Raw genomic sequence first — 445,815 nt, 5'->3', positions numbered from 1 at the left:
CAAGTGTCAATACTATTGACACGGCCATGGAAACCCCCGAGAAAATTGACAGTTGCTTGGTAGTATGCAACAACTGTCTAAGAAATATCTATACTTTCCCTGTCAACCCCCTGAGAGCAAACCTGCCGAACAGAGTTCCTGGGATGCGCGCAGAGGAAACGGGCCCGGGTCGGGCCGCAGACGTGAACAAGCAGAAGGGGTCGTGAGGTCTTGAAGATCTTGAGACGAATATGGCTGCCGTTGATCATCGTGGCCGTGGTCGCGGGCGCGTCGTTCGCGGTTTACCGCATCCACGGGATCTTCGGCGCGGAGACCGTCCGAGCGGCGGAGATCAAGGACAACACCGACCCGGTCATCCCCAAAGACGTGATCTACGAGATCTCCGGCCCGCCGGGCACCAGGGGCGAGGTCAACTACCTCGACGAGCGCGCCAAGCCGCACCGCGAGCAGTTCACGACCCTGCCGTGGAAGCTGGTCATCTCCACCAAGCTCAACTCCATCTTCGCGCAGGTCGTGGCGCAAGGGGACAGCGACAGCCTCAGCTGCCGCATCACCGTCAACGGCGAAGTACGCGACCAGCAGTCCTCGACCGATCACAACGCCTACATCGGCTGCTTGGTGAAGTCCGCATGAGCGCGGCGAGAGCATCCGTCCCCCGAAGCACAGCGCCCCACCGAAGCACAGCGACCCCCGGCCCGCCCGGGCAATGAGGAGCGAGACCGAATGACCACTCCCGCGGCCCCCCACGCCCCCGTCAAACATTCGCGCATCGCGCGGCTCATCCTGCACTCCTCGCCGCTGGTGGTGCTGCTCTGGCTCGTGGGCATCGTCCTGCTGAACGTCTTCGTCCCGCAGCTCGAGGAGGTCGGCAAGGAGAACTCCGTCTCGCTGGCTTCAAAGGAAGCGCCGTCCTACAAGGCGATCCTGCTGCAAGGCAAGCTGTTCAAGCAGTTCGACTCCGACAGCATGGTCATGGTGCTCTTGGAGAGCCAGAAGGGCGACCTTGGCGACGAAGCCCGCGCGTACTACAACAAACTGGTCCAACGCCTGCAGAAAGACACCAAGCACGTCGCGCACGTCCAAGACTTCTGGGGCGCGCGGAACACGGCGGGCGGCGTCCAGAGCGTCGACGCGAAAGCCGCCTACGTGCAGCTGAACCTGATCGGCGACCAAGGCACCAACGAGGGCAAAGAGTCCGTCCAATCGGTGAGCGACGTCGTCAACAACCTGGTGGACTGCAAGCCCGGCGGCGTCGATTGCAAGCACGGCCCCAAGGAGAACGACCCGCCGGCGGACCTGAAGGTCTACGTCACCGGCCAGGCCGCGCTCACGATGGACATGAACGACGCGGGCGACAAGAGCATGATCAAGATGACCATGATCACCCTCGCGGTCATCGTCGTCATGCTGCTCATCATCTACCGCTCCATCATGACGACGCTGCTCATCTTCCTGACCGTCATCCTCGAGCTCAGCGCGGCCAGAGGCGTGGTCGCCGCCCTCGGCCACCACCACGTCATCGGCCTGTCCACGTTCGCGACGAACCTGCTGGTCGCGTTGGCCATCGCGGCGGGTACGGACTACGCGATCTTCCTCGTCGGCCGCTACCACGAGGCGAGAGCGGCGGGCGAAGATCGGATCGACGCGTACTTCACGACCTATCACAGCGTCTCGCACGTCATCCTTGGCTCTGGCCTGACCATCGCGGGCGCGACGTACTGCTTGACCTTCACCAACCTGCCCTATTTCAAGTCGCTCGCCGTCCCCTGCGCCATCGGCATGCTCGTCGTGGTCGCCGCCGCGATGACGCTCAGCCCCGCCGTGCTCCTCTTGGCCACCAAGGTCGGCATGATGGAGTCCAAGCGCAAGATCCAGACCAGGGGCTGGCGCAGGCTCGGCACCGCCATCGCCCGGTGGCCCGGGCCGATCCTCGTCGTGACGATGATCGTCGCCATCATCGGCCTCGGCATCCTGCCGTCCTACCAGGTGAACTACAACGACCGGGACTACATCCCGGACACCCTCCCCTCGAAGATCGGGTACCTCGCCTCGGACAAGCACTTCTCGAAGGCCCGGATGAACCCCGACATCCTGTTGATCGACTCGGCGGTGGACCTGCGCACCCCCGCGAACATGCTCGTGCTCGACCGGATCGCGAAGAACGTGATCCGCATCGACAGCATCGCCAAGGTGCAGAGCATCACCCGGCCGCTGGGAGCCCCCATCGACCACAGCTCCGTCCCCTTCCAGGTGAGCATGAGCTCGACGCCGATGGTCGAGAACATGAACTATCTGAAGGCTCGCATCGAAGACATGCACAAGATGAGCGACGACCTCGGCGAGATGATCGCGGTCCTGAAGCGGATGTACGACATCACCAGCCAGCTGGTCAACGTCACGCACCACATGGTCGGCACCACGGCCGAGATGAAGGCCACCACCGAGCAGATGCGCGACCAGATGAGCTATCTGGACGACTACATGCGCCCGTTCCGCAACTACTTCTACTGGGAGACGAACTGCTGGGAACTCCCGTGGTGTTGGGCCGGGCGGTCGCTCTTCGACGCGCTCGACAGCATCGACAAGCTCACCGACAGCATCGGCTTCATGTACGGCGATATCGCGAAGATGGACCAGCTCATGCCCCAGATGCTGGCCCAAATCCCGCCGATGATCTCCATCTCCACGCATATGCGGGACATCACGCTGACGATGTACAGCTCCTTCAAGGGCCTCATCGACCAGATGGACCGGATGACCGACACCAACTACGTCATGGGAGAGGCCTTCGACCTGGCGAAGAACGACGACTTCTTCTACCTGCCGCCAGAGGCTTTCGACAATGACGACTTCAAAGTCGGTTTGCGGCTCATGCTGTCCCCGGACGGAAAAGCCGCCCAGATGATCGTCACCCACCAGGGCGACCCGGCGGGAGCCGAGGCGCTGGCGACGACAGGGACCGAGCTCAAAGCGGCGAAACAAGCGATCAAGGGCACGCCCCTCGAGGACGCGAACATCTACCTCGGCGGCACTGCTGCGACCTATCACGACATCGGCGAACAGGTCAAATACGACCTGATGATCGCCGTGATCTCGGCGATGAGCCTGATCTTCCTCATCATGCTCATCATCACGCGAAGCATCGTCGCGGCCTTCGTCATCGTCGGCACCATCGCGATCTCGTTGGGCTCCTCGTTCGGGCTCTCCGTGCTCATCTGGCAGCATCTGCTGCACCTGCAGCTGCACTGGTTCGTGATGCCCTTCACCGTCATCATCTTGTTGGCGGTGGGATCGGACTACAACCTGCTCTTGGTCTCCCGGATGAAAGAAGAGCTCCACGGCGGCCTGAAGACCGGCATGATCCGAGCCATCGGCGGCTCCGGCGGAGTCGTCACCTCGGCCGGCCTGGTGTTCGCGTTCACCATGGGCTCGATGATCACCAGCGACCTGATCGCCATCGGCCAATGCGGCACGTCGATCTGTCTCGGCCTCTTGTTCGACACCCTGGTCGTCCGCGCGTTCATGACGCCGTCCATCGCGGCGCTGCTCGGACGCTGGTTCTGGTGGCCGATGCGCGTGCGGACCCACGCCACGCCGCAACCGCCCGCGCCGGCCGCGGCCCAGCCGCACACGGCCTGAGCCGAAGAGACGAGTTCGGCCCCGCAGCCTCTGCTGCGGGGCCGAACTCGTCTCACGGCCAGAACCAGCTCGGGCGACAGCCCTTCCGGGGCGTCCCGGACCTCGCCCCTCGGCCCTGCGCGTCCTACGGCTTCAGTCTGGAAGCCACCTCCGACACCAGCCCCAGCAGATGATCGACCTCCGGTTCCGTGTTGAAGTAGTGCGGCGAGAACCTGACCACATCTGTCAGGCCCTTCGCGGCCATGTCGTGCTGGGCGGAGGTGCGGCGGGAGAAATGGCAGGACACCGAGCGCTCGACGAGCTCGGCCACGACCTCGTCCGCGGACACGCCGTCGAGGGAGAACGTCACGATGCCGCCCAGGTCTTCGCCCAAGTCCCACACCCGCGCCCCCGGGATCCGCGCCAAACCCTCGCGCAGCCGCCGCGCGTTCGCGCGCAGCGCGGCGCTCGCCTCTGCCACCCCGACGTCCAGGAGGTAGTCCACGGCGGCCCCGAGCCCGAGGAATCCGGCGATGTTGCCCTCCCACTGTTCGAACCGGCTCGCGTCCTTCGCGACTTCGTACTCGTCGGGTCCGGTCCACGCCGTCGTGTAGGTGCCGAGCACCCTCGGCTCAAGACCCGCCGTCGTCTTCGGATTGACATAGAGGAAGCCCGTGCCGCGCGGGCCGCGCAGCCATTTGCGCCCGGTGGAGGACATCGCGTCCACGCCCGACTCGGCCACGTCCACCGGGAGCTGCCCAACGGACTGGCAAGCGTCGTGCAGCACCAGCGCCCCGTGCGCGTGCGCGAGCTCCACCACTTCGCGCACCGGGTTGATGAGCCCGCTGTTCGTCGGGACTTCCACGAGCGAGACGAGGCGCACCCGATCGTCCAGCATCGCCTCCAGCGCCCCGAGGTCCACCCTGCCGTGCTGGTCGGACGGGATCACCTCGACGCGCACGCCGGACGTCTTGCCCGCTTTGAGCGCGTTGATCGCGTTGCTGGGATAGTCCGCGCGGCAGGTGAGGATGCGGTCCCCCGGCTCGAACGGCACAGAGGAGAAGAACTCGTTCCACGCCCTGCCCGCCGAGTCGAGCAACGCGACGTCCTCGGGCGCGCTGCCGATCAGCCGCGCGATCGACTGCTTCACGCCCGCGAACCGGTCTTTGGCCGCCTCCGCGGCGCGGTAGCCGCCGATCTGCGCCTCGAGCCTCAGATGGGCGATCACGGCTTCGAGCACCGGCAACGGCGGCAGCGAAGAGCCCGCGCTGTCGAAGAAGAGCGTCCCCATCACGCCGGGAGTGTCCGCGCGGATCCGATCGATGTCGAGCATGCCGGCAGTGTAGCCCCGCCCAGGCCCGAAATGTTGTCAGACCCCTGCCGCACTATGGACGTCACAGCAACGACATCAGGAGGCAAATCATGAGGCACTGGCTTGGAGTCGTCTCGCACGAGCATGTGCGCCGAGGCGTCGAACTCGGTTTCGCCCAGGCGAATCACGGCAAACGGAATCTGCTCGCCAGGATGCGCCGGGGGGACTGGCTCGTCTACTACTCCTCCCGCGAGCGCATCCGCGACGGGGCGCAGGTCCACGCGTTCACTGCGATCGGGCAGGTCGCCGACGACGAACCCTGGCAGGCGGACGAGGGGCGCCTCTCCCCCTCGGGCGCCTCTGGCGATTTTGTCCGTGAGAGCTGCCCCCGGCCGTGGCGGCGACGCGTCCAATACGATCGTACGGCTTCAATCGTGCCGATTGCCGCGCTGCGGGAGCGGCTCGACCTCGCCTCGGGCCCGCATTGGGGCATCCAGCTGCGGCGCGGCCTGATCGAGCTGGGCGAGGACGACTTCCGGCTGATCCACGGCGCGATGGTCCTCGGCTCGACAGGGCAAGCGCTCGGCAAAGCCGGGTGATCAGCTCCCCTCGGCGGCGGCGTCCTCCGCGTCCGCGTCGTGGGCGACCGGCTCCCATCTCCCGATCAGGAGCGCGACGGCCCCGACGACCGGAGCGAGGGCGATCACCCAGAAGACCTTGGTCGACAACGCCGCCGCGAGCACCGGGAAGAGGAACAGGGTCGCTGTCGTCGCGGCGCTGTCCACGCCCCTGCTGAACCCGACGCCGGTCCCCCGGATCCGAGTCGGGTAGCTCAGCGCCGCGAACGTCATGAGGTTCGCCCCCGGACCGCTCGCCTGCGCGAAGAGGTATAGCCCGAGCATCGCCAGCGCCAGCGCGATGGAGGCGGGCCCCGTCGGCACGCCGAGCAGCGCCAGCACGACGAACGCCACAAGCTGGAGCCCGAATCCGATCAAGGTCATCCGCCACGCGCCTCGGCTTCGCGACCAGCCGATGCCCAGCATGCCCCCGGTGAAGGCGAACGCGAGGTTGAGCACCAGCGCGGCGACGATCGTGGTGAGCTCGCCCTGGGCGAGGAACGTCGCGATGATGACCGGCAGACCGAAGGCGACCGAGTTGTAGCCGAAATTCTGCGCGGTGTTCGCGACGAGGTTCTGCAAAGTCCGCCGCCGATAAGGCGGCCGGAACAACTCCCGGTACTTCTGGCCTGCGGAGCTTTGCGCCGTCTCCCGTCGCGCGTCCGGGGCGACCTCGGCTTCGACCCCGTAGCTGCGGCGCAGGATCGCCGCGGCGCCCTCGAGGTCGCCCTGGCCCGCCGCCCATGCGGGCGACTCGTCGATGTAGCGCTTGCGCACCGCGATGATGGCCAGGGCGGGAACCGCCCCGAAGCCCACCACGTACCGCCAGATGTGCTGGTGCTGCTCTGCGGGCAAGAGCGCGTAGATCGCCAGGATGACGACGTAGCAGGCGGTCGTGGCGGCGTACCAGGCCGGGCACCACGCGGCGGTCCGGTCCGACTTGCCGCCCTTGCCTTGCAGCCTGGAGAACTCCGCGAGGAACGCCATCGCGACCGGCAGGTCCATGCCGACGCCGACCCCCATGAGGAAGCGGAAGCCGATGAGCATCGCCGCGTTCACCGCAAGCGCGGCCCCGATGGCCGCCACGACGAAGAAGACCATGTCCGCCATGAAGACCCGGTATCGCCCGATCCGGTCGACCAGCGCGCCGCCGAAGAACGACCCGAAGAGCGCGCCGAGCGAGATCGCGCTGACCACAAGGCCGAGCTGGACCGGCCCGATGTGGAACTGCTCGCGCACCGCCTCCTCGCCGTACGCGAGCGAAGTCAGATCGTAGGCGTCGAGGAAGACCCCGCCGAGCGCGAGCAGCACGATCACCCGCGCGTGCGCCGCGCGGCCCGCCCCCCGGTTCACGATCTCCGAGACATCGGCGGCGGACCGGATCCAGACCGTGCCGCGCTTCTCTTCCTCTCGCGCAGCCGTCGTCACGGGTTCCCGTGAAAATTGCACACTCACATCCGTCACGGTGCTGCCAACTCCTTGGTCCAACGCGAAATTTCCCTGGGGTCCCGCAATGTCTTTCCTCGTCCCTTCTTCGTCGCGCCTGGCGCGGCGTAGGGGGAACGGGCCGGACGCGAAAGATCGAAGCGTAATGGAAACGCTGGTCGCGGTATAGATCCGCGATCAGCCTGCGTCGAATCCCTGCGCCGACGGCAATGTCCGATAACCGCTAGCATGGCGGGGACGGCGCTGGCAAGGTGGACGCATGAGCAACGCAGCAGACCGCGAGCTGGACCCAGGGAGCGGCTTTCAGGCGCGCTATCGGGCAATCGCCTCGAAAGACTCCCGGTTCGACGGGCAGTTCTACACAGCCGTGGCGACCACGCGGATTTATTGCCGCCCGTCCTGCCCCGCGAGGACTCCGAAATCCGAGAACGTCACGTTCTACCCGACAGCCGCGGCGGCGCAGCTCGCGGGCTACCGCGCCTGTCGGCGGTGCGCGCCGGACGCCGTCCCCGGCTCGCCGCAATGGAATCTGCGCTCGGACGCGGCGGCCCGCGCGATGCGGCTCATCGACGACGGCGTCGTGGACCGCGACGGCGTGGAAGGGCTCGCCCGACGGCTCGGCTACTCCAGCCGCCAGCTGAACCGGCTCTTAGTCGCGGAGCTCGGCGCAGGGCCGTTGGCGTTGGCGCGAGCGCGGCGGGCCGCGACCGCGCGAACGCTCATCCAGACCACCGCCCTCCCCTTCGCCGATATCGCTTTCGCCGCAGGATTCGCGAGCGTCCGCCAGTTCAACGACACGATCCAGACAGTCTTCGCCGCCGCCCCTCGCGAGCTGCGGCGCGAGCGTCCTCCCGCGCGCGCCGCCCTCGGCGGGATCGTGCTCAGATTGCCGTTCCGTGGCCCGCTGGACGTGCCATGGATGCGCTGGTTCCTCACCGACCACGCGGTTCCCGGCGTGGAGGAGGTCCGGGCCGGGGACTACCGCCGCACCGTGCGCCTGCCGCATGGGCCGGGGATCGTCTGCGCGCGGATCGAGCCCGAAGGATCCAGCATCCGCGTCCGGTTCCAGCTGGCCGACGCGCGGGATCTGACCGCGGCGGTGAACCGCGTCCGCCGCCTCTTCGACCTCGACGCCGACCCGGAGCCGGTGGACGCGGCCCTCGCCGGGCTGGCCCCCGACCTCGCCGGAGCGATCGCCCGCAGCCCTGGCCTGCGTCTTCCTGGGGCGAGCGACGCGTCGGAGCTGATTCTGCGCACCATGATCGGACAGCAGATCTCCATCGCCGCAGCGCGGACCCACACCGGCAGACTGGCCGAGGCGCTCGGCGACCCGATGGACGATCCCGATCCAGAAGGCTGTCTCACCAGGCTGTTCCCGACTGCGGAGCAGATCGTCGCCGACGACGGCGCTTCCTTGCGAGGCCCCGCCGCCCGCATTCGGTCGATCCTCGCCGTCGCCCAGGCGCTGGCGGACGGCAAGCTCGAACCGCACACCGGCATGGCCCCCGCCGAGCTGCGCGAGCAATTGCTCGGCCTGCCGGGGATCGGGCCGTGGACGGCGGATTATGTCGTGCTGCGCTACCTGCTCGACCCTGACACGCTGCTCGACACCGATCTCGTGGTCCGTCGCGGCGCGGAAAGCCTCGGTTTCGATCTGAAAGAAGCCACCCGCTGCGCGCCGTGGCGCTCGTATCTGGGCCTGCGCCTGTGGCAGCATGTGCTCCACGAGCGAGGAGTCTTCGCGTGACCGAGCGATGGAACACCAATATCCACTATCAGCGCCTCATGGTCCGCGCCGTGCCTGAAACGGCGCGGCGCGTCCTCGATGTCGGCTGCGGCGTCGGGACGCTCGTGCCCGAAGTGCGCGCGAAAGCCCCTGGAGCGCTCATCGTGGGCGTCGACCTGCACGAGGAGAGCCTCCGGATCGCGCGCGCCGAGCATCCCGGTCCGGACCTTGCGTTCGTGCGCGCCGATGTCCTCGCCGCGCCGCTGCGCGACGAGTCGTTCGACGCCATCCTCTCCTCGGCGACGGCGCATCACCTGCCGCTCGAAGCGGCCTTGCGCCGCATGGCCGCTCTGCTGCGTCCGGGCGGGCGGCTCGTCGTGGTCGCCTTGACGCGCGAGCGCCTGCCCGCCGCGCTCCTGTGGGGGCTGGTCGGCGCGGTCGCGTACCGCTGGCACACCTGGGCGCGGGGCAGGCGGAAATGGGAGCATCCCTCCCCTCTCGCCGACCCTGCCTTGAGCTACCGCCAGGTCGAGGCCACCGTCCAGCGCGTCCTGCCGGGAGCGCGGGTCCGCAGGCTCGCCATGTGGCGCTATGCCGTGACCTGGACCAAGCCCTGAGCGGTCATCCGGCGTCCGCCATCTCGCGCAGGTTCGACTCCACCTCGGCGGCCAGCCGGTCCACCTCCGCCGAGGTGAACGCGCCGCCAGGGTAGTGCGCCTCGACAGTGAGGCGGCCGCCGTAGGCGTAGACCATGTAGGTGGAAGCCCCGTTTTCCGAGGGGGCTGGCATCCGGTCCGCGCCGGGGAGTTGGACGGCCTTGATTCTGACCGTGCCGCGCATGTCCTCGACCACAAGCCCGGCCGGGGTCGGCAGAGCTTGGAACTCCCCGACGTTGGTGACGTACAAGGAGGGGGTCCGCATCCGCGCAAAGTCTTCGAACACGTGGTAGATCTGCTGCTGGACCAGGCCGCTCGCCAAGTCCGCCGCCAAGTCCGCAAGCATGCGGGAGCCGAGTTCGAACGGGTCGCTCGCCTCGTCCACCACCGCCTTCGTGTACGCCATGGCGACGAGGTTCGTCCCTTCCACGATCCCGATCGGCGGGTCGATCCGCTCGCGGATGTCCACCGAGCTGCGCAGGCCGATGCCGACCGGGCCCGCCGGATGTCCGGACACCAGCGAGCGCTCCGCTTTCAGGATGGCTCCGCACACCATGCCGTGCAGCGAAACGCCGCGCGCTTTGCCCGCCCGGCGCAACGCCGATGTGGTCTCGGCTTCTAAGGCAATCCGCCGCTCCTCCTCTTCGTCCGAACCGACCGAGCCCGTCGCCGGCCTGCCGCCCCAGACCGTGCCGTCGAGCCGCTCAACGCCGCCCGTCGGCAACTGGACCACGCCGCGCTCGCGCAGCAACGCCTCGGGGGCCGAGGGCATGGGGGCTGCGACCGGCTCGGGAGCCGATCCGGTTGTCGCAATCTTCGTGTACGCCGCCCAGAACTGGGTGTGATAGTGCATGACCGAGCGCGCGTCCGCGACTCCGTGGTGCGCCCCGAACGACACCACGTGCTCGTCCCCCGCCGAGACGACGCTCAGCGCGACCAGCCCGCTGCCCGGAGTCAACGCCCATAGTTCTGGCTCTTCGAGCGCCGCGACGTCTTTGACGAGGACCGGCGGGCCCTGCCCCTCCCCCTCGGCGAGCACGAACCCCTGCTCCCCGAACGTGATCTTCTGGCGCAACACCGGGTACGCGGCCTGCGTGACGCGCAACGCCCCGGCGAGGGCGGCGCGGTCGAGGGGGCCGCGCAGCCGGACGGACAGCCACACCGTGGCCGAGACCGCCGTGAAGAACGTCTCGAATGGGGAGAGCGCCCGGATCGTATTCTGGCGTTCCGCAGGCGAAGCCATCTGCTTTTCCTCCGTTTTCGTCGACCGGACACGGCCTGTCATAGCTGTGCGCTTTTCACACCATTGTCAGATTAACTGACATGAAGACGGCTGGCAAAGAGTGTTCCACCACAGCGCCGACGCTCTATGACAGCCGCCCCACGCGCGCTAGAGCCGACCGGCCCTTGGATCGCGGCCGCCGGGCGCGGCCGCCTTCGACGTGGCGCGGGCTTCGGCCGCCGCCGCTTGCGCGATGCGGCGACCGATCAAGCCCCGATCGACTGCTTCATGTAGTCCAGCGAGTCCCAGAAGTGCTCCTGCCAGTACGGCCAGTTGTGCGTGCCGGCGGCGTCGAGGACGAAACGGGCGTTGAGCCCGGCGGCTTGCGCTTTCTCCTGGAAGTTCTTCGTCTGCGAGTAGGCGATGGTCTCCAGCCCCGCCGCGCTGACCTTGTCCACGCCCGAAAGGTCGCCGTCCTTGTCGGTGGCCCCGCCCCGAGCCGCCGAGATGTACAGCGGGATGCCTTTCAGATCGTTGACGCGCACCGTCGGGTCGTTCTGCGGCCAGCGCGGGCTCCACGGCGGACCCCACATGCAGTCGCTGTTGAAGCCCTGCTCGGAGAGCATCGCGGCCCGCACCGCCTCTCGCATGCCAGGAGCGGTGAGGTTGAGGAACCCGGACAAAGACGAGGCGAAACCGAACCGGTCGCGGTGGTTGGCGGCGAGGATCAGCGCCGCGCCGCCGCCCATGGAGAGACCGACGATGGCGTTTCCGGTCGGCGAGAGCTTGATCGAGCCGAGGTAGTTCGGCAGCGTCGTGCCGATGAACGTCTCCCACATGTAGCGGTACTGCTGGTTGTTGAGGTTGCTCGGCGAGTCCCAGTCGGTGTAGAAGCTCGCGTTGCCGCCGACCGGCTCGACCACGGTGATGCCGCGCTGGGCCGCCTCGTGCACATTGGTCATGTGCTCCCAGCCAGAAACATCCCATGTGGCGCGCAGGCCGTCGAGCAGGATGACGCACTTCTTCGAGCCGTTCGTCGCCCGCCACAGGCGCACCTTCACATCCGGCATCTCGGGCGTGGGCACCATGTGCTCTTCGACCGTCTCGTTCGGGTCCGAGCCGGGGTGGTCGTCCGGCGGGGTCGCGAACGCGGGCTGTGCTTGGCCCGCGAGCGCGACTCCAGCGGCTCCGGCTGTGGCGAGGAGGCCGAAGCGCCGTCTCGAGAACGAGCCGGCCCGCCCCTCCGCCATAACGTTCGCAGCGTTCGCAAAGTTTTCCATGAGGATCCTTTCGGAAAACGACCCTTCGAGGGTCGCACATATCGCCGAGGACTCGGGGGAGCCTCGCCGAGGTGGGCACGGAATCCATCTTGGCCCCTCGGCCTGTGGAGCCTCTGTGAAAGAGCCCCAAGGCCGCTCGTCATCTCTCCGCAGAGAAACCCGAAGGGCCCCGCCGTGCGGCGGGGGCCCTTCGGGCAAGTCTGCTCGGATCAGGCTCCGATGGCGGACTTCATCTGGTCCAAGGAGTTCCAGAGATTGTACTCCCAGTAGGGCCACATGTGCGTGCCCCACGGCTGGATGTTGTACGTGACGTTGACGCCCGCGTTGTCGGCGGCCTGCTTGAACTTCTCGTCATCGCCCTTGATGATGCCCTCGAGGAAGCCCGCCGAGAAGCTGTTGATGAAGTTGTAGTTCGCGTGCTTCGCGTAGTCGTCGTCCCACGGGCCTTTCTCCCCGTTGCCCCAAGAGAGGTACAGCGAGGTGTTGCGGAGCTTGTCGAGCTGCGCAACCGGGTCGTTGGCCCGCCACGTGTCGTTGTAGCCGGGGCCCCACATGCTGTCACAGCTGAAGCCCTGCTCGGACCACATCGAGATGCAGATCTGCCCTCGGCTGCCGTCGTCGAGGTTCATGTAGCCGGAGTAGGCGGCGGCGAATTTGTACTTGTCCGGGTAGTTGGCCGCGAGGATGAACGCGGACGAGCCCGCCATCGACAGGCCGGCGATGGCGTTGCCGTTCGGGTCAAGGCCCTGCGAGGCCATCCAGGCCGGGAGGGTCTTGCCGATGAAGGTCGCCCACATGTAGCGGTAGGGCTGGTTGTTGCCCTGGCTCGGCTGCTGCCAGTCGGTGTAGAAGCTCGCGTTGCCGCCGACCGGCTCGATCACGTTGACGCCGTAGTTCGCCAGGAGGTGCGCGTTGGTCTCGTGCTCCCAGCCGGAGACGTCGTTGGTGGCGCGCAGGCCGTCGAGCAGGACCACCGACTTCTTCGAGCCGTTGGTCGCCTTCCAGACGCGGATCTTCACGTCCGGCATCTCGGGGGTCGGGAGGTAGTACTCCTGCACGTGCGCGAGCGGGCCCGGGTCGTCGGGCGCGGACTTGACGGCCGGAATGGGGCCCGGGTCCTCCATAGCGCTTGCTTGCGGCGCGAGAGCGAAACTGAACCCAGTCGCAACGGCCATCACCCCCGCGAACAGTCTTAGCACACCGGTGCGACGTTCCATGCTCTTCCTTTCCACACGCTTTCGCGAAGTGTTTTAACCTTAGTAGCGCGGTCGCGGGCAATACTGCCAGCCATGACCGCCGAACGGCAAATTCAGCGAACCTATCGCCGTGCGCCGAATCCGAATCTGGTCGAATGCCGCTTGAGCTGCGATTTTTGTTTCGCACGACAGGTTACAAGATACAGAGTATAAGCACACAACCTGAGGAACGGACTCGCGACTCTCAGCAGAATCACAGCTTATCGTGATGCCTCAGACACCAAGCGCGAGCCGGATCTTCGGCAGGGCCTTCCATAACTCGGCCTTCCAGTAGGGCCATGTGTGCGTGCCTTCCTCGGTGAAATCGAAAGTCGCGCGGATGTCAAGCTCGCCGAATCGGCGCTGGAGCGCCCGCGCCTCGGAGTTGGCCATGCCTTCGAGCATCTGCGCGTTGAGCGTGTCGAGCCCGGGGTTCGCCGCGTCGAACGAAGTGGTGCCGCCGCCGCCCGCCGAGATGTACATCGGCAGCCCGCGCAGATCCTCGGCCCGCACCGTGGCGTCGTTCTGCATCCAGCGCGGGCTCCACGGCGGACCCCACATGCTGTCGCTGTTGTAACCGCCGTCGCCGAGCATGACCACGCGGATCGACTCGCGGGCCCCCGGCGCGCTCACGTTCACGAATCCGGAGAACGATCCCGCGAACGCGAAGAGCTCGCGGTGGTTCGCCGCGAGGATGAGCGCCGCCCCTCCCCCCATCGAGGCTCCCGCAATCGCGTTGTGCCGCGAGTCCAGGCCGATGGAGGCCAGGAACTTCGGCAAGGTCACAGCCAGGAACGTCTCCCAAAGATATCGGTACGGCTGGCCGTTGAGATTGCTCCGCGAGTCCCAGTCGGTGTAGAAGCTGGCTTGGCCGCCGACCGGCTCGACGATGTTGATCCCGCCCAGCGCGATGTTCTCGGCGTCGGTGTTCTGCTCCCAGCCGCTGCGCTCCGGCGACGCGCGCAGGTCGTCGAGGAGGATGAGGGATTTCTTGCCGCCGCCGGCCGCCCGCCAAATGCGGACCTTCACATCCGGCATCTCGGGGGTGGGCACCATGTATTCCACGACGTCGGCGCGGGCCCGCGCCGGGAAGCATTGCGGCAGCACGACGGCCCCGAGCACCAGCGCCGCGAGCGCGATCAGCGCCGGGCCGGTTCGGGGCACAGCCTCGGCGAGCCGACTCCATCGGAGCCGGAGACGGTCGACCTGCTCCACAGCTGGCATCGTACCGGTAGGGCGGCGAGCGCACCGACCTTCTCGCCCCGGCGCAGGGTATGCTTTCCACGTCGTGACCCCACCGAATCTTTTCTGTAAGGCGCATTCAACACTATGAGCGACTCGACGTTGACCGAGAAGGACCTGCTTGCACCGCTGGCTCCGCTGCCCGAAAACCCCGAGCTGTACTTCGAGGAGTCCTGGCGGGCGGGCCTCGGCGACGTGGACGTCTACCGCAGGGCGCGGCTCGACTCGGTGGCCCGCTACCTCCAAGACCTCGGCTACGACCACTTGCTCGCGGCGGGATTCGGCGAGATCCATCCGTACTGGGTGGTCCAGCGGACCCTGATCGAGGCGCAGTCCCCCGCGGCGGATCTGTTGCGCGAGACGTTGACCTTGCGCCGCTGGTGCTCTGGCATGGCCAAATTCTGGTGCAGCGTGCGCATCCAGGTCGTCGGGGACAAGGGGACGCACTTCGAGACCGAGGCCTTCTGGATCAACTTCAACAAGGAGACCAAGGGCCCGGCGCGCATCTCGGACGACTTCGTGGAGCGGTTCGGCCAGGCCACGGACAACCACCACCTGCGATGGAAGCCCCTCCTCTCGCCCGAGCCCCCGGCGGACGCGCAGGTATCGCCATGGCAGCTGCGCTCCACCGACATCGACCAGTTCCAACACGTCAACAACGCCGCCTACTGGGAGGCCGTCGAGCACCTGCTCCGAGGGACCGACCTGCTCTCCGGACGGTACCGCGCGATCATCGAGTACATCTCGCCGGTCCAGCCCGCCGAGCAGGTCACGCTCAGCTCGACGGTCGCAGGGAACGGGGCGGACGTCTGGTTCGTCGTTGACGGCAAGGCCAAGGCCGTCGCCAAGGTGATCCGGCTCTAACGCGCCGGTCCGGGGCGCGTCTTCGTCCACGGCCCGCTCGCCAATGCCCAGCTGTGGCGCAAGGCCATCCCCGCTCGCCGAGGCAGGCTTTCGCCGCCTTGCGATGAGCCTGCCCCTGGGAAGCCACAGCCTCCCCGCGCGAAGCCCGAAAGTTCTCCGCGCGAAGCCCGAAAGCGCTCACCCCGCCAAGGCCGGATGATCAGGTCCGGGTGTTCAGCGACTTCATCATCAGCTTGACCGCTTTGTCGCAGGAGTCCCCGCCGGAGCCGAAGACCGGCTGCACCCACCAGCCGATGATGCCCTTGCTCTCCGCGTTCGCCACGGCCCCGCAGGTCGAGAGTTCGCCGGGCGGATGCGCGAGAATGCCTTTCTGGCCGTCGAAATCGCGCCATTGGTTGTCGTATTTGAGGAAGTCCAGCGTGTCTTTCTCACGGTCGAGGTTGCCCGTCTCGAACCAATAGAACGTGACTTCCAACGGCTCGCCTCCCCCGAACACGCTCCACCGGCACACGGCCCCGTTGAACGTCGAGGCGCGGCTCTTCATGCCGAGCGCGTCGAGCATCTCCTGCTGGTTGAGCAGCTCGCACTCGTGCATGAGGTTGTCGTACGGATCGGCGGCCTGCTGGCGCACGGTGGTGTTGGTCGGCCCCGCGCTGCCCGCGTTGCCGCCGCAGCCCGCGACCAGGGCGGCCACGAGCGCCAGCGCCGCCGCGAGCCTGCCTCCCGCGAAGCCGGGCTTCGCCCCTTTTCTTGTCAGCCCGGTCATTTCTTCGCCCGATCGATGCTCATCTCCGCGAGCTGGCGCGTCCCCTCGCACCGGTCCTGGCCGGGGGCTAGCGCGCCGAGCTCGACGGACCATTCGATGAAGTCGTTGCCGAAGTCCACCCCAAGCTCGCACAACGCCTGCCCTTGGGTCGCCTGGTAGATCAAGAACCCAGGGTAGTTGCGGATCGAGATGTCTTTGACGCCGTCCCTGGTCTTGCCCTCCCAGGACTCCTCCCGCCCGATCGGGCTGCCCCGGTACCACGTGAACGAGGCCTGTTTGGTGCCCCCGATCGCCCACTGGCATGTCACCGAGTTGCGGAATTGGACCCTCGCGTTCGCGCCGCCGAGCTTCTGCGCGACCTCCTGCGGCGTGAGCCCGGCGCATTCTGCGAACATCGGCCCGTTCGGCTTCGCCTGCCCCGCAGGCGCGTTCGGGTCCGCCGGCTTCTTCGCCCCGTCCTCCGAACAGCCCGAAACGAGAAACACGCTCGCGCAGAGAGCCGCGAACACGCGCCAACTGCGCCTCTGGAATGCCTGCCGGTCGAAAATCATGTCCTCCGCATGGTACTCGGCTTGGCTGAGAGAAGCCTCATACAGACGTTCGCGCACGACTTCACCGGCTAGCTGGGGCAAAGGCCCATGAGCTTCTGCTCCGCGGCAGTGACCTGGTGGCTGGCGTCGTTCAACGCGCTAATGCTCCCGTTCTGCTTTTTCAGCAGGCCCGTCAGCCTGTCCAGGGCGTCCGTGTAGTTGGTCGTCGCGCTCCCCAACTCCTCGCTCGCGTCCACATTCGCGGCTTTCATCTGCGACGAAGCATCCCCGAGCGCGCCCAAAAGCTCGTCCACCTGGCCCTTCTCCGCTGTTCCCGAGCCGTTCAACGCGTCGACGAAAGCATTCCAGGCGACCAAGTACCGGACGTAGCCGATGATGAGCTGCGAGCACACCGCTTTCTGCGCCACCGCCGCCTTGCTCGACGACACCGAGGCCACGCTCGACGAGGAAGCCGCCAGGTACGAGGTGAGCGCGACGGGGTCGGGTTTGGCGTGCGTGGCCACCACCTTGGTGCAACTCGCCAAAAGCAAAACCGAGGACACGCATAGCCCCGCCGCGCGCCGACGATCCAATCCCAAGAACCGCTCCTTCGAACCCATGCTTGCAGCGTAACGCACTCCCGCTCCGCTGACTAGCGCCGAGGTCGCGTCGACTACGCTACCGCTGTGGCGGACTGGAGCAGGATTGATTGGGGCGTGCTGATCGATGCGCATAGGGAACAACTAGTCAGGCTCAAGGAGCTTGAGCCTGACTCTCCTCGCGTCGTCTCCGAGCCGAATCCCGGAGCCACCGAAGCCCAGCTCGAAGCTATGGAAGGTCGGCTCGGACGGTCCCTCGACCCGATCTACCGGTCGTTCCTTAAGACCGCGAACGGTTGGCCGCAGTTCGACGGGAGCACCTGGGGAGGCAGCGGTTCCGACCGTATCCTCGGCACCGAGGAATTCCGGACCCCGCGCGATGAAGGGCTCCGCGAATGGACGCAGGAGTTCTACGCGATCGTCGGGGAACGCAGCATGGCCGAGCTGGTCACCGAGTTCTTCTTCGGCGCCGACTGCCGAGCGGCGGGCGCCATCATCGATGTCAACGGCTCTGGCTACCGGGCGGGGCAGACCATCCTGTTCCGATCCGATATCCAGGAGAGCGAGAACTTCGCATTTTGGTTCGTAGAACAAACACTGTCGCTGAGCGACGAGGGACAGGCCATCCTTTGCAGCGCGCTCCCCGGGTTTCCCGATCTTGCCCCTCCTTCTGGGCTGATCGACCTTGTGGAGCGGACCATCCAGATCCGCGCGTGGTGGCACGAGCACAGCAACACCTCTTACACTCCACCAAACTCCGGGGCGACCGAGGCCGAGCTCCGAGAAGTGGAGCAGGCTCTCGGTTTTCCATTGGCCGAGGAGCATAAGGAGCTGCTGCGGATCGTCAATGGCTGCGCGAAGTTCTATCGCCACAACGACCTGCTCAGCACCCATGAAATCGCGGATAAGGCCCGCTGGGGCGAAGCGGCCTCGTACGCCGCCGATGGCGCAGTTCCCCTCGAAACGGAGTCCGGCGCACATCTTCGCGAGCCTTATTCCGGGATCACCACTTGGTCTCATCCAAGATGGAAGCTCATCCGTCAGAATCGCGCCACCACCTATAACAACCCCATTGCCCTCAACGATCTGATGCTGCAGAGATCCAAACCATTCCACCGCGAGCACGCCATACGCGAGATCCTCCAACGCGCGATGCGGTGAACTGTGCGTCATAAACATGGAAAGGCCCCCGGCGAACCGGGGGCCTTTCCATGTTCCGACTCAGCGCATCACTGGTATTCGCTGAAGTCGTAGTCGTCCAGCGGGACCGCCGGGCCGGAGTGGCTGTAGCGGGCGGAGCTGTAGTCCACGCCGTAGTCCGCGTCCGAGCCGTAGTAGCCGTCCGCGAAGCTGGGCAGCGAGTACGCCGCGGCCTTGGCGGCCTCGGTCGGCTGGACCTCGATCTGCCGGTAGCGGGCGACGCCCGTGCCGGCCGGGATCAGCTTGCCGATGATCACATTCTCCTTCAGGCCGATGAGCTTGTCGGAGCGGGTGTTGATCGCGGCGTCCGTGAGCACGCGGGTGGTCTCCTGGAAGGAGGCCGCCGACAGCCACGAGTCGGTCGCGAGCGAAGCCTTCGTGATGCCCATGAGCACCGGGCGGCCCGCCGCGGGCTCGCCGCCCTCGGCGACGATCCGACGGTTCTCCGCCTCGAACTCGCCGCGCTCGGTGAGCGAGCCCGGCAGGAACTCCGAGGAGCCCGAGTCGATGATCGTGACCCGGCGCAGCATCTGGCGCACGATGACCTCGATGTGCTTGTCGTGGATCGACACGCCCTGGCTGCGGTAGACCTCTTGGACCTCGTGGACCAAGTGGATCTGCACCTGGCGCGGGCCCATGACGCGCAACACCTCGTGCGGGTCGGACGAGCCCTCCAAGAGCTGCTGGCCGACCTCGACGTGCGAGCCGTCCGCGAGGACCGACTCCGAGCCGTCCGCGCCGCGCAGCACCTTCAACCGCTGACGCTTCGAGAGCTTGTCGTACACGACCTCTTCGCCGCCGTCGTCCGGGATGATCGTGATCCGGTAGAACCGGTCCTCGTCCTCCAGGCGGATCCGGCCGGAGACCTCCGCGATGGGGGCCTTCGCCTTGGGCACGCGTGCCTCGAAAAGCTCCTGGACGCGGGGCAGACCGCCGGTGATGTCCTCACCGACACCACCCTGGTGGATGGTGCGCATGGTCAGCTGGGTGCCGGGCTCGCCGATGGACTGCGCGGCGACGATGCCGACGGCCTCGCCGATGTCCACCAGCTTGCCGGTGGCCATGGAGCGGCCGTAGCACTTCGCGCAGACGCCGTTGCTCGTGGTGCAGGTGAGCACCGAACGGACCTTGATCTGCGAGATGCCCGAGGCGATGAGCTCGTCGATCGTCGCGTCCCGCACGTCCGCGCCGCGCTCGGCGACGACGTTGCCCTGCTCGTCCAGCACGTCCGAGGCCAGGGTGCGGGCGTAGGCGCTGGTCTCCACGTGCGGCTCGCGGATGAGCGCGCCGTCGAAGCCCTTGGTCGCGATGGTGACGTTGATGCCGCGCTCGGTGCCGCAGTCGGACTCGACCACGATCACGTCCTGCGACACGTCGACCAGACGACGGGTCAGGTAACCCGAGTCGGCGGTGCGAAGCGCCGTGTCCGCAAGGCCCTTGCGGGCGCCGTGGGTGTTGATGAAGTACTCCAACACCGTCAGGCCCTCGCGGAAGGAGGACTTGATCGGACGCGGGATGAACTCGCCCTTCGGGTTGGTCACCAGGCCCTTCATGCCCGCGAGGGTGCGGGTCTGGGTCATGTTGCCCGTCGCGCCGGACTTCACGATCACGATGATCGGGTTGTCGTCCGGGTAGTGCGCCTCAAGCGCCGCGCCGACCTCTTCGGTGGCCTGCTTCCAGATCTCGACCAGACCGTCGCGACGCTCCTCCGAGGTGAGCGCGCCGCGCTGGAACTTGCGCTCCAGGCTGTCCGCGCGGGACTCGTAGGTGTCGAGGATCTCCCGCTTGTTCGGCGGCACGAGCACGTCGGCCATCGAGACGGTGACCCCGGAGCGGGTCGCCCAGTGGAAGCCGGCGTCCTTGAGCTTGTCAACGGTCTGCGCGACCACGATCATCGGGTACCGCTCGGCGAGGTCGTTGATGATGACCGCCTGGCGCTTCTTGAGCATAAGCTCGTCCACGAACGGGTAGTCCGACGGCAGCAGCTCGTTGAACATCACCCGTCCGAGTGTGGTGTGCGCGGTCCACGCCTGGCCTCGCGTCCAGCCATCGGGGAAAAGCTCGGCCTCGAGCTTCGCGTCCGGGCGCTGGTCGGTCAGCCGGATCTTGATCGGGGCCTGCACCGACAGCGCGCCCCGGTCCAGGGCCATGATGGCCTCGGCCGGGCTGGAGTACACGCCTTCCTCCGGCTGGTCCTTCGCCGCCGCCTTGTAGGCTCCGAGCGCGTCGTCCTTCTTGAGGGTCAGGGTGTAGAGCCCGGTGACCATGTCCAGACGGGGCATGGCGAGCGGGCGGCCCGAACCCGGCGAGAGGATGTTGTTCGAGGACAGCATGAGGATGCGGGCCTCGGCCTGCGCCTCCGCGGAGAGCGGGAGGTGCACGGCCATCTGGTCGCCGTCGAAGTCCGCGTTGAACGCCTCACAGACCAGCGGGTGCAGCTGGATGGCCTTGCCCTCCACCAGCTGCGGCTCGAAGGCCTGGATGCCGAGGCGGTGCAGCGTCGGCGCGCGGTTGAGGAGCACCGGGTGCCCGGCGATGACCTCTTCGAGGACGTCCCACACCTGCGGGCGCTGCCGCTCGACCATCCGCTTGGCGGACTTCACGTTCTGCGCGTGGGAGAGGTCGACGAGCCGCTTCATGACGAACGGCTTGAACAGCTCCAGCGCCATGAGCTTCGGCAGGCCGCACTGGTGCAGCTTGAGCTGCGGGCCGACCACGATGACCGAACGGCCGGAGTAGTCGACGCGCTTGCCGAGCAGGTTCTGGCGGAACCGGCCCTGCTTGCCCTTGAGCAAATCGGACAGCGACTTGAGCGGACGGTTGCCCGGCCCGGTGACCGGACGGCCCCGGCGGCCGTTGTCGAAGAGCGCGTCCACCGACTCCTGCAGCATCCGCTTCTCGTTGTTGACGATGATCTCCGGGGCGCCAAGCTCGATGAGCCGCTTGAGGCGGTTGTTCCGGTTGATCACACGGCGGTAGAGGTCGTTGAGGTCGGAGGTGGCGAACCGCCCGCCGTCGAGCTGCACCATCGGGCGCAGCTCCGGCGGGATCACCGGCACCGCGTCGAGCACCATGCCGAGCGGGCTCTTGCCCGTGGCCTGGAACGCCGCGATGACCTTGAGCCGCTTGAGCGCCCGGAGCTTCTTCTGCCCCTTGCCCGAACGGATGGTCTCGCGCAGGATGTCCGCCTCCGCGTCGATGTCGAGGTTCTCGATCAAGGTCTTGATCGCCTCGGCGCCCATCGAGCCGGAGAAGTACTCGCCGTAGCGGTCGATGATCTCGTTGTAGAGGGTCTCGTCCACGATCATGTCGCGCGGGGCGAGCTTGACGAAGGTCGTCCAGATCTCGTCCAGGCGGTCGAGCTCGCGCTGCGCCCGCTCGCGGATGTGGCGCATCTCGCGCTCGCCCGCGTCGCGGACCTTGCGCTTGGCCTCGGCCTTCGCGCCTTCGCCCTCAAGCTCGGCGAGGTCGGCCTCCAGCTTCTGCGCGCGCTCCTCGAGGTCGACGTCGCGCTGGTCGGTGACGCCCTTCTTCTCCACGACCATCTCCGCCTCGAGGGTGGAAAGCTCGTTGTGGCGCATCTCCGTGTCCACGGAGGTGATCACGTACGCCGCGAAGTAGATGATCTTCTCCAGATCCTTCGGGGCGAGGTCGAGCAGGTAGCCGAGGCGGCTGGGCACGCCCTTGAAGTACCAGATGTGGGTCACCGGGGCGGCGAGCTCGATGTGGCCCATCCGCTCGCGGCGGACCTTGGCCTTGGTGACCTCCACGCCGCAGCGCTCACAGATGATGCCCTTGAAGCGAACCCGCTTGTACTTGCCGCAGTAGCACTCCCAGTCCCGGGTCGGGCCGAAGATCTTCTCGCAGAAGAGGCCGTCCTTCTCGGGCTTGAGGGTCCGGTAGTTGATGGTCTCCGGCTTCTTCACCTCGCCGTAAGACCAGCGGCGGATGTCCTCCGCGCCGGCGAGGCTGATGCGGAGCTCGTCGAAGTAATTGACGTCGATCACTCGTGTATTCCTATCTATCAGCTCTTATCAGCGGGCGAGGTCGTCGACGGTGGCCTGCTCCCGGCGGGAGAGGTTGATGCCGAGCGAGGCCGCCGCGCGGTCCAGATCGTCGTCGTCGGTGTCGCGCATCTCGATCGCGGCCCCGTCCTTGGACAAGACCTCGACGTTCAGGCACAGCGACTGAAGCTCCTTGAGGAGAACTTTGAAGGACTCGGGAATGCCCGGCTCGGGGATGTTCTCGCCCTTGACGATGGCCTCGTACACCTTCACGCGTCCGACCACGTCGTCCGACTTGATGGTGAGCAGCTCCTGCAGGGTGTAGGCGGCGCCGTATGCCTGCATGGCCCAGCACTCCATCTCGCCGAACCGCTGGCCGCCGAACTGCGCCTTGCCGCCGAGTGGCTGCTGGGTGATCATCGAGTACGGGCCGGTGGAACGCGCGTGGATCTTGTCGTCCACCAAGTGGTGCAGCTTCAGGATGTACATGTAGCCGATCGCCACCGGGTGCGGGAACGGCTCGCCGGAGCGGCCGTCGAACAAGGTCGCCTTGCCGTCGGGGCCGACGAGGACCTCGCCGTCCCGGTTCGGGATCGTGGAGGACAACAGGCCCTGCAACTCCTCTTCCCGCGCCCCGTCGAAGACCGGGGTCGCGGCGCGGGAGTTCGGCGGTGCCGAGAGCGCGTCCTCTGGGAGGTTCTGCGCCCACTCGGGCAGGCCGTTCTCGTCGTCCACCTTCCAGCCGGTCTTGGCGATCCAGCCGAGGTGCGCCTCGAGGATCTGGCCGATGTTCATACGGCGCGGCACGCCGTGGCTGTTGAGGATGATGTCCACCGGGGTGCCGTCCGGCATGAACGGCATGTCCTCGATCGGCAGGATCTTGCCGATGACGCCCTTGTTGCCGTGGCGGCCGGCGAGTTTGTCGCCGTCCTGGATCTTGCGCTTCTGCGCCACGTAGACCCGGACCAGCTCGTTCACGCCCGGAGGTAGCTCGTCGTCGTCCTCGCGGGAGAACACGCGGATGCCGATGACCTTGCCGGACTCGCCGTGGGGGACCTTCAGGGACGTGTCGCGGACCTCGCGGGCCTTCTCGCCGAAGATGGCGCGCAAGAGGCGCTCCTCCGGAGTCAGCTCGGTCTCGCCCTTCGGGGTGACCTTGCCGACCAGCACGTCGCCGTCGCGGACCTCCGCGCCGATGCGGATGATGCCGCGCTCGTCCAGGTCCGCGAGGACCTCATCGGAGACGTTCGGGATGTCGCGGGTGATCTCCTCGGCCCCGAGCTTGGTGTCACGGGCGTCGATCTCGTACTCCTCGATGTGGATCGAGGTGAGCACGTCCTCCTCCACGAGGCGCTGCGACAGGATGATCGCGTCCTCGTAGTTGTGGCCTTCCCACGGCATGACCGCGACGAGCAGGTTCTTGCCCAGCGCCATCTCGCCGTTCTCGGTGCAGTGCCCGTCCGCGAGGACCTGGCCCTTCTCGACCCGCTGGCCCTCGTCCACGATGGGACGCTGGTTCGCGCAGGTGCCGTGGTTGGACCGGGCGAACTTGCGCAGGCGGTGGGTCTTGCGGGAGCCGTCGTCCGCCATCACGGTGATGTAGTCGGCGGAGACCTCCTCGACCACGCCCGTCTTGTCGGTGACGATGACGTCGCCCGCGTCGATGGCGGCGCGCAGCTCCATGCCGGTCCCGACGAACGGGGACTCGCTTCGGATCAGCGGCACGGCCTGGCGCTGCATGTTCGCGCCCATCAAGGCGCGGTTCGCGTCGTCGTGCTCGAGGAACGGGATCATCGCGGTCGCGACGGACACCATCTGCCGGGGCGAGACGTCCATGTAGTCGACCTCGGCGGAGCTGACGAACTCGACTTCGCCGCCCTTGCGGCGAACCAGCACGCGCTCTTCGAGGAACTTGCCCTGCTCGTCCAACGGCGAGTTGGCCTGCGCCACGACGTAGCGGTCCTCCTCGTCGGCGGTGAGGTAGTGGATCTCGTCGGTGACCTTGCCGTCGACGACCTTGCGGTACGGCGTCTCGATGAAGCCGAACGGGTTCACCCGCGCGAAGACCGAGAGCGAGCCGATCAGACCGATGTTCGGGCCTTCCGGGGTCTCGATCGGGCACATCCGGCCGTAGTGGGACGGGTGCACGTCGCGGACCTCCAGGCCCGCGCGCTCGCGGGAGAGGCCGCCGGGGCCGAGCGCGGAGATGCGCCGCTTGTGGGTCAGGCCCGACAGCGGGTTGTTCTGGTCCATGAACTGGGAGAGCTGGCTGGTGCCGAAGAACTCCTTGATCGCGGCGACCACGGGGCGGATGTTGATCAGGGTCTGCGGCGTGATGGCCTCCACGTCCTGGGTGGTCATCCGCTCGCGGACCACGCGCTCCATGCGCGAGAGGCCAACGCGGATCTGGTTCTGGATCAGCTCGCCGACCGTGCGCAGGCGCCGGTTGCCGAAGTGGTCGATGTCGTCCACCTCGACCGGGACCTCGGAGCCGCCGGGCGGGGTCATCGTCTCCGGAATGCCGGGAGTGGCCTCGTGCAGGCGCACCAGGTACTCGATGGTGGCCGCGATGTCCTCGACGGTGAGCGTGGTGACGTGCGAGGCCACGACGTCGTTGAGGCCCAGCTTCTTGTTGAGCTTGTAGCGGCCGACACGGGCGAGGTCGTAGCGCTTCTCCTGGAACAGCAAGTTGTCCAACAGTGCTTGCGCGCCTTCGCGGGTCGGGGGCTCGCCCGGACGCAGCTTGCGGAAGATGTCCAAGAGGGCCTCGTCGGTGCCCGCGATGTTGTCCTTCTCCAACGTGGTCATGACGATCTCGGAGAAGCCGAAGCGCTCCACGATCTGCTCGTTGGTCCAGCCGAGCGCCTTGAGCAGGACGGTGACGGGCTGACGGCGCTTGCGGTCCACGCGCACGCCGACGGTGTCGCGCTTGTCCACGTCGAACTCCAGCCACGCGCCTCGGCTCGGGATGACCTTCACCGAGTGCAGCGTCTTCTCGGTGGACTTGTCGATGGTGTCGTCGAAGTACACGCCGGGGCTGCGGACGACCTGGGACACCACGACGCGCTCGGTGCCGTTGATGATGAAGGTGCCCTTCTCGGTCATCATCGGGAAGTCGCCCATGAACACGGTCTGGCTCTTGATCTCGCCGGTGTTGTTGTTGATGAACTCGGCGGTGACGAACAGCGGGGCCGCGTAGGTCATGTCCTTGTCCTTGCACTCCGCCTCGGAGGCTTTCACCTCGTCGAAGCGGGGCTCGGAGAAGGAGAGGGACATCGAGCCGGAGAAGTCCTCGATCGGGGAGATCTCGTTCAGCACGTCCTCGAGGCCAGAGGTGGGCTTGCCTTGGCCGTTGAGGTGCTCGCCCCGCTCAAGGGACCGCTCGCGCCACCACGGCGCGCCGATCAACCAAGCGAACGAGTCGGTCTGCACATCGAGCAGGCCGGGGACCTCAAGAGGTTCGCGGATCTTCGCGAATGAGACTCGACGAGGGGCTCCGGGGTGGCCTGCTTTTGTTTGGCGAGAGACTGCCAAAATGCGTCCTTCCAGCACTATTGTGGCGGCAGGCCCCAGAGCCCGTCGCCGTCGCGTCATTCACTCAGCTGTGATGCTGAATCGGTTTCCGGCGCGCTCCTCGTTGCCCCTCCCACGCGACCGCCTTCCAAACCTGCTGCGGCCGCCACGCCTGGCGCAGGCGCGGCCTGGGAGTGGCCCAGCAGGGAAAACGGTGAATGGACGTGCATCATCGAGCGCAAGGCTTCAGAGTACCACAGATTGCGGCACTCCGCACCCCCCTCGGTGTGATTTGCGTCTGCGCCCGGGCCGATGATGCCGACCCTGCGCCGCATGTGCTGTCTAGCTTGCACTGTGATCGCGCCCGCGTCAAGCGACACGGCGCATAGCCTACATCATATCTTGGGGCGGCTTCCCGGCGTGGCTCGCGGGCGGGAGCCGCGCCGGACGCTGCTCCGATCCCGTCAGACGGCCTGGCTCGCCTTCGGGGCCGCTGCGGTCGAGCCGTTGCCTCGGCCCTCCGCCGCGGCCGCGGCCTCCTCGTCCGCCCAGCTGCGCCGGATCGCCTCCTGCGCGTTGGGCGGCAGCCCCGGCAGCATGCCCTGCAACCGCTCCTTGCGGCGGGCGACCGCCTTGCGGAACGGCAAGCCCGGCGTCGCCTGCATCTGCGGGATGATGCCTTCGATCTCCTCGGCGCCGCCGTGGTGCATACCGGCGTCGACCAGCGCCTGCTCCTGGGCCATCTGCGCCTCGTCCTTCTCCTCGGACATGCCGATCGGCCCGATCATCCTGCCGTTGAGGAACTGCTTGACCGAGGGCTCCTCGCTGGTGAGCAGCACCTCGCGCGGTCCGAACATGACCAGGTTGCGCCGGTAGAGCATCCCGATGTTGTCCGGCACCGTCCGCGCCAGGTTGATGTTGTGCGTGACGATCAGGATCGTCGCGTCGATCTCGGCGTTGATGTCGAGGAACAACTGGCTGATATAGGTCGTGCGCACGGGGTCGAGGCCGGAGTCCGGCTCGTCGATCAGAATGATCTCCGGGTCGAGCACCAACGCCCTGGCCAGGCCCGCGCGCTTGCGCATACCGCCGGAGATCTCGCCCGGCAGCTTGTTCTCCGCGCCGGAGAGGCCCACCAGCTCGAGCTTCTCGAGGACGATCCGCTTGATCTCGCTCTCGTTCTTCTTGGTGTGCTCGCGCAACGGGAACGCCGTGTTGTCGAAGATGTTCATCGAGCCGAACAGCGCGCCGTCCTGGAACAGCACGCCGAACATCTTGCGGATGTCGTACAGCCGCTTGGTGGTGCACCGCATGATGTCGGTGCCGTCGATGAGGATCTCCCCGTGCTCCGGTCGCAACAGGCCGATGAGCGACTTCAAGAAGACGGACTTCCCCGTGCCCGAGGGGCCGAGCAGGACGCTGACCTCACCCGGCGGCAAAGTCAACGTGACGTCCTGCCAGATGTTCTGCGAACCGAAGGACTTGGTCAGGTCCTTGACGACCACCTCGACGCCCAAACTACCGCCTCTTGCTTTCTCTTGCTCTCTCCGTTGCAAAAACTTGGACCGGACTTACGCCCCGATGGGTGTAGATGCTACCAGACCACGCTTTTCTGTTCCCAGGCACTCATTCTCGCACGGCGGTGTCTGAAATCACAAATCGTAGTTGCAACGCCGAGTCCGCCGAACCCCGAGACGATTTGAGGCCTGCCACCGCGCGGTGGCAGGCCTCAAACGGCTCAGAGCGATGCTCACTTGAGGGAGATCGTCGCCCCAGCCTCTTCCAGCTTCGCCTTGGCGGCCTCGGCGGCCTCCTTGGAAACCTTCTCCAGAACCGGCTTCGGAGCGGCCTCGACGAGGTCCTTGGCCTCCTTCAGGCCCAGGGCGGGGACGACCTCGCGGACGACCTTGATGACCTGGATCTTCTTGTCGCCGGCGGAGTCGAGGATGACGTCGAACTCGTCCTGCTCGGCAGAGGCCTCAGCCGCAGCGGCGCCCGGAGCGCCACCGGGGGCGGCGACGGCGACCGGAGCGGCGGCGGTGACGCCGAAGACGTCCTCGAACTGCTTCACGAACTCGGACAGCTCGATGAGGGTGAGCTCCTTGAACGCGTCGATGAGCTCGTCAGTGCTGAGTTTGGCCATGATGGCCTTCCTTTCCTATATCGGGGCTTGAAGCCCCTGGTCTTGCGGATGTTGGATGAAAACGATGCCGTGCGCTGCTCGCGCTTCAATCGCCAGCGGGCTAGTTGCCAGCTTCCTGCTTCTGGTCGGCGAGCGCCTGCGAGAGGCGGGCCACCTGAGACAGCGGCGCGTTGAGCAGGCCCAGCGCGGAGCCGAGCGCGCCCTTGATGGCGCCAGCCACTTTGGCGAGCAGCACTTCGCGGCTCTCCAGGTCGGCGAGCTTGATGACCTCTTTCTCGTTCAGGACCGCGCCGTCCAAGTAGCCGCCCTTGACCACAAGGGCCTGGTTCTCCTTGGCGAAGCCCTTGATCACCTTCGCGGCCTCGACGATGTCGCCGTTCACGAACGCCACGGCGGTGGGCCCGACGAACAGCTCGTCGACCCCCGTGACGCCCGCGTCTGCGGCAGCGCGCTTGACCAGCGTGTTCTTCGCGACCAGGTAGGTCGTCTCCCGACCGAGGTCGGTGCGCAACTTGGTGAGCGAGCTCATCGTCAGACCCCGGTACTCGGTGACAATGGCAGCATTCGCCTCCTCGAACCGCTTGGCGATATCAGCGACCTTTTCGACCTTTTCGATTTTGACCAACGGGCCGCCTCCTTTCTCATGTCAAGCGGACAACCGAGCACTGCGCGGCCACGCGACGAGAGGGAGGGAAGGAAAGAATGAGGACGGCGCAAAGGCGTAAAGAGGCGACCGTCCGTCCGGGGCGGCAAAAACCGCTCCTGAGGGAGGCGTCCGGCACTCGTTTTCCCCTGCGCTGGCCAACAGTCCGAATCCTATGATCCGGACGCATTTTTCAATCCCCGAAACCAAGTTGTGACTCCCACCGCGTTGACGGTGAACGGAATCTTAACTTAAGCTGTCTCGCAGATGACCGAGCGGTCTTCGGTTGAACTTCTTCGGATGCGCCGACCAGTTCCAGCTGTGCAACAGCTCTGCCGATCGACTCGCTCATGATAGTGAGGACTGTCTGATAATGCAAACCACCATCACGGAGCCCCGCCCCGGCTTCCCCCACGGGCTCGACGGGCTCGCCCCGCAAGCTCGCGAGCGTAGCCTGTGGGGGGCGCCCCAGGTGCGGCACGGCTTCGCGGAGGTGGCGACGCACGACAGCGTCCTCCGGCTCGCCTACGAGGACTGGGGCGACCCGGCGGACGATGCCGTGCTGCTCATCATGGGCCTCGGCGCGCAATTGACGTTCTGGCCCGAGCTTTTCTGCGAGATGCTGGTCGACGCGGGCTACCGCGTCGTCCGGTTCGACAACCGGGACGTGGGCCTTTCGACGAAACTGCCCGAGCTCCAAGCCCCAGGCCCGCGCTGGATGCGCCTCCTGCGCTGCCAGCTCGGGCTGGCCAGCCGCGTGCCCTACACGCTCGAGGACATGGCGAGCGACGCGCAAGGCGTGCTCGACGCCCTCGGGATCGAGCGCGCGCATATCGTCGGGGCTTCGATGGGCGGGATGATCGCGCAGGTCTTCGCGGGCACGCGGCCCGACCGGACCGCGAGCCTGAGCCTGCTGTTCACCACCGCCGTGCAGCGTTTCTTCGCGCCGCCGACCCCCGCGACGCTCGCGAAGCTCCGCGACGCGCCCGACCCCGAGGCCACGCTGGAGCAGCGGATCGACTTCAAAGTCCGCACCATGGCGCACTCCGCGGGCCCGCACTACCCGTACCCGGAGGACGAGCTGCGCGAGGCCATCGCGACCTCGTTCCAGCGCTGCGACGACTCCACCGGCCTATTGCGCCAGCTCGACGCGATCTGCGGCACCGGCGACCTGCGCCGCTACCACGGCGGGATCACCGCCCCGGTCACGGTGATCCACGGCAGCGCCGACCCGCTCATCCCCTGCCGCAACGGGCGGGCGCTGGCGAAGTGGCTCCCCGGAGCCACGCTCACCGTCTTCGAGGGCATGGGCCACGCCCTGCCGCCCGCGCTCCTGCCGGACATCGCCCAGACCCTGTTCGCGAACTTCGAGCGGGCCGCCTCCCTGGCGCCGGCGCGCAGCTCCCAGCTCTGAGCCACGTATCGCCTCCGCCTTCTCCTCTGCCGAGCAGGGCCAAGCCTAAAGTCATGGCCGAATTGGCCACGGCGAACGTCGTCCCGTTCATAGTCGTCATAGTCGGCGTTGTCCAAGGGGCATACCGGCTCGGTCCTTGTCGGGGCCGTTCCCCTGGGACGAGGGCGGAAGACGCGCTGCCTCCAAAGCGGCGCTTCGCCGCCGAAGCCTTCGCGCTGCTGCGGCAATTGCGCGCTGAGCACGAGGCATGCGCCCGCTGACCCTGATATGGCGGCCGCCGCGCCGTCGCCCGATGTGATTAGAGTGGCTTCATGGCACTCACCTTCGGCGAATACTCCTCCTACGACGCGCTCGGCCTCGCCGAACTCGTCCGAACCGGACAGGCCACGCCCGCCGAACTGCTCGACGCGGCGCTCGCCCGGCTCGAAGCCGTCGACGGCACGCTCAATTCGGTGGTCCACCGGCACGAGGCGTGGGCGAGGAAAAGGGCGCAGGGCCAGCTCGACGGGCCGTTCGCGGGTGTGCCGTTCCTTCTGAAGAACCTGCACCAACAGCTCAAGGGTTGGCCGGACGACTCCGGGAGCCGCGCTTTGCGCGGGCAAATCGCCTCCTTCACCTCTCCGACGGTCGCGCGCTGGCTGGCCGCGGGCCTCGTGCCGTTCGGCCAGACCAATAGCCCGGAGTTCGGCTCCAAGGGAGTCACCGAGCCCGAGCTGCACGGCCCGACGCGCAACCCATGGAACCCCGACCGCTCCCCAGGCGGGTCCTCCGGCGGTTCCGCCTCGGCGGTCGCGGCGGGCGTCGTGCCCGCCGCCGGGGCGAGCGACGGCGGCGGCTCGATCCGGATTCCGGCTTCCTGGGCGGGGCTGTTCGGGCTCAAGCCCGGCAGAGGCCTCGTGCCCGAGGCTCCTGTGGCCCCGGAGGCGTTCCACGGCTACGCCACCCAAGGGGTGCTCTCGCGCAGCGTCCGCGACAGCGCCGCCCTCCTCGACGTGACCATCGCCGCCGAACGCGCCGAGTCCTACCTTTCCGCGTTGCCGCAGCGTCCTCTGCTCCAGGAAGTCGGAGTCGATCCCGGCAAGCTTCGGATCGGCTTCAGCCACGCTTCGCCGCTGCGCCCGGAAGGCGCGAGCGCAGACGCTGTCGAGGCGGTGAGCACTGCGGCGAAGCTCGCCGAATCCCTCGGCCATCACGTCGAGGAAGCTGGGCCGGGCATCAACTGGACCGAACTGGCCGAGGAGTTCTTGACCCTCTGGTTCTCCTCAGCCGCCTACAATCTCGCGGAGCTCGACCGGCTCGGCTTCGACATCTCCGAAGTCGAAGTGGACAATCGGATCCTCGCCGCGCTCGGCGCGGGAGTGAAGGCGACCGACTTGTTCCGGGCGCGGCAGCGTTGGCATGACCAGACCGTCGCGCTCACCAGATTCTTCGACGACTACGACCTCTTCCTGACCCCGACCGCCGCCGAGGCTCCGCCGAAGATCGGCTCGCTGGACACGCCCGCCGCGTTGGCCAAACTTTCCGGACACGTCCTCAACCTGCGTGGCGGCGGGCTGCTCGCCGCCACGGGCATCCCGCGCAAGGTGATCATGACGAACTACCGGACCGTGCCGTACACGCAGCTCGCGAACGTGACCGGCCGCCCCGCGATGAGCGTGCCGCTGCATTGGACCTCGAGCGGGCTGCCGATCGGCGCGCAATTCGTCGGGCCGCTCGGCTCCGAGCCTCTGTTGATCCGCCTCGCCGCGCAGTTGGAAGAGGCCCAGCCGTGGAAAGACCGCCGACCCGCGCTCTAGTTGCGCCAGGCCCGAGGAGGGACGGCTGTCGGCGGACGACGCATGTGTGACAAGTATTTTCTAGTATCGGCTACCGAAGCCAGAGAACCCACGTAGGATCGGGACATGCGGAAATATCGGCTCCGCCTCCTCCTCGCGTCCGCGCTCGTCGCGAGCGGGGCCGCCGCGCCCCTCGTCGGGCATGCGCACGCCGATCCGGACGAGCTGGATAATCCGCTCGGATACGACCACATGACCGCGACGTCGGCTTCCGCGCCGACTCCATCGCCGACCCCGTCGCCGAGCGCGCAGTCGGGCCCGCGAGTCGTCGACATTCCGCGACTGGATCGGCCCCCGCCCCATGCTGACGCGACCAATCAGAATATCCCCGGCCCGTTGACGTTCGACGTTGCTCCGAACGGAAACGCGAACATCCCGACCATGGCGGACCCTCGGTATCCTTTGCCGTTCGGCGTGGCCCCGAATGGAGCCCCCTACGCCGTCGCCCCGCCCACCTTCGGCGTGGCCCAGCCGGGCGGCTCCCACCCCTGAGCGCAGGACACGCCGAAGGTCGGGGCAACGCGGGCGAACCAACTGCCAGCCATGCAGCGCCGGTCCTCCTTCCGCCCGAAGCGCGCTGTTGACTCGCGCGCCAGGCCGGTTCCGAGGCCCCCTGCCGACGACTGGGGAACTGTGGATGACCGATTCGGCTGTCCACAGGTGAGAACGGCGAAAGCCCCCGGCCATTGGCCGGGGGCTTTCGCGACGCCTGAGGCTCAGGCCTCCAACAGGGCGCGGGTCCGGGTCGGGTCGACCAGGATGGACGGCCCCATCGTCGTCGTCACGGCGATCTTCTTGAGGTAGCGGCCCTTCGCGGCGGCGGGCTTCGAGCGGGTCACCTCGTCGAGGATGGCCCCGTAGTTCTCGACCAGCTGCTCCTTGGAGAAGGATGCCTTGCCGACCACCACGTGCAGGTTCGAGTGCTTGTCCACGCGGAAGGTGATCTTGCCGCCCTTGATGTCGGCGACCGCTTTGGAGACGTCAGCGGTCACGGTGCCGGTCTTCGGGTTCGGCATGAGGCCGCGAGGGCCGAGGACGCGGGCGACGCGCCCGACCTTCGCCATCTGGTCGGGGGTCGCGATGGCCGCGTCGAAGTCGACCCAGCCGCCCTGGATGCGCTCGATCAGCTCGTCGGAGCCGACCGCGTCCGCGCCAGCCTGCTCGGCCTGGACGGCCTTCTCGCCGACCGCGAAGACGATGACCCGCGCGGTCTTGCCCGTGCCGTGCGGCAGGTTCACCGTGCCCCGGACCATCTGGTCCGCCTTGCGGGGGTCGACGCCCAGCCGGAAGGCGACCTCGACGGTGGCGTCGAACTTCACCTTGCTGGTCTGCTTCGCGAGGTCGAACGCCGCGAGCGGGCTGTACAGCTCGTCCTTGGTGACGAGTTCGGCTGAGGCGCGGTACGCCTTGGACTGCTTGCTCATTGTGGAACTTCCTTACTTATGGGAGGTTGTGTGGTGTGTGCTGTTGGTCTTGCTCCTCGCAAGCTCGTCACAACACGCGAGCCGAAGCGGGCTCTCCCACGGTGGTTTTGGCTGTTCTGCTAGGCGGGCTGGTCGACCGTGACGCCCATCGACCGGGCGGTGCCCGCGATGATCAGCGCGCCGTGCTCGACGTCGTAGGCGTTCAGGTCGGGGAGCTTGACCTTCGCGATCTCCTTGACCTGGTCCCAGCTCAAGTGCCCGACCTTGGTGCGGTGCGGGACGCCGGAGCCCTTCTGCAGGCCGGCGGCCTTGAGGATCAGCTTCGCGGCGGGCGGGGTCTTGAGGATGAAGTCGAAGGAACGGTCCTCGTACACGGTGATCTCCACCGGGACGACCGTGCCCTTCTGCGCCTCGGTCGCGGCGTTGTAGGCGCGGCAGAACTCCATGATGTTCACGCCGTGCTGGCCGAGCGCCGGGCCGATCGGGGGCTTGGGGTCGGCCTGGCCTGCCTGGATCTGCAGCTTGATGAGGCCGGCGACTTTCTTCTTCTTGCCGCCGGAGGCGGGTGCGGGTGGCATGTTGTTGTCTCCTTGGTTGTTCTTTGTCTCTGCGCTGTGTTTCGAGTCTTGCGTTTCGACCGCTCGTTAGATCTTGGTGACCTGGTTGAAGGAGAGCTCCACCGGAGTCTCCCGACCGAAGATCGAGACCAAGACCTTGAGTTTCTGCTGCTCGGCGTTGATCTCGCTGATCGAAGCCGCCAAGTTGGCGAAAGGCCCGTCGTTGACGGTGACCGACTCGCCGACCTGGTAGTCCACCAGCGCGACCGGCGCGATGGCCGCCGCGAAGCCGTCGCCTTGCTTCGCCTTCGCGGCAGGGGCGGTCTTCTTGGGCTCTTGGCGAGGCAGCAAGAACTTCACCACGTCGTCGAGGGTCAGCGGCGTGGGACGCGACGTGCCGACGAAGCCCGTCACGCCGGGGGTGTTGCGCACCGTGCTCCACGACTCGTCGTTCAGGTCCATCCGCACCAGGATGTAGCCGGGGAGGATCTTGCGGTTCACCAGCTTGCGCTGGCCGTTCTTGACCTCGGTGACCTCTTCGGTCGGCACCTCGATCTGAAAGATGTAGTCGGCGACGTCGAGGTTGTGCACCCGGTTCTCCAGGTTGAGCTTCACCTTGTTCTCGTATCCGGCGTAGGAGTGCACGACGTACCACTTGCCAGGGGCGCGCCGCAGCTTCGCCTTCAGGGCAGCCGCAGGATCCTCGTCCTCTTCCTCGGAGTCTTGGACCTCGGCCTGGCCGGCCTCAGGGGCGGCTTCGTCGGACGCATCGACGGCAGCGTCGACAGCAGCGGAGCCGTCAGCCGAGTCGACCAGCTCCTCTTGGTCGACCACGGCCAGGTCGTTGTCCTGCTCCGCCTGCTCGTTCTGCTCAGTCACAAAATCTTCCTTCCGTGCAACGTCACTGTCATCACTCTGCGTCATGTCTTATCCCAGCAGCCACAACGCCAGCTTCGCGAAGCCGATGTCGAGAAGTGCGACGAAGGAGACGACGACGGCCACGAAGATGATGACGATGACCGTGTAGGAGACCATCTGCCGCCGCTGCGGCCAAATCACCTTCGAAAGCTCGGCGATAACCTCGCGGAAGAACTGCACCACCACCGCGAACGGGTTGCGGGAGCGTCCGCCGCTCGCGCGTTTGGCTTTCTTTCCCTCTTTGGAGTCCTTCGCGGGCCGACGCTCGGCCGCGTCCCCCGACTCCTCGGCGGCGGCCCTGCGCCGGGCGCGCTTGCCCGTGGGCCGCGCGGCTGCGCTGTCGTCCTCGGCGAAGTCGTCGTCCTCGTCGGACTGACGCTCCCGCCGAGCGGGAACACGAGAGGCGGCCTGCGGCTCGTCTTGCGACAGGTCTGCAGACCCCGAGGCAGCTTCGAGCTCGCCGTCTTCGACGGAGGCTCCGCTTTTCTCGCTCACTTCTTCCTCTCGATCAGGGTTCTACGCTTGCTCGACCGCCGACGTTCGGCGAGGCGACCAGATGCAGGGGCGACAGGATTCGAACCTGCGACCTGCGGTTTTGGAGACCGCTGCTCTACCAACTGAGCTACACCCCTCTGAGCTGGCCATCGCCAGCCGCAAGTAGTCGCCGGAGCCGGGGACGTTTCCGCGCGCTGGCTTGCGCCCAGCACAGAACCATCCTCGACACCAAGGCAGTAATTCTAGCGGAAAATACCGGGAGACACCAATCGGCTTCGAGGAAGGGCCCTGCGGCGGCTCAGGCGAACTGGACCGACGCGAGCGACTTGCCGAAGATTTTCTTGCCCGCGCTGGTGGCGGCGACCTGGACGACGCCTCGGCGCGTCTGAGGGTCCAGCGACTTCACCTTGCCGGTGAATTCCAGCTGCGCGGGCTTGTTCGCGTATACGAGGACCGGGCTGACGAATCGGACATCGAACTCGAGCAGGCCCGCGCTGCTGCCGATCCACTCCGAGATGTAGCTCGACGCGTAACCCATGGTGAGCATGCCGTGCGCGATGACCGTGTCGAACCCGCCCGCCTTGGCGATCTCCTCGTGGAAGTGGATCGGGTTGGCGTCGCCGACGACTCCGGCGTAGTTCACGAGGTCGCCACGGGTGACCCGGTACTGGGCAGCCGGAATTTCGTCTCCGACCTGGATATCGTCAAAAGATCGAACGGCCATGCATCATCACATCCCTCACAAGTTCCTTGAGCGACTCTTCCATCACTGCGCCGGTGTAGCCCGCGACCTTGGTGTAGCCGACCAGCACCACTTCTTCTGTGCCCCAGATCCGACCGATGTTCTCGGTCTCGACGATATCGACGCCCACCGCCTGGCGCATGCTCAACATCGTCACCGAACATTCCAGCCGCTCGCCGGCGCAGATGGGGCGCTTGAAGCTGAAGCGCTGCTCGGCCTGCACGGTCTGGCTCAGGTCGTAGTCCTTGACGATGTGCTCGAACAGCCGCTCCTGCATGAGCAGGCCGATGATCGAGGCGAACGTCGGCGGAGCGACGAGGGACGGGAATCCCGCCGCGCGCGCGGCCTCTTCGTCGTGGTGAATGGGGTCGAAATTGCGCACCGCCTTCGCGAAGGCGCGAATCTGCTCCCTGCCGAGTTCGTAATAATCGGGCAGGATGTACGTCTTGCCGACGAAGTCCGGGTAAGGAACCGTGTTATCCGTGGCTCGTGGCTTCTCGCTCGTCTCTGGCACGTCGGGCAATGTACTCTCAAAACCCCTCGATCCACTAGTAAGGCTCGCCTAACTTACAAGCCGAGGGCGGGCTATTCGAACCGAAAAATATCCGCTTAGCTGGGCTAACGCTAAAATTAGCTGAGCTAACGCCAAAACGAGGTGGCGTTTGCCCAGTTCGGCCTTACGCGAACTGGATCGTCGCCAGAGCCTTGCCGAAAATCTTCTTCTCGTTCGCCACCGCCGTGAGCGCCACGACGCCGGTGCGGGTGGCCGCGTCGAGGGAGCGGATCTTCCCCGAGAACACGATCTCCGCCGCCGAATCGGCGGGGACGAGCACGGGGCTCACGAACCGGACGTCGTACTTCTTCACCGCAGAAGGGTCGCCCGCCCACCCGTTGAGGTAGGTCGCCCCGTAGCCCATGGTGAGCATGCCGTGGGCGATCACGGTGTCGAACCCCGCAAGGCCCGCCACTTTGTCGTGCCAGTGGATCGGGTTGCGGTCCGCCGCGATCCCGGCGTAGTTGATCAAGTCGCCGCGCGACACCCGGATCGACCGCTGCGGGAGGTCGGCCCCTGCCGTCACTTCCTCGAACTTCGGGGCCAGGCTCGGCGGCAACGGCGTCGCCTCGGCGGACTCCGGCCACAGGACCCGGTCGGGCGACTCCTGGCAGATGGCCTCCTTCGCCCCCTCTTTGAGCGCCGCGTCGTACTGCTTCGCGTGCATCATCACGTCGTCGGCCAGCCGCGCGACGTTGTCGTCCATGACCTCCCCGGTGCGCGCGGCGAGCGTCGTCCAGCCGGTGAGCACGGGCTCCCCGGTGTCCCAAAGGAACGCCGAGTTCTTCGTCTCGGTGATGTCCGCGCCGAGGCTCGACCGGAAGCTCGTGACCTCCACCTCGCAGCGCACCTTGTCGCCCGCGTAGAACGGCCGGTGGTAGATGAACCGCTGCTCCGCCTGGACCATCGGGCCGGGGATGTAGTTGAGCGCAGAGAACATGGCCTCTTGGATCCTGATGCCGTACGCGGCGGGGAACGTCAACGGGGCGATCAAACCAGGGTGCCCGGCCTTCTTCGCCGCAGCCTCGTCCCAGTGGAACGGGTGGTAGTCCTGGACCGCTTTCGCGTAGTCGCGGATCACCTCACGGCAGATCTCGTAGTAATCCGGATGGACATAGTGATAGCCCACATGCTCGGACAAGTCGCGGAACGGCGCGCCATTGCGCTCCAAGTTGTCTGACATTCGCACATTCTATCTACTCAGGACTGCGGCCCCGCTCGGGGCGACGCGCAGTCGACGACCTCCGCGTCTCATCGCAGGCTTTTGCGCAGAGCCGCGGCCTCTGGTGCCGACCGCCGCTCCGGTGCGCACAGACTACAGCACGAAGACGCTCTGCCGGTCCGCCGCGCCGATTGCGCAAGACGGGGCCGCGCATCTGCGGCAATAGCGATTTCGAGCAAAGAACCCTGTGCGGAAAGCCACGAAAATGATCCCTCGTAGCGGTGGCCGGACTTGAACCGGCGACACAGCGATTATGAGCCGCTTGCTCTACCACCTGAGCTACACCGCCATGGGCGCCCTCGAGGTTTCAGCCCGACCGAGGGCAAAAACTTCATGGGGTCCATCGCCCCGCGCCGGGCATTGGGAATGGCCCTGCGGGAGAGCCCCCGAGCGGAATCGAACCGACGACCTCTTTCTTACCAAGAAAGTGCTCTACCACTGAGCTACGGGGGCATGTCTGCCTCTTCAATTATTCCGCCCCAAGTGCCTCTTTCTTGCCAAGACGGCGCTCTCTGACCACTGAGGCCGCGGGGGCGTGCCTGCCTATTCGATTATTCCGCCCCAAGTGCCTCTTTCTTGCCAAGACGGCGCTCTCTGACCACTGAGGCCGCGGGGGCGTGCCTGCCTATTCGATTATTCCGCCCCGAGCGCCTCTTTCTTGCCAAGACGGCGCTCTCTGACCACTGAGGCCGCGGGGGCGTGCCTGCCTCTTCACAGGCATGCTTGCCTATTCGATTGTGCTTCGCGCCCAGTGATGGGCACGACCCTCGGCCATGCTGGTCGAGGGTTGGTGGCAGATGTAGGATTCGAACCTACGTAGCTTGCGCGACGGATTTACAGTCCGCTCCCATTGGCCGCTCGGGCAATCTGCCAGGTGCGCACCCGCTCGTTGGTGCGCAGAGCATAGTAGCAGGAACGCCGGGCCGAACGCCACTTGATACAGGCAGTAGTCTGTGACCTGCAAAGAATGACCACTAGGAGGTATCCCATGGCCGATTCGTCCTTCGACATCGTCAGCAAGGTCGACCGCCAAGAGGCCGACAACGCCGTGAACCAGGCGGCGAAGGAACTCGCGACCAGGTTCGACTTCCGAGGCGTCGACGCGACCATCGCCTGGACCGGCGACGAGACCTTGCTGCTCTCCGCGCAGACCGAGGAGCGCGTGAAAGCCGCGGTCGAGGTGTTCAAGGAGAAGCTGATCAAACGGGGCCTGTCGCTGAAGGCCGTGAAGTTCGACGACCCCGCGCCGTCCGGCAAGATCTACCAGGTGAAGGCCGCTCTCAAGCAGGGCATCGACCAGGAGCAGGCCAAGAAGATCGGCAAGAAGATCCGCGACGAGGGCCCGAAGGGCATCCGCGTGCAAGTCCAAGGCGACGAGTTGCGCGTCTTCAGCAAGAAGCGAGACGACTTGCAGGCGGTCATCGCCCTGGTCAAGGGCAGCGATTTCGACGTTGCCCTGCAATTCACCAACTACCGGTAATCCGCCGGTTCCGACGGAGCCCCGGCGTCGCCGCCGAGCGCCCGCGCCGCCTCCGGTCGCCGTCAGGACCGCCGGACGCGGCTGAGCAGCTTGCGCGAACTCTCTAGATGCCGCGCGAGCACCGCTTCGTACCCCTCCGCGTCTCGCGCGCGGAGCCGGTCGACCAGCTCCGCGTGCTCCGAGAGGATCGACCGCAGCCGCGCGGGGTCGCGGCGCAGCGCGTCTTGGCCCATCCGTTCCTGCTTGTCGCGCAGCGAGGCGTAGAACTCGTCGAGCAGACGATTGCCCGAGACACGGACGATCGCCGCGTGGAACTCCCGGTCGAGCGCGACGAAGCGCCCGAGGTCGGACTCGCCGACCGCGCGCTGCTCGGCCACCAGACGGTCGAGCTCCGCCAGCGCTTCGGCCCGCTCGTCGTCTTCGAGGGCGAGCGCATGGCGGCCCGCGAACACCTCGGCCATCTCGCGCAACTGCATGACGTCGGCGACGTCGCGCTCCGACAGGGGGACGACCACGGCGCCTTTGCGCGGATACAGCCGCAGCATGCCCTCGGCCTGCAGCCGCAAGAACGCCTCCCGCACCGGGGTGCGGCTCACCGAGAGCGCTTGGGCGATCTCCCCTTCCGAGAGCCACTCCCCCGGAGGGACGCGCCCTTCGATGATGTGCGCCTTGGTGTGCTCGTAGGCCCGGTCCACGGCGGAAGGGGCCTTGTCTCTACCGCCGACAGGCGGGGCAGCAGTCATAGCCTCACTTTATCGTCGGTCCGAAAAGCGGATGTCGAGGCTGCGCAGGTAGGTCTGCAGACCCGCGTCCTGGATCGGGATCAGATGCGCCGGAGCCCCGGACTCGTTGTAGTGCGCGTGCCACATGCCGGGCGGGGTGACGAACGCGCCGCCCGGCTCCCAGTCGACCCGGACCGGGTCTGCGATCTCGCCGCGCGCGTCCAGCCGCGCCCCGAGCAGGCTGTAGCAGCCCGGCCGCGCGTCGAGGATCAGGTCGAGCGCCACGGACTGGTGGCGGTGCGGGCGCTGCTCCTGATCCGGCGGGAGCACGCCGAGCATCGCCCAGAGCACGTGGGTGATCGTCAGGGTCTGGTCCTGCTCGGCCCCCGCCAAAAGCACGCTGACCCGGTTCTTCTCGTTCGCCCCCGGCCGCCCCGCGATCTCGTCCAGCTTGGCCATGGCGGTGGCGCGGGCGAATTTCGTGGCCCGGAACTGCGGCTCGGTCGCGGTGGCTCCGAGGTAGCGCAGGAGCGGCTCGTCGTGCACCCAGTAGAACGCGGCTTCGGAGTCGGCGTAGAGCGTCGCTCGGCTCGCGGCGGGCAAGGTGAGGAAGTCGCCCTTCTCCCACTGGATCATCTGCCCGTTCACCGCGGCCATGCCCCGCCCCTCGATGGCGTAGTACAGCTGCGAGGTGGCGTTGGGGGACGTGGCGATCCGCTCGCCCGCCTTGATCCGGATGAAATTCGCGAGCAGGGCCGGGCTGGTCGCCGCTCCCCCCGCGATCCCGAGTTCGGCGGAAAGGTCGAGGGGGACGACGCGGGTGGGGCCGTCGGCGTACAGCGAGCGCGAGAACTTCGCCGCCGGGATTTTGCTGATGAAGCCTGCCCCGATGGGGTTCGCCGCCTTGGTGTACTCGAAGTATCGGGCATTGTCGCCCCAGTCCTCGAAACGGCCTTCGAAGCCGTAGTCGGCGACGTTGACGACCGGCGCGGGATGCGCGGGATTGAGATCGACCCCTTGGCTCAATGCGACTGTGGCGGTCATGGCTGCGTCCTTCCCTTTTGTATCTATCTTGTATCTAAGATGTGTCTCTAGACTAGGCCGAGCCGGCCCGGAGCGCAAGAGCCGGTGCGCCACATCACCGGAAGCAGGACGCCGCTACACTCTCCGAGCAATATCAGAACGAGGGGAACGATGACGCGTCCTGGGGAAATCGCACTGCGCGCCGTCCTGCTGTCCACGGGGGCCGCCTGTTGGGCGGGGCTGCTCGTCGCGCCGAGCCAAGCCCAAGGGGATTCCTGCTACGCGGCGTGCGAACCCATGCTCGCCGTAGGCGCCCTCCATGGGGCGCCGGTTCCGGATCCGATCCAGCTACGCACGGCCGACCCGCGCAGCCTTGCCGATCTGACCGTCGAAGCCAAGCCCGACGACGCCTGGAACCCGCTCTGCGCGATAGAAATCGACAAAGACTACGTCTACTTGGCGCGGACGCGGGCCGACGACCACAGACACAGCGTGCTGATCGAGATCGAGTACTCCAAAACCGGCTACGACCTCCGCAAAGCGCTCGTCGACAACCGGGCCTCGATGCTGCGGAACGCGGCAGACTCCACGGCGAGAGGCTGTCCCGACCAGAACATCGTCGCAGACTCGCTGGACGAGGAGGGCGACTCCCTGTCCTGGTATTTCCGCGCCCGGTTCTACAGCCCGACCCCGGATGGCGTCTGCGAGGCTTCGGAGAGTTTCCGCCAGACCATCGTCGCCGACACCTCCCACCGGTCCCATCTGGTCACAGTCTCCGCCATCGAGCCATCGCTCCGAGTGCTCCCCGACCATCTCCCGCCGGGGGCGGTGTACGACGAGGACATCGACCCGCAGCTCCTGGACGCGATCGGCGACCAGGTGCGCGACGGCATCGTCGTGCGCGACCCAATCCCGGGCTACGAGCCTCCCGAAGAAAAGCTACAGGTCGCTCCCGCTGCGCGTCCTCCGCGTCATCGGACAGGCCTTCGTCGCCGAACACTTCGGGGAAGAGCTTCCGGATGAATTCCACCTCAGGCCTGTCAGAAATTTTGCGCGAGCGGTTCGGCACGATGCCCAGTGCCGGGCGAGTCCGAACAGGACCGTGAGCGGCAGCGTCATAACCGGAGCCCTCAGGGCGCTCGCGCAGTCGACGCTATCCGCCAAATGGTATTTCTGGGTGGTTCTCTGAAGGCCTGGTTCGCGAACATCGACACGCATAGGCTGGCGGTAATCGCGTCGCTATCTGCGCCGTTCGACCGAGAAGGAGACCCGATGAACTGTCACGTTCTCGTGCGGTTCTACGTGCATCCGGACAAGCGGGAAGCTTTCATCGGAGCGGCGATTTTCGATGCCGAGGGTTTCCCCGCGTTTGAGGCTGGGAGGCTCCGGTTCGAGGTGTTGGGCGACGTGGATAACCCGAACCGCTTCTACCTCGACGAGGCGCACAGGGACCAGGCCGCGTTCGAACAGTGCAGTGACGAGGCGACGATCCAAAAATTCCGCGAGCCGATCCGGCTCGTGCGCACTCGGCCCGAACCTCCTGAGCACGTGCGCGCAACAGGACAGCCGCCAAGGAGGAGCGCGATGAACACAGCGGGGAAAGAAGGCGCTGTGCAGCACCCCCAGCGCCGGGACGCGCGCGATGAACCGCCCGCGCGGATCGAACGTCTCAGGCCGCAGGCATTGCCGTCACGCACGCGGACCTCGGACATCGGGCCGGTCCAGACCTGGCTCAACGACACCGAACATGACACGATGGCCCTCCCCGATCTGCCCCTTGCAGCGGCCCGTCTTAAGGATTACGACGCATTGGGCGGAACAGTCAACGCCGACATCCTGCGGGCGTCGGGCCTCGCCCGTCCTGCTGGCATAGCGCTTGGACCGCGGCTGAAAGCCCGTGGCCTCGTCTGCCATGGTCCGCGATCCTTATCGAGGCCAGCCTCTTGCCCGGCAAGACACCCACCTCGTGCCCACCCCATCCGCTCGGATATTCGTCAACGCAGGCAGCGAATGAGCGGGCCAGCCGTAGTGATGAGCGTGACCAACGACTGGCTTTCTGGGCACGTCAAAGGGGCCCCGGCGCACTCGAGGTGTTCTTCGAGAAGCCTTCTGCGTTCAACGGCCTTTCGTGCATGCCTGGTGCTCGGCCGTCGTCCTCGACAAGAACTACAGGAACACGCTCGTCTGGAGGAGAGAGGAAGATCCTCGCGCCGACGAGACCTTTCAACCTGTTTCAGGCCCCGGATACCGGATCGTCCTCCAACGATCACGGAACCTTGACAAGACGAAGCAAAGGAGCTCACTATGCAGTATCAACGAAGGGATCTCGTCGCCGCAGGTATGTCAGCGATAGCTGCGGGTTCCCTCCTCACGGCGTGCGGCGCACCCAGCCCGATGGGAACCCAGGAATCAGAGAGGTCTTTACCTCCCCCAGCCGAATACCTCTCCCCGCAAGACGCCGGGCCTCACGGCGAGGCTCCGGGCACGCATGTGCGGCAGCTGGATGGCAGTTCCTACATAGTCGTCTTGGCCGACGGCGATGAGCTGTTCACAGCGCTTAACGATTTCGCTGTGGCTCACAATGTGCATGCGGGAAGCTTCACGGCGGTCGGAGCTCTGCGCGACGTGCGCTACGGCTGGTACGACATCTCTCGCAAGCAGTACCGAGTCATTCCGGCGCAAGGCCAGGTCGAAGCGCTTTCGATTACCGGAGACATCGGAGTCTCGAGCGGCAAACCCACCGTGCACACACACCTCACCGTGGGGCACGAGGACGGCAGTGTCACGGGGGGCCATCTGCTTTATGCGATCGCTTCGCCCACCGTAGAAGTCTTCGCCCGAACCTATCCCACCGACCTCCCGAAGGCTTTAGACGAGCGCTCCGGACTCTTTCTCTTCGGTCTCTAACGCGACGACTGTGACGCAAAGGCGTAGGGCGGCGAACATCTTGATCCAATCCGCGAACGACTCGTTGGAGCGCGATAGCGACGGAGTTCGTTCCGTCGCTATCGCGTTCGGCGAGGACTTAGCAGCGGAACCTGTGACGGCAGCCGACCTGGGGGCAGTTCGCGGGCCCGCGTCGCCGAGCGGTCACAGTCGGGACGACCTCCGGCGCGCCAGCATTTTGACCTGCGTTACTTCTCTCTGGTCACGGTTGACACGGGTCAAACCGCCAGTAGGCTTAGATACAAGATAGATACAACGCGCTTCGCGCAACCAGCGCCCGCAGAGAGGCATAAGCAAGGAGCAGAGGACATGCCAAACGAGAACACCTGTTTCATCCCGCAAACGGACAATGCGAAAACCGTCTTCGACGTCCAAGAAGAGATCAAGAAACTGCCCGAGAAGACGCAGGCGATCGTCGCGGACGAGTACTTCAGCGACTCCCCTGAGGCGAGCAGCCGGATTTTCCGGGTGTACAGGCCGCTGCCGCTGCACTACCACAACGAATGCGACGAGCATCTCTACGTGGTGAGCGGCACGGGCCTGTTCCATATCGACGGCCAAGACCTCGAAGCACGTCCGGGCTTGTTCCTGCGTTTCCCGAGGAAGACGGTCCATGGCTTCCTCGCAGTGTCCGAGGACCCCCTGGTCGTGCTCAGCGTCGACGTCCCCCGCCGACGCCCCGACGATGTGGTTTTCGTCAATCCGGACGAAGCCACGGCGGCCGATTTCATGCAGCGCAACGGATCCTTCTGAGACCGACGAAGCTTCGACGTTTAGCGGAAAGAAAGGCGACACTCATGGCGACTCGACGGCACGCGCTCCAGCTGGGGGCGGTTTTGGCCGCCACCTCGGCCATCTCGACGGCTTGCGCCAAAGGCGGCATCCCTGACTCGGGCAATGGCGCGGCGAAGTCGGCCCCTGCGCCCTCGACTCGCGGACAGTTCCGTTTGCGCCACGCGCTCGGCCTTGGCGGCGTGGCCATCGGCGACGGCATGAACGTCCACTCGGACGAAGACTGCCGCGCCACTCTGGAAGAGGCGTGGAACAGCGGGATCCGCTACTACGACACCTCTCCCTTTTACGGCTACGGGCTAAGCGAGCGCCGTTTCGGCAACTTCCTCTACAACGTCCCCCGCGAAGAGTTCGTGCTGTCGACGAAGGTCGGCCGCCTGTTCACGGCAGACGCCCGCTTTCAGGGGCGCGACTCGACGTGGAAGGGCAAAGCCAACTTCAGCTACAGATACGACTTCTCCGGGCCCGGTGTCCGGAGGTCCGTCGAGGACAGCCTCAACAGGCTCGGTCTCCCCTACATCGACATCGTCTACGTGCACGACCTCGACTCGGCCAACCCCGACATCGACTGGAGCCGGCGTTTCGACGAGTGCGCGCGCGGCGCGTTCCCCGAGCTCTCGAAGATGCGGGACGAAGGCCTGATCAAAGGCTGGGGCCTCGGGGTCAACAACGTGGAGCCGATCATGAGGGCCATCCGGGAGTCCGACCCGGACATCTGCATGTGCGCCGAGCAGTACTCGCTCATCGAGCACGAGAACGCCTTGCGCAACCTGTTCCCCCTCGCCCAGGAGAAAGACGTCCAGCTCGTCATGGTCGGGGCGCTCAACGGGGGCTATCTCGCGGGCACGCCGCGATACGCCTACCAAGAGTCAAAGGCCACCCCGCAGATCGCCCAGAAACGCGAGGCACTCCGCGCGGTCGCCGCCAGGCACGACGTGGACTTGCGAACGGCGGCGATCCAATTCGCCCTCGCCCCGAGCGTCGTCGCTTCCGTCCCCGTGGGCATGCACACGGCGGACCAGGTGCGCGAGAACGTGGCCTCGTTCCGCACGCGCGTGGCGGACGATTTCTGGTCGGAGCTCAAGCAGGCGAACCTCATCCTGCAGGACGCGCCGACCGCGCCGCGCGACCTCGCGCTCTAACGGCGGGCCCCGTTGGCCCGAAGACATAAGAAAGACATCTCAAGAAGGCAAAGCCAAGCCGCGAGTTGGAGAGGTGGTGAGAAGGCGTGGTTCTCGTTGTGGGCGATCCCGGTTTGAAGGCAGTGGTGGAGTTGTCCGAGGAGTTTGTTGAACAGGTGGCGTTGGGCGCTGCGGTTCCAGTCTCCGGCGGTTCTGCGGGCTTCGAAGTGCGCCCTGGCTCCGGGCGAGGATCTGAGCGAGCCGAATGCCCAGATGGAGCCAGCCGCCGCGAGCCAGTTGTTCTTGATCTGGCGACACATGATCACAGTTTTCTTGCCGCTCGCGCGGGCGACGGGGGCGGAACCGGCGAACGCTTTGAGGCATCTCGCGTCGGCGAACCTGCTGCGGTCGTCGCTGAGCTCGACGAGCACCCGAGCGCCGACCAGCGTGCCCATACCGGAGAAGCTGGTGATCGCCGGAGCGTCCGGGTGTTGTTCAAAAGAGGCGCGGGCCTGCTCCTCCAGATCGTCAGCGCCTTGGCAAGCGCCGTCGAGCTGGAGGAGCAAAGCCGCGAGCTGGGCGCCTATCGCGTTCTCCACCAACGCTGGTTGGCGAAGACGTTCGGCCCGGAAGGCATCGAACAACCGCTGCGCCTCAGTGTCGAGGCCGCGTGTGCGCCCGGCTTTGGCCAACAGCGCTTTACGCCGGACCTTGGTGAGTCTCGCGGCCCGCGCAGGGATCGCCGCGAACGCGAGGATGAATCGGGCCTCGGAGCGGGTCAAACCACCGGTGGGCAGATCGGCGAAGGCCTCCAGCGCGGCTGGATAGAAGTCTTTGAGCAGGGATCGAGCCTGTTGGACGGGCTTCGTGCGGGCCCAGACCGCGTCCTGCTAGGCGCGGGCGAGCACCCCTTGGGCCAGCTCCGTGTTGGCGGGCAAGGACCGGTGCGCCGCCTGGTCGGCGCGCAGGATGTTCGCCAACAGCACCGCGCCGGTCGCGTCGGACTTGGAGCCGGAGAGCTGGTGTCGGGCGCGGTAGCGGGAGGCGGCGAGGGGATTGATCGGATAGACGGGCCTTCCGGTCGCGCGCAGGGCCGCGACCGGAAGCCCCCGGTCGGTCCCGATGTCGACGGGGATCGGAGTCTCGGGCTCGTCCCCGGCCTCGGCCGACAGGAACACCAACCCGCAGCAATCACTGCAAACCAACATCCCTACTAAACGATTAGGAAATCTAATGGAGGATTCGAGCAATCAGCCCCCTCTTGGCCTGGAGCGTCGGACGCTGCTCTCGGCGGCGATGGCGGCTCCCTTGATCGCGGCCCTGTCCGAGGGCGCCGCTTGGGCGGAGCCGATCGACCCGAAGCAGACGTTCGTCCTGCAGCCGGAGGAAATAGGCTTCGTCCCTTGGCTGAACCTGCCCGAAGGCAGCGGGGAGATGGCGAAGCTCTACGGCGACTTCGACAAGCCAGGGCCGTACCTCGTGGTCATGCGCTGGAACCCGGGCTGGTTCAGCGCCCCCCACAGTTATGCCACAGACCGAATCCAAATGGTTATCTCGGGGGCTTGGCACGTCAACAGCGGGCGGGACTTCGACCCGGAGAACGCAGTCCCGGTGCGGGCGGGCGGTTTCGTCAAACGCACCGCCCGGACGTATCACTACGACGGAGTCCCCTCGTCCAGCTCCGAGCCCGCAGTGGTCGCGGTTTTCGGCGTCGGGCCGGTCGACATCCGTCTCGCGGAGCCAGACAAACCTGGCTGGCGCCAGTTCTGACCGGCCGGGAAGTCCCCGACGACCAAGAGAACCCGACAAGAAAGAGGACACGCAGTTGATTTTCATTGTTGTGAAATTTTTGACGGCCGACGACCACGCCGAGGCCTGGCCGGATCATGTGCGAGAGTTCACCGAGGCCACTCGCGCCGAACCGGGCAACCTCTGGTTCGAATGGTCGCGGAGCCTCGAAAACCCCCGCGAGTACGTCCTCGTCGAGGCGTTCCGTGACGAGGAGGCCGGCTCCGCCCACGTCAACAGCCAACATTTCGCCAAGGCGCAACGGGATCTCACCCCGCTCCTCGCCACAACGCCGAAGGTCGTGAGCGAGCGCGTCGGGGCCGCAGGCTGGTCGGAACTGGCAGAGATGAGCGTTCCCCAATTGTAGGGACTTGCATTAGGCTGATCGCGCAGAGACTGGGCAACGCCGAGGCCTGCCGTATGCTCGGAGCCCACCAGAACACGGGGAACCCGCTGGCGTTTCGGGAGCACGTGGATCAACGCCGCCGGGGAGCCGGTGCACTCCCCTTGCCCAAACTGGCCCCGCCGGAACAGCGGCATCCCCGGCGTCTGTCCCCTGGCCGAGCGGAACGTGATCGCCGACTTGCGGCGGAGAAGAGGCCGGGCGCATCAGATCGCGAGACTGATCGGACGCTCGCCATCCACGATCAGCCGGGAGCCGCCGCGCGACACCGGGCCGTCTGGCCGCTACCGCCCAAACACAGCCGACCAGCTCGGCCACCGCGCGTCGGCCACGTTGGGGCGGTAGCCGACTGACCGCATACTCCCGAGCTGCGCGCTGTGGTGGTCGGGCTGCTGTGGAGCCCGGAGCCGGTCGCGCGCGAGCTGGGCGAGCGGTTTCAAGGAGCAACCGGCCCGGCGCTTGTGCGTCGAGAACGCCCGCCAGGGGTCGAAGACCGCCGTGAGGCGGGGCGCTGGGAGGGCGACCTGGTCATGAGAGCGGGGAACCGCTCCACCATCGCCACACTGGTCGAACGGCGCAGCCGACACCTGATCCTCCTGAGCATCTTCACCGGCAAACCCACCGCCGAGTCCGCGCGAGACCGCGTCGTCGCCGCGCGGCAAGCCCTGCCCGAACAGCTACGCCGGACGCTGGCCTGGGACCAGGGCAAAGAACTCACGCTGCACCGGCAGATCACCGAGCGCACCGGTGCACGGTGTTCTTCTGCGACCCGCATTCCCCTGGCAGCGCGGCAGCAACGAGAACATGAACAGGCTGCGTGACCACTTCCCCAAAAGGACCGACCTCGGCGGGATCGCCCCCGGCGAGCTGCGGCCCGTCACCGACGAGATCAACGCCCGCCCCCGCAAGAGCCTCGGATGGGCCGAACACTCCGACCTCATGGCAACCGAGAAAGAACTGGCGACCGCATCAGTATCATCGGCCAGACAGAACCCAGCCCTCGCGACATCCACTGGAATCTAAGCCGGAGACCCCCAATTCGCAGATTTGACCGCACGCCAGACTGGTACCCGGCCTCGAGGGCGAAGGCGTCGTTGGATCTACACTGGGGCCGCAAACGGCTCGCGAGGACCCGGATGGCGCCGGTCGTCAAGATCTTTCCGACTCCTGTCTGCGGGCGTTGATCGTGGCGGGGCTGACGTTCGGGTTTGCATCGAAGTCGAAGTCCGTGAGCTATTTCTCGCGGGGGAATCCGGCTGCCTTTGCCCGCCTGCGTTGGCGGTGGCTCGTTTGACCGCGCTGATCCCGCTTTCGTGTTCGGGCGATTTCCGGCGCCAGCCGCAGGGGGCCTGCGCCCATCGCCAGCGCCTCGGTTCGGGGCCCAGAACAACCGGACCAGCGTCTGCGAGATCGCGTCTCAGCTGGCTCCAACGACGTCAATGAATTCCTGGACCTACTCCTTCTCCTTGTGATTCGCCGACGTGGTCGATGATCTTGTGGAGGACGATGCGGTGTCCGGGCGCGGAGACGGACTGGAGCGTCTCGTACGCGAGGGTCTTTTTCTCGTGGTCGGGGGTCCGGATGAGCTTTTGGCCGTGGTTTTTGTCCAGGACGATGTGCGAGCGCCAGATCCGCGCGAAGGCGGGCTCGGGCATCAGCTCGGCCACCAAAGAGCGCAGCCTCTGGTCATCGCCCCGTTCCGCGAGGGCGAAGCGCAAAATCCCGCTGACCTCCTCGGCTTTGCTCCGCCAGTCGACGAAGACAGCCCGCGATGCCTCCGCGAGGAAGATCCACCGCGCCATGTTGTCGCGCAGCTCGTCCGGCACGCCCCGGAACAGGATCTCGCGGGCCGGCTCGTTCGCCGCGACGAAGTCCAGCCCTGGGTCGAACATATAGGCCGGGCCGTCTGAATAGCCCCGGACGAACTCGAGCAGCCCAGCCCTCAGAGACTGCGGGCGGGGCTGTGGGGGCCGAGGGTCGACCAGCAGGTCCAGATACGCCCGTTCGGACTCGTCGAACCCCAACGCCTTCGACAACGACGCTCGTACCTGGTAGGACGGCACACCAGCTCGACCCTGCTCGAGCTTGGTGTAGTAGTCGACGCTCAACCCGGCCCGCTCAGCGAGCTCCTCGCGGCGTAAACCCAGCACCCTCCGGCGGCCGACGGAGAGGATGCCCGCCTCCTGCGGCGAGATCGAGCCTCGACGGCTCTTGAGGAAGCTGGAGAGGTCCGCGAACGGCACATCGGTCATCGGCCCGAAAGCGCCTCGATGATCGCGGAGGAGAAGTCCTCCAAGTCGCCGGGATTGCGCGACGTGATCAACGGCCAGCCGTTCGCCTCGTCCAGCACGACCGGCTGGTCCGTCCAATCGCCGCCCGCGTTGACGATGTCCGAGCGGATCGAGTGGTACGAGGTGAGCGTCTTGCCGGGCAAAAGGTCGGCCTCCACCAACAGCCACGGGGCGTGGCAGACCAGCGCGATCGGCTTCCCGTCACGGGCGAAGTCCCGAACGAGCCGGACCGCCGGGTCGAGGGCCCGCAGGTTGTCGGCGTTGACCGTGCCGCCGGGCACGACCAACGCGTCGTAGTCCTGTGCCCGAGCGTCGTCGAGCGAAAGGCCCGCAGTGACCGTGACATCGTGGTCGACATCGTTGAGCCAGGTCTGGACCTGGCCGGGACGCGGAGCCGCGTGCGCGGTGGCGGCCCCGCTTGCCCGCAGCCGCTCGAGCGGGACGAGAAGCTCGTCCCGCTCGACGCCGACTTGCGCTGTGATGAACAGCACTCTCTTGTCGGCCATGCTCACGACCCGTTCTCCTTGACGACAGTCCCGTTCCGCTTCGTGGAGCGCGCCCAGAAGTTCGGGCCCTGCGCGTAGCCACCGACGAGCTCGTAGAACTTCTTGATCGTCTCCTGTTTCGAGTGGTAGATGAAAGCCTCCTCGTCCTCGTACACCTCGTCGAGGTAGAAGCGGTTCGGATTGTCAGCATCCTGCAGCACCTCGAACCGCAGCGTCCCCGGCTCGCCCTCGAGCGAGCCCGAGGCGTCGAAACTCGCTGCCTTGACGAAGTCTTCCCGCTTGTCCGGCGGAACGTCGAAATGCACGAAAACGTGATAGGTCACGAGTACTCCTTGGTCGCTTGCCTCGCGCCCTCGGTACCGAGGGCGCGAGGCAAGCCTAGTAATGCAAGCAGCGCACGAACCAGGCCTTCTCAGTACCATCTTGCCACGATCCAGCACGCGGTGGTCGCGCTCGCCCTCCCCGATGACACAGCATCAGGAAGGGCGGTCCCTGCGCAATCTTCGGCTATGAGGACCAGGACGAGCGCTACCAGTTCTCGGCGTGCGCGCCCGACGCGGGCCCGGTCCATGCCGTGGGCGCTGTCGCCGTTGGTGCCGTGTGAGGCGGTCCCGGCATCTTCGATCTCGTCCGCGAACGGCGGCAACGGCCGCATGAGGTCGGCGCGTCTCGCCCAGCACGTCCGCGCCTGCGCCGACTCCGGCTACGACCTGACCCGGTTCCTCGCCGATGAGCGCGCCTCGAAGCTGCGCGACTTGGCGAACGCCCCAACGAAAGACTGCCCCGCCCCGGAGATCGTCTCGGGCTGTCTGGACGAGGAGGACGATTTCCCGTCCTGGTGTTTCCGCGTCCGAGCGTCCTTCCCTGTCGCGCACGCCTCGTGCGAAACGAGAGAGGCCTTCAGCGGGATGCCGTGGTCAACGACGGCGCGCGGGCTGACGACTACTTCTTCGAGTGGCCTTTGGCCTTGAGCTGCACGATCCGAGTCCCCGACCAGTCGCCGAGGCCGATCACCTTCGTCGTCGCGAGGCCCGCGGTCGGCGCGGCCTCCGAGATCTCGCTCTGCTCGACGTAGCCCGGCTGCCCGGTTTTCGGCGAGAGCACCCAGATGAAGCCGTCCTCGGCCAACAGCTCGATCGCGTCGACCAGCGCGTCCACGAGGTCGCCGTCCCCGTCGCGCCACCACAGGAGCACGACATCGACGACCTCGCCCGCGTCCTCGTCCAAGAGGTCCGCCCCGAGCGCCTCCTGGATGTCCGACCGGATCTCCTCGTCGACATCCTCGTCCCACCCGAACTCTTGGACCACCATGTCTGCAGAAATGCCCAGCTTCTGGGCGGCCTGCTCGTTCGTTTGGGCCGCGCTCACGGCAGTCTGTCTCCTTTGGTTCGATGTCGAGGTCACACTTGATCGTGCTCTATCCGCGTCCAGCGGTCAACTGGAGGCAAAAGTGACGTACGTCAAATGTAGCCTTCGCGAAATGTTCAACGCCTCCCCTCCGGCCACATCGCGCGCGCTTTCAGCCACGCTAAACGCCCGAGGAGCACCGGCAGCCGCAGCAGGTTCCAGACGAACTCGACCAGATGCACGGCGAAACGCTGCGCCGCACCGAGGCCGACTACCGCCAATGACCACGTTGTTCCAATCGCGGCCGAGGCCGCGACGGTCGCGTAGCCGACGGCCGTGCTCGCCGCGACCAGCGCCACGAACGGCTGGCCGCGCAAGGCCAGCCAGATCAGCCGCCAACCGCCATTCGGCAGCTGGCGATGAAACCGGTGGCCGAAGAAGGCGAGCGCCACGAGCACGAAGGCCACCGCGACACGGCCGAACGCCCCTACCGCGCCGCCCTCGACAATGGCGATGCCGACCGCCACCACCAACGCCAGCCACAGGGCATTGAGCAGGAACAGCGGTCTGCCCAACCGGTCCCCGAGCGAGCGCAGCGCCTGCTCGGGCTCCATCGGATCCAGGCGCAGCGAATGCCGCACGCCGTCCACGGTCTCGGCGAGTCCGACGCTTTTGGCGTTGCTCTCGACCAGGAGACGGTGCGCCTCGGCGTTTTCCGGCTCAAGGCGCAACACCTCCTCCAACGACCGCCGGGCCAGCTCAGGGTCCACGCGCAGGTGCAGCCTCCCGACGAGGAGGTGGAAACTGGCCTCGTGCGGGTCGAGCTCCACCGCTCGCACGCTCGCGTCCCGCATCTCCCACCGGCGGGACACCGTCGCGCGCATCGAGTCAGCGAGGACGAAATAGTTCCAGCCGTCCTCCGGGTCGAGCGCGACCGCCTGCCGCGCCGCCTCCTCGGCCAGCCGAAGCCTGCCGCGCATCGCATGGCACACCGCCAGGAGCCGGTGCGCGTAGGCGGACTCCGGCTGCTGGGCGGCCAGCTCCCGCGAAACCGCCAGCGCCGCCTTCGCCTTGCCCTGGCCGATCAGGCTCCGGGCCAGCTGCGAGAGGAACAAAAAGTCATGCGGCTCGGCGGCCAGCCCCTGCCGGATCAGCGCCTCCGCCTCCGCGTGGCGGCCCAGCTCCAACAACGCCGCCGCGCGTTGGCGCGCCCGCGCCTCAGCCACGCCGCCTCCTTCGCGCGACCAGCTCCGCCAGCCACGTCCCCACGATGACGAGGCCGCGCTGCCAGTACCCGATATGCGCGACGATGGCCGAAGCATGCGACCCGGCCACTGCCCAGAACTCGCCCGTCGCGAAACAGATCGCCGTGCTGGCCGCCGACACCGCGAATTTCGGACTGCGACGGCAGACGACGCTGAGAAAACGCCACCCGGCGGCGGAAATCTCGCGAAAGCTCCTTCCCGCCATCACGACCCCGGCCCCGAGCAGCACGCCGACGACGAGCCGGGGAACGATGTAGCTTTCCCCTCCGCTTCCTCGGACCCCCTGGAAGAACATCCAGAACGAGAGGATCGTGAGCCATTCCTGGCGTTTGAGGATCTGCCACAGTTTCACGAGCAGCGCGTCGTACGCGGGCTCGGGGTCGGTGGGATCCAGGCTCAACGACCGTCGCAGCTCCCGGATCGTCCCGTCCAGGCCGAGTTGGTCCGAACGCGCCAGCGCCAATCCTCGGACCGCGTCCGTGTTCTCCGGCTCCAACCGCAACGCCCGCTGGAATGCGTCCTGCGCCTCCTCTTTGCCATGCGCGTCGCGCAGATGCAGGTATCCGAGCAGCACGAGGAACGCCGTCTGCTCGGGCTCGATCCGCAGCGCCTCCCGAGCAGCACGGCGCGCCCTTGTCGTCCGGTCTTGCCCGAACAGCGCACAGGCGAGCGTGTAGTGGCTCCACGCGTCCTCCGGGTCGAGCGCCACCGCCTGCCGCGCCGCCTCCTCGGCCTGTCCGAACTCCTCCCGCGCCAGATGGCTGCGCGCGAGGAGCCGGTGCGCGTGGGCGGACTCCGGCTGCTGGGCGACCAGCGTCCGCGCCGCCTCGGCCGCCTCTGCCCCTTTGCCCTGGCCGATCAGGCTCTGGGCCAGCTGCGAGAGCAACCGGAAATCCTGCGGCTCCTGCGCCAATCCCTGCCGGGCCAACGCCTCCGCCTCCGCGTGGCGGCCCAGCTCCAGCAGCGCCGCGACGCGCTGGTATGCCCCCGCCTCAGCCACGCCGCTCGTCATCTCTGCTCCGCGCGGCGAGCGCCCGAACCGCGAGCCCTAAGAACACAAGCCCGCCCCACGCCCAGCCGAGCACGGTCGCCGCCGCCAGCTGCGCGTAGCCGATCCTGGCGAGGGCAGCCGACCAGCCGGTCCCCGCCAACGCCCACAGCGTGCTCGTCACGAAACAGACCGCAGTGGAAACCGCGACGAGCGCGAGCATCGGCTTGCGCCGCAGCGCGCCCGCGAACAACCGCCAACCGCCCTCGGGCAAATGCGCGTGCAGCCTTCGGGTGAACCCGATGCCGATCGCGAGCACGACGCCCGCGACGACCCGGATCAGCAGCTCGCCCCAGATCTTCGGCTCCCAGAGGACGAACAAGCACCACGAGAGCCCGGCGAGCACCCGCTGCCAGAACAGGATCCACCGCGCCTCCCACTCCAGCGCGGAATACACCGGGTCAGGGTCGGTGGGGTCGAGGCGCAATGACTGCTGCAAACCGCGCACCGTCTCCGCGAGACCCGTGTTCGGTGCGTCCGCCCGCGCGAGCCCGCGCGCGGCGGCGGCGTTCTCCGGCTCGATCCGCAGCGCCTGCTCGAACAGGTCCTTGGCGAGCGCCTTGTCGCTCGGGAGGTGGAGCTCCCCGGCCAGCAAAAGGAACGGCACGCGCTCGGGGTCGAACTCCAACGCCTGCAAGGCGGCCAGCTTCGCCTCCCCGTCGAACACCCGGTGCTTCAGCACAAAGGCGAGCAGGTAGTGGTTGTACCCGTTCTCCGGGTCGATCGACAGCGCGCGACGGACCTCGGCCTCGGCCTCCTTCGTCCGTCCGAGCATGGCGAGGCAGTTCGCGAGCAGACGGTGCGCCCGGTCCGAGCCGGGCGATCCTGCGACCAGCTCGCGCGCGGGCCCCAGCGCGTCTTGCGCCCGGCCCTGTCCGGTGAGGCTGCGCACCAGCTGGTCGAGCAGCCCGGCTTCGCCCGGCTCCGCCGCGAGCCCCTGCCGGATCAGCGCCTCGGCCTCCGCGTCCCGGTCGAGCTCCAGCAGAATCTCGACCCGCTGGCGCAACGAGTCATCCATGGAGCCGCCCTCCCGCCCCTGTCCCGCCGTCGGCCGCAAGGCGCGCGGCTTCGCCCTCCCGCCCGTGCGCGGCCGCCGCGTCCGATGGCCGGAAGAACAAGCGGAGCACGAGCAGCATCACCATCGCCACCAGCAGCGTGCCCCGGAACTGGACCGCGAACTCGGCGCACTGCCGCGAGCCGGTGGCCACGAACCCCGCGACGGAGAACTGCAGCCCGAGCGCGAGCAGCATCGTCCCGCACAGCAGCCAGTCCGCCCGGAGCCAGCGCAGGACGAGGGAGCGGGTCCGGCTCGGGATGCGCCGGTAGAGCACTGCCATCGCGGACCAGGACGCGACGAGCAGCGCGGACAGGAGCCATCGCAACGGCGTGTGCCGCAGAGGCTCCGTCCGGGGCGCGGCCTGGGGCCGGAGCGCCGGCTCCGGGGCTTCGGCGCGGCGCGGGAGGACGAGCGTCCGCTCGGTCGTCGGCCCGCCCGGCTCGGCGGGCGGCACGCGGACCGTCTCCGTCGTCCGCGTCCAGCTGAACGAGGGGACCAGGGGTCCGGTCGCGCCATGCCTGGCGTTGGCGAGTGCTTCCCCCGCGCGGACCCCGAAGATCATCACGCCGACCACGGCGACCGTCAGATTCACCCACCAGACGAAGAGCCGCATGCCGCCGCGCCGAACCTCGAGCGGGACGAGGCCCGGTCCGGTCATCGGCCCTTGCGCCGCTTGAAGTACTGCGCCAGCTCGTCGTACGCCCCGTCCGCGTTGCCGTGCGCCGCGACGTTGCGCGCGACGGCGAACCACGGCCCGGTGGACGGCCGGACTTCTTTGAGGGCGGCTTCGAAATCTTTCTGGGTGATCGGGCGGACCTCCCCGGTGCGCAGGGAGTCGGCGAGCGCCCGCTGGGTCGCGGTGTGGCACAGATGCGCGAGGTCCGCCCCGGAGAAGTCCTCCGTCGCCCGCACCAGCGCGTCGAGGTTGACGCCTGCGACCGGGCGGTCGCGCAGGTGCAGCCGGACCACGCCCTCCCGCGCCGCCGCGTCCGGCGGCAGCACGAGCAGGGTGCGGTCGAACCGGCCGGGGCGTTTGAGCGCGGGGTCCACGTCCCACGGCGCGTTGGTGGCTCCGAGGACGAACACCCCCTCGTTGTCGCTCTGCGCCGAGTCGAGCTCGCTGAGCAGCTGGTTCACCACCGTCCGCATGGCGCTGTTGTGCCGCAGGTTGGAGCGCTTCTGGCCGAGCGCGTCCACTTCGTCGAAGAACAGCACGCACGGAGCGTTGCGCCGAGCCATCTCGAAAACGTCTTTGAGGTTGCGCTCGCTCGTCCCGATGTACATGTCGAGCACCTCGGCGATGCCCACCTGGTAGAAGTTCGCGCCCAGCTCCCCGGCGAGCGCCTTGGCGACGAACGTCTTCCCGCAGCCGGGCGGGCCGTAGAGCAGAAGACCGCCCTTGAGGCTGAGCCCGAACGCTTTGGCCATCTCGGGATTGCGCATCGGCGCGAGGAACGCCGCCTCCAGGCGCGTCTTCACCTCGGCCATGCCCGCCACATCGGCCAAGGTGAGCCCTGGCCGCTCGATGTCTTCTGGGATCGCGGTCGAACCAGGCGGGTCGGAGACGAACGCGGGCTCCACGATCCCTTTGACCTGCTCCTCCGCCGCCGCCCAATCGAACTCGCCCTGCGGCGAAGGCCCGCTCGGCGGCGGAGCGGGGGCCGAGAGCTTGGCCGACACCTCTTGCAAAGCCTGCAGCGCGGCCTCGTTCGAAGGGTCCAAGCCCACCGCCGCGACGCATTGTGCGAGCGCCTCGGGCAATCGCCCGGCCTGCGCCAGAAGCCCTGCCGCGCGCACCCGCAGACCCACCACTTCCGGGTTCTCCGCCACCGCAGCGAGAAGCTCGGCGATCACCGCCTCCTGCCCCAAAACGCCTCCTCCTGAGCCTTCGGTCCGACAATGCTCCCGAGTCTACCGATCAGCTCGTCCCTAACGCGACTTCGCGGAGAAACCACTAGACTTGGGATCTGTGACCGACAACCATCACGTCATCCGCGAGGGTGTCGCCTCGTATCTCGCTGATCACGACCTGCAAGAGACCGAGGAATGGCTCGAGTCCCTCGACAGCCTGGTGGCGCGCGAAGGGCCCGAACGGGCCCGATTCGTGATCTTGCGCCTGCTGGAGCGCGCGCACGAGAAGGGCGTGGCGGTCCCCTCGCTCACCTCCACCGACTTCGTCAACACCATCCCGACCGAGCTGGAGCCGGAGTTCCCCGGCGACGAGGAGATCGAGCGCCGCTACCGCGCCTGGATTCGGTGGAACGCCGCCGTCATGGTGCACCGGGCGCAGCGCCCGGGGATCGGGGTCGGCGGGCACATTTCCACCTACGCCTCCGCGGCCTCCCTCTACGAAGTCGGGTTCAACTGGTTCTGGCGCGGCAAGTCCCACCCTTCGGGCGGCGACCAAGTGTTCATCCAGGGCCACGGGTCGCCGGGCATCTACGCCCGAGCCTTCCTCGAAGGCCGCATCCCCTCGAGCCAGCTCGACGGCTTCCGCCAGGAGCGCAGCCACGAGGGCCGGGGCGGCGGACTGCCCTCCTACCCGCACCCGCGCCTTTTGCCGGGGTTCTGGGAGTTCCCCACCGTGTCCATGGGCCTGGGGCCCGCGAACGCCATCGCCCAGGCCCGGTTCAACCACTACCTGCACGACCGGGGGATCAAAGACACCTCGGGCCAGCACGTCTGGGCGTTCCTCGGCGACGGCGAGATGGACGAGCCGGAGTCGCGGGGCCTCTTGCAGATCGCGGCGACCGAGGCGCTGGACAACCTCACCTTCGTGGTGAACTGCAACCTGCAGCGCCTCGACGGGCCGGTCCGGGGCAACGGGAAGATCATCCAGGAGTTGGAGTCCTTCTTCCGGGGCGCGGGCTGGAACGTCGTCAAGGTGATCTGGGGCAGGGAGTGGGACGCCCTGCTGCACGCCGACCAGGACGGCGCGCTGGTCAAGGTCATGAACGAGACCCCGGACGGGGACTACCAGACTTACAAGGCCAACGACGGCGCCTACGTGCGCGAACATTTCTTCGGCAAGGACCCGCGCACGAAGGCGCTGGTCGCGGACTACACCGACGAGCAGGTCTGGAACCTCAAGCGCGGCGGGCACGACTACCGCAAGATCTACGCCGCCTACCGCCGCGCGCTGGACCACCAGGGCCAGCCCACGGTCATCCTCGCCCACACCATCAAGGGCTACGGCCTCGGCTCGAACTTCGCGGGCCGCAACGCCACCCACCAGATGAAGAAGCTCACCCTCGACGACCTGAAGAACTTCCGGGACTCCTTGCGCATCCCGATCTCCGACGCGGATCTCGAGCGCGACCCGTACCTGCCGCCGTACTACCACCCCGGGGAGAGCGCCCCGGAGATCCAGTACCTGTTGGAGCGCCGCCGGGAGCTCGGCGGCTTCCTGCCGCAGCGGCGCACCAAGCCGAGGCCGCTCGCCCTGCCGGACGACAAGCCGTACGCGACGCTGAAGACCGGCTCGGGCAAACAGCAGGTGGCGACGACGATGGCGCTGGTGCGCCTGTTCCGAGAGCTGCTCAAGGACAAGGAGATCGGCCCCCGCATCGTCCCGATCATCCCGGACGAGGCCCGGACCTTCGGCATGGACTCCTGGTTCCCGTCGCTGAAGATCTACAACCGGCTCGGGCAGCTCTACACCTCGGTGGACGCGGACCTCATGCTCGCGTACAAAGAAAGCTCGGTCGGCCAGATCCTGCACGAGGGCATCAACGAGTGCGGCTCGACCTCCTCGTTCACCGCTGTCGGCACCTCGTACGCGACGCACGACGAGACGATGATCCCGATCTACATCTTCTATTCGATGTTCGGCTTCCAGCGCACCGCCGACAGCATCTGGGCCGCCTCCGACCAGATGGCCAAGGGCTTCCTGCTCGGAGCCACCGCCGGGCGCACCACGCTCACCGGCGAGGGCCTGCAGCACGCGGACGGGCATTCGCTCCTCATCGCGCACACCAATCCGGCGGTCGTCGCGTACGACCCCGCGTTCGCGTACGAGATCGCCCATATCGTCCAAAGCGGCCTCTCGCGCATGTTCGGCCCGCACCCGGAAGACCTCATCTACTACATCACCCTCTACAACGAGCCAGTCCACCAGCCGGAAGAGCCCGCCGACCTCGACGTCGACGGGCTCCTCAAAGGCATGTACCTGTTCCGCGGGCCCGAGTCGGACACCGGGCTGCAGGCGAACATCCTCGCCTCCGGCGTCATCCTCCCAGAGGCGTTGCGGGCGCAGGAGCTGCTGCGCGAGCACTGGCAGGTCGGAGCCTCCGTCTGGTCGGTGACCTCCTGGGGCCAGCTCGCGAGGGACGGCGAGCTCAGCGACCAGAGCGCGCTGCGCCATCCGGACCAGCCGCGCCGAGCCCCCCACGTCACCAGCGCGCTGAAATCCGCTGTCGGACCCGTGGTCGCGGTCTCGGACTGGGCGCGCGCCGTCCCCAACCTCATCCGCCCCTGGGTGCCGCACCGGTTCACCGCGCTCGGCGCGGACGGCTTCGGCTTCTCCGACACCCGCAAGGCCGCACGCCGAGTGTTCAACATCGACGCGGAGTCCATCGTCGTCGCCGTGCTGCTCTCGCTGGCCGAAGACGGGAACTTGGACCGCTCCGTCGCCGCGCAGGCCGCCGAGCGCTACCACATCGACGACGTGTTAGCCGTCGCCGCCGATGAGCGCTAAAGCCGGGACCACCGGGGAGGTGGCGCTGTGAGCCCCGGCCCCGGCGATCCGCCCCGGCCGAGACGGGCGAAAAAACGCAACCGCGAGCCGTTGCCCGAAACCTTGCTGCGCAGGATCAAACACTTCTCCGGGTATCTGGCCACGGACGCGGTGCGGTCCATGGCCGACCAGCTGCCGTACTTCGCGGAGCTGGACACCAACCAGCGGGCGAATGTGCAGCTCGTGGTGCAGACCGCCGTGGTGAACTTCGTGGAGTGGCTCCAAAAGCCCGAGCCGCAGACCGGGCTCGCGCTGCAACCGTTCGAGGTCGTGCCGCAAGACCTCGCCCGGCACATCACGCTGTCGCAGACCGTCGAGATGATCCGGGTCGCGCTCGAGCATTTCGAGCATTACTTGCCCGCCCTCGCCAAAGACGAGCAGCAGCTCATCAATCTCACCGAGTCGGTGCTGCGCTACGGGCGGGAGATCGGCTTCGCCGCCGCCGCCGCGTACGCCGAGGCCGCGGAAGCGCGCGGCTCTTGGGACAACCGGCTCGAAGCCGTCCTGGTCGACGCGGTGATCCGGGGAGACGCGAGCGGCGAGCTGCAGTCCAGGGCCGCCACCTTGAACTGGGACGCGAGCGCGCCCGCGACGGTGATCGTCGGCGAAGCCCGCGCGGACTCCCCGACGAGCATCCCGGTCCTCATCCACAACATCGCCCAACGCCACACCGGAGCGGCGCTCTCCGCCGTGCACGGCCGCAAGCTCATCACCGTCATCTCCGGCACGCTGCCCTCCAACCAGACATTCCTCGCCGAGCTGCTCAAGCTGTTCGACGACGCGCCGGTGATCATCGGGCCGACCGCGCCGTCGCTCGCCGAGGCTCGGACCTCGGCGATGGAGGCGCTCGCCGCGCTCGACGCGGTGGCGGGATGGCGCGGGGCCCCCCGGCCCGCGCATTCCGACGAGCTTCTGCCCGAGCGCGTGCTCAACGGGGACCTGTCCGCAGCGCGCGCGCTCACCGAACAGGTCGTGGCCCCGCTGCTCGCCGCAGGGTCGAATCTCTTGACCACGCTGGAGTCGTATCTGGACTCCGGCGGCGGGGTGGACGCGTGCGCGCGGGAGCTTTTCGTGCACCCGAACACCGTCCGATACCGGCTGCGCCGGATCGCGACCGTCACCGGGCTGGACCCGACCGATCCCAGGGACGGGTTCGTGCTCCGCGTGGCGAGCATCATCGGCAAGATCAGCGCCACGCCGGGGCCGAAAGACGTCGGCTTCACATCGACCTGGGCCGCCCAACATCGCGACACGCTGGTCGACGACGCGCGGGACACCCTGTCGGCCTTTCCGCCGAAGACCACGCAAGACCTCTAGCGAAACCACAGAGTTTCATCACAAAAAGGTAACGCGATTTGTAGACTTCTACAAATTACCTAGGGCAATTTCGTCATGTCGCACACCGCGCCGAGAAGCCTGCTTAGTGTTTTCTTAAATTCATGCGCTCAATAGTTGCCCCTGGGCAAGGGTCCCAGTCCGCCGGGATGCTCACGCCGTGGCTCGCGCTCCCCGGAGCGGCGGAACGCGTCGCGGCGTGGTCGGAGCAGACCGGTCTCGACCTCGAGCACCTCGGCACCGCCGCCGAGGCGGAGCAGGTCACCGACACGGCAGTGGCCCAGCCGCTCATCGTCGCAGTTGGCCTGCTCGCGTGGGAGCAGCTGCGCCAGGACGGCTTCGCGGTCGACGCGGAGACCGTCGTCGCGGGGCACTCCATCGGCGAGCTCACTGCGGCCGCCGTCGCCGGAGTGATCACCTCGGACGAGGCCGTCCGGCTCGCCGCGATCCGTGGCGGCGCGATGGCCAAAGCCTGCGCCCTCGCCCCGACCGGCATGTCCGCGCTCCTCGGCGGGGACGAGGAAGCCGTGCTCGCCCGGCTGGCCGAACTCGGCTTGGTCCCCGCGAACCGCAACGCGAAGGGCCAGATCGTCGCGGCGGGCCCCTTGGATTCCCTCGAAGCGCTCAAAGCGGACCCGTCGGCGGGCGCCCGCATCCGGACGCTCTCGGTGGCGGGCGCGTTCCACACCGAGCACATGGCCACGGCTCGCGAAGCCGTCGCCGAAGCCGTCGCCGCGCTGCGGCCGAGCGACCCGGTCGCGATCCTGCTCTCGAACGCGGACGGCCAGGCCGTCCGTTCCGGGGCCGAAGTGCTCGCGCGCATCGTCACGCAGGTCACGTCCCCGGTACGCTGGGATCTCTGCCAGGCGACGATGCGCGAACTCGGCGTGGACACCATGACCGAGCTGCCGCCAGCCGGTACGCTCTCCGCGATTGCGAAACGCGAGTTGCCTGAGACCAACACGCACGCGGTGAAAAAAGTAGAAGACTTGGCGCTCGTCGCCGACCTCGGGTGACGCGCTCGCGCCACCCTTGACCCAGAGCGGCAGCGAGCAAAGAGTTCGACAACCTCTGCCGACACAGTAGAAAAAGGAGACGGCCAAGTGCCTACCAGTGAAGCCGAAATCATCGCCGGGATCGCCGACATCATCGAAGAAGTCACCGGCATCGAGCCCTCGGAGATCACCCCGGAGAAGTCCTTCATCGACGACCTCGACATCGACTCGCTGTCCATGGTGGAAATCGCCGTGCAGACCGAGGACAAGTACGGCGTCACCATCCCCGACGAGGATCTGACCTCCCTGCGCACCGTCGGCGACGTGGTCGCCTACATCCAGAAGCTGGAAGAGGAGAACCCCGAGGTCGCCGAGAAGATCCGCGCTTCGGTCGCGGACGGCGGCAAGGACTCCGAAGAGGCCAAGGAAGCCATTCGCCAGGCTGCGGCCGAGATCGAGGCCAAGAAGGCCGCCGAGGCGAAGTGAGGTAGAGATGAGCTCTGCACCAACCACCCTCAACGGGGGTTTCCCGAGCGTCGTCGTCACTGGCATGCACGCGGTGTCCGGGCTCGGCCACGACATCGACACGACCTGGAGCAACCTGCTCGAGGGCAAGAGCGGCGTCGAGAAGCTGGAGACCGGCCGGATCACCGGCCTCCCCCTCGACGGGCTCCCCGCCCAGATCGGGGCCCAGCTCAAGTTCGACCCGACCGAGACCCTCAGCCGGGTCGAGAAGCGCCGGATGAGCTACACCCAGCAGCTCGGCGTGGTCGTGGCCCGTCAGCTCTGGGAAGAGTCGGGCAAGCCTGAGGTCGACGGCGACCGGCTCGCCGTCATCGTCGGCACCGGCCTCGGCGGCGGCGACGCGATGATCGACACCATCGACCGAATGCGCGACGGCGGATACAAGAAAGTGTCCCCGCTGTCGGTGCAGATGATCATGCCGAACGGCACCGCTGCGGTGATCGGCCTCGAACTCGGCGCCCGCGCCGGGGTCGTCACGCCGATCTCCGCGTGCGCGACGGGCACCGAAGCGCTCGTGCACGCGTGGCAGATGATCGTCATGGGCGACGCCGACATGGTGGTCGCGGGTGGCATCGAAGGCGTCATCGACGCGATTCCGATCGCGTGCTTCTCGATGATGCGCGCGCTGTCCACGCAGAACGAGAACCCGAAGGCCGCCTCCCGTCCGTTCGACAAGGACCGCAAGGGCTTTGTCTTCGGCGAAGGCGGCGCGCTGCTCATCCTCGAGCGCGAGGAGCACGCCAAGGCGCGCGGCGCGAAGATCTACGCCCGGCTCATGGGCGTCGGCCTCACCTCGGACGCCTTCCACATGGTCGCCCCCGACCTTGAGGGCAAGGGAGCCGAGCGTGCCATGAAGCGCGCCATCGAGCGAGCAGGGATCTCCGCGTCGGACATCACCTACATCAACGCGCACGCCACCGGCACGGACGTCGGCGACCCCGCTGAGGCGATGGCCATCAACCGGGCGATCGGCGACCACCCTGCGGTGTACGCCCCGAAGTCCGCGCTCGGCCACTCCATCGGCGCGGTCGGCGCGCTCGAGTCCATCCTGACGATCAAGGCTCTCGAGGACGGGATCTCCCCGCCCACGCTGAACCTCGACAACCAGGATCCGGAGATCCACTTGGATGTCGTCCACGGCGAGAGCCGCAAGGGCAACTTCGAGTACGCGATCAACAACTCGTTCGGGTTCGGCGGACACAACGCCGCGCTCGTCTTCGGGAAGGTCTGATCCCGTAGCTACAAACGTGTGAGCCCCCCGGTTTCGGCCGGGGGGCTCACACGTTTGTATAGGCTGCCTCGCCCAGGTCAGGAAACCCCCGCCTCGGTTCCATGATGGGGATGAAGGGGTTCCATGCGTTTGATTCCGCAGGGGCTCTCCTGGAAAAGATGGCTCGCCTGGCTCTAGAGCCTGCTCACGAAGGCAGGAGCCCGCCGTTGTGGTTGGTTTTCTGTCGGTAAGTGCGATTCCTTGGCGGACAGGTGGTCGCGCTCTGTTAGGCCGGTCGATGCCGCATCGGGCGAGGGCAGCCTTCCGCGCGGCGGCGGTCTATCGCGGGGCTTTCCCCGTCCGGTCGTGAGTCGACGGCCTAGGGCCATCGCGTCGGCCAGAGCTCGCCATTGCGCTCCGAGCCGACATTTCAAGGACAAACAGACGCTGCTTGACGCGCGCGCCGCAGACGCGGCGAACCCCGCTTTCGCGACGGCGCTCGGCTTGATCGCTGGGGCACAACATCAGCGCGGAAACCGCGACCGAAGTCGCGGGCGAGACCATCGCCCGCCTCACAAACGCCGTCGCCCTTCCGAAGAAGGCTTAACCAGCGGACCGAGCCCGTTCCGAGGAGACCGCCGACCCTTCCCGATACGGCTCCAGCGCCTCGTCCCACGCGCCGCCAAGCGCCTCGTCCAGTTGCGCGGCGAACCACGCGCCGTCCCGCCTGCCCTGCGCTTGGCCCATGAGCGTGCGCACGTACGCCTCGCCGAGGATGATGTCGCCGTTGGCCCCGATCTCGCCCCGCCACATGCCGAGGCCGGGGACATAGCTGAACCGCTCGCCGTTCACCCCGTAGCTGGGGTCCTCGGTGACTTCGAACCGGAGCATCGGCCATTGGCGCAACGCGCTCACCAGACGGGCTCCTGTGCCGACAGGGCCGACCCAATCCACGACAGAGCGCTGCGCCCCTGGCGCGGCTGCTTGCTCTCGCCAGACGAGATCGGCAGGCGCTCCGAGCGCAGTGGAGAGCGCCCACTCCACGTGGGCGCAAACCGCTGTGGGGGCGTAGTGGATGTAAACGACTCCACTCGCCTCCTGGACGGTCGCGTTGTGTGCACTATGAACTTGCTGGCGCACTTTCCTACCTCCTGCGTCGACGAGAATCGTCTTCCCCAACGTGCTCGCGACGTGTGAGATATGGAGTGCGGGGGCTGAACCCTGCTTTCAAGTATGCATCAAAACTCCCGCACGCGCTAGGGCCTCACCGCCGCCGCGCCCTTCGGCGCAGGATCCCGAAACCGAAGCCGAACTTGATCAACGCCCACATCACCGACCTGCCCAGCGGGGAGAGAAAGCCGAGACGGCGCCCGCCCGCCCCCGTCGGCTCGATCGCAACCGTCCACGTGACCTTCGTGCCCGAGGCGGTCGGCTCCAGCCGGTAATCCTCCGCGAACGCGCGGAGCCCCGGAAAGGCCGCCTCCGGCATGTCGAAGCTCAGCCGCGCGTTCGGCACGACGTGCAGACAGTGCTCGACGGCGTAGAAGCGCTTCCCGACCGAGAGCCGCCGCAGCGAGTTCGGCCCGTGCGGAGGCGCGCCCTCCCAGCGAAAACGCAACAAAGGCAACCAGCTCAGATCCTCGAGCAAGCCCCACACCTGCGCCACCGGGGCTTTCAGCTCCGCTGAAGCCTGGAACACGATGGGCGCGGTTCGGTAGAAGCTGTCATCGACACGGCGGAGCTGGACCGACATCAGCCCAGACTAGCCGAGCGCCCGCGAAGCGCCGCGCATCCGCCCGAGCCGGGCCCGTCTCAGGCGAACTCGGCCAAGACCGCGTCGGAGAACACGGGCCAGACCGGTTTCGCCCAGCCGTCGGTGAACGGGCGGTCCGCCAGCGCGACACAGCCGAGCCGGGCGACCGGGTCCACCCACAGGAACGTCCCCGCCGCCCCGAAATGGCCGAACGTCGCCGGGGAGTTCCGCGTCCCCGTCCAATGCGGGCTCTTCCCCGAACGCGTCTCGAACCCCAAGCCCCAATCGTTCGGCTTCATGTTGCCGTAGCCGACCAGAACGCCGTCGAGCCCTCTGAACTGCACGCTGCGCGCCTCGGCGAGCAGCTCCGGCGCGGCGAGGCGCGGCGAAAGAAGCTCCAAGGCGAATCGGGCGAGGTCGCGGCAATGCGCGCTCGCGCCCCAGGCCGGGGAGCCGTGGAACGACACCGCGCCCATCCCGAGCGGGGCGAACACGGCCTCGGCGGCGTACTCGTGGAATCCGATGCCAGTTCCCCGCTCGACATGCTCCGCCAACGCCTCGATGCCCGCGTTGGAATATATCCTGCGCGTCCCCGGCTTGGCGAACGGCACACGGCTGTCGAACGGCAAACCCGAGGCATGGGCGAGCAAATGCCGGACCGTGGAGCCTGGGGGCCCCGCCGGATCGTCCAAGCCGAACGCGCCCTCTTGCGCCGCGAGCAACGCCGCGTACGCGCTGAGGACCTTCGTCACCGAGGCGAGGGGAAAACTCCGCTCGACCTCGCCGTGCTCGGCGAGCACTCCCGAAGGACCGACCACGACGGCCGCCGCATGGTCGACCGGCCACGTTTCGATCAACGAGAGAGCAGGCATGGCTTCCGCTCAGTTGTTGGGCGGCGGGATGTCCTCGATCGGCGGCGGGAAGGCCGGTCCGCTCTGCGTCGTCGGAGCCTGCGGAACCGACGGGCTCGGAGTCGAGCTCGGCGCTCCCGGACGGGTCACCGTGGTGGTCACCGGGGGCTGCGGGCGCGGCGCGTTCGTCGTCCGAGGCGGAACCGGAGGCGCGGGCGGCGGGGTGTACACCGGCGGAGCCGAGGTCGTCTCCGGCGCGGGCGGCGGGGTCTCGGCGGGCGGCGGCACCGGAGTCGGAGCCTCGTTCGGCTGCGAAGCCTCCGGAGCAGGCGGCGGGGTCTCGGCGGGCGGCGGAGTCTCCGCGCCCTCCGGCGGCGGCGGAAGCTCCGCCCCGTCCGAAGGCACCGGAAGATCCGAACCCGCGACCGACGGCGTGGCGGGCGCTTCCGAAGCAGGAGTCTCCGGGGCCTTGTTCTCGTCAGTGGAGCAGCCAAGCACGGCGAACCCCGCGAAAGCCGCAGCAGCAACCGCCTTCATCGTCAGCTTTGGGATCGATGTCGTCGTTCCCGGATCAGGTCTGATCACCCCAGCACCTCGCCTTTCATCCTTCATTGTGACCGCTTTGCTTCTCGTGTGGACACGGGCGAATGCGGATTACCTTGTAATCCTAGCCGCGCATGATCGAAACGCGCGACACGGGGGGTTCGACGCGACACGGGAATTCGACGCCAGCGCCACATCCTCGCGCACAGCGCGACGCCCACACAACGGCGGGGATCCAGAACCCCATGCCTCGGCCAGCTCCCCGGACAAGCTTCCAGAGCCAGGGAACCAGCCGGAAATTGCCGCAGATCCGACCAGGACGTACAGCCCCAGACGCCCCCGAGCGCAGCCGTGGAACTTAAGGAAGCCCGAGAGGGATCGGACCGAAGGAACGCGCAAGCATCAGCGCGCTATGCTGGTTCTCGTCAACAACTCGGTTGGCCCAGCACCGGCCACGCCACGTCACGGCGTTCGACATGACTCTTGCGAACGAAAGGGCACGGCCCCTCCCGGCCCAGTGAACCCGCACCGGCCGCGCCGCCCTCGGCGTGACAGCTCCGCGATCTACTATCTCCATCAATGGCGGCTGCATGTCGAACGCACCGAGCGGCGAGTCCGCAAAGCGGGGCACACATACACCGGCTGCCCGTGCTGCGACGAATACGCCGAATTCATCATGTTCAGCAATGCCCGCGACGAGCTCGAAGAACTGATGCGCAACAGAGGCCGACGAGCCCGTTCCTTACGAGCCGCCGTCGCGCAGCTCGACGAGCGCTACCGACGCGCCACCGTCGAACGGCAAAACTGGCGCGTCGAGCCGTGGTGGAACAACCGCATCCCTTGGGCCTGAACCAAAGCGGCGAAGCAATGTGGGCCGTTCACGGCCTCCGAGACCGCCGAGGGAAGCCCCCACCAGGGCGAAAACCACCCGTCTGAGCCTGTAGAATCCTGCCCTGGACGACTGGCCGTGGACTTCCAGCCACAAAAGCAGCCAGTCCCAGGGGCTGTAGCTCAGTCGGTTAGAGCCGGGGACTCATAATCCCTTGGTCGCGGGTTCGAGCCCCGCCGGCCCCACAACACACGCGCGGCGAACCCGCGACCAGTCGCGACAGCCCGCAAGGACTCGTCGACCAGAGCATATTGCTCTGCGCTTAGAGGCCGTAGCGGGTCCAGATCGGCAGGACTGCGTTGAGGTGGCTCATGAATTTTTGCAGCCCGACGCGGGACTGGGTGCCGCCGAGCGGTTCGTCGGAGCAGTTCGGGTAGGCGATGCCGAGCCCGAAGAGCCCTGGGGCGATGATGCCATTGGCGGGATTGTGTTCGAGCGGGCCCCATTGCGGCGTGCCGGGTTTGCGCCTGCGCTCGAACCCCACGGTGTACACGATGTGGTCGCACTCTCCGAGGCGCGCCGCGAATTCGGGGGTGCCGGTGTGGACTCGTTGGAGGCGGTCCGGGAGCGTTCCGTCGATGTGTTCTTTCGCCCAGAGGGCGGCTTTCCCTTTCAGCCCGGTGTCGTCGAAGAGCGTCCATCCGTCCATCGGCAGGGCGTAGCGCAGCGGGCTGCGGTAGAAGTTGACCACCTTCGCCACTGGCCGGTCCAAGAGGTTCGGCAGAGCGACCATGCTCGAATGCGACGATCCGAACACGGCGACCACGGCGCCGTCGAGCGGCTGCGATGCGAGCTTGTCGGGGTTGAGCGCGATGTCGAGCGGGATCTCCCGAAGCCGGGGGTGCGCGAGCGATTTTGGCGTGGAGCCGACGGCGAGGATGACTTTCTCGGAGGAGATCGGGCCTTGGTCGGTCTCTATGGTCCAACGGCGCTCGCGCAGCGTGAGTTCGACGGCGTTGCCCCGCACGGCTTCGACTCGGCGGGCCAGGTGCTCGGTGATCCAGACCAGCGGGTCTGCGACCAGGCCGAGGGGGCAGGTGTCTCTGGGGTCGATCTCCGCGAGCTCGAACTGTGGCGCTTCGTGGTAGCGGAAGGCCGGGGATGCCTCTAGGTACTCGTGGAACAGCGCGACCGGCGTGTTGCCGGGCACCGCCCGCCATTTCCCGCCCAAGTCCCCCGCGGCGAACTCCGGGTCTATCCAGGCGATCTGATGCGCGGGGACGCCGTGGTCGAGCAGCCTGCCCGTCGCCGCGATGCCTGCGGGACCTGCGCCGATCACGGTCCACTTGTACTGAGTCGTCGTCATTCTGGTGCCTTTCCTACAGTGACGGAGTCGCGCGCCGCTTCGGGTTTTCGGCCGGAGCGGCGCTGGTTCCCAGTGTCCTTCGGAAACGTCTCCGCTGGTAGAGGCCCCGTTCTTGTGGGGGCACAAATGAAGTTTGTGTCTAGTGCGCTAGATGGCGAGGGCGCAGACCAGCGACAGGGCGAGCACGCATCCCCCGACGAGTCGCACTTCGCGCTTCGGGGAGGCCGCCGGGGAAGGCCGCGCGCGGCGCAGAGCGCGCCCGCGCCGCAGGGCGGCGTGGCAGAAGCCGGCCACGCACATGACAACGAGGAGGGCGGCGAACGCCCCGACCGGGCCGGGCCTGCATGTCCACTCGCGCAACGCGAGAAGCCCGGCGTTCCCGAAAACGGCGAGGGAGGTGCGGGACCAGGCGAGCACGACGCGTTCTGCCGCCAGTCCGTTCGCGTCGGTCATCGCGCCGCTGCGATCACCACGAGCGCGATGACGCAGACGAGGACGATCCCCGCCCCTAGGTACCAGGGCGGGGGCTGCTTGGGCAACGGCTCGCCCCGGCGGATGGCGCGCTCGGACTGGGCCCATCGGCGGATCCCCATCCCCGCCGCGAGCATCGCCAAGAGGTTCAGCGCGAGCCCGAACGCCTGCGCCGGTCCCGTGGCGAGCGGGCGCGGGAGCAGCTGCACAACCGCGACTGAGAGCGCCAGCAGACCGAGCGCCGTGCGCTGCCACGCCAGGAAGGTGCGTTCGTTCGCCAGCACGAACCGGCAGTCGGGCTCCGGGGCGGCCGGAGCGCCGCCGTCCTCAGGCCCGTCCGTCATGACCAGTCCTGAACTCTCGCTCGGTCGATCCCACGCTTGCGCCTTTCGTCGGGAGAAGGGTCGCGCGGCGCTTCGACGCGCCCGGCCGCAACACCGCAGACCCCAGTATCGAACGCCCGCCCCGGCTTCGGTAGACGGCTTGCCTTTGTGAGGTCACAAGCTGGGCTTGAGCCCCTGCCGCGTCACGAGCAGCCGCACGCGCTGCCGCAGCATTCCCCACAGCCCTCGCCGCAGCAATCGCCGCAACACCACGCGTCGCAGCAGTCGTCCCAGCGCCGCGCGCGTTTCGGCCCCCCAGGCTTCTTTTCCTTTTTCCGCTTCTTGGCCGAGTCCTCGTACGGCGCGGGCAGCCCCGTGACCGCCCGCGCGATTCTGGCGCGCAGGCCGTGCAGCAGGAGCGAGCGGACGAGCCCTGCGTCCGTCAGACGCAGCCGCGCGGACTCGTCGGCCACCAGGGTCCGCAGCGCTTCGAGCCGCGTCCGGACAGCTTCGAGCGGCGTGCCGGTCGCGATGATCGGGTTGAACGCTCCTGCTCGCCGGTCCGCCTCGATGTCGTCGAGCGCGTCCACGAGGTGCGCGATCTCCCCGTACGCGGCTCCGATCCGGCGCAACGGCGCTTCGTTCTCGAGCCGTCCGGCGACCCGTGCCGCCGCGGCGAAAACGTGCCCTGCGGCCTTTGCCGACGCGGCGGTCACGGCGGCGAGGCCAAGCTCTCGCGCCCGCAATTCCGTCTCGCCTTGCCGATCGAACTCGGCGAGCAGCCCCGGCACGTCCAGCGCGGCGGACACCTCGGGGTCCGAGGCCGCTTTCTTCGCCAGCATGTCCGCCGCGACCCCCGCCAGCATGCCTTTGACCCGTCCCGACGGGGCGAGCCCGGTCTGGCGCTCCATCACGACATCGCGCGCTTTCGCGGCGGTCAACGCGAGCGAGGCGACCGCCCCGAGCCGGACTCCGATCGAGGAGGACGGCACGACCTGCGCGACCGCGAACCTCCGCAAGGGGCAACGCCCCGAGGGCTCGCGCAGGGCGGACCCCTCCTCCAGCTGCGCCTCCACCAGTGCGGCGACGAGCACGGCGTCCGTGTTGACGGTCGCCCTGGCGAGCTGGCCGTGCCGGTCCCGGAGCGCGAGACACATCCCGCACAGCTGCGCCCGCCAAAGCTCGCGCGCTCGGTGGTCGAGCTGTTTCGCACATGGCTGCACAACTCCGAACACTGGACCAGTGAACCACACTCGGACGTGCGATGATGAAGCCATGCGCGCCCTCGCCCCGGCTTTGGCCCTCGGCGCCCTGCTCGGTTGGTGGCCGAGCGCCCTCGCGGACCCGGTTTTCATCGACCACGTCGCCTGGACCAACACCCCGGACGGGCCGAGCCTGCATGTCTTCCCCACGCAAGCGGGGCGGGACGCGCCCGCCGACGAGCAGGGCGAAGCATGGGCCGAGGTGCTCCGGCTCGCCCCGGACGCGGACTCCCCGAGCATGCGCGAGCAGTTCGACTGCCATCAAAGCTTCGCCAAGGCCAAGGAGAGCTGGAATCTCGAACCGTGGCGGCCCGTGGTCGGCGTGGCGGCGTTGCTGGCCAGCGCCTGCAATCCGGGGAAGAAGGAGGGGCCGCAGACCTGACCCGGCCCGCCGCGCGCTTGTCCGCCTGCTGCAGTACGATGCTGGCACTGGGAGAAACCCCCGTTGGCGGCAACGCCGCCGCCCTCGGGCGAGACGAAGGGGAAGCGTATGGCGCACTCGCCGAAGAACAACCAGGATCGATCGGGGCGGGCGGCTCACCGCTCCGGTCCTCGTAGCGCGGCGTTGCGCTGCCCTCGTGCCGGCCGGCGGGCGGAGGCGGAGGCGTTCGTCTCGTTCCTGATGGTCCGCCTGCGCGAGACGGTCAACCAGTCCCGCCCCCGGAGCCAGCTGCTCGGCCTGTGCGCCGCCTCGGCGAAAGCCGACCTGGCCGCGCTGATGAGCGAGCTGCCCGCCCGGCAGCTCATCACTCATGTCGCCACGCACGCCTTCGAGCTCGAAGGGCAGGAGAGCGTCCACGATTTCGTGTGCCGCTTCGACTGTCGGCGCGACCAGGTGCGGGTGCTGCTCGGCAGGGTCCAGCGCGGGGCTGAGGGTTGGCGGGTGGTCTCGCTGCACCAGCTGCCGACCGGGTTCCGCGGTCGTTCTACAGTCTGAAGATGGCCGATTCGACTCAACCGACCCCCTTCGACCCGACGCAATGGCAGAGCGTCCCCGGCTTCGCGGACCTCACCGACATCACCTACCACCGGCACGTGGAGATCGGGGCGGCGCGCATCGCCTTCGACCGCCCCGAGGTGCGCAACGCGTTCCGCCCGCACACGGTGGACGAGCTCATCGCCGCGCTCGACCACGCCCGCACCAGCCCGGACGTCGGCGTGGTGCTCTTGACGGGCAACGGCCCCAGCCCGAAAGACGGCGGGTGGGCGTTCTGCAGCGGCGGCGACCAGCGCATCCGTGGCCGCACCGGCTACCAGTACGCGAGCGGCGAGGACGCCTCCACCGTGGAGAAAGGCCGGGCGGGCAGGCTGCACATCCTCGAGGCGCAGCGCCTGATCCGGTTCATGCCGAAAGTCGTGATCGCGCTGGTGAACGGGTGGGCGGCGGGCGGCGGGCACAGCCTGCACGCGGTCTGCGACCTCACGCTCGCGAGCCGGGAGCACGCCAGGTTCAAGCAGACCGACGCGGACGTGGGCAGCTTCGACGGCGGCTACGGCAGCGCCTATTTCGCCAAGCAGGTCGGGCAGAAGTTCGCCCGCGAGGTCTTCTTCCTCGCGCGCCCCTACACCGCCGAGCAGATGCACGCGATGGGTGCGGTGAACGCCGTGGTCGAGCACGGCAGGCTCGAAGCGGAGGGGATCCAGTGGGCTCGGGAGATCCTCGGCAAGTCCCCGCAGGCGGTCCGCATGCTCAAATACGCGTTCAACCTCGCCGACGACGGCATGGTCGGCCAGCAGCTCTTCGCCGGGGAGGCCACACGCCTGGCCTACCAGACCGACGAGGCGGTGGAGGGCAGGGACTCGTTCCTGCAAAAGCGCGCCCCGGACTGGGCCCCGTACCCCTGGTACTACTGACCGGCGCTCGGCCGGCCGGGGCCGTCAGGCTCCGATCAGCCGGGCGACGCGCGGGTTTTTGCCGAGGCGGTACAGCAGGTCGACGGTCCGCTGGTTGAACACCAGGCCCGAGATCGTCCGCAGCAGGGCCGGGGACAGCCTGCGCATCGCGTACACCAGGTACGCCTCCGGCCGGACGAGCACTGTCTTGCGGTTGTGGCGCACCGCGCCCTCGATCGCTTTGGCCACGTTCTCCGGACCGGAGATCAGGTGCAGCGAACGGATCTTCTCGAACGCCGCCCCGGTGACCGACGAGCGCTGCTGTGCGTCCTCCGCGCTCGCCCCGGTGTGGGTGGCGGAGGCGAAGATGTTCGTCAGGACCGGTCCGGGGCAGATCACGCTCGCTCCGATCCGGTGCGGCGCGAACTCGGCGCGGATGCAGTCGGTGAACATCTTGACCGCGTATTTCGTCGTCGAGTACGAGGCGAGGCTCGCCATCGGCAGGAACGCGGCGGCGGAGGCGATGTTCACGACGTGCCCCGGCTTGCCCGCGTCGATCATCTGCTTGGCGAACAGCCGGGCCCCGTGCACCATGCCGAGCAGGTTGATGCCGATGATCCGGTCCCAGTCGGCCTCGGTGGTGTCGATGACCTCGCCGAGGATGCCGATGCCGGCGTTGTTGACGACGACGTCGCACACGCCGTGCTCGGCGCGCACCCAGTCGGCGAACTCCTCGAACTCCGCGACGTCGGTCACGTCGAGGTGGCGGGCGTAGGCTTCGCCCCCCTGCTCGCGGATCGCGGCGGCGGTGGCCTCGGCGGACTCCGCGTTGATGTCGCTGGCGACGACCCGCGCGCCGAGGCGCGCGAAACGCTGCGCGGTGACGCGGCCGATGCCGCTGCCCGCGCCGGTCACGACGACGAGCTTGACGTTTTCGAGCTTCACTTCGAGCCCTCCTTCTTCAGCCAGCCAAGCACCTTCTGCGGCAGTGCCGTCCGCTCGAACTGGCGCAGCGTCCCCTCCCCGGACAGCCGCGCGACCACCCGCATCACGGTCGGGCTCAGCCGCCAGAGCGCGTAGCCCAGATACGCCTCCGCGGTCACCGGCTGCACGGCGCGGTTGGTGCTCACCGAGCGCACGATCGCCTTGGCGACCGCCTCGGGGCCGCTGCCGAACTTCGCGATGGCGTTGGCGGAGAGGTCCTGGCGCGTGGCGTTGACCGCCGCGTCCGAGCCCAAATGGCGCGCCGCCGTGTAGAAGCCGGTGTTGATCGCCCCAGGGCAGATCGCGGTGACACCGATGCCGTGGCGGCGAAGCTCGAGCCGCAGCGACTCGGAGAACATCATCACGGCGGCTTTGGTCGTGCAGTACGGCGAGCTGGCGGTCACCGGCACATACGCCGCCGCCGACGCGACGTTGATGATCTGTCCGGGCGAGCCCGCGTCCACCAGCTGCCGCGCGTACAGCCGGGAGCCGGTGACCACGCCCCGGACGTTGACCGCGACGAGCGCGGACCATTCGGCGGCGGAGTGGTCGAGGAACGGCCCCGCCGTGGTGTACCCGGCGTTGTTCACCAGGACGCGCGGCAGGCCGTGCTGCGCTTGGACTTCTTTCAGGACGCGCTCCCACGCGGCGGGGTCGGTCACGTCGAGGGCCGCCGCCTCGCAGAAGCCCCCCTCCGCGCGGACCAGCTCCTCGGTCTGCCGCACGGTCTCGAAGTCGCGGTCCGTCGCGACGACCTTCGCCCCGCGCGCCGCGAAGGCCCGCGCGGTGGCCCGGCCGATGCCGCTGCCCGCGCCGGTCACCAGGACCGCTGCGCCGAGAAGGCTTTTCTCTTTGCCCATAGTTCGCTCTCTCCATTCGTGCGCCGGCTCGCCGACTGCTCGGGGAAGACGCGCTCGCGGCCCGGTATCTCGCGCGCAGGCCGCGAGCGCGAGTCAGACAGCCGACTTCTCTTCGGCAGGACTACGCCTGGCCCCGGCCTCCAGTTCCTCCGGCGCGCGGAACTCGTACGCGGACAAGTCCACGCGCGAGCTTTCCCGACGCGCCTCGAACAGGCTGGTGGGCCGGATGTACGGCATATCGCCAGCGGAGTTGACGTAGTAGGTCCGCAGGCCCTTGTTGACGGTGTTGAAGTAGTAGTCGATGTTCTCGTCGTTGCGCCGGATCTTCGCGTGGTACCGGTCGTGCGCCTCCTTGCGGACCTCCACCGCCCGCGCGCCCCGGCTGATCGCCGCCGAGATCACGTTGACCGCGTGGCTCGAGGAGATCTCGACCAGCTCGTGCCAGCCGGTGCCGATCCACGAGTACGGGCCGACCAGGATCCATCGGTTCGGCAGCTTCGGCACCGCGACGGACTGATAAGCCTGCAGCCGCTCGGTGTTGTAGAAGACGCCGAGGTCGAAGCCGTCGCGGCCGACGACAGTCCCCTCCACGTAGCTCTCCGGGTCGGAGAACAGGTGGTACCCGGTCGCCAGGACGATGGCGTCGAGGTCGAACGAGCGTCCGCTCCGGGTCGTGAGCCCTTCGGGCACGATCCGCTCGATCGGGTCGACGACCAGCTCGACGTTGTCCCGGTTGAACGACTGCAGGAAGGAGTTCGAGAGGGTCGGGCGCTTGCCGAGCGCCCCGTAGCCGGGCATGAGCCGGTCGCGGGTCTGCGGGTCGCGGACCACCGAGCGCAAGTAGCGGCGGTACAGCGCCCGAGCGCCGACGTCGAACCGGGGCGCGATCGCCCGGAAGACCCGCCTCGGCGTCTGGTACACCAGCCGCAACGCAAGCTCGACCAGCACGTTCGCGGCCACGCCGAGCGCGAACCCGACCGGGGGGAGCCCCAGGAACTTGCTCACCGGCTTCGGGAGGGCGAAGTCCGGCTTGGGCAGCGCCCAGACCGGGGTGCGCTGGAACACCGCCAAGGACGCGACCTCGGGGGCGATCGACGGGGTGATCTGGACCGAGCTGGCCCCCGTCCCGATCACGGCCACCCGCTTGCCCCGCAGGTCGTAGCTGTGGTCCCAGGAGTTCGGGCGCAGCACCTTGCCCGCGAAGTCCAGGTAGCCGGGGATGCCCGGATCCTCTTTCGCGGTGATGTAGGCCCCGATCGCGGAGATCACGAACTGGGCGGTGATCTCCTCGCCCGCCGAGGTGGTGAGCCGCCACAGGCCCTCGGCCTCGTCCCACTGCTCCTTGACGATCTCGACGCCCCATCGCGCGTGCTCGTACAGGCCGAACTGGCGCGCGACGGAGCGGTGGTATTCGAACACCTCCCGCCCGTAGGGGAACATGCGCGTCCAGCTCCGGTTGCGGGCGAACGAGTACTCGTAGGTGAAGCACGGCACGTCGACGCCGAGGCCGGGGTAGTGGTTGTCCCGCCAGCTCCCGCCGAAGTCGTCCGCGCGTTCGAGGATGACGAAATCCCTGTTCCCGCGCTGCACCAGCTGCGCCGCCGCGCAGATCCCGCCCGGCCCCGCGCCGATGATGGCGATTCGGTGTTGGGGTTGTTCGACCATCTTGACCTCTCAAATTCGCCTTGCACAGATGTCGCGGCGCCGGGGCGGAATTCCGCTCCGGCGCGTGCGGCCAGCCATACAGGACTGGCCTGAGGGTGTCTCGCATTACAGATACTACCCGTCGCAGACAGTACTCGAGAATGAGGGATCAGTCAACAATTGAATTTATATTCAATTGTTGACTGATGTTCAAAGCTGGCGGCGAGGCGGTACCCTTGCTGGCATGTCCAAACCGTTGTCGCGCACCGAGCGGCGCAAACAGGAGACCCGTCAGGAGATCTTCGACGCCGCGCTCGCCTGTTTCGCCGAGCGCGGCTACCACGCGACGGGGATCGCGGACATCGCCAAACGGGTCGGCATCGCGCAGGGCACGTTCTACCTGTACTTCGACAGCAAACGGGACTTGGTCAACGAGATCTTCGACGACTTCACCGGGCGGTTCACCACGGCGCTGGCCGACCTCCCGCCCGAAACCCCGACCAACTTGGCCGAGTACCAGAACCAGGCCGACCAGATCTCCCGCGCGCTGATGGGGGTCCTGCGCGACGCCCCGCAGGCCGCGCGGTTCTGGCTGCTGCAAGCCGCCGCCGTCGACGACGAGATGGCGGAGCGGGTCCTGCGTTTCTACGACACCTCGGACTTGGTGCAGCGCGCGTACCTGCAGCACGGCGTCGATTTGGGCTATTTCCGCCCGGACCTCGACGTCGAGCACGCGGCGCGGGCGATCAACGGGATGCTGCTCGCCGCCGCCTACTACAACCTGCGCGACCCGAGCGCTGAGGCGTTCGACCGGCTCGCCGAGACCGTCCGGCAGATCGGATATTTCGGCCTGGTGGGCCCCGACGGCCGGGACGGCTCCGGCGCGTGACGACGGCGGGCCGCTACCGGTAGGTCAGCAAACCCGAGGCCTCGCCCTCGAAATGGCCGTGCTCGTTGAACGACACCAGGCTCACCCCGGAGCGCCCGACGACGAGTTTGGTGATCCCAGCGTTGCAGACCACCCGGTGCAACGGCAAGAAGCTGCGCCCCCAGTCCGGCTCCGCGCCCCAGGTCAACGCCAGCGCGGCCAACGCGCCGATCACCCCGCCCGAGGTGAACACCAGCGCGTCCTCCCCTTTGCCGAGCTCCGCGACGAGTTCGTCGAGCACCCCGCGCGTCCGCTCGGCGAACGCGGGCCAGCTCTCCGCGCACGGGCTCGACTCCCCCGCGTCCACCCAGCCGGCCAACGCGCCGTCCAGCGAGCGCTGGAACGCGCGGGGGTCGGACCGGGCCCCGCCCGAGGCCCCGTGGCCCGCGAGCACGTCGTGGAAGTCGTACTCGTCCCAACGCGCGTCCGATTTCGGGACGAACCCCGCGGCCTCCGCCGTGCCCCGCTGGCGCGCCATCGTCCCGCACCACGCGACGGACGATCCGGCTCCCCGCCGCCGCAGCTCCTCGCCCACGGCCTGGGCTTGGCGCGCCCCCAGCGCGGAGAGCTGGTCGTAATCGGCGGCCCCGAACGAGGCCTGCCCGTGGCGGACTAAATAAATGACTCCCATCTCCGCCCGCTCACACCCCCGCCAATGCCTTGCAGCGCTGCTCCAAATAGTTCACGAAGAGCCAGAAGTCTTTGAACGCGGGGTTCGTGGTCTGGCCGTGGTGGTAGCGGAAGTAGATCTGCTGCAAGATCGCGGCCAGCCGGAAGAAGCCGAACACCTCGTAGAACGTCCAGTCCGCCGGGGCGAAACCGGTCCGCTCGACGTAACGGCCCAGGACTTCCGCCCGCGTGAGCATCCCCGGCAGGTGCGTCGGCTGGCGCCGGTAGCGCAGCGCGATCTCGTCGTCGTCGGCCTGGGTCCAATACGCGAGCGCCCCGCCAAGGTCCATGAGCGGATCGCCGAGCGTCGCCATCTCCCAGTCGAGGACCCCGATCACCTGGAGCGACTCCAGGTCGTCCACCACGACGTTGTCCAGCCGGAAATCGTTGTGGATGACCACGGTCGCCACGTCCGCCTGCTGGTTGCGGGCGAGCCATTCCATGACCTTCTCGAAGTCGCCGACGTTCTCCGTCCGGGCCGCCGCGTAGCGTTTCGACCAGCCTGCGACTTGCCTCGCGACGTAGCCCTCGCCTTTGCCGAGGCTCGCGAGCCCGGACCGCTCCGCGTCCACCCGGTGCAGCTCGACCAGGCTGTCCACCGCGCGCTCGGACAGCGCGCGGGCCCCGGCCTCGCCGAGCGAGGCCCCCGCAGGCAAGTCCCGGCGCAGGATGACGCCCCGAAGGCGCTCCATCACGTAGAAGTCCGACCCCAGCACCGAATCGTCCTCGCAGAGCGCGAGCACCTCGGGCACGTACCGGTACACGGGCCCGAGCTGCTTCTGGACGAAGAACTCGCGCTTCATGTCGTGCGCGGAGGCCGCCTTTCGCCCGGCGGGCGGGCGGCGCAGGACGAGCTCGCGATCCGGGTAGGTCAACAGGTACGTGAGGTTCGAAGCGCCGCCGGGGTACTGCCGCACCTCGGGGAGCCCGCCCAGCCCCGGCACGCGCTCGGCGAGCCACGCGCCGAGCGCGGCGACGTCGAACGAGTCTTCCTGCCGCAGCTCTCCGGGCTGGTCAATGGCTGCCATGCGCGGCGCTCCCTTCGTGGCGCTTGAGCTCCTGGCGGGCGACCACGCCGAGGTGCACCTCGTCCGGGCCGTCGATGAACCGCAGCGCGCGCGTCCACGCGTACGCCTCTGCGAGCGGGAAGTCCCCGGACAGGCCCGCCGCGCCGTGCAGCTGCATGGCCGTGTCGATGACGGACAGCGCCATCTTGGGCACCACGGCTTTGATCGCCGAGACCTCGGTCCGCGCGGCCTTGGCTCCTTTCGTGTCGATGAGCCATGCGGCGCGCAGCACCAAAAGCCGCGCCTGCTCGATCCCGAGCCTCGCCTCCGCGATCCGCTCCCGGTTCCCGCCGAGATCGGCGAGCGGCTTGCCGAACGCGGCTCGGCCCAGCGCTCGCGCGCAGCCGATCTCCAGCGCGCGCTCGGCGAGGCCGATCGTGCGCATGCAGTGGTGGATCCGCCCAGGCCCGAGACGGCCCTGAGCGATCTCGAAGCCCCTGCCGGGGCCCGCGATCACGTTAGCAATCGGGACGCGCACGTCGGTGTAGCTCACCTCGGCGTGCCCGTAGGGGGCCTCGTCGTACCCGAAGACGGTGAGCATGCGCTCCACCTTCACCCCCGGCGCGTCGACGGGGACCAGCACCATCGAGTGCCGCCGGTACGGATCGGCCCCAGGGTCGGTCAGGCCCATGAAGATGATGACCCGGCAATCCGGGTGCCCGATCCCGGTGCTCCACCATTTGCGCCCGTTGAGCACGATCTCGTCGCCGTCCACCACGGCGGTGGACTGCATGTTCGTGGCGTCCGAGGAGGCGACCTTGGGCTCGGTCATGCCGAACGCGGAGCGGATTTCGCCCGCGAGGAGCGGGGCGAGCCAGCGCTCCTGCTGCTCGGGGCTGCCGTAGCGCAGCAGCACCTCCATGTTGCCGGTGTCCGGCGCGTTGCAGTTGAAGATCTCCGAAGCCCAGTTCAACCGCCCCATGAGCTCGGCGAGCGGCGCGTACTCCACGTTGGTGAGCCCCGCGCCGTTGCCGCCCCCGACATCCTCGGGGAGGAACAAGTTCCACAGCCCCGAGGCTTTCGCCTTCGCCTTCAGCTCCTCGATCATCGGCGGGACGGCCCACGGGTTCTGCGCGACGGCGGCGAGGAACTCGCGCTCGCGGGGCTCGACCTCATCGCGGAGGAACGCGCCCACCTCCGCGATGTACCGTTGCGCCCGCGGCGAGTGGCTGAAGTCCATGCTGCCTCCGAAGATGTCGCGATATGTTATGTCTCCTCAATCACCATAACAACGTCAAGTAAGATGCGTAACGTGGACCTCTCTGGAAGAAACGCGCTCATCACCGGCGGAAGCCGAGGCATCGGCAGGGCAATCGCGCAGGAGCTGCTGCGGCGGGGGGCGGGAGTCGCGATCACCGCGCGCAAGGCCGAAGGGCTCGCGCAGACCGCCGCCGAGCTGCGCGGGGCGTTCCCCGGCTCCAAAGTGCACGCCGTCGTCGCCAACGCCGGGCGGGAGGAGGACCGGGCCAGGGCCGTGCGCGAGACCGTGGCCGAGCTCGGCTCGCTCGACATCCTCGTCAACAACGCCGCGACCAACCTCGCCTACGGGCCGCTCCTCGAAGCCGACCTCGGCGCGGTCCGCAAGATCTTCGACACCAACGTCGTCGCGACGCTCGGCATGGTCCAAGAGGCGCACAAAGCCTGGCTCGGCGAGCACGGCGGCGTCATCGTGAACCTGGCCAGCGTCGCGGGCATGCGGGCTTCGGGCCCCATCGCCGCCTACGGCACCTCGAAAGCGGCGCTCATCCTCTTGACCGAAGAGCTGGCCTGGGAGCTTGGGCCGTCCGTCCGGGTGAACGCCGTCGCCCCCGCCGTGATCAAGACCGACTTCTCCACCAAGCTCTACGAGAACGAAGCGGAGGTGGCTTCCCGCTATCCGCTCCAACGGCTCGGAACGCCCGAGGACGTGGCGCGGCTGGTCGGGTTCCTGGTGTCCGACGAGTCCTCCTGGATCACGGGCGAGACCGTGCGGGTCGACGGCGGCCTGCTCGCGACCGGGAACCTCTAGCCGGGTTCCGCGCGAAAATGACGGGCGGCCAAAGCCCGAACCAAAGCGAGCGAACGAGAAACCGAACTCTCCCGACACTCCCAGACTTTTCCCAACATCACTCTTGACCTCAGGCCACGAAGGATTTTAGAGTCTCTTGTGTCGGGCGGAACCCGCCTGACGCGAGCCTGTTCCGGCATCAGAGTCCCATATCTCGACGCGACATGCGCGACCGCCGCCCCGTCCGCATGCCGGGGAAAGGCTTGCCGCAATGCGCACAACATGCACCGTCTTCAGCCGCGCGATCCTCGTGCTCGCCCTCGTCGCAGCCTCGGCTCTGCGCGTGAGCGCGCCAGCTGCGGCCCAGCCCCGGCCCGCCGAGCACTCCAGGATCACGGTGGTCGTCGAGCCCGCCGTGCTCTCCATCCCCCCGAGCGGCCCCGCCACCCTCTATCGGGACGGGAGCAACGCGGTCACCATCACCGCGGACCGAGCAGACGGCATGGCCTCGGTCGCGATCGCCGTCAAGCACAGCGGGGCGCGGCAGCTCGCCCCCACGCCCGCCGCCGCGCCCGTCGCCCTCGCCAAGCACAGCGTCGTCCGGGCCAAGCAGGACGTCACCCCGAGCAGCGGCGACGGATCCGCCAGCGGCCCCGTCGCCGTCGCCGCCAGCCCCTCCCCCGCAGCTTTCTCCTCGACGCAAACGCGGAACATCCCCACCGTCCTCGTCCACGGCACCTGGCAGAACAAGGACGACGCGTTCTCGCCAGAGCTTGTGTCGTCCCTCCAATCCGCGGGGTTTGACACCTATTCCCTCAACTACGGCGTGGACCCTTGGACCGCGCCCGGCGTCGCGGGAGCCATCCTCGGCGTGGCCAAGCCCGTCCTCGACCAGCTCGGCCCGCTCAATCCGGTCAATCTGCTCAGCGGCATCCCGAAGTTCGGGACCATGCTCAAGTCCGCGTACGACGGCGGGCCCGTCATCGGAGGAGTGGGGCCGATCGAGAATTCGACGCAGGAGCTCTCGCGCTTCATCGACCAGGTCCAGCAGGAGACCGGAGCGCCAAAGGTCAACCTCGTCGGCGACTCCCAGGGCGGCCTGGTCATTAAGAGCTACCTCAGCCAAGACCCCAAGGACAACGTCGCCAATGTGGTCGACATCAACGCGACCAACCACGGCACCACGCTCAGCGGCCCCGGCGAGCTGCTCGACCTCGGGATCGTGGACGAGGTGGCCCAACCCATCCACGAGACCATCACGAACCTCGGCGACGCTTTCAACGGGACCATCCTGCAAGCTCCCGCGCAGCTCGCGGCAGGAGCCGCGAACCTCGGCGTCCAGATCGCGCAGAGCCTCGTCAAAATCCCCGTCGGGATCGTCCAGAACATCGCTCGCGCCGTGGTCGCCGTGGCCATCGGCCCCGCAGCGGCGGAGCAAGCGGTTGGCAGCGACTTCATCAACGCGCTCAACGCGACCCCGGACACCAAACCGGGGGTCAACTACCTCGTTCTCGCCTCGACCGACGACAAAACCTCCACGCCCTACGACAAGACCTACCTGCAAGCTGGGTTCGGCGCTTCGGTCGTCAACGTCGAGGAACACACCTTGCCCGGAGCGGGGCAGCTCGACATCGAGCACGTCGACCAGCCTGCTCCCGTGGTCAAAGCGATCGTCGACTACCTCAGCGGCTCCGCGATGAACCCCGATCTGGCCAAACAGATCGCCTCGACCCCTGGCGTCACGGTCACGATCGACAGCGGAGTCACCACCGTCCAATCCGGGACCAAAGTCCTCTACCAGGGCCCCTCGGGCAACACGGATCAGATCAAACAATCTGTGCAGCAAGCCGTCGCCGCTCCTTCGCCCAACGTGACGGCCAACGCCGTCAACGCCGCTCCTGGCGCGCCCAGCCCCGCGTCGAATCCTGCTGTCGGCTCGGTGACCAGCGCGGCCACGAGCGCCAACACGAGCACACCCACAGCTTCGACTCCTGCCGTCGGCCCGGCGACCAGCACGGCCACGAGCGCCAACACGAACACGCCCACAGCTTCGACAAAACCACCGACCGGCGCCAGCACGGCCACGAGCGCCACGGCAAATGGAGCTGCCGCCGCATCGGCGAAAGCGCACAGCGCCGTCGGCCCCGCCGCCGCGAACACCGGCCCCGCCGCCAACGCCCCGAGCACGGCCGGGGGCGCGAAAAGCTCCATCGTCGGCTCGGCGGCCAGCTCGGCGAACGCCGAGACTCGCGACACTGCCGCAACCTCGCCGAAAGCCGCCTCGAACGGCGACCTCGGCGGCGTGCACGGCAGCCTCGGCCTGCGCGATCCCAGCGTCGGCAACGAGAAAGCCAGCTCGTCGGGCTCCGCAAGCGCCGCCGCCAGCACGACGAGCGGAGCCGCTGGCTCTGCGAGCAGCGGCGCGGGCACGACGACCGCCGCCGGGACCAGCCCCGGCGTGAGCGGATCGAAGCCCAATGCCGGCGCGGCCGGAACGAGCGGTGCCACCAGCACCAGCACCAGCACCAGCACCAGCACCAGCACCAGCACCAGCACCAGCGGAGCAAGTGCCTCCACTAGCGCCAGCGCGGCAGGCGGCAAGAACAGCAGCACCACGGGCGGCGGCAGCGGCGCAAGCGGCTCCGGACCGGGGAACGGCGGCGCAAGCGCAGCCAACAGCAGCGGCGGTCCTTCTTCGACCGGCAGCTCCAACGCTGGCGGCAGCGGCGGAGCCTCGACCGGCAGCTCCTCCAGCGGCCGAGCCTCCAACGGCCCTTCTTCGACCGGCGGAACCTCCAGCAGTGGCGGCGGCAGCGCAAGCGCAGGCGGCGGTGGCTTCTCTTCCAGCAACGGTTCCTCTAGCAGCGGCTCTTCCAGCGGCGGCTCTTCCGCCGGCGGTTCCTCAAACGGCGGCAGTCATTCCTCTTCGAGCGGCGGCAGTTCGGGCGGGGGCCACGCGTAGCGAACCCCTGGCCGGTCCTCGCCGCAAGAACCCGATACCTCCGGTTTGAGTAACCCATATCACGTGAGCTATCTTGTCTATTTATGACGCAAGAGATCGCTCCGACCAAAAGCCCGCTCGGCCTCGCCGACGGTGCGACCGATCTGCCCGAAGGGGTGGGCGGGTTCGCCGACGAGCCCTTCCGCCCGATCGCCGGAGCGTTCTCCAAGCTCTTCAAGGGCCGTCCGGGCAGCGGCGGCGCGCTCGCGGTGTACTACAACGGGCAACCTGTGCTGGACATCTGGGCGGGCGATGCGGACGAAGGCGTGCCCTGGCAGCACAACACCGCGGGGATCATCTTCTCCGCCACCAAAGGCATGGTCGCCGCGGTGATCCACCGCCTGGCGGATCGTGGCCTGGTCGACTACGACACCCCGATCGCCGAGTACTGGCCCGCGTTCGCGGCGGGCGGCAAAGCCCGCGTCACCGTGCGCCAGGCGCTGGTCCACGAGGCGGGCCTCTCCCGGCTCGCTCGGATCACGAACAACCCCGAGCTGGTCAAGGACCATCTGGCGATGGAGGAGATTCTCGCCGCCGCGTCGATGGACAAATACGCGGGCAAGCCCGCCTATCACGCCGTGACGTTCGGCTGGATCCTCTCCGGCCTCGCCCGCGCCATCACCGGCAAGGGAATGCGCCAGCTCCTCCAGGAGGAGCTGGTCGAGCCGCTCGCGCTCGACAGCCTCCATCTCGGCCGCCCGCCCGAGGGCTCGGGGAGCCACGCGGCGGCGCTGAGCGGCATGGGGATCTACAACCATCCCAAGGCGCTGCGCGCCCTCGGCCGGCTGCCCGGGCTCAAGGCGTTCTTCGACACCGTGTTCTGCGGGCCCGGCATGGAGCAAATCCTCATGGGCGGCGTGAACGCTCCGCTCCTGGACATGGAGATGCCCGCGGGGAGCGGCACGGCCACCGCGCGCTCGCTCGCGAAGGTGTACGCCGCGCTCGGCTCCGACGGCAGTGTGGACGGGCGCAGGCTCCTCAAAGAGCAGACCGCGTACTCCCTGGCCGAGGGCAGGCGCCTGACCCAGCGGTCGAACTACCGCGTCGACCGCACCTTCATGATGCCGCTGATGTGGAACCTCGGCTACCACACGTTCATGGCCCCGACCATGACCAGCGGATTCGGACACGTGGGCATGAACGGCTCGATCGGCTGGACCGATCCGAACCGGGGGCTCGCCGCCGCGTACGTGCACAACCGGATGATGGCCCCCGCCTCCGTCCCAGCCGGGTTCATGCGGCTGTGGCCGAAGATCGCCCGCACGGTCGACAAGGCCCGGCGCGGCAGCCTCCCGTACTGAATAACCCCGCGCAGGCGGCGGGCCCACCGGCGAGTTCGCCCCCCAACCCGCCAGCCCACGCGCAGGGAGCCTGACATGGCTTCGTTTTGGCGCTTCGCGCCATTTTGTGGCGCGAAGCACCAAAAAGACCGGGTCGAACCAACACGGCCTCACCGTATGCTGGAACGCATGCCACAGGATGCCTCCGTCACCAAGAAGCGCCTGTTGGATGCCGCCTTCGCCGAGTTCGCCGAGCACGGCCTCGCCGGAGCCCGCGTCGACCGGATCAGCCAAGCCGCCGCCGCGAACAAGCGCTTGATCTACGTGTACTTCGGCAAGAAAGACAAACTGTTCGAGACCGTGGTCGAGCATTCGCTCGCCCTGATGGCCGAGGCTGTGCCGTTCGCCCCCGACGACCTCCCCGGATACGCCGGAGCCATGTTCGACCATCTCGTCGCCCACCCCCAACACCTCCGGCTCTTCTTCTGGTCGAGGCTGGAGCAACCGACCGCCATGGCCTCGGAGAGGCAGTCCTACCAGGTCAAAATCAACGCGCTCGCCGCGCGAAACCGCGAAGGCGGAACCGTTCCGGCCATGCACCCCGCCGACATCATCGCCCTCATACTCGGTCTGTCCAGCGCGTGGCTGAAAGCCTCCCCCGCCCTGCAGGAGCTGGCCGACGAGCCGCCGTTCTCGCCCGAGCGCCTCGCCGCGCACCGCGCCGCCGTCGTCGCCGCCGCCCATGCCCTCGTCAGTGCCTCAGGCCCTCCCGGCGGGGCAGAGCAGTCCGTCTAAGCTAGGCCGACGACCCTTCGAGGACTCGGACGACCACATTGTGCGCGCGCCGCGTCACCCTCAGGTAGTGGTTGAGGAACGCGCCGGGATCCTCCCAGCTCTCCCAGCCCGCCGCGTACGCGACCGAGCTGAGCGCAGGCCCCGGCCCCGGCAGCTGATCGGTGGATTTCCCCTTGACCAGCACGAGCGCGTTCCTGGCGTTCGTCGCGGTGAGCCACGCCTCGCGCAACAGGCACACGTCCTCGGCGGGCAGCAGCCCTTCCGCCTGGATCGCGTCCAACGTCTGCAGGGTCGAGGTGTTGCGCAAAGAGGGCAACGCGTGCGCGTGCTGCAACTGCAAGAGCTGCACCGCCCACTCCACATCGGCGAGACCGCCCCTGCCGAGCTTGGTGTGCGTGGTCGGATCGGCCCCCCTCGGCAGCCGCTCGGTGTCCACCCTCGCTTTGATCCGCCGGATCTCGCGGACGGCCTCCTGGCTGATCCCGCCTTGGGGGTAGCGGACCGGGTCGATCAGATGCAGGAACCGCACTCCCAGCTCCTGGTCGCCCGCGACTTGATGCGCGCGCAGGAGGGCTTGCGCCTCCCACGGCTGCGCACGGGTCTGGTAGTACCGCGCGTAGGCGGCCAGCGTCGAGACCAACGGGCCGCCGCGCCCTTCCAGCCGCAGGTCGACGTCCACCTGCAACGGCGGGTCCACGCTCGGCGCGGCCAGCGATTTGCGCAGCTTCTCGGCCACCCCGGTCGCCCATTTCAGCGCCAGATGCTCGTCCTGCCCCGGGAAAGGCTCGCAGACGAACAGCACGTCGGCGTCCGAGCCGTAGCCAAGCTCCCCGCCGCCGAGCCTGCCCATGCCGATGACCGCGATCTGCGCGGGCGGCTCCTGCCCCGGCTCGAGGCTCGACTTCACGACCGCGTCGAGCGCGGCCTCGATCACCGCCACCCAGACGCTGGAGAGCGCGACGCACACCTCGGGGAGCGGCAAAAGGCCGAGCAGGTCCGCCGAAGCCACCCTGGCAAGCTCGTAGCGCCGCGCGGAGCGGGCCGCCGCGACGGCGGAGGCCGGGTCCGAGTGTTTGGCCGCCGACGTCGTCAAGGAGATCGCGACCTGGGGCGGCGTGAGGTCGAGCAGCCTCGGGCCGTCCGGGGAGTCCGCGTACAGGCGCAGCACCTCGGGGGCGCGCAGCAGCAGCTCCGGCACGAACGCCGAGCAGCCCAGCACATGCATCAGCCGTTTCGCCGCCGCCGTCTCGTCGCGCAGCGTGCGCAAGTACCACGGGTGGTCGGCGAACGCCTCGGACACCTTCCGGTAGGACAAGAGCCCGCCGTCCGGGTCCGGGGTCTCCCCCAGCCATTCCAGCAGGGTCGGCAGCAGCAGCCCTTGGATCTGGTTCGCCCGCTTGTGCCCGGAGGTGAGCGCCTTCAGATGCGTGAACGCGGCCTCCGGCCGGGCGTAGCCCAGCGCGCGCAGCTGGTGCACCGCGCCTGGCTCGGACAGGCCAAGTTGGGTCCGATGGGACACGGCGTCGAGCAGCGGCTGGTAGAAGAACTTGCTGTGCAGCCGCAGCACCCGGTGGCGTTCGCGGCGCAGCTCCGCGCGCAGCACGCCGAGCGCGTCGTGCTGGCCGTCCGGGCGCAGATGCGCCGCCCTCGCGAGCCAGCGCATCGCCTCCTCGTCCGAGTCCTCCGGCAACGTGTGGGTGCGCTGCATCTGCCGCAGCTGCAGCCGGTGCTCCAGCAGGCGCAAGAACTCGTACGACGCGGTCAGGTTCGCGGCGTCGTCCCGCCCGATGTACCCGCCCGATGCGAGCGCGCCGAGCGCGGCCACCGTTGCCCGCACGCGCAGGTTGGGGTCGAACTCGCCGTGGACGAGTTGGAGCAGCTGGACGGCGAACTCCACGTCCCGCAGCGACCCCTTGCCGAGCTTGATCTCCCGCTCGCGCAGCGAGGCGGGCGCGGACTGCTCGACCCGCCTGCGCATCTGGCGGACTTCTTCCACGAAGTTCTCCCGCTCGGAAGCCTGCCACACGAGCGGGTCGATCTCGGCGAACCAGCGCTCGCCGAGATCGAGGTCGCCGACGGCGGGCCTCGCCTTGAGCAGCGCCTGGAACTCCCACGTCTTCGCCCAGGTCGTGTAGTACTTCAGATGGGACTCCAGCGTGCGGGTGAGCGCGCCGTGCCTGCCCTCTGGGCGCAGTCCGGCGTCCACGACGAAGCTCACGTACGAGCAGACCCGCATGAGCTCGCTGGCGATCCGGTCCGACACCTGGCCCGCGGGCTCCGCGACGAAGATGACGTCGACGTCGCTCACGTAGTTGAGTTCGCGCGCCCCGTGCTTGCCCATGGCGATCACCGCGATGCTCGGGGCCTGCTCGCCGGGCGGGACGACCTTGCGCTTCGCGAATTCCAGCCCGACTTCGAGCGCCGCGTCCGCCATGTCCGAAAGATGCTCGGCGACTTCCATGAGCGCGAGCACCGGCTCGTCCTCCACCGTCGCGGCCAAGTCCCTCGCCGCAAGCCGCAGCTGCCAGTCCCGGTACCTGCTGCGCAGCTCCATCTGGACCGCTCGCTCGTCCGGCTGCGCGTCCAGGACCGCGAGCAGCTCCTCGGCGAGTTCGCGCCGGGCGGGCAACGGCTCGGGCTTGCGCTTGCCAGGAGCGGGCGAGCCAGCCCCGTCCGCCCGGCGCAAAAGGCGCCAGCTCGACGGGTTCGCGATCAGATGGTCGCCGAGCGCGGGCGAGGCCCCGAGCACCCCGAACAGCCTGCCCCGCAGCGTCGTGTCCTGGCCGAGTTCGCGGCACAGCTCGTCCCAGGACTCGCCGTCCGCCGCGTCGAGGGCGTCCGCGAGACGGCCGAGCACGCGCAGCGCGCAGTCGGGGTTCGCCGCTCGGGAGAGTGCCCACAACAGCTCCACGCTGTCGGAGCCGGTCCAACCTAAACGCGCGAGGTCCTGTTGGGCGGTCGGGGCGACGATGCCCAATCGGGCGAGTGTGGGCAACCTGGTACGTTCTGGTCGTTCTGGCACAAGACCAGCCTAGTTCTCCTCGGCGCAAGCGCTCCGAGCGACAGGGGCGAGCCGCCGGAGTCCCCGGCCCCCTTGCATCGCGCTGAACAATTGTTTAATGTATTGAACATGCGTTCAGACGATTCCGGCGGCGACAACCGGGGCGGGGACCTCAACGCCCGCGCGCGCATCCGCGACGCGGCGATCGAACTCGTTGGGCGCAAGGGCTTCGGGGTCAGCGTCCGGGCCATCGCGGAGTCAGCGGGCTTCAGCGCGGGCTTGGTGATCCACCATTTCGGCTCGAAAGCGGGCCTGCGCGCCGCATGCGACGAGGAGGTGCTGCGGCGCTATCGCGAGGCGAAGACCGACGCGATGCAGACCGGGATCGGCGGCGGGGCCTTCGCGCAGTTCGCGCAAGTGCGCGAGCACGCCCCGATCGCGGCCTACCTGCTGCGCAGCGTGATCGAGGGGGGACCGCTCGCCGAGGAGATCATCGAGAGATTCGCCGAGGAGACCGAGCAGATCCTCGAGGCCGGAGTGGCCAGCGGCAAGATCCGTCCGAGCCGGGACCCCAAGGCAAGGGCGCGCTACCTCGCCATCGAGAGCCTTGGCGGGATGCTCCTGCGCCTGCGCCCTGTCCTCGACGGGGAGGGCGACCTCGGCGATGGCAGGTTCGCCGACGCGCTCGTGCGCTACGCCGCCGAGATCACGCTGCCCGCCCTCGAAGTGTTCACCGATGGCCTGATCGCGGACCGATCATTCCTCAACGCCTTCCTGGCGCACGAACAAGACAGCACCGACCCAGAGGACGGCCATGGCTCCGATCGTTGAAATACAAGGCTTGCGCAAAAAATTCGGCTCCGCGCCCGCGCTCGACGGCCTCGACCTGAGCCTTGAGCACGGCCAGGTGCTCGGTTTCCTCGGCCCCAACGGGGCCGGGAAATCGACCACCATCCGAATCCTGCTCGGACTCCTGCGGGCCGATTCGGGCGTCGTGCGCCTCTTCGGAGCCGACCCGTGGGCCAGCGCGGTCGTCCTGCACCGCAGGCTCGCCTACGTCCCCGGCGACGTGAGCCTCTGGCCGAACCTCACCGGAGGCCAGGCCATCGACCTCCTACTGCATTTCCACGGCACCGGGAACCCCCGCCTGCGCGACCAGCTCGTCGAACGGTTCGAGCTGGACCCGGGCAAGAAGGCGCGCGCCTACTCCAAGGGCAACCGGCAGAAGGTTGCCTTGATCGCCGCGCTCGCCAGCGAGGCCCCCCTGCTCATCTTCGACGAGCCGACCTCGGGGCTTGACCCGCTGATGGAGCAGGTCTTCCAAGAGTGCGTCGGCGAGGCGAAAGCGCGCGGGACGAGCGTGCTGCTCTCCAGCCACATCCTCGCCGAAGTCGAGAAGCTCGCCGACGCCATCACCATCATCCGCGCGGGCAAGGCGGTCGTGTCCGGAACGCTCGGCGAGCTGCGGAACCTCACCAGCACGGTCGTGACCGCCACGACCCGCCGCCCGGCGACCGAGCTTGCGGGCCTCCCCGGCCTGCGCGACCTTGAGCAGGACGGCCTTTCGGTGCGCTTCCGGGTGGACAGCGGCAAGGTGAACGAGGCGCTGTCCGCGCTGGCCTCGGCGAACGTCGTCCAGATCGCCTGCGCCCCGCCGTCCCTCGAAGAGCTGTTCTTGGACCAGTACCGGACCGGTCGGCGCAGCGCCGCCGAACCCGCGAGCCCGGTGCGCGCATGAGCGCCTTCGCCTCGTCCTTGGCCCTGCTGCGCGCGGACCTGCGGGTGGACCGGACCCGGCTGATCTCCTGGACGCTCGGCCTCGGGCTCCTCGCCGCATACGTCCGCCCCGCGTACGCCTCGATGTACCCGACCGTCGAGGCTCGGGCCGCGAGGGTCGAACTCGTGCGCACCCCCGCAGCGGTCTTCATGACGGGGCCGCAGTTCGCGAATGGGCACGGCGACGAGCCGGGGACCGTCGCCCCCACCGACCTCGGCGCGATGATCGCGAACCAGCTGTCGAGCACCCTGCTCGTCGCCGCCGGCGTGATGTCGGTCCTCCTCGCCGTGCGGCATAGCCGAGCGGAGGAGGAGGACGGCCCCGCCGAGCTGCTGCGCTCTAAAGCCGTCGGCAGGCTCGCCCCGCTGATGGCGGCCTGGGGCACGGTGAAGATCGCGAACCTGGCCGTGGCCGCCGCCATCGCCCTCGGCCTCGCGGCCACCGGATCCCCCGCCCTGGACAGTCTGGCGCTGGGCGCGGGAGTCGGGCTCACCGGCATGGCGTTCGGGGCCGTGACGCTGCTCGGAGCCCAGCTCACCGAGCGCTCCAGGGTCGCGACCGGGATCGGCATGGCCGCGCTCGGCCTCTCGTTCCTGCTCAGCGGCATCGGCGACCTGCAGGATCCCCAAGGCGGCCCGGTCGCATGGCTGTCCCCGTTGAACTGGGCGCAGCAGACCCGCTGCTACGTCGATCTGCGGCTCTGGCCCCTGCTCTTGCCCCTCGCCCTCATCGCGCTGGCCCTTCCCGCCGCGTTCGCGCTCGCGGACCGGCGAGATTTCGGCAGGGGCCTGGTCCAGCGCCGCACTGGGCCGCAAACCGCCTCGTCGACGCTGACCGGCGTGTGCTCCCTGTCGCTCCGGCTGCAGCGCGGGACGTTCCTCGGCTGGGGCGCGGGGCTGGCCCTGATGGGGCTGGCGATGGGGTCCTTCGCCAACGCGCTCGGCTCCACGCTGCGGGACAACCCGAGAGCCGCCGCCATCTTCGGCCACATCAGCGGCGACGACCTGGCGGGAGCGTTCTTCGCGACGTTCCTGAGGTTCGGCAGCGTCGCGGTCGCCGCGTACGCCGTTGCGGCGATGTTGGTCCTCGCCAAAGACCAGACCAGCGGCGTCGGCGAGCTGATCCTCGCCGGTTCGGTGAGTCGGGCCAGGGCGCTCGCCGGACCCGCCGTCGCCACCTTCGCGGCATCGGCTGGCCTGCTCGCCCTCTACGGCCTCGGCATGGGGGCCTCCGGGGCCGCCGTCACCGGCCAGACGCGCTGGCTGTGGCGGCTGCCCTCGGCCGCATGGGCCTACCTGCCCGCGCAGGCGTTGTTCATCGGGCTCGTCGCGCTTTTGTTCTCCTTGCGCGCCGCGTGGGCGAAGGCCGCGTGGCTCCTCGTGCTCTACGCCGCCTCGGCCAGCGTCCTCGGGCCGCTCTTGCGCCTGCCGCGCTGGTCGACGGCGCTGTCGCCGCTCGAAGCCGTGCCGAACCTGCCGGCCGCGCCGTTCACCCCCTCCGGCCCGCTCGCGCTCGCGCTCATCGCGGCGGCGCTCTTCGGCGGGGCGCTGGCGGCCTTCCGCCGCCGGGACTACAGCGCGGGATGAGCGCGAGGTCACACTTTGATTTGTGACGGATAACGGCGCGATATACCCTTAAGGGCGATGCGATCCTTGTCTCTTGCGCGCTTGGGCGCGGCTGCGGCCTGTCTCCTCCTCCCTTTCTCTGCCGCGCACGCGAGCCCCGCGCCGACCGGGCTGAGCGTGAGCTCCTGCGACGGAGCCCCGTGCAGCCCCGTCGGCTCCCCCGACCTTCCGGACGGCCCCGCCGACGCCTGGCTCGTCGCGGACATGGACAGCGGCGAGATCCTCGCCGCCAAGAACCCGTACGCCTACCATCCCCCCGCGAGCACCATCAAAACGCTGCTCGCCCTCACCGTCATCGACGAGGCCCCGCTGGACTCCGCCGTGACGGCCACCAAGGACGACCTCGCGGAATGCTCCTGCGTCGGGATCAAACCCGGCCATGACTACACCATCCGCCAGCTCTTGGACGCGCTCCTGCTCGTGTCGGGGAACGACGCGGCCAACACGCTCGCGGAATCGCTCGGCGGCTTCGACTCCGCCGTCGCGAAGATGAACGCGAAAGCGCAGGAGATCGGAGCCACCGACACCCACACCGGCTCACCCTCAGGCCTGGACTGGCCGGGGATGGAGATGCACACCACCCCGCACGACCTCGCGGTCATCTTCCGCGAGGCGCTGAACCGTCCGCTCTTCGCCGAGATCACCGCCGAGCCGTCCGCGATGTTCCCCGGCGACGGCGGGGAGAACGAGATCCACAACCAGGACGAACTCCTCTCCCTCTACCCCGGCGCGCTCGGCGGCAAAACCGGCTTCACCAACGCCGCCAAGAAGACGTTCGTCGGAGCCGCCGAACGCGACGGGCGCCGCCTGGTCGTCGCGATGATGTACGGCCTGAACACTCCGGGCAACCCCACCTACTGGGACCAGGCCCAAGCGCTTTTGGACTGGGGCTTCGCACTGCCCGAAGGCGAAAGCGTCGGCCAGCTCTAAGCGCGGCCCGGAGCCCTGATCAGGACGGCTACTCGCGGTCGAGGGCGAAATAGACGAACGGGCCCTCGTCGTGGATGTGCTTGCCGTTCATAATGCCGAACAGGGTGTTCTCGTCCACCTTCTTGAAGTGGTCGAAGATCGGCTGCCCGTCGTACACCATGGTCGCGGTCGTCTCGCCCCGGAATTCCACCATCCACAGACTCGCCTCGCCCTTGCCCAGCGCGGTGTTGGAGTACAGCTGCCCGCTCTTGTCGCGGCAGACCAACGGCTTCGCCTCCTTCGGGGACACGAAAGTCTTCCCATGCCATTTGATGAGCCGCAGCTGGTCGTTGAGCGTATGGCCGGTGTTGAACACGTCGCCTCGCCACTGCCCGATGATCTCCTCGACCCGCACCGTCGGCAACGCCGCCCAAATCTCGTCGAGCTCCTCGGCCGAAACGTCGTCGGGTTCCTCGCGGAGCTCGCTGAAACGTAACTGGGCTTTTTCGTACTCCATGAGCTCTCCTGAGGTCGGGCCTATATCGATATGACCTACCGTACTCCACATCAGTTCTGTGGGATGTAACACTTTCATGACTATGCTCCGGCTTCTCGCGGACGGGCAGGCCTCGTATTGTTGAACGCACGATGGCAAGGGGCGCGATGAAGAACCGGAAGCTGCTCGCGCTCGCCGTCGCGCTCCTTGTCGCCCAGCTCGCCGCGCGCGGCGCGGTCGCCTGGCGGGGCGGCTTCTATTGGGACGACCTCGTGCTCGCCGGTCGCGCGGGCGCGTCCTCGCCCTGGTCGGGAGATTCGCTCCTGCGGCACCACGACGGACATTTCATGCCCGCCGCGTTCCTGCTCGCGGGGGCGACGACGAAACTCGCCCCGCTGCGCTGGCTCCCCGCGTTCCTCGAACTGCTCGCGCTCCAAGCCCTCGCCTCGCTCGCGGTGCTGCGGCTCTTGCGGCTGATCCTCGGCTGGCGGCCTCTCGTGCTCGTCCTCTTCGCCTGGTATCTGTTCACGCCGCTCACCCTGCCCTCGTTCGCGTGGTGGTCCGCCGCGCTCAACGCGTTGCCCCTGCACGCCGGGCTCGCATGGGCGGCGGGCGAGATGATCCTGCTCGTCCGCGTGCGCCCGAAACAGCGGCTCCGCCACGCGGCAGGAGCGCTGCTCGCGTTCGCCGCCGCGCTCTCCTTCTTCGAGAAAGCGCTCCTGATCCCCTTCTTCGCCACCGCCGTCGCGGCCCTCTCCCTGCGCGTGACCGGTCATCGCAGTCCGTTGCGGACGACGCTGCGCCGCAGTCGGGCGCTCTGGCTCGGGTACGCGCTCGTCATCGCGGCATGGGCGGCGCTGTACCTCTCGGCCCCGCTGCCCAAGGCCGGGCTGCCGCAGCCCGGAATCGTCCTCGACGCGCTCTGGCGCACGAACGCGCAAGGCCTCGTGCCCTCGGCGTTCGGCGGCCCCTTGCTGTGGACGCGCCCCCAGCCGATCGCCGCGCTGGCGCACCCGCCCGACCTCTTCGCCGCCGCGGCGGCGATGTGCGCGCTGCTGCTCGTCGGGGCCAGCCTGCGCCGCGTGGCGCACGCCGGGCGGATCTGGCTCATGTTCCTCGGGTACGCCGCCGCGTGCGAGACCATGATGCTGCTGTGGCGGATCAACCTCGCCCCCGACGGCAGATTGGGCTTGTCCCTTCGCTACATCGCCGACTGCGCGGTGGCGCTCGTCGCGGCGCTCGCCCTGATCGCCCGCTCCGCGCGGCGCTGGCGGCGCAAGCGGTTGGCGCTGCCCGCCTCGGCCGTCGTCTGCTGCGCCAGCCTCGTCTCCACCGCCTCCTTCGCGCAGGCATGGTCGGACAACCCCACCGACGACTACCTCGACACCGTGCGCCGCGAACTCGCCTCGGACCAGAGCACGCCGCTGCTCGACCAAGCGGTCCCGTACAACGTGCTCAGCTGGAACAGCTACCCCGACAACCTCATGAGCCACGTGTTCGCCCCCGTGCGCGAGCGCCCGCCCTTCGCCTCGTCCACCCCGGTCCTCCGGTTCGTCGACGACCGAGGCCATTTCCTCCCCGGCCAGCTCGTCTACGTCCGCGCGATCCCCCAAGGCCCCGTCCCCGGCTGCGGTTACCGGGTCGAACCCGGCGAAGCCGCCGAACTCCCGCTCAGCGGACCGCTCCTCGACTGGGAATGGACCGCCCAATTGAACTACTACGCCTCGACCGGCGGAACCGTCGCGGTCCAACTGCCCAGCGGACGCGCCCAGCGCGTCCCTGTCGCCGCAGGCCTGCACACGGTCTTCGTCCGGCTGGACGGTGGCGGCGCGCGCCTGCTGCTGCGCCCCCTCTCCCCCGGCCTGTGGCTCTGCGTCGGCGCGGGCCCGGTCGGCGCGGTGTGGCCGAAATAGAAGGAACGGAAGCCGCCCAGAAGCACCGAAAGCACAAACCCAGCAACCCCGCGCAGGCCCCGAAGGCTAAATCGGGATGGGGAACGCCCCGTACGGCCTCGGGATGTGCAGCTGCTCCTTGTCGCGCAACTGTCGCAACGCGCCGCGCAGCAGCAGCCGCGTCGAATGCGGCTCGATCACGGCGTCGATGTACCCGCGCTCGGCGGCGATCCACGGGGTGGCGATGTAGTCGTTGTAGAAGTCGATGTAGTTCTTCCGCAACGCCGGGCCGCCCTCGCCCGCCGCCTCGATCTCCGCGTGGCGGATCAGGTCGATGGCGGGCTCCGCGCCCATCACCGCGATCTTCGCGGTGGGCCAGGCGAAGTTGAGGTCCGCGCCGAGCTGCTTGCAGCCCATGACCGCGTACGCGCCGCCGATCGCCTTGCGGATCACGATGGTGACCTTGGGGACGGAGGCCTCGACGTACGCGGTGAACATGCGGCCCGAGCGGCGGATGGTGCCGTTCTTCTCCTCGTCCACGCCGGGCAAGAGGCCGGGGGTGTCCACAAGGAAGATGAGCGGGAGCCGCCAGACGTGGCAGAAACGGATGAACCGCGTCGCCCGTTCGCTCGAGCGGATGTCCAACACGCCGGACATGAAGTTCGGCTGGTTGGCGACCACGCCGACCGGACGCCCGTCCACCCTGGTCAAGCCAGTGATGATGTTCGGGGCCTCCATCTCGTACATCTCCAAGAACTCGCCGTCGTCGAAGATCCGCAAGATGACCTCGTGCATGTCGTACGGCGCGTTCGCGTCGTCCGGGATGATGCTGTCGAGCTCCCTGTCCGTGTCGGTGATCTCCGGCTCAAGGCCGGGGTTGATGGTCAGCGAGTCCTCGTACGTGCTCGACGGCAGGAAGGAGAGGAGGTTGCGGGTGTAGGCGAACGCGTCGGCCTCGCTGTCCGCGACGTGGTGGATGTTGCCGTAGCGGCCCTGGTTCTCGGCGCTGCCCAGCTCCTCCATCGTGGTCTCTTCGCCGGTCGCCGCCTTGAGGACCTCGGGCCCGGTGACGAACATGTAGCTCTGGTCGCGCACGGCGATCACGAGGTCCGTGTTGATCGGCCCGTACACCGCGCCGCCCGCGCATTTGCCGAAGATGAGCGAAATGTGGCAGACCAGGCCCGCAAGCTGTTCGGCGTAGCCCGACATTTTCGCGTACCAGGACAGGGAGGTCACCGCGTCCTGCACTCGCGCGCCGCCGGAGTCGTTGATGCCGATGAGCGGGCAGCCCATCTTCGAGGCCCACACCATGGTCGCGAGCACCTTGCGCCCGAACATCTCGCCGACACTGCCGCCCTGGACGGTCATGTCATGGGCGTAGACGGCCACCGGGCGGGAGTCGATCAGGCCGTATCCGGTCACCACGCCGTCGCCGTACGGGCTCGCAGGGTCGTTGGGGTCCTTGCAGAGCGCGCCGAACTCGACGAACGTGCCGGAGTCTAAGAGCGCGTCAATGCGCTGGCGGGGGCTGGGCAGCCCCTTCGCCTCGCGCTTCGCGATGGCGCGAGGAGAGCCCGGTTCTTTGGCGTTCTCCAGCCGCCGCCGCAGGTCAGCGATCTTCTCAGCGGTAGTGGTCAGCTTGCCCTCAGAAATCTCCGCAGCAGGTGCGCTCACAGAACTCGTTCCTATCTCCTGGTCAGTCTCGCTTGCTGGCGAGCCTGTTATTTCTGGGCCAACGCCGCGGCTTCGATCGCGGCGAGGCGGCGGGTCAGATCAGCGCCGACGACGCTCACCACAGGCTCGTCCACCATACCGATATGGTCGCCGGTGCACTGCACGATGTCGAGGTTGCGCACATACGGGCCCCAGCCGCCGTGCGGGTCGACGTGCGCGTAGCGCGGTTCGAGCTCGATGGCTCCGTCGTGCATCCGCTCAGATCGGTACAGGACCACCTGGCCGTCGTAGTCGACCATGCGGCTGCGGACCATCGCCTGGTTGTCCAAGTAGGAGCTGCGCTGATGCTCGATCATGCCGCCGGGGATCTGCACGCCCGCGAGCTTCATCATGTCGAGCACGAGCTTGACCTGGTCCTCTTCGCTGGAGTTGAGCAGCTTCTCGTACGGCGGCTCGATGTCCGCCTGCACGCCGTAGTTGCGCTTGGCGAACGAGTAGAACCGGTCGATGGCGGCGCGGCGCTCCTCGATGGTGTCCGGCGGCAGCTCCGAGGGCAGCACCGAGTCGATCAGCGCGATCAGCCGCACGTCGGCTCCCTGCTCTTTCAGGGCGAGGGCCACCGCGAAGGCGAGGAACCCGCCGAAGGACCAGCCGCCGAGCACGTACGGCCCGTCGCCCTGGATCTCCTTGAGCAGCGGCACGTAGTACGCGGCGCGCTCTTCAAGGGTCTTGGCCTCGTAGCGCTCCAACCCGATGACCGGCGTGGTCGCGGGCAGCCGCTTGGCCAGCGGCTCGTAGACGACGGTCGACCCGCCAGCGGGGTGGAAGAGGAAGAGCGGGATGCCGTTCGCCTCGTCCGACCGGGCCCGCAGGATGCGGACCGGGCCGACGTTGCCGCCTTCGAGCGGCACCCGGACGATGTTCGAGAGCTGCTCGATGTTCTCGCAGTCGAAGATGTCGTCCACCGTGATCTCGCCGCCCGCGCGGTCCGAGAGGCGCGCGGCCAGTTTCTCGGCGGTCTCCTCGTCCGGCACGGGCAGGGTGTTGAACACGCCGCCAGGGGATTTGCCGGTGATCGCGATCCAGGCGGCGAAGGTGAGCCGCTCCGCCGCGTCGCGCGGCGGCACGTCGGCTCCGGCCGCTTCGGTCAGCGCCCTCTGGTCGCTGATGTCCACGGCCTGCGCGGGGGCCGCGTCGGCGGCCGACGCGGCGGGAGCCGTCTCGGGCTGTGCGGCGGGCTCGGCGACCGGAGCCTGCTCGGCCTGCTGCTCCGGCTCGGCGGGCGCGACTGCCTCAGCCACCGGCTCTGCCTGCGTGCCGTCGAGGAGTCCTTCTGGGACCGGCTCGCCCTTTTGGACCTTCAGCTGCGCGACGTACTGGCGCACCGTGTCGCGGGTGACGACGAAGTCCTCCTGGCCCTCCTCCGCCATGCGCGCCTTGATCTGCGCGATGGGGTCGCCCGAGAGGTCGATGTCCTCGGCGGAGAGGTTGCCGAGCCGCTGCTGCACGGCGATCTCGTCGACCACCTCGCGGTTCTCCACTGCGTAGCGGACGTAGGTCTCCACGTCCACCATGCTCGCGTTGCGCACCGCCTGCAGCTGCAGCTCGGGGATGTCGAACTCGAACTGCACCCGGTTTTTGATCCGCAGCGCGTTGAGCGAGTCCATGCCCAGCTCGATCAGCGGGATCTCCAGCGGCAGGTCTTCGATCTCGAAGCCCATGGACTCCGCGACGATGCGGCGCAGGCGCGCTTCGAGGGTCTCCGGGCCGTCCGGATCCCATTTGTCGCCCGCCAGCGGGCCGATGGCGGAAATCGAGTCCGCGACCGCCCAGGCGTCGCCAGCCGCGGCGGCGTCCCATTTGTCGTCCTGCTGCGCGGGGGCGGCTTCGAGCACCTTGATCTCGCCGGCTGGCGCGGAGCCGTCTGCCCCGTCGCTCACCAGGGCGTCCACCAGCAGCTCGAAGCTACCCTGGCGCAGCACGCGGACGGAGGCTCCGCCGAAGTGCGGCTGCAGGATCGTGGTGAGCAGGACGCCGTCCTCTGCCGGAATCTGCGCGATCTGGTTCAGGCCGAGCACCTTGGCCTCGGGATAGACCGCCTTCGCAGCGAGGTGCACCAGCTCTTGCACGTCCTTGACCACGTCCGCGCGGACCTCCCACGCGTGGCGGCCGTCCGGCAGCAGCACGTGCGCGCCGGGGACGATGGAGGAGCCGGAAGAGCTGATCTTCGCGTTGATCCACAGCTCCTTGCGCTGCCACGCGGTGAGCGGGATGTCGGCGTAGTCGCCGGGGCCGAACAGCGAGTACACGTTCAAGCTGCCGCCGTGCACCCAGGTCTGGAGCATGGCCGAGACGACGCTCGCGCTCTCGTCCTCCTTGCGCTTGAGGGTGTGCAGCAGCACCGCGTCGTGCACGCCAGCGGCGAACGCGGTCGCGGCCACCGGCACCAGCGACACCGGGTTGGGCGAGATCTCCAGGAACACGGTGTGCCCGGCGTCCACGGCCTTGCGCACCGCCTGGGCGAACCACACGGCGTGGCGCAGGTTCGTGATCCAGTAGTCCGTGCCGTGGATCGGGCCCGAGCCCGGCGCGAAGTAGGAGTCGGCGATCACCGAGGAGTAGAAGCCCACTTTGAGCGGATGCGGCTCGATGTCGGACAGCTCCGCGGCGAGCTCGCCGAGGAGGGGGTCCATCTGCGAGCAGTGGCTCGACCCGCGCGTCGGCAGGATCCTGGCGAGCTTGCCCGCTGCCTCTGACTTCGCGACCAGCGCCTCGATCTGCTCGGTCGGGCCGCCGACCACGGTGTGGGACGGAGCCGCGTAGACGCAGATCTCGACCTCGGGGAACTCCGCGACCGCCGCCTTGATCTCGTCGGCGGTGTACTCGACCAGCGCCATCGGGCGGACTTTGTCCAGCCCGCGCTCTTCGGCCAGCTCCAGCATCCCCTCGCCCTCGCCCATCAGGCGGGCGCGGGCGCTGATGACCCGCACGGCGTGTTCGAGCGAGAGGCCGCCGGTGAGGTAGGCGGCGGTGGACTCGGCCATGGAGTGGCCGATGATCGCGGCGGGCTCCGCGCCGTGGTGGCGCAAGAGGGCCGCGAGGGCGACCTGGATCGCGAAGATGCCGATCTGCGAGGTGCCGACCGAGTAGTCCACCGAGTCGTCGAGGACCATCGCGACCACGGACTCGCCGTACTCGAACTCGATCAGCTCGCTGACCTCGTCCAGCGCCTTCGCGAAGACGGGGTTCTCCTGGTAGAGCTGCTTGGCCATCTTGCGGTGCTGCGCGCCGAAGCCCGAGATCACCCAGGCCGGGCCGAGCGCGGCGGGCTGGTCGGCGCTGAACACGTTCGGCGTGGTCTTGCCCGCCGCGACGGCCTTGAACCCGTCGATCGCCTCCTGCACGGTGGACGCGAGGACCACCGCGCGGGCGCGGCCGTGGTTGCGCTTGGACAGCGAGCGCCCGACCGCCTCGAGGTCGACCGACTCGGGGTCCTGCGCCTCGAGCCAGTCGGCGAGGTCCTGCGCGGCGCGCTTGCGCCGGGAGGGGACGAAGGCGGAGACGACCAGCGGCACCTGCTTGAGCGGGCCGCGCTGCGGGGCCTCGGGCTTCTTCGGCTGCTCGCCAGCGGAGCCCTCCTGCTGGCCCTCGGCCTGCTCGCCTTCCGGCGCGGGGGCTTCCTCCTCGATCCCCAGATCCTTCGGCAGCACCTCGCGCAGCACGATGTGCGCGTTCGTGCCGCCGAAGCCGAAGCTGGAGACGCCGGCGACGGCGTGCCCGGAGTAGCGGGGCCACTCGGTGGGCTCGGTGACGACCTTCTGGTGGTAGAGGTCGAAGGGGATGTACGGGTTGGGCCCGGCGAAGTTGATCTGCGGCGGGATCTTGCCGTTCTTCAACGCCAGGACCGTCTTGATGAGGCCGACCGCGCCGGCGGCGGACTCAAGGTGCCCGAAGTTCGTCTTCGCCGAGCCGATCAGCAACGGCTGGTCGGCTTCGCGGCGCCCCGAGATCGCGGCGTTGAGGCCTTCGGCCTCGATCGGGTCGCCCAGAAGCGTGCCCGTGCCGTGCGCCTCGACGTAGTCGACGTTCTTCGGCGGGACGCCCGCGTCCCGGTAGGCGGCCCGGATCGCCCCGGCCTGGGCGATCGGGTTCGGCGCGATCAGGCCGTTGGAGCGCCCGTCCGAGTTCACGGCGGTGCCGGAGATGACCGCGAGGATCTGGTCCCCGTCCCGCTTCGCGTCGGCGAGGCGCTTGAGGACGAGCACGCCGCCGCCCTCGGAGCGGTTGAAGCCGTTCGCGTCGGAGGAGAACGCCTTGATCTTGCCGTCCGGGGCCAGCGCGCCGGGCAGCGAGCCGAATCCGCCGTGGACGATAGGGGTGAGCAGCATGTTCACGCCGCCCGCGAGCGCGACGGAGGACTCGCCCGCGCGCAGCGACTTCACCGCGTGGTGCACCGCGACCAGCGAGGAGGAGCAGGCGGTGTCCAGCGAGACGGACGGCCCGTGGAAGTCGTAGTAGTACGAGACGCGGTTCGCGATGATGGAGGTCGCGGTGCCGGTGATGGCGTACGGGTGCGCCTGCGAGGGGTCGGCGACCACGAGGAAGCTGTAGTCGTTCGTGGAGGAGCCGAGGTAGACGCCGACGTCTTTGCCCTTCAGCTCGCTCGCCGGGATGCGGGCGTGCTCCAGCGCCTCCCAGACCAGTTCGAGGGCGAGGCGTTGCTGCGGGTCGGTCATGATCGCCTCGGTCGGGGCGATGGAGAAGAACTCCGTGTCGAAGGACTTCACGTCGTCCAGGTAGCCGCCCCTGGTCGGGATCTTGTCGAGCATCTCGGCGATGCGCGGCTCGGAGGTGAACTCCGACCAGCGGTCGGCGGGGCGCTCGCTGGTCGCGTCGCGGCCCTCGATCAGGGTCTCCCACATCTCGCCCGGACTGTTCACCCCGCCGGGGAAGCGGGTCGCGACGCCGACGACGGCCACGTCCAACCAGTCCGAGAGACCGCCGCGCTCGTAGGAGGCGGAGTCGTCCTCGAGGTCCGCGCCTTCCGGCGGGCCGTTGATGATGTACTCGGCGAGCGTCGCGATGGTCGGGTGCATGAACGCGACCGTCGCGGTGAGCTTGACGTTGGTCTTGTCCTCGATGTCGCCGGAGAGGGCCACCGCGTCGCGGGAGGAGAGTCCGAACTCCTCCATGGGCCGGTCCTCGGTGACCTGGTCGAGCGGGAGCTTCGTCGCGTTCGAGACCCATTCGCGCAGCCACAGCCGCAGGTCGGCCTCGCTGATGTCCGGCCGGACGTGCTTGGACGGGTCGGGCCGCTCGTTCAAGGCCGCCAGCAGGGCTGGGTCGATCTCGACGTTCTCGTTCTCGCTCATCCTGCCATCGCCTCGCCTTGCTCGTGCCGGCCCGTCAGTAGGTTACTGCCGGAAGCCGTTCTTCTCTGGTCGCGCTCCTCATCGACCCGCTCCGCGCCGCCGACGGGCGGCTCAGCAAGACAGGTCTTTGTCCTCGCGCTCCACTAACTCTAATAAAACTCTAAGAAACGCGCAAAGGTCGCGCTCAGGACGAAGAACCCTGCGCGGGAGCCGCGTCGGCGTCCGGGAAGCTCACCTGGCGGGAGCCCCGGCGGGTGGTGCCGTCCAGGTACTCCTTGCGGGCGGCCCGGTGGGCGATCTTCCCGCTGGAGGTCCGGGGCACCGAGCCCGCGGGCACCAGGAGGATGTCCCGAGCGGTCACGCCGTGGTGGAGCGCCACGGCCGCGCGGACCGAGTCCAGGATCGGCTGCAGCTCGTCCTTGTGGTGGCCCGCCGCGCGCTCGGCAACGATGACCAGCTGCTCGGAGCGGTCGTCCTTGTCGAAGGCGATCCCGGAACGGGCGTCCTGGAAGACCGCCTCGGGCAGCTCGTTCGCCGGGACCGAGAACGCGGCGACGTAGCCGGTGCGCAGCGCGGGGTTCGCGGTCCACGCGGTGTGCTCGATGTCCTGCGGGTAGTGGTTGCGCCCGTCCACGATGATCATGTCCTTGATCCGGCCGGTGATGTACAGCTCGTTGTCGATGTACACGCCGTAGTCGCCGGTGCGCATCCACAGGTCGTTCTCGTCCGTGCCTTCGGCGCGGCTGCCCTCGGGCAGGCGCTTGCCGAGCTGGTTCTTGAAGGTCTCCTTGGACTCCTCCGGGCGGTTCCAGTAGCCCGAGCCCATGTTCGGGCCGGACAGCCAGATCTCGCCGATGTAGTTGTCCTCGCGCTCGTCGCCCGTCTCCGGGTCCACGATGACGGCCCACTCGCTCCGGGCCACCTTGCCGCAGGAGACCTGCGGGATCGCGCCGGGATTGGTCTTGGGCACCTTGACGATGCGGCCTTCGCCCAGCGCCTCGCGGTCCACGTAGATGACCCTGGCCTCGTTGTCGAACGGCGTGGTCGAGACGAAGAGCGTCGCCTCGGCCATGCCGTAGGAGGGCTTGATCGCCTCCTTGGGCAGCCCGTACGGCGAGAACGCGTCGTAGAACTTCTTCATGGAGGAGACCTGCACCGGCTCGGAGCCGTTGATCAGGCCGATGACGTTGGACAGGTCGAGGTGCTCACCCTCCTTCGGCAGCCCTCGGGTGGCCGCGTGCTCGAAGGCGAAGTTCGGCGCGGCGGCGAAGGTCTTCATGCCGGTGCCGTCCTCGGCGAGCAGCTTGATCCACCGGTGCGGGCGCTGCACGAAGGCGCGCGGGCTCATGATGGTGATCTGCTGGCCCACCAGGGCCGGGATGATGATGTGCAGCAGGCCCATGTCGTGGAACATCGGCAGCCAGGTGATGGCCCGCGTGTTCGTGGACAGCTCGATCGCGTCGATCATCTGGAGCACGTTGGTCATCGCGGCGCGGTAGCTGATCTCCACGCCCGCGGGGGTGCGGGTCGAGCCCGAGGTGTACTGCAGGTAGGCGATGTCGTTCACGTCCGGCTCGACCTGGGTGTACATCTCGGAGACGGAGTCCGGCACCGCGTCGATGGCGATGATGCGCGGGCGCTTCGCCGCAGGCACGTCCCGGAACAGGTCGCGGGCGCGTCCGGCGGCGGCGGTGGTGGTCAGGATCGTCCTGGGGTGACAGTCGCCCATGATCAGGTGCAGGCGCTGGCCGAGGCCCGGCTCCTCGGGGTCGAAGAGCGGGACCGAGATCTGGCCCGCGTAGCTCGTGGCGAAGAAGCCGAGCACGTACTCGATGCCCTGCGGGGCGAGGATGGCGACGCGGTCGCCGATGTCGCCGACCTGCTGCAGCCGGGCCGCGATGGCCTTGACCTTGACTCCGACCTCTTTCCAGAGGATCTCCTGGAAGTCGCCGTCCTTGTTGTGCGAGTAGTCGACGTAGCGGTACGCGACGTTCTCGCCCGCGCGGTCGAGCGTCCAGCTGACGAAGTTCTGCATCCGAGCGTCTGGCGGGAGATGGATGCGACCTCGTTCGTCCAAGGCTTCATGCCATTCGTTGATCACGCTCTCTCCTTATCCGTATGCAGTCCATGCCATCGTTTCGCGCCCGCAGGCCTCGCAGCTCGTCGCTCCGAACGGGGCGGGCGCACATGCTGCCAGCTGCGCTCGGCCCCGAGTGCACGACGACCGATCTTAGCCCTTTCTTAGAAAGGAACAAAACACGCAGATCAGACTACCTGCCAACCGGCGCAACCGTAGGCATCCTACCTTGCTCGCAGTGCGAAAAGGCTGGAAGGCGCGCCAACGCGCAGTTTGCGGGCCCGCGCCGGGCCCGCAAACCCTCACTCGCCCTTGAGGATCTCCACCACCGGGGAGAACGCCTCCATCTGCGTCGGGAACACCCCGGCGAAGGACAGCCCGGTCTCCGCGCGGGTCTTGCGCAGCTGGTCGGCGATCTCCTCCGCGGTGCCGATCGCGAGGTAGGGGGAGTTGAGGAACTCCTCCTTCGTCAGCGGGCGGTCCACCTCGATCTTGTCGACGAAGTCGGCGTTCTTGGCCGCCTCGCCCTGTTCGAGCATCGAGATGGCCATGTCGGCGATGGACTCCCGGTCGTCGGTGAGGACCACCGCGGCGAGCGCCCAGTTCAACGTGATGTCCTTGAACCGCTCCCCCGCGGCCTCCTTGACGATCTCCACCCGGCGCTGCGTCGCCTCAAGGGTGAAATCGGACATGAGCATCTTCCCGCCGGCGGTGGAGCGGGTCGCGATGGAGACGGTGTCCGCGTACTTCGCGGCGAGCTTGAGGATCTTCGGGCCGCCGCCGCCGACCGCGATGGGCGGGCGCGGGCCCTGCCGGGGGCGCGGGGTGCCTTTGATGCCGTCGACCTGATAGTACTTGCCCTTGAACTGGACCTCCTGGCCGCGCAGGAGCCCGTCGAGGACGATGAGCGACTCTTCCAGCTGCGCGAGGCGCTCGGGGCCGGAGAGGAACTCGATGCCCGCCGCGTCGAACTCGCTCTTGATCCAGCCCGCGCCGATGCCGAGCTCGAACCGCCCGCCGGAGAGCACGTCGATAGTGGTCGCCTCTTTCGCCACCACGACCGGGTGGCGCAACGGGTTCGCGAGGACGGAAGTGCCAAGGCGCAGCTTCTTGGTCGAGGCGGCCAGCGCGCCGAGGGCCGCGAACGGGCCGGCCTGGTTGCCGAGGTGGTCGGGGACCACCACGCCGTCGTAGCCGTACTCCTCGGCGAGCTGCGCGTTCTTGATCAGCCGACGCACCCCGCCCTCGTGCTGGTTGCCCTCGATGGCGGCGGCGAACTTGAAGGGCCTGAGGCCTTCGGGTGTGGTCATAGATTCTCTCCTGGCTCTTTGCAGCGCTGGTGTCTCAGTCGCCAACGGGCTGGTCGGCGCGCCAGTCTAGTGGGTGTTCGGGGCCGATTCGATGAGGCTCAGTGCTTTGTCTTTAATCCACTCCACCGCGGGCTTGCCTTCGTCCGACTTCCAGTACGTGGTCGTGCCGTAGCCGGTGTGCACTTCCAGGTGGTGCCCGCTCGTGAGCGTGACGGGCAGCGAGGCCACCGCGTTGAAGTCTTTGGAAAGCTCCGGGTCCTCGTCGCAGATCTTGTCGCCGACGCCGCAGATCTGGTAGGTCCGGTCCTGGAGCTTGCCGAAGCCGCCCGGACGGGGGCCTTGCATGGTGAACCCGCCGAACGCGCTGATCAGCGGCAGGAACGGGGAGTCTTTGAGCGCGACCTCGATGCCGATGCCGTTCACTTTGGTCCCGATGTCCTGGCCGACGCCGGGCTGGCGGCGCCCGTCCGCGAGCAGCGTCACGCCCAGGATGCGGTCGACCGGCACGATGGCCTGGTCGTCGTTCCCGATGACGCTCGCGACATCGCCGACGACCACCGCGCCCTGCGAGTAGCCGACGAGGAAGTACTTGGTCGCGGGGCATTCGGCGGCCGTCCGCTTCAGCACGTCCTCAAGCGCCTGGGTGCCCTGCGCGACGGACTGGTCGAACGACTTCTCGTTGGGGTTGTTGCTGACCAAGACCTTGAACCCGGCGTTGTAGGGGAGGGTGTAGGCGTCGGCGCGCTTGTCCGCCCCCTCCTTGTTGTACTGCTCGTTGATCGGCTGGGTGATCGCCCAGAGCATCGCGGGCTGGTCCGGGATCGCCGTGGTGGTCGGGTTGAACGGGTCGTCGCTCTCTTTGGACTCGTGCGTCCCTCCGACCGCGAGGACTCGCACGTCGGGGCACTGCGCGCCCTGGCCTTTCGGCGGCGCGGGCGGCTTGCCCTCCTCGCTCGGCAACGGCAGGCGCGCGCCCCCGGCCTGCATCCACAGGATGGCCCCGAGGACGAGGCCGAGCACCACGAGGAACGCCGCCGCGATCACAAGGGCCCTGTTCAGCAGTCCTGAGCCGGATTTTCTCCCGAGGAATTTCTTCACCATGGCCTCGACCCTACTGGATCAGGCTGTGAACCGGCCAAATCCGCTGGAGAAACCGGCCTTCCCGGCGCGCGCGGCAAGGAGGCGCCCGTCACAGGGCTGGCCTCGGCGAGCCTCTCGGCCGGGGATACACTCAGCCCCATGATGATCAACTCCTCCACCACAGTGAAATTCGTGGCCTCGGCCATGGCGGCCGCCGCTTGCGGCGCCCTGGCGACCGGCTGCAACAGGGGCTCCGAGGTCACGCACACGACCCTCGCGGGCCAAGCGATCGACGCGACCCAGCACGGCACGAAGATCGCCGCGACGCTCGACGGCAAGTCGCTGAGCCTTCCCGGGCCGTACACCTGCGGGGCGACCCAAGGACTGGTGACCGCGACTTCGGCCATCGGGCAGACCCCGTCTGTCCTCCTCGCGCTCAAACAAGGCACCACCGACGCGAGCATGATCACCATCACGCCCGAGCAGGGCAAGTCCTACACCTGGGCCGCCGGAACCTCTCAGGGCAACGTCTCGGTGACCAAGTCGGGCGACACGTACACCGCGACCGGCAAGCTGCCGGAAATGGCCTTCGACTCCTCCTCGTCGCTGCACGAGTTCAAGGTCGAGGCCACCTGCCCCGGCATCAAGTGACTTCCGGCTCGCCCCGTCTTGGCGGCTCAGCAGATCGCAGGCTGAGCCGTCAGGGAGCGCAGTAGGACTGGGTCGCGACCTTGATCCAGACGTCCGCGAGCTTCTGGGGGTCTTGCGCGCCGGTCAGCCCGGCGGCGGCGAGCACCTGTGTGCGGATGTCCTGATCCGACCTGCCCGCCTTCTTGGACCGGCAGACAAGGTCGGCCACCGGCAGTTCCGTCTCGCCGTTCGGGGAGACTTGCACGCCCGCTTTGCGCAGCTCGTCGAGGAAGCGCTGCTCCTTCGTCCCGCCCGGAGGCGGCGTTGGCGTCGCGGGACCGGGGAAGCCCGACGGCGGGGGCGCGGACTGGGAAGCCGGATCGACGTCGGGCAGGCGGGTCGGCCCGACGACGGGCGTCGAAGTCTTCGCCGGGCGCTCGGTGCTCGGCCCCCCGCACGCGGCGAGACCGAGGCAGAGCGAGAGCAATCCGAGCGAGGCGCTCTTCGCGCGGTGGGACTTCCTCATCGCGGGGTTGCCTTCGTCTGCCCGTCCACCACTTCGACCACGGCGTGCTCGAAGGCCTGGCCGACGCCGCCGTTGTCGATCGGCCCCTGATCCGCGACCGGGAACCCGAACGGCCCGTTCTCGTAGCCGCTTGTCGCCCATGCGGTCATAATCGGGCCGTTCAACACCACAACCGCGCCGACCGGAGCCGTGCCGCCGTCGCCTGCGGGCGAGGGCAGCCAGTAGATGTTCCCTCCGGAGAATCGCTGCACCACCGCGCCGTCGCGGAGCGGTATCTCGCCGGAGATCGGGAAGCCGAGCGGGCTCTGCTCGTACCCCGCCGCCGCGTACTTCTCCAGGATGGCTCCGCCGACCGAGTACGCCCCCGTCTGCGCCGACCAGTACCAGAAGCCATGCTGGAAGCCTTGCACGACGCCACCGCCGCCGGGAGTGGGGCGCTCGGACTCGACCGGGTATCCGGTCGGACCGGCCTCGTAGCCCGCGCTCCCCCATGCTTTGAAGATCTCGCCCCGGAGGACCTGCGCCCCGACTGCCGGGCTCCAGTAGATCGAGCCGTTCGCGAACCGCACGAACTTGCCCTGCCCGTCCTGGGTGTCGGCCTCGTCCGTCTGCGGCAGTCCGAGCGGGCCTGCGGGTCCGCCAGAAGCGGCGTACTGCGCGCCGATGGCCCCGAGCACCTCATGCGCTCCGGTCGCCTCGGACCAGAACACCCTGCCGCCCTTGAAGTCTTGCTCCTTGCCGCCTGGCACGTCGAACTCGCCGGTCAAGCAACCGCCGAGCTCGTCGTGGTCGCCGACGTAATTGCCGATCGCGCCGCCGGGGCTGCACGCGGCGGCCTCCTGCGGCACGCCGAGTCCCATGGCCATCTGCGGCCACAGCTGCGTGTTCTCGAACTGCCAGTACGGCCAGCTGTGCGTGCCGGAGGGGCGGTAGACGACCTGCGCGGGGATGCCGAGCTTGGCCAGTTTGGCGGCGAAGCTCTGCGAGGAGAGCCGGGCGAGCAGTTCGAGCGCCGAGCCGGAAACCCCCGCCGCGAGCTGCTCCGGGTTGGGCGGAACGCCGGCCTGCACGTCTGCCGCCGCAGCCGCGGGCGTGTCGCCGACGCCGTTGCCGCTGGAGATGTACAGGCTCTTCCCGCGCAGCTTGTCGGCCAGCTCGTACGGATCGTGCGCCGCCCATTCCGGGTTCGCGGGATCGCCCCACATCTTCGCGGAGTCGAAACCGCCCGCCTCTTTCATCGCGTAGTCGATGGCCTGCGGCATGCCGACGGAGTTGGTCTGCAAGATGCCCGAGAACGACGCGACGACCCGGAAGAAGTCCGGGTTACGGGCGGCCAGCGTCATCGCGCCGGTGCCGCCCATCGAGGCGCCGATCACGCCGCGCTGGTCGTTGCACCGCCAGCCCTGCTCCAACAGCGGCGGCAGCTCGTGGACGAGGAAGGTCTCCCATTTGTAGGTCTTCCCGTTGTCCGAGTCCAACCAGTCCGAGTAGAAGCTCGACTCGCCGCCGACCGGCGCGACGATGGTGATGTCCTTGTCGGCGTAGAAGTCCGCGATCTGCGTGTTTTTGAGCCACCCGTTGTCCTCGTCCCCGGCTTTCATGCTGTCGAGGAGGAAGATCTGGGGGAACGTCTTGTTCGGGTCGGAGAACCAGCTCCGGGCGAGCAGCAAGTGGACCGGGATGTCCGCCCCCATCGCCGGGGAATGGACCCAGATCTCCACATGCCGGTCGCTCAGCCAGGCGGTCTTGGCGATGTACGGGTCGTCGTCCGCGCGGGCTTCCGGAGCCGTCCGGCTCAGCGCGACAGTCATCAGTCCGGCGACCAGCAAAAACGCGGCAATCGCCGCCACGCCCGCGCGCACGACGCGCCGGGCCCCCTTTGGAGCTTTTGGACGCGCCCCAGGAACCATTCGGCTGGCAGCTTCAACCGCTGAAGGCCAAAAATTCCAATGGATGGCTCTCATGGTGTCTGTCATACCGTGACGAGACCGATATCAGCAGCTCCCACGCCGGGCTCTGGGTCAGTTCACAGGCCCGGACGAGGGGGAGGAGGGGAGCCCCGAGCCCGCTCAGCGAACTCGGTCCACCGCCGCGCGCACCAGCGCCCGCAGCGCGGTCTTGACCTCGGCGGCGCGTTCGAACGAATCGGGCAGCTTGCCGATCTCCTCGTCCGCGCGCCGCGCGTAGTCCGCCACCTTCTCTTTCGCCCTCGCCATGCCGGACGAGACGGCGAGCAGGCCCAACGCCTCGGCCACCACAGCTTCGTCCGCGACCGGGCCCGAGGAGAGGATCTCGTTCAGGCGGTCCTCCCCCTGCGCCTCCAACGCGTACAGCATCGGCAGGGTCAGCACCCCTTCGCGCAGGTCGGTGCCGGGGGTTTTGCCCGAATCCGCAGACCCCGAGCCGATATCGATGATGTCGTCGGCGATCTGGAAGGCCATGCCGACCAGCTCGCCGATCACCGCGAGCTGGTCTTGGACCTGGCGGTCCGCTCGGATCGCCAGACCTGCCAGCCGCCCGCACGCGCCGAGCAGCGAGGCGGTCTTCCCGAAAATCACCGTCAGATAGTGCTCGATCTTGTCTCGTTCCCCTTGCGCGCCGAGCACTTCCTGGAGCTGCCCGGTGACGAGTTCGCCGAAGGTCTGCGCGACGATCGAGGTCGCCTCCGAGCCGAGCTTCGCGATGAGGCCGCAGGCGCGGGCGAACAGGTAGTCCCCGGCGAGGATCGCGATCTGATTGCCCCACTGCACGTTCGCGCTCGGCACCCCCCTGCGCATCGTCGCCTCGTCCATGACGTCGTCGTGGTACAGCGTCGCGAGGTGGATGAGTTCGAGCGCCGAAGCCGCGATCTCGACGTCGCCCCGCCGCTCGTCCGCTCCGAGCTGCCCCGCCACCACGGTGAACATCGGACGGAACCGCTTCCCGCCCGCCTTCGCGAGATGCTCGGCGACCGCCGCCATCGCCTCGATCCCCGATTCGACCTCGGCGATGATGATGCTCTCCACCCTGTCGAGCGACGCGCGCACCGACTCGGTGAACGCGTCCGAGCCCAAGAAAAAACCCCCGATTGTGCCCTGTTCTGCCATCTCGCCTTCCGCCTAGCCCTTGACCCCGCGATGCAGCGCCACCGTGCCGAGGGTGAGGTTCTTCCAGCTCACCTCGGCGAACCCCGCCGCGCGCATCGTCGCCGCGAGCGCCGCCTGGTCCGGCCACGCCTTGATGGACTCCTCCAAATAGTCGTACGCCGCGTCGTTGCTGGAGACCAGCCGGGAGGCCTTCATATGCACCGGCATCACCCAGTTGCGGTAGACGTAGCGCACCAGCCGGGGAGTCGGGGTGGAGAATTCGCAGATCACCACGCGCCCGCCGGGGCGGAGCACGCGCAGCATCTCGCCGAGCGCGGCTTCCACCGGGTTCACGTTCCGCAGGCCGAACGAGATGCACATCGCGTCGAACACCCCGTCAGGGAACGGCAGCCGGGTCGCGTCGGCGACCACCATCGGCACGCCGCGCCACGCGCCCGCGGCCAGCATCTTGGGCGAGAAGTCCGCGGCAACGCACCAAGCGCCGGATTTGCCGAGTTCGACGGTGGAGACCCCCGTCCCCGCCGCGATGTCCAGCAGCCGCTCGCCGGGCCGCAGCGCCAGCATCTCGCGGGTGGCTTTGCGCCACAGCCGGTCAAGGCCCATCGTCAGAAGCGTGTTCGTGCGGTCGTACCCCTCGGCCACTTCGTCGAACATGGCGGCAACCTCGTGCGGCTGCTTGTCTAATGAGGCACGTGACACAGCCTTCACACTACGCGGTCGCCGACCCCAGCCTTTCCACGACCGGGTCATTCTGCACATCCCAATAGTGCGCCAGCAGCTCGTCGCAGATCCTCGGCCAGGTGCGAGCCAGCACGCCGCGCCGGGCCGCCGCCGAGAATTTGGCCCTGACCTCGTCATCCGCCAGGGAGCTCACCGCCGAGGGCAGTTTGCGCTCGAAATCCGCCACCGGAAGGAGATACCCCGTCCGGCAGTGCGCGACGAGGTCGCGCGGCCCGCCCTCGTCCGGCGCGATGACCGGCACCCCGCTGGCCAACGCCTCCTGCACCGCTTGGCAGAACGTCTCGTGCTCGCCGGTGTGGACGAAGACGTCCAGGCTCGCGTACGCCCGCGCGAGCGCAACCCCGCGCAGTTCGCCGGTGAACACCGCGCCCGGCAGCTTCTTGCGCAGTTTCTCCCGCGACACCCCGTCGCCGACCACGACGACCCGCACGCCTGGCACGCCGATCAACGAGGCGAGCCGTTCGACGTGCTTCTCCGGGGCCAGCCGGCCGACATAGCCGACGACCAGCTCGCCGTCGGGGGACCATTCGCGCCGCAGCCCCTCGTCCCTGCGCTGCGGGTGGAAGCCCTCGATGTCGACCCCGCGCGCCCAGCGGCGCACCCGAGGGATGCCGTGCTCTTCGAGCTCTCGCATCGTGACGCTCGACGGGGCGAGCGTCCGGTCGGCCTGGGAGTGGATGCGGCGCGTCCACCACCACGCCACGCGGGAGAGGACCCCGAGCCCGTAGCTCGCCGCGAAACCCGCGACATCGGTCTGGAAAACTGCGACGGTCGGCACGCCGAGCCTGCGCGCGGCGGCGAGCCCGCCCGCGCCGAGCAGGAACGGCGAGGCCAAATGCACCACGTCCGGCTCGAACGCGGCAAGCCTCCGGTACACGCCCATATGCGGGAGCCCCACTGGCAGCGAACTCACTTTCGGCACCATCACGGCGGGCACGCGGTAAACCTCGACTCCCTCGTGCTCGTCCGGCGGGGCCTCGTGCTGGCCGTCCAGCGCGCCCGGCGCGATGACCAGAGCCTGGTGGCCCTTGGCCCGCAAATGCTCCAAGACCCTCAGGACGGAGTTGCTCACGCCATTGACGTGCGGGAGGAAGGATTCTGCAACGATAGCCACTCGCACACTTCTGATTGTGCCCAGCGATCTTGCAGCAGGCGGAGCTGCGCCCGTCGCGCCGGTGAACCCGAAGAGAACTTCACGTGGCGAAGCGCAGGGCCGGGGCTATACGACGTCGACGTCGAGCCCCATGCCGAGTTCGGCGAGCCGCGCGATCTGATCGGATCGCAGCCCGACCGACGGGCGCTGTCGGCCATCGACGAACACCGCGAACGCCGCCTGCGCGCTCAAGCCCATCGACCCCACCGCCGCTCGGAACGCGTCGCCCGACGGGGACAGCGCCGCGAACAGCCGGTCGGCTTCCGCTTCCAGGTGCGCCGCACGGCGCTCGCCGAGGTCGATCTTCCATCCGTCGCAGCCGAACGGCAGGCGCGGGGAGCGCGGATCCCCCGCCCGCCACGTGCGCGTCGGGACGAGGGAGGCCGCGCGCGTGAAGACGGCGGGGTCGAAGGATCCCGTCACGACGACCATCGCGCGGATCGTGGTGGCCCAGCCCTCCAGATCGGCCTTGGCGGTCATTGCCGCCCGCCCCCGACGAATCGTCCTCGCACACGTGGCAGGCTCGCACACGTCGGGAGGGAAAGCAAACATTTCTCGGGGCGGACCGCCCCCGACGAACCGCCCCCGCAGCCCGCGCGCCCAGGTCCGGTCGCGCGTCAGGGGCGGAACGCTCAGCTTGGCGCCTTAGGATGTGCTTCCGTGCGATCTTCCGAGGGACCAACGACGGCAGCTGGCAAAAAGCCTGGCCACGCGGCCCGAAGACCGCTCATCGTCCTCGCGCTGACCCTCGTCAGCGTCCTGTGCTCGCTGCTCGTGCCTTTCCTGCCCGTCACGCAGCGGACCGCTTCGCTCTCCTGGGGCGGCGAGTCGTGGAAGGCCGAGGGCGGCAACAACGTCACCGCCCCGCTCGCTGCGATCATGCCGTTGAGCCTGGACGCGACGATCCCCTGCGCCGCCGTCGCCAAGCTCCCGCCCGCTGGCGGCGTGCTGCTCTCCACCGCGCCGAAAGACGGCGAAGGAGCCCAGGGGCGCGCGCTTTTCGTGCAGGCGTTCCCCGACCAAGTCCAGGTCACCTCGCACGGCCAGTTCTTGGCCTCGGTCCCGCGCGCGGCGGTGGGCTCCGAGCAATGCGACCACATCCACGTCTGGGCCAACCCGGTCGAAGTCGGCGCGGAATTCGTCGGGCTCCCCCCGAGCGCGGGCCAGACCAAGGCCGTCGTCAAGCCGCACTACCGGCCGGAGTTCAGCGGCGTCTTCACCGATGTGTCAGGCGCGCTCCCCCAGCCGCCCGTGCTCGACGCGCAAATCGACACCCGGTTCGCGGTGGCCCCGACCGCGCTGAAAGTCCTGGCGGTCGTCCTGGCGGTCGGATCGCTGGCCGCGGCGCTGCTCCTGAGCCGGAAACCGGGGAAGCCTCGGTTCCGGCTGCCGAAACCCAAGGCGCTCGACGCCGCCGTCGCCGGGGTCTTGCTCGTGTGGAACTGGCTCGGCGCGTACAGCGCGGACGACGGCTACCTCACCGTCATCGGACGCGCCGCGCACGACACCGGCTACCTCGCCAACTACTACCGGTACTTCGGCGCGGTCGAGGCCCCGTTCGACTGGTACGAGCGAGTCCTCTCCCTCGCCACCAGGGTCACCGGCCACGGGGTGTGGCTGCGCCTGATCTCCGTCGCGGTCGGGCTCGCCGCCTGGTGGCTGATCTCCCGCGTGGTCCTGCCCAAGCTGGGCCAGACCATCGCCGGGCATCCGCTCGCCGCGCCGACCGCGGCGGCGGCGCTCCTCGCGTTCTGGCTGCCGTTCTGCTCCGGGCTGCGGCCGGAGGCGCTCATCGCGCTCGGGGCCATCGCGACGTGGTGCCTCGCCGAGCGCGCCATCGCCGAGGACGAGGGCGTCGCCCGGCTCGCCGCGCTCGCGGTGCTCGTCGCCGCGTTCACCCAAGCGCTCGCCCCGCAAGGCGTCGCCGCCACCTCGGTGCTCCTCGCCGCCGCCCCCGCCGTCGTGCGCAGGCTGCGCCCGTTCGCGTTGCCCGACGTCGGCCTCATCGCGGCTTCCGGGCTCGTCGTGCTCGCGGTGATCTTCTCGCAGCAGACCTTCGCGGGCGTCCTCGAGTCGGTCCGGATCCGCTACGCCGTGGACACCACGGCGGGCTGGAACGAGGAGTTCCTGCGGTGGAACGCGCTGCTCGCCTACAGCCCGGAAGGCTCCATCGCCAGACGATGGCCGTTGCTCGCCATGCTGCTCTGCCTCGGCGTCGTCGTCTTCGCGCTCTCGCTGCGCAAGATCCCCGACGTGCGCCAGCTCCCGCTCTGGCGGCTGGTCTCCGCGACCTTCCTCACGATGCTGCTCCTCAGCTTCGTCCCGTACAAATGGCCCGAGCATTTCGGAGTCTTCGCCGCGTTCGGCGCGGTCCTCGCCGCAGCGGCGACCGCCCTGGCCGCGCAATACTCGAAACGCAGCCCGTTCGTCTCGGCGCTGATCGCCTCCGCCGCGTTCTTCTTGGTCGCGCTCACCTCGGCGGGGAAGAACGGCTGGTTCTGGATCCAAGGATTCGGAGCCCCCGCCTACTACGCGCGGCCGTTCCTCGGCACGCATCCCTTAAACTCGCTGCTGCTGCTCTTCTTCCTGTTCTTCGGCTCCGTCGCAGGCGTGCTGTACCTGAGCCGGGACTACGCGCGGCCGAAAACCGACGCGCCCGGCCGACAGCCGCCCGCCTGGCACAAAGCGCTGCGACCGCTCGCCGAAGGACCGCTGCTGTGGATCAGCATCGGACTCGTGGCGGTCGAGCTGGTCAGCTTCGCCGCAGCCGCCGCGTCGCGCTACCCCGCGTACAGCCTGCTGACCGGCAATCTGCGCGCGGCGGCTGGCGGCTGCGAGCTCGCCGAAGCCGTGCTCGCCGAGGCCGACCCCAACGCGGGGATGCTCCGCCCGGCGGACGGAGCCGACCCGAAAACCGCGCTCGGCGCGGTCCGCTCGGAAGGGTTCACCCCCAAAGGCCTCCCCGACGAAGTGCCCGCGATCGGCGACAGCACCGCGCCGGGCACCGCGCACGTCAATCACTCCGGCTCCGAGCCGGTGCCCATCGAAGGCCAGGACGCGGGCTCGAACGCCGGGTACAGCACCATCACCCAGTCCATCGAGCTGCCCTTCGGCCTCAAGCCCGGCACTCCCGTGCTCGGCAGTTACGGCTACAACACCGGGGAGGCCGACCTCGTCAGCGGCTGGTACGAGATCGGCGACCTGGCGGCGGACACCCCGCTCCTGGTCATGAGCGCTGCGGGGCACATCTTCTCCACCTACCTGAGCGGAGCCCCGATCTACGGCCAAAGCGTCGCCTTCGAGTTCGGCGCGCGCTCCGCCGGCGGCGTCGTCCCCACCGGCGCAAAGCCGCCCATCGACCCGGTCGATCCGACCACGAGCTTCCCGTGGCGCAACCTGCGCCTGCCCGTCTCGGAGATCCCCGCAGGCTCCACCCTGGTCCGCGTCGTCGTCAAGGACGACAACCTGCAACAGGACCAATGGGTCGCGGTCACCCCGCCCCGGCTGCCGCATCTGGTCACGTTGCAGCAGCTCATCGGCTCCGCCGATCCCGTGCTCCTCGACTTCGCCGCCGCCGCGCAATTCCCCTGCCAGCACCCCTTCGCCGTTCGCGACGGCGTCGCCGAGCTGCCGAAGTGGCGCATCCTGCCCGAGCACCGTCTCGCCGGGACGGCTTCCTTCAGCTGGCAGAACGATCCCGGCGGCGGGCCGCTCGCCATGGTCGACGCGCTCCTCACCCCCACGACCGTCCCCACGTATTTCCGGGATGACTGGCGGCGGGACTGGGGCTCGGCGCAGCGCTACACGCTGATCCCGAAGAACGCCGTGCCTGCGACGATCACCACCGGCGAGGCTGTGCGCAGCGGCTGGTGGCGGCCAGGGCCGTCCCAACCATTGGAGCTGCCCTGATGATCCCAGCGCCCAACCCCCCGCAGGCGGGAGGCACCCCCGAACGATCTGCCGCGTCGGCGGAGCGCTCCGACACGCCCCGCCGCCCAAGACGCTCCGCGCCTCGCCGCCTTGCATCCCATCCGTTTGTTCCGCTGGGCTCTCAAGGAGGTTCCCGCTGTGTCTAACGCCTGGTCCGGGCGTGTCCCGGAAGGCTGGAAGCCGCCCGCGTGGGTGCCCGCTTGGCGCTGGGTCGCCATCGTCGCCGGACTCCTCGCCTTCCTCTGCGCCGTCCTCTCCCCGATCCTGCCGCTCAACCAGCGAACGGTCGCGGTCGATTGGCCGCAGAACGGCGTCCTGAACAACGTCACCGCGCCGCTCGACTCGTTCGTCGCCGAAGACCTCCGGATCGCAGTCCCCTGCTCCCTCGCGCAGCAGCTGCCGGCCGAAGGCGGCAACCTGGTGTCCACCGCTCCGGTCCGGGGCAAGAACAACAAGGTCAACGCCCTCTACGTCTCGGCGGACCGTGACTCTCTCGTCGCCTCGGTGCGCGCGGTGCCGCTGCTGGTCGTCCCGCGCGCGCAGCAGGACAACCCCAACTGCCGGATCGAGGTCCAGGCCGACGCCAAGCACACCGTGGTGCGCATCACCGGGGTCGGCGCGCAGCCGCTCGTGCACGACGTCCCCGACCCGCTCCTGCGCCCGCAGATCGTCGGCGTGTTCACCGACCTGCAGGGCCCCGCCCCCGAAGGGCTGCACGCGTATTTCCTGATCGACACCAGGTTCAACACGGTCGCCACCGATCTGCGGCTCGGGGTCGCCCTCCTCGGCTTCGCGGCGACGGCCCTCGCCCTTGTCGCGCTCGCGCGGTTCGACGGGCTCGACGGCCGTCGGCACCGGCGCTTCTTCCCGCCAGGGTGGTGGCGGATCAGCCTGGTGGACGCGGTCGTCGTCGGCGTGCTCGCGCTCTGGCTCATGATCGGCTCGAACACCTCCGACGACGGTTATCAGCTGACTTGGGAAGTGGTCAGCCCCGAAGCCGGGTACATGGTGAGCTACCACCGCTGGTTCGGCGTGGCCGAGAACCCCGTCACCTGGTACTACCAGGTCTGCTCCTGGCTCGCGCAGCTCTCCACCGCCGCGCCGGTCATGCGCCTTCCGCAGCTGCTGATCGCACTGGCCTGCTGGTTCACCATCAGCAAAGAGGTCATCCCCCGCCTCGGCCGCCTCGCCCGCCGCACGCCAGCCGCGCCGTGGGCCGCCGCCGGGGTCTTCCTCTCCCTGTGGCTCGCCTACGCGAACGGGCTGCGCCCGGAGCCCGTCGTCGCCCTCGGAGCCCTGCTCACCTGGTGCTCCATCGAGCGGACCATCGCCACCGGGCGGCTCTTGCCCACGGCTGCCGCCGTCATCATCGCCTCGTTCTGCCTCGGGGCCGCGCCCGGCGGCCTCATCGCCGCCGCCGCGTTGCTGGTTGGAGTCCGGCAGTGCTTGCGCCGGTTTGCGGCGCGGGCCAAGCTGGTCGGAGGCGGCTGGCAGGGCTGGCTCGCCGTATTGTCCCCCGTTCTCGCGGCGGGCACCCTCGTCATCCCCGTGGTGTTCTGGAACCAGAGCCTCGCCGGGGTCATCGAAGGCAATTTCCACGTGAAGACCACGATCGGGCCGAACCGCGCCTGGTACGAGGAGCTGCTGCGGTACTACTACCTCATGCTGCCCACCGCCGACGGGTCGCTCGCCCGGCGCTTCGGCGTGCTGATCGCCTTCCTTTGCCTGGTGACCGCCGCGCTCGTCCTGCTGCGCCACCGCCATCTCGGCGGGCTGGCACGGGGCCCCGCCGTCCGCCTGGTCGGGATCTTCGTCGGGACCATATTCTGCATGACCTTCACGCCGACCAAGTGGACGCACCACTTCGGCATCTACGCGGGCATCGCGGGGGCCATCGCCGCGTTCGCCGCCTCGGCAGTCGGCCCCTCGGTCATCGCCCGCCGCCAGGCCAGGATCTACTTCGCCGCCTCGGCGCTCTTCGTCCTCGCCGTCGCCATGACCGGCCTGAACCAGTGGTGGTACGTCTCCTCCTGGGGCGTGCCGTGGTGGGACCGCCCGCCGGTGATCGGCGGCTACCAGATCGCCGACCTCGTCCTGGCGCTCGCCGTCGCCGTGGCTCTGCTCGCCTTTTGGCAGCAGCTCCGAAGCTCGCCCGAAGGCGAGCGCGACGCTCGCCGGGGCGGCTTCTGGGCATGGAGCCTGCCCGCCGTCTCCTTCGCGATGGTCCTTTTCATCCTGCTCTCTTTCGCCAAAGGGGCATACGCGCAGCGGCACAGCTTCTCCTGGGCGAAATCCAACCTCAAATTCGTCACGGCAGGGGACGGCTGCGCGCTCGCGAACGACGTGCTGGTCGAGGAGGATCCCAATCAGGGCCTCCTGCGCCCGTTGAACGGCGAAGACCCGCGCCAGGCGCTGCGCGGGAGCGAGCCGACGCAATTCGGCTCCGACCCCGACCACTTCTGGAAAAAGCTCACCACCACCTTCACCGACTACACCGACATCAGCCCCGACGAGCCGGAGCCCACCGCGCAACCAGTCCCGAAAGGCGAGGTCCCGCTCCCCTTCGGCCTCGACGCGCACGCCGTCCCCGTGCTCGGCAGCTATGGGGTGAACGTGCCGACCAGCGTCACCACCGGCTGGTACCAACTGCCCCCCGCCTCCCCCGACCGGCCGCTCATCGCGCTTTCCGCGGCGGGCCAGATCGCAGGACTCGGCATGAACGGCGTGCCGAGCGGCCCGGAGTCCGATCAGCTCGTGCTGGAGTACGGCCGCACCGGGCCGGACGGGACGGTCGCCCCGCTCGGAGCGACCAAGCTCTACGACATCGGGCCGAGCTTCGCCTGGCGGAACTTGCGCTACCCCCGCGCGTCGCTCCCCGCCGACGCGGACGCGGTCCGGCTGCGCGTCTCCGACCTTTCCACCGCCCCGGACCAGTGGATGGCGTTCACCCCGCCACGCGTTCCTGTGCTGCGCACGCTGCAGGACCTCGTCGGCGACCAACCCGCCCTCATCGACTGGCAAGTGTTCTTCCAGTTCCCGTGCCAGCACCCGATCCGGGTGCGCGACGGGATGTTCGAAGTCCCCAAATGGCGCATCACCCCCGACCACGGCGGTACTAAGATGAACAGCGAGCGGTGGATGAGCTCGCGGTTCGGCGGACCGATCGGCGTCACTCAGCGCCTCCTTTCGCCGACCACCTTGGCCACCTACCTCGCAGGCAGGCCCGACATGGACTGGGGCTCGTTGCAGCGATACACCCCGTACGTGCCAGAAGCCGTGCCCGCGCAACTTGAGATCGGCTTCGTCGAACACAGCGGTCTTTACAGCTCAGGCCCTATGTACACCATGTACGGCAAAGACGAAGACGAGTAACTCCCCCGCAGCTCTCGCTGCGGGGGAGCCGCACGGATTTGACATATTCACATGCGCTTATGCGCATATGGAATATGCAAAAATTCATCTGAGGACCGAATATCTGAATACGTGAATGGGGCAACAAATTTCGTCAAAACTGAGTCCATAGCGCGACATTCCGAGTCGGATGCTCTACATTGGCGCGCCCAAAAACGAGACGCTTCGCCCCCTGTGCGCTTTTTCACACGGGCTAGATTTGCCGTGTGAGCCACCCTAGGCTCGGAGCACGACACAGAGCTTGTGTCGTCGCAACGCAGAGCCTGTGCCTCGCCGCGACACAGCGCTGTGTCGACACATTTCACAGAACAAAGACGAGTCGCAACAAGACGAATTTGGTAGATAAGAGGATGAAAGACTCATGAAACTGCTCAAGGAATATCAGCCTGCTCCTGCGGTAGAGCTTCATGACGGCGCCGCTATCCCCCAGGTTGGCCTCGGAGTCGCCAAAATGTCGGACGAAGACACTCGCGAAGTCGTCAAAGACGCCCTCCACATGGGCTACCGCCACATCGACACCGCTTCGAAATACGGCAACGAGCGGGGCGTCGGACAAGGTATCGCCCAATCCGGCGTCAGCCGGGAAGACGTTTTCATCACGACAAAAGTTTGGTTCGAAGATTTCGACGACGTCACCGGAAGCCTCCAGCGCAGCCTTGTCGAATTGCAAACCGACTATGTCGACCTTTTCCTCATCCACTGGCCGGTTCCCCAGCTTGGGAAATACGTGGACGCATGGAAAGGTCTCGTCCAGGTCCAAGAGTCCGGTTTGGCCCGCTCCATCGGGGTGGCGAATTTCGAATCAGACCACCTTCATGAAGTTATCGACGCGACCGGGGTCGCCCCTGCGATCAACCAGGTGGAGCTGCATCCGTATTTCCAGCAGTCCCAGCTGAAAGAGGCGAACGCCCGCCACGGCGTCGTCACGCAGGCGTGGAGCCCGCTCGCCCAGGGGATCGGGTTGCTCGACAATCCGCACCTCGCCGCAATCGCCGACAAGCACGGCAAGAGCATCGCGCAGGTCATCCTGCGCTGGCACGTGGAGCTCGGCCACGTCGTCATTCCCAAGACCAGCTCCTCCCGTCGCCTCGCCGAGAACTTCGACATCTTCGACTTCTCCCTCGACGAGGGCGATCTGAAGGCGTTCGAAGTGCTCGACGATCCGGAGTCCGGCCGCCTCGGCTGCCACCCCAACGATGGCTACTCGGCCCATGTCTCGCCGAAGAGCAAGGAGCGCATGGCGGAAGTCGCCAACGAGCAGAACAAGCGAGCCGCCTGAGCCGACTGAGCGCAGAGCAACGGATCGAGCCGCCGCGACCCTTGTGGCGCGGCGGCTCGATCCGTACTACGGTGGGGATCATGGCTCTCGACACCGAGTTCATCCGCGACAGCCGTTACATCAACACCCGGATCACCGCAGACGGACGGGAGGGCTATCCGGTCGAGCCGGGCAGGTACCGGCTCGTGGCCGCGCGGGCATGCCCGTGGGCGAACCGCACATTGATCGTGCGACGGCTCCTGGGTTTGGAAGGAGTCCTCTCCCTCGGCCTGTGCGGGCCGACGCACGACGAGCGCAGTTGGACGTTCGACCTCGACCCGGGCGGGCTCGACCCGGTCTTGGGGATCCATTGGCTCCGCGACGCCTACAACAAGCGGGTTCCCGACTACCCGAGGGGCGTCACCGTGCCCGCGATCGTGGACATTCCGACCGGGGCGGTGGTCACCAACGACTTCGCGCGCATCACTCTCGACTTCTCCAGCGAATGGCGGGCCCACCACCGCGAGGGCGCCCCCGACCTTTATCCCGAGCCGCTGCGGGCGGAGATCGACGAGATCAACCAGTTCGTCTACGAGTCGGTCAACAACGGCGTCTACCGTTGCGGGTTCGCCAAATCCCAGGAGGCGTACGACGCGGCGTACGACACGCTGTTCTCCGCGCTCGACCGGCTCTCCGAGCGCCTGGCGACACGGCGCTACCTCGTCGGGGACGCCATCACAGAGGCCGACGTCCGCCTCTTCGTCACGCTGGTCCGATTCGACGCGGTGTACCACGGGCATTTCAAATGCAACCGTCAAAAGCTCGCGGAGAACCCCGTGCTCTGGGCGTACGCGAGGGACTTGTTCCAGACGCCGGGCTTCGGAGACACGATCGACTTCCAGCAGATCAAAAGCACTACTACGCGGTGCATCTCGACGTCAATCCCACCGGGATCACGCCGAAAGGCCCCTCGCTCCAGAACTGGCTCGACCCCCATTCGCGCGCCGAACTCGGCGGGCGGCCGTTCGGGGACGGAACCCCGCCTGGGCCGCCGCCCGCCCATGAAACGGTGCTCGACCAGCTCGCGTAGGCCGGGCGCGCGCTCTTAAGCCTCGTTCTTCGCCGCCTTCTGAGGCGGTTGCGCGGCGCGCTGGCCAGCCGAGCCCTCCGGCTCCTCGTCGCTCTTGCCCTCGTCCTCGTCCGCGATGCCCAACGCGCCTGTCAGCCAGCCGGTGGCCGCGCCGACACGGGCCTTCGCGGCCGCGTCGAGCTGCGCCGAGCGCGCCTCGGCCCCTTGCTCGGTCGCCGCCCACGCCGTCGCGAACAACACGATCCGCACCGTGAAGAAGAAGAACACCATCAGGCCCAGGATCGGGCCGAACGTCTTGCCAGCCGGACCGTTCGTCACCCCTTTGAGCAACAACCACGCCAGCTCCAGGAAGATCTGGAACAAGATCGCGCCGAGCAGCCCGGCCTGGGACGCGTCGGCGAGCGCCACCGATTTGCGCGGCAGCCGCGCGATCACAAAGGTGAACAACAACCAGGCGGCGATTGTCGCGAGCACCGTCGAGACGATCGTGAGGAATCCTTGCCCGCCGGACCAGTCGCCAAGCCCCACCTTGACCAGCGCCTTGACGAGCCATGAGCTCTTCGAGAGCGTGATGAGCCCGAAGACCACCACCAGCGCGAGGCCGAAGCTCGCCATCGCGAGCAGGTCGCTGAACTTGGTCTTGAACCAGTTGGCCTCCGAATCGGGATCCTGCTGCCACAGCTGGGTGAGCGACTCGCGCAGCGCGGCCATCCAGCCCAAGCCGGACCAGAGGCCGAGGGCCAGACCGACGGTCCCGACCGTGGTGCGCGAGGCGATGGCCGAGTCGATGAGCTGGTTGAGCTGCTTGGCGAGGCCGCCCTGCGCCATCGAAGTGATGCGCTCTTTGATGTGTTCGAGCAATTCGGGGTTCTGGATGAGCACCTGGCCCAGAATCGCGAAGCCGACCATGATCACGGGGAACAACGAGAGCACGCTGTAGTACGTCACGCCAGCGGCGAAGAAGTCAGCCTTGCGGTCCTGGTAGCGCTCCACCGCGCGCATGAGGTGCGCGAGCGGGGGCCACTTCTGCTGCAGTCCCTCGAACCAGCCCTTGAGCCGGTCCAGCAAGCCTTCCTTTTTGCCCTGGTCGGCTTCTTTGCTCTCGGGCGACGTGCTCTGGGCCAACGGTCAGCTCCTTCCGGGAACCCCTGGATCGGACAAGAACCCCACGACTTCGTACACCCGCGCCACCGTCGCGCTGGCGATCTCCCTTGCGCGCTCGCCGCCCTCAGAGATGATCCGGTCCAGCTCCGACCGGTTCTCCAGCCAGCCGAGCGTGCGCTCCCTGACCGGGGCGGCGAATTCCACGAACGCGTCCGCGAGGTCCACCTTCAACGCGCCGTACCCGCCGCCCTGGTATTTCAGCGCGACTTCCTCCGCAGTCTGGCCGGTGAGGGCCGCGAAGATCGCGAGCAGGTTCGACACCCCAGGCTTCGCCGCCGGGTCGAAGCGCACCTCGCCGTCCATATCGGTCACCGCGGAGCGGAACTTCTTCGCCGAAGTCTTCGGATCGTCCATGAAGTTCACGATGCCCGAGTCCGAGGACGCGGATTTGCTCATCTTCTTCGTCGGCTCGCGCAAGTCGTAGACCCGAGCCCCCGCCTTGACCAGCCTGGCCTTCGGCACGACGAACGTCTGGCCGAAGCGGTGGTTGAACCGCTCGGCGAGGTTGCGGGTGAGTTCGAGGTGCTGGCTCTGGTCGTCCCCGACCGGGACGAGTTCGGCCTGGTAGGCGAGGATGTCCGCAGCCATGAGACATGGGTAGGTGAACAGGCCGACCGAGGTCTGCTCCCCCTGCTTGTCCGATTTGTCCTTGAACTGCGTCATCCGGCTCGCCTCGCCGAAGCCCGTGAGGCAGCTGAGCACCCAGGCCAGCTGGGCGTTCGCCGGGACGTGGCTCTGCACGAAAATGGTGCACTGCGCCGGGTCAAGGCCGAGCGCCAACAGCTGCGCGATGTATTGCAGCGTCGACTCCCGCAGCTGCGCCGGATCATGCGGCGTGGTGATGCTATGCAGGTCGGGGATGAAGTACAGCGCCTCGTAGTCGTGCTGCAGCTCCACCCACTGCTTGATCGCGCCGAGGTAGTTGCCGAGGTGGACGGAGCTGCCGGTGGCCTGAATCCCCGAGATAAGACGCGGCCTGCTCATGCCGTGTACTCCACGATCACCGGGGCGTGGTCGGACCAGCGCAGGTCGTAGCGCTCCGCCCGTTGGGTGACGACCCTGGCCGCCCGTTTGGCGAGCTGCTTGTTCGCCACGTGGTAATCGATGCGCCACCCTGAGTCGTTGTCGAAGGCCTGTCCCCGGAACGACCACCAGGAGTACGGCCCCGCCTCGCCGGGGTGGAACGAGCGCTGCACGTCGGTCCAGTCGGAGCCCTCGCCGAAGACCTCGCTGAGCCAGGCGCGCTCATGCGGCAAGAACCCGGAGGCTTTCAGATTGCCCTTCCAGTTCTTGATGTCCAGCTCGGTGTGCGCGATGTTCCAGTCCCCGCAGATCAGCACGTCGCGGCGCTTGCGGGCCAGCGGCTTCAAATACTCGCCGAAGGTCTTGAGGAACTGGTCCTTCTCCACCTGGCGCTCGGTTTCCGCCTCGCCGGAGGGCAAGTACAGGCTCGCGAGGGTGAACGTCCCGAAGTCGGCCTCGATGTACCGGCCGGAGTCCGCGAACTGCGGGTCGCCGAAGCCGATCCGCACCGCGTCGGGCTCTCGGCGCGAGAGGATCGCGACCCCGCTGCGCCCCTTCTGCGCGGCGGGGGCCAGCGCGAGCTTCCAGCCGTCCGCGAGCACGGGCGCGAGCGCCGCGCGGGCCTCCGCCTCGGTCGCCCGGACTTCCTGCAGGCAGATGTACTCCGCAGGGGACTCGCCCAGCCAGCCCAGCAGTCCCGTGTTCTCCTCGGAGCGCGCTTTGACAGCGGCGCGGACCCCATTGACGTTCACAGTGGCCACGGAAAGGCCGTTCGACTCTGGCACGAATGGAAACAGTAGCAGAAAGTCAACGCGACGGAAACAGAAAATCCTGTTCAGAGGCATCGACGTCCTCGCCGCAGAGGGGCAGGTCCGGAGAGGCCCCTTCCGCCGAGCTGCCCTGCCGCTGCGTGAGCGCGACCCCGCTCAGGAGCACCGCCGCGCCGATCATTTGCAGAACGCTCAGGCGCTCCCCCAGCAGCAACCAGGCCATCAGGACCGCGACGGGGATTTCGAGGAGCCCGAGGATCGAGGCGACCGTCGGGCGGAGCCGGGAAATGGCCGCCACCCCGAACGGGTACGCCAATCCCGTCGTGAAGCCCAACGCAACCAGCGGGACCAGCGCGCTGGTCTGCGCGCCCGCCATCGTCACCTCCTGCGCCCCCTTGACCGCAGGGGCCAGCCCGGTCGCCACGATGGCCGCCATCCCCGCCGTGCCGAAGACCAGCCCCCCTGCGGCAAGCGCCGTCGGGGACACGTTGTCGGAGAAACGATGGCCGAGGATGAAGTACGCGGCTCCCGCGCTCGCCGCGGCCAGCCCCCAGAGCACCCCTGCCCCGTCGATGCTCGCGCCGGTGAAGACGCCGAGGACGGTCATCGCGCCGATCAGCGCGACCGAGGCCCCGACGAGGACGCCCGCCGAAGGGCGGACCCGCGTGGAGGCCCACATCCAGCTGATCACCACCACAGGGGAGAGGTATTCGAGCATCAGCGCGATGCCGACCGACATGTGCTGCGCCGCGCTGAAGAAACAGAACTGCGAGATCACCATGGAGATGAGCCCGTAGAGCGCCACCGCGCTCCGGTGCCGCCACACCGTCCGCCACCAGTCGGGCTCGAACCACTGCGCCACGAGCGCGGCGGCCACCGCCGCGATCCCGAGCCGGGTGAGCACGACGCCGCCGGTGGACCAGCCCGCTTGGGTCAAGGTTTTCGCGAACGGGCCGGACACGCCGAAGCACATCGCGGCGGCCACCGCCAGCGGCAGACCGGCGAGCTGCGTTTGTCTCGTCGACTTCATAAACATGTCCTCACCTCCAGGGCGGACGAATCCCCTGGCAGTTCCCAATGGAGATGTCATGAGCTAATGAACTTTCGCTCATGACGCTAGCAAGTTCCGCTGTCATGTGTCAAGATGATTTGAGTCATGACAGAGACGAAACACGGGACGCTCTTCAGCCAAGACGTCATTGCCACGCTGCTGGCGCTCGCCCCCTTGGTGAACTCCGAACTCGGCGGGGCCGACGTGCTCGCGAGCCAGAGCGCGCTGCGCGGCTACCTCGACGAGCACGGCTGGACCGGGCGGCGGGACGGCGACGAGGCGGAACTCGCGGCGATGCGCGCGCTAAGAGCGCGCATCCGCGTGCTCTGGGAGCTGCTCGACCAGGAAGAGGCCTTGGTCGCCGAAGTCAACTCGCTCCTCGCGGCGAACAGGGCGAACCCGTGGCTCACCCGGCACCCGGAAGCGCCGTACTGGCATCTGCACTTCAACCAGACCGACGATCCGCTCGCCGAACGCATCGGCGCGGACGTCGCCATGACTTTCGCCGAGCTCATCCGCGCGGACGAGCTCTCCCGGCTCAAGCGCTGCGCCGCGCCGGACTGCGACGCGGTCCTCATCGACCTCTCCCGAAACCGCTCGCGCATGTTCTGCGACATCGGGAACTGCGGCAACCGCATCCACGTCGCCGCGTACCGCGCGCGCAAGGCCCGCGAGACGCAGGCGCGCTGAATCCCGCTCAGCCGCCCGGCGACCCGTTCGCCAGCGCGTCCGAGCGGACCGTCGTCGTCGGCTCCGACGCGAACATCGCGTCCAGCCTCGCCAAGGCCGCGCGGGTCGGCTCGTCCGAGGGCGTCAGCGTCACCATGCGCGACTTGGGGGCAACCGCGTGCGTGAAGCTCGTCGAGTCGAGTTCCACACAGCCCACATACGGGCAGTGCAACCGCCAACGCCGGTCCTCGGGAGCCTGGATGTCGTGACGGCGCCAGGACTCGGCGAACTGCGGGGACAGCGCGCGCAGCTGCTCGACCATGCCCGTCCAGGAGGGGTCGTCCATGTGGTCCGCCATCGCGCCCCGGAACCGGCTGACGTAGCTGTGCAACGCCTCGGGGTGGTCCGCGAAGCCCGCGCGCCACCCAGGATCGCAGACGATCAGCATGAGGCAGTTGCGGTCCCGCTCCGGGATCGCCCCGAGATCGCCGTAGAGCCGCCGATACGTCCTGTTGTAGGCGAGCAGGTCCAGTTTGTCGTCCACGACGCACGCGGGATACGGCAAGATCCGCTCCAAAAGGAGCCGATGCGCCTCGGTGACGGTCTGCGCGCGCTCGTCGCGGGCCTTGCCGGGGCTCAGGCCGGCGAGCCGGAGCAGATGGTCGCGCTCGTGGGATTCCAGGCGCAACGCGTCCGCCACGGCGGCGAGCACCTGGGCGGAGGCGTTGATCGCCCTGCCCTGCTCCAGCCAGGTGTACCAGGTCAGCCCCACTCCGGCGAGCGCCGCGACCTCCTCCCTTCGCAGCCCCGGCGCGCGTCTGCGGCCCGCGCGGGGGATCCCGACCGCCTCGGGCGAGAGCCGGTCGCGTCTGCTGCGCAAGAACTCGGCCAGCGCCTTGCGCCTCGTCTCGCCCATCGTCTCACCTCGAAATCCCGCCGGGACATGCCAGGCTAGTAGGAGCAATACCAGGATAACTGCCGTCTGGTACCGGGATAACTTCTTCGCCATACTCGACTCGTGACGACGACCGCCTGCCCCGCGCACGAGCCTTGCGCCCTCGCCGAACGGCACAAGGAAGGGGCGCTGAGCGCTGTGGGGCTCGCCGCGCTCACGCTGGCGGGGTTCGCGATCCCGTACAACTACAACGCCGCCGTCGTCGCGCTGCCGACGATCAGAACCGCGCTCGGCGCGTCGGACGCCGCCTCGGAATGGGTGCTCGCCGGGTACGGGCTGCCGCTCGGCGCGCTTTTGATCCTCGGCGGACGGCTCGGCGACCGCTACGGGCGGCGCAGGCTGCTCGCCCTCGGCTTCGTCCTGCTCCTGGTCTCCGCCGCCGCGGCGGGTTTCGCGCCGAACATTGAGACGCTGCTCGGGCTCCGCGCCGTCCAAGGCGTCGCCGCCGCCATGGCGCTGCCGCAAATCCTGGCCACCATCCAGGCGACCACGGCCGGGGCGCGCCGGGCCAAGGCGATCTCGATGTTCACGGCGGGAGCCGGGGCGGGCACCGCGTTCGGGCAAGCTTGCGGCGGGCTTTTGATCGCCTCGGTCGGCTGGTCTGGCGTGTTCTGGAGCACGGCGGGGCTGGCCGCAGTGTGCCTCACGGGGATCGTCGCGGTGCCGCAAGGGCGCGCCGACCGCCGCACCTCGATGGACCCGGTCGGGGTGCTCTTGCTCGCCTCGGGGCTCGTCCTGCTGCTCACCCCGGTCACCCTCGCGCCGACCATGGGCGCGGCCTGGCTCTTCCTGCTGGCTCCCGCATGCGGGGCGTTCGCCCTCTTTTGGCGCCACGAGCACGCCTACCGGGGGATGGCGATCGTGCCGCCCTCCGTGCTCGAACATCGCCCCATCTTGGCGGGCCTCGGCACCGCGGCCCTGTATTTCCTCTCCTACGGAGGCTTCGGCTACCTCTTCGCGCTGACGACGCAGCAGGGGCTCGGCTACAGCGCGTTCCAGTCCGGCCTCGCGCTCGGGCCGTTCTGCTTCGCGTTCCTCGCCATGTCGCTGCTAGTGGCCAAGATCGTGCTGCGCTTCGACCCCATCCGCGTCGGCCAAGTCGGGCTCATCGGGCAATCCGCCTGCCTTGTCGCGTTCGGTACGCTGCTCGCCCTGCAATGGCCGCACCCGAACCTGTGGCTCATGCAAGCCGTGCTGATCGCGCTCGGCGCCCTGCAAGGCCTCGTGTACGCCCCGCTCGTCGGCGCGATCATGAGCCACGTGCCCGCCGAGATCGCCGGTTTGACCGGCGGAGTCATCACCACCAGCCAGCAGGTCATGATGGCGATGGGCGTCGCGGGGTTCGGCGCGGCGCTCTCGCTCGCCACCTCGGCGGTCGGCATCCACCACGCGGCGGTGCTCTGCTTCGCCGCGACCGCCGCCGTCGCCTGCCTCGCGGGCCTCTTGGCCGCGAAAGCCCGGAACTAGGCCCGCGAGGCGAGCCGCTCCAACAGCTTCGGCAACACGCAGGGCGGGACGAACTCGCCAACCGAGCCGCCGTGCCCTGCCACCTCTTTGATCAAGGAGCTGGAGATGAACGAGTACTCGGGGGCGGTGGCGACGAAGAACGTGTCCACCTCGGCGAGATGGTGGTTCATCTGCGCCATGGCGATCTCGTACTCGAAGTCGATGCTGGTGCGCAGACCCTTGACGATCGCCTTGATCCGATGCTCCCGCGCGCCCTCCACCAAAAGGCCCGACCAGCAGTCGACGTCGACATGGGGGAAATCCGCCGTCGCCTCGCGGATCAGCGTCATCCGCTCCTCGGCGGCGAAGAGCGTCTGCTTCTTCGGGTTCGTCATCACGACGACGGTCAGCCGGTCGAAATGCTTCGCGGCCCTGCCGATGACGTCGAGGTGCCCGAGCGTGACCGGGTCGAATGTGCCTGGATAGATCGCGTGGCCCATAGGCTCTGAGCCTAACGCACTCCCCGCGCGGGGCGCGGTCACAGGTCGAGAGTCAGCCGTCCGCCGTCTTTGGACCGCGAGACGCACACAAGCATGTCGCCCCTCGCCCGCTGCTGATCGGTGAGCGTGCTGTCGCGGTGGTCCACCTCGCCGCCGAGCACGCGTTGCACGCACGTCCCGCAAAAGCCCTGCTGGCAAGAGTACCCGACGTTCGGCTTGACCCGACGGATCGCCGCGAGGGCGCTCTCGTCCGCCGCGACCTCGACCACCTCGCCGCTCCGGGCGAGCACCGCTTGGAACGGCGTCCCGTTCACCACCGGCGGCGGGGAGAACCGCTCGTAGTGCAGCTCGACCGAGGCGTCCGGCCCGATGCCCCGGCGGATCGTCTCGATCATCGGCGGCGGCCCGCAGACATAGACGGCGGTGTCCCCGTCCACCCCCGCCAGCAGCTCCTCCGGAACGGGCAGGCCGTGCTCGTCGTCCGTGCGGATCATCGCCCGATGGCCGAACGCCTCCACCTCGTCCAAGAACGGCAGGCTCGACCGGTGCCGGCCCGAATAGAGCATGCTCCACTCCAAGCCGAGCCGGTCCGCGAGGCGCGCCATCGGCAGGATCGGCGTGATCCCGATGCCGCCCGCGATGAAGCGCAGCTTCTTCTTCGACGAGGCGGACCCCGGCAACGGCATCATGAACGCGTTGCGAGGCTGGCTGACCTCGACGAATTGGCCCACCTCGAGCGCATGTGCCTCGATGGACCCGCCCCCGCCGTCCGGGATCCGCCGGACCCCGATCCGGTACTCCCGCTCCCTGCGCGGGTCCCCGCACAACGAGTACTGGCGCACCCGGCCCGAGGGCAGGTGCAGGTCGATGTGCGCGCCCGCGTGCCACGGGGTCAGCTTCGCGTTGTCCGCAGCGGCGAACGTGAGCTGGCAGACGTTCTCGTCCCTCGCGACGATCTGCCGGTCGATCAGCCGCAGGACCCTACGCCCGGAGTTCTCCGCGAGCTCGGGCGCGTCGTCCTGGAAGATGCTGCGCACCAGCGGCGGGGCGACATAGTCGATCATGGCGCCAACGACGCGCAGCCCCCGGTCGCGGCGGTCTTGCGTGTAGAGCGTGAGCGGGACGTCCCGTTCGCTGGTCTTCAAAATCCCCGCTTTGATCAGCGCGTTGCGCATGCGGCGGCGGACCGGCCCGATCTCTTCCACGAAAACCTGCTCAGCCATTGATCTCTCGGGCCGCGGGAGACGTGGCGAGGTACGCGATGGCCTGAGCGGTGTTCCCCTCCGCCTCCGGCGAGTAGTTCGGCTTGAACAGCCGCAGCATCGTGACGAACAGGAACCGGATCGTCGGTATCGAGCCCCGCTTGCCCGACTTCCGGATCTTCCACATCAACCGGAAATAGCCGAGATTGGGCAGCGAGGGGTCGTTATGGACCAGGAATTTCGTCCCCCTGGCGACGAGCATGAGCAGGACGGCGGCCGCGACGACGCTCGCCACCATATGCCGCAGGTAGCCCTTGCGGAAGTAGCCCGCCACGTTGTACGCGACGTGGCGGTGCTCGACCTCTTCCGCGCCGTGCCAGCGGAAAAGGTCTTTGATCACCGGGTCAACGCCCATCTCGTCCCAGTTGTTGTTGAGCACCCAGTTGCCGAGGGCCGCGAAGAAGTGTTCCAGCCCTGCGATGATCTCGACCGACACCTCGGCCGCGCCGCGCGAAGGGGCGGGGTAGACGGTTTCGAGCCGCTCGCTGATCCGCCCGAAGAGCCACTCCACCTGGTCGACGAACGGCTCCGCGTCGATCCCGTGCCGCCGGAGGAACTCCGGAAGCGCCTTGTCGTGGCTCTTGGCGTGCACGGCCTCCTGCCCCATGAAGCCGATCATCTCTTCGCGCAGCCGCTCGTCTTTGACGTAGCCCATCGCCTCGGTGAAGTTCGCGCAGAACCACCGCTCCCCCGTGGGGAGCAGGAGGTTCAGCGAGGAGATGAAATGCGAGCCGTACGGGTCGCCCTCGATCCAGCACAGCGGCGAGTTCGAGAAGTCGAACTGGACGTCCCGCGCGTGCAGCGCGACCTCTTCGGGAGCGAAATGGTCCGGGGCCGCGCCTGTCGTCGCGAACCGCTCAACAGCCATGCTCTTCTCCTCGCAGCGTTCTCGAAGCCTTGCTTCAACTATATGGCGCAGCTCATAGCCGATATACGTGATGTTCGGACAAATCATACAGAAAACATGATATACATCACACATTGCGGGTCGGCCGCCCGCCGTCCTCGCACCGCGAGACCCGGACCGAGGAGCGATCCGACAGCCGTAGCAAACTCCTTCAGCGCCCGAGCCAGCGCGCCGCTTCCGCAGTACGCCCGGAAGGCACTGGCCGACGGCCCGCTACTCCTCCCAGAACCAGGCTCCCCCGCCGGGGATCTGCTTGCCGGAGAGCAGCTTGCAGTGGACGTCCTCGCGGCCGACGAACTCCGCGGACTTCCTGCACGTCCACTCGTCCTGGTACGGGCCGCGCAGCTTCTCGTGAAGCGGGGCGACCTGCCCTTGGCCCGCGAGCACGAGAGCGGCGGCGAAAACAGCGACCGGTGACATCGGTTCCTCCATACGACGAAGCCGCCGCCTGCGATGAGCCGTCTTGGAGGACCCGGCAGCGGCTGGGCCCTTCCGATGGGATGCAGTCTAGCAACACATTGGCGCTAAGATGAGTCGATCGCCACAGCGGACCGACCAATGAAAGCGCCCTCGATGAAAACCGCGAAACTGCCGCTCCTTTTCGTCATGGCCGTGGTCGGCGTCCTCGTCGTGGGCGGATTCGCCCTCGTGGCCGTGGTCAGCCTGCCCGCGCGGGACGGCGGGGCCGCGCTCGACCGCGTCGAGCAGGCCACCTCGGCCCCCACCGGCTCGAGCATCGCGGCCTCGACCCCGCAGCGCATGCCCAGCCCCGACTCGCCCCGAGCCACCACGAGCACGACCGGCGCGTTCCCCGAGCCCTCCACCCGGCGCTCTTCCGCCGCGTCGACCCCGACCGCCAAAGGCATTCCGATGACCGTCTCGTATTCGGTCACCGGCCCCGCCGTCGCGTCCATCCTGATGTACTGGCAGGCCGACCACGACATCGCGTCCGAACACGGGATCGCGTTGCCCTGGTCCCGCACCGTCACCCTCACCGATCAAAACCCCATCCGGCTCAGCGCCCAAGTCGATTCGGGCACCGCGCATTGCCGGATCACCGTGGACGGCCAGGTCGTCGCCGAGGCCACCGGGGACTATTTCGTCAGCTGCGAGACCACGCTGCGCCCAGCCGTCCACGACCGCTAAGCGGCTCCGCAGCGCCCGAACGCCCCGCCAGCGCCCTTGGCGTTTTCTCAGCTCTTTCCCAGCGCCGCGCGGTTGCACGGGGGTTTCGGCCGGATTAGCATTTGCCGCAGAGAGATCGCAGTTGACCGGGGGAGTCCGACCGCCTGGCAGCGCAGAGAAAGGATCAGCCGCTCATGTCCGTTTTGGCCAAAGCCGCCCTCGTCGCGGCCGCCGCCCTCCCCTTGGCGCTACCCGCCAGCCTCGCCGCAGCGGCCCCGGTGACGGTCGCCTACCAGGTCCTCGGCTCCGGCCCCGCGACAGAACTCGTCTACTGGGACGAGAACGGCGCGAAGCAGACCCTCAACAACGTCCCGCTGCCGTGGAGCAAGACGGTGTCGATCGCCCAGACCATCCCCATCCACTTGAACGCGCTCGTCTCCAGCGGCGAGGTCACCTGCAAGATCGCGGTGAACGGCAAGCCGACCGTCGAGACCAAGGGGAAGTTCTCCACGCGCTGCAGCACGGACATCACGGGGTCTTGAGCTTTCCCCGGCCTCAGCAATACCCTACTGGGGTATAATCGGCAGATGAGCGAAGAAATGCCAAGCCCCACCGCGCCCGAGACAGGGGCGGACTGCTGCCACAAAGCCGAGCACGGCGCGCACGGGTACAACGACAACAAGGAGAGCCACCTGCGCCGATTGCGCAGGATCGAAGGCCAAGTCCGGGGCCTCGCCCGCATGATCGAGCAGGACGACTACTGCATCGACGTCCTCACCCAAGTCTCGGCGACGACTCGGGCATTGCAATCCATGGCGCTAGGCTTGCTCGACGAGCATTTGAAAGGGTGCGTCGCCTCGGCGATCCACCACGAAAACGACCCCGAGGCGAAAATCGCCGAGGCTTCGGCCGCCATCGCCCGGCTCGTCCGTTCGTAAAGGAGCGTGAAGGAGGACTATGACCATCCAGACTTACCGCGTGTCGGGCATGACCTGCGGGCATTGCGCGAGCGCGGTGAACAAGGAGCTGACCGCGCTCGACGGAGTCGCCGACGTCGCCGTCAACCTGGAGACCGGCGAAGTCAGAGTCGCCTCAACCGGCCCGCTCGACGACGGGCAAGTCCGCGACGCCATCGCCGAAGCGGGCTTCGAGCTCGTTTAAAGCCTTCCCGCCCGGCCGACGCGAGCGAGGGCTTCGCCCGTCTCGGCCATCAGCGCGCGCATGATGTCCGAGGCTGGAAGCGCCTCACGGATGAGCCCGACGCCTTCGCCGACGTGGACGCTCGCCATTCGGAAATCGCCGTTCGCCAGAGCCTCCGCGAAGGCCTCGCGCAACTGCGGCATCCGCTCGGCGAGTTCGCCCTCTCGCCCGTGCCACTGGTCGATGAACTCGTTGCGGAGCACCCGGCCTGTGAACTCCTCGGGCCAGGAAAGACCCCTGGCCACGTCGTACACGCGGGTGCGCACGGTGTCGTCCCCCTTCGCCGCGACGACCAGCCGTCGAGCGGCCTGCGACAGGAGCGACTCCTCGCTCACGACGAACCTGCTGCCGACCACCGCCCCTTCGGCCCCCAGCGCGAGCGCGGCGGCGAGCCCCCTGCCGTCGATCACGCCGCCCGCGGCGAGCACGGGCGCGCCCGCGTCGCGCGCGAGGTCGACGACCTCGGGAACGAAAGTGAACGTCGCGCGGGCCGAGCCGCCGTGCCCGCCCGCCTCGGTCCCCTGCGCCACCAAGACATCCGCCCCCGCCTCGAGCGCGACGGCGGCCTGGTCGAGGTTTTGCACCTGGCAGACCAGCCTCGCCCCGGCCTGGTGGACGGCCGCGGCATACGGGGTCGGATCGCCGAAGGAGAACCACACCGCGGCGGGCCCGCTCGCCAGAGCCGCGTCGAGCAGCTGTCGATTCTGCTCGACCGTCCAGGTGATGAAGCCGATCCCGATCCGGGCTTCCCCGGCCAACGCGAGCTCGCGTTCCAGCCCCTCGACCCCGCCATACCCGGCTCCGATGAAACCGAGGCCGCCCGAGGCCGAGACCGCGCTCGCCAACCGCCCGCCCGCCACGCCCCCCATCGGCGCGAGGAGCACCGGGTGCTCGATGCCGAACATTTCGGTCAGTTTGGTCGCGTATGCCATGGTCCTTCTCCTCGCCTCGCTCCAGGGCGACCGCGCCCAGACCCGAGCACAACGGAGCCGCCGACAGTACAGAATACGGCTGGGCCTCGTGGGCTAGACTGCCCCCATGGAGCGCACAACACTGTTATGCAGCACTGCGGCCGTCCTCGCCGCCGCCGGGCTGGTCTTCCTCTGGGCGCTCGCCCTCGGCGTGCTCAAGTACCGTCAGATCGCCGCCTCGCCGAAGCGCCGTGCGCACCACTACACCGACATCGCCCGTCGGTCGGCGCTGCTGTACTCCTTCGCCATCCTGCTTATCGCGGCGTTCGTGCAGTTGAGCGCGTGGCCGCAGATCGTGAACTTGGCGGCAGCCCTCGTCGTCATCGCCTTCTTCGTCTTCGCCATCGGCTCCTACACCTACCACGGGGTGCGCAAGGACACGACGAACCAGTTCAAGGACGCGGGCTGGTTTCTGCGCGCGGGCATGGTCGCCTTGGCCGTCGGCGAGATCGGCGGTTTCGCCGTCATCTTCGCCGGATTCCTCTGGGGCCTGCGCTGACCGCTGCGGTCCGAGGAGCCGACGGCGCGGCAGATCGCCGTCTAAGGCCCAGGCCTGGCGAACTCCACACGCGTATCGCCATACAGATAACTCTTGACCGGCTCCAAGCCGTCCGGCCACGTCGGGGCGGCGGCTCTGGCCGCGCGTTCGAACACGAGCATCCCGTCCGTCGCGATCCAACCGCCCGAGGCGAGCTTGCCGAGCACGTCGGCGACCTCCCCGCCGCCGATGTCGTAAGGCGGGTCGGCGAGCACCAAGTCGTACGGCTCGGCGGGGGCATGTCCCGCGAGCGCCTGTTGCACCTTGCCGACCTGGACCCGGACTCTTCCCTCCAGTCCGAGGCTGGCGATGTTCGCGCGCAGCGCCTTCACCGCGACCGCCGCGTGCTCGACCAAGACCGCCGTCTCGGCTCCGCGCGAAACCGCCTCGAAGCCCAGCGCGCCCGAACCCGCGTACAGGTCCAGCACGCGCGCCTCGTCCAGATCGATATAGCTGCGCAGCGCGTCGAAGATCGCCGCCCGCACCCGCTCGGCGGTCGGCCTCGCCCCCGCTTGCGGCACCTGCAGCCGACGACCGCGCAGCGCTCCGGAAACAACCCTGATCATCTCACCATTGTCCTCATCGTCGTCCGAGCAGCGCGCGGAGGAAGAAACCGACGTTCGCGGGCCGCTCCGCGAGCCTGCGAGTGAAATACCCATACCACTGCCCGCCGTAGGGCACGTAGATGCGCACCCGCGCGCGCGAGGCGGCCAGCCGCGCCTGCTCGTCCGGGCGGACGCCGTAGAGCATCTGGTATTCGTAGCTCGCCGCGACGCGCCGGGTCGCCGAGGCGAGCCTGCCCGCCTCGGCGATCATCGCCGGATCGTGCGAGGCGACCATCGGGTACCCCCCGCCTTCGAAGAGAATCGCCAGGCACCGCCGGTAAGCGGAGTCGACCTCCCTTTTGTCCTGGTAGGCGACGGAATCCGGCTCTTGGTACGCGCCTTTGCACAGCCGGATCCGCGAGCCGGGCACGGCGAGATCCCGGCAGTCCGCCTCCGTGCGCCGCAGATAGCTTTGCAGCACCGCGCCGGTCTGCGGGAAGTCCGACCGCAGCTCCCGCACGAGCGCGAGCGTGCCGTCCGTGGTCGTGTGGTCCTCCATGTCCACCGTGACCAGCGCTCCGACCTCATCCGCCTTCGCGCACACCTCCTGCGCGCCCGCCAGGGCGATCGATTGGCCGCCGGGCAAAGACTGCCCGAACGCGGAGAGTTTGATCGAGGCCTCCACCGCGCCGTCCGCGAGGACTCGCCCGCGCGCGGCAAGCTCGTCGCGCAGTCCCCCCAGCCCGTCCAGCAGCGCCAGGTACGCCCGGACCGTCGCTTGCGCCTGCTCCCGGTCGCGGACGTTCTCGCCGAGGTAGTCGACCGAGACGAAACGCGTCGCCAAGAGCTGCGCCACAGCGGGAAGCGCGTCTTCCAGCGTGTCGCCGGCGACGAATCGGGAGACCACCGCCCTGGTGAAGGCGAAGCGTTGCGAGAGCGCTTCGAGCCGCTGGCTCTTCGACGCGGCGAGCAGCGCCGGGCGCATCGGGTTCCGCAGCGTCCGGGCCAGGGCCGCCCCGTCGCTCATGAGGCCATATGCGGATAAGCGTGGCCCACCGAGGGGACGAACGTCTCCTTGATCGACCGGGGCGAGACCCAGCGCGCCAGGTTGAGCTTCGAGCCCGCCTTGTCGTTCGTGCCCGAGGCCCTGCCGCCGCCGAACGGCTGCTGGCCGACCACGGCCCCGGTGGGCTTGTCGTTCACGTAGAAATTCCCCGCCGCGAAGCGCAGCGCCCGATGCGCCTGCTCGACAGCGGCCCGGTCCCGCGCGAAGACCGCCCCGGTGAGCGCGTATTTCGAGGTCGTGTCCACCAATTCGAGCACATCCGGCCATTCGCCGTCGGCGTAGACGTACACCGAGAGGATGGGGCCGAAGTACTCGACGCGCATCGCCTCGTCGGTCGGGTCCTCGGCCAGCAGCACCGTTGGGCTCACGAAATAGCCTTCGCTGTCGTCGACGGAGCCTCCCGCGAGAATCCGCACGTCCGGCGCGCTGCGCGCCCGGTCCAGCGCTGCGGCGTGCTTGTCGAACGCTCTGCGGTCGATGACCGCGCCGCCGAAGTTCGCGAAGTCCGCGACGTCGCCGTAGCGCAGCCCGCCCGCCGTCCCGACCAGCTCGTCCTCGATCTTCGCCCAGAGCGACCGTGGGATGTAGGCGCGGGAAGCCGCGGAGCATTTCTGCCCCTGGTATTCGAAGGCGCCCCGGACGAGCCCGGTCACCAACGCGTCCGGGTCCGCGCTCGGGTGGGCGAGCACGAAGTCTTTGCCGCCGGTCTCCCCCACGATCCTCGGATAGCCCCGATAGTTCGCGATGTTCGCCCCGACCTGCGACCAGAGCTTCTGGAAGGTGGCCGTGGAGCCGGTGAAATGGATCCCGGCAAGGCCGGGGTCGGCGAGGAGCGCCTCGGAGACCGCGAGCCCGTCGCCGTGCACGAGGTTGATCACCCCCGGCGGCAGCCCCGCCTCGGTCAGCAGCTCCAAAGTCAGCTGCGCGGAGAGCGCTTGCGACGGCGACGGTTTCCATACAACCGTATTGCCCAAGAGCGCGGGAGCGGTCGGGAGATTCCCGCCGATCGCGGTGAAATTGAACGGCGTGATCGCATAGACGAAGCCTTCCAGCGGCCGGTACTCCACGCGGTTCCACACTCCGGGCGAGCTCACGGGCTGCTCGGCCAGCAGCTCGCGGGCGAACGCCACGTTGAACCGCCAAAAGTCGATCAGCTCGCACGCGGCGTCGATCTCTGCCTGGTGCACCGACTTGGACTGGCCCAGCATCGTGGCCGCGACCAGCTTCGCCCGCCACGGCCCCGCAAGGAGGTCCGCCGCCCTGAGGAAGACCGCCGCGCGCTCGTCGAACGAGAGCTCGCGCCACGAGGCCGAGGCTTGCCCCGCCGAGGCGGCCGCCGCTTTCGCCTCGTCTGCCGTCGCGTTGCGCAGCTCCCCGAGGACGTGGCGAAACCGATGGGGGGCGACCACCGCGACAGGCTCCCCCGACCCGACGACCGGCCTGCCCCCGATGACATGCGTCAGATCCGCGATCCGAGAACTCAACTCGGCGATGCTCGCCCGCACCGCCGCGCGCTCGGCGGAACCGGGCGCATACCCCAGTACCGGCTCGTTCGCGGGCGGCGGGACCATTGTGACCGCGTCCATGCGACCTCCCTTCCATCAGTGATCGCTTTTCGCCAGCTTAAGCCAAATCCGCGGCCGCCGCAGCGCCGAATCCGTCAAGAACGGGTTATACTTAAAAACATAGAACCTATGCCGCAGGCCACAGCCTTGTGTCCGCCGCGGCAACCCCGGACCCAAGGAGGCCACAGAGATGAGCGTCGCCGACGACTTCCGCCGAGCCATCGAGAACCGAGACCCCGCAGCGGTTTCGGAGCTGCTCTCGCCGGACATCCGGTTCTACTCCCCTGTCAAATTCAGCCCGTTCGAGGGCAAAGAGACCGTGCTCGCCCTCTTCAACGTCCTCACGACCGCCGTCTTCACCGATTTCCGCTACGTCGGCCAGTACGAGGGCTCTTCGGCGAAGGAGCCGGGCGGCGCGCCGCGCGAATCGCACGTGCTGCTCTTCCGGGCAAAAGTCGGCGAGAAACTGATCAACGGGGTGGATATCCTCGAGCCCGGCGAGAACGGCTTGATCGAGACCTTCACCGTGATGCTCCGCCCGTTCTCCGCCGCGCAAACCGTGTCCGAAGCCGTGCTCGCTGGCTTCGCCAAGCTCTACGGCGAAGCCAGCGTCGCCGCCCCGAGCAGCTGAGCGCCAGCGGAGCAGGTGCATGAGCGGCCGACAACGCGGCGAGGCGCCGCGCGGACCCCGAGGTCAGCCTCTGGTGAGCTTGCGGTGCGTCACAGAATGCGGGCGGGCCGCGTCCGGGCCGAGGCGTTCGATCTTGTTCGCCTCATAGCCCTGGAAGTTCCCTTCGAACCAGAACCAGCTCGCCGAGTTCTCGTCGGTGCCCTCCCACGCGAGGATGTGGGTGCAGGTGCGGTCGAGGAACCAGCGGTCGTGGGAGATCACCACGGCGCAGCCGGGGAACTTCTCCAGCGCGTTCTCCAGCGAGGAGAGGGTCTCCACGTCGAGGTCGTTGGTCGGCTCGTCGAGGAGGATCAAGTTCCCGCCCTGCTTGAGCGTGAGCGCCAGGTTGAGCCGGTTGCGCTCGCCGCCGGAGAGCACGCCCGAGGGCTTCTGCTGGTCCGGCCCTTTGAACCCGAACGCGGAGACGTAGGCGCGGGACGGGATCTCGGTCTGCCCGACCTGGATGTAGTCGAGGCCTTCGGAGACCACTTGCCAGACCGTCTTCGTGGAGTCGATCCCCGCGCGGTTCTGGTCGACGTAGCTGAGCTTGACGGTCTCGCCGATCTTCACCGTGCCCGAATCCGGGGATTCGAGGCCGACGATGGTCTTGAAGAGCGTGGACTTGCCGACGCCGTTGGGCCCGATCACCCCGACGATGCCGTTGCGCGGCAGCGTGAACGAGAGGTCTTTGATCAACAAGCGGTCGCCGAAGCCCTTGTCCAGATGGTCGACCTCGACCACCACGTTGCCCAGGCGGGGGCCTGCGGGGATCTGGATCTCCTCGAAGTCGAGCTTGCGGGTCTTCTCCGCCTCGGCGGCCATCTCCTCGTAGCGGGTGAGTCGGGCCTTGTTCTTGGCCTGGCGGGCCTTCGCGCCCGACCTCACCCACGCCAGCTCCTCCTGGAGGCGCTTTTGCAGCTTCTGGTCCTTCTTGCCCTGGACTTCGAGCCGTTCGGCCTTCTTCTCCAGGTACGTGGAGTAGTTGCCCTCGTACGGGTAGGCGCGGCCCCGGTCGAGCTCGAGGATCCACTGGGCGACGTTGTCGAGGAAGTACCGGTCGTGGGTGACGGCGAGGACGGCTCCGGGGTAGCTCGCGAGGAACTGCTCCAGCCACAGCACGCTCTCCGCGTCCAGGTGGTTGGTCGGCTCGTCCAACAGCAGCAGGTCCGGCTTGGAGAGCAGCAGCTTGCACAGCGCCACCCGGCGGCGCTCGCCGCCGGAGAGATGCGCGACCGACTCGTCCGCGGGCGGGCAGCGCAGCGCGTCCATCGCCTGCTCCAGCTGGGAGTCCAGATCCCAGGCGTCGGCGTGGTCGATCTCCTCCTGGAGCCGCCCCATCTCCTCCATGAGCTCGTCGGAGTACTCGGTCGCCATCAGCTCGCCGATCTCGTTGAAGCGGTCGAGCTTCGTCTTGATCTCGCCGAGGCCCGCCTCGACGTTCTGCTTGACGGTCTTCTCCTCGTCGAGCTCCGGCTCCTGCATGAGGATGCCGACAGTCGCCTCCGGCGCGAGGAAGGCGTCGCCGTTGCCCGGCTGGTCCAGCCCCGCCATGATCTTCAGGACGCTGGACTTGCCGGCTCCGTTCGGGCCGACGACGCCGATCTTCGCCCCAGGGAGGAAGGCAAGGGTCACATTGTCGAGGATGACTTTGTCGCCGTGCGCTTTGCGCACGTTGCGCATGGTGTAGATGAAATCCGCCACCGGACCATCTTAGGCCAACGACGTGTTCGCCCCGCACAGGACCACAACCGCCCGGCCCGACACGCGCACCGCCCCGCTCATCAGCCCGGCGAGCGCGGTCGCCCCGGACGGTTCGACCACAATCCGGCAGCGCTGCCACAGCCAAGCCTTCGCCTCGAGGATCTCCTCGTCGGCCACGAGCGCCGACTCCACGCCCTTCGCGGTCGCGACTTCGAAAGCGAGAGCGCCCAAAACACTCGCCCCGAGGGCGTCCTGCGCGACGGAGTCGACTTCGACCCGGACCGGCTCCCCCGCCGTCAACGCGGCGCGCAACGTCGGGCAGCCGGCCGGCTCCACCCCGACGACCCGCCAACTGTCGGGCACGGCCGAGGCGACCCCGGCCACCAAGCCGCCCCCGCCGACCGCGATCAGCACAGTCGCCGCCGCATCGCCGAGATCCTCCACCAGCTCCACACCGATCGTCCCCGCCCCCGCCACCACCTCGGGCAAGTCGTAGGCGTGCAGCGGCAACGCTCCGCTCGCGCGCCCGATCCGCGCCGCCTCCTCGTACGCCTCGGCGTACACCGCGCCGTGCTGCACCACCTCGGCCCCATGCTCGTGCAGTTGGGCGACTTTCGCAGCGGGAGCCGTCACCGGGACGACCACCGTGGCCGGACAGCCGACGAGCCGGGCCGCCCACGCCGCCGCGAGACCCGCGTTGCCGCCCGACGCGATCACCACGCCCGCCTCGCCAAGCGCTCCACGCTCGCGGGCCGCGAGCACCGCGTTCACCATCCCGCGCGCCTTGAACGAGCCAGTGTGCTGCAGAAACTCCAGCTTGAAGTCCACCTCCAGCTCGCCGTCCCCGGTCGGAACCTCGACGCGGACCACCGGGGTGCGCCGCACTCGCCCGACGACGCGCTCGCGGGCGGCCAGCACATCCCCGTACGCGGTCACAGCGGCTTCCGGAAGTGGAAGCTCGTGATCGTGTAGCCGTGCTTGAAATACTGCCGGTGCGCGGTCGCCCGTGCGGGCGCCGTCCCCGAATCCAGCTCGACCCCGCCGCAGCCGAGCCGTTCCGCCTCCTCGTCCGCCCAGGCGAGCAGCCGAGCGGCATGCCCCTTCCCCCGATGCTCGGGCAACGTGGACAGATCGTCGATATAGAGGTGCTTGCCGGAGACCAAGTTGTAGTTCAACCGGAAACCGGCCACCGCGACCGCCTGATCGGAGCCCTCAGGGAACACCCCGACGAGCCGGTAGCCGAGCGGACGCTGCAACTCGTCCACCTGGCTCACGAACACCTCCTCGTCGGGGATGTGCGGCCGCAGCTCCCGCATCGCCGACCATCCGCGCGCCGTCTCGCCGGGGCCGATCTCCTCGATCATCGCAGTCTCTTCGCTCACCCGCATGAGCCTACTGCCGCCCGCAAGCTGTTACGCTGAAACACGAGAGCGACGTGGGGCTTCTCGTCGTGGGTCGATTCGGGGTGTTTCGGCGCGGCCTCGCGGCGCATCCCGAAAGGGAAGGGTGCTGGCGAGATGGGTCCTCGAACGAATCCCCAAGCGCGCGCGGACGCGGCGCGGCAAGTCGTGTCCGGCGAGCGGACCGCCGTCGAGCTCGCCCGCGAACTCGGAGTGCAGCCCTCCACCGTGTGGCGCTGGGCGCGCCGCCACGCCGACGAGCACGGCCTGCCATCGCCCAAGCCCCCGCGCGACCTGCACCGCGCACCCTCCAAAGCGGACGCGCTCCTCGCAGGCGTCACCACGCGAGAAGAACTCGTCGCGCGATTGCAAGCGCACCGAAGCGCCGCGCGGGAACGAGCGCGGCCAGCGGAGCGGACCCCTCGGCACGAGAGCAAACGCACCCGCGTGCCGTACCAAGACCAACAGTCCGCCGTCAAGCAATACCTGCAGAAAAAGCCACCGCGCGCGAACTCGCGGCGCGGCACGGGGTGAGCGTCACGACGGTCCACTACTGGGTGCGCGAGTACCGGACCGAGCGCGGGATCTTCTGACCCGCCCGGAAATCTCTCGTGACCCCAGCTGGACTCGAACCAGCGACCTAGAGATTAGAAGGCTCTTGCTCTATCCAGCTGAGCTATGGGGCCGGTGACCGGCGGTTCTTCTGGAGGGAAATCGGCCTCCGGTCTTCCATGATGGAATTCTACAGCCTCGCAGAAACGGTTTCAGCCCCTGAGGCCCCGCCTCGGCCAAGTCCCAGAAGACCGCCCGGCCGCGTGCGACGGGCGGCGAGCAGGAGCCCCGGATCCGCTCTCCCGCTCGATATCCCCGGCTGGCCGCAGAGCTATCGATGCGCCTCCCCCTCCCGCCGACGACGGCATAACCATGTCCGCCTCGGTCCGACGCCTGTTTCCGCGCTCTGCTACCGTGCCGATGTGAACTATTTCGCTGGCAAAGTCGCCGTCGTCACTGGAGCAGGATCGGGAATCGGGCGCGCGCTGAGCGTGGAGCTGGCCCGCCGAGGAGCGAAGCTGGCGATCAGCGACATCGACGTGGACGGGCTGGCCGAGACGAAGCGCCTGGTCGAGGCGGCGGGCGGAACGGTCAAGGCCGACCGGCTCAACGTCGCCGAGGAGCAGGCGGTCTTCCTGTACGCCGACCAGGTGAAAGAGCATTTCGGCACGGTCCACCAGGTGTACAACAACGCGGGCATCGCGTTCTTGGGGGATTTCGAGAAGAGCTCTATCAAGGACATCGAGCGCGTGGTGGACGTCGACTTCTGGGGCGTGGTGTACGGGACCAAGGCGTTCCTGCCGCATCTGATCGAGTCCGGGGCCGGGCACGTCGTCAATGTCTCGAGCATCTTCGGCCTGTTCTCGGTGCCGAGCCAATCCGCATACAACGCGGCGAAGTTCGCGGTGCGCGGGTTCACCGACGCGCTGCGCCAAGAGCTGCGCGCGGCGCGGCGCCCGGTGAAGGTGACCACTGTCCATCCGGGCGGCATCAAGACGAACATCGTCAACAACGCCGTGTTCGACGAGGACTACGACGGGGCGGGGACGATGCGGCTGTTCCAGCAGCTGGCGATCACCACCCCCGAGCGCGCCGCGAAGATCATCTTGAACGCGGTCGGCCGAGGCAGCTCCCGAGTGCTGGTCGGCCCGGACGCGAAGCTCCTCGACCTTTTCGTGCGCCTGACCGGGACCTGGTACGAGGGCGCGGTCAGGCTCGTCACGAGCCGAGCGGTCCCGAAGACCAAAAAATGAGACGAATATCACTTTAGCGTCGGCTGCGGCATGGCTAGACTGGCCGAGTCCGGTGAAACGGCCGGACCCAGCTCACACGCGAATGGAGAATGTCATGGGCATCGCTGACAAGGCAGAAGAATTCGGCGGGAAGGCGAAGGAGGCGGCCGGCGATCTGACCGACAACGATCAGCTCAAAGCCGAAGGGCTCGCCGATCAGGCTTCCGCGAAGATCAAGCAGGCCGCCGAGGACGTGGCGGACAAGGCCAAGGACGTTGTCGACGGCATCAAGGACAAGCTGAGCGGCAAGTAGGCCGCCAGGAACGAAAACGAATTGGGGCTCCGCCGGAATTCCGGCGGAGCCCCAATTCGTTCCATGCGGCGGACCGGGCGCTCAGTGCGCGGCAGCGTCCCAGTTCGCCCCGAAACCGACGGAGACGTCCATCGGGACCAGCAGCTCGATAGCCGAGCCCATCTGCTCGGACACGAGCGCGGCCAGCTCTTCGCGCTCGCCGTCCGCGACTTCGAGCACCAACTCGTCGTGGACTTGCAGCAACATCCGCGAGCGCATCTCGCGTTCGGCCAGCGCTTCTGCCACATGGATCATCGCGACCTTGATGATGTCCGCCGCGCTGCCCTGGATCGGGGCGTTGAGCGCGGCCCGCTCCGCGACGGCGCGCTGCTGCTGGTTGTCGCTGGTGAGGTCCGGCAAGTAGCGCCTGCGCCCGAACAGCGTCTCGGTGTACCCCTTGCGCCGCGCCTCCTCGACCACCGCGTGCAGGTAGTCGCGGACCCCGCCGAACCGGGCGAAGTACGCGTCCATCTGGGCTTTCGCCTCTTCCCCCGAGACGCCGAGCTGCGACGCGAGGCCGAACGCGGACAGGCCGTAGGCGAGGCCGTAGCTCATCGCCTTCACCCGCCTGCGCAGCTCGGCGCCCACCTCGTCGATCGGCACGCCGAACGCGCGCGAGGCGACGAAGTTGTGCAAGTCCTCGCCGGTGCGGAACGCCTCGATGAGCCCATCGTCCCCGGAGAGGTGCGCCATGATGCGCATCTCGATCTGCGAGTAGTCCGCGGTCATCAGCGCCTCGTGCCCCTCGCCGACCACGAAGACGCCCCGGATCCGCCGCGCCTCGTCGGTGCGCACCGGGATGTTCTGCAGGTTCGGGTCCGTCGAGGACAGCCTGCCGGTGGCCGCCACGTCCTGGCGGAAGGTGGTGTGGATCCGCCCGTCCGGGCCGATCGCCTTGATCAAGCCCTGCGCCGTGGTCATGAGCCTGGTCGCGTCCCGGTGTTCGAGCAGGTACAGCAGGAACGGGTGCTCGGTCTTCTCGAAGAGCCACTGCAACGCGTCCGCGTCCGTGGTGTGCCCGGTCTTGGTCTTCTTCGTCTTGGGCATGCCGAGCTCGTCGAAGAGCACCACCTGCAGCTGCTTGGGCGAGCCGAGGTTGATCTCTTTCCCGATCACCGAGTACGCGGATTCTGCGGCCTGCTTCACTCGGGCGGCGAAGTCCGCGTGCAGGCCCGCCAGGCCGTCCTGGTCCACCGCGATCCCGGCTTCCTCCATCCTGGCAAGGACGAAGGTGAGCGGCAGCTCCATCGTGCGCAGCAGGTCGGCGGAGCCCGCCTTGTCCAGCACGTCGTCCAGAGCGCCGCCCAGCTCGCGGATGGCGGCGGCCTCCGTGATCGAGTCGTCGGCCTCCTTGTCCTCGCCCGTTGAGTCGTCGAGCAGGGAGAGCTGCTTCTCCCCGCCGTCCTCTGGGCCGAGCTGGCGGCGCAGATACCGCAGCGCGAGGTCGGGGAGGTTGAAGGAGCGCTGTCCGGGCCGGGCGATGTACGCGGCGAGGCCGGTGTCCGTTGTGACGCCCGCGATCTCGGCGAAACCGCCGCCCCGCAACGCGTGCGTGGCCCATTTCGCCTCGTGGAACGCCTTGGGCACGGCGGGGTCGGCGAGCCAGCCGTCCAGCGCCCGCACGTCCTCCGGGGTCATCGTCTCGGTGCGGATCGCCGCGCCATGCCCGTCCGCGCCCGCGATCGCGACGAGCCACGCGCCGCCACCGTCTTTGAGCGGCGTGCCGCCTCCCCCGGAGGGGACTTGCGCGCCGTGCACGGCCACGCCGCAGCGCTCCCCGTCCCGTGCGTGTTCGGCGAGCCACGCGCCGACCGCCCCAGGGGCGAGCAACTCGCCGGCCACCTCGACGCTTTCTTCCGCCTCCGGCTCCACCGCGCCCAGCGTCGCGAACAGCCGGTCGCGCAGCACCCGGAACTCCAGCCGGTCGAAGAGCGCGTGGACCTGGTCCCGGTCCCACTGCTGGCGCGTGAGGTCCGCGACCGCGTGGTCCACCTCCATGTCCCGGACCAGCTCGGTGAGCTGGCGGTTGCGCCGCACCTGGTCGAGATGGTCGCGCAGCGCCTGCCCGGTCTTCCCTGTGACCTCGTCGGCGCGCTCGAGCAGCTCGGCGAGGGAGTGGTAGGACTTCACCCAGCTCGACGCGGTCTTCTCGCCCACGCCGGGGATCTTCGGCAGATTGTCGCTCGGGTCGCCGCGCAACGCGGCGAAATCCGGGTATTGCGCCGGGCTGAGCCCGTATTTCTCCTCCACCTGCTCGGGGGTGTAGCGGATCAAGTCCGAGACCCCCCGGTTCGGGTACAGCACAGTGATGTCGGGGGTCACCAGCTGCAGCGCGTCCCGGTCCCCCGTCATGATGAGCACTTGGTAGCCCTGCTGCTGGCCTTGGGTGGCGTAGGTGGCGATGATGTCGTCCGCCTCGTAGCCCTCGTGCGCCTCCCACACGATCCCGAGCGCGCCGAGCACCTCTTTGATCAGGTCCACCTGTCCGGGGAAGGATTCCGGGGACTTGGACCGGGTGGCCTTGTACTCCGGGTACATCTGCGACCGGAACGTCTTGCGGGAGATGTCGAACGCGACCGCCACATGCGTGGGGTCCTCGTCGCGGAGCAGGTTGATGAGCATCGAGACGAAGCCGTAGACCGCGTTCGTCGTCAAGCCCTCGGCGGTCCGGAAATTCTCCTCCGGCAGAGCGTAGAAAGCACGGAACGCGAGCGAATGCCCGTCGAGCAGGAGAAGTTTATGCTTCGGCGAGTCCACCGGGCCAGTCTATGCGCTGCCCCTAATCGGCCAAGGGCCCTGGGGTCTCCGAGGAGACGCGCCTGCGCGGGCGGGGTTTGCGGGAGCCGGAATCCCCGAGCGGCGCGAGCGGCTCCGTTTCGCCCGTCCGCTTCTCGCTGAGCGTCGCGATCACCATTTCCGCCACGGCTTTCATCGTTTCGCGGCGGTCCATCGCCGAGCGCTGCAACCACTTGAACGCTTGCGCCTCGGTGAGCTTGTGGGTGTCCATGAGCAGCCCTTTGGCCTGGTCCACGATTTTGCGGGCTTCGAAGCGCTCTTGGAGGGTCAGCACCTCTTTCTCCAGCGCGACAAGCTCCTCGAACCGGCTCACCGCCAGCTCGATCGCCGGGGCGAGGTCCGCCTGGGAGAACGGCTTGACCAGATACGCCAAGGCTCCGGCCTCCCTGGCGCGCTCGACCATGTCCCGCTGGCTGAACGCGGTGAGGATCACCACGGGGGCGATGCGGCCCTTCGCGATCTCGCTCGCGGCGTCGATGCCGTCGCGCACCGGCATCTTCACGTCCATCAAGACCAGGTCCGGGCGCAGCGAGACGGCGAGATCGACCGCCGACTGCCCGTCCGCAGCCTCGCCGACCACGGCATAACCTTCTTCTTTGAGCATCTCGACAAGGTCGAGACGGATGAGCGCCTCGTCCTCCGCGACTAAGACCCGCAACGCCCCGCTTCGGGCCTGAACTCCCTCTCCCAATGTCTTCGCCTCTCTCGAAATCGAACCAGCCGGACCGCAGTTTTGACTCCGTCGCCGATCGAATACAGATCCACACTGTGCAAACCCCCACTGTACGGGATGGCGCAGACGGCGTCGACACTTGCAATTCCGCCCCCGGCCATCGGCTCATGGAACTCGGACGCCGACGTTCGCATGGCACAGACTTATGCAAACTCATTTTCTTTACTCAAAAATATAAATCTGCCGCCTAGCGCGCCGTCCTGCGCAACGGGGAGCGGCTCGGTCAGCTCCAGCGCCGGAGCAGGGAAAGCCCCTCGCGAAGCCGCACGACGTATTCGGCGAGCGCGGGCTGGGTGAACTCCACGCAGCTGCTCGGGGACCGCGACGACGAGGACGCGGAGATGATCCGGGGCTCGGAGTCAGGGCTGAACTCGACGTAGATCATCAGCGTTCGGCTGAACGCCGTGCAAGTCCCCAGGCGGATGCGCTGCGTGCCGTACGTCGCCCAGGCTTCCCGACTCTCGACCCAGCCGCCGACGATCCGCAGCCCCTCCTTGAACAGACCCAGCGCTTCCTGCCCTGTCCGCCTGGTGAACCAGACCTCGGTCCGGGCTCCGTCGTCCGAGACGAGTTTAGACAGCACGAGGGGGTCGTGGCCGTCCGCGTTTTCGGCGCACAGCGACAGCTCGCCGCCTTCCACCCGCACGGCGGCGAGCTCGCGATGGTCGACGCGGATCTCCGGCTCGCCGCCCGGGAGGGCGGGCGCGGCTCCCCATTCGGGCGATGGCGCGGCGCCCCCCTTCACCCTGCGGAGGTATTCGGCGACGAGATCCTCGCTCGGGACGCCCGGAAGGCTCACACGCCGGACCAGCCGCGCGACGTCCTGCGCCGTGATGTAGCCGCACAAAAGCAAGAGGTCGCCGTACTCCGAGCCGGTGATCTCGGCCATTAGCCGGATCTCTTCCAGGCTTGGCAGGTCGCCGTCCTCGACCCATCTGCGCTGGCGGTACAGGCTGATGCCGGTGAGCTCGGCGATTTTCTGCTGGGTGAGGTCGCACCGGCACTTGGCGCGCACGAGCCAGTTCGCCCATTCGGTGTCCGAACACCGCCGTTTGACCACGACATCCGCATGGTTCGGGCGCTTGATGTCGGCTTTCCGACTCATCATTCCTCGATGGTAAGACCTCAGCCCGGATATCGCGCGGGGAAGAACCCGGCCTCGTCCGGCGCGGGCAGGGCGATCGCGCCTTCCCGCCGGAGCGCGGGGCCAGCCCAATAATGACGGACTAGAAGTACCGTATACTCTTGGTATCAAGCACTCGTAGTTTCCTTGTAGCGAAGCTCTCGACGCAGACTACTATCACGTATACGAGCCCCGCAGGAGGCAGCCCCGTGACCGACACCCCCCGCGTGTACACCGTCGTCATCATCGGCGCGGGCCCCGGCGGCATCACCGCCGGAGTCAAACTGAAAGCAGCGGGCATCGAGGATTTCGTCATCATCGACCGCAACAGCGACTTCGGAGGCACCTGGATCTCCAACAACTACCCCGGTCTCGCGATCGACGTCCCCGGCCTCGCGTTCCAATTCCCCTTCCGCCGCAATCCGGACTGGGCCCGTTTCTACCCATTCCGCGACGACATCCTGAGCTACCACCAGAAAGTCGCCGAAGAGTTCCGCCTGACCCCGCACGCCCGCTTCGGACTCGAAGTGGTCGAGGAGCGCTGGAACGAGGAGTCCGGCCACTGGGAGGTGCGCACGCACGACGGCGAGGTCATCCGCGCCCAGTTCGTCATCTCCGCGCTCGGCTGGTTCGTCAACCCGAAGGAGGATCCGGGCATCGCCGGCTGGCGCGACTTCAAAGGCAAGGTGCTGCGTCCGCTGGGCTGGGACTGGGATTACGACCTGGCCGGCAAGCGCGTCGCCGTCGTGGGCACCGGGTCCAGCGCCGTGCAGATCATTTCCAGCATCGCCCCGCAGGTCGAGCGCCTCGACGTGTACCAGCGCACCCCGGCGTGGATCGCCCCCAAACCCGACTTCGCGACCAGCCGCGCGCACCGCGCCTTCCTCAAGCTCCCCGGCGTCGGCGCGGCCTTCGACGCGATGACGCTCATCGGGGTGGAGATCTTCCTCCGGCTCGCGATCCACATGCCCGCCAGCCTGTTCGCACTGGGGGCAAAGAGCATGATCGCCGCGATGCGCCGGTTCAACGCCTGGTGGGTGCGCCACGAGGTCAACGACCCCGAACTCGCGAAGAAGCTCATCCCCGACTACGGGTTCGGCCACAAACGCCCCGCGCTGTCCAACGAGTACCTCAAGGTCTTCAACCGCGACAACGTCGAGCTGGTCACCACTCCCATCGAGCGGATCACCGCGTCCAGCGTGCGCACCGCCGACGGGGTCGAGCGCGAGGTGGACGCGATCGTGCTCGCCACCGGCTACGAGCTGTTCTCCGACCCGGAGACGTACCGGAAAGGCGCGGTGGTCGGCAGGGACGGCTTCGACCTCGGCGAGTTCTACGCCAACAACCCGTTGCAGGCATACCAGGGCGTCATGGTGCCCGGCCTGCCGAACCGCTGGATCCAAATGGGCCCGTACGGGTTCAGCATCACCAGCTTGCACACCGTGGCCGCCGCGAACACCGACTTCGCGATCAACGCCATCCGCGCGGTCCAGGCGCGAGGGGCGCAGTCCATCGAGGTCGCCCCGGAGGCGAACCGGCGGTACTTCGAGCGGATCCGCCGCAACAACCGGAACTTCCAGCGGTACTTCACCGAGTTCAACCCCGGCCGCACGTACTACGTGAACTCGCACGGCGACTTCATGACGTTCCGGCCCACCGGCGCGCTCGAACACCGCAGGGCGAGCAAGAACCTCGTCCTCGACGACTACATCTTCCGACCCTTGCCCGCCCCGGCCGCGCGGCAAGAGGCGGCAGCCGCCGCGCCGAACGCCTCCTAAGCCGAGGCCTCAGCCGCCTCCGGGCGGCGGCGCGTCACAAAGCCCGGTCGGCCAGGGCGCCCCGCGCCCCGAACAGCTTGTCCGTCCAGCCGCCCAGCAGCTCGGTCGTGTCGATGTCGTCGGGATGGAAACTCGGGCGCAGACACCCGCCGAGGTCTCTCATCGTCCCCTTCACCAGCGGGCTCCGGTACAGCTCGACGATTTGCCGGAGCACCCGCCTCGGCTTCCACCCGCTCGGGTTCCATCCGCCCGGATCGGTCAGCACCGACAGCAGCACCCCCGCCGCCGCCCCGGGAACCGTCCCGAAAGACATCGGCAGGAAGACCCCGACGCGCAGCCATTCCAGCCCGCCGGACGCGCGGTAGAGGTCGAACACCACCGACTTGTGCTCCAGCTCCTCGTAAGCGTGCCAGCCCAAGAAGCTCCACACTTCCGGGTCGTCGGGGATGGCCCACCTTCTCGTCGCCCAACAACCTGCTGGGCGAGCACCGCGGTGTAATGCTCGATAGCCGCCGACACCGCCAGCATGACCAGCCCCGGAACGCGCTGCTCGATCTTCTCGGCGCGCGGGGTGACCATGAGGTGGAACCATACGGCCAGCTTGGAGCCGATGTAGCCCTTCTCCGCGAGCAAGCGGTAACCGATCGTGCTCGCCGCTGTGCATCAACTCTTGGCCGACCAGGCCGACGACCCTTTTCTTCAACAGAAGGTCGGCGATCCCGCCCAGATCCCGCAGGGCCGAACGGATCACCACCTCCTCGCCCGACGGGATGACCCCGGAGAGGAGGCGGACGAAGTGGCTCACAACGATGTTGCCCTGCATGAAATGGCGTTTCATCGAGTCGGACCCCGCCGAATCGGAACCGCATCCGCCGCACTTTCAGCAGCCCCTTCCCGATTGATTGTCTTATCGGTCCAACAGACTCCATGTCCAGAATTCCCGACGCTTTCCAATGCGACGCGGCCCCGGCCACCGTTCCGCAGTGTCCGCGCTATGGCATACCCCAGATATGGGTCATATCGCAGAGCGATGATGCCATCACGTAGGACATCGAGTGCCTAAGAGCATGATTTAAGTAACAGAAAAATCTCTCACTCGCCGCTGACCATGGGAAATCCTGCGCCGTACCGTCACAATGGAACCGGCAGCGAGCTAGCGCCAAACAGCTCCGAGGACAGCCGCCGCCCTGATCTAGTCGCCCCGAATGCATACCCCGTATTCGAGATAGCCTCGCTCATGTCGGCCCGCCCCGATCCCAAGGATCACCGTCTCACGGCCCTCCGGGGAGAGCGCGCCGCCCCGGAAGTAGGCCCCGGCCGAGTCCTCGGCGAGCAGGCGGCGCCGAGTCAGGCCCGCAGGGATCCGTTGTACGCGTTCTGCCGCGCCGGAGCAATATCGCTCCATGACGCTGGCGTGATCACGACGGCGCCGCCCACACGCTTAGCGGATACGTACGAACGAAATCGGGAAGGGTCGGACCCGGGTCCAGAAAAAACCGCCCTGAAGGGCGCGCGGCGGCGAACACGTCCGGATTTACTCCCGTCAAGCATCCATGACCAGCGCAAAAAACCAACGCAAAAAGTCGCCGCAGAAAGTGCCCCAGGTGGGATTCGAACCCACACTGTACGGGTTTTGAGTCCGTCGCCTCTACCGTTGGGCTACCGGGGCCAGTGCGACGTTCGACTATAGCGGATGACGCGGGATTTGGCGAACAGCTTTCATAGCGGCTCCTGCCCGGTCGGGATCCGCTCCTCGATGGGCTCGAACACGCGCTCCGGGCCGTCTGGCGTGATCACCGGTTTCATGCTCTTCTTCGGCGCTATGAGCACTGCCGATTTCTGCCTCGGCGTCTTGCCGTCAGGCGGGGCCCAATGGATGCGGTCGCCGAACCCCGGATCCGGCCGGTCCGGAACCGGGGCGGGAATGCCACGTCCCGAATCTCGTCGAACGGCAGCCGACGCGCCCCGAGCGGAAAGCAGCAACGGCGCAGCGCCACGCCGTCCTCGTACGACGGTTCCGTCGCGATAAGGCGTTCCCTTCGCTCTGGCCCGGTGTAGTAGCCTCTAGCCGATGTCTACTCCTCTCGGCCTTGAGACCACGCCGAAGCTGCTCACTGGCTGGGCGCGCACGGCGGCCACGAAAGCAGAGGTCCTGTCGGTTCTCGACCCGCAGCAGGCGGTCGACGCGGTGACGGCGGTCGCGCGGCACAACGCCGATGTCGCGCCGTCGAAGCGGCGAGGGGTCCTCGCCAGGGGCCTGGGGCGCTCTTACGGGGACCACGCGCTCAACGCGGGCGGCGTGGTGCTCGATATGACGCGGTTGAGCAAGGTGCATTCGATCAGCGCCGAGACGCGGATCGCGGACGTCGACGCGGGGGTGAGCCTCGATCTGCTGATGAAGGTCGGCCTGCCGCTCGGGCTGTGGGTGCCGGTCCTGCCCGGCACCCGGCAGGTGACGGTCGGCGGGGCCATCGGCAGCGACATCCACGGCAAGAACCACCACAGCGCGGGGAGCTTCGGCAACCACGTCCGCTCGATCGATCTTTTGCTCGCCAGCGGCGAGGTCCGGACCATCGCCCCGGACGGCCCGGACTCGGCCTTGTTCTGGGCGACGGTGGGCGGTTGCGGCCTGACCGGCGTGATCCTGCGGGCCAAGATCGAGATGACGCCCACCGAGACCGCCTATTTCATCGCGGACGGGGACGTCCCCGCTTCGCTGGAGGAGACCGTCGCGCTGCACAGCGACGGCTCCGAGTCGAACTACACCTACTCTTCCGCGTGGTTCGACGCGCTCTCCGCGCCGCCGAAGCTTGGGCGGTCGGTCGTCTCGCGGGGCTCGCTCGCCACGATCGACCAGCTGCCGGTGGAGCTGCAGAAGAACCCGTTGAAATTCGACGCGCCGCAGTTCTTCACCGCGCCGGACGTGTTCCCGAACGGCCTGGCCAACAAGTTCACCTTCGGCTCGTTGACCGCCGTCTGGTACAAGCTGGGCAAGACCTACCGGGGCAAGATCCAGAACTTGACGCAGTTCTACCACCCGCTCGACATGATCGGGGAGTGGAACCGCGCATACGGCTCGGCGGGGTTCTTGCAGTACCAGTTCATCGTCCCGCCAGAGGCGGTCGAGGAGTTCAAGCGGATCATTGTGGACATCCAGGCTTCCGGGCACGTCTCGTTCCTGAACGTGTTCAAGCTTTTCGGGCCGGGGAACCAGGCCCCGCTCTCGTTCCCGATCTCGGGCTGGAACATCTGCGTGGACTTCCCGATCAAACCCGGCCTGCACGAGTTCCTCAGCGGGCTGGACGCGCGGATCCTGAAGTTCGGCGGGCGCGTGTACACCGCGAAGGACTCCCGCGTCGCCCCGGAAACCTTCCACGCCATGTACCCAAGGATCGGCGAGTGGATCGACATCCGCAGATCCGTCGACCCGGACGGCGTGTTCACGTCCGACCTTGGCAGAAGATTGGAGCTTGTGTAAATGATCAACGCTGTCGGCGTTCCCAAATCCTTGCTGCTGCTCGGCGGCGCCTCTGAGATCGCGCTCGCCATCGCCGAGGAGCTGCTCGCGTCCGGCTCGCTCGCCGTGACGCTCGCGGCCCGGCCCGGCCCGGCCCGCGACGCGGCGGCAAAGCGGCTCGAAGGCAAAGGGGCGAAAGTCCGCGCCGTCGACTTCGAGGCGACCGATTTCGCGAGCCATCCCAAGACCATCGGGGCCGCCTTCGAGGCGGGCGACGTCGACGTGAGCGTCGTCGCGTTCGCCGTGCTCGGCGACGCGGAGGAGAATTGGCAGGACCAGGCCAAAGCGGTCGAGCTCGCCCAGGTCAACTACACCGCCTCCTTGTCGGTCGGCGTGCTGCTCGGCGAGCAGATCAAGCGCCAGGGGCACGGGCGGATCATCGCCCTCTCCTCGGTCGCGGGCGAGCGGGTGCGCCGGGCGAACTTCGTCTACGGCTCCTCGAAGGCAGGGTTCGACGGCTTCTACCTCGGGCTCGGCGAGGCGCTGGCCGAACACGGCGGCAAAGTCACCGTCGTGCGCCCCGGCCAGGTCCGCACCAAGCTCAGCGCCGGGCATCCCCCCGCTCCGCTGACCGTGGACCCGCAGGACGTCGCGAAGGCGGCGGTCGCGGGGATGCGCGCGGGCAAGGAGATCGTCTGGGTCCCCTTCGCGTTCCGCCTTGTCATGAGCGTGTTCCGGCACCTGCCCCGCGCCGTCTTCCGTAAACTCCCCGTGTGAGTCTCGCCAGGCTTCGGACCGTCGAGCCCCTGCTCGGGCTCGCGGTGGCCGCGCTCGTCAGCCTCGTCGGCTTCAAGGCCGTCGCCGCGATCCGCTGGCCCTCGTACAACAACTCGTATGTGCCGTACGCGGCGACGACGGCGGGCCAGCTGGTCTGCCTCGCCCTGGCCCTGTGGGCCGCGCTGCGGCTGCGGAGCGGGAAGCGTTGGGGCGAGCCGCTGGCGTGGCTGTCGATTTCGGGGTTCGCCGCCGCGACGCTCACGCTGCCGCTCGGCTCCACCCGGCTGTTCCTCTTCGGGATCACCATCGACCCGCAGTTCCGCACCTCGTACCTGACCAGGTTCGCGGACTCGCCCGCGCTCGCGGACATGACCTATCCGGACATGCCGCCGTACTACCCGCCCGCGTGGTTCTGGATCGGCGGGCGGCTCGCCCACCTCGCGGGGTGGCCGGGCTGGGCCGCGTACAAGCCCTATTCGATCCTGAGCATCGCGGTCGCCGCCGTGGGGACCTACCTGCTCTGGTCGAAGGTGCTGCGCAGAGACCGGGCGCTGGTCGTCGCGCTGGTCGAGACCGCCGTGATCATCGTGCACGGAGCCCCCGAACCCTACGGAGCCGTCCTCGCCCTCCCTCTGCCCGCTGTCCTCGTCCTCGCCTACCGGGCGCTCAAGCGCGGCGGACGCGGGGTCTGGGGGGTCGGCGTGTACCTCGGCCTCGCCGCGCTCACCTACACCCTCTACGCCGGGTACGCGGCCCTCACGGTCTTCCTCCTCGCCGTCTCCGCGGGCCGAAGCGTCGGCAGGCCCGCGTACACACGTCTGGTCGGCATGGCCGCGGTCTCCATCCCCATCGCGCTCGTCAGCTGGGGGCCGTGGCTCTACGCGGCGCTGCGCCGCCCGCCCGCCACCGACATGGCCCCTCGGTTCATGATGCGCAACGGGGCGACTCTGGCGCTGCCGATGACGTGGACGCTGATCTCCGGGGCGGCGTGCCTGGCCGGGACGCTCTGGATCGTGGGCTGGTTCCGCCGCAACCACATCGCGCACGCCCTCGGGGTCGCGACGGGCTCCGCGTACCTCGTGACGTTCGCGTCGTTCCTGCGTTCCCTCGAAGGCAGCACCCTGCTCTCGTTCCGCCTGCTCGTGCCGCTCTTGGCCGTCCTGACCTCGGCGGGCGCGCTGGCGTTCCTGCTCGGGGCGCGGGTGCTCGCCGTCCGGCTCCGAGGCGTCGGCGGGCGGCGGTTCGACGTGCGCGCCATCACGGCGGCGTTCGCGGTCGTCCTCGCCGTCTCCTACGCCCAGTCCATGCTCAACCTCATGGTGGAGCCGTTCACCGTCGCCAACACCGACACGGACGGGGACGGGCGCCGAGGGGACGGACAGGCCCCCGACGAGGGCCGGTACTACCGGGACATCGACCAGACGATCCGCCAGGTCACCGGAAAACAACCGCACGACCTCGAAGTCCTCACCGCCGACTACGGCTTCCTCGCGATCTACCCGTATTGGGGCTTCCAGGCGCTCACCCCGCATTACGCCAATCCGCTCGCGCATTTCGCCGACCGCTCCGAGGCGATCAAGTCCTGGGCGAAGCTCGCCACTGCCGACGAGCTGGTCAAAGCGTGGGACGCGTTGCCGTGGCGAGCGCCCGACGTGGTCCTCTTCCGCCGCGCCTCAGAGGGCAAATACCTCCTGCGGCTGTCCGTCGACATCTTCCCGAACCAGCCCAACGTCGTCCGCGAGGACGTGCTGTTCGACTCGAAGCTCTTCCCCCCGACCGCTTCGTCGCCCGCGACTTCGGGCCTTTCTCCGTGGTCATCCGGCGCCACTGAGGCCGAGGGAACTTTCTGCGCCCGCCGCCCGTTCGATGTATATTGCATAGGGCTAAACAACTACGAGCCGAAGGGGTAGCGCGGATGGCCAGAACGGACAACGACAGCTGGTCGATCACCGAATCGGTCGGGGCCACCGCGCTCATGGTGGCGGTGGGCCGAGCCTTGGAGGCGCGCCAGCCGCAGCCGCTCGCGTCGGACCCGTTCGCCGAGCAGTTCGTCCGCGCCGCAGGCGAGGGGTTCTGGGCCAAAGCCCTCGACGGCGACATCGACCTCACGAGCCTGCCCAAGCCCCGGTTCGCCGATCGGATACGCGACCACATGGCCGTCCGCACGCGATTCTTCGACGACCTCTTCGACCAAGCGGCGCGCAGCGGCGTCCGCCAATTCGTCATCCTCGCGGCGGGACTGGACTCCCGCGCCTGGCGGCTCGACTGGCCGGACGGCTCCGCCGTCTACGAGCTGGACCAACCGCAAGTGCTCGCGTTCAAGACGCAGACCCTGGCCGGACACACCCCGAAGGCCGACTACACGCCTATCGCCGTCGATCTGCGCGACGACTGGCCCGCCGCGCTCGCGGACGCGGGCTTCGACCCGGCGAAGCCGACCGCCTGGCTCGCCGAAGGGCTCCTCGCGTACCTCCCCGCCGCCGCGCAAAACCTGCTCTTCGAACGGATCGCGACGCTCTCGGCCCCCGGCAGCCATGTCGGGGTGAACGCCCGCATCGGCGGGAACTACGCCGCCGAGCGCCCGTTCTGGCAACAGGCGCGGGAGGAACTCGCCGCGCAGGGGCTCGACCTGGACATGCAAGACCTCATCTACGCGGAGGATCGGGACGACCCTGCGGATTGGTTGTCCGCGCGCGGCTGGCTCACCCGCGTCAGCACGGACGAGGCCTTACTCAAAGGGGCGGACCGGGCCTTCGAGACCGACGAGGAAGAACACGCCCCCCGGATCCAGTACATACACGCCACGCAGCCCACGGCGGAGAGCAGCGATGCCGCGAACTGACGACGACACCTGGTCGATCACCGAGTCCGTCGGAGCCACCGCGCTGTTCGTGGCGAGCGCGCGGGCCTTCGAGGCGCGCAAAGCGGACCGGCTCGCCACGGACCAGTTCGCCGAGCCGCTGGCGAAGGCGGCGGGCGGGGAATGGGCCCAAGCCCTGCGCGGCGAAGGGCCGATTTACGACGTGCTCGGGCAGGGCTGGTTCGGCGAGCATTTCCAGCGGTTCCAAGGGGCGCGGACGAAATACTTCGACGAGGTCTTCGCCCGAGCAGCGGCGGCGGGGGTGCTGCAGTTCGTCATCCTCGCCTCGGGCCTGGACTCGCGCGCCTACCGCCTCGCCTACCCGAACGGCAGCCGGGTCTTCGAGCTCGACCAGCCCCAGGTGCTCGAATACAAAGCTCGCACGCTCTCCGAGATCGGCGCGAAGCCCGCGACCGGCAGGGTCACCGTGCCCATCGACCTGCGCCACGACTGGCCGGCAGCGCTGACCGCCTCGGGGTTCGACCCGGCGAAGCCGACGGCATGGCTCATCGAGGGGCTGCTCATGTACCTGCCGCCGGAAGCCGAGACGCTGCTCTTCGAGCGAGTGGTCGCGCTGTCCGCCCCAGGCAGCTGGGCTGGGATCGAGCATATGCAGCCGATCGAAGCCGACGCGATGGTCCAGAGCATGCGCGCTTTCGAGCCAGGCCCCGCGAGGGGCGGCGCAGGCTCGCACGAGGATTTCGCCGACCTCATCTACAACGATCCGCGCCCCGACCCGGTCCAATGGTTCGCGGCCAAGGGCTGGGCCGCCGAAGGCGTTCCCCTCGCCGAGCACATGGCGCAGCTCGGCTGCCCGGTCGAAGCCCCTGTGCCGGGGCAGCCTGTCCCCGCCACGCCGTTCAGCACGACCACACTGGTGGCCGCGCGCCTTCAGCCATAGGAGCACCATGCCCAGAACCGACAACGACACCTGGTCCATCGCCGAATCCGTCGGCGTCACCGCCGTCATGGTCGCGGCGGCCCGCGCTCAAGAGACCGCGAGGCCGGACGGGTTGATCGACGATCCGCACGCCGAAGCTCTCGTGCGCGCCTCAGGCGTGCCGTTCTTCATCCGAGCCCTCGACGGCGAGATCGACGCGGGGGACGATCCGCTCATCCAGGCCTACGCCGAGCACATGGTCTCGTACCAGGCCGTCCGCACCACGGTGTTCGACCGTTTCTTCCTCAAAGCCGCGAAGGCGGGCGTGTATCAGGCGGTGATCCTCGCCTCCGGCCTGGACTCGCGCGCCTACCGGCTGCCATGGCCGGGCGGCATGGCGGTCTTCGAGCTCGACCAGCCCCAAGTGCTCGCGTTCAAAGCGCAGGCGTTGGAGGACGTCGAGCCCACCGCCCAGCGCGTCGCCGTGCCGATCGACCTGCGCGACGACTGGCCGGAAGCGCTGGTCGCCGCCGGGCTGGACCCGACGAAACCCGTCGCATGGCTCGCCGAGGGCCTGCTGCCCTACCTGCCCGCCGACGCGGAACGGCTCCTTTTCGAGCGAATCGACTCGCTCTCCGCCCCTGGCAGCCGGGTCGCGGTGGAGAACTGGCCCGACTCGCCCGTGTCCAAGGAGCGCCAGCAGCTGCAGCGACAACTCTGGTCGAAGATCGCCCCCGATCTGGATTTGAGCCTGGAAGACCTCGTCTTCCAGGAGCAGTCGCGGATCGACGTGCCCGGTTGGCTCGCCGAGCGGGGTTTCGCCGTGCAGAACACCCCGAGCGCGCAGGCCCTCGCCGAGTTCGGGCGCAGTCCCGACCCGCGCGTCGCGGACTCGCGCCCCCAAAGCTCTTTCGTCATCGCGACGCGCTGACCCCGACGAAAAGATCAACCCAGAGAGGCGGAGCCCCATGCCCAGAACTGACGACGACACCTGGTCCATAGCCGAATCGGTCGGCGCGACCGCCGTCATGGTGGCCGCCGCGCGAGCCATCGCCACGAAGGCCGAGAACGCGATCATCTCAGACCAATTCGCCGAGCCGCTGGTCAACGCGGTCGGCGTGGAGTTTTGGAGCAAGTTCGCCGCCGGCGAGATCGCCATCAGCGAAGAGGACGAGCGGCAGTTCGGCTCGCCAACGGTCATGGCGAACTCTATGGCGGTGCGCACGAGGTTCTTCGACGAGTTCTTCGCCTCGGCGGGGCAGAGCGGCGTGCGGCAGGCGGTGATCCTCGCCTCCGGCCTGGACTCCCGCGCCTACCGGCTGCCATGGCCGGAGGGCACGACCGTCTTCGAACTCGACCAGCCGCAGGTCATCGAGTTCAAGACCGACACGCTCGCCGCGCTCGGGGCCGAGCCGACCGCCAAACGGGTCGCCATCCCCGTCGACCTGCGCCACGATTGGCCGAAGGCGCTTGTCGAAGCCGGATTCGATCCGAAGTCTCCCAGCTCGTGGAGCGTCGAAGGGCTCACGCCGTATCTGCCCGCCGAGGCGGAACTGCTGCTCTACGAGCGCATCGACGAGCTTTCCGCCCCCGGTAGCTGGGTCGCGGTGGAGTACATCGAGCATTTGCACGAGCTGCCGACCGACCGGTTCCAAGCCGCCGCGAAGCGATTCGCGGAGCTGGGGCTCGACCTCGACATGTCGAATTTGTTCTATCGGGACGAAGAGCGCGGCGACACGACCGAGTGGTTCGCAGAGCGCGGCTGGGCGACCGAGACTGTCACCAGCAGCCAGCTGTTGGCGCAAGCCGACCTCCCCATCCCCGACCATCAGCGCCAGATCAGCAACACGATCTATCTCACCTCCCGCAAAGAGTAGGCGCGAAACCCGAGATCGCCGCCTCTCGCCGGGACGCCGAGGCGGCGTAAGCTCGGGGCATGATCGCCATAGTGCTTCTGGTGGCCGGGCTGTTGCTGGCCGCCGCCGAGCTCGCCTCCGGAGACTTCTGGCTGCTCATGCTGGCAGGCGGCGCCTTGGCCGCCGCCGGCGTGGAAGCGGCGGCGGGGCCTGGGGCTTATATCCTCGACGCGGTGGTGTTCGCCCTTGTCTCCACGATCCTGGTCTGGCTGCTCCGCCCGCTGCTCAAGCGCCGGTTCACCGTGCCGCTGGTCAAGACCAACGCCGGGGCGCTGGAGGGCAGGCCCGCCGTCGTGTTGGCCGAAGTCGGCCCGGACTCCGGGCTCGTGAAGATCGGCGGGCAGGAATGGACGGCCCGACCCTACTTCCCCGCCGAGCGGTTCGGCCCCGGAGAGCCGGTCGTCGTGGTCGAGGTCGATGGAGCCACCGCCCTCGTCCAGCGCGGGGTGTAGCCCCGTCGTCTGACGGCGATCTGCTCCGTGGCCCCTCGCCTCGTGTGCCCCCGCCGCCTCTGCGCACGTCGGCTCCGTGCGCCTGGCATCTCATCCGTCAAGATCGGCGGGGCGTAGGATCGGGCCATGTCTTCCGCCGTGATCATCCTCGCAATCGCGCTCGTCGTGCTGCTCGTCGTCTTCCTCCGCAAGACCGTGCTGCTCGTGCCGCAGTCCCAGGCCGCGATCATCGAGCGGCTCGGCAGATACTCGCGGACGGTGTCGGCGCAGCTGACGATCCTCGTGCCGTTCGTCGACCAAGTCCGGGCCCGAGTGGACCTGCGCGAGCGGGTCATCCCCTTCCCGCCGCAGCCGGTCATCACGGCGGACAACCTGACCGTTCTCATCGACACCGTCGTCTACGTCCAGGTCACCAAGCCCGAATCCGCCGTGTACGAGATCGAGAACTACATCGTCGGCGTGGAGCAGCTCGCCGCGACCACCATCCGCAACGTCGTCGGCGGGATGACGTTGGAGGCGGCGCTGACCTCCCGCGAAGTGATCAACTCGCAGCTGCGCGGGGTGCTGGACGAGGCGACCGGGCCGTGGGGCATCCGGGTCGCCCGAGTGGAGCTGCGCTCCATCGACCCGCCGCCCTCGGTGCAGGAGTCCATGGAGAAGCAGATGAAGGCCGACCGCGAGAAGCGCGCGACCATCCTCACCGCAGAAGGCCAGCGCGAGGCCGCGATCCAGACCGCCGAAGGGGCCAAACGCGCCCAGGTGCTCTCTGCCGAGGGCAATAAAGAGGCGCAAGTCCTCGCCGCCGAAGGCGCGAAGCAGGCCGCGATCCTCGCCGCCGAGGCCGACCGGCAGGCGAACATCCTCCGGGCGGAGGGCGAGCGGGCCGGAGCCTACCTGCGCGGCCAGGGCGAGGCGAAGAGCCTGGAGAAGGTGCTCGGCGCGATCAAAGCCGCCGAGCCGACCCCGGAGCTGCTCGCCTACCAGTACGTGCAGGCGCTCGGGAAGGTCGCCCAGGGCGAGGCGAACAAAGTGTGGGTGCTGCCCACCGACTTCGGCGGCCCGATCCAAGCCTTCTCGAAGCTGTTCGGCGCCCCCGCCCCGGACGGCACGCTCCGCTACCAGCCGACTCCGTCGGAGCACAAGCCGGATCCCGTCGAGCGCGACTCGCCGGAAATCGAGGCATGGTTCAAAACCACGCAGGACAACGCCGGGGCCGCAACCGCCGAGAGGCCGGGCGAGTAGGGTTACGCCCTATGCCTGTCTTCCCCCACAAGCTCCAGGCGTTGGCGGCCTCCCTCGCGCTCGCCGCCTCCGCGCTCCTCCCCGTTCCCGCCCACGCCGATCCGTCCACCCCGTGCCAGGACCCGGTCGGAGCCATGACCACGCGGCAAAAACTCGCGCAACTGCTCATGCCGGGAGTCACCGGAGCCGACGACCTGCAGAGCGTGGTGGCCCGCGAACAGGTCGGCGGCGTGTTCATCGGCAGCATGACCAGCCACGCGCTGCTGTCCGGAGGGCAGCTCGATTCGATCTCCCGCTCCGCCCGCGTGCCGCTGCTCGTCTCCATCGACGAGGAGGGCGGACGGGTGTCTCGGATTCCTGACCTGATCGGCCAAGCCCCCTCCGCTCGCGTGCTCGCCCAGACCAAAACTCCCGACCAAGTGCGCGCCTTCGCCGCAGACCGGGGCCGCAAGCTCCGAGGGCTCGGGGTCACCGTGGACTTCGCGCCGGACGCGGACGTCTTCGCGGGCGACGCGAACACGGTCATCGGCGACCGCTCGTTCAGCGGCGACCCGCATGTCGCGGCCCAGTACGCCGACGCGTACGCGCAGGGGCTGCGCGACGGCGGCGTGCTGCCGGTCATCAAGCATTTCCCCGGCCACGGCAGGGCTTCCGGCGACTCGCACCAGGGCTCGGTGACCACGCCCCCGCTCGCGGAGCTCCAAGACTTCGACCTGATCCCGTTCCGCGAGCTCGTCGGCCAGCTCGGAGCCGGAACGGGCGTCATGGTCGGGCATCTCACAGTGCCGGGGCTCACCGAGCCCGGCCTGCCGACGAGCCTCTCCCCCGCCACGTACCGCCTGCTCCGAGACGGCTCCGGCTATGGGGCGGCCGGGTTCGGCGGATTGATTTTCACCGACGACCTCTCCGGCATGAAAGCCGTCTCTGCCCGGTTTGACGTGCCGCACGCGGTGGCCGCCGCGTTGGAGGCTGGCGCGGACGTGGCGTTGTGGCTCTCCACCGCGCAGGTTCCCGTCGTTCTCGACACCCTTGAGCAGGACGTGGCTTCTGGAGCGTTCCCCATCGCCAGAGTGGAAGCCTCAGTCCGGCGCGTGCTCGCCGCGAAGGGGGTGGCGACCGGCGGTTGCGCCCCTGCTCCGACCCCGCTCGAGGAGCCGAAGCAGGACGAAGAAGGCACGGAAGCCCCCGCCGAGCACGAGCCGCCCTCGGGCGAAGAGCCTCCCGCTGAGGACGAGCAGCCTGAGGAATGAGCGGCACGGTGCCCTTCGCCGAGGAGGGTCCGCGCGGTGGGAATAGATCCATGGGAATAGATTCATAGATAGTTGCATTAGAAGATATATGGCCAACGCACCTAAACTTTTCCAGCCCTACACGCTCCGCGACGTCACCTTCCGCAACCGAGTCTGGCTCTCGCCGATGTGCCAGTACTCGGTGCTCCAAGAGGACGGGGTCCCGTCCGACTGGCACCTTGTCCACCTCGGAGCAAGAGCCTCGGGCGGTTTCGGCCTGGTCATGACCGAGAGCACCTCAGTCACCGCCGACGGGCGCATCACCCCGCAGGACACCGGGATCTGGAACGACGTCCAGCGCGACGCGTGGAGCCCGATCGTGGACTTCATCCACGGGCAAGGGGCCAAGGCCGGGATCCAGATCGCGCACGCGGGCCGCAAGGCCTCCACCTACCGAGGCTTCCCCGGCGAGCCGACTGGCAGCGTGCCGCTCGGCCAAGGCGGATGGGAGACCGTCGGGCCGTCGCCGATCCAGTTCGCGGAATACGCGCAACCTCGGGAGCTGGCCAAAGACGATATCGCCGACATCGTCCAGGCGTTCGTCGCAGCCGCGCGCCGCGCCGACGAGGCGGGGTTCGACGTGGTCGAGATCCATGGCGCGCACGGCTATCTCATCCACGAGTTCCTCTCGCCGCTGTCGAACCAGCGAAACGACGAGTACGGCGGCGACTTCACGGGCCGCACGAAGCTTCTGCTCGACACGGTGGACGCGGTGCGCGCCGTGTGGCCCGAGGGGAAACCGCTCTTCGTCCGCCTCTCCGGAACCGACTGGACCGAGGGCGGCTGGGACGTCGAGCAGACCGCGCGCCTTTCGGCCATCCTCGCCGAGCGCGGCATCGATCTCATCGACGTGTCCAGCGGCGGCAACGTGCTCGCCGACATCCCAGTCGGCCCCAGCTACCAAGTCCCGTTGGCGACGCACGTGAAAACGCATGCGGGACTGCCTGTCGCGGCAGTCGGGCTCATCACCGAGCCGGAGCAGGCGGAGGCGATCCTCGCGAACGAGGAGGCGGACGCGGTGTTCATCGCCCGAGCGGCGCTGCGCGAGCCGACCTGGCCGCTGCGCGCCGCCGCGACGCTCGGGGTCAAATGGCGCGACGCGCCGTATCCCGCGCAGTACACCAGAGGCAAATGGGACGATGTGATCGACACCGACGCGTAGTCGGCTCCGCGCTCTTCGCCCCGCAGCCGCGGGGTGAAGAGCGCGGCAAGTCGCCGCATGCCCCTCCCGCCTAGCGGGTCGCAGACTCCCACCAACGGACCACATTCGCCGGCGGCCTCGTCGAGTCCACGCGGTGCCCCGGCTCCGGGTACAGCACCCGAAGCCCCGCATGCTCGCGCTGCTCTTTCTGCAACCGCTCGATGGGCTCCGCCCAGGGATGCGGGGCGAGCCGGAAAGTGGCCCAGTGGATCGGCAGCATCGGAGCGGAAGGCTTCGCGACCGCCAAGTGCGCCCGCACGGCTTCCTCCGGGTTCATATGGATCTCACGCCACAGATCGTTGTAGGCCCCGATCGGCAGCAACGTGAGGTCGTGGAGCCCAAGACGCTCGCCGATCTCGGCGAACGACCGCGTGAAGCCCGAGTCCCCGCCGAAATAAACCTTGTGCCGAGGGCCCGCGATGCTCCACGAGGCCCACAACGAAGTGTTGCGCTTGAAGCCCCGGCCGGAGAAATGCCGAGCGGGGGCGCACGTGAACACGAGATCGCCCAAAGCCGCTTCCTCCCACCAGTGCCGCTCGGCGATCCGGGCGCTCGGGACTCCCCAATGACGCAGATGCGCGCCGACGCCGTGCGGGACGACGAACTGCGTCTCCGTGCGGTCGGCGAGGACACGGATCGTCTTCGCGTCGAGGTGGTCGTAGTGGTCGTGCGAGAGGAGGACGACGTCCAACCTCGGCAAATGCTCTAACGCCAACGGGGTCGGATGCAGCCGGACAGGGCCGACCAGCTGGCTCGGCGAGCAGCGTTTGCTCCACACCGGGTCGGTGAGCACCCTCCTGCCGTCGATCTCGACGAGCACGCTGGCATGCCCGAACCACGTCACGGCGAGGTCGCCCGGCTCCACCGGGAACAACGGGCGCACCGTCGGGATCACCATGCCCGGCCCCGAGGAGCGCAGCTGCTTGACGACGATGCTGGCCGCCTGCGAGGGCGCGAGCTTGCTCGCCGAATCGCCCGGCACGAAAGAAGTCGCCGACAACGGCGGCTCGGGGACGTTCTGATACACCGTGCCCGGCTTCGGGGTCGCGCCCATCGCGAGCAGCACGTCTCGAGCGTGCGCAGCAGCCGCGCCGACCAAGGCCGCCGCCCCGAAGGAGGAGAAACCGCCCGCCGCCCGAGTCAGATTCACGCGCACGGTCATTTGCCTTTGAACACTGGCGGACGCTTTTCAATCCGAGACAGGAACCCCTCTCGCACATCCTCGCTGAACAGCAACGCCTCCGCCGCTTCCGACAATTCCCGCGACACCGGGCGCTCGAAGTCCTCCCGCAGGATGCGCTTGGTGAGCTTGAGCGAGAGCGGGGCGAGGCCCGCGATGTGCTTGGCCCATTCCAGAGCCTCGGCCAGGTCTCCGATCTTGTTCGCGAACCCGCAGGCCAGCGCCTGCTCGGCGGAGATTTTCTCCGCCGTGTACAGCATGGTGCGCGCCGTGGAAGCGCCTGCCACGTCAACAAGTCTGCGGATCGAAAGCGGGTCGTACGCGACGCCCATGCGCGCGGTCGGGATCTGGACGAACGCCTCCGGAGCCACCACGCGCAGGTCGCAGGCCAAGGTGAGCTGCACCCCGGCCCCGATGACCGGACCATTGATCGCCGCGACGACGGGGACCGGGGTCTCCGCGATCACGCGCAGCAGCTTCATCTGCGCCTTCGGCCCTTCGACCGGGTCGGAGTTGGTGAGGTCCGCCCCGGAGCAGAACGTGCTGCCTTGGCCGGTGAGCACGACGGTCCGCACCTCGTCGTCGGATCCCGCCTCCTCGAAGGCGGCCGTGAGCGCCTTGATCGTGTCCACGTCGATGGCATTGCGCTTCTCCGGGCGGCGCAACTCGATCACGGTCACATATCCGTCGCGGGCGACTCCGATCATCAGCACAACTCCTCAATCCGAATACAATTCGCCCCCGAGCGTACTCGACTCATCCGTCGGCCGGGTTTTCAAGGCGAACGCCGACGGCTTCGCGACTCCCGGCTATCTCCCAGGAAACATTGGGCTTGTTCACAAAGAAGCTCCTTAGGCTCGTCATCGGAACCCCGGCGGGATGAAGCGCCGAGGTACGCAAAACGCATGCCCACCCGTCTAAGGAGCCACTGCTTATGACTGCCATTTCTCGTATTTCGATCCTCAGCGCCTGCGCCGGAGCCATCGCCGCCGGGGCGGCTTCTCTTTTCCCCGGCTCCGCGTCCGCCGACCCGCAGGAGCACGACGGCTCCGCCATCGTGAACACCACCTGCACAGTCGAGCAAATCGACTCCGCCACACAGAAGGAAGCCCCGAAATTCTGGGAGCGCATCAGCTCCGACCCCGAGAAGCTGCAAAAAGCGAACGACCGGCTGCAGGAATTCTTGGACAAGTCCCCCGAAGAGCGCCAAGAGGCGTTGCAGGATTTCAAGGCGCACGCCAAGGAGTGGGCGCAAGAGCATCCGGACAAAGCCAAGCAGGCTCAGAGCCACAAAGATGAGATGCGGGCCACTTTCCACCGTATCTTCGCCACCTGCGACCAGTACTGATCTCCACTGATCTTCGCGGCGGCCGGGTGGACGGAAAGGAACCACCACCCGGCCACCGCTTCTTTGCTACGCTGAGACCACCATCACGACCTCGACGAGGAGACCCCATGCCACGCCTTCGCTCTTTCGCCCCTATTCTCATCGCCGCCTCGGCCGGGCTCGCCTTCCCCGCCGCCGCGAACGCCGACATCGAGTCGGACATCGTGAACACCAAGTGTTCCGCCGACCAGATCGAAGCGGCGCTGCAGCAGGTTTCGCCCGTCGCGTACGGTTTCCTCACCGCCGACCCGCAGCGCAGGGCGGACGCCGAGCAGCAGCTCTCGAGCTTCCTCTCCCAGTCGCCCTCGGGGCGCAAGGCCACGCTGCACAAGCCCTCGGAGGACGGCAAGCCGAGCCTGCTGGCCACGCTGACCAGCCCGCAGTACGCCTCCGTCTCGCAGCAAGTCCTGAACACCTGCGACCAGTTCTGAGCATGAGCAGCATGAGAACGGCCTGCAGCCTCCTTCTGGGGGCTGCAGGCGCTCTCGTCATGGCCGCCTCTCCCCTCGCCTCGGCCGACCCTGGCGACCCGCCGCATCCGCCGCCCGCCTGGTATCCCAACCCCGGACCGCTCTCGTCCACGTCGTGCACGGCGGACCAGGTTTTGAACGCGGTCCAAGAGGTCACGCCGGACGTCTGGGCGGAGCTCAACGCAGGGGACGCCCGAGGCGGCAAATCAATGATCCAGGCGCGCAATTGGCTGCTTGGCTATTTGAAGAATCAACCGGGGAACCGAGAAGTGAACTCCAAAGCCCCGAACTCCCACGAATACCGCCCGTACTGGATCAACGAAATCGGCGATCGGATGGGGGCGGTCGCCGAGGCGTGCGGCAAATTTCCGCCCGGCGGCAGACAGCGCTGACGACGCCTCCACCAGGTTCCAAATTCTAACGCCGGACTGCGCGTTCTTGTGAGTTTTTCGGTGTCCGATGTCAAGGTTTTCGCTGTTTTTCCGTCATGCTCATGACGGCTAGTAGACATTCTTCCGACGTACTTTTGCTGTGCACCGCCTGTAGCCCAGCATTATTCGGAGTGTCCCTATGCCATCACCGCGCGCCTCCCGGCGACCCTCCCGTGTCGCCCTTGCCGCCCTTCTCGTCGGAGGCAGCTTCGCCTCGACCGCCGCAGCCGACCCTGCCCCGGTGACGACCCCGACGCAAGATCCGTCGAACTCGGCCAAGCACACCTCGCAGGCGATCGACCTCACGTTCTTCCGGGACACGAAGTGCAACGCCGACCAAATTCTCGACGCGATCCAAAAAGTCGCCCCCGATGAATGGGCCGTGATCAAAAAGGAGCCAGGCGGGTCGCGGAAGATCAAATGGGTGCGTAACTGGCTCATCATGATCATCGCCTCAGTCGGCTCCCGGCCCGGCATTCTCGACCTCGACGAGGTCTCCAACCTCTTCGGCGAACGGTTCTGGCAGCAAATGCTGCCCTATCAGGACCAGATCGCGGCGGAATGCTCCGGCGGCAAGCAGCGCGAGCGCGACCAGTACGGGCCGAAAGGCAAAAAAGCTCCGAAATACGATCCGAACTACAGCCCTGCGACGCCAACGCCGGCTCCGGGCAATTAAAAACACCAAGCTTTCTATCAAGCTTGCTTGTTAACCCGATGTTTTCAAACGTCGGGTTAACGAACGGTACTCCGCTGATACACTCAAAAGCCTGAACCGCTCGAAAAGCGCAGTTCAGCGAGCAGCGCATCTAGGAGTTCCTATGTCCATATTTTCTCACGCGCGCACCCGTCGGAACGCCAGCCTCACGCTCGTCGGCCTCGCCGCGCTCGCTTTCGGGTCCAGCCCGAGCGCCATGGCCGACGACAGCGCGATCGACCTCGCCTTCTTCAAGAGCACTCCCTGCTCCGGGACGCAGATCTATCACGCCATTGAGCGCGTGGCCCCGGCAGAGCTGGCGAAGGTCAGGTCCGGCCCGGTCGGCAGCCGCAGACAGAAATGGTTGCTCAACTGGCTCATCCGCACCCGCGAGGCCGTCGACGCCGGGTCGGTGATCCCGGACTTCGAGGACAAGAGCGGCGGCATGTTCGGCGATTTGGACTGGCGCACCCTTTTCATGCCTTATGAGAAGGAAATCGCCGCAGACTGCCCCAACGAGTAGGACAGCCGCACTTTATCCGCGCCCGCCCAAGGCCGCAAGCGACGACGTGTACAAACAGCGAAGAACGAGCAAGCACACGAGAAAACGAGAACAGCGCAGACCGCCGTCTGGGCGGCGGGCGTTATTTCTTCAGGCGGGAGCGGAGGTTATCCAGCTCCTCTTCGAGCCCTTTCGGAAGCCGGTCGCCGATGAAGCTGAACCACTGCTCGATGCCGGGGACTTCGGCCTGCCACTCCTCGGCGCGGACCGTGATCGCCTCTTCGACGTCGGCTCGGTCGGCGTCGAGCCCGTCGAGGTCGAGCTCGTCGAAGGCGGGCGCGAAGCCGATAGGAGTCTCGACGCCCTGAGCCTTGCCCTGGACCCGCTCTGCGATCCACTTGAGCACGCGGGAGTTCTCGCCGAAGCCCGGCCACAGGAACCGGCCGTCCTCGCCCCGGCGGAACCAGTTCACGTAGAAGATCTTCGGCAGTTTCGACTCGTCGGCCTTCTCGCCGACCGTGATCCAGTGCTGCAGGTAGTCGCCGATGTGGTAGCCCATGAACGGGAGCATGGCCATGGGGTCGCGCCGGATCGCGCCGACCTCGCCTTCGGCGGCCGCTGTCTGCTCCGAGGAGAGCGTGCTCGCGAGGAACACGCCCTGGCGCCAGTTGAAGGACTGGGACACGAGTGGGACGGTGGTCTTGCGCCTGCCGCCGAAGAGGATGGCCGAGAGCGGCACGCCCTGGGGGTCCTGCCACTCGGGGGCGACGGTCGGGCACTGCTCGATCGGCGAGCAGTAGCGGGAGTTCGGATGCGCCGCCCTGCCCTTGGACTCCGGAGTCCAGTCGTTGCCCTCCCAGTCGACGAGGTGCGCGGGCTTGCTCCCCATGCCTTCCCACCACACGTCGCCGTCGTCGGTGAGCGCGACGTTGGTGAAGATCGAGTTGCCTCCGGCGAACGTCGTCATCGCGTTCGGGTTCGAGCTCTCCCCGGTGCCGGGGGCGACGCCGAAGAACCCGGCCTCGGGGTTGGTCGCGTACAGCCGCCCGTCCTCGCCGAACCGGATCCACGCGATGTCGTCGCCGATGGTCTCGGCCTTCCAGCCGGGTATGGTGGGCTGGATCATCGCGAGGTTCGTCTTGCCGCACGCGCTCGGGAAGGCGGCCGCGATGTAGAACACCTCGCCCTCCGGGGAGGTGAGCTTCAGAATGAGCATGTGCTCGGCGAGCCAGCCCTCGTCCCTGCCCATGACCGAGGCGATGCGCAACGAGTAGCACTTCTTGCCCAAGAGGGCGTTGCCGCCGTAGCCGGAGCCGTAGCTCCAGATCTCACGGGTCTCAGGGAAGTGGGTGATGTACTTGGTCTCGTTGCACGGCCACGCCACGTCGGCCTCGCCGGGGGCGAGCGGGGCTCCGACCGAGTGCAGCCCCTTGACGTACTCCCCGTCCTCGCCGAGCAGTTTCCACGCGGGCAGGCCCATGCGGCTCATGATCCGCATGGAGAGCACCACGTACTCCGAGTCGGTGAGCTCGACCCCGAGCTTGGGCTCCGGGGCGTCCAGCGGGCCCATGCAGTACGCGATCACGTACAGGGTGCGCCCGCGCATGCTGCCCTTGTAGAGGTCGGTCATCGTGGCCCGCATCTCGGCGGGGGCCATCCAGTTGTTCGTCGGCCCCGCGTCCGCCTTGTCCTCCGAGCAGATGAAGGTGCGCGACTCCACCCTGGCCACGTCCGCCGCGGCGGAACGGGCGAGGAACGAGTTCGGCTTGCGGTCGGGGTTCAGCCGGACGACCGTGCCCGCGTCGACGAGCTTCGCGGCGAGGCGGTCCCACTCCTGGTCGCTGCCGTCGACGAAGACGATGTCGCTCGGCGTGGTGAGCCCGGCGACCTCGCGAACCCACGAAAGCACTTCCTGATGCTGGGTCGGGGCCTCGGCCAAAACTTTTTCGAGAGCGGCCTGGCCCAAGCCTTCTTGCGTCGACACGGCTTCGGCGGTGTTCTGGCTCACTAAGTTCTCGACCCTTCCTGACTCTTTTTCAAAAGGCTATTCAGATTTAAATTTTCAAAAGACTGTTCAGATTTAGAGCAGCTGCCCGCTGTCCATCATCTCCCAATGCCCATGCACGCCCGAGCGGTCGCCGTTCGGCTGAGCGGCGGACACCGCGTCCGCCGCGAAATGCCAGCGCTCGTAGTGGCCTTCGTGGTCCACCCGGTACGCGTAGTCGGCGACGCCGTCGTGGTCGACGTCGGTGTACACCGTGATGTCGTGATCAGTGGCGACGGTGCACGTGTCCATTATCCCGTCCCCGTTTGACGAGACGGTCGGGGGGCCGAGGTCCACCATGCTCGCCCCCTGCTCGGCCCACATGTGGCCACCGCTGCTATGCCCGTCCGCGATGCCGTCGGGAGCTGAGGGAAGTCCCGCGAAGGCGGAGAAGAATTCGTCGGCCATTCTCAAACTTTATCCCCTCCCAGCGAACGGGGCAACCGCGAGCCGTTCCGGCTTTCCGGATTGGGCTAGGCGCGTTGATCTGCGGAGTTCGCGAGCGCGACCAAACCTTTGCGGATCGTGAATATCTCCGAGCGCTCCCGCTGCCGCTGCGAGCGCAGCCTGGCCAGCCGCTCCGCGATGTCTTTGGCCTGCTGTTCGAGCTCGTCCATCCGCTGCTCGCTCCGGATCCGCTGCCTGGCGAAGACATCGTCGAGCACTTGTGTGAGTTCCGTCTCCGCGTGCAGCAACCCCGCTGTGATCGTCTGCTCGAGCTGGCCTCGGCGGTAGGCCACAGCTTCGGCGACCCAGGCCGCGGCCTGCTGTCTGCCCGACGAGAGCCTGCGGATCGACACGATGGCCATCGCGATGGCCAAGCCGAGCACAGCGACCAGGGGCACGCTCCACGCCGCGAGGCCGGGCACCCGTTGGAACGGCAGCACGGCGATCCTGCCGAGGCCGACGCCCGCCGAGACTCCCAGAAGGACCACGACGAAATCCTCGATGCCCCACGAGCCGAACTTCGGCGGGTCCAGGTGCTCCGGGGGGCGCAGCTCGGGCTGGGCGAAAAGCGAGATCGCGCGCAGATCCGTCCGGCCGAGCACCGCCGAGCTGATCGCCGAGATCCGCGCCTGGCACGACTCGACCACTTTCTGGTCGAGTTCGAGGATCTTCGGTTTGACGACTTCGATGAGATTCTTCAGCTGGCGCCCGGAAGCCTTCGTTGCGCTCTCCCTGACCTGCGCGGAGGTGGACCGGGCGAGCGAGTTGAGCTCGACCGCGAGGTCCACCCGCGCCAGCTGCAGCTGGCTGCGCAGCATGTCGCGCCGCTCGGTCCGCCCTGCGTCTTGATTGCGATGCTCCTGCGTGCGCTCGCGCAGCACCCGGCGGTGCTCGGCCGACAGCGCTTCCTCCTCGGCGGGGTCTTGCGCGCGCATCCCCGCCTCGGAGAGCTGCCGGTCGAGGTAGCGCAGCCAATTCTGCCGCGTGCGCGCCTCGACGCTGACGCTGTCGATCCGCAGCAGGTCCGCCGCAAGCTCGCGCAGGCCGGAGGCGGCGCTCCACTGTCGCACTTGCAACGGATCGTGCGTGTTCATCGCCAAGTGGTGCAGCCGGGCGGAAACAGGGTGCAACAAGACGGACGCGAACCTCGGGCCGAGGTCCTCCAGCGCCTGCGCGTCCCGCGCGAGCGTTCCCCGCCAATCCTCGTACGCGTCGATCTTCGTGACGGCGAAGACGATGTGGTGCACCCGGCCTGTGACGGCCTTCACCACGGCGAGGTCGGTCTCGTCGACCGGAGCCCCCGCGTCGAGGACGACCAGCGCGGCTTTCGCCTCGACAAGGGCGAACGACGCGAGATCGGCCTCGTTGACCTCGCGGACCTCGATATCGGGCGATTCCTCCCGCAACGCGGCGATCAGCTCGGTCTTCCCGCTGCCCGCCGCTCCGACCACCGCGATCGGCCCCGTCGCTGGCGTCGGGCGCTCCAACACGAGATCGGGCCGCAGCCTGCGCAGCACGGAGCGGGCGCGGGCGGGCCAATCCTCCTGCGCGTCGTTTCGGTCCGGGCCCACCTCGAGGCTGTCCGGGCTCATGCCGAACTGCCCGAGCGCGCGCCCTCTGCCCACAACCGCAGGAAACCGACATGCAGGTCCCACGCCAAACCCGCCGCCCGAGGATCGGCCAGGCGCGCGCCGAGCTGGCGGAAGCGGAGCGCTTCTCCCAGCGCCACGCGCGGAGCCGCCGGCCTGTCCGCGACGAGCGCGACGTCGGACTCGCCGAGCACGCCGCTGCCAAGGGCCGCGTCCATGCGCAGCCGCGCGACCGGCGCTCCCGCCAGAATCGTCTCGATCTCGTCCCGCAACACGCCGAGGTCGGCGGCTTGTTCCATCTTGGCCAAGAATTCGCTGATCCGACGCGCCCGAGCCCGCACGGCGAGGCTCTGCAGGCACGGCAGGAAGGGGCCGAAGCCGCTGAGCCCGCGCAGCATGGCGGTCAACGCCTCGGGGGTGCGGTAGGAGTCCAGGCGCAACGCGCCGAACGCGCAGTAGAGCCCGTAGATCCCGATCTCCCGCACCAGACGTTCGCGCTCCGCCGTCCCCACCGGGGAGTTCCGCCCCGCCCCGAGGAACAGCTCCGCGGAAGGCGGGGTCGTCTCGTCCGCGTCCGCGATGCTCTGCAGCCAGCCGAACATCTGCGAGTCCACCACGGCGGTCGCCAGCAAGGCGACCGCGGGGAAGACCGGATAGCCGAGTTCCCTCGTGGACCGCGCGGCGGCCTCGCTCGCCTGGTCCCACAGCCCGGCGTCGCCAGGGATCGAGATCGTGTCGCATTTATTGAGCAGTCCGCACGCCATCGTGTTGTCCACGGCCTTGCTGGCGTCTTTGTCCGCGCCCCTGGCGGCGGCGGCCAGCACGTGCAAGACGATCTCCGGCGGGTCTTGGCTCTGCCCGAGGTCGGACTCGACGAAATGCAGCTCCCGCGCCAGCATGGGGGCCAGCGCCTGCACGACCTTCGACCTGCCGACCCCCTCGCGGCCTTTCACCGCGACGCGGATCGGGGCTGAAATCGTCCTCGCGAGCTCGTCCACCGCGGCGGCCTCCCTCGCGCCCGCCCGCTCTGCCGCCGAGCGCAACGACGAGACCAGGGCCGAGGCTTCCCCGTACGAAGACCAGCGATACGCCCCCCATGCCCCCTGTCCGCCCGGACCCGCCTCCCGAGAGCTGGCGAAACTCCCCCCTTGGCCTCCCCCGTTCGGGAGTCCGTTCGTCATCGCCGCTCCTAGCTCCATAGGGACGTGGCGCTCCCAACCCCAGGCGCGCTCCACATGCCTGACGGGCACTCTAGCAAAGATCAAGGCGCGCCACGGCGCACGACCCTTCCCGGATCCGGCACACTAGTAGGTCTATGACCGCGCAAACCCCCCGCCGCCCCGTTGCCGTCACCGTCGGCCGCCGAGGCACGCTTTCCCCCGCGCTGCAAGAGGTGTGGGACCGGTCGTGGCCTCGATTGGGGCATCGGATCGTCGAAGGCGATCCGGAAGGTTTCCTCCCCGACCTCGCCGAGTGGTTCGGCCGCGAAGCGCCGCTGGTCCTCGACATCGGTTTCGGCAACGGAGCCGCGACGGTCTCCCTGGCCGAGCAGCTGCCCGACCACAACATCGTCGGGGTCGAGCGCTATAAGCCAGGACTCGCCCAGCTGCTCCAGTTCCTGGAGGAGCGGGACGTGCCGAACGTCCGGCTGCTGCGCGCCGACGCGACAGGGGTGCTCGACCGGATCGCCCCTGGCTCGGTGGCCATGGTCCGGGTGCTTTTCCCGGACCCATGGCCGAAAACACGGCACCACAAACGCCGTCTGGTCAACCTTTGGACCGTCTCGCAGATCGCCGAACGCCTCTGTGTCGGCGGTGTCCTGCACGTTGCGACCGATGACGCGAACTATGCTGAGGCAATAGCTGGCAGTCTGGCCGACGAGCCGCGCCTTGCGGCTTTGCCAGCGGAGCGTTCCGTGCCGAGCCGTCCGACCACGGCATTCGAGGCGCGAGCGCAGCGGGCTGGCCGCGCGGTGACCGAGTTCGTCGTCTGCCGGCGAACCACGGGCTCCGCACCAGAGCCCGGAAACGATTGAGGAGCACACAGACTTGTTCGGAGCCATCGGAGCTTTTGTCCACCGGGCGCGATACCCGGTCATCGCCGTGATGGCCGCGATCTTCGTCGCGCTGGGGATTTACGGGATCGACCTCGGCGACCACCTCACCCAAGGTGGCTGGTACGACGACAGCAGCGAGTCTGCTCGCGCCTCGCGCCTCGCGGACGAGAAGTTCGGCAAAGACACCAAGTCCGACGTCATCCTCCTCATCAGCACCACGGAAAAAGGCGAGACCGTGGAGAGCCCGGCCATCGCCGACGCGGTGTTCCACCAGCTCGCGAAGATCAAACAGGACCACGCCGACAAGACCGTCGACATCATCAGCCTCTGGGGCGGATGGAACCACGCGGCCCCGCAGACCTGGCCGCAGGCCACGCCGGACGGCCACGCCCCCGCCGCCATCCCCGCGATCAAATCCCGGCTGGAGAGCCCGGACGGCGAGCACACGTTCGTCAGCATCGGCATCGCGGGCAAGGACGACACCGAGCGCGTCGCCAACTACCGCGCGGTGAGCAAGGAGTTCAATTTCTCCGTCCCCGGCGCGAAGGTCGAGGTGACGGGCCTGCTCGCGGTCACCGACTCGATCAACGAGACGATGGGCAAAGACGTCTTCCGGATGGAGATCATCGCCGTCCCGCTCACGGCGCTGATCATGTTCTTCGTCTTCGGCGGCGTGGTGTCCGCCGCCCTGCCCGCGATCGTCGGCGGCCTCGCCATCCTCGGCGGCTACGGCCTGATGAAGATCCTCGCCGAGTTCACCGACGTGAGCGCGTTCGCGCAGCCGGTGGTGAGCCTGGTGGGCCTCGGCATCGCCGTGGACTACGGCCTCTTCATGGTGAGCCGCTTCCGAGAAGAGCTCTCCGAGGGCTATCCCACCGGCGTCGCGGTGCGCAGGACGGTGCAGTCCTCCGGCCGCACCGTGGCGTACTCGGCCCTCTTGGTGGTCGTCTCCATCGCCTGCGTGCTGCTCTTCCCGCAGGGCTTCCTGCGGTCGGTCGCCTACGCATGCGGCATCTCGATCACGTTCGCGGCCTTCATCTCCCTGACCGTCCTCCCCGCGATGCTGTCCGTCCTCGGGCCGAGGGTGGACGCGCTGAGCCTGGACACGATCCTGCGCTTCCTGCGCCTGAACTTCATCGCCGACCTGCCGCTCATGCGCTACTTCAAGCGCACCCGCAGCCGGGAACAGGTGATGGACAGCTTCTGGGGCAAGCTCTCCGCCTGGGTGATGAACCACCCGGTCAAACTGATCGTCCCGGTGATCGCGTTCCTCGTCCTGCTCATCCTGCCCGCGCTCAACATCCAGTTCGCCGGGATCAGCGAGAAGTACCTGCCGCCGGACAACGCGACCCGCCTGGGCTTGGACCACTTCGAGCAGTACTTCCCGAAGGAGCGCACCGAGCAGCTGAAGATCATGGTGATCGGCGGCGACCAGCAGCAGCTCTACGACATCGCGAGCAAGGCGAACGAGATCCCCGGCTTCACCGGGCACTTCGCTTTCCCCGACGCCGCGCATCCGGACCCGTCCCATCGGACCGACGGCGTGGCCGTCGCGGAGAACGGGCTCATCGACCGGGGGACCGCCGCGGAGGCGGTGAAACGGCTGCGGGAGATCCAGACCCCGTCTGGCCCGACCGTCTGGGTCTTCGGCACCCCGGCGCTCGAACAGGACAGCATCGACGCCGTCTTCGCGGGCATGCCGCTGATGGGCCTCCTGCTCGTCGTCATCACCACGATCATGATGTTCCTCGCCTTCGGCTCCGTCGTGCTGCCGATCAAGGCCGTGATCCTGTCGGTGCTCTCGCTCGGCAGCACCCTCGGCGTGCTCACCTGGATCTTCCAGGACGGCCACGGCTCGGGCTTGCTGAACTTCACGCCGTATCCGCTGATGGCCGTGGTGCTCGCCCTGCTCGTCGCCCTCGTGTACGGGGTGTCCTCGGACTACGAGGTCTTCCTCCTCGCCAGGACGGTCGAGGCACGAGGCCGGGGCCTGTCCACCGAAGACGCGACCTGCGAAGGCGCCGCGAGCGGCGGCCGGGTCATCACGGCGGCGGCGCTCGTCCTGCTCGTGGTGGCCTCGGCGTTCGGATTCTCGGACCTCGTCATGATGAAGTATCTCGCCTTCGGCCTCATCGCGGCGCTGCTCATCGACGTCACCGCAGTCCGGATGATCCTCGTTCCGGCCACGATGAAGCTGCTCGGGGACGAGAACTGGTGGGCTCCGCACTGGATGAAGCGGCTCCAGGAGCGCCTCGGCCTCGGCGAGATCGAGTTGCCGGACGAGCGGCACCTCATCGCCGAAGCCGCCGCCTCCGCCTCGGCGACAGCCCCTGGCGTCGTGCACACCCAGCGCCCGCAGGGCTGGGGGGAGCAAGCCGGGCCGCAGCAGTCGGCCCCCGGCCCGCTCCCCGAGCCGGATCCGTTCGCGAAATTCGGGGACTCCGCCCCGACGCAGCCGATCTACGTCATCGACGACGAAGGCCCGATCGACCAGCAGGAGTACTGGCTGACGCACGACGTGCCGCCCGCCCCGCCGCGAACGCCGCAGGCCCCGCAGCAGCCGGCTCCCGCGCAGCCCGCCGCCGCCTGGGGCCAGCAGCAGGATCCTTTCCCGTCGCCATGGACCACGCCCGCGCAGGAAGCCCCGGCTCCCGCATGGGGCGCGCAGCCGCCGGAACCCGTTCCCTCCGCGTGGGGCGCGACGCCGGGCGACGCTCCTCAGTCCGCGTGGGGCTCCGCCACGCCAGGCGACCCTTCCCCGGCCGCCTGGGACGCCGCACCAGGCGATTACACCTCCCAGCGGGAAGCCAAAGAGAAAGCCCAGGCGTACCGCGCGGCCGCAGAAGAATCGCTGCGGACAGGAGGCGCCCCCGCCCCTCAGCGGGAGACCAGCCAAACCTCGCAGGCGTACCGCGCGGCGGCGGAGGAGTCGCTGCGCGCGCCCGCCCCGAGCGAGACGCAGCCCGCGTCTCCCGCGCAGAGCGAACCGGCGCGCCAAGCCGAACCGCAGCGCGAGCCGCAAGAGCGCGAGCCCCAGCCGCAGAGGCCGGACGAGGAAGACTCCGGCTTCATCTCCGCCGGTCGTCACCATCCGGGCACGCCGGGCACGCTGACCCCGTGGGATTTGCTTCGCAAAGCCCGGGGGAACGAGTAGCCCGATCCGTGCGGCGATCCCCTGCTGATCCTGGGGAACCCAGGATCAGAGGCCGGAGCGGACGTAGCGCATATAGGTGAGCGCAGCGAACACAAGATAGACCGAAGCGAACACCTCGAAGGCCATGGTCGCCGAGTGCGCGGCGGAACCGTACGAGGCCCGGAGCAAAAGGTTGATGCCGAAGCCGCCGAGCGCGCCGATAGCACCTGCGATCCCCATCAGGGAACTCGACATGGCTCGGGACCATTCCGTCTGCTCGTCGGCGGAAAGCCCGTCGGCCTCGGCGGCTTTGCGGGCGAAAACGACTGGGATGAGCTTGTAGACCGAGCCATTGCCCACGCCGGAGAGGACGAACAGCAGGATGAACCCGGCGAAGAAGAGCGTCCAGCTGCCCTGCGCCCCCATACTGCTCTGCGCGATCACCAATCCTGCCGCGCCGAGCATCGCGACGAACACGCCGACCGTGATCTTCCCGCCGCCGATCCGGTCCGCCAACAGGCCGCCGACCGGACGCGAGAGAGATCCGAGGAGCGGGCCGAGGAAGGTCAGCTCTGCGGCGTGCAGCGCGGCGTGCGCGGCGGTTTCGCCCGATCCGGTGAATTTCAGGTTGAGCACCTGGCCGAACGCGAAGCTGTACCCGATGAACGAGCCGAACGTGCCGATGTACAGGAGGGAGATGAGCCACGCGTCCAAGTGCCGCATCGAGGCGGTGAGGTCCCGGAAGCTCGCGCGCTGGCGCGGCAGGTTGTCCATCCAGATCGCGCACCCCGCCACAGCCCCCGCGATGAGCACCAGGTAGACCGCGCACACGATCGAAGCCTGCTTGTTGCCCCAGACCGAGATGACCAGGAGCCCGACGAGCTGGATCGCCGCGACCCCGATGTTCCCGCCGCCCGCGTTCAGCCCGAGCGCCCAGCCCTTGAGCCTGCGCGGGTAAAAGGCGTTGATATTGGCCATGGAGGAGGCGAAGTTCCCGCCGCCGAGACCCGCGAGCCCCGCGACGAGCAGGATCACCCCGAAGCTCGGCTTGGCCGTCATCGCCCACAAGGCGGCAAGGGCCGGGATGAACAACAGCAGCGCCGAGACCACGGTCCAGTTCCTGCCCCCGAACCTCGCGGGCGCGAGGGTGTATGGAACGCGCAGGACGCTGCCCACCAGCGTCGGCACCGCCACCAACATGAATTTCTGCGCCGGGTTGATGTGGAACTCCGGGCCCATGAACAGGACCATCACCGACCAGATCGACCAAATCGAGAAGCCGATGTGCTCGGCGACGACCGACCACAGCAGATTGCGCGCGGCGATCTGTTTGCCCGCCGCCTCCCACAGGGCCGAGTCCTCCGGATCCCAATCGCGAAGGACTTCTACTCGGCTCGCGGACTGCGCCGAGCCCGCCTCGAGCGCTACGGTGGTCATCTCGGACTCCTCTGTGCGTGTGGCCGTGGGAACGCCATCACGCTAAAAGCCCGATGTTGCGCCGCCAGTCTCACGGAGTCAACGAACCGTCAAAGGAACCTCACAGCGCCCAGGCGGCAGAAATGAGACGGATGACGGGCAGGCGCGGCCTCAGCCCCGCAGGCGCGCGGCGATCTCGTCCTCGACGTAACCGCCCCGGCAGACGAACCATCCGCCGGCCATCCCGACCACCGTCATCACGGCGAGGAAGCCAAACGAAGCGGCCCATCCCCCGGTCAGGGCGTAGAGCACACCGAAGAGGAACGGCCCGGTGATCGCCACGATATAGCCCAAGCCCTGCGCGAAGCCGGAGAGCGCCGCCGCGTGCTCGCTTGAGCGGGTGAGCATGCCGATCAAGGTGAGGTTCATCGCGAACGTGATCGGCCCGAGGCCCACGAAGACCGTCCACAGCACCGTGCCGGACGTGGGGTACCACAACAGCCCGGCGAACCCGACGAGATGGCAGAGCCCCCCGACGAGCACGAAGACGAATGGATTGGGCACTCGGGCCAGCAGCGGGACGACGACCAGCGGCCCGGCGATCCCGATCACGGAGTAGAAGGCGAGCATCAGCGCGCCCTGCTCGGCGGGGACGCCGACAGCGGCGAGCCGCTTGGGCAGCCAAGTCATCACGGCGTAGGAGTTCAGACTCGTCACGCCGAAGAGCACCGCCATGCCCCACGCAAGTTTCGAGCCGGTGAGCGCCCGGAACGGCACTCGGGAGGCCGCCTCCGAGCCGACGCGCTCGGGCGCGCCCCGGCTGCGGACGACCACGATCGCGAGCAACGGAAGGACCAGGAGCGGCACGACGGCCCACGAGGCGAGGGAAAAGCGCCAACCGTGCTGCTGCTGCAATTGCACCGCGATGACCGGCGGCATCACCGCCCCGAGCTGCACCGCGAGCGTGTACCAGGTGCTCACTTTCGTGATCCGGTCGGGGAAGTAGCGCTTGACCAGCGGCGGCGTGACGACGTTGCCGATCCCCATCCCCGCAAGGGCGAGCCCGTACCAGCACAGCTCGTCCCAGGCTCCGACCGCGAACCCGCGCCCGAGCAAGCCGAGGAATGTGACCGCCGTGCCGATCAGCGCGAGGCGCTCCACGCCGACTCGGTGCACGAAAAGCGGCGTGACGAAGCCCGCGAGGCCGAACATGGCCACCGGGGCCATCCCGAACACGCCCATCATCGTGGTGGAGAATCCGAGCTCGTTCTGCAGCCCGCCCAGAAGCGGCGTCAGCGAGGTGACCGCCATCCGCAAAGTGAGCGCGGAGGAGACGATCGCGAGAAAGACGATCGCCCGTCCGCGAACTGCGCGGACACGAGCGGGATCATGGTTTATTGTGATTTCAGACTCGCGGCCTTGTTGTTGCCGAGCGCCGCGAGTCACCATGATGGACAATCATAGGATGATCTGCTGATGAACTCGAACGAGTTTCATCCGGATCCCCGCTCCGGCGACCGGAAGAACTGAGGAGAGTCGAGTGCGAACTGTGGCCCGATCTGGTCTCATCGACCAAATCATCACCCTGCTCAGTGATGAAATTCATAGCGGCCGCTGGCAAGTCGGCGAGAAAATCCCCAACGAGACCGAGCTGACCGAACTCACCGGGGCCTCGCGCAACACCGTGCGCGAAGCGGTGCAGGCACTGGTGCACGCAGGGATGCTCGAACGCAGACAAGGCTCCGGCACGTACGTCATCAGCGCGTCCGAGTTCGACGGGGCCTTGGACCGGTGCTTCTCCCGCGCCGAACTCTACGACATCCTCGAACTCCGTCTGGCTTTGGAGACGACCGCGGCCCGGCTCGCCGCCCGCAGACGCACCGCCGAGGACGTCGAACAGCTCCGCTTCCTCCTCGCCGAGCAAGAGAAACACATCGACTCGCCGGACCACGAAGTCGCCGCCTACGCGGTCGTCGCATTGCGACGGGGCATTGTCGCCGCAGGCCACAACGCCGTGTACCTCCAGGTGTACGACTCGCTGGTGCCGACGCTCATCGCCCAGAGCAAGCAGTGGTTCGACGCGGGGAAGACCCTGCCGCTCGGTGCGCGCTATCAAGCGCTGGTGGAAACCGTGATCGCGGGGCAGGACGAGGCCGCGTTCCAGATCATGAGCGACATCCTGACCGCCCTGCTGGACTACGAGCAGGCGCAGATCACCACGCACTGAACGCTCGGAGCAGGCCCAGCCCGCGTTACAAGAAGGCGCGGACGATGTCCACCGCCCGGCCCAGCCGCTTGCCCGTCGCCTCGGTCGCGAGCGGGTGCAGCAGATGCACTGCCAGCCGGAACAAGAGCGCGCGCAGCATGAGCTGCGGGAACGAGGGCAGGTGCGCCCATCGGCCCGGCAACGCCGGATCCGCGTCGCCCCACACGAGCGCGTCGACCACGACAAGCGCGGTCCCCCAGACCGCAGGCCGCCAGTACGGGACGAGGTCGGTGACGCCCGGATCCGCCGAGCCGTGGAAGACAACGGTCGCCAGCAAGTCGCCGTGCACCACTTGGTTCGGCAGGTTCACCGGCTCGCGCAACGGGGTCAGCGCCCGGAACATGGCCAAGACCTGGTCTTGGTGCTCGACGAGCTCCGAACCGCCCGGCCAGTTCGCCGCCCCGGCGAGGTAGCGGGAAGGGTCGGGCTCCCACGCCGCGCGGTCCGCGACGAGGTACACGTCCGACTCGATGAGCGGCACCGCCACCGGTCCGACGAGGAAGCGCGGGCGGGCCAAGCCCGCCAACGCGGGCTGCAGCCGGATCGAAGCCGCGACAAGCTCGTCGTACCTCGGCTGCGCGCTGCCTTCGACGTGCATGTCCGCGCGCCAGCCGGAGATGACGTACCGCCCGTCGCTCGAACGCACCGGTCGCGCCACCCGGAACCCGGCGGGCGCGAGGGTTTCGCGGACTCTGGCGGACCACCCAGCGCGCGCGGGGTCGCCCGCCGCGGAGAGCACCACGTCGCCGTATCGGAACGTGGTGGAGCCGAGCGGGGCGACGGCGGCGGACTCCAGGCCGAACGCCGAGACCACATGGGAGGGCGGCGAGACGGTGTCGAGCTCGAAGGCCGTGCTCATCCGACCACCTCGACTGTGCGACTCCTGTGCATCATTCGCCACCTTCCGGAACGGACGTCTTTACTCGATCACGCGCTTCGACGACGCAGTCTCGACGACGCTGTCTTCAGAGTGCGCCCCGATTCGCTTCCGACATACGGGGCAGTCGTCGCGCTGAATCGACCGTACTCCCGGCGTCCGCCCGCTGGAAGAAGACACGAATTGTGTTAGCAAACTGTCATCACACCGTCAGCGCCGCGCCGCAGACCGCCCCTCTCAGCCCGATTGCGCGGCCTCCCAGGCGGCGAGGCCGCCCTTCAGCTCGCCGACGTCGTCCACGCCGGAAGCTTTGAGCAGCCGCGCCGCGTGGGCCGAGCGGGGTCCGAGCGCGCAGTAGACCACGACCATGCGGCCGGCGGGGATCTCGCCCGCCTTGGCCGCCGCCTCGATCCGCCCGAGCGGGATGTGCTTCGCCCCCGCGATGTGGCCGCGCGCCCATTCCGAGTCCTCGCGGACGTCCACGAGCGTGGGCGGGCGTTCGCCGGAGAGCAGCTCCGCCAGCTCCCCCGGCCGCAACGAACGCGGCGGCGCTGGCCGGGGCGGCAGCGCCGCGACGGGTTCCACCAGGGCGACCGGGGCCCGGTCCGGGTCTCGGCGCACCGCGACCGTCCGAGTGCGGCCGGTGAGCGCGTCGTAGAGCAGCAGCGTGCCGAGCAGCGGCTCGCCGACTCCGGTGATCAGCTTGACGGCCTCCGCCGCCATGAGCGAGCCGACCACGCCGCAGACCACGCCGAGCACGCCCCCTTCGGCGCAGTTCGGCACGGAGCCCTCTGCGGGCGGCTCGGGGTAGAGATCCCGGTAGTCGATCCCCCTGCCGTCCGGAGCCGCCGCCCAGAACACCGACACTTGGCCCGCGAACCGGTGGATCGAGCCCCACACGTACGGCTTGCCTGTCCGCGCGGCGGCGTCGTTCGCAACGTACCGGGTGGCGAAATTGTCCGAACCGTCGATCACCAGGTCGTATTTCCGGAAAAGGTCCGCCGCGTTCTCCGAGGTCAGCTGCTCCCGGATCTGCTCGACGCGCGTCTGCGGGCCGAGGTCCGCGATCCGGTCGGCGGCGCTCTGCGTCTTCAGCCTGCCGACGTCCCCCTGGCCGTGCAAGATCTGGCGCCCGAGGTTCGAAAGCTCGACCTCGTCGAAATCCACCACTGCGATCGTCCCGACCCCGGCCGCCGCCAAATACAGCAGGACGGGCGAGCCGAGCCCGCCCGCGCCGATGACGAGCGCCCTCGCGTTCTTCAACCGGAGCTGGCCGTCCTCGCCGAGCTCTGGGAGGATGGTCTGCCGCGAATACCGCTCCCGCTCGGCGGGCGTGAGCTCGGCGGCAGGCGGGACCAACGGCGGGAGCGACGGCATCCTCTCAGGATAGTCGCGCCGACGCGTTCTTCCTCATCCCCGGTTCTTCCTCACCCCCGCGCGGCCCCTGCGGCTTACGGGTAGGGCCAGGCATTCGGCTTGCACACTTTCCCGTCCGGCGGCACGACGCCAGCGGGGTCCAGGTCGGCGATGTCGTTGTTCGCCACCCCGAACGACTGCTGCATCATGATCGGGGCCAGCGAGCCGTCCGTATAGCAGGGCTGGTGGTTCGGATGGCCGATGGCGTGCCCCACCTCGTGGTTCACCATGTACTTGCGGTATTCGATCCGATCCCCGCTAAAGGCGATAGCGCCCCGGACCCAGCGCGCGAAATTCAGCACAACGCGCCGGTCTTCCGGCTTGTAGCAGGAGGTCTCCAGCTGGATGTCGTAGCCGCACTCCTGCCGGGTGGTCTCCGGGGACGTGAGCGAGATACGGAAGAAACCGATCGGGCCGACGCCGCTGTGATACTTGTCGACCGCGTCCGCGGCGGACTCCGCCGCGCTGATCTCCTCGGGCGAGGAGACCCGCTGGAACGCGTAGGTGTCCCCCTCGCTGCCCGGGATCTGATCCGTCCCCCCGATCCAGCTGTGCGGATCGCGCAGCGTGCTGTCCACCCCGGAGGAGAAACCGTCCACCCCCATCAGCGGGCCCAGGTCAAGGCCGTTCTCCACCTCGACGGTGTAGCGGAAGAACTTTTTCGCGTCGCCGGGGCCGTACCGGTCGCCGGGGCCGGACACGACTCCCCACGTCCCCTGCCCCGCCTGGGTGAACGCGATGCCTTCCGGCAAAGCCCCGCTCTTCTTCGTCCGGTCCGAGAGCGTATTGCCGATCGGGATGCCGATGCCCTTGCTCTTCTCGCCGAAGGCGTGCCCGTCGTGCCGCCGTGCCGTCGACGCGGTCTCAGCGGCGCTCGTGTTGTGATGGCGGAACCCGTCCACCGCCAGCAGCGAGGTGATCACCGCGAGCACCGGGATCATGTACACCCGCCACCCGTAGAGCCGCATCACCCTGCCGAACCAGCCCTGCTTGCGCCGGGCCTGGCGCGCCCGCCCCGTTCCCCGGTCCACCCTGGTCTCCAGGCCCGCCGGATCCATCCGGGCCCGCAGCGGAGCCTTCACAAGTGGCTTGCGCGGCGGCGGAGCCGACTGGTCGTAAGGAGCAGGCTCCGTCCCCCACCCACTGATCGGCGAGGGCCGGTACTCCGGAGAACCGGTCCAGGTCATACGCTCCAGCATCTCACACTTTTTCCCTCGGTAGTACTATGGAGACCGCGTGGTCCGAGTTTGCGCGAGCCGCGTTCTGGCCCGCTGCGAACAGGAGAACCGCTTGTCCGGTTGTGAAGCCGAAAGCAGTCCGGGCGGCCCGTTGCGCGCGACGGCGAACGCCGGGGAGGGCGGACCCGCGCGCGAACTGGACACTTTACCCGAACCATCTGAACTTTCCGAGGTCTTCGAAGCAGAAATAGTCGAAGCCGGGACGGCGGGCCCCGAGCCGGATCCTACGGCGAACCCGCACGTCGCAGACGGTTACACCCCGGACGGCTTCCCCACCCTCGACTACGTCCGCCAGCGGATCGCCGCGAGCCTCGGCGCAGAAGAGGCATTCGCCCGACCGGACCCCGCCGCCGACGAAGCGGCCCAGCAGGAAGCGCTGCGCCAAGCCGCCGCGGCCCGGCTCGCCGGCCTGCGCGACGACCTCGCGCGGGACGAGCAAGCGCCTTAGACCGCGAATCCCGCCCCTCCGCGTGTCTGCGGAGTATCCGATCACCGAAGCGTTACTCTGTCGAGATGAGTCCGTGAGGCGGATTCATCGACAAGCCGAACGACACCTGAGGAGGCGATATGCGCGCGTTGCGGGTGGTCGGCCTCGAACCAGGCGGGGAGAACGTGCTGCTCGAGGACGCCCACGACGGGGAGCAGTTCTCGGTGCCGGCGGACGCGACTTTGCGCGCGGCCGCGAACGGGGACCGCCCCAAGCTCGGACAGCTCCACATGCAGGCAGAGGGCATGCTCTCGCCCCGCGACATCCAAGCCAGGATCCGCGCCGGAGCCACCGTGGAGCAGGTCGCCGCGAACTCGGACGTCGCGGTCGAGCGGGTCCGCCGCTTCGCGGGGCCGGTGCTGTTGGAGCGCTCCCGCGTCGCCGGGCTCGCCGCCTCCGCCTACCCGTCCCGCTCGGACCACACGCAAAGCCTCGGCCAGCTCGTCGCCGCCCGGCTCGTCAGCCTCGGCCACGACCCGGAGGCCGCGCATTGGGACGCGTGGCGGCGCGACGGCGTGTGGGTGGTGCAGCTGCGCTGGAAAGTCGGGCGCTCGCACAACGCCGCGCATTGGCAGTTCTTCCCCGGACCGCACGGCGGGACCGTGACCGCGCTCGACGACCACGCGGCCGAGATCCTCGAACCGGAGAAGGCTCCCGCGTTGCGCGCGGTCGCCCCGCACAAGGCCGAGCAGCCGCAGGCCTCGCCCGAAGCGCCCGCCCAGCCTGAGGCCCCGGCGCTCGAGCACCCGCCCGCCGACAACCATCCCGCAGGCAAGAAGGGCCGAGGCAAGCCCGCGCTGCCGTCGTGGGACGAAGTGCTGCTCGGCGTCCGTTCCGGCAGCTGAAGCCGAGGCCTCGCAGGCCGCCGTCCGAGGCCGCTCAGAACGAGTCGAGGATCTCCAGCACGATCACGAGCGTCCAGCCGACGAACGCGCCCGCCCAACTGCCCCACACCAGCCAGCGCAGCACCGGCGTCCGCCGCCAGACCTGCATCGCGGGCATCACGCCCGCGACCACGCCGACGTTCACGACCAGCGCGAGGACGATGCCCAAGGGGAACATGACTTGCAGGTCCAAGAGCCCGCGCGTCACCGCGAGGACCACCACCGCCGTGACCGCCGCCGAGTACAGCGCGAGCGCGAAACCGACTCGGATCATGTCCGGGGCGATGGGCTCGTCCTCGAACTCCTCCTGAGCCTGAGGCTCCTGTTCCTGCAGTTCCTGTTCTTCGACCATAACGGCGCCCATCTTACGGGCCGGAGCCCCCCGTCACAGGCACGAGCGCGCGTTGCGCACCAGCAGCGTGTGCTCGCGCCAGGACTGGACGTAGTCCGCGATCGCTCCGCCGCCAAGCGCCCGCATCTGCGCCGCAGCGCGCTCGTGCCGCCGCTCCATCAACGCGACGCAGCTCGCGCTCAGCCGCAGCGCCGCAGCGCTATGCGCCTGGATGTCCTCCCAGCTCAGCCGTCTTTCGCAGCCCAACGCCGCGAGCCGCTGCTCCCAGTACAGCTCCGTCTCCTCATACGCGAGGGTGAGCGCACCCACCACGCGCAATCGCAGGTAGCGGCTGTCCGTCGGCTCCTTGAGATCGTCGTGGAACACCGCGTCCAACACGCGCAGGCTCTCCGCCTCACACCAGACCCGCCCCCCGCTGTAGTCGTACGGCGGCAATGTCGACGGCTCCGGGCTGGCCGCACCGCCCGTCCCCTCCCGGCTTCGCAGCCACAGCGGCGCGCGGGCTGCTCGCCGCGCCGCGTACCGCTCCCAAAAGTCGCGCGCGTGGGGCACCACGTTCTCGCGCCAGGTCATCGCCCAGTCGTGCATCTCCCAGTACGTAGGAGAGCCGAACTCGTACGTGCCGAGGTTCTTCGCGCGCCAATCGGTCAGGCAGTTCCTCTCGCGCTCGGCCTTCTCCTCAGGCGTGGGATCCGGGCCGCCCGATCCGAAGCCGCCCCGCCTCGGAGCCTCGGGCCGCACAGCCTCCGCCATGCTCCAAGCCTCTCGGTCCGCCGACGCGCTCGGGGCTAGGTGGTGGAGCGGCGCACGTCCGGCATCGTGGCCGCGCCGTAGGGGTCGTACGCCTTCGCCCACGCCTCGAAGCGGTCGAGCTGGTCGAGGGCTTCGACCGCGATGCTGCTCGTGTTGAGCTTGTGCACGAGGTAGCCCAGGTCGTGGAGCCACGCCTGCGGGTGCTGCGGGGGGTTGCCCTCCGCGCCCCACGCCTTCGTGCCGACCACCCGCGCGGCCTGCCACGCGAGGACCACCTGCCACGCGACGTCGAAGGTGGACTCCGCGCGGCTGTGCCGGATATGCGTCTGCTCCGGGCTCAACGCGGCCTCCAACTGCCAGCGCTCCTGCTCAGGCACCCCGGCGACGTCGCCGATCAGCCACGCCCGCGCCGAGCGCAAGGTCATCGGCGCGTACGCCTTCGCGTCCCGGTCGAACGCCTGCCACAACGTGTCCACCTCGGGCCTGGGCACCCCGCCGGGGGCCACCTTCGCGAGCGAGTCCGCCACCGCCGCGACGAACGCGCCCCAGCCGACCGCCCCGGCGGACCACTGCGACGGAGCGGAGCGCAACGCCGCCTCGATCCACACCGTACCCAGCCAGCTCAGCGCGTTGGCCCGCCATTGCGGCGCGCCCCAGCCCTGCTCGCCGTTCTCCGGGATCGCGTTCACGAGCCGGTCCAGCCGGTTGTAGAGGCTCCGGTTCGCCGACGCGAGCGGATGCGCCCACGCCGTCTCGCCCAGCTTCATCGTCTGGAAGCCGGGCACGGAAGCCGTCGCCGTCGGCAGGTCCAGCACGACCGTCTCCGCGAGGTGCTCGTCCTCGGACAGCGCCACGTTCGCGTTCAGCCGCGAAGCCTGGGCGCGGACGTCCAGCCCCAGCTTCTCCGTCGTGACCACCGCGTAGACCTGGTCGAGCCTCTTCAGCCGCTGCATGCCCTCCGCGAACCGGACCGCGGCCAGCGCCGCGGACTCGGACCGCCCGAACAGCGTCAGCGCCTCCGCCCGGTCACCCTCCCACGACTCCAGAGCGGGCCTGACCTCGGTCGGCACGCCGTCCTGGGCGAGCGGGGCGAGCTGCGGGCCCTGGTTGGACGTGAAGTACCAGACCGGCCCCAGCTCCACGTGCCGGGCGAACACGAACGCGTACTCCGGGGACAGCGCGCCGTCCATCAAGCCCCAGCCGGGCGCGCCGTCGGCGGGTGGCGCCACCAGCAGCCGCGCGACGCGCGAGAGCATCGAGCCGTCGTCGTCCCCGCGCATGCGCCTGCCCTTGAGCAGCATCCGCACCGCCTCGTCCCACCACGCCGCGACCGACTGCGCGCCGGTCAAAAACCCGCGCCGGCGGTCGCGGTCCTGCCACGGGAACACCTGCGCCTGCGTCGGCACCGGGTACGGGTTCGCGCCCTGCACCTGCGTGTTCGCGTACGAGCCGGTCACCGGGTCCACGCCCCTGGCGACCTGCTGGTAGCCCGGCTGCACAGGCGGAGCCGGGGGCGTCGTCTGCGACGAGATCGCCTGGTAGCCGGTCGACGCGGGCTGCTGGTGCAGCGGGAGCGCGCCCTCGCGGATGCCAGGCGACATCGGAGCCGTCGCGGCGGACGGCGCCGCGACCGACTGCTGCGCCGTCTGCACAGGCTGGGCGGCAGGAGCCTGCTGCGCGGGGGCGGACGGCGGTGGCGCGTTGTGCGTCTGCGCCACCGGGGTCGCCTGCTGCTGCGGGGCCTGGCTCAGCCCGGATCCTTGCTGCGGGGCGACCGAAGCTTGCTTCGCGGCCTCCGCGCCTTGGATCGCGTTGAGGTTCGCAGGCTGCTGCCCGAGCGCGTTCGCAGCAGGCCCGCCCACATTGCTCATCAGCGAGTTCGCGCCAGCCGGGCCGCCGGTCGGACCCGAGGACCGGAACCCAGCGGACGAAGGAGCGGGAGCCGACGGCGCGGATGGAACGTTGAAAGACGGAGCCGACGAGAACTGCCCGAAGTTGGCCATTTCTTGCCGATAGCCCCCTGTCGGGGACTCTTGCCTCAGGGTCGCTTGCTCTGCAACGCCCTGCGTTGTCGTCGGGGCGAACTCATAGGTCGAAGCTGTGACGTAGTTGCTGTCTTGGGCGGGCTTCGCCGCCGCGGGGGCGACGGGCGAAGGAGCGCCGCCTGCCTCTTGATCATGCGCCGGAGCAACGCCCTTACCATGCCCTTTGGAAGAGGCTTCAGCAGCGTCTGCCTCTCGATCCTTCGCTGGTTTTACGCCCTGGCCATGGCCGCCAATCCCCTTAGTCGGATTCAACGCCCAGTTCGCGTTCCGTCCCTCAGCATCAGCGCTGATCGCGGTAACTGTTCCCCCTCCACCCGCCTGAGATTTGGCAGGAGTTATGCCTCCACCGTGACCTGACATCGCCGCTCCTTAGTCTCGATCCCAGCCCCTAAGCTGCAATTGCATACGCAATACTGGCGACTTCTCAGCATCCAAAGTCGTACGGGCCGATCCTATCAGAAGCTAAGAAATACCGCATAGCTTGTCAATAGCATCAGCACTTGAAGCGTAGTTGCCAAGGGTCTCTGATTTGATATCTCGCACAGCCGAATGCTTGGCGTACAGATCGCTCAGTCTCCGCATGGAGGCGACCAATGCTTTTGCCTTCTCGCTCAGATCGGCGGGCAACGATGAGGTGATCTGCCCCTGCAATGTGTCCGCCGCGTAGCCAAAAATAATGCCTGCGTCATTCGCCATATCTGCGAACCAATGGTCTGGGTCATCCCAGTTTGTATTCGGGTGCTGCTCATCCCCTGCGGACGCAGCTCCAAATCTCGTTGTCGTGTCCTCGGCCTTCTTAATCTCCTGCGAGTAAACATCACAGAAGGTCTTCTTCGCCTCGTTCGGATCGACCGGAGACACCGAGGAGGTCGTCACCGGCACCACCGCGCCCGTCGAGGCATCCCGAACCGGAGTCATCGCCTCAGGTTTGTCGAAATGAGTACACCCGGACACTGCGAGGGCCACCGCGAACGCGCCGAACACTGCTGGTCTGAAAGTCCGCATCGCCGTCCTCACTTGCAGATCTTGATCAGTTGATTGGAGATATCGTCGTACGGCTTCGCGTTCCCGTCGATCTCGTCTCCACCCGCGTGCTTGCCGTACAGGGTCACCCGCTCACGCGTGATCTGCACGAACTGCTTGAACTTGTCCGCGAGGTCAGGGGCGAGCTGCGGCTTGATCGCGTTGTCCTCGACATCCTTAGCGACATAGGCAAGGATCACCGCAGCGTTGTCCGCCGCGTCGCTCATCGGCTTGTTCCACTGCCCATGCGGACGCTTCGGATCCTGCACCGCATGCCCGAACGCATCATTCGCGGTCTGCGCCTTCGCAATCGCCTTGTTGAACACCGCGCAGGAGGCGGTTTTCACTGCGGCCGCATCCAGAGTCGCAGGCGCTTGGCTGGAACTCGGCGCAGCGTTGTTGCTGGTCGAAGCGCCTGGTGTCCCGCCCCTGTTGCAGCCAGCGAGCCCGAAGCTCGCAGTAAGAGCCACGACGGCACCGACGAGAAGCGGGGATCGCACGATCATGCCCCGAGTGTACCGATCCACTCCACGACCCTCAACACTAGGAGACTCTGGCACAGCACCTCCTGCACAGCGCTCTATACGGGTAGTTCAGCTAGGGTCACACAGCTTGTCAATATCATTTGCCGACGGCGCATACCCATTCTTCATCTCCTCTCGGAGCGTTGCTACCGCTTCGTGCTGTTGGTACAGCTCGCTGAGCTTGCGCATTGAAGCTATCAATGCCTTCGCCTTAGCTCCTAAATCAGCGGTTAATGAAGACGTGACCTGCGCCTGCAACGTGTCCGCCGCATAGCCGAAGATAATGCTCGCGTCATCAGCCGAGTCCCTGAACCAATGATCTGGGTCGTCCCAGTTCGTTTGCGGATGCTGCTCATCTCCACGTGACGCAGCGGCAAACCGAGCCGTCGTGTCTTCCGCCTTCTGGATCTCCTGCGAGTACACATCGCAGAACGTCTTCTTCGCGGCAGCCGAGTCGGCAGACGATACTGAGGAGGTGATCGCCGGAGCTGTCGAAGCAGCTTGCGTTGGGGTCGCCGTCCCGGACTTGTCGGAATGCGCGCACCCTGCGGCTGCGACGGCCACCGCGAACGCGCCGAACAGCGCTGCTCTGGTCGTCACACGTACTGCTCCACCACGCCGTTCCAGGCTTGGCGCGCTTCTTGCAGGACCCCGACCGTGTTGGAGGAGAGCAGCGCGTCCAGGCTGGCCGGGTTCTTGCAGCCGTAGAACTGTGCCCGCTGCCAGTAGGTCACGACGATCTCGAAGAACCGCGCCTTCATGTCGTGCGCTTTGTCCGCGACCCGGTCGAATTTGGCGGCGCGCTCCTCGGCGGCGGCTTTGATCTGCCCGGCTTGCTCAGCGTGCTCGGCGAACCCGTTGTAGGCGCCCTGGTGGAACGCGCCTGCGGCGGTACGGTCGACCTTCGCCTTCGCGGCGGCCAGACCGGACTGGACCTCGGCAAGCTCGGGGACGACCCGCGAGCGGATCGCGGAGGCGAGTTCGCGGAGCTGGTCCTCGTCGAAGGGGGAGAAGTACTGCCGCTCGTCGATCAGCGCGGCAGCCTCGCGCAACTGGCTCGGCAGGCCGTCGAGCGTCAACGTCGCCATTGAATCTCCTCCGCAGCTCACGCGCCCCACGCGGACGCACCTGCGGCAATCCTCCCCCATCCCGATCAGGCTGTCAACCCGTGGATTTCAAAACCTCGGGTTACTGCGTGACCGGCTCAGCGGGGGACGAACAGCCTGCCAGAGGCGCGGGCCTCCTGGTACGCCTCGCGCGCCTGTTTCGCCCATTCTTGGTCCGGGTGGCCGGTCAGCCATTCCTCGGCGGTGGGGGGCTTGGGCGGGCCGTCGTTGTCCTGCGCGGGCGGCCAGGCCTGGGAGAACTGCTCTGCGTGCTTGTCGAACGCGCGGCCCGATTCGGTGACCCCGCCCGCGCCGTATTCGCTGCGGAACGCTTCCACCCTCGTCCGCGCGACGTCGATGACCGCGAGCTGGGCGCTGACCAGGTCGCCGCTGCTCGCCTGCCCCTGGCCGGAGCAGGCCGCGATGTAGCCGGTCAGAAGGTCAACGCCGACCCAGAGCAGGTCGGAGAACTCGCCGTCCGAGGCGTACCCGCACTGCACGGTGAGCCACCAGGGCTTGCGCTGGCTCTTGCGCAAGTCCACGAACGCCGCGTACCGGTCAGCCGGATCCGGCTCGGCCTGGACGATCAGGTCGATGGCCGCCTCGAATTGTTTGATTTCCGTCAGGTTCGCTTTGCTGGCAGTCGGGTCCAGCAGGTGTATTTCCTCAAGGGCCGGGGGGAACCGCACGGCCAGCTCCGCGAGGGTTGCGGGCGGGGCGGGCTCGCCCGATGCCTTGCCCCGCGCCTCGTAGTCCGCCAGCGCGCGGGCGTCTTTCACCTCTTGCAGGCGTTGCGCGAGGTCCTTGTCGAACTGCGGCCCGACGAGCCGGTCGCGCAGCGCCTGGGCCGCCATGAGCCAGCCGGTGTTCCACGCCCATCCGGCGGCCAGCGGGGCGTGCTCGGGACCGCCCTGGCTGAGCCCGACGGGCTCGCCGGTGGACACTGCGGAAGCTAAGGTCAGCTCCCCCACGGTGGCCCAGGCGACCGCCCGCTCGAAGTCTTCCGCCAACGCGGCGGAGGAGCCGCGATGCTTGGCGACGCGCTGGTAGAGGGGGAGGAACGAGGGCCGCAGCCGTTTGAGCCAGTCCTCGGACAGGTCGATCTCGGGGAACGGGACCGCTTCGCTGTTGCTCGGCGGGGGCGTGTACTGGACGTTTCCGGCGGAAATCTTCGCACGACCGAAGCACGGATTGCGCAGCACTGCCATACCGGCGACCCTACCAGCCGATTAGCGGATCTTCTGGTCCACCATGTCCAAGCTCTCGGCGGCTTCGCCGTCGATGCCCTGCTGCGCGGACTGCGCGGCGCGGATCTGGCCTTGGAACTCGTCCAGCGACGCGACGAGGCTGTTCAAGTCGCCGATCTGGTTGCCCATCGCGGACTCGACCACGCGGCGGATGTCCGAGCCGATCGGGTCGCTGGTGTAGTTGAGCGAGCCCGTCAGATTCGCCAGCGACTCCGCCGCCGTGTACGCGCGGTGCGCGGCCTGGTCGGCCTCGGCGACGCGGGCGTTCACCTCGTCGGCGACATGCCCGGAGTCCGCGTTCTCAATGTCGATCGCCATCCTCGTCCCGCTTTCGTCCGCCGCCCTCGATTCCCGGTGGAATCCTTGCTGGCGCTCACGCTACCGCATCCCCCGGACCTGCACAAGAGCTAGCGCAGCAGCCCCTGGATCGGGCCTGCGGCGAAGTTCACCAGGAATGCGACGGCCACCACGGCGAGCAGCGGATGCACCTCGCGCGCCTTCCCCGTCCCGACCCGGATGAGCACCCAGGCGATGCAGCCGACGCCGATCCCGTCCGCGATGGAGTAGGTGAACGGCATGGTCACGATGGTCAAGAACGCGGGCAGGGCGATCTCGAATTTGGCGAAGTCGATCTCGCGGACGTGGCCGATCATCATCGCCCCGACGACGACCAGCGCGGGCGTGGCGGCCTCGACGGGCACGACCTTGTAGAGCGGGGTGAGGAACATGGCCAGGAGGAAGAGCGCTCCAGTGACGAGGTTGGCCAGTCCGGTCCGCGCGCCTTCCCCGACCCCGGTCGCGGACTCCGCGAACACGGTGTTGGAGGAGGCCGAGCCCATGCCGCCCGCGACGGCCCCGAACCCTTCGACGGTGAGGGCGCGGCCGAGGTTCGGCAGCGTGCCGTCGGGGTTCATCAGCCCCGCCTGCTTGCCGAGCCCCGCCATGGTGCCCATCGCGTCGAAGAAGTTCGCGAGCAGCAGGGTGAACACCAGCAGCGAAGCCGCGAGGACGCTCATGCGGTGGAACGCCCCGAGCACGCTGAACTGGCCGAGCAGGGAGAGGTCTGGGACGGAGAACAGCGCCTTGGGCGGGACGGGGACGGTCAGGCCCCAGCCTTTCGGGCCGGGTCCGAGCTTGGCCACCGCCTGCACGACGAGGGAGACGGCCGTCATCGCCACGATGCCGATCAGGATGCCGCCGCGCACCTTGCGCGCCACCAGCACCGCCATCAGCCCCAGCCCGATGGCGAACACCAGGGTGGGCAGGCTCGCGATGGACCCGCCGATGCCAAGGCCCAACGGGACGCTCGTCTCCGCCGAGTCGGGGATGCGGCGGACGAAACCGGCGTCGACCAGCCCGATGAGCGTGATGAAGCAGCCGATGCCCGCCGCAATCGCGGCGCGCAGCTCTGGCGGGATCGCGTGGAACACCGCCACGCGCAGGCCGGTGGCTCCGAGGACCACGATGAGCAGGCCTTCGACGACCACCAGGCCCATCGCCTCGGGCCAGCTGACTTTGAGGACCACGCTGGTGGCGAGGAGCGCGTTGATGCCGAGCCCGGCGGCGAACGCGAACGGGTAGTTCGCGACGAATCCGAAGACCACGCACATCGCCCCTGCGACGAACGCGGTGACCGCCGCGACCTGGTCGATGGGCAAGACGTGCCCCAAGGCGTCCGGTTTGTCGCCGAGGATGAGCGGGTTGAGCACCACGATATAGCTCATCGCGACGAAGGTGACCGCGCCGCCGCGCAGCTCTGCCCCGAGGCTGGACCCGCGCGCGGTGACGGCGAAGAAACGGTCGATCGCGGCGGCCCACGTCTTTTCCCTGCCGCCGACGGACGAGGTCACGCTCATGCGCCGACCTTATCGGCAGAGTACGGTTGACGCATGGCGAACGAGAATACCCAGCGCGCGAAGCCTGTGGCGCTCGCCGCCAAGTGGCGCGACCCCATACCGGTCGTCGTGGTGGTCAGCGCGCTCTGGCTCGTCGGGCTTGCGGTGTCGCTGATCAGCGGCCATTGGGCGGGCTGGGGCCAAGCATGCCTCGCCGGGCTCGTGGTGGGCGCGCTCGGTTTCGCGCTGTTCCTGAGCCAGCGCCGCGCCGCCAGGCGCGGGGACCGCACCGCGCAGCGAGGTCTGTCGTAGCCTCGAATCCGGTGAGGACATTCGTGCTCAGGATCTGATTTTGAGAATCTTTCATCCTTATATCGCCTTGCCGTTGTGACACAAGACGCTTCGCGTGGAATCCGTGCACGAGCGAGACACGGGGGCCGCTGCACAAGGATCGATCTGGACGCGGCACGTATGCAGAGCCAGGACAAAACTCAACTCCCCTGCTCGCTCGCGGTCCCCCGCACCGGGCCAAAACCCACGGCCACCAAAACTCAGAAGCCGCCCGTCCAGACTGGACCCAGTCCTGTGCGTGCCGGTCAGCTCTGCGGGACCGACGGCGCTTGTTCCTCCTGTTTCTGTTTCTCCTGTTTCGGGAACAACCCCCGCATCACCCATCCGGTCCCGAGCGCGATCAATGTGCCCAAAGTCCAACCGGCGAGCACGTCAGTCAACCAGTGCACTCCGAGATACAGCCGGGAAATTCCGATGAACAAGGAGAACAGCACGCCCGCGCCGATGACCGGCCACACCCAAGCCCGCGCGACGCGGCGAACAGCTAGCACGATCAACGCTGTGGCGAGGGCGGCGGACAACGTCGCGTGCCCGGAGGGGAAGGAATAGCCTGGGCCGTTGACCAGCCACCCGTTGTCTGGCGGGCGGTGGCGCTTGGCCAGCGTCTTCACGGAGAACAGGACAAGGCAGCTGAGCGTGATGGTCATCGTGAGATACGCCGCGGGTCCGGACGCGCGGGCCCGCCACAGCAGCAGGCTCGCGATCACCATCGTCACCAGCACCACGGTGGTGGTGCTGCCGAGCAGAGTGATCGCCTTCTCGAACGGGTTGAGCCAGGCCAGACGGTGGCCGACGAACCAATCGTGCGTCTGCTGGTCGATGGCGGGGGCGGTCATCGAGCCACCCTCATTCGGCCTCGACGCCCTCGCCGGGCTCAGCCGCATCCTCGGCCACGCCCTCCGCCGCCGGAGCCTCCAAAACCTCGACGCCCTCGCCGGGCTCAGCCGCATCCTCGGCCACGCCCTCCGCCGCCGGAGCCTCCAAAACCTCGACGCCCTCGCCGGGCTCAGCCGCATCCTCGGCCACGCCCTCCGCCGCCGGAGCCTCCAAAACCTCGATACCCTCGACGAGTTCGGCCACGCCTTCGGCCACCTGCGCCTTCTGCGGGATCGACAGATCCGACTCGACGACGACGTCGCTGTGCGCCCCGCAGCCGTAGTTCGCGTCCACCACTCGGCCGTCCGCGGAGTACTCGTTCGCGCACACGCCGAACGAGGCGGACAACGAGCCCTCCAACGGGATGAAGAAGCCGCATTGCGCGCATCGTTTCGGCGCGACCACGGCCATCGGGGCCGACGGCCCGAACAGGCCGTCGTGCCAACGCTGCGCGGCCTGCGCCCGGCCCATGATGCTGAGCGTCTTGGACCTGCCGATGTCGACCAAGCTCATCAGCTCGTCGAGGTCCTCGTCGCCGGAACTCGCATGGGCGGGCACAAGGCGCCGGTCGTCCGCAGGCGTGGGCAGCAAGTCGCCGACGCCGAGGTCCCCCGCTTGCACGCGGCGCTCCCACGGAACCCACTCCGGCGCGATGAGCGCGTCCGGGCCGGGCAGGAGCGCGACCTCGCTGACGGTGATCTCGTCCTGGCCCGGGCAGCCCGCGAGCACGGCGGACCAGCGCCAGCCCCGATATCCGGGCAGCAGGGACGCGAACAGGTGGGTGACGGAGGTGGAGCCTTCCCGCGCGCTGCCGAGATGCGCCCCGACCACTGGCGAATCGCCGTCGCCGAACTGCTCCCTCAACGCGTCTGCGGCGAGGTCGACCGCCTGCTCGAGGCGTGCTAAAAGCTCCTCGTCGGCCGGAGCGTCCACCATTGTGATGAGCATTCAGCCATAATAACGTGAGACGGTGTTTCGAGAGCAAAACGGCGACAAACGAGGCGGTGATCATGGTCGAACCGAGCGGGTTGGACCGACGCCTCATGCCGCATCCGGGCCAAGCCCGGTACCCGCTCCCGCCCGACCGGGGGCTTTCCCCGTACCAGCAGGGCGCCGCGCCGTCCACGCCCGCGTACGAGCCGCCGCCCGCCCTGCCCAACCAGCCAGAGGCTTCCCCGGCGAGCCGGATCGTGGACGGCGGGGTGTTCCTGCCGCCCCGGCGCGAGGCGGAGCCCGAGCCCGGCCCTGCCGAGGCGCGCCCGCTGCACCGGCGGGTCGCGGCGAAGAGCAAGGATCTGACTTCGAAGGGGATCGCCCAGTTCCGCAGGGCCGCGCACGCCGACGGGGCCGACCAGTCGGGCCTGGCCGCGCTCACCTATCCGGTCATCGTCAACAGCGCCTGCGACGCCGCGATGGCCATCGCGCTCGCCTCGACGCTGTTCTTCGCGGCGGCGAAAGCGGAGAGCCAGACGCGGGTGCTGCTGTACCTGCTGGTGAACATCGCGCCGTTCGCGCTGATCGCCCCGCTGATCGGCCCGTTCCTCGACCGCATCCAGCAGGGCCGCCGCGCCGCGCTGGCCGCCTCGTTCGCGGGCCGCGCGCTGCTCGCCCTCATCATCGCGTCGAACTGCGTGTGGGACCAGGCGAGCGGCCAACTGCACTACGACCCGTTCGTCCTGTACCCGTGCGCGCTCGGGATGATGGTGCTCAGCAAATCGTTCGTGCTGCTCAAGGCCGCGGTCACGCCAAGGGTCCTGCCCAGCGAGATCGACTTGGTGCGCACGAACGCAAGGCTCAACATGTTCGCGCTGGTCGGGGGGTCCATGGCGGGCGGGGCGGCGGCGATCGCGGTGGAGTTCGTCGCGGGCAAGCTCTTCCATCAGCCGGGGGCCATGCTGCTCATCATCGTGTTCGGCGCGTTCGGGGCCTGGCTGTGCCTGCGCATCCCCGGCTGGGTGGAGATCACCGAGGGCGAGGTGCCCGCGTCGCTGAGCTACCACGAGGAGCGGCAGCCGCACGAGCCGCGCCGCACGAGCTGGCGGGACAAGATCCGCGGCCTCGGGAAGCAAAAGACGCCGTTCGGGCGAGGGGTCATCACCGGCCTGTGGGGAGTGGGAACGATCCGCTGGATGGTGGGCTACCTCTTCCTCTATGTCGCGTTCTTCTCCAAAGCGCACCACGAGGACGGGATCACCTCTTTGCTGACGCTCGGGGTCATCGGCGGGGCGGCGGGGGTCGGCACGTTCGCCGGGACGGCGATGGGCACGCGGACCACGTTCGGCAAACATGAGCGGGTCATCCTCGCCCTGCTCGGAGTCGTCATCGCCATGAGCGTGATCACGGCGCTCACCCACACCATCCTGACCGCCGCGATTTCCGGGTTCGTCGTCGGCTTCGCGGCCTCGGTGTCCAAGACGGCGCTCGACGCCTCGATCCAGGACGACCTCCCGGAGGAGTCGCAGGCCAGCGGTTTCGGCAGGTCCGAGACCGTGCTGCAGCTCTCCTGGGTGGTCGGGGCGGCGATGGGCCTGTTGGCCCCGACCGAGCTGCGGTGGGGCTTCCTCATCGCCTCGGCGGTGCTCGCCGTCGGCGGCGCGCAGACCTACGCGAGCCACATCGGCAGATCGCTCATTCCGAACCTCGGGGGCAAGCGGCCCGAGCACGTGGGCCGCGTACGCTAAGCCGGTGTTCAAGAAGCCATCGTTCATCCTGGGGGTGGTGGCCGTCGTCGCGGTCGTCACCGCCGTCGTCGCGACCACCTTGGCCCTCCGCGCCCCGAAACAGCCGCCTCGAGTCTCGCTGTGGGTCTCGTCGGGGACGTACGCGCGGGTGGAGCCCCTGCAGTACTGCGACATCGACATCCAGCATTGCCTCACCGAACTCGGCTCGGTCCAACCGACGCATATCGCGGTGGGGCCGGACGACCGGGTGCTGGTCTCCGTGCCCGAGGAGGTCGCTCAGGGCTGGCTCCTCGACGTCGTCTGGTTCCGCCAAACCCCGGAAGGCGTGCAGTTGGACCACCCCGAGCCGCGAACCTTCCTGAAGAAGGGAGAGCCGACCTTCGCGACATGGATCGAGCCCAAAGGCGACGGATGGCAGTTGCGCTCGCTGACCGTCCACGTCCCTTCTCGGGTGCTCGACCCCGAGACGGACGGGGTCCTCTGGAGCGCCACCTGGCTCGCGTGCACCGACAGCTGCGAGCTTTCCAAGGTTCGGATCAGCGGCTAGCCCGCCGAGGAGAAGACGCGAACGCCCCCGGCCCGCAAGGCCGGGGCGTTCGCGTCTTCTGTGCCTATAAATAAAGGAAGGAGACTAGCCCTCAAATTGAGGAGGGAGATTAGCCCTCCAGCTCCTTCGCCACCGCGCGCAGCACCTCCGCGATCCGACGACCGGTCGCCCGGTCCGGATGCTTGCTGCGCCGCAGGTCGGGCCGCGCTTTCGCCTCCAGAACCTTGATCCAGCCTGCGAGCCACGAGGAGCAGGCCATCAGCGCAGTTCGATCATGCCGCGCGGCTCCTTGGCAATTAGCCCTCCAGCTCCTTCGCCACCGCGCGCAGCACCTCCGCGATCCGACGACCGGTCGCCCGGTCCGGATGCTTGCTGCGCCGCAGGTCGGGCTGCACTTTCGCCTCCAGAACCTTGATCATGTCTTCGATCATGCCGTGCAGCTCCTCGGGCGAGTGCTTCTGCGTCGGGCGCTCTGCGCGCTCCGAGCGGCCCCTGCCCCGGCCTTCCTCGGCCACGGAGGGCGTGGAGAGCACGCGGATCGAAAGCGCCTGCGGGCCGCGACGCCCGTCCGCCATGCCGAACTCGACGATCTGCCCCGGCTTGAGCCCCTCCAGCCCCGCAGGCAGCGCCGAAGAGCCGACGTAGACGTCATCGCCGTCCTCTTGCGTCAAAAAGCCGAAGCCTTTGTCCGCGCTATACCACTTGACCTTCCCCGTGGGCACAGTCATCACCATTCTCATTCCATGTCCCAGAGCGCGCTCGAGGAGAGCGCCGGCGGGACGACCGAAAACTTGCCGAGCCAGTGTAGATCTTCCAAGGCGAAAAGAGAAGCGCAAAAACCCGGCTAGTCTGAACATATGGTCCTGCGCCTCGCCGATCTCAGCGACGATCTAGCCGACCCGCGAGCATTGCGGGAAGCCTACAGCTCTTTCCCCAGCGGCGTGGTCGCCGTGTGCTGTTTGCAGGACGGGGAGCCGGTCGGCCTCGCGGCGAGCTCGTTCGTCACTGTTTCCCTCGATCCGCCCCTTGTGTCGTTGTGCGTGCGCAACGAATCGCAGACGTGGCCGCAGGTCCAGACCGCGACGAGCATCGGCGTGAGCGTGCTCGCCGGGCATCAGCACGCCCACGGCCGCGCGCTGGCCGGACCCGCCGAGAGGCGCTTCGACGGAGTGCGGTGGCACGCCTCGCCCGCCGGGGCCGTGTTCTTGGCGGACGCCGCCGCCTGGCTGGAGTGCGGGATCGAGCAGGAAATCCCCGCCGGGGACCACCATATTATTGTGTTGCGCATTCGGTCGTTGGCCGTGGACGCGGACGCGGAGCCGTTGGTTTTCCACGCGTCGAGGTTCCGCTCCTTGCATTCATGACCGCCGAGACACTGCCGAGACTCCGAGTAGCATATAAAGTATAGAGATGGCCGCCGTCGCATTGGGCTTACCGAGATCGCAACCCCGTAGCGGGGAAGCCGCGTTCGCGGGCATGCCGACGAGCGGGCCGATGCTCGACCGTTTCGGCCGCGCGGCGACCGATTTGCGGATTTCGCTCACCGACCGGTGCAATCTGCGCTGCACGTACTGCATGCCAGAAGAGGGGTTGCAGTGGCTTCCCGACCACGACCTGCTCAGCGCCGAGGAGATCGTGCGCCTGGTCCGGATCGCCGTGACCGCGCTGCAGGTCGCTGAAGTCCGGTTCACCGGCGGCGAGCCGCTCCTGCGCAAAGAGCTGCCCGAGATCCTGCGGGCGGTCTCGGCCTTGCGCCCCCGGCCCGAGCTTTCGCTCACCACGAACGCCCTCGGCCTGCGGCAGAAAGCGCAGCTGCTCGCCGACAGCGGTCTGGACCGGCTGAACGTCTCGTTGGACGCGGCGGACCCCGCCACCTACGCGGAGTCCACTCGCCGAAACCGGTTCGGCGACGTGATCGCCGGGCTTGCGGCGGCGAAAGCGGCGGGCCTGCGCCCGATCAAAGTGAACGCGGTGTTGACCAGGCGCGGGACGAAGCCTTGGCGGCAGGTCGCGGCAGAACTCCTCGACCTCTGCCTCGCCGAGGGGTACGAGTTGCGGTTCATCGAGCAGATGCCGCTGGACGCGGAGCGCTCCTGGTCGCGGGACGAGATGGTCACCGCCGACGAGATTCTGGACGCGCTCAGCCGCAACCACAGCCTGAGCCTCGATCCAGCGCCTCGGGGCAGCGCGCCCGCGAGCCGGTGGCTCGTGGACGGCGGGCCGGCCTCGGTCGGCGTGATCGCCTCGGTGACCAAACCGTTCTGCGCCGACTGCGACCGGACTCGGATCACGGCGGACGGACAAGTCCGCAATTGTTTGTTCGCCGCAGAGGAGACCGACCTGCGCGCGCTGCTGCGCGCGCAGGAGCTCCAAGGCGCGGACCTGGACGAGGCGCTGGCGCTGCGCTGGCGCCAGGCCATGTGGACGAAGCGGGCGGGGCACGGCATGGACGAGCCTTGGTTCCAGCAGCCTGAGCGGCCCATGAGCGCGATCGGCGGATGAATCGGCATGCATTCGCAGGGCGACCGTCTCGCCGCCGGAGCGCGACAGGGCCGACGAACTGCGTGATCGGCGGATGAATCGGCATGCGTTCGCAGGACGACCGTCTCGCCGCCGGAGCGCGACAGGGCCGACGAACTGCGTGATCAGAGGGTGATGAACATGGACACGGTGACCATTCGCTTTTTCGCGGCGGCGGAGGAAGCGGCGGGCGAGGCGGAGACGACGAGGCCCTATCGGGAAGGCGTGACGCTCACGGAGCTGCTCGAGGAGCTCGTCCGGGCCAAGCCCGAGCTTTCCGGCGTGCTGCGGACCTGTTCGTATCTCCGCAACAGCGTCGCCGCCCGCGATCTCGGCAGGCCCCTCGCCCCTGGCGATGTGGTCGACATTCTTCCCCCGTTTTCCGGCGGTTGAGTCACGACCTGGCCTTATGCGGACCACGGCCCGGTCGGCGTTGGCGGTTTCGACATCGATCGACAGATTTTTTGGTGGTTCTGGACAAAAAATTCTCTTAGAGTTGGTTTCTCGCCCCTATGGCCTTCGTCACAATCACGTTTTGATAACGGAATGGCCGAGCGCGCGACACGCCAAGGTGACCAGCCGGGATGGCTCGATCTTTTGAAAGTTAGCGAGCGCGAAATATTTCGTCAAACTCTAAGAGATCTCTAATGACGAGTGTTTTGAACTCTGCAAACCGATAAGGTCAGCTCAGGCCGGACCCGTTCCGGCAAACCCGGTTTCATGCTGAGACCCCACAACATCACATGAGCCTTCTGAGCCATTCGGGTCTTCGAAGCCGGATCCCCAACATCCCCAAGACGGGGGAAGGAAAGGAACACAAACCCTATGAGCGGACGCCACCGTCAACAGAGCGAGACTGGCAGCATCGCCGGCAAAGCGGCCCTCTCCGGCCTCGCCCTGACCGGTGCCGGCATGTGGTTCGCCAGCGCCGCTGAGGCCGCGACCGACGACCAGTGGGACCGTGTCGCCGCCTGCGAGTCGGGCAACAACTGGCACATCAACACCGGCAACGGCTACCAGGGCGGCCTGCAGTTCTCCCCGAGCACGTGGAGCGCGCACGGCGGCGGCAAGTACGCCCCTGCCGCGAACCTCGCCACTCGCGAGCAGCAGATCGCGGTCGCCGAGCACGTGCTCGCGACGCAGGGCCGGGGAGCCTGGCCGGTGTGCGGACGAGGCCTCGGAGCCGCCACGCTCCGCGAGGCTCCCGCCCCGAAGGCCCCTGAGACGCTGCAGCCGAACAACTCCGAGCCGAACGCGGTCGCCGTCGCCGACGTGGAGAAGGACGCCGTCTCGGACAACGCGGCCCCTGCCGTCGCCAAGACGATCACCCGGCAGACTCCGGTCACGTTCGCCGGTTTCTCCATGATCTCCGAGAACCTTCAGATCGGACAGGCGAACGACCTTCGCGCCCCGGCCCCTGACTTCGAGCCTGCCGACGACGTCGATGCCGCCTCGGATGTCGACGCCGCCTCGGACGACGACGCCCCTGAGGCCGAAGCCCCTGTCGCCGAAGCCGCTCCCGAGGCCGAAGCCCCGGAGGCTGTCGAGGCCGGGCAGACCGACGAGGTTTCGGGCGACCAGGACTCGCTGGGCGAGTTCGTCCTCGCCGCCAAGGTCAAGGGCTTCCAGGTCAACGTCTGACGCTCCTGCGCCCATCACGATGAGGCCCGCGCCGACCATGGCGCGGGCCTCATCGTTTTTCCCGCTCTCTATACTCCTCGTCACATGCGAACGAGGAGCGATGCGATGAGCCAGACTATGCCCGACCTGCCCGGCGTGGAGCATCGCTGGGTCGAGGCGGACGGGATCCGTTTCCACATCGCAGAGGCGGGCGCGGACAGACCCGGCAAGGCGGTCGTGCTCGTGCACGGTTTCCCGCAGCATTGGTGGACATGGCGGGGCGTGCTCCCCCTGCTCGCCGAACACCGCCGCGCCGTCGCGCTCGACCTTCGCGGATACGGCTGGTCCGAAGCCCCTGCCGCCGGGTACGACAAGAAAACGTTCGCCAAGGACATCGTCGCGGTCGTCGAGGCGCTCGGGCTCGACAAGCCCGTGCTCGTCGGCCATGACTGGGGCGGCTGGTCCTCGCTCGTCGCCGCCGTCCTCAGGCCAGAGGTTTTCACTGCCGTCGCCTCCGTCGCCGTGCCCGCGCCGTGGGTCCAGATGCCCGCGAAACGTCCGAGCATCCTGCTGTATCAGAACATTCTCGGCAGCGGCCTCGGCCCGTGGATCATCCGCTCGGGCAACCAACGTTTCCTCCGCCTCCTCTTCACGCGAGGGACCGCTCCAGGATCGCGGAACGAGGAGAACTTCGAGGTCTTCCTCGAACGCTTCCGGGAGCCGGCCCGCGCGCGGGCGGGCTCCGCCACGTATCGGACCTTCGTCCGGGACGAATGGCCGCAGCTGGTTTCGGGCGGCTATCTCCCAGGGCCGGCCCCGATCCCCACCCTGCTCGTCCGGGGCTCGCGCGACCAGCTGCTCGGCGAGCGGGCGATGCGGCGGGCGGCGCGGGACGGCGCGGACATCGACTTCCACACCATCGACGAAGCAACGCACTGGCTGCCCGAGGAGCAGCCCGAAGCGCTCGCCGGGCGGCTGCTGGCCTTCGCCGACAAAGTCGACCCCCGCTAAAGCCTCACGCCCCTGCCACCTGCTCGGCGGTCCCGTCCGCCCAGCGCCCATCTGCTTCGCTCCCGAACCCGCCTGCCTACTTCGCCCCCGAACTCACGCCCCCGCCACCCACTCGGCGGTCCCGTCCGCGAAGTGCTGCCGCTTCCAAACCGGGATCCGTCGTTTGATCTCGTCCACGAGGTCGCGGCAGAGGCCGAACGCCTCGGCGCGATGATCCGCCGCCACCGCGACCACCAGGGCGGCTTCGCCGATCCGCAACGTGCCCACCCGGTGGCTCGCCGCCACCGCCCGGACCCCTGCCCTGCCCGCCGACACCTCTGCCACGACTGCGGCGAGCTGTTCCCCCGCCGTGGGGTGGCTGCGGTACTCGAGCCCGAGGACCACGCGTCCGCCGTCATGGTCGCGGACGTTCCCGCTGAACCCGACCACCGCGCCCGCGTGCCCGTCTGCGGCCTCCGACACCAACGCCTCGTGCTCGGCGAGCGAAAGAGGCTCCTCGCCCACAGCCGCCCTGGCGATCTCGACGCTCAATGGTCGCCTCCTTCCAATTGCGCCAGCGCGTGGTCGAGCACCCCGTCCAGCACGCCGAGGCCGTCCCTGACCCCGCCGAGCGAGCCGGGCAGATTGACCACGAGCGTGCGCCCCGCGACTCCGGCGACCCCTCGGGAGAGCACGGCGGTCGGGACTTTCGCCTCGCCCGAGCGGCGAATCGCGTCCGCGAGGCCGGGGATCTCGTAGTCAAGCAGCGCCTTGGTGGCTTCCGGAGTCCGATCCGTCGGGGAGATCCCCGTCCCCCCTGTGGTGATCACGATCTCCGGCCCGTCCGAGACGGCCAGGCGCAACGCGTCGGCGAACGCCGCCCCGTCCGATGCGACACGGACCGTGGCTTCGCAGCCTCGGTCCCCGAGCCATGCGGCGATCACCGGCCCCGTCCGGTCTTCGTACTCCCCCGAAGCGGCCCTCGTCGAAGCGACAAGGACCACTGCCCGCGCCGCGCTCACTCCGGCACTGCCGTCCATAGGCCCGTTTTGCCGCCTTCTTTGCGCACGACTCGGACCTCGCCGAGCCAGGAGGACGGATCGACCGCTTTCACCATGTCGTGCAGGGTGAGCCCGGCCACCGCAACGGCGGTGAGCGCCTCCATCTCCACCCCGGTCCGGTCCGTGGTCTCCGCGGCCGCCTCGATGCGCACGCCGTCGTCGTCCAGCTCGAACGAGACCGTCACCTTGGTCAGAGCGATCTGATGGCAGAGAGGGATGAGCTCGGACGTCCGTTTGGCCGCCATGATCCCCGCGATCCGGGCGACGGCGAACGCGTCGCCCTTCTTCGCGTTCGGATCGGCCAACGCCCCGAGCGCGGCCTCGTTCGCGTGGAAGCGTCCCTCGGCCACGGCGCGCCGCTTGCCCGGCTCTTTGCCGGACACATCGACCATCCGGGCCGCCCCGGACTCGTCAAGATGCGTGAGCTTGGCCCCGGCCACCGCGTCGGCTCAGCGGTTGATCTGCGTCGACGGGTGCACGTACGGCAGCTCCACCACAGGCAGGGGGAACTCCGTCTCGCCGAACGGCGACAACGCGCCGCTCCAATCGGTCGCCAGCTCCGAAACGGGGTGCTCCCGCTTCGGCCAGCCCGCGTCGACGTACTGCTGTTTCTCGCTCTTACCCATACGCGTCATTCTGCCAGAACAAATCCAGTCGAGAAGGACTGGACGCCTGTTCTCGGACCTCCCCGCCCCCGTTCGGAGCTATGATGCATACTCCCCCGACCCCAGGAACAATCATGCCAACACCCACCGCCGCCCGCAGAGGCCTCTCCGAGCGCCTCGTCCCGTTCAGCACGACCATCTTCGCCGAGATGACCGAGTTGGCAAGGAAGACCCAGTCGGTCAACCTCGGCCAAGGCTTCCCCGACACCGACGGCCCGCCCGCCATGTTGGAGGCGGCGCAGAAAGCCATCGCGGACGGCGTGAACCAGTACTCGTCCGGCAGGGGCTACCTGCCGCTGCGCCAGGCTATCGCGAACGACCGGGCCACCCGGTACGGGACGGTGTACGACCCGGAGACGGAAATCCTCATCACCGTCGGGGCCACCGAGGCTCTGACCTGCGCGATCCTCGCGCTGGTCGAGCCGGGCGAGGAGGTCGTCGCGCTTGAGCCTTGCTACGACAGCTACGCCCCGGCCGTCGCGATGGCGCACGGCGTGCTCGTCCGCGTGCCGTTGGAGCCCAAGGACGGCAGGTTCGTCTTCGACCCGGAGCGCTTCGCCGCCGCCATCACCCCCCGGACCAGGATCATCCTGCTCAACTCCCCGCACAATCCCACCGGGACGGTGCTGACGAACGAGGATCTCGGCGAGATCGCCCGGCTGGCGGCCCTGCACGACATCATCGTGCTGACCGACGAGGTGTACGAGCATCTGATCTTCGACGGATTCAGGCACCGGCCCATCGCCGCGCTGCCCGGCATGGCCGAGCGCACGCTGAGCTGTTCGGGCGCGGGCAAGACCTTCAACGCCACCGGCTGGAAGACCGGCTGGGTGTGCGGCCCCGCCGACCTGGTCAAAGCGGTGCTCGCCGTCAAGCAGTACGTCACGTTCGTCGGAGCCGCCCCGCTGCAACCCGCCGTCGCGCTCGCGCTGCGCACCCAGGACGGCTGGATCCGAGGGCTGCGCGCCTCGCTGCTGGAGAACCGCGACCGCCTCTCTGCCGGGCTGGCCGAAGCGGGCTTCGCCGTGTACCCGGCGACCGGCACGTACTTCCTCACCGCCGACGCGAGCCCCTTGGGCTACGCGGACGGCTTCGAGTTCTGCCACCATCTCGCCCAGCAGGTCGGCGTCGTCGGCATCCCGTACGCCGGGCTCTCCGACCGGCGCGACCTCTACGGCGGCCTGGTGCGCTTCGCGTTCTGCAAACGCCCGGAAGTGCTCGACGAGGCGCTCGCCCGCGTGGCTCAGCTCACACAGTGATCTTCGTCAGCTTCTCGCCGAAAAAAGGCGCGGATCTGTTTCGTATATGATAAGCATCGTCGGAACGGGAGCCCCCAGCGCGACAACGCATGCAGACTTCCTCATACAGAGGGATGGCCTGCGAACTGTCAGAGACACATAAGGAGAATCCCATGTCCTTTACTCCATTCAGCGCGACTGTGCTCGGCTCCCCCCGCATCGGCCCCAAACGCGAGCTGAAGAAAGCCGTCGAGTCGTACTGGGCCAAGAAGTCCAGCGCCGAGGACCTCGCGGCGGTCGCCAAGCAGCTGCGCACCGACACCCTGACGAAACTGAAGGACGCGGGCTTTGACTCCGTCCCGGTGAACACCTTCTCCTACTACGACCAGGTGCTCGACGCCGCCGTGCTGCTCGGAGCCCTGCCGGAGCGGGTCAAGGGCATCTCGAACGAGCTCGACCGCTACTTCGCCGCCGCCCGAGGCAACCAGGAGGTCGCGCCGCTGGAGATGACCAAATGGTTCGACACGAACTACCACTACATCGTCCCGGAGATCTCCCCCGCCACGAAGTTCGCCCTTGACCCGAGCAAGATCTTCGCCGAGCTGGACGAGGCCAAGGAGCTGGGCGTCCCCGCCCGCCCGGTCGTCATCGGCCCGGTCACCTTCCTGCTGCTGTCCAAGCCGGTGGACGGCCAGGGCCCGCTCCTCGACAGGATCGGCGAGCTGATCCCGCTGTACAAAGACCTCCTCGCCCAGCTCAAGGCCAAGGGCGTCGAGTGGGTGCAGCTGGACGAGCCGGTCCTGGTGACCGACAAGGGCCAGGCCGCTATCGACGTCGCGGTCGCCGCGTACCAGCAGCTGACCTCTGCCGCCGACCGGCCCTCCATCCTGCTCGCGACCTACTTCTCCGGCTTGGGCCTGGCCCTGGAGAAGATCCTCGCCAGCGGCATCGACGGCATCGCCGTCGACCTGGTGTACGGCTCCGCCGACCACCTCGCGGGCGTGAACTTCGGCGGCAAGCTGCTCGCGGCGGGCGTGGTCGACGGGCGCAACATCTGGCGCACCGACCTCGACAAGGCGCTGACCGTGCTCGAGGGCCTGAAGGCCAAGGGCGTCCAGGTCGCCGTCTCCTCCTCCAGCTCCCTCTTGCACGTGCCGTACTCGCTCGCGCCTGAGACCCACCTCGACGACACGCTGCGCTCCTGGCTGGCGTTCGGCGACGAGAAGATCACCGAGGTCGCGACCCTCGCCAAGGGCCTGAAAGAGGGCCGGGGCTCCATCGCCGCCGAGCTCGACTCCAGCGCCAAGGCGCAGGCCACCCGCCGCACCGACCCGCGCCTGAACGACAAGGCGTTGCGCGACGAGATCGCGAAGCTGCGCGAGACCGCCGGCCAGCGCGGCCCCGCCGACCAGCGCATCTCCCAGCAGAACGCCGCGCTCGGCATCCCGAAGCTGCCGACCACCACGATCGGCTCCTTCCCGCAGACCAGGGAGATCCGAGTCGCCCGCCAGAAGTTCACCAAGGGCGAGATCACCGCGGCGGAGTACGAGCAGAACATGCGCGACGAGGTCGCCTCGGTCATCAAGCTCCAGGAGGAGCTGGGCCTTGACGTGCTGGTGCACGGCGAGCCGGAGCGCAACGACATGGTGCAGTACTTCGCCGAGCAGCTCGAAGGCTTCTTCGCCACCTCGAACGGCTGGGTGCAGTCCTACGGCTCTCGCTGCGTGCGCCCGCCGGTGCTCTACGGCGACGTGAAGCGCCCGAACCCGATGACCGTCGCGTGGAGCAAGTACGCGCAGTCGCTGACCGAGAAGCCGGTCAAGGGCATGCTCACCGGCCCGGTGACCATCCTGGCCTGGTCCTTCGTCCGTGACGACCAGCCGCTGGGCGACACCGCCTACCAGGTGGCGCTCGCGATCCGCGAGGAGACCGTCGACCTGCAGAACGCCGGGATCAAGGTCATCCAGGTGGACGAGCCCGCGCTGCGCGAGACGCTGCCGCTCAAAAAGGCCGACCAGGCCTCGTACCTCGACTGGGCCGTCGGCTCCTTCAAGTTCTCGACCTCCGGGGTCGAGGACTCGACCCAGATCCACACCCACCTGTGCTACTCGGAGTTCGGCGAGGTCATCGGGGCCATCGCCGACCTCGACGCGGACGTCACCTCCATCGAGGCCGCCCGCTCGCATATGGAGGTGCTGGACGACCTCAACGCGGCGGGGTTCAAGAACGGCGTCGGCCCCGGCGTCTACGACATCCACTCCCCGCGCGTGCCGTCGGTGGAGGAGATCGTCACCTCCCTCAAGGAGGCTCTTGCCGCCGTGCCGGTCGACCGCCTGTGGGTCAACCCGGACTGCGGCCTGAAGACCCGTGGCGAGACCGAGACCAAAGCCTCGCTCGTCAACCTGGTGGAGGCGACCAAGCAGGTGCGCGCCACCCTCTGATCCAGAGCCACACGATGGCCCGGCGGGATTCCCGCCGGGCCATCTTTTGTGTCGGGCCCCCGCGCTACTGTCGATGACATGTTCGATAGTGACGGGGCTAACCGGGCGTTACACTGGTGTTCACCACTCGATTTGGAGGAATGCGATGACGACGACAGCCGAGCTGCTGAAAGTCAGCGTCGACGTGCCGAGAGGGCCGATGACCCTCGAACAGTGGGAAAAGCTCGAACTCCCCGAGGGCGTCAAGGCCGAAGTGGTCGAGGGGGTGCTGTCGATCATGGCGCCCGCGAAGCGTAAGCACATGATCACAAGCCGAAAACTCGCCAACCTCCTTGAAACCGCGCTGCCCGCGGAATGGTCGGTTGTCCAAGAAGCAGGGGTCGTGCTCTGGGAAGTTCCGCTCACCGAGCGGATCCCGGACGTGGTGGTCTACCCCGCCGAACTCGACGAGTCTGAGAAAGACCTGCACCTCTTCGAAGGCCAAGCCCTCCTCGTCGTGGAGATCGTGAGCCCCGGCTCGCGCAGGCTCGATCAACGGGTCAAACTTCAGGAGTATCAGGACGCGGGCATCCCGCATTACTGGATCGTCGACCTGGACGCCCAGACTCCCGCCGAGCGCTTCCTCGCCTACGCCCTCCGCGACGGCGCGTACCACCACCGGCTCGACGTGCTCGACGGCGACCGTGTGAGGATCACCGAGCCATGCGAGCTGGAGTTCGACCTCGGATCTCTCATGGCACGATGAACCGCAATGCCCCCGGCTTCGCCGTGATCGCGCAGGGCAGCGTCCCGACCCGCTCGCCGTCCGCGTAGACCAACGGCTGGGGCCCTGACGAGTCCGCGCACCGCACGCTGATCGACGCGCCCCGATAAGCGGTCACTTCCGCCAGCCCGAGGTGCGATCCTTTGAAGACGGTCGGGAAGAACCGCAGCAACCGCAACCGGGAGGAGTGCTCGACCACGGTAAGCTCTAAAAGCCCGTCGCCGGGGTCCGCGTCCGGGCAGATCCGCATGCCGCCGCCGTAGCTGCTCGTGTTCCCGATCGCCGCCAATGCCGCGTTGTGCTCGAACACCTCGCCGTCCACCTCGAAGCGCAGTCTGCGCGGGGCGAGGCGGCCCAGCTCCGCGAACGTCGCGAGGACGTAGCGCGACTTCCCCTTCGGCCAACGCATCCGGTTCGCCCGCTCGCTGACGAGCGCGTCGAAACCGATCGCGGCCACGGTGCCGAACAGCGTCGAGCGCCCGTCCGTCTCCGTGCGGATCTCCCCGAGGTCGAACAGGCGGGTGTTCCCCGAGCTGACGACGCTCGCGGCCGCGACGGGGTCGTGGCGCGGTGTCCCCAGCACGCGGGCGAGGTCGTTGCCGGTGCCCGCGGGGATCAACCCGACGGGCGCGCCTCGGCGCACCGCGTGGGGCAAGACCTGCGCCATGGTGCCGTCGCCGCCCACCACGACCAGCGCGTCCGCCTCCTCGTCCTGGCCGCGAACCGCGATCCCCGCGGCGCGCAGCGCCGCGAGCGCCTCCTCCGCCACCTTGGCAGCCTTGGGGTTGACCACCGCAGCGGCCGAACGGATCCGCCCGGCCGGATCGAACTGGCTCATGGGACCAGCTTCCCCGGATTGAGGATCCCTTTGGGGTCCACCGCCGATTTGACCGCCCGCAGCACGGCCACGCCGACCTCGCCGATCTCCTCGGCCAGCCAGCGCCGGTGGTCGGCCCCCACCCCGTGGTGGTGGCTGATGGTCGCGCCGACTTCGACGATGACCTGCGAGACCGCCGCCTTGACCGCCGCCCATTGCTCGACCGGATCGCCCGCCATCGCGTACACCACGGTGAAGTACAACGAGGCCCCCGCCGGGTAGACATGCGAGATATGGCACATGACCAGCGCTTTGGTCCCGTTCTCGGCGAAGGCTTCGAGCAGGGCCTCGGTCACCGCCGCCTTCACCTCGTCCACCTTGTCCCACGTGGTCGCCGTCTCCAGGGTCTCGCAGCCCGCCCCCGCGTCGAGGAGCGCGTCGCGCAGATATGGGGCGGAGTACCGCCCAGCCTCCCAGGAGTCGGCGAGCTCCGGGCCGAGCGCCGCTCCGCCCGCCGCCTCGAACGCCCGCGCGGCAAGCTCGGAGGCGGCCCGCACTTCGTCGGGCGCGCCCTCGAACGTCGTGACGGCCAAGGCCCCGCCGGGCGAATCGCCCGCGCCGATCTTCTCCGTGGTCGCCAGGTTCACGCCGGTCTCCACCTCGTCGGACAGCCGCAAGACGGTTGGCCGGAAGCTGCTCTGGGCCACCGCCCGCAACGCCGCTTCGCCCTGCGCGAAGTCCTCGAACCGCCAGGCTTGGCGCACGACGCGCTCCGGCTTGGGCCGGATCCGCACGACGACCTCGGTGATCACCCCGAACGCCCCTTCCGAGCCGAGGAAGACCTGCCGCAGGTCCGGGCCCGCCGCGCTCTTCTGCGCCCGGCCCAAGCGGAGCACGCCGCGCGGGGTGACCGCGGTGAGCCCGACGACCATGTCGTCGAACCTGCCGTAGCCCGCCGAAGCCTGGCCCGAGGAGCGGGCGGCGGCGAAGCCGCCGATGGTCGCGAATTGGAAGCTCTGCGGATAATGCCCGAGGATGTAGCCGCGCTCGCCGAGCAGCGCCTCGGCCCTTGGCCCTGGGATCCCCGCCTGGAACGTCGCGAGGAGCGAGATCTCGTCAAGCCGGACGAGCGCGCCGAAGCGGCGCAGGTCGAGAGCGATCACCGCGCGCAATCCCCCGGTCTCTGGGTCCAGACCGCCGACCACGCTGGTCCCGCCGCCGAACGGGACGACCGCGACGCCCGCCTCTTCGCAGTACGCCAGGACCGCCGCCACCTCGTCGTCGCTCCCAGGGGCCACTGCCCCGTCCGGAGCCAGCTGTCGCGCTTCTCGCCTTCGCAAGAGGTCGAGCGTGCTTTTGCCTCCGGCGCGCGAGAGCCGGTCGCCGGGTTCCGTGCCGACGTGCTCCTGGCCGACGATCGCGGCGAGCGCGGCGACGTCCGCGCCGGTCAGGCGCGTGGGCGGAAGCTCGACCGACTCGGGGCCGGGCGCGGGCCCGAGTCCGCCGCCCACTCCGAGCGCGGCTTCCAGCAGATCGACGATCCCCTTGGACAGAGGCCGCGCGTCGGACGGAATCCCCCACGCGTTCCAACGCATCGGCGGCAGCGGGAGCAAGTGGGGGAGCGGATCGTCAGCCATGCGTTACAGTATTACACAAAGTGTCAATATGTAATGGAAGAAGGGCCCGTGGACGAACAGATCCTTGAGGCCGCGCGGGACTGTCTCTTAAGCGGCGCGGCGCGGATCACCCTCGCCGACGTCGCACGCCGCGCGGGCGTCTCCCGGCCGACGATCTACCGGCGCTGGCAGGATGTGAACGACCTGGTCCGCGACATGATCACCAGAGAGGTGGCGGGGCTGCTCGAACAGGTGGGGCCGGGGGACGGACGGCGCGCGGACTTGGTCCGTCGCATCGTCGCTTTCGCGCGGGCCGCACACGAGGACCAGCTGCTCCGCGTGCTGCTCGACGAGCGGCGCGAACTATTGGCCACGTACGTCTTCCAGCGCATCGGCACGAGCCAGCGCTCGGTGCTCAAGGTGCTGCGCGAGGAGATCGAGCAATCGCAACGCCTCGGCGAAGTCCGCGAGGGCGACCCGGAAGAGCTCGCCATGATGACCCTGGTGCTCGCCCAATCGGTGACCCAATCGACCCGCCTGCTCGAACCGGTGCTGCACGAGCGCTGGGCCGACGAGCTGGCCCGAGTGCTGAACGGATACCTCCAGCCATGACCGCTTCCGCATTGAACGCCGCGACCCGGCGGCGGCAACTCGCCGCGCTCGCCGACCGGACGACCCCGCTGGACGTGCTCGTCATCGGCGGCGGCGTCACCGGAGCCGGGGCCGCGCTCGACGCGGCGGCCAGAGGTTTGTCCGTCGCGCTGGTCGAGGCGCGCGACCTCGCCTTCGGCACCAGCCGCTGGAGCTCCAAGCTCGTGCACGGCGGGCTGCGCTACCTCGCGAGCGGGAACATCTCCATCGCGCGGGAGTCCGCGCGCGAGCGCCACCTTTTGATGACCGTCATCGCGCCGCACCTGGTCCACCCGTTGACCCAAGTCGTGCCGCTCCTTCCCGAGCTGAGCCGGACCTCTCGCGCGATGGTCCGCGTCGGTTTCGCGCTCGGCGATGTCCTGCGCAGATCCTCGGGCACCCCGGCCACGATCCTGGACCGGCCCAGGAAGATCACAGCGGCGGCGGCGCTCGGCCTCGTGCCCGGCTTGAAGACCGCCGGGCTCGCCGGGGCGCTCACCGCGCAAGACGGCCAGCTCGTCGACGACGCGAAGCTCGTGGTCGCCGTCGCGCGCACTGCGGCGGCGCAGGGCGCGTCCGTGCTGACCAGGGTCCGGGCCGAACACGTCGCCGAAACCGGGGCCGTGCTCACCGACACGCTCACCGGGCGCAGCTTCCCGGTCGCGGCCCGCGCAGTGGTCAACGCGACCGGCGTGTGGGCGGGCCGGGTGGACCCCTCAATCAGGCTGCGCCCCAGCAGGGGCTCCCACCTCGTGCTCGACGCGGCGGCGCTCGGCAACCCGACCGGAGCCCTGACCGTGCAGGTCCCCGGCCATCTCAACCGCTTCGTCTTCGCCCTGCCGCAACAGCTGGGCCGGGTCTACCTGGGGCTCACGGACGAAGAGGCCCCCGGCGAGGTCCCCGACGAGCCGCAGCCGTCCGAATCCGAGGTGGACTTCCTGCTCGACACGATCTCGTCCGCGCTCGCCCGCCCGCTCTCCCGCGCGGACGTGCGCGGACAGTTCGCGGGGCTCCGGCCCCTCCTCGACATCGGGGGCGGGGCGACCTCGGATCTCTCCCGCGACCACGCGGTGCTCATCGCGCAGGGCAAACCCATCACCGTGGTCGGCGGCAAGCTCACCACGTACCGGAAGATGGCGCAGGACGCCGTCGACGCGGCGGTGTCCCGCGCGGGCCTGCGGGCCGGGCCGTGCGCGACCGAATCGCTCGCCCTTGTCGCCGACCAAATCCACGCGAGCGCTTCCGACGAACGAATCGCCGAAGGGATCGACGTCAGCCGCGCCGAGGTCGAATTCGCCTTCACCCACGAAGGGGCCCTCGACACGGACGACGTCCTGCACCGGCGCACCAGGATCGGGCTTGTGCCTGGGGATGCTCGTCGGGCTCGGGGTGTGGTGGAGATGGTCCTCGCCGAGGTCCGGGCGGGGTTTGTCGGAAGGTAAACGGGGGTGGAATATCTCGTTGCGGCCGTCTGAGTCCCGTGCGGCGCGAGGCGTTTGCGAATACATTGGTTGTTATGCGTGATTTTGCATGCCAGAAGTGCGGGCAACGGTTGGTCTTTGAGAATTCGGTGTGTTTGAGCTGTCAGAGCGCGGTCGGCTACAGCTTGTCCGACGGCGACATCTTGGTCTTGGACCCGGAGCGGCATCAGGCGTGCGCGAATTTGAACGTGGCCGCGTGCAACTGGCTGGTGCCCGTTGGCGAGGCTGGCGCGTTGTGCGAGTCCTGCGCGCTCACCCGCACCCGGCCCAACGACGATGACGCCGAGTTCCTCCCCCTGTTCGCGGAGGCCGAGACGGCCAAGCGGCGGCTGGTCGCGCAACTGCACGAGCTGGGCCTGCCGGTGGCCGGGAAAGCCGAGGACCCCTCCGGCGGCCTCGCGTTCGACCTGCTCTCGAGCGCCGCGCAGAACGTGGTGATCGGGCACGCGGACGGGGTGATCACCCTCGACCTCGCCGAGGGCGACGACTCGCACCGCGAGCAGATGCGCGCCCAGCTGGCCGAGCCGTACCGGACCCTGCTCGGGCACTTCCGGCACGAGAGCGGGCACTACTACTACACCGTCCTGGTCCAAGACGAAGAGGCCAAGGCGGCGTTCGTGGAGCTGTTCGGGGACCCCGACGCGGACTACCAGGCCGCGCTCGACCGGCACTACAGCCAGGGCGCGCCCGCCGGGTGGGAGGACGAGTTCGTCTCCTCCTACGCGACCATGCACGCCGCGGAGGACTGGGCCGAGACCTTCGCCCACTACCTGCACATCCGCGACACCCTCGACACCGCCGCCGCGTTCGGGTTCGCCCCGGCCGGAGTGAGCGTCGACAAGCCCAAACCGGGCCGGGTCGGCTTCGACCAGCTCATCGCGGAATGGATCCCCCTTGCCTGGTCCCTCAACATGGTCAACCGCTCCATGGGACACCAAGACCTCTACCCCTTCGTCCTCCCCCGAAAGTCCTCGACAAACTCGCCCACGCCCACGAACTCATCACCGCCCAACAACTCGCCGACAACGGATAAGCCCCGTCTGCCGAGCGGGGCCGCCCTAGCGGCCGAGTTCTTTGAGGTAGGCGGCGCGCGCCGGGACCGCTGTGTTCGTGAAGTCGGTGAACACCCCGTCCACTCCGAGCCGGAAGAACTGCAGGTACTCCGCCCGCGGATCGCCCCGGTAGCTGGCGGCGAGATATTTGCTCTCGTCGCGGAAGGTGTAGACGTGCACGAAAAGCCCGGCCTTGTGCGCGTCCGCCACGACGGAGTTCGGCCGCCCCGCCTCGGCCTTGTCGGTGGCGGGCTGGAACGCGGGGTCGGACGGGTAGGGATCGATTTTGAGCGGCACGAGCTGCGGCTTCCACGGCCCGATCCCGTCCGCGTAGGTCTTGACCTCGGCGAGCCCTTCCGGGGTGAGCATCGCGGAGAACCATCGAGCGTCCCCGGCGAGGGTCCAGTCGTACGGGCGGCTGTTGGTGATGTCGTCGTACACCACGCCGCCCGTGCGGAAATCGACGTCGTGACCGCCGACGAGCTGCACGGCTTTGGTCTTCAGCCCGTGCTCGCGCAGATACTTCAGGCTCGACGGCTCGAAGCTCTGCGCGAAGACCGGCGCGTCCTTGCTGTTGAGGCCGTTGTCGTTCAGGATCTTGACGAGCGCGTCCTCCAGAGGGCGGCTGCCTGGCGCGCCGCAGCCGTTGGCGATGGCTTGCTCGTTGTTCCAGGTCGGGTTTTTCGTCTCGGGGTAGACGGCGATCTTCCTGCCCGTGGCGGCGCTCTTCGCCTTTGCGATGTCGATGATCTGCTGGAAGGTGAGGACCGGGTATTTCCCGTTGTACTCGGTCGGCCGCTCGTCCTTCGCGTCGTAGGTGGTGCCGTGGAACCAGCGCTGGAGCTCGTCCGCCGTGAAGTCGCTGACCGACCAGTCGCCGACGTGGTCCTCGCCGTCCACGACCAGGGATTTGAGCACCGACCTGGGATCGCCCGGATCGGTCTGGTCCACCAGGTATGTCTTCGGGCCGCCCGCCCCCTCCGGCGCGGGCCGCTCCACGCCGGGCACGACGCGCTTGCGCGCGGCGACCTCGGGGTTCGTCTTCGCGACCGCCACGACGTCGGTATTGTCCGACATCCACGGGTTGTGCCGGGCGACGAGCACGCAGTCTTTGGTCAGGTGCAGATCCTCTTCGAGCGCGTCCGCCCCGGCGTCCGCCGCCAGCTCGTACGCGGGCCGGGTCTCCTCCGGGCGCAGCCCCGGCAGGCCCCGGTGCGCGACGACCAAGGGCAGCGCGCCCTCCAGCGTCGCGAACGGCTTGGGCTGCTGGGGAGCGGGATGGGCGCAGGCGGACACCGCCGAGACCAGGGACAGAAGGGCGGCCGACCAGGTCGCGACACGCTGTGCGCTCATGCCTGGGAATAGTGGCCGACGGGGGTGAACGACGGGCAAACAGGGCGCGGTCTCGACGCTCATCGCCGGGGACGCTCCCCCGGCTCTTGCTCCGGCTCGTTCTGCCGCGCGGGGGGCAGCACCGGTTTGGGCAGCGTGTCCGTCCGGTTTGCCGCCGCGACGTCGGCGGCGGCGTCCGGCAGCGGCGGCGCGGGCTGCGGCGGGTCCGCGAAGCCGAACGCGGAGAGGAGGTTCCCGAACGTCTGCCGCCGCCACGCGGAGATGTTCGGCTCCTCCACCCCGGTGACCTGTTCGAGGAACTGGAGCACGGACGTGTGGTCGAAGGGCTCGCTGGCGGCCCAGCCGCCGACGGTCCACGGCGAGACGATGATCGCGGGCACCCGGAACCCGCCGCCGATCGGCAGGCCCTTGACGTATTCGTGCGGCGTGCCAGGCGGCGGGGTCGGCGGCGGCACATGGTCGAAGAGGCCGTCGTTCTCGTCGTAGTTGAGGATGAACGCGGTCTTCGCCCACAGCTCGGGGTTCTCCGCGACAGCCCCCAGCTTGCTCGCGATATAGGCGGCCCCGTCCGCCGGCCGGTAGTCAGGGTGCTCGCTCGCGGCGCTGGTCATGATGATCCAGGAGACCTTCGGGAGCCGGCCCGCGCGGGCGTCCTCCTCGAACGCGGTCGCGCTGCGCGGGCGGATCCCCTTCTCGTAGAGCGCCGAGCCGGGCGCGGACTGGCGGAACGACCGGAAGTTCTTGAGCATGTTGCAGCCGTAATCGTCCTGCTCGGCGTAGACCTTCCAGCTCACCCCGGCCCGCTCCAGCCGCTCCGCGTACGTGGTCCAGGTGTAGCCGCCCGAGGGGACCGTGTTGTTCAGGATCGGCCCGCCGCCGCGCCCGTCCGGGTCGATGGTGCCGGTCATCCACATCATCCGATTGGGCCAGGTCGGCCCGAAGACGCTGCAGTAATAGTTGTCGCAGACGGTGAACGCCTCAGCGAGCGCGAAATGGAACGGGATGTCGGCCCGCTCGTAGTAGCCCATGACGTAGGGATAGACGTGCTCGCCGTCCGCTTTGCGGTGCGCGGGCATCCAGTTGTCCATCTTCCCGCCGTTCCACGATTCGTGCTGGCATTCCCACGAGTGGTTGGTGGTGGGGATCTTCTGCACGCTGTTCGCGGTGGTGTCCAGGTGGAACGGCAACAGGTAGCCGTCCGGGTTGGCCGGGTCCGGCTGGTGGAAGACCGAGCGCCCAGTGTCGAGGACGAGCGCGTCCGGATCGTCGAAGCCCCGCACCCCGGAGAGCGTCCCGAAGTAGTGGTCGAAGGAGCGGTTCTCCATCATGAGCAGCACCACGTGCTCGACGTCGTTGAGCGATCCGGACTTCGGGGCAGGCGCGGCGAGCGCCGCGCGCAGGTGCTCGGGCATGAGCGCGACCGCCGCGGCGAACGCGGCGGACGTGCCGAGCAGTTTTCTCCGGGACAGCACGTCAACCCCTCCTCGGTTTGCGCAACGTGAAACGGTCCACCGGGTCGAGCTGCCCGAACGGCCCCGTGACAGCGTAATACGTCGCGGCGATGGAGGTGGTCCCGCCGACGGTCCCAGGGTCAACGTCGAAGGCGACGAAGCCGTACGGGTGCTCGGCGTCGCGGAACGCCGACCACGGCGCGTCCTCCATCACGTAGACCGGAGCCTTTTTCCCGGTGGCCGGATCGACTTCGCCGACCGCTGTGATCACCCGGCACTGTCGCCCCTGGAAGAACAGCTGGTTGGAAGGCCGCGACGTGCCGCCCCCGCCGATCACCAGATGCGTGGTCCCCTTCGTCGCGTCGATCTCGTCCAGCCGCGTGTCCGCCGGGGTCGGGGTGAGCGTGTCGTTCTGCTGCGCGCCGCGCACCGGGTGGGTGCGCTCGTAATGGTGCTCGTGCCCGCACAGCACCAAATCGACCCCGTGCTGGTCGAAGAGAGGCAGCCATTCCTCGCGGATCGCGCGGTCCGCCCCGTTGAAATGGTCCACCGTCGAGACCGCGGTCTGATGCATGCACACCACGACCCAGTCGATCCCGAGGTCCGCGTGGGACTTCGCGAGCTCGTCGGCGAGCCAGCGCCGCTGCGCCCCGCCCGAGTAGCCGCGCACGTAGGTGTTCCCGGAGTCCTGGTAGCAGATGTCGTCGTTCGCGAGGACCACGATCCGCACCGAGCCAGCCGTGAACGCGTACCACAGGCCGCGCAGCTGCGGGTCCGCTCCGGAGTCGGGGACGCGGAAATAGGTTTGGAACGCCTGATAGCCGATCGGCCCGTTGCCCCGCTCGTTCTCGTGGTTGCCCGGCGCGGGCATCCACGGCCGGTGCCGCGCGGAGCGGGTGTTGTTCTCGAACCAGTCCGACCAGGTGCGCACCCGGTCCTGCGACAGGTTCGCGTAGCACAAATCCCCGTTGACCAAGTTGAACAGCGGGGCGATCCGCTCCACGCCCGCTGTGACGTCCCCTGCGGCGGGGGAGCCGAGATTGTCGTTGACATAGAGCGTCCCGCCCTGCGGGTCGGCGGGGCCCGGCTTGCCGAGCGTCGGCGTGCCCTGGTCGCCGAAGCTGGTGAACGTGAATTTCCCCCGTCCGCGCGGCGCGGTGCGGAAAGTCCCGAGCTCCGGGGCGCAGCCGTCGTGCGCCGCCGCGTACACGTAGTCCGCGGAGGGGCTCAGACCGGAGAGCCTGGCGTGGTGGACCTGGACCTGCACGCCTGACTGCCCGTCCCGATAGGCAATGGTCTCCGCGGGGACCGCCGCGCCGAACCCGCCCTCCGCCGTGCCGAGCAGCACGCGCGGGTTCGCGACGGAAACCGGGGTGTGCCAGCTGATGACGACCTCGCTCGACGCGTCCGAGCCGAACTGCAAGTGCAGGCCCGACGGCCGGGGCGCGCCAGCGCCGCCCACCGAACGCCACAAGTCCGGAGCGTTCGCCCCTCGTCGCGACGCGGACAGCTCCGTCCCGACATAACCGAGCCCGGCTCCGACCGCGGCGGCCCCCGCCGCCGTGGCGAACAGTCCTCGGCGCGAGACCCCGGACGACGATGGGGAACCAGTCACAACCCCTGCCTACCGCACACTGGTGAACGGCAGGTGCTCACGCCATGTCGGGCACGTCAGGAGTCGGCGGAGTCGGCGGCACGTCAGGGAGCGGCGGGATATCCGGCACGTCGGGGGGAAACGGCACGTCCGGCACGTCCGGCGGAAGCGGCTCGGGCTCCGGGCGCATCGGCGGCATGTCGGGGACCGGTTCCTTGGGTGTGTCCGATGCCATATTCCCCAGTGTACGGGATTACGCCCCGCAAGGTACGGGATTACGCACCGCAGGCCCCTGGGTCCGCTTTCGGCCCGCAGTACGCGCCCGCTCCCGGCTTGCCGTTGATCACGATCCGCACGGTGTCCTGCGTCTGGTCGAGGACGAGCGTGCCGGTGCTATTCGGCGGCACGCCGAGCGTGCTCTCCTGGACGGAGAACTCCGCCTCGGCCCCGTCGGCGACCTCATGCGTCCCGGTGATCTTGATCTGTGTGACGGCCCCCGGTTTGATCTCGTTCCCGTCGAAGGTGTCGCAGGCACCGGTCACGCCGGGGTCGCCGCATTTCTGGTAGGTCCGCGCCACGATCTTGCCCGAGCCGTCGGCTCCGACGGTGAGCAAGCGGCCATGCCCATGCCATTCGCCGACGAACGCGCCGAGGCCCGTCACGGCTGCGCTGGTGGAAGCGGTGGTCGAGGGCGAAGCCTTGAAGGACGGCGTGGCAGGAGCCTGGCTCGACGCGAGCGGCGGCAGTTGCGTGGTCGTCGCCGGAGCGGTTTTTCTGCTTTCCGAGCATCCGGCGGCGCAGAAAGCCAGCACGGGCAGGAGGATGAGAGCGCGGCGCATGTCGACCGGCTACGCGCTCACGGGAACACGCTGCTCGCCGAGGCGGCGCTGCGAGTCTCGATACGCGGTCGGGATCTTGTCGCAGGCTTCCGGGCCGCTGATGTGGTCGAACCCCGGCTTGCACATGACGACGCACTGGTCGTACTGCGGGTACCAGAACTGCCCGTTCGGGCATGGGTACGACCGTCCGCCGCCCTCCCCGCCGTCGTCGGGGTCCGCAAGAGCCGCTGCGGGCGAGAACGCCAGCGCTACGCCCGCGAGCAGGCCCGGAATTGCGATTTTCGGCATATGGTGCTCCTTTACTATGGGCTTCTTCGTCGCGGCCCGGCTGCATATGCAGAGTGCACTGTACCTGCCGAAGCTGTCACGCGCTTGGCAGCTCCCGAATCGAGCGGGCCACTTGGCCGGTGGCCCTCATCAGAAATCCTTGTTCTTCCGGGCTGTTGGCTTCGTCGAAGGAGTCGGCCCGCACCCCAAGCGGCAGGCCGAGGCTGCTGCGGGAAAACCGGCTGCCACGGCCCAGTCACGCGATTATTTGACCACGGGCCGCTGCGGCACGCCGTTGTACGAGGAGAGCGGACGCACCAGAGCGTTCGAGGCGTACTGCTCGACGATGTGCGCGGTCCAGCCCGCGATCCGGCTCATCACGAACAGCGGCGTGAAGAATTCGACGTCGAAGCCGAGGAGCGCGTAGAGCGGCCCGGACGGGAAGTCCAGGTTCGGCTTGATGCCTTTGGACTCGACGACGGCGGCTTCCATCTCGTGGTAGATGGCGAGGTAGCGCTGCCCCTCTTCCGTGGTCGCGATCTCTTTGAACGCCGCGTACGCCCGGGGCACCCTGGAGTCCCCGTCCTTGTAGACCCGGTGGCCGAAGCCCATGATCTTCTCTTTGTTCGCGAACCGGGCGTTGACCCAGTCGCGCGCCTTCGCAGGGTCGCCGATCTCGTTCATGTGGTGCATGACGGCCTCGTTCGCCCCGCCGTGCAGCGGCCCCTTCAAGGCTCCGATGGCCCCGGTGATCGCGCTGTAGATGTCGGAGAGGGTCGAGGCGATGACCCGCGCGGTGAACGTCGAGGCGTTGAAGCTGTGCTCGGCGTAGAGGATCATCGTCGTCTCGAACGCCTTGACCTGGTCCGGGGTCGGCTTGCGGCCGAAGCACATCCACAGGAAGTTCTCGCTGTAGCCCAGGTCCGGGTTCGGCGGGAGCGGGAGCCTGCCGTGGCGGCGGCGCAGGTCGGCGGCGACCAGGGACGGCACGACCGCGAAGAGCTGGAGCGCACGGGCGAGGTTGACCTGCTCGGACGGGACGAACGCCTCGGCGGAGCTGAGGTTGGTCGCGCCGAAGAAGCTCACCGCCGTGCGCACCACGTCCATCGGATGGCTCTTTGTGGGCAATTTGGCGATGGTCTGCAACAGGCCGGGGTCCGCCGTGCGGAACGCCCGCTCGGAGAGCTGGAACTGCTCCAGCTCCTTCGGCGTGGGCAGCTCCCCGTGCCAGAGCAGGTACACGACCTCCTCAAACGAGCAGTTCGCGACCAAGTCGTCGGTCCCGTAGCCCCGGTACGTGAGCGTGTTGGTCTCCTGCACCACCTTGGAAACCGCCGAAACGTCGGCGACGACCCCGGCGAGCCCCTTGCGGATCTCTTGCTGCGGAGCCGACACTCCACTCCCGCTCGTCATCAGAACACTCCTTTCGGCACTTCCGGCGCTCGCCGGACCGCCTCGTCCGTCACGATCACGTTCAAGTGGTCGAGCTCGCCCGCCTGCAGCTCCCCGAGGCGCTGGACCACCGAGAGGAAGCGGTTCTGCTCGCCCTCGTCGACCACGCCCTCGGCGAGGATGCGGAACTTCTCGATGTAGTCGGCGCGGGCGAACGGTTTCGCGCCCAGCGTGTGCGCGTCGGCCACTGCCAGCTCGTCCACCAGCGTCGAGCCGTTCTTGAAACGGATCTCGGCTCGCGCGCCGAACGCCAGCTCGTTCGGGTCGGTGGCGTGGTAGCGGCGGGTCCACTCCGGATCCTCCGCGGTCGAGATCTTCTTCCACAGGGCCACGGTGTCGGGGCGGGCGGCGCGCTCGGGCGCGTAGGAGCGCTCGTGGTGCCAGGAGCCGTCCTGCAGCGCCACCGCGAAGATGTACATCACCGAGTGGTCGAGGGTCTCCCGGCTCGCGGTCGGGTCGAACTTCTGCGGGTCGTTCGAGCCGGTGCCGATCACGTAGTGCGTGTGGTGGCTGGTGTGCAGGACGATGGACTCGATGTCGTCGAAGTTGTCGATCTTCGAGCGCAGCTTGAACGCGAGGTCGATGACGGCCTGGCTCTGGTACTCGGCGGAGTGCGCCTTGGTGTAGCTGTCCAGGATCGCGCGCTTGGGCTCGCCGGGGGCGGGCAGCGGCACTTGGTACACGGCCTCGGGGCCGCCGAGCAGCCAGGCGATCACGCCGTCCTCGCCCTCCCAGATCGGCGCGGGCGCCCCTTCGCCGCGCAGCGCGCGGTCGACGGCCTCGACGGCGACCTTCCCGGCCAGCGCGGGCGCGTACGCCTTCCAGCTGGAGATCTGGCCCTTGCGGGACTGCCGGGTGGCCGTCGTGGTGTGCAGCGCCTGGCCCACCGCCTGGTAGATGACCTCAGGGCTCAGGCCGAGGAGCGTCCCGATGCCAGCGGCGGCGGACGGCCCGAGGTGCGCCACGTGGTCGATCTTGTGCTCGTGCAGGCAGATCGCTTTGACGAGGTCGATCTGGATCTCGTAGCCGGTGGCGATCCCCCGGATCAGCTCGGCTCCCGAACGCCCGGCGTGCTGCGCCACGGCGACGATCGGCGGAATGTTGTCGCCGGGGTGCGAGTACTCGGCGGCGAGGAAGGTGTCGTGGAAGTCCAGCTCGCGCACCGCGACGCCGTTCGCCCACGCGGCCCACTCCGGGCTGTAGCTGCCCGTGACGCCGAAGACCTTCGCGCCGGGCTGGTACGGATGCGCCACGGCCTGCGCGCGGGCGCTGGACACCGGACGGCGGGAGAACGAGGCCGCGCTCACCGCCGCGTTGTCGATGATCCGGTTGATGATCATCTCGGCGACTTCCGGCTCGACTGCGACCGGGTCGGCCGCGACATTGGCCACTTTCCAGGCCAGATGCTGTTCGAGCGGGAAGTCTTCCGCCGAACGGCGGGTGCGCACAGTGATATTCTCCACGTTTGGCGATCTTACAGCGCGGCCCCACTGCGACCTGAGCGGGGCCAAGGTTGGGGCTAACGCCCCACCGTTTGTTGTATAACGCCGTCTAGGGCACGCGTCCCGCAGATTTGTCCAAAGCTTGCGAGAGCAGTTGCCCTATCGGGGCTTTGTCCGTGCCGACCCCGCATTCGATGTCCTGCAACACGACGCTTCGGACCAGCCTCGCTTCGAGGACGCATTGCTGGTTCTGCCCCCAGCCCGCCTGATGCTGGCTCCATCGGACTTTGGCCGGCTCGTCCGCCCCCTCCCGGAACGCCTGCTCCACCTTGACGGTGTACTCCGTTTTCGCGGTGTCGCCCGGCTCGACGTTCGCGACCCTCTGGTTCCCGCACGCGCCGACCCCTTTCGCGAGCGCATCGAAAACTGCCCTCGCCGAGGCCTCGCTCGGATACACGGCGACGACCTGCACGAAATCATCCTTGCGCCGTTTTTCCTCGGGAAGCGCCGGGTCGCCGACGGTGACTGCTTCCAGTGCCCGGAACGACGTGGCGTTCCCTCCGGCGACCGACTTGTTCTGCAGGCCGCGCAGCGCGGGCGCGCATTGCGGCGGATCGACCTGTCCGCCTGCGGGGAGCGGGGATTTCGAGTCCGCCAAGTCCGACCCGCCCCGGTATTTCGCCTCGCTGGTGAGCGTGTTGAGGTCGTCGAGGCTCAGGACGATCTGGTTCGCCGAGAGCGCGGGCGGCGGCGTTGCCGACGGCGGCGCGACCGCGACCGTGCTCGCGGCGGTCGCCGCTGGGACCGTGGTCATCGGCTTCGGCTGGCCGACCTGGCCGGAAGAGCAGCCCGCAACCAGAACGAGCCCGAGGCACCATGCTGTCCTTCGCACGTCAGACCGCCCTTGCTGCCATCATGTCCGCCGCCCTTGCGGCCAGATCCCCCGCGTCCGGCCCGCATTCGACCACGTCGAACAGGAGGTTCTCGATCATTCGCGCCTCGAAGACGCAGGAGTCGTCGCCGGATTGGCCCTTCTCCGTCTCTGTCCAGCGCAGTTTGCCCTGTTCGGAGGGTTCGGCCTCGATATGGTAGGTGACCGGTTGGTCGGCCCCGTCCTGCTGCTCGTCCACGCTCTTCCCGCCGCACGCGCCGACCGCCGCCGCGAGCTTCTGGAAGACGGTCTTGGCCGGGTCGAGCGCCGGATACACCATGACCGCCTCTTCAAACACGCCGTTCGACCCGTCCGAGGCCGGGTACACCACGAATTGGAACGAGGTGAAGGCCGATCCGGTCGCGGCTTTGGTGTGCAGGGCGTGCAACAGAGGCTGGCATTCCGGCGGCTTCACGGAGCCTTTCGCCTCCATCGGGGCCGAAAGCCCTTGGTCGCCGCTTTTGAACAGGCCCTTGCCCGCGAGCCGGTTGATCTCGTCGAGGCTCAGCGGGACGTGCCCGACCGCCGTCGCCGGGAGCAAACCGCTCTGCGCCGGGGCCGGAGCGTCAGACGGCTCTTCGACCGGCGCGGCGGTCGGCTGGGGCAACGGCGGCAACACCCGCCGCCCGACGTCGCATCCGGCGAGCGCGCCGACGGCCGACAATCCCGCGAGACACGGACCGACCACCAGCGCGACGGGCCCCCGCCCCATTCCAAGCAGCGTCCTCAGCATCCCACGTCGCTCCTCACGGTTCTTGTTTCCGGCTGTTCTTTCCGAGCTTACTGTGCTCAGGCCGCCCAGAGGTCGTCCGGCTGCCCTCTATCGCGCGGAAAGCGCCTCGGTCCACGCGAGGTATTCCTCGGCTCCGGGGAAACTCCACCGCCGCTCCGCGCCGACCGGCATGACTTCCGGGATCGGCGCGCGCTCCGCGTCGAGCGCGGCCGTCACGTCGGCGACTCGGCTGTACGAGGCGAGCAGGCGCAGAAGCGACCAGGTCGGCGGCAACAGCAGGCAAGGCTCCGCGCTGGCCGGGTCGAGCGCGTCGGCTGGCCTGCGCCAGACGGAACGAGCCGACTCCGAGGTGCGCCCGTCCGCCTCTTGCCCATCCGGCAGGACCGCGAGGAAGAACCGCGTGTCGAAACGGCGGGGCTCCGAGACCGGTGTCGTCCAATGCGCCATAGGACGCAGCAGCCCGATGTCGACCGAGAGCCCTTCGTCGGCGAGGAAGTCGCCGAAGCCGATCTCCTTCGCCGCGATCCGCTCCCTCGCGCGCAAGGCGCGCTCGCGGTCGGGGACCGCCCCGCCTGCCGCGAGCAGCACGCCGCATTCCTCGAACAGCTCCCGCGCCGCCGCGCGCCCGAGAGCAGCCACCCGTTCGGGCGAGTCCTGGAAACGGGCCGGCCAAAAGTCCGGCCCCAGCGGCTGATCCGACCAATCCCCCGAATCCACCCCGCCGCCGGGGAACACCGTGAAACCGGGAGCGAACGCCATTTGCGGCACCCGGCGGATCAAAAAGACCTCGACCCCATCGGCCCCCTGCCGCACAAGGACGACGCTCGCCGCGTCTTTCGCCTCAACTACGGACACTTCGACTCCTCGACCAGCAGCTTCTCATACGGACGCACCGCCAACACCCCCGGACCGTCCGCGCCGACAGCAAACCAGTGCAGTCTCCCCACAAGCCGCGCGCATACCCCGTCCTAGACCAACGGCTTCTCGTCCAGACGCACCGTCAGCACCCTCGGGCCGTCCGCGCCGACGGCGACGGTGTGTTCCCAATGGGCCGCGCGAGTCCCGTCTTTCGTCACGACCGTCCAGCCGTCCGGCAGCGTCAACGATTTGCGTCCGCCGAGGGCGACCATAGGCTCGATCGCCAAAGTCGAGCCCACCGCGAGCAACGGGCCCTTGCCCGGCTTGCCCTCGTTGGGGAGGAACGGCTCAAGATGCATCTCGTCGCCGATGCCGTGGCCGCCGAAGTTCGCGACGATCGAGAACTGCCGCCCGAACTTGGCCCTCGACTGCGCGACCGACTGCTCGATCGCGTGCGAGACATCGGTGAGCCGATTGCCGGGCCGCATCGCGCCGATCCCCGCCCACAACGCATCGCGCGTCGCGTCCGAGAGATCCTCGTCCTCCCGCGCGAGTTCGCCGATCCCGAAGGTGATCGCCGAATCCCCATGCCAACCTGCGAGGATCGCCCCGCAGTCGACCGAAACGAGATCGCCTTCGGCGAGGATGAACGTTTTAGACGGGATGCCGTGCACCACCGCGTCGTTCACCGAGATGCAGGTGGAAGCCGGATAGTCGTGGTAGCCGAGGAAGGAAGGGACGGCATTGCTGGCTCGGATCACGTCCTCGGCGACTTTGTCGAGCTTCGCGGTGCTGATGCCGGGGACCGCGGCCGCGCGCACTTCGATCAGCGCCTGCGCGACGACAGCGCCAGCAGCGGCCATCAGCTCGACCTCTTCGGCGTTGCGAACCGGAACGACCCTGTCCTTCTTACGGCGTTTCAACAGCATCGCTCAGAACTCGCGCTGGCTCCGGGGGTCATTTGTCGAGCGCGGCGAGCGCTCGCTCTTGCACTTCTTCGACGGAGCCGACCGCGTCGATGGAGACCACCAAATCCCGGTAGAAGTCCAGCAGTGGCTCGGTCTCGTTCTTATGGATCTGCAGACGGCCCTTGATGATCTCTTCGGTGTCGTCCGCTCGGCCTCGGGCCAGCATCCGCTCCACCACGACTTCTTCCGGGAGCACGAAGGAGAGCACGACGTCGATCTTCTCGCCAAGCTCGGCGAGGATGTCGGAGAGCGCCTCCGCCTGGTCGACGGTGCGGGGGTAGCCGTCGAGGATGTAGCCCTTGCGGGCGTCGGGCTGGGAAAGCCGGTCCTTGACCATCGCGTTGGTCACCGAACTCGGCACCAGCTGGCCGGCGTCGAGGTATTTCTTCGCCTCCTGGCCGAGGGGGGTGCTCTCCCCGATGTTGGCCCGGAACAGATCGCCGGTGGACACGTGCGGCACGTCGAGCGACTTCGCCAACAGCGCTGACTGGGTGCCTTTGCCAGCGCCAGGCAGGCCGAACATGATCACTCGCGTCATTTCAAGAATCCTTCGTAGTTACGCTGCATAAGCTGGCTCTCGATCTGTTTGACCGTGTCGAGCCCGACGTTGACGAGAATCAGCACGGCCGTCCCGCCGAACGGGAGGTTCTGCGCTCCGCCGCTGTTGCCGATCTGCAGGAAAAGGTTCGGCAACACTGCAATGATACCGAGATAAATCGACCCCGGCAGCGTGATCCTGGTCAAGACGAAGTTCAGATACTCGGCGGTGGGTGCCCCTGGGCGGATGCCGGGGATGAAGCCGCCGTACTTCTTCATCTCCTCCGCCCGCTCCTGCGGGTTGAAGGTGATCGCCACGTAGAAGAACGTGAAGAAGACGATCAAGGAGAAGTAGACCCCGATGTACACCGCGCTGGACGGGTTCAGCAGATAGTTCTGCATCCACCGCTGCCACCCGCTCGTCCCGTTCTTCGACAGCAGCTGGGTGATCAGGTTCGGCACGTACAGCAGCGAGGACGCGAAGATGACCGGGATGACGCCGGCCTGGTTCACCTTCAGCGGCAGATACGTGGACGAGCCGCCGTACATCTTCCTGCCCACCATGCGCTTGGCGTACTGGACCGGGATGCGGCGCTGGCCCTGCTCGATGAAGATGACGCTCGCCATGATGACCAGGGCGGCGACGCAGACCAGGGCGAAGACGACGCCGCCCCTGCTGTCGAGGATCTGCTTGCCCTCGGCGGGGATGCGGGCCGCGATGCCGGAGAAGATCAAGAGCGACATGCCGTTGCCGATGCCGCGCTCGGAGATGATCTCGCCGAACCACATCACCAGGGTCGCGCCCGCCGTCATCACCAGCACGATCACGATGAGCTGGAAGAGCTCGTGCTCGTCGAGGATGTCTTTGCTACAACTGCTCAGCAGCTGGCGGCGGTTCGCCAGCGCCACGATCGCCGAGGATTGCAGGAGGGCGAGGGCGACGGCCAAGTACCTGGTGTACTGGGTCATCTTGGTCTGCCCGGACTGCCCCTCCTTGCGCAGCTGCTCGAACCGGGGGATGACGACGGTCAACAGCTGCGTGATGATGCTCGCCGTGATGTACGGCACCACGCCGATGGCGAACACCGACAGCTGGAGGAGCGCGCCGCCCGAGAACAGGTTGATCAGCGAGTAGACACCCTGGCTGTCGCCCTTGGACACCTGGTCGAGGCATTCGTGAACGTTCTTGTAGTTCACCCCTGGCGACGGCAACGTCGCGCCGAGCCGGTAGAGCACGACCATCCCGATCGAGATCAGGATCTTCCGCCTCAAATCAGGCGTTCGGAGTGCCGAAACGAAGGCGGAAAGCAACAATACTCCTGGTGTCTCGTGGGTCAGTTCAGCGCGGTCCTACGACCGGACCGGGATACTCTACACCGCGCCGATCTAGCGCTCGGCGACAGAGCCGCCCGAGGCGAGGATCTTCTCTTTCGCGACTGCCGAGAATTTGTCGGCGGTGACCTGCACTGCGACCGAGATCTCCCCGTCGCCGAGCACCTTCACCAGCTCGCCCTTGCGCACAGCGCCAGCGGCCACGAGCTCCTCGGGGCCGATCTGGCCGCCCTTGGGGAACAGCTCCGCGATGTCGCCGACGTTGACGATCTGGTACTCCACCCGGAACGGGTTCTTGAAGCCCTTGAGCTTCGGCAGGCGCATGTGCAACGGGATGCCGCCGCCCTCGAGCCAGGTCGGAACCTGGTAGCGGGCCTTCGTGCCCTTGGTGCCTCGACCGGCGGTCTTGCCCTTCGAGCCTTCACCACGGCCCACGCGGGTCTTCGCCTTCTTGGCGCCCGGAGCCGGACGCAGGTCGTGCAGCTTGATGACGCTCGACTCCTGCTCGCTCATTTCTTCTTCTCCTCGGTGACAGGCTCGACGACCACGAGGTGGCGCACCACCTGCAGCAGGCCGCGGTTCTGAGCGTCGTCCGGACGGACCACGCTGTGGCGGATCCGCTTGAGGCCGAGCGTGCGCAACGCTTCACGCGTCTTGGGCTTGACCCCGATAGTGCTCTTGATCTGAGTGACTTTCAGCTCGCTCATGCGTGTGCGGCCTCCTGCAACGCGCGCTCGCGGGCCCGCAAGAGGCCAGCGGGGGCGACGTCCTCCAGCGGAAGGCCGCGGCGTGCCGCGACTTCTTCCGGACGCTTGAGGCCCTTGAGCGCGGCGATCGTGGCGTGGACCACGTTGATCGCGTTGTCAGTGCCCATGGACTTGGCGAGCACGTCGTGCACGCCGGCGCATTCCAGCACCGCGCGGGCGGCTCCGCCGGCGATCACACCGGTACCGGGGCTGGCCGGACGCAGCATGACGACACCAGCGGCGGCCTCGCCCTGGATCGGGTGCGGGATGGTGGAGCCGATGAGCGGCACGCGGAAGAAGTTCTTCCGCGCCTCTTCGACGCCCTTGGCGATCGCGGCGGGAACCTCTTTCGCCTTGCCGTAGCCAGCGCCGACGTGGCCCTTGCCGTCGCCGACGATCACGAGGGCCGTGAAGCTGAAGCGACGGCCGCCCTTGACCACCTTGGCGACGCGGTTCACCGCGACGAGGCGTTCGATGTGGTCTTTCTTCTCTTTGTCGACCTGAGTCTCGGCTTCCCGACGGTCCCGACGGTCCCGACGGTCGTTCGAACCCGAATCGCCGGACTGCCCGCCAGACGCGGGGCCTCCGGTGCGTGGCCTTCCTGCCATCACGAAACCTTTCCTGTGTTGAACGTCTTTGTCTTCTTCAACCAGCAGAGCATCAGAACTGCAAGCCTCCGGCGCGGGCGCCGTCCGCCAAAGCCGCGACCCGGCCATGGTAGACGTGGCCGCCCCGGTCGAAGACCACTGCCTCGACGCCGGCTGCCTTGGCGCGGGCGGCGAGCAGCTCGCCCACCTTGGCCGCTTTTGCTTTCTTGTCGCCGCTCACAGCCTGGACGTCGGCCTCGATGGAGGAGGCGGCGGCGAGCGTCACGCCCGCCTTGTCGTCGATGAGCTGCGCGTGGATGTGCCGCGCGGAGCGGTGCACCGCGAGACGCGGCTGCGCCGGGCTGCCTTCGATCCGCTTGCGGAGCCGGTCGTGCCGCGAGGCGCGGAGCCGACGACGCTCGGTCGGCTTGCCGACGCCGAGGATCCCGGTGATCTCGAGGGCGACCTTCTTCTTCTTGATCCGGATCGGGGCGCCTTTTTTGCCGCCAGCCTTCGGGGCAGCTTTCTGTGCCTTAGCCATTACTTCTTACCTGCCTTACCGGCCTTGCGGCGGACAACCTCGCCCGCGTAGCGGATGCCCTTGCCCTTGTACGGCTCCGGCTTCTTGAGCTTGCGAATGTTGGCCGCGACCTCGCCGACCTTCTGCTTGTCGATTCCGGACACCGAGAACTTGGTCGGGGTCTCCACCGCGAAGGTGATGCCCTCCGGGGCGGCGACCGGGACCGAGTGGCTGAAGCCGAGGGCGAACTCGAGGTCCTTGCCCTTCTGCTGCACGCGGTAACCGACGCCAACGATCTCCAGCTGCTTGGTGTAGCCCTGGGTGACTCCGACGACGAGGTTGTTCACCAGCGTGCGCGAGAGGCCGTGCAACGCGCGGTTGCGCCGCTCGTCGTCCGGGCGGACCACCGTGAGCGCGCCGTCCTCGCCGCGCTCGACCTTGATCGGCTCCACCAGGGTGAGGCCGAGCTCGCCCTTGGGGCCTTTCACTTTGACGTCCTGGCCGTCGATGGTCACGTCCACGCCGGACGGGACCTGGATCGGCGCTCTACCAATACGAGACATCTGCGCTTCCTCCTACCAGACGTAGGCGAGGACTTCCCCGCCCACTCCTTGCTTGGCCGCCTGCTTGTCCGTGAGCAAACCTGCGGAGGTGGAAATGATGGCGATGCCGAGGCCGCCGAGCACCCTCGGCAACTGGGTGGACTTGGCGTACACGCGAAGGCCGGGCTTGGAGACCCGCTTGAGGCCTTCGATGCCGCGCTCGCGGCTCGGGCTGTACTTCAGGTCCACGATCAGGTCCTTGCCGGGGGATTTCTCCTCGACGCGGTAGCCCGAGATGTAGCCTTCTTTGACGAGGATCTCGGCGATGTTCTCCTTGATCTTCGAGTGCGGCGCGATCACCTGGTCGTGGTACGCCGTCTGGGCGTTGCGCAATCGCGTCAAAAAGTCCGCGATCGGATCAGTCATAGTCATTTCGCTGACACGCCTTTCTCACCACGGTTCCCCTCAGCGGAGAGGCCTGCGGCGGCATTCGTCATGGTCACAAGTTTCTTGGTCCGGCTCATGTAGCTCGGGGCCTTCGCCCCTTTGTACAGCGTCCTACGGTCGATCTGTCTCATCACAGGCCTCAGTTGTTCGCCTTGAAGGGCATGCCGAGCTGGCGGAGCAGCGCGCGGCCCTCGTCGTTGGTGTTCGCAGAGGTCACGATGGTGATGTCCATACCGCGCGGGCGGTCGATCGAGTCGATGTCGATCTCGTGGAACATCGACTGCTCGTTCAGGCCGAAGGTGTAGTTGCCCCGGCCGTCGAACTGCCGGTCCGAGAGGCCGCGGAAGTCGCGGATACGCGGGAGGGCGATCGAGATGAGCCGGTCGAGGAACTCCCACATCCGGTCGCCGCGCAGCGTGACGCGGGCGCCGATGGGCATGCCCTCGCGCAGCTTGAACTGGGCGATGGACTTGGTGGCCCGGCGGATCTCCGGCTTCTGGCCGGTGATGAGCGAGAGGTCGCGGACGGCCCCGTTGATCAGCTTGCCGTCGCGGGCCGCGTCGCCGACGCCCATGTTCACGACGACCTTGGTGACGCCGGGGATGCGCATGACGTTGGTGTAGCCGAACTCCTCTTGCAGCGCGGCGCGGATTTCCTCGCGGTAGCGCAGCTTCAGCCTCGGCTGGATCTTCTCAACAGCTTCAGTCATGGTCAGATGTCCTTCCCGGTCTTGCGCGAGACGCGGATCTTCTTCCCGTCCTCGTCAACGCGGACGCCGACGCGGGTCGGCTTGCCGTCGGAGCCGACGACGAGCACGTTGGAGACGTGGATCGGAGCCTCTTGGACGACGATGCCGCCCGAGGAGGCTCCGCGCTCGGTGCGCGAGGCCTGCGTGTGCTTCTTGATCCGGTTCACGCCCTCGACCAAGACGCGCTGCTCGGCCGGGTAGGCCTGGAGGACCTTGCCCTTGGCTCCGGCGTCCTTGCCCGCGATCACCAGAACGGTGTCGCCTTTTTGCACCTTCAATTTCGCAGCCATGGACTACAGCACCTCCGGGGCGAGCGAGACGATCTTCATGAAGCGCTTCTCGCGCAGCTCGCGGCCGACCGGGCCGAAGATGCGGGTGCCGCGCGGCTCGCCGTCGTTCTTCACGATGACGGCGGCGTTCTCGTCGAACTTGATGTAAGAGCCGTCGGGGCGACGACGCTCCTTGACAGTGCGGACGACGACGGCCTTGACCACGTCGCCGCTCTTCACGTTCCCACCGGGGATCGCGTCTTTGACCGTGGCGACGATGGTGTCGCCGATCCCGGCGTAGCGACGGCCGGAGCCGCCGAGCACCCGGATGCACAAGATCTCCTTGGCGCCGGTGTTGTCGGCGACGCGCAGCCGCGTCTCTTGTTGAATCACGTACTTCTCTCCTGGATTGTTTTCCATCGAGTGCAGCCCACGTCCCACCCCGTCCGAAGCGTTCGGCGTGAATCGTTTGGCCTGTGTCATGAACACGCAGGGTCGTGGAACCGACCGAGGTCTGTTCAAGACAGCTAGACAAGGCTAGCGGATCGGCGCATCTCGCGCAAATCGCGCTGTTCGAGACCAAAGCCACCGGCAGCCGCGTGCTAGATTGGCGTGATGCCCGTCTCATCCGACCGCGCGGGGCGCGCCGAGCCGGGGTTCGAGCCGCTCGCCGACCTCTTCGGCAGATCCCTCGGGCGGGGCGGCGGGGCGCTGGTCCTGCGCCGGGGCTGCCAGGCGCTCGTCGACGTCTGCGGCGGCTGGGCCGACCGCGCCCGGACTCAGCCGTGGACTCCCGACACGGCCGCCCTTGGCTTCTCGGTCGCCAAGGGGATGGCCTCCACCGTCCTGCACCGCCTCGCCGACCGGGGGCTGATCGACGTCGAAGCCCCGGTCGCCGAGTACTGGCCCGAGTTCGCCGAGTCGGGCAAGGGGCGGATCACCGTCCGCCAGTTGCTTTCGCACCGCGCGGGCCTGTGGGATCTGCGCCCGCTGGTGCGCGAGCCCGACGACTGGCTCGACCATCTCCTCATGGAGGAGCGGCTCGCGGCTGCGGCTCCCGTCTCGCGTTCGGGGGCTCCCGGCTACCACGCCATCGCCTACGGCTGGCTCGCTTCGGGGTTGGCGCGCCGGGTCACCGGGCGCGGGATGCGCCAGCTCGTGCTGGAGGAGATCGCCGAGCCGCTCGGCGTCACGGGCCTGCACATCGGGCGTCCCCCTCCGGGCGTCCCGACCGCGGAGACCATCGGCTCCATGCCGGAGCTCGCGCGGGCGCTGGTCGCATCCGAGCCGGTGTGGTCGAAGTCCCCTTATGTGCCGGGGTTCCTCGCCGCGCTCTACGCCCCCGGCCTCGAACGCCATGTGGCGAGCGGGCGGATTCTCGACACCGAGATGCCGTCGAGCAATGGCATGGTCACCGCGCGCGGGCTTTCGGCCATGTACGCGGCCCTCGCCAACGACGGCGAGTTCGGCGGGCGCAGGCTGCTCTCGCCGCAGCGCGTCCGCATGCTCCGCGACGTGCAGACCACGCGGCGCGACCGCGTGATCCTCGGCGCGAAAATGCGCTGGCGCCTCGGCTACCACCAGGCCACCGGCATACCGGGGCGCCCCGACGGAGCCTTCGGCCACGACGGCATCGGCGGTTCGATCGGCTGGGCGGACCAGGAAGCCGGACTCTCCTTCGCCCTGGTCTGGAACGACGTGGGCGACCGCGCGTCGACGGCCCTGCGGACCGTGCGCGGCTTCCGGCTCGCCAAACTGGCCTGGACGCTCGCCCACACCCGCTGAACGGGCGGCCCCGCGCGGCGGCGGAGCCCGACCGCAGAGGCGCTTGGCGAGGATGCCCTTCGGGATTGTCGGAGAGCAACCACCACACGGGAGGAAAGCGACCAAGCCTCCGTCTTGGACCATGGCGATCACGGGAGCCGCCGAGAAGAGCGGCAGGCCGACCGTGGCCTTGCCCGCCCAGTGCAACGCCACAGGCTCCTCCGGCCCCCGAACCGTCTTCACTCGATCAGGCTCACCACAAGGGCTAGCCTCATGGCATGAGTTTCGCAGCGCTCTGCCTGGTCGTGGTCATCGGGCTGGCGGGCCCGCTGCTCGCCTCGATCCCCAAGGCCCGCGTCCCCGTGGTGATCGGCGAGCTGCTTGTCGGGGTGGTCTTCGGGCGCAGCGGCTTCGCCGTGCTCGACGCGGACGACGGCGTGTTCGCGTTCTTGGCGGACATCGGCTTCGGCCTGGTCATGTTCGTCGCGGGCACCCACGTCCCGGTCCGCAACGCCGAGCTGCGCGCCGCGCTGCCCAAAGCCCTGCTCCGCTGCGTGCCGGTCGGCGTTGCCGCCGCGCTGCTCGGCGTGGCCATCGCGGCCTGGTTCCACACCGGCCACGCCGCCCTCTACGCCGTGCTCATGGCCTCCTCCTCCGCCGCGCTGGTGCTGCCGGTCGTGGACTCCCTGCGCCTGTCCGGCCCGCAGGTGCTCTCCACCACGGCGCAGGTCGCCATCGCGGACACGGCGTGCGTCGTGGCGCTCCCTCTGGTGATCGACCTGGCCCACGCCGGGCGGGCGGCGCTGGGCGCGGCGGCGGTGGCCGGATGCGCGGTCGGGGCGTTCCTGCTCATGCGGGCCGCCGACCGCGCGGGCTGGCTCGACCGGATGCGCGAGTACTCCAAAGAGCGGCGTTTCGCCCTTGAGCTGCGGGTCAACCTCGCGATCCTGTTCTTCCTCGCCGCGCTCGCGGTCCGGGGCCACGTCTCGATCATGTTGGCCGGGTTCGCACTCGGGCTGGTCATCGCGGCGATCGGCGAGCCGAGGCGGCTGGCCAGGCAGCTCTTCGGAATCGCCGAGGGCTTCTTCAGCCCGTTGTTCTTCGTCTGGCTCGGAGCTTCCCTGCACGTCCGCGAGCTGCTGGAGCACCCGGCGCTTGCGGGATTGGGCCTCGCGCTCGGCGCTGGGGCGCTGGCCGCGCATGGGACCGGCAGGCTGCTCGGGCAGCCGCTCCCTCTCGCCGCGCTGGCCTCGGCGCAGCTCGGCGTGCCGGCCGCCGCCGCGAAAGTCGGCGACCAACTGGGCCTGCTCGTCCCAGGGGAGGGCTCCGCGTTGCTCTTCGGCGCGTTGGTCACCGTCGCGGCGACCACGGTCGCGGGCGGGTTCGCCGCCAAACAGCAGACCGCCTCCGCCGGCGGTTAACTGGCGGAGTCGGCGTGCTCGGCGATATGCGCGAGCGCGAACTCGGCGGTCTCCTCCGGGCGCTCGTCTGGGATCCAATGCGAGACGCCTTCGAAGACCTCGAACCGATACGGCCCGGTCGCCTGTCTGGCGCAGAGTTCGGCAGACTTCCGGCTGATCGCGACGTCCCCGTCGCTCCAGACGAACAGCGTCGGGACGGACACCGCGCGCATCAGCTTGCGCACGGCGGTCGAACGGGCCGCCGCGCGATACCAGCTCAGCGCCGCTTTCGCCCGTTTCGGGTCGCCGAGCACGGCGGCCATGTCCGCCAACGCGCCCTCGGGGGCTCCGAAGAAGGAGACCATGAGCTTGCGGGCGGGGGCGAATTGCCACAGCCGTTCGGGCAGCCAGGGGATCTGGAAGACGAACACGTACCACGAGCGCACGAGCTGCGCGAGGCCCGCCGAGGCGAACGCGAGGGGGTGCGGCACGGACAGCGCGGTCAACGTGCGGACCCGGTCGGGGTGGGCCGCCGCGAGCAGCCACGACACCGCCGCGCCCCAGTCATGGCCGAGGACGTCGAACCGCTCGGCCCCTGCTTGGTCGGCCAGCGCGAGCACGTCGTCGACGAGCCGGTCCAGCGTGTAGCTCCCGACCGTGTTCGGCCGCGCGCCGGGCGAGTAGCCGCGCTGGTCGGGGGCGAGCACGCGGAACCCCGCCGCGACAAGGCGCGGGATCACGCCCGACCAGCTCGCGGAGGTCTGCGGGAAGCCGTGCAGCAGGATGACGACGGGGCCGTCCTGCGGGCCTTCGTCGCGGACGTCGAAGGTCAGCCCGTCGTTGGTGAAGGAGGTCAGCCGCGCCGTCATGCCCCCTGGACCGCCCGCAGGTAACGGCCGGTCTGCTTCTGCGCGCCGTATCCCTCCTCGAATTGGCCCTTGCGGCACACGATCTGTCCGCCGACCGCGACGACGGGCACGGTCTCGTCATTGCGGCGCACCATCCGGGGCAGGCCGCCGAAGAATTCGGCGGGCTCCTCGTGGTACTCCTCCAGCGAGCCGTCCAACCGCTCCGGGTCGATCACCACGAAGTCGGCCCGATCCCCAACGCGCAGGTAACCGGCTTCTAAGCCGAAGAACTCGCCGAGTTCGCTCGTCAGGCGGCGCACGGCCTGGCCCATGGTGAGCACCCGCCGCCCGGCCAGCTCCGCGTCCCGCATGCGCTTGAGGAAGCGCAGATGGAAGTTGTAGAAGGCCATGTTCCGCAAGTGCGCGCCCGCGTCGGAGAAGCCCATCTGCAAGTTCGGGTCCTTCGCCATCGCGTCCAGCTCCCGCCGCCGGTGGTTCGCGACGGTCGTCGTCCAGCGGACGTTCTTCTCGCCGTGCTCGACGAGCACGTCCAAGAACGCGTCGAGCGGATGGACGGGACTTCCCTCTTGCTTGGACCGCTCCTTCGCGATCTGCGCGAAGCTCTTGCCGACCAGGCTCTCGTCGGGGCATCCCACGATCACGGCCTCGCGGAAGTCCTTGTGCCACAGCCCAGGCACGCGCCGCTTGAGCGCGAACTCGCGGCGGAACTTGCGCCGGTAGCCCCGGTCGGCCAGCAGCTTGTTGCGCTCGAGCTGGTCCTTGAGGTGCAAAGCCGCCGTCCCCGCGCCGAACTCCTCGAACACCGGCAGGTCGATGCCGTCCGAGTACAGCTCGAACGGCACCGGCATGTGCTGGAACCGGACCTTCGCGTTGAAGAACGCGTTGCCCGCGGCGGCTCCGTAGCGCATGAGCAGGTGCGCCCAGCGGAAGGACTTCGAGTCCGCCGCGACCAAGAGGCTCACCGGCACCTGCCGGCGGCGGCCGAAGAAGCCGCTGGAGGCGAAGAAGAACATCCACGCCATGCTCGGGTTCTTCACATTCGGCGCGCTCTGCAGCATCCGCCCGCGCTTGCGCAGGACCGAGACCAGCCGCAGCCGCTCGTGCCACCACGCGTAGGTGGAGGGCAGGGCGCGGGAGCGGTAGCGGTCGCCGTCGAGCTTGTCGATGGCCGAGTCCATCCCGGACAGGCCGAGCATGCCCGCGTCCAGCGCCTCGTCCAAGAGGGCGGCCATCTTGTCGAGCTCCTTGCGCTTGGGCAGCACGCGCTTGTCGGTGGCGCGGCCGAGCCCCATCACCGCGGCGCGCAGCTCGGAGTGGCCGAGGAAGGAGCTGACGTTCGGGCCGAGCGGCAGGGAGTCGATCGCCTTGACGTAGCCCTCGGCGTTCTCCCAGGTCCGCTGGTCCCGAAGCGCCCCGAGCACGTACTGGCGCGGCACCGCCTCGACCCGGCTGAACAGGTCCGCGGCGTCCTCGTTGGACGCGAACACCGTGGACATCGAGCAACAGCCCAGCACCGCAGTGGTGACGCCGTGGCGCACCGACTCGCCCAGCCCGGGGTTGAGCAGCACTTCCGCGTCGTAATGGGTGTGCATGTCGATGAACCCGGGGGCCACCCACTTGCCCGTCGCGTCGATCACTTCGGGGCAGCCGGTCTCGTCCAACGGCTCCGAGGACACCGAGGCCACCCGCCCATCGCGGATGCCGAGATGCGCGCGCACCGGGTCAACGCCGGTGCCGTCGAACCAGAGGCCGTCTTTGACGATGATGTCGAACATGGGGCTGCCTTTCTGCGGTTTATACGGCTCATCGTAATCCTGATTTATGCCCTAGGTCACAGGATGTTCCTCCAAACGCGTCACGGGGCATCGGCATCGTGATGGAAATCACCATCGGAGCCCGACCCGGACACGGCTGCGCTCCGCTCAGAGGAGTCCGAGAGCCTTCAGGTCGTCCGCGTATTTCACGATCAGCGCCTTGCCGAGATGCGGCACGTCGTGGTCGGAGCCCACCTGCGCGGCTTTGACCGCGCCCTGGAACTTCCCGGTCGGATAGACACTGCCGTCCACGGGCGGATGCGGGAACGAGTAGGCGCGCAACAGCGGCAGCAGGGAATGCTGGCGCTGCGCTTCGGGCAGGCCGCGCACGGCGGTCTCGAACCGGGCGAACCATTCCTTGTGGTCGTCGATCCTGGAGATCGGATGCCCGGCCTCGATGAGCCAGTCCACGAACTCGTCCAAGCCCACCCCGTCGTGGTGCGGGTTGAACACGTCGAAGCTGCGGAACCCCGCGCCGCCGTCGAACCAGCTCGGCTCCGCGCCGAGCGTGGTGATGGCCTCGGCGGTGAAGTCCACGGGGATGCCGTCGTAATGCGCCCGCTGGCGTTCGCCCGCCGCGCCCTGCTGGTAGAAGGACTTGGGCGCGATCCCGGTGGCCAAAAGGCTCAGGACGAGCCTGGTGAACTGGTCGGGGACGTTGAGCTGTCCGGTGTACCGGGTGTGCGCGAGGATCATGTCCGAGCGGAACACCGCCACCGGCAGGCCCACAAGCTCGTGCGCTTCGCGCAGCAGCACCTCCCCCGCCCATTTGCTGTTGCCGTAGCCGTTCGCGTACCCATCGCCCAAGGGCCGTTCGGGGACCACGGCCCGGATGTCGCCGTCCTCCTCGAAGGAGGAGGGCTCCACGCCCGCCGCGACCGCCACCGTGGAGAGGTAGGTGACCGGCTTGCGCTTGGCGGTGATCGCGAGCCGGATGATCTCCGCCGTGCCGACCACGTTCGGCCCGAACAGCTGGTGGTACGGCAGAACGTGGTTCACAAGGGCCGCCGGGTGGACGATGACGTCCACCTCCTCGGCCAGCCGGTCCCATGCCGCGTCGTCCAAGCCGAACTTCGGCTCGCCCACGTCCCCCGGGACCACTTCCAACCGCCCCTCGGCAAGTTCGGCGAACCTGGCGGCCAGGGCCGGGTCCGTGCCGAGCGTTTCTTCGATCCGCCTGCGCGCCGCAGCCGCGTCTTTCCCCCGGACCAGGCAGATCAGCTTCCCGCCGTCCTGCCCCGATCGGGCGAGCCGTTCGAGCTGTTCCAACGCGAGGAAACGCCCGAGCCAGCCGTTCGCGCCCGTCAAGAGCACCGTGCGGACCTGGTCGGCGGCCGGAAGGCCCTTCGCGGCGGCAAGCAGGTCTTCAGGGAGGAATTTCTCCAGCGTCAGCTCGCTCGCTCGGATCCTCGTCGCCCCCGCGCCGTGCACGGAGGCCGCCGTCGGGGCGCTCGCCCCGGCGCGCTCGGCCTCGATGTGCTTGGCGATCCCGGCGAGCGAGGCGGTCGGGCCGATGATGATCCGCACCGGCACCTCGACTTCGAAGACGTCGTGCAGCAAGTTCGCAAGGCTCAACGCGGAGAGCGAGTCCCCGCCGAGGTCGGCGAAGTTCGCCTCAGGGCCGACCTCCGCGCCCTCGGAGCCGGAGATCGCGACGGCGGCCCGCACGACGGTCTCGACCACCGGGCGCTGTCCCGCGCCGTCCCGCAGCGCGCGCAGCTCGTCCGCCTGGCCGTGCGCGATCTCGTCGTAGCGCGCCTCCAGCGCCTCGCCGTACCGGGCCTTGAGCTTCGGGCGCAGCAGCTTGCCGACCTCGGAGAGCAGGCCGTTCTGCGTGGTGAACGGCTCGGTCTCGATCAAGAAGTCGCGCGGGACCTCGTAAGACTGCAGGCCAGCCTCTTTCGCGATCTTCTGCAGCGAGGCGGCGATGAGCGGCTTGGCCTCCTCCTGGTCCCGCGCGCCGAGGACTTCGGCGTTCGGCACGACGACCGCGAGCAGGAAGGAGCGCTCGCTGTTGCCGTAGACGAAGATCTGCTTCACGTACGGGCTCGTGCCGTACGCGGCTTCGAGCTTCGCGACGGCGACGAACTCGCCTTGGGAGAGTTTGAGGACGTTCTTGCTCCGGTCCACGTACACCAGGTGGTCCGGCGCGATCTCGGCCATCACGTCGCCGGTCTTGTAGTAGCCCTGCGCGTCGAACACCTCCGCTGTGATCTCGGGGCGCTTGTAGTAGCCGGAGATCAGGCTCGTCGAGCGGATGCACAGCTCGCCCCTCGGGTAGGGCTTGTCAGTGGTGCGATAGCCCAGCTCGGGCACGTCGACCAGCTTGTAGTCGATGACCGGCGGGCGCTGGATGATCCCGTTGCGCATGACGCCGAGCGCCTCGGTCGAGCCGTAGCCGTCGAGCAGCGGGAAGCCGAGCACCTCCTCCATGAACGCGCGCATCTCCGGCGACAGCGGGGCGGAGCCGCACACCGCGACCAGCAGCCGACCGCCGAGCACCCGTTCGCGCAGCTCCGCGACGTCCTGGCCGCGCTGGCTCTCCTGGAACAGCATCTCGCAGACCCTGGGGACCAGGGCGAGGAAGGTGGGGCGGGCGAGCGCGATGTCCTCGAAGAGGGTGGAAAGGTCGCTGTTCGCGGTGAAGTGGGCGGTCCCGCCCGCCGAGAGCGCCCCGGCGAGGACCGCCCGCCCGTAGGAGTGGCTCAGCGGCATGTAATGCAGCGAGATGTTCGGCATCCCCGGCACCACCGGCGTGCGCCCCCAGAGCTGGGACACCAGGCGCTGCGAGTACATCGCCCCCTTCGGGGCCCCGGTCGAGCCGGACGTGTAGATCAAGAGGGCCAGCGGGTCTTCGCCCTCGGCGGGCTCGAACAGCGGGGCTTCCGGCAGCGCCTCGCCTCGGGCCGCCAGGTCGGCGAGGGTCTCGACGACCACGGCCCGCCCGGCCCGCGCCAGCTGCTCCTCGGCATCGGCGAGGGCGCCTCGGCGCTCGTCCGCCGCGCTCTCCGAAGCGTCCGGGCCGCGCAGGTCGAACACGACGAGCCGCTGCACGCTCGGGGCCGCCAGCGCGCAGGCAACGGCCCCTTCGAGACTGCTCGCGCTCGCCGCGAGCACCTTCGGCTCGGTCTCCTCGAGGATCCCGACGAGCTGGGCGAGCGAAGCACCCGCCTGCAACGGCACGGACACCAGCCCCGACCTCGCGGCCGCAAGGTCGACGGCGACGTAGTCCGGGCTGGTGAAACCGACCGTGGCGACGAAGTCGCCCGGCGCGAGGCCGTCCGCCTGCCACGCCGCCGCAATCGCCCCGACCCGCGCCCACAGCTCCCCGTAGCTGATCGTCTCGTATCCCGCGCCGACCCGGTGGGCGAGCGCCGGGCGCTCGGCGTACCCGCGCATCAGCGTGTCCAAGTAGCGGGTGAACGAGAGCGAGGGGTCCGACACGGCCTCGACCACGGCGGGGTCCGGCGCGGCGGCCGCGAACTGCGGGTCCGTCGCGCTCAGCTCCCCGATCCTCTGGAAGAAACGCTTCGCCCGCTCTTCGCCGTCGCCCATGGCCGTCCTTCCGTCCGAGTGATGAAGCCCGCGAACATCAATTCGCCATTGCTAACTATAGAGTCGGATCGGGCTTCGCGCTCATGCGCGCCGATCCGTTACGCTCTTCCGGCGAGGTCGTTGGCCGTGTGGGGCATGGCGTTGGCACTGCTGGCTGGGTGTTCGCGGCGGCTGCGCCGCGTGAGCGTCACTCCCGGTCTGCGGAGATCGGGGTGATCGAGCGGGGCCCGACCGCGGCCTGCGCCGCCTCGTCCAGCCGGGCCAGCGCCTCCTCGGACAGGCGCAGGCCCACCGCGCCCGCGTTCTCCTCCACCCGCGCGGCCCGGCGGGTGCCCGGAATCGGCGTCACCGCAAGGCCGTGCTGTCTCCCTTTCGCGTAGAGCCAGGCGATGGCGGTCTGCGCCGGGGTCGCCCCCGCTTGCGCCCCGACGTCGCGCACCAGGTCGGCGATCTTGAGGTTCGCCGCGAGGTTCTCCTCGTTGAACCGGGGCAGCAGGCGGCGGAAGTCCGCGCCATCGAACGAACTCGACGTGACCTGCCCGGCGAGGAACCCCCGCCCCATCGGCGCGTACGGCACGAAACCGACGCCAAGCTCCGCCGCGGCCGGCACCACCGCGCGCTCCACGTCCCTGCTGAAGATGCTCCATTCGGATTGGACGGCAGCGATCGGATGCACCGCGTTGGCCCGGCGCAGCTCGGCCGAGGTCACCTCGGAGAGGCCGATATGCCGGACCTTGCCCTCCGCGACGAACTCGGCCATCGCGGCGACGCTGTCCTCGACCGGCGTGTCCGGCGCGGGGCGGTGCAGATAGTAGAGGTCGACATGGTCGGTGCCGAGCCGGCGCAGACTCGCCTCCAAGCTCTCCCGCGCGTGCTCGCGGTCGCCCCGGAGTCGGAATTCGCCGGTCCTCGGGTCGCTTTCGATCCCGAACTTGGTGGCGAGCTGCACTTCGTCCCGCCGCTCTCGCAGCAGCTTCGCGATAAGCTCCTCGTTGGACCCCATGCCGTAGATGTTCGCGGTGTCGATGAACGTCACCCCGAGGTCGACGGCCTTGTGCAGCGTGGCGAGGGACTCTGTGTCGTCGGCCTCGCCGTAGACGGAGGAAAGGCTCATCGCGCCGAACCCGATGGCGCTGGTGGACAGCCCGTCGCCGAGCGCTGTTCTTGGCAAAGACATCGTCATCGCTCTTTCCGGTCGACGTTCAGCGGGATGGACTCGCACACGGACCTGCTGACCTGCCCGGTGTAGTACGCGACTTTCAACTCCACCACCGCGAGGTCTTCCGCCAGCCGTTCCTGCTCGGCGAGGATCCGCGCGCGCTGGGCGAGCAGCAGCCGCAACCGCTCGGCGTGGGTCTCCTCGCCGCCCTGGAGCAGCTCGATGAACCGCCGCATGTCGCGGACCGGCATCCCGGTGCGCCGCAGCCGCAGCATCAAAACGATGCGCTCCACGTCGGATTCGGAAAACCGGCGCTGGCCGCCCGCGTTGCGGCGGATGGTCGGGAAAAGGCCCTCGCGCTCGAACCAGCGCAACGAATCGACCGACAGGCCGGTCTCCGAGGCCACTTCGCCGATGGTGAGTTCCCGGCTGTGCACTGTGGTCATGCCTCCACGCTAGAACCTGGAGGGCGCTCCAGGTCAAGCGAGCTGCGCGTCACACTGGACCCGGAGCGGCGTCCAGGTTCTAGGCTGGACGAGAGCGACACGGAACAGAAAGCAGGCGCGATGCGGATCGAAGGCAGAACGGCACTGGTCACCGGGGCGAACCGAGGAATCGGCAAGGCGTTCGCCCAAGAGCTGCTGCGCCTGGGGGCGGCGAAGGTCTACGCGGCGGCCCGCGATCCCGAGACCGTCGCATACGAGGGGGTGGTCCCGCTCGCGCTCGACGTGACCGACCCCGCCGCCATCGCGGCGGCGGCCGAGGCCGCTGGCGAAGCCTCCGTCCTCGTCAACAACGCGGGCTTCTTGGTCCCCACGCCGCCGCTGACCGCCTCGCTCGACGAAGCCCGCAAGCTTCTAGAGGTCAACTTCCTCGGGACATGGGCGGTCACGCAGGCGTTCGCGCCGGTCATCGTCCGAAACGGCGGCGGGGCGGTCGTGAACATGCTCTCCGTCGCCTCCTGGGCCAGCGGGGCCATCGACACAGCGGGCTACGCCGCGAGCAAGGCCGCGCAGTGGGCCGTCACGAACGCGCTGCGCCGGGCACTTGCGCCGCAAGGAGTCCGCGTGGTCGGCGTGCACGTCGGCTGGGTGGACACCGACCTCGCCTCAGGCGTGGCGGCCGAGAAAACCTCCCCGGAGGACGTCGCCCGGATCGCCCTGCGAGGGCTCGCGGAGGACCGCGACGAAGTGCTCGTCGACCGGCGCGCGAAAGAGGTCAAGGCATCCCTCTCCGGCGAGCGCCCCGCGTATCTGCCCGACCCCCGGTGACTCCGCGTCAGCGCGGGGCTTGCCCCGCGAACCTGGGGAACAGCGCCGCCGCGTTGCCCCGGCCGATCGCGGCGTACTCCTCGGGGACCGCATGCTGGTGGGCGTCGATCCTGTCGCTCATCGCGCCCCCTTCTGTTGCGACGGCCACGTGGAGATCGCCTGGTAGACGAAACGGGCGTGCAGCTCGAAGAGCCGAGGCAAGTCCACGGCGTCCCCGTCGACCTCTTTCGCGACGAACAGTCCGTCCCCGCCCGCCATCGCGTACGTGACGACGGTGGAGAAATCCGGCTCGGGGAAGTCGGGGAAAAGCTCACGGAGCATCCCCTCGACGCTCTGGCGCGCGAGGAAGCGCACGTGCAAGAACATCTCTCTGGCCCGCGCCTCCGTCGGCCTGCGTTCGAGCGAGAGCATGAGGCCGAGCCGAAGGAACGTCGGGCGCGCCTCGATCGCCTCGCCGAAGCTCCGCGCCATCTGCGCCGCCCGTTCCTCCGGGCAGCCCGCCTCCTCGCCGGGCAGGACGAAATAGGAAGAGAGCTGATCGTAGCCGTGTTGCAGCGCGGCCGCGATCAATTCGTCCTTATCCTTGAAATGCCAGTAAATCGAGCTTGCGGGCAAACCGCAGGCTTCGCTCACCGCCGAGATGCTGGTGCCCTCGTAGCCGCGCTCCCCCGCGACCAGCATGGCGGCCTCCAAGATTTTCGCCCGAGAGCGTTCCCCGTTCGCCCGTCGTCGGCGCTGTTCCGCCATCGCAACCTCCATTCATGGAATGAGTACTACAACAATAGCAGGGTTCTCCTGTTCGGATAGGCGCACGAGAGCGCGTCTGCTGATTTGACGAAACGAATGCCCGGCATACTGCGCGAATGGCCGATCAGCAGGGCGAACGCTCCTCAATCTTCTTCCAGCTCGCCGCCGCTGTCATCCTCGGCTCCCGCATCGGAAGGCTGCGGCCGGGTTTCGGAGCCGACTCCAAACCGCTCGCGGACGGATCAGAGTCAAAGCGTTGGTCTACTTCGAGGCCGCCACCGCATTCGCCCTGCTCTTCGGGCTCGTCGGCAGCCTCGTGCGGCCGGGCGCGAGGTTGCGCGCAGGCCTCGCGACCCTGTCCGCCGGAGCAGATGCGCGAGGCGCTGGGCCGACCTTGGCGCTCAGCGGCCCTTGACCGCGAGGTCCGGGCGACCGACGACCACGGCGGCCATGTTGTAACCGCTCATGCGCAGCTCGCCGTTCGGGGCCACGCGCGGGTACTCCGCGTGCCCGTGCGCCCGCTCGTGGCGCAGCCCGTCGCCGACGCCGACGCCTTCGTGCGTGGACAGGCGCACGATCCACGGGAACGTGGTGGGGAAGCCACCGTACGCGATCCTCGGGCCCCACTCCGGAATGCGCCGGATGGGGTCGTCGTCGGATTCGAGCACGAACGCGTGGTTCGGGGCCAGGCCGAGCTGGTCGGGGTCGGCGGTCTCGGTCATGTCGATGCCGGGCGAGCCGTAGAACACGGCGTTCGAGACGGTCCCCTTCGGCAGCTGCTGCAGCGCGAGGGAGACGACGAGCGAGCCGTAGGAGTGGCCGAGCACGGTGATGTCCGGGCGCTGGGCCGAGGAGTCGGCGGCAGGGCGCCACACCGCGGCGAGGCCCTGGCAGAACCGGGCGAAACTCTCCGATCCGGCCCGCGCCCTGCTGTCCTGGCTGAGCTCGTAGACGCCTTTGAGCTCGTCCCCCCAGCCAGGGCCGGGGTTGGTCCCCTCCCAGTTGAACTGCGGCGGGTCGTAGCCGATCCAGGCGATCGAGGCGACCGATTCGTCCGAGCCCTGCTTGCGCAGGATGGTCTCGCCCTCGCTCTTGAGCTTCGCGGCCTCGTCGACCATGCCGGTCAGCGTCTGCCCCGGCGAGGAGTTGATCCCCGGCGTGGTGATCGAGATGTGGTCCGCGGTGTCGGGGTCGCCGATCGCGATGGCCGCCTTGCCGCGTTCCCCCGAACTCATGTCCAAGAGCAGCAGTTTGGCTTCGGGGTGGGCGGCGAGCGAGCGCTCCACCGCCGCGAGGCCTTCGAGTTTGCGCTCGGCGTAGAAGAGGTCGGAGTCCTTGTCGTTGAAAGCCCCGTGGAACTTGTCGGCGGCCAGCTCGCGCCGCAGCTTGTCCCTCGCGGCCTCCAGCTCGGCACGGCGGCGCGGGATGAGCGAGCGATTGGCCTGGTCGCGGACGCTCGCCGTGACGCCGTCCCGGTTGCCGATCAGCTCCGGGTAGCGCTTGGCGAAGCCCGACTGGCCGTCCAGCTCCGCGGCGGCTTCGTGGGTCTGCTCGCCGAGGAGCGCTTCCGCGAACACGCTCTCGTGGGGTTTGCCCGGCTCCACCGCGCACTGGCCGCTCCAGAGCAGCGCCAAAGCCAGCGCGAACGGCACACTCCTCCTGCGGCTCAGCAACGCGCGAGGATTGATCACTCGGGCGATCTTACCGTCTGTTCGGCGAGCCTGGCTAGTACGTGCGCGCGAATTGATCACCCGATGTGGTGATCGCAACATGCGCGCAAAGGCCGCTCGTGCCAGAATACGGTATGCCGACACCGCAGATCGACCAGGCGTTTCTCGAGGATTTCCGCGCGCTTTCCGCATTCGGCGCGACCCCGGCGGGCGGCGTGGACCGGCAGGCCGCGACGGCGGCGGACGGGGCGCAGCGGCACTGGTTCGCGGGCTGGCTCGCCGAGCGCGGGTTCTCCGTCCGCTACGACAAGATCGGCAACCAATTCGGGCTCCTCGACCTCGTCCCCGGCGCGCCGTACGTGTTCGTGGGCTCGCATCTGGACAGCCAGCCCCTCGGCGGGCGCTTCGACGGAGCGTACGGAGTGCTCGCGGGGGCGCATGCCGCGTGGCGGCTCGCGCAACGGTGGCAGGCCGACGGGACGGAGCCGAAATACAATCTCGCCGTCGTGAACTGGTTCAACGAGGAGGGCTGCCGGTTCCGACCGAGCCTGATGGGCTCGGGCGTGCTCACCGGCAAGTTCGACCTCGAAGCCACCCTCGCCATCGCGGACGAAGCCGGGACCACCGTGGCCGCAGCCCTCGCCGCGATCGGCACGATCGACCCGGAGGGGGAGGCCCCCGAACCCGCCGCCTACGCCGAGATCCATATCGAGCAGGGCCCGGAGCTGGAGCGGGAGGGGCTGGCCATCGGCGTGGTGGACGCGACGTGGGCGGCGAAGAAGTTCGAACTCCTCGTGCGGGGCGAGCAGTCGCACACCGGCTCGACGCCGATGGAGTTCCGACACGACGCCCTGCTCGGCGCGGCCCTGGTGATCGCGGCGGTGCGCGACCAGGCCGACCGGCACGCCGACGTGCCGCTGCACGCTTGCGTGAGCTATTTGACTTTGGAGCCGAACTCCCCGGTCACCACCGCGCGCGAGGTGCGCCTGCACGTGGACAGCCGCTGCGCGGACGAGCGCGTGCTCGAACAGGCGAAAGCCGACCTGTTCGCGGCCTTCGCCCAGATCGAGGAGCGCGCAAGGGTGAAGATCGAGCAGGTCGCGGCGCACGAGTGGGGCAACCTCGCTTATCAGCCCGAAGGCGTGAAGCTGGCGCTGGACGTGGTGGACGGGCTCGGCCTGCCAAGGCGCACCATCATGACCGTGGCGGGGCACGACTCGACCAATATGAAAGACCTCGTGCCGACCATCATGCTGTTCATCCCGAGCGTGGACGGCATCTCGCACAACGAGCGGGAGTACACCGAGGACAAAGACCTGCTCGCCGGGCTGCGCGTGCTCACAGAGGCGTTGGCGAGGATGGCGCAGGGCGAGCTGGACGGGGCGAAGCCCGCAGGGCCGGGGCTGTAAGCCCCCGTCGGCCCTGCGCGCGCATACGCCTCAGACTCTCACCAGTCGGGCCCGTCCGCGACCTGGGCGCGAGCCCGCTTGCGCCGAACGTACACGGCCCACACCGCCAAGGGAGCGAGGGTCGACAGCAGGATGAGCAGCATCCAGCCGAAACCGTAGAGCCGCGAGAACTCCTGCTGCGCGAGCATCGCGCACACGAACCAGATCATGTAGGGGTACTCGCGCCACGACCACAGGTCCAACGCTTCCCGCCACGCCCCCCAGTCCCGCCAGCTGCGCCCTCGCGCGGGCGTCCTGGTTTTGATCCGCGCCACCGCCCATGCCAGAGCGGCGACGGCGCACAGCAGCAAGGACGCGGCGACCCAAAGCGACGGCGGGCGCTGCTGCAACACGGCTCCGGCCCCTCCAATCGCGACCACGCACGCGAACCACGCCGACGCGATGTTCCACAGCGAGACCCCGCCCCGCACGCCCTCAGCCATGTCCGCAAGTGTAACTCTCAGGCGGAGGACGCGCCCGCAACGTCGGAGCGCAGCCACAGCGCGGACGCGGAGGCCGCGACGAGCGCGCCGCAGACGCAGAGCACCACCCAGGACGGGGCGACCTTGCCCTCGCTCGGATCCGCGAGCGAGCCGGCGAGCGCGACCCCGACGCCGATCCCGAGCTGCCTGCACGTGGCGACGACCCCGCTGGCCGCGCCCGCGTTCGCGCCCATCCCGGCGATCCCCATGATGGCAGTCGGCGCGTTCGCCAGCCCCAGCCCCGCCCCGAAGAGCGCGACGCCGACGAGCGTTTCCCACGAGGTCGGGCTGAAAGCGAGGAGCGTGGCTCCCGAGGCCGCGATGCCGAGCCCGCCCGCGAACAGCGGCGGGATCGTCCCGACCCTGGCCACCGCCCGACCGCTGATCGCGGAGCAGACGAACGTCCCCACCGCCATCGGGAGCAGATACAACCCGGCTGCCGTCGCCGACAGCCCGAACGAGGCCTGCAGGGAGAGCGACAAGGCGAAGACCAAGACGCCCTGGCCGCCCGCTCCGGCGAAACCGCACAGGTTCGCCACCACGTACTGCGGATTGCGGAACGAGCGCACGTCGATGAACGGGTGCTCGGCGCGGGACATCGCCGCCACCGCAGCGGCGGCGCACACGCCGGACGCGCCAAACGCCGCCCAGATCCACGGCGAGCCCGCCCCGAGCCTCGGCAGCTCGATGATCGCGAGCACGAGCGCGAACATGGCCCCGACCGTGCAGGCCTGGCCCCGAATGTCCAGACGGCGGCCCCGGTCGCCGAAAGACTCCGGGAGGAAACGGGCCGCCCAGACCGCGACGGCGCAGACCGGGACATTGATCCAAAAGATCGACGGCCAGCCGGCGGAGTCGACCAGGAAGCCGCCGAGGACCGGGCCGAGCGCCATCGCGACGCCGAGGACCGCGCCCCAGACCCCCATCGCCCGTGCCCGCCTGGCCGGATCGACATAGACGTTCGCGATGATGGCCAAGGCGACCGGGTTGAGCATGGAGCCGCCGAAGCCTTGCAGCACCCGCGCCGCGATCAGCACGTGGATCGTCGGGGCCGCGCTGCACAAAAGCGAGCCCAGCCCGAACAGGACAAGGCCAAAGCGGAAGAAACGCCGCCTGCCGCCCCGGTCCGCGAGCACGCCGCTAGAGATCAGGAAGCTGGCCATGGCGAGCGCGTAGCCGTCGATGATCCACTGCATCGAGCCCTCGTCGCCGCCGATGCCCTTGCTGATCGCGGGCAGGGCGACATTGACGATGCTCGCGTCCAGGATGACGACGAAAATGCTCACACAGCAGATGACGAGGACGACGGCCGGCCGAACCGGCCTCTGCGCCGCCGGAGCAGCCGGCGCGGGCCGACCCGTCACGCTTTGACCGCGACGCAGAAGATCCTGCGGAACGGGAACGGGGTGAACTCCCCCGCCTTCGGGTACGCCATCCGCACCAGGCCCGCGTACTCCCGCTCGAACTGCGCGGCTTCTTCCTCGGACAGCTTGTCGAGCACCGGCCGCAAGCCGGTGCCGCGCACCCAGTTGAGCACGGGGTCCTCGCCCTCGAGCAGGTGGACGTACGTGCTCTCCCACGCGTCCGGGACCAAGCCCGAGGACAAAGCGAGACGCGCATATTGCTCGGCGCTGTCGGTGCTGTCGCCGCCGCGCAGCACGCCGTCGAGCTTCGGCTTCCACTTCGGCCCCTGCGCGAGCGTGCGCATCAGCACATGCGAGGGGGAGAGGAAGTTCCCCGGCACTTGCCATGCGATCGCCCCGCCCTGGTTGAGCTGCCCGGCCCACGCGGCGATCAGCTCACGGTGCTGCGGCAGCCATTGCAGCGCCGCGTTCGTGAAGAGGAGGTCGACGCCCTCGGCGGAGAACCCGGCGATGTCGCCGAGCTCGACGCGCACGTTCCCAGGCAGGTCGGCGGCGGCTTCGGCCACCATCGCGGGCGAGGAGTCGACCCCGACCACCTCGGCCTGCGGCCAACGCTCGCCGAGCGCCGCCGTGAGCCGCCCGGTGGCGCAGCCGAGGTCCACGACTTTCTTCGGCGCGATGTCCGGGACGCGGGCGAGCAGGTCGAAATAGGCGCGGTCGCGCTGATCGCTGAACCGGTGGTAGACGTTCGGATCCCATGAAGTCGCCATAGGCTCATTCTGTCACCGGGCCATCCGGGCGAGCCGGATCAGGCCTCTTCGAGCGTCCTCCCCTTCGTCTCGCGCACCAGGAACTGCACGAAGACGAACGAGACCGCAGCGAAGAGCGCGTAGCCCACGTAGGTGAGCGAGAGGTTCCAGGCGGACAGGCTGGGGAACGAGATGGTGATCAGCCAGTTCGCGATCCAGTTGCAGGCGGTCGCCAGGGAGACCGCGGCGGCGCGGATGCGCGCCGGGAACATCTCGCCGAGGAGCACCCACAGCACCACGCCCCAGGAGAGCGCGAAGAAGAACACGAACACGTGCGCCGCCACCAGCGCCGTCAGACCGGCTTCGCGCGGGAGGAAGTCGTGGCCGTCTTGGACCCCGAGGCGGCTGAACGCCCAGGCCTCGGCTCCCAGAGCGACAGCCATGCCCGCAGAGCCCACGAGCAGCAGCGCCTTGCGCCCGATCTTGTCGATGAGGGCGATGGCGATGAAGGTTCCGACAATATTGATGACGGCGGTCGAGAAGCTGCGCAACAGCGAGTCGGACTGGTTCGAGCCGACCGACTGCCACAGCGTCGCGGAGTAATAGAAGACGACGTTGATGCCGACGAGCTGCTGGAACACCGCCATGCCGATCCCGACCCAGACCACAAGGGGCAGGATGAACGTGCCCCCGATCAGATCCCGGAAACTCGGCTTGTGGTCGGCGGCGATGGCGGAGCGGACCTCGCGCACGCGCGCCTCGACGTCGACCTGGGGGCCTTCGAGCTCGGCGAACACTTCGCGGGCCCGTTCGTCTTGCCCGTTGGCGACGAGGAACCTCGGCGACTCCGGGATCGTGGAGGCCAGCAGGAAATAGACCAGCGCGGGGATCGAGCACGCCCCGAGCATCCACTGCCACGCCTCGATACCGGACAGCGCGTTGCGGACCGAGCCGCCCGCCGCAGCGGCGATCAGGTAGTTGACCAACTGGGAGACCGCGATGCCGACGACGATGGCCAGCTGTTGCAGCGACGAGAGCCTGCCCCGGTACGCGGGCGGCGAGACCTCGGCGATGTACAGGGGGCCGATGACCGAAGCGACGCCGATGGCCGTCCCGCCGAGCACCCGCCAGAACGCGAGCAGCCACACCGTGCCGGGGAACATGGACCCGAGCGCGCTGACAAGGAACAAGAGCGCCGCGACGCGCATGACCGTGCGCCGGCCGAGCTGTTCGGCGAGCCTGCCCGCGCCCATCGCCCCCGCCGCGCAGCCCAGCAACGCGGTCGAAACGATGGCCCCGACCGCGAAAGCGTCGATGGCGAAATAGCTTTTGACACCCGAGACCGCGCCGTTGATCACCGCCGTGTCGTAGCCGAACAGGAATCCGCTCATCGCCGCGGACGCGGACACGAAGAGCACTTTCACCAGCGGCGGTCGCGGCGGTTCCGCCGCATGCCGCCCCGGTGTGAGCTGGCTGACCATCGGCTCAGCATAGTCACGAGAAATAGCGCCCCGGCGACACCCCGACCGCGCGGCGGAAGGCGGCGGCGAAAGCGCTCGCCGAGCAATACCCGATCCGCTCGGCGACGCGCTCGACGGTCTTGCCCTCCGCAAGCAACGGCAACGCGGCGCGCAACCGGACTTGCGTGCGCCACTGCCCGAAGCTGAGCCCCGTCTCGGCGGCCCAGAGCCGGGCGAGCGTCCGTTCCGACGCTCCGGCCTCACGGGCCAGGTCCCGCAGCACCGTGTCGTCCGAGGGGTTCGCGACCAGACGTTTCGCCAGCCGCGCCGCTCGCGGGTCGCTGGGCATGGGGGCGCGGATCGGAATCACCGACATCGGTTCGAGCAGGTCGATCACCACAGCCTCCGCCCGCTCCCTGGCGTGGGGCGCGAGGTCCGCGCGGAGCAGATGCTCCAGCAGCTCGCGCAGCAACGGGCCGACCCGGACCAGCTGCGGGGTCCGCCAGCTGCCGTCCGCGACGAACGGGGCCCGGTCCCGCAGTCCTGCCGCGTCGTCGGTCCAGCCGATCGGGCAATAAACCCCGCGCAGCACCGCGCCGCTCATCGCCCCCGTGCGATGGGCGAGGCCCGCGGGCATCCAGAGGGCGCGCGTGGTGGGGAGCACCCAATGCGCCTTGCCCGCCGCGACGGCGACCACGCCGCGCGGGGCCCAGACCAGCTGATGGTGCTCGTCGTGGACGTGCTCGGGGAACCAGTGCCCGGACGGCAGCCGCACGTCGCCGAGGACCATGGCCTCAGAACGCGCCACGAGCCGGTCCGCCAGCCGGGCGGCGGCTGGCAGGTTTTGACCGTTTTGCGACATACCGTGTCAGTTTATCGCCTTTCGGACAGGCGCGAGCCTCGCTACCGTCGAGAGCATGGCTATGAACTGGATACATCAACGCATCTGCAGCTCCGAGAAATGGGCCAGGTCGGTCCGCGAGGAGATACTGCCCTGGGCGCTCTCGGACGTCGCCCTCGGCGAGAACACGCTGGAGATCGGCCCAGGCTACGGGGCGAACCTCAAGGTGCTGGTGGATCAGACCGAGCGCCTCACCGCCGTGGAGATCGACCCGGTGATGGCGGCGGACCTCGAACGCCAGCACGGCTCCCGCGCCAAGATCCTGCAGGGCGACGGCACCGACCTCGACCTGCCGGACTCGGAGTTCAGCTCGGTCGTCTGTTTCACCATGCTCCACCACGTCCCCACCCCCGACGGCCAGAACGACCTGTTCGCCGAGGCGCGGCGCGTGCTCGCCCCCGGCGGCGTGTTCGCCGGATGCGACCTGGTGCACAGCCTGAAGATGCGCGTGCTGCACATCGGCGACACCTACAACCCGGTCCCGCCGCAATCGCTCTCCCAACGACTCGCGATGGCCGGATTCCGCGACGTCGTCACCGACGAGCAGGGCGGCAGGCAGCGCTGGCGGGCCGTCGCGGCCTAGCGCAGCCGCAGCGCTCCGGCGAGGGCGGCCAATCCGGGGATCGGGTCGCCCTCGCCGGGCAGCACCTGCACCGAGACGTGGTCCGCGCCCGCGTCAAGGTGCGCCGCGACCCCCTCGGCGATCCGCTCGGGCGCGCCGTACGAGACCAGCGCGTCGAGCAGCTCGTCCGAAGCCGAATCGCCCACCTGGAGGTCCGGGAAGCCGAACTCGCGCAGCATGTTGACGTAATTGCTCAGCCCGGCGTAGAAGTCGACCGACGCTCGGCCCGCCGCGTGCGCGGCCTCCGGATCGGTCTCGAACACGACCTTGTGCTCGGGGGCGAGCAGCACGTCCGGGCCAAGCGCCTCGCGGGCGTATTTCGTGTGCGCCACGGGGGTGAGGTAGGGATGCGCGACCGCCGTCCGGGCCGCCGACAGTTTGAGCACGCCCGAGCGCAGGGCGGCGAGCGCCATACGGTCCCTCGGCACCCCGGCCCCGTCGAGTTCGTCCAGATACGCGACGAGCGCTTGGTAGGGCGAGGTGTAGACGTCGGCGCTGCGCTCCGGGTGGCCGACGCCGACGCCAAGCAGCAGACGGCCGGGGAAACGCTCCTCAAGCCGGTGGTACGAGGCGGCCACCTCCCGCGCCGGCGCGGTCCAGACGTTCACGATCCCGGAGGCCACGGTGATGGACTCCGAATGCTCCAACACCCGCTCGACGTCGCGCAGGCCCGAGTCGAACACGCCGCCCACCCAGATCGCCCCGTAGCCGAGGCGCTCGACTTGCGCCGCCCTCGCGTTGCCGAAGCGGTCGCCGAGGCTCCATATTCCGACTTTCCCCAGCGGCGGCGTAGTCACGCGCCCGCTCCGGCGACCAGCCGCAGCTGTTCGGCCAGGGCGGCCAATCCGGGGATCGGGTCGCTCGCAGTCGGGATCACCTGGACCGCGACGTGGTCCGCGCCCGCGTCCAGATGCGCCCGCAGGCCGGGGACGATCCCGGCGGGCGTGCCGTACGAGACCAGCGCGTCGAGCCACGCCTCCGTCGGCGGGGCTCCGACTTCCAGGTCGGGGAAGCCGAGTTCCCGCCAGGCGTTCACGTAGTTGCGCAGCCCGAGGTAGAAGCTGCTGACCTGCCCGCCAACCGCGTGCGCCTTGGCCGGATCGGTCTCGAAGACGACCTTCGCCTCCGTCGCCAGCAGCGGACCGGCCCCGAGCCTCTCGCGGGCGAGGCGGGTGTGCGCCACCGGCATGAAGTACGGGTGCGCTCCGGCCGTGCGCTCGGCGGCGAGCTCGAGCATGCGCCCCCGCAGCGCGGCAAGGACGATCCGCTCCTTCGGCACGCCGCCCGCCGCCAACGCGTCCAGGTACGCGACCACGGCCCGGTAGGGGCTCTGGTACTCGGCCTGATGCTCCGGATGGCCCGCACCGATCCCCAACAGGAAGCGCCCTGGGTGGCGTTCTTCGAGCCGGTGGTAGGACTCGACGACCTCGCCGACGGGCGCGGTCCACACGTTCACGATGCCCGAGGCGACGACGATCCGTTCGCTCTCCGCGAGCGCGGCCTCGATCAGCGCGAGGTCCGCAGGCGGGGAGCCGCCGATCCAGATGGCTCCGTAGCCCAGCCGTTCGATCTCGGCGGCCCGCCCCTTGAAGTAGTCGAACGAACCGAAGACGCCGTATTGCCCGATGCGGAGATTGCTCACCTTCGACCCAACCAGGTTCCGCCCGGCGCTATTCCCGCCCTGCCGGGTTTTTCCTCTGCGGAACCGCCTCATGCAGCGCCCCGAACGCGAAACGGTAGATGTCGAGCTCGGCTTCGAGCTGCGCTATCCGACGTTTCGCCATCCCAAGCTCGGTTTTCGCCTCTGGAGTGTTGACGGGCGACACCCGGTTGCGCAGACGGCGGGCTTGCCTGTGCCACGAGTAGACGGTCTGCTGGTTGATGCCGAGGTCTCGTGCCACTTCAGAAACCTTTCGGCCAGATTCTACGAGATTCAGCACTTTCGTCCGGATCTCCGGGGGATAGCTGCTTCGGTTCATCAAAGCTCCTCTCTCGTTCGTGGTCATCGAACAGGGCAGGTGTTGCCTATGGCGAGAAAACCGCCGCTGGCGCGGGCGTTCGCGTCAGAGAGCTTGCCGACCCACTCGTATGGGGCCGGCTTGGCGAGGTCTTGCGCGCGACGGTCGGAGAGGGTCGCGCTGACCTGTCCGAGCGCCGCCTTATACGCTTCGATCTTCGCGCGCTGGTCCGTGTCCTCGACGCCGGACTCCGCGTACACGAGATACTGCTCGACCTGGTTGAGGACATCGAGGTCTTTGTCGACCGCCTGCTCGCCGAGATCCTTGGACGCGAACCCTTGCGACACCGGGACTTGGGCGCTCAACAGGGCGTTGACCCTCTCGACGGCGAATTTGAGCGCCACACAATCCTGCCCGGAGGGCGGACTCGTGTCGTTGTCTTGCGAACCGGCCCCGGTTCGCTCGGCCGGAGCCTGCTGCTGGTCCGAGTCCGAGCTTTGGCCGGGCTCAGGCTCTTGTTCCGAGACGCCGGGGAAGTCGCCTTGCTGCGGGATGCTGGGGAAGTCGGGGTCCGCCTTGGCCGGGCCGGGTTGCGGCTGAGCGCGCCGGGCTGCAGAGCGTTCGTCCCCGGACGCAAGCTGCTGGTGCCCGTGCTCAGCTCCGTGGAGAGCGGAGCGAGCGAGCCGGGCACTGTGCTCGATATCAGGCCGGGGATCGGCGAACTCGCCCATGGGTTCGGCCCCCCGGAGAACGGGCTGGTCTCCCCATAGATCCCGCCAGCCCCGGTGGGATCCGCCACTGGCGCGGAGGGATCCGCCCCCGCAGCAGAGACGCCGAGCAGCCCGTGGGCGAACAACGCCCCGACGAACACAGATGTCGCTTTCCAAGATTTCATGAGATTGACCTTTCTCTTTCGTAAGGTATGGGCGATGGGCCCGGAAGGCCCCGAGGCCCGGCCTTGGGGCCTTCCGAGTTGTTAGATCGGGTATTCGGTGCCGTACGTGGCGAGCGTGGAATGGGAGTAATCCGTGGTCACGCTCAGCAGGGCGAAGGAGCGCACGTTGACCGGCCCCCCGCAAGCGTCGATCTTCACATTCACATTGCGCACCCGCAGCCGCGCTTCGCTGCCCTTGAGCGGAATCCGGTCCATCGGAATCGCGACGATCCCGCCAGGACGCAACGTGAACTGGATGTTCCCGCCGATCGAACCGCCAAGCGATTGCGTCGACTGGGCCAAGCCGCCCGCCGCGCCGCCGACGTCAGCGATCTCCGGAGCGAGAATCGCGCGCCCGACGCCGTTCGCCGGCGATGCTTTATTCCCAGCGAATGGAATCCATTCCGAACAATGTTTTCAGCAAGGATTCGATAAGAATTCGGAGGCGGGCGCGCGAGTTGGAAAATCCGCCGAGGCAACAGAAAGAGAAATGCTCCCCTCCAAGCCTTCCGAAATATCTGATTTGAAATATCCGACTTTTCCCGAGAATCCTGGAACCCGCGTCCGAGGCATTGTCCTCCTGATCTTCGGCAAAGCCTCGCGGGCCGTTCCCGTCGCCTGTGCCGCGGCCGCCGCGAGCGCCGAGCGCCTGTGACCCCGTCGACAGGCGGGGATAGGCTATGCGCCATGGACGAGACCGCTTCGGGTGCTCCGGAGCCATATCGATCGGTCGAAGACGCGGACGACAGCGCTGCGGCCGACCGCCGGACGCTGCGCGGCCAGGTGCAGGACCGGCTGCTCGGCGGCGAGCGCAAATACAACCGCAGGGAGATCGCGGAGCTGATCGGCGTGCAGCCGTACCGCATCGCGCGGCTGTGGGTGGCGTTCGGGTTCGCCACCGACCCCGATCCCGAGGTGAAGATGTTCACCGACGGCGACCTGCAGGCGCTGCGCCTGTTCACCACGCTGGTCGACCGAGACCTGCTCGCCCCGGAAATGGAGTACACCGTGGCCCGGAATCTGGGCCAGAGCTTCGCCAGGATCGCGGAGTGGCAGGCGGAGACCACGTACGACCGGATCCGGGCCGCGGCGCTCGCCCGTCTGCCCGAGGGCGCGGACGAGGCGGAAGTGGTGACGTTGTCCGGCAAACTCGCCGGGACGCTTTTGGACGAGGTCCTGCCCGCCTTCGACTTCGTGCAGAGCTACCTCTGGCGGCGCCATCTCGCGGCGAACGCGCAGCGGGTCGGCGGCCAGACCGAGCACAAGCTCGCCGTCGGGTTCGCCGACATGGTCGGCTACACCCGGCTCACCCGCAGCCTCGACGAGCGCGAGCTGGGCCGGCTCCTCGAGTCCTTCGAGTCCACGGCCACCACGGTGATCACCCAGGAGGGCGGCTGGGTCGTCAAGACCCTCGGCGACGAGATCATGTTCGCCGCCGCCTCCCCGCAGAGCGCGGCGCGGATCGCGCTGGAGCTGCAAGATTTCGTGCCCGACGGCGAGGACGTGCCGCAGCTACGGGTCGGGGTCGCCTACGGCAAGGTGCTCACCAGGTTCGGCGACCTCTACGGGCCGACGGTGAACATCGCCTCGCGGCTGACCACCTCGGCGAAGCCGGGCGGCGTGCTCATCGACGGGGAGCTGGCGGAAGAGATCGTCGAAGAGCACGACATGCACATCAAGCCCTTGCGCCGCCCGCTGCAAGTCCGAGGCTACCGAAGGCTCGACGCGTACGCGCTGCAGTGGCGCCCGCGCCGGTCGTTCCGCTAGTTCACCGTCACCGGAGCCATGTTCACGCCCGAGACGGTGATCTGCTGCTTCTCGTTCGCGCCTGGCGGACTCTCGTAGGTCGCGGTGATCGTCTGCGACTCGCCTGGCAGCAGAGTGATGTCGTTCTGGTCCCACATGGCGAACGCCGCCTTCGGGGCGTCCGCCCGCAGGAAGAACGCGACCGAGTCCGACGTGTTGACAAGGCGCACCGAGACTTTCCCTTGGCTCGGCTCCCCGACGGTCACCGCGACCTGCGCGGGCGGCAGCGCGCGCAGCGCCTTGAAGTCCGCGTACTGCCGCATCGGCGCGTTCGGGAAATTCACCCGGTTGCCCCCGTTCGCCTCCCAGTCCACCTCGTCCGGCACGGCGGAGCGCCAGTACACATTGCGGTCCACCACCTCCTCGCCCCGTTTGAGCAGCACTTCCACGAAAAACACAGGCGCGCCGGCCGGGATGTTCGGCGTCAGCAACCCGTTTCGGACCTCCTGGCTGGCCAGCGCGCCGACCGGCGCGCTCTGGTCGTCGACCACGGTCCCGTCCACGCCCGCCACCTTGGTCTGCACCGTGAGGTCGTCCTGGGAGCCGATCCCGAAGTTGGCCACCGTCACCGTGCTGTCGTCATAGCTCAGCAGGGCGTGCACCGGGCGATTGGCCTCTGCGGCTCCGAAATACGAGCCCGGCTGGTCTCCGTCGCTCCCGTACAACGTCCACAGCAGCGACGGCCACCCCTGGTTGATCATGAAGTACACCAGCCCGGTCGACGGGTTCGCCGGATCGGTCGAGTACCGGATGAACGCCTCGAACTGCGCGCGGACGCTCTCGTAGTTCGCGAGCTGCGCCAACTGCACGAACGTCTCCAAGTCGGTCCACGGCCCGTACCGCTGCGCGAGCGCGGTGGAGAAGTTGTAGAGCGTCCCGAACGCGTACCCGTCGCCCGTCGCGGGCCCGTGCAAGTTCTTCCCGCCCCGCGCGGGCTGGAAGTTCGTGTGGTACTGGTTGTAATTCGGATCCCGCCACAGTTTGTCCAGCTCCTCGGGGGAGAGGAAGCGTTTGAGCGAGGCCAGCGTCGGGATGCTGTCCCCCGCCCCCTGCTCGCTGCCGAAGCCCCGCGAGCCGCTCACATTCGTCAACGTCTCGTTGTTGGGGCCGATGTGGCCGTGCTCGTACCAGAAATACGGGGGGACCCAGTCGTACGGGCCTTCCCGTTGCCCCGACCACTCCAGCGTCGGAGTGTTCTTGTACATCGCGGACGCGATGATCGGGACGTCGAACTCCGACTCGTTGAAGCCGCGCAGCGTCGCCCGCTCCTGCTTCGGCGTCGGCTCGTTGTCGCTCCACCCGTAAGTGATCACGCTCGGATGGTCGCGCTCGTGCTCCCCGATGCTCCGCGCCGACTCGTAGATGATGCGCTCGTCCCGGTCGGTGAGCATCGAATCGCTCGGCGGCTGCCACGCGTTGCAGCACATGAACCCGCCGAGCACCAAGATCCCCGCCCGGTCCATCTGCTCGTAGAAATCGTCCGGCTGGTCGTGGCCCTCCAACCGGATCGCGTTCAGGCCGAGATTGCGCACCAGCGCCACCTGCCGCGCCACGTCCTGCTTCGAATACCGCAGGAACAGATCCGGCGCGGACTCCCCGCCCCGGATCAACAGCGGCTTGCCGTTGATGCTGAACTGCCGCCATCCGCCGGGAGCCTCGGGAGTCTCGCCGACCAGCTTCGACTCCACCGTCCTGATCCCGAACGTCTCGCGCGAGGTGTCCGTCACGACCCCGTTCTGCAGCACGGCGACTTCGAGGGTGTACAGCGGCTGGTCCCCCATCGAATACGGCCACCAGACCTTCGGGCGCTGGATCGTCGCCGGATCGAAGACCACGTCCTTGAAGTTCTGGTCCGACGGCAAGTTCACAGCGGCCTGCAGCTCCACCGGCGGGCCGCCGTCGGGCGGGATGATCTTGGCGCGGACCTCCCCGCGCTGCGGCTGGTCCACGTGTTTGACGATCCGGGTCTTGACCGTGAGCTCGCTCTGCGAAAGGTCCGGGGCGTTCTTCTGCACGACATGCGTGTTCGTCTGGCCGAGCGCCCCGGTGACGCGCAGACTGATCGGGTACTGAACCCCCGTGTTGTTGTCCGGCGGGATCTGGCTCCAGTCCGCGCTGGAGGTGGTGAACATCCCCGCCGGGTCGTTCGGGTACACCATGAGGGCGAACGAGTTCTTGCCCGGACGCAGCCGCTCGGTCACGTCCAGCACGTGCTTCGCGTACGCGCCGCTGATCATCTCGCTGGTGGCGATCTGCACGCCGTTCAGCCACACGTCGGCCTCGCCCATCACGCCGGGGATCGAAATCTGGGCCCGCTGCCCCGGCTCCAGCCCCGGCCCGATGTCGAAATCGGTCCGGTACCACCACGGCACGGCGAAACGAGGCACCTCGACCGGCCCCGGCGCGGTGACATAGCCGAAACAGTCGCGCATATTCTGCGAGTAGAAGACGTTCGGGCACTCCCCGTTCTGCAACAGCGCGTTGATGAGCGTCCCAGGAGCCCCCGCGTCGTCCGGCTTCACCACCAGCCAGCCCTTGTTGCCCGTATGCGCAGGGTCCGAGACCTGCGACGGACGGTCGGCGGTGTCCGAGCTGCTGATCACCTGCCAGCCGTTGGCCCCGAGCACCGTCGTCCCGATCCGACTGCCTTGGATCGGCTGGACCGGCAACTCCTGCCCCGGAGCGCGCTTGGCGGCGAGGACGAGGAAGGCCGCGACCGCAGCAGCGCAGACCAACGCCAGCACCAAGATGAGCACGACCGTTCGCCTGGTACGGGCACCTTGCATGGACAGTCGTTCTTTCGCTCAGTCGACGTTCGGGCGACAGCGCCCCGCAGAGCCGAGGTTGGGAACCGGCCCCACGACCGCCTGTTCCCAACACAGGAACTCCACCTGGGGCAATGCTATCGCATCCGCACGCCGGGCGGCAACGGACGCTCGCCAAGGGCAGCCGACGACGTGCGAGTTCCCGCTCGATCGCCATGCCCGGCGCGACGGACGGCTCCGCCTCCCCGCGCAGATCGGAAAATTCAGCTCGACAGCTGTTCGTCCGCCGCGAGCCCCGGCCAGGACTAGCTGCGCGAAGCCAAAGCCATGATCGGCAACATCGAAATCACACCCCTCGCTGACCTGCGGCGAAGACGCGCGGCCCGTGGAGCCGAAGGTGGGAATTGAACCCACGACCGCCTGTTTACAAGACAGGTGCTCTGCCTCTGAGCTACTCCGGCGAACCTCCGTGGAGGGATGTCCAGCATACCTGACTGGCCGCCACAGAGTAGAATAGACCGCTGACGGCCCGAAAGCTGGAGAAAGGCGAAGCATGCCCACGAAGGAACCGGACGTGGTGTCCGAGGGGGACCTCGATCTCGACGAGGAGCTCGAGCCACTGGCCGACGAGACGGCCCTGCAGGCCAGGCGCGTGGTCGCGGCCTACGCGAAAGACGTCGACGAGTGCCGCACCCTGCTGGCGATGCTCGGGATTGGGCCGACGCAGCGCGCCGATGTCTGACGGTCCCGTGTCTGGAGCCGGGGAGACCGGCGCGGGGAAGTTCGTCATCGTCGCCAACCGGCTCCCGGTGGACTGGGAGCGCACCCCCGACGGGTCGGGCCGATGGCGGCGCAGCCCCGGCGGCCTGGTCACCGCGCTCGAACCCCTGTTGCGCGAGCGGGGCGGAGCCTGGGTCGGCTGGCCCGGCACGACCGACCCTCGGGTCGGCGAGGCTCCGATCACGTTCGACGACGGGCTCACCATGCAGCCGGTGCGGCTGACCGGACAAGAAGTCGCCGACTACTACGAGGGCTTCTCCAACGCCACGCTGTGGCCGCTCTATCACAATCTCATCGTCAAACCCGAGTTCTACCGGCAGTGGTGGAACTCGTATGTGGAGATCAACCGCCGGTTCGCCCAGGTCGCGAGCGAGTCCGCCGCGCCGGGTGCCACGGTCTGGGTGCAGGACTACCAGTTGCAGCTGGTGCCGAAAATGCTGCGCATGCTCCGCCCGGACCTCACCATCGGCTTCTTCCTGCACATCCCCTTCCCGCCGGTGGAGCTGTTCATGCAGCTGCCGTGGCGGCGCGAGGTCGTGGAGGGGCTGCTCGGAGCCGACCTCATCGGGTTCCAGCGCCCGCAAGCGGCGCAAAACTTCCTCTGGCTGGCCCGCGAGCTCACCGGGCAGGAGACCTCGCGCAACTCGGTCGGCGTGCGCGGCCGCTTCGGCGTGGTCCGGTCGGGCTTCCGCTCGGTCCGCGTCGGCGCGTTCCCGATCTCCATCGCCTCCGCCGAGATCGACCAGCAGTCCAAGACCCGCGCGGTGCGCACTCGCGCCCTCGCGATCCGCGACGAGCTGGGCAACCCCGACCGCATCCTGCTCGGGGTGGACCGGCTCGACTACACCAAGGGCATCGACGTGCGGCTCAACGCCATCGAAGAGCTCTTGGAAGAGAAGCGCATGGACCCCGAGCGGACCGTGTTCGTGCAGCTCGCCACCCCGAGCCGGGAGCGCGTGGAGAGCTATCAGACGCTGCGGGCGGAGATCGAGCGCGAAGTCGGCAAGATCAACGGCGAGCACGGCCAGGTCGGCCGCCCCGTGGTGCATTACCTGCACCGGCCGGTCGCGAGGGAGGAGCTGCTCGCGTTCTACGTCGCCGCCGACGCCATGCTCGTCACCCCGCTCGCCGACGGCATGAACCTGGTCGCCAAGGAGTACATCGCCTGCCGCAGCGACCTTGGCGGCTCCCTGGTGCTCAGCGAGTTCGCGGGAGCCGCCGCCGAGCTGCGCCAGGCCTACCTGGTCAACCCCTTCCACCTGGACGGCGTGAAAGACAGCATCGTCGCCGCGATGGAGCAAAGCTCCACCGAGGGGCGCCGCCGGATGCGGGCGCTGCGCCGCCAGGTCCTCTCGCACGACGTCGGGCGCTGGGCCCGGTCCTTCCTCGAAGCGCTGGCCGGCCAGATCGACGAGACCGCGCCGCTGGAGTCCGAGGAAGAACCGGCCTGACGCCGCCTGCTACGAGGCCTCCTCGTGCTCCGGCTCGGGCAGCCACAGCGCCAGGCCCAGCGCTATCGCGGGGACCGCGCACAACACTGTGAACACCGCGGCCGGTCCGTACGTGTTCGCGATCGCGCCGAACGCGGGCAAGAACACCCCGCCGATGCTCACCGCGAGGCCGAGCGTCACGCCCGAAGCCGTGCCCGGACGGGACGGGAGATAGTCCTGCCCGAGCTTCACCAGCACCGCGAACGGGATGTTCACCGCCACTCCCGCGAGCACCGCGCAGCCCAGCGCGAGATGCGGCTCCGCGACCAGCCGCAACGCCGCCAGCGCCGGAATCGCCGCCACGCTGCCCCAGCGCGTCGCGCGGGCCAGGCCCACCCGGTCGCCGAGCCGCCCGCCCGCCAACGTGCCGAGGACGCCGCCGACCAGGAAGCAGGTCAACGCCGCCCCTGCGAGGCTCTTCGAGGCACCGAGGCAGTCGATCCAGTACAGCCCGACGAAGGTGTTCACCCCGAAGAAGACCACCGAACGGACCACCTCCACGCACGTCAGAATCGCGAACGGCCCCCACCGGTCCCGGCCCGCGCGCTGCTGCGCCTCGCCCGGCTGCGCGCTGCGACGGGCCTCGTGCCGCCACAAGACGAACGCCATCAGCACAGCTGGCGGGACGAACAAAGCCATGCCCGCGAGGCCCAACGACACCAACGCCGGGGTGGCCAGCGCCGGGGCGAGGAAGAAGCCGATACTGCCGCCCGCCGCGAACAAGCTCATCGCCGTCGTGCTGTGCCGCGCGTCCCTGCGAGCCCCCCTGCCTGCGGCGGGATGGAACGCGGCGACGCCCAGTCCCGACAACAGCAGCAACGCCCACACCAGCGGATAGCCCGGCGCGATCCCGGCCAAACCCGCTCCCGCCGCCGCCAGCGCGAGGCCGACCGGCGCGAGCCACGGCAGGTGGCGGCGATCCGCCAGCAGCCCGAAAAGCGGCTGCGGCAGCGAACTGCCGAGCGCCGCCGCCAGCGCCAGCCCGGACGCGGCCAGGTAGCTGTAGTGACGCCCGACGACGAAGAACGGAATCGAGGCGGGGATCAGCCCCTGGTAAAAATCGTCCACCGCGTGCGCCGCCAGCCACACCCGCATCCGCTGCCACGCCGACCGCTCGACGACGGCCTCGTCCGCCGTCATCGTGCTCTCCATATCCATCTTGATGCTCACCGCTGCTCCAACTCGCATAGCTCCTGAATTTCCATACGCCGGCCAGCCGCCTGGAACGGCACGCTGACCTCGGCGGATCTCACTGTATGGGTAGCGCGCTGGTGCGTACTTCCGATATTCTGCCAATTTATGTCGGATTACAGCCAGGATCGCGTCGCGACTTCCGCGAACCTGCACGAAGCGGGCGAACGCATCGCCCGCCACCGGCATAGAAAGCATCAGATCGTCTACTCCAGCCGAGGAGCCGTCGCAGTCACCACGCCGAAGGGCACATGGATCGCGCCGAAGGACCGAGCAGTCTGGATCCCCGCCAACACCTGGCACGAGCACCGGTTCTACGGCAACACCCAGTTCCACGGCGTGGCGTTCGACCCATCGGATTGCGGCGACGACCGGCCCCGCCCCGCCGTCGTCACCGTGACCCCGCTGCTGCGAGAGCTCATCATCGCGTGCTCCGAGTCCGAGCGCCTCGCCCACGACGAAGCCGCACGACTGCGGGCCGTGCTCCTCGACCAGCTGCGCCACTGCCCCGAGATCCCGCTCAGCCTAGCCGCCCCGCAAGACCCCCGGCTCCTCCGCGCCCTTGAGATCATCGAGACCTCGCTCGCCGACCCCATCAGCCTCGACAAACTCGCCGCGCGGATCGGCATGGGAGAGCGCACCCTCAGCCGGGCCATCCGCGCCGAACTGGGCATGTCCTACCCCCAGTGGCGCGCGCAGATCCGGCTTTTCCACGCGACCATCCACCTCGCCAAAGGCTCTTCGGTGACCGAGACCGCCGTCCGCTGCGGCTGGGCGACCCCGAGCGCGTTCATCGACGCCTACCGTCAGGCCTTCGGGCGCACCCCCGGATCCCGGACCGGACGGGAAACGTCCTCCGTCTGACGGCAATACCCTGCTCAGTCGGGTCGTTCGTGCCGGTTCTCGCTCGGCGGTAGCAGCCGGGGCGGTGTTGCGCCTCAAGCGCCGGCGGGCCGGGGCAGCGCTGGTCGCGGACGTTCACATGAATTTCAACGGCCAAGATGGGACGGTAGCGCTCTGGCGTGGTGGTGAAGCGGGATGTTTTTCGACGCTTTCGCCAGGTTCTTGTAGTGCTCGGTCATGTTCTCCTCCGCAACGATCCCCGCACCCTCGTTCATACGTTCGATTCTATCAGAAAGTGTTGCACGTCGCAATAGAGGGGGCGTGGGAACCGGAGAATCAGCGCCGACGGCGGCGGGTAGTCCACGACTCGTGCAGGTGCGCGTCCCGATAGCCCCGGCAGTAGTCCCAGCTCACATAATCTCTCGGGTCCGGCTCGAACGGCGGCTCGTGCGGGGCGGTCGTGCCCGCGCGCAGCAACTGCTTGAGATTCGACCGGAGCATGTCCCAATCGTGGTAATGCTCCTCATGGCACTCGTCACACAGAATGACCAAACCCCGGATCCCCCTGGGCCGCAAAAGCTCCTCGAACGCGCTCAGATCGAGCAAATCCTCCTCGATCGCCTCCCGCTCTTGCTCGTCAATCGGGGTCGCCACGTCCTCGTCTTCGAACTCCGCCCACCCCGAAGCGCTCAGACCGTGGAAGGGCGTGTCGCGGTCGAACGGGTCGTGGGGCAGGTCCTCGTGCACATCTTCCACACTACCCTTTCTCCCACCGATTACCATGTCAAGTGTGAACATCGCACTGCCCGAAGCCCCCACCCCGACCGGCGGAGACGACCCGACCAAGATCGCGATGCTCGGGTTGACCTTTGACGATGTGCTCCTGCTCCCCTCCGAGTCGGACGTGATGCCCGCGGAGGCCGACACCTCGAGCCAGCTGACGTCGAAGATCCGGTTGCGCGTGCCGCTGGTGAGCTCCGCGATGGACACCGTGACCGAGGCGCGGATGGCCATCGCCATGGCCCGCGCGGGCGGGCTGGGCGTGCTGCACCGCAACCTCTCCGCCTCGGAGCAGGCGCAGGCGGTGGAGACGGTGAAGCGGTCCGAGGCGGGCATGGTCACCGACCCTGTGACGTGCCGCCCGGACATGACCCTCGCCGAGGTGGACGCCCTGTGCGCCCGGTACCGGATCAGCGGCCTTCCGGTGGTCTCCAACGACGGGCGGCTCGTCGGCATCATCACGAACCGGGACATGCGCTTCGAGGTGGACCAGAACCGGACCGTCGACGAGGTGATGACCAAGCAGCCGCTGGTCACCGCCCCGCAAGGGGTCACAGCCGCGGCCGCGCTCGGCATCCTGCGCAGGCACAAGATCGAGAAGCTGCCGGTGGTCTCCGGTGACGGCTCGCTCACCGGGCTGATCACCGTCAAAGACTTCGCGAAGACCGAGCAATACCCGAACGCGACCAAGGACGAGGACGGTCGCCTACTGGTCGGGGCCGCCGTCGGCGTCGGGGACGAGGCGTGGGAGCGGGCCATGGCCCTCGCGGACGCCGGCGTGGACGTGCTCTTCGTCGATACCGCGCACGGCCACAGCCGGAAAGTGCTGGAAATGGTCTCCAAGCTCGTCGCGGAGCTCGGCGAGCGGGTGGAGATCGTCGGCGGGAACGTCGCGACCCGCCAGGCTGCGGCGGCGCTGGTCGCCGCTGGCGCGAAAGCGGTGAAGGTGGGCGTCGGACCGGGCTCCATCTGCACCACGCGCGTCGTCGCCGGAGTCGGGGCTCCGCAGATCACCGCGATCCTCGAAGCCGCCGCCGGCTGCCGGGCCTCGGGGGTGCCGGTGATCGCGGACGGCGGGCTGCAGTCCTCCGGCGACATCGCGAAGGCGCTCGCCGCGGGAGCCTCAACCGTCATGGTCGGCTCCCTGCTCGCGGGCACCAGCGAGTCCCCCGGCGAAGTGATCTTCGTCGGCGGCAAGCAGTACAAGAGCTACCGGGGCATGGGCTCGCTCGGCGCGATGTCGAGCCGGGGCAAGGCGAAGTCGTACTCCCGCGACCGCTACTTCCAAGACGACGAGCTGGCCGAGGACAAACTGGTGCCGGAGGGCATCGAGGGCCGGGTGCCGTTCAAAGGCCCGCTGCCCAGCGTCATCCACCAGCTCACCGGCGGGCTGCGCGCCGCGATGGGCTACACCGGGTCGACCACCATCGAAGAGCTCCAGCAGGCGAAGTTCGTCCGGATCACGGCGGCGGGCCTGCGCGAGAGCCATCCGCACGACATCACCATGACCGCGGAAGCCCCGAACTACGCGCAACGATAGGACCAACGGCGGGTAGACTCACTCGACATGGATCAACTCGTCGAGATCGGCAAGGGCCGAACGGCTCGTCGGACCTACCAGCTCGACGACATCAGCATCGTCCCGTCCCGGCGGACGCGTTCCTCGAAGCATGTGTCCACCTCGTGGCGGCTCGACGCGTACTCGTTCGACTTCCCGCTCGTCGCGCACCCGACCGACGCGGTCGTCTCGCCGTCGACCGCCACGCAGCTCGGCAAGCTCGGCGGCCTCGGCGTGCTCAACGGCGAGGGCCTCTGGTCGCGGCACAGCAACGTGGACCAGCTCTTAGCGCAGGTGGCCGAGGTCGCCGGGGGCGACGCGGACCCGCGCAAGGCCGTCCGCCTGCTCCAGGAGCTCCATAGCGCGCCGATCCAGCACGACTTGCTGGCTTTGGCCGTGCGGACCGTCAAAGACGCGGGGGTCACCACCGCCGTGCGCGTGAGCCCGCAGAACGCGCGCGAGCTCACCCCCGTGCTCCTGCACGCGGGCATCGACCTCCTGGTCATCCAGGGCACCATCATCTCCGCCGAGCACGTCACGCAGGACGCGGCGGATCCGATCAACCTCAAGACGTTCATCGGGGAACTCGACGTCCCCGTCATCGCGGGCGGGGTGAGCGACTACCGCACCGCGCTGCACCTGATGCGGACCGGAGCCGCCGGGGTGATCGTCGGCTACGGCTCCACCGAGGGCGTCACCACCAGCGAAGACGTCTTGGGCATCGGCGTGCCGATGGCCACAGCCATCGCGGACGCGGCCGCCGCGCGGCGCGATTACCTCGACGAGACCGGCGGGCGCTACGTGCACGTCATCGCGGACGGCGACATCATCAGCTCCGGCCAGCTCGCCAAGGCCATCGCCTGCGGAGCCGACGCCGCCATGCTCGGAGTCCCCTTCGCCCAAGCGGTCGAAGCCCCCGGCCTCGGCTGGTACTGGCCCTCCGCCGTCGCGCACCCTTCGGTGCCGAGGGGCGCGGTCGCCCCGATCGACGTCGCCGAGGACGAGGACCGCCCGACGCTCGAGCAAGTCCTCTTCGGCCCGTCGGAAGACCCGTTCGGCACGACGAATCTGGTCGGCGGGCTGCGTCGCGCCATGGCCAAGTCCGGCTACAGCGACATCAAGGAGTTCCAGAAGGTGGGACTCTCGGTCGGGGTTTGACAAAGGCTACCCTTATGTCAAACAGGCGAGCGGCCTAGTGTAATTTCGATAACACCACAGCCCCATACCGCCCTCGCCCCATTCCTCGTGTTCGAAAGAGGCCGCCAGCATGCCCGAAAAACGTGATTTCGACGTCCTTGTCATCGGTTCTGGATTCGGGGGCTCTGTCACCGCGCTGCGGCTCGCGGAGAAGGGCTACAGCGTGGCCGTCCTCGAAGCGGGGAGGCGGTTCGAGGACGACGAGCTCCCCAAGACCAACTGGAACATCCGCAAGTTCCTCTGGGCCCCCAAGCTCGGCGCGTTCGGCATCCAGCGCCTCCACTTCCTGCCCGACTGCACCGTCCTCGCCGGGGCCGGGGTCGGCGGCGGGTCGCTGAACTACGCCAACACTCTTTACATCCCGAAAGACCCGTTCTTCAACGACCCGCAGTGGGCGCACATCACCGACTGGAAGTCGGAGCTGGCCCCGCATTACGCGCAGGCGCAGAAGATGCTCGGCGTGACGATCAACCCCGCGCCGACGCATTCGGACCGGGTCATGCAAGCGGTCGCCGAGGACATGGGCGTCGGCGACACCTTCGTCTCCACCCCGGTCGGCGTGTTCTTCGACAAGCCCGGCTTCACCGTCCCCGACCCCTTCTTCGGCGGGGCCGGTCCCGCCCGGACCGGCTGCACCGAGTGCGGCTCGTGCATGACCGGCTGCCGGGTCGGCGCGAAGAACACCCTGGTCAAAAACTATCTCGCCCTCGCGGAGAAGGCCGGGGCGAAGGTCTTCCCGCTCACCGAGGTCCGCCAGGCGCGCCAGCTGGCGGACGGAACCTGGGAGGTTCGCACCCGCCACCCCGGCTCCTGGTTCGGCAAAGCAAAGCAGGTCTTCACCGCGCGCAATGTCGTGGTCGCGGCTGGCACCTGGGGCTCGCAGCAACTGCTGCACCGGATGAAGTCCGAGGGCGTGCTGCCGAAACTGTCCGACCAGCTCGGCCAGCTCACCCGGAGCAACTCCGAGTCCATCCTCGGCGCGGCGCGCCCCAAGGTGGACGAGGACGACAACCTGAGCCAGGGCGTCGCGATCACCTCCTCCTTCCACCCGGAGGAGAACACCCATATCGAGCCGGTCCGCTACGGCAAGGGCGCGAACGCGATGTTCCTGCTCGGAGCCTTGCTGACCGACGGCGACGGCAAGGGGCCGCGTTGGCTGACCTACCTGCGCGAGCTCATCCGCGATCCGAGGCCCCAGCTCATGGTGTTCAAGCTGCGCCGGATGAGCGAGCGCACCATCATCGTGCTCGTCATGCAGACCCTGGACAACTCGCTGACCACCTTCGTCAAGCGCGGCCTGTTCGGACGCTTCAAGATCTCGTCCAAGCAGGGCCACGGCGAACCCAACCCGACCTGGATCCCCAAAGGCAACGAGGCCGCGCGGCGGATCGCCGAGAAGATCGGCGGCAGGCCCTTCGGGACGTGGCCCGACGTCTTCAACCTCACGCTGACCGCGCACTTCATCGGCGGCGCGGCGATCTCCGACTCCCCGGAGAAAGGCGTCATCGACCCGTACCACCGAGTCTGGGGCTATCCGACCCTGTTCGTGACGGACGGGGCCGCGATTTCCGCGAACCTCGGCGTGAACCCCTCCCTGTCGATCACCGCGCAGGCCGAACGCGCCGCCTCGCTGTGGCCGAACAAGGGCGAGGAAGACCCCCGCCCCGCCCAAGGCCAGCCGTACCAGCGCCTTGAGCCGGTCGCTCCGAAGAACCCGCAGGTGCCCGCCAGCGCACCGGCTGCGCTGCAGTGGCCGACGGTGCGCTGACCGCTGGCACGACGCGGCTAGTCGCTTCGGATTGTCTACGATGGCCGGATGGAACGGACGGCGCTTTCGCAACTCACCCGGCCCCGCACCCTCTCGGCAGGCTGCCTCGCCGCAGCCGGCGCGCTGGCCGTCATTGGGCTGCCCGCCTCGGCCCATTCCGAGCCGTCGCCATCCCTAGCGCTCGATCGCACGGTGACCAGCACCTCGACCAGGACGAGCACCCACACCACGACGGTGACCACTACCCACACCACGACGGTGACCATCACTGGCACCCCTCCGAACACCACAACGCCGCCGACGGCGGCGGACCCCTCCTGATACCCTCTCGCGTATGAAGGCGCGCTGGTGGGCAATCTCGATCTTCGTGGTCGTCCTCGTGCTTGGAACCTGCGGGTTCAGCGGCTGGTTGGCGCTGCGCGCGCTCGAAACCGGATTGCAGGGCCACGGCGACACGCCCATGTCCCGTGAGCGCGCACGCTGGTTGCTGCCGAAGGAGATCACCGATTTCCGGCTCGTCTCCGGCTGGTACTTCGACGGCGGCTTCCATCCGGGGACCGACCCGAGGAACATCCACGCGCGCATCAGACAAGCGGACGTCCCCGCGCTCGACGCGGCGCTGACGAAGGACGAGCATCCCCGCCTTGTTTTCGGCGAGCCGACCGAGATCGACGCGCATTTCGACCTCGAAACGAAAGCCAAGCCGACCGTCCCCGCCGGGAGCGTCGCCTGGGGCAGGCTCGGCCAGTACGGAGAGAACTACTTCGTGCTCTGCCCGCCGAGCCCGCCGCAGCCCGGCGACGGCGGCTTTGCCGTGGACTTCTACTACGTCGGCGAGGTGCATTAAGCCTGCTACTACGTTGGCGAGGCGCATGAAGCATTGCCCGCACGGTTTCGCCCCGGCAATCTCCTGTTCACGCGCCGCCGCTAGATTCCGCGCATCATGAGGGAATCCTTTGTCCGAAGCGTCGTCGTGGCCTCGACGCTGGCGGCGCTCGCAGGGTGCGCCTATCAAGAAGCCCAAACGGGTTCGGACGACATGGGCCGCGTGCCGCCCGATCCCTATTTCTTCGCCGGGCCGCTCGACGGCTCCGCTTCGGGCGACAACACCGTGCTTTTGATCAACCGGGCCATCCGCCGGATCGACGTCTGCGGGTTGGTCGACCCGCTCGCGAGCGCGCAAAAAATCCCCGGCTTCTACAGCTGGGGGTACCACAACGCCGTCGGCGAGCATTCCCGCGACCTCTCCAGCTGTCGGCTCTTCATTCAGACGGCGCAGCCGAACGGCCGAACCAGAGGGGACTCCGACCTTTTATTCGTCGGCAAGAAATCCGACATCCCCGCCCTTCGAGACGCGCGGAAAGACGGCGATCTGCTCATCGCCGAACCCGAGGGCAGACCATGCCTGGCCGCCGCGCCCCTCGATCTCGCCAGCCTGCCCGACGCGCCCGCCATCAGCCCGCAGAACCAGACGTATCTCGCCGCGGAATCCTCCGCCGCCCCGCGCTCGTGCGACCAAGCGGCGGCGATCGTCGTCGCGGCCAAGGACAAAGCCGCCCAACGGCTCCCCCACCGCGACGAGCGGAGCCCGACCCGGCTCGCCCTCGACGATCCGTGCAGCCTCGGCGGGCCGGAATTGGGCCGCCGAACGGCCCAGTCCAGCAAGTTCGACGGGCAGACCCCGTCTTGCGACTTCCTCCTCGCCGCCGCCCCGCAGCGCGAGGTCCGCATCACGTTCGTGCTCGTCGCCCCGAGCGAGGAGGCTTCATGGCGCGAGCAGACCGTCGACGGGACGGACGTGCGCATCGCGCCCGCGCAGCCAGGAGGCGCGTCCGACTGCGGCGAGGCATATGCCGTCCTGCCCGAGCCGCCGCTCATGCCGATCCGCGCGTCCGGCGGGATCGCCGGGGCCGCCGATGCCCGGACCCCGGCGATCCGGGTCTCCGGGACGTCGGTCCGAGCCCAGTTCCACAGCTGCGACGCGCTCGCGCAGATCGCCGCCTCCGCCGAGGCGAAGGCCGGGACGTGATCGTGCCGGTTCTGGCACAATGAGCGCAATGCGCACCGTTCTCCTGCCCGACCAGTCGAACCCGGCCTTCTTCTACAACGTGCTCACCGCATCGGTTGTGCCGAGGCCGATCGCCTGGGTCTCCTCCCTCGGAGCCGACGGCACGGCGAACCTCGCCCCCTACAGCTTCTTCACCGTCGCCAGCACGGTCCCGCCTGTGGTGCAATTCACCTCTGTGACCGAGAAGGACAGCGTCCGCAACATCCGGGAGACCGGCGAATTCGTGATCAATATCGCGACGGCCGCGCTCTTCGAGCAGATCAACGCCACATCGGCCGCGTACGGCCCGGAGATCGACGAGTTCGAGGCCGCCGGGCTGGCTGGCGAGCCGAGCGAGAAAGTCTCCGCCCCGCGCGTGGCGCGCTCGCCGTTGGCCATCGAATGCGCGCTGCGCGAGATCATCCCGGTCGGCAATGGCTTCCTCGTGCTCGGCGACGTGCTCTGCGTCGCCGTTGACCAAACCGCGCTCGAAGCCGACGGGCTGCCCGGCTTCGCCGAGCTCGCGCCGCTCGCCCGCCTCGGCAGGCTGGAATGGGGCTTCCCCGGCGACGTGCGGGCCTTGGACCGCCCGACAGTGTGAACTTGGCCCGAGGGGGAGCGAAGCGCGGACGGGCCGAAGCAGTTCTAGTACCTTAGTCTGCATGACAGCCCAGGACCTCTCCGCCGAGCTGCGCCAAGCGCTGCTCGCCGTGGCCCGCACACCAAGGCTTCTCGTGGCCTGCGACTACGACGGAACCCTCGCTCCCATCGTGCTGCGCCCGGAGGACGCGAGGCCGTTGCCCGAGGCCGCTCGGGCGTTGCGCTCCCTCGCCGAGCTGCCCAACACCACCGGCGCGTTGATCTCCGGGCGGGCGCTGCGCGACCTCGCCACCCTCTCCCGCATGCCCGCCGAGGTGTATCTGGTCGGCAGCCATGGCTCGGAGTTCGACGTCGGCTTCGTCAACGCCATCGACGACGAGTCCCGCGCCCTGCTCGGACGCGTCGCCGCCGAGCTGGAGCGGATCATCCGGGAGGAGCAGCCGCAGGCGCGGATCGAGCGCAAACCCGCGAGCGTCGCCTTCCACGTCCGGGGCATCGAGGAGCAAGCGGCGGAGGCGGCGCTGAACCTCGTGCGCGAGGGCGCGGCGGCCTGGGATGGCGTGAACGTCACCGAGGGCAAATCGGTGATCGAGCTGTCCGTCATCCACACCGACAAGGGCGAGGCGCTGGACATCCTGCGACACCAGGTCGGAGCCACCGCCGCCGTGTTCTTCGGCGACGACGTGACCGATGAGCGCGCTTTCGTCCGGCTGCACGGCCCGGACGTCGGCGTGAAGGTCGGGAACGCGGCCACCGCCGCGAAGTTCCGGGTGAAGGACCCCGCCCAGGTCGCCACCGCGCTCGCCTTCCTCAGCGAGGAGCGCAAGCTCTGGCTGAGCGGCGGCCACGCCAGCCCCATCGAACGGCTCACCATGCTCGCGAACCCGCGCACGGTCGCGCTGCTCACCCCGGACGCGACCGTGACGTGGCTCTGCCATCCCGAGCCGGATTCGGGGGCCGTGTTCGCGCATCTGCTCGGCGGGGCCGAGGCGGGCTTTTTCAGCGTCGAGCCCGCCCGAGCCGCACTGCCCCTCTCCCAGCGCTATGTCGACGGGACGATGACCGTGCAGACCCGGTGGGCTTCGTTGCAGGTCACCGACTACCTTGAGCATGGGGCTCCGCAGGGCCGCACCGATTTGACCAGGGTGATCGAAGGAGCCGCGAAAGCAGTGGTCCGTTTCGCGCCCCGCCCGGACTTCGGCAACGCGCGGATCTCGCTGCAAGTCGAGGAGGACGGCATCCGGGTCCACGGGACCAACGACCCGTTCGTGCTGCGCTCCCCCGGTGTCGTGTGGACGGTGGACGAGGACGGGCCGCAGCCGACCGCGCACGCGGAAGTGGACCCCTCGTCCGGCCCGATCGTGCTGGAGCTGCGCTGCGGCTCCGACGACCTCGGACCCCACCCCGTGCCCGAGCCGCAGCGGCGGCAGGAGGCCGAACGGTACTGGCGGGACTGGGCCGAGACCCTCGATCTGCCCCCGGTGAAACCTGATTTGATGAAGCGCTCCGCCCTCACCCTGCGCGGCTTGGCGCACACCGACTCCGGGGCCATCCTCGCCGCGGCGACGACCTCGCTGCCTGAGGAGATGGGCGGAGTCCGCAACTGGGACTACCGCTACTGTTGGCTGCGCGACGCGGCGATGACCGCGTCCGCGCTGGTCTCGCTCGGCTCGCTCGGCGAAGCGGAGGGGTACCTCGCCTGGCTGCACCGCGTGCTGGAGAGCGTGGCGCATCCGGAGCGGTTGCACCCGCTGTACACCATCCACGGCGGGGCCATCCCCGCCGAAGCGGTGATCGACACGCTGCCGGGCTACGCGGGCTCGCGGCCGGTCCGGGTCGGGAACGCGGCGGACCACCAAGTGCAGCTCGACGTCTTCGGCCCCGTGGTGGAGCTCATCGCCGCGCTCGCGGCGGCCCGCGCGAAGGCGAACCCCGAGCAAGAGCCGCTCACCGCCGAAGACTGGGAGCTGGTCGTCGCGATGGTGTCGGCGGTCGAGAAGCGCTGGCGCGAGCCCGACAACGGGATCTGGGAGATCCGGGGCAACCCCCGCCACCACGTGTACTCCAAGGTGATGTGCTGGGTGACGGTGGACCGGGCGATCACGCTCGCCGAGCTGCACGGCCGCAAGGCGGCGAGAGAATGGCTGCTCTTGCGCAACCTGATCCGGGAGGAAGTCCTCCGCGAGGGCTGGAACGACACGGCCAAGTCCTACACGGCGGCCTACGACGGGAACGACCTCGACGCGGCCACCCTGCATATCGGCCTCTCCGGCCTCTTGGACCCGAAAGACGACCGGTTCAAGGCGACGGTCCTGGCGACTGAGACCGAGCTGCGCAGCGGAGCCACGGTGTACCGCTACCACCACGACGACGGCCTGCCAGGAGGCGAGGGCGGCTTCCACCTCTGCGCGGCGTGGCTGGTGGAGGCGTACCTGCTCGTCGGGAGGCGCGGATCCGCCGAGGCGCTGTTCGACCAGCTGGTGCGCTCTGCGGGGCCGACTGGCCTGTTGAGCGAGGAGTACGACCCGGTCGCGGAGCGCGCGCTCGGCAACCACCCCCAGGCGTACTCGCACATCGGGCTGCTGCGGTGCGCGCAGCTGCTCAGCGCGCGCTGAGCGGCCCGCTCAGCCGAGCTGCGCGGCCCAGGCGGTCGCGATCTCGCGGTTGACCGAGCACGGAGCCGTCTCGCTCCGGACCTCGACAGTGGCCAGCCGCGTCTCGGACTCGTCCACCTCGCTCGCGTCCACCGACCTCGGCAGCAACGGGGTTTTCACCATCAGATAGACATCGCAGTGCAGTTTGTCGGACGACGGGCGGTACGACCCCGTCGCAGCGTCGAACGCCCCGTTGTACACCAACAGCATCCTGTCGCCGCGCGGCGTGGTCTGCGCCTCGATGACGTTCCACGGGTCGCCCTGCTGGTTCGCGAACTGCGCCGGGCGCAGGCGCACGCTCAGCTTGACCAACGTCGGCCCCATCCTGAACCCGCACCAATGCGTCCCGACGTCCGCGTCCGACAAGCCGGTCGCCCCGGCCACTTTCCTGGCCGGCAGGCACGGGTCCGCCTCGCCGACTTTGGCGATCGGGTCGGCCCGCAGCCATTGCGGGGCTCCCTTCGCCACGACGCGGGCCGCGGCGGCTGCTGCGACCGCATGACCCCGGACGCAGGGCTCCTCGCCCCGGTCCTCGGGGGCGGTGATCTGGGCTTGGAAGTCCGTCAGCCGCTCCGGCGCGGAGGGGAGCTGGGAAATCCCGAGATCGAACACGTAGAGGCAGGTGCCGGGCTCGGCCGGGGCGTGCCGGTGCACCACGACCGAGCCCACTGAGAACCGGCTGACCTCCCGCATCGTCGGCGGGTTTTGCGAGACTTTCACCGTCACCACGGACGGCGCGTCCCCTCGGAACACGACTGCGCACGCGGAGAGGTCGCCGTCGGCCCCGTACTGCTGGAAGTCCGGGTCGGCTGCGACCAGCTTCACCGGGTCCACCAAGCCGCACGGGTTGATCCGCCGATGCGCGCGCAGGACGAACAGCTTGCGCCGCATCTTCAAGTCGAGGGAGAACCCGTAATCGTCGAGCTGGCCGCCGAAAAAGTAACTGGCCGCCTGATTTCGCCCGGAGGCTGCGGACGGGGCCGTCCCCTTCGGCGGGGCGGATTTCTGGACCGGCAAAGGAGCGGCGGCGACCGCGAGCGAGCACACGACGGCCAGCACGGCGCACACCGCCGTCATACGCAGAAAAGCATCCCTGCGACGCGCCGCAGGGGCAGTCACAACCGCACGTTCCGGAATTCCAACAGCTTCGTGTCGAGCTCGTCCAGCTCACGGACGATGTTCCGCTGCGCGCCGACCCGGCGCGGGGCCGAAAGCCGCCGCGCGGTCGCCACCGCCTCGGCGAGCACCTTGAGCCGGTCCTCGGCGTGGGCGCTGAACTGGGCGAGATCCGTGTCGCCCGGAGTCGCGGCCACCAATGCGGCGGTGTCCGAACGAGTCAGCTCGATCCGCTCAGACAGCGCCGCGAGCCGGTCCGCGCGGGAGGATTGCGGGGCGGCGAGCCGCTGCGCCTTGCCCGCCTGGTAGCTGTCGTAGAACGCGCGGGCCCCAGTCGCCGCGCGGTAGCCGAGCGGGATCGCCACCGGAGTCAAAAGGCGTGCGACCGACAGCAGCCGCTTGACCTTCTTTGTGGACAAAAGCCTGCCTTCGCGCGCTTTCGCCAGCTCCAGCGCGGCGAGCTTGACCGCCGCCTGGTCGTGGCGCTTCGAGGTCTTCGCGTGCAGTTTCGCGATCTTCTTGCTCGGCGCGGCTTCCTCCCCCACCGCCGCGAGCGCCGTCTCGAGAAGTCGTTCCACCCGCTGCGCGCGTGACTGCGCGCGGCGCGCGGCGCGCTTGCGTTTGTCGCCGAATATCGCCACCTGGGCCGACCTCCGTTGCTTTTTCCAGCTCGAAAGCTATCGCTGACCGGCTCAGCATACCGTGGGCGGTCAGAGCGCGCGCCCACCGGGCAAGCCGGTCTTCTCCTCTCCGCTAGGAGAGCGTGACTTCTCTTCCCGCCACCGCCGCGCGCTTGAGCTCCGCCATCTCGTCGAGCACCTCGTCGAGAAGAGCGGGCTCCCCGAAGAACGGGCTCGACTTCGCGTCTTCCCCGCCGGAAAGCACGATATCGACCTCGTCGATGACCGCGTTCCACACTCGCACCAGCTCCGCCGTCGTCAACACTCTGTGCCCCACCGCCAACGAGTCCGCGAACACGGGGTCGTAGCGGCGCACTGCGGCCAATGCGACCGAACGCGTCTTCTCGCCCAACGACACATCTCCGACCTGCGTCATCACGACCACCTTCGTCCTGCGAACCGAAAACAAGAACCATATGTGCTCTTTCAGCATAAAGAGCCTGGCCATGATGCGCAGCTCCACCACAGCCGATTCCAACGCGCCTCACAACGGGGAGCCGCACGAGGCCCGCCACACCCTTCACGGCGGAGCCTTCGGCCCGGTTGCCTTACCATGCGAGGGGCCCATTCCCCGACCGGCGGCAGGAGAGCATGTGGAAACGGTCGAGCTGACCCCGAATCTGACCATGCTGCGCGTCAACGGCTGGCAGATGTACCTCTGGTCGGACGGCGAGTCCCGCACGCTCGTCGACACTGGCCCGCCAGGTTCCGGCGAAGCCGTCAGGCGCGCGTGCCCTGGGCTCGACCGCATCATCCTGACGCACGGGCACATTGACCACTGCGGCTCCTCTGCGGAGCTGCGCGAGTGGAGCGGCGCGCCCGTCCTCGCCGGCCAGCAGGACGCGGCGGCGATCCGAGGCGAAGCGGCGCTCGCCCCGCCCGTGTTCGAGGACTGGGAACGTCAACTGCACGCCCAAGTCGCCTCGGACCTCCCTCCCCTCGCTCCGCCGTCCCCGGTGGACGAGGAGCTGCGCGGCGGCGAGACGCTCGACTTCGGCGGCGGCGCGGAAATCATCGCGACGCCAGGCCACACTGAAGGCAGCATCGCTATCTACCTGCCGCGTCACCGCGTCCTGCTGACCGGCGACACCATCGCCCAGCACAACGGCGAAATCATCCTCGGCGTGTTCAACCAAGACCGCGCCAGGACCATCGCCTCATGCAAACTCCTCAGCGAGCTCGACGTGGACATCGCGTGTTTCGGCCACGGCGATCCGCTGCTCTCCGACGCCTCTGCGCGACTCCGCCGGACCGCTGCCGCGCTCTGAACCGCCCGGCGCGCGCGGCCGGCCAGCGCGGCGCGGGCAAACAACTTGTCTAGCGGGGCTTCCAGTGCCACGGCGGGATGGTGAGCATCCGCAGCCCAGGGACTTTCGTCTCGCCGAAGTCTTTGGCGAGTTCGAGCTGGACCGCGCCTCGATCGTCGATGGGGTCGTCGTCTTCCGTCTGCAAGTCGCGCAACGACCGCGCGCCGAGGCAGTGCAGCAGCGCGCCCGAATGCGTGATCACGACGACCTGGGCCCGGCTTGCCGCCGCTCGGATCAGCGTGGCGAGCGGTTTGATGAGATCAGGGTGCAGCGAGGTCTCCGGCTCGTTGAGCACCATGAGCGACGGCGGCCGAGGGCTCAGCAGCGCCGCGGCCCAAAGGATGAAACGCAAGGTGCCGTCGGACAGCTCGGCCGCGCGCAGCGGTCTGAGCATGCCGCGCTGGCGGACTTGGAGATCGAAAAGCCCGTCGTACACCGCGACCGACACCTGCGCCCCCTCGAAAGCGTCCGCCACCACCCGATGGAAGGTCTCGTCCCCGATTTCGATGATCGTCTGGACGGCGGCGGCGAGGTCGGACCCGTCGTTGGAGAGCACCGGCGTGCGCGTCCCGATATGAAGAGATCGGGCGGGCGCGCCAGGGTCCACCCTGAATCCGTCATAGAAGCGCCAGCCCCGAAGCGTTTCCCGGACCACGCCGAGCTCGGGCAGCCTTCCGGGGAACTCGGCGAGCACGCTGCGGTACGTCGGCAACGACCGGCTGATTCCCTCGAACCCCCTGCCGGACTCGGCACGGGCCTCGACCACCGCCCGCGTCCGCTGCACCAGCGTCGTGTTCGGGCGGGGAGCCGGGCCGGTGAACACGAACTCGCGCTTGATCTCCGGGTCCAGCTCGAACGCCGACTCCTCGTTCGGCGCGGGCAGGCCGAGATCCACCGCATAGCCGAAATCGCTCGAAGCGTAGCCGAGGTCGACCGACGCCGGCCTCGTGTGGGGCGCGCCCTTCGCGATCCCGGTCCGCCGCGCTCTTTGCGGCTGCTCAGGCCCGGCCCACATCGCCGACTGCAGGCCGCCCTGGCGGGCCAACGACCCGATCACCTCCCCGTGGCCGCAGTCGGCCAACAGCTGCAACGCCCGATAGAGCGATGACTTCCCTGTGCCGTTGGCCCCGGTCACCACCGTCAGCCGGTACAACGGGAGCACAAGCTCGCGCAACGACCGATAACCCCGAATCGCGACTGTCGTCAGCATGCCGGAAGTGTAGCCAGCCCCACCGACAATCCAGCCGACGCGACGACAGCCCCGCAACGGACTCCGGGGCGGGCCGCTCGCGCGGCACGCCCCGGAGAACGAACGTCGCAGACCTCAGCGCGGAGCCATGCGGATGGCTCCGTCCATGCGGATCGTCTCGCCGTTGATGTAGTCGTGCTGCACGATGAACGCGGCGAACGCGGCGTACTCGTCGGGCTTGCCGAGGCGCTGCGGGAACACGACGGCCTCGGAGAGGGTCTTCTTGAACTCCTCGGTCACGCCCGCGAGCATCGGGGTCTCGATGGTCCCCGGCGCGATGGTCGCGACGCGGATGCCGCTGCGGGCGAGGTCGCGGGCGGCGCTGATGGTCAACGCGTGCACCCCGCCCTTGGACGCGGCGTAGGCAGCCTGGCCGATCTGGCCCTCGAAAGCCGCCACCGAGGCGGTGTTGATGACGACGCCGCGCTGGCCGTCGGCATCCACCGGGTCGTTCTTCGCGATGGACTGCGCCGCGAGACGCAGGACGTTGAAGGTGCCGACGAGGTTGATGTCGATGACCTTGCGGAACAGGTCAAGCGAGTGCGGGCCCTCCTTGCCGAGAATTCGGGCCGCCCAGCCCACGCCCGCGCAGTTCACCACGGCGCGCAGCGGCGGGGCGGAGGTCTCGATGGTGGACAGGACGGCTTGGACGCTCGTCTCGTCGGTGACGTCGGCCTCGAACAGGCTCACGCCGTCCGCCGGCTCGGCTTTGTCGATGGAGGCCTTGAGGTCAAGGCCGAAAACCTGCGCGCCGGCCTGCGCGAATTTGCGCGCCGTCGCCGCCCCGAGGCCAGAGGCCCCACCCGTCACCAGCACTGAAGCCCCAGCGATATCCATGCGTCTGCTCCTCTATTTCTCGACGTTGAGCACAGCGTTCACGTTTGATTACGGCCGCTGCGCGGCCGTCGTGAGCCTATCAGCGCCCTTGCGGGACTTTCTGAGCAGGATCGCCAAGACCGCTCCCACGGCGAGCAGCGCCGCCGCAGCGGCGAGGGCCGCGGCAGGGGCGAACGCCCAGACTCCGTCCACGAGGAACCAGCCGCCGAGCACGAAGAACGACCCGTTCGCCCACGCCATGAGCTTGCCGTACGGGATTCGTTTGGCAAGGCCGAGGCCGAGGACGATCGCCAAGCCGTCTGCGACGACCATGCCGACCGTCGAGCCGAGCCAGACCCCGAAGAAAGAATGCCCGGCCCCGAGCGCCACGGTCGCGAACATCGTCTTGTCGCCGAGCTCCGCCAGCAGGAACGCGGAGACGACCGTCGCCAGCGAAGCCAGTCCGCCAGGAGGGGCCTTGACCACCACGGCTTCGTCCTGCCCGGAGCCCTCCCGCCCGCCGTACAGCTCGCGCAGCCCCCAGAGCCCGCAGCAGACCAGCGCCACGCCCGCGAACACCGTCGTGAGCCTGGGGTCGAGCGCGTCGCCGACGTAACGGCCGGCCCCGACCGAGACCAGGTGCACCAATCCCGAGGCCACCGCGATCCCTGCGATCACAAGCCAGGGGCGCATCCGGGTCGCGAAAAGCAGCGCGAGCAGCTGCGACTTGTCCCCCAATTCGGCGACGAACACCACGCCGAAAGAAAGGAGGAAAGCTTCTAGTATTTCTCGCACATTGTGAATATATGCGCTTATTCTTCTTCTCGCAATCCCCGAGAAATAATTCACCGCGCCGTTTTTGAATGGAATTCGAGAGCCGAAAAAATATTTCGGTTGGCCGAAAACTATATTCCGAACGGCTTTCCTAAAACAGCCAGAGAATCGGATCTCGCATTTTGCCGTCCCGCCGAAAGGCCAGGCAGGAGCGCCTTATTCAGTTCGCGCTGGCGCCGAAATCGCAGAATTCGACGACTTTCCGGCCCATCGCCTCTCCGGTTTCCCGGCTCCGCTCGCGGGCCTGCCCGAACGCGTCCTTCACATCCTCCGGCGGAGGGTTCTCCTGGCTATACGGGAGAACTTTCTCGAAAGCGTCGGCATACGCTCCAATCGCCTCGGCGTTGTCGCGGAGCGCATCGGCCAATTCTTGATCGCCGATTGCCTCGGCTCCCCTGAGGAGCAAAGAGCGCTCCTGGCGCAACAGGCCGATCTGCTTCTTCGAAGCGGCCACCACTTGCTCTCGAGGCGCGCCCTCCGGCTGGTCCAGCGCCGCGATCTGCTGCTGCAGCCCTTGGAATTGAACGCTGCTCTTGCTCCCGCCCGTCACCCTCGTGATCGCCACGCAGTCCAGCGCGGGGTCCGCCTCCGCTGAGGGGGCGGCCAACGCCGCGCCAAGCGCCATGACGACGACGGACGAATACCTGGCAATCGCTGGACGCATCGCGTTCCCCACTCTTTCCTTCGGCGCAGAGGCCTCCTCCGACCTGCTCGCTAGCCAAGATACCTCATCGGCCAGCCCTTGGTTAGGCCGCCAAAAGCATCGCGAGCACCGCCGAGTCCGGATCGTCGAGCGCCTTCTCGCCCGTCCTGCTCATGATCGAGGTCACCGAGCCGTCCCGGTCCGCCTCCACCCAGGCCGCGCGGTGCTCCAACCCCAAATACGGCAGCCCCGGCAACAGCAGACAGCCCGAAGCCGCTCCTTCGCATTCCGGCAAGGAAGGCTTCGTCTCCGACGGCGGGTGCAGCAAAAGCAGCGCCGGAGGGCGGCGCTGGGCGAGGCAGCCAGGGGCGAGCGCGTCGTCCCCGAGCACCGCGCCCTCGGCGAGCAGCAGGCCCACGGCGTTCGGCTTCAGGCCCTCGCCGTCCTGCGACGGAGCCTCGGCCCCCTCCGGCCGTTCCTCCCGAGCGCCGAACACCGTCGTCGTCGGCAGCAGCCCTGGCACGCTGGCGACCCTGACCGCGATAGTCAGCAGGTAGAGCCATTCTTTCGTGTTCTCGGGCCATCGCCCGGACACGAGGAACCCTTGCAACGCGCCTTCTGCGGCGAACGCCGCGATCTCCACAGAGCCTTCCATCCGGGAATGATGGGGGACGCTGCGGCTAGCACACAAGATCCTTCGAGTGCTAAACGGCGAAAGCCCTGGCCGGGGAGGCCGGCCAGGGCTTTCGCGGCGTGTCGCGCGGCGGTTACGCCTGGGCCAGAGCCTTCGCGAAGCGGGACTGGACGTCCTCCCAGTTGACGACGTTCCACACAGCCTTGATGTAGTCGGCCTTCACGTTCTTGTACTGCAAGTAGAACGCGTGCTCCCAGACGTCGACGCCGAGCAGCGGGACGATGCCCAGCGGGACGTTGGCCTGCTGGTCGTAGAGCTGGAAGGTCAGGAGCTTCTTGCCGATGGCGTCGTAGCCGAGCCACGCCCAGCCGGAGCCCTGAAGGCCGTTCGCGGCGGCGGAGAACTGCGCCTGGAACTTGTCGAACGAGCCGAACTGGTCGTCGATCGCCGAGGCGAGGTCGCCGACCGGCTTGTCGCCGCCGTTGGGGGACAGGTTCTTCCACCAGATCGAGTGGTTGGTGTGCCCTCCGAGGTGGAAGGCGAGGTTCTTCTCGTTCAGGAAGATGGCGGCGTGGTCGCCGGACTCGCGCGCCGCTTCCAGCTTCTCGAGCGCCGCGTTCGCGCCCGCGACGTAGGCCGCGTGGTGCTTGGTGTGATGGATCTCGTTGATCTGACCGCTGATGTGCGGCTCGAGCGCGCTGTAATCGTAGTCCAGATCCGGCAGGCTGTAGGTGGCCATGAAGTGCTCCTCACTGATGTGACCGATATGGGCTCGGACGTTAAACGTTGGCTATGACCTGCGAGCGCCCGCGTTGACGGCGCGGACCGCTGCTTGTCTTCGCCCAATTTAGTCCCACTCATGGAGGAGGCCGACAACTGAGGGTAAGCCGAAATATTTTTTTCGCCCTACCGAATATCCTCGTGCCGAAATCGGCGTAGGATATGCGCATGGCTCTCTTTTCCAGCGCTCGGGTGAACGCGAAACTCACTGTGATCTCGCCCGAAGACGCGCTTGCGGGGAGCGCGTTCCCCGTCCTTCGCGGAGGCAAGAACTTTCTGAACGGAGCCCCCTTGGACCCGCTCGCGCCTTCCGATCACGGCCCGCGCAACCCCCAGTGGCCGCAGGATGTCGTGTCGGCGGTTTTCGGCGGCGGCTGCTTCTGGGGTTTCGAGAAGGCGTTCTGGTCGCTGCCGGGGGTGTTCACCACAGCGGTCGGCTACGCGGGCGGCACCACCGTCAACCCCGGCTACAAGCAAGTCTGCTCCGGCCGCACCGGACACGCGGAAGTCGTGCTGGTCGCGTTCCACCCCGACCAGACTTCTTACCAAGACCTTTTGGCGACGTTCTGGGAATCGCACGATCCCACCCAGGGCATGCGCCAAGGGGCCGATATCGGGACGCAGTACCGCTCCGTGATCCTGACCACGGGCCCCGAGCAGCAACGGCTCGCAGAGGAGAGCCAGGCCGCGTACCAACAAGAACTCGGCAAAGCGGGCTACGGCCCGATCAGCACCGAAATCCGGCCCCTCGTCGCCCCGTCCGCGACCGACACGGGCTTCTACCTCGCGGAAGAAGACCACCAGCAATACCTCGCGAAAAACCCCGCTGGTTACTGCGGGCACGGCGGCACCGGAGTTTCTTGCCCCATCGGATTGAGACGGCAACAAGCGTAATCGCGGCCATTGTCGGCGCGACGAAGGGCGCTGCGGGCGATACGATTTTGGCGTGATCAAAACGCCGGGGGACACGTTGCGGGTCCAACTCGAATTCATTCGCCACGAAATTCCCGGGGAAACCGCAGCGGAACGGGACGCGACATCCATCACTGCGCTTGTCGCCGCGCCCGAGGAGAAGCAGCTCTCGGGTATTTACGTGCTCGAGTTCGAGAACGGCGAAGAGTACGCGGGACAAACTATCAACCTCTTCAACCGTTTCACGACCCACCGAGGAACCTGGCCGGGGGAAATTGTCGCCTTCCGCTTCCTCGAGCTGGCCCCAGACGCCAAGCTCCTCGATCAAACCGAGCGAGATGTCATCGCCTCGCTCGAGGCTGCGGGCAAGAAATTACGCAACCGCGCGCTTATCGGACTGCCGCTCCGCTCCGAAGCCCTTGACCTCGTGGTGGATTACGCCGTCCAGCAAGAATGGCTGGCCGGACACACAGAACCGCTGAACATCGGCGCACGGGGCGCTCAGGCAGTCCAGCGAATGAAAACCTGGGAGAAATATCAAGCACTCTGCGCCAGAGACGACTTCCCCCGAATCGCGCTCGCCTTAGCCTTCTACGTCCGCAAGTGCATCCCTTGGCCGCATCAGACCGAAGGCCGGTTTTGGGCAGTCACCAGCATGCCCTCCACCAACCGCAAAGCCGGGCTGCACCAGCGACTCGCCGCGATCTCGATCAATAACGTCGAAGTCCTCGTCTTTTTCGAGGACCGAGAGCGCCCGGACGACCCCCTGCGCACCGGAGGGTTCATCAACCTCGCGAATGGCACAGCCATCCCCCGTCGGCTGCGCCCACTCTCCGGTCCAGGAAAATACCGGACGTCGGGCCCCGTGCAGCGGCTGTATTTCGACGGCGACCCCGATGCGATTTGCGAATTCCTCTTGTACCCCGCCATCGCGGACGGCGCGCGGAAACTCGCGATGGGCTTGCTCCGCAAAGGCAGGGGCATGCAGAGCAAGTACCATGACCACAACCTCGCAGACAGCATTTTCGAGGTACTGGAAATGGGCTACGACCTGCCTGAAAGCGGCACGCGCCCCTAGTTTCCCCGCAGTTGCGGCAAAACCTCGGCGGCGATAAGCTCCAGATTGCCTCGCGCCGCGTGGGGGACCGGGGGATTGCGGATGTAGAACCGCTCGACTCCGAGCGCCTGGTACTGGCCGAGCCAGTCCACCGCCTGCGCTGGCGATCCCGCGAAATGGGCGGGCGGAAGCGTTTCGAGTTTGTAGTTCGCCGGGTCGAGCCGCGCGCGGGCCTCATGCTCCGCGCGACCGACCCCGAGCTGCACGGAGACGGAGAACCGCATGCTGTCCGGGTCGCGGCCCGCCTCCTCGCAGACCGCGCGGACCCGCTCGCGCATCGCCGCCGCGTCCGACGCGACCGCCCATGGCAAGTTGAACTCCCGCGCGTGCAGCGCGGCGAGCCGAGGGGTTTTGTTCAGCCCGATCCCGCCGAGAATGATCGGCGGGCCCGGCGTCTGCACGGGCTTGGGCAATCCGGGCGACCCCTGGAAACGCAGGCGCTCGCCCTCGTGGTCGAAGGAGGAGCCGACCGGGGTCCGCCAGAATTTCTGCAGCACGTCGAGCGTCTCTCCCAGCAACTCGAAGCGTTCGCCGAGCGACGGGTAGGGGATCCCGTAGGCCGCGTGCTCCCCTTGCAGCCATCCGGCGCCGAGGCCGAGCTCCACTCGGCCGCCGCTCATCGCGTCGACCTGGGCGACAGCGACGGCGAGCGGCCCTGCGTGGCGGAACGTCACGGCGGTGACCAGAGTCCCCAGCCGCAGCCGCGCCGTCTCCCTCGCCAAGCCCGCGAGGGTGATCCACGCGTCCGTGGGTCCGGGCAGCCCGTCGCCCTCCCATGCGGCGTAGTGGTCCGAGACGAAATACCCGTCGAAGCCCAGCCCCTCCGCCCGTTGGGCGAGGTGGACGAGGTCCTCGTACGTCGCGCCGAAATTCGGGCCGACGAAAACGCAGAACTCCACTTCGCCAGCCTAGCACGGCGAGAGCAGCCGTGCAGAACATCTGTTCTATACGCTGTCGGCGAAATGTTGTATGCTGGCAGACATGTTGCGAGTGCTGATCGCTATACTAGGCGTTATACGAGAAAGGGCGGCTAGCATGGCGAAGATGTTCGACTGGACGCAGGCGGGAATCGGCATACCTGGGCTGGGGGTTTCCAGCCCGCAGGCATTTGAGGGCAGACTGCCCTTCGGCGGCGGCCTGCTCTCGTCGCGCAAGAAGGTCGGCGGGAAGATCGTCAGCGTCGTGCGGCTCGACGGCGTCATCCGCTCGGGCGGCGGGCCGTTCGGACGCGGGGCGTTGAACGCGCAGAACTTGGAGGCGCCGCTCGCCGAGGCGTTCCGCGTGCCGAACGCGGTCGCCGTCGCGCTGATCATCAACTCGCCCGGCGGCTCGCCCGCCCAGTCCGCCCTCATCGGCGACCGCATCCGGCAGCTGTCCGCGAAGCACGAGAAACCCGTCCTCGCCTTCTGCGAGGACGTGGCGGCCTCTGGCGGTTACTGGCTGGCCTGCGCGGCGGACGAGATCTTCGTTTCCTCCGGCACCGCGATCGGCTCCATCGGCGTCGTGTCCTCCTCGTTCGGGCTCACCGACGCGATCGAGAAGCTCGGGCTGGAGCGCCGCGTGCACACAGCGGGGTTGAACAAGGCCCGCCTTGACCCGTTCATGCCGGAGAAGCCTGAGGACATCGCGTGGTTGACCGGCATTCAGACCGATATCCACAAGGTCTTCATCGACTGGGTCAAAGAGCGCCGGGGCGACAAGCTGTCCGGAACGGACGAGGAGTTGTTCAACGCGGACGTGTGGATCGGCAGGCGCGCCGTCGAACTCGGCATCGCGGACGCGGTCGGCAGCCTGCGCGGGGTCCTCGCCGAGCGCTTCCCCGACGCGAAGCCGTACGAGATCAAGCCGAAGCAGCAGATCCTCCAACGCCTCGGCCTCGCCGCTTCCGTCGAGGACATCGCGCTGCGCGTCATGGAAGGGGCGGTCTCCTCCGTCGAGCGCCGAGCCATGTGGTCGCGGTTCGGGCTATGACCTTCCCGCAAGCGGGAGGCATTCCCGGCCCGCACGAGGGCGGCCCGCCCGGCCCGAGCCGCCCGCATCTGCCAGGACTGTCCGGACAGCCTGGGCATTGGCCGAGTTCGCCGCAGCCCGCTCCCTCGGACCGGCCTCCCACTCGGCCCAACCACGGCCCGAACCCGCGCATCCCCGTCCTCCCCCCCGGCTACCGCTGGCACGCGTCCCGCCCGCCGAGCGCGATACCTCCCCGTCCCAGGCCGTCCCGGCCACCGTCGCCGACTCCCCGGTACGCGTCCCCGCCGCGCTGGGGGTTAGTCCAGCACTTCCCGCTCGCCTCCGCGGAGCCCGCCGCCGATCAGGAAAAGCCGCTTCGGACCGCGCTCATCGAAATCGCGCTTTCCACGCTCACCACCTTCCTCGGCCTGTTCGCGTTCGCCGAGGCGTTCCGCTACGGCCTCGCCTTCTACGGCAGGGGGCACCTGCTGCCCGCCGCGCTCGTCGCGGTCTCCGGCAGCTTCCTGAGCGTCGTGTTCTGGCTCTCGCTCGTCTTGATCATCGCTGTGGCGGCCGCGCTCGCCTGGTGGTTGTGGCTGGAGCGCGACCTCGCCTACGCCGCGAACCATCGCGCCGACCCTCGTCGCTGGTGGGAGATCCTGCTCCTCGCCCTCGTGCCGCTGGTCAACCTCGTCGCGCTCGGCGTGCTGCTCAAAGAACTGCTCGACGAGCACGAGCGCAGGGGCAGGCGCAGCTGGCAGCCCGCCTTGCGGTCCTGGTGGCTGTGGTGGGCGGGCGGGCACCTGGCGGCGCTCAGCTATGCCCTTTGGACTTTGAACAGCTCCGTCCAAGCCCGCACCGAAGCGCTCTTCCTCGGGGCGGCGCTCGGCGTCGTCCTCCTGTTGCTGACGATTCGGACCCGCAGACTCATCAGCGCGATTGACGCGAGCAAACACCCCAACTCCCCGGACAGGGCCGATAAACCGGTCCGATGGGTCATCGCCACCGATGCGGCGAGGACGCCCGAACTGGCTTCCGCGTGAGCCCCGCGCCCGAGGTCGTCGCGCATCGGGGCGCGTCCGCAGAACGCCCCGAGCACACTTTGGCCGCGTACGAACTCGCGCTCGAACAGGGCGCGGACGGATTGGAGTGCGACGTCCGGCTCACCGCAGACGGCACGCTCGTCTGCGTGCACGATAGGACGACGGCCAGGACAAGTTCCGGCGGCCTCGTGGTGAGCACGTCCACTTTCAGCCAGCTCGACCAGCTCGACTACGGAAGTTGGCACGAAAGCGGCGAGCCCGCCAAACTCCTCACGCTCGACACGCTCCTCGGCCTCGCGTGCTCGTACGCCTCGCGCCCGGTCACTTTGTTCATCGAGACCAAGCATCCGGTCCGCCAATCCGGCGGGCTCGAACGCGCGCTGGTCCGGGCATTGGCCAGGTTCGGGCTCCTCCACTGCTCCGACCCGGCGCGCCCCCCGGTCGTCGTGATGTCGTTCTCCGCGCTCGCCATGCGCCGCATGTCCCGGTCCGCGCCGGGAGTGCCCCGGGTGTACTTGGCCGAATCGACCCGCCAATTGCTCGGCTTCGGCGCGGACCTCGCCGCGTCCGACATCCTCGGCCCCTCCGTCAGGCTGCTGCGCGCCGCCCCGGAGCTGGTGCAGAAGGCCGCCGAGCGCGGCAAGCCGGTGTACTGCTGGACTGTGGACGAAGCCGCCGACGCCCAATTCTGCGACGAGCTTGGCGTGCGCTGGATCGCGACGAACTGGCCGCAGCGCGCTAAAGCGTTGCTCGCCGCGCGGTAAAAGGAACCGAGACGCGTCGAAGGCCCCCGACCGAGGTCGGGGGCCTTCGACGCGTTGGTGAGCGAGCGGGTTAGAGCGCGCCGCCCGCCACCGGGGGATGGTCGTCCGAGCGGCCGAGGTCGCTCAGCTCGCGGGCGACCCACTCCTCGACGTCGAACCAGTTGTCCTTGGCCCGCTTCGCGATGCGCAGCAGCGTGGTCGCGGTGGCGACTTCCTCGACCTGCTCCTTGAGGAACCAGTGGGTGAACTGCTCGCCGAGCGAGTCGTGCTCGTCCCGCGCGGTGCGGAAAAGCCGGTCCCACTGCTCGGTGACCTCTTTCTCCGTCGCCAGCAACAGCTCGATCGGCTCGAGGAAGTTCTCGAAGTCGGACTTGACCGCCGGGACGCCGCCGAGCTCCACGTGCACGTCGCGGTCGATGAGGTACTTCGCCGAAGCCAGCGCGTGGTTACGCTCTTCGAGGGCTTGCCGATAAAAGAATTTCGCGAGCTGCGGCAAATCGAGGTCGTCGTAATATACCGCGATAGCGACATATTGATGCGAGGACGTGAATTCGTTATGGATTTGCTCGTTCAGCAACGCGTTGAATTTCGATCGTGAGGTGTCGTGCTCGCTCATGAAAGCAACCTTAGCGCAGGTCAAAGCGTTTGTCATCAAAGCTCATCCTAACTAAGGGTAGCCTTTTCTGAAATAAGTCAGACCTTATTTTGGGTAGCCTTATCGGAGAAAGAGCGGCCATTTCCTTGGCTTTTCCCGCAAAATCGGGGAGGAACCGAGAAAGCCGACGAATATAAATCCATTAGAGTTGACGAATACCGCAAGGAAGACACGAAAACCGGGAGCGACGATGACCCTCACCGACCCCCTCGCCTGCCAGCGCGTCCACGCCTTCGGCGACGACGCGCTCGGCGACCACGACGGCGTGGCGCTCGCAGGCTTGTTCCGGAGCGGCAAAGTCAGCGCCCGCGAGCTCGCCGAAGCCGCAATCGCCCGCCTGGAGAAGGCGAACCCCGAGCTCAACGGCATTGTCCTCGCCACAGCGGACCGGCTCCTCGCCGACGCGGACCGGGCCGACCGGGAGCTGCGCTCCCCCAGCACGAACATCCCGCTGCCGTATTTCGCGGGCGTCCCCGGCCTGGTCAAGGACAACAGCGATGTGGCGGGCCTGCCCACAAGGCACGGCAGCTACGCCACGCCGGCCGGGCCCGCGAAGGCGGACGACAAGAACGTCCAGCAATACCTTGGGCAGGGGTTCGGGCTGCTCGGCAAAACCACGCTTCCCGAATTCGGACTGCACGGCACCACCGAGCGCAGGCCGGACCCGGACACCGGCCAGCCCACCGCGCCGACTCGCAACCCGTGGAACCTTGCCCGGATCGCGGGCGGCTCCTCAGGCGGGGCTGCCGCGCTGACCTCGGCGGGAGTGGTTCCGATCGCGCATGCGAACGACGGCGGCGGCTCGATCCGCATCCCCGCCGCCTGCTGCGGACTCGTCGGGCTCAAGCCGACCCGTGGGCGCATGCAGCTTTCGCGGTTCCACGCGCAAGCCCCGATCAAAGTGGTGGCGGACGGGGTGGTCACCCGGTCTGTCCGCGACACCGCGCGCTATTTCGCCGAGGCCGAGCGTTGGACGCCGAGCAAAGACCGCTCCCGCAACCTGCCCCTGATCGGTCTCGTCGAAGGCCCTGGGGCCGTCACATTGCGAATCGGCGTGTGCTACGACTCTTTGCCCGGAATCCCGTCCGCCGATGCGCAGGCCAAAGCGGCGGTCGAGCAGACAGCTGAGCTGCTCGCCGCGCTCGGCCACCAGGTCGAGGAGACGGTGTTGCCGGTCGGCGAATGGTTCCACGACAGCTTTTTGGCGTACTGGCAATTCCTCGCGTGGTCGATGGCCGTGCTCGCCCCCCGGATGTACGGATACGCGGCGGACCGGTACGACGACCTCCTCTACGGGCTCGCCGGGAGCTTCCAGCGGGACAAGCGCAAACAGACGCTCGCCTGCCTGCGGCTCGGGGCGCTCGCGGGAGCCCACCGCCTTCCGGCGCGGGGCGCGTGGCGCATGCATGACGTGCTGCTCACCCCGGTGCTCAACGCCGTCCCGCCCGAGATCGGCTGGCTCTCGCCCACTGTGCCCTACGAAACCCTCATCGAACGGCTCATCTCGCTCGTCGCTTTCACTCCGCTGGCCAATGTCGAGGGGAACCCAGCGGTGTCGCTTCCTTGCGGGCTCTCGCTGGAAGGCGTGCCGACGAGCGTGATGCTCTCCGCGCCCTACGGGCAGGAGCGACGGCTCCTCGAACTCGCGTACGCGGTCGAGGAGGCCCGCCCGTTCCCGAAGATCACGGCCTGACGCCCGCCGCCACTTCGCTCGGCCACTGATCGGGCAACGGATCCTCGTCCGAGACGCGCAGTTCGCCCGAACCAAGGCTCGCGGCCCACACATCCACGTCCCGTCCCCGCCAATCGTCGAAGACCTCGACCCCGTCGAAGCGGAATCCGAGGCGACGGGCGACGCGGGCGGAGGGGACATTGCCGACGAGCGCCCGCCAGCGGATGCCGCGCACATGCAGCTTCTCGAAGCCGAAACCGCAGACGAGCCGGGCCGCCTCGGTCATAATCCCGCGCGAGCGGGCCCGCGCGGAGAGCCAGTAGCCCAATTCCGCGTGGTCGAAGACGAAACCACCGTCGCGTCCGTGCCTGGGCTCGACCGGGGGCAGGTACGTGCCGCAGCCGTTCAAGCCGACCATGCCAACGGCCTCGCCCGCCAGGCTGAGACGAACCGCCCAGCTCGCGGCGGTGCCCCGAGCCCATTCCGGTTCGACTGTCTCGGTGATGAAATGGCGCGCGTCGGCCTCGGCGAAAGGGATGGGGATCGCCGAGGTCATCTCGGCCAGGCCCGGCTCCTGGCAGCATCGGGCGATTGCCGGGACGTCGGCAACGGTCGGGGCGGAAAGCCACACACCGTCGCCGGCCAACACGGCCTGCCTCATCCTGCCTCTTCCCTCGCGAACGACACGCGCAGCAGATGCGCGGCTTCTACCCCCATGACCATACCGGCCAGCTCCGCGTATGTCTCCTGGAATTCCGCGCCGTGCGCGCCGCCTTCGCCCGCGTCGATGTGGTGCGCGAGCTCATGCAGGACCACCAGCTCGCGCATCGCCCATCGGCCGTCCGGCACCGCGATCACCCCGGCTCCGCCGACCCGCTCGTAATGGGCGGCGCGGTCGCCCTTGCGCCTGCGCACCGCGACCGTCCCGCCCCGCAGGGGCCACCGAGCCCGGACCGACGGCAGCGCGAGCACCTGGTCGACGTACCGCTGCAACGACTCGATAGAGGCGAACTTCGCCTCCGGGGGAAGGGTCAGCCTCGCCCCGAAAAACGTCACCTCGCGCGAGCCGCCTCGCTCGGCGTTGTCGAAAACCGCGTGGACGAGCTGCTGCGCGGCGTAGACGCGGGCGCGCCCGCTGTCCCGGCCCGTCACCTGCCGAGGGCGCGGCGGGAGCCCGCGAACGCGGACTGCGCCCCGATCCGCGCGTTCGCCCCGGCCTTATCCCCCGCGCGCTGCGAACGCGCGCACCAAGCGTTGCCCGAGCTCACCGCCCGCCAGCTGCCTCGCGCTTTCGAGGTCTTCCGGTAGAAATCCACGAGTTCGAGCTCCTTGCCGCGCAGCACGAGCTCGGTGGAGCCCGCCTCGCGCCGGCTCCGGCCCCGCTCGTCTTGGCGAGCCTGCCGCTCCGCCTCCGCGCGGGCCTCCATCAGGCGGGCCCCGATCCGCCCGGCGAAGGCGAGCTGGAAATTGAGCCGCGCGGTGATCTTCGGGGTCGGATGGTGCGCGCCGGAGGCCAAATACGCCTCGCAGGACTTCGCCATCTGCACCACCAGGCTCGCGTACAGCGCCTCGGTCGCGTCGACGTCCTCGGCGAAGCCGTACACGAGCACATAGGTGGAGTCGTGCGAGACATCGCATTTCACCTGGTTCGCCAGTCCGATGTTGCTGAACAGCGCCACGTAGGTGCGAAGCCCCCTCGCTCCGCGCTCGCCTATCGACACCGTCCGCTGCACTGGCGAGGCGCGTTTGGCCTTATCCGAGCTGTGCGCGCGGGCGAGGGCGAGGTCGATGGAGGCGGCTGTCGCAAGACGTTGCGCGGCGGCGAGGAACGCCTCCGCCTCGTGCGCGTTGTCCGTGCCCTCGGCCTGGCGCAGCAAAGCCGCCACTTTGGCGAGACTGCGGTCGTCGGTGCTCGTCATGACACCAGCCTAAAGAACTCCGCCGACAAAATCCGCCTCTCGGAACATCACTGCGCCAGGGAGCCGGGGAACAAATACTCGTCAGCCGGGCGGTCGCCGCTGTGGAACCAGGCATGGAAGAACGCGCCGAGGTCTTTTCTCGTCGCCTGCTGCACGTACTGCTCGAATTCTGTCCAGGACGCGTTGCCGAAGCTGTGCCGCACCGGCCAACCGCGCAGGATCTCGCCGAACGCTTTGTCCCCGATGAGCCTGCGCAAGGCGTGCAGGGCGAGCTGCCCCTTGTCGTAGACGCCCTGCCCGTTCATGACGTCGCCCGCGTCGCACTCCTCTTTGCCGTCGCACATGTCCGTGAGCAGATGGCCCCAATAATCCTCGTCGTCCCACCGCTCTCGCACCCGGTCCCGGTACTTCTGATCGAGGTCCTGGCCCTCTTTCGCCTCCTCCCACATCCACTGCAGGTACGAGGCGAAGCATTCGTTCAAGCAGATGTCCCGCCATTGGCGCACCGAGACCGAGTCGCCGTACCACTCGTGGGCGTTCTCGTGGACGATCACGCTGATCTCCCCGTCGACGTCCTTCCAGTTCGAGACGTACGTCGGCCGGGTCTGCGTCTCCAACGCCCCGCCGAAATTCTGATTCCCCGGACCTGGGTCGATGAAGATCCCGCCCGCCCCGGAATGCGGATACGGCCCGAGCTTCTCCTGGAGGAACGCCATGACCTCCGGGTACCGGTCCGCTGCCGCGCGGACGTAGTCCGGCTGGTCCGGGTTGAGCGCGACCACAACGGGCTGTCCGGCGGGCAGGGCGTAGCGGCGCACGTCGAAATGGTCCACCGCGAGCGGCACGAGGTACATCGCCACCGGGTTCGGCTCGTCCCACACCGAGGTGGTCCAGCCGTCCTTGGTCACGGCGGGGGTTTCCTTCCCGCCGCCGAGCCCGATCCAGCCTTCGGGCACCGTGAGGGTCAGTTTGAACGAGGCCTTGTTGCCGGGGGTGTTGTTCGACGGGAACCAGTACTCGGCCCCGCCCGGTTCGCCGAACTTCGCGACCCCGCCGCTGGTGGTCCGCACCCAGCCCGGCAGCTCCGGCCTTCCCAGCGCGTCCGCTTGCTCCTGCTCGTTGAAGGAATACGCCACCGTCGCGGTGAACGGCTTGCCGCTCGGCAGCGGGCGGTCCGGGGTGACCACCAGCTCGGTCTCCTCCGCGTGCGCCGCCGCCGCGGGTTTCCCGTTCACCTGCGTCCGCACCGGGCCGAGGTCGGCGAAGTCGAGGTTGAAGGAGCTGAGATCCTTGGTCGCGACCGCGGTGATCGTCATCGTCCCGTCCACCTGTTTCGACTCGGGGTCGACCCGCAGCGCCAAGTCATAGTGGGCGACCCGGTAGCCGCCGTTGCCGTCCTGCGGGAAGTACGGATCGCCCGCCGAGTCCGAGCCTGGCTCAGGGGCGGCGGAGGCCGAGGCGGCCCCGAAGACAAGAACGAGGGCGCAAGACAGCAAGAGGCAGCGCCCTCTCAGGGTGCGGATTGGCATACAAGCAGCCTAACGGGAGCGGGGGAGAAGTTCCTGAGGACGACGGCGCAGGAACGACACTGCGCCCGTGACCTCGCGGAAAACCCTTATCCTGCTTCGCCACGGCACAGCGCCAGCCTGGGCACTCCGGTCCATCCCGCAACCGACGCTCCCGAGACTCCCTCACCGCGACCTGCGCGCCCGAGGATTTGCCCGAGCCACCGCCTAAACTCAGAGCGTGACCTCGCGGAAAACCCTTATCCTGCTTCGCCACGGCAAATCGGGCTACCCGCCGGGGGTCGCGGACCACGAGCGCCCGCTCGCCGAGCGGGGTTGGCGGGAGGCGGGGCTCGCGGGCGAATGGCTGCGCGCTGAAGGACTCACGGTCGATCAGGTGCTCTGCTCCACCGCCCGCCGCACCCGAGAGACCCTCCAGGCCGCGGCGGTCGAAGCCCCGGCGCAATTCCAACGCGGCCTCTACGGCGCGAGCGACGTGGAGATCGTCGGATTCTTGACCGAGCTTCCCGAGACGGTCGCGACCGCCCTTGTGGTCGGCCATCATCCCGGCATGCCGGAAACCGCCGAGGCGCTGCACGAGCTCACCGGCAAACCCCCGAGCCCCGCCCTCGACGCGTTGCTGGTCAAGTATCCGACCAGCGCGCTCACCCGCATCGAGATAGCGGGCAGCTGGGCGGAATTGGCGATATCGGGCGGCGAAGTCACGGGGTTCCACGTCCCGCGCGAGCGAGCGATCTGAACCCCAGCGCCACAGCCAGCACCCATGCCGCGCCGACCGCGAGCACCAGGCGGCCTCCGCCGCTGAACCCCTGCTCGAACAGCACGGAGCCGAGGACGAGCCCGGCGAAGGCGGTCGACGCCGGGGCGAGCGGCAGCCGGAAGCCCGTCTGCGCCGCCCGGCCATCGGCCACCGCGCGCCGGTACCCCGCGTGCGAAGCCAGAATCAGGCCCCACACGATGATGAGCCCGACCGTCGCGAGGGAGATCAGCGCCACCCACGCCGTCTGCGCCGCCCACACGTTCGCGCCGACTCCGGCCGCCATGACCAGCGCTGAGGCCGCCAACGCGCGGGCGGGCACCGCCCGAGGGGAGAGCGCGCCGAGCCAGCCCGGCCCTTCCCTCCGCAGAGCGATAGCCCGCAGCAGCCGCGCGGTCGAGTACATGCTGGAGTTGCACGAGCTCGCCGCCGCCGTGAGCACGACGAAGTTCACGACTCCCGCCGCGAACGGCACGCCCGCCTGCGCGAACACCGCGACGAACGGGCTCTGCCCCGGCTGGTACGAACGCCAACCCCGCAAGCAGAGCAGCACGGCGAGCGCGCCGAGGTAGAACAGGGCGATCCGCAGCGGGATGCTGGTCACCGCTTTGCGCAGGGTGCGTTTGGGATCCTGCGCCTCGCCAGCTGTCAGCCCCACCTGCTCCACTCCTGCGTACGCGAACAACGCGAGCGGCAACGCCGTGAGCACCACGAACGCCCCGTTCGGGAAGAACCCGCCGTCCCGCCAGAGGTTGGCGACGCTCGCGCTCGGAACCGAAACCGGACCGGGGAGGGGCAAGAGCGCCCAGACCCCGAACACCACCAACGCGAGGATGGTCGCCGCTTTCATCCCCGCGAACCAGAACTCCGTCTCCCCGTACACCCGTGCCGAGGCGAGATTGACCACGCCGAGCGCCACGAGGAACGCGAGCGCGGTGGCCCACACCGGAACCCAAGGCCACCAGAACCGCAGGTATTCCCCCGCCGCCGTCACCTCGGCCGCGCAGCTCACGCACACCGTCACCCAGTAGGTCCAGCCGCTCAAGAAGCCCGCGAACGGGCCGAGGAACTCCCTCGGGTACTCGTACAGGCTGCCCGAAGTCGGCCGGTGGTCCAAGAGCTCGCCGAGCGCGCGGCTGATCACGAAAATCGCCAGGCCAGCGACGGCGAACACGAGCAGCAACGCCGGCCCCGCGCTCTGGATGCCCGCGCCGGTGCCGTAGAACAGGCCCGTGCCGATCGCGCCGCCGACCGCCATCATCCGGATCATCCGGACCGAGAGCCCACGCCGATACCCCTCCTCAGGAGTGTGGGTCTCGGGCTGGGGCATGGTCCGATCAGCGTAACCGGTGGGCGCGCGGCGCACTCGGCGGAACAGGGGCCCTCGGAAGCGGTTACGCTGCGGCGCGCACGCGCTTCTCGTCCCGCATCTGCGCCTTCACGTCGTCGGGCAGCGCACGGGACAGCCGCCAAACGAGCCGGACGAGCGAGCCTTCGATCAAGCCTGTGCTGTAGCAGTAGCGGGCGATCGGGCCGTACAGGCTTTTGACGACCTCGCCGTACCGTTTGCCGAAGAAGAGCCCCATGACGCCCCGGACCGGATGAATGCCGGCCGCGCGGTACATGCCCGTGTTGAGCACGCCCAGCACGGGGAGGACGAGCGTGCTGTTCGCAATCGTCATGCGGGTCAGGAACCGGGTGAGCGGGCCGGACTCCCGCATGCCCCGCGCTATCTCCTCCTTGGCGAACGCCATATGCCGGGACTCCTCGATCACATGGATTCGCATGGCGAAGCGGATGTGCGGCTGGACGTCGGGATCGCCCACCAACGAGCGCTGCACCTGGTCGAACGTCTCTTCCGACATCAAGGCGGCCGCGTAGAGCATGGGGCCGGGGACGATGAGCGAAGCCCCGGACGGCACGATGGTCAAGAGCGCTTTCGGCAGAAACGATCTGACCGGCCTCACCGCGCCCTCGTTCATCTTCTCCACGATGCGGGCGAACATGGTGGAGTGCCGGGCCTCCTCGCCGATCTCCGTCAGCAGGTATCTGGCCCTGTTGTCAACGATCTTGGTGTGCATCAGGTCGCGGTACAGAGCCACCCCGAGGGCGGCCTCGAAGAGGATGCCTGTGATCATCAAGCTCCCCGACTCGTGCCGGATGACCTCGTGCCGCTGCTCCGGAGTCAGCCGTTCCCAGAGCTTGGTGCCCGTGAAAAAGGAGAATTTCCGGGAGCCCCACCATTTGCCCTCCTGCGCGGGCATGTCCCAGTCGACGTCGATCTCCGGGTCGTAGTACCGGTCGGCGGAAGCCTGCAACCGCCGCTCCGCGGCCAACTCGGGGTTGACCACAGCTCGCTTCTCAAGGCCGGCCGCTCCTCGGGGAATCGTCGCGCTCAGCTCCTGCGATCCGTTGCTCATTGCTTTTCTCCTCTTCGACATGGGCAATGCCACTCGTTCATTGACTTGTGTTGTATCGCATATGCTATATGTGATACACACGGTACCACGAATATGGCATAGCGCATAGAGCCCGTCGGATTTCCTTGCGCTCGCCGCAAGCACCCCGAGGAGAGACCATGCAACTAGAGACCACCCCCGCCGACCGGCACGAGCGCTCGGACTACCTCGGGCCTGCCGTCTTGGTCACGAACAACCGGCAGTTCCCCGTCGAAGTCGAGCTTCGCGGATTCTTCCAGCCGATCGACGGCAGCTATCGCTGGCACGGCTGGGTCCGCGCGGACGAGGCCTCGTCCGCCGCGATCGGTCCGAACAAGCAGCTGTGCTCGGTCCGCACCGAGCACGGCGAATCCGCCGCGAAACTCGACGAGGCGGACCCCTGGGGGCGGCGCCGACTGCTCGGCACGGGCGCGCCGCCGTTCCCCGTCGTCACCTCGCTCGAAGACGCGGACCTCGCCGCTCAGGCCAGCCTCGCCGCTCTCGGAAAAACAGAAACACACCCATCCCGACTGTCTCGAGGAAAAACCATGCCGTTCGACGCCTACTTCAAACTCGCAAACCACGGGCATCGCGTCCTGCTGAAACTGACCGGAGGCCTGATCGGCAGATCCATCATCGGCGTGCCGATCGTCGAACTCACCACCACGGGCCGCAAGTCCGGGCAATCCCACACCGTGCTGCTCAATTCACCGGTCCAAAACGGCAAAAACTGGCTGGTCGTCGCCTCCAAGGGCGGGTCCTCCACGCATCCGGCCTGGTACCTGAACCTGACCGCCAACCCCAACGTGCTGATCAACCGGCCAGGCAAAACGCCGCAGAAGGCCAAGGCGACCGTGGTCAACGGCGAGGAGCGCGAGCGGCTGTGGCCGCGAGTCGTCAAAAATTTCCGCCAATACGGCTCGTACGCGAAAAGGACATCCCGCGAAATCCCGCTGGTCTGGATCGAGCCGATCGGCTAGACCCGGCCTAGCGCCGAGAACCCCGCCGCTAGAGATTCGCCAGTTTGTCCACGGTCTTCACGTAGACCTGCCACGCGTCGGGGTCATCGGCGGAGTTCGACGGGAAAATTGCCAGCACCACCAAGCCCCGCACTTTGGCCATGACGATTTTTCCCTTATCGGAACTCGTCCCGACCTCGAGTCCGACAGCGCCAGGCACCCCCGATGGCGGCCGCCATTCGCTGAGTTCGATTTGCTTCGTCGTCGACCCGTTCGTCGCGGTGTAGTGGCCGCATTTGCGCGCCCACGCTTGGATCTTCTCTGGATCTGAGCCATCCGAAAGGAGGCTGACCCCAATGCCGAAGCTTTCAGCGCCCTTTTCATAATCCGCGCCGACGATGACTTTCGGGGCGGTGCCGTTGAAGCTCATCGGAGGCGTGCATTCCGGCGGGGAGAACGTCGTGCCGCTGCTGCTGTCAGTCGTCTCTTGCGACGTTGGGATTTCCGCCTTCCCTGTCCATCCCGACGGCAGGTCGGCTCCGGTCGGGAGCACCTTGAGCAGTTTGTCCGGGGAGGCGTCAGCGAGCGAGGGCTTCTCGCGCCCGAAGCCCGAATCGCGACCGCCCCTGCTGCCGCCGAGCGCGAGGACTAGCGTCACCACGACGGCGATCACCACAACGAGCCCGCCCGCTCCACCGAGGATCCACGGCAACGGCGACTTCTTCCTCGGCTGCGGGCCGTATGGGCCGGGGAACTGCTGCCCCGGCTGCCCATATCCATACGGCCCCGGCTGCGGCGGCGGGCCATAGGGGCCAGACGGGGGGACGTACGGTCCCGGCTGGCCTTGCGGAGGGCCATAGGGCCCTGGCTGCTGCGGATACGTCACTGGATCCCCTCCTTGTCGCGCACGTCGGAATGCCGTCAAACGCCACCCTACACCGCGTCCGTCGAGAGAGCCAGCACCTGTTCACCGCACAGATAAGGCTCCGTCCACGCCACGACACCGGGCGTCGCGCATCCCCGAACCCTCAAGCCACCCGAGAGAACCCGATCAACGCAACAACGCGCGAGAGATCACCAACCGCTGGATCTGGTTCGTGCCCTCGTAGATTTGGGTGATCTTCGCGTCGCGCATCATCCGCTCCAGCGGGAAGTCGCGGGTGTAGCCCGCGCCGCCGAGGACCTGGACCGCGTTCGTCGTCACTTCCATGGCCACGTCCGAGGCGAAGCATTTCGCCGCAGAGGACAACGCCGTCGAGCCCGCTCCGCCGCGCTCGGCCCGCTCCGCCGAGGCGTACACCATGAGCCGGGCCGCCTGGATCTTCATCTCCATGTCGGCGAGCATGAACGAAACGCCCTGGAAGTCCGTGGTCGGGCGGCCGAACTGCTGACGCTCCTTCGCGTACGCGGCGGCCGCGTCCAGTGCGCCCTGCGCGATGCCGACGGCCTGCGCGCCGATGGTCGGACGGGTGTGGTCGAGGCTCTGCAGCGCCGTCTTGAACCCGGTGCCCGGCTCGCCGATGATGCGGTCGCCGGGGATACGGCAGTGGTCGAAGAGCAGTTCGACGGTGGGGCTGCCCTTGATGCCCATCTTCTTCTCTTTGTTGCCGATCGAGAAACCCTCGTCGTCGCGGTGCACGATGAACGCGGAGATGCCGTGCGCGCCCTTGTCCGGGTCGGTGACGGCCATGACCGTGTACCAGGTGGACTCGCTGCCGTTGGAGATCCAGCATTTCTCGCCGTCGATCACCCAGCCGTCCCCGTCGCGGCGCGCCTTCGTGCGCATCGAGGCCGCGTCCGAGCCGGCCCCGCGCTCGGAGAGGCCGTAGGAGGCGAGCGCCTCGCCCGACGCGATGGCGGGCAGCACTTTCTGCTTGAGCTCCTCGGAGCCGTTGAGGATCAGGCCCATCGTGCCGAGCTTGTTCACGGCGGGGATGAGGCTGGAGGAGGCGCAGACGCGCGCGACTTCCTCGACGACGACACAACAGGACACCGCGTCGGCGCCTTCGCCGCCGTACTGCTCGGGGATGTGCGGGGCGCCGAAGCCGTTCTTGGCGAGCGCCTCGCGGGCCTCGATCGGGAACCGCTCACGCTCGTCCACATCGGTGGCGTAGGGCTGGATCTCACGTTCGGCGAGGGCGCGCACCGCCGCGCGCAGCTCCTCTTGCTCGTCGCTGAGCGCGAAACGAGCCGGTTCTGTATGCGTAGACATGCTAGTTACTGTACCAATGCCGTACCGTGTGCCGTATGGATCTCGTCGTGGTGGACCACCCGCTCGCTCTGACGCGCCTGACCACGCTGCGCGACGAGCGCACCGGCAACGCCGCATTCCGCGCCGCGCTGCGCGATCTGACCCTCATGCTGGTCTACGAGGCGACCAGGGCGCTCGGCAGCACTCGGCTGTCCGTGCGCACTCCGCTGGTCGAGACCACTGGGTTCCGGCTCGCCGCGTCCCCTCTGCTCGTCCCGGTGCTGCGCGCCGGGCTCGGCATGGTCGACCAGGCGCATTCGTTGATCCCCGAGGCGCAGGTCGGCTTCGTCGGCATCGCGCGGGACGAGAGCACCGCGCAGCCGGTGCCGTACTTCGCCTCCCTTCCGGAGGACCTCAGCGGGCGCCCCGTCCTCGTGCTCGACCCGATGCTCGCGACCGGCGGCTCCATGGCGCACACCCTCGAGCTGCTGCGCTCGCGGGGGGCTGACGACCTCACAGCGGTCTGCGTGGTCTGCGCCCCGCAGGGCGTGGCCGCGCTCGAAGCCATGGACATCCCTCTTCGCCTGGTCACCACCGCCGTGGACGACGGGCTCAACGAGGCGAGCTACATCGTTCCTGGGCTCGGCGACGCGGGGGATCGGCAGTTCGGCGCCCGCTAGCGCAGCCGGACGAACCCGCACTGTGGCGCCCGCTAGCGTAGCCGGACGAACCGGCACTGTGGCGCCCGCTAGCGTAACCGGACGAACCGGCACTGTGGCGCCCGCTAGCGTAACCGGACGAACCGGCACTGTGGCGCCTGCTAGCGTAGCCGGACGGGCCAGCACTGTGGCGCCCGCTAGCGCAGCCGGACGAACCGGCACCGCAGCGCGCGTTAAGCGATGATCTGCTGGAGTTCCTCGACCACGTCGTCAAGCGGATCGAGGCTGCGCGCCGCCCGGCAGAGCAGCACGACCCCGGTGAACGCCGACACCACCAGGCGGGCCTTGCGCTCGGCCTGAGAGCGCTCATGCCCATCCCGGACCAGCAGCTCGACCATGGCGCCCTCCCACACGTTGAAATGCTCGGCGACCGGCTGACGCAGCTCGGGGTCTGAGGCAAAACCGTCGACCGTGGCGGCGACGAACGGGCAGCCCGCCTGGAAATCGCCGTCCACAAGGATTTTCTTCCAAAACTTCGCCACCAACGCGATAGCCTCGCTGCTATTGGTCACCGAGTCCAGCCCCGCGCGGACCCATGCGTTCAGGCTCTCGCTCGCGCTGTCGATCGCCTCGCGGACGATCTGCGCCCGGCCCTCAGGGAAGTGGTAATACACCGACCCTCGGGGAGCCTCGCTGCGCGACACGATCGCGTCGACGGTCACTCCAGCCACTCCCCGTTCGCGGATCAGATCCACAGCCCCTCGCAGCATCCGCTCGCGTGAGGACACCTTGCCGCTCATCGTCGTCCTTCCATTCCGCTTCGCCCAGTTCTCTTTCTTTTACAAACGCCCAGCGATGAGACTCTATTCCATACCACATAGCTTCTCCAATCGGAAGGCGCCGCGCGAAGATTCACCAAGGCTGGCACAGTGTTCCCATGACAGAAACTTCCGCAGCGTACGGCGATCGCGTGCTCGCGATCGAGCCCGGCGGGGCACAGCGGGTGAGCGCCGAGGGCCGGCACGGCAGGCCCGCCCATTTGCTCTGGACGTGGGCTTCGCCGAACCTGGAGTTCACAACGATTTTCATCGGCGTGCTCGCGGCCTCCGCCTGGGGCCAGAACTTCTTCCAGGCCGCCACCGCCTGCGCCATCGGCAACGGCCTCGCCGCAGTGGCGCACGGCCTGCTCTCCGCGCGCGGGCCCAAGCACGGGGCCCCGCAGATGGTCCTCTCCCGGCTCGCCTTCGGACGGGCGGGCAATGCGGTGCCCGCCGTGATCATGGCGCTGAGCGCGGGGGTCGGCTGGTTCGCCGCGAACAGCACGAGCGGAGCGTTCTCCCTCGCCTCGCTCACCGGCCTGCCGGTCGCGCTCGCCCTGCTCCTCATCGTCGCCGTCCAGATCGCGTTGGCATTCGCGGGGCACAACCTAGTCCAGGCGTTCGAGCGCTGGACGTTCCCCGTGCTCTTCCTCATCTTCCTGCTCGCCTCCGTCTTCGTGCTGCGCTCAGCTGCCGTCCACATCCCGCTCGCGTCGCCGATCCCGCAGACCGGGACCGAGGCCATGGGGTTCTTCCTCACCGTCGGCGCGAGCTTCGGCTATTCCGCCGGTTGGACTCCGTACGCGGCGGACTACACCCGTTACCTGCCGCGCGAAGCCTCCCGGGTCCGGATCGGCTTGGCCTCGGGGCTCGGACTGTTCCTCTCCTGCACGGCGCTCGAAGTGGTCGGGGCGGCGAGCACGCAGTTCGTGCGGGAGACGGCGCAGAACCCGGCGCACGGCTTCACCTCCCTGCTGCCGGGGACGCTGGCCGCTGCGACGCTCGCGGCGTTCGCGCTCGGCTCGGTCGCCGCGAACGCGCTGAACCTCTATTCCGCCGCGCTCACCTTCACCGGGGTGGTCGGCGAACGCCAGCGCACCAGGGTCGTGCTCGCGATGGGTGTCGCGGGCGGCCTCGCCGGTTGGGCCGCCCTCGCCGACCCCGCCGCGAGCTACGAGTCCTTCCTGCTCTTGATCGGCTACTGGGTGGGGCCGTGGCTCGGCGTCGTGCTCATGGACGCCGCTCTGAGCGGCCTGCGCGACGACGACCGTCTGCTCTACGACCGGAGCCACCGCAATCAAGCCGGGCTCGCCGCGTTTCTGATCGCACTGCCGGTCTCCGTGCTGCTCTTCGCCAACCAACGGGTGTACGTCGGGCCCGCCCCTCGCCTTCTGCCCGCGCTCGGCGATATCGCGGCCTTTGTCGGAGCTGTGCTCGCGGCTGGAATTATGTGGGCATGGGTTTGGGCAGAGCGCCGCAGACAAGCCCCGATCCAACAGGAGGCAACCGGATGAACCCCCGAGAGATGCTCGCGACCGCTGTGGCCGAAGCCCGCGCAGGGCTCGCGGAGGGCGGCGTCCCCATTGGAGCGGCGCTGTTCACCAGGGACGGGAAGCTGCTCGGGCGGGGGCACAACCGCCGCGTGCAGTGGGACGACCCTGCGATCCACGCCGAGACCGACGCGTTCCGCGCGGCGGGGCGCCAGCGCGATTACCGCGACACGGTCATGGTCACCACGCTCTCGCCGTGTTGGTACTGCAGCGGCCTGGTCCGGCAGTTCAACATCGGAGCCGTGATCATCGGCGAGGCGAGCAACTTCCACGGCGGGCACGATTGGCTCGCCGAGCTCGGGGTCGAGGTCGCCGTGCTCGACGATCCGGACTGCACGGCGATGCTTGGCTCGTTCATCGAGGCCAACCCGGCGCTGTGGCATGAGGACATCGGCGTGGCCGACTAAGAGCGCCTCGGCCGCGTTCTTGGCGAAGCGCGGTCAGGCTCCGATGCTGGTGCCGAACGCCCCGTTGAACCCGCCGAGTCCGGCTCCGACTGCCGCGCCGACCACCGCTCCGACGAGGCCGCCCGCGCCCGCGCCGTTCCCGATGGACTGCACACCGCCGAGGAAACCGCCGATCGCGCCGCCGATGGCTCCCCCGATCGCGCCGCCGGCGATGGAGCCGAGCGTGCCGAAACCGCCGCCGCCGATCCCGAGGATGCCCAGCGTGACGTCTGCAGCGCTCCCGATGGCCGAGCCGATGGTGCGGCCGATCGAGGCCCCGGTGAACCCGAGCTGCACGCCGGACTGGATCGCGGAGCCGATGCCGAAGGCGTCGTTCACGCTCGTCGTCGAAGCAGAGACAGCGGCAGAGGCGAACGTCTGCGCTGTCGTCGTGCCGTGAACAGCGGCGCCAGCCGGAGCCGCCGCGCCAGCCGGAGCAGAGGCCCCGGCCGCGGACCCGATAGCCCCGCCGATGGTCCCGCCAACCGCGCTCGCCGCTGCCTTGGCTCCGAGCGCGCTGGTCCCGATGCCGCTGGCGGCTCCGGGTCCTGTCGAGGCGACGTGGTTCGTCGTCGCGCCCGCCTGCGGGCCGCTCGCCGTGTTGCCGGAAACCGTGGCGGCGCTCGTGCCTCCCGAGCTCGCGCCCGCCGGAGTTCCCACGCCTCCCGGCGTATGTCCGACCGCTCCCGCCGGGCCAGAAGCCGCGCCGCTCACATTCGAGCCCTTGGAGTCCGCGCCCTTGGAGCCGGTGGAGGCGGACCCACTCGCCGCTGCGCCCGCGCCGCCCGCCGCGTGCTCCGCATCGCCAACACCGCTACCAGCCCCTTTGCCGGAAGGCGCGTGAGAACCGGCGGAGCCGACACCGCCAAGAGCTGAGCCGCCCGAGCCGACGCCGCCTGCCGCGTGCTCCGCATCGCCAACACCGCTACCGGCCCCTTTGCCGGAAGACGCGTGAGAACCAGCGGAGGCGTTCGAGGCGGAGCCGTTCGCATTCGAACCGTTGGAAGAATCATGCGAGCCAACGCCGCCCGAGCCTGTGCCCTTCGCTCCAGCGGCAGCAGAACCACTGGACGAGCCTGTACCCTTCGCGCCAGCAGCAGCAGAACCACTGGACGAGCCAGAGCCGCTGGCGGACGAGCCGTTCGAAGCGGAGCCCCCCGAACTCGAACCGCCTGAGCCCCCCGAACTCGAGCCGCCCGAAGACGATCCGCCAGCGTCATGCGAGCCCGCAGAACCGGAACCGCCCGACGAAGCGCCGCCCGAGCCCGAACCACTGGAACCGGAACCGCCGGCATTCGACCCGCTGGCATGACCGCCCGAACCGCCGGAGGAAGAGCCCCCGGAGGACGATCCGCCGCTCGCATGGCCGCCGCCCGAGCCAGAACCGCCGCCATGGTTGTCGACGAGCCGGAACCCGGACGAGCCAGCGAGCGGGCCGATCCCGCCGCCGCGAGGGGCCGAGGCCTCCGTCCGCAGCGCCTGCCCGCCGCTCTCCGCGGAGAAGGCGGCCAATCCCACCGTGAACGCCGTCGCCGCCGCGAACACGCCCAGCGCGCCGCCGATGGCGCGGGGCCGCGAGGCGGCCGACGCGCCGCTGGCCGAATGATTCGACAAACCACGTTGTTCGGGCGAAGAGTGCATATCGAAGAGCTCCTGAGGCTTTTCCCGAGATCGCAGCGGGGATCCAAGCGAGGCCCGACGCGCCGCACTGGTGGGCTTCGGCGCGAGGACCAGGCACGTGCACCGACGACGCTACCGCGCGCCGGGACGGGGCACAAGCCCTAAATTGACATATCTCCGAACTCCCCACCCTTGACGCATCAGCGTATATTATCTAATATATAATATATCTCGCGACCTCCCGGGAGGCGACCACGCGGATCGACGGTCGCGCCGGTTTCGAGCGACCCCGCCCCAGTCCCATCGCATCAAGGAGCAACCAAGCCATGACCTCGTCCATTCTCGACCCGATCGCCGAGCCGCTCACGCTCCGCTGCGGGCAAACGCTGCCGAACCGGCTGATGAAGTCCGCGCTCAGCGAGGGGCTCGGCAATCTCGCCGGAGCCCCAAGCTCCCGGCTGCTCGGCCTCTACGAGCGGTGGAGCCTGGGCGGGTACGGGCTCGTCGTCACCGGCAACATCATGATCGACCGCCGCCACCGCGTCGAGCCGGGGAACGTCGTCGTCGAAGACGAGCGCCATCTCCCCGCGCTGTCCCGCTGGGCGAAGACGTTCCAGGACAACACCGACGCGCCCCTCTGGGCGCAAATCAACCACCCCGGCCGACAAGCCACGAACATGCTCAACATAGCCAAGGCGGTGGCCCCGAGCGCCGTTCGGGCGAACACGTCCAGGTTCACCGGCAAGCCGAGGGAGCTGCGCGCCGAGGAGGTCGAAAACCTCCTCGACCGCTACGCCGCCACCGCCGTCGTGCTCGAGGCTGCCGGATTTCGCGGCGTGCAGCTGCACGCCGCGCACGGCTACCTGATCACGCAATTCCTCTCCCCGCTCGCGAACCGGCGCACGGACGAATGGGGCGGGGATCCCGAACGCCGCCGCCGCTTCCTCCTCGAAGCCGTGCGCCGGGTGCGGGCGAGGGTCAGCCCCTCCTTCGCCGTGGGCGTGAAGCTCAACTCCGCCGACTTCCAACGCGGCGGATTCTCCGAAGAGGAGTCCCGCGAGGTGATCCGCGCCCTCGCCGCCGAGGCAGTGGACCTCATCGAGATCAGCGGCGGCACCTACGAGTCGCCTGCGATGATGGGCCGCCCCCAGGCCCAGAGCACCAAGGCCCGAGAAGCCTACTTCCTCGACTACGCCAAGACCGCCCGCGAGCACGCGGGACCGGTCCCGCTCGCCGTGACCGGCGGATTCCGCAGCAAGGCCGCCATGACCGACGCGGTCGCCTCCGGCGCGGTCGACATGGTCGGGCTCGGGCGACCGGCCATCACCTTCCCAGAGGCGGCGAGCATTTTGCTGAACGACAAGACAGACCGACTGCCGTCCCACGTCGTCCAAGTGGGAACGGCGCGTCCGGTCGTCGCCAAGGTGATCGACCTCAAACAAATCGACAGCGCGCTGGACCTCGGATGGCATTCCCTGCAAATCCGGCGGATCAGCAAGGGAAAAGACCCGCAGATCTCCCGCGTGTGGTGGCATGCCCTCGTCAGGGTGTTCTTCAAGTTCGATCCCGCGTCCTTCCAGCGCAGACGCGGCTGAACTGCGCTACTGCGCCCGTTCCGGCCAGCGCTGCGACACAGCCTCTTGCACCTTGGCGTCTTTCAGCGCCGTGAGATCGGCGAGGTCCGCCGCGTAATCCCTGAGCTTCGCGCGCAGCGCGCCGTCGGAGACGGCCAGGATCCGCAGCGCCAGCAAGCCCGCGTTCCGGCCCGCGCCGACGCCCACCGTGGCGACCGGGATGCCCGGCGGCATTTGCACGATGGAGAGCAGCGAGTCCAAGCCGTCGAGCCGTTCTAGCGGCACCGGAACCCCGATCACCGGCAACGGGGTCGCCGAGGCGACCATGCCCGGCAAGTGCGCGGCCCCGCCCGCCCCGGCGATGATCACTCGCAGGCCTCGGCCCTCGGCCTCTGCCGCGTACTGGAGCATGCCGACCGGGGTGCGGTGCGCCGAGACCACGCGCGCCTCGAATCCGACGCCGAACTCCGCGAGCGCCTCGGCGGCCTGCCCGAGCACCGGCCAATCCGAATCGCTGCCCATGATCACGCCGACAAGGTTCTCAGTCATACCGCCACTTTATCGGCCCGAGGGCCGCACTCGGCCCACCGCTCCGGCCTCGCCGCCCGAGAGCAGTCTTCCCCTCGGCCACGACCTGCGCGAGCTTCCCTCAAGCGTCATCATTCCGACAGTCCTTCCCCGCTCGACAACCAGCGCGCGGCTCGCTCCGCCTCCGCCCGGATCTCCTGCAAGTCCGACGAGGCTCCGACGAGGTTCACATGCCCGATCTTGCGGCCCGGCCTCGGCGCTTTGCCGTACAGGTGGACTTTCACCCTCGGGAAGCGCGCCATGAGGTGGTGCACCCGCTCATCCATGGACATCCCGCTGGCCGCGACCCCGCCGATGATGTTCGCCATGACTGTGACCTCGGCGATCGGGCTCGGGTCGCCGAGCGGATAGTCCAGCACCGCGCGAAGGTGCTGCTCGAACTGGCTGGTCGTCGACCCGTCCATGGTCCAGTGCCCGCTGTTGTGCGGGCGCATCGCCAGCTCGTTGACGAGGATCCGCCCGTCCGCCGTCTCGAAGAGCTCCACCGCCAGCACGCCGACCACGCCAAGGTCGGTCGCGAGCTGGATCGCGAGCTCCTGCGCCTGAGCGGCAAGCTCCCCTGGGAGATCCTGCGCGGGCGCGATCACGGTCACGCAGATCCCGCTCTCCTGCACCGTCTCCACCACCGGCCAGGCCGCCACCTGGCCGAGGGGGGACCGGGCCACCAGCGCCGAAAGCTCCCGCTTCGCCGCGACTTTCTCCTCCGCGAGGACGTCCTGTCCCGCCTCGAGCAACTGCGCGACGATCTCCTGCGCCTCGTCCTTGGTCTGCGGGAACCACACGCCCCGACCGTCGTAGCCGCCGCTCGCCGTCTTCAACACCAGCCCGCCGTCCGGCCACGGGCACTCGACTGGGTCCACCACCCGCCAGAAGCATGGCGCGGGGGCTCCCAGCTCTGCCAGCCGCTCGCGCATCGCCAGCTTGTCCTGCGCGAACCGGAGGGCGGCCGAGGGCGGATGCACCGCGACGTCCTCGGCCTCGAGCGCGCGCAGCACCTCCTGCGGGACCTGCTCGTGGTCGAAGGTGAGCGCGACCGCGCCCCGCACGGCCCGCCGCAAGGCTTCGAGGTCGTCGGCCTTGCCGAGCACCACGTCCGGGCTGACTTGGGCGGCGGGGTCGTCTGGGCGTTCGGCCACAATCCGCAGGCCTCGGCCCAAAGCGATCGCGGCTTGGTGCGTCATCCGGGCAAGCTGGCCGCCGCCCACCATCGCCACCAGGGGTGATTGTTCAGAGGAGATCACCCCGACAGCATAGAGAGGTAGACTGTGCCGCTATGTCCGACACCGACCACCAGTCGCACGAGCCGGCCGAAGTGATCGAGCGCGCCGTGCTGCGGCTGCTCCCCGGCCCCTTGCAGAGATTCCTCGTCCGACATCACGAGCTCATCAAATTCGCGGTCGTCGGAGCCACCACGTTCGTCTTCGACATGGCGATCTACTACGGGCTGATCTTCACCGCGCTAGACACCAAGCACACCACCGCGAAGGTCGTGTCGGGAATTTTGGCCACCGTGCTCAGCTACATCCTCAACAGCGAGTGGTCGTTCAAACACCGGGGCGGCCGCCAACGCCACCACGAGGCGCTGCTCTTCTTCGTCATCAGCGGCATCGGCGTCCTGCTCGCCGCCGCTCCGATCTGGGTGGCGCACAACCTGTGCGGCCTGGCGCAGGACAAATCGCTGCGGATCGGCGTCATCGACTTCATGCTCGCCTACGTCATCGGCAACTTCCTGCAAATGGCGTTCCGGTTCTGGGCTTTGCGCAAATTCGCCTATCCCGTCCTGTTGGACGAGCTGCCCCCGGAAGACTCCGAGGAGCCCTCCTCTCTGAAGACCTAGAGATCCAACCCGAGAAGAGCGTTCTCCACCACTTCAGAGAGCGCGGGGTGGATCCAGTATTGGCCGCGCGCCATGCTGCGCGCGTCGAGGCCGAACGAGAGCGCCTGGATCAGCGGCTGGATGAGCGTCGCGGCCTGCGGGCCGAGCAGATGCGCGCCGAGGAGGCGCCCTGTGCGGCGTTCGGCGACGAGCTTGCACAGGCCCGTCGTGTCCTCCATCCCCCAGCCGTACGCGACATCGCCGAAGTTCTGGGTCTTCACCGCGACGTCGAAGCCCTGCTCCCGAGCCTGCGCCTCGGTGAGCCCCACGGTGGCGACCTGCGGATGGGTGAACACGGCGGCGGGCACGAAGCGGTGGTCGAACGCGTCCAGCTCCAGGCTGTCCCAGCCTCGGAGCAGATTCGCCTGCACCACCCGCGCCTCATGGTTCGCGACATGCTTGAGCTGGTACGGCGAACTCACATCGCCGAACGCCCACACGTCTTCCGCCGAAGTGCGGCCATGGCGGTCCGTCACGACCCGGCCTGTCTCGTCGAGCTCAAGCCCGATGGAGCCGAGGTCCAGCCGGTCGCCGTTGGGTCGGCGGCCCGTCGCAACCAAAAGCACGTCGCCGCTGGCCCGCGTGCCATCCTGGAACACCAAGGCAATCTCGCCCCCGACCTGCTCCACCCGCTCCAGCCGCGCGCCGAGGCGCACGTCCCACTTCTGCTTGGCGACCTCGGTGAACCGCTGCGAGATCTCGTGGTCTTTGTACCGAAGCAACGCGTCGCCCCTGGCCACGACCGTGACCCGCGAACCGAGGGAGGAGAAGACGTGGGCGAACTCCGTCGCGATGTACCCGCCGCCCAGCACGAGCAGCCGTTCCGGCAGCTCTGGCAGCCGCATGACGTCCTCGTTTGTGAAGAACGGCGCGCCGCTCGCGATCACTTCCTCAGGAACGACCGGTCGCGCGCCCGCCGCGATCACGACCCGCTTGGCCAGCACTTCTTCCCCGGCCTCGGTGGCCAAACGGTATGCCCCGCCCTCGGCTTTCCCCGCAAATCGCACGGGCGAGGTGCGCACCTCGATGTTGGGGCAGTCTTCGATTCGGTAGCGCTTCCCGCCCGCCGAGATCGGGTCGATCCGCCCGAAGACCCGCCGCACGATGGCGGGCCAGTCGACGCTCTCGACTTTCGCGTGCACGCCGTACCGGTCGGACTCTCGGGCGATCTCCGCGACGTCTGCGGCGTAGACGAACATTTTCGTCGGGATGCAGCCGACGTTCAAGCACGTCCCGCCGTACACGCCGGATTCGAAGATCCCGATCCGCCAAGAGTCGAACCGCTCGTCCGGGATGGAGTTGCCGCTGCCGGAGCCGATGATCGCGAGGTCGAGTGGGGCCACGGCGCGATTCTAACCCGATTACAGGTTCAGCGTCGGAGCGTCGGGCTCGTCCCGCAGCCACGGCGGAACCGGCGGGCCATCATTCGCCTGTCGAGGCTCCGGCGCTGGCGGCGGCGCGGCAAACGCCGGGGCTGAAGACGGAGCGGGCTGCGGAGCCGCGAACGGGGACCCGAAGTTCGGCTTCGGCACGGGCGGCGGGGGCCCGAACCGAGGCCCGATCGGCTGCGCCGCCACGCGCTGTCCCTCGTGGACCTTCGCGTGCGCCTCCTGCCAGTTGCGGATCGACCCCAGCTTCACCGCGCGCAAAGCTCCCGAGGCGACGACGAGCGTCCCTGTGCCGAAGATCCGGTCCGTGACGCCCTGCCGGAAGCGGATCGTCTGCACCTTGCCGAGCGGCGCGTCCGCCCCCGTTCGGACGACGAGGCCCCGACGGGCGACGACGCGCTGGTCGGTGACGAAGTAACGCGTGGTGCGCCAACGGACGAACCCCACGGCCAAGAAGACGAGGAGGACGACTCCGCCGACGATCTCCAGCACGAGGCCGTGCAGCTGATGCGCGGCCACGCGGTCGGCGAGCTGATTCGGGCGAACATGCTCGCCTCGGGCGATCCACTTCGCATGCCGGGCGTGGTCGAAGCCCACGCCCGCGACTGCGAGCCCCGCGATCAAGCCGACCAGCACCAGCCCGGCGAAAGACTTCCAATGCTGTCTCGCCTCGACCAGCACCCGCTCGCCGGGCGTAAGCCAGCTCTCTGCCTCTTCTGCAGCCATCCCTGCCTCCTACGCCCGCCTGTCATGACCGTCGAGATCGAACACTTCCCGGTAGAGCATAGCGTGGACCTGCTCGACCTTCGGAATGTCTTCGAATTCGAGCGGCTCGTCCGAGGCCGACTCGATGATCAAGATCCCCGTCCGCAACATACGGTCGACGAGGCCGTGCCGGAATTCGACGCTCGAAATGCGCGAGAGCGGGATGTCGATGCCCTCTCGGGTGAACACCCCGTGCCGGTAGGCCACCCGCTTGTCCGTCACGTAGAAGTTCGTGGTGAGCCAGTCGACGAAGCGCACCGCGCAGAACAGCACGACGACCACCGCGTACACCGCGACCGCCGCCCCCTCCGCGACAGTCTTGGCCGTCCCATGCGTCCGCTCGTCCACGAAGTACAGGACAAAACCCAGCGCCAGACTCGCGAGGAGGAAGACAGAGATCGGCCGCAGGAGCCATTTCCAGTGCGGATGCGTGCGCAGTTGGACCCGCTCGTCCGGCGCGAGCCACTGCGGTCCGCCTTGAGCGCCCATTATCCTCCTCTTGGCCGGACGTGCTCGATGTCGCCCACGTCCACCACGCGAGGAGTCCCGTCGTCCTCGGTGACCACAAGCCTACCGTGGTGGTCGACCGAGCTGGCCCTGCCGAGCAGCTCGCCGCCGCCCGGCAGCGTCACCCGCACGTCCTGCCCGATGGTCGAGCAGTGCGCCCGGTACGCCGTCGCGAGCCCGGGGTCCTGGGTGCGCCACTGCTCCAGCCCCTTGTCCAGCTCCATCAACAGCAACGGGACCAGCTGCTGGCGGACCGCCGCGACCTGCTCGATCCGAAGCGACGTCGCCGTCGGCACGGGCAGCTCGTCCTCGCGCTGGTCCACGTTCAGCCCGACGCCCACCACCGCCTCGTCCCCTTTCGGAGTGAGCTGGACGAGGATCCCGGCGATCTTGCGGCCGCCGACCAGCACGTCGTTCGGCCATTTCAAGCTCGGCTCGGGCACCGGGACCCCGGAGATGGTCCGGTAGGAGTCGAAGTACTGGGCCAGCATCGCCCCGACCGAGAGCCCGACGACAAGGGGGAGCCAGCCCAGCTCCGCTCCGTTCTGTTCGACGGCCACCCCGAACGAGAGCGCGATCTGCGTGCGGGTCGGAGCCTCCCACCGCCGGTCCAGCCGTCCCCTGGCTTGCGTCTGGTGGTCCGCGATGAGCACCCGACGCGCGATCGACCCCGAACGCGCCCGGTCCAAGAGGTCCGCGTTCGTCGAACCCGTCTCCTCGATCACCTCCACCGACTCCCAGCCCAACGGGGGGCGGTTCCTGAGATATTGGCCGAGCCACGCGGCGTCGAGCGGCTCCCTGCGGTCATTCTCGGTCATGCTGACCAGCCTAAGCCCGCCTTCGCGGTCTGTCGTTCCCAGGGCGCCCGCATCGCCCGATATGATGGTTCCCTATGACCACCGCTGAACCTGTCGAAGCGCCGAGCATCCACACCACCGCCGGCAAGCTCCACGATATGCGCCAACGTCTGGCCGAAACGCAGAAGCCGGTCGGCGAAGCGGCTGTCGAAGCGGTGCACGCCAAAGGCAAGCAGACCGCCCGCGAGCGCGTGGACGCGCTGCTCGACGAGGGCTCGTTCGTCGAGTTCGACGCCCTGGCGAAACACCGCTCCACCAACTTCGGCATGGGAGCCAAACGGCCCCTCGGCGACGGCGTCGTGACCGGCTACGGGACCATCGACGGACGCGAGGTCTGCGTGTTCAGCCAGGACGCGACCGTCTTCGGCGGCAGCCTCAGCGAGGCAAACGGCGAGAAGATCACCAAGGTCATGGACCTCGCGATCAAGACCGGGCGCCCGCTCATCGGCATCTACGACGGCGGCGGGGCCCGCATCCAGGAAGGCGTCGTCTCCCTCGCCCAGTTCGGCGAGATCTTCCACCGCAACGTCCGCGCCTCCGGCGTGATCCCGCAGATCTCCATCGTGCTCGGCGCGGCGGCCGGCGGCGCGGTGTACTCGCCCGCGCTCACCGACTTCATCATCATGGTGGACAAATCCAGCCAACTGTTCATCACCGGCCCGGACGTCATCAAGACCGTCACCGGCGAAGAGGTGACGATGGAGGAGCTTGGCGGCGCACACACGCACATGACCAAGTCCGGCACCGCGCACCACGTCGCGCACTCCGAGGGGGAGGCGCTGGAATTCGCCAAGGAACTCCTGGCCTACCTGCCGAACAACAACCGGGCCGAAGCGCCGAGGTACACGCACGAGCATCCGGTCACCTTCCCCATCGAGAACTCCGTCACGCATGACGACGAAGAACTCGACGCGATCATCCCCGACTCCCCGAACCAGCCCTACGACATGCGGGACGTCATCAGCCGCATCGTGGACGACGGCGAGCTGCTGGAAATCCAGCCGAACTACGCCCAGAACGTCCTCGTCGGCTTCGCCCGGATCGAAGGCCGCAGCATTGGCGTCGTCGCCAACCAGCCCATGGTCCTCGCCGGCTGCCTCGACATCGCAGCCTCCGAGAAGGCCGCGCGGTTCATCCGCACCTGCGACGCGTTCGGCATCCCCATCCTCTCCCTCGTGGACGTGCCGGGCTTCTTGCCCGGAGCCGAGCAAGAGCACGACGGCATCATCCGGCGCGGCGCGAAGCTGCTCTTCGCCTACGGCGAGGCGACGGTCGGCAAGATCACCGTCATCACCCGCAAGGCATACGGCGGCGCGTACATCTGCATGGGCTCCAAGCACATGGGCGCCGATGTGAACCTCGCCTGGCCGACCGCCGAGATCGCGGTCATGGGCGCGTCCGGCGCAGTGAACATCGTGCATCGGCGCACGCTCGCCGACGCGGCCAAGAACGGCGACGACATCGAAGGACTGCGAGCGAAACTCCAGGACGAGTACGAGGCCACGCTGTACAACCCGTACGTCGCCGCCGAGCGCGGCTACGTGGACGCGGTCATCCTGCCCTCGCACACCCGCGCCCAGGTCTCGGTCGCGTTGCGCGTCCTCGAGCGCAAGGTCGCCCCGCTGCCCCCGAAGAAGCACGGCAACATCCCGCTGTAATTCATCCCAATACGCCAGCTGGGGCCGTCCGCGCTTGCGGGCGGCCCCAGGTATTTTTGGGTTATCAAGCCATCAAACGGATGGCGCGGTGGTGTAGTGCTGGCCGACGAGTGTGAAGTGTCCGGTGAGCGCGGGAGCACAGGACCGAGGGCGAGACGCGGTTGATCGAGACGCTAAGCCGGGGGTGGTGTCGGCAACGGCGCAGCTCAGCCGGGGTTGGTGGTGTAGTGCTGGCCGGTGGGCGACGTCCATGCGACGGCACCGTCGGGGTTTTGTGTGTCTCGCCATCGTTCGTGGGTTTTTGCTCGGTGGTGGTGTCGGCAGAGTCGTTTTATGTTTTGGGGGACGGTTTGTCCGCCCGCGCTGGGGTTGTGGTGGTCGAAGGGGTGCGTATGGTCGAGTTCTGTTCTGGCTCTTCGATAACAGCCGGGGAACCGACAGTGTTTGTCGCGGGCGTTGACGTGGGTTTCGACGGCCGTGGTCGGTTTGTACTGTTCGGGGGTGGTGGTGAAGCGGATGTTCTTCGACGCTTTGGCCATCGCTCTGGCTAAGTCGGGGTCGATGGGTGATCCGTCGAGCCAAGCGGGCAGATCGGAGAGGTTGGCGAGGACGGCGAGGTCCACGACGAGTTCGACGGGTTTGGCCTGGGGCACAGTTCTCTGCGCGGCCTGACAAGTGTCGCGTCCGCATTCGCAGCGGAGCTTGTCTTCCCCGTCTCCGACGAGGGCGGCGAGCGCGTCGGCCCGGCGGGTCCACATGGCTCTGGGGTCTTGGGGGCAGACGGTTCTTGCGACGGCGTCGAGCCGGTCTTTCACCATCGCGGCTTCCATGAGGGGCATGGCGCCCCAGATCTTCGCCATCCCGTCGCCAATGGGTTGGAAGAAGATGCCGCGCTCGGCGTGGGCGCGCTCGCGGCGTTGTTTCGTCCATTCGGAGTCCCAGCGGATGTACTGCGCCTCGATCAACCCCTGGATTTTGGACTGGGAGTGCAACCGCCAACGCGGAGCCCGCTCCGCCAACCAGGTGTCCAGCTTCTCCCGCCATCCGGCGGGAGCGGACTCCAACGACTTGCCCACCAAACGGGCGGTCTTCGCGGTGACCTCGCCCCTCGCGAGCTTGGCCCCGAACTGAGGGTAATGCTCGGTCATGTCCTCCGCGAACACCAGCATCGCCTTCTCCTCCTCGGCCTTCCGCCGGGTGATCCTCTCCGCCGCGTCCGCCACCAACGCCGCCTTCCGGGCCAGCAGCACCGCGTCCAGGCGCTCCACTTCCCGCAACGCCGCATGCACGTCCTTCATATCCGCACACGCGTCCGGCCGGAGGTCGAGAAACAACTCCTCCGCAGCGACTCCCACAGTCCCGCTCATACATTCGACTCTACCAGAAAGTGTGTTACATCACAAGAGAAAACCAGATGCTTCTTCACCGACATGATCGAACTTATTGACAGAGAGAGCCAAGGGCAGCGTCGGTCCCGCGCGCCTTTACCGCGCCTTCGCCTGCAGCACGGCGTCCTCTATCGCCGCCGCCGCGCGGGCCGTGGAAGCCTCCTTCTGCCGCAGCACCGCCCCGACCTCGGCCGCCTTGCGGACGACCTCGGGATCGCGCAGCACCTGGATCGCCTCGGTCAGCGAATCGGCGGTGATGTCCACCGACCGCATCGCCGTCCCGACGCCCATCTTCTGCACCTGCACGCCCCAGGCGGGTTGGTCGTACGAGACTCCGCAGATCAGCGTCGGCAACCCAGCCCACAGCGCCTCCGTCGTCGTCCCGACGCCGCCGCCGATCACCGCGCCCGCGCAATACGGGAACACCCGGTCATGCGCGATCGGGCCGACGACCCGCACACTGGCCTCGAGTCCCGTTGGGACTTCGGGCAGATCGCCGTGGCCGAAGTTGACCAGTGCCCGCACGCCGAGCCGCTGACAGACTTGGCTCACCGCCTCCACAACGCTGGCATTGGTGTGCGTTGGCATCGGCGTGCTGCCGAAACCGAAGAAGAACGTAGCCTCGCCCTCGCCGATCCACGAGACGACCTCGTCCACCGGCCCGCCCCATTCGCCGAGCGCGACGCGGGCGGACTCGTCGAATTTCGGGTAGCCGGTGAACGGGCGCGGCTTGCCATGCCATTCCTCCACGATGCCCGGCACCAGCTCCGGCTCGTAAATCTGCACCTCGACCGCCCCCAATCGGCGCACCCGCTGCGCGATCGTGGCGAACCAGGCCGGTTTGAGCCCGAGCCTGCGCCGCAGCTTCGTCACGAACAGCAGGTTGAACGCGATATGCCGGAACAAGTTGAACAGAACCCAGCTGAGCTTGTTCCCCCAACCGGGCAGACGCATCTTCGACGCGAACATACTGGGGAATTTGCTGTTCACCCGGTTCGGGTAGGGATGCAGGGCGACAAGGGGAATCCCCTTGGCCTCGGCGATGGCCTGGCCGATCTCCTCGGTCAGCGAGGTCGTGACGATGGCGTCGGCGGAAGCCAGCTCCGGGCTCTCGGCCAGCTCCGTGACCCGCTCAAGGGCGGAACCCACCGTGTTGCGCAGCAACTTGATATTCGTGAGCAGGATGCGCAGCGCGTTGCCGGACGCGAGCGCCTCCTTCGCCTCCGGCGAGGAGAGCTCGACCGCGATATCCGGGTACATCTCCTTCGCCGATAGCTCGAGCTTCTCGGCCATCTCCAGCCATTCGGGCGCGACGACGAGCACGACGTCGTGGCCGCGCGCTCGCAGCTCGCGGCATATCGCGAACACCGGCTGGGCGTCTCCTCGGCTGCCGGTCAGCGGGACGACGAAGCGCATAGCTCCTCCTTCGGGGCGATCACAGGACATGTAAAGGCTCGAGGCCCCAACGAGCGCATTCGTCGATGACGAGCTTCACGAACTCCGCGTGCTCGACCGAATGCCGCTCGGGGTTGCGGCCTTCGAGAACGATAGACGTCACATCCCCCAGGTCGATCAACGAGCCTTGCACCGCGCTCCCCGACGTCCGCCACAGGCTCGCGTCCGTCTGCTTCGGCAAGACGAACACCGGGTAGAGCGCGCTCGCCGACTTGCCCGCGAACCGGAGCATCGACTCAGGAGCCTTCCCGACGTTCGAGAGCGTGCACAGCGTCTTCGACGGGTTCTTCACGGTTTGCTTCGCCACGAAGGCCAGGAGCCAGTCGGGCAGCAGCTGGATGAGAGGGGAGTCGAACTCCCCGAGGTCCTCTCCGCCGCCCTCCCATTTCCCGAACGCCTCTTTGCTCGCCTGCCGGATCTGGCGCAGATCCTGGTACAGCGAGGGCCCCACGTCCACGAGGATGTCGACCCCTGCGGTGATATTGCCTCGGACGTCGCCCTCGCCCCGGTCGCTGATCCGCTGCGAGACGTTCACCGTCCGCTCGTCCGGGATCACGCCGGAGGAAACGAGGAAACGCGTCGCGATGCCGACGAACAGGCTGTTCGGGGTGCCGCCCCGCTCGGCAGCGGCCTTGCGGAACTGCTCGCTCGAAAACGACAGGAGCGCGCGGCGCGGGACGAACGTCGCCGCCGACACCGGCTCGTGCTGGTAGTCCGCCGCCGTCGTGATCTTCCGGGCTTCGACCGGCGCGTCCCCCGGCCGCGGCGGAACGCGGCGCGGAGCATCGAACCGAAACTGGCCAGGGCGGCTCCCCACTGCCGGAAGCTGTCCACGACGTCGGCGACAAAGCCGCCGTCCTCGGGCAGCTCGCCGATCCGCCTGCCCTCCACCGCCGCGGTCCAGGCAGCGAACACGCCGAGCCCGTCCGCGACCGCATGGTGGCAAACCAGCACGACGACCATGCCGCCGCCCTCCACCGCCGTCGCCGAGAGCCGCCACGCGGGCCCGCGCACCAAGTCCAGCGGGGCCTTGTCCTGCGCTTCGATCCACCCGAAGACCTGCTCCTCGGGGATCTGCCCGGCGGCGTACGCCAGCTCTCCCGCCACCGGGGCTTTGACCCAGCGGTCCCTCGCTCCCGGCACCCATGATCTTTTGACCGCGCGACTGAGCGGCCCCTCGCGCAAAACCCCGTGGATCCGCGCGAGATCCTCCCTGTCGACCGCCTCCTCGAAGACCCAGGCGAAAACCATGCCCGACGGCACGCCGAGCACCAAATCTGCCCGGACGCCCAGGTCATCGCGGGGAAGTAGCCGGCTCGACGTGCTCACGGGAGATAACCTATCCCCTCCTCAGGCGCCCCTCAACCGCTTGCGCCGCTCGGTGGCAGATCTCACCGTTCCGGCTCCTCCGGCGCATTTGCCGGTTAGGGTAGTTTCTATGAAGCAAATACCTTGGTTCTTCAAGCCATTGCTCGCGACAGTGGCCGCGGCGGCAGTCCTCGCCCTGATCGCAACCCTCACCACGGCGCCGTCCAAGAGCCGGGGCCTCGGCGACGGCTTCCTCTGGGGCATCGCGTCGAGCGGGTTCCAATCCGAGGGGAACCCTCCGGACAGCAACTGGACCCGTATCGCGAACTCGCCGCTGGTCACCGACCGTATCGGGACTTCGGTGGACTTCCGCCACCGCTACAAGGAGGACATCGCGCTCGCGAAGGACCTCGGCGTGAAGGTGTACCGGATCGGGATCGAATGGTCCCGCCTCGAACCCCGGCCAGGCCAGTCCGACGAGGCGGAATGGGCCTACTACGACGACGTCGTCAAGACCATCAAAGCAGCAGGGATGCGCCCCATGCTCACCATCGACCACTGGGTCTACCCCGGCTGGGTCGCCGACCAAGGCGGCTGGAAGGTCTCGAAGACGGTGGACGACTGGCTCGCCAACGCGCGCCGGGTCGTGGACCGCTACCAAGCGGACGATCCGCTGTGGGTCACCATCAACGAGCCGGCCGTCTACCTCTCCATGCAGACAGTGCTGGACGGCGCGGGCGCGGACCAGGCCGCCTCGGTCGCGGACCGGCTCGTGCGCGCGAACAACGAGGCGTACGACTACATCCACGCCAAGAGCCCGCGCAGCATGGTCACCAGCAACCTCGCCTACATGCCGGGGATCGAGGACCAGATCGACACCATGCTGACCGACAGGATGCGCACAGACTACGTGGGGATCGACTACTACTACGGGACTTCCGCCGGAGCCCCGATCGACATCCCGACGGCGCTGAAAAGCGACCCCAAGAAGCTCATGGAGATGAACCTGGCCCCGTGGACGAATCCGCTCCAGCCCGAAGGGATCTACTACGTGCTCCGGCGCTACGCGAAGCGCTACCCCGGCAAACCGCTCTACATCGTGGAGAACGGGATGCCGACCGAGGACGGCAAGCCAAGGGCGGACGGGGTCACCCGAGCCCAGCAGATCCGCGACACCGTGTACTGGGTCCAACGGGCCAAGGACGACGGAATCCCTGTGATCGGCTACAACGTCTGGTCGCTCACCGACAACTACGAATGGGGCAGCTACCACCCCCGCTTCGGCCTCTACACCGTCGACGTGACGAGCGATCCGACTCTGGCCCGCAAGCCGACCGACGGCGTCGCCGCGTACAAGCGGATCGTCGCCGAGCACGGCCTGCCAGACGGCTACCGGCCCGAGACCGCGCCCGTCTCCTGCTCGCAGGTCGACCCCCCGGCGAGCTGCGACCAGCCCGTCCGCTGATCCAGCGAGCAGGACGATCTCGCCAGTTGGCCCCAGCGAGATGAGACGCGAAAAGCCGCCTTTGTCGCACGCCTCGCCACGACAACTACTCCGGGCCCGGCCACAGCACGGCGGAGAGGCTGGGCTCCCCACATCCACGGTGATCGCCCCCCTGGGCGCTCCCTCGCCGGAGACCGCGCGATCTTCGTCGGCTCCAGACGGAGACGTGCAGAATGTCGCCGACCCGCACTGCCCGACTCGCCCACAACAGCGCAGGCGCCGGTTTCCAACATCCTCGGCATGAACACGCGCGACATCCCTGCGCTTCCGCCTTTCAGCTTCCCGATCCCTGGCTCCGGCGGCTCTCATCCCGCACCGTCCACTGACGGACGCACTGCGTGCTAGGACCGCTTCGAACGACAGACAAGCGGGCAACGCCGCCGGTGCATGAATCAGCTCCTCAACACTCCTCCCTTCTCCGAGGATGAAGGACGTTCACAGATGTGACGGAACTGTGGTCTCCGGCCCATCCGAAGAGCGTTCGGCGACGAAGAACTGCGCATGAGCGAATGGACCCGCCGCGCTTTGACCGGAGTCGTGGCCATGGCCGCCGCATTGGCGACGAGTTTCTTCACCGCCGCAGCTCTCGGAGCCGCCCCTGCCCCTTTCCCTGCGGTCGGGTCGGTTGTTGTCGACTTCACCCCGCCCTGGCTGCGCGAATGGGTCGTCGGACAATTCGGGACGAGTGACAAGACAGTCCTGTTCGTGTGCCTGGGCGCGACGCTCGCCGCACTCGGCGCGCTCGCCGGTTTTCTTGAGCGCCCACGGCTCCCGCTGGGCTCCTCCGTCTTCCTGTTGTGCGGCGCCTTGGGTTACGCGGCTGTTTGGGCAGAGGCTCCGCAGCCGGGCTGGCGCTCGCTTTTCGCCCCGCTCTCGGCTGTGATCGTCGGCGTCACAGCGTTACGCTTCCCGCTCGGGCTGCTCCGTGTCCGGTCCTCCTCGGAGCCGGGAGGCCCGGAGGGGGTTCCGCTCAGCAGGCGGGCCTTTGCGGCTTCGCTCATGAGCCTCTCCGCGTCCGGCGCTGTCCTAGCGTTTGCCACCACCAAGATCGACCGGCTCCGATCACTCGGCTCGGAGCGCGCGGCCACACTGCTGCCCCGGCCCACGAGTCCGGCTCCGTCGATCCCGAACGGCGCGACCGCCCCAGAGGCCGTCCCGTTCGTGACCAGCGTCCAGGACTTCTACCGGATCGACACGGCCCTGGCGACGCCCGCGCTATCCCGAGAGGCATGGCGGCTCAAAGTCTTCGGCATGGTCGCCAATCCGCTTGAGTTGACGTGGGCTGATTTGGCCGCGATGCCGATGATCGAGCGGGCGGTGACGCTCACCTGCGTCTCGAACGAAGTGGGCGGGGACCTGATAGGCAACGCGGTCTGGTCGGGCGTGCCGATGGCCTTGGTGCTCGCGGAAGCCGGGCCGCTGCCCGACGCGGACATGTTGCTCTCACGCAGCGTCGACGGCTGGACAGCTGGCACACCGCTCTCCGCCGTGCGGGACGGTCGGGACGCGATGCTCGCGGTCGGGATGAACGGAGAGCCGCTGCCATTCGAGCACGGTTATCCGGTTCGCCAGGTCGTGCCGGGCCTGTACGGCTATGTCTCGGCGACGAAATGGGTGATCGAGTGGGAAATCACCCGGTTTGACCGGTCGAAAGCGTATTGGTCGACCAGGGGCTGGTCCGAGCGGGGGCCGATCAAGCTCTCCTCCCGGCTCGAGCGCCCTGGAGGGTCCGTGAGAGCTGGGCGCGTCGTGGTGGCGGGCTCCGCGTGGGCGCAGCACGTCGGGATCTCGAAGGTGGAAGTGCGGGTCGACGACGGCCCTTGGCAGGAGGCTCGCCTCGCCGACGAATACTCGGCCGACACGTGGCGGCAATGGTGGTTCGACTGGGCGGCGGAGCCTGGGAACCACACGATCGCCTGTCGTGCCTACGACCGCGAAGGCCGTGTCCAGGACGGGCGTCGCAGCGGCCCGGCCCCGGACGGGGCGACAGGATGGCACGAACGAGAGATACAGGTGGTGTAGTAGTTGTGGTCGTCATGAACCCAACGGCGACGAACGGAGAGGGCGCGGAACTGGCACGACTGCTCCGGCAGGTGGCAACCGGCGACCAGGCCGCATTTGCCCGCCTCTACGACCTCACGTGCGCCCGCGTGTACGGGCTGGCGGTGCGGGTGTGCCGCGACCGAGCTGTCGCCGAGGACGTGCTCCAAGAGACCTACCTACAGGTATGGCGCGCCGCAGACGCATTCTGCCCTGAACAGGGCAGCGCGTCATCGTGGCTCTTGACCATCGCGCACCGCCGCGCGGTCGACCGGGTCCGCAGCGAGGTTGCGGCGCGGCGGCGGGAGCAGGAGTATTCTGACGAGAATACTCCGACAGCTGCTTCCGACACCGTGGATCTAGTGGTCAGTCGGGAGGAGGGCGACGCGGTGCGGAATTGTCTGGCGAAGCTCACCGACGCGCAGCGCGAGAGCATTGCCCTGGCGTATTTCGGCGGGTTGAGCTATCCCGAGGTGGCGCAGCGGCTGCGGCTGGGCCTTCCTGCGGTCAAGTCGAGGATCAGGGACGGCATGCGCAAGCTGCGCGAGTGCATGGAGGTGCGCAACGATGCGTGACGAATTCGCTCCGAAAGATCTCGCGGACCTTGTCGAGCTGTATGCGCTCGACGCGCTGCCGCAGGACGAGCACGCCGCGTTCGAGTCTGCCCTCGCAGAAGCCGGGCGAGAGGAACAGGACTGGGCAGTGGCCCAGATCGCCGCGACACGGGAGGCGTTGAACCGGCTCGCAGAACCGTTCGCGCTCCAGCCTCCGGCCCGCGCGCGCGACGCCCTGCTGGCCGAGGTCCGGCCAACCGCATGGCCGAGGCGATGGGCCGCGATCGCCGCGATAGCGGCCTGTCTCGTGCTGCTCGCGGTCTTCGGCGTGTGGCGTTTCGGCCCGTTTCGGGAGCAGATCGCGGACCAAAGCATACCCAGGGACGCGTCCATGGTGATGACCGCGCCGGACGCTCATATGACGATGGGCAAGATCGTCGGACAGGAAGGCATGGTTGCGATCACGTACTCGAGAAATATGAACAAAGCCGTGATCCTGCTGCCCCCGACGACGCGGATCCCGGACAACAAGGTGTACCAAGTCTGGCTTGTCCGCCCGGACAGCTCCATGACTTCGGCAGGCATGATCGCCCCGGGCGAAGCCGGTCGGCCGATGGTGGTCGCGGCGCTCGGGCAGGCCACAGGGGTGATGCTCTCCCTCGAACCCTCGTCCGGTATGCCGAAGCCCACCGGGGCAATGGTGAGCGAGGTCGAGCTGTGACCCATCCGCGCGGCCGACAGCTCCGAACCCCCTAAGACCGACTGCAAGGACCTCGAAAGGATTCCGCCCCATGGACCAGAAAACTCTTCGGAAGAGTTGTCTTACCGCCTCCCTTCTTTTTCTGTCGGTTGGAGCTGTTGCGGCGTGCGACAAAGGCGGCTCTTCGGCCCCCTCTTCGCAAGAAATGTCCCCCATGCCCATGCGCAGCCATTCGACGACGATGAGCGAGCCTTCGCCGAGCGCGGCGACAAGCCGCTCCCCCATGATGGTCGAGCCCATGGAACGCTGACCGAGGCCGTCTCGATTCGCCGGGACGCGAGAGATCCGCTCAAGCTTCTACGAAACGACTCTGGCACGGCGTGCAACAACCGCTCTAGGTCGAAGGCCCTTCGAGCGCATCCACGATCAGGTTTTGTCATGTATACGGAGAGAGGAGACCTCTATGGACGTTTGGGAGCTTGACGGCGCACGAGTCCGGCAGGCCGGATTAGCTGTGGCGCGTCTCGGCTTGGTGGTGAACCTCGGGTGGAACGGACTGGCCAAGTTCACTGCGGGGGAGGCCCGCAGCATAGCTCCGCTGGTGGGCGAAAGCCCTCTGTTCACCTGGGCGCTGGGCTCCTTGGGGCTGCGCGGGGTCTCGGACATTATCGGTGTCGTGGAACTGGCCGCCGTGGCGTTGCTGCTGCTGGGCGTGCGGTTGTGGTGGGCGAACGCGGCCGCAACGGCGCTGTGCGCCGGGACCTTTCTGATCACGCTCTCATTCTTCGCGACCTCGGTGGATTGGTCCAAAGCCGGATGGAACGCTCCCGACGCTTTCCTCCTGAAAGACATCGTGCTGCTCGGCGCGAGCATAGCGCTCTGGCGGCCTAAACCAAGCGGAGCACAGCCTCATGCGCGTCGCGAACCAAGCTCGCCGCCCGCGCCCGACATCCTGGAAGACACTTCCTCGGCGCCCGATCGCTCGACCCCACAGAGCGCGGCAGGACACACGATGGGGTCGCCAAGTGGAAACTAGCGGTTTTGCTCGCCTTCGCGGCCGAGCTCGAAGACCGCAATCTCACCGAGCGGGACGACCGACGATGAATCAGACCAGATCCATCGAAAACCAGACAAACCCATGAATGGGGCGAAGATGAAGACCTTGAAGCTTCACAAGCGACGCGGCACATCGCCCGCTGAGGTCAACCGCGCTGGACTTTCAGCTCGTCCAGGGAAAGATAGCAGTTCACCGCCATGGTCAGATCGGCCTCGGCGAGCAGGCAGCGGATGACGTGCTCGATCCCGCGCCGTCCCGCGAGCGCGAGCCCGTACACGTACGGGCGGCCCACGCCGACCATCGCCGCGCCGAGCGCCACGGCCCGGAGGACGTCGACGCCGTCTCGGACTCCCGAGTCGAACAGGACCGGAGTCTCGCCCGCCGCCTCCACCGCCGCCGCGAGCCCGTCGATGGCGGCGAGGCCGCCATTGGCCTGCCGTCCGCCGTGGTTGGAGTACAGGACCGCGTCCACGCCGTGCCGGGTGGCGAGCCGGACGTCTTCGGGATCGCACAGGCCTTTGATCATGATCGGCAGTTTCGTCCGTGACCGGAGCCAGTCGATGTCGTCCCAGGTGAACGTCGGCTGGGCGAAAATCGAGGCCCACACAAGGCCGGCTCGCTGCGGCGAAAGCTCCTCCTCGGCCCGCACCCCGGCGATCTCGAGGAACCGTGGGTCCGCGAGGTAGTTGGCGATGCAGCGGCCTTGGAGCATCGGCAGGTAGCCGTTCGCGAGGTCGCGGGGCCGCCAGCCGAGCGTGCCCGTGTCCACCGTGACCGCGATGGCGTCGAACCCGGCCCGCTCCGCGCGGTCGACGAAACTGGCGTTGAGCTCGCGGTCCGAACTCGGGTACAGCTGGAACACCCCGAACGCTGAACCACGCTCCGCCGCTACCTCTTCGAGCGTGGCGGCGGAAAGGGTCGAAAAGACGACCGGCGCGCCAAGCTCCCGCGCCGCCGCCGCCGTTTCGAGGTCGCCACGCGGGTGGACCGCCCCCAGCACGCCGACCGGGCAGAGGAACACCGGGCTGTCGAACGTCGTGCCGAACAACGAGGTCCGCATGTTCCGCGCGGCGCGGTCCCGCAGCATCCGGGGCACAAAACCGTATTGGCGCAGGGCGGCCACGTTGCGGTTTTGCGTGTGCTCGTCCCCCGCGCCGCCGCGCACGTACGCGAAGATCCCGTCGGGCAGCGCCTCTTCCGCCCTGCGTTCGAACTCGGCGAATGTGAACGGCAAGTCAGAGACGAAGCCGTCCAAGCCTTGGGCGTAGAACTGGAATTGGAAATCGCCGAAATGCGCCATGCCGTCGAGTCTAGTTCGGCTCGCCCCGAGACACCTCAGCTCACCAGGCGGCCCCGCACGTAGACCTCGTCGATCGATTGCTCTTTCAACCCCATGATCAGCGAGAACAGCAGCTGCTCCGCCTCAAGGTCGCGATGCTCCTTCGGCACGACCCGCTCCAGCAGCTCGTGCAGCCACGGCTGGTTCTCCGTGCGCACCACGAGGAAGTCCGCCTCCTTGCCCACGTCAAGGCTGCCGATCCGCTCGTCGAGGCACAACGCCTTCGCCCCGGCGACCGTCGCGGTGTACAGCAGCTCGGCGGGGTGCAGCGCGATCCCGGCCTCCCCCGGCTCGTTCATATGCACCTTGTAACAGTCATTGAGCACCCTGGTGAGCAACCACTCGTCCCCGCCGCCGATGTCGCTGCCCAACGCCACCGTCGCCCCGCTGGCCGTCGTCCTGCGCCAGGGCATCGTGCCCGAGCCCAGGAAAAGCTGCGACGTGGGGCAATGCGAGATCGCCGTTCCGGTCTCCGCGATCCTCGCCAGCTCCGCGTCGGTGGCGTGGACGGTGTGCGCGAGCACCGCGCGCGGGCCGAGGAAGCTCAACCCGCCGGGCCTGGACCCCGGCAAGAACTTCCCGTCGTACACATCAAGGTACGAGTCCGTCTGGAACGCGCGCTTCGTGCTGTCCACCTCGCCGACTCCCGGCCGGTTGTTCTCGCTGAAGTGCGTCTGGAAGTACACCCCGGAGCCGCGCGCCTCGTGGTAGAGGTCACCGAGCTCCGCCAGCGTCTTCGGGGTGACCGAGAGGGCGAAGCGCGGCGTGATGGCAACATGCAGCAGGGCGGTGGCCGGGTTCCCGGTGTCCTTCGCATGCCACCGGGCAATCTCTTCCCTGGTCAACGACAACGCTTCGGCCTCGCTGGTCACCAGTTTCTTCGCGGTCGGCGGGCCGACCGTCTGGATCGTCCTGCCGCAGATCATCCGCAGCCCCCGGCGGTGAGTCGCCGCGAACAGCGCGTTCTGCGCGCTGGGGAACGCGCTGCCGAACACCAGCGCCGTCGTGGTGCCCACCGCGATCCGGCGCGAGCAGAACGCCCACGCGGCGTCGCCTGCCACGTTTGGGTCCGAGAACCGCGACTCGATGGGGAAGATATGCCGATCCAGCCATTCCAACAGCTGCCCGCCGCCGTAGAGGCCGGTCGCGTGCGTCTGCGGGAAATGGACGTGGGTGTCGACCAGCCCGGGGATCAGATACGCGGGCCGATGGTCGCGCACCGCCCAGGTGCGCAGCTCCTGAGGCAGTTTGCTGTACGGACCGCTGTAGACGATCCGCCCGCCGTCGTCGACGGCGAGCGCTCCGTCCTGCACCGAGATCAGATGCTCCCGAGCCGTCTGCAACGTGGCTGAACTTGAGACATGCAGGATATGGCCGCGCCGAACAATGCTCATCTCCGCAGCGGAGTCCTTCCCGACTTCGGTCTTTCTGGCAGAAGAATAGCAGCAGGCCGTATGCTTTGGAGCATGTCCCGCTCCCTGATCTGGATCTGGGGGTTGTGGGATTGGGGAGCCGCCGGGTTCTCGGTGCTCGCCTGGACCTTCGTCTTCGCCCCCTACCTCACCTCGCAAGTCGGATCGGGTCTGACCGGAAACATGTCGGCGAGCTCCTGGCTCGGGCTGGGCGTCGGAGCCTCCGGGTTCGCCCTCCTGCTCGCCGCGCCGGGGGTCGGGCCGTGGATCGGCACCGGACGGCGGCGGCATCGCTCGCTCGCCCTGCTCAGCGTCGTTCTGATGGTCATCCTGCTCACGATGTCCACCATCCGGCCGGAGCTTAACCAATTCTGGCTCGGACTGGGGCTGCTCTCCACCGGGCTCCTCGTCTACGAACTCGCCACCATCCCGTACAACGCGATGCTCCGAGACCTCTCGGGCGCCAGGGGTATCGGCGATGCCTCCGGCATCGGCATGGCCATGGGGTACTGCGGCGGCATCCTCCTGCTCGGGCTGAGCTTCTTCTGCTTCATGGGCGGCAACGGCCCCACCAGGGGCATATTCCAGATCCCCGCAGACGACGGGCTCCCGGTCCGCGCCTCATTGGTCCTCGGCGGAGCCTGGTTCCTGATCTTCTCCCTCCCGCTCCTGCTGTTCGCGCCCAAACGCAAAGAAGTGGACACCTCCCGAGGGTTCTTCGAAGCCTACCGGATCATCGGACGCGATCTGCGCGAACTCTGGAAGCTCGACCGGCGAGTGGTGAAATACCTCCTGGTCAGCGCCGTCTTCCGCGACGGGCTCGTCGGCTTCGCGACATTCGGCGCGGTCATCGCGGCAAGCGAATACGGCTTCAGCCAGAGCCATCTGCTCCTGTTCGGCGCGGCGAGCAATATCGCGGCGGCATTCGGCGCGGCGGTCGGCGGACGGGCGAACAGCCGCTACGGCTCACGACAGCTCATCGTCGGCTCGCTCGCCTCGATCCTGCTCCTCGGAGCCGGACTCCTCGTCTCCATCGGGTCATGGGCGTTCTGGGTCTTCGGGCTGGCGATCTCCCTCTTCATCGGCCCGGCGCTCGCCGCATCGCGCACCATGCTCCTCGAACTCACCCCGCAGGGCAAGGAAGGCGAGATGTTCGGCCTCTACGCCGTCAGCGGCCGAACCGTCGCCTTCCTCTCCCCGCTGATGTTCGGGATCTGCTCGAACCTGTTCCACGCCAGCAGGGGCGGCGCGGCGGGGATCATGGTCGTCCTCACCGCCGGGCTCGCCGGCATGGTGCTCGTCGACATGGCCGACTGAGCTCAGCTCCGCGCGGGCGCGCCGAGCGCCGCGCCGATCTCCCGCGCCGCGTCCTCGCCATACGCCCCTTGCAGCCTCGTCAGCGCCGAAGCCAGATCCCAGCTCCACCGCTGCGCCCCGCCCGGCGACTCCAGCACCAGCACTGCGGCCATCGAGCCCAGCTGCGCCGAACGCTCCACCGAAAGGCCCTTGGTCTGGCCCACCAGATATCCGGCCCGGAACGCGTCGCCGACCCCCGTCGGGTCCACCTTGCTGATCTCGTCCACTGCGGCGACATGCACCACCGAGCCGTCCTTCAAATGCACGTCGACGCCGTCCGCGCCCAGCGTCGTGACCCGCACGCCGACCAAGTCCTGCACCTGCGCCTCGGTCCACCCCGTCTTGCTGAGCAGCAGATCCCACTCGTAATCATTGGTGAAAAGCAATTGCGCGCCTTCCACCAGCTGCTTCGCGTCCTCCCCCGACATCCGCGCCAACTGCTGGGACGGATCCGCCGCGAAGGCGACGCCCAGCTCCCGAGCCTCCCGCGTGTGCCGGAGCATCCCATCCGGGTCGTTCGCCCCGACCAGCAGCAACTCCGGCTTCCCCGTCTTCGCCACAATCTCCGCAATGCTGATATTGCGCGCCTCCGACATCGCGCCCGCGTAGAACGAGGCGATCTGCGCCATGGCGTCGTCCGTGGTGCACAGGAACCGGGCCGTCTGCGCCGTCTGCGAGACCAGCACATGCTCGCAGTTCACCCCGTGCCTCTCAAGCCAGGCCTGGTACTCGCCGAAATCCTGGCCAACCGAGCCGACCAGGACGGGATCCCCGCCCAGCACACCGATCGCGAAAGCGATGTTCGCCGCCACGCCGCCCTTTTGGATCTCAAGCTCGTCCACCAAGAAACTGAGCGAAACCTTCTGCAGGTTGTCCTCGAGCAGCAACTCGCTGAACTTCCCAGGGAACCGCATCAGATTGTCGGTGGCGATCGAGCCGGAAACGAGGACAGTCACAGGCATTCCCTTCGGATAGTTGCTACGACGCAAATGGTGTTCGCTATGCCATGCTACCCCAGGCGCGTCGCAGCTCACTCCTCCTCGCCGTAGCGAGATCGGCCATTCGCCCCGCTCGGCCAGTCCCTTCGCGGCAGCCCTCGCCCCATCCGAATACAGTGGCCCCATGGCCGACTCCGTCGCAGAGCTCGACGCGGAGCTCCGCGAGCGTTTAGAAGAAGAAACCCGCAAAGCCCGCGAATCCGTGCTCCACCACCGGCACTCCACGGAGAACGACGAGACCGCATCCCTGCGCCTCTTGGAGTTCGAGTCCATCCGGACCCAGCTCGCCCGCAGCGAAGGCCAACGCTCCCTGCTCCTCCTCGAACCCGCCGGAGACCAGCAAGCCGGCAGCTTCGTCGCGATCGGAGTCGGCGACGTCGCCGCCGCCGAGCACCTGAGCGTCTACATCCCCGGCAACCACACGAACATACTGCGCAGCCTCGCAGGCATGGCCATGGAAGCCAAAGCCCTCGTCGAAACCGCCAACAAACTCCTCGCCTGCCGCTCAGGCCAAAACCTCGCCGCAATATTCTGGCTCGGCTACCGATGCCCCCAAATGGACTCCGCCGTCCTCACCGACACCCGCGCCAAAGAAGGCGTGCCCGCCCTGCGCAAATTCCTCGCCGAACTCGACCGCCTGCGCGGCGCGGACTTCCACCTCACCTTGATCGGGCACTCCTACGGCTCCCTCGTCGCCGGACTCACCATGTGGCAGCCCAGCCGGGTCGGCGACCTCCTCCTCGTCGGCTCCCCCGGAATCGGCACCACCAACCCCATCTGCGACTGGCAATCCCAACCCGCAACGTGGACGCTCAAAGCGCACGGCGACATCGTCGCCAGCCTCGAACGCTTCGGCCCCAGCCCCGACCAGCTCCCCGGCGTAATCCGCCTCTCCACCGGCCCGGGAAAATACGCCGACTGCTCCGGCGAGCAAATCGAACTCGCCAGCATCGACTCCCACAGCCGCCACCCCTTCAACCGCTCCCATCTGCGCTACAACGAGCCCGGCACCACCAGCCACTTCAACCAGGCCATGATCGCGGCGGGCCTGCACGGGGACGCGATCCTCCACACCGAACCATCAGACTGAACGCGCCAATCCGGCAACGGGCCAGGCGACGGAAGAACTATTGCCCCGCGCCGGAGCGCATGCTAGCGTGAGCCAATCTGCAGGCGTAGCGTGGTTCCGGCCTGGGGTTTCCCTAGTCGAGGGTCGCTGGGGGGCGAAGAAGGGATACGAGTTTTGAGGGAGGATAAAGGCATCTCACTCGGAAACTCGACAGAATTAGTGGCGCGTTCCACGCAAATTATTTACTACTGGATACATATACCGAGGGGAAATTCTCATCCGCACTAAGATTTTATTTCCGGCTCCGAGAACAATATAGGAAAGCAATAGACACGGAGCTAAACCTGACAGAATAGGGAGAAGCATATGGCCGATATCGAGGAAATAGGAATAGCCGTCGCAGAAGGGCTGAGTACAGCTATAGACACTGCCGTGGACGATGGCCTACGTATCGCTGGAGAAAAAGTTCGCGAAGTTTGCAACAAGGTTGAGAATACCGGGAAAGGCATTCAAGGATGCGCTCATAACGGCGACAACCATCTTCAGAAAGAATGGTTTGGACTGATTGGAAATTATGTGGTCGATCCCCTCAACCACTACATGATCGACCCCGTTGAAACCGTGATAGATAAAGTTGGCGGCCTACTGACGGATGCGGGTAAGATGATGCACAGAACCGTGGATAAGATTCTTAATATCGACGCGGATAACGCTGCTAAGCTTCATGACTAGGGCCTAGTTTAGGCCATTGATTACCTTTAGAGGGATAACGGGAGTTGTAGATGGAACTTGAAGAAGTAGTCGACAAGGTTCAAAAATTCGTAAAAACTGAGCAGGATATGGTCGCGGTGATCAACGACATGAGGGGGGCCATTGACTCAGGGAAGAAGCTGTTCGACGACCTGAAGTCGGTCGATGATCTCGTCAGCGCGAAAAATCGGGGCCCGGCGGACTTTGAGGGTATGCTGCAGGAGAACTGCAAGAAAGCCCTGGACTGGCTGTGCGAGCATGTAAGCCAAGTAAACCAGTTTAAGACCTGGCTAGTGGGCGATCAAGAGAAGATCAAAGCCTCCTCAGACCATTGGAAAACAGATCTCCCCAAAAAGCTCGATAGCAATATCTGGCCATCTGACGACGCCGTGAAAGCCGTACAAGATGCTTGGCAAGGAAAGACAGCGAATGCGGTTTGCCTTGTGCTCAAAGCAGAGGGCATCGTCATCAAGCAGCTCGACAAGCTTTGTGAAGCAGTAGGCAAGGTGATCGGGTTCCTGGGGCAATTACTGGACAAACTTCGTGAACTCATTTATGGCATTATCACAAAAATTATTTCAATGATTGTCGAGAAGCTCGGGGATGCCCTACTGGGAAGCTTCGCGGGCATCACAAAGGCCGTCTGGGACCTCCTCTGGGAAGGGTACGACCTTGTTAAGACCTGCCTCGATCTATGGAATAAGGCAGAAGATATCGAGAAACAATTCGAGACCTGCTGCAATTCCATAAAAGCTGCCTTCCAGCACGGTCAGATTCTCATAGACGATATCAAACAGCTGACTGCCTAAGAAAGAAGGATCACATGGCTGATTGGTGGGATGACATGCAAGCGGAACTACAACGAGTGGAAGAACGATTTAATAAGAAAAGAGAAATCCACGATAGAGGTCTCTCCCAAGAGGGGATTGCTACAATTGACAAGTATCAGATCACTGCTCGCGTAGGAGCTGGCGGAAGAATACAGCAGTTATCCCTTGGTCCAGAAGCGCTAAAATTGACACCTAGCCTTCTGTCGTCAGAAATAATTCGTTGTGTCCATATCGCTGAGGCTCAATATGCGAAAGGCATCAAAGAGATAGCCCTGGATGTCTTTGGCGAGGGCGACGAGGCGAGCCACGCATGCAGTGTAATCGATAGCAACTTCCCACCTATCGAGGAAGAAGATGCGCAAGTTCCTGAAAGCCCTCGCGATAGCACCCATAGTTGGGATGACGATGACGATGACGACGGAGGCTGGAAAGGCTCGATCTTAAGATCGTGAGCTAAGATACACTAACACCAACAAGGACGAGATCAAAGGATTCTCATGATGAAACAACTCTCTCAAGCCAACCCCAAAGAGAATGGCCGTGGTCGCCTTCTCATCGCTAGCGCACTTGCGCTGGCTAGTTCAAGTTTTCTAATTTCTTCTTGCTCCTCTAAAAACGAATCCACTACTCCTAACGCCTCACATACAGCGGCGAGCGCGCCAGCACAAGCAAATCAGAGCCCATCGAAAGTTAATGAGCAACGTATGGAGAATAAGACCGTAGGCCTGTCGTATGTCCTTCCTGACGGGTTTTCGGAAAGCTCGCAAGGCCTTCCAGCAGGGTTTCCCGCAACGCAAATTTTACCAAAAGGCGGCAGCCTGCTTGGCCCCGTTATTCGCATCCTCAAAATAACTAGCGAGACCTCCTCTCCTCAGTTTGATGCGACGAAAACAAACGATGAGAACGTCGATGCCCGAGTAGACGCATTAACAACGAAAAAACCTGGTTACGGAGTTTCTGGTGTCAAGCGTGATCACTGGGACGGAGATGGCCTCCCAGCTTCTTCAGTAGAAATAACTCTTAGCTCTACCGACGGGGCTCCCAAGATACACTATTTCTTTTCCTACATAGGGCAAGGAGCTGACCGTTGGACGCTGATGACCACTGACGATGGCACTGGCGCAGGAAAGTTCTTAGGCGAAGAAGCGAAAGCAATTGCGAAGTCGATACGAAAACTCCCTAACTAGCAGCACACCTCCTACTCGCGAAGCACGCGATAATACTCGCGAAGCACGCGATAAATCTTTTGAGAGGATCCCATGGTTGACTGGGTAGAAGATGAAATGAACCGAGCGAAGAAAGCAGACCAGGTCAGTCTTCTTCAGCTTCGAGAGACTGAGCGAGAGGCGCATGATGTGCGCGGTCACGGTGCTATCCCAGAGAACGGGATAGCCGTCGTCGTACGTGATACGGTTCGTCTTGAGGAGCTGAATCTGACGGAGAAAGCCTTGCGCCTTCCCCCCGATCGATTATCGGCAGGTATCCTGCGTTGCATCCGTGCTGCCGAGGCAGATTTCGCGCGAGCACAGGAGCAGCTATTGCTCTCTGCCCTCGGGCGCACTCCGGATGTCCAGACGGCAATCTCGGAACTCCGTGATCAATTTCCTGATCCCCATGAGGATGACGATGATGCTTGGGGGAAAACGAGCCAACCAGTTTCGTCGTACGATGACGACGATGACGACGGCTGGAATCAGCCAATCCTGCGTTCTTAGCGGAAACCGCCAAACCCGACCTTGCTCGTGGCTGGTTTGGCCTCTCTACAGTAGAGAGGCCAAACCAGCCACGAGCCTCTTAAGGCCTTCTCGAGCCTCATCCGCCCATTTGGCAGAGCTCAAGCCATACAGAACCCGGCCAAACGCCTGATCCTTGATCTTTGTGCTCTCGACCAGCGCGTGTGGCTCGAGCGCTTCTCATGAAACCGCGCAGAGCACCCTGCTGCCCAGGCGAGACCTTCCGGCTCGACGCCAGCTCTCGCCGCCCCCACATCGGCGCGCGGCCCCACGCTGCCCATGCGGCGGCCGTCCCGTTGCGCGGCTTCGCCTCGGGCCAAGCTCGCAGCGCTGTCCGTTCGGCCAGACGGCGGGCGCCTATCGTGATACCAGCGAGTAGTGAACTATTGTTGCCATCCAAGATGCGTGTTAGTGTTACCTTCGACGCTGAAGGCTCCACGTCGTGGGGCCTTGAGGAAGGAGGCGGAATGTCTGATGACGGCTATCTGAACATCGCGGTGGACGAGGCGAGGAAGGTGGCGCAGCGGCTCGTTGACGACGGCCACAGTATCTCGAACGTCGGGAACACCGCGAATGTCGATCCCGACAAGCCGCAACAGGAGTGGTTCGGGATCATGGGGCATATCATCACGGATCCGCTGAACAGCTGGGCGTTGGACCCGGTCGGAGCGATCATCAACGACATGGGGCAGCTCATGGCGAAGGGAGGGGAGTCGATGAAGCAGGCCATCGACCACATCTCGGGGACAGATCAAGAGGGCGGGGCGAACATCGCCACCGTCACGCCGTAGCAACGGCCGGCGGAACGAGGAGGAACCATGGTCGATGTCGTGTACTTCACCGACAAGATCGAGAAATGCCAGGCCATCGCGGGCGATGTCAAGAGCGTGAAAGAACAGTACGAGGCCTTCCATATCGCGGCGAAGGGCATCGAGACCGACCTGAAAAGCCTCGCCCAAACCGGGAAGGCCCCCGACCTGCGCGACCCCATGAGCATCCTGGAGGCGGCGGGGGACAACGTGCTGAAAGCGCTCAAGTGGTGCGACGAGCACATCGACGTGTTCCACAACGTCATGGACTGGCTCACCGGCGACCAGGGCAAGATCACATCCGCCGCGAACCACTGGCAGAGCGGCGTGCCGGGGAAGCTGAACGACGCGAGCCATTTCGCCTGGGACCCTAAGAAGGCGATCAACGACGCCTGGCAGGGCAATCTCGCGGATTCCGTCGCCAACCTCATCGGGGCGGAGAAAGTGATCGTGGATCTGCTCAGCGATCTCTGCAAGGCGTGCGGGATGATCTTCACGGCGATCGGGAAAATGCTGGACAAACTGCGAGAACTCGTCTTGAAGGAGGTGGCCGATCTCCTGATCTGGCTCCTCGAGAAACTCGGCAAACTCATCCTCAACAGCGGCCTCGGCGGTTTTTTCGGCGGCGTCATCACCTGTGCCGCGAGCATCTACGACGCTGTGAAAAAAGGCGTCGAGGTCTACCGCCTCGTGGAAGACATCAAGAACAACTACGAGGACGCCTCTCGCGCGTTGAGCGGCATGTTCAACGCGGGGAAGAAACTCGCCGAAGACGTGAAGGGCCTAGTCTGACGACCTCGCCCCAGGCAGGCCGACGACCACGACGCAAAAGGAGGCAGCATGTCCACTTGGGCTGACGAGCTGATCGAGAGGCTCCAGCAGGCGAATCGTGATTTCTCGAGTCGGCTCGAAATCGCAGAGCGGACCAAAACGCTGACCGCGAGCGCGAAGAACGACCAATACGGCATGGAGATCACGGTCGGGGACGACTGCCGGATCGTCGGGCTCACGCTCTCCCCCGCCGCGCTGAAGCTCCCCTCCCGCGAGCTTTCCGCCGAAATCCTCCGCCTCGCGCGGTCCGCCAGGTCGAAATACGCGCGAGAGCTGGAGAAAGTGAACCTCGAAGTGCTCGGCGACAACGACCTGAGCCGCAGGATCCTCGAAGAAATACGCGAGAAGTACCCCGAAGACGAGAACGAGGAAGGCCGGAGGAGCTAGCCATGGACTGGCGATACGAAGAAAGCCTGCGGGAGAACCGCCAGCTCGACGCCCTTGTCGCAAAGGTCGACGCCGCCCAGGAGCAGAACGCCGCCTTGCGCGGGCACGCCGAATCCCCCCACTACGGCATCACGACCACGGTCAACGGGACGGAGCTGACGGGGCTGACGCTCGATGCCAAAGCCATGCGGCTGCCTCACAACCGCTTGGCTGAGGAGATCTTGAAATGCCTCCGCGCCGCCGAGGCGGATTACGCGTTCGCCTCCATGCAGCTGCTCCGCGAAACCCTCGGGAGCACGTCGTTCGTGCAGAACGTCTCGGAGAAAGTGGAGGAGGCCTACCCCTTCCCCAAAGATCCCAGCCTGATCGCGAGCCACCGCGACGTCCCCGAAGAAGAGGACGACGATGACGAGGGCTGGAACCAACCGATTCTCCGCTCATAGGTCGGCGGCGGACGCCCCCCTTCGCCGACAGGCCACGATCCGCCGTTGACGGTAGATCACACCAAAAGTAGCCTCAGAGGGCACACGCAGAAAGGTCCACGACCATGCAATCACTCTCGCGTTTCGCGACGACAGCGCTCGTTTCCCTCGTCGCGCCCGCAGTTTTCCTCACCTCCTGCTCCTCTTCGAAGCACGAGCCGACCGGGAGCGCCCAAGCGGGCGGCGGCTCCAGCCGCGCGAGCGCTTCCGCCGGCAAGGACCCCGGCTCGTCCGCGCGCGTGGAGAACCGGAAGATCGGCGTCTCCTACGTCCCGGCCAAGGGGTTCAAGGAGGTGACCGGTGGGCGCGCCGTGCCAGGCGTCATCACGACCGCCTTCGTGCTCGGCGAACCGGATCCGACGAAACTCGTCACACAATTCATGCTGACGAAGATGCAAAGTTCGGATGACTACACGCCAGGAACCTCGCCCGATATGGACAACGCGGCGCTTCTGGACGCTTTCGTGGAGGAAGCAAGCACGGGGCCTGGGGCCAAGGCCGAGGGCGAACCGACGCGCGCGCAGTGGCAAGGGGCGCTGCCCGGAGCGAGCGCCCTGGTCAAGCTGAAAGCCGAGGGGGGCGAGGAAACCGGCCAATACGAAGCATTCCTCGGCTCCGGCACGACCCGCTGGTCTGTGATCGGCACGCTCACCACCTTGCCACCCGGCGGTTCCCTGGACTCCTTGAAAGCCCAGCTGGACGAATTCGCCAAGTCGATCCGCCCGCTCTAAGAAAGCGGCAAAACAGTCCTCGCACGCGACACCGAGCGCCCCCTCGGAGCTGACGCAACTCTTGCGCTCGGGAAACGGGAGGTCGTGTTCAGCCACACGCCGCTGTCGAAAGAGCAATCCCTGCGCTCTTCCAATCGAACTGGTCCAAGCGGTAGGTCGCTTTGATCGGCAAAGGCGAGAACCGCTGGATGGTGACCGCCTTTGCCGACCCCAAGGAGACCCCCGACCCCTCCCCGGCCGCAGCCGTCCCCCTCGTCGCGCCTGTCGGCATCGACTGCGCAGCTCCCGCGCCAGTCGTGTGCCAAGCCCACGGCCCGAACCCGGCAGGATCCATGACGAGGACGGGAGCGGGCAGGATCAGATCGAGGAGAACGCGCCGCTGCCGTGGAGCGTGGCTGACCCGTTGGCTTGCGAGGCGGACGTCCGAGTCGGCTGACTTGCCTTTGCCGAGCCGTTGGAGCCGCCGCACCGTACGCTCCTGGGCATGAACCAGGCCCGAATCGTCCTGAGCTGGCTCGTCCCCGCCTTGTCCCGAATCGTCTTCGGGTTCGTGTTCTGGCTCGAAGGGACGCAAAAGCTTTTCGGGTGGTGGAGCGGGTCCCCGACCGGCTCAGGGCACCCGGAGCCCTTCCTGAACTGGCCGTACTGGTGGGCCGGGGTCTTCGAGGTGGTCATCGGCTCCGCCCTCGTCGTCGGACTGCGCACCAGGCTCTTTGCGATTCTGGGCGCGGGGACGATGGCCTACGCCTATTTCTTCACCCATGTGCCCGAGCGTTGGAACTGGGAGCCCTTGGAAAATGGCGGCGCGTTCGCCGTCGTCTACTGCTGGGCTTTCCTCCTGCTCGCCGCGACCCCCACGACCCGATGGTCCGCCGACCGGCTGCTCCGCTCGCGCCGGACCGCCCTAGACTCATGAGCCCCGCAACCGGCCGTTGACCGGAGCCGTCCCGAGCCGACTCGCCCAATCCTCTGTAGGGTGATCCCAGGCACAGAGAAATTGAAGGAATCCGGATGCTTGACGCGTATCTCGCCGAATTCTTCGGCACCGCTGTCCTCATGTCCCTCGGCTGCGGAGTCGGGGCCAACTTCAGCCTCCCCAAGAGCAAAGCGATCGGCTCGGGCGGCTCCTGGCTCGCAGTGACGTTCGGCTGGGGCCTGGCCGTGTACTGCGGGGCGTATGTCGCCTTCAAGTCCGGCGCGATGCTCAACCCGGCGCTGACCCTCGGCACTATCGCCCGAGGGACGAAGACTTTCACCGAAGGAGTCCCGGTCACCCCGTTGCATATCTGCGGCTACCTGGTGGCCGAGTTCCTCGGCGCGTTCGTCGGGTCGGTCGTCGCCTGGATCGCCTATAAACAGCACTACGACCGGGAGACCGACCCGCAAACGATCCTCGCCACTTTCAGCACGACCCCGGCGATCCGCAGCGCCTTGTGGAACACCGCAACCGAGATCATCGCGACGTTCACCATGGCCTTTGTGATCTTCCATTTCGCGGGCACGCCGGCGCGGCTGGGCCCGCTGCCGGTGGCTTTCCTGATCATCGGGATCGGCCTGGCGCTCGGCGGGCCCACCGGATACTCCCTCAACCCTGCGCGGGACTTTTCCGCCCGCGTCGCGCACTCCATCCTGCCCATCCCCGGCAAGGGCTCCTCGGATTGGCGCTACGCCCCGATCGGCGTGATCGGGCCGATCATCGGAGCGGTGCTCGCGGGCTTCGCCTGCCGATGGCTGCCCTACCTGGACACCACCAGCGTCACACCCACTCCCTGAGAAAGCGAGAAACCATGCCTGAATTCGTCATCGCGATCGACCAGGGCACCACATCGACCCGCTGCATGTTGTTCGACCACGAAGGGGCCGAACGCGGCAGACAACAGCTCGAACACACTCAGATCCTGCCCCAACCCGGCTGGGTGGAGCACAATCCGGTGGAGATCGTGGAGCGCTTCCGCACGGTCGTCCGGACTCTGCTCGACTCCGCCGGGTTGAGCTCGGCCGACCTCGCCGCCGTTGGCATCACCAACCAGCGTGAGACCACTGTGGTGTGGAACAAGCGCACCGGGCGGCCTTATTACAACGCCATCGTCTGGCAGGACACCCGGACCGACCGCCTGGTCTCCGCCGTCGAGCGCTCCGGCCAGGGCGAGGTGGTCCGGCAGAAAGCGGGCATCCCGCCGGCCACTTATTTCTCCGGAGGCAAGCTCGCCTGGCTCCTGGAAAACGTGCCGAGGCTGCGCGAGGACGCGGAGCGCGGCGAAGCAATCTTCGGCACCATCGACACCTGGCTGATCTGGCACCTGACCGGCGCGGTCGACGGCGGAGCCCATCTCACCGACGTGACCAACGCGTCGCGGACCATGCTGATGAACATCGACACGCTCGACTGGGACGACGAGCTGCTGGGGATCTGGGGCGTGCCGAGGGCGATGCTGCCCGAGATCCGCCCGTCCAGCGATCCGAACCTCTACGGATCCACCCGAAAACACACCTCGTTCGGCGGCGAGGTCCCGATCGGCGGCGCGCTCGGCGACCAGCAAGCCGCCATGGTCGGGCAAGTCTGCCTCAGGCCAGGCGAAGCGAAGAACACCTACGGCACCGGCAACTTCCTCCTGCTCAACACCGGGGACAAACCCGTCCGGTCCCAGAACGGCCTGCTCACCACGGTCTGCTACCAATTCGGCGCAGACAATGCGCAATACGCGCTCGAAGGCTCCATCGCGGTCACCGGCTCCGCCGTGCAGTGGCTGCGCGACCAGCTCGGGATCATCAGCGGCGCGGCGGAGAGCGAGGCGCTCGCCTGCTCGGTCAAGGACAACGGCGGCATCTACTTCGTCCCCGCGTTCTCCGGGCTCTTCGCGCCCTACTGGCGCTCCGACGCGCGCGGGGCCATCGTCGGGCTCTCCCGCTTCAACACCAACGCCCACATCGCCCGCGCCACCCTCGAAGCGATCTGCTACCAGAGCAAAGACGTGGTCGAAGCCATGGAGCGCGACTCAGGCGTGCGGCTCGAAGTGCTCAAAGCGGACGGCGGGATCACCGCGAACAACCTCTGCATGCAAATCCAGGCCGACGTGCTCGGCGTCGACGTGGTGCGGCCGGTGGTCGCCGAGACCACCGCGCTCGGCGCGGCCTACGCGGCGGGGCTCGCGGTCGGGTTCTGGAGCTCCCCGGAAGACCTCCGGCAGAACTGGCAGGAGGGGAAACGGTGGAGCCCCACCATCACTCCGGCGGAACGGGAGACCTCGTACGCGGGCTGGCGCAAAGCTGTCGAACGCACTCTGAACTGGGTCGATGTGGACTGACCCGACGCGGGTTAGGCTGTTTTATGATCGAAACGCCTGCGCTCCACGGCTTGCCAACCGCCCACTTCGAGGAATCGGCGGGCCTGTACGCCGTGGTCGTTTTCGAACTCCACTTCGACCTGCCCCTGGAGCGGGTCTGGGCGGCGGTCACCGAGCCTGAGGAGCTGGCGCATTGGTTCCCGTCGAAAGTCTCGGCGGATCTGCGCCGGGGCGGTCGGATCGAGTTCTCCGAGGATCCGAATGTGCCGCCGACGTACGGGGAGGTCACGGACGTCCAGCGTCTCGCCCGGTTCGCGTACACCTGGGGCGAGGACGAGATCGTCCAGGAGCTGACGTCGGCGGACGGGACGACGGCGCTGCATTTCATCCACGTCCTCGGGTCGCGCGACACGGCCGCCCGGACCGCCGCGGGGTGGACTGTTTGCCTGCAGGAGCTGGTGAAGCACCTCGCGGGCGATGCGGCGGACGGGCCGCACAGCGGCACTGCGGCCCCATGGCGGCCGATCTACGAGGAGTACGTGGCGCTCGGCTTCCCCCACGGCGCCCCGATTCCGGGACAGCCGGAGGCTCCCGACGACGCGTCCGGCCTTGCGTCGGGCGATGAGCGCGGGGCGAAGCGGTTCGGCTAATCTGGGCTCACCGAGAGCGAAGGAGTTTTGCGGATGGCCAAAGTCGTGGTGCATGTGATGCCGAAGGCCGAACTGCTCGACCCTCAGGGCGCGGCGGTCATCTCCGCGCTCGGCAGGTTGGGCTTCTCCGGAGCCACGGACGTCCGGGTCGGCAAGCGCTTCGAGCTCACCTTCGACCGCGAGCCCGACGAGGTCGAGATCCGCAAGATCGCGTCGACCCTGCTCACGAACGAGGTCATCGAGGACTACGACTTCCAGGTCGAGGTGACCGCGTGACCAAGATCGGCGTTGTCACCTATCCGGGGACGCTCGACGACGTCGACGCCGCGCGGGCTGTGCGGCGGGCGGGCGCGGAGCCTGTCGCGCTCTGGCATGCGGACGCGGATTTGCACGGCGTGGCGGCGGTCATCCTGCCGGGCGGTTTCTCCTACGGCGACTACGTGCGGGCGGGGGCTATCGCGAGCCTCGCCCCGGTGACCCGGTCCATCGTGGACGCGGCGGCGCAGGGGCTGCCCGTGCTCGGCATCTGCAACGGCTTCCAAGTGCTCTGCGAGGCGGGCCTGCTGCCGGGGGCGCTGACCCGCAACCGGGACGGACGGTTCGTCGCGCGGAACCAGACGCTGCAGGTTGTCAATACTCAGACCGCTTGGACCAGCCAATACGAGACTGGCGAAGAGATCCTCATCCCGCTGAAATCCGGCGAAGGCCGGTACGTGGCGAACGCCGCCGTCCTCGACGAGCTCGAGGCGGAGGGCCGAGTGGTGTTCCGCTACACGGGGCACAGCGCTGGTGCCTCATTCGCCGACGGGCTGGGCTACAACCCGAACGGCTCGCTGCGCGACATCGCGGGGGTCGCCTCCTCGAACGGCAGGATCGTCGGCCTCATGCCGCATCCGGAGCACGCCATCGACTCGCTGTGCGGGCCGGGCGAGGACGGCCTGCCGATCTTCGCTGGCCTCGTGCAGAGCGTGGCGGCCTAGCCCTTCCGCTTGTCCAGCTCGGCGATCAGCGTCTTCGGGGCTATCAGCCGGTAGGAGTCCTCGAGGAGTTCGGCGACTTCGGTCCAGTCCACCGGGGCCGCTGTGAGGTCCAGCCCGACCCAGCCGCTCGGCCCGTAGTACGCCGGGAGATAGAAGCGCTTGTCCGCGAGCAGCGCGCGGCGCTCGATCTCGTCCGGTTTCACCAGCAGCGAGTGCGGATACGCCCGATGCTTCGGCCCGGCCCCCTCGCCTTTGGCCCCGCCCCCGTACAGGGCGAAGATCTTTTTCGTCGCGAGCCCGACCCGGAACGTCGGCCGGCCCCAGGCGACGACCTCCGAGGTGCCGGGCAGGGCCGCGACCAGCTCGCGCAGCTCGCCCAGCCCCAAGTCGTCATCGGTGAACATGATCGGATGCGACATGTCCCCAAGTCTAAGCCGCTAGGCTCGTCCGCATGACGCTTGAGACCAGCCTGTCGGCGATAGGGGCACCTCCCACCAGCTTTGCGAGCGGCGAAGCGGCTCCAACACCGTCGCCGGCCGATCCCGGCCCCAACGGCTTGTGCGCGTTCGTCGACGCCTCGCCCACCCCGTTCCACGCACGGCAGACGGTCGCCACGATCTTGTCCGCGCACGGTTTCGCCGAGCTGTGGGGCACGGACGAATGGCCGGCCGTCGGCGGCAAGCACTTCGTCGTGCGCGGGGCGAGCATCATCGCGTGGGCGGCCCCCGAAGACCGTCCGCCAGCCGCGTTCCGGATCGCCGCGGGCCACGTGGACAGCCCGAACCTGCGGGTCAAGCAGCACGCGGACGGTTCGGTCGCGGGGTGGCGGACCGTCGCGCTCGAACCGTACGGCGGAGCCTGGACGCACACCTGGCTCGACCGGGACCTCGGGCTCGCCGGCCGGGTGGTGTTCCGCGAGGGGGCCAGCGCCGTCGAGCGCCTTGTCGAGGTGCCCGAGCCGATCCTGCGCGTCCCCCAGCTCGCCATCCACCTCGCCGAGGAGCGCGACGCGGTCCGGCTCAACCCGCAGCGGCACTTGAACGCGGTGTGGGGGGTCGGCTCGGAGCCCCGGCCCATCGCGGCGTTCCTCGCGGAGCGGCTCGACATCGCCGCCGACGCGATCCTCGGGTTCGACCTCATGGCCTTCGACCTCGCTCCTTCCGCTGTCATCGGCGCAGACCGGGACCTCGTTTCCGCGCCTCGGCTCGACAACCAGGCGAGCTGCCACGCGGGGGTCCAGGCGCTGCTTCGGGCTGCGGAAAACGCGGGGCCGGACAGTCCGGTCCCGGTCCTCGCGCTCTTCGACCACGAGGAGATCGGCAGCGTCTCCGAGCGGGGAGCCGCGTCCGAGTTCCTGACGACCGTCCTCGAACGGATCGTCCTCGCCTCGGGCGGCGGCCGCGCCGAACTGCTGCGCGCTTTCGCGGGCTCGGCGTGCGCGAGCGCGGACATGGCCCATGCGACGCATCCGAACTACCCGGACCGCCACGAGCCCGGACATCTGATTTTCGCGGGCAAGGGGCCGGTGCTCAAAGTCAACCAGAATCTGCGGTACGCGACGGACGGGATGGGCGAGGCGCTCTTCGCGCTCGCCTGCCAGCAGGCGGATGTGCCGTTGCAGCGCTACATGCACCGCGCGGACCTGCCTTGCGGCAGCACGGTCGGCCCGGTCCTCTCCGCCCGCACCGGGATGGCGACCGTGGACGTCGGCGCTCCCCAGCTCGCGATGCACTCCATCCGCGAGCTCATGGCCGCCGCGGATGTGGAGCCGTACGCGAAGGCGCTCGCCGCGTTCCTCGGGCCCCGGTGAAATTTCCGGCCCCCCGCGACAGGAGGACCAGCTCACCCCCCGCCGGAAAATTCACTGGGCGAGGTTCCTCGGGCCCCGGTGAAATTTCCGGGCCCGACTGGCGAAGTTTCTGGTTCCGCGCACGTGCATTTCCCCCACACGCGAAGTTCCTTTGCTAGGGTCGATACATGTTTGCCCGCCGCAAAACTTTGCTCTCCCGCCGTCAACTCTGCTCGCTTGTCGCCGGAGCCGCCCTCCTCGCCGGGTGCACGCACTCCGAGCAGCAAACTCCCGCCCCTCTGACCGGCCCCCTGCCCGCCGCCGGGCAGCTGCAGAGCGAGGGAGCCGCCGCCACGAAGGCGCAGACCAGCGTGCACGTCGTGGTGACCACGACCGGGACCGTGCCGGACTTCCCGCTGCAGAAGCTCGAGGGCGACCTCGCGAACAAGCCGCACGCCGTGGCGACCGGCCACATCTCGGCGAAGTTCGGCCAGACGCCGACGAGCCCCGGCCAGCTCGTGGAGGGCGACTTCCGCGTGCTGGACGACGGGCACCTCTGGGCGAACCTCTTCGGCCCGTGGCAGGACTTCGGCGACGCGTCGAAAGCGCTCAACGGCTACCAGATCTCCGACATCCTCAGCCCCGAGAAAGGCCTCGGGAACCTCGTCGCGGGCATCCAGAGCCCGACCGCCGAGGGCCGCGAGCAAATCGGCGGGATCAACACCGTCAAGATCAAGGGCAAAGTCAGCCCTGACGTGCTCAAGCCGCTCTACCCCAGCGCCAAGCAGGAAGCCGACGTGACCGCGTGGATCCAGGAAGACGGGAGCCACCAGCTGGCCAAAGCCGTCGTCGAGGTCTCGCCCGGCAACACCATCAACGTCGAGCCCTCGAAGTGGGGCGAGACGGTCAACGTGACAAAGCCGGCCTAATGTTCCGCCGCTCCGGCGGCGGTCTGCCACGTGAGCGGGGCCTTCGCGCTCGGACCGACGGGAAAGCATGAAACACAGACATATCGCCATTGCGGCAGGCGGCCTCGCCGTGCTGCTCGGGGCGCTGGACACCTACGTGGTGGTCAGCATCATCACCGACCTCATGACCAGCGTCCAGATCCCGCTGAACCAGGTCCAGAAGGTGACCCCGGTCGTCTCGGGCTACCTGCTCGGCTACATCGCCGCGATGCCGCTCTTGGGCCAGAGCTCGGACCGGTTCGGCCGTCGCAGCGTCCTGCAGCTGTGTCTTGCCGGCTTCATCCTCGGCTCCGTGCTGACCGCCACCGCGGGCAGCGACTGGAACCCCCTCAACGACTGGTTCGGCGGATATCTGGTCCTCATCGCCGGCCGCGTGCTGCAAGGCACCACGAGCGGCGCGCTCTTGCCGGTGACCCTGGCGCTCGCCGCGGACTTGTGGGACCAGCGCAACCGCGCGACGGTGCTCGGCTGGGTGGGAGCCGCCCAGGAGCTGGGCAGCGTGCTCGGGCCGCTGTACGGGATCCTCTGCCTGTGGCTCTTCGGCTCGGCGGGCGCGGACGCCTGGCGGAGCATTTTCTGGGTGAACGTCCCGCTCGCGGCGCTCGCGATGGCGCTGGTCCATCTCTCGGTCCCCAAACGCGCCGAGCACGATGGGCCGAGGGTCAAGGTCGACGTGGTCGGGGGCTTGCTCCTCGCCGTCGCGCTCGGCCTGGTCGTCGTCGGCCTGTACAACCCGAACCTCGGCGCGAGCCAAGGAAGCTCCGGGGAGCAGCAACAGCAGCCGCTCTCCCCTTGGGGCGTGCCGCTGCTGATCGGCGCGGCAGTGGCGCTCGTCGCCTTCCTCTTGTGGGAACGGCGCGCCCGCACGACTCTGATCGACCGGGCGGGCGTGCGGTGGACCCCCTTCCTCACCGCGCTGGCGGCCTCCTTCGCGGCGGGCGCGGCGCTCATGGTCACGCTGGTCAACGTGGAGCTGCTTGGGCGGCTCGTGCTCGGCTTGGACAACGCGCGCGCGACCTTCCTGCTCTCGTGGTTCCTCATCGCCTTGCCGATCGGCGCGGTGGGCGGCGGATTCGTCTCCAGCCTCTGGGACCGGCGCACGCAGGGCCAAGGCGGCGAGCGGGCGGTCGCCGTCTTCGGCATGATCGTCGCGGCGTTCGGCTATTGGCTGTTCTCCCGCTGGCCGGAGAACGTGCTCGGCGCGAGGCACAACCTTGGCCTTTTCTCCTTGCCGGTGCTCCACACGGATCTTGTCGTCGCCGGTTTCGGCCTCGGCCTGGTCATCGCGCCGCTTTCCTCCGCAGCGTTGCGGGCGGTGCCGGTGTCGAGCCACGGCGTGGCCTCTTCCGGCGTGGTGGTGGCCAGGATGACAGGCATGCTCATCGGAGTCTCCGGTCTCACCGCATGGGGCTTGTACCGATTGCACGATCTCTACGCGGTGGCGGTCAAACAGGCTCCGCCGCTCCCCGCCGATGCTTCGTTCGCCGAGCGGGCAGCGCAGTCCGGGCATTTCTTGGTCACCGCGTATCACCTCGAATACGCGGAGATCTTCCAGCTCACTGCGTTGATCTGTTTGGCAGGGGCGCTTTCTGCGGCGTTCATCGCGGGGACGCGCGAGCAGCGGGCAAAACATGCGGCTTCGCTTTCGTGACCTATCCGTTATACTAGGCAGGGAACGGATTGTCCCTCTGCGCTAAGCTGACGACTGGCGTGGGCTCGTCGGGTATGCGAGTATGAGAACGTCACGGGGCAGGCTCGTGACGCGGGGAAGCCGCGAGAGAACGAGGGCAGGAGATGAGCAGGCCGCCGTACGGGGTGGGGCCCCAGGGTGAGAGCCAAGGGTCGCCTTATGCTGAGCCGACGCGCTCGCCATACGCGCAAGGACCCCAATCCCCCTACGCCTACCCGAGCGCGTCTCCGTACGCCTACCCCAGCTCTCCCTACGCGGAGCCGGCCGCCTCGCCCTACGCCGAGCCCGCCCTCTCGCCGTACGCGCAAGCGCCCCAATCCCCCTACGCCCATCCTGGAGCCTCGCCCTACGCCGAGCCGATGCGCAAGCCCGACTACCTGCGTCCGCGCCAGCGCGTCCAGATCCCCGCGCAGCCGCCGCCGCGCCGCTGGCCGTGGATGCTCACCGCCGCAGTTTCCCTCGTCGTCATCGCCATCGCGGTCGCGGTCATGTTCAAGAACCTGAACGACCCCGGCTCGGTCAAAGCGAAAGCGGGCCAGACAAAGCCGAGCGTGGCGGTCGCGCCGCCCGCGAGTTCCCCGCAGCCCTCGCCGACCAGCCAGGAGCCTGACGACGACCAGGAGACGCCCTCCGAATCGCCGGAGGACGAGCCGCCGACCGACGACACCGTCGAGATCACGCCAGAGACCACCGCCGCCAAGGCGAAGCCGAAGGCCACGACCACCGCGAACGACGAGCTCGACGAGGACGAGGCGAGAATCCCGAAAGTCCGGGGGCGCAACGCCCAGGACGTCCAAGACCAGCTTCGCGATCTCGGTTTCACGAACATCCAGCTCGTGCCGGACGACCCAGCCAGCGGCCTGGTGCTTTTCGCGGCGGGGTGGAAAGCGGTCTCCGTGGATCCGAGCCCCGGCGAAATCGCGGACCTCGGCGACGCAGTCACCGTGCGGTGCGTCCCGCTGGCCAACTGATCCGGAAAAGCGGCCCGCCCGCCGGGTATGATGGGGCAGTCCGGCAATAGAAAGGCCCGCGAACTGTGGAGAGTCACAGTCCCAGCGTCAAACGAGTCGCTGAGCACCCCCGACCTGATCACGTCATAGCGCATATCAGCGACACCCATCTCATCGCGGGCGACGGCCTCCTGTACGGCGACGTCGACGCGGATGCCAAGCTCCTTGAGCTCTTCTCCCGGTTAGAGGCCGCGCAACCCCGGCTCGACGCCTTGGTCTTCACCGGCGACCTCGCCGACACGGGCCAGCCAGAGGCGTACCGCAAGCTCCGCGACGTGGTCGAGCCCGCGGCCGCTCGGCTCGGCGCGCAGGCGATCTGGGTGATGGGCAACCACGACGACCGAGGAGCTTTGCGCGAGCACTTGCTGCGCGAGGCTCCGTCCATGGCCCCCCTTGACCGCGTGCACGACATCGCGGGCCTGCGCGTGATCGCGCTCGACACCTCGGTGCCGGGCAGCCACCACGGGGAAATCGCGCCCGAGCAGCTCGATTGGCTCGCCGAACAGCTCGCCGAGCCCGCGCCGTTCGGGACGATCCTCGCAATGCACCACCCGCCGGTCCCCAGCGTCCTCGACCTCGCCGTGTCGGTCGAACTGCGCGACCAGGCACCGCTCGCGCAGGTGCTGGGCGGCAGCGATGTGCGAAGCATCCTGGCAGGCCACCTGCACTACTCCACGAACGCGACGTTCGCCGGAGTCCCGGTGTCGGTCGCCTCGGCGAGCTGTTACACCCAGGATCTCTTGGTCGAGGCAGGCGGAACACGGGGCAGGAACGAGGCGCAGGCGTTCAACCTGGTGCACTGCTATCAGGACATCGTTGTGCACAGCGTCGTGCCACTCGCCGCCGGTCCCACGGTCGGCGAGTTCGTCCCGCCAGCCGCGTCGCGGCGGCGCCTCGCCGAAGCCGGGCACACGATCTTGCCCGCCACCCGCATCCCGCATCGGATCTCGCCTTCGCCAACGCCCGCCCGCTGACAGCGGCATCGGTCGCCCGCGCCCCATGTAGATGGTACCGTCAGTACTATATACTTTTGATTCAGGTCACACTGGACTAGCGCTGGAGAACTCTATGCAAAAACTGGACGGGAAGACGCTCACCGACGTCTCCGAAACCGCCCTGCTCACGTTGTGGAGCCGAGGGAGCGAGGCTGCTCGGGCGGATTCCATCATCAACGATCCGCTCGCCGCGCGGCTGCTCGACCGGATCGAGTATCCGTACCGTCGGCATTTCGGCCCGCCGAACCAGTTCTTCGCGATCCGCGCGGCCACCTTCGACCGAGTCGCGCGAGGCTTCTTGCGCGAGCATCCGAACGGGACGATCATCGCGCTGGCCGAAGGGCTGCAGACCAGCTACTGGCGGCTGGGCCGCCCGCCCGCCCCGTGGATCAGCGTCGACCTCCCGCCTATCGTCGCGCTGCGCGAGCAGTTGCTCCCGAAGGAAGAGCATGTCGTGCACGCGGGCACGTCCGCGCTCGACCTCTCCTGGGCCGACCACGTCCAAACCGGGGCTCCTGTGCTCATCACCGCCGAAGGCCTGCTCTACTACCTGGACAAACCGCTCGCGCTCGGACTGATCCGCGACTGCGCGGCGCGCTTCCCCGGCGGACGGTTCGTCTTCGACAGCCTTCCCACGCTCGGCACGAGCAAAACCGGAACGCTCCTGGCGAAAGCGCAGCTTCGGGCCAACAAGCTCTTGAAGCGGGACTTCGTCATGCCCACGATGCCGTTCTCCATGCACGTCAAAGAGATCCGCACGTACCCGAGGACCATTCCGGGGGTCGCTTCAGCCCGCCAAGTGCCGGTGACCGTCGGACGCGGCATCCAGGGTTGGGGCGTGCAGAAGTTCTACCAGTCGCCGCTGATCCCCAGCCGCCTGCGCGGGACTATCACCGAACTCCGCTTCTCCGAGTAGCCGCGCTGCCACCGCTCCTCTCGTGCCCGGCTCGCGCCTTTCACCTCCTCGCGGCGCTGGCTTACGCGGCCTCCTCGCCCTGCGCGTCCTGCCTTCCCGGTCCCAACGGCCCGATACGCTACGCGGCCTCCTCGCCCGACTCTTTCTCCCACGGCGCTGGCACCGCACAGCGCTCATCTGGACACTCCGGGATCGGCCGTGGACGGCCTCGCCCTGCGCGTCCTGTCTTCCCGGTCCCAACGGCCCGATACGCTACGCGGCCTCCTCGCCCGACTCTTTCTCCCACGGCGCTGGCACCGCACAGCGCTCATCTGGACACTCCGGGATCGGCCGTGGACGGCCTCGCCCTGCGCGTCCTGTCTTCCCGGTCCCAACGGCCCGATACGCTACGCGGCCTCCTCGCCCGACTCTTTCTCCCACGGCGCTGGCACCGGGAAGTAGCGCTCCAGGAAATCGCCGATGACACGGGCCCGCTTCGCCTCGCCGACCTCGGGAAAGCTGCCGTCGTTGAGGCAGAAGAAGTCGTGGCCGCGCTTTTTGAGCAGCCCGGGGAGCTTCGCCAGCCCCGCTTTGGTCGTGGTGTCCACGTACAGCATCTTCGCCGACTCCTGCTGCACCGCCCGCCCGGTCATCAGGGCGTAGTAGTGGTACAGCGAGTTCGTGACCGAGATGTCGGTCACCGCGCGGAACCGGCTGGCCTGGGTGCGCGCGAAATCCTCGGGGAACTCGCGCTCGAGCTCGGCGAGCACGCTCCGGCGCAGCGGGGCCGCCGTGTGCTCCAAATGCCGGGTGATGATCTGCCCGAACCGCTCCTGCAGCAGCCGGCGGTTCACCCGTGCGGCGTTCTCGAAACCGCTGCGCTCCGCATTGTTTTCCCCGAGCCCGATCCGCGTCCCCGCCTCGATGAACTTCGTGACCCCACCGGGCGAGAAGAACATCGACGGGGCGAGCGCCCTCCCGAAGAACATGTCGTCGTTGGAGTACAAGAAATGCTCGGCAAGGCCGGGGATGTGGTGCAGCTGGCTCTCCACGGCGTGGCTGTTGTAGATCGGCAAGGCCCCGAGGTCGGTGAAATGGTCCTCCGCGCGGACGATCGTGATCTTCGGGTGGGGGAGGAGCCACGCGGGGACCGGCGAGTCCGTCGCGATGAAAATCCGGCGCACCCACGGCGCGAACGTGTACACAGACCGCAGGGCGTACTTGAGCTCGTCGATCTGCCGGATCCGCGCGTCCGCGTCGTCGCCCTCGCCGACCACGTGCCCGGCCATCTGCGCGGCCCGTCGGGCGCGGAACTCCGGGTCGTTGCCGTCCACCCAGGAGAACACCATGTCGATGTCGAAGGTGATGTCGGCGGCGTGGGGCGCGAACATCCCCTGAATGGTCGGCCAGCTGCGCCCGTGCAGTTCGACGACATCGCGCACGATCTCGCTCAGCGGCAGCGCCCTGCGAGTCAGCGAGGTCTCCACCGGGCAGATCACCTGCTCGCCGTCGAACACCCAGAACTGCAGCTCGACGCCTGCGGAGGCTCCGTAGCGCAGTCCCGACCGCCGCCCGTTGGCGGAGGCGGCGGGCTGGCGCTTGCGGTAGATCCGCAGCAGCCGGGGGTCGGCGACCGCGGTGATCAGATTGTCGCCGAGGTAGACCGAGCGCCATCCCGCGCCGCCGACGGCCTTGGAGCTGTCGAGGACCTTGGCGTGCAGCGGCGTGTCCAGGCAGGCTGCCATCAGCATGTGCGAGACCTTGGCCCGGTGCCGGATGTCGACCACGAGCGCGGGACGACCGTCCGCGCCCCGGATGAGCAGGAACGGGATGTCGTTCGTCTCCAGCTCGCGGCCCAGGAACAGAAGATCCTGCACCATAGCCTGGTGCGGTGTGAGCCGGGTTGGCGACAGGCCCGCAGGCGGCTCGCTGCGCTGCTCTCGATGGAGAGAACGAATGTCGATCGTGCTGGTCATAGTTACCACCTGCTTTCTTACTCTCATGCCGCCGAGCCCCGACAGAGGCGCGAACTGTCGGTGAACAAAAACTGTCGCACAGATGAGGAAATCCCGCTGAGCATCGCAAAGTCTGAAACGAGACATTCACAATCGCCCGCAGCGCCCTCGCACGTTGAGCTTCAGCACTGGGCGACGTATCTCCGCGCGGGGCGGGGAAGCCGCTTGGGATCACCCCTTAAGCCGGGGAGATCTGTCCTGATCCTGGGCGTCTCTCGACGTCGTGGGATCAGCGGCCTGTGTTCGTCCAGGAGCCTCGCCTAACGAGGTGCGAAAGCGACGCTAGCACTGGGCCGCGTCGCGCGCAAGAGTATTTTCGCGCCAACGCCAAGCCCGTCCTTTCCGCAGTTCGCGCGGCATTTCTTCGGATAGGCACAGCTTAGATGCGCGGGACGGCCTCGGTCGATACGCTTGCCCTATGGCCGAGAACGAGGCGCCGGGCTCCGGGCATCCGCACGACTACGACCACGCCCATCCCGACGTGTCGGGCGGCTGGCTGCGCGCCGCCGCCTTCGGGGCGATGGACGGCCTGGTCACCAACACCGCGCTCATCGCAGGAGTCGGCGGCTCTGGCCTCTCGCCGCACACCGTCGCGCTCACCGGGGCCGCAGGGCTGATCGCGGGCGCGTTCTCGATGGCGCTCGGCGAATACACCTCGGTCACCGCGCAGAACGAGCAGCTGCAGGCGCAAGTGCGGGTGGAGGAGGAAGCGCTCGCTCGGCTTCCTGAAGCGGAGGAACGAGAGCTCGCAAACATGCTCGTCGGCTACGGCATGCGTCCGGAAACCGCGGCGCGGGCCAGCAGGGAGATCCACCAGGACGGCGCGCAGACGCTCCGCGCGCACGTGGTCCACGAGCTCGGGCTCGACCCTGACGACCAGCCCTCGCCGCTGGTCGCGGCGGGGCTCTCGTTCGTGATGTTCGCGCTCGGCGCGCTCATCCCCTTGCTGCCGTATCTCCTCGGAATCGACAGCCTCCTTATCGGCCTGATCTGTGGTTTCGTCGGATTCGTCGGAGCCGGGGCGGCGTCCGCGAGACTCACTGGGCGGCCCATGGCGTTCGGCGCGGCGCGCCAGCTCGGGCTCGGAGCCGCGGCGGTGGGAGCCACATACTTGATCGGGATGGCTGTCGGCCACGTCGTGGCTTAGTCGAAAACCGCGAACCGTTTCACCCGCGAAGTCGCGCCCGAGACGAGCGCGACCCTGCTTTTCGCCACGCCGAGGTGCTTCGCGAGGACAACCGCCGCAGCCGCCGTCGCCCTGCCCTCGACCGCGGGCTCGCGCACGCAGACGGTCAGCGAGCCGTCCTCGGCGGCTTCGACCGACGGCCCCCTGCGGCTGCCTGGCTTGACCGTGACGGTCACGATCCGCCGCTCGCTTGACATAAAAAGCCCCCGTCAGCGCCTCGGACGCATGCCGTCGAGCACCACGGACATGAGGAAAGACCCACGAGAGCGGTCCACGAGGTAGCGCTGCGCGGCGAAGCAACCCTTCATGAGGAACTTCACGTCTTCGGGGACGAGATCTTCGCGCAACGTCCCCGCCTGCTGCGCTTGGGCGAAGAGGACGCGCACGACCTCTTGGAACCGCTCCTCGACCTCGGGCAGTTCGATGCCGGAGCTCTCCAACGCGTCGGCGAAGCCCTGATCGGTGGCCCCGCAGTCGACGGTTTCGGTGAAGAACGTGAAGAACGCCTCCTCTGGGGGAGCCGTCCTGAGCAGCTCCTCCGCGCGGCCGAGAACTTGGTCGACGCGAACCGCCACGACGGCGAGGAAAAGCTGCTCCTTCGTCGGGAAGTGCCGGTACACGGTGCCCGCGCCCACCCCCGCGCGGCGCGCGATCTCGTCCACCGGTGCGCCGAAGCCGAGTTCGGCGAAGGTCGCGTAGGCGACGTCCAAGAGCCTCGCCCGGTTCTGCACAGCATCCGCGCGCAGCGGACGCTTCGCCTGCCGGATCGGCTCAATCGCTTGCTGTGTCATGTGACACACCTCACGTTTCAAATTCTTGCAACCGGAACGCATGGTTCCGAATAATGGGCTGTAGCAACCGGAACGGTTGCTCCGATTTTACCCCAAAGGGTAATCACGAGCAAGAACAAGCGTGGGGCCGTCGGCATTCCCGACTACTGCGCGTCAACGGAAAATCGCCCCAGGTATGGTGTCACCATACTGACAGGTTTGAGAGGAGCACCACACAGCATGAGCCGTCAGAAGTGGACCGAGGCGAACGTCCCCGACCAATCGGGCCGAGTCGCGGTCATCACCGGGTCGAACACCGGGCTGGGCTTTGAGAACGCGCGGGCCTTCGCCCAGCACGGAGCGAAGGTCGTCCTCGCCGTGCGCGACGTCGCGAAGGGCGAGGCCGCCGCCGCCAAGATCAAAGCGCTCGCCCCGAAGGCCGACATCGTCGTCCAGGCGCTCGACCTGACCTCCCTCGCCTCGGTCCGCAAGGCCGCCGAAGAGCTCAAGGCCTCGCTGCCGAAGATCGACCTTCTGATCAACAACGCCGGCGTGATGATGCCCCCCAAGCGCAAGACCACCCAAGACGGCTTCGAGCTGCAATTCGGCGTGAACCACCTCGGGCATTTCGCGCTCACCGGCCTGCTGCTCGACAAACTCCTCCCGGTGGACGGGGCCCGCGTGGTGACGGTGTCGAGCATCGCGCACAGCAACAACCCGCCCAAGGGCGGCATCAAGTTCGACGACCCGCAGTGGGAGCGGTCTTACCTGCCGCAAAGCGCGTACGGCCAGTCCAAGCTCGCGAACCTGCTCTTCGCCTACGCGCTGGACCGCAGGCTCAAGGACGCGGGCAAAGGCCTCATCTCCACAGCCGCGCACCCCGGCGTGGCGGGCACCGACCTCGGCCGCCAGTTCGGCGGCCTCGGCAAGCAGCTCTACGAGCGCGGCTCGGCGCTGTTCCTGAACACCGCCAAGGTCGGCGCGCTCAGCCAGCTGCGCGCCGCCGTGGACCCGACCGCGAAGGGCGCCGAATACTACGGCCCTCCCGGACCGCCCGGACTGGCGTGGCGGGGCCACCCCGTGCTCGCGCGCTCGTCCAAGATCGCCCATGACGTCAGCGTCCAGGAGCGGCTGTGGACTCTCTCCGAGCAACTGACCGGAGTCACATACTCCCTGTAGCGACGGACCTCGAAAAGGGGACGGCGACCGCCCGTGGTGGTCGCCGTCCCCTTTTTCCTTCCGCTCGTTCGACTGAGCGCAAAGCCGCCCGGACGGGGCCGCCGGCGACTTCTTGGACAAATCCCACGAGGAAGGCGGCTCGGCTTCGTCCTCTTGGCCTTGGCGCTCTTCCTCCCTCGCCTAGTCCGCGAAAGCCGCCAGGCTGTCCTCCGCCATCGGCGGGTACAGGAAGGAATGCTCCGCCGCGCTCGACAGATGCGGCTCCCGGTAGCCTCGGGCCAAAGCGGCTCCGGACGTGCGCTTGCCTATATACCAATAGGCAAGCCGGACAGTCCACGGCGCCTCGTCGGATGGGCTAGGGGCGATTGGCTCGATCATGCGACCTCTCCTTCGACCGGAATATATGTGACCCACATCATTCTGAAACGAGAAGGCGCAACGAGTCGAGCGAGGCCGGCGCATCGCTGCGCAATCGTTATCCTCGGATCCGGGCGAAGAACTCCAACGCAGGCTGGACCGTCTCGCGCGGGGCCTCCAGCTGCGGCCAGTGCCCGATGGCGGGCAAATCCACGACATCCGGGTCCGGCACCAGCTCTCGGTAGCGCTGAGCGAGGTGCGCGCCCGAGTTCGGGTCGAGGTTCCCGTTGATCAAGCGCATCGGGACGACTGCCCGCTCCAGCGGCCGCGCGAAGCGATCCCGATGGCGCCTTCGGTCGAGCACGAACCGTCCGACGAGATGGTTCACCCGCTTGCCCTGGTTGTGCTTGAGCACCTCGACAAGCTCGTCCACTTCCGCACGGGTCGGCTGGGTGTCCGGCCCGAACATCTCTTTCAGCGCCCCGCGCACCGCCCCGTCCGGCGTGATCGGCCCCAGGACGCGCCCAGCGGGAGAACAAAGCAGCTTCTGCGCCAGCCGAGGCCGGTACACCTCGTAGAAGAGCCCGCCGTTGAGGAAGACCACCGACCGGATCTTCGGCAGCGCCGGGTTTTCCATCCGCCGGGCCAGCATCTCCTGGACGACCGTCACCCCAAGGTCGTGCGCCAGGACGTCGAATTCGACGAGGCCCAGCTCGCGCACGAGCGCTTCGTGCATGTCGGCGTGGTCGAAGACGCTGTATCCGTGGCGCACCGGCTTGTCGGAGAAACCCATGCCGAGCATGTCCGGGGCGACCACGTCGTGGCGCGAGACGAGATCGTCCCAGATCTTGTGCCAGTCGTACGAGTTGAACGGGTAGCCGTGCACGAGGAGCAACGGCGCTCCCGAACCCTCGCGCCGGTAGAAGATCCGAAGCCCGCCGAAGTCGAAGAACGAGCCTCGCTCCAGCCAGGAGCGTATGCCGAACGCCATAAATTCAGTATGTCGCGGCCCTGGCGCGCAGGCAAGGCCTCAGCCTTGCGTGTGCGCCGACTCCGGCCTCAGGTACAAGACCACCCGGTCCGGGAAGTCCGCGACCGGCAGCGGGAACGTGGCGGCGTAACGCGTGTGCAGCTCCGTGAAAAACGCCCCGGCCGGATCCGGCGCGATCTCGTCGACCACGCCGCGCAGCTCCACATAACGGTACGGGTTCTCCGGGTCGTAGATCGAGAACGCCGCCGACGGATTCGCCGTCACGTTGCGGTACTTCTGCCGTTTGACGGTGTGCGTGAACTTGAGCCGGTCACCATCCCAGGCGTACCACATGATGCTCGACTGGACCTTGCCCGACGGGCTCACCGTGGCCAAGCTGCCGTAGAGCGGGCGCTCCAGCAAATCGACGAACTGCTCAGGGACAATGCTCATCCATAGCTCCTTTGAGGCGCGGGTAATTGCATAGACAACTATAGCTGAAGCAAGAACTCCGGAGGACGCGCTTCCCGCCGTCCTCTGGCAGGATTATGCGCCGGACTGCGGCGCATGACCGGTTCCCGAGCCGTTTCTGGAACAGCGTGGCCAATCGGAACCGCAAGGAAGTCGGGCTGACATGCGCCAATCTAGCCCGCTACGATCTCTCCATGCCCGATTTGTCCACAGGCCCGCGATGAGCGGGAAACCGCCCGCCGACTTCCGCCGCGTCGAGCATTTCATCGTTTTGGCGCAAGAGCGCCATTTCACCCGCGCGGCGCAGCGCCTCGGGCTCTCCCAGCAGGCGCTCAGCGCCTCTGTGCGGCAATTGGAGCGCGACCTCGGCGCGGTGCTCGTGGACCGGAGCAAATCCCCCATCTCCTTGACCCCGAGCGGCGAGCGTTTCCTGCAGGACATACTGCCGATCCGCAAATCGCTGCGCGCCGCCGTGCGCCGAGCGCGGGCGGACGCGCCGGAGGTGATCACCGTCGCCCGCACCCCCGCCGTGCTCTGCGGCGAAGTCGCCCAAATCGTCCAGCCCCTGCTCGCCGCCCACCCGGAGTTCTCGCTGCACGCCGTGGTCCGGTTCCCCGACGAACTCCTCGTCGACATCGCGGACGGCATCTTGGACGTGGGGTTCCTGCGGCGCACCGTCGAACCCGTCCTGCCCCCGCAGCTCTCGCATCGCATCGTCGCCCGACACCCGCTAAGGGCCGTGGTCGCCGCCGCCCATCCCCTCGCCCGACAAGACAGCGTCACGCCCGCCGAGCTGAGCCGCTACCCGATCGTGGTGTGGGCCCCGCCAGGCGAATCCCCGTTCACCGACGCCCTGCTCCGGCTCTTCCCCCCCGCCGCGCAGCCCGCGCACCGGGTCAGCCGGGTGCAAGGCCTGCCGCCCGAACACGCGCTGGAGCGGGCGGAGGAATTCGTGCTCACCACCGGCGAACTGCTCACCGCCCCCGACCTGGTCAGCGTCGCCATCGAGCCCACCGTCACCGTCGACACCCACGCGGTCTGGCGCCACCGGCACGACATCATGGCCGCGCTGCCCGACTTGCCGCGCCCCGAGTAAACCGCGGTCCGGCCGCCGAAGTCGCCGCCGCGTCACGATACAAGCAAACCTTGGCCGCATCTCTCCATCTGGCTGGCCAGCCGCAGCCTCCAGTTGTACAACTGAATGCAGTGACTGGTGTTTACCAAAGTGACTGCTGTGAGTACGCGCGAACCGGTTCGCCACGCCGAACCGGGGCTGGAGAAAAGAGGATCGCATGAAACGACGTGTTCCCGCCTTGGCCGTGGTCGCCCTGGCCCTGTTCGGCTCCGCCCCCAGCCTCGCGACCGCCGAGCCGGTCGCCCCGTCCTCGGGCAACCAGCAAATGACCGCAGGGGCCGCGATGTCTCGGGGCCTGGCCCAACGCGGCGTGCCCTACGTGTACGGCGGCGGCAACGCCCAAGGCCCCACCGGCAACCCCAACGGCACCGGCGTCGTCGGCTTCGACGCCTCCGGCCTGATGGTGTACTCCTTCGCCGCAGCCGGGGTCAAACTGCCCCGCTCCTCCGGCGACCAGTACAAATACGGCCGCAAAATCTACCCCTCCCAGGCCGTGCCCGGCGATTTGATCTTCTACGGGCCCGACGGCAGCGAGAGCGTCGCCATGTTCCTCGGCAACGGGCAGATGCTGGAGGCCACCACCCCCTGCGTCACCGTCTCGCCGGTGCGCGTCAACGGCATGGCCCCGTACATGGTCCGCGTCGTCGGCTAACCTCGCCGGAATTCGGTCCGCCCGAAGCCGCGCCAGAAACAAAGCGCCAGAGGAGCGCCGAGTCGTGATGTACGTCTGCGTGCTCCATGCGCAAGCGCTCCAACGCGGCAGAGTCCGCCCCACGCGTGACGACGAGGAAATCCAGCGAGCATGCTGCGCAGCGGCCCCAGACATGTGTCGCGCCTTCTCGGCCATGCCCGTCAAGGCTGGTCCGGCTCCGCGCGGAGCTATGGTGGCCAGAGCCGGGTTCGAACCGGCGACCCCACGCTTTTCAGGCGTGTGCTCTACCAACTGAGCTATCTGGCCGGGAAAGGCCACTAAGACTAGCATGGCCGTTCCGGTGCGGGCAAACTCCTAGAATCCTGGGTGCGAACCAGTGAGCTGGACTTTCCCGTTGTCTTCTCCTGCGGCGCGGATGTCGCCGACGAGCCAGCAGTCGATGTGGCGGGCGGTGAGCACGGCGAGGGCGCGGTCGAGGTCCTCGGGGGCGATGATCGCGAGCATGCCGATGCCGAGGTTGAACGTCTTCTCCAGCTCGGGGAGTTCGATCCGACCGGTCCGGCGGACGAGGTCGAAGACGGGCCGGGGGTCCAAGAGCCCCGGTCGAGCACGGCGGTGAGCCCGTCGGGCACGACTCGTTCGAGGTTCTTGGCCACGCCGCCGCCGGTGACGTGGCAGAAGGTCCGGACGGTGGTCTCGGCGACCAGGGCAAGGCAGTCTTTGACGTAGATGCGGGTGGGTTCGAGGAGTTCTTCGCCGAGGGTGCGGCCGAATTCGGCCACGTGGGCGTGCAGGTCGAGGTTGGCCTGGTCGAAGAGCACGTGCCGGACGAGGGAGTAGCCGTTGGAGTGCAGGCCGGAGGAGCGCATGGCGACGACCACGTCGCCGGGGCGCACCCGTTCGGGACCGAGCACGGAGTCGGCCTCGACGACGCCGACCGCTGTGGCGGCGAGGTCGAAGGCGCGCGGGTCCATAAGGCCGGGATGCTCGGCGGTCTCGCCGCCGAGCAGGGCGCATCCGGCGCGCTCGCAGCCCTTGGCGACGCCTGCGACGAGTTCGGCGATGTGTTCGGGCACGAGTTTCCCGCAGGCGATGTAGTCGAGCAGGAAGAGCGGCTCGGCTCCGCAGACGACGAGGTCGTCCACCACCATCGCAACGAGGTCGAGGCCCACGGTGTCGCGCTTGTCCATTTTGGCGGCGATGTCCACTTTGGTGCCGACGCCGTCGGTGGAGGCGGCGAGCACCGGCTCGCGGTAGCCGTCTTTGAGGGCGAAGAGTCCGGCGAATCCGCCGAGACCGCCGAGGACTTCCGGGCGGGTCGCTTTGCCTGCGAAGGGGGCGAAGAGCGAGACGGCGCGCTCGCCCGCTTCGATGTCCACGCCCGCGGAGGCGTAGGAGGCCGGTCCAGAGGAGTCGGAGGCAGAGCCATCAGAAGGGAACGTCACCTCTTGATCCTCCCATGCGGGCGGCGCGGCGTGCGCAGTGAGGTCAGACTGCGCTGCGCAACCAATCGGGCCGGGGGTCGGGCACCGCCGCGATGAGTTTTTGCGTGTATTCCTCTTGCGGGTCGCGCAGCACTTGGTCCCGAGTGCCGGATTCGACGACTTTCCCCGCTCTGAGCACGACGATCCGGTCGCAGAGCTGGTCAACGACGGCGAGGTCGTGGGTGATGAAGAGCGACGCGAAGCCGTGCTCGGCCCGCAGGTCGGCGAACAGTTCGAGCACTTTGGCCTGCACGGAGACGTCGAGCGCGCTGGTCGGCTCGTCGGCGATGACCAGCTTGGGCGCCAGCGCCAGCGCCCTGGCGAGGCCCACCCGCTGGCGCTGCCCGCCGGAGAGTTCGTGCGGGTAGCGCTTCTCGGTTCCTTCGGGCAGGGCCACGCTGTCGAGCAAGGCTCGGACTTTCGCCGCCAGTTCGGCTTTTTTCAGCTTTTGGTGCACCACGAGGGGTTCGGCGACGCATTCGCCGATAGTCATCCTGGGGTTCAGGCAGGTGGCGGGGTCTTGGAAGACATAGCCGAGGCTCGCCCTTGACTCGCGGCGCCCTCGGGCCGATCCTTTGCCGAGCTCGCGACCGAGGAACTCGATCCGCCCGCCGCTCGGTTTCTGCAGACCGGCGACGCATCGGGCGATGGTGGATTTCCCCGAGCCGGATTCGCCGACCAGGCCGACGGTCTCGCCGGGAAGGATCGTGAGGCTCACCCCGTCCACGGCGCGCGCTCCTGCGCGGCCGTGGTAGGCGACTTCGAGATTTTCGATGACTGCGACCGGACTGTTCTCGGCGGGCGCGTCGGGAGTCGTTTCCTGCACCCTATGACTCCTCGTCTTGCGGTTCCGACGGATCGTCCGCGCTGTGCGCGGCGGCGCGCGCGCCCGTTCTGAGCGACTTGATCTTCGCGAGCGCCGAGGGCCACGGGATCTTTCCGTCCTTCGCGGCGGCGAGGATCCCGGCGACCGCGGCCTCCGCAATTGCCGCATCCGCCTCCGTCGCTGGCGCTTGCTTCGGTTCGGGCTCAGGCTCAGGCTCAGGCTCAGGCTCAGGCTCAGGCTCAGGCTCAGGCTCAGGCTCAGGCTCAGGCTCAGGCTCAGGCTCAGGCTCAGGCTCAGGCTCAGGCTCAGGCTCAGGCTCAGGCTCAGGCTCAGGCTCAGGCTCAGGCTCAGGCTCAGGCTCAGGCTCAGGCTCAGGCCATGATTGTGACTCGAACGGGTCTGCCTCGCCCAACGCTTCGGCTTCCGTCTCGTGCGACGGCGCGCCGGAAGCCCCGGTGGTGTCGAGGCGAGGCGTGGCGGCCAGCAAGGTCCGGGTGTATTCGCTTTGCGGGTCGGTGAAGACGTCGCGCACGGAGCCGGACTCGACGACTTCGCCCGAGCGCATGACCACGACTCGGTCGGCGAAGTTCGCGACCACGCCGAGGTTGTGCGTGATGAAGACGATGGCCGTGCCGATCCGGTCGCGCAGGTCCACGAGCAGTTGCAGGATCTCCGCCTGCACCGTGACGTCGAGCGCGGTGGTCGGCTCGTCCGCGAGGATCACCTTCGGGTCGCAGCTGATCGCCATGGCAATCGCGACGCGCTGTTTCTGCCCGCCGGAGAGCTCGTGCGGGTACCGCTTGACCAGGCGCTCGGGCTCGGGCAGCCGCACGAGGTCCAGGAGTTCGACGGCCTTGGCCTTCGCCATTTTTTTGGACATACGCTGTTTGGACATGCGCTGTTTGGCGGTCTTCTGGTGCGCCTGAAGGGTTTCCACGATTTGGTCGCCAACGGTGAAGAGCGGGTCCAGTGCCGCGCCCGGCTCCTGGAACACCATGGCGACCTGCGCTCCGCGCAACGCGCGCATCCGTTTCTCGTCCCAGCCGGTGATGTCCTCGCCGTCCACGCGGATCACGCCTTCGCGGTGCGAGTTCCCCGGCAGCATCCCGAGGACCGCGCGGACGCTCACGGATTTCCCCGAACCGGATTCGCCGACCACGGCGAGGATTTCGCCGGGGGCGACCTCGTAGGAGACGCCTTTGAGGGCTTCCACCGGGCCGGAGTCGGTGGCGAAAAGCACCCGCAGCCCTTCGACGGAGAGCGCGTGCGGAGCGTCGTCGAACGCCGACGGCCCCGTCTCGCCCCAGCCTTCGGGAAGGGCGAAGCTCTCGTCGGCGAAGTCCTCCGGTCCGGTCATGCCTGTGCCCCTTCGCCTGCGGAGAAGACCCCAGCCTCTGCGGGCTCCTCACGCTTGGCCAAGTCTTTCTGCCGGAGCCTCGGCCGCGACCGCAAAAGCGGGTTCCCCGCCTCCGACAGGCTTTCGCCGACGAAGGCGGTGGCGAGGACTGCGAGGACGATGGCGACGCCGGGGAAGACGCTGGTCCACCACACTCCGCCGGTGATGTCGGGAATGCCTTTGTTCACGTCGTAGCCCCATTCCGCCGCCTGGCTCGGCTCCACTCCGAAACCGAGGAAGCCCAGGCCCGCGAGGGTCAGAATGGCCTCGGAGCTGTTGAGCGCTGCGATCACCGGCAGGTTCTGGGCGATGTTCGGCAGGACGTGGCGGAAGAGGATCCGCCAGGTGGACGCGCCCGAGACGCGGGCCGCGTCCACGTACGGCTCGTTTTTCACGACGAGCGCGCTGGCCCGGATCACCCGGTAGTACTGGGGGATGAACACGGCGGAGACTGCCAACGCCCCTGCCGTGATCCCGGTGAAGTCGGGGAGGTTGTTGCCTTGTAGCCACCGGGAGAGGCCCTGCATCCACTCGCTGAAATCGCCGCTGGAGAGCCCGACGGACACGAGGATCGCGAGCAAGAGGGAGGGGAACGCGTAGAGCGAGTCCATGAGCAGGGTCAGCGTCCGGTCGAGCCATCCGCCGAAATACCCGGCGACCAGGCCAAGGACCACGCCGATCACCCCGGCGATCACGAGCGAGACCACGATGACCTCGAACGCCGTCTGCGTCCCGTAGACCACTCGCGAGTAGACGTCCTCCCCTCGGACCGAGGTGCCGAAGACGTGCGCCGCGGTCGGGGGCGCTTGCCTTGCGAAGTCCACCCCGTACTTGTTTTTGGTCTGGTCGAATTTGTAGGGGGCGATCCACGGGGCGAAGACCGCGACGACCAGGAGGAACGCTAAAAGCCCCAGGCCGCAGAGCAGCACGGCGCGCTGCACGCCGTGCACGGCGGGGAACACCTTCTTGCGCATCAGAACCTCACCCTCGGGTCGATGGCGGCGGTCGCCGCGTCGATGAGGACGCTGAACAGGGCGATGACGATCACGGAGAACACGACGATGCCCTGTACCGCTTCGAAATCCCGTTTGACCAGGTAGTCGGCGAGCGCGTAGCCCAAGCCCTTCCAGTCGAAGGCGTTCTCGGTGAGCACGGCCCCGCCGAGCATGGCGGCGGTCTGCATGCCCATCACCGTGATCACCGGGATCAGGGCGTTGCGGAAGGCGTGGCGACCGAGCACCCGCCGCTTGGGGAGGCCCCTCGCCTTGGCAGCCTCCACGTACCCGGCCTGGCTGGTCTGGATGAGGTTGGCGCGCACCAACCGAAAGACGATGCCAGCCGTCATGAGCCCGAGCGCGAGCGCGGGCAGCACGGCGTGCTTGAGCACGTCCACGATGGCTGATCCGTCCCCGGCGAGCAGCACGTCCACGATCATGACGCCAGTGCGCGGGTGGTAGTCGGCGAGTTCGAGCTCCACGAGCGTGGACGAGCGTCCGCCGTTGGGCAGCCAGCCCAGCCACACCGAGAACACGAGTTTGAGCAGGATCGCGACGAAGAACACCGGGGCCGCGTAGACGAGGATCGCGCCGAGCCGGAACACGATGTCCGGGAGGCGGTCCCGCCGCGCCGCCGCGAACCGCCCCGCTGGCACCCCGACCGCGACGGCGATCAGCATGGCCCAGAACGCGAGCTCGAAGGTGGCGGGCGCGTACTGCAGCAGCACCTCCCCCACCGGCTGGTGGCCGGTGGACGTGGTCCCGAAGTCGCCGGTGGCGAGTTTCCGCAGGAAGTCCCAGTATTGCTGGTAGATCGGCTTGTCGTAGCCCGCCTCGATTTTGCGGCGGGCTATCTCCTCCGGGGTGGCCCGTCCGCCGAGCGACGCGGTGATCGGGTCTCCGGAGAGCCGGATGAGGAAGAAGACCAGCGTCACCAGGAACCACACCGTCGGGATGACGAGCAGGATCCGGAAGCCGAGGTAGCGGAGCAGATGCCCCCAGCGGCTCATGCTGGCCTCTTTCCCGAGATCCGCAGCGAGCCGACGAGGAGCTTGTACGTCCCGTCAATCGCCTCCGGCACCCCCGCGACATACGTGCCGGTCACCATGATCTGCCGTCCGACCAGCAGCGGGACGACCGAGATCACGTCCTGCGCGATCCGCCGTTGCGCCTGGGCGATGGTCGCGCCCCGGCGGGCGGGGTCGGGGTCGGTGCGCTCGGAGTCCAGCAGGCCGCCGACCACCGGGTCGAAAAAGCCGTTGCTGATGAAGTTCTTCTGCACGAAGAACGGGGTCAAATAGTTGTCCGGGTCCGGGAAGTCCGGATACCAGCCGAGCTGGAAGAGCGGGTAGCTGCCTGCGGCGTACTCGTGCTGGTACACGCCCCATTCCGTGGACTGTAGCTCCACCCGGAACAGGCCGGTCGCTTCCAATTGGCTCTTGACCAGTGCGTATTCCTCCGACGAGGAGGGGCCGTAGTGCTCGGCGGTGTATTGCAGGCGCAGGGTGACCGGGGTCGCCACCCCGGCGGCTTTCAAGAACCCGGCCGCTTTGGCCTTGTCCGGCCGGTCCCCGTACGCCTCGCGGAACGCGGGGACGGAGCCGTCGAACCCGGCGGGCACCACGGACCAAGCGGGGTCGAACATGCCTTGGTACACGTCCCTGGCGAGGGCGGCCCGGTCGACGCTCGCCGCCACCGCTTTGCGCACGGCCAGCTTCTGTTCGTCGTTCCGCCCCGGCTGCGAGCCCTTGTTGAACGCGATGTAGCGCATCTCGCCGCCGATCCCGCGCCAGACTTTCACGGCGGGGTTCTTGTCCAGCTGGGCGTAGTCGCTGATCGAGAGCGCGCGGAACGCGACGTCCACCTGATGTTTGAGCACGTCGAGCTTCAAGTTCCCCGCGTTGGCGTAGTACTTGAACACGATGTTCGCCGTGGCGGGGCGCTGGTAGATGCCTTGGTAGTCCGGTCTGGCCTGGAGCAGCGCCACGTCGTTCTTCCGGTATTTCGCGATGGCGTACGGACCCCCGAACGGCTGCCCCGCGACCACGGCTTCGTCTCCCAAGATCCGGTCTACGGGGAAGACCCGCTCGTCGAGGATCGGCCCGACGTTCGCGGCGAGCACTTGGGGGAAGGTCTGGTCGTTCGCGAGCTTGAGGATGAAATCCACCGTGCGCGGGTCCGGAGTCTGCACCGAGACCAAGTTCTCCAAGAGCGACTGCGGCCCGTTCGGGTCGTCGATCCTGCGCATCCGGTCGAAGGAGAACTTCACGCTCGTCGAGGTCAGCGGATGGCCGTTGGCGAAGGTGAGGCGGGGCCGCAGCACGCACCGGTACCGGGTCGGCTCGGCGAACTCGCAATGCTGCGCCGCGTCCGGGGCCAGCTTGTTCTTGCGGTACGGGAAGTTGAGCAAGAACGGGTAGATCTGGGCGTAGAGCGTCCACGAGCCGTTCTCGTACGCCCCTGCGGGATCCAAGGTCGGCACATGGTCGGTGGTGCCGATGATCAGCGCGGAGTCCTTGGGGATGTGGCGGTAGCCGTGGCCCACCGCGCCCACGCCGCAGGCGGAGGCCAGCAACGCGAACGCCACCGAGAGGGAGCCCGTCGAAATCGCTCGCCGGGGGCCGCTGGAACGGCCCGTGTCCATCCTCCTGCGTCCGGGCGAAAAAATTCGGCGGAACCCGAGGACGCCCAAACGTGCGCGCGCTCGCATCCGATCCTCTCTCAATTGTGGCTCAAGTGAGCTTTTGAGGCTCAAGTGAGTCCATCCTGAGGCATAGATCGCGCCAGCGCAACCGCAAGCCTCAGCGTGGCGAAAGGCCAGGCAAGCCGGGGAAGACTTTGAGGAAGATATCGTGGATCTGCACCGTCGCGGCGTCGGAGTAGAAACCCCGCCGCACCGAGGTCTCGCCCTGGTACAGCTCCGCCTCGACCGGGAAGTCGCCTCGGGCGAGATACGGATGGGACGTGGAGGGCTCCGGCAGACGGTTCGCGGCGGCGAGCAGCGCGGACCACGTCGCGCCCGAGATCGGCTTGGTGATGTGGACGCTCGGCTCCTCCGAGCCGTCGACCGTGCCGTAATCGCCCTGCTTGAGCTCCACCGAGCCGGGCCTGGCGATCATGATGTACTCGTTGTGATAGTTGGGCGTGGCGTTCCAAGGGAAGTGGTCGGTGGGCGGGAAGTGATTCCCGAGGTAGGTGTACACGATCGACGTGTCCCCCCGGTCGCCGCAGCAGGGACGGCCGAAGCCGCCGACATGCCGAGCATTGCCGCGATCATCAAACCCGCTCTACGCATGTGGTACACCTTACATCGTCGTCAACACGGCCGACCTCAGATGTACGGCTGACGGCCTGGCTGGAGCGGGTATCCGTTCGGATCCGCTGGCCACTCGGGCTGTCCCGCCATCTGGTCGAACAAGCCTGGCAGGCCGAACGCCTCGTCCACCGGCGCGAGCGCCGCCTTCAACGCCCCTGAGCAGGTAGAACGGTCGGCAACCACCGTTCCGCCCTGCCACACCACGAGGTGGTCGCCGCCCCGGCACGAGCCGCCCGCCTTGCTGAGCGCTTCGAGGACCGGCAGCCCGCCGTCGTCGCGCAACGGGACCATGGAGTGCGAGACGTCGTCGCCCGCCCCGTTTCTGACCACCAATTCCGCCGAGTTCGGGCGCACCGTGACGGTGTAGGTGGCCCAGTCCCGCGCGCCCCGGTGGGCGGCGGGAACGCCTCGGGTGACGTCTGCCGAGGTGATCCCGTCAGGCTCGGCGGACGAGACGGCGGCGGGCAGGGCCGAGGCCAATCCAGCGGCCGCGACGGCGGCGATCAGAAACGTGCGCATGTGGCGTAGCTTACTCCCAATTACCTGGCGAAAAGCGCCCAGATCGGATCGCTGATCTCCGTTTTGATGAACCGATCCATATCGACGCTGGTCCGGGAGTCGTAGTCCTTCACCACCGCGCCGTCCTGCTTGACGGTGACCAAGAAGCGGCTCGCGTCCGCGGGCTGCGCCAGCCGACCCCCGTGCTGATCGATCTTCTGCACCCGGTCGAGCACTGTCGACCACAGCCCCGGCGGCAGCGGCCGCTCCTCGTGGACCGGCTCCCCCTCGACCCGTCGGTCGGCCTCGGCATGGTCGGGGTACACGGTGAGGACGGAATCGGCGTCACCGTCCTGAGCCGTGAATTTCATATGGACGCTGCGGCACCTCGATCACCGTGCGGTCCGGGTCGAGCGGTTCGGCTTGGGCCTGCTGCGAGCCGAGCCCCAACGACGCCACGACACATGCCAGTTGGGCGAATAATTTCATGGATTCCTCCTAATCATGAAAACTGTCCCCGTAGGGAGTCCGCGACCGCGCTCCAGGTGCCCGGACACATCGACCTGTGCTTGGCGGCGACGGTTCCGTCCTGCTCGACCTTTATGTCGAAGAAGCCGAAGTCGGGGCAGACTGGGTGCGCATCGGAGGTGTCTTGTCCCGCCGCGCGCAGCAAATCTCGCCAACTGGACTCGTCCAACGGCTTGGTCTGATCGCCTACGACACCTCCGCCGTAGGCGTAACGGACGTATCGAACGGAACCTTTGCGCATCACGAACGCATAGCCGGCCGCATGGGACTCAAGAGCGTCGTACGGGCTGGGCTCGAATCTAATCGTCATGACCGCTCGCGCCGGGTCGAGCGGTTCAGCTTGGGCGCTGCACACAGTCGCCGCCGCTGAAGCCAACGCGCCGAAAAGCGCCAAAAGCGCCCGCCTCACAAACACAGGCAGATACTAGCGCGATGTGACCACGCGCACCAGGGTCAGCCCGCTCGGCCTTCCAGCACCGACTTGCCCAGCGCGGACTCCTCCGGCAGCGCGATCGGGTACACCCCGTTGAAGCACGCCGCGCACAGCCGGGTGGACGGCTGCTCCGTGGCGGCGATGAGCCCTTCGAGCGAGATGTGCCCGAGCGAGTCCGCGCGGATCGAGCGGCGCACCCCTTCGACTATCCCTTCTGGCCCGTCGGCCCCGTTCGCGATCAGCTCCGTCGGGCTCGCGAAATCGATGCCGTAGAAGCATGGCCAGCGCACCGGCGGCGAGGCGATCCGCACATGCACCTCGACCGCGCCCGCCTCGCGCAGCATCCGCACCAAGGCCCGCTGCGTGTTGCCCCGGACGATGGAGTCGTCCACCACCACGAGGCGCTTGCCCCGGATGACCTCGCGCATCGGGTTGAGCTTGAGCCGGATGCCGAGCTGGCGGATGGTCTGCGAGGGCTGGATGAAGGTCCGGCCCACATAGGCGTTCTTGGTGAGGCCCTGGCCGTACGGGATGCCGGAGCCCTGGGCGTAGCCGATTGCGGCGGGCGTGCCGGACTCGGGGACCGGGATCACCAGGTCCGCGTCCACCGGATGCTCCTCGGCGAGGCGGCGGCCGATCTCGACCCGCGCCGCGTGCACGGAGCGCCCGGCGATGACCGAGTCCGGACGGGCGAGGTAGACGTACTCGAAGATGCAGCCCTTCGGCTGCGGGTTCGCGAACCGGGTGGAGCGCACCCCGTCCATGTCGATGGCCAGCAGCTCGCCCGGCTCGATGTCGCGGACGAACGAGGCCCCGACGATGTCCAAAGCGCTGGTCTCGCTCGCGACCACCCAGCCGCGCTCCAAACGTCCGAGGCACAACGGGCGCACGCCCCACGGGTCGCGGGCCGCGTAGAGGGTGTGCTCGTCGAGGAAGGTCAGGCAGAACGCGCCGCGCAGCATCGGGAGCAGCTTCAACGCCGCCCGCTCCAGCGCGGTGCGCCCGCCCAGCTCCTCGAATTCGAGCTGGGGATCGTCCGCCATCTGGGCGAGCAGGCCGCAGACGAGGTCCGAGTCCGTGCCGATGGTGTCCCGGTTGTACTTCTTCGGGTCCACTGGCAAAAGGCTCGCGCTCGCCGCGTTGCGCTCCAGGAGCTCAAGGGTGTTGACCAGGTTGCCGTTGTGGCCGAGCGCGAGGCAGCCGCCCGAGGCCATCGTGCGGAAGACCGGCTGGGCGTTCTCCCACACCGGAGCCCCTGTGGTCGAGTAGCGGCAGTGCCCGATGGCGATGTGCCCGGTCAGCGTGGAGAGCGAGGACTCGTCGAAAACTTTGCTGACCAGTCCCAAATCCTTGACCACGAGGATGCGGCTGCCGTCGGTGACCGCGATCCCCGCCGCCTCTTGGCCTCGGTGCTGCAGGGCGTGCAGACCGTAGTAGGAGAGTTTGGCGACGTCTTCCCCCGGAGCCCAAACGCCGAATACTCCGCATTCCTCGCCAGGGGGGTTCTCGATGGGGTCCGGATCTGGAGCAACGGTCACAGGAGGTCTCCAAACTGACGAGGGGCTGTGCTTCGCTCAGTCTACCTCGTGTTCACGTAACCGCCGAACGACCGCGCCCGCGATCTCGGCCATGGCTTCGAGCTGCCGAGGCGTGAGCGCGTCCACGAACCATCGCCGCACCTCCCCGACGTGATGCGGAGCCGCGCGCTCGATCGCGTCGAGCCCCGCCGGGGAGAGCAGGACGAAGGCTCCCCTGCCGTCGGTGGGGCAGTCCTCCCGTTCCACGAGACCCCTGCCGTGCATGCGCGCGACCTGGCGAGAGACGCGGCTCTTCTCCCAGCCGAGCCGCGCAGCGAGCTCGCCGAACCGGAGCCTGCGCCCGGTCGCCTCAGAGAGCTCCACGAGCACCCCGTAATCGGCCTGGGACAGCCCGCTCTGGCGCTGCAGCTCCCGCCCGAGGCGCGCCATGAGCTCGGCGTTCATGTCGAGGTACCCGCGCCATGCTGCGACCTCGCGGCGGTCCAGCCACATGGCGGGAATAACGCCGTCCTCTGGGCTGTTCCCGAAAGTAGTTGACATAGAAACTATGTTAGCGGAACAGCTCCACCGAAAGGAAGGAATGACATGGCCGCCATCACCGCCGACGTCTTCACCCTGCCCCGCATTGACACCCCCGACCTCGCTATGGCCGCAGAACGCCCGGTGCGGTCGGTCACGACCGCACCCAGCGGCTACGAAGGCGAAGGCTTCCCGGTGCGCCGGGCGTTCGCCGGAGTGCCCATGGCCGAGCTCGACCCGTTCATCCACATGGACCAGATGGGCGAGGTCGAATACGCGCCCGGCGAGCCGAAGGGCACCGCGTGGCATCCGCACCGAGGCTTCGAGACCGTCACCTACATGATCGACGGGACCTTCGAGCACCGCGACTCGAACGGCGGCAGCGGGACGATCCACGACGGCGACACCCAGTGGATGACCGCCGGCGGCGGCGTGCTGCACATCGAACGCCCGCCGGAGGCGCTCGTGGCTTCCGGCGGGCTGTTCCACGGCCTCCAGCTCTGGGTGAACCTGCCCCGCTCGAAGAAACTCGTCCTGCCCCGCTACCAGGACATCCGGGGCAAGCAAGCGGCGCTGGCCACCACCGCCGACGGCGGAGCCCTGATCCGGGTCATCGCGGGCGAGGTCGCGGGCCACGCCGGGCCGGGCTCGACCTACACCCCCATCACCATGGCCCACGCCACAGTCAGCCCCGGCGCTCGTCTCGCACTGCCGTGGCGCGAGGACTTCAACGCGCTCGTGTACGTCTTGGCCGGATCCGGGACTGTCGGCAGCGAGGCCCGGCCGATCCGAAAGGGCCAGCTCGTCGTGTTCGGCAAGGGAGACGCGCTCACCCTCGCCGCGAGCCCGTCGCAGTCCTCGGCTGAGCCTTCGCTCGAAGTGCTGCTGCTCGGCGGGCAGCCGCTGCGCGAACCCGTCTTCGCGTACGGGCCGTTCGTGATGAACACGAAGCAGGAGGTCGTCCAGGCCTTCGAGGACTACCAGGCAGGACGGTTCGGGATCGAGCCCGCCGAGCACCTGCCCCACGCGGAGTAAGGCGGCCCTGGCGCGCCAGGCGGTCTGCGAGTATCCTCGAAATCACCTTAATTGTGCGGTTCGTCACATACTCGGCCACTGTGATCTATGCCCCACGAAAGGGGTCGGATTCGTTGAAAGGAGCCCGCACCAGGACTACGCTGAGTGATATAGGTAACTGAGTTATGAGTGACCTGACCGACAAAACGAATTTCGAGATGAGGAGGCACAGTGATCAAGCGCAACACCTGGCTTGCAGAGCTGGACCCTATCGCTGACAAGGCCTACTGCGAAAGGCTGGCGACCCTCTCCGAGGGATCGGTCCGGCGCAGCTTCAACCCGTTCACGGACATCGATTGGGACGCCCCCGAGTTCGAGGTGGTCCCCAACGATCGGCGTTGGCTCCTCCCGCAGACCGACCCCATCGCGAAGACGGACTGGTACCAGTCCCTCCCCGAGGAGAAGCAGATCGAAGTCGGCATGTGGCGCCAGGCCAATGTCGCGAAGGTCGGGCTCCAGTTCGAGGTAGCCCTCATCCGGGGCATGGTCCTGTACTCGGTCGGGCTGCCCAACGGCTCGCCGGAATACCGATACTGCGTGCACGAGATCGCGGAAGAGTGCAACCACAACCAGATGTTCCAGGAGATGGTCAACCGGATCGGGGCCGAGGTCAGCGGCATGAGCAAGCTCCGGCAGTTCACCACGGGCTTCGGGGCCGAGCTTCTGGCGCAGTTCTTCCCGTCGGCGTTCTTCACCGCGGTGCTCGCGGGCGAGGAGCCGATCGACTTCGTCCAGAAGTCCATCCTGCGCGAGGGGAAGTCGATCCACCCGATCATGGAGAGCGTCATGGCGATCCACGTCGCCGAGGAGGCCCGCCACATCTCGTTCGCGCACGAGTTCCTCAAGCTGCGCACGCCGCGAGTCGGCAGGCTGTCCCGGTTCGCGCTGTCGCTCGCGTACCCGCTGATCATGCGGTTCGTCGAGGAGCTGATCGTGGTGCCGCCGCGTTCGTTCTGGAAGAAGTTCGACATCCCGAAGTCGGTCAAGAAAGAAATCTTCTGGCAGAACGAGGAAGCGCGCGACTTCCGTCGCCGCCTGTTGGCCGACTCCCGCGCCCTGGCGCACGAGATGGGCATCATGAACCCGGTGGCGAAACTGCTCTGGCGGCTCCTCTCCATCGACGGGCGCCCGTCGCGTTTCCGCAGCGAGCCGCAACGCCGCCACTTCGAGCAGCAGAGCGCGCCGCAGGAGCGCCAACCGGCTCTCGTCGGCTGACGGAACGTTCGGACTCACAGCCCAATGCCGCACGTTGTCACCCAGTCCTGCTGTAGCGACGGGTCTTGCGTTTTCGCCTGCCCGGTGAACTGCATCCACCCCACGCCCGACGAGCCGGACTTCCTCACCGCCGAAATGCTGCACATCGATCCGGCGGCCTGCGTCGACTGCGGTGCGTGCGTCGACGCTTGTCCGGTCGAGGCCATCGTCCCCGACACCAAGCTCGCCCCGAAGCAGCTGCCGTTCCTCGAGCTCAACGCCTCGTACTTCCCGAAGGGCGGGCGCAAGAAGTGGTACAGCCCGATGCTGGCCCCGATCCCCGAAGCGCCGCACATCAAAGCCAGGCGCGCCCCGTTGCGCGTCGCGGTGGTGGGATCCGGCCCGGCGGGCATGTACGCGGCGGACGAGCTGCTCACCCAGGCGGACGTCGAAGTGAACGTGTTCGACCGGCTCCCGACACCGTACGGGCTGGTGCGCGCCGGAGTCGCCCCGGACCATCAGCGGACCAAGCATGTGGCCAAGCTGTTCGACACGATCTCGGAGCAGAACGGCTTCGCCTTCTACCTCAACGTGCAGGTGGGCCGCGACGTGACGCACGCGGAGCTTCTGCGCCACCACCACGCGGTGATCTACGCCGTCGGGGCCTCGTCTGACCGCAGGCTCGCCGTCCCCGGCGCGGAGCTGCCGGGCAGTTTCACGGCGACGGAATTCGTGACCTGGGTCAACGCGCTCCCCGACCAGGCCGAGCTGCCGGTGCGGTTGGACCACGAGCGGGCGGTGATCGTCGGCAACGGCAACGTGGCGCTCGACGTGGCCCGCGTCCTGACGCTCGACCCCGAGTCGCTCGCCGGGACCGATATCTCGCAGACCGCGTTGACCGCGCTGCGGGCCAGCCAGGTCCGGGAAGTGGTCGTCGTCGGACGTCGAGGCCCGGAATTCTCGGCGTTCACCATGCCCGAGCTGATCGGTCTGACCAGCGCGGTCGAGGTCGTGCTCGATCCGACCGCTCGGGAGCTGGTGCTCAGCGCCCTCGCGGCGATCGGCGATTCGACGGCCAAGGAGAGCACTGTCCGCAGGGAAAAGCTGGAGCTGCTGGCGGCCCTTCCGACCCGTCCTTCGGGCTCTGGCCGCCACGTCCGGCTCTGCTATCAGCTCACGCCGGTGCGTGCGGTCGGAGCGGACCGGGTCGAAGGGGTCGAGTTCGCCGCCGAGGGCTCCTCGGAGCCGACGCTGATCCCGGCGGGCCTCCTGCTCACTTCGATCGGGTACCGGGCCCTTCCGGTCCAAGATTTGCCGTTCGACGAAGCAGCCTCCATCGTGCCCAACAAGGACGGGCGGGTCGTCGACCCCGCCACCGGAGCCGCGCAGCCCGGCACCTATGTCGTCGGCTGGATCAAGCGTGGCCCCAGCGGATTCATCGGCACCAATAAAAGCTGTTCTCGCGAGACCGTGTTCACCCTGGTCGACGACTACAACCGAGGGTTGCTGCCGGAGCCCGAAGCGGGAGCCGACCAGCTCGAAAAGCTGGTGCGTCAGCGTCGGCCGGACGCCGTCGACCGGCAGGGCTGGCGCAACATCAACGCGGCCGAGCTTGCCCGAGGGCATAGGGCGAGCCGCGTTCGGGACAAGTTCACGTCGGTGTCGGAGATGGTCGCCGCCGCAACGGTGTGAGGGCCTTCCTCCCCCGACTGCCACGCCTTCCTCCCCCGGCTGCCACAAAGTTCAGCGAACATGCGTGCGCGGGTTGGGCCGACCTCTACGTGAGCATGTTCGATCACGTCAGTGAAGAAGCATCTGGTTTTCTCTTGTGATGCGTAACACTTTCTGATATAGTCGAATGTATGAGCGGGACTGTGGGAGTCGCTGCGGAGGAGTTGTTTTCCAGCCTCCGGCCGGACGCGTGCGCGGATATGAAGGACGTGCATGCGGCGCTGCGGGAAGTGGAGCGCCTGGACGCGGTGCTGCTGGCTCGCAAGGCCGAGCTGGTGGCGGACGCGGCGGAGAGGATCGCCCGACGGAAGGCCGAGGAGGAGAAGGTCTTGGGGAAGGGGATCTTCACCTTTTCGGCTCGTGAGGCGGCGATCCTCGAACTCGCCCCGGCGCTCGGGGTCTCTTCTCGCGAGGCGAAGGGCATGTTGTCGTTCGCGGAGAACATGACCGAGCATTACCCGGAGTTCGGGGCCAAGCTCGCGAGGGGCGAGGTCACCGCGAAGGTCGCCCGTTTGGTGGGCAAATCGTTGGAGTCCGCCCCTGCGGGGTGGCGGGAGAAGCTCGACGCGTGGTTGGCGGAGCGCGCTCCGCGTTGGCGTTTGTGCTCGCAGTCCAAGATCCAGGGGTTGATCGAAGCCCAATACATCCGCTGGGACTCCGAATGGACTCGCGAGCGGCGCGAGCGCGCGCACGCCGAGCGAGGCTTGTTCTTCCAACCCATTGGCGACGGGATGGCGAAAATCTGGGGCGCCATGCCCCTCATGGAAGCCGCCGCGGTGAAAGACCGGCTCGACGCCGTCGCAAGGACCGTCTGCCCTGGAGACCCCAGAGCCATGTGGACCCGAAGGAGCGACGCCCTCGCCGCCCTCGTCGGGAACGGGGAAGACCGCCTCCGCTGCGAATGCGGACGCGACACTTGTCAGGCCGCGCAGAGAACTGTGCCCCAGGCCAAACCCGTCGAACTCGTCGTGGACCTCGCCGTCCTCGCCAACCTCTCCGATCTGCCCGCTTGGCTCGCCGGAGCCCCCATCGACCCCGACTTAGCCAGAGCGATGGCCAAAGCGTCGAAGAACATCCGCTTCACCACCACCCCCGAACAGTACAAACCGACCACGGCCGTCGAAACCCACGTCAACGCCCGCGACCGGCACTGTCGATTCCCAGGGTGTTATCGCCGAGCGAGAACCGAACTCGACCATACGAACCCCTTCGACCACCACAACCCCAGCGCGGGCGGACAAACCGTCCCCCAAAACATAAAACGACTCTGCAAACACCACCACCGAGCAAAAACCCACGGCAAATGGCGAGACACACAAAACCCAGACGGCGCCATCGCATGGACATCACCCACCGGCCAGCACTACACCACCAACCCCGACTGAGCTGCGCCGTTGCCGACACCACCCCAGGCTTAGCGTCTCGATCAACCGCGCCTCGCCCTCGGTCCTGTGCGCCCGCGCTCACCGGGCACTTCACACCCACCGGACAGCACTACACCACCAACCCCGACTGAGCCAGATCGTCTGCGCGCCCCGCCACCTCCCCCGCACCAAGCACCGCGCGTGCCCGGACGCCCCCGACCTCACCCCCGCGCGTCCGCCCGCGACAAACGGCGAGACCGCTTCCCCATCCCACTCGCAGAACTCGTGGGAAATACCGCAGCCCCCGACTGCACCACCTACTGGCCAGCCCGCGCGATATCACTTACGCCCGGACGTAGGCGATGTCTTGGGCGTGGACGCTGAAACCGAGGCCCCGGTATGTCGCGATGGCGGCCGCGTTCGTCTGCTCGACGTAGAGCTTCACCTGGCCGAGCGCCTGTTCCTGCAAATACCGCAGTCCGATCAGCGTGAGCGCCTTGCCCAGGCCCTTGCCATGGATGGCCGGATCCACCCCGAGGACGTAGACCTCGCCCATCCTCGGCTCGGTCGGCGTCTCCGGGTGGATCTTGGTCCAATGGAAACCAAGCACACGGTCTTCCGCGTCCACGGCGAAGAAGATCCCCGCCGGGTCCACCCACGGCTGGGCCAGCCGTTCCCGCAGCTTCGCCAGACTCCAGCCCCCCTGCTCCGGGTGCCAATCGAACGCCGCGTTGTTCACCCTCAGCAATTGCTCGTCGTCCTGCGGTCCTTGATACGTCCGGATCGACACGCCATCCGCTCGCCGCGCCTCCGGCAATGGCGGGTGCGTGAGCCAACGCCGCATCTGCAACAGGGTGCGGACTGGCACAAGCCCGAATCGGCGGACGATCGCTTGCGAGGCCGGGCTGTTCTCGTGGTCCCACAGGTAGGCTCCCGGCCCAGCCTCGTCAAGGGCGGCGCGCACCAGCCTGGAGCCGAGGCCGCAGGAACGGTGCCCCGGTTGGACGGTCACCTCGACCATCGCGGGCTGGCCCGGTCTGCCTGGCTCGATGACGGCCGCTCCCGCCTCAGCGCCCTGCTCGCCCGGCGCGACGATCCGCCGCGTCCCGTTCGGCAGCTCTTCTCGAATGAAAGCGTCCATAGTCGCGTCGGCCCGTCTCGGTCAGTTCGCAGCTTGCTCTGCGACCGAGCCTTCGTCTTCCGAGCCCTCGTCCCCGTTTTCCTCGCCCCTGCGACGGTCTTTCCCGTTCCGGTTGACCGGCCGCACCGCCTTGTAACCGACGTTGCGCACCGTTCCGATGAGCGCCTCGTGCTCGGGGCCGAGCTTCGCCCGCAATCGCCGGACGTGCACGTCCACTGTCCGGGTGCCGCCGAAGAAGTCATAGCCCCAGACCTCTTGCAACAGCTGCGCGCGGGTGAACACCCGCCCCGCGTGCTGGGCGAGGTATTTCAGCAGTTCGAACTCTTTGTACGTGAGGTCGAGGGATTTCCCGCGCAAGCGGGCCGTGTAGGTGCCTTCGTCGATGACCAATTCGCCCAAGGTCACCTTGTCCGAGCCGGCGCTGACCGCCGCCCGTCCGCGCAAAAGGCGCAGCCTGGCGTCGAGCTCGGCCGGGCCGATGCCCGGCAGGAAGAAGTCGTCGAGGCCCCAGTCCGGGGAGAGCGCGACCAAACCGCCCTCCTGGAACAGCGCGGCGATCGCAGGGGTGCTCCCCGCCCCGGCGAGAACCCGGCACAAGCCTCGCGCCGACCCCAGATCCGTCCGCGCGTCAACAATGATCACGTCCACCGGGCCCCCGTCGATCAGGGAGGCGAAGTCCGGCGGGAGCGTCCGCACCGCGTGGGCGAGCAAGCCCAACGCTGGCAGGGCGACCTCTGGGCGAGGGTCGGCGCTCATGAACAGTAGGTCCATCACGCCTCCGTTGTGCATGCTCGGTCGTCAACTTTTCGGCCGTCTGTCACAGAATCTCCGACAGACGCGGCTCTCATACTGTATCGTGCGGCTCCGGAAATGCGCGCGATGCACAATAATACGATGTGGAAAAAGGCCCTTGTCGGCTTCGCGCTCCTGTGCGGGATGATCGTGCTCGCCGACTTTTTGCTCGCCGCCCACTCCGAATACCGCTTCTCTCGTGCGGTTCGCGGAGCCAGCGGCTTGAAGGGCGACCCGTCCGTGACCATCAACGGATTCCCCTTCCTCTGGCATAGCGAGCGCGGACGGTACGAGCAGATCACTATCCAGGCGACCGACGTGCCTCTCGGCGAGGGCAAGTACGCGAACATGGAGGCCACGCTCAACCAAGTCTCCGCCGCGAGGGGCGGCGTGGCCATCCTTGGGGCCGACCGGCTCCACGTCGACTCCGCGCGTGCCCGGACGCAGCTCGACGCCCGGAACCTCGGCCGCTACCTCGGCATCCCCGATCTGCGGATCTCCTCCTCGACCGCCCACGCGCAGGAGATGCCCTACAGCTTCCCGCTCCTGCGGCGCACCCTCGCCACCTACGGCGTGGTGCTCACCGGGACAGTCCACCTCGGCGACGGCTTCGCCAGCCGCGTCGCCGTCCGCGCGGCGGTCTGGCTCGAAGGCCAGGCGGTGCGGATCGTGCCGGTGAGCCCCTACACCGGCTTCGAGGCCCCCGACGCCGTGCTCACCCCGCCCGGCTCGGAGTCGGACGTGCTCAATCTCTTCAACGTCACCCTGCCGAATCTGCCGCTGCCGTTCGACATCGCGCCCCAGCAGGTCAGCGTCGTCGGCTCTAAGATCGTGATCGAAGGACAGACGAAGGGAATGGACGTGACGCCGCAACGGTTCTACTTCGCATGAACAGCGCCTTGCCTCTCGTGGTTTTGGCCGTCGCGCTGGTCGTGGCCGTGGCGGTCGGAGCGCTGTGGCGCTCCCGGCAGGGCAAGGTCCGGCTGGCCAAGCCCGCCGCCCCCGCAGTCCAAGCCCTGAACCTCGGCGAGCTGGCGGACCACGGCGTCGGCGCGGGCGAGCCTGTGGTGCTGCATTTCTCCGCGACCTGGTGCGCGCCGTGCAAGGCTGCGCGCACCGTGATCGAATCCGTCGTGAGCCAAGGCTCGGGCCGCGACGTGGAACTCGACCTCGACGAGAACCAAGCCCTCGCGCGCAAGCTCGGCGTGCTCTCGTTGCCGACGACCTTGGTCTACGACGGCGACGGCGCGCTGCTGGCCCGTATCGCGGGCGTGCCGAAAGCGGACAAGCTGCGCGAGCTGCTGGACTCCGCGCAGGTGTGAGGCAGCTTCGCTGCGGCGCGGACGCAGCGGACATGCGTATGCTGGAGCCATGGGTTTGTGCCTCACGAGTCGTCGCGCCCTCGACCAGGGCCGGTGCAGCTCGCAGCTGTGTCCGTTGAGCTGACGAGCGCCCCTCCGCGCTCCACCGCCCCGACTCGCTGAGATCCGCAAACCTCCTTAAAGGAATTTCTCCATGACCTCTCCTTCGGCAGACCAGGTCGACGTTCGCGGCCCCCGGTTCGCGGCGACGATCACCACCGTCGTCATCGCATTGGTGCTCGTCTTGTCCAGCGTGAACCAGCCCGCCGCCTTGGCCGTGCTCGCCGCGCAGACCATCGTCTTCGCGACCACCGCCGCGCTCGGGCCCAAGCGCGGCCCGTACGGCAAGCTCTTCGCTCGTCTCGTCGCGCCCAAGCTCGGGCCGACGCGGGAGCGCGAGCCGGTCGCCCCGCTGCGCTTCGCCCAGCTCGTCGGCTTCCTCTTCGGAGCCGTCGGCGTCGCGGGGTTCGCGCTCGGCCTCGCGCTGCCGTCCTCCGGCGCGACGGTGGTCGGCGTCGTCGCCACCGCGTTCGCCCTGGTCGCGGCCTTCCTCAACGCGGCGTTCGGGCTGTGCCTCGGCTGCGAGCTGTACCCCTTGGTCCTGCGCCTGGGCGGGGCGAAAAACTCAGCCCCCAACCCGCAGCCCTCCCACTAGCCCCCACCTGAACACGACTGACTTCGAGGAAAGGAAGCCATGTCTCGCGACAACGTGCTCGTCACCGCCGATTGGGCCGAGCAGCATTTGGAAGATCCGAAGATCGTTTTCGTCGAGGTCGACGAAGACACCGCGGCCTACGAGTTCGGCCATCTGCCCGGAGCGGTGCGCCTGGATTGGCGCACCGAGCTGCAAGACCCCGTGCGACGCGACTTCGTCTCGAAAGAGGGCTTCGAGGAGCTGCTCTCGTCCAAGGGGATCGGCCGGGACGACACCGTGGTCCTCTACGGCGGGAACAACAACTGGTTCGCGGCCTACGCGTACTGGTACTTCAAGCTGTACGGGCATCCGGACGTGCGGCTCTTGGACGGCGGACGGAAAAAGTGGGAGCTCGAAGCCCGCCCCCTCATCGCGAGGGTCTCCCCCCGCCCCGCGACCAGCTACCAGGCCGACGAGCCGGACCTCTCGATCCGCGCCTTCCGCGACGAGGTGATCTCGGCCATCGGCACGGCGAACCTCGTGGACGTGCGCTCCCCGGACGAGTTCTCCGGCAAGATCCTCGCCCCCGCGCATCTGCCGCAGGAGCAGAGCCAGCGCCCCGGCCACATCCCCGGCGCGATCAACGTGCCGTGGAGCAGGGCCGCGAACGAGGACGGCACGTTCAAATCCGACGAGGAGCTGCGCGTCCTGTATGAGAACGCCGGTCTGGACCTCGGCAAAGAGACCATCGCGTACTGCCGGATCGGCGAGCGCTCCTCGCACACCTGGTTCGTGCTCAAGGAACTTCTCGGCCAGAGCCAGGTGAAGAACTACGACGGCAGCTGGACCGAGTACGGGGCCTTGGTGGGCGTCCCCATCGCCTTGGGGTCGTCCTAAGGCCCTGATGGCGGCCTCCTGCGTTGTCGGCCGCTCTCATACGCCGCTGCGGAACCTCCGCTCGATGATTTGAAGGAAAGAATTATGTGCGCAGCGCCCCGCCAGGGCCAAACCCTGCCAGCAAGCGTCAACCTGGAGAAAGAGACCGTGCTCAGCGGCCGGGTGCTCGGCTCCGACGGCTCGCCGGTCGCGGGAGCCTTCGTCCGGCTCCTGGACGCGACCGACGAGTTCACCGCCGAGGTCGTCACCTCCGCGACCGGCGATTACCGCTTCTTCGCCGCTCCGGGCATATGGACGTTGCGCGCGATCTCGCGCAACGGGACCGCGACGCTCGAAGTGAGGCCCGCGACAGCGGGGATCCACGAGAACGACCTCACCGTCTCCGCCTGATAGGCTAGAGGCATGGTCGTGCACTTTTTCGAAGCCCTCCTGGTGCTCGTGGGCGTCGTCATCGTCTGGTTCGGCGCGTTGCTGGCGAAGTCGCTGTTCACCGACCCGAAGTGAGCGAGACCTCCCCGCAGAACCTCACCGGTCTGCCGGATCTGCCGTTGCCCGAGGACACGGCGAATCTACGGTTCGGCCCTGACCTCTCCCCCGCGCTTCTCGGCCTGTTGCCGCTGGTCGGCGTGTGGCGCGGGGAAGGCGAGGCGCATGAGCCCGGAAAAGGGGACTACCGCTTCGGGCAGCAGATCGTGGTGGCCCACGACGGCGGCGACTACCTGATCTGGGAATCGCGCTCCTGGCGGATCGACCAAGACGGGAACTACGCCGGGCCGGACGCCCGCGAATCCGGCTTCTGGCGCATCGACGCGAACGACGAGGTCGAACTCATCCTCACGCACGCCGGCGGGGCCATCGAGGTCTACTACGGCAAGCCGCGCAACCAGATCTCCTGGGAGCTCGGCACCGACGTGGTGGTCCGCACGAGCGCCGGCAGCATCTCCGGGGCCGCCAAACGGCTCTACGGCATCGTCTCAGACCCCGACCGCGCAGGCGGCGACCTCGCGTATGTGGAGGAGCGCAGCGCGGGCGAAGGCGATTTCTACCCGGCGCGAAGCGCCCGCCTGCAACGCTATATCGGCTGAGCCTGGCCCCACGTCGCTTTCGGGCGGTGGCTAGGCCAAAGCCGCGTCAACCAGCGGCCTCAGGTCCAGGGCGCCTTCCGGACGACGCAGCGGTTCTCCATCCAGGGTGTGGACCCGAGTCGCCAAGGCGACGCTCGAAACCAGCCACACCCCGTCCGAGGCTCGGAGGTCGCCCCCGGCCAGCGGCTCGATCCGGCAGTCGTAACCGCGCTCCGCGGCATGGCGGTACAGCGCGCGCATGGTCGTGCCGTCCAGGATGCCGTCGTCCGGCGGCGGCGTGCGCAAGGTTCTGCCCGAAGTGACGACGACGGTGGACGTGGGGCCTTCGAGCACCCGCCCCGTCGTGTCGAGGAAGATCACGTCCTGCGCGCCCCGCTCGGCGGCGTGCCGCAACGCGGCCATGTTCATCGCGTACGACAGCGTCTTCGCGCCAAGGAGCAACCACGGAGCCCGCGCGCCGATGTCTGCGGCGATGCCGCGCTCCAACGTGATCGCGCCGACTCCCGCCTCCCGCCTGCGCAACGTGGCTTCGGGCACGGGGGAGAGGTAGAGCAACGCCGTTGGCTCCCGCTCCTCGACCGCGACGCTCTCCCTGCCACGGGTGAGCACGAGCCGGAGCACGCCCTCCTCGTCCGCCCCCCATGCGGCGGTGGCGACCGCCGCCGCGGCTTCCCACTGCCGCGCCTGCACCTCGGGCAGGCCCAGCCGCCGGGCCGAGTCCGCGAGCCTGGCGAGGTGCCGGTCGAATTTCAACACCCGCCCGCCCCTGACCAGCGCTGTCTCGAACACTCCGTCGCCGCGCAGCACCGTCAGGTCGTCCACGTAGAAGAACGGCCTCGCCGCGTCGTGGATCTGGCCGTCGAGGGTGACGAGAAACGCTGCGGGCATAGTCGAAGAGCTTAGTCCTGGCTACAGCCGGAGCGATTACCCTAGTGGGAGAAGCCCTGCCGATCCGGCCCCATCAAGTCAGCGAGGTCTGTGTGAACCGTCCGTCCCGTCGGAAAGCGATGCTGTCCCCCATCCTCGCGGCGGTCATCGCCGGGCTCTGCGCCGCCCCTGCGCGCGCCCAAACCGACACCGCCGAGTTCTGCCGCGACGCGTTCGAAGAGGCCTCTGCCTCCAAGCGCGTGGTCGAAGGCATGATCAACGCCTTGAACGAAGCCGTGGAACGCGTTGACGAGACAACGGAGGCGGACCGCGACGCGACGATCCAACGCGCCCGGACCGGCATCCACGGCCTTCGCGAGGCCGCCGCGCAGCAGCTGCGCGACAGCGCCGACACGATCGAGACGGACGAGCCCGCCGGGCTGTCCGACGATTGGCAAGACCTCGCCGACCAACTGGTCCAGGCACAGCGGAACCTCTCGGACACCATCCTCTACAAAAGCTACGACGAACTCAAACCCGCCGTCACTGATCTCAATCAGAAAAGCATCGCCTTTTTCTCACAATGCGACACGGAGAATCCCAGCGACTCTCGGACGGGCTCCGACGACTAGACTGTGGCCTTGCACACGATGCCCATTGAGGAGGCCTGATGCGAACCCTTTCCGCTCTCCTGGCGGTTTCCGCCGTCGGCTTGGCCGCCAACTTGTTCCCTGCTTCCGCGCACGCCATCGGGAACGCCCCGGCTATCTGCGACGTCGCGGACTCCCACGCCTCGGCGGTGCTCAACGCCTCCAACGCTTTCACCGACGTGCTGGGTCGCAGCGATCCGACCGACGAGTCGTCGCAGGCGCAGTTCCGGGCGACCCGTGCCGACCTCATCCATAAACTGCGCGACGAGGCCGACGCCATCGACGGCCAGGACACCCCCGCCGAGTTCCAAGCCGTCGCGCGCCGGTACACCGCCGCCGAGCGCACCTTCGCCGACGCCATCGTCCAGGGCGACATCGACTCGTTCCAAACGGACGTCGACGAGCGCAACTCGGCGCAGCACGCTCTCTTCGCCCAGTGCAACGCAGCCATCGGCGACCAGCCGAGCGGCGACAAAACCGACCCGCAAAGCAGCCCCGAGGACGGAGCCTCGTCGCCTTCGGACGAGTAGCATGGAGCGATGAGCACCCCCGCTGCCACCCCGCCCCCCGAGCACTGGCCGGACCAGGATGTGCCGTGGCATTACGGCGACCCGCTCGGAGAGCAGCGCGCGGCGGCCGAGGGCCGCGCCGCAGTGGACCGTTCGAACCTCGATGTGATCCGGCTGACCGGGCCCGAGCGGCTGGATTGGCTCAACAAAATCGTCACGCAGAAGGTGGACGAGCTTCCAGCCGCCTCGCAGACCCAGGCCCTCATCCTCGACGCCCACGGCAAAGTCGAGCACCATATGCGCGTCTTCGAGACCGGGGAAGACACGACCTGGCTGGTCACCGAGCCCGGCAAGGGCGCGCCGCTCTTGGACTACCTCCGCAAGATGGTCTTCTGGGCCAAGGTGGTCCCGGAGGCCGCGCCGGATCGGAAGGTCATCGCCACCTTCGAGCAGGGCAAACGCTTTGAGGCCGTCCACCCCTCGGAGTCTTTCGAGGAGGTCTGGGCCACGCTGACCTCGACGCGCGGCTTCCGTCCGGTCGGCACCTGGGCCGATGAGGCGTTGCGCGTCGCCGCGCTCGAGCCCCGCCTCGGCCTGGACACGGACGAGCGGACCCTCCCCCACGAGGTGGGCTGGGTGAACCCGCGCGGAGCGGAGCTGGCCGAGTGGAAGGCCGTGCATCTGAACAAAGGTTGCTACCGGGGCCAGGAGACCGTCTCGAAAATCGCCAACGTCGGGCGCCCGCCTCGCTCGCTTGCCCTGCTGCACTTCGACGGCGAGGACGCGCAGGATCTCCGCCCCGGCGAGAGCATCGCCGACGAGCAGGGCTCCGTCGTCGGCAGGCTCGGCACAGCGGTCACGCACTACGAGCTGGGGAGCGTCGCGCTGGCATTGGTCAAACGCGGGCTCAACCCGGACCGTCCGCTCCTCGTCGCGGGCCGCGCGGCGCAACTGGATCCAGACTCCGTCCTTCGTGAGGAAGAGCACAAGCCGGGCCGAGACGCCGTGGCGAAATGGCGTTTGACGAGCACAGCCGGTCAAAGCTCGCAGTGAGCGCGACGGGGATTGTGCGCACCCCCGTCAAGAACACGCTATGATGTGTAGCGTAAGACAATAAGTATGAAGGTATATGGGAGCCAACCCCCTAAGGTTTCCCATCAGCGCGAGGGGGTTCCCCGTGGGCCGTGGCCGTGCCAAAGCGAAGCAGGCAAAGGTGGCGAGGTCGCTGAAGTACAACTCGCCCAACACAGACTTCGACCAGCTCAAGCGTGAGCTGGCGGTGTCGCGCGGCGAGGAGTCCGATGATGACCAGTGGTATGAGGCAGAGCCCGACCGTCGGTAATTGAGCGTCGGTAATCGAGGTCATGCCGTTCTGGCGCTCTCTTTGATCCCCACGCACCGCAACGCGACGACTGATTTCGAGTCTGCGCCGCAGCTCGCCGGTCGCGGCGGCAGTTTCTCCGCCTGAATCGACACGAGGAACGTCCGTTCGTCGCCGTCCGACAGGCCGACCTCGATTTCGACGTCGCCGTCTTCTCGCTCGTTCGCGCGCAGCCGCTCCACGAGGTCGCCGAACTCGGTCCGCACCGCGATCTCCGCGACTTGTTCCCGCGCGGTCCAGCAGGTCCGCCCCCGAAAACCGTCCAGCCCGACGAGCCCTTGGCCCATGGTCCGAGCGACGGCCACCGCCTCCTCGGGGGCCAGTCTGCCGTACACGCACCCCTCCGGCAGGAAAATCAGCGAAGGGGCGAACCGGTGCCCGCCCGTGTGCGAGCACTCCCACACGTCCTCCCCGGAGGCGGCGAGCGCTTCGGCGACCGGTCTTCCCCGCACCGCGCAACACACATCTCGCCGCCCGTGCGCGCACACCAGCGCGGGCCGCGTCGCTTTCCAGCCCTGCCGATCGCGCCAAAAGGCGCTGTCCCAGGCGAAAATCTGCTCCGGGTCTTGCTCCAATAACTCGCGCAGATCTCGCAGACCAAGCTCCCTGGCACAGCTGGAGCGCAGATCCGGCTCCGTCGCGGCGACCAGAACGCGCTGGCCGCCCGCCTGCGCGTGGCTCGCCCCTGGCCTACGGAGGCAGAGCAGGCGCGCCTGCGCGCGCTCCGCCCATCGCGCCACCGCGCCGGTCAGCTCGCCGAAGACCTCCGCTTCGACGATGTCTCGGCCCCACGGGCCAGGATGCTCCAGGCAGAGCCAGCGTTTCCCCGAGCCCGCCGTGCCAGCCAACGGCTCGTCGAGCGCCGAAACCGCCGAACAGGTGAGGGCCACAGACCGATCTTAACCCGGAAAAGAGCTCTTCGCTCTGTCCCGAGTCGGTCACGGAATCGCCGCATCCACCACGCTCTTCAGGGAATTGCCAGTTTGGCGTGTTTAGAGTGGACGGGCCTGAGAAAGCCGAAACCGGAGTCTCAGATACTGGACGACACAGTCCCAACACGGAGGTTTGACTCTCATTATGATGCGACGCACGCACCGCCTCGCGGCCTTACTGGCCGCCGCGACAGCCTTCGCCGGGTCGGCGGCGGCCGCCGCCGACCCCGCGCCGAGCGATCCGCAGCCGAAACCTGGGCCCTCCCCGTCGTGCGCCGCGCTCGCCGAGCCCGCCAACGACCTCAGGAGCCTGCAAGACCGGCTCACCGGCATCGCGGGCAACGCGGCCAAGGGCGGGCTGGACATCGGCAACCTGATCTCGCTGTACGGCCAGTCGCAAGACCTCCTACGCTCGCTGCGCGAGGAGAGCGGCAAGCTGCGAGACGCGACGGACCAGGTGAGCGAGCCCGAACTGCACGATTCCACACTCGCGGTCGCGGACACCTTGGACGAGGGCTCGGATTTCGTCGAGCAGCTCACCAACCCCGCCGCGCCCAAGCCCAACGCCTCGGACGTTTCCAGCAAAGTGGCCGACCTCTCGACGCACGCAGCCAACTCGCTGCAACGTTTCGGCGGCAGCTACCAGAAGACCTGCGGCGTTGACCTCGGCCTGAAAGACCTCGGCCCGCTCGCCAAGCTCGGCGGCTTGTCCCCGAACCAGACCGCCCCCGCCGCGCCGAACCAGCAGGCCGCCCCCGCTCCGACGGCCCCGAGCGAGGAGCCGGTCGCAACCCCCGCGCCCGCTTCGAACAAATCGCTTCTGGCCCCGGCCCCGATCAAATAACCCCCCGCCCGATCAAACGAAGACGACGGATAGACAAGCGACGTGAGCACACCGACAGCCCAAGAATTGATCTACGGTTCCACACCGATCAGCCTCTACGCCCCACCACGGGCGGACATAGCGAGGACACCGGAGTCGTCGGCCTTGTCGTGGTCCAAGACGCGTTAGGCGTCTGGTCCGCAATCCGAGGCTTCGCAGCCGAAGCCGCCCAGCTCGGCTACCTCACAGCGGCGCCCCATCTGTATCACCGGGCTGGCTCTCCTGTTTTCGAGAGCTCCGAGAACTTCGACGAGATCCGGCCCTACATGAACGGGCTGACCGGCGACAGCATCGTCGAAGACGTCTCCGCCGCCATCGCGCTGCTGCGCCAGCAAGGCGCGCGGAAAGTCGCCATCGCCGGATTCTGCATGGGCGGCACGGTGGCCTTGTTCTCCGCCGCGAACCTCCCGGTGGACGCCGCGGTGACGTACTACGGCGGCGGCCTCGCGGAAGAGCGCTGGCCCGGCGTGGAGCACGGCCTCGCGTCGGCCGGCAAGCTCCAAGCGCCCTGGCTCGGGATCTACGGCTCTCTGGACAAGGGCAACCCCCCGGAAGTCCTCGACTTGCTGGACCAGGCGAGGGCGCACAGCGCCGCGCCGTCCTCGGTCGCGGTGTTCCGAGGCGTGGACCACGCCTTCTCCATCGGACCGGGGGTTTTTCCCGGCTACTCCCCGCAAGAAGCCGCGCTCGCCCACCAACTGGGCTGGGACTTCTTGGCCCGCGCGCTCAGCTGAGCGACAGCGCCTTGCGGCGCAGCGCCGCTTCCGAGGTCAACACGAGGCCGAGGACCGCCACCGTCGCGCCGACCCGGTGCAACGCCGTGTCCGGCGAAACCGCCCCGTGCTGGGCGAAGAAGATCACCGCAGCGGCGGCAAGGGCTCCGAATGCCTGCACCGTCCGGTAGAAGCCGAGGGCGACGCCGAGCTCATGCGGCTTTGCCGATGACTCGATAAGGTTCTGGTTGGCGATATTGTTGAACCCGTTCGGCAGGCCGAGCAGCATCAGCACCGAGACCAACAGCGGCCAAGACGAGTCGTGCCGCACCGCGAAAACCAACGCGGAACCGCCGACGAGCAAGGAAAGCGTCCCCGTGAGCAATGTGGCCACCGCGCCCGACCTCGCGTAGACGCGGCCCGCCGCCATCGTCGCGAGCACCCCGACGACCGCCATCGGCAGCTGGACCAGTCCGCCGTGCTCCGGCGAAAGCGCCCTCGCCGTCTGCAGCCATTGCGGGATTTCCAGGAAGACGAGGTAGAAGGCGATATACGTGCACAGCGAGCGCAGCATCGTGGTCGCGAGCGTCCGATTGCCGACCAGCGCCCGCAGCTCGATGAACGGATACGCCGCCGAACGCTCGAGCACGACGAAAGCCGCTGCGAAGGCGACCGCCGCCCCGAACCACCACCAATCCGGGCTCGTCGTCAAGGACAGCAGGAACAGCATCGCGGACGTCACTGCCGACGCGAACGCCGCCATGCCCGGCAGGTCGAGCCGCCGCACCCGCGCGAGAACCCCGAGGCGCTCGCCCCGCTCGTCCTTTTCCACCACGCGCGAGACAAGGATCGCCGCGAGCGCGGCCACAGGCACGTTCACCCAGAAGATCGACTGCCAGCCCCACAGGCCGACCAAGAAGCCGCCGACCGTCGGGCCGAGCGCCACCACGGAGAGGGAACAGACCGAGAGGACCACGATGGCCGAACTCGCCCTCGCGTTGTGCTGATCGGCGTGCCGTCGGACGATGGTCATCGCGGACGGGTACTGCGTGCCCGTGCCGACGGCGAGGAGCACCCTGGCCAGAAGCAAGACCCCAAGGTTCGGGGCCAGGCCGCCGACCACCGCGCTCAGGGCGATGATCGCGAGGCCGACGAGATAGACCCGCTTCGGGCCGAACATCTCGGCCAGCGCGCCCGCCACGGTCGACGACACGGCGGAGGAGATGTAGAACGCAGACAGCACCCATGCGACGCTCGAAGCGTTGCCGAACTGGACGGCGATCCCGACCAGCGCGACGCCGATCATCGAGGAGTTCAGCGGCTGCAACATGGAGCCGATCCCGAGCGAAGCGGACAAGCGCAGCGGGACCGCGCGCTCCGCCGAGGGAGCGGCGGACACGCTCATCGGGCCTCCCGCCATGTCGTGGCTCCGAGACGGCGGATGAGCTTCCCCGCGAGGTAGAGCAATTCGCGCTCGTGCTCCGTGCACTCCTGGTCGAGCACTTCTTGCAGCCAGCTCGAACGGCGCAGCCGGTCCTCGCTCAGCGTGCTCTCGCCCAGTTCGGTCAGCGAGATGATGCCCGCCCGCGCGTCGTTCGGGTCCGGGTCGCGCCGCACCAGCCCCTGTTCGAGCAGAACCGCGACGATGCGCGCCATGGACTGCGGGGTGACCTGCTCGAAATGGGCGAGGGAGGTCAACGACATCGGACCTTCGCGCATGAGGTGTCCGAGCGCTTGCAACTGCGTCGGCGTGAGCATGTGGTCCGCCCGTTTGGCGCGCAGCCGCCGTTGGAAAGCCATCAGGTCGTCCTGCAGTTGCGCGGTCTCCGGCTTCGCAACCGACGTCGTGCTGTCCTTCTCTGGCATGGTTAGACAGCATAACTGACTAATATCTCCGAGAAAAACCCTGAACGATCTGAATCATCCGTGATATATACACAGCTTTGTTGTTCATATTCCCCCCGACAAGGCTCCTACTACAGTTGCCCCATGGCCGAAGCCCCTTCCCGCCCGCAGCCGGACCGCGAGGTCCTCCTCGACCTCCTCGCCGTGCAGCGCCAATCCCTCGTCGCCAGCTGCCACGGTCTGACCGAGGAACAGGCCCGCGCCACCCCGACCGCGAGCAGCCTCAGCCTTGGCGGGCTGGTCAAGCACGCCGCGTTCGGTGAGCGCAACTGGGTCTCGTTGGCGTTCTTGTTCTGGGCTCCCGGCCAGAAGCGCGCAGGAACCGGCCCCGATGCTTTCGCGGAAAGCTTCCAGCTGCGCGACGGCGAGACCCTGGCCGGGGCCATTGCGGAACTCCAGCTGGCCGGACAGCTGACCGAAGCCTATTTCCGGGCGATTCCCGCGCAGGCGTACGAGCAGTCCCTGCCCATGCCCGCCCATCCGTGGCTCTCAGTTTTCCAATCCCCGCTCTCCCCGCGCTGGATCCTCGCGCACCTCGTCGACGAGCACGCCAGGCACGCCGGCCACGCCGACATCATCCGAGAAAGTCTGGACGGGTCGAAGGCGTACCCGCTCTGGCGAGCGGCTTTAGGCCTCCCCGCCGAGTAGGATTGCCGTTCATGGAGAACACTCCCACAAGCAGCCCGACCGTGCTCGTCGTTGACGACGACCCGGACGTGCTGTCCTCGTTGCAACGGGGACTGCGGTTGTCCGGCTTCTCCGTGGTCACCGCCGACAATGGAGCGGCCGCGCTCTCCGCGGTGCACCAGCAGCACCCGGACGCGTTGATCCTGGACATGAACATGCCCGGCCTCGACGGGGTGAGCGTGGTGACCGCGCTGCGCGCGATGGGCGACGACATCCCGATCTGCGTCCTCTCCGCCCGCAGCTCGGTCGGCGACCGGATCGAAGGGCTCGAAGCCGGGGCCGACGACTACCTCACCAAACCGTTCGTGCTCGGCGAGCTCGTCGCGCGGGTCAAAGCGCTGCTGCGCCGGCCCTCCACGACGAACCGCCCCGCCCCGACCGTCGAGTTCGGCGTCATCCACGTGGACTACCTCAGCGTCGACATCCCCGGTCGGCGGGTGACGGTGGACGACGAGCCGGTGGAGCTCACCAAGCGAGAGTTCGAGCTGCTCGCCGCACTCGCCGAGAACACCGGCGTGGTGCTCTCCCGCACCGAGCTGCTCGAGCGGGTGTGGGGGTACGACTTCGCCGCGGACACGAACGTCGTGGACGTGTTCGTCGGCTATCTCCGCAAGAAGCTGGAGCTCAAAGGCAGGCATCGGCTCATCCACACGGTGCGCGGCTACGGCTTCGTCCTCCGGGCCGGCCAATAAGGCCCGCACCCGATGACCGGATCGGACAATAACGAAGCCCCGCCCGTCGACAAGCACGCTCGTCACGCCTCGGACGGTTCGCGGCCCCAGACGATCACGCTCGAGCACGCGCAGCACCACCGGCCGCCGGCCCATCGTCGGCCGCGCTGGTCGCGTCGGCTGCTGACAGGCGTGAGACGGGCGTTCGCCAGGCTCTTCGCCCGCCACGGCTCACGCTCGTTGCGCGCACAGGTGGCGCTGTCCGCAGCGGTCGGCATCCTCATCCTCGTGACGGCCATCGGCATCCCGCTGTGGACCTTCCTCGAAGAGGTCAACTTCAACTTGGTGGACGCCCGGCTGCAACGGCTGACCACCGTCGTGCAGGGCCCCGCGCTGCGCCGCGAATACCCCGACGCCAACCTCGATTTCACCGTGCGCACCCCTGGCCTCAACCTCGTCCGAGGCGTCTCGCTCCCCGAGCTGCCCGCGAAGAAAACCCCCGTCACCGCTGAGATCGACGGTCGGCTCTACCGCGTCTACACGGTCTACATCGGCTCGACCGACCAAGTCCGGCTTTCGGTGGCCGAACCGCTCGACTCGACGCTCAAGCACATCGACGACCAGCACCGGGTGATCGTGGTGGTCGGTTTCGCCTCGGTGGTGGCGGGCGGCGTGCTGGGCTGGCTGCTCGGCGGGTTCGCGGTCCGACCGCTGCGCGAACTCGACGACACCACCCGGCAGATCGCCTCCTCCGGGGGCGTCGGCGAGCCGCCCCATGTGACGGGGGCTCGTGAGGTGGAGGCCATCGCCGAAGCCATGCGCGCCATGCTCGACCGCATCGGCGAAGAACGCGCCACCAGCGACGCCGCTCTCGCCACCGCCCGAGACTTCGCCCTCCTCTCCGCCCACGAACTGCGCACCCCCCTGACCGCCATGCGCACCAACCTCGAAATCCTCACCGCCCACGAACTCCCCCAAAACGACCGCCAAGAAATCGTCGGCGACGTCCTCAGAACCCAACGCCGCGTCGAAGAAACCCTCACCGCCCTCGAACACCTCGCCGCCCACGAACTCAACACCGACGACGACTACGCCGACGTCAACCTCAACGACCTCCTCGACCAAGCCGTCGTCGACGCCGCCCGAGCCAACCCCGACGTCACCGTCCGCCTCACCGCCAGCGAACCCCTCACCGCACGCGCCGTCCGCGCAGGCCTGCGCCTCGCCGTCGACAACGCCATCACCAACGCCATCCGCCACGGCCACGCCACCCTCGTCCAAGTCACCCTCACCGCGACCGACCACCTCAACCAACCCCCCACCATCGCCATCACCATCGACGACAACGGCTGCGGCGTCCCCGAAAAACAACGCGAAATCATCTTCCGCCGCTTCGTCCGAGGCACCACCGCCAAAGGACCAGGCTCCGGACTCGGCATGGCCCTCATCGCCCAACAAGCCGCCATCCACCACGGCACCGCCCAACTCACCACCAGCCCCCAAAACGGCGCCCGCCTCACCATCACCATCCCCCGACAACAACCAACCCCCAAACCAAAACGCAGGCGCGTGTCCCCGTGCGCGAACGGCTGCGCGCTTCGGCGAAACACCTCAGACCGCGCAGGCCGCGCACCCCGTCGCTGCGAGGCCGCGTGGCGGGCTCCGCGGCGGTCGGCGTCGCGCTCATCGCAACGGCCATCGCCACCTCCCTCTGGGAGCCTCTGGAGCGGTTCAACCAGGAGCAGCTCAACCAGGAGCTTGCGAAGACGGCCTCCATCGGCGCGGACACGATCAAACGGGGCGGGTTCCCGGATAGCAACCCCAACTACCTCTACACCTACCGCAAAGTGAACTACCCCGCCGCGTCGAGCAACGACATCACCCTGCCCGATTCCAAAGAGGGCGACTACACGACGCTGAGCATCGCCGGGCACCAGTTCTTGATGTACACCGTCCAATTCGCGACCCAGAGCTGGGGGACTCCCGACCAGAAGCTGGCCGTCGCCACCCCATTGGACACGACACAAAAGCACACCGAGGACGAGTACAAGCTGATCGTGGTGGTCGGTTTCGCCGCAGTGGTGGCGGGCGGCGTGCTGGGCTGGCTGCTCGGCGGGTTCGCGGTCCGACCGCTGCGCGAACTCGCCTCCGCGACCCGGCAGATCGCCTCCTCTGGCCGAGGCGAGGGCGGCACGCCGGGCGATCCGTCGCAACCCGAAAAATGGCGGCAGTACCTCCATGTGACGGGGGCTCGTGAGGTGGAGGCCATCGCCGAAGCCATGCGCGCCATGCTCGACCGCATCGGCGAAGAACGCGCCACCAGCGACGCCGCTCTCGCCACCGCCCGAGACTTCGCCCTCCTCTCCGCCCACGAACTGCGCACCCCCCTGACCGCCATGCGCACCAACCTCGAAATCCTCACCGCCCACGAACTCCCCCAAAACGACCGCCAAGAAATCGTCGGCGACGTCCTCAGAACCCAACGCCGCGTCGAAGAAACCCTCACCGCCCTCGAACACCTCGCCGCCCACGAACTCAACACCGACGACGACTACGCCGACGTCAACCTCAACGACCTCCTCGACCAAGCCGTCGTCGACGCCGCCCGAGCCAACCCCGACGTCACCGTCCGCCTCACCGCCAGCGAACCCCTCACCGCACGCGCCGTCCGCGCAGGCCTGCGCCTCGCCGTCGACAACGCCATCACCAACGCCATCCGCCACGGCCACGCCACCCTCGTCCAAGTCACCCTCACCGCGACCGACCACCTCAACCAACCCCCCACCATCGCCATCACCATCGACGACAACGGCTGCGGCGTCCCCGAAAAACAACGCGAAATCATCTTCCGCCGCTTCGTCCGAGGCACCACCGCCAAAGGACCAGGCTCCGGACTCGGCATGGCCCTCATCGCCCAACAAGCCGCCATCCACCACGGCACCGCCCAACTCACCACCAGCCCCCAAAACGGCGCCCGCCTCACCATAACCATCCCCCGACAACAACCAACCCCCCAAACCAAAACAGACGTGGCGTAGCGCCCGCTCTGCCTGAAGCCAAGGCGAGTTCCCACGCAAGATTCAGCTTGCTGTACAACGACCTCGTGTTTGTAAAGCAAGAGGTCACAGTACCAATCCAACTTCTATACTCGAGCAACTCGATAGCAACTTTCCAAGGCGGGGATGAGAAACTATCGGGGAGAAAGATAGAGAGCGGCGTGAAGCCAACTGAAGCACGAAGGAGCATCCGATGACCGAAGCGGCGGGTCTTACCCGATTCAACGAACTGAACAAGCCCGCGCTGCTTCGAATCTTGATGGAAGTTTGCCAGTCTCCGACGTGGCGGAACGACATCGCCGACCATCGCCCTTACGCGGACATGCGGGCGCTGCTGGCTTCCTCTGACGCCTTTCTCAAAGGGGTCACCGACATCGAAATCGTGGAGTCGGTGATCAACCATCCTCGGATCGGCTCGAAGAACGCGGGGCCGCGCTCCACCCTGGAGCAATCTCGGTTCGCCGACACCATCGACGAGTCCACCTTTGAGGAGTTCGCCACGCTCAATCAGCGGTACGAGGACAAGTTCGGCTACCTCTTCCTTGTCGCTGCGGAGGGGCGGACGGCGGACGAACTGCTCGACGCGCTCCAAGAACGGCTCAAGAACGAGCCCGAGGTCGAACGCAAAGTCATGCATGGGGAACTCGCGAAGATCAACCGTCTGCGTTTGCAGAAGCTCGTCACCGAGGAAATCCTCGACACCACCTTCGCCCCGCTGAGCGTCTGAGCCCATGGCCTCCCTGTCCACGCATGTCTTGGACACTTCGATCGGGGAGCCCGCCAGCGGGCTGACGGTCGAACTCCACGACGCGCGTGGTGCCCTGGTCTGCTCGGACTTGACCGATGAGGACGGTCGGGTCCGAGCGCTCGGGGCCGACCTCGAAGCCGGGGTTTACACCGCCGTGTTTCGGACGGGCGATTATTTCCAATCACGTGGCCAGGTCGGCTTTTATCCGAAGGTGTCTGTGGAGTTCCTCGTCGCCGAGGACCGGCACTACCACGTCCCGCTCTTGCTGTCCGCGTACGGCTATAGCACATACCGAGGAAGCTGATCTCCTCGCTTGAGACCGGGGCTCTTTTCTCGCGAACTCCTTACCCTTTTGACCAGGCAAAACGCTCTAGGATCGCCGTAGAGCCACTTTTCCGGCCTCGGTGGCACCGGGAGACCTTCCCCGTCCGCCGATATCAGTCGATATTGGCGAATTGACCTATCGTCCGAGAGAAGACGTCGTCGCACTTGTCCTCCAGCACGATGCTGTTGCGGCAAAACACGATCAAGTTCAGGCCTCGTATGCTGCCGAGCATATACCGCTCCGGCGTGAGCTCCGGTTCCCCCCTTCCGGCGCCGGACTGATCGTCCCGGTCTCCTCGTACGCGATTGAGGAGTCGGCTGCCGTTTTCGGCAAACCAACCTCTTTGACGTTGATGGTGAGCACGGTCCCCGGATTCCCGTCCGTGCCGCTCGTCGTCTTCCTATAGGTGGCGCATCGTCCGATGTAATCTCTCACCTTGTCGAGCTGAGGCTCCGCGTTCCACTCGAAGAGATAGACCTCGATGCTGGATTTGAATTGGTCGCCGGGGTCGCCGAAGTATCTGTTGATGACCGGGGTCAGCTGTCCTTTCGGCAGAACGTGCGCGCACCCCTCCGGGTCGACGACTCCCGATGACACGCTGCCCTGGGTCAGCTCTTTCCAGCCGGTCGGCATGTCTTGCAGCGTGGGCAACGCCTTTAAAAGATCTTCTTTGCTCCGCCCGCGCAGGCTCGGCTTCGCCTCCGCTTGCGGCGTTCGCCCGCTCGCGCCCGTCGTCCTGTCCGCTCCAGGCCTCCCTTGCGTTCCTCCAACGACGATTTGTTGCGGCGCTCTTTCCTTCGGCCAGAACAACCACGCGGACAACCCGCCGCCGACGAGCACGACAAGGACCACCGCCAGGATGATGGACGGCGCGTTCGACTTCTTCCTGCCCTGATTCGGGTCAGGCCGCCAAGGCGCTGGGCCTTGCGGCGCGTAGTAGTGCTGCTCCGGCACGCCGTGCCCCTGCGGCTGCGCGTAGTGCGGCTGCTGCTGGCCCAGGCCAGGGCGTCCCCCATATGGAGAAGGCGGGTACGTCATACTTTTTCCTCCGCTTCACGAACCTGTTGTCAAGAGTAACGGTCGCCCCGTCGATGATGTTTCACGTGAAACCTCCGGCGGGGGAGAACCTTCCACGAGTTCTGCGAATGGCCGAACTCCAGGCGGGGACACAACCGGGCGCTGGGTCAGCTCGTAGCTCCGACCAACACCGGCCGGACCCTCGCCTCCTCCACAAGCTCGGCCAACGCCGCCTCGACGCTCGCCCGCCATAACAGGCCTGAGCCGCCGATTTCGAGGCGGAGCCTGGGGTAATGCTTATGCGCCGCAGCGACGGTGAAGCCGCCGCCGAGGAAGAAGTCCGTCGGGTTCACACACCGCATCGTTCTCTCGTCCGCTTCTGCGGCTTCCTCCCTGCCGAACGCCTCGATGGCCCGCACGCCCCTTCGGGCCAGGTCGGCGATGCTCGCCAGAAGAAGCCGTTGGCCGATCGCGGCGAAATCGTGGCCCTCGTCGACACCCGCGTACGTGACGAGCACGGCGTCGTGGCTGACCGGGGCGGTCGGGAATTCCGCCGCCCGAGAGACCATGCTCGGCGGGGCGTAGCAAATCTGCCCGACGCCCCGCTCTTCCTCGTCCTCACCGACCACGGCGAGCTGACCGCACGTCCCCCATTGCAGGAGGACGGAAGAAAGCCAGGCCTCTTTCTCGAAACCCGCGTCGAAACCCTCGATCTGCTTCCCAGTCTTCGAGTCGAATTCCCAGAACAGGCATTGTCTCGCGTGCTTCGGCAATAGAGCAGAGCGCTCCAAGGTCAAAGGCACAACTCGGATCTGCTGCTCATAGGGCTCTGAGCTCATTCGTCTCTCCCGCGCGAACGGTCCTCTCCCGGCCGGGGAGCGATGAGGTCCGCGATCCGCTCCAGGTCGGGAACCGAGCCGAACTCGATGACAATACGGCCTTTCTTCGAAGTCAAGCCCACATGGACGGTCGTGTCCAAAGCCAGCGCGAGCCGGTCCGCGACCTCCTCAAGCTCTGCGGGAGGCGCGGGCTTGCCCCTGCCTTTCGGCTTCGCCTTGCTTTTATGGCTGGACAGGGTGACCGCCTCTTCCGCTGCCCGCACCGACATGCCTTCTGCGACGATCCGGGACGCGAGATCCTCCTGCGCCTCGAGGTTGCCGTCCAGCCCGAGCAAAGCTCTCGCATGTCCCGCCGAAAGGACGCCGGCGGCGACTTTCCGTTGCACGCCGACCGGCAGGCGCAAAAGCCGCAAGGTGTTGGAGACCAGCGACCGCGAACGACCCAGCCGCTCCGCCAGCTGTTCGTGCGTCGCGCCGAAATCTTCCAATAATTGCTGGTAAGCAGCAGCTTCTTCCAACGGGTTGAGCTGGGCGCGATGGATGTTCTCGATCAGCGCGTCGCGCAAGAGGATGTCGTCGGCGGTGTGCTTGACGATCGCCGGGATGCTCGTCAGGCCCGCTGCTTTCGTCGCCCGAAGGCGACGTTCGCCGACCACCAGCTGGTATCCGCCGGGGACCGGGCGGACCACCACCGGTTGGAGCAATCCGAACTCTCGAATGGAGTGGGTCAGCTCCGCAAGCGCTTCTTCGTCGAAGACATGCCTCGGCTGCTGCGGGTTCGGCTCGATGAGTTCGACGTCGATCTCCTGATAGGAGGCCAGTTGTCCCTCTTCCATGGCGGAACCGCTGTTCGGCGGGATCAAAACGTCGGCGGCGGAATCGCCCAATCTCGGTCCCGAACCTGGCCCGGCCGGAATGAGCGCGGCCAATCCTCGGCCTAAACCGCCTTTACGCTGGTTCGCCATCTCACCTCTCTCCGCTGTTCCCTCGATGCGCGATCTCTTTCGCCGCTTCGAAATAGCATTGGGCTCCCTGCGAGCCTGGATCGTAGTCGAGCACAGACTGCCCGTAGCCGGGGGCTTCTGCCACTTTGACGTTCCTCGGGATCACGGTTTCGAGCACGGAGCCGCCGAAATGCGCGCGCACTTCGGCCGAAACGTCGTCCGCCAGCCTGGTGCGCTTGTCGTACATCGTGAGCAAAACTGTGCTCACCAGAAGCTCGGGGTTGAGCCCCGAGCGAATGAGCTCGATGTTGCCGAGCAGTTGGGCCAGGCCTTCGAGCGCGTAGTACTCGCATTGAATCGGAATGAGCACCTCGCGCGCTGCCACGAGCGCGTTGACCGTGAGCAGCCCCAACGAAGGAGGGCAGTCCAAGAACACGTAATCGTACTGGTCGAGCCTGCTTCGAATCGCGTTGGCGAGCCGGTGCTCGCGAGAAGCCAGCGGCACGAGTTCGATCTCGGCCCCGGCGAGATCGATTGTCGCAGGCACGACGGACAGCCGAGAATGGTGCTTGCTCTGCACGGTGACCTCCGCCAGGTCCAGCTCGCCGAGCAGCAACTGATAGCTCGAAGCCGTTCCTGCGGGATGTTCCACGCCGAGCGCGGTGCTGGCGTTCCCCTGCGGGTCGAGGTCGACGACCAAGACGGACAAGCCCTGCAGCGCGAGCGCAGCGGCGATGTTCACCGTCGTCGTCGTCTTGCCGACCCCGCCCTTCTGGTTCGCTATCGCGAAGACCCGGCATCCCCCCGAGGGCCGGGGCAGCGGGGGAGCAGACGCGTGGCGCAATGCCGCCGCCTGTCGGGACGCGGTGGCAAGCGGAGTGTCGTCCCAATCCTCGAACTGGGAAGCCTCCCTCGGGGAGCTTTCCGCCGTCGATGTTTCACGTGAAACGGCCGGCGGGGGAGAAACGGCCGGATCAGTCACGCGTCCGCCTCCGTCCGCTCGGGCTGGCGACCTTGCGCAAAACCACGACGGTCGCCTCTGTCTTCGGGCCTTCGTCCGCGCCGTCTTTGCCACACGTCTTGATCTCCCCTTCGTCGAAACCTTCGTCCCGCAGGGAGCGGGACGTCCGAGACAGCTCGTCTTGCGCGGTTTTTCCTTTCACCGCTAAGAGGAGACCGCCGACCGGAAGCAGTGGATTCGACCACCGTGCGAGTGTATCCAACGCGGCCACAGCGCGCGAGACCACCACCGGGACCGGGGCTAAGAGCTCGCGGGCCTCCGAGCTCTCGGCCCTGGCGCGCAGCACCCCGACGTCGAGGCCGACGTCTTCGAGGAACTTCTGCACCGGGTCCACCCGCCGCGCCAACGGCTCGACCAACGTCATGCGCACGTCCGGCCGGGCAATCGCGATCGGGATGCCCGGAAGGCCCGCCCCGCTCCCGAGGTCCGCCGCTTGCGCACCTTCCGGGATCAGCTCGACGACGGCAGCCGAGTTCAAGATATGCCGCTCCCAAAGCCGTTCGGCCTCGCGAGGCCCGATCAGCCCCGCCGCGACACCGACATCGGCAAGCCATTCCGCGTACGCGATCGCGAGATGGGCACGATCCCCGAAGAGGGCCTCCAACATCTCCTGGGAAGGGAGATCGGTCATAGACAGCTCCTCCAGTCACAGGGGACGACGCAGCAAGACACCACGTGAGCCTCTAGATTAGTTCGTCGCGGGGGCGGGATCCGGTATGACCACGACGTATCGGTTCGGCTCCTCGCCTTCGCTCTCGCTGCGGGCTCCGGGGACGGAGGCGACCGCGTCGTGCACGATCTTGCGCTCGAACGGGGACATCGGGGTCAGCGCCATCCGCTGCCCGTTGCCCACCACGTCCGCCGCGGCCTTCAGTCCGACCTGGTGCAGATCGTCCCGACGCTGCGCCCGCCATTTCGCCACGTCCAGCATGAGCCAGCTGCGCTGGCCGGTCTGCTGCTGCACGGCCAGGCGGGTCAACGTTTGCAGCGCGTCGAGCACTTCCCCCTGCTTGCCGACGAGCTTCTGCAAATCTTTCCCGCCTTCAAGGCTCACCACCGCGCGGCTGCCGACCACGTCGAGGTCGAGGTCGCCGTCGTAGTCGAGCAAATCGAGCAGTTGTTCGAGATAGTCTCCGGCGATCTCGCCTTCCTCCACGAGGAGGTTCTCGGCGTCCGGCTCCTCGGCGGAAGCTTCTGGCTGGTTTTCGGGAGCCTCAAGCTCGGTCTCGGTCATATGTTCATTCCACCTTTCTCGAAGCGTCTTCATTCGCGCGCCGAGCGCGCTAGGTCGCGGTCACTCGCTCTGGGAGTCGTGCGCGGCTGGATTCTCGGCCTTTTTCCGCACCGGCTTCGCGCCTGGTTTCGGCGCGTTCGCCGCACGGCGTTCGACCGCCTGGCGCTTTTTCTCCTCGTCCTCGCGGTCGATCTTCCGGAAGACGAGGTGCTGCTGCCCGTACGTCCATGCGTTGTTGCTCACCCAGTATAGGAGCAGGGCGATCGGGCTCGCCCACCCGAAGATCAGCACGCCGAGCGGGAACACCCAGAGAGACATGACCCGCATCATCGCCGCCTGAGGCTGCTCCGAGACGTCCGCGGGCTGCCTGGAGAGCGAGGCGCGCGAGTTCATATGCGTGGCCACGGACGCGATCAGCATCAAGGGGATCGCCACAGCGGCGATCTGCCAACGCTGGAAGTCCACCGCCGAGCCCGCTTTGATGAACGCGTTGAAGCTCGCGGCCGGTTCGGTGATGTAGCTCGACAGCGGAACCCCGAAGAAACGCGACTCGAGGAAGCTCTGCACGTCGTGTGGGGAGAAGACGTAGTTCTTGGTGTTGCGGTTCTGCTCGGGGGTCATGCTGCCGCCGCCGGAGAAGAACGCGCCCGCCGTTCGGTTGAAGCTGGACAACACGTGGTAGAGCCCGATGAAGACCGGGATCTGCAGCAGCATCGGCAAACAGCCGAGGAGCGGGTTGAAGCCGTGCTCCTTCTGCAGCTTTTGCATCTCCAACGCCTGGCGCTGGCGGTCTTTCGCGTACTTGGTCTGGATGGCTTTCATCTGCGGCTGGATCTCTTGCATCTTGCGCATGAACCGGATCTGCCGGATCGCCGGCGCGTACAGCAGCGCGCGCAGCGTGCAGACGAGGGCGACCACGGAAAGGGCCCAGCCGAACCCCGACTCGGGGCCCAAGATTTGGCTGAAGACCCAGTGCCACAGCCAAAGCACTCCGGAGACGGGGTAGTAGACGAAGTCCAGCATTAGCGAGGCGCTCCTTCATAGAGGTGTGACGGATGGGCCGGATGGGCTGGGACAGGATCCCAACCGCCCGCGCTCCACGGACCACAGCGCAGCAGCCGCCACGTCGTGAGCCAAAGTCCCATAAGAACACCCCGGCTCGTCAACGCGTCGATCGCGTATTCGCTACAGCTCGGGGTGAACCTGCAAGCAGGGGGTCGTGCGGGGGAGATGTACATGCGATACCAGCTGATCGCCCTGATCAAAGAGCCCCGCAGCGCGCCTCGCAAAGCGGCGGCGGTGCGGCCCGAAGCTGTGGTCACCGTGGCCCTTCCTTTCCCGACGTGTCCGCCTGCTCTGACGAACCCCCGACAACGACGGCTGTCGGTGCGAGCTTGCGCAGCGCGGACCGCAACTGCCCCTCGAACTCCGCCACTTGCGTCTGAGCCGAACCCGGCAGCGCGCGCACGACGAGCAAACTGCTCGGCGGCAGCTCGGGCAAAACCGATCGGAGCGCCGAGCGGAGCTTCCTGCTCACCTTTTTCCGTGTCACCGAGCCGCCGACTTGTTTGCCGACGATCAAACCGGCCTTCGACGCGCACGGCGCTGCGACCACGCGGCCCTGCGCGTCGCCGAAATCACGGGTGAGCAAATGCACCACCATGTCGCGACGGCCCGTGCGCCGACCACAACGCACCGTCTCGGAAAAATCGAGACGGCTGCGCATACGGTTTTGAGGCGGCAACATCGCGTGTCTTGGCGGGACTGCTTGGAGATGTCAGCCGATTAGGCGGAGAGGCGCTCCCGGCCCTTCAAACGGCGCGCGGCCAGCACGGCGCGGCCGGCGCGGGTGCGCATCCGCACCCGGAAGCCGCTCACCTTCGCACGGCGGCGGTTGTTCGGCTGGAAGGTCCTTTTCCCTTTCGCCATCTCTTTCCTCGCATTCCCTTCGGGCTCGGCTGCGCCGCGCCTGTTGTTAAGTCATCGCTGTCGCAAGTCATCGGCGCCATCGGCGGGACTGCGCCGTGCTCTCCGGCTGGGCCGTCAAGACAGCGCTAGGTCGTCGACCGAGGGCTAGCGTCACGAAGAACCGGCCGAAGCCGCGACACGTGGTCAGACCGGTTTCGACGAGCCCTCGATGAACATCGAGACAACGATACCCGCTCGGGCGCAGGATGGGAAATCTTCTTGGCCGCAGTCCTCCCGCCCGGAGTCCGCCGAGAGTTCGAATCATCGGAAAAATAGTCGCGAACTCGTTCTTCTCGCAAAGGGTAGCGCCGAGTCAGATTGCTTGCTACTGTGCCCGAAAGCCTTTTTCGAGCCTCGGACGCCATGCCGTTCCCCCATCGAAAGCCTTTATTGTAAAGTGACTCACGACATAGAGAAGGGCCATAGCGGGCCAACATCACATCGGCCGCCGATGACGCGGGAAAGACGGCACAGATTTGCCACCCCGAGCGCAGACCGCTATATTGCTGTGTTCACAGCTGGGGATAAGTCTGTGCGTAACTGCGCTGTGAACAGCATCAAAAGGGTGGGACGTGCTTCTGACCAGCCACGTTCCACGCGACACCGAGCACGAGCCGAAGCTTAAGAGGATCCAGTTGTCCACAGAAACGTCTCCTTTCGACGCGATCTGGGAAGAAGTGCTCGCCCAGCTCTCCGACGAGACCGCCGCTGAGGCCTTCGGACACCCCCCTCTCACCAAACAACAGCGCGCCTGGCTCCCGCTCGCCAAACCCGTCAGCCTCGGCGAAGGCTTCGCCCTGATCTCGGTACCCTCCAGCTTCGCCGCCGACGCGTTCGACCGGGGGCTGCGCGCGCCGATCGCCGCCGCGCTGCGGCACATCCTCGGCAAAGAGATCGAACTGAACCTGCGCATCGCGAGCCAGAGCCAGGAGAGCGCCCTCCCCAACGAGCCCGCCCCGGTCGTCGTCGAAACGGACGGCGCCGCCGCCGAAGAGCAGGCGCCGCCGCAGCTGTCCGTCGTCGCGCCCGCCACCGACACCACGACGAGCCTGAACGCCCGCTACACCTTCGACACCTTTGTCATCGGGGCCTCGAACCGGTTCGCCCACGCCGCGACGTTCGCCGTGTCGGAAGCCCCCGCCCGCGCCTACAACCCCTTGTTCATCTGGGGCGACTCCGGACTCGGGAAAACGCACCTGCTCCACGCGGCAGGGCACTACACCCAACGGCTCTTCTCCGGTTTCCGGGTGAAGTACGTCTCCACGGAAGAGTTCACCAACGACTTCATCAACAGCCTCCGCGACGACCGCAGAGTCGCCTTCAAACAGCGCTACCGCGACGTGGACCTGCTCCTAGTGGACGACATCCAGTTCATCGCGGGAAAAGAAGGCATCCAGGAAGAGTTCTTCCACACCTTCAACACGCTGCACAACTCGAACAAGCAGATCGTCATCACCTCGGACCGGCCGCCGAAGAAGCTCGCCGCCCTCGAGGACCGGCTGCGCACCCGCTTCGAATGGGGCCTGATCACCGACGTGCAGCCGCCCGAGCTCGAAACGCGGATCGCCATCCTGCGCAAGAAGGCCAACATCGACGGCCTCGACGTCCCCGACGACGTCGCCGAGCTCATCGCCTCGCGCATAGAGCGCAACATCCGAGAGCTCGAAGGAGCCCTCATCCGGGTGACCGCCTTCGCCTCGCTCAACCACCAGAAGCTCACGGCCGCCCTGGCCGAAATGGTCCTGCGGGACTTGGTGCCCGACAGCCCCACCTTAGAAATCAGCGTCTCGGTGATCCTCGGCGCGACCGCAGAGTACTTCAGCACCACGATCGAGGAACTCTGCGGGCCCGCGAAGACCCGACCGCTCGCCCAAGCCCGGCAGATCGCCATGTATCTGTGCCGGGAGCTCACGGACCTCTCGCTCCCGAAAATCGGCCAGGCATTCGGACGGGACCACACCACGGTGATGTACGCGGAGAAGAAGGTGCGCAAAGAGCTCGCCGAGCGCAGGCAGGTGTACGACCAAGTGCACGAACTCACCGCGCGGGTCCGCCAACGGGCCAAAACCAACTGAGAACAGTTCCTCCCCGCCTCGCTCGAGCCCTCGCCCGAGCCGCACAGATCAGTGATTCTTATCACAGGAACGGACATTTTTGCGCGCGGAAATCGACCCCTGTAATCACAAAAGCCACATGCGCATCATGAATGATCAGTTGTCGGCGTCTTCCACATCTGTGGATTACCCTGTGTATAACGGCTCCCGACTGTGGACAACGTTGGAACAACCATCCACAGACTTCGCCCCGATCCACAAAGCCGTGACAGGACCGTGACCGACGCCCACCCTTGTCCCCAATCCCGAACACAAGCTGAACAGCAGGCGCACGGTTTATCCACAGTTTCCACAAGACCTATTACTGCTACTAAAAATTTCAAGAAAAAGAACTCACAGCACTAGGCTTGGGCGGCACGGCTCCGGCCACCGCAGCTCCATCGCCGCTTGACTGGCGTCGTAGGCTGCAATCACTGAGGATCGAAGCGCCCTGTGCTGGCCGCGATCCTCGCTGACTTCCACCACCACGACTGAAGGACGGCAGAGTGTCTGACGAAGATTTCACTTTTGAAGTGCCCAGAGATCTCTTCGCCGACTCCGTCTCCTGGGTCACCCGGCGCCTCCCAGCAAGGCCTGCCATGCCCCTGCTCGCAGGTCTTTTGCTGTCCGCGGACGAGACAGGGGAACTCTCTCTCGGCGGGACGGATTACGACCTCACCGCGCAGGCGCACCTCTCCGCCCAAGTCAGCGGGCCGGGCCGAGTGCTCGTCTCGGGCAGGCTGCTCGCCGACATCGCCAAAGCGCTGCCCTCGCCCTCGGTCAAAATCGTCGCCGAAGGCTCGAAGGTCCATGTGCGCAGCGGCTCTGCCAAATTCACCCTTCCGACGATGCCGGTTGACGAGTTCCCGAGCCTCGCCGAGCATCCTGCCCCGATCGGAGTCGCGGCGGCCAAGGAGCTTTTCGCCGCGATCAGCCAGGTCGGCGTGGCCGCGAGCCGGGACGACACGCTGCCCGCGCTGACCGGGCTGCGCCTCGTCTTCACGGGGCAAGAACTCGAACTCGCCGCGACCGACCGGTTCCGGCTCAGCGTCCGCAAACTCGCGTGGGAGGGCAAAGACTTCGCGGACGAGCCGGTCACTGCGCTCGTCCCTGCCGCGGTGCTCAGCGAGTTCGCCCGCACGCCGCTGCCGTCGGACGACACCCCGGTCGAGTTCGCGTTGGACCTCGGTTCGGGCTCGCCGAGCCTGCTCGGCGTGCAAGCCGGCCCTTTCCGGATCACCACCAGGCTGCTCGACGCGCAGCTGCCCGACGTCTCGCAGCTCATCCCCAAGCGCTACACCGCGGTGGCGAGGGTCGACCTCGCCCCGCTCGTCGAAGCGGTGCGACGGGTCTCGTTGGTCTCCGCGAGGCGTTCGCAGATCAGGCTCGACTTCGAAAGCTCCGGAGAGGACAGCGTGCTGCGATTGTCCGCGGGAGGGGAGGAAGCCGGCTTCGCGGAGGAGGAGCTGCCGGTGCGCCACTGGGGCGAGTCGATCTCCGTGGTGTTCAACCCCGGATATCTGCTGGACGGCCTTTCGACGTTCCGGGCGGAGCAAGCGCAGTTCGGCTTCACCGGCCAGAATCGCGCGGTGGCGTTGGTGTCGGGAGACGGAGCCGAGCCAGAGGCGATAGCGGAAGGCTACACCGCGGGCTCTTCGGACCAGGTCTACGTGCTGATGCCGGTGCGGTTGCAGGGCTGAAGCCGTGCGCGTCTCCTCTTTCGAGATCCGAGACTTCCGCTCCTGGGAACATGCGAGCCTGCGGCTCGGCGAGGGCAGCACGTTGTTCCTCGGCCGCAACGGTTACGGCAAAACCAATTTGGTCGAAGCGCTCGGCGTGCTCTCCAGCCTTTCCAGCCACCGGGGCGCGCAGACTGCGGCGATGGTGCGGCGCGGCGCGGCTGAGGCACTGATCGCTGCCGACGTGCTCAACGAGGGCCGCAAACTCACGGTCGGCTTGCGGCTCGCCCCAGGCAAGGCGACGAAAGCTCAGATCAACGGGGTGAACCGGCCGACGAGGGAAGTCGCGGGCGTGCTGCGGACGGTCTTTTTCTCTCCGGAGGATCTGGCGCTCGTGCGCGGCGAGCCGGGGGAGCGCCGGCGGTTCCTCGACGAGACGCTCGTGGTCCGCCAGCCAAGGATGGCCGGGGTGAAAGCGGATTTCGAAAGGGTGCTGCGCCAGCGCGCGACGCTGCTCAAATCCCTGGGCGGCGGACGTCCCGGCGCTGCTCGCAGCGAGGAAGCCCGAGCGACGTTGGAGGCATGGGACGAGCAGTTCGCGAGCAAAGCCGCCGCGCTGACGGTGGCGAGGATTTCCCTCGTGCGCGCGCTCAGTCCGATCGTCAAACGTTGTTACGCCGCTATCGACCCGAGCGTGGACGACGCGGAGCTGCGGTATCGGACGGCAGGAGAGGACGACGAAGCGACAGCCGCTGCGGAGGACTTTCCCTCAGCCGAGATCTCTGAGCGGCACGTGGCGGACTCGATCACCGCGAAGCTCGCGGAGATCAGGGAAGAGGAGCTGCGACGAGGGCAGTGCTTGGCCGGGCCGCACCGCGACGATCTGGAGCTGCGCATCGCGGGAGGGCTGGCGAGAGCTTTCGTGAGCCATGGCGAGGCGTGGTCGTACGCGCTCGCGCTGCGGGTCGCCGCTTTCGAGTTGCTGCGCGGCGAGGGGCATGACCCCGTGCTCGTCCTTGACGACGTGTTCGCGGAGCTGGACGGGCCGAGACGGGAAGTGGTGGCGGGGTTGGCGCGCCAAGCCGAGCAGACGCTCATCACCGCCGCGGATCCGGCCACCGTGCCGGAAGGGCTCGTCGCGCGAGTGGTGCCGGTCCGGCTCGGCGAGGCGCAGGGGATGAAGTCCTCCCGCATCGTCGCCGACGAGGCGACACAGGAGGCGACACAGACGGAGGAGGTGGACGGTGGCGGGCGAGGATGAGACAAGGAGCCCTGCGGAAGATCTCGCGCGCAGGCTCATCGGCGAGTTCGGGACGCGCGCGCCCCGCGCGCCGAAGCCAGACCAACGGCCCGAACGCACCCGGTGGAGCGGTCCGGGTCCGGACGCGCGCGACCCGAAGACGTTTTCCGAGGTTTTCGAGCAGCTGCGGAAGAAAGACACCTGGTCCCAGAAGCTCGCCGAAGGCAAGATTTTCTCCGAATGGGGATCGATCATGGGGGAGCAGAACGCCGCGAAATCCACCCCGCAGCAGTTAGTGGACGGGGTGTTGCATGTGCAGACGGAATCCACCGCGTGGGCGACGCAACTACGGTTGATGCAAAAGCAGATCCTGGAGAAGATTGCCGGTGAAGTGGGGAAAGGCGTGGTCTTCTCTTTGAAGATCACCGGGCCGAAAGCGCCGAGCTGGCGAAAAGGGGAACGGCACGTCCGAGGAAGGGGCCCCCGCGACACGTACGGCTGACGCTCTCGGTTTCGGGAATTCCGGCGATTGCGAAAAAATTCTCTGGAGCGAACTCCAGAGAAGGGAAAACTTGCGACCTTGACGGGACTCGAACCCGCGACCTCCGCCGTGACAGGGCGGCGCGCTAACCAACTGCGCCACAAGGCCATATGTTCCCGCAAGCGGGATTGTCATCCTAACAGATGTCGTACCCCCTACGGGATTCGAACCCGCGTTGCCGCCGTGAAAGGGCGGAGTCCTAGGCCACTGAACGAAAGGGGCTTTGCCGTTGGGAGCCGATCTATCGTAGGACATCTTTGGCCCAGACGCCAACTCAATGCCTTGACCTGGGACGACGGTCTCGGACTCAGTTCACGTCCACGTCGATGGGGTGCGTGGCGAGCACGCCAGCGCGCGCGCCGTGCCGTCGGACCACTTGGCCCCAGAGGTCCACATCGGGGCTCATGAAGACGTCCTTCGGCAATCCTTGCGCGATGTACCAGGATCCCCTGGAGATCTCGTTCGCGAGCTGGCCGCCTGCCCACCCCGAGTAACCGGCGAAAATCCGCACGCGCTCCAGGGCGGCTGCGGCCAGTCTCGCGTCCGCCTCCAAGTTGACCACCGCGACGCCGGGGGCGACCACGGAGAAGCCAAGGCTTTCCGTGTTCTCCGCCTCGCTGTTCGCCACGTCTTCGCGCGGCAGGCCGAGGCAGAGCAAGCCGTCTTTGCGCACCGGGCCCCCGTTGTAGACGACGGGCGGCGCGGCGATGAGGTCCTCCCACTCCGCCGCGACCGAGGACACGGGTATTTTCGTCGGGCGGTTGACCACTAATCCGAACGTGCCCCGGTCGTCGTGTTCGAGGATGTAGACGACCGTGCGCTGGAAGACCTCGCCGCGCAGTTCGGTGGACGCGAGGAGCAAGGAACCGGCGCGGACCGACTCGATCTGCGTCGACAAAGGCAGGGACACCCACTTATCATGACATCGCCGCCGCTCCGGCACCCTTCGGGAGCGGTTTAGCGCTTCGACCACCAGTCGAGCAGTTTCCGTTCGGCTTCGTCCGCCTCGAGCGGGCCTTGCTCGAGGCGGAGCTCCTTGAGGTACTTCCAGGCTTCGCCGACCTCCCGCCCCGGTCCGATCCCCAGAATCTCCATGATGGCGTTGCCGTCCAAGTCGGGCCGGACCTTCGCGAGGTCCTCGGCCTCGGAGATTTTCGCGATCCGCTCCTCGAAACGGTCGTACGCCGAGGCGAGCTGCCGGGATCGGCGCTGGTTGCGGGTGGTGCAATCGGCCCGAACGAGCAGATGCAGCTTCGGAAGGAGTTCGCCCGCGTCCACGGCGTAGCGGCGCACGGCGGAGTCCGTCCAAGCCTGGTCGCCGTAGCCGTAGAAGCGCATGTGCAAGAACACGAGCTTGCTCACGTCCTCGACGAAATGTTTGGGGAAGGTCAACGCGCGCAGCCGTTTGCGGGCGAGCTTCGCGCCGACCACCTCGTGGTGGTGGAAGCTCACCGCCCCGCCGGGCTCGAAACGGCGGGTGGCGGGTTTGCCGATGTCGTGGAGCAGCGCCGCCCACCGCAGGACCGGATCCGGGTCGCCGGGCTCGAGCGCCATCGCATTGCCGAGCACGGCCAAGGAATGCCGGTACACGTCTTTGTGATGGTGCGCGGCGTCGACCGCGAGCTGCAATTGGGGCAGCTCGGGCAAGACGTACTCGGCGAGCCCGCTGTCCACCAGGTGCTCAAGGCCCTCCACGGCATGTTCCCCGACGAGAAGCTTCTCCAGCTCCGCCCCGATCCGCTCGGCGGTGATCCGTTGGATCTCGCCCGCCATTTTCTCGACGGCCAGCACCACCCTTGGCGACCAGGTGAAGCCGAGCTGGGCGGCGAAGCGCGCCGCGCGCAGCATCCGCAAAGGATCGTCCCCGAACGAGATCTCCGGGCTGTCCGGAGTGTCGATCTTTCCGGCGAGCACGTCGTCGAGCCCGCCGAGTGGGTCCACGAACTCGCCGCAGCCCTGTTCGGTCAACGACACCGCCATGGCGTTCATCCGGAAGTCCCTGCGGACCAAATCGCCGCGCAGGTCGGTGCCGAACGCCACGACCGGATTGCGCGAGCGCTGGTCGTAGGAGTCGGTGCGGTATGTGGTGATCTCGAGCTTGTGGCCGTCTTTGACCGCTCCGACCGTCCCGAAGGCGATGCCGACGTCCCACAGCTCGTCGGCCCAACCGCGCAGCAGCTTCTGGGTCTGCTCCGGCTTCGCGTCCGTCGTGAAGTCCAGGTCGTCGCCCAGCCTGCCGAGGACCGCGTCGCGCACGCTCCCGCCGACGAGGTACAGCGCGTGGCCCGCCGCGACGAAACGACCGGCCAAAGCCCCGAAAAGCGCGTCGTGCGCGTGCAGCGCGGTGTGCGCCTGAGCGAGCAGCCGCACCCGGCGTTCCGCCGAGGGATCGGGGTCGTCTACGCTCTTCATCACCACCACTTGAGCATAAAGGCGGCCACATCGGCTGTAGGAAGTGGTGTTGGCAGTTACCATCGTCCACTATGACAAGCACAGACAATTCCGGGTCAGAGGAATCGCCGCGCGGCGATCGGCCCGATGGCCGCCCTCGGCGGCGGCGCAAACACAAGCCTCGAAGCCAACGTCCGCGCCGTCATGACCGGGAAACTTCGGCTGGAGGCCTCGTCGTCGCGGGCCTGGACGGGCCGCCGGAGGAGTTCCGCGCCGCGCTCATCGGCAGGTTGGACAAAGCAGGGCGCATGCGCTGGTCCATGCCCAAGGGGCATATCGAGCCGGGAGAGACGGCCGAACAGGCCGCGGTGCGCGAGGTGAAAGAGGAGACGGGCATCGACGGCTCCGTCCTCGCCTCGCTCGGCAGTATCGACTACTGGCTGCACGGGCAGGGGAAGCGAGTGCTCAAGACCGTGCACCACTATCTCATGCGCTTCCAGTCGGGCGAGCTTTCCGACGAGGACGTCGAAGTCACCGAAGTCGCCTGGGTTCCGCTCTCCGAGCTTTCCACCCGCCTCTCTTACGCAGACGAGCGGAAATTGGCGGCTATCGCGAACAACCTGATCGAAGGCATGCGGGCGACGAGCGACGGGGTGCCCGTCGCGAAAAACGGGAGCCCCCATCCGTGAGATCCCTGGGTCTGATCCGAGTCTTGGCGGTGCTGCTGTGCTTGGTTTGGACGGTCCTCCCAGCGTCCGCCGAGCCGCAGACCAGGGACCGTTCGCCCAGCTTTCTGCGCATCTCCCTCGACCCGGCCAGTCTCGATATGGTGACCAGCGGCTCGGACAACGCCGTGGTGGTGTCCGGAGAGATCGAGAACTTCAGCGACAGACCGGTCACTGAGGTCGAGGCGCGTTTGCAGCGGGCCCCCGCCGTGCTCGACGCGACGCAGCTCGGCGTGAGCCTGGCCGAGCCGGAGGAGACCTACGACACGTTGGGGCCGTTCCAGCAGGTGGCCGATCGGATCCCCGCGCACGGCAAAGCGCGGTTCCATCTCGCCCTCCCGCTGCGCGGGCAGGGGGATTCGCTGCAGATCCCTAACCCAGGGGTCTACCCGATGCTGGTGAACGTGAACGGCACGCCGGATTCTGGAGTGCACGCGCGGCTGGACGACCTGCGGTTCCTGCTCCCCGTCCTCGGGCTGCCCTCGACCAAAGGCGAAGCGGCCCAGCCCGCGAAAATCGACCATCCCACCCGGCTCGGCATCGTGGTGCCGCTCGCCGACCATCCCCGATGGGCTGCGGGCTCCGTGGAAGGGGGCGGACTCGTCCGACTGACCGACGACGAGCTTGCGAACGAGCTGGTTCCGGACGGAAGGCTGGGCGTGCTGGTCGAGGGGTTGGACGCGCTGCGGCACGCGGAGGAGCAGACGAGGCGGTCGCTGCGCCAAGCGATCTGCGTCGCCGTCGATCCCGATCTGCTACGAACGGTCAACGCGATGACCGGGGATTATCTCGTGCCGGGGCCGCAGGGCGGGCTGGTGCTGGGCAAAGGCTCGGCCGCCGCGAGGGACTGGCTCGCCAAACTCCGCTCCGCCCTCGTCGGGCAATGCGTCACGGCGCTGCCGTTCGCGCACGCGGACCTGGCCGCGCTCGCGCAAATCGGCGATCCGAAGCTGCTGAAAGTCGCGTTCGACCAGGCCGAGGATTATGTGGACAACGTTCTTTCCGTCGCCTCAGTCCGCGACCTTATGGTCGCCGCGAACACGAGGATCGACAAGACGACCATCGAGATGCTCGCGGCCAAAGGCTTCCACACCGTGCTGACCCCGAGGTCAACCGACCGGCCGGAAGAAGGCCGGAGCCTGGGCCCCGGCATTGCCGGCGTGCATTTCGACAGCGCGATCAGCGCCTTGCTCGGCGACTTGGGGAACCGGCCCGGCCCAAGCTCGCCCCCAGGAGATCCGGTCGCCCAGCGCCAGAGCGCGGTCGCCGCCGTGCTCTGGCCCGCGCTGCAGCCGTCGAGCCCAGGGCAGCTCCCCACGACGGGCGGGCTGGAGCTGCTGGTGCCCCCCGCCGTGTGGAGCCCGAGTTCGGCGGATCTCGACGCGCTGGTGTTCGCGGCCTCCATCGCCCTGCAGGCGGGGATCGCGAAGCCGATCTCGTGGAACCCGGCTTCGGGACCGCGCGCGTTCGGGGGCTCCGCTAGCGCTTCTTCGGTGCGGGGGATCGAGGTCACCGAGCCGAAAACGCTGGCGAAACCCTTGGCGGGCGGCCTCGTCGACGACGTGGGCCAGGCGCGCGGCGTGATCGGCGAGCTGGTCGAAGGGGTGGTGGACCAACCGGACGATCCGATCACTTCGGAACGGTATGAGAAGGGATGGGAGGAGCAGCTGCTGCGCGTCCTTTCGGGCGGTCCGAGCGCTGCGGGCGCGCAGGGCAGGATGGACGAGCTGCGCGCGGCGCTCGACTCCGCGACCGGCTCGGTGCGGCTGGTCGACCCCGGCAAGCCCTACACGCTGTTCACGGAACAGGGCTCCCTGCCGGTCGTGGTCCGCAACGGCCTCCCCGTCTCCATGCGGGTCCAATTCACCGCGAAGGCCCCGTCCGGGGTCGAGGTGTCGGCCATCGCGCCGGAGACGGTGCCCGCGCACGGCAGCAGGGTGCTGTCCCTGCCCGCCAAGGTGAAAGCGCCCAAGCTCTCGCCGGTGCAGATCGAACTGCAGACGATCAGCGGGTTGAAGCTGGGCAATCCGGTGACTGTCTCGGTGCAGTCCGGCCGCTACACGGGCCTTCTCGCGGTGATCACCGCGCTGATCGGCGGATTGCTGCTCACGCTCATGGGGCTGCGGCTCTGGCGGCGGCTCACCGGCAAGGGCCGTCCGGGCGGGCGGCTCAAGCCCGACGAGCACGACCGGAAGATGGCCGGGCTCGGCTTCAAGGAACGAGCCATGGTCGAGAGCAGACACGGGGCGTTGCCGCCTGATGAAGACTGAGCCCCACAAGACGGAGACGGAGCAGGAGAGCCCCGCCCCGCACGACTCGACCCGCCGCGCCGTCGCCACCGGCGGGCTTGTCGCGCTCGCGACGCTGCTCTCGCGGATCACCGGTTTCGTGAAGGCGGTGCTGGTCCTCGTGGTCCTGACGCCTGCTGTCTCCAGCGCGTTCAACGTCGCCAACCAGATCCCCAACATGGTCGCGGAGCTGGTGCTCGGCGCGGTGATCACCCAAGCCTTCGTCCCCGTGCTGGTGCGCGCCTCGGTGACCGACGAGGACGGCGGGACGGCGTTCACCCAGCGCATGATCGGGCTGACCTTGGCGGTGCTCGCGGCGGCGACGGCGCTGAGCTTCTTGCTCGCGCCCGCGCTTCTGCCGAGGTTCCTCGACCACGGCGGCGGCAAGGTCCCCGGCCGCCTCGTCGCGCAGCTGCTCCTCTTGCTCCTGCCGCAGACGTTCTTCTACGGATTGTTCTCGCTCGGCAACGCGGTGCTCAACCAACGGGACCGTTTCCAGCCGGGGGCCTGGGCCCCGGTCGTGAACAACCTCGTGGTGATCGCGGCCCTGCTCGTCTTCCCCCTTTTGCCCGAATCGGCGGACCCGAACGCGCTGACGGTCCCGCAGATCCTGGTCCTCGGCCTCGGCGCGACCATCGGCGTGGTGGCACAAGCCGTGACGCTGTTGCCCGCGTTGCGCAGGGCGGATGTGCGGCTGCGACCGAAATGGGGGGTGGACTCCCGGCTCAAACAGTTCGGCAGCACGGTCGCGGCGATGGTCTGCTACGTCGTGATCAGCCAGGTCGGCCTCTTGGTCGCGTTGCAAGTCGCGGGCAGGGTGGACGAGGGCGGGCCGTCGATCTACCAGAACGTGTGGCTTTTGATCCAGCTCCCGTACGGCGTGCTCGGCGTGACCATCATCACGATGATGACCCCGCAGCTCAGCAGGGCCGCGGCGGCGGGCGACGACGCGCAAGTGGTCGCCGACCTCGGCAGAGCGAACCGGTTCACCATGGCGGCGCTCGTGCCGGTCGTCGCGCTGATGGGCGCGACGGGCCCGCTCATCGGAGTCAGCCTCTTCGGCTACGGCAAATTCGACCAAGCGCACGCGGAAACCCTCGGCGCGGTGCTCAGCTGGTCGGCGTTCGGCATCCTCCCGTACGCCGTGGTCCTCGTGCAGCTGCGCGTTTTCTACGCGCGCCAGGAGGCGTGGACGCCGACATGGATCGTCGTCGGGATCACGACCGTCAAAGTCGCCGGCTCGTACCTCGCCCCGGCGATCAGCAAGGATCCGGTGCGAGTGCAGGAGCTGCTCGGCGTGGCCAACGGCCTGGGCTACCTGTTCGGCGCGGGGATCGGGTTCGCGCTGCTGCGGCGTTCGCTCGGCCCGCTCGGCCTCGGCTCCTCCCTCCGGAGCTTCGCGAGCGTCGCCTCGGTCAGCGTCTGCGTCGCCGTTGCGGCGGGGTTCGCGGTCTCCTCCGGCCCGGTCTCCCGGTTCGAGGCCGCCTGCGGATCCGTCGGCGGCCTCGGCGTGCTCGCGGTCTTCGGGGCGGTCGGCCTCGGCCTGGTCTACGCCGCGCTTTGGGCGCTGCGGACGCCCGAGATCCGGACACTGGCCTCGGCTCTGCGGCGCAAGGCGGGCTGAGCGGCGCAGGCGCGCTTTCCCGGCAAACAAGAAGCCGAACGCCCAGTTCGCTTCTGCTACTGTTCCTAGATAACGATTGAGGTAGTCGACAGCCTCAACGACCACGTATGCCACAAGGAGTCCTGTTGACCCAAGAGCAAGCCTTGTCCCAAGAGCAAGCTCCTCCGACCCGTATCCCTGGAGCAATGGTGCTCGGGGGCCGTTACCGGTTGTTGGTCCGGTGCGGATCCTTGGGCGCGCATACGTTCTGGCAGGCGATGGACGCGCATCTGAACCGGCACGTGGCGCTCACGTTCACGACGAACGCAGCGCCCGAGGCGTTGCGGGCCGCGATGGTGCTCGCGAAGCTTTCCTCGCCGGGCCTGGCCAGGATTTTCGACATCACCAACGACCAGGGCGACCTCGTGGTGATCACGGAATGGGTCGCGGGAGCCCCGCTGCGGGAAGTCGCGCTCAGCCGGCCCTCCGCGCTCGGCTCGGCCAACGCGCTCACCGCGTTGGCGGACGCCGCCGCCGCCGCGCACGAGAACGGGGCGCTCTTGGGGCTCGACCATCCGATCCGGGTGCGCATCAGCAACGACGGCGAGGCGGTGCTCGCCTTCCCCTCGGTTTCGGCGACCCAGACCCGGTCCGAAGACGTGCGCGCCCTGGGCGGGACGTTGTACGCCTTGCTCACCGGGCAGTGGCCGGAGGGCGCGGGCGGCGAAGGCACTGAGGTCGGCCTGCCGCTGGCCAAACGGGGGCCGGAGGGCTCCTTGGCTTCCGCCCGCGAGCTCAACGCAGAGGTTCCGGCCTCGGTTTCCGAAGCAGCGGACGCGGCCCTCGGGTCGAAAGTGAGCGCGGAGCAGCTCCGCGACCTGCTTGAGCAGGCGTTGTCCGAGGAGGACGACTCCGAGGCGGCTGCGCAGGATCCGGTCCCTCCCGCTGCGGCGGTGAACGGCGGGCTGCAACTCGACCTCGGGCTGCGCGCGCCCGCTCCCGAGAAGGCTGGAGCCCCGGCCGGGTTCAAGGCCGAGGCTCCGCAGCCGGCTGAGGCTCCGTCCCTGAGGGAGCGGCTGCTCGGCTCGGAGAGCCGTTCGCGCAAGACGCTGGCCATCGGGGGCGCTCTGCTCGTCGCCATCCTGATTTTGGTCAGCTACGGGGTGTACAGCCTGGTGAACAGCGTCAACGGGACGAGCCAGGGCGGGCGTCCCCTCGTCCCCGGCCAGACCAGCAGCGCCTCGGCGGGCGGGCCGGCGGTGGCGGTGAAGGCGGTCGAAGCGCAGGCGGCGGATTTCCGGGGCGACCCGTCCGGCCTCGACGACCCCCGCGACGCGAAGAACGCCATCGACGGCAGCGCCAGCACCTTCTGGCAGACCGACCTGTACAACGACGGGCCCAAGATGGTGTTCAAGCCGGGCATCGGACTGCTGGTCACCCTGGAGAAGGCGGTGAAGCTGCAGCAGGTGACGGTCTCTTCCCCGTCGAACGGCACGGTGATCGAGATCTACACCGCAAAATCGCCGAACACGAAGGCGAGCGACGTGAAAAAACTCGACGACCTCGTGAAGATCGGCTCTGGCCAGGTCAACGGGCAGACCACGACCATCACGTGCAACGCGGCGCAAGCGCAGCCCTCGACAGTCGTGCTGGTCTGGCTCTCGTCGCTCTCCCCGAGCGGCTCGCAATACCGCAGCCGGATCAACGAGCTGTCGTTCAGCGGGTCACCGGCGTAGCGCTGGGGAGAGCCAGGTCTGGGAGCGAACGATGACGTCGAGTCAGCCTGATGCGGAGGCCCCCCAGGGGCCGAGCGACAAAGAGCTCCTCGAAGCGCACGTCGCAGGGGATAAGCGGGCGTTCGCGCAACTGTTCCAGCGGCATTACAACCGGATGTGGGCGGTGGCGTTGCGGACGTGCTTCAACGCGGAAGAGGCCGCCGAGGCCATCCAGGACGCGATGCTCTCCGCGCACCAAGCCGCGCCGTCGTTCCGAGGCGACGCGGCGGTGAGCACATGGCTGCACAGGATCGTCGTGAACGCCTGCCTCGACCGGGCCCGCAGGCAGCGGAGCAGGGTGTCCGCCGTCCCGCTTCCCGAGGAGGAGGAACTGGACCGGAGCGCTCTGCGGCAGCGTCCGGCGAGCGACGCGGACCTCGCCCTCGCGGTCCGAGACGCGCTGGCCACATTGCCGTACGAGCACCGCGTGGTGCTGGTGGCGGTGGATGTGGAAGGCTACTCTATAGAAGAGGTCGCCCGCATGCTCGGCATCCCGCAAGGCACGGTGAAGAGCAGATGCGCCAGGGCGAGGGCCAAACTTGCGAAGCAGCTTGGATTCCTCAGAAAAGGAGGGAACCAATTGGACTCCGCGAACGTCTAACTCATCGAGAGGTTTGGAAAGGCCGTCGGCCACGACCAGACGCGGCGCTCGCGAAGAGGGCGATGCCCGACGTGGCCGGTCCGAAGGCGAACCGGCTGGATTGATGGACCGCACGGTCCTGAGAGGTAAGGAAGAGGTGAACTATGCCGACGAGCGATCTGCCGGGGAACAACCTTGGCGATGGTCTCATGGGGAAGGCTGGTTTCCCAAGTTCCCAATTGTCCGTCGAGACGTTGGCCTTATTGCACGTGGACGCGCTGGAGGGGACGGAGCGCGACCAGGTGAAAGCCGCCGCCGCCGTTGATCCTGCCGCACAGGCGGTCCTCGCCGGGCTCGACATGGTGTGCGAGCAATTGCGCAGGCTCGACCAGGTGAGCGCGCCTTCGGAGCCGATGCCGGAATTCGTGGCGCGCCGGTTGGACCGCGAGCTGGCGAAGCTGGGCGGAGCTGTGGACGGTCAGCGTCGCAGGTGGGCCGCCGCCGCGAGCGTCGGCAGCGTCGCAGCGGCGGCCGCTGTGCTCTCGCTGGTCACCTATGTCGCATGGCCCCGGTCGGAGCAGAGCGCGCAGCAGCCCGCGCAGCAAGCGAAACCGTCGCCCATGACGCAAGAGGCGGTCAAAGACCGGAACGAAGCCTTGATCGTCGACAGACGTTTCAAAATCGACCGGAAAGACTTCAGCGCGCTGCTCAGCTCGGGCGGCTCCTTCAAAGACCTCGGGCCGCTGTCGGACGACGCGACTCGGGCGGACTGCCTCGTGGCGAACGGATTCCCCTCGAACCAGCAGCTCGTGGCGGCTGGCCGGATCAAGCGGGACGACAAAGAGGGCATCTTCATGATGATCCCGACGCCGTCGCGGATGCAGGGGGGCGCTCCGGAGATGACCGTCCTCGTCGTCGGCGTCGAATGCCGTGCCGGAGTGCCGGCGACCCTTTCGAAGCAAGTCCTCAGTAGGAACTAAGCGCTGCCCAGCGCGCGATCTCCTGCGTTATCGGCCGCTCGCGTGCCTGTTCCGCTGACGCTCCGCTTCCGCACGCACGCGTCCTTCCGCCTTGGATCGCATCGCGCTGGCCGAGCGGGGTCGAGGGTCGGTGCGCTTTGTGGGCCATCCGTCTGGATCGGCGGGGTTTCGAGGTGGTCGCCTTGCGGGGAGGCTCGGCCGGCGGGCTCCACTAGACTGAAGGGGAATAACCCTTGTCCGCGCTATGTTGGAGGCTGCATGCCAGAGACGCTTGAGAACCTGATCATCATCGGGTCCGGCCCCGCCGGATACACCGCTGCTGTCTACGCGGCTCGAGCGCAGCTGAATCCGCTGGTCTTCGAGGGGACGCAATTCGGCGGGTCGCTCATGACCACCACCGAGGTGGAGAACTTCCCCGGCTTCCAGGAGGGCATCCAGGGGCCGGATCTGATGCTGGAGATGCGCGCGCAGGCCGAGCGGTTCGGCGCGCGGCTGGAGACCAAGGACGTTGAGCGGGTCGAGCTGGACGGCGAGCGCAAGCTCGTGCACGTGGACGGCGAGGTGCACGCGGCCCGCGCGGTGATCCTCGCGATGGGGGCCGCGCCGCGCTACCTTGGCGCGGAGGGCGAGCAGGAGCTGCTCGGCCGGGGCGTGAGCTCCTGCGCCACCTGCGACGGCTTCTTCTTCAAAGACCAAGACATCGCGGTCGTCGGCGGCGGCGACTCGGCGATGGAGGAGGCGACGTTCCTCACCCGCTTCGCGAAGTCGGTGACCGTCGTCCATCGGCGCGCGGAGTTCCGCGCCTCGAAAATCATGCTGGAGCGGGCCAAGGAGAACCCGAAGATCAAATTCGTCCTCGGCGCTTCGGTGGGCCGGGTGCTCGGCTCGAACTCGGTGACCGGGGTCGAGCTGGTGGACTCCGTGAGCGGCGAGACTTCCGAACTGCCCGTGACCGGACTCTTCGTCGCCATCGGGCACGACCCCAGGGCCGAGCTGGTCGTCGGCCAGGTCGACCAGGACCCTGACGGCTACGTCCTGGTCCAGTCCCCGTCCTCGCAGACCTCCCTGCCTGGCGTGTTCGCCGCCGGAGACCTCGTGGACCGCAATTACCGCCAGGCCATCACCGCCGCGGGTTCGGGCTGTGTCGCAGCCATCGACGCGGAGCGGTGGCTCGCCCACCACGCGGCGGCCTCCGAGCCCGCGTTCTCGGCGCAGGCTTGACCCAAGACGACTCACCGCCACAAAGGCAAAAAGAAAGGTATCCAGCCATGGCTGACTCTGAATCCTCGACGTTGACCGTCACCGACAGCTCCTTCGCCCAAGACGTGCTTGCCAGCGAGCAGCCCGTCCTGGTGGACTTCTGGGCCTCGTGGTGCGGACCATGCCGAATGGTCGCCCCGGTCCTCGAAGAGATCGCGAAAGAGCAGGCGGGCAAGCTCGTGGTGGCGAAACTCGACGTGGACGCGAACCCCAAGACGAGCACGAAGTACGAAATCGGCTCGATCCCGAACTTGATCCTGTTCAAGAACGGCGAGCCGGTCAAGCAGATCGTCGGAGCGAAGCCGAAGGCCGCCATTTTGCGCGAACTGGGCCTGTAAAACAGCTGGGCCCCAGGCGGCCCGCTGCGCGCCGACCGCCCATGCGAGGCTCCTTCCCGGCGAAGACCCGCCTCGGTTGCGGGCGGGTCACGGCGGGGGAGCTTCTTCGTCGCGGATACCGCAGCTCAGCGGATTCGCTGGCCGACGGTGATTGGCTTATGCTTACAGTTGTTGTGCAGCAGACGCTCGAACCGAAAGGCTTCTGACGAGAATGGTGTTCCTCCGCAGAGGCGATATTGGCCCCGAGGTGATCGCTGTCCGCGCAGTCTTGGAAGAGCTGGGCTTCTTGCACAGCAGGAACGGATCGGCGAACCCGAACCTGGCCTCGGCGACCGCCGCGCGGACGGAGTTCGGGTCTGTGGCTTCGGCGAACGGCTCGGAAACGAAGGTGGAAGCGCTCTTCGACGCGGAGCTCGACCTGGCCGTCCGGGCGTTCCAGCAGCACAGAGGCATGTTGGTGGACGGGATCGTGGGGCCCGCGACCTCGCAATGCCTGCGGGAGGCCTCCTTCCGGCTCGGCGCGCGGGTCACCAGCTACCAGCCCAGCGCCCCCATGGTCGGCGACGACGTGGCGGATCTGCAAGCGCGATTGCACGACCTCGGCTTCTACATGGGCCTCGTGGACGGCTATTTCGGCCCGAAGACGCATAACGGCCTGGTGAGCTACCAGCGCGAGTTCGGCTTGACTCCGGACGGGATCTGCGGTCCCGCGACGCTGCGCTCGTTGAACTTCCTCGGCTCCCGTGTGACCGGCGGCTCCGCGCACGAGCTGCACGAACGCGAAGTGATGCGGATGTCCGGGCCGAGGCTGGAGGGCAAGCGCATCGTCATCGACCCGGGTTGCGGAGCGGAGGCTCCAGGGCTGGTGGTGATGGGCTCGCACGGGCCGACCAGCGAGGCCGACGTCCTTTGGGATCTCGCCACCCGGTTGGAGGGCCGGATGGTGGCGACCGGGATGGAGGCCGGTTTCTCGCGCTCCCACGCGAACAGCCCGACGGACGAGGAGCGGGCGCAGACCGCGAACGCGTACGCGGCGGACATCGTGCTCGCGTTGCGCTGCGCGACGCAGGAGAGCCCGCTCGCGAACGGCGTCGCGTGCTTCCATTTCGGCAATGCGCTCGGGTACACCTCGGCGGTCGGCCGCCAGCTCGCGGAATTGATCCAACGCGAACTCGTGGCGCGGACGCCGCTGCGGGACTGCCGGACGCACGGGCGGACCTGGCCGATCCTTCGGGCGACCAAGATGCCCTGCGTGCAGGTCAACATCGGGTACCTCAGCAACCCCGCCGACCGGGCGTTCCTCTCCGAGCCGAGCGGGCGCGACATCATCGCAGAGGGCATTTTGGTCGCGGTCAAGCGCCTGTACCTGCTCGGCAGGGGCGACTCGCCCACCGGGTCGCTCACCTTCGAGGACCTACTCCTGCACGAGCAGCGGGCCTGACCCCCGGTTTCGCGCGCGATCTCAGCGGAGGCCGAGGAGCGATCCGTCGAACCACGTCGCTTCGAGCCACAGCGCGAGGACGGCGACGAGCAAAGTCGCGGGCGTGGTGGCCAGGCCCAATGCGGTGTAGCGGCCCAGTCGCGGGCGCACGCCCCGGTCGTGGAGCACGCTTCGCCACAGGAGCGTGGCGAGCGAGCCGACATAAGTGAGGTTCGGACCGAGGTTCACGCCGATGAGGACGGCGAAGACCGCCGCAGGGGGCAAGTGGTGGACTGCGGGCAGAAGGATGAGCAGCGCCGGGAGGTTGTTCACCAGGTTCGACAGCGCGGCGCCCGCGAACGCGAGGGCGAGCAGGGCGGGCAAGCCCGATCCTTCGGGCAAAAGCCTCGTCACGATCTCGCCGAGCCCGTTGTCCACGACGGCCCTGACCACCAGCGCGAGCGCGAGGACGAACACGAGGAACTGCGGCTGCGCCGAGCGCAGCATGTCGACGGCGGTGGTCTCGCCCCGGCGCAGGGCTCGCAGGCCGAGGACTGCGGCCCCGGCGAAGGCGGCCAAGGCGGGGTTCGCCCCGACGAGCCCCGCGAGCGCGAACCCCGCCAAAGTCGCGGCCAAGACGACCAACGCGAACCGGGGAGCAGGTTGTGCCGGCTCGGACGGGGCCGCGAGTTCGCAGGGCTCGTCCAGCTCGGCCGCGAAGAACCAGCGGAACACGAGAAGCTCGACCGCGATGGCGAGCAGACAGGGGAGCGCCATGACCAGCGTGAACGTCGTGAACGAGAGCCCGAGCGCGGCGAACGCCAGCAGGTTGGTCAGGTTCGAGACCGGCAGCAGCAGCGACGCGGTGTTGGCCAGATGCGCGCAGGCGTACAGCGACGGCTCGGCCTTGGTCTTCAGCTGGTTCGCGGCGACGAGCACCACCGGGGTGAGCAGCACGACGGTCGCGTCGAGGCTCAGGACGGCGGTGGTGGCGGACGCGAGGACGAAGACCGAGGCGAGCAGCGTGAAACCCGTGGTGCTCTTTCGGGCCAGCAGCGATCCCGCCGAGGCGAACAGGCCTTCTGCCTCGCAAAGCCGGGCCAGCACGAGCACGGCGGCCAAAAAGAGCACGACCGGAAGGATCTCGCGCGCCGTGGCGAGGGCGGCGTGCGCCGGGACCAGACTCGCGGCGAGCGCGCCGAGGCACAAAGGAATCGCGACTATGAGCGTCCGGCTGCGGACAGGCCGGAGCGCGAAAGCCAGCATCGCGAGCAACAGCAGCAGCGAACTGCACTCGCGCGCGGCAGCGCTCAGCGGAGAAGGCCTAGCATTGAGTTCCCGCGCATGGCCGCAATCTTACGGGCGCCGCCCCGCTCAGGCGGCCCCGGTGACCAACGAGTTCAGCACGGCTCCGTGCGGCGGGCGCGGGCCCGCCGCACCCGCCTCCTTGGCCGGGATGCCGTAGCGGACCGGGCGCAGGCCGCGCTCCAGCGCCAGATCGAGCGCTTCGAAGAAGAGCCCTCGCACGCTCTGGGTGTCGAGGTGTTTCCCGGAGATCGCGAGCTGGGCGAGCTCGCCTCGGCGGTCGCTGCGCCACGCCCAGAAGCTGACCACGCGGCGCTGCCATGACTCGTATTTGGGCCGGGGCGCGAAAAGCCTCGCCGGACGAACGGTCTGCGTGGCCACGTCAAGGATGGAGTCGGCGCGGATGAGCTGGTGGAAGCCCAACCCGGACAGCACGGCCTGGGCTCCGGGGGAGGCCGCCCATTCCGGCGGGGCGAACAACCTTGTGCGCAGGCCAAGGTGGTCCATCATCCGATCGGCGGCGACGAGCCGCAGCCTGGCTTCGTATTCGGGGAGGGCGGCGAATTCCGCTTTGCGTCGTTTCGTCGCGGCCTGGTCGTAGCCGTGCAGCGCGACCGCGTCGCCCCGGTCCCGCCGCTCGCGGAGCCAATCGGCGGTGGCGGAGTCCTTGGCGAGCTTGTACTTGCCCGGAAGTTTCGGCGCGACGAGAAGCGACAGCGGGATCCCTTGCGCGTCCAGCCGCTCGGCGAAGGCCCGCGCTCGGTCGAGGGTGACGTCGCGGATGCCGGACATAGAGACAACGAGCTCCGCCGAGCCGCCGAGGCTTTCCGGCTCGTGGGGCCCAGGGGCTTCTGTTGCGTTCGAGGGGGGCGGAGGCTCCTGCTCCTCATCCATGCCCTTTATGGTGCCGGAACGAGGTGTCGGCGGCGCTGCTGCGACATGGCCGACTGGCCAGCGCGAGATGAACACGTGACGAAGCGCGCAGGCTGGGCTCCGTCGGCGCAGACGGGGCGCGCGCGTGCGCTATGCTGTGCGCCACCCCTGCGGCGGTTTGGTGGCGCGGGTCGAGAAGGAGGGTTTCGATGAGATTTGCGGCATTGGCGATGGGCTTGGCCGGGTTGAGCGGGCTCGGCGCGTCTCCTGCGTCCGCCGACGGCGAGGTGCGCGCGTATTGCATCTGGGACATCGACCATTTCGGGCCGGACGGCCAGGTGCAGAGCTTCGAGACCTTCACAAGCGACGGCGAGGGCGCCACCGAGGAGGAGGCCATCGCCGACGCGAAAGCCCATGCGGGGGCGCCTGCGTGGGACTGCCACATCGCGAAGGGGTCCGCGCGCGAGGCGGCGCGGCCGGACGCTGGCCGGGCTGACGCGGACGACGCGGACGCAGACCAGGAGGACGACGTCGCCTAGGCTCCGCCGCCCGTCGGCCCCGGGGAAGGCCGGCGGGAAGCCGCTGGCGAAAGTCGGGGCTTATACGGTATCCTTGACCACTGCGCCGCAGGCGCGCCTGCTCCTTTAGCTCAGTCGGTAGAGCTACGGACTTTTAATCCGCAGGTCCTCGGTTCGAGCCCGAGAGGGAGCACCAACGAGCGGTTTCTGAAACTCGGGACCGTCTCATCCGAAACTTAAAAATGTCTCTGAGGCGCTATTTCCCTGTGCGGCGGAACTCCTCGGCGGCGCCCCACAGCTCGTCATGCGAAGCGGACTGCGACTTCACCGCCAGAGCCGCCGAGCCAGGCCCCGACCGCCGATCAGCCGCCCGATGCGATGCACGATCGCGCCGCGCAATGCGCTGTACGGGTACCAAGTGGGCTCGCTGCGCGGTTGGATCCGAGCGGTCACGATCGCTTGCGGACGGCAGTACTTGCGCAGAGCGCCCGCCCCGTTCCTCACCCCGAGGCCGGATTCGCGGCATCCGGCCTGCTGCAATGCGAGCGTGAACAGATTCGCGAAGACGTCGTTGATGTTGACGGCTCCGACGTCGAGTCGCCGAGCCACCCGCTCGGCGCGGCGGCGATCTGCGGTGAACACGGTCGCCGACAATCCATAACGCGAGTCGTTGACGAGCGCGACGGCCTCGTCTTCCGTGTCGATCCGCATCACGGGGAGCAGCGGGCCGAAGGTCTCCTCGCGCATGCAGTCCATCGAATGGTCAACATCGACCAGCACGGTCGGCGGATAATAGCGGCCGTCCGCGTCCCTGTCTCGGGCCGTTGGGCCGCCGACCGTCGCGACCGCTCCTCGGCTGAGGGCTTCTTCGACCTGCGCGGCGACGATCTGCCGCTGCTCGCTCGTCGCGAGCGGCCCGACATCAGCGCGGTAGGACTGGTCGTCTTGGCCGACGCGCAGCGCCCGAGCCTTCTCGCTGACCAGCGCGACGAATTGGTCGTAGACGTCCGTGTGCGCGTAGACGCGCTCGACCGACACGCACATCTGGCCGGCGTTGGCCATCGCCCCCCAGACCGCCGCGTTGGCCGCCCGTTCGATGTTCGCGTCCTCAAGAACAAGCAGGGCGTCTTTTCCACCCAGCTCCAACCCGCATGGGATCAGCCGGGCCGCCGCGCGCTGGGCGATGGCACGCCCGATTCTGTCGGATCCGGTGAACTGCACATAGTCGACTTGCTCGACGACGGCCGCGCCAGTGGCCCCGGCCCCGGTGACCGCCGCGAACACGGGAGGCGCCCCGATCTCCGTCCAGCCCCGCACAGCCGCGCGCACCGTCAAAGGGGTGTGCTCGGAGGGCTTGACGACCACACTCGCGCCCGCCAGCAATGCTGGGACCGCGTCGAGCAACGACAATCCCAGCGGAAAATTCCACGGTGTGATCACGCCGACGACGGGGTAGGGCCGCCACACCAGGAGCTGGGTCTTCGTGATCGCCAACAAACTGTGCCGTCTGAGCCGCTGGTCGCGCAACTGGCCGGGAGCCAAGGCCGAGTAATAGTTGATGGCCTGGACGGCATAGGGGATCTCGAGGTTGGCCTCCGCCCACGGTTTGCCGGTTTCGCTCTGCAGCAGGCGCGCGAGTTCGGTCTCATGGTCGAGAAGCCAGTCGCGGTACTTGCGCAGCCAGCGCGCGCGCTGGCTCGCTGTGAGCGCCGCCCAGCGCGAAGCGGCTGAGCGCAAGCCTCGGACGACCTCGTCGACCTCGGCGGCCGACATGTCCGGAACCTGGCCTAGCGCTCGGCCGTCCGTCGGGGAGATCACGTCGATCAAGCTCATCCTCGGGCACCGGTGATCCGGCGGTGGTAGAGCTCCCTGGCCGCCGGGTCCACAGCGGTGAACGCAGTGTCGAGGCGGGCCGCGTGTTCGACCCATTCGCGGAGGCCCGATGGCAGCAGGTCCAAGATCCCGAGCGCTCCGCCGAGCAGTCGTGGCACGACGACTTTATCGCGGCCTCTGGCCACGGCCCCGACGACCGAGGACGCGACGTCGTTGGGCCCCACCTCGCTCATCGGCCGCGCCCAACGCGGCGTGCCGCTGCCTGCCGACAACTCGGTGCGGACCAATCCTGGAAGCACCACCGTGACGCCGGTCGTCGATCCGGCGAGTTCTTTGCGCAGCGCCTCGGAGAAACCGACCACCGCATGTTTGGTGGCGCAATAGGTGGCCACGCCTCGGTGCGTGCTCACCCCTGCCAAGGAGGCGATATTGACGATCCGGCCGCCCCGGTCAGCGAAGCGGCGAACGGCGAGCTTCGACCCGATGAGCACGCCGGTGAGATTGATGGCGACCATGCGGTCGGTCATCGTGTCGTCTTCGTCGGCGAACAAGCCTGTCGGCATGATCCCCGCGTTGTTCACCACGACGCCCAACTGCCCGAGCTGTGCCTCGGCCGCGTCGAGGAACTTGGCGAACGACGTTCGGTCAGTGACGTCCAACGGCAGGCCGCGCACCTCGCCTCCGGTCTCCCGCGCTAATTGCGCAGCGGCTTCTTCGACCCGGCCTCCATCGATATCGCCGAGGGCGACGCTGGCTCCTGCCTTCGCGAACGCCCTGCCGGTGGCGTAGCCGATACCGCGCGCGCCGCCAGTGATCGCGACCGTTGTGCGGATTGTGTGGCGCGATGTCATCGGCCCACCTCCTTTCGTCCGGCCCCGCTGTCGTTCGCGGGAGCTTGCTCGACCAGTTGCCGCCGTTCGGCGGCAGTCATCGCCGTTATCGCGGGGTGTCGCTCGAGAACCCTGTCTGCGGCGATCGCCAAGGGGCGCAAGTCCAAAAGCGCGGGCACCCACCACGGCGCGCACACCCGACGGGAGCGCCGCTCGACTCCGAGCACGATCGCGTCGCTGGCGCGCCGGACCGGGATCGGGGTTGCGAGGGCTTTGGGGAACGTCGCCAGCACAGCGCCGAGGCCGGACTGTGTCAGATCCCGCGCGAGGCCGGTCTCGACCAGGCCGAAATACGCGATGCCGACGCGTATGCCGGTCTGGCGCAGCTCGATGCGGAGCGCTCGCGAGAACGCCTCCACCCCTGCTTTGGACGCCACGTACGCGCTGATGGTCGGTCCTGGGATGACGGCGGCGATCGAGGAGACGGCCAGGATGTAACCGCCCCCGGCGAGATGCGGCAGCATCGCGGCGACCGTGCGGTAGACCCCGAACAGGTTGACCTCGACGACCCGCTCGAAATCCCCAGGGCGGAGGGCGGCGACCGAAGCGGGCCGCCCGACCACGCCCGCGTTGGCGACGACCGCGTCGATCCTCCCGAAACGCGCGGCGGCGGCCGAGGCCGCGGCGCGGATCGACTCGTCCACCGTGACATCGCCGAAGAAGGCGGCGGCCCTCGGGCCGAGCTCCTCCGCCAGGCGGCAGACCGCCTCCTCGTCCCGGTCGACGAGGGCGACTGCCGCGCCACGGGCGATGAGGCCGCGCGCGACCTCGGCCCCGATGCCGTTCCCGGCCCCGGTGACGACGACGGCCTGATCGTGCAGCTGCGGCAGGGCGCGGGAAATCAACACGGGCTCAGCTCCTTATCCACATGTGCCGACGAGTCGTCTGCGTCCATCGGGGTTTCCTTTCTCGGGTCTTCTCTGATCGGCCGTCTCTTTCCCCGAACCGCGCTATGGAAAACGTGCCCATGAGCTGGGCATGTTGCGCAGCGAACGCGGATGGTGCCCGCATGCGCTCGGTCGACCAGCTGACGCGCGTCCTCCAAAGGAGATCGCGCGCCCGATCCCCGAGAACCCCGCGCCGATGACCGACACCGCGTGGTCCGGCGACGCGGCAGGCCGCGTCGCGCCCCGCCGCTGCAGTACTCTCCATCTCTCGTCCTCGAAAATGTGTCGATAGTTACACCAACTGACTTAGGCTACAAAGTAAACACTTTTCGTTTCTTTGTCAATGAATTGATATCGTCGCATCGACGGCGCTGGTCATAGCTACGATCAAGAGATGGTTTCCACGCGCCCGAAGGCCTCCGCCGAGCCGAGCACTGCCGAGCGCATCCTGGACGGCGCGTTGCGCGCCGCAGAACAGCACGGGCTGCGGCGGCTGACCATGGACCTCATCGCCAAGCACGCGGGTCTCGCCAGAGTGACGATTTACGGCCACTACCCGAACAAAGACGCCATCGTCGCCGCTGTGGTCGGCCGCGAGCTGGAGCACATCATGGGAGTCCTCGCCACGATGGTCGCCCCTGCCGCCGAGCATGCCGAGCCCGCCGAGCGATTCACCGAGGTGTTCGTCTGCGGATACGAGTGGCTGCGCGACAACGCGCTGCTGCAGCGGCTCATCCGGACCGAGCCGGAGACGATCTTGCCCTACGTCGCATACGACAGCCCCTACCTCGCCCTGGGTCGCTCGCAAGTGGCGGGCTGGTTGACGGTCATCTTCACCGGAGCAGAGGGCGCGACGCCTCCTGCGGCCTTCCAGGACGCCGCCGAGCTGGTCGTCCGGGTCGTCCAGTCGCTGATCCTCAGCCCCGCCTCGCTCCACGACCTCACCAAGGCCGAAGGCGTGCGCGACATCGCCAAACGTTGGCTGATGCCCGTTATTGAGAACGCCGCGACGTCCGTCGCGGTGACTGCGAAAGCAGACCCTGCGCAATACGCATGACCTGGATTTCGCTGCTGCCGAAGCGCGCAACAGCCTCCATCGCCACCTCGGTCGCCGCGAAAGCCAACGGCGGGGACGAGGGGTCGGTGGACGTCGAGGGCGGCAAGGTCCGCCACGCGGACTTCACGGTGGACGGGACCGCGTGGATGTGGGAGCCCACCTCCACCGGCGGCGCGCCAGACCCGACTGTCGCGAAGAACGGCAAGACCTACGCCGTCGCGGGAGCCGTCCGCTAGCTCAAGGGCTACACCAAGCTCGACGGCGGCACTTTCACCGCGACCTGCCCCGACTAGCCGCTGCTGCTCGACCCCCCATGTCAGTTTTCAGCAGGGCGGGGCGGGGCGGTGTTTCTTGGGTCTGGTTCTGCGATGATCGCAGGATGACGGTGAGCAAGGATTCTGAGGCGGCTCCGGGGACTGGCGGGCCTGGCGGGGGCGGACTGCGGGGGGCGTGGACCGCGTTGGCGGTGTTCGGGGCGGCGGTCGCGGCCTTCGCCGCGTTGGTCGGGGCATACAGTTTGTGGTTCGCGTCGAGGCCTTTGTGGGCGTACGACCACGACGAGCCCCGTCAGCAGTTGAGCGATTCTGAGCGCTACCAGCTGGGGCTCTCGCACACGCTCGCCGTGGTCGCGCTCTCGGTCGGCGGGGGGCTTTTCGCCTCTGCCGTCTGGTGGTGGGCGAAGGCGAGGAGGAGGGCGCAGTCGGATCCCTCGGCCAAGAACGCGTCGACGCTGCCGTGGTGGGTCGCGTTCCTGTCGTTCTGGGGCCTGGTGCTCTGGTGGCCCTCCACGGGGTCGGAGGATTGGCGCGGCGGCTCGCGGTGGGGGTCGGCGGTCCCGGCGGCTGCGGCCAAAGTGCTGTCGCGTTCGTACGCGGCGGAGCAGGCTCCGACGGCGATCGCGGCGGCGGGGTTGGTCCTTCTCGGGCTTGTGGCCGCCGTCGCGGCGCTTCGGGGCTGGAGCCGTCCTGCCTTCGGCAAGTTCCCCGTCGCGGTCGGCCTCGTGCTGGCGCTCGTGGCTTCGGGCGCGGCGTTCGCCGCCGCGCTGCGCCTCGGCGACGATTCTCGCTACACGGACACGGCCACTGCCCCTCCTGCGGGCGCGGTCGCGCCCGTTCCTTCGGTCTTCGGCCCGGAGGCGTACCGGCTGGCGTTCCCCTCGGGCCGCTACGGCAACGTCGTGGACGTCGCGGTCGCGGGCCCCGGGTTCGTCGTCGCGACCAGGAAGGGGCTAGTCGCCTACGACGGGCGTGTCGGCGCGGAGCGCTGGCACTATCTGCGCAAGCCCGGCGGCGGCCAAGACTTGAGCTATTGGGGCAATTCGTTGAAGGTGTACGACCACGGCAGGGTCGTGGTCGCGAGCTTCGGCGAGATGACCGCCGCGTTCGAAGCCGACACCGGGAAGCTCTTGTGGACGGGCTCGCAGTTCTTCCTCGGCGGCGGCGCCCACAAGCAGGGCCGAGGCTTTAGCACGCGGACGGGCTCCGGCGAGACGTTCTCCCCCTCGATCCTCGAGCACCCCGCGGGGGAGCCGGACGACTGGCCGCTCCTCAGGCTCGACGACCCGGACGGCTACGCGGCGTACGACCCGTGGACGGGGGCGCTCGTCTGGAAACAGGTCGTGGATCCCCGTTGCAGGCCGCTCGAGGCCGTCCCGGTGCGGGACGCGGTCGTCGAAGTCCGCAGCTGCCGCGACGGGAGCGCGGAGAACTACTCGATCATCGCCCGCGACCCCAAAACCGGGGCCGTCTCGCACGAGCAGCCTCTCGGGAGCGTCGAGGCCCTGCCCGGCGACGGGGCCCGATACCACTCGATCACCCTGCTCTACTACGCCGAGGGGAACCTCGCCCGCCTCGTCCTGGACCGCTATCCGGAGAAGGACGGGCCCGCCGAGCGCGGACTGCGGCGGAACGTGGTGTTCGACGCGTCCGACGGCGCTCTCACGGACGTGCCGGACAGCCGCTACTCGAGCGTGTACTGCGCGGACCCCGAGACGGCGACCATGGTCGCCACGCTTTACAACCGCCCGCCCAAAGGCGACTACACCACCGCGCTCGTCGGCCAGAAAGACCCCGATGTGGTCTGGGAGATCCCAGGGGACGCCGCCGACGAGCTCTACAGGTGCGAGTTTCTCGGACAACAGATCATCAGCCACTCGCAGACACGCGCCGACCCCGCGAGCCCATGGCGGGACCAGATCGTCTCGGTGGACCGGAAGACCGGCGCGGTCATAGGGGTCCAAGAGCTCCCGGCCCAACCGGACCCCTCGCGCACCTCCCTGCTCGTCGTGCCGGGCGCGACCCTGGTCGTCACCCGCAGCGGCAAGACCGTGAACAACGACTACCGGCAGCAGGAAGACGACGTCTACCTCGACGACCGCCTCCTGAGCACCAACACCGTCATCACAGCCCACAGCGGGTGAACGGCGCGCCCCTGAGCCGTCCCCGGTTGCCCGGACTGTCCTTTCGGGACCATGCCACCGCCGAGGGCCGGACACCAGAGACCCTTTTGGAGTTCCAGAGGCAACTCTCTGGAATCTCGCCACGGATCGCCACCACGACCAGCATCCCCGATCCGCTCGCAAAACTTCTCACTCGAAGGTTTCACGTGAATCCTTGCCCCGGACGGGGGGCTGCTCTCTCGGCGGCGAGGCGGGCCGCTGGGGTTGTGGCATGGCTCCGCGCGTCTCTTGCTGGTTTGCCGCAGGGCTCGCGAGGGCGCTTCGGTCGTCAGTCGTCCCGAACCCGAACAGCGGCGGAGCGCATGCCTGGAAGCGTTGCGCGATGAGGAATTCTGCCACAAATTCTTGTTGGCAAAAGTGCGGGAACCGTTGTTAGCGGCCTTCGATTCTGCCCTGCTAGAGTGGTGATCGTCAGTGTCTTGAGGAATGCTTTCGCCTCGAGACATTGACACGACGAAATTATTACCGCGTCCTTTTATTGCGGCACGGCTTGAGGGAAAAGAGGATTTCTCTCCCGCAGGACGCGTCGATATTTAAGTAGGGCGAACATTATGTCCGGCGGTCAAACGGCGAACGGGACATGATGTTCAGTTATGGAGGAAGGTATTCATGCCTGAGAAAGTCGATGAAATCGACCAGGTCGTCAAACAATTGGCAGCCACGTTCGGCCGCCCGATTCGGTCCCCGATCCTGCATTGGCCGAACGAGCTCGGCCTCGAGTACGAGACGGTGACCTTCCCTTCCGAGGACGGGGTTCCGCTCGACGCTTGGTTCATCCCGTGCAAGGGCTCGAACAAGATTGCCATCGCGAACCACCCCATCTGGCACAACCGGTACGGGCTGCCCGCGCACCTCGAGCCGTGGAAGCAGATCGGCGCGGCAGGCGGCAATGACTTCGAGGTCAACTTCATGGCCGACTACAAGCACCTGCACGACGCGGGCTACAACGTCCTGACGTACGACATGCGCAACTTCGGGCACAGCGGCATCGGCAACGGCGGGACCGGCAGCAACGGGATCTTCGAGTCCCGCGACGTGATCGGTTCGATCAACTACGTGCGCTCCCGGCCCGACACCAAGGACATGACGGTGGTCCTGTTCAGCCGGTGTTGCGGCATGAACGCAACGTTCATCGCGCACGACCGCCGCCCGGAGGTGTTCGAGGGCATTCGCGCCATCGTCTCGCCCCAGCCGGTGTCCTTGCGCCCGTTCTACGAGCGGATCACGGAGATCCTCGGGATCACCGACCGGCTCGACGACATCGACCGCGAGATCCAGCTCATCACGAGCTTCAAGCTCGACGACATGTCGCCGATCCCGTACGCGAAGAGCATGACGATCCCGACGTTCTTGGTCCAGGTCCGACAGGACGCGTTGACCAAAGAGAGCGACGTGCAGACGATTTACGACAGCATTCCGACCAGCGACAAGAAGCTGTTCTGGATCGAGGGCTCGACTCGGCGCTGGGACGGGTACAATTACTTCCCGAACAATCCTGAGCAGCTGATCGACTGGTTCGACAAGCACACCGCTTAATTAGGAAAAGGCGGCTCCCCAGGTTTTGCCAGGGGAGCCGCCTTTTTCTTTTGCCACATGCTCCCCGGCGATAGAGCGTAAAGCTCGGGATGGATTCCCCTCCCCGGATACGCAGAAGGCGCAGCCAGTCGTGGAGAGGATCGGAGCAATACAAGCGTATTGCTCGCGTCGGAGGGGCGCCGGGGGGCTTGCGGGTGTGGACGCGCGGCGCTCGCTGTCCGGCCATCGGCCCGACATGGCGACCGCCGTCGGCCCCGACGCGCTCGCGAAGGGCGGCATTCTGCCGTGTCGCAGAGATTCCTCGCCCCCGGGGGGAAGCGGCGTGAACCGACCGGTATATGTTGGATCATCCGGTTTATTGAATCGCGAGAACGCGAAGATGGGAAGAGGCGACATGTGTACGACAACTTGTATCCCTGCTGTTCTGTTCGCTTTGCTCGGGGCTTCGGCGATGGGGGAGATGGGGGCGATGGGGGGAGCGTCGTGGCAGGCCATTGCGCACCATTGGGCGAATGAGGAGGGCAATGCGGGCTCCGCAGGCAGCGGCGGCAGCGACGACCCGACCGACCACGGCGGCAACGGCAACATCTTGGAGGGGGAGGACGATCCGGTTCAGAAAGAGGACATGAGCAGGCCGCACATTCTCACCAGGCACGCGGAAGAGCAGGCGGACGGCATCGGCCTGTGAGCGCTGGCGCTCATTCCTCGGCGAGATAGAGCTCGTCGTCCTCCTCCGGATCGGGGGCGAGGCGAGGCAGGCGCACTCGCAATGTCGTGCCGGCTCCGAGTTCGCTGCTGACCGACGCTTGTCCGCCATGGGCGCGGACGATGGCGTCGACGATGGCCAGCCCGAGCCCGGAGCCCCCGCTGGAGCGCGCTCGGGAGGGGTCGACCCGGTAGAACCGCTCGAAGATGCGTTCCGCGTCCTCCGGCGAGAGGCCTGGTCCGGTGTCGCGGACCTCCAAGAGCACGTCCTGCGCGTCCCCGCCGAGCCAGAGCGTCACGCTGGCCTCGTCGCCGGTGTGCGAGAGCGCGTTGCTCACCAGGTTCGAGAGCACCTGCCGCAGGCAGGGCTCGTCGCCAAGCACCACAGGGGCCCCGCCGGAGGGCTGGAGCTGGAACACGACTTCGCGGTCAGGCGCGATGGCCTTCGCGTCGTGCACGGCGTCGGTCATCAGCTGGAACATGTCCACCGGCTCCAGCTCCAGCGGGCGCTGCTCGTCGGTGCGGGCGAGGGCGAGCAGGTCTTCCACGAGTTTGCCCATGCGGATCGCCTCGCTCTCGATCCGAGACATGGCGACGGCGGTCGAGACCCCGACGCCTTTGCGGTGCAGTTCCGCGAACCCCCGGATCGCGGTGAGCGGGGTGCGCAGCTCGTGGCTCGCGTCGGCGACGAATTGCCGCATGCGGCCTTCCGAGCTTTTCGCTTTCTCCTCCGAGGCCTGGGTGGCGGCGAACGCCTGCTGGATCTGCGCCAGCATCGAGTTCAACGCCGTGGAGAGCCTGCCGACTTCGGTGCGCTCCCCCCAGTCCGGGACTCGGCGCTCCAAGTTCCCCGCCGCGATCTCGTTCGCGGTGCGCTCGACCTCCACCAGCGGGCGCAGGCTCCAGCGCACGAGGAAGTAACCGGCGAGCCCGAGGACGAGCAGGACGCCGGTGCCGATGGCGAGCTGCAGCGTCAGGAGCGAGGACAGGTTGCCGTCGACGTCGGTGAGCTCGGTGGCGACGACGATGTCCCCGTGCAGGCTGGGGATCCACACCGCGCGCCAGCGCAGTCGCGGGTCGCCTTCGGACGGCACGGTTTGCGGGGTGCGCAGCTGATAGAGGTCGGCGGGGATTTGCGGGGCGACCACAGTGCCGTCCGAGCCTCGGAAACGGCCGAACACCCGGTCTCCCACCCGGATGTAGTACCTCGAGGAGGAGGCTCCTTCCAAGGTGATGGGCGCGACGGAGGGCTCGGGCGCGCCGTCCGGGCTTGGCTGGCTGTTCGGGCGAGTCGTTGGCGGCGGCGGTTGCAGGGTGCGCAGCGTCGGCGGGGCGGACGGCGCGCCTTGCCGAGGGGTCGGGCTCGCGGACGGCTCCGAGGGCACGCTCGGATAGCCGATGGAGGGAATGGGCTTTCCCGGCGGGATGGGAGGCTTGAGCGGCCGCTCCGCGATCCGCTGGGCGACTCCGGTGATGTCCTGGTCGATGCGGTTCATCACCGAACGTTGGAAGCTGATGGTGACGATCGCGTCGCTGACCAGCACGCCGCCCCCCACGAGGACCAGCATCAGCGAGACCAGCGTCAGCCACAACGGCAGCTTCCGGACCCCGTCGCCGAGCTGGCGCCTCGCCGGGGCGGGGGACGCGTCCCCCGGATCGCCCGGAGGCGGGTTGGTGCGGGCTCGGACTGCGGTCACCGAGGCTCGCGCAGCACGTACCCGACGCCCCGGAGCGTCTGGAGCATTTTCTTCTCTCCGGTGTCGATCTTGCGCCGTAGGTACGAGACGTAGGACTCGACCACGTTCATGTCGCCGCCGAAGTCGTAATGCCACACGTGCTCGAGGATCTGTCGTTTCGACAGCACGATCCGGGCGTTCACCATGAAATAGCGCAGCAGGGTGAATTCGGTGGGGGACAGGGACACCAGCTGGCCCGCCTTCCACACCTCATGGGTCTCCTCGTTGAGCTCGATGTCCTCGAAGACGAGGGTGGGCGATTCCCGAGCGCCGTCGCTCTTGCCCGCGCGGCGCAGGATCACCCGCAGCCTGGCGACGACTTCTTCGAGGCTGAAGGGCTTGGTGACGTAGTCGTCCCCGCCGATGGTGAGCCCGGTCAGCTTGTCTTCGAGGGAGTCTCGGGCAGTGAGGAAGAGGACGGGGCATTCGGTGCCCATCTCCCGAACCCGGCGCAAGAGGGTGTACCCGTCCATGCCGGGCAGCATGACGTCGAGGATCATCGCGTCGGGCGGCTCCTTGGTCACCACTGCCAACGCGTCGGTGGGGTTATGCGCCTCTTTGACGTTGAACCCCTGGGCTAGGAGGCACTCGCGGAGCAGGTAGGCGATGTTCGGCTCGTCGTCGACGATGAGGATGGACGACGTCCGGGCTCCCGAATTCGAGGCCAGCGTTGCAGTCATACCCCATATTCTGGGCGATGAGACCGAGAGTTGGGTGAAAGAAGTCTGTGAATCAGTTGTGAATGTCCCGGACCTTCCCTGACGAGGCAGGCCGGGGGAAGTCCGTCAATGCGAGGGGCACACGCGGACGACTTCGTCGTGCGCCTGGTTCAGGTTGTCCCACGCGGAGTCCCAGCGCTCCCACGGGATGCCGACATCGGGGAAAAGGGGGGCGATGCCGCCGCCGGTGTTGACCATCTCGCGCAGGATCACGGCGTACATGTCGTATTTCCGGAGCGGATCGGTCCGAGTGTCGTACTTCGGGACGCCCGCGAGGCCCCGGACGACCGCGCCGTGCGCGGTGCTCAGGAAGAAGGAGAGTTTGTCGATCTCCGGCTCGGCGGCGAAGTAGTCGTCGGTGCTCTCCACCTTCACCCGCCACGTGAGGTAGGCGGGCTCGATGGGGGCCCAGGTGTTGTTGACGCGCCGACAGGCGTCCTCGAAGCTGCCGACGCCGGTGCGGGGGACGGATCCGGTGCGGGAGGCGTCCGGCATCCGCGTGTCGAAGGCGTACGGGCCGCTGGACTCGAAAGGCTCGTTGTCGTCCGTTGGGTTCCACGAGGTCGGGTTCATATGCGCCGGTCCGGCGATGGCTTGCGGGGTGGCTTCAGCCGAGGGCCTGGCCGTGACGAACACGCTGGCGGCGATGAGGCCTCCCGCCAAGCCGAGGCCCGCGAGCCGCCGGCCCCTTCGCTGAGAGAGCCGGGCCGTCCGAGAGCGCGCGCTCTTTCCCATGTGACTCCAATCGCATTCCACTCGAAGCCTCATGCTAGCACCCGGCGGTCGGACCTTGAAAGAGCTGGGAAGAGCAGTGTGAAAGAGCCGGGGAACGACGAGGGAGGTCGCCGCGCGGGGCTCGATTACCTGCGGAGCGCCTTTCTCGCGAGCCAGTTCCCGATGAACTGGGCGAGCTGCACGAAGAGCACGATGAGCAGCACGGACACGAGGGTGACGTCCCAGCGGAAGCGGTTGTAGCCGTAGGTGATGGCGAAATCCCCGACCCCGCCGCCGCCGACAACGCCGGCCATCGCCGACATGTCGACGATGCCGACCAGCACGAAGGTGTAACCGAGGATGAGCGGGCCGAGGGCTTCGGGGATGAGCAGGGTCAGGATGATCCGCAGCGGGCTGGCCCCGACGGCTCGGGCGGCCTCGATGACGCCGGGGTCGATGGTGACGAGGTTTTGCTCCACGATCCTGGCGATGGCGAAGGCGGCGGACACCACCATGACGAAGATGGCGGCTTGGATGCCGATGGTCTTGTGGACCGCGGCAAGGGTGATCGGGCCGAGGGCCGCGACGAGGAGCACGAACGGGATCGGCCGGATGATGTTGACGGCCACGTTCAGCACGATGTGCGCGAACCGGTTCGCGAGCAGCCCGCCGGGCCTGGAGCAGTACAGGATCACGCCGAGGATCAGCCCGAGGACTCCGCCGAAGACCGCGGTGACCAGCACCATCCACAGGGTGTCCGCGAAAGCCTCGCCGAGCTGCGGGCCGAGCCGCCGCCAGCTGGAGTCGGCCCCGAACCAGCCGATGAGGTGGTCGATCATGACGAAGCCTCCTGCACCACGACGGCCCTTGTGGCGGCTTTGAGTTTGTCGATCAGCCTGGCGACTTCCTCGGCGGGGCCGTCGAACTCGAAACTGATGTTGCCGAACGTTTGGGATTTCAAGCTGGCGACTCCGCCGTAGACGACCTCGAAGCGGACGCCGGCGCGGACGGCCTCGGCGAGCAGCGGGCCGACGCGCACGTCGTCCCGGATGTCGACGGCCACGATCGTGCCGGGGTGGCGCTCGGCGATCCGTGCGAGGTCCGCCCCCTCCGGGGCGTGCCGGAGCACGGTGCCGACGAAATTGCGGCTGATCTCGCTCTGCGGATCGGCGAAGACGTCGAAGACCGTCCCGGTCTCGACCACTTTGCCCTTGGCCAGCACCGCGACGCGGTCGGCGACGGCCCGCACGACGGACATCGAATGGGTGATCGCCACGATGGTCACGCCGAACTCCGTGTTGACCGAGCGCAGCAAGCGCAGCACGTCCTCGGTGGTCTCCGGGTCCAGCGCGCTGGTCGCCTCGTCGGCCAGGAGGACAGAGGGACCGCTCGCGAGCGCGCGCGCGATCCCGACGCGCTGCTTCTGCCCGCCGGAGAGCTGGTCGGGGTAGTGCTTCGCCTTGTCGGCGAGGCCGACGAAATCAAGCAGTTCGGCGACGCGCGCCTGGCGTTTCGCGGCGGGCCAGCCCGCGACCTTCAACGGGTAGGCCACATTGCCCGCCACCGTCCGGGAGCGGAAGAGGTTGAACTGTTGGAACACCATGCCCACGTCGGCGCGCACCGCGCGCAGCCCGCGCTCGGACAACGCCGACACCTCGGTCCCGTGCACCAGCACCCTGCCCGAGCTGGGCCTCTCCAGCCCGTTGATCATCCGGATCAACGTGGACTTCCCCGCGCCGGAATAGCCGATCATCGCGAAGATCTCGCCTGCCGGGATGTCGATGCTCACCTGGTCGACGGCGGTGACCAGGCGGCTTCCTGCCCGGTAGGTCTTGCTGACGTTCTCGAACCGAATGCCGTGCTCTGCGCTCGCTGGTTTTTCCGGGGTCACTGTCCCGCCCGGATCTTGGCCTCGACGTCCGCGAGGATCGCCTGGAGTTCGGCGGCGGGTCTGGTCACGGCCACCTGTGTTCCTTTGGATTCCGTGTTGTACGCGTCGTTCACCGGTTTGGAGTGGTAGATATCCGCGAGCTTCGGGTAGAGCGGGTTGTCCTTGTCCTCGGGCCGCACCACGATGACGTTGATGTATTGCGCCGAGTTCGGATCGTTCGGATCGTCCTTGGCCAGCGCCGTCCTCGGGTCGATCCCCGAATCGCTCAGGTAGTTGTTGTTGACGACCGCGCCGTCGACGGAGTCCAGAGAACGAGCGGTCTGGGCCGGGTCGACCAGCACGAGGCTGACTTTGGACGCTGCCTTGTCCACATCGTTCGCGGTCGGGCTCAAGCGGTTCCCGACCAGCCGGATGAGCCCAGCCGCGCGCAGCACGAACAGGGCGCGCCCCTGGTTGGAAGGGTCGTTCGGCACCGCGATCTGGCCGCCTCGGGGGATCTCGGCGAGCGTCTTGTGCTTATGCGAGTACAGGCCGAGCGGCACGATGAAGGTGGCCGCGACCGGGGTGAGATGCGTGTTGTGCGCGACGTTGTACTCGGCGAGGAAGCGCAGGTGCTGGAAGAGGTTCGCGCCCAACTGGCCTTGGGCGAGCGCGTCGTTCGGCTGCTGGTAGTTGGTGAAGTTGACCGTGTCGATGGTGATCCCCTGGCGCTTCGCCTCGGCGACGAAGGTGTTCCAGCTGTCCTTCCCCGCGTCCGTGGTCCCGAGCAGCACGGTGTTCGCCCCGCCGCTCGTGGTTGTGGCGCTGAAGTTCAGGAGGGCGACGAGCGCCGAGAGCACCACCACGACGGACACCGCCGCGGCTCCGAGGAGCAGCAGGCCCTGGGCGGAGCCGGCCACGAGGTCGCGCCGCGTCTTCGGGGCCGTCGCGTTCACCGGGCGCTCCTTCGTGTCGCGTCTTTTCTCACCTGCCGTGTTCCCTGCCTCGCGGTCGGGCGGGCTCACCTTACCGGGCTCGCGGTCGTCGGTCCGGCCCCGCCGCTCCGGCCGACCGGCTATTTCTGGTCGGCCCGGATTTGATTCTCCAGCGCAGCGAGGACTCCTTGCAGCTCTGCGGGAGTTTTCTTCACGTCGATCTGAGAGCCTTTGGACTGCCTGGCGAAGGCTTCTTGCACCGGCTTGGAATGGTAGATATCGGCGAGCCGCTGGTAGAGCGGGTTGTCTTTGTCCTCGGGCCGCACCACGATGACGTTGATGTACTGCTCCATCCGCGCCCGCTTCTGCGGATCGGGGTCGCCGAGGGCGCTCGGGTCGTCCTTGGCCAACGCGGCCGAGGGGTCCACCCCGGCGGAGGGGAGCCACGTGTTGTTGATGACCGCCGCGTCGTCCTCGTCGTAGCCCCGGACGAGGAAGTCGGACTTGATGGCCTCGACGACGACTTTCGAGCTCGGGTCGACGTCGTCTTTGGTGGGCGATGTCGGGTCGCCCTTCAAGACGACCAGCCCCGCGTCGCGGAGCACGAGCAGCGCCCTCGCGGTGTCCGGCGGGTAGTCGGGGATGGCGACTTTCCCGCCCTGCGGGATCTCGGCGAGCGTCTT

General features: G+C 67.9%; 442 protein-coding genes, 12 tRNA genes, 4 pseudogenes and 1 riboswitch (1 of these 459 cut by a window edge). Of the genes and pseudogenes, 205 read left to right on the top strand and 253 right to left on the bottom strand.

The window, feature by feature from the left end:
- Positions 1-210: 210 nt before the first annotated feature.
- Together HMPREF9336_RS02435 and HMPREF9336_RS02430 are read left to right on the top strand one after the other, a co-directional pair.
- Positions 211-633 carry an MmpS family transport accessory protein gene (locus tag HMPREF9336_RS02435; protein ID WP_007471680.1) on the top strand — a complete coding sequence of 141 codons (423 nt, stop codon included), beginning with the start codon at positions 211-213 and terminating at the stop codon, positions 631-633.
- A gap of 90 nt (positions 634-723) precedes the next feature.
- Positions 724-3,639 carry an MMPL/RND family transporter gene (locus HMPREF9336_RS02430; RefSeq protein ID WP_007471681.1) on the top strand — a complete coding sequence of 972 codons (2,916 nt, stop codon included), beginning with the start codon at positions 724-726 and terminating at the stop codon, positions 3,637-3,639.
- Positions 3,640-3,763: 124 nt separating this feature from the next.
- Here HMPREF9336_RS02430 and HMPREF9336_RS02425 read toward each other — a convergent pair whose 3' ends face one another.
- Positions 3,764-4,951, bottom strand: a complete 1,188-nt coding sequence (locus tag HMPREF9336_RS02425; protein ID WP_007471682.1) for an aminotransferase class V-fold PLP-dependent enzyme — start codon at positions 4,949-4,951, stop codon at positions 3,764-3,766.
- An 89-nt stretch (positions 4,952-5,040) separates the two neighbouring features.
- Here HMPREF9336_RS02425 and HMPREF9336_RS02420 point away from each other — a divergent pair, with 89 nt between their 5' ends.
- On the top strand, positions 5,041-5,529 hold the full coding sequence (locus HMPREF9336_RS02420; RefSeq protein WP_007471683.1) for an EVE domain-containing protein: 489 nt from the start codon (positions 5,041-5,043) through the stop codon (positions 5,527-5,529).
- On the opposite strand, the gene HMPREF9336_RS02415 is transcribed toward HMPREF9336_RS02420, so the two are convergent.
- Positions 5,530-6,975 carry an MFS transporter gene (locus HMPREF9336_RS02415; RefSeq protein ID WP_040584566.1) on the bottom strand — a complete coding sequence of 482 codons (1,446 nt, stop codon included), beginning with the start codon at positions 6,973-6,975 and terminating at the stop codon, positions 5,530-5,532. It lies immediately after the preceding gene.
- 277 nt (positions 6,976-7,252) lie between these two features.
- Between HMPREF9336_RS02415 and HMPREF9336_RS02410 the strand changes: the two genes are divergently transcribed.
- Entirely contained in the window at positions 7,253-8,740 is a 1,488-nt protein-coding gene (locus HMPREF9336_RS02410; protein WP_007471686.1) for a DNA-3-methyladenine glycosylase 2 family protein, read from the top strand.
- On the top strand, positions 8,737-9,336 hold the full coding sequence (locus HMPREF9336_RS02405; RefSeq protein WP_007471688.1) for a class I SAM-dependent methyltransferase: 600 nt from the start codon (positions 8,737-8,739) through the stop codon (positions 9,334-9,336). Before HMPREF9336_RS02410 ends, HMPREF9336_RS02405 begins: the two co-directional genes overlap by 4 nt.
- 4 nt (positions 9,337-9,340) lie before the next feature.
- On the opposite strand, the gene HMPREF9336_RS02400 is transcribed toward HMPREF9336_RS02405, so the two are convergent.
- The 4 genes from HMPREF9336_RS02400 to HMPREF9336_RS02385 form a co-directional block, all read right to left on the bottom strand.
- Positions 9,341-10,618 (bottom strand): phthiocerol/phthiodiolone dimycocerosyl transferase family protein, encoded by a 1,278-nt coding sequence (locus HMPREF9336_RS02400; RefSeq protein ID WP_007471690.1) that lies wholly within the window; start codon positions 10,616-10,618, stop codon positions 9,341-9,343.
- A 245-nt stretch (positions 10,619-10,863) separates the two neighbouring features.
- Entirely contained in the window at positions 10,864-11,877 is a 1,014-nt protein-coding gene (locus HMPREF9336_RS02395) for an alpha/beta hydrolase (protein WP_007471692.1), read from the bottom strand.
- A 209-nt stretch (positions 11,878-12,086) separates the two neighbouring features.
- On the bottom strand, positions 12,087-13,001 hold the full coding sequence (locus HMPREF9336_RS02390; RefSeq protein ID WP_244431581.1) for an alpha/beta hydrolase: 915 nt from the start codon (positions 12,999-13,001) through the stop codon (positions 12,087-12,089).
- A 345-nt stretch (positions 13,002-13,346) separates the two neighbouring features.
- Entirely contained in the window at positions 13,347-14,327 is a 981-nt protein-coding gene (locus tag HMPREF9336_RS02385) for an alpha/beta hydrolase (protein ID WP_007471697.1), read from the bottom strand.
- A 114-nt stretch (positions 14,328-14,441) separates the two neighbouring features.
- On the opposite strand from HMPREF9336_RS02385, the gene HMPREF9336_RS02380 reads away from it, so the two are divergent.
- Positions 14,442-15,218: an acyl-[acyl-carrier-protein] thioesterase gene (locus HMPREF9336_RS02380; RefSeq protein WP_007471699.1), complete on the top strand. Its 777-nt coding sequence runs from the start codon at positions 14,442-14,444 to the stop codon at positions 15,216-15,218.
- 199 nt (positions 15,219-15,417) lie between these two features.
- Here the strand turns inward: HMPREF9336_RS02380 and HMPREF9336_RS02375 are convergent, their stop codons facing one another.
- The 3 genes from HMPREF9336_RS02375 to HMPREF9336_RS02365 all read right to left on the bottom strand — a co-directional run bounded on the left by HMPREF9336_RS02375 (position 15,418) and on the right by HMPREF9336_RS02365 (position 17,134).
- A complete protein-coding gene (locus tag HMPREF9336_RS02375) occupies positions 15,418-15,984 on the bottom strand; it encodes a DUF3558 domain-containing protein (RefSeq protein ID WP_007471701.1) in 567 nt (188 codons plus the stop codon).
- Positions 15,981-16,469 (bottom strand): DUF3558 domain-containing protein, encoded by a 489-nt coding sequence (locus tag HMPREF9336_RS02370; protein ID WP_244431580.1) that lies wholly within the window; start codon positions 16,467-16,469, stop codon positions 15,981-15,983. Before HMPREF9336_RS02370 ends, HMPREF9336_RS02375 begins: the two co-directional genes overlap by 4 nt.
- A 134-nt stretch (positions 16,470-16,603) precedes the next feature.
- Positions 16,604-17,134 (bottom strand): hypothetical protein, encoded by a 531-nt coding sequence (locus tag HMPREF9336_RS02365; RefSeq protein ID WP_021029957.1) that lies wholly within the window; start codon positions 17,132-17,134, stop codon positions 16,604-16,606.
- A 66-nt stretch (positions 17,135-17,200) separates the two neighbouring features.
- Between HMPREF9336_RS02365 and HMPREF9336_RS02360 the strand changes: the two genes are divergently transcribed.
- Entirely contained in the window at positions 17,201-18,274 is a 1,074-nt protein-coding gene (locus HMPREF9336_RS02360; RefSeq protein WP_021029956.1) for an SMI1/KNR4 family protein, read from the top strand.
- 68 nt (positions 18,275-18,342) lie between these two features.
- Here the strand turns inward: HMPREF9336_RS02360 and HMPREF9336_RS02355 are convergent, their stop codons facing one another.
- The 5 genes from HMPREF9336_RS02355 to rplJ all read right to left on the bottom strand — a co-directional run bounded on the left by HMPREF9336_RS02355 (position 18,343) and on the right by rplJ (position 28,598).
- Complete coding sequence (locus tag HMPREF9336_RS02355; protein WP_007471709.1) at positions 18,343-22,320, bottom strand: DNA-directed RNA polymerase subunit beta'; 3,978 nt, start codon at positions 22,318-22,320, stop codon at positions 18,343-18,345.
- A 27-nt stretch (positions 22,321-22,347) separates the two neighbouring features.
- A complete protein-coding gene (gene rpoB / locus HMPREF9336_RS02350; protein WP_156920271.1) occupies positions 22,348-25,869 on the bottom strand; it encodes a DNA-directed RNA polymerase subunit beta in 3,522 nt (1,173 codons plus the stop codon).
- A gap of 425 nt (positions 25,870-26,294) precedes the next feature.
- Entirely contained in the window at positions 26,295-27,347 is a 1,053-nt protein-coding gene (locus HMPREF9336_RS02345; RefSeq protein ID WP_007471713.1) for an ABC transporter ATP-binding protein, read from the bottom strand.
- Positions 27,348-27,580: 233 nt separating this feature from the next.
- Positions 27,581-27,973 carry a 50S ribosomal protein L7/L12 gene (rplL, locus tag HMPREF9336_RS02340; RefSeq protein ID WP_007471715.1) on the bottom strand — a complete coding sequence of 131 codons (393 nt, stop codon included), beginning with the start codon at positions 27,971-27,973 and terminating at the stop codon, positions 27,581-27,583.
- A 100-nt stretch (positions 27,974-28,073) separates the two neighbouring features.
- Positions 28,074-28,598: a 50S ribosomal protein L10 gene (gene rplJ / locus HMPREF9336_RS02335; RefSeq protein ID WP_007471717.1), complete on the bottom strand. Its 525-nt coding sequence runs from the start codon at positions 28,596-28,598 to the stop codon at positions 28,074-28,076.
- A 391-nt stretch (positions 28,599-28,989) separates the two neighbouring features.
- Here rplJ and HMPREF9336_RS02330 point away from each other — a divergent pair, with 391 nt between their 5' ends.
- The 4 genes from HMPREF9336_RS02330 (at position 28,990) to HMPREF9336_RS02320 (ending at position 32,357) form a co-directional block, all read left to right on the top strand.
- Entirely contained in the window at positions 28,990-30,030 is a 1,041-nt protein-coding gene (locus HMPREF9336_RS02330; RefSeq protein WP_007471718.1) for an alpha/beta fold hydrolase, read from the top strand.
- A 53-nt stretch (positions 30,031-30,083) separates the two neighbouring features.
- Complete coding sequence (locus tag HMPREF9336_RS18230) at positions 30,084-30,290, top strand: hypothetical protein (protein WP_156920270.1); 207 nt, start codon at positions 30,084-30,086, stop codon at positions 30,288-30,290.
- 51 nt (positions 30,291-30,341) lie between these two features.
- Positions 30,342-31,826: an amidase gene (locus tag HMPREF9336_RS02325; RefSeq protein WP_007471720.1), complete on the top strand. Its 1,485-nt coding sequence runs from the start codon at positions 30,342-30,344 to the stop codon at positions 31,824-31,826.
- Positions 31,827-31,931: 105 nt separating this feature from the next.
- Positions 31,932-32,357 carry a hypothetical protein gene (locus HMPREF9336_RS02320; RefSeq protein WP_007471722.1) on the top strand — a complete coding sequence of 142 codons (426 nt, stop codon included), beginning with the start codon at positions 31,932-31,934 and terminating at the stop codon, positions 32,355-32,357.
- 224 nt (positions 32,358-32,581) lie between these two features.
- Here the strand turns inward: HMPREF9336_RS02320 and rplA are convergent, their stop codons facing one another.
- The 11 genes from rplA to HMPREF9336_RS02265 all read right to left on the bottom strand — a co-directional run bounded on the left by rplA (position 32,582) and on the right by HMPREF9336_RS02265 (position 38,648).
- Complete coding sequence (gene rplA / locus HMPREF9336_RS02315) at positions 32,582-33,289, bottom strand: 50S ribosomal protein L1 (RefSeq protein ID WP_007471724.1); 708 nt, start codon at positions 33,287-33,289, stop codon at positions 32,582-32,584.
- Between the two features lie 119 nt (positions 33,290-33,408).
- Positions 33,409-33,867 carry a 50S ribosomal protein L11 gene (gene rplK / locus HMPREF9336_RS02310; protein WP_007471728.1) on the bottom strand — a complete coding sequence of 153 codons (459 nt, stop codon included), beginning with the start codon at positions 33,865-33,867 and terminating at the stop codon, positions 33,409-33,411.
- 66 nt (positions 33,868-33,933) lie between these two features.
- Positions 33,934-34,770 carry a transcription termination/antitermination protein NusG gene (gene nusG / locus HMPREF9336_RS02305; RefSeq protein ID WP_040584562.1) on the bottom strand — a complete coding sequence of 279 codons (837 nt, stop codon included), beginning with the start codon at positions 34,768-34,770 and terminating at the stop codon, positions 33,934-33,936.
- Positions 34,771-34,773: 3 nt separating this feature from the next.
- Positions 34,774-35,259: a preprotein translocase subunit SecE gene (gene secE, locus HMPREF9336_RS02300; RefSeq protein WP_007471732.1), complete on the bottom strand. Its 486-nt coding sequence runs from the start codon at positions 35,257-35,259 to the stop codon at positions 34,774-34,776.
- A 64-nt stretch (positions 35,260-35,323) separates the two neighbouring features.
- Positions 35,324-35,396, bottom strand: a tRNA-Trp gene (locus HMPREF9336_RS02295).
- Positions 35,397-35,557: 161 nt separating this feature from the next.
- Positions 35,558-35,983 carry a MaoC/PaaZ C-terminal domain-containing protein gene (locus HMPREF9336_RS02290; protein WP_007471733.1) on the bottom strand — a complete coding sequence of 142 codons (426 nt, stop codon included), beginning with the start codon at positions 35,981-35,983 and terminating at the stop codon, positions 35,558-35,560.
- Positions 35,964-36,515: a (3R)-hydroxyacyl-ACP dehydratase subunit HadA gene (gene hadA / locus HMPREF9336_RS02285; protein WP_007471736.1), complete on the bottom strand. Its 552-nt coding sequence runs from the start codon at positions 36,513-36,515 to the stop codon at positions 35,964-35,966. Before hadA ends, HMPREF9336_RS02290 begins: the two co-directional genes overlap by 20 nt.
- Positions 36,516-36,678: 163 nt before the next feature.
- The gene (locus tag HMPREF9336_RS02280) at positions 36,679-37,737 is read right to left on the bottom strand and encodes a fused (3R)-hydroxyacyl-ACP dehydratase subunits HadA/HadB (RefSeq protein WP_007471738.1); all 1,059 of its coding nucleotides are present in this window, start codon (positions 37,735-37,737) and stop codon (positions 36,679-36,681) included.
- Positions 37,738-37,992: 255 nt separating this feature from the next.
- Positions 37,993-38,065 (bottom strand) — tRNA-Met (locus tag HMPREF9336_RS02275).
- Positions 38,066-38,157: 92 nt separating this feature from the next.
- Positions 38,158-38,229: transfer RNA gene (locus HMPREF9336_RS02270), tRNA-Thr, on the bottom strand.
- A 335-nt stretch (positions 38,230-38,564) separates the two neighbouring features.
- Positions 38,565-38,648, bottom strand: a tRNA-Tyr gene (locus tag HMPREF9336_RS02265).
- Between the two features lie 116 nt (positions 38,649-38,764).
- Here HMPREF9336_RS02265 and HMPREF9336_RS02260 point away from each other — a divergent pair.
- Complete coding sequence (locus HMPREF9336_RS02260; protein WP_007471740.1) at positions 38,765-39,256, top strand: YajQ family cyclic di-GMP-binding protein; 492 nt, start codon at positions 38,765-38,767, stop codon at positions 39,254-39,256.
- A gap of 62 nt (positions 39,257-39,318) precedes the next feature.
- Here HMPREF9336_RS02260 and HMPREF9336_RS02255 read toward each other — a convergent pair whose 3' ends face one another.
- Positions 39,319-39,999, bottom strand: a complete 681-nt coding sequence (locus HMPREF9336_RS02255) for a GntR family transcriptional regulator (RefSeq protein ID WP_007471743.1) — start codon at positions 39,997-39,999, stop codon at positions 39,319-39,321.
- Positions 40,000-40,008: 9 nt separating this feature from the next.
- Positions 40,009-41,022, bottom strand: coding sequence for a cupin domain-containing protein (locus tag HMPREF9336_RS02250; protein ID WP_007471744.1), 1,014 nt, complete (start codon positions 41,020-41,022; stop codon positions 40,009-40,011).
- 150 nt (positions 41,023-41,172) lie between these two features.
- On the opposite strand from HMPREF9336_RS02250, the gene HMPREF9336_RS02245 reads away from it, so the two are divergent.
- The 5 genes from HMPREF9336_RS02245 (at position 41,173) to HMPREF9336_RS02225 (ending at position 45,881) form a co-directional block, all read left to right on the top strand.
- Positions 41,173-42,024, top strand: coding sequence for a hypothetical protein (locus HMPREF9336_RS02245; RefSeq protein WP_007471746.1), 852 nt, complete (start codon positions 41,173-41,175; stop codon positions 42,022-42,024).
- A gap of 141 nt (positions 42,025-42,165) precedes the next feature.
- On the top strand, positions 42,166-43,281 hold the full coding sequence (locus HMPREF9336_RS19275) for a putative quinol monooxygenase (protein ID WP_156920269.1): 1,116 nt from the start codon (positions 42,166-42,168) through the stop codon (positions 43,279-43,281).
- A gap of 24 nt (positions 43,282-43,305) precedes the next feature.
- On the top strand, positions 43,306-43,908 hold the full coding sequence (locus tag HMPREF9336_RS19240; RefSeq protein WP_021029954.1) for a PPC domain-containing DNA-binding protein: 603 nt from the start codon (positions 43,306-43,308) through the stop codon (positions 43,906-43,908).
- Between the two features lie 348 nt (positions 43,909-44,256).
- Positions 44,257-44,700 (top strand): cupin domain-containing protein, encoded by a 444-nt coding sequence (locus HMPREF9336_RS02230; protein ID WP_007471750.1) that lies wholly within the window; start codon positions 44,257-44,259, stop codon positions 44,698-44,700.
- 44 nt (positions 44,701-44,744) lie between these two features.
- On the top strand, positions 44,745-45,881 hold the full coding sequence (locus HMPREF9336_RS02225) for an aldo/keto reductase (protein WP_007471752.1): 1,137 nt from the start codon (positions 44,745-44,747) through the stop codon (positions 45,879-45,881).
- Here the strand turns inward: HMPREF9336_RS02225 and HMPREF9336_RS02220 are convergent.
- Positions 45,878-46,642, bottom strand: coding sequence for an IS110 family transposase (locus tag HMPREF9336_RS02220; protein WP_007471754.1), 765 nt, complete (start codon positions 46,640-46,642; stop codon positions 45,878-45,880). The two genes, HMPREF9336_RS02225 and HMPREF9336_RS02220, sit on opposite strands and share 4 nt — an antisense overlap.
- A 108-nt stretch (positions 46,643-46,750) precedes the next feature.
- On the bottom strand, positions 46,751-47,038 hold the full coding sequence (locus tag HMPREF9336_RS17325; protein WP_007471756.1) for an IS110 family transposase: 288 nt from the start codon (positions 47,036-47,038) through the stop codon (positions 46,751-46,753).
- 55 nt (positions 47,039-47,093) lie between these two features.
- On the opposite strand from HMPREF9336_RS17325, the gene HMPREF9336_RS02215 reads away from it, so the two are divergent.
- The 5 genes from HMPREF9336_RS02215 to HMPREF9336_RS02200 all read left to right on the top strand — a co-directional run bounded on the left by HMPREF9336_RS02215 (position 47,094) and on the right by HMPREF9336_RS02200 (position 49,074).
- Entirely contained in the window at positions 47,094-47,630 is a 537-nt protein-coding gene (locus tag HMPREF9336_RS02215) for a cupin domain-containing protein (protein ID WP_007471758.1), read from the top strand.
- A 55-nt stretch (positions 47,631-47,685) separates the two neighbouring features.
- Entirely contained in the window at positions 47,686-48,015 is a 330-nt protein-coding gene (locus HMPREF9336_RS02210) for a putative quinol monooxygenase (protein ID WP_007471760.1), read from the top strand.
- 129 nt (positions 48,016-48,144) lie between these two features.
- Positions 48,145-48,396, top strand: a complete 252-nt coding sequence (locus tag HMPREF9336_RS19270) for a helix-turn-helix domain-containing protein (RefSeq protein WP_425277242.1) — start codon at positions 48,145-48,147, stop codon at positions 48,394-48,396.
- Between the two features lie 32 nt (positions 48,397-48,428).
- Positions 48,429-48,872, top strand: coding sequence for a hypothetical protein (locus HMPREF9336_RS17755; protein ID WP_021029952.1), 444 nt, complete (start codon positions 48,429-48,431; stop codon positions 48,870-48,872).
- Positions 48,856-49,074, top strand: coding sequence for a hypothetical protein (locus tag HMPREF9336_RS02200; RefSeq protein ID WP_007471764.1), 219 nt, complete (start codon positions 48,856-48,858; stop codon positions 49,072-49,074). The genes HMPREF9336_RS17755 and HMPREF9336_RS02200 overlap by 17 nt, the downstream gene beginning before the upstream one ends.
- 413 nt (positions 49,075-49,487) lie before the next feature.
- On the opposite strand, the gene HMPREF9336_RS02195 is transcribed toward HMPREF9336_RS02200, so the two are convergent.
- From HMPREF9336_RS02195 to HMPREF9336_RS02185, 3 genes are read right to left on the bottom strand one after another with little or no spacing between them, the layout of a single operon-like run.
- Complete coding sequence (locus tag HMPREF9336_RS02195; protein WP_007471766.1) at positions 49,488-50,303, bottom strand: helix-turn-helix transcriptional regulator; 816 nt, start codon at positions 50,301-50,303, stop codon at positions 49,488-49,490.
- A complete protein-coding gene (locus HMPREF9336_RS02190) occupies positions 50,300-50,848 on the bottom strand; it encodes a DJ-1/PfpI/YhbO family deglycase/protease (protein ID WP_040584556.1) in 549 nt (182 codons plus the stop codon). Before HMPREF9336_RS02190 ends, HMPREF9336_RS02195 begins: the two co-directional genes overlap by 4 nt.
- Before the next feature lie 2 nt (positions 50,849-50,850).
- A complete protein-coding gene (locus tag HMPREF9336_RS02185) occupies positions 50,851-51,171 on the bottom strand; it encodes a putative quinol monooxygenase (RefSeq protein WP_007471772.1) in 321 nt (106 codons plus the stop codon).
- Positions 51,172-51,501: 330 nt separating this feature from the next.
- Between HMPREF9336_RS02185 and HMPREF9336_RS02175 the strand changes: the two genes are divergently transcribed.
- Positions 51,502-51,819 carry a hypothetical protein gene (locus tag HMPREF9336_RS02175; protein ID WP_040584554.1) on the top strand — a complete coding sequence of 106 codons (318 nt, stop codon included), beginning with the start codon at positions 51,502-51,504 and terminating at the stop codon, positions 51,817-51,819.
- Here the strand turns inward: HMPREF9336_RS02175 and HMPREF9336_RS02170 are convergent.
- The 6 genes from HMPREF9336_RS02170 to HMPREF9336_RS02145 form a co-directional block, all read right to left on the bottom strand.
- The gene (locus HMPREF9336_RS02170; protein ID WP_007471776.1) at positions 51,791-52,216 is read right to left on the bottom strand and encodes a DUF3052 domain-containing protein; all 426 of its coding nucleotides are present in this window, start codon (positions 52,214-52,216) and stop codon (positions 51,791-51,793) included. The genes HMPREF9336_RS02175 and HMPREF9336_RS02170 overlap by 29 nt on opposite strands.
- A gap of 116 nt (positions 52,217-52,332) precedes the next feature.
- Entirely contained in the window at positions 52,333-53,421 is a 1,089-nt protein-coding gene (locus HMPREF9336_RS02165) for a tetratricopeptide repeat protein (RefSeq protein WP_007471778.1), read from the bottom strand.
- The gene (locus tag HMPREF9336_RS02160; protein WP_007471780.1) at positions 53,414-54,472 is read right to left on the bottom strand and encodes a tetratricopeptide repeat protein; all 1,059 of its coding nucleotides are present in this window, start codon (positions 54,470-54,472) and stop codon (positions 53,414-53,416) included. Before HMPREF9336_RS02160 ends, HMPREF9336_RS02165 begins: the two co-directional genes overlap by 8 nt.
- Positions 54,453-55,526: a tetratricopeptide repeat protein gene (locus HMPREF9336_RS02155; protein ID WP_007471782.1), complete on the bottom strand. Its 1,074-nt coding sequence runs from the start codon at positions 55,524-55,526 to the stop codon at positions 54,453-54,455. The genes HMPREF9336_RS02160 and HMPREF9336_RS02155 overlap by 20 nt, the downstream gene beginning before the upstream one ends.
- On the bottom strand, positions 55,519-56,223 hold the full coding sequence (locus tag HMPREF9336_RS02150) for a hypothetical protein (protein WP_021029951.1): 705 nt from the start codon (positions 56,221-56,223) through the stop codon (positions 55,519-55,521). The genes HMPREF9336_RS02155 and HMPREF9336_RS02150 overlap by 8 nt, the downstream gene beginning before the upstream one ends.
- Positions 56,220-57,434 (bottom strand): ATP-binding protein, encoded by a 1,215-nt coding sequence (locus HMPREF9336_RS02145; RefSeq protein WP_007471786.1) that lies wholly within the window; start codon positions 57,432-57,434, stop codon positions 56,220-56,222. Before HMPREF9336_RS02145 ends, HMPREF9336_RS02150 begins: the two co-directional genes overlap by 4 nt.
- Positions 57,435-57,525: 91 nt before the next feature.
- Between HMPREF9336_RS02145 and aceE the strand changes: the two genes are divergently transcribed.
- The 5 genes from aceE (at position 57,526) to HMPREF9336_RS02120 (ending at position 64,386) form a co-directional block, all read left to right on the top strand.
- Positions 57,526-60,261 (top strand): pyruvate dehydrogenase (acetyl-transferring), homodimeric type, encoded by a 2,736-nt coding sequence (gene aceE / locus HMPREF9336_RS02140; protein WP_007471788.1) that lies wholly within the window; start codon positions 57,526-57,528, stop codon positions 60,259-60,261.
- Between the two features lie 27 nt (positions 60,262-60,288).
- A complete protein-coding gene (locus HMPREF9336_RS02135; RefSeq protein ID WP_021029949.1) occupies positions 60,289-61,617 on the top strand; it encodes a PucR family transcriptional regulator in 1,329 nt (442 codons plus the stop codon).
- A gap of 122 nt (positions 61,618-61,739) precedes the next feature.
- Positions 61,740-62,651 carry an ACP S-malonyltransferase gene (locus HMPREF9336_RS02130; RefSeq protein ID WP_007471791.1) on the top strand — a complete coding sequence of 304 codons (912 nt, stop codon included), beginning with the start codon at positions 61,740-61,742 and terminating at the stop codon, positions 62,649-62,651.
- Between the two features lie 87 nt (positions 62,652-62,738).
- Entirely contained in the window at positions 62,739-63,116 is a 378-nt protein-coding gene (gene acpM, locus HMPREF9336_RS02125; RefSeq protein WP_007471793.1) for a meromycolate extension acyl carrier protein AcpM, read from the top strand.
- Between the two features lie 7 nt (positions 63,117-63,123).
- Positions 63,124-64,386: a KasA/KasB family beta-ketoacyl-ACP synthase gene (locus tag HMPREF9336_RS02120; protein ID WP_007471795.1), complete on the top strand. Its 1,263-nt coding sequence runs from the start codon at positions 63,124-63,126 to the stop codon at positions 64,384-64,386.
- A gap of 582 nt (positions 64,387-64,968) precedes the next feature.
- On the opposite strand, the gene HMPREF9336_RS02115 is transcribed toward HMPREF9336_RS02120, so the two are convergent.
- The 4 genes from HMPREF9336_RS02115 to HMPREF9336_RS02100 form a co-directional block, all read right to left on the bottom strand.
- Complete coding sequence (locus HMPREF9336_RS02115; protein WP_007471797.1) at positions 64,969-65,505, bottom strand: DUF3145 family protein; 537 nt, start codon at positions 65,503-65,505, stop codon at positions 64,969-64,971.
- Between the two features lie 124 nt (positions 65,506-65,629).
- Entirely contained in the window at positions 65,630-66,118 is a 489-nt protein-coding gene (locus tag HMPREF9336_RS02110; RefSeq protein ID WP_007471799.1) for an SRPBCC family protein, read from the bottom strand.
- A 59-nt stretch (positions 66,119-66,177) separates the two neighbouring features.
- Entirely contained in the window at positions 66,178-66,990 is an 813-nt protein-coding gene (locus HMPREF9336_RS02105; RefSeq protein ID WP_007471801.1) for a serine hydrolase domain-containing protein, read from the bottom strand.
- A 9-nt stretch (positions 66,991-66,999) separates the two neighbouring features.
- Complete coding sequence (locus HMPREF9336_RS02100; protein WP_007471803.1) at positions 67,000-67,506, bottom strand: hypothetical protein; 507 nt, start codon at positions 67,504-67,506, stop codon at positions 67,000-67,002.
- A 418-nt stretch (positions 67,507-67,924) separates the two neighbouring features.
- Between HMPREF9336_RS02100 and HMPREF9336_RS02095 the strand changes: the two genes are divergently transcribed.
- Entirely contained in the window at positions 67,925-68,362 is a 438-nt protein-coding gene (locus tag HMPREF9336_RS02095) for a hypothetical protein (RefSeq protein ID WP_156920268.1), read from the top strand.
- 150 nt (positions 68,363-68,512) lie between these two features.
- A tRNA-Ile gene (locus HMPREF9336_RS02090) sits at positions 68,513-68,586 on the top strand.
- A 77-nt stretch (positions 68,587-68,663) separates the two neighbouring features.
- On the opposite strand, the gene HMPREF9336_RS02085 is transcribed toward HMPREF9336_RS02090, so the two are convergent.
- From HMPREF9336_RS02085 to HMPREF9336_RS02070, 4 genes are all read right to left on the bottom strand, one after another.
- Entirely contained in the window at positions 68,664-69,707 is a 1,044-nt protein-coding gene (locus HMPREF9336_RS02085; protein WP_007471807.1) for an FAD/NAD(P)-binding protein, read from the bottom strand.
- Between the two features lie 147 nt (positions 69,708-69,854).
- Positions 69,855-70,160 (bottom strand): DUF202 domain-containing protein, encoded by a 306-nt coding sequence (locus HMPREF9336_RS02080; RefSeq protein WP_007471809.1) that lies wholly within the window; start codon positions 70,158-70,160, stop codon positions 69,855-69,857.
- Entirely contained in the window at positions 70,157-70,522 is a 366-nt protein-coding gene (locus HMPREF9336_RS02075; protein WP_007471811.1) for a YidH family protein, read from the bottom strand. The genes HMPREF9336_RS02080 and HMPREF9336_RS02075 overlap by 4 nt, the downstream gene beginning before the upstream one ends.
- Positions 70,523-70,704: 182 nt before the next feature.
- Positions 70,705-71,736, bottom strand: coding sequence for a DUF5685 family protein (locus HMPREF9336_RS02070; RefSeq protein ID WP_051357109.1), 1,032 nt, complete (start codon positions 71,734-71,736; stop codon positions 70,705-70,707).
- A gap of 7 nt (positions 71,737-71,743) precedes the next feature.
- Here HMPREF9336_RS02070 and HMPREF9336_RS02065 point away from each other — a divergent pair, with 7 nt between their 5' ends.
- The 3 genes from HMPREF9336_RS02065 (at position 71,744) to HMPREF9336_RS02055 (ending at position 73,617) form a co-directional block, all read left to right on the top strand.
- Complete coding sequence (locus HMPREF9336_RS02065; protein WP_244431579.1) at positions 71,744-72,145, top strand: DUF2599 domain-containing protein; 402 nt, start codon at positions 71,744-71,746, stop codon at positions 72,143-72,145.
- A gap of 108 nt (positions 72,146-72,253) precedes the next feature.
- Complete coding sequence (locus HMPREF9336_RS02060; protein ID WP_156920267.1) at positions 72,254-72,700, top strand: hypothetical protein; 447 nt, start codon at positions 72,254-72,256, stop codon at positions 72,698-72,700.
- A 2-nt stretch (positions 72,701-72,702) separates the two neighbouring features.
- Entirely contained in the window at positions 72,703-73,617 is a 915-nt protein-coding gene (locus tag HMPREF9336_RS02055) for a 1,4-dihydroxy-2-naphthoyl-CoA synthase (protein ID WP_007471819.1), read from the top strand.
- Positions 73,618-73,641: 24 nt separating this feature from the next.
- Here HMPREF9336_RS02055 and HMPREF9336_RS02050 read toward each other — a convergent pair whose 3' ends face one another.
- The 3 genes from HMPREF9336_RS02050 to HMPREF9336_RS02040 form a co-directional block, all read right to left on the bottom strand.
- Positions 73,642-74,541: an SDR family NAD(P)-dependent oxidoreductase gene (locus HMPREF9336_RS02050; RefSeq protein ID WP_007471821.1), complete on the bottom strand. Its 900-nt coding sequence runs from the start codon at positions 74,539-74,541 to the stop codon at positions 73,642-73,644.
- Complete coding sequence (locus HMPREF9336_RS02045) at positions 74,538-75,440, bottom strand: SDR family NAD(P)-dependent oxidoreductase (protein WP_007471823.1); 903 nt, start codon at positions 75,438-75,440, stop codon at positions 74,538-74,540. The genes HMPREF9336_RS02050 and HMPREF9336_RS02045 overlap by 4 nt, the downstream gene beginning before the upstream one ends.
- A gap of 93 nt (positions 75,441-75,533) precedes the next feature.
- Entirely contained in the window at positions 75,534-77,105 is a 1,572-nt protein-coding gene (locus HMPREF9336_RS02040) for a flavin-containing monooxygenase (RefSeq protein WP_007471826.1), read from the bottom strand.
- Positions 77,106-77,328: 223 nt separating this feature from the next.
- Here HMPREF9336_RS02040 and HMPREF9336_RS02035 point away from each other — a divergent pair, with 223 nt between their 5' ends.
- The gene (locus HMPREF9336_RS02035) at positions 77,329-77,973 is read left to right on the top strand and encodes a TetR/AcrR family transcriptional regulator (protein ID WP_007471828.1); all 645 of its coding nucleotides are present in this window, start codon (positions 77,329-77,331) and stop codon (positions 77,971-77,973) included.
- A 13-nt stretch (positions 77,974-77,986) separates the two neighbouring features.
- Here HMPREF9336_RS02035 and HMPREF9336_RS02030 read toward each other — a convergent pair whose 3' ends face one another.
- Genes HMPREF9336_RS02030 through HMPREF9336_RS02020 form a run of 3 tightly spaced genes read right to left on the bottom strand, consistent with a single transcriptional unit; the run spans position 77,987 to position 80,928 of the window.
- The gene (locus HMPREF9336_RS02030; RefSeq protein ID WP_007471830.1) at positions 77,987-78,643 is read right to left on the bottom strand and encodes a histidine phosphatase family protein; all 657 of its coding nucleotides are present in this window, start codon (positions 78,641-78,643) and stop codon (positions 77,987-77,989) included.
- Positions 78,644-78,653: 10 nt separating this feature from the next.
- The gene (locus tag HMPREF9336_RS02025) at positions 78,654-79,709 is read right to left on the bottom strand and encodes a phosphotransferase family protein (RefSeq protein WP_007471831.1); all 1,056 of its coding nucleotides are present in this window, start codon (positions 79,707-79,709) and stop codon (positions 78,654-78,656) included.
- On the bottom strand, positions 79,696-80,928 hold the full coding sequence (locus HMPREF9336_RS02020; protein ID WP_007471832.1) for an acyl-CoA dehydrogenase family protein: 1,233 nt from the start codon (positions 80,926-80,928) through the stop codon (positions 79,696-79,698). Before HMPREF9336_RS02020 ends, HMPREF9336_RS02025 begins: the two co-directional genes overlap by 14 nt.
- Before the next feature lie 63 nt (positions 80,929-80,991).
- On the opposite strand from HMPREF9336_RS02020, the gene HMPREF9336_RS02015 reads away from it, so the two are divergent.
- From HMPREF9336_RS02015 to HMPREF9336_RS02000, 4 genes are all read left to right on the top strand, one after another.
- Complete coding sequence (locus tag HMPREF9336_RS02015) at positions 80,992-81,756, top strand: SDR family oxidoreductase (protein WP_021029945.1); 765 nt, start codon at positions 80,992-80,994, stop codon at positions 81,754-81,756.
- A 250-nt stretch (positions 81,757-82,006) separates the two neighbouring features.
- Complete coding sequence (locus HMPREF9336_RS02010; RefSeq protein ID WP_007471836.1) at positions 82,007-84,697, top strand: lipase family alpha/beta hydrolase; 2,691 nt, start codon at positions 82,007-82,009, stop codon at positions 84,695-84,697.
- Between the two features lie 83 nt (positions 84,698-84,780).
- The gene (locus HMPREF9336_RS02005; protein ID WP_007471838.1) at positions 84,781-86,037 is read left to right on the top strand and encodes an EstA family serine hydrolase; all 1,257 of its coding nucleotides are present in this window, start codon (positions 84,781-84,783) and stop codon (positions 86,035-86,037) included.
- A gap of 168 nt (positions 86,038-86,205) precedes the next feature.
- Positions 86,206-86,811 carry a TetR/AcrR family transcriptional regulator gene (locus HMPREF9336_RS02000; protein WP_040584869.1) on the top strand — a complete coding sequence of 202 codons (606 nt, stop codon included), beginning with the start codon at positions 86,206-86,208 and terminating at the stop codon, positions 86,809-86,811.
- A gap of 1 nt (position 86,812) precedes the next feature.
- Here the strand turns inward: HMPREF9336_RS02000 and HMPREF9336_RS01995 are convergent, their stop codons facing one another.
- Positions 86,813-89,833 carry a bifunctional [glutamine synthetase] adenylyltransferase/[glutamine synthetase]-adenylyl-L-tyrosine phosphorylase gene (locus HMPREF9336_RS01995; RefSeq protein ID WP_007471842.1) on the bottom strand — a complete coding sequence of 1,007 codons (3,021 nt, stop codon included), beginning with the start codon at positions 89,831-89,833 and terminating at the stop codon, positions 86,813-86,815.
- A 108-nt stretch (positions 89,834-89,941) separates the two neighbouring features.
- Here HMPREF9336_RS01995 and HMPREF9336_RS01990 point away from each other — a divergent pair, with 108 nt between their 5' ends.
- Genes HMPREF9336_RS01990 through HMPREF9336_RS01975 form a run of 4 tightly spaced genes read left to right on the top strand, consistent with a single transcriptional unit; the run spans position 89,942 to position 94,144 of the window.
- Positions 89,942-90,643, top strand: coding sequence for a TetR/AcrR family transcriptional regulator (locus HMPREF9336_RS01990; protein ID WP_007471845.1), 702 nt, complete (start codon positions 89,942-89,944; stop codon positions 90,641-90,643).
- On the top strand, positions 90,627-91,550 hold the full coding sequence (locus tag HMPREF9336_RS01985) for an ABC transporter ATP-binding protein (RefSeq protein WP_007471847.1): 924 nt from the start codon (positions 90,627-90,629) through the stop codon (positions 91,548-91,550). Before HMPREF9336_RS01990 ends, HMPREF9336_RS01985 begins: the two co-directional genes overlap by 17 nt.
- Positions 91,547-93,175, top strand: a complete 1,629-nt coding sequence (locus HMPREF9336_RS01980; RefSeq protein ID WP_007471849.1) for an ABC transporter permease — start codon at positions 91,547-91,549, stop codon at positions 93,173-93,175. Before HMPREF9336_RS01985 ends, HMPREF9336_RS01980 begins: the two co-directional genes overlap by 4 nt.
- Positions 93,176-93,232: 57 nt before the next feature.
- Positions 93,233-94,144: a D-alanyl-D-alanine carboxypeptidase family protein gene (locus HMPREF9336_RS01975; RefSeq protein ID WP_007471850.1), complete on the top strand. Its 912-nt coding sequence runs from the start codon at positions 93,233-93,235 to the stop codon at positions 94,142-94,144.
- A gap of 28 nt (positions 94,145-94,172) precedes the next feature.
- Here the strand turns inward: HMPREF9336_RS01975 and HMPREF9336_RS01970 are convergent, their stop codons facing one another.
- Complete coding sequence (locus HMPREF9336_RS01970; RefSeq protein ID WP_007471852.1) at positions 94,173-94,640, bottom strand: DUF4334 domain-containing protein; 468 nt, start codon at positions 94,638-94,640, stop codon at positions 94,173-94,175.
- 146 nt (positions 94,641-94,786) lie between these two features.
- Here HMPREF9336_RS01970 and HMPREF9336_RS01965 point away from each other — a divergent pair, with 146 nt between their 5' ends.
- Complete coding sequence (locus HMPREF9336_RS01965; protein ID WP_021029943.1) at positions 94,787-96,532, top strand: hypothetical protein; 1,746 nt, start codon at positions 94,787-94,789, stop codon at positions 96,530-96,532.
- A 66-nt stretch (positions 96,533-96,598) separates the two neighbouring features.
- Here the strand turns inward: HMPREF9336_RS01965 and HMPREF9336_RS01960 are convergent, their stop codons facing one another.
- From HMPREF9336_RS01960 to HMPREF9336_RS01940, 5 genes are all read right to left on the bottom strand, one after another.
- On the bottom strand, positions 96,599-98,185 hold the full coding sequence (locus HMPREF9336_RS01960; protein ID WP_007471858.1) for an acyl-CoA carboxylase subunit beta: 1,587 nt from the start codon (positions 98,183-98,185) through the stop codon (positions 96,599-96,601).
- 47 nt (positions 98,186-98,232) lie between these two features.
- Positions 98,233-103,557 (bottom strand): polyketide synthase Pks13, encoded by a 5,325-nt coding sequence (gene pks13, locus HMPREF9336_RS01955; protein ID WP_021029942.1) that lies wholly within the window; start codon positions 103,555-103,557, stop codon positions 98,233-98,235.
- 184 nt (positions 103,558-103,741) lie between these two features.
- Positions 103,742-105,658, bottom strand: coding sequence for a long-chain-fatty-acid--AMP ligase FadD32 (gene fadD32 / locus HMPREF9336_RS01950; RefSeq protein ID WP_007471867.1), 1,917 nt, complete (start codon positions 105,656-105,658; stop codon positions 103,742-103,744).
- A gap of 278 nt (positions 105,659-105,936) precedes the next feature.
- Positions 105,937-106,944: a TIGR03621 family F420-dependent LLM class oxidoreductase gene (locus tag HMPREF9336_RS01945; protein ID WP_007471870.1), complete on the bottom strand. Its 1,008-nt coding sequence runs from the start codon at positions 106,942-106,944 to the stop codon at positions 105,937-105,939.
- Between the two features lie 66 nt (positions 106,945-107,010).
- Complete coding sequence (locus HMPREF9336_RS01940; RefSeq protein WP_021029941.1) at positions 107,011-108,045, bottom strand: cutinase family protein; 1,035 nt, start codon at positions 108,043-108,045, stop codon at positions 107,011-107,013.
- Positions 108,046-108,183: 138 nt separating this feature from the next.
- Here HMPREF9336_RS01940 and HMPREF9336_RS01935 point away from each other — a divergent pair, with 138 nt between their 5' ends.
- Complete coding sequence (locus HMPREF9336_RS01935; protein ID WP_007471873.1) at positions 108,184-108,675, top strand: lipoprotein LpqH; 492 nt, start codon at positions 108,184-108,186, stop codon at positions 108,673-108,675.
- Between the two features lie 49 nt (positions 108,676-108,724).
- Here the strand turns inward: HMPREF9336_RS01935 and HMPREF9336_RS01930 are convergent, their stop codons facing one another.
- The 6 genes from HMPREF9336_RS01930 to HMPREF9336_RS01905 all read right to left on the bottom strand — a co-directional run bounded on the left by HMPREF9336_RS01930 (position 108,725) and on the right by HMPREF9336_RS01905 (position 114,640).
- The gene (locus HMPREF9336_RS01930; protein ID WP_007471875.1) at positions 108,725-109,180 is read right to left on the bottom strand and encodes a DUF732 domain-containing protein; all 456 of its coding nucleotides are present in this window, start codon (positions 109,178-109,180) and stop codon (positions 108,725-108,727) included.
- Complete coding sequence (locus tag HMPREF9336_RS01925) at positions 109,177-111,090, bottom strand: alpha/beta hydrolase-fold protein (protein ID WP_040584548.1); 1,914 nt, start codon at positions 111,088-111,090, stop codon at positions 109,177-109,179. The genes HMPREF9336_RS01930 and HMPREF9336_RS01925 overlap by 4 nt, the downstream gene beginning before the upstream one ends.
- A gap of 159 nt (positions 111,091-111,249) precedes the next feature.
- The gene (locus HMPREF9336_RS01920) at positions 111,250-112,266 is read right to left on the bottom strand and encodes a polyprenyl synthetase family protein (RefSeq protein ID WP_007471878.1); all 1,017 of its coding nucleotides are present in this window, start codon (positions 112,264-112,266) and stop codon (positions 111,250-111,252) included.
- Positions 112,267-112,278: 12 nt separating this feature from the next.
- A complete protein-coding gene (locus HMPREF9336_RS01915; protein ID WP_040584858.1) occupies positions 112,279-112,965 on the bottom strand; it encodes a demethylmenaquinone methyltransferase in 687 nt (228 codons plus the stop codon).
- Between the two features lie 10 nt (positions 112,966-112,975).
- Complete coding sequence (locus tag HMPREF9336_RS01910) at positions 112,976-114,127, bottom strand: glycosyltransferase family 4 protein (protein ID WP_040584547.1); 1,152 nt, start codon at positions 114,125-114,127, stop codon at positions 112,976-112,978.
- A gap of 99 nt (positions 114,128-114,226) precedes the next feature.
- On the bottom strand, positions 114,227-114,640 hold the full coding sequence (locus tag HMPREF9336_RS01905) for a DUF4279 domain-containing protein (protein WP_007471884.1): 414 nt from the start codon (positions 114,638-114,640) through the stop codon (positions 114,227-114,229).
- Between the two features lie 180 nt (positions 114,641-114,820).
- Between HMPREF9336_RS01905 and HMPREF9336_RS01900 the strand changes: the two genes are divergently transcribed.
- From HMPREF9336_RS01900 to HMPREF9336_RS01885, 4 genes and pseudogenes are all read left to right on the top strand, one after another.
- Complete coding sequence (locus HMPREF9336_RS01900; protein ID WP_021029940.1) at positions 114,821-118,069, top strand: arabinosyltransferase C-terminal domain-containing protein; 3,249 nt, start codon at positions 114,821-114,823, stop codon at positions 118,067-118,069.
- 159 nt (positions 118,070-118,228) lie between these two features.
- A complete protein-coding gene (locus HMPREF9336_RS01895; protein ID WP_021029939.1) occupies positions 118,229-121,462 on the top strand; it encodes an arabinosyltransferase domain-containing protein in 3,234 nt (1,077 codons plus the stop codon).
- Between the two features lie 400 nt (positions 121,463-121,862).
- On the top strand, positions 121,863-122,780 hold the full coding sequence (locus HMPREF9336_RS01890) for an aldo/keto reductase (protein WP_021029938.1): 918 nt from the start codon (positions 121,863-121,865) through the stop codon (positions 122,778-122,780).
- Between the two features lie 80 nt (positions 122,781-122,860).
- A pseudogene (locus tag HMPREF9336_RS01885) lies at positions 122,861-123,849 on the top strand (glutathione S-transferase family protein).
- A gap of 15 nt (positions 123,850-123,864) precedes the next feature.
- Here the strand turns inward: HMPREF9336_RS01885 and HMPREF9336_RS01880 are convergent.
- Genes HMPREF9336_RS01880 through HMPREF9336_RS01865 form a run of 4 tightly spaced genes read right to left on the bottom strand, consistent with a single transcriptional unit; the run spans position 123,865 to position 127,836 of the window.
- On the bottom strand, positions 123,865-124,974 hold the full coding sequence (locus tag HMPREF9336_RS01880) for a YhjD/YihY/BrkB family envelope integrity protein (protein WP_021029936.1): 1,110 nt from the start codon (positions 124,972-124,974) through the stop codon (positions 123,865-123,867).
- Positions 124,975-124,977: 3 nt separating this feature from the next.
- Complete coding sequence (gene trpS / locus HMPREF9336_RS01875) at positions 124,978-125,997, bottom strand: tryptophan--tRNA ligase (protein ID WP_007471900.1); 1,020 nt, start codon at positions 125,995-125,997, stop codon at positions 124,978-124,980.
- Entirely contained in the window at positions 125,994-126,821 is an 828-nt protein-coding gene (locus tag HMPREF9336_RS01870; protein WP_244431578.1) for an exodeoxyribonuclease III, read from the bottom strand. The genes trpS and HMPREF9336_RS01870 overlap by 4 nt, the downstream gene beginning before the upstream one ends.
- Before the next feature lie 22 nt (positions 126,822-126,843).
- On the bottom strand, positions 126,844-127,836 hold the full coding sequence (locus tag HMPREF9336_RS01865) for an EamA family transporter (RefSeq protein WP_007471903.1): 993 nt from the start codon (positions 127,834-127,836) through the stop codon (positions 126,844-126,846).
- Between the two features lie 126 nt (positions 127,837-127,962).
- Here HMPREF9336_RS01865 and HMPREF9336_RS01860 point away from each other — a divergent pair, with 126 nt between their 5' ends.
- On the top strand, positions 127,963-128,547 hold the full coding sequence (locus HMPREF9336_RS01860) for a CGNR zinc finger domain-containing protein (RefSeq protein ID WP_007471905.1): 585 nt from the start codon (positions 127,963-127,965) through the stop codon (positions 128,545-128,547).
- A gap of 7 nt (positions 128,548-128,554) precedes the next feature.
- Here HMPREF9336_RS01860 and HMPREF9336_RS01855 read toward each other — a convergent pair whose 3' ends face one another.
- Positions 128,555-129,442 (bottom strand): helix-turn-helix transcriptional regulator, encoded by an 888-nt coding sequence (locus HMPREF9336_RS01855; RefSeq protein WP_007471907.1) that lies wholly within the window; start codon positions 129,440-129,442, stop codon positions 128,555-128,557.
- A 102-nt stretch (positions 129,443-129,544) separates the two neighbouring features.
- On the opposite strand from HMPREF9336_RS01855, the gene HMPREF9336_RS01850 reads away from it, so the two are divergent.
- Positions 129,545-130,948 (top strand): MFS transporter, encoded by a 1,404-nt coding sequence (locus HMPREF9336_RS01850; RefSeq protein ID WP_007471909.1) that lies wholly within the window; start codon positions 129,545-129,547, stop codon positions 130,946-130,948.
- Here HMPREF9336_RS01850 and coaD read toward each other — a convergent pair.
- The 4 genes from coaD to HMPREF9336_RS01830 form a co-directional block, all read right to left on the bottom strand.
- Entirely contained in the window at positions 130,945-131,427 is a 483-nt protein-coding gene (gene coaD, locus HMPREF9336_RS01845; RefSeq protein WP_007471911.1) for a pantetheine-phosphate adenylyltransferase, read from the bottom strand. The two genes, HMPREF9336_RS01850 and coaD, sit on opposite strands and share 4 nt — an antisense overlap.
- A gap of 38 nt (positions 131,428-131,465) precedes the next feature.
- A complete protein-coding gene (locus HMPREF9336_RS01840) occupies positions 131,466-132,650 on the bottom strand; it encodes a PDR/VanB family oxidoreductase (RefSeq protein WP_007471912.1) in 1,185 nt (394 codons plus the stop codon).
- Complete coding sequence (locus HMPREF9336_RS01835; protein ID WP_021029933.1) at positions 132,643-133,557, bottom strand: metal-dependent hydrolase; 915 nt, start codon at positions 133,555-133,557, stop codon at positions 132,643-132,645. The genes HMPREF9336_RS01840 and HMPREF9336_RS01835 overlap by 8 nt, the downstream gene beginning before the upstream one ends.
- 252 nt (positions 133,558-133,809) lie before the next feature.
- Complete coding sequence (locus tag HMPREF9336_RS01830) at positions 133,810-134,016, bottom strand: hypothetical protein (RefSeq protein WP_021029932.1); 207 nt, start codon at positions 134,014-134,016, stop codon at positions 133,810-133,812.
- Between the two features lie 153 nt (positions 134,017-134,169).
- On the opposite strand from HMPREF9336_RS01830, the gene HMPREF9336_RS01825 reads away from it, so the two are divergent.
- The 4 genes from HMPREF9336_RS01825 to HMPREF9336_RS01810 all read left to right on the top strand — a co-directional run bounded on the left by HMPREF9336_RS01825 (position 134,170) and on the right by HMPREF9336_RS01810 (position 135,882).
- Positions 134,170-134,742 (top strand): MmpS family transport accessory protein, encoded by a 573-nt coding sequence (locus HMPREF9336_RS01825; protein ID WP_169727291.1) that lies wholly within the window; start codon positions 134,170-134,172, stop codon positions 134,740-134,742.
- Between the two features lie 173 nt (positions 134,743-134,915).
- Positions 134,916-135,263: an MmpS family transport accessory protein gene (locus tag HMPREF9336_RS01820; protein WP_007471918.1), complete on the top strand. Its 348-nt coding sequence runs from the start codon at positions 134,916-134,918 to the stop codon at positions 135,261-135,263.
- Between the two features lie 45 nt (positions 135,264-135,308).
- The gene (locus HMPREF9336_RS01815) at positions 135,309-135,659 is read left to right on the top strand and encodes a metal-sensitive transcriptional regulator (protein WP_007471920.1); all 351 of its coding nucleotides are present in this window, start codon (positions 135,309-135,311) and stop codon (positions 135,657-135,659) included.
- Between the two features lie 19 nt (positions 135,660-135,678).
- On the top strand, positions 135,679-135,882 hold the full coding sequence (locus HMPREF9336_RS01810; RefSeq protein ID WP_007471921.1) for a heavy-metal-associated domain-containing protein: 204 nt from the start codon (positions 135,679-135,681) through the stop codon (positions 135,880-135,882).
- Here HMPREF9336_RS01810 and HMPREF9336_RS01805 read toward each other — a convergent pair.
- Positions 135,879-136,853 carry an NAD(P)H-dependent flavin oxidoreductase gene (locus tag HMPREF9336_RS01805; protein ID WP_021029930.1) on the bottom strand — a complete coding sequence of 325 codons (975 nt, stop codon included), beginning with the start codon at positions 136,851-136,853 and terminating at the stop codon, positions 135,879-135,881. The genes HMPREF9336_RS01810 and HMPREF9336_RS01805 overlap by 4 nt on opposite strands.
- A gap of 106 nt (positions 136,854-136,959) precedes the next feature.
- Here HMPREF9336_RS01805 and HMPREF9336_RS01800 point away from each other — a divergent pair, with 106 nt between their 5' ends.
- Positions 136,960-137,391 carry a hypothetical protein gene (locus HMPREF9336_RS01800; RefSeq protein ID WP_007471925.1) on the top strand — a complete coding sequence of 144 codons (432 nt, stop codon included), beginning with the start codon at positions 136,960-136,962 and terminating at the stop codon, positions 137,389-137,391.
- A gap of 41 nt (positions 137,392-137,432) precedes the next feature.
- Here HMPREF9336_RS01800 and rsmD read toward each other — a convergent pair whose 3' ends face one another.
- The 3 genes from rsmD to pruA are packed head-to-tail and all read right to left on the bottom strand — an operon-like array spanning position 137,433 to position 140,627.
- Positions 137,433-137,996: a 16S rRNA (guanine(966)-N(2))-methyltransferase RsmD gene (gene rsmD, locus HMPREF9336_RS01795; protein ID WP_007471927.1), complete on the bottom strand. Its 564-nt coding sequence runs from the start codon at positions 137,994-137,996 to the stop codon at positions 137,433-137,435.
- 13 nt (positions 137,997-138,009) lie between these two features.
- Positions 138,010-139,002, bottom strand: coding sequence for a proline dehydrogenase family protein (locus HMPREF9336_RS01790; protein ID WP_021029929.1), 993 nt, complete (start codon positions 139,000-139,002; stop codon positions 138,010-138,012).
- Positions 138,999-140,627: an L-glutamate gamma-semialdehyde dehydrogenase gene (gene pruA / locus HMPREF9336_RS01785; RefSeq protein WP_007471930.1), complete on the bottom strand. Its 1,629-nt coding sequence runs from the start codon at positions 140,625-140,627 to the stop codon at positions 138,999-139,001. The genes HMPREF9336_RS01790 and pruA overlap by 4 nt, the downstream gene beginning before the upstream one ends.
- A 169-nt stretch (positions 140,628-140,796) precedes the next feature.
- Between pruA and HMPREF9336_RS01780 the strand changes: the two genes are divergently transcribed.
- Positions 140,797-141,237, top strand: a complete 441-nt coding sequence (locus HMPREF9336_RS01780; protein ID WP_007471932.1) for a nuclear transport factor 2-like protein — start codon at positions 140,797-140,799, stop codon at positions 141,235-141,237.
- Positions 141,238-141,300: 63 nt separating this feature from the next.
- On the opposite strand, the gene ettA is transcribed toward HMPREF9336_RS01780, so the two are convergent.
- From ettA to HMPREF9336_RS01765, 3 genes are read right to left on the bottom strand one after another with little or no spacing between them, the layout of a single operon-like run.
- On the bottom strand, positions 141,301-142,977 hold the full coding sequence (gene ettA, locus HMPREF9336_RS01775) for an energy-dependent translational throttle protein EttA (protein WP_007471935.1): 1,677 nt from the start codon (positions 142,975-142,977) through the stop codon (positions 141,301-141,303).
- Positions 142,978-142,986: 9 nt separating this feature from the next.
- A complete protein-coding gene (locus tag HMPREF9336_RS01770) occupies positions 142,987-143,913 on the bottom strand; it encodes a serine/threonine dehydratase (protein ID WP_021029928.1) in 927 nt (308 codons plus the stop codon).
- Entirely contained in the window at positions 143,910-144,359 is a 450-nt protein-coding gene (locus tag HMPREF9336_RS01765; protein ID WP_007471939.1) for a GNAT family N-acetyltransferase, read from the bottom strand. The genes HMPREF9336_RS01770 and HMPREF9336_RS01765 overlap by 4 nt, the downstream gene beginning before the upstream one ends.
- A gap of 135 nt (positions 144,360-144,494) precedes the next feature.
- Here HMPREF9336_RS01765 and HMPREF9336_RS01760 point away from each other — a divergent pair, with 135 nt between their 5' ends.
- Entirely contained in the window at positions 144,495-144,911 is a 417-nt protein-coding gene (locus HMPREF9336_RS01760) for a transposase (protein ID WP_021029926.1), read from the top strand.
- A gap of 78 nt (positions 144,912-144,989) precedes the next feature.
- On the opposite strand, the gene HMPREF9336_RS01755 is transcribed toward HMPREF9336_RS01760, so the two are convergent.
- Positions 144,990-145,063, bottom strand: a tRNA-Arg gene (locus HMPREF9336_RS01755).
- A 288-nt stretch (positions 145,064-145,351) separates the two neighbouring features.
- Here HMPREF9336_RS01755 and HMPREF9336_RS01750 point away from each other — a divergent pair.
- Both HMPREF9336_RS01750 and HMPREF9336_RS01745 read left to right on the top strand, forming a co-directional pair.
- Positions 145,352-146,182 carry an SDR family NAD(P)-dependent oxidoreductase gene (locus tag HMPREF9336_RS01750; protein WP_021029925.1) on the top strand — a complete coding sequence of 277 codons (831 nt, stop codon included), beginning with the start codon at positions 145,352-145,354 and terminating at the stop codon, positions 146,180-146,182.
- 94 nt (positions 146,183-146,276) lie between these two features.
- A complete protein-coding gene (locus tag HMPREF9336_RS01745) occupies positions 146,277-146,474 on the top strand; it encodes a CsbD family protein (RefSeq protein WP_007471944.1) in 198 nt (65 codons plus the stop codon).
- 81 nt (positions 146,475-146,555) lie between these two features.
- Here HMPREF9336_RS01745 and polA read toward each other — a convergent pair whose 3' ends face one another.
- The 3 genes from polA to HMPREF9336_RS01730 all read right to left on the bottom strand — a co-directional run bounded on the left by polA (position 146,556) and on the right by HMPREF9336_RS01730 (position 151,150).
- Positions 146,556-149,270 (bottom strand): DNA polymerase I, encoded by a 2,715-nt coding sequence (gene polA / locus HMPREF9336_RS01740; protein WP_007471946.1) that lies wholly within the window; start codon positions 149,268-149,270, stop codon positions 146,556-146,558.
- Positions 149,271-149,292: 22 nt separating this feature from the next.
- Complete coding sequence (locus HMPREF9336_RS01735) at positions 149,293-150,000, bottom strand: ANTAR domain-containing response regulator (RefSeq protein ID WP_021029924.1); 708 nt, start codon at positions 149,998-150,000, stop codon at positions 149,293-149,295.
- 265 nt (positions 150,001-150,265) lie between these two features.
- Positions 150,266-151,150, bottom strand: a complete 885-nt coding sequence (locus HMPREF9336_RS01730) for a helix-turn-helix domain-containing protein (RefSeq protein WP_007471950.1) — start codon at positions 151,148-151,150, stop codon at positions 150,266-150,268.
- 224 nt (positions 151,151-151,374) lie between these two features.
- Here HMPREF9336_RS01730 and HMPREF9336_RS01725 point away from each other — a divergent pair, with 224 nt between their 5' ends.
- Complete coding sequence (locus tag HMPREF9336_RS01725; RefSeq protein WP_007471953.1) at positions 151,375-152,943, top strand: flavin-containing monooxygenase; 1,569 nt, start codon at positions 151,375-151,377, stop codon at positions 152,941-152,943.
- A gap of 34 nt (positions 152,944-152,977) precedes the next feature.
- Here HMPREF9336_RS01725 and HMPREF9336_RS01720 read toward each other — a convergent pair whose 3' ends face one another.
- From HMPREF9336_RS01720 to HMPREF9336_RS18220, 4 genes are all read right to left on the bottom strand, one after another.
- On the bottom strand, positions 152,978-153,766 hold the full coding sequence (locus tag HMPREF9336_RS01720; RefSeq protein WP_244431628.1) for a metal-dependent hydrolase: 789 nt from the start codon (positions 153,764-153,766) through the stop codon (positions 152,978-152,980).
- A 369-nt stretch (positions 153,767-154,135) separates the two neighbouring features.
- Positions 154,136-154,348, bottom strand: a complete 213-nt coding sequence (locus HMPREF9336_RS18225; RefSeq protein ID WP_007471957.1) for a hypothetical protein — start codon at positions 154,346-154,348, stop codon at positions 154,136-154,138.
- A 191-nt stretch (positions 154,349-154,539) separates the two neighbouring features.
- Positions 154,540-154,612, bottom strand: a tRNA-Leu gene (locus HMPREF9336_RS01715).
- A gap of 50 nt (positions 154,613-154,662) precedes the next feature.
- A complete protein-coding gene (locus HMPREF9336_RS18220) occupies positions 154,663-154,926 on the bottom strand; it encodes a hypothetical protein (RefSeq protein ID WP_007471958.1) in 264 nt (87 codons plus the stop codon).
- 88 nt (positions 154,927-155,014) lie between these two features.
- On the opposite strand from HMPREF9336_RS18220, the gene dprE1 reads away from it, so the two are divergent.
- From dprE1 to HMPREF9336_RS01660, 11 genes are all read left to right on the top strand, one after another.
- Positions 155,015-156,421: a decaprenylphosphoryl-beta-D-ribose oxidase gene (dprE1, locus tag HMPREF9336_RS01710; protein ID WP_007471960.1), complete on the top strand. Its 1,407-nt coding sequence runs from the start codon at positions 155,015-155,017 to the stop codon at positions 156,419-156,421.
- Positions 156,422-157,177 carry a decaprenylphospho-beta-D-erythro-pentofuranosid-2-ulose 2-reductase gene (gene dprE2, locus HMPREF9336_RS01705; protein ID WP_007471962.1) on the top strand — a complete coding sequence of 252 codons (756 nt, stop codon included), beginning with the start codon at positions 156,422-156,424 and terminating at the stop codon, positions 157,175-157,177. It abuts the gene before it with no gap.
- Positions 157,174-159,087 carry an arabinofuranosyltransferase gene (locus HMPREF9336_RS01700; protein WP_021029921.1) on the top strand — a complete coding sequence of 638 codons (1,914 nt, stop codon included), beginning with the start codon at positions 157,174-157,176 and terminating at the stop codon, positions 159,085-159,087. Before dprE2 ends, HMPREF9336_RS01700 begins: the two co-directional genes overlap by 4 nt.
- Positions 159,088-159,092: 5 nt before the next feature.
- The gene (locus tag HMPREF9336_RS01695; protein WP_007471965.1) at positions 159,093-160,019 is read left to right on the top strand and encodes an SAM-dependent methyltransferase; all 927 of its coding nucleotides are present in this window, start codon (positions 159,093-159,095) and stop codon (positions 160,017-160,019) included.
- The gene (locus HMPREF9336_RS01690) at positions 160,006-160,938 is read left to right on the top strand and encodes an SAM-dependent methyltransferase (protein ID WP_007471967.1); all 933 of its coding nucleotides are present in this window, start codon (positions 160,006-160,008) and stop codon (positions 160,936-160,938) included. Before HMPREF9336_RS01695 ends, HMPREF9336_RS01690 begins: the two co-directional genes overlap by 14 nt.
- A 7-nt stretch (positions 160,939-160,945) precedes the next feature.
- On the top strand, positions 160,946-161,848 hold the full coding sequence (locus HMPREF9336_RS01685; RefSeq protein ID WP_007471969.1) for an SAM-dependent methyltransferase: 903 nt from the start codon (positions 160,946-160,948) through the stop codon (positions 161,846-161,848).
- Positions 161,849-161,885: 37 nt separating this feature from the next.
- Complete coding sequence (locus HMPREF9336_RS01680; protein WP_007471970.1) at positions 161,886-162,794, top strand: SAM-dependent methyltransferase; 909 nt, start codon at positions 161,886-161,888, stop codon at positions 162,792-162,794.
- Positions 162,795-162,853: 59 nt separating this feature from the next.
- Positions 162,854-163,285 (top strand): NfeD family protein, encoded by a 432-nt coding sequence (locus HMPREF9336_RS01675; protein WP_007471972.1) that lies wholly within the window; start codon positions 162,854-162,856, stop codon positions 163,283-163,285.
- Between the two features lie 126 nt (positions 163,286-163,411).
- On the top strand, positions 163,412-164,527 hold the full coding sequence (locus HMPREF9336_RS01670; RefSeq protein ID WP_007471973.1) for an SPFH domain-containing protein: 1,116 nt from the start codon (positions 163,412-163,414) through the stop codon (positions 164,525-164,527).
- Between the two features lie 11 nt (positions 164,528-164,538).
- A complete protein-coding gene (locus HMPREF9336_RS01665) occupies positions 164,539-165,777 on the top strand; it encodes a glycoside hydrolase family 3 N-terminal domain-containing protein (protein ID WP_007471975.1) in 1,239 nt (412 codons plus the stop codon).
- Positions 165,778-165,865: 88 nt separating this feature from the next.
- On the top strand, positions 165,866-166,978 hold the full coding sequence (locus HMPREF9336_RS01660) for an NADH:flavin oxidoreductase/NADH oxidase (protein ID WP_007471977.1): 1,113 nt from the start codon (positions 165,866-165,868) through the stop codon (positions 166,976-166,978).
- Between the two features lie 70 nt (positions 166,979-167,048).
- On the opposite strand, the gene HMPREF9336_RS01655 is transcribed toward HMPREF9336_RS01660, so the two are convergent.
- A complete protein-coding gene (locus tag HMPREF9336_RS01655; protein WP_021029920.1) occupies positions 167,049-168,179 on the bottom strand; it encodes an MBL fold metallo-hydrolase in 1,131 nt (376 codons plus the stop codon).
- Positions 168,176-168,904 (bottom strand): enoyl-CoA hydratase, encoded by a 729-nt coding sequence (locus HMPREF9336_RS01650; RefSeq protein WP_021029919.1) that lies wholly within the window; start codon positions 168,902-168,904, stop codon positions 168,176-168,178. Before HMPREF9336_RS01650 ends, HMPREF9336_RS01655 begins: the two co-directional genes overlap by 4 nt.
- Before the next feature lie 227 nt (positions 168,905-169,131).
- On the opposite strand from HMPREF9336_RS01650, the gene HMPREF9336_RS01645 reads away from it, so the two are divergent.
- The 5 genes from HMPREF9336_RS01645 (at position 169,132) to HMPREF9336_RS01625 (ending at position 171,702) form a co-directional block, all read left to right on the top strand.
- Complete coding sequence (locus HMPREF9336_RS01645) at positions 169,132-169,545, top strand: hemophore-related protein (protein ID WP_007471981.1); 414 nt, start codon at positions 169,132-169,134, stop codon at positions 169,543-169,545.
- A 107-nt stretch (positions 169,546-169,652) separates the two neighbouring features.
- The gene (locus HMPREF9336_RS01640; RefSeq protein WP_007471982.1) at positions 169,653-170,015 is read left to right on the top strand and encodes a hemophore-related protein; all 363 of its coding nucleotides are present in this window, start codon (positions 169,653-169,655) and stop codon (positions 170,013-170,015) included.
- 59 nt (positions 170,016-170,074) lie between these two features.
- Positions 170,075-170,446, top strand: a complete 372-nt coding sequence (locus HMPREF9336_RS01635; protein WP_007471983.1) for a hypothetical protein — start codon at positions 170,075-170,077, stop codon at positions 170,444-170,446.
- A 178-nt stretch (positions 170,447-170,624) separates the two neighbouring features.
- Positions 170,625-171,161, top strand: coding sequence for a hypothetical protein (locus HMPREF9336_RS17320; RefSeq protein WP_007471984.1), 537 nt, complete (start codon positions 170,625-170,627; stop codon positions 171,159-171,161).
- Between the two features lie 142 nt (positions 171,162-171,303).
- On the top strand, positions 171,304-171,702 hold the full coding sequence (locus HMPREF9336_RS01625) for a hypothetical protein (protein WP_007471985.1): 399 nt from the start codon (positions 171,304-171,306) through the stop codon (positions 171,700-171,702).
- A 121-nt stretch (positions 171,703-171,823) separates the two neighbouring features.
- Here the strand turns inward: HMPREF9336_RS01625 and HMPREF9336_RS01620 are convergent, their stop codons facing one another.
- From HMPREF9336_RS01620 to HMPREF9336_RS01605, 4 genes are all read right to left on the bottom strand, one after another.
- A complete protein-coding gene (locus HMPREF9336_RS01620) occupies positions 171,824-173,647 on the bottom strand; it encodes a phosphoenolpyruvate carboxykinase (GTP) (RefSeq protein WP_051357229.1) in 1,824 nt (607 codons plus the stop codon).
- Positions 173,648-173,761: 114 nt separating this feature from the next.
- Complete coding sequence (locus HMPREF9336_RS01615) at positions 173,762-174,133, bottom strand: DUF6802 family protein (RefSeq protein ID WP_007471987.1); 372 nt, start codon at positions 174,131-174,133, stop codon at positions 173,762-173,764.
- 65 nt (positions 174,134-174,198) lie between these two features.
- A complete protein-coding gene (locus tag HMPREF9336_RS01610) occupies positions 174,199-175,797 on the bottom strand; it encodes a P-loop NTPase family protein (protein WP_007471988.1) in 1,599 nt (532 codons plus the stop codon).
- Complete coding sequence (locus HMPREF9336_RS01605) at positions 175,761-176,942, bottom strand: hypothetical protein (protein ID WP_021029917.1); 1,182 nt, start codon at positions 176,940-176,942, stop codon at positions 175,761-175,763. The genes HMPREF9336_RS01610 and HMPREF9336_RS01605 overlap by 37 nt, the downstream gene beginning before the upstream one ends.
- A 134-nt stretch (positions 176,943-177,076) precedes the next feature.
- Between HMPREF9336_RS01605 and trmB the strand changes: the two genes are divergently transcribed.
- On the top strand, positions 177,077-177,796 hold the full coding sequence (gene trmB, locus HMPREF9336_RS01600) for a tRNA (guanosine(46)-N7)-methyltransferase TrmB (RefSeq protein WP_007471990.1): 720 nt from the start codon (positions 177,077-177,079) through the stop codon (positions 177,794-177,796).
- A gap of 13 nt (positions 177,797-177,809) precedes the next feature.
- On the top strand, positions 177,810-180,971 hold the full coding sequence (locus HMPREF9336_RS01595) for an MMPL family transporter (protein ID WP_007471991.1): 3,162 nt from the start codon (positions 177,810-177,812) through the stop codon (positions 180,969-180,971).
- Between the two features lie 45 nt (positions 180,972-181,016).
- Here the strand turns inward: HMPREF9336_RS01595 and HMPREF9336_RS01590 are convergent, their stop codons facing one another.
- Positions 181,017-182,387: a nitrate/nitrite transporter gene (locus HMPREF9336_RS01590; RefSeq protein WP_007471992.1), complete on the bottom strand. Its 1,371-nt coding sequence runs from the start codon at positions 182,385-182,387 to the stop codon at positions 181,017-181,019.
- Positions 182,388-182,537: 150 nt separating this feature from the next.
- The gene (locus HMPREF9336_RS01585) at positions 182,538-183,815 is read right to left on the bottom strand and encodes an MFS transporter (RefSeq protein WP_007471993.1); all 1,278 of its coding nucleotides are present in this window, start codon (positions 183,813-183,815) and stop codon (positions 182,538-182,540) included.
- 91 nt (positions 183,816-183,906) lie between these two features.
- Here HMPREF9336_RS01585 and HMPREF9336_RS01580 point away from each other — a divergent pair, with 91 nt between their 5' ends.
- A complete protein-coding gene (locus HMPREF9336_RS01580) occupies positions 183,907-184,593 on the top strand; it encodes a FadR/GntR family transcriptional regulator (protein WP_007471994.1) in 687 nt (228 codons plus the stop codon).
- Positions 184,594-184,618: 25 nt separating this feature from the next.
- Here the strand turns inward: HMPREF9336_RS01580 and HMPREF9336_RS01575 are convergent, their stop codons facing one another.
- The 3 genes from HMPREF9336_RS01575 to HMPREF9336_RS01565 form a co-directional block, all read right to left on the bottom strand.
- On the bottom strand, positions 184,619-185,491 hold the full coding sequence (locus tag HMPREF9336_RS01575) for a TIGR02569 family protein (RefSeq protein WP_007471995.1): 873 nt from the start codon (positions 185,489-185,491) through the stop codon (positions 184,619-184,621).
- Positions 185,492-185,746: 255 nt separating this feature from the next.
- The gene (gene moeB / locus HMPREF9336_RS01570; RefSeq protein ID WP_021029915.1) at positions 185,747-186,886 is read right to left on the bottom strand and encodes a molybdopterin-synthase adenylyltransferase MoeB; all 1,140 of its coding nucleotides are present in this window, start codon (positions 186,884-186,886) and stop codon (positions 185,747-185,749) included.
- Positions 186,887-186,960: 74 nt separating this feature from the next.
- Entirely contained in the window at positions 186,961-188,124 is a 1,164-nt protein-coding gene (locus tag HMPREF9336_RS01565) for a DUF3152 domain-containing protein (protein ID WP_007471999.1), read from the bottom strand.
- Positions 188,125-188,215: 91 nt separating this feature from the next.
- On the opposite strand from HMPREF9336_RS01565, the gene HMPREF9336_RS18765 reads away from it, so the two are divergent.
- Together HMPREF9336_RS18765 and sepH are read left to right on the top strand one after the other, a co-directional pair.
- A complete protein-coding gene (locus tag HMPREF9336_RS18765) occupies positions 188,216-188,611 on the top strand; it encodes a hypothetical protein (protein ID WP_021029914.1) in 396 nt (131 codons plus the stop codon).
- Positions 188,612-188,730: 119 nt separating this feature from the next.
- Positions 188,731-189,495 (top strand): septation protein SepH, encoded by a 765-nt coding sequence (sepH, locus tag HMPREF9336_RS01555; RefSeq protein ID WP_007472003.1) that lies wholly within the window; start codon positions 188,731-188,733, stop codon positions 189,493-189,495.
- Between the two features lie 34 nt (positions 189,496-189,529).
- On the opposite strand, the gene HMPREF9336_RS01550 is transcribed toward sepH, so the two are convergent.
- The 10 genes from HMPREF9336_RS01550 to HMPREF9336_RS01505 all read right to left on the bottom strand — a co-directional run bounded on the left by HMPREF9336_RS01550 (position 189,530) and on the right by HMPREF9336_RS01505 (position 198,440).
- Entirely contained in the window at positions 189,530-189,886 is a 357-nt protein-coding gene (locus tag HMPREF9336_RS01550; protein WP_007472006.1) for a DUF2537 domain-containing protein, read from the bottom strand.
- Between the two features lie 33 nt (positions 189,887-189,919).
- Positions 189,920-190,639 (bottom strand): hypothetical protein, encoded by a 720-nt coding sequence (locus HMPREF9336_RS01545; RefSeq protein ID WP_021029912.1) that lies wholly within the window; start codon positions 190,637-190,639, stop codon positions 189,920-189,922.
- Positions 190,640-190,674: 35 nt separating this feature from the next.
- A complete protein-coding gene (locus tag HMPREF9336_RS01540) occupies positions 190,675-192,642 on the bottom strand; it encodes a hypothetical protein (RefSeq protein WP_040584540.1) in 1,968 nt (655 codons plus the stop codon).
- A gap of 504 nt (positions 192,643-193,146) precedes the next feature.
- A complete protein-coding gene (locus HMPREF9336_RS01535) occupies positions 193,147-193,701 on the bottom strand; it encodes a hypothetical protein (protein ID WP_040584538.1) in 555 nt (184 codons plus the stop codon).
- The gene (locus HMPREF9336_RS01530; RefSeq protein ID WP_156920262.1) at positions 193,698-194,213 is read right to left on the bottom strand and encodes a hypothetical protein; all 516 of its coding nucleotides are present in this window, start codon (positions 194,211-194,213) and stop codon (positions 193,698-193,700) included. Before HMPREF9336_RS01530 ends, HMPREF9336_RS01535 begins: the two co-directional genes overlap by 4 nt.
- Before the next feature lie 87 nt (positions 194,214-194,300).
- On the bottom strand, positions 194,301-194,831 hold the full coding sequence (locus HMPREF9336_RS01525; protein WP_021029910.1) for a hypothetical protein: 531 nt from the start codon (positions 194,829-194,831) through the stop codon (positions 194,301-194,303).
- A complete protein-coding gene (locus HMPREF9336_RS01520; protein ID WP_007472014.1) occupies positions 194,828-195,319 on the bottom strand; it encodes a hypothetical protein in 492 nt (163 codons plus the stop codon). The genes HMPREF9336_RS01525 and HMPREF9336_RS01520 overlap by 4 nt, the downstream gene beginning before the upstream one ends.
- Positions 195,320-195,435: 116 nt before the next feature.
- Positions 195,436-196,545: a hypothetical protein gene (locus HMPREF9336_RS01515; RefSeq protein ID WP_007472016.1), complete on the bottom strand. Its 1,110-nt coding sequence runs from the start codon at positions 196,543-196,545 to the stop codon at positions 195,436-195,438.
- Between the two features lie 21 nt (positions 196,546-196,566).
- Complete coding sequence (locus HMPREF9336_RS01510; RefSeq protein ID WP_007472017.1) at positions 196,567-196,902, bottom strand: type VII secretion target; 336 nt, start codon at positions 196,900-196,902, stop codon at positions 196,567-196,569.
- 89 nt (positions 196,903-196,991) lie between these two features.
- Positions 196,992-198,440, bottom strand: coding sequence for an NCS2 family permease (locus tag HMPREF9336_RS01505; RefSeq protein WP_007472019.1), 1,449 nt, complete (start codon positions 198,438-198,440; stop codon positions 196,992-196,994).
- Between the two features lie 33 nt (positions 198,441-198,473).
- Between HMPREF9336_RS01505 and HMPREF9336_RS01500 the strand changes: the two genes are divergently transcribed.
- Positions 198,474-198,731 (top strand): DUF2530 domain-containing protein, encoded by a 258-nt coding sequence (locus HMPREF9336_RS01500; RefSeq protein WP_007472021.1) that lies wholly within the window; start codon positions 198,474-198,476, stop codon positions 198,729-198,731.
- A 284-nt stretch (positions 198,732-199,015) separates the two neighbouring features.
- On the opposite strand, the gene HMPREF9336_RS17315 is transcribed toward HMPREF9336_RS01500, so the two are convergent.
- Positions 199,016-199,606 carry a phosphatase PAP2 family protein gene (locus HMPREF9336_RS17315; RefSeq protein WP_021029909.1) on the bottom strand — a complete coding sequence of 197 codons (591 nt, stop codon included), beginning with the start codon at positions 199,604-199,606 and terminating at the stop codon, positions 199,016-199,018.
- Between the two features lie 10 nt (positions 199,607-199,616).
- Entirely contained in the window at positions 199,617-200,594 is a 978-nt protein-coding gene (locus tag HMPREF9336_RS01490; protein WP_021029908.1) for a DUF3027 domain-containing protein, read from the bottom strand.
- Between the two features lie 62 nt (positions 200,595-200,656).
- Here HMPREF9336_RS01490 and HMPREF9336_RS01485 point away from each other — a divergent pair, with 62 nt between their 5' ends.
- Both HMPREF9336_RS01485 and HMPREF9336_RS01480 read left to right on the top strand, forming a co-directional pair.
- Positions 200,657-202,327: an MFS transporter gene (locus HMPREF9336_RS01485; protein WP_021029907.1), complete on the top strand. Its 1,671-nt coding sequence runs from the start codon at positions 200,657-200,659 to the stop codon at positions 202,325-202,327.
- 4 nt (positions 202,328-202,331) lie between these two features.
- The gene (locus HMPREF9336_RS01480; protein ID WP_007472027.1) at positions 202,332-202,874 is read left to right on the top strand and encodes a DUF2771 family protein; all 543 of its coding nucleotides are present in this window, start codon (positions 202,332-202,334) and stop codon (positions 202,872-202,874) included.
- 109 nt (positions 202,875-202,983) lie between these two features.
- Here the strand turns inward: HMPREF9336_RS01480 and HMPREF9336_RS18210 are convergent, their stop codons facing one another.
- A complete protein-coding gene (locus tag HMPREF9336_RS18210) occupies positions 202,984-203,133 on the bottom strand; it encodes a hypothetical protein (RefSeq protein ID WP_021029906.1) in 150 nt (49 codons plus the stop codon).
- Between the two features lie 37 nt (positions 203,134-203,170).
- The gene (locus HMPREF9336_RS01470) at positions 203,171-203,596 is read right to left on the bottom strand and encodes a cold-shock protein (RefSeq protein ID WP_211235449.1); all 426 of its coding nucleotides are present in this window, start codon (positions 203,594-203,596) and stop codon (positions 203,171-203,173) included.
- A 135-nt stretch (positions 203,597-203,731) separates the two neighbouring features.
- Between HMPREF9336_RS01470 and HMPREF9336_RS01465 the strand changes: the two genes are divergently transcribed.
- The 5 genes from HMPREF9336_RS01465 (at position 203,732) to HMPREF9336_RS01445 (ending at position 208,025) form a co-directional block, all read left to right on the top strand.
- Positions 203,732-204,238, top strand: a complete 507-nt coding sequence (locus tag HMPREF9336_RS01465) for a flavin reductase family protein (protein ID WP_007472030.1) — start codon at positions 203,732-203,734, stop codon at positions 204,236-204,238.
- Positions 204,239-204,284: 46 nt separating this feature from the next.
- Positions 204,285-205,376: a GTP 3',8-cyclase MoaA gene (gene moaA, locus HMPREF9336_RS01460; RefSeq protein WP_021029904.1), complete on the top strand. Its 1,092-nt coding sequence runs from the start codon at positions 204,285-204,287 to the stop codon at positions 205,374-205,376.
- Positions 205,377-205,535: 159 nt separating this feature from the next.
- The gene (locus HMPREF9336_RS01455; protein ID WP_021029903.1) at positions 205,536-205,787 is read left to right on the top strand and encodes a MoaD/ThiS family protein; all 252 of its coding nucleotides are present in this window, start codon (positions 205,536-205,538) and stop codon (positions 205,785-205,787) included.
- A 432-nt stretch (positions 205,788-206,219) separates the two neighbouring features.
- The gene (locus HMPREF9336_RS19155; RefSeq protein WP_007472033.1) at positions 206,220-207,035 is read left to right on the top strand and encodes a transglycosylase family protein; all 816 of its coding nucleotides are present in this window, start codon (positions 206,220-206,222) and stop codon (positions 207,033-207,035) included.
- Positions 207,036-207,140: 105 nt separating this feature from the next.
- Positions 207,141-208,025: an alpha/beta fold hydrolase gene (locus HMPREF9336_RS01445; RefSeq protein ID WP_021029902.1), complete on the top strand. Its 885-nt coding sequence runs from the start codon at positions 207,141-207,143 to the stop codon at positions 208,023-208,025.
- Between the two features lie 93 nt (positions 208,026-208,118).
- On the opposite strand, the gene HMPREF9336_RS01440 is transcribed toward HMPREF9336_RS01445, so the two are convergent.
- From HMPREF9336_RS01440 to HMPREF9336_RS18615, 4 genes are read right to left on the bottom strand one after another with little or no spacing between them, the layout of a single operon-like run.
- Complete coding sequence (locus HMPREF9336_RS01440) at positions 208,119-208,556, bottom strand: molybdenum cofactor biosynthesis protein MoaE (RefSeq protein ID WP_007472036.1); 438 nt, start codon at positions 208,554-208,556, stop codon at positions 208,119-208,121.
- Positions 208,553-209,044, bottom strand: coding sequence for a MogA/MoaB family molybdenum cofactor biosynthesis protein (locus HMPREF9336_RS01435; RefSeq protein ID WP_021029901.1), 492 nt, complete (start codon positions 209,042-209,044; stop codon positions 208,553-208,555). Before HMPREF9336_RS01435 ends, HMPREF9336_RS01440 begins: the two co-directional genes overlap by 4 nt.
- Positions 209,023-209,457 carry a cyclic pyranopterin monophosphate synthase MoaC gene (moaC, locus tag HMPREF9336_RS01430; protein ID WP_051357227.1) on the bottom strand — a complete coding sequence of 145 codons (435 nt, stop codon included), beginning with the start codon at positions 209,455-209,457 and terminating at the stop codon, positions 209,023-209,025. The genes HMPREF9336_RS01435 and moaC overlap by 22 nt, the downstream gene beginning before the upstream one ends.
- A gap of 57 nt (positions 209,458-209,514) precedes the next feature.
- A complete protein-coding gene (locus HMPREF9336_RS18615) occupies positions 209,515-209,700 on the bottom strand; it encodes a hypothetical protein (protein WP_007472042.1) in 186 nt (61 codons plus the stop codon).
- Positions 209,701-209,804: 104 nt separating this feature from the next.
- Here HMPREF9336_RS18615 and HMPREF9336_RS01420 point away from each other — a divergent pair, with 104 nt between their 5' ends.
- The 3 genes from HMPREF9336_RS01420 (at position 209,805) to HMPREF9336_RS01410 (ending at position 214,154) form a co-directional block, all read left to right on the top strand.
- Complete coding sequence (locus tag HMPREF9336_RS01420) at positions 209,805-210,989, top strand: pyridoxal phosphate-dependent aminotransferase (protein WP_007472044.1); 1,185 nt, start codon at positions 209,805-209,807, stop codon at positions 210,987-210,989.
- Between the two features lie 152 nt (positions 210,990-211,141).
- Positions 211,142-213,409: a 5-methyltetrahydropteroyltriglutamate--homocysteine S-methyltransferase gene (gene metE / locus HMPREF9336_RS01415; RefSeq protein ID WP_007472047.1), complete on the top strand. Its 2,268-nt coding sequence runs from the start codon at positions 211,142-211,144 to the stop codon at positions 213,407-213,409.
- Positions 213,410-213,554: 145 nt separating this feature from the next.
- On the top strand, positions 213,555-214,154 hold the full coding sequence (locus HMPREF9336_RS01410) for a Uma2 family endonuclease (RefSeq protein WP_007472049.1): 600 nt from the start codon (positions 213,555-213,557) through the stop codon (positions 214,152-214,154).
- On the opposite strand, the gene HMPREF9336_RS01405 is transcribed toward HMPREF9336_RS01410, so the two are convergent.
- Together HMPREF9336_RS01405 and HMPREF9336_RS01400 are read right to left on the bottom strand one after the other, a co-directional pair.
- Positions 214,141-215,010: a YegS/Rv2252/BmrU family lipid kinase gene (locus HMPREF9336_RS01405; protein WP_007472051.1), complete on the bottom strand. Its 870-nt coding sequence runs from the start codon at positions 215,008-215,010 to the stop codon at positions 214,141-214,143. The genes HMPREF9336_RS01410 and HMPREF9336_RS01405 overlap by 14 nt on opposite strands.
- Complete coding sequence (locus HMPREF9336_RS01400; RefSeq protein ID WP_007472053.1) at positions 215,007-216,626, bottom strand: FAD-binding oxidoreductase; 1,620 nt, start codon at positions 216,624-216,626, stop codon at positions 215,007-215,009. Before HMPREF9336_RS01400 ends, HMPREF9336_RS01405 begins: the two co-directional genes overlap by 4 nt.
- Before the next feature lie 48 nt (positions 216,627-216,674).
- Here HMPREF9336_RS01400 and HMPREF9336_RS01395 point away from each other — a divergent pair, with 48 nt between their 5' ends.
- From HMPREF9336_RS01395 to HMPREF9336_RS17750, 3 genes and pseudogenes are all read left to right on the top strand, one after another.
- On the top strand, positions 216,675-217,217 hold the full coding sequence (locus HMPREF9336_RS01395) for a TetR/AcrR family transcriptional regulator (protein WP_007472055.1): 543 nt from the start codon (positions 216,675-216,677) through the stop codon (positions 217,215-217,217).
- Positions 217,214-218,677: a glycerol-3-phosphate dehydrogenase/oxidase gene (locus HMPREF9336_RS01390; protein ID WP_007472056.1), complete on the top strand. Its 1,464-nt coding sequence runs from the start codon at positions 217,214-217,216 to the stop codon at positions 218,675-218,677. The genes HMPREF9336_RS01395 and HMPREF9336_RS01390 overlap by 4 nt, the downstream gene beginning before the upstream one ends.
- A 74-nt stretch (positions 218,678-218,751) precedes the next feature.
- Positions 218,752-219,749, top strand: a pseudogene (locus HMPREF9336_RS17750) (zinc-binding metallopeptidase family protein).
- 25 nt (positions 219,750-219,774) lie between these two features.
- On the opposite strand, the gene HMPREF9336_RS01380 reads toward HMPREF9336_RS17750, so the two are convergent.
- The 23 genes from HMPREF9336_RS01380 to rplN all read right to left on the bottom strand — a co-directional run bounded on the left by HMPREF9336_RS01380 (position 219,775) and on the right by rplN (position 237,777).
- On the bottom strand, positions 219,775-221,121 hold the full coding sequence (locus HMPREF9336_RS01380) for a glycerophosphodiester phosphodiesterase family protein (RefSeq protein WP_007472061.1): 1,347 nt from the start codon (positions 221,119-221,121) through the stop codon (positions 219,775-219,777).
- A 59-nt stretch (positions 221,122-221,180) separates the two neighbouring features.
- Positions 221,181-222,533 carry an alkaline phosphatase family protein gene (locus tag HMPREF9336_RS01375; RefSeq protein WP_084206649.1) on the bottom strand — a complete coding sequence of 451 codons (1,353 nt, stop codon included), beginning with the start codon at positions 222,531-222,533 and terminating at the stop codon, positions 221,181-221,183.
- Positions 222,534-222,594: 61 nt separating this feature from the next.
- On the bottom strand, positions 222,595-224,187 hold the full coding sequence (locus HMPREF9336_RS01370; RefSeq protein WP_007472064.1) for a fibronectin type III domain-containing protein: 1,593 nt from the start codon (positions 224,185-224,187) through the stop codon (positions 222,595-222,597).
- Positions 224,188-224,224: 37 nt separating this feature from the next.
- A complete protein-coding gene (locus tag HMPREF9336_RS18205; protein WP_021029898.1) occupies positions 224,225-224,401 on the bottom strand; it encodes a hypothetical protein in 177 nt (58 codons plus the stop codon).
- Between the two features lie 40 nt (positions 224,402-224,441).
- Positions 224,442-225,005, bottom strand: a complete 564-nt coding sequence (locus HMPREF9336_RS01365) for a hypothetical protein (protein ID WP_007472066.1) — start codon at positions 225,003-225,005, stop codon at positions 224,442-224,444.
- Positions 225,006-225,014: 9 nt separating this feature from the next.
- Complete coding sequence (locus tag HMPREF9336_RS01360; protein WP_007472068.1) at positions 225,015-225,293, bottom strand: hypothetical protein; 279 nt, start codon at positions 225,291-225,293, stop codon at positions 225,015-225,017.
- A 243-nt stretch (positions 225,294-225,536) separates the two neighbouring features.
- Positions 225,537-226,685 carry a bifunctional 2-methylcitrate synthase/citrate synthase gene (locus HMPREF9336_RS01355; protein ID WP_007472070.1) on the bottom strand — a complete coding sequence of 383 codons (1,149 nt, stop codon included), beginning with the start codon at positions 226,683-226,685 and terminating at the stop codon, positions 225,537-225,539.
- Positions 226,685-228,187, bottom strand: coding sequence for a 2-methylcitrate dehydratase PrpD (prpD, locus tag HMPREF9336_RS01350; RefSeq protein ID WP_007472072.1), 1,503 nt, complete (start codon positions 228,185-228,187; stop codon positions 226,685-226,687). Before prpD ends, HMPREF9336_RS01355 begins: the two co-directional genes overlap by 1 nt.
- 88 nt (positions 228,188-228,275) lie before the next feature.
- Positions 228,276-228,980, bottom strand: a complete 705-nt coding sequence (locus HMPREF9336_RS01345) for a sensor domain-containing protein (protein ID WP_021029896.1) — start codon at positions 228,978-228,980, stop codon at positions 228,276-228,278.
- 79 nt (positions 228,981-229,059) lie between these two features.
- Positions 229,060-229,809, bottom strand: a complete 750-nt coding sequence (locus HMPREF9336_RS01340) for a sensor domain-containing protein (protein WP_244431576.1) — start codon at positions 229,807-229,809, stop codon at positions 229,060-229,062.
- 108 nt (positions 229,810-229,917) lie between these two features.
- Positions 229,918-230,685, bottom strand: a complete 768-nt coding sequence (locus HMPREF9336_RS01335; protein ID WP_007472079.1) for an NUDIX hydrolase — start codon at positions 230,683-230,685, stop codon at positions 229,918-229,920.
- Positions 230,686-230,798: 113 nt separating this feature from the next.
- The gene (gene map, locus HMPREF9336_RS01330; protein ID WP_007472081.1) at positions 230,799-231,617 is read right to left on the bottom strand and encodes a type I methionyl aminopeptidase; all 819 of its coding nucleotides are present in this window, start codon (positions 231,615-231,617) and stop codon (positions 230,799-230,801) included.
- A gap of 28 nt (positions 231,618-231,645) precedes the next feature.
- Positions 231,646-232,194 (bottom strand): adenylate kinase, encoded by a 549-nt coding sequence (locus HMPREF9336_RS01325; RefSeq protein ID WP_007472083.1) that lies wholly within the window; start codon positions 232,192-232,194, stop codon positions 231,646-231,648.
- Positions 232,191-233,504 (bottom strand): preprotein translocase subunit SecY, encoded by a 1,314-nt coding sequence (secY, locus tag HMPREF9336_RS01320; protein ID WP_021029895.1) that lies wholly within the window; start codon positions 233,502-233,504, stop codon positions 232,191-232,193. The genes HMPREF9336_RS01325 and secY overlap by 4 nt, the downstream gene beginning before the upstream one ends.
- A 75-nt stretch (positions 233,505-233,579) precedes the next feature.
- Positions 233,580-234,038 carry a 50S ribosomal protein L15 gene (gene rplO / locus HMPREF9336_RS01315; RefSeq protein ID WP_007472086.1) on the bottom strand — a complete coding sequence of 153 codons (459 nt, stop codon included), beginning with the start codon at positions 234,036-234,038 and terminating at the stop codon, positions 233,580-233,582.
- Positions 234,035-234,232, bottom strand: coding sequence for a 50S ribosomal protein L30 (rpmD, locus tag HMPREF9336_RS01310; RefSeq protein ID WP_007472088.1), 198 nt, complete (start codon positions 234,230-234,232; stop codon positions 234,035-234,037). The genes rplO and rpmD overlap by 4 nt, the downstream gene beginning before the upstream one ends.
- A complete protein-coding gene (rpsE, locus tag HMPREF9336_RS01305) occupies positions 234,229-234,879 on the bottom strand; it encodes a 30S ribosomal protein S5 (protein WP_007472090.1) in 651 nt (216 codons plus the stop codon). The genes rpmD and rpsE overlap by 4 nt, the downstream gene beginning before the upstream one ends.
- Before the next feature lie 52 nt (positions 234,880-234,931).
- The gene (rplR, locus tag HMPREF9336_RS01300) at positions 234,932-235,399 is read right to left on the bottom strand and encodes a 50S ribosomal protein L18 (protein ID WP_007472092.1); all 468 of its coding nucleotides are present in this window, start codon (positions 235,397-235,399) and stop codon (positions 234,932-234,934) included.
- Entirely contained in the window at positions 235,399-235,941 is a 543-nt protein-coding gene (rplF, locus tag HMPREF9336_RS01295) for a 50S ribosomal protein L6 (RefSeq protein WP_007472094.1), read from the bottom strand. Before rplF ends, rplR begins: the two co-directional genes overlap by 1 nt.
- Positions 235,942-235,953: 12 nt before the next feature.
- Positions 235,954-236,352: a 30S ribosomal protein S8 gene (gene rpsH / locus HMPREF9336_RS01290; RefSeq protein WP_007472095.1), complete on the bottom strand. Its 399-nt coding sequence runs from the start codon at positions 236,350-236,352 to the stop codon at positions 235,954-235,956.
- A 154-nt stretch (positions 236,353-236,506) separates the two neighbouring features.
- Entirely contained in the window at positions 236,507-237,076 is a 570-nt protein-coding gene (gene rplE, locus HMPREF9336_RS01285) for a 50S ribosomal protein L5 (protein WP_007472097.1), read from the bottom strand.
- A gap of 2 nt (positions 237,077-237,078) precedes the next feature.
- A complete protein-coding gene (gene rplX / locus HMPREF9336_RS01280; protein WP_040584823.1) occupies positions 237,079-237,393 on the bottom strand; it encodes a 50S ribosomal protein L24 in 315 nt (104 codons plus the stop codon).
- 15 nt (positions 237,394-237,408) lie between these two features.
- A complete protein-coding gene (gene rplN / locus HMPREF9336_RS01275; protein WP_040584822.1) occupies positions 237,409-237,777 on the bottom strand; it encodes a 50S ribosomal protein L14 in 369 nt (122 codons plus the stop codon).
- A gap of 222 nt (positions 237,778-237,999) precedes the next feature.
- Between rplN and HMPREF9336_RS01270 the strand changes: the two genes are divergently transcribed.
- Both HMPREF9336_RS01270 and HMPREF9336_RS01265 read left to right on the top strand, forming a co-directional pair.
- Entirely contained in the window at positions 238,000-239,169 is a 1,170-nt protein-coding gene (locus HMPREF9336_RS01270; RefSeq protein WP_007472100.1) for a serine hydrolase domain-containing protein, read from the top strand.
- Positions 239,170-239,426: 257 nt separating this feature from the next.
- Complete coding sequence (locus HMPREF9336_RS01265) at positions 239,427-240,569, top strand: cation:proton antiporter (protein WP_007472101.1); 1,143 nt, start codon at positions 239,427-239,429, stop codon at positions 240,567-240,569.
- On the opposite strand, the gene HMPREF9336_RS01260 is transcribed toward HMPREF9336_RS01265, so the two are convergent.
- The 5 genes from HMPREF9336_RS01260 to HMPREF9336_RS01240 all read right to left on the bottom strand — a co-directional run bounded on the left by HMPREF9336_RS01260 (position 240,566) and on the right by HMPREF9336_RS01240 (position 248,391).
- Complete coding sequence (locus HMPREF9336_RS01260) at positions 240,566-241,417, bottom strand: alpha/beta fold hydrolase (RefSeq protein WP_007472103.1); 852 nt, start codon at positions 241,415-241,417, stop codon at positions 240,566-240,568. The two genes, HMPREF9336_RS01265 and HMPREF9336_RS01260, sit on opposite strands and share 4 nt — an antisense overlap.
- A complete protein-coding gene (locus HMPREF9336_RS01255) occupies positions 241,414-243,192 on the bottom strand; it encodes an N-acyl-D-amino-acid deacylase family protein (RefSeq protein WP_007472104.1) in 1,779 nt (592 codons plus the stop codon). Before HMPREF9336_RS01255 ends, HMPREF9336_RS01260 begins: the two co-directional genes overlap by 4 nt.
- Before the next feature lie 147 nt (positions 243,193-243,339).
- The gene (car, locus tag HMPREF9336_RS01250; protein WP_007472106.1) at positions 243,340-246,786 is read right to left on the bottom strand and encodes a carboxylic acid reductase; all 3,447 of its coding nucleotides are present in this window, start codon (positions 246,784-246,786) and stop codon (positions 243,340-243,342) included.
- Between the two features lie 187 nt (positions 246,787-246,973).
- Positions 246,974-247,969, bottom strand: a complete 996-nt coding sequence (locus HMPREF9336_RS01245; protein ID WP_007472108.1) for an aldo/keto reductase — start codon at positions 247,967-247,969, stop codon at positions 246,974-246,976.
- Positions 247,966-248,391, bottom strand: coding sequence for a MerR family transcriptional regulator (locus tag HMPREF9336_RS01240; protein WP_051357103.1), 426 nt, complete (start codon positions 248,389-248,391; stop codon positions 247,966-247,968). The genes HMPREF9336_RS01245 and HMPREF9336_RS01240 overlap by 4 nt, the downstream gene beginning before the upstream one ends.
- A gap of 120 nt (positions 248,392-248,511) precedes the next feature.
- On the opposite strand from HMPREF9336_RS01240, the gene HMPREF9336_RS01235 reads away from it, so the two are divergent.
- The gene (locus HMPREF9336_RS01235; protein WP_007472112.1) at positions 248,512-249,216 is read left to right on the top strand and encodes an SDR family oxidoreductase; all 705 of its coding nucleotides are present in this window, start codon (positions 248,512-248,514) and stop codon (positions 249,214-249,216) included.
- A 117-nt stretch (positions 249,217-249,333) separates the two neighbouring features.
- Here HMPREF9336_RS01235 and HMPREF9336_RS01230 read toward each other — a convergent pair whose 3' ends face one another.
- Complete coding sequence (locus HMPREF9336_RS01230) at positions 249,334-249,963, bottom strand: TetR/AcrR family transcriptional regulator (protein ID WP_021029892.1); 630 nt, start codon at positions 249,961-249,963, stop codon at positions 249,334-249,336.
- Between the two features lie 256 nt (positions 249,964-250,219).
- On the opposite strand from HMPREF9336_RS01230, the gene HMPREF9336_RS18200 reads away from it, so the two are divergent.
- Positions 250,220-250,378 (top strand): hypothetical protein, encoded by a 159-nt coding sequence (locus HMPREF9336_RS18200; protein ID WP_156920261.1) that lies wholly within the window; start codon positions 250,220-250,222, stop codon positions 250,376-250,378.
- On the opposite strand, the gene HMPREF9336_RS01225 is transcribed toward HMPREF9336_RS18200, so the two are convergent.
- On the bottom strand, positions 250,365-251,654 hold the full coding sequence (locus tag HMPREF9336_RS01225; RefSeq protein WP_244431575.1) for an alpha/beta hydrolase: 1,290 nt from the start codon (positions 251,652-251,654) through the stop codon (positions 250,365-250,367). The genes HMPREF9336_RS18200 and HMPREF9336_RS01225 overlap by 14 nt on opposite strands.
- A 113-nt stretch (positions 251,655-251,767) precedes the next feature.
- Here HMPREF9336_RS01225 and HMPREF9336_RS01220 point away from each other — a divergent pair, with 113 nt between their 5' ends.
- The gene (locus HMPREF9336_RS01220) at positions 251,768-253,042 is read left to right on the top strand and encodes a M20 family metallo-hydrolase (protein WP_007472117.1); all 1,275 of its coding nucleotides are present in this window, start codon (positions 251,768-251,770) and stop codon (positions 253,040-253,042) included.
- Between the two features lie 38 nt (positions 253,043-253,080).
- On the opposite strand, the gene HMPREF9336_RS01215 is transcribed toward HMPREF9336_RS01220, so the two are convergent.
- The 5 genes from HMPREF9336_RS01215 to HMPREF9336_RS01195 all read right to left on the bottom strand — a co-directional run bounded on the left by HMPREF9336_RS01215 (position 253,081) and on the right by HMPREF9336_RS01195 (position 257,998).
- Positions 253,081-253,524, bottom strand: coding sequence for a hypothetical protein (locus HMPREF9336_RS01215; protein WP_021029890.1), 444 nt, complete (start codon positions 253,522-253,524; stop codon positions 253,081-253,083).
- Positions 253,525-253,541: 17 nt separating this feature from the next.
- The gene (locus HMPREF9336_RS01210) at positions 253,542-254,849 is read right to left on the bottom strand and encodes an MFS transporter (RefSeq protein WP_007472120.1); all 1,308 of its coding nucleotides are present in this window, start codon (positions 254,847-254,849) and stop codon (positions 253,542-253,544) included.
- 74 nt (positions 254,850-254,923) lie between these two features.
- The gene (locus tag HMPREF9336_RS01205; RefSeq protein ID WP_007472122.1) at positions 254,924-255,697 is read right to left on the bottom strand and encodes a methyltransferase domain-containing protein; all 774 of its coding nucleotides are present in this window, start codon (positions 255,695-255,697) and stop codon (positions 254,924-254,926) included.
- Between the two features lie 38 nt (positions 255,698-255,735).
- Positions 255,736-257,157 carry a sugar porter family MFS transporter gene (locus HMPREF9336_RS01200; protein WP_007472124.1) on the bottom strand — a complete coding sequence of 474 codons (1,422 nt, stop codon included), beginning with the start codon at positions 257,155-257,157 and terminating at the stop codon, positions 255,736-255,738.
- A 13-nt stretch (positions 257,158-257,170) separates the two neighbouring features.
- Positions 257,171-257,998, bottom strand: a complete 828-nt coding sequence (locus HMPREF9336_RS01195) for an AraC family transcriptional regulator (RefSeq protein WP_007472126.1) — start codon at positions 257,996-257,998, stop codon at positions 257,171-257,173.
- Between the two features lie 55 nt (positions 257,999-258,053).
- Here HMPREF9336_RS01195 and HMPREF9336_RS01190 point away from each other — a divergent pair, with 55 nt between their 5' ends.
- Positions 258,054-258,620, top strand: coding sequence for a class I SAM-dependent methyltransferase (locus HMPREF9336_RS01190; protein WP_007472128.1), 567 nt, complete (start codon positions 258,054-258,056; stop codon positions 258,618-258,620).
- On the opposite strand, the gene HMPREF9336_RS01185 is transcribed toward HMPREF9336_RS01190, so the two are convergent.
- From HMPREF9336_RS01185 to HMPREF9336_RS18195, 4 genes are read right to left on the bottom strand one after another with little or no spacing between them, the layout of a single operon-like run.
- Entirely contained in the window at positions 258,617-259,456 is an 840-nt protein-coding gene (locus HMPREF9336_RS01185) for a TIGR03620 family F420-dependent LLM class oxidoreductase (protein ID WP_007472130.1), read from the bottom strand. The two genes, HMPREF9336_RS01190 and HMPREF9336_RS01185, sit on opposite strands and share 4 nt — an antisense overlap.
- The gene (locus HMPREF9336_RS01180; protein ID WP_007472132.1) at positions 259,453-260,301 is read right to left on the bottom strand and encodes a TIGR03620 family F420-dependent LLM class oxidoreductase; all 849 of its coding nucleotides are present in this window, start codon (positions 260,299-260,301) and stop codon (positions 259,453-259,455) included. Before HMPREF9336_RS01180 ends, HMPREF9336_RS01185 begins: the two co-directional genes overlap by 4 nt.
- Positions 260,302-260,329: 28 nt before the next feature.
- Positions 260,330-260,638: a transposase gene (locus tag HMPREF9336_RS01175; protein WP_007472134.1), complete on the bottom strand. Its 309-nt coding sequence runs from the start codon at positions 260,636-260,638 to the stop codon at positions 260,330-260,332.
- Positions 260,639-260,661: 23 nt separating this feature from the next.
- Positions 260,662-261,021 (bottom strand): hypothetical protein, encoded by a 360-nt coding sequence (locus HMPREF9336_RS18195; RefSeq protein ID WP_040584524.1) that lies wholly within the window; start codon positions 261,019-261,021, stop codon positions 260,662-260,664.
- 36 nt (positions 261,022-261,057) lie between these two features.
- Here HMPREF9336_RS18195 and HMPREF9336_RS18190 point away from each other — a divergent pair, with 36 nt between their 5' ends.
- Entirely contained in the window at positions 261,058-261,387 is a 330-nt protein-coding gene (locus HMPREF9336_RS18190; RefSeq protein ID WP_040584523.1) for a hypothetical protein, read from the top strand.
- A gap of 206 nt (positions 261,388-261,593) precedes the next feature.
- On the opposite strand, the gene HMPREF9336_RS01160 is transcribed toward HMPREF9336_RS18190, so the two are convergent.
- On the bottom strand, positions 261,594-261,884 hold the full coding sequence (locus tag HMPREF9336_RS01160) for an MspA family porin (protein ID WP_280110252.1): 291 nt from the start codon (positions 261,882-261,884) through the stop codon (positions 261,594-261,596).
- A 354-nt stretch (positions 261,885-262,238) separates the two neighbouring features.
- Between HMPREF9336_RS01160 and HMPREF9336_RS01155 the strand changes: the two genes are divergently transcribed.
- On the top strand, positions 262,239-263,318 hold the full coding sequence (locus HMPREF9336_RS01155; RefSeq protein ID WP_007472139.1) for an adenylate/guanylate cyclase domain-containing protein: 1,080 nt from the start codon (positions 262,239-262,241) through the stop codon (positions 263,316-263,318).
- Here the strand turns inward: HMPREF9336_RS01155 and HMPREF9336_RS01150 are convergent.
- Entirely contained in the window at positions 263,315-266,143 is a 2,829-nt protein-coding gene (locus HMPREF9336_RS01150; RefSeq protein ID WP_007472142.1) for a glycoside hydrolase family 2 protein, read from the bottom strand. The two genes, HMPREF9336_RS01155 and HMPREF9336_RS01150, sit on opposite strands and share 4 nt — an antisense overlap.
- Positions 266,144-266,508: 365 nt before the next feature.
- Positions 266,509-266,583 (bottom strand) — tRNA-Thr (locus HMPREF9336_RS01145).
- Positions 266,584-266,675: 92 nt separating this feature from the next.
- Between HMPREF9336_RS01145 and HMPREF9336_RS01140 the strand changes: the two genes are divergently transcribed.
- Complete coding sequence (locus HMPREF9336_RS01140; RefSeq protein ID WP_007472143.1) at positions 266,676-266,864, top strand: hypothetical protein; 189 nt, start codon at positions 266,676-266,678, stop codon at positions 266,862-266,864.
- On the top strand, positions 266,857-268,353 hold the full coding sequence (locus tag HMPREF9336_RS01135; protein WP_021029885.1) for an alpha,alpha-trehalose-phosphate synthase (UDP-forming): 1,497 nt from the start codon (positions 266,857-266,859) through the stop codon (positions 268,351-268,353). The genes HMPREF9336_RS01140 and HMPREF9336_RS01135 overlap by 8 nt, the downstream gene beginning before the upstream one ends.
- A gap of 9 nt (positions 268,354-268,362) precedes the next feature.
- On the opposite strand, the gene HMPREF9336_RS01130 is transcribed toward HMPREF9336_RS01135, so the two are convergent.
- The gene (locus HMPREF9336_RS01130) at positions 268,363-269,550 is read right to left on the bottom strand and encodes an MFS transporter (protein ID WP_021029884.1); all 1,188 of its coding nucleotides are present in this window, start codon (positions 269,548-269,550) and stop codon (positions 268,363-268,365) included.
- 141 nt (positions 269,551-269,691) lie between these two features.
- Between HMPREF9336_RS01130 and HMPREF9336_RS01125 the strand changes: the two genes are divergently transcribed.
- Positions 269,692-270,447 (top strand): AraC family transcriptional regulator, encoded by a 756-nt coding sequence (locus tag HMPREF9336_RS01125; RefSeq protein WP_007472150.1) that lies wholly within the window; start codon positions 269,692-269,694, stop codon positions 270,445-270,447.
- Positions 270,448-270,572: 125 nt separating this feature from the next.
- On the opposite strand, the gene HMPREF9336_RS19150 is transcribed toward HMPREF9336_RS01125, so the two are convergent.
- Together HMPREF9336_RS19150 and HMPREF9336_RS01120 are read right to left on the bottom strand one after the other, a co-directional pair.
- The gene (locus HMPREF9336_RS19150) at positions 270,573-270,701 is read right to left on the bottom strand and encodes a hypothetical protein (protein ID WP_280110246.1); all 129 of its coding nucleotides are present in this window, start codon (positions 270,699-270,701) and stop codon (positions 270,573-270,575) included.
- Positions 270,702-270,762: 61 nt separating this feature from the next.
- Positions 270,763-271,209 carry a DUF5319 domain-containing protein gene (locus HMPREF9336_RS01120; RefSeq protein WP_051357101.1) on the bottom strand — a complete coding sequence of 149 codons (447 nt, stop codon included), beginning with the start codon at positions 271,207-271,209 and terminating at the stop codon, positions 270,763-270,765.
- Between HMPREF9336_RS01120 and guaB the strand changes: the two genes are divergently transcribed.
- From guaB to otsB, 8 genes are all read left to right on the top strand, one after another.
- Positions 271,208-272,746, top strand: coding sequence for an IMP dehydrogenase (gene guaB, locus HMPREF9336_RS01115; RefSeq protein WP_021029883.1), 1,539 nt, complete (start codon positions 271,208-271,210; stop codon positions 272,744-272,746). The genes HMPREF9336_RS01120 and guaB overlap by 2 nt on opposite strands.
- A gap of 27 nt (positions 272,747-272,773) precedes the next feature.
- Positions 272,774-273,922 carry a GuaB3 family IMP dehydrogenase-related protein gene (locus HMPREF9336_RS01110; RefSeq protein WP_007472156.1) on the top strand — a complete coding sequence of 383 codons (1,149 nt, stop codon included), beginning with the start codon at positions 272,774-272,776 and terminating at the stop codon, positions 273,920-273,922.
- 109 nt (positions 273,923-274,031) lie between these two features.
- Entirely contained in the window at positions 274,032-275,729 is a 1,698-nt protein-coding gene (locus HMPREF9336_RS01105; RefSeq protein WP_007472158.1) for an FAD-dependent oxidoreductase, read from the top strand.
- A 48-nt stretch (positions 275,730-275,777) separates the two neighbouring features.
- Entirely contained in the window at positions 275,778-276,050 is a 273-nt protein-coding gene (locus HMPREF9336_RS18185) for a hypothetical protein (protein ID WP_156920259.1), read from the top strand.
- Positions 276,051-276,063: 13 nt separating this feature from the next.
- Entirely contained in the window at positions 276,064-276,576 is a 513-nt protein-coding gene (locus HMPREF9336_RS01095; protein WP_007472160.1) for a hypothetical protein, read from the top strand.
- Between the two features lie 96 nt (positions 276,577-276,672).
- A complete protein-coding gene (locus HMPREF9336_RS01090; protein WP_021029881.1) occupies positions 276,673-277,758 on the top strand; it encodes a hypothetical protein in 1,086 nt (361 codons plus the stop codon).
- Positions 277,759-277,786: 28 nt separating this feature from the next.
- Positions 277,787-278,377 (top strand): flavin reductase family protein, encoded by a 591-nt coding sequence (locus tag HMPREF9336_RS01085; RefSeq protein ID WP_007472164.1) that lies wholly within the window; start codon positions 277,787-277,789, stop codon positions 278,375-278,377.
- A gap of 61 nt (positions 278,378-278,438) precedes the next feature.
- Entirely contained in the window at positions 278,439-280,991 is a 2,553-nt protein-coding gene (gene otsB, locus HMPREF9336_RS01080) for a trehalose-phosphatase (protein WP_007472166.1), read from the top strand.
- Positions 280,992-281,000: 9 nt separating this feature from the next.
- Here the strand turns inward: otsB and HMPREF9336_RS01075 are convergent, their stop codons facing one another.
- The 3 genes from HMPREF9336_RS01075 to HMPREF9336_RS01065 form a co-directional block, all read right to left on the bottom strand.
- A complete protein-coding gene (locus HMPREF9336_RS01075; RefSeq protein WP_007472168.1) occupies positions 281,001-282,107 on the bottom strand; it encodes a hypothetical protein in 1,107 nt (368 codons plus the stop codon).
- A gap of 38 nt (positions 282,108-282,145) precedes the next feature.
- A complete protein-coding gene (locus tag HMPREF9336_RS01070; protein ID WP_007472170.1) occupies positions 282,146-282,787 on the bottom strand; it encodes a DUF6474 family protein in 642 nt (213 codons plus the stop codon).
- A gap of 112 nt (positions 282,788-282,899) precedes the next feature.
- The gene (locus HMPREF9336_RS01065; RefSeq protein WP_156920257.1) at positions 282,900-283,202 is read right to left on the bottom strand and encodes a hypothetical protein; all 303 of its coding nucleotides are present in this window, start codon (positions 283,200-283,202) and stop codon (positions 282,900-282,902) included.
- Between the two features lie 217 nt (positions 283,203-283,419).
- Here HMPREF9336_RS01065 and HMPREF9336_RS01060 point away from each other — a divergent pair, with 217 nt between their 5' ends.
- The gene (locus tag HMPREF9336_RS01060) at positions 283,420-284,094 is read left to right on the top strand and encodes an MBL fold metallo-hydrolase (RefSeq protein ID WP_007472174.1); all 675 of its coding nucleotides are present in this window, start codon (positions 283,420-283,422) and stop codon (positions 284,092-284,094) included.
- A 49-nt stretch (positions 284,095-284,143) separates the two neighbouring features.
- On the opposite strand, the gene HMPREF9336_RS01055 is transcribed toward HMPREF9336_RS01060, so the two are convergent.
- From HMPREF9336_RS01055 to HMPREF9336_RS01030, 6 genes are all read right to left on the bottom strand, one after another.
- Entirely contained in the window at positions 284,144-285,343 is a 1,200-nt protein-coding gene (locus HMPREF9336_RS01055; protein ID WP_007472176.1) for an AAA family ATPase, read from the bottom strand.
- Positions 285,344-285,457: 114 nt separating this feature from the next.
- On the bottom strand, positions 285,458-286,219 hold the full coding sequence (locus HMPREF9336_RS01050) for an SDR family NAD(P)-dependent oxidoreductase (RefSeq protein WP_007472178.1): 762 nt from the start codon (positions 286,217-286,219) through the stop codon (positions 285,458-285,460).
- 48 nt (positions 286,220-286,267) lie between these two features.
- Positions 286,268-286,984, bottom strand: coding sequence for a TMEM165/GDT1 family protein (locus tag HMPREF9336_RS01045; RefSeq protein ID WP_040584810.1), 717 nt, complete (start codon positions 286,982-286,984; stop codon positions 286,268-286,270).
- Positions 286,985-287,192: 208 nt separating this feature from the next.
- Positions 287,193-287,696, bottom strand: coding sequence for a hypothetical protein (locus HMPREF9336_RS01040; RefSeq protein ID WP_021029878.1), 504 nt, complete (start codon positions 287,694-287,696; stop codon positions 287,193-287,195).
- Between the two features lie 82 nt (positions 287,697-287,778).
- The gene (locus tag HMPREF9336_RS01035; RefSeq protein ID WP_021029877.1) at positions 287,779-288,330 is read right to left on the bottom strand and encodes a hypothetical protein; all 552 of its coding nucleotides are present in this window, start codon (positions 288,328-288,330) and stop codon (positions 287,779-287,781) included.
- Positions 288,331-288,442: 112 nt separating this feature from the next.
- Positions 288,443-289,048 (bottom strand): superoxide dismutase, encoded by a 606-nt coding sequence (locus HMPREF9336_RS01030; RefSeq protein WP_007472187.1) that lies wholly within the window; start codon positions 289,046-289,048, stop codon positions 288,443-288,445.
- A gap of 209 nt (positions 289,049-289,257) precedes the next feature.
- On the opposite strand from HMPREF9336_RS01030, the gene msrA reads away from it, so the two are divergent.
- Positions 289,258-289,983 (top strand): peptide-methionine (S)-S-oxide reductase MsrA, encoded by a 726-nt coding sequence (msrA, locus tag HMPREF9336_RS01025; RefSeq protein ID WP_007472189.1) that lies wholly within the window; start codon positions 289,258-289,260, stop codon positions 289,981-289,983.
- Between the two features lie 52 nt (positions 289,984-290,035).
- A complete protein-coding gene (locus tag HMPREF9336_RS01020; protein WP_007472191.1) occupies positions 290,036-291,079 on the top strand; it encodes a GIY-YIG nuclease family protein in 1,044 nt (347 codons plus the stop codon).
- Here the strand turns inward: HMPREF9336_RS01020 and HMPREF9336_RS01015 are convergent.
- Positions 291,076-292,017: a TIGR03560 family F420-dependent LLM class oxidoreductase gene (locus HMPREF9336_RS01015; RefSeq protein ID WP_007472192.1), complete on the bottom strand. Its 942-nt coding sequence runs from the start codon at positions 292,015-292,017 to the stop codon at positions 291,076-291,078. The two genes, HMPREF9336_RS01020 and HMPREF9336_RS01015, sit on opposite strands and share 4 nt — an antisense overlap.
- A gap of 145 nt (positions 292,018-292,162) precedes the next feature.
- Between HMPREF9336_RS01015 and HMPREF9336_RS01010 the strand changes: the two genes are divergently transcribed.
- Genes HMPREF9336_RS01010 through HMPREF9336_RS01000 form a run of 3 tightly spaced genes read left to right on the top strand, consistent with a single transcriptional unit; the run spans position 292,163 to position 294,875 of the window.
- A complete protein-coding gene (locus HMPREF9336_RS01010; protein ID WP_156920338.1) occupies positions 292,163-293,089 on the top strand; it encodes a S49 family peptidase in 927 nt (308 codons plus the stop codon).
- Complete coding sequence (locus tag HMPREF9336_RS01005) at positions 293,086-294,111, top strand: DUF4328 domain-containing protein (RefSeq protein WP_007472196.1); 1,026 nt, start codon at positions 293,086-293,088, stop codon at positions 294,109-294,111. The genes HMPREF9336_RS01010 and HMPREF9336_RS01005 overlap by 4 nt, the downstream gene beginning before the upstream one ends.
- Positions 294,108-294,875 (top strand): glycerophosphodiester phosphodiesterase family protein, encoded by a 768-nt coding sequence (locus HMPREF9336_RS01000; protein ID WP_007472198.1) that lies wholly within the window; start codon positions 294,108-294,110, stop codon positions 294,873-294,875. The genes HMPREF9336_RS01005 and HMPREF9336_RS01000 overlap by 4 nt, the downstream gene beginning before the upstream one ends.
- 70 nt (positions 294,876-294,945) lie before the next feature.
- Here HMPREF9336_RS01000 and HMPREF9336_RS00995 read toward each other — a convergent pair whose 3' ends face one another.
- Positions 294,946-295,491: a ferritin gene (locus tag HMPREF9336_RS00995; RefSeq protein ID WP_007472200.1), complete on the bottom strand. Its 546-nt coding sequence runs from the start codon at positions 295,489-295,491 to the stop codon at positions 294,946-294,948.
- Positions 295,492-295,720: 229 nt separating this feature from the next.
- On the opposite strand from HMPREF9336_RS00995, the gene HMPREF9336_RS00990 reads away from it, so the two are divergent.
- Positions 295,721-297,223, top strand: a complete 1,503-nt coding sequence (locus tag HMPREF9336_RS00990) for an amidase (RefSeq protein ID WP_007472202.1) — start codon at positions 295,721-295,723, stop codon at positions 297,221-297,223.
- Here HMPREF9336_RS00990 and HMPREF9336_RS00985 read toward each other — a convergent pair.
- Genes HMPREF9336_RS00985 through HMPREF9336_RS00970 form a run of 4 tightly spaced genes read right to left on the bottom strand, consistent with a single transcriptional unit; the run spans position 297,213 to position 300,650 of the window.
- Positions 297,213-297,863: a GNAT family N-acetyltransferase gene (locus tag HMPREF9336_RS00985; RefSeq protein ID WP_021029875.1), complete on the bottom strand. Its 651-nt coding sequence runs from the start codon at positions 297,861-297,863 to the stop codon at positions 297,213-297,215. The genes HMPREF9336_RS00990 and HMPREF9336_RS00985 overlap by 11 nt on opposite strands.
- Entirely contained in the window at positions 297,860-298,354 is a 495-nt protein-coding gene (locus HMPREF9336_RS00980) for a TIGR04338 family metallohydrolase (RefSeq protein ID WP_007472206.1), read from the bottom strand. The genes HMPREF9336_RS00985 and HMPREF9336_RS00980 overlap by 4 nt, the downstream gene beginning before the upstream one ends.
- Positions 298,351-299,121, bottom strand: a complete 771-nt coding sequence (locus HMPREF9336_RS00975) for a DUF2786 domain-containing protein (protein WP_007472209.1) — start codon at positions 299,119-299,121, stop codon at positions 298,351-298,353. The genes HMPREF9336_RS00980 and HMPREF9336_RS00975 overlap by 4 nt, the downstream gene beginning before the upstream one ends.
- Before the next feature lie 47 nt (positions 299,122-299,168).
- Positions 299,169-300,650, bottom strand: a complete 1,482-nt coding sequence (locus tag HMPREF9336_RS00970; RefSeq protein WP_084206591.1) for a M1 family metallopeptidase — start codon at positions 300,648-300,650, stop codon at positions 299,169-299,171.
- Positions 300,651-300,867: 217 nt separating this feature from the next.
- Here HMPREF9336_RS00970 and HMPREF9336_RS00965 point away from each other — a divergent pair, with 217 nt between their 5' ends.
- Positions 300,868-301,386, top strand: a complete 519-nt coding sequence (locus tag HMPREF9336_RS00965) for a SixA phosphatase family protein (RefSeq protein WP_007472213.1) — start codon at positions 300,868-300,870, stop codon at positions 301,384-301,386.
- On the opposite strand, the gene HMPREF9336_RS00960 is transcribed toward HMPREF9336_RS00965, so the two are convergent.
- Positions 301,349-302,734, bottom strand: a complete 1,386-nt coding sequence (locus tag HMPREF9336_RS00960) for an amino acid permease (protein WP_021029874.1) — start codon at positions 302,732-302,734, stop codon at positions 301,349-301,351. The genes HMPREF9336_RS00965 and HMPREF9336_RS00960 overlap by 38 nt on opposite strands.
- A 64-nt stretch (positions 302,735-302,798) precedes the next feature.
- On the bottom strand, positions 302,799-303,824 hold the full coding sequence (locus HMPREF9336_RS00955; RefSeq protein ID WP_007472217.1) for an AurF N-oxygenase family protein: 1,026 nt from the start codon (positions 303,822-303,824) through the stop codon (positions 302,799-302,801).
- 158 nt (positions 303,825-303,982) lie between these two features.
- Here HMPREF9336_RS00955 and HMPREF9336_RS18835 point away from each other — a divergent pair, with 158 nt between their 5' ends.
- Positions 303,983-304,822, top strand: a complete 840-nt coding sequence (locus HMPREF9336_RS18835) for a nitroreductase/quinone reductase family protein (protein WP_007472219.1) — start codon at positions 303,983-303,985, stop codon at positions 304,820-304,822.
- Between the two features lie 28 nt (positions 304,823-304,850).
- Here the strand turns inward: HMPREF9336_RS18835 and HMPREF9336_RS00945 are convergent, their stop codons facing one another.
- Both HMPREF9336_RS00945 and HMPREF9336_RS00940 read right to left on the bottom strand, forming a co-directional pair.
- A complete protein-coding gene (locus HMPREF9336_RS00945) occupies positions 304,851-305,687 on the bottom strand; it encodes a hypothetical protein (protein ID WP_021029873.1) in 837 nt (278 codons plus the stop codon).
- Between the two features lie 165 nt (positions 305,688-305,852).
- Positions 305,853-307,013 carry an acyl-CoA dehydrogenase family protein gene (locus tag HMPREF9336_RS00940; RefSeq protein WP_007472223.1) on the bottom strand — a complete coding sequence of 387 codons (1,161 nt, stop codon included), beginning with the start codon at positions 307,011-307,013 and terminating at the stop codon, positions 305,853-305,855.
- A gap of 35 nt (positions 307,014-307,048) precedes the next feature.
- On the opposite strand from HMPREF9336_RS00940, the gene upp reads away from it, so the two are divergent.
- Complete coding sequence (gene upp / locus HMPREF9336_RS00935) at positions 307,049-307,672, top strand: uracil phosphoribosyltransferase (protein WP_007472224.1); 624 nt, start codon at positions 307,049-307,051, stop codon at positions 307,670-307,672.
- A gap of 212 nt (positions 307,673-307,884) precedes the next feature.
- Here upp and HMPREF9336_RS00930 read toward each other — a convergent pair whose 3' ends face one another.
- A complete protein-coding gene (locus HMPREF9336_RS00930) occupies positions 307,885-308,451 on the bottom strand; it encodes a TetR/AcrR family transcriptional regulator (RefSeq protein ID WP_007472227.1) in 567 nt (188 codons plus the stop codon).
- A gap of 137 nt (positions 308,452-308,588) precedes the next feature.
- On the opposite strand from HMPREF9336_RS00930, the gene HMPREF9336_RS00925 reads away from it, so the two are divergent.
- Together HMPREF9336_RS00925 and HMPREF9336_RS00920 are read left to right on the top strand one after the other, a co-directional pair.
- A complete protein-coding gene (locus HMPREF9336_RS00925) occupies positions 308,589-309,983 on the top strand; it encodes a purine-cytosine permease family protein (protein WP_007472228.1) in 1,395 nt (464 codons plus the stop codon).
- Positions 309,980-310,426, top strand: a complete 447-nt coding sequence (locus HMPREF9336_RS00920; RefSeq protein ID WP_007472229.1) for a nucleoside deaminase — start codon at positions 309,980-309,982, stop codon at positions 310,424-310,426. Before HMPREF9336_RS00925 ends, HMPREF9336_RS00920 begins: the two co-directional genes overlap by 4 nt.
- Before the next feature lie 33 nt (positions 310,427-310,459).
- Here the strand turns inward: HMPREF9336_RS00920 and HMPREF9336_RS17310 are convergent, their stop codons facing one another.
- A complete protein-coding gene (locus tag HMPREF9336_RS17310) occupies positions 310,460-311,125 on the bottom strand; it encodes a hypothetical protein (protein ID WP_051357097.1) in 666 nt (221 codons plus the stop codon).
- A gap of 736 nt (positions 311,126-311,861) precedes the next feature.
- On the opposite strand from HMPREF9336_RS17310, the gene HMPREF9336_RS17305 reads away from it, so the two are divergent.
- Both HMPREF9336_RS17305 and HMPREF9336_RS00910 read left to right on the top strand, forming a co-directional pair.
- Complete coding sequence (locus HMPREF9336_RS17305) at positions 311,862-312,071, top strand: hypothetical protein (protein WP_051357095.1); 210 nt, start codon at positions 311,862-311,864, stop codon at positions 312,069-312,071.
- A gap of 340 nt (positions 312,072-312,411) precedes the next feature.
- Entirely contained in the window at positions 312,412-313,680 is a 1,269-nt protein-coding gene (locus tag HMPREF9336_RS00910; protein WP_007472232.1) for an NADH:flavin oxidoreductase/NADH oxidase family protein, read from the top strand.
- Between the two features lie 6 nt (positions 313,681-313,686).
- Here the strand turns inward: HMPREF9336_RS00910 and purE are convergent, their stop codons facing one another.
- The gene (gene purE / locus HMPREF9336_RS00905; protein WP_007472234.1) at positions 313,687-314,208 is read right to left on the bottom strand and encodes a 5-(carboxyamino)imidazole ribonucleotide mutase; all 522 of its coding nucleotides are present in this window, start codon (positions 314,206-314,208) and stop codon (positions 313,687-313,689) included.
- Between the two features lie 110 nt (positions 314,209-314,318).
- On the bottom strand, positions 314,319-315,488 hold the full coding sequence (locus HMPREF9336_RS00900) for a 5-(carboxyamino)imidazole ribonucleotide synthase (RefSeq protein ID WP_007472235.1): 1,170 nt from the start codon (positions 315,486-315,488) through the stop codon (positions 314,319-314,321).
- A gap of 32 nt (positions 315,489-315,520) precedes the next feature.
- On the opposite strand from HMPREF9336_RS00900, the gene HMPREF9336_RS00895 reads away from it, so the two are divergent.
- Positions 315,521-316,084 (top strand): GtrA family protein, encoded by a 564-nt coding sequence (locus HMPREF9336_RS00895; RefSeq protein WP_007472236.1) that lies wholly within the window; start codon positions 315,521-315,523, stop codon positions 316,082-316,084.
- Here HMPREF9336_RS00895 and HMPREF9336_RS00890 read toward each other — a convergent pair.
- From HMPREF9336_RS00890 to HMPREF9336_RS00875, 4 genes are read right to left on the bottom strand one after another with little or no spacing between them, the layout of a single operon-like run.
- The gene (locus tag HMPREF9336_RS00890; protein WP_007472238.1) at positions 316,081-317,466 is read right to left on the bottom strand and encodes a mycothione reductase; all 1,386 of its coding nucleotides are present in this window, start codon (positions 317,464-317,466) and stop codon (positions 316,081-316,083) included. The genes HMPREF9336_RS00895 and HMPREF9336_RS00890 overlap by 4 nt on opposite strands.
- 18 nt (positions 317,467-317,484) lie before the next feature.
- Positions 317,485-318,237 (bottom strand): PH domain-containing protein, encoded by a 753-nt coding sequence (locus tag HMPREF9336_RS00885; RefSeq protein ID WP_007472239.1) that lies wholly within the window; start codon positions 318,235-318,237, stop codon positions 317,485-317,487.
- A gap of 9 nt (positions 318,238-318,246) precedes the next feature.
- Positions 318,247-318,765, bottom strand: coding sequence for a PH domain-containing protein (locus HMPREF9336_RS00880; protein WP_007472243.1), 519 nt, complete (start codon positions 318,763-318,765; stop codon positions 318,247-318,249).
- On the bottom strand, positions 318,765-319,601 hold the full coding sequence (locus tag HMPREF9336_RS00875) for a biotin--[acetyl-CoA-carboxylase] ligase (protein ID WP_007472245.1): 837 nt from the start codon (positions 319,599-319,601) through the stop codon (positions 318,765-318,767). The genes HMPREF9336_RS00880 and HMPREF9336_RS00875 overlap by 1 nt, the downstream gene beginning before the upstream one ends.
- A 74-nt stretch (positions 319,602-319,675) precedes the next feature.
- On the opposite strand from HMPREF9336_RS00875, the gene HMPREF9336_RS00870 reads away from it, so the two are divergent.
- Complete coding sequence (locus HMPREF9336_RS00870; RefSeq protein WP_007472247.1) at positions 319,676-321,298, top strand: acyl-CoA carboxylase subunit beta; 1,623 nt, start codon at positions 319,676-319,678, stop codon at positions 321,296-321,298.
- A gap of 206 nt (positions 321,299-321,504) precedes the next feature.
- On the opposite strand, the gene HMPREF9336_RS00865 is transcribed toward HMPREF9336_RS00870, so the two are convergent.
- The 4 genes from HMPREF9336_RS00865 to HMPREF9336_RS18180 all read right to left on the bottom strand — a co-directional run bounded on the left by HMPREF9336_RS00865 (position 321,505) and on the right by HMPREF9336_RS18180 (position 325,470).
- Positions 321,505-322,665, bottom strand: a complete 1,161-nt coding sequence (locus HMPREF9336_RS00865; RefSeq protein ID WP_007472248.1) for an HNH endonuclease signature motif containing protein — start codon at positions 322,663-322,665, stop codon at positions 321,505-321,507.
- A gap of 117 nt (positions 322,666-322,782) precedes the next feature.
- Positions 322,783-324,102: a glycosyltransferase gene (locus HMPREF9336_RS00860; RefSeq protein WP_007472250.1), complete on the bottom strand. Its 1,320-nt coding sequence runs from the start codon at positions 324,100-324,102 to the stop codon at positions 322,783-322,785.
- 19 nt (positions 324,103-324,121) lie between these two features.
- Positions 324,122-324,697: a hypothetical protein gene (locus HMPREF9336_RS00855; RefSeq protein ID WP_156920254.1), complete on the bottom strand. Its 576-nt coding sequence runs from the start codon at positions 324,695-324,697 to the stop codon at positions 324,122-324,124.
- Entirely contained in the window at positions 324,694-325,470 is a 777-nt protein-coding gene (locus tag HMPREF9336_RS18180) for a non-ribosomal peptide synthetase (protein ID WP_156920253.1), read from the bottom strand. The genes HMPREF9336_RS00855 and HMPREF9336_RS18180 overlap by 4 nt, the downstream gene beginning before the upstream one ends.
- A gap of 109 nt (positions 325,471-325,579) precedes the next feature.
- On the opposite strand from HMPREF9336_RS18180, the gene HMPREF9336_RS00850 reads away from it, so the two are divergent.
- The 5 genes from HMPREF9336_RS00850 (at position 325,580) to HMPREF9336_RS00830 (ending at position 331,283) form a co-directional block, all read left to right on the top strand.
- Positions 325,580-326,914, top strand: a complete 1,335-nt coding sequence (locus HMPREF9336_RS00850; protein WP_007472253.1) for a family 1 glycosylhydrolase — start codon at positions 325,580-325,582, stop codon at positions 326,912-326,914.
- 540 nt (positions 326,915-327,454) lie between these two features.
- On the top strand, positions 327,455-328,975 hold the full coding sequence (locus tag HMPREF9336_RS00845; RefSeq protein ID WP_007472256.1) for a molybdopterin-dependent oxidoreductase: 1,521 nt from the start codon (positions 327,455-327,457) through the stop codon (positions 328,973-328,975).
- A 14-nt stretch (positions 328,976-328,989) separates the two neighbouring features.
- Positions 328,990-329,568, top strand: coding sequence for an ECF RNA polymerase sigma factor SigK (gene sigK / locus HMPREF9336_RS00840; protein ID WP_007472259.1), 579 nt, complete (start codon positions 328,990-328,992; stop codon positions 329,566-329,568).
- Entirely contained in the window at positions 329,561-330,268 is a 708-nt protein-coding gene (locus tag HMPREF9336_RS00835; RefSeq protein ID WP_007472261.1) for an anti-sigma factor, read from the top strand. The genes sigK and HMPREF9336_RS00835 overlap by 8 nt, the downstream gene beginning before the upstream one ends.
- A gap of 442 nt (positions 330,269-330,710) precedes the next feature.
- On the top strand, positions 330,711-331,283 hold the full coding sequence (locus HMPREF9336_RS00830) for a DUF417 family protein (RefSeq protein ID WP_007472263.1): 573 nt from the start codon (positions 330,711-330,713) through the stop codon (positions 331,281-331,283).
- 166 nt (positions 331,284-331,449) lie between these two features.
- On the opposite strand, the gene HMPREF9336_RS00825 is transcribed toward HMPREF9336_RS00830, so the two are convergent.
- Complete coding sequence (locus HMPREF9336_RS00825; protein WP_007472264.1) at positions 331,450-332,604, bottom strand: alpha-hydroxy-acid oxidizing protein; 1,155 nt, start codon at positions 332,602-332,604, stop codon at positions 331,450-331,452.
- 35 nt (positions 332,605-332,639) lie between these two features.
- Positions 332,640-334,037, bottom strand: coding sequence for a guanine deaminase (locus tag HMPREF9336_RS00820; protein WP_007472267.1), 1,398 nt, complete (start codon positions 334,035-334,037; stop codon positions 332,640-332,642).
- A gap of 72 nt (positions 334,038-334,109) precedes the next feature.
- On the opposite strand from HMPREF9336_RS00820, the gene HMPREF9336_RS00815 reads away from it, so the two are divergent.
- Positions 334,110-335,372 carry an MFS transporter gene (locus HMPREF9336_RS00815; protein WP_244431573.1) on the top strand — a complete coding sequence of 421 codons (1,263 nt, stop codon included), beginning with the start codon at positions 334,110-334,112 and terminating at the stop codon, positions 335,370-335,372.
- Positions 335,373-335,374: 2 nt separating this feature from the next.
- Here HMPREF9336_RS00815 and HMPREF9336_RS00810 read toward each other — a convergent pair whose 3' ends face one another.
- Positions 335,375-336,367, bottom strand: a complete 993-nt coding sequence (locus tag HMPREF9336_RS00810; protein WP_007472270.1) for a carbohydrate kinase family protein — start codon at positions 336,365-336,367, stop codon at positions 335,375-335,377.
- A 166-nt stretch (positions 336,368-336,533) separates the two neighbouring features.
- Between HMPREF9336_RS00810 and HMPREF9336_RS00805 the strand changes: the two genes are divergently transcribed.
- From HMPREF9336_RS00805 to HMPREF9336_RS00775, 11 genes are all read left to right on the top strand, one after another.
- Positions 336,534-337,499, top strand: coding sequence for an alpha/beta hydrolase (locus HMPREF9336_RS00805; RefSeq protein WP_007472271.1), 966 nt, complete (start codon positions 336,534-336,536; stop codon positions 337,497-337,499).
- 345 nt (positions 337,500-337,844) lie between these two features.
- Complete coding sequence (locus HMPREF9336_RS18175; RefSeq protein ID WP_021029866.1) at positions 337,845-338,210, top strand: hypothetical protein; 366 nt, start codon at positions 337,845-337,847, stop codon at positions 338,208-338,210.
- 50 nt (positions 338,211-338,260) lie between these two features.
- The gene (locus tag HMPREF9336_RS00800) at positions 338,261-339,037 is read left to right on the top strand and encodes an Mlp family lipoprotein (protein WP_007472273.1); all 777 of its coding nucleotides are present in this window, start codon (positions 338,261-338,263) and stop codon (positions 339,035-339,037) included.
- Between the two features lie 14 nt (positions 339,038-339,051).
- Entirely contained in the window at positions 339,052-339,510 is a 459-nt protein-coding gene (locus HMPREF9336_RS18170) for a hypothetical protein (RefSeq protein WP_156920252.1), read from the top strand.
- A 45-nt stretch (positions 339,511-339,555) separates the two neighbouring features.
- A complete protein-coding gene (locus HMPREF9336_RS18165) occupies positions 339,556-340,245 on the top strand; it encodes a hypothetical protein (protein WP_021029865.1) in 690 nt (229 codons plus the stop codon).
- Positions 340,246-340,317: 72 nt separating this feature from the next.
- Positions 340,318-340,773, top strand: a complete 456-nt coding sequence (locus tag HMPREF9336_RS18160; RefSeq protein WP_156920251.1) for a hypothetical protein — start codon at positions 340,318-340,320, stop codon at positions 340,771-340,773.
- A 485-nt stretch (positions 340,774-341,258) separates the two neighbouring features.
- The gene (locus HMPREF9336_RS00795; protein ID WP_007472277.1) at positions 341,259-341,582 is read left to right on the top strand and encodes a hypothetical protein; all 324 of its coding nucleotides are present in this window, start codon (positions 341,259-341,261) and stop codon (positions 341,580-341,582) included.
- A 27-nt stretch (positions 341,583-341,609) separates the two neighbouring features.
- On the top strand, positions 341,610-342,392 hold the full coding sequence (locus HMPREF9336_RS00790) for a hypothetical protein (RefSeq protein WP_007472278.1): 783 nt from the start codon (positions 341,610-341,612) through the stop codon (positions 342,390-342,392).
- A 48-nt stretch (positions 342,393-342,440) separates the two neighbouring features.
- Entirely contained in the window at positions 342,441-342,818 is a 378-nt protein-coding gene (locus HMPREF9336_RS00785) for a hypothetical protein (protein ID WP_007472281.1), read from the top strand.
- A 2-nt stretch (positions 342,819-342,820) separates the two neighbouring features.
- Complete coding sequence (locus HMPREF9336_RS00780; RefSeq protein WP_007472283.1) at positions 342,821-343,261, top strand: hypothetical protein; 441 nt, start codon at positions 342,821-342,823, stop codon at positions 343,259-343,261.
- 104 nt (positions 343,262-343,365) lie between these two features.
- Complete coding sequence (locus tag HMPREF9336_RS00775; RefSeq protein ID WP_007472285.1) at positions 343,366-344,031, top strand: hypothetical protein; 666 nt, start codon at positions 343,366-343,368, stop codon at positions 344,029-344,031.
- 88 nt (positions 344,032-344,119) lie between these two features.
- Here HMPREF9336_RS00775 and HMPREF9336_RS00770 read toward each other — a convergent pair whose 3' ends face one another.
- The gene (locus HMPREF9336_RS00770; protein WP_021029864.1) at positions 344,120-344,500 is read right to left on the bottom strand and encodes a hypothetical protein; all 381 of its coding nucleotides are present in this window, start codon (positions 344,498-344,500) and stop codon (positions 344,120-344,122) included.
- Positions 344,501-344,515: 15 nt separating this feature from the next.
- Here HMPREF9336_RS00770 and HMPREF9336_RS00765 point away from each other — a divergent pair, with 15 nt between their 5' ends.
- The 6 genes from HMPREF9336_RS00765 to purQ all read left to right on the top strand — a co-directional run bounded on the left by HMPREF9336_RS00765 (position 344,516) and on the right by purQ (position 348,945).
- The gene (locus HMPREF9336_RS00765; protein WP_007472288.1) at positions 344,516-344,947 is read left to right on the top strand and encodes a DoxX family protein; all 432 of its coding nucleotides are present in this window, start codon (positions 344,516-344,518) and stop codon (positions 344,945-344,947) included.
- Between the two features lie 95 nt (positions 344,948-345,042).
- Positions 345,043-345,804, top strand: coding sequence for an MIP/aquaporin family protein (locus HMPREF9336_RS00760; protein ID WP_007472291.1), 762 nt, complete (start codon positions 345,043-345,045; stop codon positions 345,802-345,804).
- A gap of 14 nt (positions 345,805-345,818) precedes the next feature.
- Positions 345,819-347,336, top strand: a complete 1,518-nt coding sequence (glpK, locus tag HMPREF9336_RS00755; RefSeq protein WP_007472293.1) for a glycerol kinase GlpK — start codon at positions 345,819-345,821, stop codon at positions 347,334-347,336.
- 23 nt (positions 347,337-347,359) lie between these two features.
- On the top strand, positions 347,360-347,965 hold the full coding sequence (locus tag HMPREF9336_RS00750; RefSeq protein ID WP_007472294.1) for an SRPBCC domain-containing protein: 606 nt from the start codon (positions 347,360-347,362) through the stop codon (positions 347,963-347,965).
- A gap of 33 nt (positions 347,966-347,998) precedes the next feature.
- Positions 347,999-348,241 (top strand): phosphoribosylformylglycinamidine synthase subunit PurS, encoded by a 243-nt coding sequence (gene purS, locus HMPREF9336_RS00745; protein ID WP_007472295.1) that lies wholly within the window; start codon positions 347,999-348,001, stop codon positions 348,239-348,241.
- On the top strand, positions 348,238-348,945 hold the full coding sequence (gene purQ, locus HMPREF9336_RS00740; protein ID WP_007472297.1) for a phosphoribosylformylglycinamidine synthase subunit PurQ: 708 nt from the start codon (positions 348,238-348,240) through the stop codon (positions 348,943-348,945). The genes purS and purQ overlap by 4 nt, the downstream gene beginning before the upstream one ends.
- Here the strand turns inward: purQ and HMPREF9336_RS00735 are convergent.
- Positions 348,942-349,364, bottom strand: coding sequence for an MmcQ/YjbR family DNA-binding protein (locus HMPREF9336_RS00735; RefSeq protein WP_007472299.1), 423 nt, complete (start codon positions 349,362-349,364; stop codon positions 348,942-348,944). The two genes, purQ and HMPREF9336_RS00735, sit on opposite strands and share 4 nt — an antisense overlap.
- A 32-nt stretch (positions 349,365-349,396) precedes the next feature.
- On the opposite strand from HMPREF9336_RS00735, the gene HMPREF9336_RS00730 reads away from it, so the two are divergent.
- The 6 genes from HMPREF9336_RS00730 (at position 349,397) to HMPREF9336_RS00705 (ending at position 356,313) form a co-directional block, all read left to right on the top strand.
- On the top strand, positions 349,397-350,755 hold the full coding sequence (locus HMPREF9336_RS00730) for a M18 family aminopeptidase (protein ID WP_021029863.1): 1,359 nt from the start codon (positions 349,397-349,399) through the stop codon (positions 350,753-350,755).
- 167 nt (positions 350,756-350,922) lie between these two features.
- Positions 350,923-351,663 (top strand): LppX_LprAFG lipoprotein, encoded by a 741-nt coding sequence (locus HMPREF9336_RS00725; RefSeq protein WP_007472303.1) that lies wholly within the window; start codon positions 350,923-350,925, stop codon positions 351,661-351,663.
- A gap of 67 nt (positions 351,664-351,730) precedes the next feature.
- On the top strand, positions 351,731-353,353 hold the full coding sequence (locus HMPREF9336_RS00720; RefSeq protein ID WP_007472305.1) for an MFS transporter: 1,623 nt from the start codon (positions 351,731-351,733) through the stop codon (positions 353,351-353,353).
- A 143-nt stretch (positions 353,354-353,496) separates the two neighbouring features.
- Entirely contained in the window at positions 353,497-354,363 is an 867-nt protein-coding gene (locus HMPREF9336_RS00715) for a hypothetical protein (RefSeq protein ID WP_007472307.1), read from the top strand.
- Positions 354,364-354,428: 65 nt separating this feature from the next.
- A complete protein-coding gene (locus HMPREF9336_RS00710) occupies positions 354,429-355,376 on the top strand; it encodes a phosphodiesterase (protein ID WP_007472309.1) in 948 nt (315 codons plus the stop codon).
- Positions 355,377-355,470: 94 nt separating this feature from the next.
- Entirely contained in the window at positions 355,471-356,313 is an 843-nt protein-coding gene (locus tag HMPREF9336_RS00705) for a class I SAM-dependent methyltransferase (RefSeq protein ID WP_007472310.1), read from the top strand.
- 386 nt (positions 356,314-356,699) lie between these two features.
- Here the strand turns inward: HMPREF9336_RS00705 and HMPREF9336_RS00700 are convergent, their stop codons facing one another.
- Entirely contained in the window at positions 356,700-358,172 is a 1,473-nt protein-coding gene (locus HMPREF9336_RS00700; RefSeq protein WP_007472312.1) for a stealth family protein, read from the bottom strand.
- A gap of 235 nt (positions 358,173-358,407) precedes the next feature.
- Positions 358,408-358,582, bottom strand: a riboswitch (M-box (ykoK) riboswitch).
- A gap of 143 nt (positions 358,583-358,725) precedes the next feature.
- Here HMPREF9336_RS00700 and HMPREF9336_RS00695 point away from each other — a divergent pair.
- Entirely contained in the window at positions 358,726-359,454 is a 729-nt protein-coding gene (locus HMPREF9336_RS00695; RefSeq protein ID WP_007472314.1) for a VIT1/CCC1 transporter family protein, read from the top strand.
- On the opposite strand, the gene HMPREF9336_RS00690 is transcribed toward HMPREF9336_RS00695, so the two are convergent.
- Entirely contained in the window at positions 359,451-359,690 is a 240-nt protein-coding gene (locus HMPREF9336_RS00690; protein ID WP_007472316.1) for a DUF167 domain-containing protein, read from the bottom strand. The two genes, HMPREF9336_RS00695 and HMPREF9336_RS00690, sit on opposite strands and share 4 nt — an antisense overlap.
- A 12-nt stretch (positions 359,691-359,702) precedes the next feature.
- A complete protein-coding gene (locus HMPREF9336_RS00685) occupies positions 359,703-360,260 on the bottom strand; it encodes a TetR/AcrR family transcriptional regulator (protein ID WP_040584799.1) in 558 nt (185 codons plus the stop codon).
- A gap of 243 nt (positions 360,261-360,503) precedes the next feature.
- Here HMPREF9336_RS00685 and HMPREF9336_RS00680 point away from each other — a divergent pair, with 243 nt between their 5' ends.
- Positions 360,504-361,442 (top strand): oxidoreductase, encoded by a 939-nt coding sequence (locus HMPREF9336_RS00680; RefSeq protein WP_007472319.1) that lies wholly within the window; start codon positions 360,504-360,506, stop codon positions 361,440-361,442.
- 180 nt (positions 361,443-361,622) lie between these two features.
- Here HMPREF9336_RS00680 and HMPREF9336_RS00675 read toward each other — a convergent pair whose 3' ends face one another.
- The 3 genes from HMPREF9336_RS00675 to HMPREF9336_RS00665 all read right to left on the bottom strand — a co-directional run bounded on the left by HMPREF9336_RS00675 (position 361,623) and on the right by HMPREF9336_RS00665 (position 363,222).
- Positions 361,623-361,820: a hypothetical protein gene (locus HMPREF9336_RS00675; protein WP_007472320.1), complete on the bottom strand. Its 198-nt coding sequence runs from the start codon at positions 361,818-361,820 to the stop codon at positions 361,623-361,625.
- A 97-nt stretch (positions 361,821-361,917) separates the two neighbouring features.
- Positions 361,918-362,790, bottom strand: a complete 873-nt coding sequence (locus tag HMPREF9336_RS00670) for an alpha/beta fold hydrolase (protein ID WP_007472321.1) — start codon at positions 362,788-362,790, stop codon at positions 361,918-361,920.
- A 39-nt stretch (positions 362,791-362,829) separates the two neighbouring features.
- On the bottom strand, positions 362,830-363,222 hold the full coding sequence (locus HMPREF9336_RS00665) for a PPOX class F420-dependent oxidoreductase (RefSeq protein WP_007472322.1): 393 nt from the start codon (positions 363,220-363,222) through the stop codon (positions 362,830-362,832).
- 238 nt (positions 363,223-363,460) lie between these two features.
- On the opposite strand from HMPREF9336_RS00665, the gene HMPREF9336_RS00660 reads away from it, so the two are divergent.
- Together HMPREF9336_RS00660 and ripD are read left to right on the top strand one after the other, a co-directional pair.
- Positions 363,461-364,336 carry a LysR family transcriptional regulator gene (locus HMPREF9336_RS00660; protein WP_007472323.1) on the top strand — a complete coding sequence of 292 codons (876 nt, stop codon included), beginning with the start codon at positions 363,461-363,463 and terminating at the stop codon, positions 364,334-364,336.
- A 196-nt stretch (positions 364,337-364,532) separates the two neighbouring features.
- The gene (gene ripD / locus HMPREF9336_RS00655) at positions 364,533-365,027 is read left to right on the top strand and encodes an NlpC/P60 family peptidoglycan-binding protein RipD (protein ID WP_007472324.1); all 495 of its coding nucleotides are present in this window, start codon (positions 364,533-364,535) and stop codon (positions 365,025-365,027) included.
- Between the two features lie 230 nt (positions 365,028-365,257).
- Here ripD and HMPREF9336_RS00650 read toward each other — a convergent pair.
- The 14 genes and pseudogenes from HMPREF9336_RS00650 to HMPREF9336_RS00590 all read right to left on the bottom strand — a co-directional run bounded on the left by HMPREF9336_RS00650 (position 365,258) and on the right by HMPREF9336_RS00590 (position 376,581).
- Positions 365,258-365,333 (bottom strand) — tRNA-Phe (locus HMPREF9336_RS00650).
- Between the two features lie 48 nt (positions 365,334-365,381).
- A pseudogene (purM, locus tag HMPREF9336_RS00645) lies at positions 365,382-366,472 on the bottom strand (phosphoribosylformylglycinamidine cyclo-ligase).
- A gap of 43 nt (positions 366,473-366,515) precedes the next feature.
- Complete coding sequence (locus tag HMPREF9336_RS00640) at positions 366,516-367,337, bottom strand: ABC transporter ATP-binding protein (RefSeq protein WP_021029861.1); 822 nt, start codon at positions 367,335-367,337, stop codon at positions 366,516-366,518.
- Positions 367,338-367,740: 403 nt separating this feature from the next.
- A pseudogene (locus tag HMPREF9336_RS17300) lies at positions 367,741-368,694 on the bottom strand (ABC transporter ATP-binding protein); the annotation flags it as partial.
- Positions 368,691-369,707, bottom strand: coding sequence for an ABC transporter permease (locus tag HMPREF9336_RS00630; RefSeq protein ID WP_007472327.1), 1,017 nt, complete (start codon positions 369,705-369,707; stop codon positions 368,691-368,693). The gene HMPREF9336_RS00630 and the pseudogene HMPREF9336_RS17300, both read right to left, overlap by 4 nt.
- Positions 369,707-370,738 (bottom strand): ABC transporter permease, encoded by a 1,032-nt coding sequence (locus HMPREF9336_RS00625; protein ID WP_007472328.1) that lies wholly within the window; start codon positions 370,736-370,738, stop codon positions 369,707-369,709. Before HMPREF9336_RS00625 ends, HMPREF9336_RS00630 begins: the two co-directional genes overlap by 1 nt.
- Positions 370,735-372,372, bottom strand: coding sequence for an ABC transporter substrate-binding protein (locus tag HMPREF9336_RS00620; RefSeq protein WP_021029859.1), 1,638 nt, complete (start codon positions 372,370-372,372; stop codon positions 370,735-370,737). The genes HMPREF9336_RS00625 and HMPREF9336_RS00620 overlap by 4 nt, the downstream gene beginning before the upstream one ends.
- 157 nt (positions 372,373-372,529) lie before the next feature.
- Positions 372,530-372,931 (bottom strand): hypothetical protein, encoded by a 402-nt coding sequence (locus HMPREF9336_RS00615; RefSeq protein WP_021029858.1) that lies wholly within the window; start codon positions 372,929-372,931, stop codon positions 372,530-372,532.
- A 128-nt stretch (positions 372,932-373,059) separates the two neighbouring features.
- Complete coding sequence (locus HMPREF9336_RS00610; protein ID WP_007472331.1) at positions 373,060-373,563, bottom strand: hypothetical protein; 504 nt, start codon at positions 373,561-373,563, stop codon at positions 373,060-373,062.
- 20 nt (positions 373,564-373,583) lie between these two features.
- Positions 373,584-373,913 carry a hypothetical protein gene (locus HMPREF9336_RS00605; RefSeq protein WP_007472332.1) on the bottom strand — a complete coding sequence of 110 codons (330 nt, stop codon included), beginning with the start codon at positions 373,911-373,913 and terminating at the stop codon, positions 373,584-373,586.
- Complete coding sequence (locus tag HMPREF9336_RS18155) at positions 373,888-374,031, bottom strand: hypothetical protein (RefSeq protein WP_021029857.1); 144 nt, start codon at positions 374,029-374,031, stop codon at positions 373,888-373,890. The genes HMPREF9336_RS00605 and HMPREF9336_RS18155 overlap by 26 nt, the downstream gene beginning before the upstream one ends.
- 13 nt (positions 374,032-374,044) lie before the next feature.
- Positions 374,045-374,485: a hypothetical protein gene (locus HMPREF9336_RS00600; RefSeq protein ID WP_156920250.1), complete on the bottom strand. Its 441-nt coding sequence runs from the start codon at positions 374,483-374,485 to the stop codon at positions 374,045-374,047.
- A gap of 38 nt (positions 374,486-374,523) precedes the next feature.
- Positions 374,524-376,041 carry an amidophosphoribosyltransferase gene (gene purF, locus HMPREF9336_RS00595; protein WP_007472335.1) on the bottom strand — a complete coding sequence of 506 codons (1,518 nt, stop codon included), beginning with the start codon at positions 376,039-376,041 and terminating at the stop codon, positions 374,524-374,526.
- 36 nt (positions 376,042-376,077) lie between these two features.
- Positions 376,078-376,581: a MarR family winged helix-turn-helix transcriptional regulator gene (locus HMPREF9336_RS00590; protein ID WP_156920249.1), complete on the bottom strand. Its 504-nt coding sequence runs from the start codon at positions 376,579-376,581 to the stop codon at positions 376,078-376,080.
- A gap of 45 nt (positions 376,582-376,626) precedes the next feature.
- Here HMPREF9336_RS00590 and HMPREF9336_RS00585 point away from each other — a divergent pair, with 45 nt between their 5' ends.
- The 4 genes from HMPREF9336_RS00585 to HMPREF9336_RS00570 all read left to right on the top strand — a co-directional run bounded on the left by HMPREF9336_RS00585 (position 376,627) and on the right by HMPREF9336_RS00570 (position 381,944).
- Positions 376,627-377,595, top strand: a complete 969-nt coding sequence (locus tag HMPREF9336_RS00585) for a pirin family protein (RefSeq protein WP_007472338.1) — start codon at positions 376,627-376,629, stop codon at positions 377,593-377,595.
- 210 nt (positions 377,596-377,805) lie between these two features.
- On the top strand, positions 377,806-378,849 hold the full coding sequence (locus HMPREF9336_RS00580; protein WP_007472340.1) for an AurF N-oxygenase family protein: 1,044 nt from the start codon (positions 377,806-377,808) through the stop codon (positions 378,847-378,849).
- A 24-nt stretch (positions 378,850-378,873) separates the two neighbouring features.
- Positions 378,874-380,520 (top strand): FAD-dependent oxidoreductase, encoded by a 1,647-nt coding sequence (locus tag HMPREF9336_RS00575; RefSeq protein ID WP_007472342.1) that lies wholly within the window; start codon positions 378,874-378,876, stop codon positions 380,518-380,520.
- A gap of 170 nt (positions 380,521-380,690) precedes the next feature.
- A complete protein-coding gene (locus tag HMPREF9336_RS00570) occupies positions 380,691-381,944 on the top strand; it encodes an HNH endonuclease signature motif containing protein (protein ID WP_007472344.1) in 1,254 nt (417 codons plus the stop codon).
- A gap of 322 nt (positions 381,945-382,266) precedes the next feature.
- On the opposite strand, the gene mshD is transcribed toward HMPREF9336_RS00570, so the two are convergent.
- Entirely contained in the window at positions 382,267-383,064 is a 798-nt protein-coding gene (gene mshD / locus HMPREF9336_RS00565; protein WP_007472345.1) for a mycothiol synthase, read from the bottom strand.
- A gap of 21 nt (positions 383,065-383,085) precedes the next feature.
- Positions 383,086-383,835 carry a winged helix-turn-helix transcriptional regulator gene (locus tag HMPREF9336_RS00560; protein WP_007472347.1) on the bottom strand — a complete coding sequence of 250 codons (750 nt, stop codon included), beginning with the start codon at positions 383,833-383,835 and terminating at the stop codon, positions 383,086-383,088.
- 123 nt (positions 383,836-383,958) lie between these two features.
- On the opposite strand from HMPREF9336_RS00560, the gene HMPREF9336_RS00555 reads away from it, so the two are divergent.
- The 6 genes from HMPREF9336_RS00555 to HMPREF9336_RS00530 all read left to right on the top strand — a co-directional run bounded on the left by HMPREF9336_RS00555 (position 383,959) and on the right by HMPREF9336_RS00530 (position 387,833).
- Positions 383,959-384,747 carry an LmeA family phospholipid-binding protein gene (locus HMPREF9336_RS00555; protein ID WP_007472349.1) on the top strand — a complete coding sequence of 263 codons (789 nt, stop codon included), beginning with the start codon at positions 383,959-383,961 and terminating at the stop codon, positions 384,745-384,747.
- Positions 384,744-385,178: a thioredoxin family protein gene (locus HMPREF9336_RS00550; protein WP_007472350.1), complete on the top strand. Its 435-nt coding sequence runs from the start codon at positions 384,744-384,746 to the stop codon at positions 385,176-385,178. The genes HMPREF9336_RS00555 and HMPREF9336_RS00550 overlap by 4 nt, the downstream gene beginning before the upstream one ends.
- Positions 385,179-385,371: 193 nt before the next feature.
- Positions 385,372-385,872, top strand: a complete 501-nt coding sequence (locus HMPREF9336_RS00545; protein ID WP_007472352.1) for a DUF4395 domain-containing protein — start codon at positions 385,372-385,374, stop codon at positions 385,870-385,872.
- A 39-nt stretch (positions 385,873-385,911) separates the two neighbouring features.
- A complete protein-coding gene (locus tag HMPREF9336_RS00540; RefSeq protein WP_007472354.1) occupies positions 385,912-386,748 on the top strand; it encodes a sulfurtransferase in 837 nt (278 codons plus the stop codon).
- A gap of 84 nt (positions 386,749-386,832) precedes the next feature.
- Entirely contained in the window at positions 386,833-387,138 is a 306-nt protein-coding gene (locus HMPREF9336_RS00535; protein ID WP_007472357.1) for a DUF1416 domain-containing protein, read from the top strand.
- A gap of 110 nt (positions 387,139-387,248) precedes the next feature.
- Positions 387,249-387,833, top strand: coding sequence for a heme-binding beta-barrel domain-containing protein (locus tag HMPREF9336_RS00530; RefSeq protein ID WP_007472359.1), 585 nt, complete (start codon positions 387,249-387,251; stop codon positions 387,831-387,833).
- Positions 387,834-387,863: 30 nt separating this feature from the next.
- Here the strand turns inward: HMPREF9336_RS00530 and HMPREF9336_RS00525 are convergent, their stop codons facing one another.
- A complete protein-coding gene (locus HMPREF9336_RS00525) occupies positions 387,864-388,721 on the bottom strand; it encodes an aminodeoxychorismate lyase (RefSeq protein WP_007472360.1) in 858 nt (285 codons plus the stop codon).
- 92 nt (positions 388,722-388,813) lie between these two features.
- On the opposite strand from HMPREF9336_RS00525, the gene HMPREF9336_RS00520 reads away from it, so the two are divergent.
- The 4 genes from HMPREF9336_RS00520 (at position 388,814) to HMPREF9336_RS00505 (ending at position 391,201) form a co-directional block, all read left to right on the top strand.
- Positions 388,814-389,332 carry a hypothetical protein gene (locus tag HMPREF9336_RS00520; RefSeq protein WP_156920248.1) on the top strand — a complete coding sequence of 173 codons (519 nt, stop codon included), beginning with the start codon at positions 388,814-388,816 and terminating at the stop codon, positions 389,330-389,332.
- 38 nt (positions 389,333-389,370) lie between these two features.
- Positions 389,371-389,880, top strand: coding sequence for a hypothetical protein (locus tag HMPREF9336_RS00515; RefSeq protein WP_007472365.1), 510 nt, complete (start codon positions 389,371-389,373; stop codon positions 389,878-389,880).
- Positions 389,881-389,889: 9 nt separating this feature from the next.
- A complete protein-coding gene (gene ygfZ, locus HMPREF9336_RS00510; RefSeq protein ID WP_021029854.1) occupies positions 389,890-390,912 on the top strand; it encodes a CAF17-like 4Fe-4S cluster assembly/insertion protein YgfZ in 1,023 nt (340 codons plus the stop codon).
- 76 nt (positions 390,913-390,988) lie between these two features.
- Positions 390,989-391,201 (top strand): DUF3073 domain-containing protein, encoded by a 213-nt coding sequence (locus HMPREF9336_RS00505; RefSeq protein WP_007472368.1) that lies wholly within the window; start codon positions 390,989-390,991, stop codon positions 391,199-391,201.
- A gap of 20 nt (positions 391,202-391,221) precedes the next feature.
- Here HMPREF9336_RS00505 and HMPREF9336_RS00500 read toward each other — a convergent pair whose 3' ends face one another.
- Entirely contained in the window at positions 391,222-392,130 is a 909-nt protein-coding gene (locus HMPREF9336_RS00500) for a sucrase ferredoxin (RefSeq protein ID WP_007472370.1), read from the bottom strand.
- A 187-nt stretch (positions 392,131-392,317) separates the two neighbouring features.
- Here HMPREF9336_RS00500 and HMPREF9336_RS00495 point away from each other — a divergent pair, with 187 nt between their 5' ends.
- Positions 392,318-393,016: a hypothetical protein gene (locus HMPREF9336_RS00495; RefSeq protein ID WP_007472372.1), complete on the top strand. Its 699-nt coding sequence runs from the start codon at positions 392,318-392,320 to the stop codon at positions 393,014-393,016.
- Entirely contained in the window at positions 392,986-393,789 is an 804-nt protein-coding gene (locus tag HMPREF9336_RS00490) for a dienelactone hydrolase family protein (RefSeq protein ID WP_084206589.1), read from the top strand. Before HMPREF9336_RS00495 ends, HMPREF9336_RS00490 begins: the two co-directional genes overlap by 31 nt.
- On the opposite strand, the gene HMPREF9336_RS00485 is transcribed toward HMPREF9336_RS00490, so the two are convergent.
- Positions 393,782-395,188, bottom strand: coding sequence for an MFS transporter (locus HMPREF9336_RS00485; protein WP_007472375.1), 1,407 nt, complete (start codon positions 395,186-395,188; stop codon positions 393,782-393,784). The two genes, HMPREF9336_RS00490 and HMPREF9336_RS00485, sit on opposite strands and share 8 nt — an antisense overlap.
- Positions 395,170-395,634, bottom strand: a complete 465-nt coding sequence (locus HMPREF9336_RS00480) for a MarR family winged helix-turn-helix transcriptional regulator (RefSeq protein WP_007472377.1) — start codon at positions 395,632-395,634, stop codon at positions 395,170-395,172. The genes HMPREF9336_RS00485 and HMPREF9336_RS00480 overlap by 19 nt, the downstream gene beginning before the upstream one ends.
- A gap of 123 nt (positions 395,635-395,757) precedes the next feature.
- Here HMPREF9336_RS00480 and HMPREF9336_RS00475 point away from each other — a divergent pair, with 123 nt between their 5' ends.
- From HMPREF9336_RS00475 to uraH, 6 genes are all read left to right on the top strand, one after another.
- Complete coding sequence (locus tag HMPREF9336_RS00475) at positions 395,758-396,321, top strand: DinB family protein (protein WP_007472379.1); 564 nt, start codon at positions 395,758-395,760, stop codon at positions 396,319-396,321.
- A gap of 11 nt (positions 396,322-396,332) precedes the next feature.
- Positions 396,333-397,052 carry a response regulator transcription factor gene (locus tag HMPREF9336_RS00470; protein ID WP_007472382.1) on the top strand — a complete coding sequence of 240 codons (720 nt, stop codon included), beginning with the start codon at positions 396,333-396,335 and terminating at the stop codon, positions 397,050-397,052.
- A 12-nt stretch (positions 397,053-397,064) separates the two neighbouring features.
- Positions 397,065-398,882 carry a sensor histidine kinase gene (locus HMPREF9336_RS00465; RefSeq protein WP_021029851.1) on the top strand — a complete coding sequence of 606 codons (1,818 nt, stop codon included), beginning with the start codon at positions 397,065-397,067 and terminating at the stop codon, positions 398,880-398,882.
- A 92-nt stretch (positions 398,883-398,974) separates the two neighbouring features.
- Positions 398,975-400,069 carry a HAMP domain-containing sensor histidine kinase gene (locus HMPREF9336_RS18610; RefSeq protein WP_244431625.1) on the top strand — a complete coding sequence of 365 codons (1,095 nt, stop codon included), beginning with the start codon at positions 398,975-398,977 and terminating at the stop codon, positions 400,067-400,069.
- 211 nt (positions 400,070-400,280) lie between these two features.
- Positions 400,281-400,814 carry a 2-oxo-4-hydroxy-4-carboxy-5-ureidoimidazoline decarboxylase gene (uraD, locus tag HMPREF9336_RS00455; RefSeq protein ID WP_007472388.1) on the top strand — a complete coding sequence of 178 codons (534 nt, stop codon included), beginning with the start codon at positions 400,281-400,283 and terminating at the stop codon, positions 400,812-400,814.
- 4 nt (positions 400,815-400,818) lie between these two features.
- Positions 400,819-401,139 (top strand): hydroxyisourate hydrolase, encoded by a 321-nt coding sequence (uraH, locus tag HMPREF9336_RS00450; RefSeq protein WP_007472390.1) that lies wholly within the window; start codon positions 400,819-400,821, stop codon positions 401,137-401,139.
- A gap of 228 nt (positions 401,140-401,367) precedes the next feature.
- On the opposite strand, the gene HMPREF9336_RS00445 is transcribed toward uraH, so the two are convergent.
- The 10 genes from HMPREF9336_RS00445 to rpmH all read right to left on the bottom strand — a co-directional run bounded on the left by HMPREF9336_RS00445 (position 401,368) and on the right by rpmH (position 408,144).
- Positions 401,368-402,198, bottom strand: coding sequence for a hypothetical protein (locus HMPREF9336_RS00445; protein ID WP_021029848.1), 831 nt, complete (start codon positions 402,196-402,198; stop codon positions 401,368-401,370).
- A gap of 146 nt (positions 402,199-402,344) precedes the next feature.
- Positions 402,345-403,016 carry a hypothetical protein gene (locus tag HMPREF9336_RS00440; protein ID WP_007472393.1) on the bottom strand — a complete coding sequence of 224 codons (672 nt, stop codon included), beginning with the start codon at positions 403,014-403,016 and terminating at the stop codon, positions 402,345-402,347.
- Complete coding sequence (locus tag HMPREF9336_RS00435; protein ID WP_007472395.1) at positions 403,013-403,981, bottom strand: ParB/RepB/Spo0J family partition protein; 969 nt, start codon at positions 403,979-403,981, stop codon at positions 403,013-403,015. The genes HMPREF9336_RS00440 and HMPREF9336_RS00435 overlap by 4 nt, the downstream gene beginning before the upstream one ends.
- A 1-nt stretch (position 403,982) precedes the next feature.
- Positions 403,983-404,942: a ParA family protein gene (locus HMPREF9336_RS00430; protein WP_007472397.1), complete on the bottom strand. Its 960-nt coding sequence runs from the start codon at positions 404,940-404,942 to the stop codon at positions 403,983-403,985.
- Positions 404,935-405,612: a 16S rRNA (guanine(527)-N(7))-methyltransferase RsmG gene (gene rsmG / locus HMPREF9336_RS00425; RefSeq protein ID WP_007472398.1), complete on the bottom strand. Its 678-nt coding sequence runs from the start codon at positions 405,610-405,612 to the stop codon at positions 404,935-404,937. The genes HMPREF9336_RS00430 and rsmG overlap by 8 nt, the downstream gene beginning before the upstream one ends.
- A gap of 57 nt (positions 405,613-405,669) precedes the next feature.
- On the bottom strand, positions 405,670-406,215 hold the full coding sequence (locus HMPREF9336_RS00420; RefSeq protein ID WP_007472400.1) for a Jag family protein: 546 nt from the start codon (positions 406,213-406,215) through the stop codon (positions 405,670-405,672).
- Between the two features lie 60 nt (positions 406,216-406,275).
- Entirely contained in the window at positions 406,276-407,238 is a 963-nt protein-coding gene (gene yidC, locus HMPREF9336_RS00415; RefSeq protein WP_007472403.1) for a membrane protein insertase YidC, read from the bottom strand.
- Positions 407,238-407,537 (bottom strand): membrane protein insertion efficiency factor YidD, encoded by a 300-nt coding sequence (gene yidD / locus HMPREF9336_RS17730; RefSeq protein ID WP_280110245.1) that lies wholly within the window; start codon positions 407,535-407,537, stop codon positions 407,238-407,240. Before yidD ends, yidC begins: the two co-directional genes overlap by 1 nt.
- The gene (gene rnpA, locus HMPREF9336_RS00410) at positions 407,534-407,962 is read right to left on the bottom strand and encodes a ribonuclease P protein component (RefSeq protein ID WP_007472404.1); all 429 of its coding nucleotides are present in this window, start codon (positions 407,960-407,962) and stop codon (positions 407,534-407,536) included. The genes yidD and rnpA overlap by 4 nt, the downstream gene beginning before the upstream one ends.
- Positions 407,963-408,000: 38 nt before the next feature.
- Positions 408,001-408,144, bottom strand: a complete 144-nt coding sequence (gene rpmH, locus HMPREF9336_RS00405) for a 50S ribosomal protein L34 (RefSeq protein ID WP_007472406.1) — start codon at positions 408,142-408,144, stop codon at positions 408,001-408,003.
- Between the two features lie 668 nt (positions 408,145-408,812).
- Between rpmH and dnaA the strand changes: the two genes are divergently transcribed.
- The 4 genes from dnaA to HMPREF9336_RS00385 all read left to right on the top strand — a co-directional run bounded on the left by dnaA (position 408,813) and on the right by HMPREF9336_RS00385 (position 413,697).
- Positions 408,813-410,258, top strand: coding sequence for a chromosomal replication initiator protein DnaA (dnaA, locus tag HMPREF9336_RS00400; protein ID WP_425277257.1), 1,446 nt, complete (start codon positions 408,813-408,815; stop codon positions 410,256-410,258).
- Between the two features lie 524 nt (positions 410,259-410,782).
- Complete coding sequence (gene dnaN / locus HMPREF9336_RS00395) at positions 410,783-411,976, top strand: DNA polymerase III subunit beta (RefSeq protein WP_007472409.1); 1,194 nt, start codon at positions 410,783-410,785, stop codon at positions 411,974-411,976.
- A 4-nt stretch (positions 411,977-411,980) separates the two neighbouring features.
- Complete coding sequence (gene recF / locus HMPREF9336_RS00390) at positions 411,981-413,216, top strand: DNA replication/repair protein RecF (protein WP_007472412.1); 1,236 nt, start codon at positions 411,981-411,983, stop codon at positions 413,214-413,216.
- On the top strand, positions 413,200-413,697 hold the full coding sequence (locus HMPREF9336_RS00385; RefSeq protein WP_007472413.1) for a DciA family protein: 498 nt from the start codon (positions 413,200-413,202) through the stop codon (positions 413,695-413,697). Before recF ends, HMPREF9336_RS00385 begins: the two co-directional genes overlap by 17 nt.
- Positions 413,698-413,770: 73 nt before the next feature.
- Here the strand turns inward: HMPREF9336_RS00385 and HMPREF9336_RS00380 are convergent.
- The 4 genes from HMPREF9336_RS00380 to HMPREF9336_RS00365 form a co-directional block, all read right to left on the bottom strand.
- Positions 413,771-413,844 (bottom strand) — tRNA-Asp (locus HMPREF9336_RS00380).
- Between the two features lie 41 nt (positions 413,845-413,885).
- Positions 413,886-413,958: transfer RNA gene (locus tag HMPREF9336_RS00375), tRNA-Glu, on the bottom strand.
- An 85-nt stretch (positions 413,959-414,043) separates the two neighbouring features.
- Positions 414,044-414,646, bottom strand: a complete 603-nt coding sequence (locus HMPREF9336_RS00370) for a YqgE/AlgH family protein (RefSeq protein WP_007472416.1) — start codon at positions 414,644-414,646, stop codon at positions 414,044-414,046.
- A gap of 47 nt (positions 414,647-414,693) precedes the next feature.
- Entirely contained in the window at positions 414,694-416,148 is a 1,455-nt protein-coding gene (locus tag HMPREF9336_RS00365) for a CCA tRNA nucleotidyltransferase (RefSeq protein WP_040584785.1), read from the bottom strand.
- A gap of 71 nt (positions 416,149-416,219) precedes the next feature.
- Between HMPREF9336_RS00365 and HMPREF9336_RS00360 the strand changes: the two genes are divergently transcribed.
- From HMPREF9336_RS00360 to HMPREF9336_RS00320, 9 genes are all read left to right on the top strand, one after another.
- The gene (locus tag HMPREF9336_RS00360) at positions 416,220-416,816 is read left to right on the top strand and encodes an NUDIX hydrolase (protein WP_007472420.1); all 597 of its coding nucleotides are present in this window, start codon (positions 416,220-416,222) and stop codon (positions 416,814-416,816) included.
- Positions 416,813-419,122: a DUF6049 family protein gene (locus HMPREF9336_RS00355; RefSeq protein ID WP_007472423.1), complete on the top strand. Its 2,310-nt coding sequence runs from the start codon at positions 416,813-416,815 to the stop codon at positions 419,120-419,122. The genes HMPREF9336_RS00360 and HMPREF9336_RS00355 overlap by 4 nt, the downstream gene beginning before the upstream one ends.
- Positions 419,112-420,764 (top strand): murein biosynthesis integral membrane protein MurJ, encoded by a 1,653-nt coding sequence (murJ, locus tag HMPREF9336_RS00350; protein WP_007472426.1) that lies wholly within the window; start codon positions 419,112-419,114, stop codon positions 420,762-420,764. The genes HMPREF9336_RS00355 and murJ overlap by 11 nt, the downstream gene beginning before the upstream one ends.
- A gap of 125 nt (positions 420,765-420,889) precedes the next feature.
- Positions 420,890-422,479, top strand: coding sequence for a protein kinase family protein (locus HMPREF9336_RS00345; RefSeq protein WP_021029844.1), 1,590 nt, complete (start codon positions 420,890-420,892; stop codon positions 422,477-422,479).
- Between the two features lie 31 nt (positions 422,480-422,510).
- A complete protein-coding gene (sigM, locus tag HMPREF9336_RS00340; RefSeq protein ID WP_007472430.1) occupies positions 422,511-423,119 on the top strand; it encodes an RNA polymerase sigma factor SigM in 609 nt (202 codons plus the stop codon).
- 143 nt (positions 423,120-423,262) lie between these two features.
- The gene (locus tag HMPREF9336_RS00335; protein ID WP_007472432.1) at positions 423,263-424,078 is read left to right on the top strand and encodes a hypothetical protein; all 816 of its coding nucleotides are present in this window, start codon (positions 423,263-423,265) and stop codon (positions 424,076-424,078) included.
- A gap of 258 nt (positions 424,079-424,336) precedes the next feature.
- Positions 424,337-425,299: a thioredoxin-disulfide reductase gene (gene trxB / locus HMPREF9336_RS00330; protein WP_007472434.1), complete on the top strand. Its 963-nt coding sequence runs from the start codon at positions 424,337-424,339 to the stop codon at positions 425,297-425,299.
- Between the two features lie 47 nt (positions 425,300-425,346).
- Positions 425,347-425,676: a thioredoxin gene (gene trxA, locus HMPREF9336_RS00325; RefSeq protein WP_007472436.1), complete on the top strand. Its 330-nt coding sequence runs from the start codon at positions 425,347-425,349 to the stop codon at positions 425,674-425,676.
- A 211-nt stretch (positions 425,677-425,887) separates the two neighbouring features.
- Positions 425,888-427,117, top strand: a complete 1,230-nt coding sequence (locus tag HMPREF9336_RS00320; protein ID WP_007472438.1) for an N-acetylmuramoyl-L-alanine amidase — start codon at positions 425,888-425,890, stop codon at positions 427,115-427,117.
- A gap of 21 nt (positions 427,118-427,138) precedes the next feature.
- On the opposite strand, the gene HMPREF9336_RS00315 is transcribed toward HMPREF9336_RS00320, so the two are convergent.
- Positions 427,139-428,362, bottom strand: coding sequence for an ArsB/NhaD family transporter (locus HMPREF9336_RS00315; protein WP_007472440.1), 1,224 nt, complete (start codon positions 428,360-428,362; stop codon positions 427,139-427,141).
- 108 nt (positions 428,363-428,470) lie between these two features.
- Positions 428,471-429,193, bottom strand: coding sequence for a DUF2334 domain-containing protein (locus HMPREF9336_RS00310; protein WP_007472443.1), 723 nt, complete (start codon positions 429,191-429,193; stop codon positions 428,471-428,473).
- 290 nt (positions 429,194-429,483) lie between these two features.
- On the opposite strand from HMPREF9336_RS00310, the gene HMPREF9336_RS00305 reads away from it, so the two are divergent.
- Entirely contained in the window at positions 429,484-429,813 is a 330-nt protein-coding gene (locus HMPREF9336_RS00305) for a hypothetical protein (RefSeq protein WP_021029842.1), read from the top strand.
- A gap of 99 nt (positions 429,814-429,912) precedes the next feature.
- Positions 429,913-429,988 (top strand) — tRNA-Lys (locus HMPREF9336_RS00300).
- A gap of 128 nt (positions 429,989-430,116) precedes the next feature.
- Here the strand turns inward: HMPREF9336_RS00300 and HMPREF9336_RS00295 are convergent.
- From HMPREF9336_RS00295 to HMPREF9336_RS00285, 3 genes are read right to left on the bottom strand one after another with little or no spacing between them, the layout of a single operon-like run.
- The gene (locus HMPREF9336_RS00295) at positions 430,117-431,625 is read right to left on the bottom strand and encodes an aldehyde dehydrogenase family protein (protein ID WP_007472448.1); all 1,509 of its coding nucleotides are present in this window, start codon (positions 431,623-431,625) and stop codon (positions 430,117-430,119) included.
- The gene (locus tag HMPREF9336_RS00290; protein ID WP_007472449.1) at positions 431,622-432,476 is read right to left on the bottom strand and encodes an SDR family oxidoreductase; all 855 of its coding nucleotides are present in this window, start codon (positions 432,474-432,476) and stop codon (positions 431,622-431,624) included. Before HMPREF9336_RS00290 ends, HMPREF9336_RS00295 begins: the two co-directional genes overlap by 4 nt.
- Positions 432,473-433,363, bottom strand: a complete 891-nt coding sequence (locus HMPREF9336_RS00285) for an SDR family NAD(P)-dependent oxidoreductase (protein ID WP_007472451.1) — start codon at positions 433,361-433,363, stop codon at positions 432,473-432,475. The genes HMPREF9336_RS00290 and HMPREF9336_RS00285 overlap by 4 nt, the downstream gene beginning before the upstream one ends.
- 433 nt (positions 433,364-433,796) lie before the next feature.
- Between HMPREF9336_RS00285 and HMPREF9336_RS00280 the strand changes: the two genes are divergently transcribed.
- The 5 genes from HMPREF9336_RS00280 (at position 433,797) to HMPREF9336_RS00260 (ending at position 439,141) form a co-directional block, all read left to right on the top strand.
- Positions 433,797-434,459: a TetR/AcrR family transcriptional regulator gene (locus HMPREF9336_RS00280; protein WP_007472453.1), complete on the top strand. Its 663-nt coding sequence runs from the start codon at positions 433,797-433,799 to the stop codon at positions 434,457-434,459.
- Positions 434,456-434,695 (top strand): hypothetical protein, encoded by a 240-nt coding sequence (locus HMPREF9336_RS00275; protein ID WP_021029841.1) that lies wholly within the window; start codon positions 434,456-434,458, stop codon positions 434,693-434,695. The genes HMPREF9336_RS00280 and HMPREF9336_RS00275 overlap by 4 nt, the downstream gene beginning before the upstream one ends.
- A gap of 143 nt (positions 434,696-434,838) precedes the next feature.
- On the top strand, positions 434,839-436,878 hold the full coding sequence (locus HMPREF9336_RS00270) for an outer membrane protein assembly factor BamB family protein (RefSeq protein WP_051357091.1): 2,040 nt from the start codon (positions 434,839-434,841) through the stop codon (positions 436,876-436,878).
- Positions 436,879-437,526: 648 nt separating this feature from the next.
- Positions 437,527-438,453: an alpha/beta hydrolase family protein gene (locus tag HMPREF9336_RS00265; protein ID WP_007472457.1), complete on the top strand. Its 927-nt coding sequence runs from the start codon at positions 437,527-437,529 to the stop codon at positions 438,451-438,453.
- Positions 438,454-438,847: 394 nt separating this feature from the next.
- A complete protein-coding gene (locus tag HMPREF9336_RS00260; protein WP_156920246.1) occupies positions 438,848-439,141 on the top strand; it encodes a hypothetical protein in 294 nt (97 codons plus the stop codon).
- Positions 439,142-439,151: 10 nt separating this feature from the next.
- On the opposite strand, the gene HMPREF9336_RS00255 is transcribed toward HMPREF9336_RS00260, so the two are convergent.
- The 7 genes from HMPREF9336_RS00255 to HMPREF9336_RS00225 form a co-directional block, all read right to left on the bottom strand.
- Positions 439,152-440,855, bottom strand: a complete 1,704-nt coding sequence (locus HMPREF9336_RS00255; RefSeq protein ID WP_007472461.1) for a sensor histidine kinase — start codon at positions 440,853-440,855, stop codon at positions 439,152-439,154.
- On the bottom strand, positions 440,852-441,574 hold the full coding sequence (locus tag HMPREF9336_RS00250; RefSeq protein ID WP_007472463.1) for a response regulator transcription factor: 723 nt from the start codon (positions 441,572-441,574) through the stop codon (positions 440,852-440,854). The genes HMPREF9336_RS00255 and HMPREF9336_RS00250 overlap by 4 nt, the downstream gene beginning before the upstream one ends.
- A gap of 105 nt (positions 441,575-441,679) precedes the next feature.
- Complete coding sequence (locus HMPREF9336_RS00245; protein WP_021029839.1) at positions 441,680-442,348, bottom strand: hypothetical protein; 669 nt, start codon at positions 442,346-442,348, stop codon at positions 441,680-441,682.
- A gap of 125 nt (positions 442,349-442,473) precedes the next feature.
- Complete coding sequence (locus HMPREF9336_RS00240; protein ID WP_007472467.1) at positions 442,474-443,166, bottom strand: methionine ABC transporter permease; 693 nt, start codon at positions 443,164-443,166, stop codon at positions 442,474-442,476.
- Positions 443,163-444,218 (bottom strand): methionine ABC transporter ATP-binding protein, encoded by a 1,056-nt coding sequence (locus HMPREF9336_RS00235; RefSeq protein ID WP_007472469.1) that lies wholly within the window; start codon positions 444,216-444,218, stop codon positions 443,163-443,165. Before HMPREF9336_RS00235 ends, HMPREF9336_RS00240 begins: the two co-directional genes overlap by 4 nt.
- Positions 444,215-445,063: a MetQ/NlpA family ABC transporter substrate-binding protein gene (locus HMPREF9336_RS00230; RefSeq protein ID WP_341871971.1), complete on the bottom strand. Its 849-nt coding sequence runs from the start codon at positions 445,061-445,063 to the stop codon at positions 444,215-444,217. Before HMPREF9336_RS00230 ends, HMPREF9336_RS00235 begins: the two co-directional genes overlap by 4 nt.
- Positions 445,064-445,272: 209 nt before the next feature.
- Positions 445,273-445,815 carry the 3' portion of a MetQ/NlpA family ABC transporter substrate-binding protein gene (locus HMPREF9336_RS00225; RefSeq protein WP_084206644.1) on the bottom strand. 423 nt of this gene lie beyond the right edge of the window, so only the last 543 of its 966 coding nucleotides appear in the window; the start codon falls outside the window, past its right edge; it ends in the stop codon at positions 445,273-445,275.

This window comes from Segniliparus rugosus ATCC BAA-974, from assembly GCF_000185725.2.
In the GTDB taxonomy this organism is placed as follows: Bacteria; Actinomycetota; Actinomycetes; order Mycobacteriales; family Mycobacteriaceae; genus Segniliparus; species Segniliparus rugosus.
Note: the sequence above shows the minus strand (reverse complement) of the source record. Positions and strands in the feature narration are given on the sequence as shown.

Coding starts and splice junctions, on each gene's coding strand:
- HMPREF9336_RS02430 (WP_007471681.1), top strand. CDS start 724: ATGACCACTCCCGCGGCCCCCCACGCCCCCGTCAAACATTCGCGCATC.
- HMPREF9336_RS02425 (WP_007471682.1), bottom strand. CDS start 4,951: ATGCTCGACATCGATCGGATCCGCGCGGACACTCCCGGCGTGATGGGG.
- HMPREF9336_RS02420 (WP_007471683.1), top strand. CDS start 5,041: ATGAGGCACTGGCTTGGAGTCGTCTCGCACGAGCATGTGCGCCGAGGC.
- HMPREF9336_RS02410 (WP_007471686.1), top strand. CDS start 7,253: ATGAGCAACGCAGCAGACCGCGAGCTGGACCCAGGGAGCGGCTTTCAG.
- HMPREF9336_RS02400 (WP_007471690.1), bottom strand. CDS start 10,618: ATGGCTTCGCCTGCGGAACGCCAGAATACGATCCGGGCGCTCTCCCCA.
- HMPREF9336_RS02395 (WP_007471692.1), bottom strand. CDS start 11,877: ATGGAAAACTTTGCGAACGCTGCGAACGTTATGGCGGAGGGGCGGGCC.
- HMPREF9336_RS02390 (WP_244431581.1), bottom strand. CDS start 13,001: ATGGAGGACCCGGGCCCCATTCCGGCCGTCAAGTCCGCGCCCGACGAC.
- HMPREF9336_RS02380 (WP_007471699.1), top strand. CDS start 14,442: ATGAGCGACTCGACGTTGACCGAGAAGGACCTGCTTGCACCGCTGGCT.
- HMPREF9336_RS02375 (WP_007471701.1), bottom strand. CDS start 15,984: ATGACCGGGCTGACAAGAAAAGGGGCGAAGCCCGGCTTCGCGGGAGGC.
- HMPREF9336_RS02365 (WP_021029957.1), bottom strand. CDS start 17,134: ATGGGTTCGAAGGAGCGGTTCTTGGGATTGGATCGTCGGCGCGCGGCG.
- rplL (WP_007471715.1), bottom strand. CDS start 27,973: ATGGCCAAACTCAGCACTGACGAGCTCATCGACGCGTTCAAGGAGCTC.
- HMPREF9336_RS02330 (WP_007471718.1), top strand. CDS start 28,990: ATGCAAACCACCATCACGGAGCCCCGCCCCGGCTTCCCCCACGGGCTC.
- HMPREF9336_RS18230 (WP_156920270.1), top strand. CDS start 30,084: ATGGCCGAATTGGCCACGGCGAACGTCGTCCCGTTCATAGTCGTCATA.
- HMPREF9336_RS02325 (WP_007471720.1), top strand. CDS start 30,342: ATGGCACTCACCTTCGGCGAATACTCCTCCTACGACGCGCTCGGCCTC.
- HMPREF9336_RS02320 (WP_007471722.1), top strand. CDS start 31,932: ATGCGGAAATATCGGCTCCGCCTCCTCCTCGCGTCCGCGCTCGTCGCG.
- rplA (WP_007471724.1), bottom strand. CDS start 33,289: ATGAGCAAGCAGTCCAAGGCGTACCGCGCCTCAGCCGAACTCGTCACC.
- rplK (WP_007471728.1), bottom strand. CDS start 33,867: ATGCCACCCGCACCCGCCTCCGGCGGCAAGAAGAAGAAAGTCGCCGGC.
- nusG (WP_040584562.1), bottom strand. CDS start 34,770: ATGACGCAGAGTGATGACAGTGACGTTGCACGGAAGGAAGATTTTGTG.
- HMPREF9336_RS02290 (WP_007471733.1), bottom strand. CDS start 35,983: ATGGCCGTTCGATCTTTTGACGATATCCAGGTCGGAGACGAAATTCCG.
- HMPREF9336_RS02280 (WP_007471738.1), bottom strand. CDS start 37,737: ATGTCAGACAACTTGGAGCGCAATGGCGCGCCGTTCCGCGACTTGTCC.
- HMPREF9336_RS02260 (WP_007471740.1), top strand. CDS start 38,765: ATGGCCGATTCGTCCTTCGACATCGTCAGCAAGGTCGACCGCCAAGAG.
- HMPREF9336_RS02255 (WP_007471743.1), bottom strand. CDS start 39,999: ATGACTGCTGCCCCGCCTGTCGGCGGTAGAGACAAGGCCCCTTCCGCC.
- HMPREF9336_RS02250 (WP_007471744.1), bottom strand. CDS start 41,022: ATGACCGCCACAGTCGCATTGAGCCAAGGGGTCGATCTCAATCCCGCG.
- HMPREF9336_RS02245 (WP_007471746.1), top strand. CDS start 41,173: ATGACGCGTCCTGGGGAAATCGCACTGCGCGCCGTCCTGCTGTCCACG.
- HMPREF9336_RS19275 (WP_156920269.1), top strand. CDS start 42,166: ATGGTATTTCTGGGTGGTTCTCTGAAGGCCTGGTTCGCGAACATCGAC.
- HMPREF9336_RS19240 (WP_021029954.1), top strand. CDS start 43,306: ATGCAGTATCAACGAAGGGATCTCGTCGCCGCAGGTATGTCAGCGATA.
- HMPREF9336_RS02230 (WP_007471750.1), top strand. CDS start 44,257: ATGCCAAACGAGAACACCTGTTTCATCCCGCAAACGGACAATGCGAAA.
- HMPREF9336_RS02225 (WP_007471752.1), top strand. CDS start 44,745: ATGGCGACTCGACGGCACGCGCTCCAGCTGGGGGCGGTTTTGGCCGCC.
- HMPREF9336_RS02215 (WP_007471758.1), top strand. CDS start 47,094: ATGGAGGATTCGAGCAATCAGCCCCCTCTTGGCCTGGAGCGTCGGACG.
- HMPREF9336_RS02200 (WP_007471764.1), top strand. CDS start 48,856: ATGAACAGGCTGCGTGACCACTTCCCCAAAAGGACCGACCTCGGCGGG.
- HMPREF9336_RS02195 (WP_007471766.1), bottom strand. CDS start 50,303: ATGACCGATGTGCCGTTCGCGGACCTCTCCAGCTTCCTCAAGAGCCGT.
- HMPREF9336_RS02190 (WP_040584556.1), bottom strand. CDS start 50,848: ATGGCCGACAAGAGAGTGCTGTTCATCACAGCGCAAGTCGGCGTCGAG.
- HMPREF9336_RS02175 (WP_040584554.1), top strand. CDS start 51,502: ATGAGGTCGGCGCGTCTCGCCCAGCACGTCCGCGCCTGCGCCGACTCC.
- HMPREF9336_RS02160 (WP_007471780.1), bottom strand. CDS start 54,472: ATGACGAGCGGCGTGGCTGAGGCGGGGGCATACCAGCGCGTCGCGGCG.
- HMPREF9336_RS02155 (WP_007471782.1), bottom strand. CDS start 55,526: ATGGATGACTCGTTGCGCCAGCGGGTCGAGATTCTGCTGGAGCTCGAC.
- HMPREF9336_RS02150 (WP_021029951.1), bottom strand. CDS start 56,223: ATGACCGGACCGGGCCTCGTCCCGCTCGAGGTTCGGCGCGGCGGCATG.
- HMPREF9336_RS02130 (WP_007471791.1), top strand. CDS start 61,740: ATGCGCTCAATAGTTGCCCCTGGGCAAGGGTCCCAGTCCGCCGGGATG.
- HMPREF9336_RS02120 (WP_007471795.1), top strand. CDS start 63,124: ATGAGCTCTGCACCAACCACCCTCAACGGGGGTTTCCCGAGCGTCGTC.
- HMPREF9336_RS02110 (WP_007471799.1), bottom strand. CDS start 66,118: ATGTCGGTCCAGCTCCGCCGTGTCGATGACAGCTTCTACCGAACCGCG.
- HMPREF9336_RS02105 (WP_007471801.1), bottom strand. CDS start 66,990: ATGCCTGCTCTCTCGTTGATCGAAACGTGGCCGGTCGACCATGCGGCG.
- HMPREF9336_RS02100 (WP_007471803.1), bottom strand. CDS start 67,506: ATGAAGGCGGTTGCTGCTGCGGCTTTCGCGGGGTTCGCCGTGCTTGGC.
- HMPREF9336_RS02095 (WP_156920268.1), top strand. CDS start 67,925: ATGCTGGTTCTCGTCAACAACTCGGTTGGCCCAGCACCGGCCACGCCA.
- HMPREF9336_RS02085 (WP_007471807.1), bottom strand. CDS start 69,707: ATGACGACGACTCAGTACAAGTGGACCGTGATCGGCGCAGGTCCCGCA.
- HMPREF9336_RS02080 (WP_007471809.1), bottom strand. CDS start 70,160: ATGACCGACGCGAACGGACTGGCGGCAGAACGCGTCGTGCTCGCCTGG.
- HMPREF9336_RS02075 (WP_007471811.1), bottom strand. CDS start 70,522: ATGACGGACGGGCCTGAGGACGGCGGCGCTCCGGCCGCCCCGGAGCCC.
- HMPREF9336_RS02060 (WP_156920267.1), top strand. CDS start 72,254: ATGGCGCACTCGCCGAAGAACAACCAGGATCGATCGGGGCGGGCGGCT.
- HMPREF9336_RS02055 (WP_007471819.1), top strand. CDS start 72,703: ATGGCCGATTCGACTCAACCGACCCCCTTCGACCCGACGCAATGGCAG.
- HMPREF9336_RS02045 (WP_007471823.1), bottom strand. CDS start 75,440: ATGGGCAAAGAGAAAAGCCTTCTCGGCGCAGCGGTCCTGGTGACCGGC.
- HMPREF9336_RS02040 (WP_007471826.1), bottom strand. CDS start 77,105: ATGGTCGAACAACCCCAACACCGAATCGCCATCATCGGCGCGGGGCCG.
- HMPREF9336_RS02035 (WP_007471828.1), top strand. CDS start 77,329: ATGTCCAAACCGTTGTCGCGCACCGAGCGGCGCAAACAGGAGACCCGT.
- HMPREF9336_RS02030 (WP_007471830.1), bottom strand. CDS start 78,643: ATGGGAGTCATTTATTTAGTCCGCCACGGGCAGGCCTCGTTCGGGGCC.
- HMPREF9336_RS02025 (WP_007471831.1), bottom strand. CDS start 79,709: ATGGCAGCCATTGACCAGCCCGGAGAGCTGCGGCAGGAAGACTCGTTC.
- HMPREF9336_RS02020 (WP_007471832.1), bottom strand. CDS start 80,928: ATGGACTTCAGCCACTCGCCGCGGGCGCAACGGTACATCGCGGAGGTG.
- HMPREF9336_RS02015 (WP_021029945.1), top strand. CDS start 80,992: ATGCGTAACGTGGACCTCTCTGGAAGAAACGCGCTCATCACCGGCGGA.
- HMPREF9336_RS02010 (WP_007471836.1), top strand. CDS start 82,007: ATGCGCACAACATGCACCGTCTTCAGCCGCGCGATCCTCGTGCTCGCC.
- HMPREF9336_RS02005 (WP_007471838.1), top strand. CDS start 84,781: ATGACGCAAGAGATCGCTCCGACCAAAAGCCCGCTCGGCCTCGCCGAC.
- HMPREF9336_RS02000 (WP_040584869.1), top strand. CDS start 86,206: ATGCCACAGGATGCCTCCGTCACCAAGAAGCGCCTGTTGGATGCCGCC.
- HMPREF9336_RS01990 (WP_007471845.1), top strand. CDS start 89,942: ATGCGTTCAGACGATTCCGGCGGCGACAACCGGGGCGGGGACCTCAAC.
- HMPREF9336_RS01985 (WP_007471847.1), top strand. CDS start 90,627: ATGGCTCCGATCGTTGAAATACAAGGCTTGCGCAAAAAATTCGGCTCC.
- HMPREF9336_RS01980 (WP_007471849.1), top strand. CDS start 91,547: ATGAGCGCCTTCGCCTCGTCCTTGGCCCTGCTGCGCGCGGACCTGCGG.
- HMPREF9336_RS01975 (WP_007471850.1), top strand. CDS start 93,233: ATGCGATCCTTGTCTCTTGCGCGCTTGGGCGCGGCTGCGGCCTGTCTC.
- HMPREF9336_RS01970 (WP_007471852.1), bottom strand. CDS start 94,640: ATGGAGTACGAAAAAGCCCAGTTACGTTTCAGCGAGCTCCGCGAGGAA.
- HMPREF9336_RS01965 (WP_021029943.1), top strand. CDS start 94,787: ATGAAGAACCGGAAGCTGCTCGCGCTCGCCGTCGCGCTCCTTGTCGCC.
- pks13 (WP_021029942.1), bottom strand. CDS start 103,557: ATGAGCGAGAACGAGAACGTCGAGATCGACCCAGCCCTGCTGGCGGCC.
- HMPREF9336_RS01945 (WP_007471870.1), bottom strand. CDS start 106,944: ATGACCACACCCGAAGGCCTCAGGCCCTTCAAGTTCGCCGCCGCCATC.
- HMPREF9336_RS01940 (WP_021029941.1), bottom strand. CDS start 108,045: ATGGTGAAGAAATTCCTCGGGAGAAAATCCGGCTCAGGACTGCTGAAC.
- HMPREF9336_RS01935 (WP_007471873.1), top strand. CDS start 108,184: ATGATGATCAACTCCTCCACCACAGTGAAATTCGTGGCCTCGGCCATG.
- HMPREF9336_RS01930 (WP_007471875.1), bottom strand. CDS start 109,180: ATGAGGAAGTCCCACCGCGCGAAGAGCGCCTCGCTCGGATTGCTCTCG.
- HMPREF9336_RS01925 (WP_040584548.1), bottom strand. CDS start 111,090: ATGGTTCCTGGGGCGCGTCCAAAAGCTCCAAAGGGGGCCCGGCGCGTC.
- HMPREF9336_RS01920 (WP_007471878.1), bottom strand. CDS start 112,266: ATGGCAGAACAGGGCACAATCGGGGGTTTTTTCTTGGGCTCGGACGCG.
- HMPREF9336_RS01905 (WP_007471884.1), bottom strand. CDS start 114,640: ATGACCGCCAAGGCCGATCTGGAGGGCTGGGCCACCACGATCCGCGCG.
- HMPREF9336_RS01890 (WP_021029938.1), top strand. CDS start 121,863: ATGAAACTGCTCAAGGAATATCAGCCTGCTCCTGCGGTAGAGCTTCAT.
- trpS (WP_007471900.1), bottom strand. CDS start 125,997: ATGAGCAGGCCGCGTCTTATCTCGGGGATTCAGGCCACCGGCAGCTCC.
- HMPREF9336_RS01865 (WP_007471903.1), bottom strand. CDS start 127,836: ATGAAGTCGACGAGACAAACGCAGCTCGCCGGTCTGCCGCTGGCGGTG.
- HMPREF9336_RS01860 (WP_007471905.1), top strand. CDS start 127,963: ATGACAGAGACGAAACACGGGACGCTCTTCAGCCAAGACGTCATTGCC.
- HMPREF9336_RS01855 (WP_007471907.1), bottom strand. CDS start 129,442: ATGGGCGAGACGAGGCGCAAGGCGCTGGCCGAGTTCTTGCGCAGCAGA.
- coaD (WP_007471911.1), bottom strand. CDS start 131,427: ATGGGCCACGCGATCTATCCAGGCACATTCGACCCGGTCACGCTCGGG.
- HMPREF9336_RS01840 (WP_007471912.1), bottom strand. CDS start 132,650: ATGGCTGAGCAGGTTTTCGTGGAAGAGATCGGGCCGGTCCGCCGCCGC.
- HMPREF9336_RS01835 (WP_021029933.1), bottom strand. CDS start 133,557: ATGGCTGTTGAGCGGTTCGCGACGACAGGCGCGGCCCCGGACCATTTC.
- HMPREF9336_RS01830 (WP_021029932.1), bottom strand. CDS start 134,016: ATGTCACCGGTCGCTGTTTTCGCCGCCGCTCTCGTGCTCGCGGGCCAA.
- HMPREF9336_RS01825 (WP_169727291.1), top strand. CDS start 134,170: ATGAAAACCGCGAAACTGCCGCTCCTTTTCGTCATGGCCGTGGTCGGC.
- HMPREF9336_RS01820 (WP_007471918.1), top strand. CDS start 134,916: ATGTCCGTTTTGGCCAAAGCCGCCCTCGTCGCGGCCGCCGCCCTCCCC.
- HMPREF9336_RS01815 (WP_007471920.1), top strand. CDS start 135,309: ATGAGCGAAGAAATGCCAAGCCCCACCGCGCCCGAGACAGGGGCGGAC.
- HMPREF9336_RS01810 (WP_007471921.1), top strand. CDS start 135,679: ATGACCATCCAGACTTACCGCGTGTCGGGCATGACCTGCGGGCATTGC.
- HMPREF9336_RS01805 (WP_021029930.1), bottom strand. CDS start 136,853: ATGGCATACGCGACCAAACTGACCGAAATGTTCGGCATCGAGCACCCG.
- HMPREF9336_RS01800 (WP_007471925.1), top strand. CDS start 136,960: ATGGAGCGCACAACACTGTTATGCAGCACTGCGGCCGTCCTCGCCGCC.
- rsmD (WP_007471927.1), bottom strand. CDS start 137,996: ATGATCAGGGTTGTTTCCGGAGCGCTGCGCGGTCGTCGGCTGCAGGTG.
- HMPREF9336_RS01790 (WP_021029929.1), bottom strand. CDS start 139,002: ATGAGCGACGGGGCGGCCCTGGCCCGGACGCTGCGGAACCCGATGCGC.
- pruA (WP_007471930.1), bottom strand. CDS start 140,627: ATGGACGCGGTCACAATGGTCCCGCCGCCCGCGAACGAGCCGGTACTG.
- HMPREF9336_RS01780 (WP_007471932.1), top strand. CDS start 140,797: ATGAGCGTCGCCGACGACTTCCGCCGAGCCATCGAGAACCGAGACCCC.
- HMPREF9336_RS01760 (WP_021029926.1), top strand. CDS start 144,495: ATGGGTCCTCGAACGAATCCCCAAGCGCGCGCGGACGCGGCGCGGCAA.
- HMPREF9336_RS01745 (WP_007471944.1), top strand. CDS start 146,277: ATGGGCATCGCTGACAAGGCAGAAGAATTCGGCGGGAAGGCGAAGGAG.
- HMPREF9336_RS01730 (WP_007471950.1), bottom strand. CDS start 151,150: ATGATGAGTCGGAAAGCCGACATCAAGCGCCCGAACCATGCGGATGTC.
- HMPREF9336_RS01720 (WP_244431628.1), bottom strand. CDS start 153,766: ATGCAGGGCAACATCGTTGTGAGCCACTTCGTCCGCCTCCTCTCCGGG.
- HMPREF9336_RS18225 (WP_007471957.1), bottom strand. CDS start 154,348: ATGGAGCGATATTGCTCCGGCGCGGCAGAACGCGTACAACGGATCCCT.
- dprE1 (WP_007471960.1), top strand. CDS start 155,015: ATGTCTACTCCTCTCGGCCTTGAGACCACGCCGAAGCTGCTCACTGGC.
- dprE2 (WP_007471962.1), top strand. CDS start 156,422: ATGATCAACGCTGTCGGCGTTCCCAAATCCTTGCTGCTGCTCGGCGGC.
- HMPREF9336_RS01695 (WP_007471965.1), top strand. CDS start 159,093: ATGGCCAGAACGGACAACGACAGCTGGTCGATCACCGAATCGGTCGGG.
- HMPREF9336_RS01690 (WP_007471967.1), top strand. CDS start 160,006: ATGCCGCGAACTGACGACGACACCTGGTCGATCACCGAGTCCGTCGGA.
- HMPREF9336_RS01685 (WP_007471969.1), top strand. CDS start 160,946: ATGCCCAGAACCGACAACGACACCTGGTCCATCGCCGAATCCGTCGGC.
- HMPREF9336_RS01680 (WP_007471970.1), top strand. CDS start 161,886: ATGCCCAGAACTGACGACGACACCTGGTCCATAGCCGAATCGGTCGGC.
- HMPREF9336_RS01675 (WP_007471972.1), top strand. CDS start 162,854: ATGATCGCCATAGTGCTTCTGGTGGCCGGGCTGTTGCTGGCCGCCGCC.
- HMPREF9336_RS01670 (WP_007471973.1), top strand. CDS start 163,412: ATGTCTTCCGCCGTGATCATCCTCGCAATCGCGCTCGTCGTGCTGCTC.
- HMPREF9336_RS01665 (WP_007471975.1), top strand. CDS start 164,539: ATGCCTGTCTTCCCCCACAAGCTCCAGGCGTTGGCGGCCTCCCTCGCG.
- HMPREF9336_RS01660 (WP_007471977.1), top strand. CDS start 165,866: ATGGCCAACGCACCTAAACTTTTCCAGCCCTACACGCTCCGCGACGTC.
- HMPREF9336_RS01655 (WP_021029920.1), bottom strand. CDS start 168,179: ATGACCGTGCGCGTGAATCTGACTCGGGCGGCGGGCGGTTTCTCCTCC.
- HMPREF9336_RS01650 (WP_021029919.1), bottom strand. CDS start 168,904: ATGATCGGAGTCGCCCGCGACGGATATGTGACCGTGATCGAGTTGCGC.
- HMPREF9336_RS01645 (WP_007471981.1), top strand. CDS start 169,132: ATGACTGCCATTTCTCGTATTTCGATCCTCAGCGCCTGCGCCGGAGCC.
- HMPREF9336_RS01640 (WP_007471982.1), top strand. CDS start 169,653: ATGCCACGCCTTCGCTCTTTCGCCCCTATTCTCATCGCCGCCTCGGCC.
- HMPREF9336_RS01635 (WP_007471983.1), top strand. CDS start 170,075: ATGGCCGCCTCTCCCCTCGCCTCGGCCGACCCTGGCGACCCGCCGCAT.
- HMPREF9336_RS17320 (WP_007471984.1), top strand. CDS start 170,625: ATGCCATCACCGCGCGCCTCCCGGCGACCCTCCCGTGTCGCCCTTGCC.
- HMPREF9336_RS01625 (WP_007471985.1), top strand. CDS start 171,304: ATGTCCATATTTTCTCACGCGCGCACCCGTCGGAACGCCAGCCTCACG.
- HMPREF9336_RS01615 (WP_007471987.1), bottom strand. CDS start 174,133: ATGGCCGACGAATTCTTCTCCGCCTTCGCGGGACTTCCCTCAGCTCCC.
- HMPREF9336_RS01605 (WP_021029917.1), bottom strand. CDS start 176,942: ATGACGAACGGACTCCCGAACGGGGGAGGCCAAGGGGGGAGTTTCGCC.
- trmB (WP_007471990.1), top strand. CDS start 177,077: ATGACCGCGCAAACCCCCCGCCGCCCCGTTGCCGTCACCGTCGGCCGC.
- HMPREF9336_RS01590 (WP_007471992.1), bottom strand. CDS start 182,387: ATGACCACCGTAGCGCTCGAGGCGGGCTCGGCGCAGTCCGCGAGCCGA.
- HMPREF9336_RS01585 (WP_007471993.1), bottom strand. CDS start 183,815: ATGGTGACTCGCGGCGCTCGGCAACAACAAGGCCGCGAGTCTGAAATC.
- HMPREF9336_RS01575 (WP_007471995.1), bottom strand. CDS start 185,491: ATGAGCACGGCCTTCGAGCTCGACACCGTCTCGCCGCCCTCCCATGTG.
- moeB (WP_021029915.1), bottom strand. CDS start 186,886: ATGCCGTCGCTCCCGCCGTTGGTCCCGCCTGCCGCCGAGCTCACGCCC.
- HMPREF9336_RS01565 (WP_007471999.1), bottom strand. CDS start 188,124: ATGCTGGAGCGTATGACCTGGACCGGTTCTCCGGAGTACCGGCCCTCG.
- sepH (WP_007472003.1), top strand. CDS start 188,731: ATGCGCGCGTTGCGGGTGGTCGGCCTCGAACCAGGCGGGGAGAACGTG.
- HMPREF9336_RS01550 (WP_007472006.1), bottom strand. CDS start 189,886: ATGGTCGAAGAACAGGAACTGCAGGAACAGGAGCCTCAGGCTCAGGAG.
- HMPREF9336_RS01545 (WP_021029912.1), bottom strand. CDS start 190,639: ATGGCGGAGGCTGTGCGGCCCGAGGCTCCGAGGCGGGGCGGCTTCGGA.
- HMPREF9336_RS01540 (WP_040584540.1), bottom strand. CDS start 192,642: ATGGCCAACTTCGGGCAGTTCTCGTCGGCTCCGTCTTTCAACGTTCCA.
- HMPREF9336_RS01530 (WP_156920262.1), bottom strand. CDS start 194,213: ATGATCGTGCGATCCCCGCTTCTCGTCGGTGCCGTCGTGGCTCTTACT.
- HMPREF9336_RS01520 (WP_007472014.1), bottom strand. CDS start 195,319: ATGGCGACGTTGACGCTCGACGGCCTGCCGAGCCAGTTGCGCGAGGCT.
- HMPREF9336_RS01515 (WP_007472016.1), bottom strand. CDS start 196,545: ATGGCAGTGCTGCGCAATCCGTGCTTCGGTCGTGCGAAGATTTCCGCC.
- HMPREF9336_RS01510 (WP_007472017.1), bottom strand. CDS start 196,902: ATGGCGATCGACATTGAGAACGCGGACTCCGGGCATGTCGCCGACGAG.
- HMPREF9336_RS01505 (WP_007472019.1), bottom strand. CDS start 198,440: ATGAGCGTGACCTCGTCCGTCGGCGGCAGGGAAAAGACGTGGGCCGCC.
- HMPREF9336_RS01500 (WP_007472021.1), top strand. CDS start 198,474: ATGGCGAACGAGAATACCCAGCGCGCGAAGCCTGTGGCGCTCGCCGCC.
- HMPREF9336_RS17315 (WP_021029909.1), bottom strand. CDS start 199,606: ATGACCGCCCCCGCCATCGACCAGCAGACGCACGATTGGTTCGTCGGC.
- HMPREF9336_RS01490 (WP_021029908.1), bottom strand. CDS start 200,594: ATGCTCATCACAATGGTGGACGCTCCGGCCGACGAGGAGCTTTTAGCA.
- HMPREF9336_RS01485 (WP_021029907.1), top strand. CDS start 200,657: ATGGTCGAACCGAGCGGGTTGGACCGACGCCTCATGCCGCATCCGGGC.
- HMPREF9336_RS18210 (WP_021029906.1), bottom strand. CDS start 203,133: ATGGCCTGCTCCTCGTGGCTCGCAGGCTGGATCAAGGTTCTGGAGGCG.
- HMPREF9336_RS01465 (WP_007472030.1), top strand. CDS start 203,732: ATGGTCCTGCGCCTCGCCGATCTCAGCGACGATCTAGCCGACCCGCGA.
- moaA (WP_021029904.1), top strand. CDS start 204,285: ATGGCCGCCGTCGCATTGGGCTTACCGAGATCGCAACCCCGTAGCGGG.
- HMPREF9336_RS01455 (WP_021029903.1), top strand. CDS start 205,536: ATGGACACGGTGACCATTCGCTTTTTCGCGGCGGCGGAGGAAGCGGCG.
- HMPREF9336_RS19155 (WP_007472033.1), top strand. CDS start 206,220: ATGAGCGGACGCCACCGTCAACAGAGCGAGACTGGCAGCATCGCCGGC.
- HMPREF9336_RS01445 (WP_021029902.1), top strand. CDS start 207,141: ATGAGCCAGACTATGCCCGACCTGCCCGGCGTGGAGCATCGCTGGGTC.
- HMPREF9336_RS01435 (WP_021029901.1), bottom strand. CDS start 209,044: ATGGACGGCAGTGCCGGAGTGAGCGCGGCGCGGGCAGTGGTCCTTGTC.
- moaC (WP_051357227.1), bottom strand. CDS start 209,457: ATGGTCGATGTGTCCGGCAAAGAGCCGGGCAAGCGGCGCGCCGTGGCC.
- HMPREF9336_RS18615 (WP_007472042.1), bottom strand. CDS start 209,700: ATGACGCGTATGGGTAAGAGCGAGAAACAGCAGTACGTCGACGCGGGC.
- HMPREF9336_RS01420 (WP_007472044.1), top strand. CDS start 209,805: ATGCCAACACCCACCGCCGCCCGCAGAGGCCTCTCCGAGCGCCTCGTC.
- metE (WP_007472047.1), top strand. CDS start 211,142: ATGTCCTTTACTCCATTCAGCGCGACTGTGCTCGGCTCCCCCCGCATC.
- HMPREF9336_RS01410 (WP_007472049.1), top strand. CDS start 213,555: ATGACGACGACAGCCGAGCTGCTGAAAGTCAGCGTCGACGTGCCGAGA.
- HMPREF9336_RS01405 (WP_007472051.1), bottom strand. CDS start 215,010: ATGAGCCAGTTCGATCCGGCCGGGCGGATCCGTTCGGCCGCTGCGGTG.
- HMPREF9336_RS01400 (WP_007472053.1), bottom strand. CDS start 216,626: ATGGCTGACGATCCGCTCCCCCACTTGCTCCCGCTGCCGCCGATGCGT.
- HMPREF9336_RS01390 (WP_007472056.1), top strand. CDS start 217,214: ATGACCGCTTCCGCATTGAACGCCGCGACCCGGCGGCGGCAACTCGCC.
- HMPREF9336_RS01380 (WP_007472061.1), bottom strand. CDS start 221,121: ATGAGCGCACAGCGTGTCGCGACCTGGTCGGCCGCCCTTCTGTCCCTG.
- HMPREF9336_RS01375 (WP_084206649.1), bottom strand. CDS start 222,533: ATGCCCGAGCACCTGCGCGCGGCGCTCGCCGCGCCTGCCCCGAAGTCC.
- HMPREF9336_RS18205 (WP_021029898.1), bottom strand. CDS start 224,401: ATGGCATCGGACACACCCAAGGAACCGGTCCCCGACATGCCGCCGATG.
- HMPREF9336_RS01365 (WP_007472066.1), bottom strand. CDS start 225,005: ATGCGCCGCGCTCTCATCCTCCTGCCCGTGCTGGCTTTCTGCGCCGCC.
- HMPREF9336_RS01360 (WP_007472068.1), bottom strand. CDS start 225,293: ATGCCGAAAATCGCAATTCCGGGCCTGCTCGCGGGCGTAGCGCTGGCG.
- HMPREF9336_RS01355 (WP_007472070.1), bottom strand. CDS start 226,685: ATGACGAGCGGGAGTGGAGTGTCGGCTCCGCAGCAAGAGATCCGCAAG.
- HMPREF9336_RS01345 (WP_021029896.1), bottom strand. CDS start 228,980: ATGACCACGGTCCCAGCGGCGACCGCCGCGAGCACGGTCGCGGTCGCG.
- HMPREF9336_RS01340 (WP_244431576.1), bottom strand. CDS start 229,809: ATGGGGCGGGGGCCCGTCGCGCTGGTGGTCGGTCCGTGTCTCGCGGGA.
- map (WP_007472081.1), bottom strand. CDS start 231,617: ATGCTGTTGAAACGCCGTAAGAAGGACAGGGTCGTTCCGGTTCGCAAC.
- HMPREF9336_RS01325 (WP_007472083.1), bottom strand. CDS start 232,194: ATGACGCGAGTGATCATGTTCGGCCTGCCTGGCGCTGGCAAAGGCACC.
- rplO (WP_007472086.1), bottom strand. CDS start 234,038: ATGAGCGAGCAGGAGTCGAGCGTCATCAAGCTGCACGACCTGCGTCCG.
- rpmD (WP_007472088.1), bottom strand. CDS start 234,232: ATGAGCGAGCTGAAAGTCACTCAGATCAAGAGCACTATCGGGGTCAAG.
- rpsE (WP_007472090.1), bottom strand. CDS start 234,879: ATGGCAGGAAGGCCACGCACCGGAGGCCCCGCGTCTGGCGGGCAGTCC.
- rplR (WP_007472092.1), bottom strand. CDS start 235,399: ATGGCTAAGGCACAGAAAGCTGCCCCGAAGGCTGGCGGCAAAAAAGGC.
- rplF (WP_007472094.1), bottom strand. CDS start 235,941: ATGTCTCGTATTGGTAGAGCGCCGATCCAGGTCCCGTCCGGCGTGGAC.
- rpsH (WP_007472095.1), bottom strand. CDS start 236,352: ATGACTATGACTGATCCGATCGCGGACTTTTTGACGCGATTGCGCAAC.
- rplE (WP_007472097.1), bottom strand. CDS start 237,076: ATGACTGAAGCTGTTGAGAAGATCCAGCCGAGGCTGAAGCTGCGCTAC.
- HMPREF9336_RS01270 (WP_007472100.1), top strand. CDS start 238,000: ATGCCCGTCTCATCCGACCGCGCGGGGCGCGCCGAGCCGGGGTTCGAG.
- HMPREF9336_RS01265 (WP_007472101.1), top strand. CDS start 239,427: ATGAGTTTCGCAGCGCTCTGCCTGGTCGTGGTCATCGGGCTGGCGGGC.
- HMPREF9336_RS01260 (WP_007472103.1), bottom strand. CDS start 241,417: ATGACGGCGCGGCTGACCTCCTTCACCAACGACGGGCTGACCTTCGAC.
- HMPREF9336_RS01255 (WP_007472104.1), bottom strand. CDS start 243,192: ATGTTCGACATCATCGTCAAAGACGGCCTCTGGTTCGACGGCACCGGC.
- car (WP_007472106.1), bottom strand. CDS start 246,786: ATGGGCGACGGCGAAGAGCGGGCGAAGCGTTTCTTCCAGAGGATCGGG.
- HMPREF9336_RS01245 (WP_007472108.1), bottom strand. CDS start 247,969: ATGACGATGTCTTTGCCAAGAACAGCGCTCGGCGACGGGCTGTCCACC.
- HMPREF9336_RS01240 (WP_051357103.1), bottom strand. CDS start 248,391: ATGACCACAGTGCACAGCCGGGAACTCACCATCGGCGAAGTGGCCTCG.
- HMPREF9336_RS01235 (WP_007472112.1), top strand. CDS start 248,512: ATGCGGATCGAAGGCAGAACGGCACTGGTCACCGGGGCGAACCGAGGA.
- HMPREF9336_RS01230 (WP_021029892.1), bottom strand. CDS start 249,963: ATGGCGGAACAGCGCCGACGACGGGCGAACGGGGAACGCTCTCGGGCG.
- HMPREF9336_RS01220 (WP_007472117.1), top strand. CDS start 251,768: ATGCCGACACCGCAGATCGACCAGGCGTTTCTCGAGGATTTCCGCGCG.
- HMPREF9336_RS01215 (WP_021029890.1), bottom strand. CDS start 253,524: ATGGCTGAGGGCGTGCGGGGCGGGGTCTCGCTGTGGAACATCGCGTCG.
- HMPREF9336_RS01205 (WP_007472122.1), bottom strand. CDS start 255,697: ATGGCGACTTCATGGGATCCGAACGTCTACCACCGGTTCAGCGATCAG.
- HMPREF9336_RS01200 (WP_007472124.1), bottom strand. CDS start 257,157: ATGGTCAGCCAGCTCACACCGGGGCGGCATGCGGCGGAACCGCCGCGA.
- HMPREF9336_RS01195 (WP_007472126.1), bottom strand. CDS start 257,998: ATGTCGCAAAACGGTCAAAACCTGCCAGCCGCCGCCCGGCTGGCGGAC.
- HMPREF9336_RS01190 (WP_007472128.1), top strand. CDS start 258,054: ATGGCTATGAACTGGATACATCAACGCATCTGCAGCTCCGAGAAATGG.
- HMPREF9336_RS01175 (WP_007472134.1), bottom strand. CDS start 260,638: ATGAACCGAAGCAGCTATCCCCCGGAGATCCGGACGAAAGTGCTGAAT.
- HMPREF9336_RS01155 (WP_007472139.1), top strand. CDS start 262,239: ATGGACGAGACCGCTTCGGGTGCTCCGGAGCCATATCGATCGGTCGAA.
- HMPREF9336_RS01150 (WP_007472142.1), bottom strand. CDS start 266,143: ATGCAAGGTGCCCGTACCAGGCGAACGGTCGTGCTCATCTTGGTGCTG.
- HMPREF9336_RS01140 (WP_007472143.1), top strand. CDS start 266,676: ATGCCCACGAAGGAACCGGACGTGGTGTCCGAGGGGGACCTCGATCTC.
- HMPREF9336_RS01135 (WP_021029885.1), top strand. CDS start 266,857: ATGTCTGACGGTCCCGTGTCTGGAGCCGGGGAGACCGGCGCGGGGAAG.
- HMPREF9336_RS01130 (WP_021029884.1), bottom strand. CDS start 269,550: ATGGATATGGAGAGCACGATGACGGCGGACGAGGCCGTCGTCGAGCGG.
- HMPREF9336_RS01125 (WP_007472150.1), top strand. CDS start 269,692: ATGTCGGATTACAGCCAGGATCGCGTCGCGACTTCCGCGAACCTGCAC.
- HMPREF9336_RS19150 (WP_280110246.1), bottom strand. CDS start 270,701: ATGAACGAGGGTGCGGGGATCGTTGCGGAGGAGAACATGACCGAGCAC.
- guaB (WP_021029883.1), top strand. CDS start 271,208: ATGTCAAGTGTGAACATCGCACTGCCCGAAGCCCCCACCCCGACCGGC.
- HMPREF9336_RS01120 (WP_051357101.1), bottom strand. CDS start 271,209: ATGGTAATCGGTGGGAGAAAGGGTAGTGTGGAAGATGTGCACGAGGAC.
- HMPREF9336_RS01110 (WP_007472156.1), top strand. CDS start 272,774: ATGGATCAACTCGTCGAGATCGGCAAGGGCCGAACGGCTCGTCGGACC.
- HMPREF9336_RS01105 (WP_007472158.1), top strand. CDS start 274,032: ATGCCCGAAAAACGTGATTTCGACGTCCTTGTCATCGGTTCTGGATTC.
- HMPREF9336_RS18185 (WP_156920259.1), top strand. CDS start 275,778: ATGGAACGGACGGCGCTTTCGCAACTCACCCGGCCCCGCACCCTCTCG.
- HMPREF9336_RS01095 (WP_007472160.1), top strand. CDS start 276,064: ATGAAGGCGCGCTGGTGGGCAATCTCGATCTTCGTGGTCGTCCTCGTG.
- HMPREF9336_RS01090 (WP_021029881.1), top strand. CDS start 276,673: ATGAGGGAATCCTTTGTCCGAAGCGTCGTCGTGGCCTCGACGCTGGCG.
- HMPREF9336_RS01085 (WP_007472164.1), top strand. CDS start 277,787: ATGCGCACCGTTCTCCTGCCCGACCAGTCGAACCCGGCCTTCTTCTAC.
- otsB (WP_007472166.1), top strand. CDS start 278,439: ATGACAGCCCAGGACCTCTCCGCCGAGCTGCGCCAAGCGCTGCTCGCC.
- HMPREF9336_RS01075 (WP_007472168.1), bottom strand. CDS start 282,107: ATGACGGCGGTGTGCGCCGTGCTGGCCGTCGTGTGCTCGCTCGCGGTC.
- HMPREF9336_RS01065 (WP_156920257.1), bottom strand. CDS start 283,202: ATGACGCAGGTCGGAGATGTGTCGTTGGGCGAGAAGACGCGTTCGGTC.
- HMPREF9336_RS01055 (WP_007472176.1), bottom strand. CDS start 285,343: ATGCTGACGACAGTCGCGATTCGGGGTTATCGGTCGTTGCGCGAGCTT.
- HMPREF9336_RS01050 (WP_007472178.1), bottom strand. CDS start 286,219: ATGGATATCGCTGGGGCTTCAGTGCTGGTGACGGGTGGGGCCTCTGGC.
- HMPREF9336_RS01040 (WP_021029878.1), bottom strand. CDS start 287,696: ATGCGTCCAGCGATTGCCAGGTATTCGTCCGTCGTCGTCATGGCGCTT.
- HMPREF9336_RS01035 (WP_021029877.1), bottom strand. CDS start 288,330: ATGGAAGGCTCTGTGGAGATCGCGGCGTTCGCCGCAGAAGGCGCGTTG.
- HMPREF9336_RS01030 (WP_007472187.1), bottom strand. CDS start 289,048: ATGGCCACCTACAGCCTGCCGGATCTGGACTACGATTACAGCGCGCTC.
- msrA (WP_007472189.1), top strand. CDS start 289,258: ATGGCTCTCTTTTCCAGCGCTCGGGTGAACGCGAAACTCACTGTGATC.
- HMPREF9336_RS01010 (WP_156920338.1), top strand. CDS start 292,163: ATGTTCGACTGGACGCAGGCGGGAATCGGCATACCTGGGCTGGGGGTT.
- HMPREF9336_RS01005 (WP_007472196.1), top strand. CDS start 293,086: ATGACCTTCCCGCAAGCGGGAGGCATTCCCGGCCCGCACGAGGGCGGC.
- HMPREF9336_RS00995 (WP_007472200.1), bottom strand. CDS start 295,491: ATGAGCGAGCACGACACCTCACGATCGAAATTCAACGCGTTGCTGAAC.
- HMPREF9336_RS00990 (WP_007472202.1), top strand. CDS start 295,721: ATGACCCTCACCGACCCCCTCGCCTGCCAGCGCGTCCACGCCTTCGGC.
- HMPREF9336_RS00985 (WP_021029875.1), bottom strand. CDS start 297,863: ATGAGGCAGGCCGTGTTGGCCGGCGACGGTGTGTGGCTTTCCGCCCCG.
- HMPREF9336_RS00975 (WP_007472209.1), bottom strand. CDS start 299,121: ATGACGAGCACCGACGACCGCAGTCTCGCCAAAGTGGCGGCTTTGCTG.
- HMPREF9336_RS00970 (WP_084206591.1), bottom strand. CDS start 300,650: ATGCCAATCCGCACCCTGAGAGGGCGCTGCCTCTTGCTGTCTTGCGCC.
- HMPREF9336_RS00960 (WP_021029874.1), bottom strand. CDS start 302,734: ATGCCCCAGCCCGAGACCCACACTCCTGAGGAGGGGTATCGGCGTGGG.
- HMPREF9336_RS00955 (WP_007472217.1), bottom strand. CDS start 303,824: ATGAGCAACGGATCGCAGGAGCTGAGCGCGACGATTCCCCGAGGAGCG.
- HMPREF9336_RS18835 (WP_007472219.1), top strand. CDS start 303,983: ATGCAACTAGAGACCACCCCCGCCGACCGGCACGAGCGCTCGGACTAC.
- HMPREF9336_RS00940 (WP_007472223.1), bottom strand. CDS start 307,013: ATGTCTACGCATACAGAACCGGCTCGTTTCGCGCTCAGCGACGAGCAA.
- upp (WP_007472224.1), top strand. CDS start 307,049: ATGGATCTCGTCGTGGTGGACCACCCGCTCGCTCTGACGCGCCTGACC.
- HMPREF9336_RS00930 (WP_007472227.1), bottom strand. CDS start 308,451: ATGAGCGGCAAGGTGTCCTCACGCGAGCGGATGCTGCGAGGGGCTGTG.
- HMPREF9336_RS00925 (WP_007472228.1), top strand. CDS start 308,589: ATGACAGAAACTTCCGCAGCGTACGGCGATCGCGTGCTCGCGATCGAG.
- HMPREF9336_RS00920 (WP_007472229.1), top strand. CDS start 309,980: ATGAACCCCCGAGAGATGCTCGCGACCGCTGTGGCCGAAGCCCGCGCA.
- HMPREF9336_RS00910 (WP_007472232.1), top strand. CDS start 312,412: ATGACCTCGTCCATTCTCGACCCGATCGCCGAGCCGCTCACGCTCCGC.
- purE (WP_007472234.1), bottom strand. CDS start 314,208: ATGACTGAGAACCTTGTCGGCGTGATCATGGGCAGCGATTCGGATTGG.
- HMPREF9336_RS00895 (WP_007472236.1), top strand. CDS start 315,521: ATGTCCGACACCGACCACCAGTCGCACGAGCCGGCCGAAGTGATCGAG.
- HMPREF9336_RS00885 (WP_007472239.1), bottom strand. CDS start 318,237: ATGGCTGCAGAAGAGGCAGAGAGCTGGCTTACGCCCGGCGAGCGGGTG.
- HMPREF9336_RS00880 (WP_007472243.1), bottom strand. CDS start 318,765: ATGGGCGCTCAAGGCGGACCGCAGTGGCTCGCGCCGGACGAGCGGGTC.
- HMPREF9336_RS00875 (WP_007472245.1), bottom strand. CDS start 319,601: ATGACCGAGAATGACCGCAGGGAGCCGCTCGACGCCGCGTGGCTCGGC.
- HMPREF9336_RS00870 (WP_007472247.1), top strand. CDS start 319,676: ATGACCACCGCTGAACCTGTCGAAGCGCCGAGCATCCACACCACCGCC.
- HMPREF9336_RS00865 (WP_007472248.1), bottom strand. CDS start 322,665: ATGAGCGGGACTGTGGGAGTCGCTGCGGAGGAGTTGTTTCTCGACCTC.
- HMPREF9336_RS00860 (WP_007472250.1), bottom strand. CDS start 324,102: ATGCGCTTCGTCGTCCCGCTGACCGGCAGCCGAGGAGACGCCCAGCCG.
- HMPREF9336_RS00850 (WP_007472253.1), top strand. CDS start 325,580: ATGAAGCAAATACCTTGGTTCTTCAAGCCATTGCTCGCGACAGTGGCC.
- HMPREF9336_RS00845 (WP_007472256.1), top strand. CDS start 327,455: ATGAGCGAATGGACCCGCCGCGCTTTGACCGGAGTCGTGGCCATGGCC.
- sigK (WP_007472259.1), top strand. CDS start 328,990: ATGAACCCAACGGCGACGAACGGAGAGGGCGCGGAACTGGCACGACTG.
- HMPREF9336_RS00835 (WP_007472261.1), top strand. CDS start 329,561: ATGCGTGACGAATTCGCTCCGAAAGATCTCGCGGACCTTGTCGAGCTG.
- HMPREF9336_RS00830 (WP_007472263.1), top strand. CDS start 330,711: ATGGACGTTTGGGAGCTTGACGGCGCACGAGTCCGGCAGGCCGGATTA.
- HMPREF9336_RS00825 (WP_007472264.1), bottom strand. CDS start 332,604: ATGGCGCATTTCGGCGATTTCCAATTCCAGTTCTACGCCCAAGGCTTG.
- HMPREF9336_RS00820 (WP_007472267.1), bottom strand. CDS start 334,037: ATGAGCATTGTTCGGCGCGGCCATATCCTGCATGTCTCAAGTTCAGCC.
- HMPREF9336_RS00815 (WP_244431573.1), top strand. CDS start 334,110: ATGTCCCGCTCCCTGATCTGGATCTGGGGGTTGTGGGATTGGGGAGCC.
- HMPREF9336_RS00805 (WP_007472271.1), top strand. CDS start 336,534: ATGGCCGACTCCGTCGCAGAGCTCGACGCGGAGCTCCGCGAGCGTTTA.
- HMPREF9336_RS18175 (WP_021029866.1), top strand. CDS start 337,845: ATGGCCGATATCGAGGAAATAGGAATAGCCGTCGCAGAAGGGCTGAGT.
- HMPREF9336_RS00800 (WP_007472273.1), top strand. CDS start 338,261: ATGGAACTTGAAGAAGTAGTCGACAAGGTTCAAAAATTCGTAAAAACT.
- HMPREF9336_RS18170 (WP_156920252.1), top strand. CDS start 339,052: ATGGCTGATTGGTGGGATGACATGCAAGCGGAACTACAACGAGTGGAA.
- HMPREF9336_RS18165 (WP_021029865.1), top strand. CDS start 339,556: ATGATGAAACAACTCTCTCAAGCCAACCCCAAAGAGAATGGCCGTGGT.
- HMPREF9336_RS18160 (WP_156920251.1), top strand. CDS start 340,318: ATGGTTGACTGGGTAGAAGATGAAATGAACCGAGCGAAGAAAGCAGAC.
- HMPREF9336_RS00795 (WP_007472277.1), top strand. CDS start 341,259: ATGTCTGATGACGGCTATCTGAACATCGCGGTGGACGAGGCGAGGAAG.
- HMPREF9336_RS00790 (WP_007472278.1), top strand. CDS start 341,610: ATGGTCGATGTCGTGTACTTCACCGACAAGATCGAGAAATGCCAGGCC.
- HMPREF9336_RS00785 (WP_007472281.1), top strand. CDS start 342,441: ATGTCCACTTGGGCTGACGAGCTGATCGAGAGGCTCCAGCAGGCGAAT.
- HMPREF9336_RS00780 (WP_007472283.1), top strand. CDS start 342,821: ATGGACTGGCGATACGAAGAAAGCCTGCGGGAGAACCGCCAGCTCGAC.
- HMPREF9336_RS00775 (WP_007472285.1), top strand. CDS start 343,366: ATGCAATCACTCTCGCGTTTCGCGACGACAGCGCTCGTTTCCCTCGTC.
- HMPREF9336_RS00765 (WP_007472288.1), top strand. CDS start 344,516: ATGAACCAGGCCCGAATCGTCCTGAGCTGGCTCGTCCCCGCCTTGTCC.
- HMPREF9336_RS00760 (WP_007472291.1), top strand. CDS start 345,043: ATGCTTGACGCGTATCTCGCCGAATTCTTCGGCACCGCTGTCCTCATG.
- glpK (WP_007472293.1), top strand. CDS start 345,819: ATGCCTGAATTCGTCATCGCGATCGACCAGGGCACCACATCGACCCGC.
- HMPREF9336_RS00750 (WP_007472294.1), top strand. CDS start 347,360: ATGATCGAAACGCCTGCGCTCCACGGCTTGCCAACCGCCCACTTCGAG.
- purS (WP_007472295.1), top strand. CDS start 347,999: ATGGCCAAAGTCGTGGTGCATGTGATGCCGAAGGCCGAACTGCTCGAC.
- HMPREF9336_RS00735 (WP_007472299.1), bottom strand. CDS start 349,364: ATGTCGCATCCGATCATGTTCACCGATGACGACTTGGGGCTGGGCGAG.
- HMPREF9336_RS00730 (WP_021029863.1), top strand. CDS start 349,397: ATGACGCTTGAGACCAGCCTGTCGGCGATAGGGGCACCTCCCACCAGC.
- HMPREF9336_RS00725 (WP_007472303.1), top strand. CDS start 350,923: ATGTTTGCCCGCCGCAAAACTTTGCTCTCCCGCCGTCAACTCTGCTCG.
- HMPREF9336_RS00720 (WP_007472305.1), top strand. CDS start 351,731: ATGAAACACAGACATATCGCCATTGCGGCAGGCGGCCTCGCCGTGCTG.
- HMPREF9336_RS00715 (WP_007472307.1), top strand. CDS start 353,497: ATGAGCAGGCCGCCGTACGGGGTGGGGCCCCAGGGTGAGAGCCAAGGG.
- HMPREF9336_RS00705 (WP_007472310.1), top strand. CDS start 355,471: ATGCAAAAACTGGACGGGAAGACGCTCACCGACGTCTCCGAAACCGCC.
- HMPREF9336_RS00700 (WP_007472312.1), bottom strand. CDS start 358,172: ATGGTGCAGGATCTTCTGTTCCTGGGCCGCGAGCTGGAGACGAACGAC.
- HMPREF9336_RS00695 (WP_007472314.1), top strand. CDS start 358,726: ATGGCCGAGAACGAGGCGCCGGGCTCCGGGCATCCGCACGACTACGAC.
- HMPREF9336_RS00690 (WP_007472316.1), bottom strand. CDS start 359,690: ATGTCAAGCGAGCGGCGGATCGTGACCGTCACGGTCAAGCCAGGCAGC.
- HMPREF9336_RS00680 (WP_007472319.1), top strand. CDS start 360,504: ATGAGCCGTCAGAAGTGGACCGAGGCGAACGTCCCCGACCAATCGGGC.
- HMPREF9336_RS00675 (WP_007472320.1), bottom strand. CDS start 361,820: ATGATCGAGCCAATCGCCCCTAGCCCATCCGACGAGGCGCCGTGGACT.
- HMPREF9336_RS00670 (WP_007472321.1), bottom strand. CDS start 362,790: ATGGCGTTCGGCATACGCTCCTGGCTGGAGCGAGGCTCGTTCTTCGAC.
- HMPREF9336_RS00665 (WP_007472322.1), bottom strand. CDS start 363,222: ATGAGCATTGTCCCTGAGCAGTTCGTCGATTTGCTGGAGCGCCCGCTC.
- HMPREF9336_RS00660 (WP_007472323.1), top strand. CDS start 363,461: ATGAGCGGGAAACCGCCCGCCGACTTCCGCCGCGTCGAGCATTTCATC.
- ripD (WP_007472324.1), top strand. CDS start 364,533: ATGAAACGACGTGTTCCCGCCTTGGCCGTGGTCGCCCTGGCCCTGTTC.
- HMPREF9336_RS00630 (WP_007472327.1), bottom strand. CDS start 369,707: ATGCGCAAGAAGGTGTTCCCCGCCGTGCACGGCGTGCAGCGCGCCGTG.
- HMPREF9336_RS00625 (WP_007472328.1), bottom strand. CDS start 370,738: ATGAGCCGCTGGGGGCATCTGCTCCGCTACCTCGGCTTCCGGATCCTG.
- HMPREF9336_RS00620 (WP_021029859.1), bottom strand. CDS start 372,372: ATGGACACGGGCCGTTCCAGCGGCCCCCGGCGAGCGATTTCGACGGGC.
- HMPREF9336_RS00610 (WP_007472331.1), bottom strand. CDS start 373,563: ATGCGCACGTTTCTGATCGCCGCCGTCGCGGCCGCTGGATTGGCCTCG.
- HMPREF9336_RS00605 (WP_007472332.1), bottom strand. CDS start 373,913: ATGAAATTCACGGCTCAGGACGGTGACGCCGATTCCGTCCTCACCGTG.
- HMPREF9336_RS18155 (WP_021029857.1), bottom strand. CDS start 374,031: ATGAAATTATTCGCCCAACTGGCATGTGTCGTGGCGTCGTTGGGGCTC.
- HMPREF9336_RS00590 (WP_156920249.1), bottom strand. CDS start 376,581: ATGTCAACTACTTTCGGGAACAGCCCAGAGGACGGCGTTATTCCCGCC.
- HMPREF9336_RS00585 (WP_007472338.1), top strand. CDS start 376,627: ATGGCCGCCATCACCGCCGACGTCTTCACCCTGCCCCGCATTGACACC.
- HMPREF9336_RS00575 (WP_007472342.1), top strand. CDS start 378,874: ATGCCGCACGTTGTCACCCAGTCCTGCTGTAGCGACGGGTCTTGCGTT.
- HMPREF9336_RS00570 (WP_007472344.1), top strand. CDS start 380,691: ATGAGCGGGACTGTGGGAGTCGCTGCGGAGGAGTTGTTTTCCAGCCTC.
- mshD (WP_007472345.1), bottom strand. CDS start 383,064: ATGGACGCTTTCATTCGAGAAGAGCTGCCGAACGGGACGCGGCGGATC.
- HMPREF9336_RS00560 (WP_007472347.1), bottom strand. CDS start 383,835: ATGGACCTACTGTTCATGAGCGCCGACCCTCGCCCAGAGGTCGCCCTG.
- HMPREF9336_RS00555 (WP_007472349.1), top strand. CDS start 383,959: ATGTGGAAAAAGGCCCTTGTCGGCTTCGCGCTCCTGTGCGGGATGATC.
- HMPREF9336_RS00550 (WP_007472350.1), top strand. CDS start 384,744: ATGAACAGCGCCTTGCCTCTCGTGGTTTTGGCCGTCGCGCTGGTCGTG.
- HMPREF9336_RS00545 (WP_007472352.1), top strand. CDS start 385,372: ATGACCTCTCCTTCGGCAGACCAGGTCGACGTTCGCGGCCCCCGGTTC.
- HMPREF9336_RS00540 (WP_007472354.1), top strand. CDS start 385,912: ATGTCTCGCGACAACGTGCTCGTCACCGCCGATTGGGCCGAGCAGCAT.
- HMPREF9336_RS00535 (WP_007472357.1), top strand. CDS start 386,833: ATGTGCGCAGCGCCCCGCCAGGGCCAAACCCTGCCAGCAAGCGTCAAC.
- HMPREF9336_RS00525 (WP_007472360.1), bottom strand. CDS start 388,721: ATGCCCGCAGCGTTTCTCGTCACCCTCGACGGCCAGATCCACGACGCG.
- HMPREF9336_RS00515 (WP_007472365.1), top strand. CDS start 389,371: ATGCGAACCCTTTCCGCTCTCCTGGCGGTTTCCGCCGTCGGCTTGGCC.
- ygfZ (WP_021029854.1), top strand. CDS start 389,890: ATGAGCACCCCCGCTGCCACCCCGCCCCCCGAGCACTGGCCGGACCAG.
- HMPREF9336_RS00505 (WP_007472368.1), top strand. CDS start 390,989: ATGGGAGCCAACCCCCTAAGGTTTCCCATCAGCGCGAGGGGGTTCCCC.
- HMPREF9336_RS00495 (WP_007472372.1), top strand. CDS start 392,318: ATGATGCGACGCACGCACCGCCTCGCGGCCTTACTGGCCGCCGCGACA.
- HMPREF9336_RS00485 (WP_007472375.1), bottom strand. CDS start 395,188: ATGGCGGGAGGCCCGATGAGCGTGTCCGCCGCTCCCTCGGCGGAGCGC.
- HMPREF9336_RS00480 (WP_007472377.1), bottom strand. CDS start 395,634: ATGCCAGAGAAGGACAGCACGACGTCGGTTGCGAAGCCGGAGACCGCG.
- HMPREF9336_RS00475 (WP_007472379.1), top strand. CDS start 395,758: ATGGCCGAAGCCCCTTCCCGCCCGCAGCCGGACCGCGAGGTCCTCCTC.
- HMPREF9336_RS00470 (WP_007472382.1), top strand. CDS start 396,333: ATGGAGAACACTCCCACAAGCAGCCCGACCGTGCTCGTCGTTGACGAC.
- HMPREF9336_RS00465 (WP_021029851.1), top strand. CDS start 397,065: ATGACCGGATCGGACAATAACGAAGCCCCGCCCGTCGACAAGCACGCT.
- HMPREF9336_RS18610 (WP_244431625.1), top strand. CDS start 398,975: ATGTACACCGTCCAATTCGCGACCCAGAGCTGGGGGACTCCCGACCAG.
- uraD (WP_007472388.1), top strand. CDS start 400,281: ATGACCGAAGCGGCGGGTCTTACCCGATTCAACGAACTGAACAAGCCC.
- uraH (WP_007472390.1), top strand. CDS start 400,819: ATGGCCTCCCTGTCCACGCATGTCTTGGACACTTCGATCGGGGAGCCC.
- HMPREF9336_RS00445 (WP_021029848.1), bottom strand. CDS start 402,198: ATGACGTACCCGCCTTCTCCATATGGGGGACGCCCTGGCCTGGGCCAG.
- HMPREF9336_RS00440 (WP_007472393.1), bottom strand. CDS start 403,016: ATGAGCTCAGAGCCCTATGAGCAGCAGATCCGAGTTGTGCCTTTGACC.
- HMPREF9336_RS00435 (WP_007472395.1), bottom strand. CDS start 403,981: ATGGCGAACCAGCGTAAAGGCGGTTTAGGCCGAGGATTGGCCGCGCTC.
- rsmG (WP_007472398.1), bottom strand. CDS start 405,612: ATGACCGATCTCCCTTCCCAGGAGATGTTGGAGGCCCTCTTCGGGGAT.
- HMPREF9336_RS00420 (WP_007472400.1), bottom strand. CDS start 406,215: ATGACCGAGACCGAGCTTGAGGCTCCCGAAAACCAGCCAGAAGCTTCC.
- yidC (WP_007472403.1), bottom strand. CDS start 407,238: ATGCTGGACTTCGTCTACTACCCCGTCTCCGGAGTGCTTTGGCTGTGG.
- rnpA (WP_007472404.1), bottom strand. CDS start 407,962: ATGTTGCCGCCTCAAAACCGTATGCGCAGCCGTCTCGATTTTTCCGAG.
- rpmH (WP_007472406.1), bottom strand. CDS start 408,144: ATGGCGAAAGGGAAAAGGACCTTCCAGCCGAACAACCGCCGCCGTGCG.
- HMPREF9336_RS00365 (WP_040584785.1), bottom strand. CDS start 416,148: ATGAAGAGCGTAGACGACCCCGATCCCTCGGCGGAACGCCGGGTGCGG.
- HMPREF9336_RS00360 (WP_007472420.1), top strand. CDS start 416,220: ATGACAAGCACAGACAATTCCGGGTCAGAGGAATCGCCGCGCGGCGAT.
- murJ (WP_007472426.1), top strand. CDS start 419,112: ATGAAGACTGAGCCCCACAAGACGGAGACGGAGCAGGAGAGCCCCGCC.
- sigM (WP_007472430.1), top strand. CDS start 422,511: ATGACGTCGAGTCAGCCTGATGCGGAGGCCCCCCAGGGGCCGAGCGAC.
- HMPREF9336_RS00335 (WP_007472432.1), top strand. CDS start 423,263: ATGCCGACGAGCGATCTGCCGGGGAACAACCTTGGCGATGGTCTCATG.
- trxB (WP_007472434.1), top strand. CDS start 424,337: ATGCCAGAGACGCTTGAGAACCTGATCATCATCGGGTCCGGCCCCGCC.
- trxA (WP_007472436.1), top strand. CDS start 425,347: ATGGCTGACTCTGAATCCTCGACGTTGACCGTCACCGACAGCTCCTTC.
- HMPREF9336_RS00320 (WP_007472438.1), top strand. CDS start 425,888: ATGGTGTTCCTCCGCAGAGGCGATATTGGCCCCGAGGTGATCGCTGTC.
- HMPREF9336_RS00315 (WP_007472440.1), bottom strand. CDS start 428,362: ATGCTGGCTTTCGCGCTCCGGCCTGTCCGCAGCCGGACGCTCATAGTC.
- HMPREF9336_RS00310 (WP_007472443.1), bottom strand. CDS start 429,193: ATGTCCGGCATCCGCGACGTCACCCTCGACCGAGCGCGGGCCTTCGCC.
- HMPREF9336_RS00305 (WP_021029842.1), top strand. CDS start 429,484: ATGAGATTTGCGGCATTGGCGATGGGCTTGGCCGGGTTGAGCGGGCTC.
- HMPREF9336_RS00295 (WP_007472448.1), bottom strand. CDS start 431,625: ATGAGCTTGATCGACGTGATCTCCCCGACGGACGGCCGAGCGCTAGGC.
- HMPREF9336_RS00290 (WP_007472449.1), bottom strand. CDS start 432,476: ATGACATCGCGCCACACAATCCGCACAACGGTCGCGATCACTGGCGGC.
- HMPREF9336_RS00280 (WP_007472453.1), top strand. CDS start 433,797: ATGGTTTCCACGCGCCCGAAGGCCTCCGCCGAGCCGAGCACTGCCGAG.
- HMPREF9336_RS00275 (WP_021029841.1), top strand. CDS start 434,456: ATGACCTGGATTTCGCTGCTGCCGAAGCGCGCAACAGCCTCCATCGCC.
- HMPREF9336_RS00270 (WP_051357091.1), top strand. CDS start 434,839: ATGACGGTGAGCAAGGATTCTGAGGCGGCTCCGGGGACTGGCGGGCCT.
- HMPREF9336_RS00265 (WP_007472457.1), top strand. CDS start 437,527: ATGCCTGAGAAAGTCGATGAAATCGACCAGGTCGTCAAACAATTGGCA.
- HMPREF9336_RS00260 (WP_156920246.1), top strand. CDS start 438,848: ATGTGTACGACAACTTGTATCCCTGCTGTTCTGTTCGCTTTGCTCGGG.
- HMPREF9336_RS00250 (WP_007472463.1), bottom strand. CDS start 441,574: ATGACTGCAACGCTGGCCTCGAATTCGGGAGCCCGGACGTCGTCCATC.
- HMPREF9336_RS00245 (WP_021029839.1), bottom strand. CDS start 442,348: ATGGGAAAGAGCGCGCGCTCTCGGACGGCCCGGCTCTCTCAGCGAAGG.
- HMPREF9336_RS00240 (WP_007472467.1), bottom strand. CDS start 443,166: ATGATCGACCACCTCATCGGCTGGTTCGGGGCCGACTCCAGCTGGCGG.